Below are 449474 nucleotides of genomic sequence, written 5' to 3'. Positions count from 1 at the left end.
GGCGCCCGTGTCGTCACGTCGGCCGCGATCATCATGATCAGCGTGTTCTCCGCCTTCATGTTGGCGCCGGACACAACGGCGAAGATGATGGGCTTCTCGATGGCGATCGCGATCTTCTTCGACGCGTTCATCATCCGCATGACCGTCGTGCCCGCCGCGATCGCCCTGCTCGGCGACCGCGCCTGGGGTCTGCCGAAGTGGCTGGACAAGCTGGTGCCGAACTTCGACATCGAGGGTGAAGCGGTCCGCAACCGCGGCCTCGCGGAGAAGAAGTCCGCCAAGAAGACCGCCGCCAAGAAGACCGCGGCGAAGAAGACGGCGACGAAGTCTGCCGCCAAGAAGACGGCGGCCAAGAAGAGCACGACGGCCAAGAAGTCTGCCGCGAAGAAGGCGCCGGCCAAGGACAAGGGTTCGGAGTCCGAGGCCTAGCCGTGAGCACCTCGATCGACGGCGGGGTGCGGGCCGAGAAGAAGGCCCGCACCCGCGCCGCCATCCGGACCGCGGCGATGGAGCTATTCGCGCGCAACGGGTACTCCGCGACGACCGTCGAGGAGATCGCCAAGGCAGCCGGCGTCTCGCACACGACCTTCTTCCGGTACTTCCAGTCGAAGGAACAGGTCATCGTCGCCGACGACCTCGATCAGGAGCGCGATGCCGCACTGGCCGCGATCCCGCCCGGGCTGGGGCACTTCGACCTGCTGCGGCAGATGATCTCGGTCCTCTTCGACGTCGGCCTGTCCGACGACTGGGCGTCGAACTACGACCGCATCGCCCTGATCAACAGCGATCCGGGCCTGCGTGACGCGTATCAGGCCGAGGGCGAGCGGGCGATCTCCGAGGCGACCGAGTTCATCGCCGAGTACACGGGGGTCGCCCCGGACGATCTCCATCTGCAGGTCTTCGTCGCGGCGGTCAGCGGCGTGATGTACCACCTCGCCAACGCCGGCGATCCGTCGATGACGCATGAGGAGGCGCGGGCCCGCCTGCTCGACGCCGTCGACCTGCTCGAGCGGGGACTGCCCCTGCGCGGCTGAGCGCCCGATAAGCTCGGCGTCATGCCGTTCTCACTGCAACCGATCACCAGCGAGTCCTTCTACGACGAGGCGCCCGTGCGCTACCTCATCGACGTGGAGGTCCCCGCCGACCCCGACTACGTGTGGTCGGAGTTCACCCGCCAGAACACGCTCGACTGGTGCCGCGCCCTCAAGAAGGTCACCTACACCAGCCCTGAGCCGTACAACGACAAGACGACGCGCACCGCCGACCTCGCGCCCGGCGGCATCACGCTGCACGAGCAGTTCTTCATCTGGGAAGAGGATCCGGCCGCGCACAGTTACAAGCACGCGTTCTACGGCAAGACGTCGTCGATCCCCGGGCTGAAGAACTTCGGCGAGCTCACCGCCGTCACCCCCGGCAGCAACGGCGGCTCCCGCATCGTCTGGAAGTTCGCCATGCGGATGAGCGGCGTCGCGCTGCCCGGCTTCTTGTCGAATCCGATCGCCTCACTCGCCTTCGGCACCGTCAAGAGCGACACGGTGAAGCACTTCAGTCAGGCAGCGTCGGCCTGAGTCCGTCGGACTCGCCGAGCCGCAGAATCAGCCAGGGGTCGACTGGAGTCCGAGCACGACATTAGGCTAGCCTTAGCGCGTGACTTCACAGACTCGCGTGCACGCTGCCGCACTTTCGATCGCCACCGCCGCCGCGCTGGGCGCCAGCGCCTTTGCTCCGCTCGCCGTCGCCGACCCGATCGGGCGCACGACCGTCGCACAAGGGGCCGGCTACAACATCCGCACCTACAACCTGGACCAGGGCAACTACCGCGGCGCCATCGACCCGCAGACCGGCGCCCTGTGGATGACCACCGTGTGGCCGATGAACAGTCCGTCGAAATCGACGATCCTCAAAATCGATCCCAACACCATGGCGGTGAAGCGGCGGATCAAGGTCACCCAGAAGGCCGACACCAAGGGTCACGGCAGCATCGCCGCCCAGTACGAGATCGGTGTCCCCAAGAGCGGCAACGTCGTGTGGACGACCGCGGCCGCTGCCAACGGCGGTGAAGCGAATGTCTGGGACAAGGCCACCGGTCGCCGGATCGTCAACCTGAAGGGCCTGTCCCACGCGCACTCCATCTCGTTCGCCGAGAGCATCCGCGTCGCGGCCATCACGGTGACCAGCGGCATCCAGTTCTACGACATGGACACCTACCAGTCGCTGGGCAGCTGGACCTTCCCGGGCGGGGGCAAGAAGCTGGGCGCCGGTGCGGTGATCACCGACGAGGGCAATGGTGGCGCGACCATCACCACCACCTCGTACTACCGGGATCTGACGCAACTGCGGATCACCCGTTCCGGCGGCTCGGTGCAGACGCAGGTGAAGTGGAACACCCGCCAGCCGGCCAAGGAGGGCCACGGCACCGTCGCCGTCGACCAGCGCACCAACCACGTGTACGTCAACGACCTGTGGAAGGGCTTCTCCGTCTACAGCCTGTCCACCGGCAAGCACATCAAGGATGTGGCCACCGGCGCCGGCACCAACACCATGCTGGTGTTCAAGGGTTTGCTGTACGTCGCCAACTACTACCAGGGCTTCATCTCGGTGATCGACCAGCGGTCGCTGACCGAGGTCAACCGGTTCAGCACCGGCCTGATGCCCAATCAGCTGGTGCCGTGGCGGAAGAACACGTTCCTGGTGATCGACAAGGCGTCGTCCATCACCGAGCTGCCGTCCGGCGCCCTGCACGCCCCCCTGCCCCCGCTGGGCGGCGACCACATCTCGAAGGTCACCAAGCGGTAGCCGCCGACTAGCCCAGCGCGCGATCCAGGTCGGCGATGAGGTCGTCGACGTCCTCGATGCCGACCGAGAGGCGCACGAGGTTGTCGGGCACCTCGAGCAGCGAGCCGGCCGTCGACGCGTGCGTCATGGCCGCCGGGTGCTCGATGAGCGACTCGATGCCGCCGAGTGATTCGGCGAGGGTGAAGACCTTCGTGCCGGCGCACAGGTCGCGCGCCCCCTGGGCACCGCCCTTCACCAGCACCGACACCATGCCGCCGTAGCGCTTCATCTGCTTGGCGGCGGCCGCGTGGCCGGGGTGGCCGTCCAGGCCCGGGTAGAGCACCTTCTCGATCTTCGGGTGCTTGCCCAGGTACTCGACGATCTGCTCGGCGTTGTCGCTGTGCCGGTCCATGCGGACCGCGAGCGTCTTGATGCCGCGCAGCGTCAGGTAGACGTCGAAGGGCCCGGGCACCGCGCCGGCGCCGTTCTGCAGGAAGGCCACGTCGGAGTCGACCTGCTCGGAATCGGTGACCAGCACGCCGCCGACGACGTCGGAGTGCCCGCCGAGGTACTTGGTCGTCGAGTGCAGGACGATGTCGGCGCCGAGCGACAGCGGCTGCTGCAGGTACGACGACGCGAACGTGTTGTCGACGACGAGCTTGGCCCCGCCGTCGTGGGCGGCCGACGCGACCGCCTCGATGTCGCCGATGTTCAGCAGCGGGTTGGTGGGCGTCTCCACCCACACGAGCTTGGTCTTGTCGGTCATCGCGGCGCGCACGGCGTCGACGTCATTCACCGCCGCGACCGAGTAGTCGATCCCCCACTGGGTGAAGACCTTGTCGATGAGCCGGAAGGTGCCGCCGTAGGCGTCGTTGGGGATGACCAGGTGATCGCCCGGCCGCAGCTGCGAGCGCAGCAGCGCGTCGGTGGCGGCCATGCCCGACGAGAAGGCGCGGCCGTAGGTACCGCCCTCGAGGGCGGCCATGTTGGCCTCGAGCGCGCGCCGCGTCGGGTTGCCGGTGCGGGCGTACTCGAATCCGTCGCGCAGGCCGCCGACGCCGTCTTGGGCGAAGGTCGAGCTGGCGTAGATGGGGACGTTGACCGCCCCGGTCTGCGGATCCGGCTCGTAGCCGGCGTGGATGGCGCGGGTCGAGAAACCCTGCTTCTGGTGCTGATCGCTCATGCTTTGTCTCCGGCGGTCGGGTTCTGGCTCACGAAGCCCAGCAGGTCGTGTCGGGTGATGACGCCGATGGGCTTGCCGTCGTCGACGACCATCAGCGCATCGGCCTTGCTCAGTTCATTGGTCGCGGCCGACACCGGTTCCCCGGCGCCGATCAGCGGGAAGGCCTCGCCCATGTGCTCGGACACCGGGTCCGCGAGGCTGGCCTTGCCGGCGAACACCGCGTCCAGCAGCGCGCGCTCGGTGACCGCGCCGTTGATCTCGCCGGCCATGATGGGCGGCTCGGCGCCGACGACGGGCATCTGCGAGACCCCGTATTCGCGCAGGATCTCGATGGCGTCGCGCAGGGTCTCCTGCGGGTGGGTGTGCACGAGGTCGGGCAGCTCGCCGGACTTGCCGCGCAGCACATCCCCGACGGTCGGCTCGGCGGCCGCCTTGCCGTCGAGCGGGGTGGTGAGGAATCCGTAGCTGCGCATCCAGTCGTCGTTGAAGATCTTGCCCAGGTAGCCGCGGCCGCCGTCGGGCAGCAGCACGACGACCAGCGAGTCGGGGCCCTCGCGCTCGGCGATGCGCAGCGCGCCCACCACCGCCATGCCGCAAGAGCCGCCGACGAGCAGCCCCTCTTCGCGCGCGAGGCGCCGCGTCATCTCGAAGGACTCCGCATCTGACACCGCGACGATCTCGTCGGGCACGCTCGGGTCGTAGGCCTCCGGCCAGAAGTCCTCGCCGACGCCCTCCACCAGGTAGGGGCGCCCGCTGCCGCCGGAGTAGACCGAGCCCTCCGGGTCGACGCCGATGACCTTCACCTTGCCGTCGGAGACGTCCTTCAGATAGCGGCCGGTGCCGGTGATCGTGCCGCCGGTGCCGACGCCGGCGACGAAGTGGGTGACCTTGCCGTCGGTGTCGCGCCAGATCTCCGGCCCGGTGGTCTCGTAGTGGCTCGCCGGGCCCGCCGGGTTCACGTACTGGTTCGGCTTCCAGGCGCCCGGGATCTCCTTGGCCAGCCGATCGGAGACGTTGTAGTAGGCGTCCGGGTGGTCCGGCGGCACCGCGGTCGGGCACACGACCACCTCGGCGCCGTAGGCGCGCAGCACGTTGCGCTTGTCCTCGCCGACCTTGTCGGGGCACACGAAGACGCACTTGTAGCCGCGCTGCTGGGCGACCAGGGCCAGGCCGATGCCGGTGTTGCCCGACGTCGGCTCGACGATCGTGCCGCCCGGCTTGAGCAGTCCGGCCTCCTCGGCCGCGTCGACCATCTTGACCGCGATGCGGTCCTTGGAGCTGCCGCCCGGGTTCAGGTATTCGATCTTCGCGGCGACGGTTCCAGACCCCGGCTTGACCACGGAGTTGAGCTTGACCAGCGGGGTGTTGCCGACCAGGTCGATCACGTGATTGGCGATGCGCATGCCTCTATCGTCGCACCCGCGACGACCTCGGGCGCACCGGGTCCGGGGTTGCCGATCACGCCGGCGGAAAAGCAGTACAGTCGATGCCGTGGCGCGAGGTGATTCCGACGACAAGGCGGACCGGATCCTCCGTGACGTCGGCGCAACCGTCGTCGCCGCGGGGGCCAGCGCGGCGGCGTCATACGCCGCTTACAGCTATCTGAACTCGCAGGCCGCCCAGGCGCGGCGCGTCATCCCGCACCGCACCGATTCGGCCCCCAACGGCGACGGCGTCTACTACCCCGACGGCCGCGGCCCGATTCCCTACTCGCGCGACATGGACATCGACGTGCACCTGGCGGTGTACGGCGATTCGACGGCGGCCGGGCTGGGCGTCGAGACCGCCGAGGAGACGCCCGGCGTGCAGATCGTGCGCAACCTCGTCCGGGAGACCGGCAAGGTCGTGCGCTACAGCAACAAGGCCATCGTCGGCGCGACGTCGAAGGGCCTCGAGGCGCAGGTCGACGCCTCGCTGATCACGCGCAACCGCCCCGACGTCGCCGTCATCCTGATCGGCGCCAACGACGTCACCGCGGTCAACGGCGTGCGGGCATCCGCGCACCGGTTGGGGGCCGCGGTCCGGCTCCTCGTCGACGAGGGGTCGAAGGTCATCGTCGGCACCTGCCCGGACCTGGGCATGGTGACCGCGATCCCGCAGCCGCTGCGGTCGGTGATCCGGCAGTACAGCCTGCGCCTGGCGGCGGCACAGCGGTCGGCGGTCCGCAGCAACGGCGGGCGCGCCGTTCCGCTGGCCGACGTCCTCGCCAAGGAGTTCCTGGCCAGTCCGGCCCACATGTTCTCCCCGGACAACTACCACCCGTCGGCCGCCGGGTACGCCCTCGCCGCCTCGATCCTGCTGCCCGAGGTCCTCGACGCGGTCGGCGAGTGGGAGGGCCCGCTGCCGGTTCCGCCGGAGGTTTCCGAGGTCGCCGAGTCGCGCAAGCTGGTCAACCGCGTCAAGCGGCTGGTGTCGTTGGGGATGGGTTCGCAAACCGGCTAGAACGCGTTGCAGTAACGTGTCCCCCATGCCAGAAGCAGTGATTGTCGCCCATGCCCGCTCCCCGATCGGCCGTGCCGGAAAGGGTTCGCTGAAGGACGTTCGTCCGGACGAGCTCAGCCGCCAGATGGTGGCCGCCGCACTCGGCAAGGTCCCCCAGCTCGACGTCAAGGACATCGAGGACATCCACTGGGGCATCGGCCAGCCCGGCGGTCAGGGCGGTTACAACATCGCCCGCGTCATCGCCGTCGAGCTCGGCCTCGACCACGTCCCCGGCGTGACCGTGAACCGCTACTGCTCGTCGTCGCTGCAGACCACCCGCATGGCGCTGCACGCCATCAAGGCCGGCGAGGGCGACGTGTTCATCTCCGGCGGCGTCGAGAGCGTCTCCTCGTTCGGCACCTCCGGTGCCGCCGACGGCAACCCCGACTCCAAGAACCCCATGTTCGCCGAGGCGCAGGCCCGCACCGCCAAGACCGCCGAGGGCGGCGCCGGCAAGTGGCACGACCCGCGCGAGGACGACCAGCTCCCCGACGTCTACATCGCGATGGGCGAGACCGCCGAGAACGTCGCTACGTACACCGGCATCTCCCGCGAGGACCAGGACCGCTGGGGCGTGCTGAGCCAGAACCGCACCGAGCAGGCCATCGCCAACGGCTTCTACGCCCGTGAGATCGACGCGGTCACCCTGCCCGACGGCACCAAGGTCACCGCCGACGACGGCCCCCGCGCCGGCACCACCTACGAGAAGATCAGCCAGCTGCAGCCGGTGTTCCGCCCCGACGGCACCGTCACCGCCGGCAACGCGTGCCCGCTCAACGACGGCGCGGCCGCGCTCGTCATCATGAGCGACACCAAGGCCAAGGAGCTGGGCCTGACCCCGCTGGCGCGCATCGTAGCCACCGCGGCCACCGGCCTGTCCCCCGAGATCATGGGCCTGGGCCCGATCGAGGCGGTCCAGAAGGTGCTGCGCATCGCCGGCAAGAAGGTCTCCGACATCGACCTGTTCGAGATCAACGAGGCCTTCGCCGTCCAGGTCCTGGGCTCGGCCGACAAGCTCGGCATCGACCACGACAAGCTGAACGTGTCCGGCGGCGCCATCGCCATCGGCCACCCGTTCGGCATGACCGGTGCCCGCATCACCACCACCCTGCTGAACAACCTGCAGACCCATGACAAGACCTTCGGCGTCGAGACCATGTGCGTCGGCGGCGGTCAGGGCATGGCGATGGTGCTCGAGCGCCTCAGCTAGCCCCACAGCGACGAGAACGGCCCCGAGGAGATCCTCGGGGCCGTTCTCGTTGGTGCCTGTCCGGCGCGTCAGTTGCTTCGGTAGAAGTAGCTGAGCAGGCGCAGGATCTCGACGTACAGCCACACCAGGGTGACGGTCAGGCCCAGGGCGATGCCCCACGCGGCCTTGGCCGGTGCACCGGCGTGGATCAGGCGGTCGGCCTGGTCGAAGTCGCTCAGGAAGCTGAACGCCGCGAGTGCGATGCAGACGAGCGAGAAGATGATCGCGATCGGGCCGCCGTCGCGCAGGATGCCGGCCTCGCCGGTGAACAGCGAGAAGACCAGGTTGCCCAGCGCGAGGACCGCGACGCCGATGATGCCGGCGACGAGCATGCGGGTGAAGCGCGGGGTGACGCGGATGGCGCCGGTCTTGTAGACGACCAGCATGCCGACGAAGACGCCGATCGTGCCCAGCACGGCCTGGCCGATGAGGGCACCGGCACTGATGCCGCCCTCGACGCCGCCGGCGTTGATCATCACGTTGGCGAACAGGTGCGACACGGCGCCGACGAACATGCCCTCGAAGACGGCGTAGGTCAGCACGATGCCGGGGTTGTCCTGCTTGCGGCCGAAGGAGGCAATGAGGACGGTCACGAGACCGCCGACCATGCCGACCAGCCACAGCGGCATGGCCAGGCCCTCGTTGGTCTGGATGAGCGCGTAGGCGGCGATGGCCACGATGCTCAGCACGCCGAGGGTCATGCCGGTCTTGGTGACGACATCGTCGATGGTCAGACTGCGACCGGACTGCACCGGCGCGTAGGTGGGCTGGCCGGCAGCGTCGAGCGCCGCCCGTCCGCCGCCGGACGCCGCCTGGCTGAAGCCGCCGACGTAGGGCGCCGGGGCCTTCTCGTTGTCGCGGACGACGCCGCGCATCACGGGGTTGCTGGACTCTCGCACAGCATGCTCCTTTTATGGTTCGGGTGGAACGTCGGTGACTCCGGCGCGCCATCAATAGATTCAACGCGGGGAAGCACTGATCAGTTCCCGACTTTACCCTTGGTTGACCGTTTTGTACCGGTGGTGTCGTTTGCCCGCACGCCTTCGACGAACCGCTGCACCTCCGCGCCGGTCGCGTCCGCTCCCACCGCCGGCATCAGGCCGCGGCCGAGGCATCCGGCGCGCATGACCGCGTCGGCGACCTCGAGGTTGTCGCCCCACGGCAAATCGGGCTTGGCGATCATCAGCGACGCGGCCCCGTGGGCGACGGTCCAGAGCTCCAGGGCGACCTGCAGCGTGTAGGCGTCGGGATCCTCCGCCGACGCCGGATCGGGGTACCAGCCGACGGCGACGAGTTCGCCGACGGCCTCGGCCAGGCGCAGGAACGCCGCGGTCCGCAGCGCCTCGTCTACCATCGGGGTGCCGTCGCTGCCGGTGTGCCCGAAGGCGAACCGGTAGGCCGCCGGGTGGTCGAGGGCGAAGCGGACGTAGGCCCGCCCCATCGCGAGGGTCCGGTCCAACGGGTGATCGTAGTCGGCCAGTGCCCGGCCAAGCGCGCCGTCGAGACCGTCGAAGTACTTCCCGCACACGGCGTCGAGGAGGGCGTCCTTATCGGCGAAGTGCAGATAGATCGCCGGCGGGCTGACCCCGACGGCGTCGGCAACGGCGCGCACCGACACCGCGTCGGCGCTGTCGTGCTCCTCGAGCAGCAGTGCCGCCGCATCGATGATCTCGCCGCGCAGCTGTTCGCCGGAGCCGCGCGGCGAGCGGGCCCGTCGTGCACTCACGACTCGGACAGTCCGATCTTGTCGTGCAGCCTGCGCAGCGGCGCCGGCGCCCACCAGTTGCCGCGCCCGAACAGCCGCATGAACGCCGGCACGAGCAGCATGCGGATGAGCGTCGCGTCCATCAGGACCGCGATGGTCAGGCCGAGGCCGAACATGCGCATGAAGGAGACCTGCGAGGCGATCATCGCGGCGAACACGATCGCCATCAGCAGCGCGGCCGCGGTGATCACCCGACCGGTGCTGGCGAGGCCGAAGGCGACGGCGTGGTCGCTGGCCGCGCGCGTCTTGTCCGACTTGAGCCACTCCTCGCGGATGCGGCCGAGTAGGAACACCTCGTAGTCCATCGACAACCCGAAGGCCACGCAGAACATGAGGATCGGCATCGTCGCGGTGATGAACCCGGTCGACGTCGTGCCCAGGGCACCGAGGTGGCCCTCCTGGAAGATCCACACGATCGCGCCGAACGTCGCCGACAGCGACAGCAGGTTGAGCAGGAGCGCCTTGAGCGGCAGCACGATGCTGCCGGTGAACAGGAACAGCAGGATGAAGGTGGCGAGCGCGACCCACAGCAGCACCCACGGGAGCTGGCGGTAGATCGAGGCGACCGTGTCCTCGGTGGTCGCGGCCATGCCGGTGAACTTCACGTCGGCGCCGGACGGCTTTGGCACCGTGCGCAGGTTCGCCAACAGGTCCTTGCCCTCCTGCTGGAGGGGATCGGTGTTGTTGGTGACGGTGACGATGCGGTGGTCGCCGTGGCGGTCCTTGCCGCCGTCGCGGGGGGCGATCGCGTTGCCGCCCGCGTATACGGCGTCGGGGGTGGTCACCGCCTCCACGTCGGCGACCTTGGACAGCGCCGCCGCATAGTCGTCGACGGCCTTGTCCGACGAGCCGGTCACCACGACGGTCACCTCGCCGCCCAGCTTGTGCGGGTAGTCGCTGCGGATCTCGTTCATCGCCTGCCGCGAGCTGTGCGAGCTCGGCAGGATCCGGTCGTCGGGGAAGCCGAGTTTGATCGACAGGAACGGCGCGCCCAGGAGCATCAGCACCACGGTGCTGATCAACGCGACGGGCACCGCCCGCCGCAGCACCCACTGCACGAACCGGTACCACCAGGTCTCCTCGGTGGGGATGAAACCGTGGTCGGGGCGGCCGAAGAGGCGGCGCACGGGTTTGCGCAGGTCCCACTTGTCGATGCGGTCGCCCAGCACCGAGAGCAGCGCCGGGGTGATCACGAGCGACCCGATCAACGCCACCACGACGACGGCCAGACCGGCGTAGGCGAAGGACCGCAGGAAGTACTGGTGGAACAGGAGCAGACCCGAGAGCGAGAGTCCGACGGTGATCGCGGAGAACATCACGGTCCGCCCGGCGGTCGCCATCGCGCGGTGGATGGCGGCCTCGCGGCTGCGCCCGCCGGCCACCTCCTCGCGGTAGCGGGTGATGATCAGCAGCGTGTAGTCGATCGCCAGGGCCAGCCCCATGGCGGTGGCCAGGTTCATCGCGAAGATGGAGACGTCGGTGAATTGGGCGAACAGCCGCAGCAGCGCGAGGGTGCCGACGATCGCGAAGATGCCGACGAGCAGCGGCAGGGCCGCGGCGATCACGCCGCCGAAGATGACGGTGAGCGCGACGAAGCTGATCGGGATGGCGATGGCCTCGGCGATGGCCAGGTCCTTGGAGACCTGCTTGTTGGTGTCGGCGAAGACCTTGCCCTGGCCGGTGGCGGTGATCTTGACGCCGTCGACCTCGCCGGCGAACCGTTCGGCGAGGTCCTCGGCGTGACCGGGGGCGACCGATTCACCGCCGCCGAGCGGGACGACGATGAGCGTCGACGACTTGTCCTTGCTGACCAGGTTCGTCGCGGCCGCCGGATCGGTCCAGATGGACAGCACCGGGTCCAGGACGAAGTCGAACTGCTTGAGGTCGCCCACCAGGCCCTGTCCCACTTTAGCGACGACCGGGTCGGTGGTCACGTCGCGGTTCGGGGCGTCGAGCTTGAAGGTCACCTCGATGGAGCCGCGCTCGAACTCGTTCTCCAGCATCGAGCTGGCCTGCGCCGACTCCGCGTGCGGATCCTCGAAACCGCCGGACAGCAGATCCTTGGCCACACCCGCGCCGAACACGCCGAACGCGATCAGCAGCGCGAGGGCGCCGACGAGGACGAGCTTGGGCGCCTTGAGCACCGCGCTGGTCAACCGCTCCACGAGAAACCTCCACAAGTTGAGTTATCTGCGTTAAGTTATCGCCGATAACTTACGGCGTCAAGACCCCCGCGGACAACGAGTGGCAACAAGTCGGCGAATCGGGACCGAACAAGAATGGAACGTGTTCTACTTCTGACATGCCCGACATTCCCGCAGACGCCATCCCAGAGAACTCGGCCGAGCTGGCCCGCCCGTCCGACTCACGACTCCAGGCCGAGGACCTCGCGCCCGCCCTCACCGAGTGGTTGTCGACGAAGGCCGGCTCGCCCGCCACGATCACCGAGATCAAACCGCCGGACGGCAACGGCATGTCGAGCGAGACGGTCCTCGTCGACGCCGAGTGGGGCGGCGAGACCCACCAGCTCGTCTTCCGCGTCGCACCGTCGCCGGAGAGCGACCCGGTCTTCCCCGAGTACGACCTCGACGTCCAGTTCCGCCTAATGGACCACGTCGCCAAGACCACCTCAGTCCCCGTGCCCCCGCTGTATTGGAGCGAGCCGTCGGAGCAGATCATCGGCTACCCGTTCATCGTCATGGGCCGCGTCGACGGCGAGGTGCCGCCCGACGTCCTGCCGTACACCTTCGGGTCCTGGCTCACCGAGGCCACCGAGGAGCAGCGCCGGCAGCTGCAGACCGAGACGGTCGAGGCGCTGGCCGGCATCCACGCCGCCCCGCTGCCCGAGGACCTGCTGGAAGCGCCGCGCGCGGGCGAGACCGCGCTCGCCGCCCACCTGCGCCGGATGAAGGACTTCTACGAGTGGACCGTCGAGGGGCATGAGCGCGCGCCGATCCTCGAGCGCGCCTTCGCCTGGGCCACCGACAACCTGCCCGCCACCGACGACGCCGTGCTGGTCTGGGGCGACGCGCGCATCGGCAACGTCATCTACCAGGACTTCAGCCCGGCGGCGGTGCTCGACTGGGAGATGGCGATCCGCGGCCCGCGCGAGCTCGACGTCGCGTGGGGCATCGCGCTGCACCGCTTCTTCCAGGACCTGGCCGAGATGGCCGGCATGGAGGGGCTGCCCACCTTCTGGCGGCGCTCGGACGTCGAGGCCGTCTACGAGAAGGCGTCCGGCCACAAGCCGCAGGACATGGACTTCTACGTCGCCTACAACACGATGATCTACTCGATGATCCTGTTCCGGGTGCAGTGCCGCGCCGTCGACTACGGGCAGGCCGAGGAGCCGGCCGATCCCGACGACAAGATCCTCAACAAGGCAACCCTGGCCGCCATGATCGACGGCACCTACTGGGAAGGAATCGGGGACCAACGATGATCACCGCAGGAGACGAATACCCCCTCCATCAGGCGCCGCTGCCGATCGCGTGGCCGACGACGTCGGACCGCAACTTCTACGACCGGTCGTACATGTGCGCCCACGACCGCAGCGGCGAGATCTTCGTCGTCATCGGCCTCGCGTACTACCCGATCCTCGGCGTCAAGGACGCGCTCATGGTCGTGCACCGCGGGGACGAGCAGACCGCGCTGCACCTGTCCGACGCGATCGACGACGACCGGATCAACCAGCACGTCGGGCCGATGTCCATCGACGTCGTCGAGCCGCTGAAGCAGTTGCACGTGAAGCTCGACGAGACCGAGCGCATCTCCGCCGACCTGAAGTGGAACGGCTTGTTCGACGTCGTGCAGGAGCAGCGCCACCTGATGCGCCAGGGCAGTCGCGTCACTCTCGACGCGCAGCGCTTCGCCCAGGTGGGCACGTGGGCCGGCGAGATCGTCGTCGACGGCAAGACCTACGACGTCGACCCGAAGACGTGGATCGGCACCCGCGACCGCTCGTGGGGCATCCGTCCCGTCGGCGAGGCCGAGCCCGCCGGTCGCCCGGCCGATCCGCCGTTCGAGGGCATGTGGTGGTTGTACGTGCCGATGGCCTTCGACGATTTCGGGCTCGTGCTGATCATCCAGGAGGAGCCGTCGGGCTTCCGCACGCTCAACGACTGCACCCGTGTCTGGAAGGACGGTCGCGTCGAGCAGCTCGGCTGGCCCCGGGTCGACATCCACTACCGGTCGGGCACGCGGTTGCCGACCGGCGCGACCATCGAGTGCACCGGTGCCGACGGCAAGCCCGTGACCTTCGAGTTCGACGCCACCGCGGCCACCCCGCTGCACATCGGCGGCGGCTACGGCGGCGATTCCGACTGGTCGCACGGCCAGTGGAAGGGCGAGAAGTTCGCCGAGCGCCTCACCTACGACCTGGCCGACCCGGCCGTCGCGCCGCGAATCCCGTTCGGCGTCATCGACCACGTCGGCCACGCCGTGTGCACCGAGGCCGATGGCACCAAGCGCGAGGGCTGGGGCATGTTCGAGCACGCCAGCTTCGGCCTGCACCTGCCGTCCGGCTTCGACGACTGGGGTTCGGTCGCGCCGTAGTCGCCAGCCTTGCGCCCGCAACCTAGCTTAGCTAAGCTTAGCTAGCAAGGAGGTGGGTGTCATGGAGGTTGGCATGCATCAGGCCAAGAGCACGCTGTCCGAGCTGATCAAGAAGCTGAACGAAGACGACCACGTCGACATCGTCATCACGAAGTCCGGCCTGCCGGTCGCACGGCTCATCCGGTATCAGGAGCTCGACACTCCGCGGACGCCCGGACGGCTGGCTGGCCAGATCTCAATCAGTGCCGACTTCGACGAGACTCCCGGCGACCTCGTCGACGACTTCTACCGGTGAGCGGCTACCTGCTCGACACCCACGCGCTGCTGTGGTGGCTGGCCGACGATCCGCAATTGCCCACGGCGACGAAGACGTTGATCGCCGACCCCGGCAACCGGGTGTTCGTCAGCGCCGCGTCCATCTGGGAGGCGGGGATCAAGCGCGCCCTCGGCAAGCTGGAGATAAGCGCCGAACTGCCACTCGCGGATATCGCCGACGACGAGGGGTTCACTCCGCTCCCCATCTCACTCCAGCATGCGGCGGCGGCGGCCGCGCTGCCGCCGCACCACCGCGACCCGTTCGACCGGATGCTCGTCGCCCAGGCCGCGTCTGACGGACTGGTGCTCCTGTCGCGCGATGTCGCCCTGAAGCGCTACGGGGTGGCCGTGCGGTGGAACTGACCGGAGGGTCGATGGTGCCCGGCACACAGCCCCGGCCCGAGCACCACCGACCAACCAGTCACTCGGCGCGCAGGAACTCCACCGTCCGCCGCCAAGCCAGATCGGCCTGCTCCGCGTCGTAGGTGCCGAGCAGGTCCTCGTCGTTGAGGAATGCGTGGCCGGCCGGGTAGAAGCGGAAGTCGACCTGCTGACCGCTCTGCTCCTCGATCTTGGCGGCTTCGGCGTCGATGTCGGCGCGGTCCAACCACTCGTCGGTCTCGGCGTAATGGCCGAGGACCTGGGCGCTGAGGTTCGAGTAGTCCTGGGGGACAGGCGGCAGGCCGTAGAACGGGACCGCCTTGGCGATCTTGTCGCCCTGTTGCGCAGCCAAGACCAGGACGAAACCGCCGCCCATGCAGAAGCCGACCGCGGACACGGCGTCGCCGACGACCTCCGGCCGCTCGAGCAGATAGTCGACCGCGCCGGACAGGTCCTTCGCGGCCTCTTCGACGGGCAGTGCCTCCAGCAGACCGGCGGCCTCGTCGGAGTCGTGCGTCGTCCGGCCGCCGTAGAGGTCGGGGGCAAGCGCGACAAAGCCCTCGGCGGCGAACCTGCGGGTCAGATCAGCGACGTGGGTCGTCAAACCCCACCACTCCTGGATCACGATGACCCCCGGTCCGCTGCCTGACGGGGGCAGCTTGAGGAACCCGTGGACGGTCCGTCCACCGCTCTCGAAGGTGACGTTGTGCTCGCTGTCGTCGGACTCGATGGCCCGCCCGCGCAGATCGTCGATGTTGTCGGTAGTCGTTTCGGTCATTGTTCTTCCTGTTCGATAGTCGGTTGAGAGGTCGGGTCAGCGGTCGAAGGTGTCGCGGCTGAGCAACTCGGGCGAGCCGAGCGTGCGCCGCACCGTGTCCGGCGTCGGGTTGTGGAAGACGCCGGCAGCCACGTCGCGGTACAGCCGCTCGATGACCGACCCGCGATGCAGTGAGCGGCCGCCGACGATCGGCAGGACGAGGTCGACGACCTTTTTGGCGCCGGTGGTGGCGTGTACCTTCGCCGCCTGCAGTCGCCGCGCCCAGGCGGCGCTGCCGACCGGGTCGTCGCTCCACTTGCGGGCCGCCGCGTCCACATGTGCCTCGATGCCGTCGAGTTCGATGACGGCGTCGGCCAGCACCGACTGGATGAACGGGTCATTGAGCCGCGGCTCGCCGCCCAGCTTGGCCGAGGAACGTCCACCACTCGCCGCGACGGCCAGGTCCAGCGCGCGCTGCCCGATCGCCAGATACACATTGGAGGTCAGCACGAGCGCCCATGCCGCCACCGAGGCCAGGTAGTCGCTGCCGGGTCGTCCCGGTCCGGCAACGGCGATGATGCGGTCCGCCGGCGAGTGCGCCCGGTCGAGCAGCGTGTCGTCGCTGCGCGTCGCCCGCAGTGCAAAGGTGTCCCAGTTGTCCTGCACCGTGACGCCGGGGTCGGCGCGCTCGACGAAGCCGTGCACGATCACCGCCGAATCCTCGGTGTCGCGCCCGTGCACGCCCAGCAGCGTCCACACCGGCGACAGCGAGGTGAAGTGCTTGTGGCCGGTGAAGCGATAGCCGCCGGCGCCATCGGGCTCGGCATCGGTGGTCGAGCCGCCCAAGCCGAGGTCGTTCCCACTCTCCGAATGCCCTGCTGCAATGATCGCGCCGTCGCGGACCGCTTCCAGGAGCCACCGGACCGACTCGTCGCCGGCCCGGTAGCGGTCCGCCGCGGCCCCGACCCAGAACAGATGCATTCCCGACGCCAGCGCCGTCGCCGTCGACCGGTAGGCGATGCGGCGGTGTGCCGCCGCGAGCTCGGCCAGTGACAGCCCCGACCCGCCGAACTCGACCGGCAGCGGTGACCGGTAGTACCCGGCGTCGCGCAGCTCCTCGAAGTCCTCGGTGAAGAAGGTGCCCGCGCGGTCCGAGGCGTCCGCGCGGTCCTCGATTCTCGCCAGCAGGGCGTCGTCGAGGACGAAAGGCGCGGTCAGCGGTGCGGTGGTGGTCATGCGGATGTGTCCAATCTGTTCTGGGTCGGGGAAGCGGCTAGGGGCCGGCGGTCACGAGTACCAGTCGACGGCCAGCGGGTGCTCGCCGCGCAGCAGGTAGGCGCCGACCTGGCGCCGCTTGTAGGCGACCGGGTCATGCAGACTCTGCGTCCGCAGATCACGGAAGTAGCGGTCGATCTCGTAGCGGCGCGCGGTGGCGCGGGCGCCGACGAGCTCGAACACCTTCGTGGTGACCTCGATGCCGACCTCGACGGCGACGGTCTTCACCGCCGAGAGCAGGGCGGCAAGCTCAGCCCGGCTCTCCGGGGTGATCGAGTCCAGGTCGTCGAGTGCGGCGCTGACCTTCTCCGACGCGTCGTGGAGCAGCGCCTCGGCGGCGAGGAGGTGCGACTGCAGTTCGCCGAACCCGTCGACGACATGCGGCTCGTCGACTGCCCGCTCGTACTCCGAGTGCAGCCAGGAGCGGGAGTGCTTCTGGACGTACTCGACGGCACGGTCAAGGGCGCCGCGGGCGAGCGAGACGTAGAACGTGGGCATCAGCGTCTGCGACGTCAGGCCGGGTGTCAGGTTCGCCGGCTGGGGGACGAACTGCTTGTCGGCGTCGAAGCCGATCGCATCGGCCCACGGCACCGACACTTCCTCGACGCGGGCGCTGCCGCTACCCGTCGAGCGCTGGCCCAGCGTGTCCCAGTCGTTGCCGTAGATGATGCCCGGATCGTGGCTGTTGGCGAGCACGAAGAACACGTCTTCGGTGCCCTCGATGGCGATGCCGATGACGACGCGATCGGACACCGGGAGTCCGGTGTTGAACTGCTTGCCGCCGTTGAGGACGAGGTGGTCGCCCTCGTTGCGCGCGCCGATCGGGTCGTCACGGAAGTTGGCGATACCGGCGAGGAGAAGTCGATCCTCGGTGACCTCGCGCTCCCACCGGACGCGCTGCTCGGGGGTACCGAAGGAGCGGAACAGCCAGAAGTAGGCGTAGTGCCAGCCCAGGATGTTGGCGATCGAGCCCTCGACCTTGGCGAACTCGGCGACAACGTCCAGGACCGTCGCCCAGTCCGCGTTGCCACCGCCGTGCTCGACCGGGCCCTGCAGCCCGAGCAGACCGGCGCGCTTGATGAGGGCGACTTCGGCGACCGGGTCGGCGGCGGCGACGTCGCGGTCGTGACTCGTCGTGCCGACCAGTGCCGCGACCTCTTTGGCGAGGGCGACCCAGCCGGCGCGGTCGGTCGGCAGCGACCGGGCGGACCAGTCGGGTTCGTCGGCGAACCGAGTGGGCTCGGTTTTGGCTGGGGCGTGCGGTGTAGCGGTCATGGTGTCCTCCAGGATGTGGTTTGGGGCGGCGTGCTGCCGGTGAGGACGACGGTAGGAACGCACGTCGTCGCGCGGCCAACGATGGTTTGCGATGCCCCCGATCGGAGATTCCGATGTGCCGTTAAACCCGCTGGTCGACCGCGGTGCAGGCGCTCGCCGGCGCGTTGGGTTCAGCTCGGTGCAAACCGGTCAGCCGAGCAGCCCGGCGACGGCATCGGCCGCGGCCCGCGACAGCCGACCGTCGATTCCCCGCCGTGCGATCAGGTTGACGTCCACACGGCCCGCTTCGGGGAGCTGAGCAACTTCCTGCAGTCCGGCCGGCACCTCGCGGAGGATGGGCAGCAGCGCGACTCCGAGGCCGGCGCGCGTGGCGGTGACCACCCCGTCGAGGGTGGCCGACTGCACGGCGATCTCGGCGGAGCGACCGATGCCGCGCAACCGCCGCACCGCCAACTCGCGGATGCCACACGCGCCGTTGAACGCAACCAGGCGCACCGTCGGGTCGTCGACAACGCGATTGGCGGCGGCGGGCGCCGCCAACCAACGCAGCGGCAGTGAGCCGACCCGGCGGCCCGGCGCGTCGTCGGCCAAGGCGAGCGTCAGCGCAAGGTCGAGTCGGCCCGCGTCGACCGCGTCCGCCAGCTCGGTGGACCTGTCGAGGGTGAAGGTCACCCGATGGTCCGGATAAGCCGAACGCACCGATTCGATGAGGCTGGGCAGCAACCGGTCGGCTGCATGCTCGGTGGAACCGATCGACACCTGCGCCGTCGCGGGCGCGGTGAAATCGAGGACCAGCTCGTCGTGCGCGACGAGGAGCTCGCGGGCCCCGGTGAGCAGCCGCTCACCGGCCGGAGTCAGGTGGATCCCGCGGGCGTCGCGAACGATCAGCGCCGTGCCGAGACGGTTCTCCAGCAGGATGATGTGTTGGCTCACCGTCGATTGACTGAGCTGAAGCGTCCGTGCCGCTCGCGTGAACCCGCCGGTGTCGATGACGGCCACCAACGACTCGAGGTGCGCGAGGTTGAGCGGTCCGGACATCGCAAGCCTCCCTGGTGCTGGCGGCTACGAAGGTAGCGTCGGCGGACCGCAGCGAGTCGAGTCACAATTGCGCTGATTCTTTGCCTGTACCGACTGCGACCACGGACATATCGTCCGATCATCCCAATCGAGAGGACGGCCGTGAGCACCCGGTCTCAGATGGCGTTGAACGCTTTCATCTACCCGCCCGGCCACCACGAGGCGGCCTGGCGCTATGCGAAATCGCAGCCCGAACGCATCTACGACGCCGATTACTACCAGCAGCTGGCGCAGGCGGCCGAGGCCGCGCATTTCGATGCGATCTTCCTCGCCGACAGCCCCAGCCTGAACGCGGCGATCGAGTTCAACGCCGTCGGCCGCTTAGATCCGCTGATCACCCTGACGAGCGTTGCCGCGGCCACCGAACGCATCGGGCTGATCGCCACCGCGTCGACCACTTACTCCGAGCCGTACAACCTGGCGCGCTCGTTCGCCTCCCTGGACCACGTGTCGGGCGGCCGCGCCGGCTGGAACATCGTCACGACCGATGCGGCCGCGGCCGCGGCGAACTTCGGCACCCGGCACCCCGACCCGGAGAACCGATACGCCCGGGCCCGCGAGTTCGTCGACATCGTGACCGGGCTCTGGGACAGCTGGGAGCACGACGCGATCCTGCTCGACAAGGAGTCGGGGCGCTACTCCGATCCCGAGCGGATTCACCGGATCGACGCGCAGGGGCGCTTCCTCGCCTCCAGCGGTCCGCTCAACGTCCCCCGCACGCCGCAGGGGCGCCCGGTTCTCGTGCAGGCCGGCGCGTCCAACGCCGGTCGCGTGTTCGCCGCAGAGTACGCGGAGGTCGTCTTCACCGCCCAACAGACCCTCGCCGACGCGCAGGCGTTCTACGCGGCGATCAAGACCGAGGCGGCCCGGCGCGACCGCGACCCGGACCAGGTGTTGATCCTCCCCGGCGTCAGCCCGTTCGTCGGCTCCACCGAGCGGGAAGCGGCCGAACTCGCGCAAGAATTCAACGAGCTGACCGTACCCGCCTACGGCATCCGCCAGATCGCGTCGATCACCGGCGAGGACGTGAGCGGCTTGGACTTGGACGCACCGGTGCCGCCGGAGCTGTTCGCCGATGCGGGCGGCGTCACCGACAACCGACGGTCGCGGCGCCAGGTAGTCGCCGCCATCGTCGAACGCGACCGTCCGACCCTGCGCGGCCTGCTGCACCGCTTGGCCGGGGCCCGCGGGCACCGGGTGATCGCGGGCACGCCGGAGCAGATTGCGGACGAACTCACGGAGTGGTTCCTCGGCGGCGGGGCCGACGGGTTCAACGTGATGCCGCCGTACTTCCCCGGCGGGCTCACCGACTTCACCGAGCACGTCGTGCCGATCCTCGTCGCGCGCGGCCTGTTCCGCAGCGAGTACACCGGCGCGACGCTCCGCGATCACCTCGGTCTTCGGGAGCCGGCCAACCGGTTCGCCGTGGCCGCCGCCGTGTCCCGTTAGGCCAGGAACGCTACGACGTCGTCGACAGCCGCGAGGCACGCCCGCCCGTGGCCTTCGGGCTCGCCGCCGAGCGCGATCCCGCCGACCGTTTGCTCCGTAGCCGGGTACACACCGAAACGGATGAGGTGACCCGCCCCCGGATAGGCGATGTGGCGGTCGCCGTCATTCTTGCGCCTGGCCAGCAGCGCGTCGGCCATCTCCCCCGACGGCCAGAGCGCGTCGTCGGTTCCGGTGAGGCACAGGATCGGGCAGTCGATCTTCTCGCTGGCGATCAGCGCGTCGTCGGGCACGCCTCTGCTGAGCCCAGCGCTGTACGCCGGGCGCAGCCGTAGCGGGCGCACGGCGGCATCGCCGCGGTGACCGGCCCAGGTGTGTCGCCAGGCGTTGCCGACGAGCTGCGGCATGAGCGCCCCGTCGGGCAGCGGCGCCCACCGCGCGGGTCCGGCAGCAGTGGACCACGAGCCAGTGTCGGGGATGTCGCCGTCGCCGCCGATCGCCTGCCACATCACGCTGCTCGGACTGATCAACACCACCGCGTCGACCGGTTCGGCGCCGAGGGATAGTGCGGCCGCCAATCCTTCGGCGCCGCGCGAGATGGCGAGCGCGGCGACCCGGTGCCCGCGGTGCTGCTGGCGCAGCCAGCCGATGGGCGCCGAGAACCGGGACAGCGGAATGTTCTCGATGCTCGCGGCCCCCTCGTCGAGCCAGCCCACGGCCAGCGCGACGTGCCCGCGCGAGGCCAGCGCCTCGATCGCCCCGCGCTGCGAATCGACGCCGCCCTCCGAACCCCCGAAGCAGGCGACGACGGGCCCGTGTGCAACGTCCGGCGTCGCGAGCAGCGCGGGGCGCCCGGCCACCTCGATCGATTCGACGCTCACGCCCGGGCTCTTCGCCGTCCGCAGCACCGTCCGCGTGGTGCGCCTGTCGCCGGCCGTGGCGATCAGCCGCAGCTGCCACGGCTGCGCCGGCGGGACGAACAATTCTCCGTCGGCGGTGTCCATCGTCCAGATCACCGAGCTGTCGGCCGTGGTCACGGCCGTCGTCGTCGACTGCCACGTCCGACCGTAAAGATCGGCGCCCTCGACGGTGAGGGTCGCCGGCGCGGCGCCGGTGATCGAGAGGGAGAACGCCTCGTCGTGGCGCGATTGCGCGGGTGCGTCGATCTGCAGGCCCGGTGCCGTCTCGTCGGCGGGCGGCGCGGGCTGCGCGACGGGGGCGAGCGCGGCGGCCTTCGCCTGCTGCGCGTCGATGGCGGCACTCTGCTTGTCGAACCACGGCGGGAAGGCGCCGGACACGGCGCCGGCAAGACCCATCAGGGTGAAGGGCAGGACCCAGTAGCAGAGGATCGACAGCGTGGAGCCGCCGTCGCGAATGGTCGCCTCGCCCTGCCGGATCGGCGGGACGAGCGCGCTGACGGTCATGGCGGCGAAGACCACGACCCACATCCACGTCATCGCCGTCGTGATGACCCGGAACCCGTCGGACTGGGCCGTCGCCGCGTCGACCGATGCCTCGGCGTAGTCGCGGACGAATGGACGGCCGACGAGCACGCCGCCAAGGGCGACGAGGAAGATGCCCGCGTTGCCGATCGGCTGGAGCCAGCGTTCCAGGAAGTGGTCGTCGACGGTGAACGCGAGCACCGCGAGGGCGACGAACACGAGCACCGTGCCCACCTCGAGCGAGTGCCACTTGCCGCTGCGCCAACGCGAGACGAGGGCGGCGACAACGGCCACGCCGAGCGCGATGAGCACGGCGGCGCGGAAGGCGATGTTGCCGACGAGGATCCAGTAGACGATCCAGGGCGCGAAACCGAAAACGAAGCCCATGGCCACTCCGATCGACGGCGGACCGGCCGACGCCGGTGGGCCGAGTCTAGGCCCACCGGCGGAGGCGGCCGCCCGAACGGGCAAACCCGTGAACCACGTGCGCAAAACTCAGCGCACGAGGCAGAGCGGCGTGTAGTCCGATCGGCCGCCGGTGGTCGGCGAGATGACGAAGAGGCAGGAGTTGAACCCGAGCCGCTCCGTCTGCGCGCGCAGCATGAGCAGCGTGCGCGTTGAGATCACCCGGGAGCGGGCGAGGATGAAACCGGACAGGCGGTCGGGGTCCCCCACGATCGCGTACTTGTACGGGTCGCCCGGGCGATCGCCATTGGCCACCCAGGCGATAACGTAGTTCGGGCGGTCCTTCGTGTCGAAGGTGTACGGCACGCCCGGGAAGCTCACGGCCAACTGGGCCTTGGTCTTCGGGTCGACGACCTTCGCCTTGCCGACGATGCCGTCGCGCTGGCCCGTCGGCGAGATGCACCGGTTGTTGACCGACACCGTCATCGGATCGATCAGGCCATACCGGGCGACGGTGTCGCGCGCGCACCGCAGGCTGTAGAAGCCCGGGATCGCGGCTTGCTGCCACCACGCCCCGAGGTACCGCGGCACGTCGAGCGACCGCACCGGCTGCAGGGTACCGGGCGCCGCCGAGGCCGCCGAGACTCCACTCAGCGGAAAGACGGCCAGGGCCGCGGCGACGGTCGTCGCCAGGCGCAGGGCAAAGCGTGATGGCATCGGGGTTCCTCACTCTCGGGATCGATCACGGGGATCGGCTGGACGTTCACCGGGGATTCGTAGCTACGCCGGCTGCGGATTGGTCGATCTGTGTGGTGCAGATCACCGGCAACCGTGCCATCCAAGGGCAAACCGGCGACGAACCATCAGTATGGGATCGCGCTCTTTCGCCGTCGTCGGCAGCGGCGTCGCCGGGTTGACCGCCGCCTACGTCCTCGCCGACGGCGGCAACCGGGTGACGCTCTACGAAGCCGACCACCGACTCGGCGGACACGCCGATACGCATCGCGTCACCCAGCCGTCCGGTGCGACGGTCGCCGTCGACACCGGCTTCATCGTGCACAACGACCGCACCTACCCGACCCTGCAGCGCCTGTTCGCCGAGCTCGGCATCGCGACCCAGGAGACCGACATGTCGATGTCGGTCCGCTCGGCGGCGACCGGCCTCGAATACGCCGGCGCGCGCGGCCTCCGCGGACTGTTCCCCACGCCCAGAAACCTCACCCGCCCGCGGTATCTGCGCATGCTGGGTGAAGTTATTCGCTTCCATCGGGCCGCCCGGGCCGTCCTGGAAACGCCGGGCGCCGACGAGACGCTGGCGCAGTTCGTCGCCCACGAGGGCTTCTCGTCGTACTTCACCGAGAACTTCCTACTCCCCCTGGTGGCAGCGGTGTGGTCCTGCGACAGCGACACCGCAGCGCACTATCCGGCCCGCTACCTGTTCACCTTCCTCGACCACCACGGCATGCTGTCGGTGTTCGGGTCGCCGACCTGGCGCACGGTGGTGGGCGGTTCGGCCACCTACGTCGATGCGGTGGCCGGGCGGATTCGCGAGATCGGCGAAGTGCGCCTCGGCGAGCCGGTCCGCCGGATTCGCGAGACCCCGGCGGGGGTCGAGGTCGAGGCGGGTTCCGCGACGTCGCCGCGCACCGAGGCCTACGACGGGGTCGTCGTGGCCACCCACCCCCACCAGGCGCTGGAGATGCTTGCCGAGCCGTCGGCGGCGCACCGCCGCATCCTCGGCGCCATCGACTACCTGGGCAAGCCCGCGGTGCTCCACTCCGACGAGAGAGTCCTGCCGCGGGCGCGCGGTGCTCGCGCGTCGTGGAACTACCAGATTCCGGCCGACGACCCGCACTCACCGAACTCGATCATCGTCACCTACGACCTCACCCGGCTGATGCGGCTGCCCGACGACGAACGCCAACTCCTGGTGACGATGGGTCGCACCGATCTGGTGGATCCGACCACGATCATCGACGAAATGGCCTACGAACACCCCGTCTACACGCCCGCATCGGTGGCGGCCCAGGCCGAACTCACCAGCCTGGACACCGACCGGGTCGCCTTCGCCGGCGCCTACCACGGGTGGGGGTTTCACGAGGACGGCGCTGCCTCCGGCGTGCGCGCGGCGTCCCGGCTCGGCGTCGCTTGGCCTGCGACCACTGCGGCGGCAGTCCGATGAGCGCGCCCGTCCCGGCCATGGTCAATGCGCGGATCGTGCACTGCCGCACCGATCCGCTCGTGCACCGATTCAGCTATCGCAGCCGAACCTGGCTGGTCGACCTCGACGACCTGCCCCGACTGCCCGCGCTGCTGCGCCCGTTCGCCCGCTTTCGACCCGACGACCACTTTCCCGAGCCCGCCGCGCCCGGCGACACGCTGCGCGGACGGCTCACCGCGCACGTGCGCGCCGCGGGGGTGGCGGCGCCGACGGGGCGCATCATCGCCCTGACGTCGCCGCGGGTGTGCGGCTACGTCTTCAACCCGATCACCGTCTACTGGTGCTACGCCGCCGACGGAGCCCTCGAGTACGCCATTGCCGAGGTGCACAACACCTACGGTGGCCGCCACTGCTACATCGTCGAGCTCGACGACGACGGGCATGCGGAGGTGGCCAAGGAGTTCTACGTGTCGCCCTTCCACGACGTGAGCGGCACCTACCGGATCCGGCTGTCCGACCCGGCCGACGACGACCGCATCGCCGTGTCTGTCGCACTGTCGCGCCCGGGCGCCAGCGACTTCACGGCTACGCTCACCGGTCGCGCGCAGCCGGCCAACACGACGCAGATCATCCTGGCCCAACTCGCCGCCCCCATGGCCCCCCTGGTGGTGTCCGCACGCATCCGCCTCCACGGCATACGACTGTGGTTGCGCGGTCTCAAGATCAACCCGCCACCGGCCCACGACCACCACTCGACCGTCGCCCTCAATCCGACCACTCCGAAGGAAAGGCAGGACCGATGAGCTCGGCCCCTTCCCTGGCCGCGGAAAGTCTGACTCCGCGCTGGCCCGACGTCGACACGATCCCCGCCGGACCGTCCGCCGCCGTCCGCGGGGCGATCGCCGCCAGGTTGTTCCGCCGCGCCGGCGTGCGCGCCGGCGTGCACGTCGTCACCCCTGGCTCGGCTCTGCCCGACGACGGCCCGACGATGACTATTCACCGACCGTCCGCCTTCTTCCGGCGCCTGGGCACCAGCGGTCTGATCGGCCTGGGCGAGTCGTACATGGCCGGCGAGTGGACTGCCGACGACCTGGTGGGAGTGCTCACCGACTTCGCCGACCACGCCTACGACCTGGTCCCGCGGCCACTGCACCGTCTACGCCGCCTGGCCCTGCCGTCGCAGCCTTCGTCCGAGGAGAACACGACGGCCAACACGCGGTCCAACATCGCCCGCCACTACGATCTGTCCAACGACCTGTTCGCCGCCTTCCTCGACGAGACGATGACCTACTCGGGCGCACTTTTCGGGGCCGACCCGGTGCAGCGGGAACAGGCGCGATGGGACCACCTCGCCGACGCCCAACGCCGCAAGATCGAGCGCATCCTGGACTTGGCCGAGGTCGGCCCGGGCACCCGCCTCTTGGAGATCGGAACCGGCTGGGGCGAGTTGTGCCTTCGCGCCGCCGAGCGCGGCGCCACGGTGCGATCGGTGACGCTGTCGACCGAGCAGCGCGACTTCGTTCGCAAGCGGATCGATGAGGCGGGCCGCGGCGACCAGATCACCGTGGACCTGCTGGACTACCGCAGTGTCGACGGCGAGTACGACGCGATCGTGTCGGTGGAGATGATCGAGGCGGTGGGCCGCTCGTACTGGCCGGCCTATTTCGGCACCATCGACCGTCTCCTGGCACCGGGCGGCCGCGCCGCCATCCAGGCCATCACGATGCCGCACGATCGCCTGATCGAGTCCGAGCCCACGCAGACCTGGGTCCACAAGTACATCTTTCCCGGCGGACAGCTCACGTCGCTGCGGGGAATCGGCGAGTGCCTGCGCGAGCACACCTCACTGCGGATCACCGGCACCTCATTGCGCGGATCGCACTACGCGGAGACGCTGCGCCTGTGGCGCGTGCGGTTCTACGCCAACAAGGACCGGGTGCTGCGCCTCGGCTTCGACCACACCTTCCTGCGCATGTGGGAGTTCTACCTGGCGTACTGCGAGGCAGGCTTCCGGTCCGGCTATCTCGACGTCGCACAACTGAGGCTGGCGCGATGAGCGGGCTCGCCGGGTTCGCCGCAGTCAGCGGGGCGTCGCTGGTCTTCCTCGCCATCCTGCAGGTGGCGACCTTCGCCGTGGGTCACCGCATCGGCCGGTACAACGTCGTCGACGTGTCCTGGGGACTCGGATTCGTCGGCGTCTCCTGGCTCGCCCTGCTGATCGGCGGCGGCGACGCGACGCGGCGCTGGTTGTTCGCGGTGGTCGTGACCGTGTGGGGTCTGCGGCTGTCGTGGCACATGTTCGTGAAGTCGCGCGGCAAGGGCGAAGATCCGCGCTACGACGACTTGTTCGCCCGGAACCCGGGGCCGCGTGCCCGCGTCGCGGCCCGCAAAGTGTTCGGCACCCAGGGCGTCGCGCAATGGTTCGTCTCCCTCCCGATCCAGGTCTCGGCGGTCACCGGGCCCACCACCGGCGTGGGTCTCGTGGTCGCCGGCATCGGCCTCGCGCTGTGGGTCGTCGGCATGGCCTTCGAGGTGATCGGGGACGCCCAGCTCCGACGGTTCAAAGCCGACCCGGCCGCGAAGGGCACCATCCTCGAGCACGGTCTGTGGTCGTGGACGCGGCACCCCAACTACTTCGGCGACGCCTGCCTGTGGTGGGGGCTCTGGCTGATCGCGGCCAGCGCGTGGCCCGGCGTGGTCACGGTGCTGTCCCCGGTGGCGATGACCTACTTCCTCGTCGTGGCGACCGGCGCCCGACTCCTGGAACAAACGATGTCCCAGCGGCCGGGATATGCGGAGTACCAACAGCGCACGGCCTTCTTCTTCCCGCGTCCGCCACGACGGCGAAACACTGGTATACCGTCGTGATCGTGACGGCATCGACGGGCGCGGGCCTGCCCCACCTGCTCGAGCGCGCGGCTGGCGGTGACACCGCAGCCTTCGGCGAGTTCTACGACGAAACCAGTGCGCGCGTCTACGGCATGGTGCTCCGGGTGCTGCGCGATCCCGGCTACAGCGAAGAGGTCACCCAGGAGGTGTACCTCGAAGCTTGGCGCGCGGCCGATTCCTACGATCCGGAAGCCGGCTCGGTACTGTCCTGGCTGTTGACTATCGCCCACCGCCGCGCCGTCGACCGGGTGCGCCGGGAGACAGCCGTCGCGAACCGGAACAAACAGTATGCGGCCGAGGCCGCCGACCGGGAGTTCGACCACGTCAGCGAGGTCGTCGCCGCGCGGGAGACGACCTCCCAGGTGCAGGATTGTCTGGACACGCTGACCGACACCCAACGGCAGTCAGTCGACCTGGCGTATTACCACGGGCTGACATATCGCGAAGTCGCCGAACGGTTGTCGGTGGCCCTCCCGACCGTCAAGTCCCGCATCCGGGACGGCCTGATCCGGTTGCGCAAGTGCTTGGGGGACAGCGATGTCTGACGACGAGCTCATCGAATGGGCCACCCTGGTCGGACTCGACGCCATCGACGCCGACGAACGCGCGGAGCTCGATGCTCGCCTGGCCGCCGGGTCGCCCGACGAGCGGGCCGTGTACGAACGGGCACTGCGCGGCACACGAGAAGCAATGGCCAGGACCAGCGCGACGACCGCGACCCCACCACCGCAGCACCTGCGCGCCACGATTCTGGCGTCGGTGGCGGCGGGTGCGGCGCCAGTTCCCGAAGGGGACCGGACGCGGTTGTCCCGTCGCCTCGCGTACCTTGCCGCCGCCGCGGTGATCGCGATAGCGACCGGCACGGTGGGCTGGTTGTTGGGCGCCAAGTCCGGCGAGGTGCGCGAAAGCCCGGCCGCCGAGCGGGTCTTCGCCGCCGGCGACGCGAGGTCCGTGTCGGGCGCCGTGGCAACCGGTCGCGCCACCCTCACGGTTTCCGACCGTGCGGACACCGCCGTGTTGGTGATGAACGACGTGCCGCCGCCGCGGCCCGGCACGGTCTACCAGATGTGGCTGGAAGGCCCCGGCGGTGCGATGACGTCGGCGGGCACCATGGGCCCCGCGGACGTCGCACCGTCGACGACGGCCGTGATACCGGGGATCCGCACGGCGAGCCGCCTGGCATTCACCGTCGAACCGCCGGGCGGTTCGGCGCAGCCAACCAGCGCGGTCGTCGCCCAACTGCCACTCCGCTGAGACAGCACCCATCCGCAGCGCGGTCGACATCGAATCACCGATGACGCCACCGAATCACGGTGGCGGCCACTTCGGAGATTGGATGAATCATGGTTGTCGCTCGACCCGCACGTTTCGCAATCGCTGCCTCGGCTGCCGCGCTCACCCTCGCCACCCTGGCGGGCTGCTCCACCTCGACCAAGGAGCCGGCCGCCTCGGCACCCATGAGTTCGATGGCGATGGACGCCCCGGCCCTGGTGGGTCCCGGGTGCGCCAGCTACGCCGCGGCCAACCCGTCCGGTCCGGCGTCGGTGGGCGAGCTGGCCAAGGTTCCGGTGGCCACCGCCGCGGGCCAGGTGCCGCTGCTGAAGACCCTCACCCAGGCGGTGTCGGGCCAGCTCAACCCGCAGGTCAACCTCGTCGACACCCTCAACGGCGCCGAGTTCACGGTGTTCGCGCCGACTGATGACGCGTTCGCCAAGCTGCCCCCGGAGACGGTCGAGAAGCTCAAGACCGATGCTGATCTGCTCGGCAAGATCCTCAAGTACCACGTCGTCGCCGGTCAGGCGGCCCCCAACGCTATCGCCGGTGAGCACAAGACCGTCGAGGGAACGCCGGTGACCGTATCCGGCAGCGGCGACGCCCTCAAGGTCGGCGACGCAGGCGTCGTCTGCGGCGGCATCAAGGCGTCGAACGCCACGATCTACCTCATCGACTCGGTGCTCATGCCGCCGTCCTGACACTCGGATCAAAACGACCTTCGGGAAGGAACGACATGTTGCAGTGGGAACTGGCCGCCGTACCAGTCATCGTCATAGGCGGAGCGCTGCTGCACTTCCTATTCGAGCAATCAGGTCGTTGCGCCTTCGTCGGCGTCTTCGCCCCGGTGAACGAGAGTCCTTGGGAACACCTCAAAATGGCCTATTGGCCCGCACTCGCGTTCACCGGGGTGCAAGCCGTCGCAACTGATCCACCAGCAGGTATCGCCACTGCGAAAATTGTTGCGTTCACCATCACCGCGGCGACACTTCTCGGCCTGGACAGGGTTACGCGAACAGTGGAATTTCCGTCCGTCGCGGTCGAGGTGGGCGCTCACTTGGCGACCTTCACCGCCGCGGTGATGGTCGTCCAGCTCGGCGGCTACGGGGTGGAGCGAGCGACGACCACCGGCTTCGGAGCGGGCGGGTTCGCACTTCTCGGGCTGCCAGCCGCGCTGTTCGTGATCGCAACTTTCCGCCCGCCGCGGCGATCATTGTTCCGCGACCCGATCACCGGCTGCTACGGGATCAACCGTCAAGCCCGACCGTCCTCGGCCAGCGGCCCCAGGAACCGGTAGCGCGCGCAGACGAACGGCCCGTTGCGGGCGGTGTCGAGAAGTTCGAGGTCGTAGCGCCGCGGGAGGAGCGGTTTTCCCGCGCCCAGGGTGACCGGCGCGATGGACACGTGGATCTCGTCGAGGAGCCCCTCGTCGGCGAACTGTCCGGCCAGATCGCCACCGCCGACGACCCAGATGTCCTTGCCGTTCGCCGCGGCCGCCATCTCGTCGTAGACGCCGCGGATGCCGCCCGACGCGAACCGGATGTCGCCGTCGGGGAAGGGCGCGGGTTCCCTGGTCGTCATGACCCACGCGGGCATGTCGTAGGGCCACTTCTCCCCCGACCGCTCCAGGTGGCGCACGACCCAGTCGTAGGTCTCCCGGCCCATGACGATCGCGCCGATGTTCGCGATGAACGGGTCGTAGGCGCCGAAGCCGGCCGGGTCCTGCTCGGGTTGGCGCAGCAGCCAGTCGAGTGAGTCGTCGGGGTCGGCGAGGAAGCCGTCGAGGGTCATCGCCGTGTAGAAGTGCACCTTGGTGGTCATCGGGCCTCCTTCCGTGGCGAACCCTACCGCCGCGGTCGGACAGGCCATGGGTCTTGCGCAGCCCCACCGGGGAGCGCACCCTGAGAAGCGATGGAGCCGGACCCGATCGAGATTCCCGAGCACCTGCGCTACCGCGACGGGCGCTACGCATTCGAGCGGTTCGGCGCGGCAAGTGCGGACGCACCGCTGCGCGAGCGCCAGCGCTTCGCCCGCGCGCTGCGCGCGATCCACCGGCCGTGGTTCGCCGTGCGGATGCCCGACGGCGTCGCGGAGCTCACCACCGTCGGGCGCAAGTCCGGCGAGCCGCGATCCACCTTCGTGCGCGCCTACCGCGACGGCGACCGCGCCTACCTCGTCGCCATCACCGGCGAACAGACGCTGTGGCTCAAGAACATCCGTGCCGACCCGCACGTCACACTGCGCTTCCGCGGCTCGACGTTGCAGGGCATCGCCCGCGCACCCCGCGACGACGAGCGGGCGGCGATCGTCGAACAGTTCAGCCGCACTCATCCGTTCGACTACGCCGAAAACCTCTTCCACCGCAGCGGGCTGCCCAACCGGCGCAAGGTCATCGAGTTGCACCGCGCGTGGCTCGAGGGTGGAACCGTATTGGTCGTCGACGCCGAGTGAGCCTCGATCGGCGTCGACTACATTCGCGGGCATGACAGCTGCATGGTCGGCGGCCGAACTCGCCGAATTCTCCTCCCAGGACGAACTCTTCATCGAGACGCGACGCAAGGACGGTTCGACGGTGTCGGCCGTCCCGATCTGGATGGTCGTCGTCGACGAGAAGCTCTACGTCCGCACCTGGGAGGTGCGGACCACCGGCTGGTACGGCCGCGCCGTCCGCGATGGCACCGCGGCAGTATCCACCGGCGGCCCGAAGACCCCGGTGACCGTCGAACAGGTCGGCAGCCTCGACAGCGACGCCATCGAAGCCGCGTACCGCCGCAAGTACCGCCGGTACGCCGCCTCGACTCTGGACCCGATCCTCACCGACGACGGAATCGCCACGACACTCCGTCTCACCCCAACGCGCTGACGGCATCGGTGGGCCGACGGCGGCGAACGATATCGCCGCCCACAACCGGCCGGTAGGGTCGGGGATCGCGCCCCCATAGCCCAATTGGCAGAGGCAGCGGACTTAAAATCCGCCCAGTCAGGGTTCGAGTCCCTGTGGGGGCACCGTCGCACCGCGGACCGCGGTCAGCAGGCCGACGGCGGCCTTCATACCGGTGATACCCGGCTCCAGCGACACCTCGGGGTCGAAGGCCCGGCTGATACCCAGGCCGATGCCAGTGCTGAGCAGCAGGTCGGCCACGTCCGACATCTGCGGCAGCACGACGCCGGGCACGACCTCGTCGGGAGCACCGAGCACGTCGGTCAGCAGCTGTGCGATGCGGCCACTGATCTCCCGCCGCGACGCCACGGTCATCGCCCGCACGACGGAGTCGGTGCGGGCCAGTGCGCTGAACTCCAACTCGAGCGAGGTCCACTCGACGTCGCCCACCGTCGTGCGGAACCAGTCCCCGAGCGCGTCGGCCACCGTCGCCAGGTCGTCTGACGACGTCGCGATCACCTCGACCTCGTCGAACTTCTCGCGCCGGATATCGGCCAGCACGGCCTGGCACAGCGCCGGCTTGTCGGTGAAGTTCGAGTAGACCGCACCCTTGGAGTACCCGGCTCGCTCGGCGATCACGTCGAGCCGAGTCGCCGTGTAGCCGTTCTTGAGGAACTCGGCGCGCGCCGTGGCGAGCAGGTCCCTGTGCGTCCGCGCCTGCTGTTCCGCGCGGCTGAGCCGAGTGGTCATACCCGGATGCTACATCTCAGATACCGAGAGTATTGACATACCGAGAGTATCTCAAGCAGACTCATGTGATCGCCACCACCGTCGTCGGCGCACCAGCCGCGACAGACGAGGGAAGTTCACCATGGATGTTTTCGGTTCGATGAAGCGCGCGGTGACCTCGCGCGTCGGCTACCTGCGCGGGGTGCCGAAGATCGACCCCGACGGGGCGGTTGTGATCGTCACCGGCGGCGCCCGCGGCATCGGCGCGGAAACCGCGAAGCTGTTCGCGTCGAAGGGCGCGATCGTCTGGATCGGCGACCTCGACGAGAACATCGCCAAAGACACCGCCACGACGATCCCGAACGCGGTGGCCCGTCGCCTCGACGTCACCGACCGCGCTTCGTGGGCCCTGTTCCTCGATGAACTCATCGCCGAGCACGGCCGCATCGACGTCCTGGTCAACAACGCCGGCGTGATGCCGGTCGGCCCCTTCGTCGACGAGCCGGAGGCGACCACCGACCTGATGCTCGACGTCAACGTGCGCGGCATGCTCAACGGGATGCACGCCGTGCTGCCGTTGATGGCGAAGGCCGGCCGCGGCCACGTCGTCAACGTCTCGTCGATGGCCGGGATGATCCCACTGCCCGGCATGGTCACCTACAACACCAGCAAGTACGCCGCCCTCGGCGGTTCGCTGGCGGCTCGCCGCGAGTACGACGGGACCGGGGTCACGGTGTCGGCGATCATGCCTGCCGCGGTCCGCACCGAGCTCTCCTCCGGCGCCGACCTGTCGGTGCTGCCGACCGTCGACCCCGAGGACGTCGCCCGCCAGGTGCTGCGCACGCTGACCACGCGTGCGGCAAAGACGTCGGCGCCCACCTGGGTCCTGCCCGGCTGGGGTCTGGTGGAGGCGTTCGTCCCGGAGACCGTCGAGCGCGCCGTCCGCAAGCTCATTGGCCACGACCAGGCGATGGCCCTCGACCCCGTCGGCCGCAAGGACTACCTCGACCGCATCGAGCGGCACGCCGACCAGAACGCGTCGACCGGCGGACGCGCCGCGACCACATCGGCGAAGGCGGCGAAATGACCAAGACCGCACTGGCCATCGGATGCGGCGGCACCATCGGCGGCGCGTGGTCGATCGCCGCGCTGAGCGCCCTCGCCGAGCACCTCAAGTGGGACCCGCGCACCGCCGACGTCATCCAGGGAACCTCCGCGGGGTCGGAGATCGCCACCATGCTCGGCGGCGGTTTCACCGCGGGCGACCTGGTCGACATGCAGCTGAACATGCCCGTCGACGCCCGGCTCGCCGCCCATGTCGCCGACACCCCGGCGTCGTTCCCGCCGATCCCCCGACCGTCGCTGCCCAGCCTGCGCACGCTGACCCGACGCGGCGGCCACCGCGCACTCGTCGGGATCGCCCCGCGCGGGCGCGGCGATGCCGCCTGGCTCGACCGCCTCGCGACGTCGGTCTGCCCACCGGGCTCGGCCTGGGTCGACCACAAGGGCATCCGCCTGGTCGCCTACCGGCCCGACGACGACACCCGCGTCGCCTTCACCGGCCCCGGCGAGGCGACCGGCGACAACCCGGCGCTGAGCTCGGCGGCGACGCTGAGCCAGGCGCTGCGCGCGTCGTGGGGCATCCCCGCGTGGATGCCGGCCGTCCAGATCGGACGCCACGAGTACTGTGACGGCGGGGCGGCGTCGACCGCGTCGATCGACCTGATCGGCGCCGACGAGGCCGACGTCGTATACGTCATCGCCTCGATGGCCGGTCTCGACGACGTGCGCGGTCCCGGCGTCGGCGGGCTGCTGGAGTCGACACTGCTGCGCAAGCCGATGTCGGCGGTGTTGCGCCGCGAGGTCGAGCAGGTCCGCGCCCGCGGCACCCGCGTCGTCGTCATCTCCCCCACCGCCGACGATCTCGCGAACCTGGGGCCCAACTTCATGAACCGCGACCACCGCGCCGCCGCCTTCGAGCGGTCGCTGACGTCGACCCGGGAGACCGTCGCACGCGCCCTGGACCGGGAGGACGCGCGATGAGCCGCCGGGAACCGCGCATCGTCATCATCGGCGCCGGCGTCGCCGGCATCACCGCCGCACACGTCCTCAAAAAGGCCGGCTTCACCGATCTGACCGTGCTGGAGAAGGGCGCCGACGTCGGCGGCGTCTGGTACTGGAACCGCTACCCGGGACTGACGTGCGACGTCCCGTCGCAGATCTACCAGTTCGGGTGGGCGCCGAAGGCCGACTGGAGCAAGCTCTGGGCGAGCGGGCCGGAGATCCAGCGCTACCACCGCGACGTCGTCGAGCGGGCCGGACTGGCCGACCTGATCCGCTGCAACGTCGAAGTCACCAGCGCCGTCTTCGACGACAAGACCGGCGAGTGGACCGTGACCACCAAGGGCGGCGAGACGATCCCCGCCGACTTCGTCCTCTGCGCGACCGGCGTGCTGGAGAACCCCGCCTTCCCCGACATCGAGGGCCTCGACGAGTTCGCCGGCGACGTCGTGCACACCGCGCGCTGGGACGACGATGTCGTGACCGAAGGCAAGCGCATTGCGGTGCTCGGCACCGGGTCGACCGGCGTCCAGATCGTCTCGGCGCTGCAGCCGGGCGCTGAGCGGTTGACGCATTTCGTCCGCTCGCCGCAGTGGGTGCTGTGGGCGCCGATGAAGCTGCCACAGCTTCCCGGGACCGCCGCCATCCTCGGTCGACTGCCCAAGGTGCACCGCCGCGTCTACCGGGGCCTGCTGTGGGGCTCGGGCATCCTGCCGGACATCGCGCTGAATCCGAATTGGCGGCGCAAAGCGGTGCAGGGCTATGCCCGGTTCTCGCTGCTGAGCCAGGTGCGCGACCGAGCGCTGCGCCGGAAGCTGACGCCGGACTACGAGCCGCTCTGCAAGCGCCAGGTCATCTCCGGCACGTACTACCGGGCGATTCAGGCACCCAACGCCGGGCTGGTCACCGACGCGATCGAGAAAATCACGCCGACCGGCATCGTCACCGCCGACGGCGTGGAGCACCCGGTGGACGTCATCGTGCTGGCCACCGGTTTCCGCGCGCACGACTACATGCGGCCGATGGAGATCACCGGCGCCGACGGCCTGACGCTGGACAAGGCGTGGGCCAATGGGCCGCGCGCGTACCGGATGACCGCGATCCCGGGCTTCCCGAATCTGTTCACGGTGCTCGGCCCGAACTCGCCGACCGGCTCGATCTCGCTGCAACACTCCGCGGAGGTGACGGCGAAGTACCTGGCGCAGTGGATCGAGCAATGGTCGCGCGGCGACGTCGACCGCATCGAGGTCACCGAGGAGGCGACCGACCGCTTCTACGAGCAGGTCGCCGAGGCGATGGGCCCGACGGTCTGGAACACCGGCTGCAACTCCTGGTACTTCACCGAGGGCGGCACCATCGACCTGTGGCCGTTCGACCGCAAGACCATGGAGCAGATGCTCGGCGAGCCCGATCCGGTGGACTTCACGCTGGTCGCGTCCCCGTCGCCAGCGCGCCGCGTGCGGCGCTGAGCACCGCGCCGCCCAGCCACTCCGGCACCGGCCCGTCGTCGAGGATGATCTGTCGCGCGGCGGCATAGGGCAGGTCGACGAGGGCAAAGCGGGTCAGCCCGACGGTCTCCGCGGTCGCCGCACCGAAGCGCCGGCCGGCGAATGAGCGCACCTCCCGCTCGACCCGGCCGTTCAGCGTCGCCAGTTCGGCACCGAGTTCGTCCGGCCACCGCGCGACAAGGTCGTCCCGGCGGTACAGCGTGAGCACGCGCGCCTCGTCGGGGTGCTGCCGGCACCAATTCAGCACGTGGGTCACCGCCGCGCGCGCGGCATCATCGGGGTCGGGGCGGACCAGGGCGTCGACGAATCCTGTTTGGAAGCGCCGGACGGTGCGGATCCACAACCGCGCGAGGACGAGGTCGCGCGAGACGAAGCGGTGATAGATCGATCCCGACGGCGCGCCCAGTCGTTCGGCGATCGCGACGACGGTCGCCCCCTGCGGTCCCTCGGCGGCGACGAGGCCCAGTGCGGCGTCCAGGATGGCGTCGTCGCTGTACTTGGCGGGGCGGCCCACTCAGACCGCCGCCGTCCGCGGGCGCTGCACGCCCGCCGCCTCGGCCAGTCGGTACGCGAGCCTCGTCCACGGTGGGCGCCGATAGGGGGTGCACGGGCAACCGAGTTCGCGCGCCGCCTTGTCGAGCGACTCCTCGATGAGCGCGTCGTGCAGCGGGCGGAAGGAGGTCGGCCAGGTCACGCGCGCCCAGCCGTGGACCCGCATCCGGAGTTCGTGTCGCAGGATCGTCGTCGAGTTATCGAGCCGCTGGACCGAGTAGCCGTGCCACCCGTCGAACCCGGCGGGCCCGGTGAAGCGGAAGACGACCTCGCCGGCGTCCACGCGCTCCACGCGGTAGCGCACCGGTCCGTGCCCGCCCCGCGCGCCGGGTACCAGGCCGGGATGCAGCCGCATGCGGGGCCACGCGCCGACGGGCCAGAGTCGGTCGTCCGCGCTCGACAGAGAGGCGACCAGTTCGGCGACGGCCGCGGGCGCGACCGGGAACTCGCGTTCATGGATGTTGACGACCATGGCTTCGACCCCTTTATTAGAGATATCTCTCTAATATATAATGGGCTCGCGTGGTCGGCAGTCAACCGGTGGACGCGGCTACTTCGAGCGCCGTCGACGTCGAAGACCCGCCCAGGCGGCTCCGAGGGCCGCGGCGACGATCAGCACGACGGCGATGTCGGGGATGCCCGACGTCGTGCGCATGATCCACGACTCGACGCGGAACAGCGTGCTGGCGCCGACGAGGCCGCCGAACGACGTCGTGCCGTCGGTCAGCAGCAGCAGGATGCCGACGACGATGGTGAGCAGCCCGCCGACGACCGACGTCCAGGTGTTGCTCCAGCGACCGATGCGCAGCTCGCGCGGGCGCACCAGGCGTTGGATGACCGGCAGTCGGTCCCACAGGGCGGCGAGGATCAGCAGCGGCACGACCATGCCCGCCGCATAGACGAGCAGGATGATGCCGCCCATGAGTGGGTCGCCGCTGATCGCGGCGTAGCCGAGGACCGCGCCGACGAGCGGACCCGAGCAGAAGCCGCCGGCGAGTCCGTAGACGGTCCCGAGGGCGTACACCGCGGCCGTCGACGTCCCGTCGGCGCTACTCGCCCGGGACAGCGTCGGCAGCGGGATGCCGAGCAGCATCACCACGCCGAGCAGGATGACGATCGTCGCGACCACCCCGACCAGCACCGCCTGGTGCTGCTTGACGAAGGCGCCGAAGGTGCCGGCGAGAATGCCGAACGGAACCAGCGTCGTGATGAGGCCGAGGTAGAAGATGCCGGTCCGTGCGACGAGGGCACCGGGGCTGGTGAAGGCGTAGGAGAAGAACGCCGGCAGCAGCATGACCGAGCAGGGGCTGAGCAGCGTCAGGACACCGCCGAGGAATGCGCCGAGCAGCCCGATGCTCATCTGTCGGTCCTACTTTTCGGCGTTCTTGATCGCGGCGTCCAGGAAGGTGCGGAACTCGTCCTCCGGTTGCGCGCCGGACAGGACCGCGTTGCCGGCGACGAAGAACGGCACGCTCGGTACGCCGAGTCTCTGCGCGGTGTCCGTGGTCTGGCGCACCTTGTCGCGCAGTGCCGGGTCGTCGAGGTCGCGGGTGAACCGGGCGATGTCGGGGACGCCCGCCTTTTTCGCGAAGTAGACGAGGCGGTCGCGCGGCAGGTCGGGGTGCCCCTTCTCCGGCGCCTCGGCGTAGACCGCCTTCGTGTACGCGAAGTACTTGCCCTGGTTGCCGGCGGCCCGCGCGGCCACGGCCGCGTTTTCGGACTGCTCACCGAAGAAGGCGACGTCGTTCGACTCGAACCGCACCTTGCCCGGCTCGATGTACTCCTTCTCGATGATCGGGAGGACCTTGCGGTTGAAGACCGCGCAGTACGGGCAGCGCAGGTCGGTCCACAGCACGAGGACCACGGGCGCCGCGGGGTCGCCCATGCCCATCGGGTCACGGCCGTCGCGGCGCACGACGGGCATCTCCCCCGGCTTGTTCGGGACCTTGCCGGTGGCGGCCGGTTTGTCGTGCGCACGGTCGGGGTTGCCCGTCGTCCGGGCGATCGCGACGAGCGCGACGAAGACGGCGAGCGCCACCACCGCGATGATCCACGGCTTCCGGCTGGAGGTCGTTGTGCTCATGCTCAACATCTATCGGTATTCGGTTGGATCACCAAATCCGAATGGCCTGTCTTGATCTGAACCTTGTCAGACCCCTGTGTCATCATCGGTGTAACAGATTCGAACTGGTATTCGATAGACAGGTAAGAGCACAACACGTTGGCAAGGGAGGACACCATGCAACCCCACGACCTCACCACGCTGGTGGCCGAGCTGTCCGACGACCTCGCACCCACCGCTGTCGAAACCGGCAGCGGCCTGGGCGCCCTGCTCGCCGCTGCCGAACCCCTGGTCGACGACGAAGCCCTGGTGGAGGTGATGGCCACCGGGTTCCGCCTGGCCACCATCGCCCACTATCTGATGGCTGCTGCCGCCAGTCGCGCTCAGGCCAACGGGCTGGTAGTGCGCAAGCAATTCCACTCGGGTCGCGACCTACTGCGACAGTTGCCGCTGGCGCCATCGACGGTCAGCAAACTCGGCCGGTTGGGAGACAACCTGGCGGCCCTGCCGCACCTGGCCCGCGAAGTCCGCGACGGCGACCTGACGTTGGAGCACGCTGATGCGGTCATCCGGGGTTGCCCACATCTCCACCCGCATGGACATCGACGCCTTCGACCAGGTGAAAGACGCTGTCGCCACGAAACTCCTGGCCCACGCCCGCTTGGACGCACCATCACAGATTTCGGCTGCGGCCCGCGAACTCGCCCACCAACTCGCCCCCGCCCACCCGCCGGTAGTGCCGCCGGCGGAAAACCCCATGCTCAACGAAGCGTCGATCGTCCAGACCGACGAAGGACGCGTGCGCCTCGAAGCCGACCTCGACCAGCTGGGCGGAGAAAAACTCATCACCGCACTCGACGGCCTCTCCAAGCCGATCCCCGCCCCCGACGGCGGCCGCGACCCCCGCACCCGGGCACAACGCTTGGCCGATGCCCTCGTCGACATGGTCGACGCCTACCTGGACCGACCCGACCGACCCATATCCGGTGGCGTCGTCCCCCACGTCAGCATCACCGTCCCCCTACCCACCCTCACCGGCAACGGTGAGCAGCGGCCCGAGACCCCGCGCCTGGGCTTCACCGGCGCCATCAGCACCGCCACCGCCACCGAACTGTGCTGCGGCAACCCCGAACTATCGGCAATCGTGATGGCCGACTCAGTGCCGCTCGATATGACCAAGAACGTGCGCCTCGCCACCGGGGCGGTGCGACGCGCCCTGATCGCCAGGGATCAGGGCTGCCAATTCCCCGGCTGCGGCAAACCCGCCTCCTGGACCGACGCCCACCACATCCAACCCTGGTCCGACGGCGGCCTCACCGAACTCAACAATCTGGTCCTGCTGTGCCGCTATCACCACCACACCGCCATCCACGCACAACATTGGGAAGTCGCCATCGGCCACGATCACCACCCCTGGTTCAAAGCTCCCAACACGACCAACTGGATCCGGTGGCACCAACGACGAACCCTCACCACCCAAACCACCGCCGCCGCCTGAAAACCCCTCACCCCGACCTCACAAAACACCCACCCGAAACGTCTACGAGATGAAGTGGTCCCCACGGACTACGCACGTTGATTGAGAACTACATAAGGACCGTCGACCGGCAACGGTCGGGATCGACTCAGTGGCTACGGGGGTCGGTCCCGACCACCGCCGACCCGATCCGGACTAGCGTGGACGCCATGCCGATCGTGCCCATCGACGACACGAACCGGGTGGACGCCCACCGGGTGTTCGCACGCGCTTTTCACGACGACCCACTGATCCGCTGGCTCGTCGCGAACCCGAAGCGCGACGAGGCGATGTGGCGGTTCAGCGATGTCCACCGCTCGCCTGGCGCGTCGAGCCTGTACCTGGACGACGACGGCCGCGCGGTGGGTGCCGCCTGGTGGGATCCGCCCGGCTATCGACCGGCGGTGAACCGCGCGTCGCTGACCTTCCACGCGATTGTCACGCTGCGTAGTCGCATGATGCGGGGGGCGACGATCGAGGAAGTGTTCCCGCGGTACCGCCCGCGCGAGCCGCACTGGTACCTCTCGACGCTCGGGGCGGTCGAGCAGGGCCGCGGCATCGGCAGCGCGCTGCTGCGGCACCGACTGGACCAGATCGAGGGGCCCGCCTACCTGGAGAGCTCCAACCGCGTGAACATCCCGCTCTACGAAAAGTTCGGCTTCACCGTGGTCGACGAAGTGACGTTGCCGAAGAACGGGCCGACGGTCTGGCCGATGCTCCGGCCGGCACAGTGAACACCCCGTGACTCTGACCCGCACCTGGTCACCGGCCTTTCCCCTCGACCCGCGGGCGACTCTGGGCGCCCACCGTCGCGGCACCGGCGACCCGACGATGCGGTACTCCGACGACGGATCGATCTGGCGCACCTCACACACCCCCGACGGCCCCGGCACCCTACGACTGCGGTCCCACTCCGGCACGGTCGACGCCCAGGCGTGGGGAGCGGGTGCGTCGTGGCTGATCGACCGCTTCCCCGACCTCCTGGGCGCCGCCGACGATCCCGAGGCACTCACCGCGATGACGGTGGACCACCCCGTCGTGCGAGAACTCCAGTCCCGCGGCACCGGCCTGCGCCTGGGTCGCAGCGACCGCGTCTGGGAGGCACTGGTGCCGGCGGTGCTGGAGCAGAAGGTCGTCGGCACCGAGGCGTGGCGCGCCTGGCGCTACCTGGTCCGCAAGTTCGGCGAACCGGCGCCGGGGCCGGCCGAACAGCTCTGGGTGCCGCCCCCGCGCCGCGACTGGCCGCAGATCCCCGTGTGGGACTGGCACCGCAGCGGCGCCGAGCCGGTTCGGATGCGGACGATCGTGCGGGCCGCGGGCATGGACGTCGAACGCGGCGCCGACCACCTCACCGCACTGCGCGGCGTCGGCCCGTGGACCGCCGCGGAAACCCGGCGACGCGCGCTCGGCGACCCGGACGCGGTGCCCATCGGCGATTACCACCTGCCCGCCGTCGTCGGCCAGACGCTGATCGGCGAGCCCGTCGACGACGCCGGCATGCTCGAACTACTCGCCCCGTTCGCCGGTCAACGCGGCCGCATCGTGCGGCTCTGCGAGCTCTACGGCAAGCGGTCGCCGCGCCGCGGACCCCGCATGCCGGTGCGCGACTACCGCGGGTTCTGACTGCGCGGCGACACCACGCCGTGGTCGAAGGCGAACACGACCGCCGCGGCCCGGTCGCGCACGTCGAGGGCGCGGAAGATCTTGCCGATGTGGCTCTTGACGGTGACGACGGAGATGACCAGCTCGGCGGCGATCTCGTCGTTGGACAACCCGCGGCCGATCAGTTCGAGCACGGTGCGCTCCCGACTCGTCAGCCGCTCGAGCGCCTGCGCACCCGCGCCGCTCGGCGGCGGACTCGACGATCGGTAGGTGTCCAGCACCCGGCCGGTGACCGCCGGGTCGAGGACCGCCTCACCGGCGGCGACGAGCCGGACGGCGCGGATCAGCTCCTCGGCCGGCGAGTCCTTGAGGACGAACCCGGCCGCCCCGGCGCGCAGCGCCTCCGACAACAGCTCCTCGTCGCGGAATGTGGTGAGCACCAGCACCGGCGGAGCCGGTCGTCCGTCGCCATCCGCGGCGCGCAGCGCCCGGGTGGCGGCCATCCCGCTGACCCGCTTCATCCGCAGATCCATGACGACGACGTCCGGCTCACACCCGGCGACAGCGGCGGGCACCTCGTCGCCGTCGCCGCACTCGGCGACGATCTCGAACCCGTCGCGCCGACGCAGGATGCGCCGCAGCCCGGAGCGCACCAGTTCCTGATCGTCGACGAGGACGACGCGAATCGGGTCAGCGTCCACGGACGACCTCCTGGATCGGGCACGGCGCCGCCGCATCCGCCGCTGCGGCAAAGCGGGCGTCGACGACCCACTCGCCGTCGACCGGACCCGCCCGGAACGTCCCACCCAGATTGGTGACGCGCGACGCCATCCCGGACAGACCCAGCCCGGCCGGCTGCCTCGGGACGCGCACACCGGCGCCAACCGGGTTGGCGACGCGCACCGCGACACCGCCGTCGGCGGACGGCGCGACGGCGACCGTGACCGGCCGCCCCGGTGCGTGCCGCGACGCGTTGGACAGCGACTCCTGCACGACGCGGTAGACGGCCAGCTCGGTGGCCGAGGACAGGACGCCGGCGGGCAGCGCGCAGTGGTAGTCGACAGTCGAGCCGGCACGCCGGAACCCGGCGATCAACGAGTCGAGGTCGGCCAGGGAGGGCTGCGCGGTTTCCGGGGTGCCGTCGTCGCGCAGCAGCTCGATGGTGCGGCGGACGTCGCCCATCGCCTCGCGCCCTTGCGACTCGGCGTCGCGCAACGCCTCGATCGCCTCGTCGACGTCGCCCGGTTCGCGGCCCGACTCCAGCGCCCGACGGGCCGCGGTGACGTTCAGCAGCACGATGCTCAGCGAGTGGGCGACCACGTCGTGAACCTCGCCGGCGATACCGGCACGGTCCACGACCTGCTGCCGCTCGTGCTCGCGGTGCTCGGCCTCCATCGCCCGCAGCTGCTGTTGCATGAGCTGCCCGGTGATCCCGCCGAAGCAGACCATTAAGACCATCAGCCAGCCCTGCTCGGCGACGCCGCACACCACGCCGCCGATCGCCGCGGCGACGAACAGGGCGAGGTAGGCGACGGCGCGCCGGAAGTCCGAGACCGCGGTCGTCATCGTTGCACCCAGGACCAGGATCAGCGGGGCGACATCGCCGTGGACCGGGAGGAGCCAGAACAGCACGACGGCGGCGATGTAGTGCACCGGCATAAGCGCCACCATCGGCCGGTGGAACTGGACCACCGAGGCGAACGACGGTGCCGCCCCCACGACCAGTGCGGCGACGATGACCAGCCAGTCTCGCGCGTCCAGGTCCCCGGCGTGCCCGATGACGCGCTGTCCGGCCGCGAACAGGCAAAAGAAGAGCTGACCCGCCTGCGCGATGAGCATGTAATGCGGCGGGTAGTCGTAGCCCGTCAGCGCGAACATGTGACGGTAGCGGTCGAACAACCAGGCCATCCTTGCGATCCTAGCCCCGCCGAGCGCCGGATTCCTCCGCCCACGGGCGGATTCCTCCTCCGCCCCGAGGCGGGCGGAAAGATCGTCCCGCGGCCCGCTGATCTGCGGCGATGACCCCCATAGCGTCGATGACAGACCCGGCGCACCCGCTCCGGGCTCGGCACAAGGGAGTACGCCATGTTGCTAGCCGTCTTCATCGCCGCCGTGGTCGGCGAAGCCCTGTTCCTGCTGCTGCGCGACACGAACGGCCTGGACTACCGGGCCCGCGAGTTCTCCGCGGCACTGCACGACCGCGAGGTCCGCCACGACCGCGAGGTCAAGGCCGCCCGGCGCGCCCTGCAAGCCGGCCCGCGCCACCGCGTCGCGTAATACGCTGGGAAGCCTGGAGGCAGCCCATGACGACCACCGTCGCACCGTCGCAGTACACGGACCTCAAGCACTGGTACCTTGCACCGCCCGACGCCCGCTCGGGCATCGGCGCGCCGGGTGCCGACGCCGGCCCGGTCGCCCTCATCCGCCCGAAGCGGTTCCGGCCGCTGGGCGAATTCTCGACGTCGCTGGAGTTCGTGACCCGGCAGGGCGACCTGCTCTTCGGCGACGCGGTGCGCGCGGCCGACCGGTCCGGCGGCGACATCCTGCACTACCGGCTGCGCGGCGGGCCCGGTCCCGTCGTCGTGCTGTACGACCCCGGCCACATCAAGACACTGATGACCGCCGACGAGGCCGACGCGCCGTCGGCCACCCACCAGTCGCCGCTCGCCCCGATCGTCGGACCGGAATCGGTGCTGACCTCCGTCGGCGAGCGCCACCGCCAACAGCGCGCGCTGCTGCTCCCCCGCTTCCACGGCAAGGCCGTCGCCAAGTATCAGGAGAGCATCCAGCGGGCCACCGACGACGGCCTGCGGTCGTGGCCCGTCGGCAAACCCGTCCCGCTCGCCGACATCGCGCAGAGCATCACCCTCGACGTCATCATGTCCGCGATCTTCGGACTGCCCGACCCGCGCGAGGCCACCCCGGCCGAGCGGTCGATGCGCACCGCGATCCTGCGGCTGCTCGGCCTGTCGACGACACCGTTCGCGACGATCACCCAGCTGGCCAACGCCCGTCGCGAGGACCCGGTGGGCGCGCTCAAGGTCGTGCTGTCGATGGTGGACAAGACGGTGTACCGCGTGATCGCCGAACGTCGGGCGGCCGGCGACGCCGAGCAGCGCGACGACATCCTCGCGCTGCTGATGACCGCCACCGACACCGCGGGCGAGCCGCTGCCCGACAGCGAGATCCGCGACGAGCTGATGACGCTGCTGCTGGCCGGTCACGAGACGACGGCGAACACCGTCGCGTGGACCTTTGAACGACTGACCCGCACCCCCGACGTCTACGCGCGGGCCCGCACCGCTGCGCGCGCCGGCGACGAGGACTACGTCGAGGCCGTGATAAACGAGTCGATGCGGGTGCGCCCGGTGGTGCCGATCGTCGCCCGCGAACTCATGGCGCCCTTCGACTTCGGGGCGACGCGCGTCGGCGGCGACGGGATGACCGCCCTCGTCAGCATCCTGCTGCTGCACCACCGCGACGACCTGTACCCGGAGCCGTTCGCGTTCCGCCCCGAGCGGTTCCTCGGCGTGCGGATCAACCCGTACGAGCTGATGCCCTTCGGCGGCGGGATCCGCCGTTGCCTGGGCGCGCCGCTCGCGATGGCCGAGCTGCAGACCGTCGTCGGCGAAATCCTGCGCCGCGTCGACCTGCGCACCCATGACCGTCCCGCGGAGAAGCCGCGACACCGCAACGTGACGATGATCCCGGGCAAGGGCGGGCTCGTCGTCGCCGACGCGATCGCCTAGCTCGTCAGTTCTCCTCGGCGACGACCTGTTCGGGCGTCTTGCCCGTGGCCTGGAAGACGACGCGCCGGCCGACGGCCACCGCGTGATCGGCGAAGCGCTCGTAGTACCGGCCGAGCAGGGTGACGTCGACCGCGGCGGCGACGCCGTGCGGCCACTCCCGGTCCATCAGCACGGTGAACAGGTGCTTGTGCAGGTCGTCCATCGCATCGTCGTCGGCGCCGAGGGCCAGGGCCGCCTTCGGGTCGAGCGTGCCGAGCACCTCGTGGGCGCCGTGGGCCAGGCGGACGGCCAGGCGGCCCATCTCGGCGAAGTAGCCGCGGACCTCTTCGGGTAGCGCCGGCTCGGGGTGGCGCAACCGCGCGACCTTGGCGACGTGCAGCGCCAGGGCATACATCCGGTCGATGTCGGCGACGATCTGGAAGCCGCTGACGATCTCCCGCAACTCGCCGGCCACCGGCGCCTGCAACGCGAGCAACTTGAAGGCCTGGTCCTCGGCGGCCGAGCTCAGCGTCGCCATCCGCTCCTGGTCCTTGAGCAGGTCCTCGGCGACCTCCAGGTCGGCCTGCAGGAGCGCGTTCGTGGCGTGCTCCATCGTCGTGCCGGACAGCTCGCACATCTCGCCCAGGATGCGGTTCAGCGCGGTCAGTTGTTCGTGGTAGGCGGTACGCATCGGGTGCCTGCTTCCTTGGTGGTACTGGTGATGGGTGGTGCGGGGGTTGCCGGGCCGGGGGTCAGCCGAAGCGGCCGGAGATGTAGTCCTCGGTCTCCTTCTTGGTCGGATTGGAGAACATCGCCTCGGTGTCGTTGAACTCGACGAGCTGGCCGGGCTGGCCGACGCCCTCGAGGTTGAAGAAGGCGGTCTTGTCGCTGACGCGCGCGGCCTGCTGCATGTTGTGGGTGACGATCACGATGGTGAACTTTTCCTTCAGCTGGCCCATCAGGTCCTCGATCGCCAGCGTCGAGATCGGGTCGAGCGCCGAACACGGCTCGTCCATCAGCAGCACGTCCGGCTCCACCGCGGTCGCCCGGGCGATGCACAGGCGCTGCTGCTGTCCGCCGGACAGGCCGCCGCCGGGCTTGTCGAGCCGGTCCTTTACCTCGTCCCACAGGTTGGCGCCGCGCAGGCTGCGCTCGGCGACCTCGTCGAGCTTCTTGCCGTCGCGCTCCCCCTGCAGCTTGAGACCGGCGACGACGTTGTCGCGGATGGACATCGTCGGGAAGGGGTTGGGCCGCTGGAAGACCATCCCGATGGTGGAGCGGACGCTCACCGGGTCGATGCCCTTGGCGTAGATGTCCTCGCCGTCGAGCAGCACCTCGCCGGTGGCGTAGGCCCCCGGCGTGACCTCGTGCATGCGGTTGAGGGTGCGCAGCACCGTCGACTTGCCGCAGCCCGACGGGCCGATGAAGGCGGTGATCTTCTTCGCCGGGACCTTCAGTTCGACATCCTTCACGGCGAGGAACTTGCCGTAGTAGATGTTCAGGTCGGAGACGTCGATGCGCTTGCTCATGGGTGTTGGGGTTCCTTTGCGGGGTGGAGTCAGGACTTCTTGGGCGCGAAGACGGTGGACACGACCTTGGCGGCGGCGTAGACGACGGTCACCAGCAGAACGAGGGTCAGGGCGGCGCCCCACACCCTGTCGAAGGCACTGGGGCCCTGGCCGTACTGCTGGACCATCATCAGCGGCAGCGATTCCTGGTTGCCCGCGAAGGGATTCCAGTTCATCGCCTTGGTCGAGCCGACCAGGATCAGCACCGGGGCCGATTCGCCCATGACGCGGGCGATGGCCAGCATGACGCCGGTCACGATGCCGGACAGGGCGGTGGGCAACACGATCCGCGCGATCGTCTTCCACTTGGGGACGCCCAGCGCGTAGGACGCCTCGCGCAGGTCCTGCGGCACGATCTTGAGCATCTCCTCGGTGGAGCGCACCACCAGCGGCATCATCAGCAGCACCAGGGCGATTGCCACGAGAAAACCCATTCGGGGCAGGCCCAGGGTCGTGCGCCACACCGCGTAGACGAACAGCGCCGCGACGATCGACGGCACGCCGGAGAGAATGTCGACCATGAAGGTCGTCGTGCGGGACAGAAACGACTTCCCGTCGCTGTACTCGACCAGGTAGATCGCGACGAAAATGCCCAGCGGCACCGAGATCAGGGTGGCAAGCAAGGTCTGCACGAGGGTGCCCACAACGGCGTTGGCGGCGCCGCCGTAGCGCTCGGACCGCCCCCACCAATCGGGGTCGAGGATCGGTGAAAGCCCGTGCCACACCAGGGTCGTGAGCAGCCACAGCAGCGGGATGATCGCGATGACGACCGCGACGACCACGGCGCCGCGGGCGATCGAGTTCACCGTCTTGCGACGGCCGCTGATCGGTTTGAAGCTCGACCCGGGCCGGTTGAGCGAACCGCCCAAACCGTCCGGCGTGTCGATGATCGTGGTCATGTCAGGCCTGCCTTCTGCCGACGATGCCGCGCGCGGCCGCGTTCACCAGGAACGTCAGTACGAACAGGGCCAGGCCGGCTGAGATGAACGCGCCGGTCTTGGCCGGCGAATCGAACTCGGCGGCGTTGTTCGCGATCTTCGTCGCGAAGGTCTCGCCGCTCTCCATCAGGTTGAAGTCGATCGGTCCGGTGTTGGAGATGATCAGGTACAGCGCCATCGTCTCGCCCAGTGCGCGGCCCAGGCCGAGCATCGAGCCGCTGATGTAGCCGGAGAACCCGAACGGCAGGACCGCCGTCCGCACGACTTCCCACTTGGTGGCGCCGAGGGCCAGCGCAGCCTCACGGTGCGCGACCGGCGTCTGGATGAACACCTCGCGGGTGACCGCGGTGATGATCGGCAGGATCATCACCGCCAGCACGATCCCGGCGGTCAGCAGGGTGCCGCCGGTCGACATGTTGGTGACGTTGTCCTTGGGTGTCCGGAAGAAGGGCAGCCAGCCCGCGTTCGTCACCAGCCAGTTGTTCACCGGGACCATCGCCGGACCGAGGACCAAGATGCCCCACAAGCCGTAGACGATCGACGGCACCGCGGCCAGCAGGTCGATGAGATAGGTGACCGGCGCGACCATCCGCTTGGGCGCGTACTCGGTGAGGAACACCGAGATGCCCAGCGCGATCGGCATGGCGATGGCCAGCGCGATCAGCGACACCAGCAGCGTCGCGTACAGCAGCTTGGGGATGCCGAACTTGAGCGCGCCGCCGCCGACCTCCCAATCACCGGAGTAGGTGAAGAAGTTCGCCTCGTTGTCCACCAGCGAGGGCGCCGCGGAGATGACCAGGAAGGCCGCGATCAACGCGATGACGACCGAGACGAGGATCCCCGAGCCGACCGAGAGCCGGCGGAAGACCACATCACCCAGGCGGCTGCTCGCCGATCCGGTCAGTTTCGACGGGGGCTGCGGCGCCGACGATGCCGAACGTCGGACATTCGGTCCGGCATCGTCGGGCTTCTGGCGCCCGGCGGGCACGGGGGTCATGGGATCTCTGGCCGTCACTTCACTCAGCGCAGCGCGTCGATCGTCGGCTTCAGGCGGGCGCGGTAGCCGTCGGGCAGCGGCACGTAGCCGAGCTCGGCCAGACCGGCCTGACCCTTGTCCAGGATGGTGGTGAACGCCTGCTTGAGGGCCGGGGCGATCGCGGCGTCGGAGTAGCCGGCGCTGCAGACGACCGAGTACGGGGTCAGCAGCAGCGGGTAGGCGCCGGGCGTCTTGGAGGCGAACAGCGCCTCGGCGTCGACGACGAGGTTCTTGGCGCCCTCGTCGGTGAACCTCACCGCGTCGAGTGCCTTGGCGGCCGACTCGGCGGTCAGCTTGACCGGGCCAATGCCGAAGTCCACCGAGGCGACGCCCAGGTTGTTCTCCGTGGCAAAGCCCCACTCGACGTAGGTGATGGCGCCCGGGGTCTTCTTCACGGTGTCGCCGACGCCGGTCGACTTGGATGCCGCCGACCCGCCCTTGCCCTTGAACTCCTTGGAGTGCTCGTAGGACCAGGCCTGCGGTGCGGCGCTGCTCAGGAACTTCTGGAAGTTGTCGGTGGTGCCCGAGCTGTCGCTGCGGTGCACGGCGACGATCTTGGTCGACGGGAGCGCCGTGCCCGGGTTGAGAGCCGCGATCTCCTTGTCGTTCCAAGCGGTGATCTTCGAGTCGAAGATCTTCGCGATGACGGTCGGCGAGAGCTTCAGGTCCTTGACGCCGTCGAGGTGGTAGGCCAGTGCGACCGGGCCGGCGACCAGCGGCAGGTGCCACGCGTCGTTGCCACCGCAACGGGTCTTGGCCTTGGCGGCCTCGTCATCCTTGAGCGGCGAATCCGACCCGGCGAAGTCGACGTCGCCGGCGAGGAACTTCTTGATCCCGTCGCCCGAGCCGCTGCCGGTGTAGTCGAGCACGGCGCCGCCGTCGTCGGTGAGCACCTTGCCGAAGTGCTCCATCGCCTTCTGCTGGGCCGTCGAGCCCTCGCCGGTGATCGTCGCGCCGTCACCGCCGCCGCTGCACGCCGACACAGCCAGGACGGCTGCCACTCCTGCCATTGCCGCGCTCACGCGGACACCACTGCGCTGGATTCCCACCATCGACCTTCCGTTCGGGCGGCCCGCATCCCGGGCTCGTCGAAACGGACGCTATGGGGTCGGGATGGACGGTCGACGGCGCCGAGGTGAACGCGTTACAAAAGACGAGTGACCGCTCGGGTGTGCCAGGTCACATCCAGGTGAACGGCGGCGTCAGCGCCCGCAAGGTTCAGCCGCAGCGACGGGGCAGCGCCGCGACGACGCCGTCGCTGATGCCGCGGGCGTAGGCGGCCAGCGCGGCGGGTCCGACGGGGATCGAGCCGCCCGCGCCGCCGGCCGGTCCGAACTCGTTGTAGGCCCACGGGGTGTTCGTCGCCAGCAGGGAGATGATCGGAATGTTGCCGGCCCACAGCGGTGCGCGACCGCCGAAGTTGTTTTTCCTCACGGCGACGCGGTGCCCCTCGGCGCGCGAGCGGGCGGCCGCCATCGCCTGCGCGTAGCGCTCGCTGGCGGCGGCGGTGGCCGCGTTGGTGAACACGATGCGGCGCGGCTTCCCGTCGGGCCCGGCGCCGCTGCGGTACAGGCCGACCCGCTGCGGGAACACCGCGTTGACGCCGGGGCTGGTGTGGATGCTGACCCCCAGCGCCGCACCCGCCCGCTCGGCCCGGGTGACGCGCCCGCGGTAGCTGACGCTCTCGCGCACCGATGTCTTCAGCAGCACGACGCGGTACCCGCGGCCGCGCAACGTGGCGGCCACCCGCTGGGCGACGGCGAAGACGTTGCCGTCCTCGGCGCCGTTCGGGTAGTCGATCTGCGCGGCGCCGGTGACCGGGTCGAAGGAGTCGATCTTGACCGGGTTGTGCCCGGGGTCGAGGGCGACGACCGGCGACGCGCACGGCGCGAAGTCCGAGGAGCCCGGGGCTGCCGACGCCGACGCCGGCACGAGCACGGCGGCCGCCAGGAAACAGCCCAGAACGGGCACGCGGCGATTCAATCCGCGCACCTATCCGCGCCGGCCGAAGCCGAGGGCGCCCGCGACGCCGCGGCCGACCTGCTCGACGGCGTTGACCGGGGCCAGCGCGGTGTCCATGATCCCGACGATCCGCTCGACCCGGGTGACGATCACCTCGAGCCGCGACATCAGGTCCTCGGCCCGGTCGGACATGCCGTCCAGGCGGTCCATGGTGGTCGAGACGCGGTCGAGCGAGCCGTCGAAGGAGCCGAGCGTCTTGTCCATCGACCCCATCGTCGCGTTGAGCGAATCGAGGGTCTCCCCCATGCCGCCGAGGATGCCCTCGACCTGGTCGACGGTCTCGTCCGCGGTCAGCGCCGCCCGGGTGAGCTTGCGCAGCCGCTGCCGACCGCTGCGGGGTGCCTCGTCATGTTCTGCCATGGGCCGATTATCGCGCGGCGCGCCGGCTCGTGTCCCGGCAACGCGATTACGCTGGCCGGTGTGTACGTGAAGGTGTGCGGGATGACCACGGTCGACGCCGCGCGGGTGGCCGTCGACGCCGGCGCCGACGCCGTCGGGGTCGTGATGAACCGCACCAGCCCGCGCGCGATCGACGCCGCGCTGGCCCGCGAGATCATCGCCGCGGTGACCGATGACGTCGACACCGTGCTCGTCGTCAACGACATGTCCGCCGCCGACGCCGCGGCGCTCGCCGTCGAACTCGGTGCCGACGTCCTGCAACTGCACGGGGCGTATGCCGCCGACGACTTCGCCACCGCCCTGACGCACCTACCGCGCGTCTGGCGCGCCACCTCGCTCGCCGCCGACCCCGATCTGACCGTCGGCGCCTACGGCGAGGAGGCGCTGCTGCTCGACGCCGCGCGCCCGGGCTCCGGACACCGTTGGGACACCGCGGCCCTCGGCGACGGCCCCGCCGGGCACTGGATCCTGGCCGGGGGCCTGTCCCCGGCGAACGTCGCCGAGGCGATCGCGGCGGCCGACCCGTGGGGCGTCGACGTGTCGTCCGGGGTCGAGTCGGCACCGGGGATCAAGGACCACGACGCGATCCGCGCCTTCGTCGCCGCGGCGCGCACGGCCGGAGGAGCAGGACGCCCATGAAGCTCTACGCAGACACCCCGATGCGCCGCAGTCGGCAGATCTTCGGCGACCTGTGGGTCCTGGCCTGGGTCGCGATCTCCGTCTGGCTCGCCACCAAGGTGTACGCCGTGACGATGGCGCTGGCGGTGCCCGGCCGCAAGATCGAGAGCGCCGCCAAGTCGATGGGCGACAAGCTGCGCGACGCGGGCGGCGGCGTCGACAACGTGCCGGTCATCGGCGACAAGATCGCCAAGCCGTTCAACGGGGCCGGTGGTGCCGCCGACTCGCTGGCCGACGCCGGACGCAGCCAGGCCGAGGTCGTGCACACGTTCGCGTGGTGGCTGTCGATCGCGGTGGCGATCGTCCCGATCGTGATGCTGCTGTCGATGTACATCCCGCTGCGGCTGCGGTTCGTTCGCAAGGCCAGCACCCACGTCGCGCTGCGCGACACCGAGTCCGGCATCGACCTGCTGGCGCTGCGGGCCATCACCAACCAGCCGCTCAAGGTCCTCTCGGGCATCTCCGACGACCCCGCCGGCGACTGGCGCGACGGCAATCAGCAGGTGATCCGCGCGCTGGCCGCCACCGAGCTGCGCGACAGCGGGCTCAAACCGAAAGCCGTCGTCACCCCGCGCCGCGCGAAGTCCTGACGCCCCGCCAGGCCCCCACCGCCACCGCCGCCGGGACCAAGGCCGCGATCCCCAGCACGACGGCGTTGCCCGCGTTGACCGCGGTGCTCAACGCGGGCGCCGGGTGCGCCGCGTGGTAGAGGAAGTGCGGCAGCGCGAACGCGAACAGCCCCAGCGCCGCGGTCACCACGACCTCCCGCCGACCCCACGCCGCGGCCACCAGGGCGACGACGCCCGTCGCGAGAAACCCAGCTCCGGCGTCGCTGGCGAGATGGTGGTTGAACGGCGGCTCAGCGGCGACCAACAGGGGCCCGAACCCGGGGAAGGTGTCGAACCAGTGCCGGGTCGCGACGACCGCCCACGTGCCGACGACGACCTGTGGCAGACCCAGCAGCACCAGGACGACCCGGGTCCAGCGCGGGGGATGTGTGTTGTCCATACCCGATATTCGCACCGAACCGTACTTCTGTAACGACGATCCGCGCCGCGGATAGAGTGACCCCATGCCCATCACCGACCTGTTCTCCGTCCACGACAAAGTCGTCATCGTCACCGGCGCCTCGTCCGGCCTCGGCGTCGCCTTCGCCACCGCCTTCGCCGAGGCGGGCGCCGACGTCGTCCTCGCCGCGCGCCGCACCGACCGCCTGGCCGAGACGGCCAAGGCCATCGAGCCGACCGGGCGCCGCAGCCTCGCCGTCGAGTGCGACGTCGCCGATCCCGGTGCGTGCCAGCGCGTCGTCGACGCGGCGATGAAGGAGTTCGGCCGCGTCGACGTCCTGGTCAACAACGCCGGGGTCGGAACCGCGATCCCGGCGACCAAGGAGACCCCCGACCAGTTCCGCCAGGTCATCGACGTCAACCTCAACGGGTCCTACTGGATGGCGCAGGCCTGCGCCAAGGTGATGGAGCCGGGCAGTTCGATCATCAACATCGCCTCCATCCTCGGCATCACCACCGCGGGCCTGCCGCAGGCCGCCTACAGCGCGAGCAAGGCCGGCGTCATCGGTCTCACCCGCGACCTCGCGCAGCAGTGGACCGGCCGCAAGGGCATCCGCGTCAACGCGCTCGCACCGGGCTTCTTCAAGTCGGAGATGACCGACGGCTACGCCCCCGGCTACCTCGACGCGCAGGCGCCGCGCATGCTCGCCGGCCGCACCGGCGACCCCGCCGAGCTCGCCGCGACCGCCATCTGGCTGGCGTCGGCGGCCTCCGGTTACGTGACCGGCCAGACCATCGCCGTCGACGGCGGCCTGACCATCACCTGACCCCCCGCGGGCACGGTTGGGATCTTGGTCCCATCCCACGCGGGCCGTGCGGTGGCGATATACATTTGTACGGATCGCCAATTTGTTTCTACGAAGGAGACTCCCCGATGAAGCGACGTCTTTCCCTCGCAGTGGTCAGCGCTGCGGCCGGTATCGGCCTCGGCGCCCTGACCATGGCGCCGGCCATGGCTGCGACCCCGCAGCAGGCGGCCGACGCCCAGACCGCCGCCGGCTGGCGCATCTGCGTCTACGGCCCGCCGGTCGGTTCGATGACCTTCGGGTGGTGCTACCCGTGATGCGCCGGAAGTCCGCCCTCGCCGTCGTCACCGCGGCAGCAGCCCTGGGCCTCGGCTCCCTCGCGGCCACCCCCGCCCTCGCGGCGACCGGTCAGCAGGGCCCGGCCCAGACCACCGGTGTCAGCATCTGCTGGCACGGGCCGTCCTTCGGCTCGGTCAGCATCGGCTACTGCTTCTAGCAGCCCGAGACATCTCGACCACAGCGCCCGCCGCCGGACTTCCGGCGGCGGGCGCTGTCGCATCGTGATAGACACGGCGCTATGGCGAACGGACCGTTCTCGGGGCTGACCCGACGTGAACTCTTCGCCGCGGCCTCCGCGGTGGGCAGTGCCGCGGCGTTGTCGTCGCTGGCCGGACCGGTCATCGAGGAGGCGTACGCCGCCGATCCGGCGGGCACCGGCTCGCTGAAGGACATCGACCACTTCGTGTTCTTCATGCAGGAGAACCGCTCGTTCGACCACTACTTCGGCACGATGTCCGGCGTGCGCGGCTTCGGCGAGCCGTCGGCGGTGTGGAAGCAACGCGGCTGGGCACCCGGTCGCGGTCCCAGCCGGCGCGGCTACACCCTCCCGTTCCGCCTGGACACCATGCGCGGGCCCACCCTCGACGGCGAGTGCATCAACGACCCCGACCACTCGTGGGCCGGTATGCACCGCGCGTGGAACGGCGGCCGCAACGACGGCTGGTTGCCGATGTCGGTCGATTCGGTCGGCGCGGCGAACGCCCCCGCGTTGATGGGGTACTACACCGAGCGGGACATCCCGGTGCACCGGGCGTTCGCCGACGCGTTCACGATCTGCGACAACTACCACTGCTCGGTGCTCGGGCCGACGAGTCCCAACCGGCTGTACTGGATCAGCGCCCACCTCGATCCGGCCGGCACCCGCGGCGGGCCGGTCCTGCACACGCCGACGATCCTGCCCAAACACGTCTACCGGTGGCGCACGATGCCGGAGAACCTGTCCGAGGCCGGCATCTCCTGGAAGGTCTACAACAACCGCGACCAGGGGCCGATCTCGACGGCCCTGCTCGACGGCATGATCGGGTGCTTCACCCAGTCACGCGATCCGGACTCCGAGTTGGCCCGGCGCGGCATCGCGCCCACCTACCCGCACGACCTCGCCGCCGACGTCAAAGCCGGGCGGCTGCCGCAGGTGTCCTGGGTGGTGCCGCCGCTCATGCAGTGCGAGCACCCGGCGCTGCCCGCCGCGTTCGGCGCGGCCGGACTGATCGACCTGCTGCGCATCCTGACGTCGAATCGTGCGGTGTGGGAGCGCACGGCGCTGATCGTGAGCTACGACGAGAACGGCGGTTTCTTCGACCACGTCGTGCCGCCGACCGCTCCCCCGGGCACGCCGGGCGAGTACGTGAGCGCACGCGAGCTGCCGTCGGCGGCCAAGGGCATCCGCGGTCCGATCGGGCTGGGCCACCGGGTGCCGGCGCTGGTGATCTCCCCGTACAGCCGCGGCGGATTGGTGGCGTCGGAGGTCTTCGACCACACGTCGCAGCTGCAATTGATCGAGCGGCGGTTCGGCGTCGACGTGCCGAATCTGACGGCGTGGCGACGGTCGACGACCGGGGACATGACGTCGGCGTTCGACTTCGCCGCCGCCCCGCGCGCCGGGCGGGTCCGACTGCCCGATCCGGGCCCGAAGATCCAGGCGGCCGTCGCCCAGTGCGGGCCGAACATCGCCGCGGGCACCGCAACGCTGGGCGCCCCGTACCCGGTCCCGCCGAACCGGATGCCGGTTCAGGAGCCGGGCACGAGGCGCGCGCCGAGCGGAATGGTCTAGCTCTAGCCCATCGAGAAGGGCTTGCCGTACATGGTGAGGCTCTGGCCGACGTAGTCGGTCTCGATGAAGACCTCCAGCAGCGACCGGGCCTGCGCGTAGCCGGCGCAACCGTTCAGCGACAGCTGCGAGTTGGTGTAGCTGTAGCGGCCGCGGGTCACGTCGTCGTAGACGACCTTGGGGGTGTGCTTCTCCTCGCCCCAGTCGTCGAGACGCTCGACCTCGGTGAGGTAGTAGGTCGCCGCCTGGCCGGGGCCGAGGGTCAGCGAGCCGCCGGCCTGGGACGTGTTGTTCGAACCGTTGAAGCCGTGTGTGCCGCCGCCGCCGACGAGCTTGACCTGGCATCCGACGATGTAGCCGGGGCGGATCTCGACGCGCTTCCACTTCTTGTTGGCGGTCACCTCGTACTTGCCGCTGACCGCGGCGTTGCGGTGCGCACCGGTGGCGCCCATGGACCCGTTGAGGATGGCGCGCTCGTTGGTGCGGCGGATGGTCACCTTGGTGCCGTCGTGCAGGGTGGCGTTCTTCACCTGGCCTGGCAGGTGGATGATCCGGCCCGCGTCGGCCTGCGGCGCGGCGACCACACCGGCGGTCGCGGCGGCGATCGCGGCGGCCACCACGGTGACGCTCTTGAGCTGAGAGTTCATGTCGTTGCTTCCTCGATGTCTCTGGGGCGATCAGCCGATGGAGAAGGGACGGCCGTAGAGGCTGACCTTGCGGTGGTTGTTGCCGGCGGCCTCGACGGCGACGAAGGAACGGGCCTGGGCATAGCCGGCGCAACCGTTGATCTCGAGGCGCTTCTGGCGCCATTCGATGTAGTAGGTGCCGGGCTTCTCCATGCGCTTGCGGTCCATGACGACGTAGGAGACGTCGCCCGGGGCGAGCGGGATGTTGTTGGTGAAGGTGCCCGACGGACCGGTCTCGTTCAACCCGCCGGAGATGCCGATGGTCATGCTGCTCAGGGCCACCTGGCAGCCGACGACGTAGCCGACGAAGGTGAATGCCGACGGGCCGCCCCACAGGGCTCCGGGGGCCGCCATACCGTTGGAGCCCGGCTGGGCGTTCTCACCCTGCGAGCCGTTGCCGCGCGGGCCCTTGCGGGTGTCGATGTCCTTCGCCACGATCTTGGCCTCGCCGCTCAGCCACGCGGTGCGGCTGGCGCCGTTGGCGGCGAGCGACGGGGAGACGCGGGCGTACTCGCCGGTCTTGATGATCTTGATGCCGTCGCCGTTGACCTTGCCGTTGGGCAGGCGGACGAAGCGGTCCGCCTGCGCCGCCGGCGCCAGCGCGCTGCCGAGTGCCACGGCGAGCGCGACGGGGGCCGCTGCCAGCGCCCAGCGCCGACCGCTACCGGTGAGTGATGCCATCTGTCTTCGTCCTCCATGAACCAGGGGGTCGCATCCGCGATCCCTTCGACTCGCGAAACACTACGGAGGCGACGTGACCAAATGGTTACCCGGGCCCAGTGGGGGATGAAGCATCGCGGTCGGGTTGGTGAACGAAAGGTGAACGACCTGCAGCAATTCGGTTAGCAAACGCGCAAAACGGACATTCGGTGACTAATGTCGCACTGTTATCCCGCGTCGAGCGAATCCACCGCCGTCGTCGCCTCCTTGATCCAGCGCACCGTCTCGCGGAGTGCGACGAATCCCGGCAGGCCGACCGCGATCAGCGCCACCAGCAGCGGAGCCGCCGCTTTGTCGTCGATGGCATGGGTGAACCCGTCGGCGACGTTGCCGAGCACCAGGAATCCCCCGGCGATAAGCGCGACGATCCCGGCCGCGCGCGAGCGGAACAGCAGTGCCAGCAGCGGCGGGACGATCGTCAGCGTGTAAACGAACGCGATGAACCACGCCATCGCCGAGTTCGGATTGGTCAGCACCGAGTAGGCGTCGAGGTGTCCGTCGTCGGTGTGGGCGTGGTCGTGGGTGTGGTGGTGGTCCGAGTCGCCGGCGGCGAGCTCGCCGACCGCGGAGAACAGGTGGACGACCGCGAAGGCGAAGATGCCCAGCGCCGTGAGAACCCAGGCGAAGGCCGCGTTGTGCCGGGCGTTGGACGTGACAGAGGTGTCGAACATGAGGTGGGCTCCTGATCTTTATTGGTAATGGTTCCCAATAAGAGCAGATATGGGTGGCCCAGGCAAGGCGTTCCGGGGTCCTACCCGCTCAGCAGTAGCCGCGCGGCAGGTTCTTGCGCTGCGCCGCGAGCCAGCCGGCGATCGTGTTGAGGGCGGTGATGCCGCTGTCCATCGTCGTGCCGTTCCCGAAGGTGACCATGGCGACGGCGGTCTGCGCGCCGTCGCGGTGGGTGATCAGCGCGTTCTGCCGCACGACGTAACCGCCGGCCGCGCCGGGCCCCCAGCCGCCCTTGACCTCCGTCGGCGACCGCCAGGTCGCCGCGCCCCACTGCTGGGACTGCCCGACCTTCCCCATCAGATCGCGCACGCGCGCGCCGTCGCGCAGGCACGCGAGTCCCGCGGTGAACCGCGCCGCGTTCTCCGCCGACCACGACGTCTGGCCGAAGATCGTGTACGGCGGCCGCTTCGCAACGGCCGGGACCATCGTGCGCGGGTCGCCCGCCTCGCGCAGCACCGCGGTGACGGCGGCGGCCGCCTCTTGATCGGTGCCGAGCGAGCGCCACAACGCCTGCGCCGCGTCGTTGTCCGACGCCGAGATCGCCGCGACGGTCTGCGGCAACATCCCGCCCTTCTTGCGCTCGGCGGCGATGGCCAATGGCACCTTGATCGTCGACCAGGCGACTTGCGGTGCGGGGTCGCCGATCACGATCGGCTTGGCCGGAACGCCGACCGGGGCGATGGCGATGACCGTCTTCTGGCTCAACCCCAGCGGTTCGAGTCGCTTGTTCAGGCCGAGCGTCGCCGCGCCGAGGGCACCGAGCGCCTGCGGCATCGTCGGTCCGGGCGCGGGTCGCTTGACCGAGGGAGGCGCGCTCGAGGGCGCATAGGCGCTCGACGTCGCCGGCGGCGCCGTCTTCTGGTCGGTGGCACAGGCCGACGCGGTCAGGCCGACGGCCAGCGCGGCGACGAGGCACGGGACAACCGGGTGGCGCATGCCTCTAGTAGATATGCACGACCGCGTCATTGCCGCCGCGACACACCACGATGCCCCGTTCCGGGGTGCAGTTCATCGTGTAGGTCTGCCCGGTGACCGGGCTGCCGGCGGTCACCGTTCGCGCCTCGCCCTTCGACCCGGCGGCCAGGTAGGCATTGCGCACGGCCGCCGCGAACGGACACGAGGTCACCGATGTGCCGACGCCCACCGTCTCGTCACACGGCGTGGAATCGGCCGGCGGGGTCGCCAGCGACGCCGTCACCGACTCGGTCACGGTAACCGGCGGTTGCGCGGAGTCCGCACCGGACGACGTCAAGAGGAAGTAGGCGCCGGCGGCGAGGCCGAGCAGGAGCACCCCGGCCAACAGACCGATCAACAGTCCGTTCCCCCGCTTCGGCGCGGTCGAGGGCGCCGGGTACGAGGGCGCCGGGTATTGAGGCGGCGTCATCATCGGCTGGGTGTACTGCGGCTGGGTGTACTGCGGCTCGGTGTACGCGAGCGGCTCGGTGGGCGCCGGAAACTCCGTCGTCGGCGGCGCGAACTCCTCGGTCGGCGGCGCGAACGCCTGCGTGCGGTCGACGTCGTCCGGGCTGCCCTCAGTCATGGGAGAACCCTAGCCCGCGCGGTCGGGGTCCCACCGGGACATGCCCAGGAACACCAGGACGAGCTGGCGCTTGGCGCGCTCGACGACCTCGTCCGCCGCCGCGGCACCGCGATACTCGCCGTCGAGCAGGTCGGCGACGGCGGTCAACATGATGGTGACGATCAGGTCGGCGACGAGTTCCAGGTCGTCGGGCGCCCAGGCCGCCATGTCGGGCATGCGGGCCAGGTCGATGGCCAACTCCTTGGCGAAGAGCCGCAACTCGGTGTCGATGGCCCGACGGATCTCGGGCACGCCGCCGTGCTGTTCGCGGATGAGGAAGCGGAACTGCGCCTCGTTGTCGCGCATGTGGTCGAGCAGGATTTCCAGCGAGTTCGTCGCCGTCGGCAGCGCGTTGCGGGAAGCAAGGTCGCGCCGGCCCTCGCGCAGCGTCCGCCGCAGCACCCGCATCGAGTCCTCGACGAGCGTGACGCCCAGGTCCTCCATCGAGGTGAAGTGGCGGTAGAAGGCCGTCGGCACGATCCCCGCGCCGCGGGCCACCTCGCGCAGGCTGAGCCCGGCGAAGCTGCGGTCGGCGACGAGGTCCATCGTCGTGTCCAGCAGGGCCTGCCGCGTGCGGTTCTTCTTCTCCGCCCGCGACTCCGGCTCGCGGGACGTCGACCGGCGCGACGAACCGCGCGAACGGCTCGTCGTTCGCCGCCCTGGATCGTCAGCCGCAGTCACAAGGCGAGAGTCTACGGCGGTGATGGTCGTCACAGAGTTACCCCTTGACGGAACTACCGATCGCTGTGGCACACTTTTCAGAGTACAGTCGTTCACTGTAAAGCTCAGTTACTAGCCCGGACCTCACTAGGAGGAACCCCATGAGCACCAAGATTTCCAGCCTGATGGGATCGGTCTTGCAGGCCGCCCTCACCCCGCACCCCGTGGATCGGTACCTCGAGCTCGTCGACCCGATGCTGACTTGGCGGGACCTGCGCGCCGAGGTCGTCGGCGTCCGTCGCACCACCGATCGCACCGTGACCCTGACCCTGCGCCCCACGCGCCAGTGGAAGGGTCACAAAGCTGGCCAGTATGTGCAGGTCAGCGCGGTTATCGACGGCGTCCGCCACAAGCGCTGCTTCTCCCCGGCGAACGCTGCCGGCGACCACCGCGACGACCTCGAGCTGACTATCACCGCCCACGACGACGGGTTCGTCTCGCGCCACCTCTTCGATCACGCCGAGCCGGGCATGGTGCTCGGCCTCGACCAGGCCGCGGGCGACTTCACCCTGCCGGCGAACCCGGGTCGGGCGGCCGTCTTCATCAGCGGCGGATCGGGTATTACACCCGTACTCTCAATGTTGCGTACGCTCGTGGCCCGCAACTACCGCGGAGCGATGACGTTCGTTCACTACGCGCGCTCGGAGGCCGACGTCGCGTACTTCCAGGAACTGCAGAACCTGGCCGCGTTGCACCCCAACCTGGACCTGCGCCTGCACTACACGCGCGGCGTCGCTCCCGATCACTTCACCGGCGCGCACCTGGCCGACGTCGACACCGACGACGCCGACATCTTCCTGTGCGGCCCGGCGTCGCTGATGGACGCGGTGCGCGAGCACTGCGAGTCCGCCGGCCTGGCCGACCGCCTGCACACCGAGGCGTTCACCCTCACCATCCCCGCCGTCGACCCGAACCAGCCGGTCACCGGCACGCTCGGGTTCACCGATTCGAACGTGACCGTCGAGAACGACGGCCGCACCATTCTCGATCAGGCCGAATCCGCCGGCCTGTCCCCGGAGAGCGGTTGCCGCATGGGCATCTGCTTCTCCTGCACCAAGGTCAAGAAGTCGGGCTGCACCCGCAACGTGCTCACCGGTGAGCTCGACTCCGAGGCCGACCAACACATCCAACTCTGCGTCAACACCCCCGTTGGCGACGTCGAAATCGAGGTCTAGACATCATGGCAACCCAGATCAGCCACCTCTACGAGGTCAAGCGCGACGAGAAGAAGGTTCCCCCGGTCAAGGAGGTGAACCTGACCCACGAGCAGGTCGAGCAGATCGGCCGCGAGCTCGAGGAGCTGCGCGCCCGCGTCATGGCCGACGTCGGCGAGTCCGACCGCGAGTACATCTACAAGATCATCCGGTGGCAGCGCGGCCTGGAGATCGGCGGCCGTGCCCTCATGTACGCCGGCTGGTTCCCCCCGGCCTGGCTGGCCGCCGTCGGCATGCTCGGTGCGTCCAAGATCCTCGACAACATGGAGATCGGCCACAACGTCATGCACGGCCAGTACGACTGGATGCGCGAGGACACCTACAACTCGCGCGAGTTCGAGTGGGACACCGTGTGCCCGGCCGACCAGTGGAAACACAGCCACAACTACATGCACCACACCTTCACCAACATCGTCGGTGAGGACCGCGACGTCGGCTACGGCATCCTGCGCATGGCCCGCGACCAGAAGTGGAACCCCTACTACCTGGGCAACCTCGGCTACGCGGCCGCACTCATGCTGCTGTTCGAGTGGGGCGTCATGCTGCACGACCTCGAGGTCGAGCGCGTCATCTCCGGCGAGCGCAAGTGGTCCGACGTCAAGGGCCTGGTCAAGGGCATGTGGCGCAAGGCCAGCAAGCAGGTCCTCAAGGACTACGTCATCTTCCCGGCGCTGACCGGACCGCTGTTCCTCTCCACCCTCGCGGGCAACGCGTCGGCGAACCTCATCCGCAACCTGTGGACGTTCTCGATCATCTTCTGCGGCCACTTCCCCACCGGTGCGCAGACCTTCACCAAGGAGGAGACCGAGAACGAGACCCGCGGCGAGTGGTACATCCGCCAGATGCTCGGCTCGGCCAACATCGAGGGCGGCGAGCTGTTCCACATCATGAGCGGTAACCTGAGCCACCAGATCGAGCACCACCTGTTCCCCGACGTGCCGGCCAACCGGTACCCGGAGATGTCGCAGGAGGTCCGCGAGATCTGCGAGCGCCACGGCCTGCCGTACAACACCGGCAAGCTGCGCCACCAGCTCGGCTCGACGTGGAAGAAGATCGCCAAGCTGAGCCTGCCGAACTCGTGGACGCGTGACGACGACGACCTGGTCGTCAACATCGAGCGCGCGGCGGACGTGAAGGCCGCAGCCAGCTAGATTGGTGCCATGAGCAGCGACGACAAGCCGAAGCGGCGCGAGATCGACTTCGAGGCACTCGAGCGCAACAAGGACCTCGCCCAGGAGGCCGTGCAGGGCGTGGCCGCGCGCGTCGGCAAGATCGCGACCATCATCACCGGCGCCGTCGTCGACGTCGCCCGCGAGATCGGCGACGCGTTCACCGACGGCTTCGAGATGCGCGAGGCGGCGAAGAAGGCGAAGGCGGACTCGGCCCGGGCCGGCCGGCTGGCCGACGACCGCGTCGACGACGAGCAGGATGCGTTGGACCCGCCCTCGTCGACGATCGAGATCCTCGACGCCGAGGTCGAGACCGACGAGCGCGATTAAAGTCACGCAGAACGCAATTCGGCGGTAGCCGGTACCCGTCACTACCCTGGCGGATATGGCTCTTCCGAAGGCTCTCGAGTTCCCGAACCCGGTCAACGACTACGCCGCCCGTGCGACGGCCGGCCTGGTGATCCTGCTCGCCGTCGCAGCGATCGTGGTCAACCAGTGGTGGTTGTACGCGATCCTCGCGCTCGGCTTCGCGCTGCGCGTGGCCGGCGGGCCGAAGTACTCGCCGTTCGGTCGCCTCTCGGTGCACTACATCGTCCCGAAGCTGTGGCGGAAGGAGAAGCTGGTCCCGGGTCCGCCCAAGCGGTTCGCGCAGACCGTCGGCCTGGTCTTCGGCCTCGTCGCCACCGCGTTCAGCCTCACCGGTCACGGCCTGGCGGCGCAGATCACCATCGGCCTGCTCATCGTCGCCGCGTTCCTCGAGTTCGCCTTCGGCATCTGCCTGGGCTGCATCACCTTCGGCTTCCTGCAGCGCCGCGGCATCATCCCCGAGTCGGTTTGCGAGGCGTGCAACAACGTGCAGCTCGACCACGGTGCCGCCACGCTGAAGGTCGACGCCCTGCACGGCAAGGTCTAGAGCAGGTTCAGCGCGATCCCGTCGAGGATGTCGTGCTCGGAGACCACCAGCCGATCGACACCGGCCCGCCGGGCCATCTGCTTCGCGAGCTCGTCGGTGACCAGCGCCCCGGCACCGATGACGTCGACGCGACCGGGGTGCATCACGCCCAGTTTGGCCCGCTGAGCGCGCGGCATCGCCACCAGGTCCCAGCAGATCTTCTCCAACTCCGTCAGCTTCACCGATGACAGGTGGATCTTCGCGGGGTCGTACTCGTCGAGGCCGAGTGCGAGCGCGGCCAGCGTCGTCATCGTGCCGGCGACGCCGACCCAGGTGCGCACGCCGGACACGTCGACGGTAGCGAACGCGGGCCCCAGTCGCTCCGCGATGAACTCCTGCGCTTCCGTGATCTCCGCGGCCGACGGCGGATCGCCGCGCAGGCAGCGCTCGGTGGTGCGCACACACCCGACGTTCGCCGAATACGCGGCCCGCACGCCCGATCCGTCCCCGACGACCAGCTCGGTCGAGCCCCCGCCCAGATCGGTGACGGCGAACGGGCCCGACGACGGATCCAGGTCGCCGACGGCGCCGCGGAACGACAGTCGCGCCTCCTCGTCGCCCGAGATCACCCGCGCGACGGCGCCCGGGACCACCGAGCCGAGCAGGTCGGCGGTCATGGCGAAGAACTCGTCGCGGTTGGCGGCGTCGCGCGTCGCCGAGGTGGCCACCATGTCCACCCGCTCGACGCCGAGCTCGCGCATCGTCGCCGCATAGCCGCTCAGCGCGACGCGCGTCCGCTCGATCGCCTCGTCGGCGAAGCGCCCGGTCGCGTCGACGCCCTGGCCGAGGCGCACGACGATCATCTCGCGGTGCAGGTCACGCAAGCCGCCCGTGCCGTCGGGCTCGGCGACGAGCAGGCGGATCGAGTTGGTGCCGCAGTCGACGGCGCCCACGCGGGTCACGACGCGTCCCCGTCGGGTACCCGTGGCCAGTCCGCGGGCACCGCAGAGCCGCGCAGACCCTGCTCGCCGGCCAGCGCGACCGCCTCGTCGCCCAGGGGGTTCACCCCGGGGCCCTTCGCCAACGAGTGGGCGATCAGCACGTGCAGGCATTTGACGCGATCGGGCATGCCGCCGCCGCTGAAGTCGGTGCCGAGCGATTCGATCGCGTCCCGCTCGGCCAGGTAGTCCTCGTGCGCCGCGCGGTACGCCGCGGCCAACTCCTCGTCCGACTGCAGCCGCTCCGACATCTCCTTCATCACTCCGGACGACTCCAACCGACTCGCCGCGGCCGTCAGCCGCGGATCGGTCAGGTAGTAGAGGGTCGGGAACGGCGTGCCGTCGGGCAGGCGCGGGGAGGTCTTCACGACGGCGGGCCGGCCGTCGGGGGTGCGGTAGCTGATCTCCAGCACGCCGCGGGGCTCACGGCCGAGCTGCTCGGCGACGACGGCCAGATCGGCCTCGGACACGGACATCCCGGGCGTCACTTCGCCGGCGGGGTGGCCACCGAGTCCCAGAGGTTCACGTACCACGGGTTCGCGACGCGCTCGGCGGCACGACGGCGCTCCTTGGCCTCGGCCTCGCGGCCGGGGAACTCCAGGACGAACGGGGTCTCGCCGGGGCGCGCGTACTGCAGCCGGGTGCGCGCCTGCGCCTCGGTGTAGGCGGGGTCGCCCTGCTCGTTCACCTTGCGGGTGAGGTCGGCGATCTCCCGCTCGAGGGCGGCGTTGGTGGACCGCATCTGGTCGGCCTCGGCGCGCTGCGAGAAGAACGTGCGCGTCGGCATGGCCAGGGTCAGGGCGACGAAGCCGATGACCACGGCCAGCACGATCGCACGACGCGGGTTCAGCTTCTCCCAGCGGGCGGCGAGGGCCCGCGCAGGTGCCCGCCGGCCTCCACTGCGGCGCGCACGCGGCCGCCCGACCTTGCCGGCGGACGGCGCGGCAGCAGGTTCGGCAACAGCATCGAGAACAGTGGTCGGCTCGTCGTCGCCGATCAGGTCGAGGCTGATCGCGTCGGTGACGGGCCCGCGGTCGCGCTGCGGCGCGGGGTTGCGCGTACGGCGCGGCGCCGGGCGCGCGGCGGGCCGGCGATCACGCGACGAACGGGCGGACCGTGGTCGGCCCGCCCGTTCGTTTCTGCGCTCTGCCATGCCTTCTAGCTAATCACGCCTTCGGCGAAAACCGGGGGAAGGCGAGGTCGCCGGCATACCGTGCCGCGTCGCCGAGGCCCTCCTCGATGCGCAGCAGCTGGTTGTACTTCGCGACGCGCTCGCTGCGGGCGGGCGCACCGGTCTTGATCTGGCCACAACTGCACGCGACGGCGAGGTCGGCGATGGTGGTGTCCTCGGTCTCGCCGGACCGGTGGCTCATCATCGTCTTGTAGCCGCTGTTGTGGGCCAGCGCGACGGCGTCGAGGGTCTCGGTCAGCGTGCCGATCTGGTTGACCTTCACCAGCAGCGCGTTGGCAGCGCCTTCGACGATGCCGCGCTCGAGGCGCTCGGGGTTGGTGACGAACAGGTCGTCGCCGACGAGCTGCACCTTGTCGCCGATGGCCTCGGTCAGCGCGACCCAGCCGTCCCAGTCGTCCTCGGACAGCGGGTCCTCGATGGAGACCAGCGGGAATTCGTCGACGAGCTTGCCGTAGAACGCGGCCATCTGCTCGGCGGTGCGGTTCGAGCCCTCGAAGGCGTAGCCGGACTTGTCCGAGTAGAACTCGGTGGCGGCGACGTCGAGCGCCAGCACCACGTCGGAGCCGAACTTCAGGCCGGCGCCGGTGATGGCCTCCTCGATGATGCCGAGGGCCTCCTGGGTGCCCGAGACGTTCGGGGCGAAGCCGCCCTCGTCGCCCAGGCCGGTGGACAGGCCCTTGCCCTTGAGCACCGACTTCAGCGAGTGGTACACCTCGGCGCCCCAGCGCAGCGCCTCGGCGAAGGTGGGCGCACCGATCGGCGCGATCATGAACTCCTGCACGTCGACGCCGGAGTCGGCGTGCGCGCCGCCGTTGATGATGTTCATCATCGGGACCGGCAGGATGTGGGCGTTGGGGCCGCCGACGTAGCGGTACAGCGGCAGGTCGGCCGAGTCGGCCGCGGCCTTCGCGACGGCCAGCGAGACGCCGAGCAGTGCGTTTGCGCCCAGGCGCGACTTGTCCGGGGTGCCGTCCAGGTCCAGCAGGGCCTGGTCGACGAGGCGCTGGTCGTCGGCCTCGTAGCCGATGATCTCCTCGGCGATGTCGGTGAGAACGGCCTTCACGGCCTTCTGCACGCCCTTGCCGCCGTAGCGCTCGCCGCCGTCGCGCAGCTCGACGGCCTCGTGCTCACCGGTCGACGCGCCCGAGGGCACCGCGGCGCGCGCCAGGGTGCCGTCTTCCAGGGCCACTTCCACCTCGACGGTCGGATTGCCGCGCGAGTCGAGAATCTCGCGCGCGCCCACCTGCTCGATCATTGCCACGGCTGTCTACCCCTTTGGTCTTGGTGCGTGATGCACTCAGGGTAATACCGGGCCACGGGGGCCGTGAGGTCAGTACCGGCGGTTCACCGAGTACGCGTTGGCGCGCTCGCTGACGCGTACCGCATACGCACGCGAGTAGTTGTAGACCAGCAGGGCCTTCATCCAGCCCTCGGCGGTGGTCATGTCGCCGCCGGCGGAGACGCACAGGTACCGCGCGGCGGACAGCGCGGCGTCGTCGATGTTGTCCGGATCGGCCACCCCGTCGCCGTTGGCGTCGACGCCGAAGCGCTGCCACGTCTCGGGCAGGAATTGGAACGGCCCCTCGGCGCGGACGTAGTTGGGGCTGCCGTCCTTGCGGGTGGGCTTCTTCTGGTCGACCATCCGCATGTTGCCGTCGGTGCCGTCGAGCTCGGGGCCGCGGATCGGCGGGCTGGTGTCGCCGTTGCGCTTGACCTTGGCGCCGTCGTGGCGGCCGTGCTTGCTCTCGGTGCCGGCGATCCCGGCCAACGTCGTCCAGGCGATGCCGCACTCGGGGTGCTGCTGGCGCTGGATCTCCGCGGCGTTGCCGTAGGCCTCCAGCGCGGTGACGCCGATGCCGGTGGCGTTGGCGATCGGACGGGCCCAGGCGTTCAACTGGTCGGCGGTGCGCCCGGGCGTGTTGATCTTGATGTACGGCACCGGTGCGCCCGCCCCCGGCGGGACTCCCTGCGGGATGTCGGAACGGTGCGAGGAGGGCAGCGAGATGCAGCTCGACGCTGCCGCTGCGGCCGCGCCCAGCACAGCGGTCAGCATCGCCAACCGCCAGCGGCGGGTCTTGCTCTTCATTGGTTCCCCTCGAACGTCCCTCGGCGACCATTGTCCCACAGGACGCTGACAATCCCCTGTGCGATGCACGGGGTGGGGCCGATTGGGCTACTCGGTCGAGAAGACGATCTGCCCCGACGGGTCGTCCGGCTCGGGGCGGCGCTTGGGCCGCGCGGTGAGCGAATCGGCGTTCGCCGGGCGCGGCACGGTGGACGTGACCTCGGGCTCGTCCGATTCGCGGACGGTCACCGGGGCCTTGCCGCGTTTGGCCGCCTTGTCCTCGACACGCACCTTCGGCTTGGCCGGCTTCGTCGGCTTCTTCTCGACGATGATCGGGTCGTGCGACGCCGGCTGAATGACGACCGGGAACTGGGTGACGGTCCGCTCCGCATCCGCGGTGCCGTCGCCCTCGACCGTGCGCGGGGCGGTCGGCCTCGGGCCGCGGTCCGGCTGCTCCGGATAGGGCGCGGTGGGCACCGGAATGGTCGTCGGCGGCGCGGGTGTGGGCGGCGCGGTCGCTGCGGGCGTCGGCGCCGGAGCGGCGGGCGCCGGAGCGGCGGGCGCCGGAGCGGCGGGCGTCGGCGCCGGAGCGGCGGGAGCAGGGGCGGCGGTCGCAGGGGCGGCGGTCGCAGCCGGCGGCGCGTCGACGCCGAGGTAGTGCAGCCACTGGGCGGGCTCGCTCAGGGTGACGCCGTCCTGCTTGGCCCGGGCCTCGGCGGTGTACACCATGTCCATCAGGTCCAGCGCCCGCTGACGGGTCGCGTCCTCGACCGAGTCCGACCCCATCTCGACGCTCACGTCGAGGAGCCCCGGATCGACCTGGGAGCGCGGGAAGCCGTTCTCGGCGACGCGCTCGAGGACCTTCTGCGCCAGCGCGAGCGCGGGGGCCGTCGTCACGATGCCGTCGAGGATCGAACCGCGCTGACGCTCGGCGGCCTTGGCCGTCTCCCAATCGGCGATCTGCCGCCGCAGGTCGTTGTGCTCGCCGGACAGGACGCCGGGGGTGCGCCGGGTGACCTTGTCGATGAAGGCCTGCGCGACGTCGTCGATGTCAAAGGGATCGGTCGGGTCGTCGGCGGCCACGCGGGCGTGGAACAGCACCTGCAGCAGCAGGTCGCCGAGTTCGTCGCGCAAGTCATCGGTGGTGCCGACGTCGATGGCGTCGAGCACCTCGTAGACCTCTTCGAGGAGGAAACGTCGCAGCGACTCGTGGGTCTGGCGCTGCTCCCACGGACCGGTGGTGCGCAGCCGGTCCATCAGGGCGACGGCGTCCAGGAGCGTCTCGCCGGGTCGCGGCGGGGGCGGGTCGGTGCGGCCGAGCACGACCTCGCCGCGGTCGGCGCGGGCACGGACGAACGGGTGGTCGGGATCGGTGCTGAGCAGCACCGTCATCGGGTCGCCGTCGTCGCCCTGCGCGGCCTGCGCCCGCGGGAAGGCCCACAGCACCGAAGCGTCGACGTCCTCGGTCACCTGCACCGGACCGCTGAGCAGCTTGACGGCGGAGACGGGCACCATGTCCGGGTGTTGCGGATCCAACAGGACGACGGTCATTGCTCCTCATTCCTCGACTACAGGTATTCCACACCACGACGGGCCGTTTTCCATGCTCCCCCGCCCTAAACGGGGTCGATAGGTTTTGCCGGCGTCAACTCGGCCAACAACCGCGTCAGGTAGTCGATCAGCGGCTCGTCGCGCAGCGGCGCCGACCCCATGCCGCCGGATTTCGGCATCGGCACGCCGACCGTCGACGTGGTCGGCCGGTACACCGCCGCCGGGTACAGCCGTTTGAGCCGGACCTGCAGGCTGTCCGGCAGCGGCAGCGGCGAGAGGCGGATCTGCGATCCGGCGACGCCGATCTCGGTGACGCCGAGTTCGCGGGCGCGCAGCCGCAGCCGGGCGATGGCGGCCAGCCGCTGTGTCTGCACCGGCGGCTCGCCGTAGCGGTCGGTGAGCTCGGTGAGCACGGCGGCCACCTCGTCGTCGTCGGCCGCGGCGGCGAGCTTGCGGTAGGCCTCCAGGCGCAGGCGGTCGGCGTCGACGTAGTCGACCGGGATGTGCGCGTCCACCGGCAGGTCGATGCGCACCTCCTTGGCCTCCTCCTGGGTGATCGGCCGGCCGTCGGCGGCGGCGCGATAGGCCTGCACGGCCTCGCCGACCAGACGCACGTAGAGGTCGAAGCCGACGCCGGCGACATGGCCGGACTGCTCGGCGCCGAGCACGTTACCCGCGCCGCGCAGTTCGAGGTCCTTGAGCGCGACGGCCATGCCGGCGCCGAGTTCGTTGTTCTGCGCGATGGTGGCGAGCCGGTCGTAGGCGGTCTCGGTGAGGGGCTTGTCCGGGCTGTAGAACAGGTACGCGTACCCGCGCTCACGACTGCGGCCGACGCGCCCGCGCAGCTGGTGCAGTTGGGCGAGGCCGAAGTGCTCGGCCCGGTCGACGATGAGCGTGTTGGCGTTGGCGATGTCGAGGCCGGTCTCGATGATCGTCGTACACACCAGGATGTCGAATTCCCGGTTCCAGAAGGACGTGACCGTCGACTCCAGCTGGTCCTCGTTCATCTGCCCGTGGGCGATGGCGATCCGCGCCTCCGGCACCAGTTCGGCCAGCTCGCGGGCGGTCTTGTCGATCGACGACACCCGGTTGTGCACGTAGAAGACCTGGCCGTCGCGCAGCAGTTCGCGGCGGATCGCGGCGGCGACCTGCTTGGTCGAGTAGGCGCCCACGTAGGTGAGCACCGGGTGGCGTTCCTCCGGCGGGGTGAGGATCGTCGACATCTCCCGGATCCCGGCCATCGACATCTCCAGGGTGCGCGGGATCGGCGTCGCCGACATGGTGAGCACGTCGACGTGGGTGCGCAGGGACTTGATGTGCTCCTTGTGCTCGACGCCGAAGCGCTGCTCCTCGTCGACGATCACCAGGCCCAGGTCCTTCCACCGCACCCCGGTCTGCAGCAGTCGGTGGGTGCCGATGACGATGTCGACCTTGCCGTCGGCCATCTCCTCGAGGGTCTGGCGGACCTGCGCGGCGTCGGTGAACCGCGAGAGCCCGCGGACGGTGACCGGGAAGCCGGACATGCGCTCGGTGAAGGTCTGCAGGTGCTGTTGGGCGAGGATCGTCGTCGGCACCAGGACGGCGACCTGCTTGCCGTCCTGCACGGCTTTGAAGGCGGCGCGCACGGCGATCTCGGTCTTGCCGTAGCCGACGTCACCGACGATGACGCGGTCCATCGGGACGGGCCGCTCCATGTCGGCCTTCACCTCGGAGATGACGGTCAGCTGGTCCTGCGTCTCGGTGAAGTCGAAGGCGTCCTCCATCTCGCGCTGCCACGGGGTGTCCGGCGCGAAGGCGTGCCCGGGGGCGGCGTTGCGCGCGGCGTAGAGCTGGACGAGTTCGCCGGCGATCTCGCGGACCGCCTTGCGCGCCTTGCGCTTGGTGTTCTGCCAATCCGAACCGCCCAGCTTCGACAGCGACGGCGCCTCCCCGCCGACGTAGCGGGACAGCTGGTCGAGCGAATCCATCGGGACGTAGAGGCGGTCGCCGGGCTGGCCGCGCTTGCCGGGCGCGTATTCGATGACGAGGTATTCGCGGCGGGCGCCGGAGACGGTGCGCTCGATCATCTCGACGAACTTGCCGATGCCGTGCTGGTCGTGGACGACGAGGTCGCCGGCGGTCAGGGCGAGCGGGTCGACCTGGTTGCGCCGCTTGGCGCCGAGCTTGCGGCCGTCGCGGGTGCCGACGACGCGCGTGCCGGAGAGGTCGGCCTCGGTGACGACGACCAGCGAGGGGGATCTGACTCCGCAGACGATCCCGTGGCGCAGGGTGCCGTGGTAGATCGTGACCGCGTACGCGGCGGGCTCGCCGCCGTCGTCGGCCATGGTCGACGGGACTTCGGCCTCGCCGAGGCGTTCGGCGACGCGCGCCGCGGTCCCCTTGCCGGCGACGACGATGGCCGCGCGACCGCCGTCGGTGACGTGGGCGCGCAGTTGGGCGAAGGTCGCGGCGATCTCGTCCTCGTGGCCGCGCGGTGCCGGTCCGGGCGCGACGGCGAGGTCCACTTCATCGCTATCGCCGCTGCTCAGCGGGCTGAGCGTCCACCAGCGACGGCCGGTCGCGGTGGTGGCCGCGGCGACCTCGTCGATGCCGCGGTAGGCGCTGGCGGCGAACTCCGAGGCGAGCGGTGCGTCGCCGCCCATGCCCGCGGCCGTCCACGCGGCGTCGAGAAACTCCTTGCCGGTGGCGGCGAGGTCGGCGGCACGCGTGCGGATCTTCTCCGGGTCGAGCAGCAGCACCAGCGCGTCGGCGGGGATGGCCTCGGTGAGCAGTTCGAGGTCGCCGTCGACGAGCAGCGGGATGAGGGCCTCCATGCCCTCGACGGGGATGCCCTCGGCGAGCTTGGCGAGCATCGAGCTCAGGTCGCTGCCCTCCCCCTGTTGATCGAGGAGTCGGGCAGCGCGGCGGCGGACCTGGTCGGTGAGGAGCAGTTCGCGGCAGGCGTGGATGAGGACCGGGCCGGGGTCAATCTCCGGGTGGGTGCGCTGGTCGGCGACGGAGAAGGCGCGGACGTCGGTGATCTCGTCGCCGAAGAACTCGACGCGCACGCCGTGGTCGGCGGTCGTCGGGAAGACGTCGAGGATGCCGCCGCGGACGGCGAACTCACCGCGCCGGCCGACGAGGTCGACGCGCTCGTACGCCATCTCGACCAGCGTCGCGATCAGCCCGTCGAAGTCGATCTCGTCGCCCTCGCGCAGGGTGACCGCCCGCAGCCGGCCGAGGCCGGGCGCCATCGGCTGGACGACGGAGCGGACGGTCGTGACGACGACTCGCAGCGGGTGGTCGCCGGGTTCGGCGAGGCGGTGCAGCACCGACAGTCGCTGGCCGACGGTGTCCGCGCTGGGCGAGAGCTTCTCGTGCGGCAGGGTCTCCCACGACGGGAAGAGCGCGACGGCGTCGGGGTCGTCGAGGAGTTCGGCGAGCTCGGTGACCAGGTCCTCCGCTTCGCGACCGTTCGCCGAGACCACCAGGATCGGGTGCTCACTCGCCCGTGCCAGCGCGGCGACGGCGAACGGGCGCGCGGCGTCGGGGGCGGTGATCGCCAGTTCCGGGGAGTCGAGGCGTCCGGTCAGGCCGGTGAAGGCCGGATCCGCGCACACCGCACGGGCCAGGCCGCGCAGGACGGGGGTGTGCCGGACGGGGGTGGATGCCACTCGGTCGAGTCTAACGCTGTGCCAGGGTGGTCCCATGCCCCCTGTCACCGTCCGCCGGGCGACCGCCGCGGACTGCCCCGCGATCGCCGATGTCTACGCGCACTACGTCACGACGTCCGTCGCCACCTTCGACACCGAGGCGCGTAGCACCGACGGTTGGATCGCCAAGCTCGACGACGTGCGACGCGCGGGGCGGCCGTTCCTCGTCGCCGTCGACGGGGAGCGGGTGCTGGGGTTCTCGTATCTCAGCGCCTTCCGCGATCGGGCCGCCTACGCGCACACCTGCGAGCACACCGTGTACGTCGCGCCGGGGTTGGAACGCCGCGGCGTCGGGAGCGCGCTGGTCGCGGCCATGCTCGACGCCGCCGCCGATACCGATGTGCGGGAGATCCTCGCCCTCATCGCGCTGCCCGGCGACGGGTCGATCGCGCTGCACCAGCGTCACGGCTTCGTCGAGGCGGGCGTGCTGCGGCGGGTCGGATTCAAGTTCGACCGCTGGATCGACGTCGCGATCCTGCAGTACAGCCTTGGACGGGTAGCACCAGCTTTATTCAACCAAATGGTTGACAAGCAGACATCCCCGTGGAACGGTTACTAAACCACCCGGTTGATTAAAGGATGGACATGACCGACCGACTGTCTCTGGTGTTCTCGGCCCTCGCCGACCCGACGCGGCGCGACATCGTCGCCCGGCTGACCGAGGGCGACGCGACGGTGAGCGAACTCGCCGCCCCGTACGACGTGAGCGTGCAGGCGATCTCCAAGCACCTCAAGGTGCTCGGCGACGCCGGCCTGGTCACCCGGGGACGACAGGCGCAGACCCGGCCGGTCCACTTGGAAGCGGAGGTGTTCGACCTGATGACCGCGTGGATCGAGCGGTACCGACGGCAGGCCGAGGAGCGCTATGCGCGACTCGACGCCGTCCTCGCCGCGATGAACGACGACCAGCAAGCAACCGACGAAGGAGCAGCATCATGACCGCCACCACCCACCCCGAGGCCACCATCGAGGCCCACCCGACCCTGCCGATCATCACGATCACGCGCGAATTCGCGGCCACGCCGGCGCAGGTCATCAAGGCCCACGTCGACCCTGACCTCTACATCCAGTGGTCCGGGCCGAAGGACCTGACCGGCCGGATCGACTACTGGGACGCGCGGCGCGGCGGCCGCTGGGCGTTCACGCACCTGCGCGGCGACGAGGAGTACTCGTTCTACGGGTCCTTCCACGACATCACCCAGGACAAGATCGTCCAGACCTTCACCTTCGCCGGCGAGCCCGAGGGCGTCTCCCTGGAGACGCTGACCGTCGAGGACCTCGGCAACGGGCGCACCCGGCTGACAGCGCAGTCCCTCGTCGACAGCATGGAGAGCCGCGACGCCTGGTTGCGCAGCGGCATGGAGGTCGGCGTCAACGACGGCTACGCCAAGCTCGACGATCTGCTGGCCGACGGGGCGCTCTGATGGCGCTGCCCGCCGCACCCGCCGATCGACACCGTTCGGTGGCCGCCACCTTTGGCGACCGCGTCGCCGGGACGACCGACTGGTCGGCCCCGGCACCGGTCCCGGAGTGGACGGCACGCGACGTCGTCGACCACCTGTTGACCTGGTTCACCGAGTTCCTGGCCGCCGGCGGCATCGACCTGCCGTCGGGGCCGACGGTCGCCGACGATCCGGTCGGTGCGTGGCGCCACCAGACCGAAGCGGTGCAGGCCCTGCTCGACGGTCCGTCGGCGGACGACGAGTTCACGCACCCGCAGTTGGGCACCATGCCGCTGGCCACCGCCGTCGACCTGTTCTACACGTCGGACGTGTTCATGCACACGTGGGACCTGGCGCGGGCCACCGGCCAGGACGACCGCATCGACGAGGACACCTGCGCGACGATGGTCGAGGGGATGCAGCCGATTGACGAGATGATCCGGTCGACCGGTCAGTACGGTCCGGCCGTGCCCGTCGCCGACGATGCCCCCGCCGTGGACCGGCTGATGGGGTTCATCGGGCGCGATCCGGCGTGGCGGCCCGCTACTTCTTGACCAGGCGCACCGGCAGCGGACCGCTGCCGAGCGCGGTGGCGAGGTTCTTGGCCTGCGCCTGCGTGAAGCCATCGGGCGCCACGGCGTTGTACTGGGCGCCCGGCGCGATCTTCGGGGCGTCGACGACGCGCGTGTCGACGAGGAACGCCACCTGCTTGCCGTCGTTCGCGCCGGTGTAGGCGCCCAGCGCCGACTGCGCCTCCGGCTTGTAGTCCAGGTTCACGGCCCACTTCTTGCCGGCCTGCGCGGCGGTCGCCTTGGCGATGCCGGTGCCGTCGACGACGGCCGGGCCGAGCGAGTAGACGGTCTTGCCGTCGGCCGAGCAGGTCACCAGCAGCGACGCCGGGTCGTCGCGGCCGACGAGCGCGTCCTTGTCGTCGCACTTGAGCATCTGCGCGCGCCGGGCCATCTCCGCCTGCGGGGTCTCCGGGTTCGCCTGGCGCAATTCGACGTCGAGGACGTCGCCCTCCTCCGCGCCGGGTCCGGTGTACTTCGGGGCGCTGAACAGGACCGGGCGGATGCGCAGGGTGCCGGCGGAGGCCAGTTCGGTGATGTCGCCGCCGTTGCCGCTGGCGGTGCTCACGGTCACCGAATCGCCGTTCTTGCCGGCCTCGACCTTCGGGTCCTTGAGCCCGGCGGCGGTGAGCCGCTTGGTCAGCGCCGTCACCGTGTCGTTCACCAGCTTGGTGCGGTCCGACCCGGGCGGGAACTCGCCGTCGGTCGACTGGACCGATTCGACGCCGAACTCGACGCGGGCGCCGTTGTCCCCGGTGTCGTCGGAACTCTTCGAACAGCCGGCGAGCAGGCCCACCGGCAGGAGCAGGGTCAGCAGGGCGATGTGTGCGCGTTTCACGTCGTCAAGTGTGCCAGAAATTGGCTCAGGCGAGCGTGGCGATGTTCTTGCCGTCGACCGGGTGTGCGCTGATGCGCGCCCCGATCGGTTCCCCGCCCGCGAGCAGTGCCGCGAGCTTCTCGTCGGCGGGATCGGCGTGGGCGAAGAAGCGTCGGCCGTCGTCGGTGCGGCAGACCAGGATGCCGAGGACGCCGCCGGCCGCGGCGCCGAACGGGGTGACGGTGAACGTCTCGATGACGCCCTCCCCCGTGTACTCGTCGACGCCCTCGACGCGCGGGGCCGCGTCCAGCTCGGGCTGCGGGTCGACGCCGGCCGGCCAAGGGCGCGGGGTCGTCGAGTACACGCCGACGGCGTACTTGGAGATGATGCCGCCGTTGGCCGCGACGAGCCCGAGGCTGCCCGGCTCCTGGCGCGCCCGCTCCACGGCTTCGGCGATGCCGTGCATCGAGTAGTTGTTCCCGGCGCCGCCGAAGTACGGCAGACCGCCGGTGAGGGTGAGCCCGCGCGGGTCGTCGGGCGCGAGGCCCAGGGCGTCGGTCGCGGCGAACACGGCGACCGGGAAGCAGCTGTAGATGTCGAAGAAGTCGATGTCGTCGACGCTCACACCCGCCGATTCGAGTGCGCCCTTCAGCGCCGCCTCGGCCTGCGGCGCCGAGCCGAGGTCGGCGCGCTCGATGAGGTTCGGCGCACTGGCCTTCGCGTGGCCGTGCAGGAAGACCCAGCGCGACGGGTCGATGCCGAGCTCGCGGGCCCGGCGCACCGACATCAGCAACACGGCCGCACCCTGGTTGACCTGGTCGCGGGCGATGACGAAGCGCGGGAACGGGTCGGCGACCATGCGATTCTTCTCGGTGACCGTGGCGATCTCGTCGGCGGTGCGCTTGGTCGGCGCCGCCGAGAGCGGGTTCTGCGCGGCGACGTCGGTGAACGGCGCGAACAGCTCGCCCATGGTCGCGGCGTACTCGTCGCGGGACAGGCCGAGGCGGGCTCGGCGGGCGTGTTCGAGCAGCGCGTATTGGCTCGGCGGGCCGATCAGGCCGTGCATGACCTGCGACATGGTGACCATGTCGTCGAGGCCGTAGCCGCGGTCCTCGAGTTGGCCGCCGCGCTCCTCGCTGTGATCCGGTTTGTCCTCGGCACGGGCGAAGTGGCGGGTGGTCGACATCGCCTCGGAGCCGACGAGGAGCACGGCGTCCATCTCGCCGGCCGCGATCTTGGCGCCGAACTCGCCGACGAGGCGCTGCGGGCCGTCGCCGCCGACGACGTCGTAGACCGCGAGTTCGGGGTCCAGGTCGACGCGGTCGCCGACCGAGCGCGGGTAGTTGTCGGAGCGGCCGAGCGGTGCGACCGCGTTCTGGTGCGACGCTTCGAATTGCCGGACGCCGACGAGGGCGTCGAGCTTGCCCAGGGTCTGGGCGGTCAGCCCGGCGTCGGCGAGGGCGGCCGCCGCGGCGCGTGCGCCGATGTCGACTGCGGACAGTGCGGCGTAGTCGGGATCGTCCAAGCGCTCGGCGAATTGGCCGACGCCCACGAGTACCGGCGTCGACGGGTCAATGTCAGTCACTTCTTTTTCGCCCTCTTCGGGTTCGTGGTCGGGGACAGCGGCTCGTGGTAGTCCGCGGCCACCAGTTCGGGGTCGGGCTCCAGTCTGGTCAACCCGTTCCAGCACAGGTTCACCAGGTGCGCGGCGACGACCTCCTTGGCCGGTTCCCGCACGTCGAGCCACCATTGCGCGGTGTTGGCAACCATGCCGACCAGCGCCTGCGCGTAGAGCGCGGCGAGCTTGGGGTCGAAGCCGCGGCGGGAGAAGTCCTCGCCGAGGATGTGCTCGACCTGGTTGATCGCGTCGTTGAGCAGGCTCGAATAGGTGGCGTTGTCGCCCTCCCCGGTGGCGCCGCCGCGGGCGAGGATCCGGAAGCCGTCGGGCCGCTCCTCCATGTAGGTGAGCAGCGCGAGCGCGACCTGCTGCACGCGGTAGCGGGAGCGCGTCGTCGCGAGCGACGACGTGATCATCTCCAGCAGGGTTTCCATCTCGCGGTCGACGACGACGGCGTAGAGGCCCTCCTTGCCGCCGAAGTGTTCGTAGACGACGGGTTTGGAGACGCCGGCGCGCTGGGCGATCTCCTCGATCGACGTCGCGTCGAAGCCGCGCTCGGCGAACAGCCCGCGCGCCACCTCGATGAGCTGCGCACGGCGCTGCGTACCGGTCATGCGCGTGCGGGGCTGGGCCATAGGGGAAATCCTAGACGGGGAGCTTGCCGATCTCCGCGTCGTCGCTGCCGAAGTGGCGGTACATGGCCAAATCGCGCGCCCGGCGGCCGAGCCACTCGTAGTACGGGCGGCGCAGCGGGGTGCGGCCGACAATCCGGTAGTTGACGGTGTTGCGCGCCCAGGCGGCGGCGAAGGCCCACGGCGGTCGTTGCGGCAGGCGCAGGTCGCGCATGCTGCGCGGACCGAGGAAGCCCTCCAGCATGCTGAGCAGCCGTTCCCGCTCGTAGCGGGAGGCGAGCGCCGGGACGTGCTTGTAGGCGAGGTCGCGCTGGACGTCGACGATGGCGTTGGAGAGCTGCGCACCCGCCTCGGTGACGTCGCCCTGCGAGACGAGGATGTTGTAGCTGAGCTGATGCTGGTCGCGCTCGTCGTCGAAGAGCCAATCGTCGTCGACGCCGATGAGCCACCCGACGTACTTCCACAGGTGCATCAGCGCGGCGGAGTCCTGCTTGTTCACGGGCACACCGAGGGCGCGCACGCCCATGAGGAGGGCGCCGGAGAAGAGGTCGAGCGTGCCGGCGAGGTCGGCCTGGTTGATGGGCAGGCCCCATTTCGCGATGTCCCAGCGGCCGTTGCGCTCGAAGTTGTCGTTGACGAGGGCGTGCATGAGGCGGACGTGGACGGTGAGCTTCCAACCCTCGCCGAATCGCCGCATGCCGTCGTGTTCGGCGACCGCGATCGCCCAGGTCTGCGTCTCACCGATGCGGCGCTTGGCGGTATTCGCGCGCAGGCCGCCGGTTTCGGCGAGCAGGTCGACGGGACCGCCGAAGCGGTAGCCGCCGATCAGGCCGAGCTGCAGCAGCACGTCGCTGGCGTTGCGCCCGAAGCTGCGGTTGACCGCGGCGCCCCGGTTGCACAGGTCGAGGTCGACCCAGTCGGGCGTGTTCTCGACGGTTGCGAAGAAGTCGCGCAGCGCCTGCGGGGCGCAGTCGGGGACGCCGTGGGCGAGCGCGGTGTGGAAGTCGCGCATGCTGACGCGGTTCTCGTCGCCCTCGGGCAGTCGCATGGCGCGCACGAGGGCGGCGGCGGGTTCGTCGCGCTGCATCATGCGCTCGCCGATCAGCGCCAGTTGTTCTTCGCTCGGGTCCTGCAGGTGCCAGTAGGTCCGCAGCATCCGGCCGAGGCGGCGGCCACGCTTCTGCGCCGCGCCGAACCGTTGGGGCGGGCCGGCGGGCGTGGACCGTCGCTCGGTGACCGGACTGGACGTCATGAGACGAATTTACCACTTCGTCTCATTCGCGGGCACGGTCGGCGAGACTTTTCGGTGGTCGAGTGCCCCTTTCGGTGGTCGAGTGCCTTCGAGGCGCTAGCCGAGAAGGTCTATCGAGACCCCGTAAGCCGCTATTGCCAAGCCGCAGAATGAATTCCAACGAATAGCAAATAAATAGAGCACGGAAAAGGACCGTCGGGAAACCCGACGGTCCTTTTCCATCCAGTCACCACCTCATCGTGGATAAGGGTGGTTCATTGGTGTTGTTTAGATCGCACCCTGAGCCTGCAGGATGGCGGCCTGCTGGACAGCGGTGGCGACACCAACCGGGGCGCCGAGGACCGCGCCACCGATGATCGCGCCGGTGGTGCCGAAGGTACCGGCGCCGACGAGGCAACCGAGAACCTGGTCAACACCGACGGCGATCGGCACGGCGAGGGTCATGGCGACTGCACCGATCGGGCAACCGATGACCGCACCGCCGACACCGCCGACCATGGCGCCGACACCGTAGGCGAGACCAAAGTTGGTGCCCACGACGCCGATCGCGCTCTGGATGGCGGCCGACTTCTCGTCCTGCGTCATCTTCTTGGGCGCGGCGGCCTTCGTGGTCGACGACTGCTTGGGAGCCAGCTGCTGCATGGCTGCGCTGATCTGCGGCTGGAAGGCGCGCACAACCTCGATCGGCGGCTGCCACTGCGGGGCGCCGGTCGCCTTGTTCAGGGCGCTCTGGCGGGCACCGGGAGCGAACCCGTCGACCGTGTTGGTGGCGGCCTTCACCGGGCCGGCCAGGGGCGACTGCACCTTGGACGGGTTGCCGAAGACCGAGCGGCCTGCGTTGTCCGAGACGGCGACCTTGCCGGGGGCCGTGCTCACGGTGCCCCAGGGGGTCTTCAGCTCGGTGGCGCCGGAGTGCGAGTTACCCGTGTAGGTCACGCCGGGCATGATGCCGGTGGTCACGACGTTCGGGTTCTTCTTGGCAGCCGAGGTGTAGCCGTACTTCTTGGAAGCGTGGTGCACCGGAGCAGCGCTCGCAGCCGAGGCGCCGAAGGTGATGGCAGTACCGGCCAGGACGGTCGCCGCAACGCCTTTAGTAAGAGTGTTCATTTCTAACTCACTTTCGTGTGTCCGCCGGATTCGCACTAATTCAAAGAATCGGCGGGGCGGTGTTTTGGTAACCGGGCGCCGTTGCCAGATTTTCCGTGTCAACGACTCTGAGGCTGTTATCAGCTTCGTCTCAGCGTCGCTGGAATCAGGTTTATCAATTCGAGATAGTGCGGGCAAACGGAGACCAAACCGTGTCAAAACGGCGCTGATCTGGCCTTTTGTTGCGTCCATGTAACACGTAATGACAGCAATGTCCGTTTTGCCCCAATGGGCTGGAAACAGAAACGTTGCCGCGCGTCGCCACGTAACTTCACAGCAACGTTCCACGCGCTGTGAGAACCGGGATCGGCGTACCAGATGTGATCCATTTCACTCTCTGGCCGCCGTTGGGCGCGGATTCCGGCCCCGGCGGACGGGCCGTCAGATGTAGACGGCCAGGATCGCCTCGAGGGCGGCTTCCACCCTCGAATCTTCGGCTTCTACTGGCTCGAAATCATCGTTGACCTGGCGATTCGCGCCGGAATGGGCTTCCCATTCCTCGGGTCTCGCCCGCCTCATGGGTGGGGTTGGCCTTTCCACCGGCGGTGGATCAGGATCCTCAAACCGCTCGCCACCGCTGAGAATTCCCCGCACAAACGATTCTGGATCGTGAACCGGGTTCGTCCGATAAGGCTCACTACTGCCGGTTAGGCGCCATCCGGTGCGGCCGGTGTCGGGTCCGGTGGTGAGCGGCGTGGTTTCCCATTGGTCGGGGTTGGTGCCGACGTTGCGGTTGTCGGGCCCGCACGCGAGGGTGAGGTCGCCGATGTTGGTCAGGCCGCCGTCGGCCCAATCCTTCGTGGCGTGGTGGGCCTGGCATTGCGATGCCGGGCGCGGACACATCGGGCGGGTGCAGCCACGATCACGTCCGAACAACGCCAGCCGCTGTGCCTTCGAGGCGATCCGCGCCCCGCGGTACAGGTCCAGCACCTGCCGAGTCCCGGCAGCGAATACTTCGAGCCAGGGGGTCGCCTCGGCGGCCAGGTCGATCAGATTGCCCACCGGCACCAGCGTGCCGGTCGCGGTTGTGGCGACCCCGGCCCGTCGGGCCAGATCGGCCTCGTCGACGGTGATGACCAACTCGGCCGGCAACCGCGCCGGTGGGCCAAGCCCGCCGTGACCCAGAATCCACTCCAACCCCTTCTCCAGGGCGTCGTGGTTGCGCTGGGCCGCGCTACGACGATCGCGGGCAGCCGCATCGGCGAGGGCGTCACGATCCTCGGCGCCCAGTTCGGCGGCAGAGCCGTCGATCGAGTTCTCGTCGTCGGGGTTGTTCATGCCCGGCTTGGCCCAGTTGTCCAACAGGACCTCCAGCAGAGCGCGCGCGGTGGGAGTGATGGACCCCGACACCGCGGTCATGCCGCGCGTGTCCTGGCGACCCAGCGTCAGGCCGCGCTGGCGCTGCCGGTCCTCGTCGTCGGTCAGGGTGCCGTCGGGGTCGAGGTGCGCCAAGATCCGCGCACCCAGGTCAACCATCGCCTCGGGCATGACCTTTGGCGCCATCTCACTCATCACCTTCACCGCGTAGGCGGTGTCCCGAGTCGTTGCCGCGTGCGGGAGCTTGGCCATCACCTTCTCCACCTCCCGCACATGATGACCAGAGGCTTCCCCGGCCGCCACGAGTTCGGCCAGCAGCTCGCGCCTGGGCGGCAGCTTCTCCCCCGTCATCGACGACAACCGGCCGATCGAGGCGGCCACATCCTCACGCCGACGCGCCTCAGCCGCGCCGAGCCGCAAGTACTGGGCGTAGAAGTCACGAGGTTTCTTGTTGCCCGTCCGCAAGAACACCTGCCGATCAGACACCTCCACATAGAAGGCGGCGTCCACGCCGTCCATCCGGCGACGCGTGGTTTCCAGGGTCTCCACCGTCGACTGCACCGCGGCATCGGTCAGCAACCCCAACTTCGCGTCGGCGAGCTTCTGCGCGACCGCATCCATCACCCGCGCCAACTCCACGGGCGAGTCCGGCAGCCCCGCCGACAACACCTCATTCGCCGTATCGACCACCGGAATCACCCCCTCTGAGCTGGCGCTATGAACGTTGATTCGAACTAGTGTTCATACTACCGGAGAAGAGTGACATGCGCCACTATTTTGCCGTGAGGAAGCTGTGAATGGGCCGGTGGGCTCCGCCGCCAGGACTCGAACCTGAAATGCCTGAACCAAAATCAGGAGTGTTGCCAATTACACCACGGCGGATTGGGCGGATCCGTTGATGCCGCCGGGGCGATTCTGCCACAGCGGAGCCCCGTCGGGCGCCCGGGTTTATCGGGCCGACGCCTAATCCTTCGGGCCGCCGGCGACGTAGATGACCTGGCCGGACGTGAAGCCGGCGCCCTCGCTGGCGAAGAACGACGCCGCGTGCGCGATGTCCTCGGGGAGGCCGACGCGGTTCACCGGGATCTCGGCGGCGCTGAACTTCTTGAACTCCTCGAAATCCACGCCCATGCGGGCCGCCGTCGCCTGCGTCATCTCAGTCTCGATGAAACCGGGAGCGATCGCATTGGCGGTCACGCCGAACTTGCCCAGCTCGATGGCCAGCGTCTTGGTGAAGCCCTGCATCCCGGCCTTCGCGGCCGAGTAGTTGGCCTGGCCGCGGTTGCCCAGCGCCGACGTGCTCGACAGGTTGACGATGCGACCCCAGCCGGCGTCGACCATGTGCTTCTGGCACGCCCGGCTCATCAGGAAGGCGCCGCGCAAGTGGACGGCCATCACGGCGTCCCAGTCGTCGACGGTCATCTTGAAGAGCATGTTGTCGCGGATGATGCCGGCGTTGTTGATCAGCACGACCGGCGGGCCGAGCTCCGCGGCCACCTTGTCGACCGCTGCCGCGACCGACTCCTCGTTCGAGACGTCGGCACCGACGGCGATCGCCTTGCCGCCCGCCGACGTGATCGCGTCGACCGTCGCCTGGCACGCGTCGGCGTCGAGGTCGAGGACCGCGACCGCCATCCCGTCGGAGGCCAATCGCTTGGCCACCCCGGCGCCGATTCCGCGCGCCGCACCGGTGACGATCGCTACCTTCTGTCCGCTCATCAAGCTTCTCCATCCGTTGGGAACGTGGTCTGCGGGCACCAGGCTATCGGGCCTGCGTAAGATTTGGTCGTCGTCGATTCACCAACTTGAGGACGCTGATGACGGAAACCGACCACCGCGCGGTCGTCGTGCTCGCCGCGGGCGCGGGAACGCGGATGAAGTCGAAGACCCCCAAGATCCTGCACGCCATCGGCGGTCGCACCCTCGTCGGGCACGCGCTGACCGGCGCCGCGGGCATCGACCCCGACTACCTCATCGCCGTCGTCAGCCACGAGCGCGAGAAGGTCAGCGCCGCCATCGCCGACGTCGCGTCGGGCCTCGGCCGCGACATCCTCATCGCAGAGCAGGACCAGCCGCTCGGCACCGGCGACGCCGCGCGCGCCGGCCTGACGGCACTGCCCGACGACTTCGACGGCACCGTCCTGGTCACCGTCGCCGACGCCCCGCTGCTCGACGGCCCGACGCTGCAGTCACTCCTGGAGACGCACGCGGGCGCCGCCGTCACCCTCACGAGCTTCATCGCCGACGACCCGACGGGCTACGGCCGGATCGTCCGCGAGGGCGGCAAGCCCAACGGCCAGGTCACCGCGATCGTCGAGCACAAGGACGCCGACGACGCCCAGCGCGCGATCACCGAGGTCAACGCCGGGATCTACGCCTTCGACGCGGCGACGCTGCGCTCGGCGCTCGGCTCGCTGTCCACCGACAACGCGCAGGGCGAGTTCTACCTGACCGATGTCGTCGAGATCGCCAACAACGACGGCAAGACCGTCCGCGCGCACATCGTCGACGATCCCGCGGTCGTCGCCGGCTGCAACGACCGCGCCCAGCTCGCCGAGCTCGGCGCCGAACTGAACCGTCGCACCGTCCGACGCCACCAACTCGCCGGCGTGACCGTCGTCGACCCGGCCACCACCTGGATCGACGTCGACGTCACCATCGCCCCCGACGTCCGCATCGAACCGGGCGTGCAGCTCCACGGGTCCACCGACATCGCCACCGACGCCGTCATCGGCCCCGACTCGACGCTCACCGACGTCGTCATCGGCGAGGGCGCGCAGGTGATCCGCACGCACGGCTCGCAGGCCCGTATCGGCGCCGGGGCGACCGTCGGACCGTTCGCCTACCTGCGTCCGGGGACCGACCTCGGGACCAACGGCAAGATCGGCACCTTCGTCGAGACCAAGAACGCGAAGATCGGCACCGGCTCCAAGGTGCCGCACCTGACCTACGTCGGCGACGCGACGATCGGCGAGCAGTCCAACATCGGGGCGTCGAGCGTTTTCGTCAACTACGACGGCGAGAACAAGCACCAGACGACCATCGGGTCGCACTGCCGCACCGGCTCGGACAACATGTTCGTCGCACCGGTGAACGTCGGCGACGGGGCGTATACCGGCGCCGGAACCGTCGTACGGCAAGATGTTCCCCCGGGGGCGCTCAGCGTCTCCGCGGGAGACCAACGGATCATCGAGGGATGGGTCGCGAAGAAGCGGCCCGATTCGGCGGCGGCGCAGGCCGCGGCAGCCGCCCACGATGCCGACGAGACAACCGAATAGCCACAGCCCGAGCCACCCCCGAACGCAGATTGAGAATGTCATGACCTGGACCGTCGACAACCGCAAGAACCTGATGCTGTTCTCCGGGCGCGCACACCCCGCGCTGGCCGAGGCCGTGGCCAATGAGCTGGGCGTCCAGGTCACCCCGCAGACCGCGCGCAACTTCGCCAACGGCGAGATCTTCGTCCGCTTCGAGGAGTCGGTCCGCGGCTCGGACGCCTTCGTCCTGCAGAGCTGCCCCGCCCCGCTGAACGAGTGGGTCATGGAGGCGCTGATCATGATCGACGCCCTCAAGCGCGGCTCGGCCAAGCGCATCAGCGTGATCCTGCCGTTCTACCCCTACGCCCGCCAGGACAAGAAGCACCGCGGCCGCGAGCCCATCTCGGCCCGCCTCATCGCCGACCTGATGAAGACCGCCGGCGCCGACCGCATCATCACCGTCGACCTGCACACCGACCAGATCCAGGGCTTCTTCGACGGCCCGGTCGACCACATGCACGCGCAGGGCCAGCTCGCCGAGTACGTCCGCGAGCAGTACGGCACCGACAACATCTGCGTCGTCTCCCCCGACTCCGGCCGCGTCCGCGTCGCCGAGAAGTGGGCCGACGCCCTCAACGGCGCCCCGTTGGCCTTCATCCACAAGACCCGCGACCCGCTGGTGCCCAACCAGGTGAAGTCGAACCGCGTGGTCGGCGAGGTCGACGGCCGCACCTGCGTCCTCATCGACGACATGATCGACACCGGCGGCACCATCGCCGGCGCGGTCAAGGTCCTCAAGGACGCCGGCGCGGGCGATGTCATCATCGCCACCACCCACGGCGTCTTCTCCGACCCGGCCGCCGAGCGCCTCGCCAACTGCGGCGCCAAGGAGGTCATCGCGACCGACACGCTGCCGATCCCGCCGGAGAAGCAGTTCGCGAACCTCACCGTCCTCTCCATCGCCCCGCTGCTGGCGCAGACCATCCGCGAGGTCTTCGAGAACGGTTCGGTCACCAGCCTGTTCAACGGCAGCGCCTAAGAGTTCCGGAGCGGTCCATGTCGGATGCGACGATCTACCACAACCCGAAGTGCAGCACGTCCCGCAAGACGCTGGACAAGCTGCGCGACGCCGGCCTCGAGCCGACGGTGGTGAAGTACCTCGACGAGGGCTGGACCCGCGACCAGCTGGCCGCACTCTTCGCCGACGCCGGCCTCACCCCGGCCCAGGCGGCCCGCAAGCGCGAGGCGCTCTACAAGGAGCTGAACCTCGCCGAGGCCTCCGACGACGAGATCCTCGACGCCATGGTGGCGCACCCGGTGCTCGTCGAGCGGCCGTTCGTCGTCACCGACAAGGGCGCGCGCCTGGCCCGCCCGATCGACAGCGTCGACGAAATCCTCTAGCCGCCGGGATCGTCGCGCCCTAGGCCGTCGCCTCGCTGACGGCCTTGAGCATCCCGAGGCCCTTCTCGAAGTCCTTGCCCAGCATGCGGTCGAACAGGCCGATGGGCGTGGCCACCCGGCTGAACAGCGAGTGCGGGCCGACCATCGCCCAGGTCACCTTCGTCTTCTTGCCGTCGGGTTCGAGGCGGAACGAACTGGTACTGGTCGACTTCATCGGCTTGGCGAAGACGACCGCGACGTCGACGCTCTCGTCGGGCTTGGCCGCGACGATCTCCATGTTGCCGCGCCCGGCCTTGCGGTTACCCTCCCACGCGTAGCGCGCGCCGACGCCCTGCTCGGGACCGGAGTACTCGCGCTGCAGATCGGGGTCGAGCCCCTCCCACGGCGACCATTCGCGCCAGCGGTGCAGGTCGACGATGCGCGCATAAATCGCCGACACCGGGGCGTCGATGACGGTGGACCGGGAGATCGTGTACGTATCAGCCATGGGGCTTCTCCTCATCGTCGGACGGTGCTGGTTTCCAGAGTGTCAGACACTGCGATCAGGCACCGGTCACCGAGCGAATCGGCTTCAATGCGCGCGGAAGCGCGATCCCGACCACGCCGCGGCCGAGCGCCTTGACCATGTTGAACGTGTCGAAATGATCGCGCCAGACCACGATCCTCCCGTCGCGGACCTCGAAGCGGCCGAAGACCCAGAACCGCAGCCGCAGCGGCCCGAATCGCAGCTCGTCGATCCGCTCGTTCAGCACGACGCCGTCGGCGGCGACCGCCTCGTCGATCTCGACGTCGAACCCGACTCTCGGTGACTCGAGCCCGCGCATCACCGAGGTGAATCGCTGCTTGCCGCGCACGTCGGGCAGGCCGACGTTTTGGTACAGCAGGTCGTCGTCGACGAGGGCGACGGCATCATCGACGCGTCCCAGCGCGAGGTCGCGCAGGAAGTCCGTGGTCAGGTCGATCGCCGCACTGTCGGCGGTCCCGGCGGCCGCCGTCGACGCCGCGGGAAGCGACGCCGCAGCGTCAGCGGTGAGCGTCGAGTGAATCGGCCTGACCGCGCGCGGGATCACCAATCCGACGACGCCGCGCACCACGGCCTTGGCGACGTCGACCATGTCGAAGTAGTCGACCCACTCGGTGATCAGGCCGTCGCGCACGGTGAACCGGCCGCACACCCAGAACCGCAGCCGCAGCGGGCCCACGCGCAACAGGTCAATCCGCTCGTTCAGGACCACGCCGTCAGCGGCGGCGATGTTGGTGATCTCGGCGTCGAAGTGCACCAGCGGGCTGTTGATCCGCCGCATCACCCGGGCGAAGCGCGCCTTGCCGCGCACCGTCGGCAGGTCACCGTTCTTGTGGACGATGTCGTCGGCGACGACGGCGAGCGCGTCGTCAACGCGAAGATTCGCCATGTCCCGCAGGAACTGCAGGGTCAACTCGATGTCGGCATCATCGGCGGTTGCCATGCCCCCAGCTAACCGGCTGTGCCGCGATCGCGCTGCGGAACCGGCGTCCCGGTCAGTGGTCCGACGCCGCGAACGAGCGCCACCCCGCCACCGTCACCACGGTCACCACCACGACGAACACCACGGCACCGGCAGCCCAGCCGACCGCCGCCGCGGCCTGCTCGCTGCCGACCGCACGGGCGACAAGGCCACCCGGCCCCGAGCCGTTCACCCAGCGCTGGCCCGCACCGAGTGCCGGTCCGAGGGCCCCAGGGCCCAACAGAGCGATCAGGAGCGCTGCTGCGGTGGTGAGGGACCCCCTCAGCACGAATCCCCCAGCGGCGCCGACAGCGGCGACGCCACCCGCGATCAGCGCGGCGCCGCCGATCGCCCACAGCGGCCCCACCGCACGCCCGGGTGGCGGGGTGGCCAGCGCCACGACTGCGACGGCGAGTACGAGCGCGGTCGCGACGCCGACCATCGCAACCACCGCGACCAGCCCGATCTTGGCGAGGTAGAACGCGGAACGACGCGGCACGATCAGCAGGCTCGTGACAATCGCGCCCCGTTCGTACTCCACCGTCGTGGCGTAGGCGCCCCACAGGCCGAAGATGAGAATGGGGATGAGCGCGGTGGACGCCGCCAGGCGCACCGTCGTCATCGACGCCGACGGGCCGCTGCCGCTCAGCACGATCAATACCGTCAGCGGCGCCGACAGCACGCCCAGTGCGAGCCCACGACGAGGGCCGGCGTGCTCACCGCCTTGCGCAGCTCGACCAGCCCGGCTCGCCCGACGATGCTCACAGCTCGCCCACCCGGGCGAGGTACCGCTGTTCCAATGATGCAGTGCCCGCGGTGCCGATCCACTCGGCGGCGGGTGCGTCGACGGCGAGCGCCCCGTCGACCAGGATGACGATCCGGTCGGCCAGTTCGGCGACCTCGGAGAGCAGGTGCGTCGACAGCAACACGGTGCGTCCGCTCCGGGCGTATCGGGTGAGGACTTCGCGCAGCCACCGGATCGCACCCGCGTCGAGCCCGTTGTGGGGCTCGTCGAGCACCAGGACCTCAGGCTCCCCGATCAACGCCGCGGCCAAGGCCAGACGCTGGCGCATGCCCAGGGAGAGTTGCCCGATCCGTGCGGCCCCATAGGCGGCGAGTCCGACCAGGCGCAACGACCGCTCGACCGCCCCGGCATCCAGATCGCTCGCCGTGGCCGACAACGCGAGCTGGGCCCGCACCGTCCGCGCCGGCGAATAGCCGTCGACATCCAACACGGCGCCAACCGCACGGGCCGGAAAGGGCTCGTCGGCGAGGCGGCCGCCACCGATGGTCGCCGTACCCGCCGACAGGCCCTCCAACCCGACGATCGCGCGCAACACCGTGGTCTTTCCCGCACCGTTGGGCCCCAGGAGTGCGGTCACCTCACCGGGCCGCGCGGTGAACGAGACGTCGTTCAGGACGCGCCGGCCGCCCTTCTCCTTCACGGCCCCGGCCACGACGACCGGGCGCCCGGTCACCGGATCACTTGACACGCTCGCCCTTGCCGTCGGGCGAGAGCCGGATGCGTTCGCCGGGATGGGCCAACGACGCGACGGTCAGTTTGCCGCCCTTCGCGTCGCGAATCGCCTTCGCCTGCCAGGCCACGAAGCACACCGCCTGCGGGGTCGACGCCAGCCGCTGCAGAATCGGCGTCAGGTCGCGCGCGATGCCGCCCTCCAACGTGAGTACCTGCTGCCGGTACGGGCCGTAGTACGGCAGGATCGCTTCCAGGACGACCGCGCCGACCGCCTGGGCCTGGTCGATCAGCGGGTTGATCCACGGCAGGTTGGCGGCGATGACCGGCTCGATTTCGGCGAGCAGCGGACCGGCGATGCTCAGCATCGGCTGGTACACCGATCCCAGCGCGAAGGCCTCCGACATGAACGGTCCGGCGGCCGGCGCGAGGTTGATCAGCGAGGACAGTCCACCCTGCTGAGTGCGCAGCGGGGCCGGCCAGTCCGGGCAACTCGTGCTCGGCCGCCAGTCCTGCCCGTCCGGGCTGGTCAGCGTCGGGCTGCCCAGCGCGTTCGGTCCACCGGGAGTCGTACCCGTCCCACCGGGAACCGGTGCGGTGAGTCCGGCAGCCCCGCCGGGCGCCGGCGCACCCGGTGCCGGTGCGGCGAGAGCCGGTGCCGGCAGCGACCCGGCCTGCCCCTGCGGCAGGGCGAGAGGCGGCGTCTTGAGCGGTCCGCCCGGCTTGGACTGCTGCGGTTTGGCGGGCTTGTTGTCGACTGACGAGGCGACCACCCGGTAGCCGCCGGAACCGTCACCGGCCAGCTGGAGCGCGGTGATCCCGGCGGTGAGGGCCAGCGCCGCTGCCGCCGCCCGCGTCAGCAGGACTGCTCGACGCGGCTGCGCGCCGCTCATCGCCCGCCCCCGTCGGAGCTCTGGCGGGCCGCCGACGGCTCGGCGGCCGTCGGCTCGAACACACCCTCGAGGTGCCACACGCCGGTGAAACCGTTGAACGGGCCATCCTTGATATGACTCGTCCACGTGAGCGTGTACCGCTTGGTGGACTCGTCGTAGGTGCCGGTGGCCCCGTCGCCGGTGACATTCGCCTTGGGCGGGACGTCGAGCCACTTGTTGGCCACCCAGTCCCAGGCCCGTCCGGCCTTCTCCTGGCCAGGCGCCTTGGCGCCCGTGCTGGACACCGGCTTGGGGGCGCCCTGGTTGAACTCCTGCTCGTTCCACGATGCCGCCCACGACGAGACGTCGGCGGTCAGCTTGCCCTTCTTCAGGGTGACCCTGGGCGGGGGCAGTTCGGTCCGGGTCTGCGGATCGGTGCGGTTGGTCGACGCGCCGAACTTGACGCCGAAGAACTTCGTCGGCTTCATGATGGCGTCGGCGAAGGAGTCGCCATACGCGCCGAAGGCCGGCGACGGCTCACTCTGGTAGGCGCCCGAGCGCAACCCGCCGGAGGTCCCCGGCTCGAGGAGTGTGGCCTTGCCGCCGTCGGCCGGCGAGTTCGCGTTGGCCATGTACGGCCCGTTGTCAACGGTGCCGCCCGGCTGCAGCATCCGGAACCAGGTACCGGTCAGCTTGCCGTCCTTCTCGGCGCCCGGCGTGAACCGGAACAGGCCGACGAGTTCCCCGTCGGAGCCGCCGCTGCCGGCGCAGGCGGTCAGCGGTGCCGCGGCCACGGCAAGCGCGGCGAGGACCGAGACGGCTTTGGGTAGTCGCTTCATGGGGTGTGTTCCTTCCGGATAGGACGCCCGGCGAGAAACGCCAAGACGAGGGCGGCGGCTCCCGCCACCAATCCCACAGCGGGGACCAGCTGCCAGCCGGAGACGCCGGGAATCGGAGAGAGGCGGCCGAGCTGGACGAGGGAGCGATAGTTGCCGATGTTGTCGTTGATCTGTCCCACGAGGTCGGCGAGATCACGGGAAGTCTGTGGCCATTGCGCCTTGAGCCGGTTCAGCGCGGCCGCGTCGGCCGGTGCGACGGGGACCCCCGGATATCCGGTGTCGACGTCGCCGACCGCCCCGACGACCGTCACGAAGTCCGACTGCAGTTGGCGCACCTGCTGCTCGTTCATGATCGGGCCGAAGCGGGACACCAACTGATCGGCCGGCCCGACGATGCCGAGCACCCCGCTCGTGGCGACGAATGCGATCAGCCCGGCGCCGGCCAACCCGGCGGCGACCGCACCGAGCCGACGACCCCGGTCGTCGGAGCGCAGCAGCGCCACTCCGCCACCCGCGATCGCGAGCCCGGCCGCCACCAGCAGCAGCGGCAACCGGTCGAATCCGCCGACCGCGGCCAGCCGGTGGAAGTCCCCGGCCCCGGCCCGCACGTCGTCGATCAACCGGCCGCCGCGGTCGGTGATGTCGGCCGCGTCGGCGCGATAGGCCGCAATCCCCGGGTAGCGGCCGGTCGGCACGCGATAGGTCGCTCCCAGCGTGCCGACGGTATCGGCGGCGCCGCGCAAGAAACGGAGGTCGCCGTCGTAGCGCGCCAGGCTGTCCTCGGTCAGCAGCGGGGTGAAGCGGTCGAGCAGTTGCTGCCCGGCCGCCACCTTGGCGAAGAGCCCGAGGGCGAACGGCGCGACGACCAACAACGCCCCGAGCACGATGAGCGCCACGGCGGGCCCCCCGCGACGGCGACGCGGGCCCGACTCGCCGACCACCGCCGGCGCCCGGGGCAGATCGAGCGCCGACCGGTCGAGAACGATGTCAGTCATCGGTCCGGGGATCCGCCTCCGCCTCGCCGGCGGTCTCCTCGACGTCCTCGGCGCGCACCTGGACGTTGTGATCCTGACCCGCGCCGGGGTCGCCGTCCGACTCGGCGGCTTCCGCGTCGCCGGTGTACTCCCCGGTCGCCTCTTCGTACGGGTACTCGCCGTACGCCTGCTCGCCGTACCCCTGCTCCTGGTAGCCCTCGCCGTAAGCGGAATAGGCATGTCCCTCGGCGCCGGCGTCACCGTGTCGGCGGAAGAGGCGGTCGGCGTTGGTCAACAGGCCGGTGCCGAGCGCGACGAGGCCGAGCAGCGTCGCGATGCCGCCGGTGCTGCGCCAGAAGCCTCGGTTGTCCGGTGCAACGGTGATGCTGTTGTTCACCACCGGCGGCGAAGCGGTCACGGTGACCGGCGCGGCCGGCACACCCGGGACGACGACGCCGGGTGCGGCGGGAGCCCCGGGCGCCCCGGGAGCAGCGCCGGGAGCAGCGCCGGGAGCCCCCCGACGGGCACCCGGTGCCCCGGGTGCGGCGGCACCGGCGGCGGCCGGTCCGCCGGCGACGCGCCCGGTGAGCCGCCACAGGCCGGTGAAGTTGTTGAACGGACCGCCGACGATCTGGCTGGTCCACTCCAACGTGTAGTCACCGGTCTGCGCGTTGTACTGACCACGCGCGGCCGACGTCTTGCCCGGCATGCCACCGCCCGGCTTCGGCGCCCCCTGGTTGAAAACCTGCTTGTTCCACGTGACACCCAAAGCACTGAGGTCACCGCTGAGCGCACCGTTGTCGACGTAGAGGGTCGGCACAGCGGCCGGCTTGCCGGTTTGCGGATCGACCTGGTTGGTGGCGGTGGCGAAGCCGACCCCGTAGAACTTCACCGGCTGGGTGACGCTGCCCGACACGGCATTGCCGGCCGCGTCGAAGGCGTTGGCCGGCTGCGGCTGGTAGCCGCCGCTGCGCAACCCGCCGGAGGATCCCGGTGACAGCGGCGTGATGGTCTTGTCCGAGCACGCCGAGTCGCCATTCGCGAGGAACGGGCCGTTGGTGTTGCCGGCCGGCAGGATCATGCGAAAGTACGACCCGGTGACCTGGCCCCCCGAGCACGATCCGGGCGTGATCGAGAACAGCCCGTCGATCTTTGTCGGGGCGGCCTGCGCCGGTGCCGCCCAGCCGATGCTGACGACGAGAGCGCCGGCGACGGCCGCTGCCGCGCTGACTCGCTGGTAGATGTGCATGCGTGGGCCCAATCCCTGCTTCTGGCCGGGCCGGGTGCCGCGGCGGCTGAACTGGGCCAAGTGTCCGGTTCGGGCACTGAATCGGACAAGGTTAGATTCGCCAAGACGCTAATCGGGCCGCTAAACTGGCCCGGTTGTCACGGCGAGGGTGAGCGATCACCGTTATCGGCGCGACTGAGACAGTCTCCCGCGCGCTCTGCGCGGATGCTCCTCGGTGTGCCCCGTCGTGGCCGCCAGAACCTGTAGTTCAACCGAGGAGAATCACCATGGCCGCATCGTCCGCGCCCAAGCTCACCGCCACCATCCGCGAGGAAAAGGGCAAGGGCGCCGCGCGCCGCGCCCGCCGCGCCGGCAACGTCCCCGCCGTCATCTACGGCCACGGCGAGAAGCCGCAGCACCTGTCGGTGTCGGCCCGCGAGTTCGCCGCGATCCTGCGCAACAACGGCACCAACGCCGTCATCGACCTCGACATCGAGGGCAACAGCCAGCTCGCGCTGACCAAGCAGATCGACGTCCACCCGATCAAGAGCTACATCGAGCACGCCGACTTCCTGATCATCCGCCGCGGCGAGAAGGTCACCGTCGAGGTCCACGTCGTCATCGAGGGCGACGCGCAGAGCGGTTCGGTCGTCACCCAGGACGCCAACGCGCTGCTGGTCGAGGCCGACGCGCTGTCGATCCCGGAGCAGATCGTCGTGTCCGTCGAGGGCGCCGTCCCGGGCACCATGATCCACGCGTCCGACGTCGAGCTGCCCGAGGGCACTACCCTCATCGCGCCGCCGGAGACCCTGGTCGTCGGCGTGCACGAGGCCAAGGCCGCCCCGGAGCCCGACGAGGCTGCGGCCGAGGGCGACGAGGCTGCCGAGGGCGAGGGCGGCGACGCCGCTGCCGAGGCGTCCTCGGACGACTCGGGCGAGTAAGCCGCAGGGCACTCGGCGTGAAACTCGTCGTCGGGCTGGGCAACCCCGGCCCCCGCTACGAGAAGACCCGCCACAACATCGGCGCCATGGTCGTCGACCGCCTCGCCTCCGATCAGGGGGCGAGGTGGTCGACCCACAAGCGCTCCGGCGCCGACACGGCGTCGGTCACGTTGGCGGGGCAGCCGGTGCTGCTCGCCAAGGCCCGCACCTACATGAACGAGAGCGGGCGGCACCTCGGTCCGCTGGCCAAGTTCTACTCGGTCGACCCGGCCGATGTGATCGCGCTGCACGACGAGCTCGACATCGACTTCGGCCAGGTGCGGCTCAAGCACGGCGGCGGCGAGGGCGGCCACAACGGCCTGCGGTCGCTCACGGCGGCGCTGGGCACCCGCGACTACGACCGGGTCCGTCTCGGCATCGGCCGACCGCCGGGTCGACAGGATCCCGCCGACTTCGTGTTGAAGCCGTTCGGTGCGCGCGACCGCGACACCGTCGACCTGCTGATCGGGAACGGCGTCGACGCCCTGGAGCTGTTGATCACCGACGGCCTGGAAGCCGCCCAGAACACCGTGCACGCGTGGTGAGCGACACGCGGGCACCACGAACAGCGGGCCCTTGGGCCCGCGGTCGACGGTCGACGGGCCGCCCGGCCGTAAACTACTAGCGCTGCGGCCCCCGGCCCCAGTGGAGAACGACGAGGAGTGCAACGTGGCAAACCTGGCAGTCAACCCGGCCCGTACCAATGTGGCGATGCTGGGCATCGGCGCCTGCCGGCCCAAGCGCCTGGTGAGCAACGACGAGGTGTGCGAGGTACTCGACTCCTCCGACGAGTGGATCTATGAGCGCAGCGGCATCCGCAACCGCCGCTGGATCTCCGGCGACGAGTCGGCGCGATCGCTGGCCGCCACCGCCGCCGAGCGCGCCATCGCCAACTCCGGCGTCGACAAGGAGAAGATCGGCGCCCTGATCCTGGCCACCGGCAGCTGGAAGACCAAGATCCCGCACGGCGGCCCGATCGTCACCTACGACATCGGCCTCAACGGCATCCCCGCCTACGACATCGCCGCCGGCTGCGGCGGCTTCGGCTACGCCCTGGGCACCGCCGCCGACATGGTGCGCGCCGGCACCGCCGAGTACGTGCTCGTCGTCGGCGTCGAGACGATGTCGGTCGTGATGGATCCGACCGACCGCAACACCGCCTTCATCTTCGGCGACGGCGCCGGCGCCGTGGTCGTCGGGCCGAGCGAGCAGAACGGCATCTCGCCGACGGTGTGGGGCAGCGACGGCGAGAACGCCGACGCCATCTCGCAGAACTACGACATCCCCGAATACATGGACCGCGCGCAGGAGTACCAGGGCAAGGACGCCGAGTCCGACCCGGTCGGGCGGATGGTCGTGGCCATGGAGGGCTCGCGCGTGTTCCGCTGGGCGGCGATCACCCTGCCCAAGGCCCTCGCGTCGACCCTGGAACTCGCCGGCGTCTCCACCGACGACATCGAGGTCTTCATCCCGCACCAGGCCAACGCCCGGATCAGCGAGCTGATGAAGAAGAACCTCGGCTTCCCCGACGATCTGCCGATGGCCAACGACATCGAGAACACCGGCAACACCTCGGCCGCGTCGATCCCGCTGGCCATGGAGGAGATGTTGGCGACCGGCAAGGCGAAGGGCGGCCAGACCGCGCTGCTCCTCGGCTTCGGTGCCGGCCTGTCCTACGCCGGCGCCGTCGTCACCCTCCCGCCGACGCCGAAGATCACCAGCTTCGACGACCTGGACTGACTCACGCCCGTCGCCGGAACAACGTGATCGCGACGGCGGCCGCGACGGCCAGGATCGCCACACACCACAGCAGCGCGGTCCAGATGCCCGCGTCGACGGCCTTCTGGTCGAGCAGATCGCGGATCGTGTTGACGATGGCGGTCACCGGCTGGTGGTCGGCGAAGGCCCGCAGCGGCCCGGGCATGGACTCGGTCGGCACGAAGGCCGAGCTGATGAACGGCAGGAAGATCAGCGGGTAGGAGAACGCCGTGGCGCCGTCGGGCGACTTGGCGAGCAGGCCCGGGATCACCGCCACCCACGTCAGCGCGAGGGTGAGCAGCAACAGGATCCCGGCGATCGCCGCCCACGCGCCGATACCCGCGCCCGATCGGAACCCGATGAGCACGGCGACCCCGATGACGATCACGACGGCGAGCGCATTGGCCACGAGCGAGGTGACCACGTGTGCCCACAGCACCGACGAGCGGGCGACCGGCATCGACTCGATGCGCTCGACGAAGCCGCTCTTCACGTCGAGGAACAGTCGGAAGGCCGTGTAGGAGATCCCGGAGGCGATGGTGATGACCAAGATGCCCGGGAGCAGGTAGTCGACGTATCGAGCCGAACCGGTCTTGATCATGCCGCCGAAGACGTAGACGAACAGCAGGAGCATGGCGATCGGCATGAGCGCGGTCGTGATGATCGTGTCCGGGCTGCGCAGGATGTGCCGCAGCGACCGGCCGGTGAGAACGGCGGTGTCGCCGGCGAAGTGGTTGTCAGTCATGGTGGTCCTCCGATCCGACGATGGCGAAGAAGATCTCTTCGAGGGTCGGTTGTTTCTCCACGTACTCCACCTTCGCGGGCGGGAGCACGCGCTTGAGCTCGTCGAACGTCCCGTTCGCGATGATCCGGCCGTCGTGCAGGATCGCGATGCGGTCGGCCAGCTGCTCTGCCTCTTCGAGGTACTGCGTGGTGAGCAGCACCGTGGTCCCCCGCCGGGCGAGGTCGGCGACGGTGGCCCACACGGCTTGGCGCGCCTGAGGGTCCAGCCCGGTGGTCGGCTCGTCGAGGAAGATCACCCGCGGGTCGCCGATCAGGCTCATCGCGATGTCGAGCCGGCGTCGCATGCCGCCCGAGTACTCCGACACCGGTCGCCCGCCGGCGTCGACCAGGTCGAACCGCGCCAGCAGCTCGTCGGCGATCGCACCGGGGTCGGCCCGGCGCCGCAGGCGGGCGATCAGCACGAGGTTCTCCCGTCCGGTCAGGATCTCGTCGACGGCGGCGAACTGGCCGGTCAGGCTGATCGCCTCGCGGACCGCGCGCGGCTGCTCGGCGACGTCGTGACCGGCGACCGTGGCGCCCCCGCCGTCGCCGCCGATCAGCGTCGACAGAATCTTGACGAGAGTCGTCTTGCCGGCCCCGTTGGACCCCAGCAGCGCGAAGATGGTGCCCGCGGCGACGTCGAAGTCGACCCCGCGCAGGACGTCGTGGTGCCCGAAGGACTTGGTCAGCCCGTGGACGCTGATTGCGGGCGCCGTCATGACGCCCCTCCCGCGGCCCGGTCGATCGCGGCGGTCAAGCGCTCGCGTTCCTTGTCGAGCCACCTCTTGCCCACGTAGGCGTCGACGTAGCTCTCGGCGAAGCCGACCGGGTCGTCGGTGACGACTTCGCGGATCGGCGTGCCGTCGACGGCCGCACGCTCCCACATGTCGGCGAGGTCGGCCCACATCTGCACGATCGTGTCGCCGTCGGTGATGCCGCCGTAGTAGGTGACGTACCGGTTGAACGCGGCCGCAGCCGACCGGTAGGGCTCGGGCAGCGCATCGAGGCGCGCCTTCGCCTGTCGGTAGACCTTCTTCTGCTCGAGTGGTCCGGTGACCACCTCGAGCCACTTCTTCCAGTGATCAGCCATTGCCGTCCTCTCCTTCACGTAGTCGATCGAGTCGTCGGGTCAGGAACTCCCAGGTCGTCCAGAAGTCGTCGAGCTGGGTGCGGCCCGCGGAATTGAGCGTGTAGACCTTCCGCGGCGGTCCCTTCTCCGAGGGGACCTTCGCGACGTCGACGAGTCCGCGCTGCTCGATCCGCACGAGCAGGGCGTAGACGGTCCCCTCGGCGATGTCGGTGAACCCCTCGTCGCGCAGTCGTGCGGTGATCTCGTACCCGTAGGCCGCCTGCCGACCGATGATCGCCAGCACGATGCCCTCCAGGGTTCCCTTGAGCATCTCGGTCATCTGCCTGCCCACCGGACCTCCACTACCTAGTGTTAATGACTACCACTAGATAGTATGACTATGTAGTGATCCGCCGCAAGCCCTGGTCGCAGGTTGCCACCCATTCCCGCGGGGCGTACTTCCGAGTAACCTCGGCCCTGTGAGACGGTGAAAGCCGGATATACGGGGAACACGGAAGGCACCACACATGGTCGAACTCGCCGAAGCCACCGGCACGCGCAACATCGGCATCCTCGGCATCGGGGCCTACCGCCCCGAGCGGGTCGTCACCAACGAGGAGATCTGCGAGAACATCGACTCCTCCGACGAGTGGATCTACACCCGCACCGGCATCAAGACACGCCGCTTCGCCCGGCACGACGAGACCGCGATGGACATGGCCATCGACGCCGGCCGCAAGGCGATCGCCAACGCGCTCCTGCAGGGCTCGGACATCGACGCCGTCATCGTCGCCACCAACACGCACCTGTTGCTCACCCCCGCCGCCGCCACCGCGGTCGCGACGGCCCTCGGCGCCAACGGCGTCCCCGCCTTCGACGTCACCGTCGGCTGCGCCGGCTTCGGCTACGCGATGTCGATCGCGTCGGACATGGTCCGCGGCGGCAGTGCGACCAATGTGCTGGTCGTCGGCTCCGAGCAGCTCTCCATCACGATGGACATGACCGACCGCAGCATCTGCTTTATCTTCGGCGACGGCGCCGGCGCGGTCGTCGTCGGACCGACCGAGGACCAGCAGCTCGGCCCGGTGGTCTGGGGTAGCGACGGCTCGCAGTTCGACGCCATCCGCCAGGACATCAACTGGATCGAGTACATCGATTCCACCGACCACGCCAAGCGCCCGTACCTGCGCATGGAGGGCACCAGCGTCTTCCGCTGGGCCGCCTTCGAGATGGGCAAGGCCGCGCAGCGCGCGCTGGACGTCGCCAAGGTCGACGTCTCCGATCTCGATATCTTCGTGCCGCACCAGGCGAACTCGCGCATCAACGAGCTCCTCGCCAAGAGCCTCAAGCTGCCCGAGACGGCAGTCGTCGCCAACGACATCGAGCACACCGGCAACACCTCGGCCGCCTCGATCCCGCTGGCCATGGAGGACCTGCTGTCCACGGGCAAGGCGAAGCCCGGCGACACCGCCCTGCTGCTCGGCTACGGCGCCGGTCTGAGCTACGCGGCGCAGGTCGTCAAGATGCCGCCGGTCCCCTTCGAGTAGTGGCTGCCACGCGGCGCAGGCCGCTGCTGCCCGGCGCGCTCGCCTGGTCGGGACGCACCTTCGGACGCGACCCGCTGCCGGTCCTCGGCGCCACCGCCGCGTGGGGCCTGATCCTGGTCGCCATCACCGCGACCGCCATCGCCGTGATGGAGCACGGCGGTATGGATTTCGAGAACGACGACGACCTGGACCGCGCCGCCGTCTATCTGACCTTCATCCTCGCCGTCCCGCTCGCGCTCTGCGCGGCGGGCGGCTGGCACGGCCTGTTGACGCTGGCCGACAAGAACAAGGCGGCGTTCGTCGACTTCTTCCGCTTCCCGACGCTGGCGGCCCAGCTTGTCGTCGCCGTCGTCACCACCGTCGCCTCCGCACCGCTCACCTTCATCCGCTCCGACCTCACCGCACTGGCGTGGACGCTGGCGCTTGTTTTCCTGCTCGTCTGGGCGACTCTGCTCGCCGCCGAAGGATTGTCCGGCTCGGCCGCGCTCGTCGGTTCGGTGCGCCTGTCACTGCACCACCCGCTGGCAACGCTCGCCGGCGTCTCGGTCCTGCTTGTCGCCCTTGTCTTGGGCACTGTGATCGTCCTCGCCGGGTTGGTCGTCACCACCCCGCTGGCGTCCCTGGTGCTGCTCTACTACCGGCGCCACCTGCACACCGCCGGGTAGTTTCAGAGCTTTTGGGGCCACGGCTATTCTCGTGGAGTGAGTTCCAGCCCCGACACCGTCGCGCGCGAGGTCCGTCGGCGGCGCACCTTCGCGATCATCTCCCACCCCGACGCGGGTAAGTCGACGATGACCGAGGCGCTGGCGCTGCACGCCCGGATGATCAGCGAGGCCGGCGCGGTGCACGGCAAAGCCGGGCGCAAGGCCACCGTCTCGGACTGGATGGAGATGGAGAAGGCCCGCGGTATCTCGGTCAGCTCCACCGCACTGCAGTTCAACTACACGCCGACCGGACTGGCCAACGAGGATCCCGGTTCTGACTTCGAACCGAATGTGATCAACCTCGTCGACACCCCGGGGCACGCCGACTTCTCCGAGGACACCTACCGCGTGCTGACGGCCGTCGACGCCGCGGTCATGCTCATCGACGCCGCCAAGGGCCTCGAACCGCAGACGCTCAAGTTGTTCCAGGTCTGCCGCCACCGGGGCATCCCGGTGATCACCGTCGTCAACAAGTGGGACCGCCCCGGCCAGACGCCGCTCGAGCTGATCGACGAGATCGCCGAGCGCATCGGCCTCACTCCGACGCCGCTGTACGTCCCGGTCGGCATCGCCGGGGATTTCCGCGGCCTCCTCGACCGGCGCAGCGGGAAGTACGTCAAGTTCTCCCGCACCGCCGGCGGCGCCAAGATTGCGCCGGAGGAGCTCCTCGACGCCGAGCAGGCCGCCGCCGCCGAGGGCGACGCCTGGACCGCCGCGGTCGAGGAGAGCGAACTGCTCTCCGAGATGGGCCAAGACCACGACCAGGAGCTGTTCCTGGCCGGGGAGACCTCGCCGATGATCTTCACCTCGGCGATGCTCAACTTCGGTGTGCGCCAGCTGCTCGAGGCACTCGTCGAGCTGGCCCCGCCGCCCGCGGGACGCGAGGACGTCGACGGCAAGGTCCGCGAGGTCACCGATCCGTTCGCGGCGGTCGTGTTCAAGGTGCAGGCCGGCATGGACTCGAGCCACCGGGACCGCCTCGCCTACATGCGCATCGTCTCCGGCGAGTTCGAGCGCGGCATGGTCGTCACCCACGCGCAGACCGACCGACCGTTCGCCACGAAGTACGCGCAAGCCGTCTTCGGCCGGGACCGCTCCACCGTCGACACCGCCTACCCCGGCGACGTCGTCGGCCTGGTCAACGCGACCGCGCTGGCCCCCGGCGACACCCTCTACGACGGTCCGCGCGTCGAGTTCCCGCCGATCGGATCCTTCGCGCCCGAGCACTTCGCGACCCTGCGCGCGCGGTCGGCCGGCAAATACAAGCAATTCCGCAAGGCCATGGACCAACTGGAGTCCGAGGGCGTCGTGCAGGTCCTGCGCAACGACACCCGCGGCGACGCCTCGCCCGTGCTGGCCGCGGTCGGCCCGATGCAGTTCGAGGTCGTCACCGCGCGCATGTTGGCCGAGTTCACCGTGGAGACCGACCTCGAGCCCCTGGGCTATTCGCTGGCGCGGCGCACCGACGACGACAGCTCGCCCGAGCTCGACCGTCAGCGCGGCGTCGAGGTTTTCACCCGCACCGACGGCGCCCTGCTGGCATTGTTCAGCGACAAGTGGCGGTTGCAGTACATCGAGAAGGAGCACCCGGACTTGACTCTCGAACCCCTCGTGGCGGCGGCGGACTGATGCGCGCCACCCGTACCCCCCTGCTGGCCGTCGCCGGTGCGACCGCCGTCCTGTTCACCGCGACCGCGTGCGCGTCGAGCGAGCCGACCACCATGCCGAGCGCGTCGCCGTCGCGCGCCGCGACCGAGCGCATCGCCGTGGCCGACTGCGAGAAGATTCCCGCCGACGGCCGCATCTTCCGTGCCGGCATCGACCTCCGCTTCACCCGCGGCGCGATGTACGTCGCCATCCCGAAGAACCGCAAGCAGCGCCCGACCCCGACGCCGCCGCCTCCCCCGCCGGTCCCGGCTCCCGTCCCGCCGCCCGTCGCCCCCGCGCCGCCGCCCGAGCAGTGGGCACCGCCCCCGCAGCAGTGGGCACCGCCGCCGCCTCAGCAGTGGGCGCCGCCCCCGCAGCAATGGGCGCCGCCGCAGCAGTACCAGGCCCCCGCGGTCTACACCGGTCCGCGGCGCCCCGAGATCGTCACCGTCGACAACTCGCCCGAGCCGCTCAAGCCGGCGCTCGACGAGTGCGTCTCGCTGCGCAAGTGGGGGCCGCCCTCGCCCGAGGTGCCGCCGGACGGCCTGCTGTTCACCTTCAAGGGATCGGGCTCCGACGGCGGCGAGGTGTCCTTCCCGGTCGTCTCGCTGACCGGCGGCGTGCTGCCGCCGATGGGCCCGGAGATCCCGAAGGTCGGACCGCTGGTCGACTCGTTCCCGGCCGACATCGGCGTGTCCCTGGGCGGCAAGTACTACCTGGCGCGGGGCTGCCCGCTCAAGCTGGTGGCGATGTCGGCGCGCCGCGGCGCCGGGCACTTCTCGTGCAACAACGCCGTGCCGATGACCGAGAACCCACTCGCCCCCAACGACGCCAAGCGCGAACCGGATGCCGGCGATCCGTCGACCCCGCCGGGCGCACCGGCACCCACCCCCGCCACACCCGAGCAGCCGGGTGCGCCGGCCCCGAATGCGACGACCATCTCCGGGTGGTTCGAGGTCAAGCCGTAAGACGCTAGGCGCCGACGATCCGCGCCACGACGGCCGGATCGACGTCGGCGATCGTCGCCGGCTCGAAGTGTGGCTCGCGGTCCTTGTCGACGAGCACCGCGCGGACCCCTTCGGCGAAGTCGGGGGTGGCGGTGATCTGTTCGGCGGCGCGCAGCTCGCGGTCGAAGCACTCGTCGAGCGTGCTCTGCGCGCCTCGCGCGATCAGCTCCGCGGTGACCAGCAGGCTCGTCGGCGAGCAGTTGTCCATCAGGTCGGCCGTCTCGCGGGCCCAATCGTCGCCGCCGCGCAGCCCGCCTACGACCGCGGCCACCGGCTCGGTGCCACCGAAGTAGTCGGCGATCGACCGCAGCGGCAGCTTGTCGCCCGCTGGCGCCGGCTCGGCGGCGGACAAGGCTTCGCCGAGCGGCGTGCCGCCGCGGATGGCGTCGGCCAGCGCTCCGATCGAGGCCGACGCGACCGCGTGCGTGGCGAGCCCGATCTCGAGCGCCTGCGTGCCGCGGATGCGCGCGCCGGTGAGGCCGAGCCAGCGGCCGACGCCGGCGGGCAGGCGCGGCAGGAAGTACGTCGAGCCGATGTCGGGGAAGAAACCGATCGCCGTCTCCGGCATCGCGATGAGCGCCTTCTCGGTGACCACCCGCACCTCGCCGTGCACGCTGATGCCCAGGCCCCCGCCCATGGCCGCGCCGTCGATCAGCGCGACGTACGGCTTGGGGTAGTTCGCGATCAGCTGGTCCAGCTTGTACTCGGAGCTGAAGTACCGCGTGATGGCCGCCGCGTCCCCCGCCAGTGCGGACTCGCGGATGGCCCGGATGTCGCCGCCGGCGCAGAAGGCGCGGTCGGTGCCGGAGGTCACCAGGACGGTCTCGACCGCCGGGTCGTCGGCCCAGTCCGCCAGCACCGGGTACATGTCGTCGATCATCGCCTGATCGAGCGCGTTGAGGGCCTTCGGGCGGTCGAGGACGACCTCTCCGACTCCGTTGGACACCGACGTTGCGATGGCGGACATGCCCACACCCTACCGATCGCGCGACCGCCGCCAACCCCCGCCAAAATCGTGACAATGCCCGTTGTTACAAATGGGCCCTGCTCTGTGCCATACTCAGCCAATGCAGACATTCGAGGCATACACGGCGCTCGCCGCGCAGACCGGCGTGCTCGCCGCCGATCAGGGCGGCGGAGCCGCGTTGGACCAGGTGTTCGGGATGACGGCCGCGGCCGGCGTCGTCTCCATCCTCCTGCTCTGGATCGCCTACCGGCACCGCTCCTACAAGTCGGACTGGCTCGAGCAGTGGGCCGCGTGGTTGGGCCGGATCGGTGAGCGCCCCACCTGGTCGGTGATCCCCCTGCTGCTGTTCATCAGCACCATCCTCACCGCCTTCCTCGGCTTCATCTGGGACGTCAGCCTGCACGTGGGCCGCGGCCGCGACGACGGTCCGCTGGCCAATCCCGCCCACTACTTCATCCTCGTGGGCCTGTTCTTCCTCTTCATCGCCGGCGCACTGGCCATGATCCTGCCGCGCAACGACGACGGCTCGATCGCCAAGCCGGGCATGGCGGCGGTGAAGATCACCCGCACCTGGTACTCCCCGACCGCCGGCATCCTGATGGCGGCCTGCGGCCTGTACGCGCTGATCGGCTTCCCCCTCGACGACATCTGGCACCGCATGTTCGGCCAGGACGTCACCCTGTGGGGCCCCACGCACCTGATGCTCATCGGCGGCGCCGGGTTCTCCCTCATCGCCATCATCCTGCTCATGCACGAGGGTTACCTCGCGGCGACCCGGAGCCGACAGAAGAAGCAGGTCCCGCAGGGCGACCCGCCCGCGTTCCTCGGCTTCGAGATCCCCAAGTGGCTCACCGGCGACCGGATGACACGCTTCACCCAGGCCGTCGCCTGTGGTGGCCTGCTCATCGGCCTGTCCGTGTTCCAGGTCGAGTTCGACTTCGGCATCGAACAGTTCCGGTTGATCTTCCAGCCGATGCTGATGGTCGCCGCCGGCGTCTTCGCACTGGTGGTCGCCCGTCTGTGGGCCGGCCCGGGCGCGACGCTGATCGCGGTCGCCTTCGCCTACCTGATCCGTGGCGCGGTGGCCGTCTTCGTCGGCCCGATCCTCGGCGAGCCGACCAACACCTTCCCCCTCTACCTCGGGATCGCGGTTGTGGTGGAGCTGCTGGCGCTGATCCCCCGACTGCGGGAGAACGCGCTGGCCTTCGGCGCGATCGCCGGCCTCGCCGGTGCCACCGTCGGCGCCTTCCTGGAATCGTTCTGGGTCCGCTGGAACTTCGTGGTGCCGTGGCCCAAGGGCCTGTGGCCCGAGCTGCTGGCGGTGTGCATCCCGGTCGGCGTCATCGTCGGCCTGACCGCCGGGCTCTTCATGCGCGCCCTGCAGCCCAAGCCGCTGCCCGCCCCGATCGTGCGCCGCTCCATCGTCGTGGCCATGATCCTGACGATCGCCGGTGCCACCCTGTGGGGCCTGAACTACACGGTCCCGCAGAACGCGACCGCGTCGATCCGCCTCACCGAGGCGCCGCGCGTGGCCGACACCCGCATGGTGACCGCCGAGGTCCGCATCACCCCCGGCGACCTGGTCAGCGACGATCCGGAATGGGTCAACATCCTCGCCTGGCAGGGCAACGGCGGCCGCAAGCTCCGCGGCCTGGTCATCGACCGCCTGGAGAAGGTCGCCCCCGGCACCTACCGCTCCACCCGCGCGGTCCCGGTGTCCGGCTCGTGGAAGACCGTCCTGCGCATCCAGGACGGCCGCACACTGACCGCGGCACCGGTCTACATGGCCGCCGACCCGGGCATCGGCGCCGCCGAGGTCAGCGCCACCCCGCAGATCAACCGGCCGCTGACCCGCGAGCTCGACATGCTGCAGCGCGAGCGCAAGTTCGACCACCCGTCGTGGTACTTCCCGGCCGCGACCTGGGTCGTCGCCGCGATGACGATCCTGCTCATCTGGCTGCTGGCCTGGGGCGCCGCCCGGATCAACGCGGCGTACTTCCCCCGCCCGGGTCAGCGCCCGCTGATGTTCCAGGGCAGCGGTCGCGGCAAGGTGCACCGCAAGTCGGACGCGCCCGAGTCCGTCGACGCGTGACGCGATGACGACCGTCTACCTGGCGGACCACCCGCTGATCACGGCGGTACCCGCGTTCCTGCCGGCGTTCATCGTCGTCGGCATCATCGTGGCGCTGGTCGTGCGCGACCGGCGTCGCGGCGACGATGACGACGACCAGCCCTTCCTCGACGAGGACGAGATGATGGACACGTACGCGCGCGAACTCGACGAGGACGGCGACGCACAGCGATGACCGAGGTACTCGCGCACGGCACCGGTGAGGCCGCCCACTTCCCGGTCGACATCACCTACGCGCTCGTCGGCGGCTCCTGGGCACTGGCCATCTCGTTCCTCGTGCTCGCCTTCGCCTGGAAGACGCCGCGGTTGACCGCGACCAAGAACTGGGCGGTGCTGCCCGGACTCACCCGCTTCGCCGATTCCCGAGCGGTGCGCGAGACGCTCGGCGCACTGGGCCTCGTCCTCACCGTCGGCGCCCTGGTCCTGGGTTACCGCGCCCGCACCGAGTCGGGCCTGCACAACCCGCTCGTCGGCACCTTCTTCATCTGGCTGTGGGTGGGGCTGGTCCCCGCGTCCCTGCTGTTCGGCCCGATCGGCAAAGTCGTCTCCCCGGTGCGCACGCTGCACCGGTGGGTGTGCGGCGCGCTGGGCCGCTCCCCCGCCGACGGGCTGCGCCCCTACCCCAAGCGCCTCGGCCGATGGCCGGCCGCCGCGGGACTGTTCGCCTTCGTGTGGATGGAGCTGGCGCTGAAGAACCAGACCTTCGGGGCCGTCGCCTGGTGGTGCGCGGCGTACTTCGCGATCACCGTCGTCGGCGCCGTGGTGTACGGCGACCGGTGGTTCTCCCGGGCCGAGCCGTTCGAGGTCTACAGCGGGGTCGTCGCGACGATGAGCCCGCTCGGGCGCGACGGGGCGACCCGCGAGTTGGTGCTGCGCAACCCGCTGCGCGGCCTGCCCGCCTACCGCACCGGCGCGGGCGCCGTCGCCGTCATCGCGGTGCTGCTCGGCTCCACCGCGTTCGACGCCTGGTCGGGCACGCACCCGACGTCGGGGATGGGGCAGCGCACGCCGATCCTGTTGCTGTTCATCGTGATCGTCGGGGTGACCTTCTGCCTGGCGACGATGGCCACCGGCGGCGTGACCGCCGAGCAGCGCCGGGCCATCCCCGGCCGGATGGCGCACACCCTGATCCCGATCGCGGTCGGCTACCTCGTCGCGCACTACGCGAGCTACTTCGTCGAAGACGGTCAAAGCGTGCTGCACGCGTGGCTGTCGGGCCTGCACCTCGGCGAACCGGGGACGTGGCGGCCGTTCACCGACCACCCGACAGCGTTGTCGGTGCTAGCGGTGGGCTCGATCATCGTCGGCCACCTGCTGGCGGTCGTGTCCGCGCACGACGCCGCGCTGCGCATCCTGCCGCGGCGCCACCACCTCACCGGTCAGCTCGCGCTGATGCTGCTGATGGTGGGTTACACCTTCACCGGGCTCTGGTTGCTCTTCGGCGGCTGAGCCGCGAACCACTCGAGCAATCGATCGCCGATCCGGTCGTCGTTCAACAGCGTGAAGTGGTGCGAGCGCCCGAGGTGCACGCCGTTGCGCGGGTCGAACCCGATTCGGCGAGCACGGTTCTTCCCCGCGGCGCTGTGATGCAGGACCAGGCCGTCGCCGATGACGCGGGCGAGTGGGTTGTCCGGGTTGCGGGTGACGGTCGCCGACACGAAGTAGTGGTCGGCGCCGGGCAGCAGTTCGATCTCGGCGGCGATCGCCCGGGCGAGGTCGTCGGGGTCGCGACCGGTCCAGTCCTCGTCGACGAGGGACCCGGCGCGCAGGTCGCGGATGCCGCCGCTGCGGCGCCGCAGCAACCGTCCGAAAGCCCGCGTCTCGGGCAGCTTCATCAGGCCGGCGGCGCCGTGGTGGGCCAGGTTCTCCAGCGGCGCGCCCAGGTGCGGCGTGCCCAGCGACACGGTGGTGCCCACCAGCGGCACCCACGCGTGGCCGGCCTCGCGGCCGTAGTGCGCGGCGCTGCGCGCGACCAGGCCGCCCATCGAGTGGCCGAGGAGCCCGACCGATTCGACGGGCACCGGCCAGCGGCGCACCAGCTCGTCGATCAGCTCGGCGACGTCGCGGCCGTTGGTCGAGATGTGGCGCCCGGTGTTGTAGCGCACGAAGACCGTCGTGACGCCGTCGCGGGCCAGCCGGTCGGCATAGGGCTCCGCTTCGCCGATCGCCCAGGCGTGCTCGGTCTCGACCAGGCCGTGCAGCGCGATGACGATGCGGCCGGTGGCCGTCGGGTAGGCCGCGGCGAGCGCGTCGGTGGTGAGCGGCACCGCCTCCCCGTCGACGCGGATGGACACGGGGTCGGCGAGCGGCGACTGGCGGGCGTCGAGCTCGTCGCCGATCAGGCCGTTGACCGCGGCGATGATCGTCGCGCCCGCCTTCGTCGACGACGGAGCCTGGCGCAGCGGCAGGTCCGCGGCCATGCCGCCGATCCGGCCGGCGGTGCGCAGCGACTCGTCGACGATCACGTAGACGCCGTCGGTGATGGCGTCGTGGACGGCTTTCACCGGGGCGACGGACGGGCCGAGGCCCCAGCGGACGGCACCGAAGATCCGGTCCGAGATCGCGCGGTGCGTCTCGTGGATGCCGACCGATGCCTTGCCCAACTCGGTCAGCCCGAGTTCGGAGAGGGCGCGCACCTCGGCGCGGCGTTCAGCAGTGGTCATGGATTTGAGTGTACATTTGTTCACTCAGTTGGGAAACCTGTTGGAGCCGCGGCGCGACGCCCCCTAACGTCATTGCCACGATGTCTTCCCCGTCCCACCCCGCCGTCACCCTGACCGACCTCGCCTTCGCCTGGCCGGACGGCACCCCCGTCTTCGACGGCCTCACCGCGACGCTGCCCGTCGGCCTCGCGTCGCTGGTCGGCGAGAACGGCGTCGGGAAGACCACGCTGTTGCGCCTGATCACCGGGGACCTGTCGCCGGCACGCGGATCGATCACCACGGTCGGCGCGGTCGAGCTCCTGGGCCAACGCCCCGCGGCGGACCCGACGGCCACCGTCGCGTCGCTGATGGGCGTCGACGACGTGCTCGCCGCGATCGCCCGCGTCGAAGCCGGGTCGGTTGATCCGGCCGACTTCGACGTCATCGGCGACGACTGGGACGCCGCCGAGCGCCTGCGCGCACACCTCGATTCGATCGGGCTGGCGGGCATCGGCGCCGATCGCCGGATCGCCGCACTCTCCGGCGGCGAGGGAACCCTGGTCGCCCTCGCCGGGTGCCTGTGGCGACGACCGTCGATCCTCTTGCTCGACGAGCCGACCAACAACCTCGACCGGCGCGCGCGGCGCCTGCTGTTCGACGCCCTCGCCGCCTTCGCGGGTACCCCGGGACGCTGCGCCATCGTCGTCAGCCACGACCTCGAGCTGCTCGAACAGGTCGACACCACCCTCGAACTCCACCGCCCCCGACCCGGTGCACCGGTCGACCTGCGCACGGTCGGCGGACCCTATTCGCTCTACCGCGACACCGTCGACGCCGAGCAGGCGACGGCCAGGGCCGCGGTTGCCAACGCCGCGGGCGACCTCGCCAAGCAGCAGCGCGAGCGCGACGAGACGCAGACCAAGCTGGCCCGCCGCGCCCGGACGGCGCGCAAGGCCGAACGCGAGAAGCGCGTCCCGAAGATTGTCGCGGGGATGCGCAAGAACGCCGCGCAAGCCTCGGCCGGCAAGCTCGCCGGCACCCACCGCGACGACGTCGAGGCGGCCAAGGAGCGGCTGTCCGACGTCGCCGACGCCGTCCGCAAGGACCGCCACGCCGTCATCACCCTCCCCGACGTCGACATCGCACCGCGGCGCCGGGTCATCGTCGACGACCGGCTCCGGATAGACGGCCCCGCGCGCGTCGAACTGGCCGGCCCGAACGGTTCCGGCAAGACGACGCTCATCGACGACCTCGTCGCATCCGGCGCCATCGCCGTGCCCTACTGCCACGTGCCGCAGGCGGTCACGTTTCCCGACGAGCGCCGGACGGTCGCCCAGGCCGCGCAGCTGGCACACCCCGACGCCTCGGCGGAGCACCTGCGGGCCGCCCTCGCCCGCCTCGGCCTGCGCGGCGCCGCGGGTGACCGGCCGGTGGGCTCGCTCTCCGGCGGGCAGCGGCTGCGCGCCGCACTGGCCATCGGCCTCGCGGCCGACCCGCCGCCGGAGCTGCTGATCCTCGACGAGCCGACCAACAACCTCGACATCGACACCGTCGAGGTGCTGGCCGACGCGCTCGCCGGGTGGACCGGCGCCCTCGTGCTGGTGTCGCACGACGCCGCCTTTGTCGACCGCGTCGGCACAGACCGTCGGGTCGTCCTCGGGTGAGCGCCGGGCGGGCTATCGTTGGCCCATGGCGAAACAAGACATCCTCCTCATCCACGGCACCTGGGGCAGCAGCGGCAGCTGGGACCACGTCGTTCCCGAGCTGACCAAGCGCGGGTACAACGTCCACGCGCCGACGCTGCCGGGCCACGGCAAGGCGAGCGAGGTGAACCTCGAGGAGAAGGCCGCGGAGGTCGTCAAGTGCGGCTTGAACGACTACGTCGACTTCCTGCAGAAGCTGGTCGCCGACATGAAGACCACGCCGATCATCGTCGGCCACTCCCTCGGCGGCCTGATCGCCCAACTGCTGGCCGCCAAGGTCCCGTCGACGGCGCTCATCCTGCTCGCCCCCGCCCCCGCCGCGGGCGTCTTCGCGCAGTACCCGTCGACGACCATCCTGTGGAGCCCGTACCTGTTCACCTGGCTGCGCAGCAAGCCGATGTGGCCGGTGAAGAAGGCCAAGTGGGACAAGTACATCGCCAACGAACTGCCGGCCGACCTGTCCGAGGAGTTCTACGCCGAGCTGTGCGCCGAGTCCGGCAAGGTGTACCGCCAGATGGCGCTCTGGCAGACCGACCGCTCGCGCCAGGCCAAGGTCGACTTCGACGCGATCACCTCGCCCGTGCTCGTCGTCTCCGGCGAGAAGGACCTCTGCTGCCTGCCCGCGATGAACAAGGCGACGGCCAAGCGCTACAAGGGCCGCGCCGACTACGCCGAGGTCGAAGGCTCCGACCACATCGTGACCGCCGGACCGGCGCTGCCGAAGACGATGGCCATCCTCGACGACTGGATCGCCAAGCAGGGCCTGGGGCCCGACGCCGCCAAGGCGTAGCGCCTAGGGTGGGGCCATGAGCCTGATCACCCTGCACGACGGCACGTCCATCCCCCAGTTCGGATTCGGCACCTGGCAGATCCCCGACGCCGACGCCCGGCCGCGGGTCGTCGAAGCGCTGGAGGCCGGCTACCGCCACGTCGACACCGCACAGATGTACGGCAACGAGTCCGGCGTCGGGCGGGCGATCGCCGACGTCGGGCTGTCGCGCGACGAGCTGTACGTCACGACGAAGCTGAACAACAACAACCACGATCCGCAGCGCGCGATCGCCTCGATCGACGACTCGCTCGAGCGGCTCGGGCTCGACTACGTCGACCTGTTCCTCATCCACTGGCCGCTGCCCGGCATCGGCATCGACTACGTCGACACCTGGCACGCGATGGTCGAGATCCAGGGCACGGGCAAGGCTCGTTCGATCGGCGTCTCCAACTTCAACGCCGACCACCTCCAGCGCCTCATCGAGCTCCCCGGATCGGTCGTGCCCGTCGTCAACCAGATCGAGGTGCACCCCTACTTCGCACAGAACGAGCTGCGTGCGTTCAACAAGAACCACCGCATCGCCACCGAGGCCTGGTCGCCGCTGGCGCAGGGTCAGGTCTTCGACGATCCGACCCTCGCCGGGATCGCCGAGCGCGTCGGCGCACCGGTCTCGCAGGTCGTGCTCGCGTGGCACCTCCAGCGCGGCGACATCGTCTTCCCGAAGGCGTCCAGCCCGGCGCGCATCGCCGAGAACTTCGCCGCTCAGGACCTCAAGCTCGACGCCGAGGCCGTTGCCGCGATCGACGCGCTCGATGAGAACCGTCGCATCGGACCGGACCCCGCGACGTTCGACTGGGTGCCGGCCGACGAGGTCTGACTACTCGGCCAGCTCGGCGGCCTCGAGCCACTGCGCCTCGGCCTGCTCCTTCTCGGCGACGACCCGTTTGAGCTCGGCGTCGAGTTCCACGAGGCGCTCGGGGTCGGTGGCCGCATCGACCAGGTCGGCGTGCAGCTTCTCCTCGCGCGCGGACAGCTTGTCGATCTGCCGCTCCAGCCGGCCCATCGCCTTGCGGGCGTCGCGGTGCTCGGCGGACGAGGTCTTCGGCTGCGCGGCTCTAGTGGGCGCACCAGGGGCAACCGCACCCTCGCCGCGCAGCAACTCCTTGCGCCGCTCCAGGTATTGCGCGATCCCGCGCGGCAGGTTGGTGAGCTTGCCGTCGCCGAAAAGGGCCCACGTCGAATCACAGATCCGCTCGATGAGATAGCGGTCGTGGCTGATGACAACGAGGGTGCCCGCCCACCCGTCGAGCAAGTCCTCCACCTGCTGCAACGTGTCGATGTCGAGGTCGTTGGTCGGCTCGTCGAGCAGCAAGACGTTGGGCTCGGCCATGAGCACGCGGGTGAGTTGCAGGCGGCGCCGTTCCCCGCCGGACAAGTCGCCGACGGGCGTGCGCTGGCGGGCGGGTGAGAAGCCGAGCCGCTCGGCGAGCTGGCCGGCCGACAGCTCCTTGTCGCCGACCATCATCCGGGTCGCCACCGACTCGACCGCGTCGAGCACCCGCTGATCCGGGTCGAGGTCGTCGAGTTCCTGGCGCAGCCAGCCGATCGACACCGTCTTGCCCTCGATCCGCCGCCCCGGGTCGACGGGAACCTCTCCGGCGAGCGCCCGCAGCAGCGTCGTCTTGCCCGAGCCGTTGACGCCGACCAGTCCGATCCGCTCCCCCGGCGCCAGCCGCCAGGTCAGGTCGTCGACCAACACCTGCGACGAGCCGTCGGCGGCCGGCGGGGTCGCCAGGCGCGCGTCTTCCAGCTCGATGGCGACGCGCCCCAACCGCCGCTTGGCGAAGGCCGACAGCGTCACGGTGTCGCGCGGCGGCGGCACGTCGGCGATCAGCTTCTCGGCCGCCTCGATCCGGTACTTGGGCTTCGACGTTCGCGCCGGCGGCCCGCGCCGCAGCCAGGCGAGTTCCTTGCGCGCCAGGTTGCGCCGCCGCTCCTCGGCGGCGTCGGCCAACCGCGATCGTTCGGCGCGGGCGAAGACCCAGTCGTTGTAGCCGCCCTCGTACTCGTCGACGCGGCCCGAGTGCACCTCCCAGGTCCGCTGGGCGACGGTGTCGAGGAACCACCGGTCGTGGGTCACGACGACGACCGCGTCCCCGCGCGCGACGAGATGCTCGGCCAGCCATTCGACGCCCTCGATGTCGAGGTGGTTGGTCGGCTCGTCGAGGATCAACACGTTGGCGTCGGCAACGAGCGCGGCGGCCAGTGCGACGCGGCGCCGCTGCCCACCGGAGAGCTCGGCCGTCCGGCGATCGAGCAGGTCGGCGACGCCGATGCCGGACAGCACGTCGCGGATCCGCGGGTCACCGGCCCACTCGTGCTCGGCGACGCCCAGTGATCCGACGACCACCTCGGCGACGGTCGCCTCCGGCGGCAGCTCGCCGCGCTGGGTCACGGTGGCGAGCCGGGCGTCGCCCGCCCGCGAAACACGGCCGGCGTCGGGCTCGGTGATGCCGGCGAGGATCTCCAGCAGGGTGGTCTTGCCGCCGCCGTTGAGGCCGACGACGCCGATCCGCTGCCCGGCGTGCACGCCGACGCTGACATCGGTCAGCAGCGGCTTGATGCCGAAGCTCTTGCTGATCTTCTCCGCGTTGATCAGTACGGGGTTGGCCGGCGCGGTCACGGGGCCACTGTAGCGGTCACCGTCGCGGCCGGAAGTACCCGTCGACGATGGCCATCGTGTCGGCGAGGGACTCGCGGGTCACCGCGTGGTGATCGCCCGGGTACCAGCCGGCGGACACGGCCGCACCGCCGGCGCGCAGCTGGTCGAGCAGCGTCGCGGTCGCGGCGGCCGGGACGATGGGATCGGCCAGCCCCTGCTGCAGTCGGACCGGTCGGCGGAAGCCGCTCGCCGGGATGCCGCTGTACTCGCGCAGGGCCGCCATGAACCGCGGCGAATCGGCCGTCGACCTGATGTAGAGCGACCCCGGGGGCACCGACTTCAACGCCGTGACGGCATCGGTGACGCACAGGTCGGCCGCGCGGGCGAGCCAGCGGCGACCCAGGGGCGACAGGTACTGCTTCACCCGCAGCGACGGGTAGACGTGGTCCAGACCGCTGAGCGCATACATCGAGAACGCGGTCATCGCGTTGCCCGGCCCGAGGTTGGGCAGACCGGGTCGCTGCAGCGCGGTCATCGTCGTCGGCACCTGGCTGGCCGGCGCCATGGCCACGGCGCCGACCATCGGCAGCTCGGGGGCGTAGCGCGGCGCGACCCGCGCGGCCCACAGGGCCGCGTGCCCGCCCTGCGAGTGGCCCAGGGACGCCCAGCGCCGCCCGATCGTCGGGTCGACGTGGCGCGCCGCGCGGACCATGTCGATCACGTTGTATGCCGCCGACCGCCCGCCGAGGTATTCGGTGGTCCCCCCGCCGCCCATGCCGATGTAGTCCGACGCCGTCACCACGTAACCGTCGCGCAGTGCGCCGGCGACGTTGGGCTCGAACTTGTCGATATGCGACTTGGGAAAGGCACTCGGCGCGCACTTCGGCGCGATCCCCGACGTCCCGTGCGCCCAGGACACGACGCGCCACCCGCCCGCCGGGGCCGCGCCGCGGGGGAAGTAGACGACGCCGGTGCTCTTGGCCGGACGGCCGCGCTGATCACGCGTCGCGTACAGGACCTTCACCGCCCGCGCCGCGCCCGTCGGCAGTTGGGCGGCGGGCACCGGGGACTGGGACAGCACGGTTCCGGTGGCGGCCGATGCCGACGGCGCACCGACCAGCAGGGACGACGCCGCGACCGCGAGGGGCAGGGACAGGCTGAGCAAACGCATACCGAGGACGCTAGCGCGTGGGCGGTGCCGGTCGCTAGACGAGCCGGGCGCCCGGTACCGGACCGTTAGCGGTGCGTACCGACTTCGCGACCCCGGCCGCGGCCAACTCGGCGGCCACCCGCACCGCGGCCTCGCCGTCGGCGCACAGGAACGCGCACGTGGGCCCGGAGCCGGACACGATGCCCGCCAGCGCGCCCGCGTCGGTGCCGGCGCGCAGCGTGCGCCGCAGCAGCGGCTGCAGCGAGATCGCCGCGGGTTGCAGGTCGTTGTGCAGGAGTCGTGCCACCTCCTCGACGTCACCGGCGGCGAGGGCGCGCAGCAGCGCGTCGGGCGAGGCGGCCGGGACGGGACCGGACTCCTTCGCGCGCAGCCGGTCGAGCTCGGCGAACACGGCCGGCGTGGACAAGCCGGTCTTGGCGATCGCGACCACCCAGTGGAACTCCCCGCGGGAGAGCACCGGCGAGAGTTCTTCCCCGCGCCCGGTGCCCAGGGCGGTGCCGCCGTGGACGGAGAACGGCACGTCCGAGCCGAGCTCGGCGGCGGCGGCCAGCAGATCGGCGCGGCCCCACCCCGCGCCGACGTGCACCGCGGCCGCCACCAGCGCCGCCGCGGCGTCGGCGCTCCCGCCGGCCATGCCGCCGGCCACCGGGATGGTCTTGACGATCTCGATCGCGAGCCGCGCATCGGGGTCGACCCGCAGCACGGCGCGGGCCGCGAGGTTCTGCTCGGGATCGTCGGGCACCTGGTCGGCGCTCTCGCCGGTGGTTAGCACCGACAACGCGTCGGCGTCGGTGACGGTGACGTCGTCGAACAGGGACACGGCCTGGAAGACGGTGGTGAGCTCGTGATACCCGTCGTCGCGGAGTTCGCCGACGCCGAGGTGGAGGTTGATCTTGGCAGCCGCGCGCGCGGTGGTCGAGCGGACCTGCGCGCGGGGTGTGAGTGCCATCAGGCTCAGGGTAGTGCAGTCTGCGCGAGCGCGACGTAGTCGGCGACGCCCAGCCGCTCACCGCGCGCCGACGGGTCGATCCCGACCGCGCGCAGCCGCTCCTCGGCCGCCGCGGGCGATCCGGCCCACCCGGCGAGCGCGGCGCGCAGCGTCTTGCGGCGCTGGGCGAACGCGGCGTCGATGACGGTGAAGACCCGCTGCCGGGTCGCCGCGTCGCGCGGGTAGTCGTCGGTGCGGTCGATGCGCACCAGACCGGATTCGACCTTCGGCTCCGGCCAGAAGACGTTGCGCCCCACGGATCCGGCGCGGGCGACGCGGCCGAAGTAGCGCGCCTTGACGCTCGGCACCCCATAGGTCCGGTTGCCCGGCTCGGCGGCCAGGCGGTCGGCGACCTCGGCCTGCACCATCACCAGCGCGGTCCGCAGCGAGTCCACCTCGCTCATCAGGTGCAGGAGCACGGGCACGGCGACGTTGTACGGCAGATTGGCCACCAGGGCGGTCGGCTCACCGGGCATATCCGCCGCACCCACCCGCAGGGCGTCGGCCTCGACGACCGTCAGCGACGACGCCTGATCGGGCGCGTAGTCGGCGACGGTCTGCGGCAGTCGCCGGGCGAGGACGGGATCGATCTCGACGGCGGTGACCGACCCGGCGGCGCCGAGCAGCGCCAGTGTCAACGAACCCAACCCGGGGCCGACTTCGAGCACGTGGTCGTCGGGCCCCACCCCGGCGGCCGCGACGATCCGGCGCACCGTGTTGGCGTCGTGGACGAAGTTCTGGCCGAGGGTCTTGGTCGGCCGCACGTCCAACTCGGCGGCGAGCGCGCGGATCTGGGCCGGGCCCAGCAGCCGTGGCGTTGCGGTCAGCGCAGGCCCATCTTCGCGGTGCACGCGGGCCAGGCGCCCCAGCCCTGCGCGGCCTGGGTCTTCTTGGCGATCTCGATCTGCTCCTCGCGGGTGGCGAGGTCGGCGCGCGGCGCGTACTTGCCACCACCGTGGCGCAGCCACGTGCCGTAGTCGAACTGGACGCCGCCGTAGAAGCCGTTGCCGGTGTTGATGTGCCAGTTGCCGCCGGCCTCGCACTGGGCGAGCGTGTCCCACACCGAGCCCGGCGGGACGTACGGCGCACCCGGCTTGGTGCCGACGCGGACGGTGGCCGGCTGCGGCTTGACGAGGTCGTGGCTGCCGAGCTTCTTGCGCTTGGTCACCTTGCCGTTGACGGTCGTGACCAGGTAGGACACCCGGGCCTGGCCCGGCTTGCCCGGCTTCTCGACGACCTTGCGGCCGCTGATCAGGCTCGGGTCCTTCTTGGTCTTCTCCGGGGCCGCGACGTTCTCCACGCGCGTGGACTCCGATGTGCGGATGCGGGTGACCTTGATCTTCATGCCCTTGGTCAGCGGGGTGTCCGCGGCCGGCACGACCTTGTCGGTCGGGGCCAGCGGCTTGCCTGTGCGGGCCAGCAGGTCGCCGACGTTCTGCGCGCCGATCTGCGGGGTCCAGGTCACCGTGCCGTCGGTGAGGGTCACCGGCACGGGCAGCAGCACCGGGATGACCGCGCCGCTGCGCGGCAGGTTCACCAGGTCGGTCTTGGCCGAGGCGTTGCCGAGGTTTTGCTCGGCAAGGAGTTCGTCGACGGTGGCCGCGGTGGTGGTCACCTCGCGCTTCTGGCCGCCGATGTCGAGCGTGACCTTCTTCTGGCGCTTGAGCGTGACCTTCTGGCCGTTGCGGACCTTCTGGTCGCGACCGGGGAGCACGACGTCGTCCTTGCCCGGCGAGTAGCCCTTGAGGGTGAGCACGGTGTTGACCTTGCCCATCATCGTCGACACCGACTTCGACTGGCCGTCGACCTCGAGCGTGACGGTCTTGTGCGAGGCCAGGCCGACGATGCCGCCGGCGACGAGGGCGGCGAGCGTCGTGCCCACGATGACGCGCGAACGCATCGACGTCGGCTGGCGCTTGGCGGCCCTGCGGCCCCCCTTGTGCTTGCTGACGTTGTGGTGCTCGTCAGCGCCGTCCTTGTGCTTCTTGACGTTGTGGCTGCTCATGCTCGGTCCTGCTCGTCGGGCCCGTCGACACGCCGACGGTCCGCCCATCCACGATGGGCATGTAACAGAATGATATCGAAGCGGGGTCGGTCAGGCCACCGGGATGTGATAGACGCGACGGGCGTTGGCCCCAAGCGTCCGCGCCATCTGGTCGTCGGAAACCCCGCGCAGGTCGGCGAGGAATCGGGCCGTGTACGGCAGGCAGTACGACTGGTTGCGCCGCCCGCGGTACGGGTGCGGCGTCAGGAACGGGGCGTCGGTTTCGACGAGGATCAGCTCGTCGGGGACCACGAGCGCGGCCCGCTGCAGTTCGGCGGCGTTGGTGAACGAGACCGTGCCGGAGAAGCTCAGCAGGTAGCCGCGGTCGACACATTCGCGGGCGATCGCCTCGTCCCCGGAGAAGCAGTGCATGATGACCGTCTCCGGCGAGCCCTCGGCGGCGAGGATGTCCAGCAGATCCCGGTCGGCCTCGCGGTTGTGGATCATCAGCGGTTTGCCGGTCCGCTTGGCCAGGTCGATGTGCCACGCGAACGCCTCGGCCTGGACCTCCGGCGACGCGCAGTCCGCCGACCGTGACGGCCAGTAGTAGTCGAGTCCGGTCTCCCCGATCGCGACGACCCGCTCGTGGGCCGCCAGCCGCTCCAACTCCGCTTTCGCCGCTTCGTCGAGGTCGCCGGCGTGCATCGGGTGCAGCGCCACCGCGGCGTAGACGCGGCGGTCCCACTCGGCGGCCGCCACCGCCCAGCGCGCGTCGACCATGTCGTCGGCGACGGTGACCACCTGCTCGACCCCGACCGCGGCGGCGTGGTCGCAGATCGCCGCGACCGATTCCGCGTCCCGACCACCGCAGGCGGCCAGGTGGGTGTGCGCGTCGACGAGCCCGGGCAACGGCTGCGGGTCGGGCGGTGGCTCGCGACGCTGGTCCTTCTTCTTGCTCATAGGTCCACCGTCCCGGAGATGACGGTCACCGAATCGCCGCCGATCCAGATGTCGGAGTCGTCGTCGGCCACGTACACGCGGCCGGCACGGCCGAGGGCGGTGCCCTGCGCCGCGACGTAGCGGCCGGGGACGGCGCGCGTCTGGCGCAGCCACATCGCGAGACCGGCCTGCAGGCTCCCGGTGACCGGGTCCTCGGGGACGCCGATGCCGGGCGCGAAAGCGCGCACCTCGATCGCGGCGCCGTCGGGCCCGCCGCCGGGCGGGTAGCAGGCGACGACGCCGACCATCAGGGCGCCGAAGGCCAGCGGGTCGGGGTTCAGTTCGAGCACCCGCTCGACCGAGCCGAGCTGGACGCCGATCCACGGCGGGCCGTTGTCCACCCAGGAGGAGTCCACGACCTCGTCGGGGGTCACGCCGAGTGCATCGACGACACGGCTCAGAACGTGCGGCTCGACCGCACCGCTGCGGCGCAGGCCGGGGGCGGCGAAGGCGAGACGGTCACCGTCGCGGCGCAGCTCGACCAGCCCGATGCCACATTCCTGCACGATCTGGCGGCGGGTGGTCGCCCCCTCGCGGGAGAGCCACACGTGGGCCGAGCCGAGGGTCGGATGCCCGGCGAAGGGCATCTCGCCGCCGGGGGTGAAGATGCGCAGCCGGTAGTCGGCGGCGGGCTCGGTCGGCGTCTGGATGAACGTCGTCTCCGAGAGGTTGGTCCACCGCGCGAAGGCGGCCATCGTCTCGTCGGCCAGGCCGTCGCCGTCGACGACGACCGCCACCGGGTTGCCCGCGGCGGCGAAGCGCGTGAACACGTCGACCTGCGCGAAGGACCGGAGCATGCCTCCATCCTGGCACGGGACGAGATCACACTTTCCCAGCGCGCACCGCGTGCCGCGATCGCGTAGCGTGATCCCAATGTTGGGGCTGGCCGATTCCATCACCGTCGCACTGTTCGACCTCGACGGCGTGCTGACCGATACCGCATCGGTGCACATGACGGCCTGGCGCGAGGCCTTCAACGAATTCCTGGCATCGGCCGTGGACGACAACGGAAACAAGCCCGCGCCGTTCACCCCCGCCGACTACCTCGCCCACGTCGACGGCCGCCCGCGCGAGGACGGCATCACCAGTTTCCTGTCGGCCCGCCACATCACCGCCGATCAGGCGACGATCGCGCGGCTGGCCGAGGACAAGAACAAGCGCTTCCTCGCCATCTTGGACCGCGACGGCGTCACCGTCTTCCCCGACGCGGAGGCCTACCTGCGGGCCGCCCGCGACGCCGGGCTCGGCATCGCGGTGGTGACGTCGTCGAAGAACGGCGGGCCGGTCCTCGAGGCGGCCGGGCTGACGAAGTACATCGAGCAGCGCGTCGACGGCAACGTCATCGCCGAGCGCGGCCTGGCCGGCAAGCCCGCGCCGGACTCCTTCCTGCTCGGCGCCGAGTTGATGGGCGTGGGCCCCGCCGCGGCCGCCGTCTTCGAGGACGCCGTGTCCGGCGTCGCCGCGGGATCGGCGGGCGACTTCGCGGCGGTGGTGGGCGTCGACCGGACCGCCGGCGCCGGGAGCGAACCGAGCAAGCACGCGAAAGCACTGGCGGGAGCGGGCGCCACCGTCGTCGTGACGACTCTCGACGACCTGCGGACCGGCGCGACCGGCCCGACGGAAGGAGCACCGCAATGAGCCACCCGTTCCCGGCCGATCCGCACGGTCCAGTGCGCGAGATGGGGTTCGAGGTCAGCCCGTGGCAGCTCACCTGGAAGGGCCTGCGCATCGACATGCTGGCCCGCACCGAGTCGCTGTTCGCCCTCTCCAACGGCCACATCGGCCTGCGCGGCACCCTGGAGGAGGGTGAGCCGAGCGAGCTGAACGGCTCCTACCTGAACGGCTTCTACGAGTTGCGCGACCTGCCGTACGCCGAGAGCGGCTACGGCTACCCGGAGTCGGGGCAGACCGTCGTGAACGTCACCGACGGCAAGATCATCCGGCTGCTCGTCGAGGACGAGCCGATGGACCTGCGCTACGGCACCACCGAGGACCACGAGCGCACCCTCGACTTCCGCACCGGGACGCTGCGCCGCACCACCGTGTGGACCTCCCCCACCGGCCGCACCGTGCGGATCAAATCCGAGCGGCTGGTGTCGTTCACCAAGCGCGCCATCGCGGCCATCCACTACGAGGTGGAACCGCTCAGCGAGGACATGACCCTGGTCCTGCAGTCCGACCTGCTCGCCAACGAGCCGATCCCGGTGCAGGGCGACGACCCCCGCTTGGCCGCCGCGCTGGATTCGCCGCTGGTCGCCGACCTCGCCACCTGCGACGGGTACTCCGCGGTCCTCGCGCACCACACCCGCACGTCCGAGTTGCACATGGCCGCCGGCATGGACCACGTGTTGGACCTGCCCAGCGAGGCGGAGACCTCGATCCGCGCCGACGGCGATCTGGCGCGGCTGACGATCTCGGCGAAGGTGCCGCGCGGCTCCAAGCTGACGCTGACCAAGTACATCGGCTACGGGTGGTCGGCGCGGCGGTCGGTGCCCGCGCTGTGCGCACAGGTCGAGGCGGCGCTCGCGCTGGCCGTCGACACCGGGTGGACCCAGCTGGTCGCCGACCAGACCGCCTTCCTCAACGACTTCTGGCACGACGCCGACATCGAACTCGACGGCGACCCCGAGCTGCAGCAGGCGGTCCGCTTCGCCCTCTTCCACGTCCTGCAGGCCGGTGCGCGCGGCGAGTCGCGCGCCATCCCGGCGAAGGGGCTGACCGGACCGGGCTACGACGGCCACGCGTTCTGGGACACCGAGAGCTTCGTGCTGCCGATGCTGACCTACACCCTCCCCGCGGCGGCGGGCGAGGAGCTGCGCTGGCGCCACGCGACGATGGACAAGGCCAAGGCGCGCGCCGCCGAGCTCGCCCAGAAGGGCGCCATGTTCCCGTGGCGCTCGATCAACGGCGACGAGTGCTCGGGCTATTGGCCCGCGGGCACCGCCGGCGTGCACGTCAGCGCCGACATCGCCAACGCCGTCGCCCGCTACATCCGGGCGACCGAGGACGAGCAGTTCGACGTCGAGGTCGGCGTGGAGCTGCTCGTCGAGACCGCGCGCCTGTTCTCCGGGATGGGGCACTTCGACGCCGGCGGCGGTTTCCGCATCGACGGCGTGACCGGCCCCGACGAGTACACGGCCGTCGTCAACAACAACGTGTTCACCAACCTCGCGGTGCAGCAGAACCTGCGCGACGCCATTGAGGCGACGCGGCGCCAGCCCGACGTCGCACGCAAACTCGGCGTCACCAACGAGGAGACCTCCCGGTGGGAGGCGTGCGCCGACGCGATGACGATCCCCTACGACGACAAGCTCGACGTGCACCAGCAGTGCGAGTCGTTCACCAACCTGGGCGAGTGGGATTTCGAGGGGTCCAAGGACAAGTACCCGCTGCTGCTCAACTACCCGTACTACGACCTGTACCGCAAGCAGGTGGTGAAGCAGGCCGACCTGGTGTTCGCCATGTACACCCGCGGCGACGCCTTCGACCAGCCGACCAAGAAGCGCAACTTCGACTATTACTACCCGCTGACGGTCCGCGACTCGTCGCTGTCGGCGTGTTGCGAGGCGGTCGTCGCGGCCGAGGTCGGCTACCTCGATCTGGCCTATGACCTGATGTGCGAATCGGTGTTCACCGACCTGCACGACCTGCACGCCAACGTCAGTTCGGGCCTGCACATCGCCGCACTCGCCGGCGCCTGGATGGACTGCGTCGCGGGCTTCGGCGGCATGCGCGACTTCGACGGCAACATCACCTTCGCCCCGCGCCTGCCCAAGCGGCTCAACTACATGAACTTCCGCATGATCGTTCGCGGCTCGTCGATCCGCGTGTCCGTCGAACCGACCTCGGCGACCTACCGCCTGCTGTCCGGCCCGCCGATCACGCTGGCCCACCACGGCGAGGAGTTCGTGCTGGGCGAGGAGCCGGTGACCAAGAAGATCGCCAAGACGCCGGCCCTCGTCGCGCCGCACGCGCCGCCGGGCTGCGCGCCCTACAACCGCCCCGAGTAACCTGACGGGCACTATGGCCAGCCTCCCTTCGCACGGCGAGAACCGACCGTTCTACCTGACCACCGCGATCGCCTACCCCAACGGCGCCCCGCACATCGGTCACGCCTACGAGTACATCTCCGCCGACGCGCTGGCCCGGTTCAAGCGCCTCGACGGCTTCGACGTCCGCTTCCTCACCGGCACCGACGTGCACGGGCAGAAGATGCAGCAGACCGCGCAGGCCGAGGGCATCGCCACCGCCGACCTCGCCGACCGCAACTCCGATCGGTTCCAGGCGCTGCAGGAGCAGCTCGGCTCCAGCTTCGACCGCTTCATCCGCACCTCCGACGACGACCACAAACGGGCGTCGCAGGAAATCTGGAAGCGCATGGAGCGCAACGGGGACATCTACCTCGACGCCTACTCCGGCTGGTACGACGTGCGCGACGAGGCGTTCTACGCCGAGGACGACACCACCGTCGACGCCGACGGCAAGCGGGTCGCCACCGACACCGGCCACGAGCTCACCTGGACCGAGGAGCAGACCTACTTCTTCCGACTGTCGGCGTACACCGACAAGCTGCTGGCGCTCTACGACGAGCACCCCGAGTTTCTCGGCCCGGACACCCGGCGCAACGAGATCGTCAGCTTCCTGCGCGGCGGCCTGAAGGACCTGTCCATCTCGCGGACCACCTTCGACTGGGGCGTGCCCGTCCCCGACAACCCCGATCACGTCATGTACGTGTGGGTCGACGCGCTCACCAACTACCTGACCGGCGCCGGCTTCCCCGACGATCCGGCGCTGTTCGAGAAGTACTGGCCCGCGGACCTGCACATCATCGGCAAGGACATCATCCGGTTCCACTGCGTGTACTGGCCGGCGTTCCTGATGAGCGCGGGCCTGGAGCTGCCCAAGCGGGTGTTCGCGCACGGCTTCTTGTTCAACAACGGCGAGAAGATGAGCAAGTCGGTCGGCAACGTCGTCGACCCGGTCGAATTGATCAACGCCTTCGGCCTCGACCCGGTGCGCTACTTCTTCCTGCGCGAGGTGTCCTACGGCCAGGACGGGTCGTACTCGGCCGAGTCGATGATCGCCCGCATCAACGCCGACCTGGCCAACGAGTTCGGCAACCTGGCCCAGCGCACGACGTCGATGATCGCCAAGTACTTCGACGGCCAGGTGCCGCAGGCCGGCGAGTTCACCGACGACGACTCCGCGCTGCTGACCCACGCGGTCGGCCTGCTGCCGACGGTCCGCGAGCACTTCGACAACCAGGCCATCCACCTCGGCCTGGAGGTGCTGTGGCACGAGCTGGCCGAGGCGAACCGCTACATCTCGGCGCAGGAGCCGTGGAAGCTGGCCAAGACCGACCTGAAGCGGACGGCGACGGTGCTCTACGTGTGCGCCGAGACGGTGCGCGTCGTCGCACTGCTGGCCCAGCCGGTGATGCCCGAGTCGTGCGGCAAGATCCTCGACCAGCTCGCGGTCCCGGCCGACCAGCGCGACTTCGCCGCGATCGAGCGGCGCCTGGCCCCGCGCACGAGCCTGCCCAAGCCCACCCCCGTCTTCCCGCGCCTCGAGGCGCCCGCCGGGGACTGAGCCGGCGATGAGCCCCAGCGCGCTCGACGTGCTGCGGTCGCTGCACCGCGCGACGCGCGGGGCCGCGCTGCCCCCGCCGGCCGCGCTGATCGGCTCCTGGCTGGGCGCCGACGCGGTCATCGCCCCGTCCCTCGAACTCGTCGCGGGCCTCGCCCCACCCGACCGGCCCGATCGCTACTGGCTGGGGCACCTGAGCTTCCCCGTCGACGTCGCCGAGGCCGCCTTCCCCGCGGTCGCCGGCGGTCTCACCGACTCGGTACTCATGCTGCGCGACGGCGAGTGGGAGTTCCACGACGTCACCGGCGCCCCCGCCCCCGACTGGGTCGCCGCCGCCCTCTCGCCGAGTGGGCACCCCGCCATCGCCGAGTGGGCACCCCGCAACCGCCGAGTGGGCACCCCACCGCCGCCGAGTGGGCACCAAACCTCGTCGAGTGGGCACATCTCGGCCCACTGGCAAACGCCCACCCCGCAGCGTCGCGACGACCACCGGCGGGCCGTCCTCAACGCCCTCGACGCGATCGCCGCCGGCGAGATCTATCAGGCGTGCATCTGCACCCGCCTCGACGGCCGCCTCGACGGCGATCCGGTCGACTTCTTCGGGACCGTCGCCGCAGCCACCGCCCCGCGCAAGGCGGCCTTCCTCGCCGGTCGGTGGGGCACGGTGGCGAGCTTCTCCCCCGAGTCCTTCCTGGACCGCCGCGGCGACCATGTCACGTCGTCGCCGATCAAAGGCACGCTGCCGGCCGCCGGGGACCCGCGCGACCTGGCGATGTCGGTCAAGGACGTCGCCGAGAACGTGATGATCGTCGACCTGGTGCGCAACGACCTGGGGCGGGTCGCCGCGATCGGGACCGTGAGCGTGCCCGAGCTGCTGACCGTCGTCGGCGCGCCCGGCGTGTGGCACCTGGTGTCCACGGTCGGCGCCGACCTGCCCGACCACGTCGGCAATGACGCGCTGCTGGCGGCGACCTTCCCGCCGGCGTCGGTGACCGGGACGCCGAAGATCCGCGCCGCCGAGCTGATCGGCGAGTGGGAGCGACTGCCGCGCGGGGTCTACTGCGGCGCGATCGGCGTCGCCGGACCCGACCACGCGCTCGACCTGTCGGTGGCCATCCGCACGGTCGAGATCGATCCCGACGGCGCGATGCGCCTGGGCGTCGGCGGCGGCATCACCATCGACTCGGAACCCGATCGCGAATGGCAGGAGTGCCTGGACAAGGCGGCCGCCATCGTCGGCGCCGGTTGATCAGCGCGCCGCCAGCGCCGCTTCGTACAGCTCGCGCTTGGACGCGCCCGTCTCCCCGGCGACCCGCGCGCAGGCGTCCTTGAGTCGCATCCCGTCGTCGACGAGGGCCCGCACCCGCTCCACCAGGTCGTCGACGGACGGCGCTTCGACGACGCCGGGGGCCAGCACGACGGTGATCTCGCCCTTGACCCCGCCGGCCGCCCACTCGGCGACTTCGGCGAGCGTCCCGCGACGCACCTCCTCGTAGGTCTTGGTGAGTTCGCGGCAGACGGCCACGCGACGGTCCGCCCCGAGCACGTCGACCGCGTCGGCGAGGGTATCGGCGAGCCGGTGCGGCGAGTCGAAGAACACGACGGTCCGCGGTTCACCCGCCAGTTGGGCCAACCAGGTGCGACGCTGGCCGGACTTGCGCGGCGCGAAACCGTCGAAGCAGAACCGCTCGCACGGCAGGCCGGAGACGGCGAGGGCCGTCGTGACCGCCGACGGTCCGGGCAGGCAGGTGATGGGCAGGTCCTGGTCGGCGCACGCGGCGACGAGCCGGAACCCCGGGTCGCTGACCGACGGCATCCCCGCGTCGGTGATCACCAACACCGTCTGCCCGTCGCGGATCGCCTCGACCAGCCCCGGGGTGCGCGCCGCCTCCACCTGGTCGTAGTAGCTGATCAGCTTGCCGCCGATGGTGACGCCCAATCCGCTCGCCAACGACCGCGCGCGGCGGGTGTCCTCGGCGGCCACGATGTCGGCTGACTCGAGCGCCGCCCGCAACCGCGGCGACGCGTCGCCGTATTGGCCCATCGGCGTCGCCGCCAGCACGAGCCGTCCGCCGCTGTCCATGGGGCAAGGGTATGCCCAGCCCTACCCCGCTACCATCGACCGGGTGACCGCAGCCGGGGAGAACGCCAGCAGCTGGCTGCTCGTGCGGCCGACCGCCGGCGGCGCGACAGCCGATCGCGGCACCGCCGAATCCCTCGGCCGCTCCCCCGGCGCCACGATCCCCGCTCCCGTGTTCGGCGCGACCGACCGCCGCCGCGGTCTGATCGTCGGCCTCGTCATCGCCCTGCTCGCCGCGGTCACCCGCCTGTGGGACCTGACGCATCCGACCGACAAGGGCACGCCGGTCTTCGACGAGAAGCACTACGTGCCGCAGGGCTGGCAGGTGCTGACCGGCGGCAACTGGATCGAGGACAATCCCGCCTACGGCCTGGTCGTACACCCGCCGGTCGGCAAATGGCTGTTGGCGATCGGACAGGGCGTCTTCGGCTACGGCCCGATGGGGTGGCGCATCATGCCCGCCCTGGCCGGCATCGGGATCGTCGTGCTCCTCTACGCGACGGTCCGCCGGATGACGCGTTCGACGCTCGTCGGCGCGATCGCCGGCCTGCTCGCGATCTGCGACGGCGTGCTCTTCGTGCAGTCGCGGATGGGGATGCTCGACATCTTCCAGGCGTTCTTCGCCGTCGCCGCGTTCAGCGCGCTGCTCGCCGACCGCGACCAGATGCGCCACCGCCTCGACGAGGCGTACCGCGCTTGCGACGGCAGGTGGGCGTCGGTCTACGGGCCGCGCTTCGGCTTCCGCTGGTACCGCTTCACCGCCGGGGTCATGCTCGGCCTGGCGTGCGGCACCAAGTGGTCGGGCATCTACTTCGTCGTCGCGTTCACCCTGATGTCGCTGGGCTTCGACTTCGCCGCTCGCCGCGACTACCGGGTCGGCAAACCCTGGCCGGGCGTCCTGCGCCGCGACCTCGTGCCGTCGTCGCTGAGCCTGGCGGTGCTGCCGATCGGCATCTATCTGGCGAGCTTCATCCCGTGGTTCGCGTCGGAGACGTCGGTGTACCGCTACGAGGTCGCCGAGCGCGGCGGCGGGCTGCTGCGCTGGGTGCCGGTGGTGTTCCAGTCGTTCTGGCACTACCAGTCCGGCATCCTCAAGTTCCACGCCGGGCTGACGAACGCGGCCGGCAACCACCACCCGTGGGAGTCGAAGCCGTGGACCTGGCCGATGGGGCTGCGGCCGATGCTCTACGCGGTGGAACAGGGACCGGACAAGTGCGGCAAGGGCGACTGTGCGCGCGTCCAGATGCTCATCGGCACGCCGGCGATCTGGTGGTTGGCGCTGCCGATCCTGGCGTGGGCGCTGTGGTCCTTCGCCGGCCGCCGCGACTGGCGCTACGGCGCCGCCCTCGTCGGCTACTTCGCCGCCTTCGCCCCCTGGTTCGCCAACATCGACCGGCAGATGTACTTCTTCTACGCGACGGCGATGGCGCCGTTCCTGATCATCCTGCTGGCCCTGTGCCTGGGCGACGTCCTGCGCTGGGCCGCGCGACTGCCCAGACGGGCGGACGGCTCACCGCCGGACAAGCAGATCATCGCCGTCGCCGTCGTGGCCTGCTACCTCGCGCTGGTCGTGGTGAACTTCGCGTGGCTGTGGCCGGTGCTGACCGGGGTCCCGATCAGCAAGTGGCACTGGAACCAGGAGATCTGGTTGCCGAGCTGGTCCTGACCCGCGCTCACTCCCGCACGATCATGACCGGGGTGCCGGCGTGCTGCAGGACCTTCTGGCTGGTCGAGCCGAGCAGCATGCCCTTGAACCCGCCGCGGCCGCGGCTGCCGACGACGATCAACGAAGCCTTGCGCTCGGTCGCGGCCTCGACGATGGCCTTGCCCGGGTCGTCCGGCACGACGATGCGCTGGACCTCGACGTCCGGGTAGTCCTCGGCGTAACCGGCCAGTCGCTCGGCGACGGCCTCGGTCGCCTCGGCGCTCATCCGCTCGACGGCCTCCGGCTCGATTCCGAAGCCGTGCAGGGCGTCGGCGTCGAGCTGCGCCCACGTGTGCACCGCGACGAGCGGCACCTTGAGCGAGTCGGCCTGGCGGTAGGCCTCCTTGACGGCGGGATCGCTGATCGGGGTGTCGCCGACGCCGACGACGACCGGACCGCTGGGGACCTCGTCGCCGATGACCACGACGCGGCCGTGGTAGTGGGCGGCGATCATGACGCCGACCGAGCCGAGCAGCAGTCCCTTGACGCTGCCGAGGCGGCGGGTGCCGATGACGATGGCCGTCGCGTCCTTGCCGACCTCCAGCAGGGTGCGGGCCGCGTCGCCCTCGCCGACGCTGGTGCGCACGCGCACATCCGGTTCGGCTTCGAGCGCGGCGGCGGCCGCCTTCTGGACGGCGTCCTTGGCCTCGTTCGCAATGGCCTCGACGACGTCCTGCGGGATCACCAGACCCGGCGCGTAGTTGCTCGTGCTGGCGTCGTAGGCACCGACGATGTGCAGTTCCGACTCTTCGCGCGCGGCCAACGAGGCGGCCCAGCGTGCGGCGTGCAGCGAAGTGTCGGTGTTGTCGACTCCGACGACGACAGTGGGCATGTGCTCCTCCTCGATTGGGCGGCGACCACGGACAAATCGGGCGCCTGGTCCCATCGTTGCCCCGGCTCACCGCAGCCGTCAAACGATCCGGGGTCGGCGTAGGCTGAATCGGGACGAATTGCCCGCGGCGACGGTCAGATGTTCATTCGCCGTTTGCCGCTGATTCCGAAATCGCCGAGGAGCGCCGAGCACGTGAGGACCGATCCGACCGTCCGCAGCGCGTTCATCCACGGCAGTGTGACCGTCGCACTCGCGCTCGTCGTCCTGCTGCTCGGTGTGGCCGCGCACGGCACCGCTCGCACCGCGCTGCTCGCGATCTGCCCGGGCATCATGCTCGTCGGCGCCATCGCCGCCGCGGTCCGCACCTACCGGGCGTGGCAGCACGGTGGCCGCTGGCCGGTCTGGCAGGGCCTGTTGTGGTTCCTGCTCATGCTGAGCCTGATCACCTTCATGAGCGTGGCCCCCGAGGTGCTCGGACTCGATCAGCGGGACCTCGGCCTCGCTCAGCGGTAGAGGTCGACGCTGATCTGCTCGGCGTCGAGCCGGGCGAGCGCCTCGGTGAGGACCTGCGAGCTGTACTGGCCCTCGTCGCGCAGGGCGAGCAGTTGGCTGCGCTGGGCGTCGATCATGGCCTGGCGCATGGCCACGAATTCCGAGCGTCCGACGTGCCGCACCGTGCCGTCCTCGGAGTCCTCCGACTTGAGCACCGCGTCGCGCACCCGACGGAACTCGTCCGGGTCGACGTCGAACTTTGCGGCCATGTCGTCGGCGATGACATCGCGCAGCTGCTGGTGCAGCGCGGCGCGCTCGCCGTCGAGCTCGGCCTCGTCCTGCGCGACGCCGAGCCGGCGGATCAGCGGGGCGATCGTGAATCCCTGGACCAGCAGGGACCCCAGCGCGACGAGGAAGGCCGTCAGCACCAGCAGCGACCGCGACGTCGTGTTCAGCGGAAGGGTCTGCGCGGCCGCCACCGTCACGGCCCCGCGCATACCGGCCCACACGACCAGGGTCGACTCCCGCCAGCCGAGGCGGGTGGACTGGAAGTAGTCGAGGTCGGCGATCTTGCGGTTGAGTCGGCGCGTCCACTTGGCCGGCGCATCGTCGGGCAGCTGTTCACCGATCTCCCGCAGCCGCGGTCGGAGGCGGTCGGACCGGCGCGCGAGCCGACCCAGCCACGCGAGCATCGGACCGACGAACGCCCCGCGGACGACGACGATCACCACCAGGATCAGGGCGGCCAACTCGATCGCGACGTGCACGCGGGCACCGGCGCGGTGGACGTCGGTGATCAGCGACGACAACTCCAGACCCATGAGCAGGAAGACCCCGCCCTCGAGGAGGAGCTCGATGGTGCGCCAGTTCTGCATCTCCGACATCCGGTGCGCGGCGGTCAGGTGGCGCGCCGCACCCATGCCGGTCACGATGCCGGCGGCGACCGCCGCGACCAGGCCGGATGCCCCGAGATGCTCGGCCGGCAGGTACGCCAGATAGGGAACGGTGAAGGACACGGCCGTCGTGACGACGGGGTTGTGCACCCGGGCGGCGATCAGCAGGTTGACTCGCCCGATCGCCCACCCGACCGCCACCGCCGCCGTGATGGCCCACACGAAGTCGCCGATCGCCCCGCCGACGGCGACGCCGGCCGCGGTGGCCGCGATCGCGGTGCGCAGCATGACCAGTGCGGTCGCGTCGTTGAGCAGGCTCTCCCCCTCGAGAAGCGCGACCACGCGTCCGGGCGCCCCGAGTTTCTTGACCATCTGGGTGGCCACCGCGTCGGTGGGTGACACGATCGCGCCCACCGCGATGCCGGTCCACAGCGGGATCTCCGGGATGACGGCGTGCACGACGAAGCCCACGACCACGGCGCTCAGGACGACCAGGATGATCGACAGCGCGCCGATCGGCGCGAGATTGCGGCGGAACTCCATCGACGGCATCGACGCGGCCGCCGAGTACAGCAGCGGCGGCAGGATGCCGGCCAGGATCCACTCGGGCTGGACGACGATCTCCGGCACGGCGGGTATCAGCGAGACCAGCAGTCCGCCGGTGACCAGGATCAACGACGGTGCGATGGCCAGTCGCGGACCCAGCGTGTTGGCCGCGGCGATGGCCAGGATCGCGGCCGCGACGAGGAGGATCACGAGGGTCATGGCTACCCATTCTGCCGGTACCCCGCGCGATGGGCCCGACAACACTGCCGGACGTCGCTATTCCACATGCCACCGGAAACCGTTACAATGAACGTTGAAACATAATCGGTTCTGCGCACCCCCGGGGACTCCTGCCCTCGGCGCAGCCAAGGAGGTCGACGATGACCAGCACGCTTGAGCCCGCCGCGGCACAGTTCGAGACGAACATCGAGGAGTACCTGCCGGTCGAGAAGACCCAGCTCCGCGAAGACTACGGCCAGGTCCTCGACGACCTGTCGGACGCCTCGGTGCACCGCAACTTCGACCCGTACGACGACATCGACTGGGACGCCGACTACATGGCGGTCGTCCCGAACGACAAGCGCTGGATCATGTCCAAGCACGATCCGATCGGCCGCCACCCCTGGTTCGCGCAGCAGCCGGTCGACAAGCAGATCGCCATGGGCATGTGGCGCCAGGCCAACGTCGCCAAGGTCGGCCTGCAGTTCGAGTCCATCCTCATCCGCGGCCTCATGCAGTACTCCTTCGCCCTGCCCAACGGCGCCAAGGAGTTCCGCTACACCACCCACGAGGCCAAGGAGGAGTGCAACCACACCCTGATGTTCCAGGAGTTCGTGAACCGCACCGGCGTCAACGTTCCGGGTGGTCCGAAGTGGTTCCGCCGGATCTCCCCGGTCATCCCGCTGTTCTCCACAATCTTCCCGAGCATCTTCTACTTCGGCGTGCTCGGCGGCGAGGAGCCGATCGACCACATCCAGAAGGAGTTCCTGCGCAAGGATCAGGACCTGCACCCGACGATGCAGGCGATCATGCAGCTGCACGTGGCCGAGGAGGCCCGTCACATCTCCTTCGCCCACCACCTGCTGCGCGAGAAGATTCCGCAGAAGGGGCCGATCCAGCGGTTCATCCTGTCGATCGCGATGCCGATCGTCATGCGGGTGCTGTGCGACGTCATCGCACGGCCCCCGCGCCAGTTCCGCAAGCAGTTCGACATCCCGCGCTCGGTGTGGAAGGACCTGTTCTGGCGCTCGCCCGAGTCCAAGCAGTTCCTCGTCAACGTGTTCGGCGACGTCCGGATGCTCGCCGAACAGTGCGGCCTGATCAACCCGGTGTCCGCGCGCGTCTGGCAGCTGATGCGGATCGCCGGCCGGCCGTCGCGCTACCGCAGCGAGCCGACCTACACCGCCACCGCCGTCTAGGTCTTCCCGACCGCCCCGGGTCCACCGAGCCGGGGCGTCTCACGAAAGCAGCCCTTTCATGCCCCACGTCGTCACCCAGGCGTGCTGCGGCGACGCTTCCTGCGTCTACGCGTGCCCGGTCAACTGCATCCATCCGACGCCCGACGAGCCCGACTTCGGCACCGCCGAGATGCTCTACATCGATCCGACGACCTGCGTCGACTGCGGCGCGTGCGTCACCGCGTGCCCAGTTGGAGCGATCGTGCCCGGGCACCGACTCACCGACGAGCACCACCGCTTCCTCGCGGTGAACGCCGCCCACTACAACCCCGATGAGTTCGACGGCGAGGTGCGCTTCCCGGTCGACATGGGCAAGCGGCTGCCGCTGGCGCCGGTCACGACGCCGACGCCGCTGGCGGCGCCGCCGCAGCACATCGCGATCGTCGGGTCCGGCCCGTCGGCCATGTACGCCGCCGACGAGTTCCTGCGCCTGCCGAACGTGTCTGTCACGGTCTACGAGCGCCTCTCGAAGCCGTTCGGCCTCGCGCGCTACGGCGTCGCGCCCGATCACACCCATACGCGCGCGATCATGCACCTCTTCGACGACATCGCCCGACACCCGCGGTTGAAGATCCTGCTCAACTGCGAGATCGGCCGCGACGTCACACTCGATCAGCTGCGCGAGCGGCACGACGCCGTCCTGTGGGCCGGCGGGGCACCGACCGACCGCCCGCTGAACATCCCGGGGACGGACGCGACGGGCTTCTCGTCGGCGACCGCCCTCGTCGGCTGGTACAACGACCACCCGGACTTCGCCGACCGGGAGTTCGACCTGACGACCGACCGGGTCATCGTGATCGGCAACGGCAACGTCGCCCTCGACGTGGCCCGCGTCCTCACCGGTGACGCCGACGCGCTGGCACGCACCTCCATCTCGCGCACCGCACTGGACGCCATCGGCCGACGCGGCATCCGCGAGGTCCTCGTCGTCGCCCGTCGCGGACCCCGGCAGGCCGCGTTCACCCTGCCCGAGCTGATCGGCCTCGTGGAGAGCGACGCACACATCATCGTCGACCCCGCGGACCTCGACGGCCTGGTCGCCTACAACATCACCGACCAGCTGAAACTGGAACAGTTGCGCGAGATCGCCGCGCGCGGCGAGCAGGGCGACGGACCGGTCATCCGCTTCGCCTTCGGTCTGGCGCCCGAGGAAATCCTCACCGCGGGCGGCAAGGTCACCGGCGTGCGGTTCGCGAAGAACGCCGTCGCCGCCGACGGCACCGCGACCCCGACCGGCGAGACCGTCGACATCGACGCCGGACTGGTCCTCTCGGCCATCGGCTACCACGGCGTGCCGGTGCCCGGCCTGCCCTTCGACGAGAAGCGCGGCGTGATCCCCAACGACAGGGGGCGCGTCATGGATGGCGACACCCCGGTTCCCGGCGTGTACGTGACCGGCTGGATCAAGCGCGGTCCGACCGGGTTCATCGGGACGAACAAGACCGACTCGGTCGAGACCATCGCGTCCTGGCGCGCCGACGTCGAGGCCGCTGCTTCGGCGACCGCCTGAGCTTCGGGTTCAGTCGAACCGCTGCACCGTCTCGGACGGCAGGTACGGCTCCCAGCCGGGGTCGCCGGTCTTGGCGAAGGCGATCCATGCCGAGTGCATCGCATCGGCGACCGCCTGCGGGGCGTCGGGTCCGGTGAGGCGCTGCGCCCGGTCGAGCTTGTCGAACACGTAGGGAATCTCGACCGCGTGCGCGGCACCGAGTTCGGCCACCGTGTTCGGCACGTCGAACTCGTACAGATACGTCTCCCCCGCCGCTCGCACGTCGGCGAGCCGATATGAGCCGGAGCGGAATACCACGTCGGTCATCCCGATGCACAGTGCGTCGCCGGGCGCGATTCCCGCCGCCAGGTTCTCCTCCAGTGCGACCGCAGCCTCCGGGAACCGGGCCAGCATCGCCCGCGCGCCGTCCGGCGTGGTGGCCGCCGCGATGCCGGTGGGCACCAGGAAGAACCGGTACTCCTCGGCGTTCCACCCGGTGATCAGCGGGATCCCGGCACCCGTGCCGGCGGCGATCGACGCTATCGGCACATCGGGCAGCACGTCGCCGTCGACGACCGGCATCAGCGTCATGATTCCGCCGCCCACGCCGATCACGGTTTCCCCGAATACGGCCGGGTCTGGGTTGAGCATGGCTTCCAGCGCGACATCGGTCTGTGCCTTGAGCAGTTGCGCACCGGTCACCGAGCCCAGCCCGCCGGCGTCGGCCGGCACCTCGAGGAGATCGGCGATCCGCGCGGTGACCTTTCGGGCGTCGGCGACGTCGACCGCCGCACTCGCATTGCCGCTCTGCATGATCGCCCGCCCGAACAGGCCCGACGACAGCGGCGAGGAGATCAGCGATGCCACGCTCATCGCACCGGCCGATTCCCCGAAAACGGTGACCTGCGCCGGATCCCCGCCGAATGCGGCGATGTTCTGCCGCACCCACTCCAGCGCGGCGAGTTGGTCGAGCAGCCCGCGGTTCTCCGGGGCGCCCGCCACCGAGGCGAAGCCGGGTATGCCCAAGCGGTAGTTGATGCCGACGAAGACGACGCCGTCGCGGGCGAAATTGTCCCCCGCGTAGATCGCCAGCCGGTTGGACCCACGGGCGAACGCGCCGCCGTGGATCCACACCATGACCGGCAGGCCGGCCGCGGGCGACGGGTCGGGCGTCCACACGTTGACGTTCAGGTAGTCGTCGCCGAGCTCGATGTCGTTGTCGAGGAGCGCGGCGATCGGCTGCGGGTAGCCGACCTGGGGTGCCGTCGGACCGTATGCCGTGGCGTCGCGCACCCCATTCCACGGTTCGTGGGGCGACGGTGCGGCGAACGCCGCGGCGCCGATGGGCGGCGCCGCGTACGGGACGCCGAGGAACGCGGCCACCCCGTCCCGAGTGGTGCCGCGCACCGCACCGGACGCGGTTGTGACGACGGGGTGCGCTGCGCTGTCGGCGGAGGGGGCCATGAGCCCCAACCTACCGGCGGGGGCTCGTCGACCGCGCCGGTTTAGCGGGCCGCGGCGCGCGCCTGGCCACCGCTGCGACCGCCACTGCGACCACGGTTCCGGTTGCCCCCGGTGCCGCCGTTGCGATTGCCGCCGCCGGAGTGGCCACCGCGACCGCCACGACCCTGGGCGCTACGGCCGGAGCCGCCGTTGCCGCTGCGCCGACGACCGCCGCCGTTGCCGCCCTGCTGCGGCGCGGGGGCCGGTGCGGGCTCGACGTGGGCGGCACGTTCGCCGACCAGCTTGTCGACGGACTCCGACGACGCGGTGACCTGCTGCGGCTTCACGTCGATCTTGGCCTGGCGCAGCAGCTTGCGCAGGTCGCCGCGCTGCTCGGGCAGGCACACGGTGACCACATCGCCGGTCTCGCCGGCGCGGGCCGTGCGGCCGGAACGGTGCAGGTAGGCCTTGTGCTCGGCGGGCGGGTCGACGTGGACGACCAGCTCGACGCCGTCGACGTGCACGCCGCGCGCCGCAACGTCGGTCGCGACCAGCACGCGGGCGTCGCCGCCGCCGAACGCGGCCAGGTTGCGGTCGCGCTGGTTCTGGTTCAGGTTGCCGTGCAGGTCGACCGACGGGATGCCCTCGGCGGTCAGCTTGCGGGCCAGCTTCTTGGCCTGGTGCTTGGTGCGGGTGAACAGGATGCGGCGGCCGGTGCCCGACGCCAACTCGCGCACGAGGGCGTGCTTGTCGGTGTTGTTGGCGGCCTCGAACACATGGTGGGTCATCTTCGCGACCGGCGAGTTCGCCTCGTCGACCGAGTGGGTGACCGGCTCGTGCAGGAACCTGCGCACCAGCTTGTCGACGCCGTTGTCCAGCGTCGCCGAGAACAGCAGGCGCTGGCCGTCGTGCGGGGTCGCAGACAGGATGCGCGTGACGACCGGCAGGAAGCCGAGGTCGGCCATGTGGTCGGCCTCGTCGAGGACGGTGATCTCGACGTCGTCGAGCTTCACGATGCCCTGCTTCATCAGGTCGTCGAGGCGGCCGGGGCAGGCGACGACGATGTCGACGCCGCGGCGGAAGGCCTGCTCCTGGCGGGCCTGCTTCACACCGCCGAAGACCGTCGTCACCGACAGGTTCAGCGCCTTGGCGAGGGGTTCGACGGTGGCGGCGATCTGCGTCGCGAGCTCACGCGTCGGCGCGAGGATCAGGCCGGTCGGGCGGCCCGGACGCGTCTGCACGCCGATCTCGCGCAGGCCGGCGACCAGCGGGATGGCGAAGGCCAGGGTCTTGCCCGAGCCCGTCTTGCCGCGACCGAGGACGTCGTCGCCCTCGAGGGTGTTCGGCAGTGTGGCGGCCTGGATGGGGAAGGGTTCGGTCTTGCCCGCGGCGGTGAGGACCCGGACGAGTTCGTCGGGCACGCCGAGGGAAGCAAAAGTGGTGGTCATGGAAAGTGCCTTTCCGGCAACGGATCCGACGCGGGCACGGCTGACTACAGCCCCGGTACGCCCGGGATTCGGATCGAGGTGGCGAAGGTGCCCGGTCGGGCACATTCGTTCGCCGTTGTGAAGTCAACCAAGCCGGGATGAGAACCGGCGGAGAAGAAGCGTTCTAACGACGCATGACAGTGCGGTGATCGCCTATCAGTTGACTCAACTGTACCCGAGGACCACTCATATCCGGGATTTCGCGGCGGCGACCTTGGTCACAGCCCGACGACTACCACCTGGGTGGGCGATGACTGTGAAAGGCCTCGTACGCCATGTCGGCCTGCTCCACCGCCGGACTGGGCCGCAGCGTCCAGAAGCCCTCTGGAGTCGGGAACGGGCCGGGGTCGGCGCCGAGGTCGGCCATGATCCGCGCGACCGAGGCGTACACGGCCCGCCCCTCGGCAGCCAGCCCTGCCTGCTGGCACGGCCGTCCGTAAAGGAGGTGGTGTCCGTCGTAGAAGCCGTGGCCGGCTGCAGCGCGCTCCGCAGTCGTCAAGGCCTGCAGGAGGGAGCTCGAATCGCCGGGAAAACCCGATTCAATCTCCGCCCAGGAGTAGACGCCCGCCGCCAGCTTCTCGGCATCAGCGCCCTCCTCGGCAGCGCGCAGGAGGTGTCGGGCGGTCAGGGCCGCGGTCCGGATCTGTGGATTCCACGGCTGAGCGGCATAGTGTCGGGCAGCCCCGTTGCTGAGTGCGCTGATCGCACTCTCAGTCTCTTTGATGCGGGCCTTGACGACACGCTCGCCTCGACGGATGTCCGCACATCGCTCGATGAGCTCGGTCATCCGGGCCGTGAACAGCTCGCGCTTGTCCGGCGCCAAGTCGACGTCGTCGGCATACCGCGCGAAAGCATCGTGCCAGAGCGGAAGGTACCTCGCCGTCCAGCGCACCATCGCCTCGTACCGCTGCTCCTCCGGCCAGTCGGCGACAGCACGCTCGATGTCGCCGCGTCCCCACACTGTTCCGCGCCCGAACCATCGCATGGCCGCCATTTTGTCACGGCGCCTGGTCAGCGGAGATGACTCGACCCCGCACGGTGGCGGGGTCGGGCGCTCGGTGGGGTGGCCTAGGAACTCCACCATGGGCGGTAGTACGGCCGGTAGGGCCGGTACGGGTATCCGCGCCGATAGGGGTCTCGGTACGGGCCGCGGCGATACGGTCCTGGGCGATACGGACCGCGGCGGTCGTACGGACCCGGGCCATAGGGAGGACGAGTCGGGTGGCGCATGGGCTTCTCCAGTCCTTCGTCGGGTGCCGGGCCGGATGTACCCGACCCCCTCGACGGTACGCCGCGAACCGCTGCGTCAGGCGGCTTCGAGGATCATCGTCACCGACATGCCGCTGCCCGCACAGATGGAGATCAGGCCGCGGCCGGAGCCCTTCTCGGCGAGGAGCTTGGCGAGCGTCGCGGTGATGCGTCCGCCGGTGGCGCCGAAGGGGTGGCCGGTGGCCAGCGAGCCACCGGTGACGTTGAGCCGACCGCGGTCGATCTCGCCCATCGGCTTGCCGCGCCCCAGCTCGGTGCGGCAGAAGTCGGCGTCGTTCCACGCCGCCAGGGTGGACAAGACCTGCGACGCGAAGGCCTCGTGGATCTCGTAGTAGTCGAAGTCCTGCAGGGCGAGGTTGTTGCGCTTCAACATCTCGCTCACCGCATACGCCGGTGCCATCAGCACGCCCTGGGTCTTGGGGTCGCCGTCGACATAGTCCACGGCCCAGCTCTGCGCGTCGACGACGCGGGCCAGCGGCCGCAGGCCACGACTGCTCGCCCACTCCTTGGTGCCCAGCAGCACCGTCGACGCCCCGTCGGTGAGGGTGGTCGAGTTGGCGGCGGTCATCGTGCCGTCGGGTCCGCCGAAGCAGGGCTTCAGCTTCGCGAGCTTGGCCATGGTGAGCCCGCGGCGCATGTTGTCGTCCTCGGCGAGGCCCGCGAACGGCGTGACGAGGTCGGCGAGAAAGCCGTCGTCGTAGGCCTTGGCGAGGTTGGTGTGCGAGGCGAGGGCGATTTCGTCCTGCGCCGTGCGGCCGATGCCCCACGCCTTACCGGTGATGGCCTGTGCCGCGCCCGGCGTGAGCCTCGTGCGACGCTCGGCCGGGCTGGGGATGTCGAAGTCGAGCGAGAGGGGCAATTGGGCGGCCAGCTTGGCGCGGTCAAGGTTCGACTTGGCGGCGTTGATCCTCACCAGGCGATCGCGCAGGCGCGGGCCGAAACCGATCGGCGGGTCCGACGTGGTGTCGGCGCCGCAGGCGACGCCCGATTCGATCTGGCCGCAGGCGATCTTGTTGGCGATGTGCACGACCGTCTGCCCACCGGTGGCGCACTGCTGCTGGAGGTCGACGGTCGGCGTCGAGCGCGCGATCGTCGTGTCGAGCAGCGCCTCGCGGGTCAGGCTGTGGTCGCGGGCCAGCTTCACGACAGCGCCGCCGGCCACTTCGCCCAGGTGCGCACCCGCCAGGCTGTAGCGGTCCACGAGCCCGCCCAGGGCCGCGGTCAGCATGGTCTGGTTCGTCTCGTTCAGATACGCCCCGTTGGAACGGGCGAAGGGAATCCGGTTGCCGCCGAGGACGTAGGCGTCGACAAGTTCGCGCTTGGTCATGGGCGCCAACCCTAGTCCCCGCCGAACCCGACCTTGCCATTGGGGGATGGCAACAAAACACGGCCCCGATCATGTCCTGATCGGGGCCGTGTCCGTGGTGGAGCTAGGGAGAATCGAACTCCCGACCTACTCGATGCGAACGAGTCGCGCTACCAACTGCGCCATAGCCCCGGGTGATCGTCGCCGATCGACCGCCCGCAACTTTATCACCTCGTCTCGATGCGCCGCCAAACGCGCGAGCACTACGCTTTGACCCGTGGCTGACCTCACCGACGACCAAATCACCAGCGGCCTGAACAGCTTGATCGCGGCCATCAACCCGATCATCGACGTGCTGTCGCAGCGCGACATCACCGGGCTGCGCGGCAAGTCCTTCCAGGCCGCCCCCAAAGACGGCAGCGTCTTCCGCAAAGCCGAGCACGTGGCCGCCAAGGCGGTCGATCTGACCGCGCTGCCGGGCACCAAGCGCTGGAGCGAGCTCTCGATGGGCCAGCGCGCGCAGTGGTGGGTCAACCGCATCGGCGGCATCAACACCGTCGGCGTCGCCTTCCCCAACATCTTCGGCCTGTGGGCCCGCCGCCTGCCGCTGTCGACGGTGCTCGGCTTCGTGAACCAGGCGATGGTCCTGGTGGCGGTCGCCCGCGAGTACCGGGTCACCGATCGCGCCCGGCAGATCGAGTTGCTCGCCAGCGTCCTCGGCGGTCGAGAGCTGAACCTTGGCTCCGTCGACGCCGTGCCCGACGCCGATCCGGTGGCACCCAAGCGCAGGTCGATCATCAAGGCCACCTGGGACATCGCCCGGACGCTGCAAGGCGCCGTCGGCGAGATGGACAAGCGCCCGCAACCCGCCCGGGTCCTGCGCTGGCTCTCGAACATCCCGGTCGTCGGCGCGCCGTTCAACTACGTCGGCGAGCGCTTCGCCCTGCGTCGCGCTGTCACCGCGGGACGCAAGTGGATCGTCGCCCACCCGGACGCCATCACCCGTGCTCCGAAAACTCCGCCCGCACCGGCGGCCGATACCGCCAAGCCGGTCGTCGCCCAGACGCCGGCGGGCGCGCCGATCCCGGCGAAGAAGACGCCGATCAAGAAACCGGCCAAGAAGGTGGCGAAGAAGGCTCCGCCCAGGAAGGCTCCCGCGAAGAAGACCGCGAAGCCGCCGCAGCGGCCCGCGCCGGGTGCCGACTAACTGACTGCCGCGGTGCGGTAGTGGTCGCCGCCGGCGGCGCGCTGCGCGCGGTAGGTCGGCAGGTAGTCGAACTCCGGATCTTCGTCGTCGATCTGCACGACGGTCATCCCGTCGGGCCGGCGCATCCGGGGACGCGGCGCCGACGACGGTGCCCGCAGTACCTCGGGGCGCTCGACGAACTCGTTGCGACGACGGGCCACCTGCTCGCGCCGCGTGCGCTCCAGGCGCGCGAGACGACGCTTGCGGATCTGCGTCTCGCTGCGGACCGCACGGCGCAGGAAGAACAGATAGGCGACGACGCCGAAGGCCATCACACCCGTGGCGATCCAGCCGATGGTGCCCAGCACGACGCCGGCGATGATCGCCAGCACCGTCAGCCCCAGCAGGGTCAGCAGGACGCGTTGGCGCTCCTTGTACTTGAGGTCCAGGCGTTCCTTGTCGACCTCGGGGTCGTAACCGCCGCGGCCACGACGCGCCACGAGCACCTGGGTCATCTCGTTCGGGTCGATCTCGTCGTCCCACGGAGCCTTCGGCGCACTCGTGTCGGCGGCGAGCACGACGGTGTCGGCGTCGGCGATCGGCTCGAGCTTGGCATCCAAATCGAGCCCGCCCTCGAGCGCGCCCTCGGACTCCTTCGCGACGGTCCGCGCGGCCTTCGCCTTCTTGACCTTGTCGCGGAACCTCGCGGCCTTGGCCGCGATGGTGTCGACCGTCCCGGTCTCGGCGACGGCGTCGTCAGCGGTCGATTCGGCAGCCGCCACCGACTCCTCGTCGTCGTCCTCAGTCTCGGCGACAGCCTCGCCGGCCGCAGGCTCAGCGTCGTCAGGCTCGGCAACTGCGGCGGGCTTCTGGTCCGCCTTGTCGCCTGCCTTGGTCTCGCCGTCGACATCGTCGACGTCGAACAGCGTCGCCGCCTCGTCCTCGGCGTCGTCGGCCTTCTTGTCGGCCTTCTCGTCCTTGTCGGCCTTCGCGTCAGTCTTCGCGACGTCGTCGGCCTTCTCGGCCTTCGCGTCGACCTTCTCGTCCGCCTTCGCGTCGACCTTCTCGTCGACCTTCGCGGCCTCGACCTCCTCGGCGTCGTCGACCTTGTCGATCTTCTCGGTCGGCGACTCGTCCGCGGTCGGCTGCTCGGCCGCGTCCTCGATTTCGACGTCGATGACCTCGACGGCCTGCACCTCGATGACGTCGACCTTGTGCGTGCGCGGCTTCTTGCCCTTGCCGCGCTTCGTCTTGTCGGCGGCGGCCTTCGGCGCATCGTCGTCGACGACCTCGGCGTCGATGATCGGCGCATCCTCGGCGCCGTCGGCGCGCGTCGACACCTTCGAGATCACCTCGGTGACCTCGTCATCGGCGCCGACCTTCGAGATGACCTCGGTGACATCCTCGTCGACGACCGGGATCACCTCGGTCTCCACGTCGTCGGTCCAGCGGTTGATGGTCACATCGACCACGCGGCGCATCCGGGCGGCGACGGTGCGCGCGGTGCGGCGCTGACGGGGCAGCACCTTGCCGGGGATCCGGTTGGGATCAACCGCGGCCACCTCGGCGGCGTCGTCGTCCGCGAGGTCGATGACCGGTTCCTCGCCCAGCGGGGTGGTCAGCGGCAGTTCCTCGAGGTCGTCGAGGTCGCCGGGGATGGACGCAGAGGTCTTGGGCTTGTAACTGGGGTCGTGCGGATGCGCGCCGGCACCGATGCGGCGGCGGCGCACCGCGTCCTCGCCGCGCTTGAGCACACGGGTCGCGGCGGCGACGGGGGTGGACTTGCGGAGTTCGGGTCGGCCCTGGATCACCATCGGGACCAAGACGAACAACCAGATCGCCACGAGGCACACCCACAACACTGAGTTCGGCATCCGACTCTCCCGTCATTCACTCTGGTCACACGTACCCGACTTCAATCTAGGTGCGCCACGGGCCAATCCACCGCAGACGCGCCGAGGGAGGTCGACATCGGCGTAGCGTTTGCCCTGTTCCGCCGCGAAGGAGGGGTTCGACGATGCTGGGAGACAACGAGCTCATCGCGTTCACCGCGACGACCGGGCCGGAGCGGTCGCTGGCCTTCTACCGCGACGTCGTGGGACTGCGCCTGATCGCCGACGAGGAGTTCGCCATCGTCTTCGACGCCCACGGGACGATGCTGCGCATCCAGAAGGCCGCCGAGCACACGCCGCCGCCGTTCACCGCGCTCGGCTGGAAGGTCGATGACATCGCCCGGGCGATCGCCGAGCTCACCGCCAAGGGCGTCGAAATGGTCCGCTACCCCGGCTTCGACCAGGACGCCGACGGGGTCTGGACGACGCCCGACGGCGGGAAGGTCGCGTGGTTCCACGACCCCGACCGGAACCTGCTGAGCCTCACCGAATGGGTGACCGAATAGCCCCGGCTATTCGGCCGTGAATCGCGCGTCGACGGCCACGGCGATGACGACGTCGTCGGGGCGCAACTCGAGCGTCGGACCGCCGCCCGCGGAATCCATCGCATAGGCCCGCGCCATCATCGGCGCCGGCATCGGCCCGTCCGACCCCGAACCCAGCATGTCGGGGTCCGCGAGGGCGACCGCGGTGACCGCGGCGCGGCCGACCGCATCGGCGTAGGCCTGCGCCTTGGCGACGGCGTCGCGCACCGCGTCCTGGCGGACCGCCGCCTCGTAGCGACTGCGACTGTCCTCGCGCACGTCCCACGCGATGCTCGAAACCTCCAACCCGTCGCGACCGGCCAAGTCGACGAGGAAGGCGGCGAGCGCCTCGAAGTCGAGGAACTCGGCGGTCATCGTGATCCGCGTCGTGTAGACGACCCGGTCCGACTCCTTGCCGTCGACCCACGGCCGCTGGCCGAAGACGTGGATGTCGTTTGCGCGCCAATCGCCGAGCACGCCCTTCTCCTCGTCGAGGCGGGTCAGCTCGGTGACGACCTTGCTCTGCAGCTCGAGCGCCTTGCCGTGCGCCTCCTCGCTCGAGGCCTCGGTGAACACGGCGCTGAGCGACACCGTGCCGCGCTCGGGCCGGTACTGCCGCTGCGCCCGCCCGCGGACCGTGATCTCCAGCGCGCTCACCGGAAGCGCGCCCGTCCCGCGCGCACCAGGTTCTCCACCGCAGTGGTGTGCATGATCTCCTCCGTCGTCAGGGCGAACAGGTCGTGGTCGCGCCAGCGACCGTCGACGTCCATGTACCGCTGCAGCAGACCCTCGTGGCGGAACCCGATGTGCTCGAGCACCGCCCGCGAGGCGGCGTTGGCCGGTTGGACGGTCGCTTCCAGCCGGTGCAGGCCGACCGGGCCGAAGGCGTGGTCGACCCCGAGGGCGACGGCCGCCGTCGCGATCCCCCGCCCCGTCCACGCATCGTCCACCCAGTAGCCGATCCACGCGCTGCGCACCGCGCCGCGCTGGATGCTGCCGATGGTCAGCTGGCCGACGTACCGCCCGTCGACCTCGATCACGAACGGCAGCACGGCCCCGCGCTTGGCCTCGGCTTTGAGCACCGAGTACAGGGTCGGCCAGTTGCCGCGGTGGTGGCGCACGGCCCAATCGGCGTCGGAGGTGGGCTCCCACGGGACGAGCGTCCGCTCGTTGCGGATCCGCAGATCGCTCCACTCGGCGCCGTCGCGCAGCTTGATGGGGCGCAGCGCGATCTCGCCGGCCGACAGCTGCAGCGGACCCACCCGCGCCGGCCAGCCCGGGTGCGCTCGCGAACCGGACCCCCAGCTGAACATCTCTGGAACTCTAGTCGGTCCGCGCCCGCGACCGGGGGCTCATCAACCGCGCTGGGCGAGGAACATGACGTCGACCTCGTCGCCGGGGTCGAGCTTGGCGGCGGCCGACGGCACGACGACCAGACAGTTGGCCTCTGCGAGCTCGGCGAGCAGGTGTGAGGTGCCGGTCGACGAGCCGCCGATCACCTGGACCATGAAGGCGCCGGTGCGCTCTTCGCGCATCAGCTGGCCGCGCAGGTATCCGGTGCGACCCTCGACGGAGGCGACCGGGCCGACCGTGCGGGCCTTGATGTTGCGGCGCCACGGCTCGCGCTTGCCCAACGCGATCCGGATCAGCGGGCGGACCATGATCTCGAAAGTCACCAGCGCCGACACCGGATTCGCCGGCAACAGGAAGGTCGGCACCTCGTCGCGTCCGAGGCGGCCGAAGCCCTGCACGGAGCCGGGGTGCATGGCGATACGGGCGATGTCCAGATCGCCGAGCTCGCTGAGGGCGTCGGCGATGGCCTTCGACGACGAGCCGCCGACCGCCCCGCAGATCACGACGATCTCCGAGCGGATCAGCTGTGCCTCGACGATCTCGCGCAGGCGGGCCGGGTCGCGCTCGGCGATGCCGACGCGGTTGACGTCGGCGCCCGCGTCGCGCGCGGCGGCGGCCAGCGCGTAGCTGTTGACGTCGTAGACCTGCCCCTGGCCGGGAACGCGGTCGATGTCGACGAGTTCCGAGCCGACGGCGATCACCGACAGCCGCGGCCGCGGGTGCACCAGCACGCGGGAGCGGCCGACGGCGGCGAGCAGGCCGACCTGCGCCGGTCCGATGATCTCGCCGGCGCGGACGGCCACGTCGCCGGGCTGCACGTCGTCGCCGACGCGCCGCACGTAGGAACCGCTGTCGACGCCGTGGGCGATGCGCACCTTTTGGGTGGCGCCGTCGGTCCAGCGCAGCGGGACGACCGAGTCGGCGAGGGTGGGCATCGGCGCACCGGTCTCGACGCGGACGGCCTGACGCGGCTGGAGGCGGATCGGCGTGCGCGAGCCGGGCTCGACGTCGCCGACGACGGGGAGGAAGACGGCGATCGGGTCGCCCGGGACCAGTGCGTCGAGGTCGGCCTCGCCCGCATCGAAGGCCTCGTCGGGACCGGGGGCCACGACGCCGGCGAGCGCGACGTCGACCGCGCGGACCGCGTAGCCGTCGACGGCGGCCTGGTCGAAGCCGGGCAGCGGGCGCTCGGTGAGGACCTCTTCGGCGCACATGAGGCCCTGGGCCTCGGAGATGGCGATCTTGACCGGTCGGGGAACCACGGCGGAGGAGGTGATCCGCGCCAAGTGCTCATCGACCGACCGCATTTCGCCTCCCAAGTGATCTCGTCTCGCGCACAGAAGTCAACAGCCCCGACTCTAGCGCCGCCGATCGCGGCGCCCGCGGTGCCACGCCGACGACGGCGCCGGCGGTCCTCAGCCCTCGTGCAGGCGCTCGAGCAGCCAGGCCCGCAGTTCGGGCCCGTAGTCGTCGCGGTCGAGGGCGAAATCGACCGCCGCCTTGAGGTAGCCGCCGGGGTTGCCCAGGTCGTGCCGGGTGCCCCGGTGGACGACGACGTGGACCGGCTCGCCGTCGGCGATCAGCTGCGCGATGGCATCGGTGAGCTGGAGCTCGCCGCCGGCGCCGGGCTTGATGCGGCGCAGCGCGTCGAAGATCTTGCGGTCGAGGATGTAGCGGCCGGCGGCGGCGAAGTTCGACGGCGCCTGTCCCGGCTCCGGCTTCTCCACCATGCCGAGCACGCGCAGCACGTCGGGGTTGGCCGCGTCGGGCAGCGTCTCGACGTCGAAGATGCCGTAGGCCGACAGCTGGTCGTCGGGGACCTCGATCGCGCACAGCACCGATCCGCCGCGGCGCTCGCGCACGCGCGCCATGGTCTCCAGGACCCCGCCGGGCAGGACCAGGTCGTCGGGCAGCAGCACCGCGACGGCATCCTCGTCGTCGGCGAGGTACTCCTCGACGCACCCGACCGCGTGACCGAGGCCCAACGGCTGCTCCTGGACGACGGAGGCCACCTCGAGCAGGTTCGGCGCATTGCGGACCTTCGCCAGCATGGCCGCCTTTCCGCGGCTGGCAAGGGTGTTCTCCAGGACCAGGTCCTCGACGAAGTGGGCGACCACGCCGTCCTTGCCGGGCGAGGTGATGATCAGCAGTCGTTGGGCGCCGGCCGACTTGGCCTCCTCGGCCACCAACTCGATGCCGGGGGTGTCGACGACGGGCAACAGTTCCTTGGGCACCGTCTTGGTCGCCGGCAGGAAGCGGGTGCCGAGACCGGCGGCGGGCACCACCGCCGTCCGCGGGATGGGCGGGGCGGTCGCGGCGTCCGATCGGGATGCGCTCATGGCTCTACACTGTAGGCGGCGCGGGGCCGCCCGCGACAATCGCGGGAGAGTCGATGACATCCAAGCACGACGTGCGGGCCCGATTGCGCGCGAATCGCGAGGCCAGGGCGGTTTTCGACGTGGAGTCGGCCGCGCTGAACCTCGCCGAGTGGATGTACCGCCTGCCCGTCGACGCAGCACCGGGCGCCACCATCGCCTGCTACCTCCCGGTCGGCACCGAACCGGGCTCGGACTCGATGCTCGACGCCCTGGTCGACCAGGGCTTCCGCGTTCTCGTTCCCGTCGTCCCCGACGGCGATCCGCAACCGCTGCACTGGGCCGAGTACCGGCCGGGCGAGGCGCTGACCACCCGTCGCTGGGGATTGGCCGAGCCGACGACCGGCGCCCTGGGGCCCGAGGCGATTGCCGACGCGGACGTCGTCTTCCTGCCGGCCCTGGCGGTCGCGCCGGACGGCACGCGGCTGGGCCGCGGCGCCGGCTACTACGACCGCAGCCTGGCCGATGCCGGCGCGGTGCGGATTGCGATCGTCTACGACGACGAGGTGTTGGCCGAGTTGCCGGCCGAACCGACCGACGTGCCGATGGACTGGGTGCTGACGCCGACCGGGGGGTTCACCCGCGTCGGCGGCTAGGCCGACTTGGTGGAGCCGCTCGACTTCGACGAGGACTTGTCGGCGGACTTCGACTTCGACGACGACTTCTCCGTCGACGAGGACTTCTCGCTCGACGACGACTTCTCGCCCGACGAGGAGCCGGAGTCGCCCGAGTCGGCCTTCACCGAGCCCGCTCGCGAGTCGGTCCGGTAGAAGCCGCTGCCCTTGAAGACGATGCCGACGCTGTTGAACAGCTTGCGCAGCTTGCCCTTGCACTCCGGGCACTCGGTGAGCGCGTCGTCGGAGAAGGACTGCACGATGTCGAACTTGTTGTCGCACTTCGTGCAGGCGTAGGAGTAGGTGGGCACGAGGGAACCTCCACGGATCGTCGTGTTACTCGCTGATTCTAACCGACGCTGGCACTCATTCATTCCGAGTGCCAGCGCGGCCCGTCCGCGGCGGCAATCCACAGACCGGAGGCGTCCACAGGCCACTGGCGGAGCCGGGCCATCCGCAGGGGCCACGACGGTGGGACGGCCTACGTTCGTCCCATGGCTGATCGGCGCACACGCCCCCGCCGGGGGCACGAGCTGGCACCGCGCTGGCGCGATCGCGCGCGCCGGGCGGTGCGCCCGGGCTGGACCCGGTCGATCCTCGTCCGACGCGCTATCGCGGCCCTGCTGGTGCTCGCGGCCCTGGGTGCGTTCCTCGCCGATCGGCGCGCGGCGCCCGGCGACGCGGTGGTCGTCGCGACCCGCGACCTGCGGCCGGGGGCGCCGCTGACCGCCGACGACGTCGCGGTATTGCGCGTGCGCCCCGAGATCGTTCCCGACGGCGCCCTCGCGCTGTCGGCCGACGCCCGCGGCCGCACGGTGACCTCGGCCGTCCGGCGCGGGGAGATCCTCACCGACTCGCGCTTGCTCGGCTCGCGACTGCCGCGCCGCCTGGTCGGGGATCCGCGCGCCCGGCTCGTCCCGGTCCACCTCGCCGACACCGGAACCGCCGACCTCCTGGAGCCCGGTGACGTCGTCGACGTCCTCACCAAGGGCGGGGCGGGCGATCCGCCGGTCGTCGTCGCCGAGGGGGCGGTCGTGGCGTTGGGCCGCGGCGCCAAGCCCGGGCGCCGGGAGAGCGGATCGCCGGTGTTGCTGGCAATGGGATCGACGGCCGCCAACCGGGTGGCGGCAGCGGGTCTGACCACGGCACTGACCGTCGTCATCCACTGATGGGAGGTTGATTCGGCAACGTCTCGGATTGCACACGATGAAACAACCATTCGAAGTCAGACGACAGACCTGGTGGGGGTCCGGGTTTACGATTCAGCCAACTGTGCTGCGTCTTCGGGTCGGGACGCTTGGCGAAAAACAGACTGTGCATACCGAGAGAGGGGCTCACAGTGTTCAAAGGCTTCAAGGACTTCATCCTTCGCGGGAACGTCGTCGAATTGTCGACGGCGGTCATCATCGGCGCCGCGTTCACCGCGATCGTCACCGCCTTCACCGAGAAGGTCATCCAGCCGCTGATCAACTCGTTCGGCGGCAACGACCCCAACGCCGTCAAGGGCCTCGGCTTCTGCATCGGCGAATGCCGGCTCGCCAAGGACAACACCAACGTCACCAGCGCGCTGAACTACGTCGACCTCTCCGCGGTGATCACCGCGGCGATCAACTTCCTGATCGTGGCCGCCGTCGTCTACTTCATCATCGTGCTGCCGTACAACAAGCTGTCCGGCCTGGTGTCCGGTGGCGACAAGGACGAGGACACCGAGGTCTCGCTGCTCACCGAGATCCGCAACCTGATGGATCCTGACGCCGACGCGAAGGCCGACGCGAAGGCCAAGGCCGATGCCGCGCCGATGATCCGCCCCGCCGGCGGCTACCCCACCGGCTCGCAGCCCCCGGTCGGCGGACCCCCGCCCGCACCCGGCGCCTACCAGCCGCGCGGCGGCTACCCCACCGGCTCGCAGCCCCCGGTCGGCACTCCCCCGCCCGCACCCGGCGCCTACCAGCCGCGCGGCGGCTACCCCACCGGCTCGCAGCCGCCCGTGCCGCCGCCGGCCGGCGGCGGCTACCAGGCCGGTGGCTACGACGACGGTGGCTACTCCGACACGGGGTATTCCGACGGCGGCTACCCCGGGTACCCCGATCCGGACCTGCCGCCGGACCACCCCGGCCGCCACTCGCGCTAGCGGGCACAGACAGAATTCGGCCCCCGTCCACACGTGGACGGGGGCCGAATCAGTCATGGCCGACTAGCTCCAGCTGCGCGGGACCGCCCACGGGCCGTAGTAGTGGTAGTGACCGCGGTACTGCCGACGCATCTCGCGGTAGCGCCGGTTGTTCTCGGGCCAGTACTGCGGGCCGTAGTGCGGTGGCCGCTGCCGCGGGTTGTGCCGGTGCGGCCGGTTGTACGGGTTGGGGTCGTACCACGGGCCGTTGCCCCGCGGGTGGCGGTGGTCGTGGCGCGGGCCGCGCGGGCCGCGATCGCCCCAGTGGCCACGGTCGCCGCGATGTCCGCGATCGCCCCGATGGCCACGGTCACCGCGATTGCCCCGGTCACCGCGGTCGCCACGGTCGCCGCGATCGCCCCGGTCACCGCGATCGCCGCGCGGGCCCCGATCCCCATGGTCGTGGCCGCCCCGGCCGCCGTCACCACCGCGATCGCCGTGCTCACCGCCGCGACCGCCGTCGCCGCCTCGGCCACCATCGCCGCCCAGGCCGCCGCCCGGACCGCCCTGGTGCCCACCGCCGCCGCTCGGGCCGCCGTGGTCGCCACCGCCGCCGCTGGGGCCGCCGTGGTTGCCACCACCGCCGCTCGGGCCGCCGGAATTGCCGCCGCCGCCACCGTTGCCGCCGCCGTCACCCGGTGCGGCGTAGACGGCGCCGCCGCCCATCAGCACACCGGCGGCGAGGATCGGCGCGGAGAGCGCCGCCGTCAGCTTCCAGTTCTTCATTGGACTCCCTCTCCCTCGGCCCGCCGGGCGGGTCGGTCGTCCGACGCGTCTGCGACGGGGGTCAATTCGACGACGCGCGGCGCCTTGGCCGCCAGCTCCGCGTCGTGCGTGATCAGGATGGTCGTGCGCGAGGTCGCCAACCGCATCATCGGCTCCAGGACGCGCTCGGTGGTGGCCGCGTCCAGGCCGGTCGTCGGCTCGTCCAGGATCAGCACCGGGGTGTCGCGCAGGAAGGCGCGCGCCAGGGCGATCCGCTGTCGCTGGCCGCCGGACAGGTTGGCACCGGCGTCGCGCAGCTCGGTGTCGTAGCCGTCGGGGAGGCCCACGATGAAGTCGTGTGCGTCGGCGGCACGGGCGGCGGCGACGATCTCCTCGCGCGAGGCGCCGGGGCAGGAGAACCGGATGTTGTCGGCGATCGTGCCGCGGTAGATCGCGATCCGCTGCGGCAGCAGGGTGATGTGGTTGCGGACCGCGGTGAGCGATTCGGTCGACAGGTCGGTGCCGTCGATCCGCACGGTGCCCGAGTCCGGGTCGTAGAACCGCAGCAGCAGGTGCGTGACGGTCGTCTTGCCGGCGCCGCTCGGTCCGACGAGGGAGACGAACTCGCCCGCGCCCAAGTCGAGGTTGAAGTCGTCGAAGACCTTGGTGCCCGAGTCTGGGTAGGCGAAGTCGACGTGTTCGAAGGCCACCGGCACCCCACCCTTGGTGTGCACGGGCAGCGCGGCGGGCACCGGCAGCTCGGACTCGGGGTCGGTGTCGACCTCGTCGTCGGCGATGGCGATCGGCTCGTCGAGGACCTGGGCGACACGCTCGGCGCTGGCCGTCGCGGTGGTGATGGAGACCGCCAGGCTGCCCAGGGATTGGATCTGCGGGTACAGCTGGCCGAGATAGCCGGTGAGGGCGATCAGCGCACCGAGGGTGGTGTGGCCGTGCGTGATCTGCCAGGCCCCGAGGACGAGGACGCCGAGCATGACGAACAACTCGACCATGGCCACGGCCTGGCCGTAGATCTCGCCTGCCTTGATCTCGGTGACGCGCGCCCGCATCCATTCGAGCGACTGGGCTCGCACTCGACGCCGGTCGGCGGGCCCCTGGTTGTCTGCCTGGATGGCCAGCGAGTTGTCGACGCCCTCGGCGACCAGGGCGCTGATCTTGCCGTTGGCGATCCGCTCGCGGCGAGACACGCGTTTGAGTACGACGCCGAACCACCGCGAGATGATCGCCAGGATGGGCGCCAGCACGAAGGCGACCATGGCGAGCTTCCAGTCGGCCTTCAGCGCCGCGGCCGCATAGACGATGACCGAGATGACGGCCAACGTCGCGTCGACGACGGCCGAGGACACCAGGTGCTCGGTCGACTCGACGTCGCCGCTGTGCCGGGCGATCAGATCACCGGAGGGGTATTTGCGCCGCACGTGCGGAGCCAGCTGCTGGGTGTGCTCGTAGAGGTCGTCGCGCACGCGCATGACCATGCGCTCGGCGACGACACCGGTGAGGACTTCGCCGAAATAGGAGGCGAGCGCGCCGATGAGGGTCACCGCGATCCACAGGGTCATCGGCTGGGCGAGGTTCTCAAACTTGCCGCCGGGCACAAGCACCTTGTCGACGATCGTCGCGAACAGCGCGATGCTGGCGACGTTGGCCAGCAGGTCGACCAGTTGCAGGATGATACCGAGGACCAGGCGGCCGTAGAGGCCCTTCATGTACGGGCGGAACCGGCGAATCGCGGCCAACACGTGCAACGGGGTCGCGGGCGGCACCAGCATGGCGTCGGGCAGCGGCTCGCCATCCTGCTGCTGCCAGCGCTCGACGTCCCAGGAAACCGCGTCATCGCCGATCGACTCGTCGATCATGGCCTGCTCGGCCCAGTCGAAGTCGCCATCCTCGTCGAAGCGATCGGGGGCGCGGTGAGCGCCCCGAGCGGACGGGAAGAGCCTCATGCGGTTGCGGGCCATCTGATCCTCGGGTCGGGGTGCGGGCCGCCTGGCGGCGCCGCGATCTCTTGTCAGCCTAATAAGATTCGACCACCGGAGAAGCAGGGAGTCTTCATCCGGTGGTCGAATCCGCTTCCGCTAGGGAAGCGCTGGGTCAGTACGAACCCCAGTAGCGCGGGCGCGGGCCGTAGTACCGGCGCGGGCCGTAGTAGCGGCGAGGACCGTAGTAGCCGCGCGGGCCGCGGGGTCCGTAGTAGCGGCGCGGGCCGTAGTAGCGGCGAGGGCCGTAGTGGTGACGCATGGTGACATCCCTTTCGTTGTCCCGACCATTTCCTACGCCTTCGACGCTAGCTGGACAGTTGACCCATTTCCAGGAACTTCAGGCACCCTGACGGCGATGCACAGGGGATTGCCAGTTTGCTCCGTTGCGCTAGTGGCTGTGCCCGTGGTGGTCGTGACCGTCGTGGTCGTGGTGGTCGTGACCGTGCTGGGGCGCCGACCGCTGCGGGGGCGGCGGGGTCGAGCCGCGGCGCGGCGGGGCGCACTTCACGACCCGCTTGCCGCGCTTCTTCGCCTTCTTGCACACCGGCGACTCGTCGTCGAGGGCGTTGCCACGCTCGCCGTAGGCGCTGCCCGGCCCGGTCGAGCCGTGGTTGTGACCGCTGTGGTCGTGACCGTGACCGTGGTTGTGGCCGCCGCCGCCACCGCCGCCCATGCCGCCGCCGGCGGTGCTGTTGTTGTCGCAGTGGCCGTGGCCGTCATTGCAGCTGTGCCCGCCGCCGGTCGACCCTCCGGTGCCACCGGGGATGCCACCGGTGCCGCCGGTGCCGCCCTCGTGGTCGTGGCCGTCGTGATCGTCGTGGCCGTCGCCGTCGTGGTCGTGATCATCGTGGTCGTGGTCATCGTGGCCGTCGCCGTCGTGATCGTGATCGTCGTGGCCGTGGCCCTGGTTGTTTCCGCCGCCGAGACCGTTCTTGATCTGGTCCCACAGCTTCGAGCCGGGGTTGACCGGCTGGGTGGCGCCCGGCGCGGGCGCGGGATCGGCATATGCGGTGGTGGTGCCGAGGCTCAGGCCGGCCACCAGCAATGGTGCGGCCAGGAGTGCCTGTCGCGTCGTGGTCATGTGTGCTCCTCAAAGCATCGTCTTCGGCATCACCGAATAGGCCCACGACGATCGCTGGGATCGTCGCCGGCTGCGTCACCGCTGCTGCGGCGCCGGGGTGTTGCCTAGTTGTGGTTGTGTCGGCCCATCAGCCGCCGAGGGTGAATGGCTTCCCCCACAGGACGACTTGGGCGCGCACCGTCTCGGTCTCGACCTCGATGGTGAATCGGGCTCGGGCCGACGCGTGCCCGGCACAGCCGTTCACGCGGAAACCCTCTTGGCTATAGGCGAGGCCACCGCGGTTGCCTCGGAAGGTGAAGGTGTTGAGCGGGTTGCCGCCGGCCTGCGGGACGGCCTGGATGATCGGCACCCAGCCGGCCTGGCCGGGGCCGATGTGCAGCGTCGTGCCGGAGTTGCCCATCATGCCGCCGTTGGGGATCCAGGGGTTGTTACCAGCGTTGCCGTTGCCGTCAACCCCGATGAGGTTCACCTGGCAACCCACGACGTAGCCGCCGTAGATGTGCGCACCCTTGGCACCGCCGCCGATGTTGGCGACGATCTTGCCCGACACCCACACCTCGCGGCTGGTCCCGATGTTGGCGACGTTGCCGCGGTGGTAGCGCACGCCCTCGTCGTAGAGGCGGGCCTTGACGGTGGAACCGTCGACCAGCTTCTTGTTGATCGAGCCGCCGGGCAGGCGGCGGGCGTCCGCGCCGGGCGCCGCGGCCATCGTCGCGGTCGCGGCGGCGAGCACGAGGGCGACGCCGGCGACCGCCCGGCGCGGAGCGCCGGTTCGCAAGGAGTTCATCTGGTCCAAGGTTCCTTTTGCTGCGGGTCAGCCGAGGCTGAACGGCTTGCCGTAGAGGGTGGTCTGGATGGCCGTGCTCTTGCCGCTGACCGTGCCGCTGGCGGTGCTGTAGTCCTCGGCGGCCAGCACCTTGATGAACGAGCGCGCCTGGGCGAACCCGCCGCAGCTCTGCACGGCGATCTCCACGCCGGAGAGCTGGATGCTCACGACCTTGCGGTAGAAGTTCTTCGACAGCGCCTGGACCACCTGGATCTGGCCGGGCTGCAGCGGGAACGAGATTGTGCCGTTGACCAGCGGCACCGGAGCCGCCAGGCCGTAGAAGCCGCCGGACAACCCCATGTCGAGGCCGCCGATGTTGACCTGGCAGCCGACGAGGTAGCCGACCTGGACGTTGCCGCCGCCGCGGTTGATCCGCGCGGTGTAGGTGCCCGAGACACGCGTGGAGCGACCGGCGCCGTTGCGCGCCTCACTCGGCTGCGGGAAGACGTACTCGGCGGAGCGCTTGAGGAGGACGACCTGGCCGTCGATCCCGGTGGACTTCTTCTTGCCGGCCGGCAGGCGCAACGCATCCGCGTCGCCCGCGCCCAGTCCCGACACCGTCACCGCGGCCGCGGTGGCCAACGCCACCGTCACACCCGCCCATCGCGACGGACGACGCTTCACGCTCATCTTCACCCTTCTCGCACCAGTCGGTGCCCGTCGGCAAAGCTATACCAACGGTTTACCTTCATCCAAACACGTAAGAATACCCGCATACCTGGTCAGGAATGGTGCGGCGGCCGATTTGACCGATACCAGTCGGCCCCGTGTCCCCCGGTTCGCGGGGCCTCCGGGTCCGGCTCGTCACCGCCGAAGACCGCGTCGAGCCGGGCCCGCCGCTTCCAGTCCGGTTCCGCCGACGCATCGTCGGCAGCGGGATCGGCCTTGGCCGGGTCCTCGGTCACCGGTGCGCCCTCAGAACTCAGTGATGTCGTCGATGACGTGGTGGGCGAGCATCGTGATGGTCGCCATGCCGTCGCGCACGGCCGAGCGGGAGTCGGCGAGGTTGACCACGAGCGTCTGCCCGGAGATGCCGGCCAGGCCGCGGGACAGGCCCGCGTCGGTGGCTCCGGCGGCCAGGCCTGACGAGCGGACCGCCTCCTCGATGCCCGGCAACCGCCGGTCGAGCAACGGTTCGGTCGCCTCGGGGGCGACGTCGCGGGCGCGCACGCCCACTCCCCCGACCGAGATGACGACGTCGACGCCGCCGATGACCGCGGTGTTCAACGCGTTGCGGATCTCCACCTCGTCACCGGACACGACGACCGTCGCGTCGACGTGGAAGTCGGCCTCCTCGAGGAGTTCGCCGACCAGGGCGCCGAGCCCGTCGGAGTCCTGGTGGTCGTCGGCGACTACCACGACCAGGGCGCGGGCAGCGACGGTCTCGCGATCACTGGAGGCGGCGGCCGCGCGCGCGGCGGCGTCGGCCACGGAGTCGTCGCGCGTGGTCTCGTCGAAGGTCGATCCGGTCATTGCCTGGCTCCTAGTTGGTGGGCAGGGTCTGCAGCTTGACCTTCTTGGTCTCGGTCTTGCCGTTCACCGTGTAGGTAACGTCGACGACGTCGCCCGGCGAGAACGAGCGCACCGCGGCCACCAGGTCGTCGGCACCGGCGATGGTCCGTCCGCCGAGCTTCGAGATCACCGCGCCGCTGGGGATGCCGGCGACTGCGGCCGCGCCGCCCTTGACGACATCCTTCACCCGCGCGCCCGACTGCGTCTGGTCGTCGGTGGTCGAGGCGGCCCCGACGGTGACGCCCAGGCTCGGGTGATCGGCCTTGCCGGTCTTGCGGAGCTGATCGGCGACCCGCATGGCCTGGTCGATCGGGATCGCGAAGCCGAGGCCGATGCTGCCCGACGCGCGCTGCCCGCCGTTCGGGTCGCGCCCGCCGAGGGTGGCGATGGCGGTGTTGATGCCGATCAGCGCGCCGCGCGCGTTGACCAGGGCGCCGCCGGAGTTGCCGGGGTTGATCGCGGCGTCGGTCTGGATGGCGTCGATCACCGACGTGTTGTCGCCGACGCGCGACGTCGACACCGGGCGGTTGAGCGCCGAGATGATCCCGGTGGTCACGGTGCCGGCCAGGCCGAGCGGCGAGCCGATCGCGATGACGTCCTGTCCGACGGCGAGGTTCTTCGACGAGCCGATGGTGATCGGCTGCAGGTTCGGCTTGTTCTTGACCTCGAGCACCGCGATGTCGGAGATCTCGTCGTAGCCGCGGAGCTTGGCCGTCGCGCGCGAGCCGTCGTGGAACACGACGGTGATCTTCGGCTCGGGTCCGCCCTGCGGGCCGCGCGCCGCCTTGGCGCCGAGTGCGACGACGTGGTTGTTGGTGAGGATCGTGCCGTCCGCGTTGAGGATCACGCCCGAGCCCTCGCCCTGCTGGGTGCCGACGGTCGCCAGGATCGACACCACCGACGGGAGCGTCTTGTCGGCCACGGCCTGCACGCTGCCCTCGGGGGCCGGCGGCTGGGCCTGCGGCTCGCCGTCGCGCTGCAGGTCGCCGCCGACGGCGGGCGGGTTGTTGCGGTCGAGGTTGGCGCCGACGACGCCGCCGACTCCGCCGGAGGCCAGCGCGAGGACGACGGCGCCGGTGGCCAGCGCCACCTTGCGGCCGCCGCGCTTGGCGGTCGGCGGCGCGACGGGAGCCGGGGCGGCGTAGTCGACCGGTGCCGAGTACTCACCCGGTGCGGGCGGCACCGGGATTCCCGGCTGTGTCGTGCCGGGTTGCGGCGGGACCTGCCCGGGCGTGCCGGACGACTGCCACGGCGAGTTGGGCGAGGAGGGGTTGGGGGGTTGCGTCACTGCGCTGCCTCTCAGGTGTTTCGGTGTCTCCACCTTACTGACGAACGACAACGCGCGGAGGTTCCACCGGGATCGGATGCCCCGGGAGTGTCATGGTGATCAGCGCGCCGCCCAGGTGCGACTGGCCGGCGGTGACGGTTCCGCCGAGGCGCTGCACGACCTGCGCCGCGATCGCCAGGCCCAGGCCGGAGCCGGGCATCGTGCGGGCGTCGTCGGACCGGTAGAACCGCTCAAACACCAGCTCGCGGTCCTCCGGCGGGATGCCCGGACCCGCGTCGGCGACGGTCAGCTCCGCCGAGTTCACCGCGGTCTGGCGGAGCTTGACCTCGACGTCGCGGCCGCCGGGCGACCATTTGGCGGCGTTGTCGAGGATGTTGAGCACGGCGCGGGCCAGGCCGGCGCTGTCGCCGTAGACGTACCAGCTCTCCGTGTCGGCGACGAACTCGACGTCGTTGCGGCGGCGGCGAGCGCGCTCGAGGCTGCGCTCGACGATGTCGACCATGTCGATCTCCTCGTGCACGACCTCGGGGGCGTCCTCCCGGGACAGGTCGACGAGGTCTCCGACCAGGGTGGACAGCTCCTCGATCTGCGCGACGATGTCGCTCCGCAGCTCGATCATGTCGGCCAGTGGGACCGCCGGGGCGCCCGGTTCGGCCGAAGCGATGAGCAACTCGACGTTGGTGCGCAGCGACGTCAGCGGCGTCTTGAGTTCGTGGCCGGCGTCGGCGACCAGCCGCGCCTGCTTGTCGCGCGAGTTCTGCAGCGCGGCCAGCATCGTGTTGAACGCCTCGGTGAGCCGGGCCAACTCGTCGTTGCCGGTCACCGGGATGGGGTCGAGGACCTCGGTCCGGGCGACCCGCTCGGCCGCACGGGTCAGGCGGGACACCGGCCGCAGGCCCGTGCGCGCCACCGTGGTGCCGGCCAGCGCCGCCAGCGCCACGCCGCCGCCGCCGACGACGAGGAGCACCCAGGCCAGCCGCTTGAGGACCCGCTCGGTGTGCAGCAGGCTCTGCGACATGATCAGGCCGTAGCCCTGGTCGAGCTTGCGGGCCAGCACGCGCTGGTCCCCCACCGTGCGCAGGCTCTGGTTGTGCTGCCCCGGGCGGTTGGTGCTGCGCACGATCCGGCGCTCGGCCGCGTCGAAGGGCACCGACCCCACCAGGAAGGTCTGCCCGTCCGGGCGGATCAGGGCGACCGAGATGTTCGTCGAGAACACCGCGCCGGACACGACGCGCTGCGGATTGCCGGCCAGCGCGCCGGTGCGCGAGAGTGCGGTCATGCCGTCGGCGCGGCTCTCCAGCTGTCGGTCGACGTCGTTGTACATGGCGCGGTAGACGACGAAGTACGCCGCGGCGGCCATCAGCGACACCGAGACGGCGACGACGGTCGCCGAGAGCAGGGCGACGCGGGTGGTCAGCGAAGCCGAGCGGGTCAGCGCGAACGGCTCCCGCATCTCGCGGTGCGCGACCTCCTCGCGGTGGCGCTGCGACCATCGCCGGATGTCGGTCCAGACGCTCAGGGCGGCGTCTCCCGCAGCACGTAGCCGACGCCGCGCACGGTGTGGATCAGGCGCGGCTCACCGTCGGCCTCGGTCTTGCGGCGCAGATAGCCGACGTAGACCTCGAGCGCGTTGCCCGATGTCGGGAAGTCGTAGCCCCACACCTCTTCGAGGATGCGGCTGCGCGAGAGCACCCGGCGCGGGTTGGCCATCAGCATTTCCAGGAGCGCGAACTCGGTGCGGGTCAGGCTGATCGCCCGCTCGCCGCGCGTGACGTCGCGGGTCACCGGGTCGAGCCGCAGGTCCTCGAACTCGAGCGCCTCGGAGTCCTCCTCGTCGGGGCCGGTGCGGCGCAGCAGCGCGCGCAGCCGGGCCAGCAGCTCCTCGAGGGCGAACGGCTTGGCGAGGTAGTCGTCGGCGCCGGCGTCGAGGCCGGAGACGCGCTCGGAGACCGAATCGCGCGCGGTTAGCACGAGGATCGGCAGGTCGTCGCCGGCCGAGCGGAGGCGCCGACACACTTCGAGGCCGTCCATCCGCGGCATCATCACGTCGAGGACGAGCAGGTCGGGGCGCTGCGCCACGACCTTCTCCAGGGCTTCGAGCCCGTCGCCGGCGGTCTCGACGGTGTAGCCGTTGAAGGTCAGGGACCGGCGCAGCGACTCGCGCACCGCACGGTCGTCGTCAACCACAAGAATCCGCATGACTACTTCTTATCCCAGTGCGCCTGAGAATTGGCCGAGGATCGCCCAGACGGTGATCACGGGGCGATCGGCTGGTTGGCCAATCGCCGGTAGCCGTACACGGTCAGCAGTTGAACGAACGGGAAGGCGAAGATCCCCAGGACCGCCGACAGCGCGAAGACGACCAACCACAGCAGGAAGGAATCGCCGAGCCGGGCGCGCACGATCGACACGCTCGCCTTCATCCCGTCGACGGCGCCGACGCCGCGGTCGACGACGGCCAGCACCGAGAACATCAGGAAGAAGCCGACGACGATGGCGCCGACGCAGAAGAAGAGCAGGCCGACCATCGTGGCCAGGAACTGCAGCATCAGCAGCACGAACACCGTGCCCAGTCGGCGCGGGCGCAGGAAGGAGCCGACCGTCGTGGGCACGCCGTTGGCGATGTCGAGCAGGCCGCCGGTGTACGCACTGCTCAGGTACGCCGAGGCGACCAGCAGGGCGATCACGCCGAGCACGGCCAAGACGAAGCCGGTGATCGCGGCGCCCGAACCGAAGTCGGGGTGCAGGGTGCCGTCGGGGTCGACGTCGCCGCTGGAGAGGATCATCACCGCTCCGACGGCGGCGAGGATGGCGCCGATGCTCGACGCGAGCAGCAGCACGAGGCCGCCGAGGATGAGCCCGGCCGCGTTCGACGTCAGCTTCGACCAGGCCCACTTGAAGCCGACGTCGATGCCGAACGGCACCGCGTTGGGATCGGTCGACGGGTGGTAGGCGGGCGGGCCGTAGCCGGCGGGCCCCGCCGGGGCGGCGGGCGGAATCGGCGGCTGCGGCGTCACCGACGGCTCCTGCGGGGGGACGGGCGGCTGGGTCATGCGGGCTCCTAGGGTGCGATCGTGTCGCCGGCGAAGCGGCGGAGGGCGAAGACGGCGATCAGGGTGGCGATCGGGGCGGTGACGATGACGAAAACGCCGCAGGCGCTGTTGCCGACGACCCACACCATGCCGACCAGCAGGGCCGTCACCAGCGACTCGCCGAAGTTGGCGCGCACCAGCGATGCGCTCTGCTTGAGCGCGGTCCACGGGCCGACGCCGCGGTCGACGACGATCGGGATGGCGAACCAGAACAGGAAGACCACGACGACCGCGCCGACGAGGAAGACGAGCGAGCCGAGGGCCAACGCCAGGGACAGCAGCACGACGGTGCCGAGCACCTTCGCGTAGTTCCGCGGCCGGAAGAAGGATCCGAAGGTCGTCAGCTGCCCGTTGGCGATGTCGACGACGCCGCCGATGTAGGCGCTGAGCGAGTAGGCGGTCAGCAGCAGTGTCACCAGCAGGCCGAAGGCGATGGCGACGTAGCTGCCCGGGGTCAGCGACCAGTCGGTGAACTCCTCATAGGTGCCGCCCCCGCCGGATTCGATGGAGAAGCTGTCGGCAAACAGAAAGGCGCCACCGGCCGCAATGGCCGGGCCGAGCGCCAGGAGCAGGGTGTGGACCGCGGCTCCCCCGACGAGGCCGACCGCGTTCGCCGAGAACTTCGACAGGGCCCAGCTGAAGGCCCCGCCGATGCTGTACGGCGTCGCATTGGGATCCGGGTGGACCGGGTAGGCGGTCTGCTGGGGCTCACTCGCGCCAACGTGGGCCGGGTAGGCGTCGCCGGTCGGCTGGGTCATCGGTGCTTCCTCTGTTTGATCGGGGGGGTTCGCCCACCAACCCTATCCGTACGAACAGAATTCGGGCCCCCGCCGAATCTGGCGGGGGCCCGAAGTGGGTCTGGCGAAGGCTACTGCGTCTGCGGCGCGACGTAGCCGCCGGTGAGGTGCCGCCAGGCGTAAGCCACGAGCAGCGCCGCAATCGGGGCACCGGCCAGCGCACCGACACCGCAGAGCAGCAGGCCGACGGCAACGGTCACCCAGGCGAGCAGGGCGGTCAGCAACGCCGGGCCGAAGTTGGCCTTGACGACGTTGAAGCTGGCCGACAGCCCGTCCGGACCCTTCAGGTTGTGGTCCACCACCGCGATGGTCGTGAAGTACAGGAAGATCGCGGCGACCAGGCCGGGCAGGAAGCACGCCGCGAAACCGATCATCATGATCAGGCCGGACAGCACCGAGGCGATGATGACCTGGCCGACGTTGCGCGGCTGGAAGAAGGAGCCGAAGGTGACCTGCTGGCCGTCGGCGATCTTCAGGATGCCGTTCCAGTAGGCCGCGGCGACGTAGCCGCCGACGATCAGCGACACGATCATGCCGAGGATCGTCATGATCCAGCTGCCCGCGGTGAAGCCCGAGGTCGAGAAGACGGCGCTGAAGCCGTCGTCGGTGTCCACCACGCTGCTGCTGGTGTCGGCCAGGGCGCCCGCGATGCCGCTGAAGACGCCGTTGATGATGCCCATGATGATGAACATCACCAGGGTCGCCAGGACCAGCGGCACCCAGTTCTTGCCGAACTTGTTGAAGGCCCAGCTGAAGCCGTCGCCGACGCTGAACGGGTGTGCGCCGGGAACCGGGGCGTAGCCCCCGGGGGGCGGGGGCGGCGGGTAGGCGCCGGGCTGCTGGCCCGGAACGTGCGGCGGTTGCTGGCCCGGATCGATGGGCGGCTGAGTCATTTCGGCTCCCGAAAATCGTGGTTGGTGAACAGGCAGAAGTTACCAATGGCGCCCGCCGGGCGCAGGTAATGACCGGGTAATGACGCCCAATCGTGACCCGATGCTTGGCTACCGGTCGGTAACTATGACAACCTCAGATGACCGATTCTCATCCCGTACTACCCGAAGGCAGGACGCATGCCCTCCATCTTCATCTCCGGCGGCGCCGCCGGCATCGGCCTGGCCACCGCGAAGCGCTTCGGCGCCGCAGGCTGGACCGTCGGTGTCTACGACGTCGACGCCGACGCCCTCAAGGCGGTCAAGAAGGAGCACCCGGAGTTCATCACCGGCAAGCTCGACGTGCGCAAGGCGGCACAGTGGGAGAAGGCGCTGGCCGACTTCACCGCCCACACCGGCGGTCAGCTCGACGTGCTCGACAACAACGCGGGCATCCTCGTCGGCGGTCGTCTCGACGCAATCTCGCCCGAGGCGGTGCAGGCGCAGATCGACATCGACGTCCTCGGCGTCACGCTCGGCGCACAGGCCGCCTACCCCTACCTGAAGGCGACGCCGGGGTCACACCTGGTGAACATCGCGTCGGCGTCGGCCATCTACGGCCAGCCCGACATCGCGACCTACTCGGCCGCCAAGTTCTACGTCGTCGGCCTCACCGAGGCGCTGGAGCTCGAGTGGCAGAAGGACGACATCCGCGTCGTCGCCATCTGGCCGCTGTGGGCCAAGACCGCCCTCGCCGACGCCGACACGAAGTCGGCCCAGAAGTTGGGCATCCGGATCACCCCCGAGCAGGTTGCCGAACGGGTCTGGACGTCGGTGCACCCGAAGGTCGCCGACAAGGCCATCCACCGCACGCACTACTCGGTCGGCACCCAGACGACGCTGCTGAACAACGCCAGCAAGATCGGGCCGAACTTCGTCGTCCGCCTGGTGAACAAGGTCATCGCGCAGAAGAACTGACGCCCGTCACAGCGCAGAACACGGGGGCGCCCACACCGATGTGTGGGCGCCCCCGTGTTGGGTTCTGCGTCGCGGACTAGCGGCGGTCGATGTCGATCAGGCCGAGCTCGGCGGCCTTCACGAGACGGCGCGGCAGGCGCTGCGGCACGCCGTTGACCTTGACCTCCTGCAGCTGCGGGTTGTCGGCCTTCCACTGCGAACGGCGGCTGTGGGTGTTGGACCGCGACATGCGGCGCTTCGGTACGGCCATGGTTCTGCCCCTCTTTCACTCAAGTCTGTGCGATTGCGCCGGCATCCCCGGGCGGTGCCACGGGTGGGCGCGCAACCCGACCAGGATACATCCGCGCGCGCCCTGGGCCAAAACGACTATCGCAGCCCGATGACGACGAAGAAGAACAAGATCGCAAAGGCGCCGAGGCCGATCCCGACCCAGGCCATCGGCTTGTCCGCCGAGTTGGGCGCCGGGTCCTGGCCGGCCTGCTGCAGCGCGAGGATGCCCAGGAGAATGGCGATCGGGGCCGGGAAGCAGCAGCCGAGGCCGAGCAGACCGGTCACCAGCGAGCCGATGGCCATGCCGTTGGTCTTGGCCGGCCCGGCGGGGTACGCCGGATAGCCGTAGGCCGCGGCGTAGGGATCGGGCGTCGGCGCGGCTGGGTAACCGGAGGTCGGGTAGCCCGGGGCCGGGGGCGGGTAACCGCCCGCGGCGTCATAGCCCGGCGGCACCGGTGCGACGGGCGGCTGCGGGGGCGGCGGATAGGCGGGTTGCTGCGGCTGATCGTCGGGCAGGTTGACCGCCGTCCACTCGTCCTGGTCCGCCGACTCTTCGCGACCGGCCGGGTCGTTGGGGTTGGTCATCGCGTTTGTTCTCGATTCAGTCCGGCTCGGGTGGAGGCGTCGTCGGCTTTATTCTAGGCTTCCTGCGGTGTCCGGCGTCATCTCGGGATTCACCGTCATCTTCCTCGTGGTCGGGGCGGGCTTCGTCCTCGGCCGCGCCGGAACCCTCGGTCCGACGGCCACCGACGTGCTGTCCCGGCTCGTATTCTTCGTGTGCACCCCGGCGCTGCTCTTCCACTCGCTGGTCACCGCCAACCTGCGCGACGTCTTCTCGTCGACGCTGGTCGTCGCCGGCGGCACCGCGTTGACGATCGGCCTGGTGTACGCGCTCATCGCGCGCCTCTGGCTGCGCCGCCCCACCGCCGACCTCGTGATCGGGGCGCTGTCCTCGTCGTACGTCAACAGCGTCAACCTCGGCGTGCCGATCGCGATCTACGTCCTCGACGACCGCTCGTTCATCGCGCCGCTGCTGCTGTTCCAGATCCTGCTGTACTCCCCGATCGCCCTGGTCGCCCTCGACCTGACCACGCTGCCGCGCGGCGACGGCCGGGTCTGGCGCGATGCGATCGTCACCCCGCTGTCCAACCCGATCCTGATCGGCGGGGTCGCCGGCCTGATCGTGTCCGGCTTCGGCTGGCACCCGCCGCAGGCGGTGCTCGACCCGTTCCGAATGTTGGGCGAGGCGTCGGTCCCCCTCGCGCTGCTCGTCTTCGGGCTCTCCCTCGCGGCGCGGGCGGCCAGCTCCGGCGACGGGCAGGACCGCCAGTCGCGCCGCGAGGTGGCGCTGGCCGCGGTGCTGAAGATGGCCGCCATGCCGCTGCTCGCCTATGCGATCGCCCGGTGGGGCTTCGGCATGTCCGGACACCACCTGTTCGCCCAGGTCGTCATCGCGGCGCTGCCCACCGCCCAGAACGTGCTGGTCTACGCGATCCGCTACGGCCGCGGACAGCCGCTCGCCCGCGATTCGGCCCTGGTCACGACGTTGCTGTCGATCCCGGTGATCGCGCTCATCGCCGTGTTGCTCGGCTGACCCGGCAAACGACGGCTCGGGTTCAGCCGCGCCGCCCGCGCAGGTAGTCCCCGACGACCGCGGCGCCCAGACCGTCGACGTCGGGCGCGACGACCCGGCCACCGATCCGCCGGGCGACGTTGTCGATGAACATCGCCAACCCGGGATCCTCGCCGAGCCGGAAGATGGTGACCTGCGCGCCCATCCGCGCGACGTGGTCGAGCTCGGCGACCGTCAACCCGATGGTCTCCGGGTGCGGCGGGTAGAAGAAGAACGGGTGGCCCGACGGATCCAGGTGCGCGGTCGGCTCGCCGTCGGTGACGATCAGCACCACCGGCGTCGCATTCGGGTGGCGGCGCAGGTGCCGCTGCGCCAAGAGCAGCGCGTGGTGCAGGTTGGTGCCCTGCTCCATCCGCGGCGACAGCCCGGCCAGCTCGCCGACGTCGATGGTGCGCGCCTCCCGCCCGAACGCGATGATCTCCAGTTCGTCGGTGCGGAAGCGGGTGGAGATCAGGTGGTTGAGCGCGATCGCGGTCCGCTTCATCGGCGTCCACCGGCCCTCCATCTCCATCGAGAAGGAGGTGTCGACCAGCAGGACGACCGCGGCCTGGCTGCGCGCCTCGGTCTCGGTGATCTCCACGTCGGAGATGTCCAGCCGCACCGGGCGGCCCGCCCGGAACTCCCCGGCGCTCGCCTCCCGCATGACGGCGTTGGTGATGGTGCGCGAGACATCCCACGGCTCGGTGTCGCCAAAGGCCCACTCCCGAGTCGCCCCGGTCGGCTCCCCGAGGCGGCCGCTCTGCCGTGTCGCCCGCTCCCCGCGCCCGGTGAGGCGGTCGGCGATGTCGGCGAGCACCGACTGGCCGAGCTGCCGCATCGCCTTCGGGCTCAACCGCAGCTCGCCGTCGACGCCGCGCTCGAAGAAGCCCTGGTCGCGCAACGCCTGTTCGAGCCGCTGCAGCGTCCGCGCGTCGACGGCGGCCTGCGGGCCGAGCTGGCGGGCCAACGCCTCGAGGTCGATGTCGGCGAGGTCGGCGCCGGCGTACTGCTGACTCATCGCCTCACCCAGCTGGTCCAGCTCGGCCAGGTCGGCCATCGCGGCCGCCGCCTCGCCGAAGCCCATCGGCTGATCGCCGGAGAAGCCCTGCGAGCCGTCCCAGTCCAGGTCGGGCCGGGCCATTTGGAGCTGGGCGTCGACGCCGGCCAGCGCGGCCATCAGCTCGGGCGAACCGAAGGCCTGCTGGGAGAGCTGGTCGAGTTCGGCGCGCTGCTCGGGCGAGAGCGAGTTGTAGAACTGCTGGGCGGCGGCGCTGCGCTTGGCCAGCGACTCCACCAGTTCGGCGGTATCAGCCGGGTTCTCCGGGAAGAACTGGCCGTGCTTGGCCATGAACTCGTCGAAGGCCTCGGTCGTGTCCTCGCCGCGGTTGTGCTTGGCCAGCAGGTCGTTCAGGTCGGCGAGCATGTCGGTGATCGCCTGGCGGTCGGACTCGTCGGCGCCCTCCAGCGCCTCCTTCATCCCGGCGAAGCGCTGTTCGAGGAGCTCGCGGCCGAGGAGGTCCCGGATCTTCTCGTAGTCCGCGCGCGCCGACGGGCTGCGCCAGTCGTATTCGGCGAGCTCGTTCACCGCGGCCGCCGTCGACGGGGGCAGGTTGCCGATCTGCATCTCGGCGAACCGGGCGTCGTCGTCGAGGTCGCGGGCGAGCTGTTTGCGCTCCTCCAGCACGGCCCGGTCGAGGAGCTCGCGGATCTCGGCGAAGGTGCCGTCCAGGTTCCGCTTCTTGAGCAACTCGTTGCGGCGGCGGCTGATCTGCTCGCGCAGCTCGTCGAGGCCGCGCATCCCGTCGGTGCCGCGGCGCAGCAGCTCGCGCAGCGCCCGCTGCGGGGAGGTGCCGGCCATGACGTCGGCGCCGATCTCGTCGAGCGCCTCGCGCAGGTCCAGCGGCGGTGCGAGCGGATCGGGACCGCCCCGGTACTTCTCGTACCGGGACCGGTGGAACCTGCTGCTGCGCTCGACCATGGGGCTACCCGTAGACGGTCTGACCGTCGTCGTCGGCCTCCTTGCCGATTTTGCGGGCCAGGAAGAGGCCTTCCAGGGCCAGCTCGACGGCGGCGGCCTTCTCCCCGTCGCTGCCGGCATCGAATCGCTTCGCGATGGCCTCGACGGTCTTGCCGACCGGTTCGTCGGCGGGCAGCGAGCCGAGCAGATCGGCCGCGGAAACGCGGTCGCCGGTGACGACGGGGTGCCCGTCCTCCAGCGCTGCGACGATCGGCGCGAGGTCGATGCCGCCGAGGTGCTGGCGGACGGTGTCGGCGACCGACTTGCGCAGCAGGTGGTTCAGGATCTCCAGCTCGCGCCCCTCCTCGCCCGACTCGAATTCGATCTTGCCGCGCAGCACCTCGATGACCGACTCGAGGTCGACGACGCGGGCGACCGGCGCCTCCTCCCCCAGGACCGCGCTGCGGTGCAGGGCCGCGGCGGCCACCGTCTCGGCGCCGGCGATGGCGAAGCGCGCCGAGACGCCCGAGCGCTGGTCGATGGCGGGGTTCTCACGGGTGTAGCGGGTGAAGCGCGCGAGGATCTCCAGCAGGTAGTCGGGCACGGTGGCCAGCAGATCGGCCTCCTGCTCGATGACGCCGACCTCGTCGGCCAGCTCCAGCGGGTAGTGGGTGCGGATCTCGGCGCCGAAGCGGTCCTTGAGCGGGGTGATGATCCGCCCGCGGTTGGTGTAGTCCTCCGGGTTGGCGCTGGCCAGCACGAGCACGTCCAGCGGCAGTCGCAGCGAGTAGCCGCGCACCTGGATGTCGCGCTCCTCCATCACGTTGAGCATGGCGACCTGGATGCGCTCGGCGAGGTCGGGCAGCTCGTTGATCGCCACGATGCCGCGGTGGGCGCGCGGGATGAGGCCGAAGTGGATGGTCTCCGGATCGCCGAGGCTGCGGCCCTCGGCGACCTTCATCGGGTCGATGTCGCCGACGAGGTCGGCCACGGACGTGTCCGGCGTAGCCAGCTTCTCGCTGTAGCGCTCACTGCGGTGGCGCCATTCGATCGGCAGGTCGTCGCCGAGTTCTGCGGCACGGCGCTGCGACGCCGGGGTGATCGGCTCGTACGGGTGCTCGCCCAGCTCGGACCCGGCGATGACCGGCGTCCACTCGTCGAGCAGTCCGGCGATGGTCCGCAGGATGCGGGTCTTGCCCTGGCCGCGCTCGCCAAGCAGCACGATGTCGTGCCCGGCGAGCAGCGACCGTTCGAGCTGCGGGATGACCGTCGACTCCAGGCCGACGATCCCCGGCCAGGCGTCGTCACCGGCCCGCAGCGCGGTCAGGAGGTTGTTGCGGATCTCATCGCGGATGGTGCGCTGGACGTGGTCGGTCTTGCGCAGCTCCCCGACGGTCGTCGCGGTCGGCTTCTTCGCGGGTTTCGCAGTCTTGGATGCCACGGTTCCACGCTACCCGCGAGCCAAGGTGCTCAGTGGGCGAAGTGGCGCGCCCCGGTCAGGTAGAGGCTCACGCCGGCCTTCTCGGCCGCGGCGATGACCTCTTCGTCGCGGATCGATCCGCCCGGCTGCACGACGGCCCGGACACCGGCGTCGAGCAGGACCTCGAGGCCGTCGGCGAAGGGGAAGAACGCGTCCGACGCCCCGACCGAACCGGCCGCCCGCGCCCCGGCGCGCTGCACGGCGAGGTGCGCCGAGTCGACGCGGTTGACCTGGCCCATGCCGACGCCGACGGAGGCGCCGTCGGTGGCGAGCAGGATCGCGTTGCTCTTGACCGCGCGGCAGGCCCGCCAGGCGAACTCCAGGTCGGCCAGCGTGCGCGCGTCGGCCTCGGGGCCGGCGACGAGCCGCCAGTTCTTCGGGTCGTCGCCCTCCGCATCGAGGACGTCGCGCCGCTGCATCAGCATGCCGCCCGACACCGGGCGGATTTCGGCGCCCGCCTGGCTCGGCGGCTCGGCGACGAGGATCCGCAGGTTCTTCTTCGCGGCCAGCACGTCGACGGCGCCGTCGGCGTACGACGGCGCGATGATGACCTCGGTGAAGATCCCCGCCACCGTCTCGGCCATCTCGACGCTGACCTCGCGGTTGGCGGCGATCACCCCGCCGTAGGCACTGACCGGGTCGCACTCGTGCGCCTTGCGGTGCGCCTGCGCGATGTCGTCGCCGACGGCGATGCCGCACGGGTTGGCGTGCTTGATGATGGCCACGGCCGGGGCGGTGAAGTCGTGCGCGGCGCGCCACGCGGCGTCCCCGTCGGTGTAGTTGTTGAACGACATCTCCTTGCCGTGCAGCTGCTGGGCCTGCGCGAGGCCGGGCGCACCGGAGTTGTTCACATACAGCGCGGCCGGCTGGTGCGGGTTCTCCCCGTAGCGCAGCACCGCCGAGCGGTTCCACGTCGCACCGGCCCACACCGGGAAGTCCGACTCCTCGTCGGGGGCCACCACGCTGCTCATCCAGGACGCGACGGCGACGTCGTAGTCGGCGGTGTGCCGGAAGGCCTTGGCGGCCAGCGCCTGGCGCTGCGGCAGGGTGAACCCGCCACCGGCGGCGGCCGCGGTGACGTCGGCGTAGTCGGCCGGGTCGACGACGACGGCCACCGACGGGTGGTTCTTGGCGGCGGCGCGCACCATCGACGGTCCGCCGATGTCGATCTGCTCGATGCACTCGTCCGGCGCGGCGCCGGAGGCGACGGTATGGGTGAACGGGTACAGGTTCACCACGACGAGCTCGAAGGGCGCGACGCCCAGGTCGTCGAGCTGGGCGAGATGGTCCTTCTTCCGGGTGTCGGCGAGGATCCCGGCGTGCACCCGCGGGTGCAGGGTCTTGACCCGGCCCTCGAGGCACTCGGGGAAGTCGGTCAGCGTCGACACTTCGACGACGGGCACGCCCGCCGCGGCGATGGTCTTGGCCGTGGACCCGGTGGAGACGATCTCGACGCCGGCGCCGTGCAGCGCGGTGGCGAGCTCGGCCAGACCCGTCTTGTCGTACACGCTGACCAGGGCGCGGCGGATGGGGCGTTTCTGTTCGCTCACGGGATGCGGGCCTTTCGTCCGTCGACGACCACCCCGCGGGTGGTCAGGGCTGTGACGACGTCGGCGAGCAGCACTCGCTCGACCTCTTTGATGCGCTCGTGCAGCGCGGCTTCGGTGTCGTCGTCCTCGACGGCGACGGCCTGTTGGGCCAGGATCGGCCCGGTGTCCACCCCGTCGTCGACGAGGTGCACGGTGGTCCCGGTGATCTTCACGCCGTGCGCCAGGGCGTCGGCGACGCCGTGGGCACCGGGGAACGCGGGCAGCAGCGCCGGGTGCGAGTTCACGATCCGGCCGGCGAAGCGGCCGACGAACGCGGGACCGAGGATCTTCATGAATCCGGCGGTCACCACCCACTGCGGCCCGGCGGCGGCGGTCTGCTCGGTCAGGGCGAGGTCCCACGCGCCACGGTCGGCGAAATCGGCGACCGAACAGGTGAAGACGTCGACCCCGCGGTCGGCGGCCACCCGCACGGCGGGGCAGTCGCGGTCGACGCCGACCGCGGCGACGTGAAAGGGGGAATCGGGGAGCGCCGCGGCATCGAGGAGGGCGGCGAGCAGGGAGCCGGCGCCGGAGGCGAGGACGACGACGGGCGCGCTCACGCGCTGCTCCCGGATCGTTGGCCCACGAACAGGAATCTTAGTCGGGCGCGATGTCGTCGAAGAACATCAGGTCCTCGACGTCGTCGACGACCGGCGTGTCGCCGTCGGGCCGGTAGAACGCCGGGGTCGGCACCTCGGGCTCGACATCCTCGACGACCGCCAGCACGACCGTCGGATCATCGTCGAATCCGTCCTCGTGGCCGACGACCGCGGAACTGGCCAGCGCGGCGGCCGCGGCACTGCGCTGCGCCTTGGTCTCCTCCCGCGAGCCGTGCAGCAGGGCGATGACCGCCCCGACGACCAGGACCCAACCGAAGGTGAAGAGCGCGACGGTCGGCGCCTGGCCGCCCGCACGGCCGAGCTCGCCGACGGTTCCCGCCGCCGCCAGCGTCGCAACGAACATGACGACGGCGGCCACCGCCGCGATGATCGCGACGCGGCGCAGGTTGCGCAGCGGGTCGTAGTGCCGGGCCCGCAGCCCGGCCCAGATCGCGACGGCGAGCGGGACGACGAGGACGACGGCCCAGAGGTAGCGGATCGGCGGCGGTCCCGGGGCGATCGCCGTGATCGGCAGCGCGGGCACCGAGCCGGTGTGCGGGTTGAACACGTCGATCATCGCCCCGCCCAGCGGGACCGGGACGCCCAACAGCGCGCCGGCGACGTCGACGACCAGGTTGGGCAGGTACAGCAACGAGACGAGGGTGAGCCCGAGGTAGCCGTCGAATCGGTTGCCGCCGGCCATCGCCCTGGTCACCGCGGGCCAGTTGGCGGCCAGCAGCACGCAGACGACGACCCCGCCGGCGCCGATCAGCATCAGCGCCGCCAGGACGCCGGTGCGCACGCCGGCGACGGCGTCGTCGAACCGCTCGCCGGTCAGGCCGGCCTGCGCGCACCAGTCACGCCAATCGCGGCGGGCGATGCCGGCGATCGTGCCCAGGCCGTAGATCAACACGGTCGCGCCGAAGGCCCACAGGGCGTTCGGCGGGTTGACCGGCACCACCGAACTGCCGTCAAGGACGAGGGCGTAGGCCAGTGCGGTGATCAGGAGGGGTCCGCCGACGGCGGCGCCGACGAGGGCGCCGAGGTCGGCCGGGGTGGTGCGCAGGCGGGCCGACGGCCCGGTGTAGCGGAAGACGGCGACCAGCAGGGCGATTGTCGGCACGAGGGGGAGCGCGGAGATCTTGACGCCGCCGATGCTCAGCGGCACCTGGTGCAGGCAGAGCCACGCCGAGCCCAGCACGGTGCCGAAGGCGCCGAATCCGCTGCCCGACAGCCCCAGGGTGATGGCCGCGATCACCGCGAGCAGCAGCAGCGTCGCCAGCGGTACCGCGAAGGCCACGATCACCAGTTCGCGCGCCGTGCCGGCGGTGGCCTGGGCGCGGTCGCGCTGAACCTGCCGCGCATGTCGCAGACGCGCGGCGAGCGATACGTTCCGTGCTGCCATGTCGCCGTCCAGCGTCGCAGCCGGACCGATCGGTCGCGATCAGGCGCGCCGGGGACCGGCCGATTCACAGGGAAAAGCAAGCGGCGCCCCGACCGCGATGGGTCGGAGCGCCGCGCTCGGCGTTATGCGCCGTTGGTTACTTCTGCCCCTTGGTGGGGTCGATCGCGTTCTCCGCGGCCTGCGCCGTGTTGTCGACGGCCTCGGTGACGGCGTCGGCAGCGTGACCGGCGGCCTGGCCGACGGCGTGCTGGGCCTGGGCACCGGCGGCCTGGGCGGCGGCCGGGTAGCCGTAGGCGGCGGTTGGCGCGGCCTGGGCGGCGGCAGCAGCGGCAGCGGCGGCCTCAGCGGCTTCGGCGGCGGCCTTCTCGGCCTCCGGCGAACCGGGCTCTGGGGCGACCTTGACCTTGCCCAGCGTGACGAGCAGCCACAGGATGGTGACCGCGAGGACGACCAGGGCGAAGAACAGGCTCACCCACGACATCGCACCGGGGCCGTAGTCCTCACCGGCGTAGCGGATCAGGTAGATGATGCCGGGCAGGAAGGCGACGGAGGCGAAGACCACGGCGAGGGTCGCGAGGATCTTGTCCTTGGCCAAGCCGGCGAGCGCGCCGACCAGACCGATCACGATCAGGGCCACCGCCTCGTCGCGCAGGAAGGTCCGGGCCGCGAAGGAGAGCAGGAACAGGAGCCCGCCGACACCGGCGGTCGCGAAGGCGAGGATCTGGGCGATGTTCGCCGGCAGGCCCTGGCTCGGCGGCTTCGGCGCGGCGTACTGCTGCTGGCCGTAGTACCCCTGCTGGCCGTACGGCTGCTGGCCGTAGGCGGGCTGCTGGCCGTAACCCTGCTGCGGCTGGCCATAGGCGGGCTGCTGGCCGTAGGGCTGCTGCGGGTTGGGCTGCTGGCCGTAACCGGCCTGTCCTGGGTAGCTCATCGGAAGTTGACTCCTTGTTCGAGATCGTGGCAACGCCACCACGCTAGTACATCGACGGCCCTTGCCGTCGGTTCAAGATTCGACAGGGTCGATTCCCCCGCGGTCAATCCTGCGCCGGATCGACACCCGCCCGGGTGAGGACGGCGCGCGCCTGACTCAGCACCGGGCCGTCGACCATGCGGCCGTCGTAGGAGAACACGCCCGCGTGCTCCTCGGCCGCTGCGAGGACGCCGCCGGCCCACTCGACCTGCTCCGCCGACGGCCGGTAGCCGTCCCGGATGGTCTGGACCTGCGACGGGTGGATGCAGGCGGTGGCCTGGTAGCCGAGGGCGACCGCGTCGCGGACCTCGTCGCGCAATCCGTCGACGTCGGCGATGTCGAGGTGGACCGCGTCGACGGCGAACAGGTCGTGGGCGGCGGCGGCCAGGCGGACCGCGGCCCGGACGTGGCGCGCGACGTCGCGGTAGGTGCCCGGCCGCGGCTCGTCGGGCCCGAAGCGCGAGGACGTGCCGCCGAGCCCGGCGACGAGGTCTTCGGCGCCCCACATCATGCCGATGATGTTCGGCGCCGCGGCGATCTCGTTGACGTTGACCGCCCCGGTCGGCGACTCGATGAGGGCGATGGTCTGCATCTCGGTGCGCGCGACCTCCTCGGCGGACTCCGCCTTCGCCACCAGCACCACCCGGTAGAGGGTTTCGGCGATGGCGGCCAGGTCGCGGCGGGCCTCGCCGGTCGACGACGAGTTGATCCGCACGATGGTGCGATCCGGGTCGAGTTGGGTGGCGACGAGCGCCTCGCGGGCGGCGTCGCGGTTGTCCGCGGCGACCGCGTCCTCCAGATCGAGGATCACGACGTCGGCGCGGTCGGCGGCCTTCTGGTAGCGGTCGGGGCGGTCGCCGGGGCAGAACAGCATGGCCGGCCCGGGCGGGCACCACCGGGAATCGGGGGCGATCGGATTGGGCATAGGGCGACGGTACTTGATGCGGCGGCCGGATTGTCCCGGCGGCACGGCTACCCCAGCAGAATCCGGATCGCGCCGACGATCGTGTCGACCAACCCGACGGCGGTGTGCCCGCCGAGCTGTCCGCGGTCCTCGTCGCCGCGCATCATGATCACCGACTCGACGAGGCGGAACGGGAGCAGGACGCGTTTGTCGGCGGGGTCCGCCAGGACGTCGGCGGCGAGTTCGGCATAGGCGCCGGCCAATTGCGCGCGGGCCTGCCGGAAGTCGGCGAAGCGCTCGGCCCCCACCTCGGGGAGCAGATAGAGCGCACCCAGGTTCCACCGCGCGCCCGCCAGTTCGGCGACATCGAACCGCGCGAGGTCCAGCAGGCGGTCGAGGGGCGGGCCATCGGCGGCGAGCAGTTCCCGAGCGCGGTCCAGCGAGCCGGCGACCGTCGTTTCCAGCAGGGTCGCGAGGATGTCGTCCTTCGTCGCGAAGTGGTGGTAGATCGACGCCTGCCGGATGCCCACGGCCTCGGCGATCATGCGCGTCGACGTCGCGGTGAAGCCGCGGCGGGTGAACAGCTCGGCGGCCGCGTCGAGGATCTCCTCGGCGGCCGATTCGGCGTTGCGCCTCGGCTCGACGAGCCGGGGCCGGCCCGGACCGGTCGCGGCGCGCTGCGAACCCGCCCGTGCGCTCATGGCGCCGAGTCTAATGACCGATTCGGCCCCGATCCGGCCGGGTTAACCGAGATGTCGCACCGCGTAGCACGGATGAAACAAAACTGTCACCCGCTAGAAAATAGCGTGCGCTTATCTATCACCAGACAGATAAACCGCTCAACGGCGAGCGTCCCGATCACCACCCCAGTTAGGAACGCTCATGACGACCGCCCCCGCACACTCCGCGACCACCGGTCTCGACGCCGACGACCTGTCCGAATTCGGCTACGACCAACAGCTGCACCGCTCCCTGGGCAAGTTCGCCTCCTTCGCGGCCGGCTTCTCCTTCGTCTCGATCCTGACGACGATCTTCCAGCTGTTCGGCCTAGGCTTCGGCTTCGGCGGCCCGGCCTTCTTCTGGACGTGGCCGATCGTCTACGCCGGCCAATTCCTGGTGGCGCTGTGTTTCGCGGAGATCGCGGCGCACTACCCGATCTCCGGCGCCATCTACCAGTGGTCGCGCCGGATGGGCGGGGAGGTCGTCGGATGGTTCGGCGGCTGGTTCATGATGATCGCCCAGATCGTCACCGCCGCGGCCGCCGCGATCGCGCTGCAGGTCGTGTTGCCGACCATTTGGAGCGGTTTCCAGATCATCGGCACCGACTCGACCCTCACCAGCACCAGCGGTGCGGCCAACGCCGTCCTGCTCGGCTCGATCCTGCTCGTCATCGTCACCGCCATCAACTGCATCGGCGTCACCTGGATGAGCCGGGTCAACAACGTCGGCGTCACCTGTGAACTCGTCGGCGTCGTCGCCGTCGTGCTGGCCCTGTTCACCCACGCCAAGCGCGGACCGGACGTCGTGTTCGACACCGGCCTGCCCGGTCAGCAGCCCGGTTACATCTGGGCGTTCATCGTCTCCGGCCTGATGGCCGCCTACGTGATGGTCGGCTTCGGTTCGGCGGGCGAGCTCGCCGAGGAGACCCGCAACCCGCGGCGCGTCGCCCCGCGCACCATCCGCCTGGCGCTGACCGTGTCCGCGATCGGCGGCGGGCTGATGCTGCTCGGCGCCCTGATGGCCGCCCCCACGCTCGACGACAAGCTCGCCACCGGCGGTCTCCCCTACGTCCTCGACTCGATCCTCGGCGGCTTCTGGGGCAAGGTCCTGCTCTGCGACGTCGCGGTGGCGATCTTCATCTGCACCCTGGCGATCCAGACCGCCTGCTCGCGGCTGATGTTCTCCATGGCCCGCGACGGCCGGCTGCCGTTCTCCAAGACGCTGTCCTACGTCAACAAGCGGACCGGCACGCCGATCGCGCCCGCCATCCTCATCGGCGTCCTGTGCGTCCTGATCCTGGTCGTCAACGTCGGCAACTCGGCGATCTTCGCGACCCTCGCGAGCGTCTGCATCATCCTGATCTACCTCGCCTACCTCGCCGTGACCGTGCCGATGCTCTACCGCCGCTTCCAGGGGTGGCCGCACAAGGTCGGCGTCGACGCCGACGGCAAGAAGCTGTTCTCGCTGGGCCGCTTCGGCATCCTCGTCAACTCCCTCGCCGTGGTCTACGGCGCGCTGATGGTGGTCAACCTCGCCTGGCCGCGCGCCGAGGTCTTCGACCCGGCCGGCGACATGCCGATCCTGCGGTGGGCGGGCCCGATCTGCATCGCCGCCACGGTGCTCGTCGGCATCGCGTGCTTCCCGCGCGGCAAGGTCCACCCCAAGCCCGTCACCGTCGGCGAATGACGCCGACCACCCCCTACTGAAGGAGGCGCTCCCGTGAGCACCACGACCACCGCCGGAGCCCGCGCGCACGCCCGCGCGCAGGCCGGCACGATCACCGACTCGATGCCGGTCGTCCCCGCGTCGGACTGGCCCGATCCGCCCGCCGACGTCGACCCGGCCGACCTGGTCTGGGCCGAGACCGTCCCGGGCGGCCGGTACACCACCAAGACGCTGGCCCGGGGGACCCGGATCCGCCTGCGCGACGTCGCGGGGTCGGCCTGCGCGAACTTGCTGCTGTGGCGGGCGGATGCGCCGTGGGAGCGGCTCAACGTCGCCGACACCGTCAAGGTGCCGTGGCAGGCCTATCTGGGGGCCGGCCACCCGCTGCTGTCCGACCAGGGCCGGGTGCTGGCCACCGTCGTCGCCGACGAGTCCGGCCGCCACGACGCCCTCTGCGGCACGACGTCGCTGCGGCAGAACACGGCGAAGTACGGCGACGGCCATGTGCACTCGGCCAGCCCGGCCGGCCGGGAGCTACTGCTGCTCGCGGCGGCCAAGAACGGCCTGGGAGCGGCCGATGTCGCCCCCTCGCTGTCCTTCTTCCACGGAGTGTCCGTCGCCGACGACGGTTCGCTGGTCGCCACCGGGTCGGCGGGACCGGACAAGGCGGTCGACCTGGTGCTGCACCTGCCGTGCATCGTCGCGATCGCGAACACCGCCCATCCGCTCGACGCCGCCCCCGCGTTCCGGACCGGTCCGCTCGAGGTGCTGGCCTGGCAGGCTCCCGACGACCTCGACGCACTCGTGGCCGGCGACGGCGAGCCGGAGTACCGCCGCGCCGTCGCCAATTCCGAGGACGTCTGGGCCGCCGCCCCGCACTGACCGCTGTCGCCCCCTTCTGATCCACCGCACCCGAAACCGAGGACCCTTCCATGACCGACACGATCACCGATCCCGCGACCGCACCCGCGGCGGCGCTCAAACTGGGCGGCGGCGCCGTCGTCCTCGACGCGCTCGTCGGCGACCGCGGCCCCTGGTCCGGCGTCGTCCGCGCCGGCGACGTGCTGACCATCGTCGACCTGTACGGCAACCAGGCCGTGGACACCCTGTTCTACGGCCTCGACGACCACGGCGCCCCCGATCCCGCGCGGCGGTACTCGGCCCAGGCCACGATCGCCGAGCAGGGCAACCTGTTCCTGACCACCGGCAGCGTGTTGCGCGACCAGGAGTCGGCGCCGCTCGTGACGATCATCGCGGACGAGGTGGGCAACCACGACACCGTCGGCGGCGCCTGCTCGCAGGAGTCGAACACGCTGCGCTACGGCCACCACACCAAGCACCAGCACGCGTGCGTGGAGAACTTCCTCATCGAGGGCGCCCGCCACGGACTGGGCAAGGCCGACCTCGTCGGCAACGTCAACTTCTTCATGAACGTCCCGGTGGACGCCGACGGGTCGCTGGGCATCGTCGACGGCCTCTCCGCGCCGGGCAAGCGGCTCGCGCTGCGCGCCGAGGTCGACACCCTCGTCCTGGTGTCGAACTGCCCGCAGATCAACAACCCGTGCAACGGTTTCGACCCGACCGCGGTCCGGGTCATCATCAGCCGGAAGGAGCGCGCGCGATGACGATCACCGTGCTGCGCGCCGGGCCGCAGACCACCCTGCAGGATTGGCCGGGTCGGACCGGGTACTGGAAGGTCGGGGTGCCGCCGTCGGGACCGATGGACGACCTGTCCTTCCGCCTGGCCAACCTCGCCGTCGGCAACCCCGAGTCGGCCGTCGGCATCGAGGCGACGATGGCCGGTCCGGCCCTGCGCTTCGACGCGCCCGCCGTCGTCGCGGTCACCGGCGCACCGGTGCGCGTCACCGTCGCGGGCCGCCCGGTACCCCAGTGGGTGCCGGTGTCGGTGGCCGCCGGCGAGACCCTCGACATCGGGCCGGTCGGCGCCGTCGGCATGCGCGTCTACCTCGCCGTGGCCGGGGGCATCGAGGCGCAGGAGTACCTGGGCAGTCGCTCGACGTTCACCCTCGGCCGCTTCGGCGGCCACCACGGGCGGCCGCTGGCCGACGGCGACGAACTCACCGTCGGCGCCGAAGCGGCCGGCACGCCGCGGCGCGTCCCGTCCGGCGAGGTGCCCGCCCTCACCAACCACTGGCAGCTCGGCGTGACCATGGGGCCGCACGGCGCCCCCGAGTTCTTCACCCGCGCCGACATCGACGACCTGCTGGGCGCCGACTACGAGGTCCACTTCAACTCCGACCGCACCGGCATCCGGCTGATCGGGCCGCAGCCGCGGTGGGCGCGGCGCGACGGCGGCGACGCGGGCCTGCACCCGTCCAACATCCACGACAACGCGTACTCGGTCGGCGCCCTCGACTTCACCGGGGACACGCCGATCCTGCTCGGCCCCGACGGCCCCAGCCTGGGCGGCTTCGTCTGCCCGGTCACCGTCGTCGCCGCCGAACGGTGGAAGCTCGGTCAGCTGAAGCCGGGCGACACGGTCCGCTTCGTCGCGGTCCGCAGCGAGGAGGCCGCCTCCCCCGCAGACACCGGCGTCGCCCGACGCGCGACGATCGCGGCCGTGCTGTCGGCCGGCGGGGACCGCGACGACGGCGTCCTCGCGCGGTCGTGCACCGCCGACGGCACCACGTCGGTGACCTACCGCCGCAGCGGCGACGACAACATCCTCGTCGAGTACGGCGACATGACGTTGGACCTGGCCCTGCGGGCCCGCGTCCACGCGCTGAGCGAGCGGATCGCAGCCGAGGCGCCGCGCGGCCTGCTCGACCTCACTCCCGGAATCCGGTCGCTGCAGGTGAAGGCCGACCCCGACGTCTGGGCGCAGCGGGACATGCTCGCATGGCTCCTCGAGTGCGAGGACCAACTGCCGGCCGCGGCAGACCTGGTCGTGCCGAGCCGCACCGTCGAACTGCCGCTGTCCTGGGACGACCCGTCGACGCGGGAGGCGATCGAGCGGTACATGCTCGGCGTCCGGTCCGACGCCCCGTGGTGCCCGTGGAACATCGAGTTCATCCGCCGCATGAACGGCCTCGATTCGGTGGACGACGTGTACCGGACCGTCTTCGACGCCAGCTACCTCGTGCTCGGCCTGGGCGATGTCTACCTGGGCGCGCCGGTCGCCGTGCCACTCGATCCGCGCCACCGCCTGGTCACCACCAAGTACAACCCGGCCCGCACGTGGACGCCGGAGAACGCGGTCGGCATCGGCGGCGCCTACCTGTGCATCTACGGCATGGAGGGCCCGGGCGGCTACCAGTTCGTCGGCCGCACCACCCAGGTGTGGAACCACCGGCACCCGCTGCCGGCGCCCGACTTCGACCCCGAGCACCCGTGGCTCCTGCGGTTCTTCGACCAGATCCGCTGGTACCCGGTCAGCGCCGAGGAACTGCTCGACATGCGCGCCGACGTCGCCGCCGGGAAGGGCACCAGCACCCGCATCACCGACGGCACCTTCTCCCTGTCGCAGCACCGGGAGTTCCTCGACGCCAACGCCGCCGACATCGCCGCGACCCGCGCGGCGATGGGCGCCGCGCACGAAGAGGAGCGTCGGCGCTGGTCGGCGGCCGGCGAATTCGCACCGCAGGAGGTCCGCGCGTGACCGTCACCGCGGCCGGCAGTCGCGTCGCCGAGGTGTTCGCGGCGCTCGACCGGCACCCGACGGTGTTCCTCAGCGTGCGCCCCGCCGCCGAGGTAGCCGCCGACTACGAGCGGTCCGTTGCCGCGGGCGGCCCGTTGGCCGGTCGACTGCTGGCGGTCAAGGACAACGTCGACGTCGCCGGCCTGCCGACGACCGCGGCCTGCCCGGGGTACGCCTACACGCCGGATGTCGACGCCCCCGCGGTGGCGGCGCTGCGCGCGGCGGGTGCAGTCGTGCTCGGCAAGACCAACCTCGACCAGTTCGCCACCGGCCTCGTCGGAACGCGCAGCCCCTACGGCGCAGTCCCCGACTCGCGGCGGCCCGGCCGGATCTCGGGCGGTTCCAGCTCGGGTTCCGCGGTTGCCGTCGCCCTCGGGCTCGCCGACCTCGCCATCGGCACCGACACCGCCGGCTCCGGGCGGGTGCCCGCCGGGTTGCAGGGCATCGTCGGGGTGAAGCCGACGGTCGGCGCGATCAGCACCGACGGCGTCGTGCCGGCCTGCGCCGAGTACGACACGGTGACCGTCTTCGCGCGCACCCTCGCCGAGGCCGACGATGCGATGGCGGTCATGGCCGCGGCCGTCGGTCCGGCGGCGTTCCCCGCGACGACGCGCTTCGCCGCGCCGGCGAACCCGGTCTTGGTCGTGCCCGCCGAACTGCCCGAGCTCGACGCGTCCTGGCGCGCCGGGTTCGAGCGCGCCGTCGCGCGGGCACGCGGCGCCGGTATGACGATCCGGCGCATCGACCTGCAGCCCTTCCTCGACGCGGCCAAACTCCTCTACGAGGACGCCCTGGTCGCCCAGCGCCACGACGCCGTCGGCGAGTTCCTGGCGGCCAATGCCGATTCAGCGGCCGCGGGCCTCGATCCAACCGTGGCCGGGATCATCGGCGCCGCCGACCGGTTCAGCGCCGTCGACCTGCTGCGCGCACGGCGACGGTTGGCCGACCTGCGCGCCGAAGCGATGGACCGGTGGGGCGATGCGACGGCCCTGCTCGTGCCGACCGCGCCCGGCCACCCGGCGATCGCCGAGGTCGCTGCGGACCCGGTCGGCGTCAACTCCCGGATGGGCACCTACACCAACTTCTGCAACCTCTTCGACCTGTGCGGCCTGGCGATCCCCGCCGGCACGGTCGACGACCCCGACGGCACCGTCGCCCAGTTCGGCGTGACCCTGCTGGGCAAGGCCCACGAGGACGCCGTGCTGATCGACCTCGCGCGCCGGATGGGCGACGAGCCCGTTGTCGCGCGCGCCTGGCCCGAAGCGGTGGCGCCGACGGTCGAGTTGGCGGTCTTCGGCGCGCACATGCGCGGCGGCCCGCTGGTGCACGAACTGGCCGATCGGGGTGCCCGGTGGAGCGGCGAGATTGTCACGGCACCGGCCTACCGCCTCGTCGCCCTCGACACCGTGCCGCCCAAGCCCGGACTCATTCGCGATCCCGCGGTCGGCCGCGCGATCCGCGGCGAGGTGTGGACCCTGTCCCCCGCCGCGCTCGGCGACTTCCTCGCCGTCCTGCCCGAGCCGATGATGCTGGGCAACGTCGAGCTGACCGACGGATCGTGGGTCACCGGCTTCGGCTGTGCCGCCGACGCGGGGTCCGCGGGTACCGAGGTCGACCGCGACCGCTGGTTCTAGGCCGGTCGGTCGCGGGTGTAGACCACGCGGCTGCGCACGAGCAGGTCCTGCAGCGAACAACGGGCCCGGGAGACCGCGACCCACGCCAACCCGATCGGGAACACCGCGCACAGCAGCGCGCGGGCCAGCGCGACGAGCACGTGCAGCCGGCCGCCCGACCGGTTGACGACGCGCAGCCCCAGCGCGGTGGCGCCGATGGTCCGGCCCGACGTCGCCCAGCAGGCGAACAGGTACACCGCCAGCACCGCGACGTAGCCGGACGTGGTGAACCACCACTGGAGGTCGTCCAACTCGACCCGGCGCAGGCCGACCAGGAACAGCAGGAACGCCAGGCCCCAATAGCCCGCGACGATGATGAGCGCGGCGACGACCAGGTCGATGGCCCCCGCGATCGCACGGCTGACCACGCCGGCCGTGCGCGGCCGCGACGACTGTGTCACGCCGGTCCCCGCCGCAACACGCGGCTGACGAACCGTTCCACGCCGTCGTCGGCGCGCTCGGCGCCGCTGCGGAGGTCGGCGACGACTTCGGTCGTGACCGACGCCGACGCCCCGCGCACGATGGAGTCGAGGTCGGTTCGGGCCAGGAGCGCGTCGACATCGACCCGCTCCAGCAGCGCGTTCAGGTCGACCCGGGCCAGCAGGGCGTTGAGGTCGACGGTGGCGAGAACCTTGTTCAGATCGACCCGGTCGACGAGCGCCTGCACGTCGACGGTGGCCAGCACCTTGTTCAGGTCGACCGCGGAGGTCAGCACCGGCGTCAGATCGGTGCCCGCCAGGTACTCAAGCACGTCGTCGAGGACGGCGTGGACCACCGATTTCGGGACCGAAACCGCGGCGGTCACCGCCGAGGTGGCGGCGGTGCGGGTCGCACCCAGCAGGCTCATCGGCCCAGTATGCCCGAGCCGACCGGTCAGGCCAGGCTGCTGAAGAGCTCGCGGGCGAGCTCGGCGGTCGCGCTCGGCGTCTTGCCGACCTTGACCCCGGCCGCCTCGAGGGCTTCCTTCTTGGCCTGCGCGGTGCCCGAGCTGCCGGACACGATGGCGCCGGCGTGGCCCATGGTCTTGCCCTCCGGCGCGGTGAAGCCGGCGACGTAGCCGACGACCGGCTTGGTGACGTTGGCCTTGATGTAGTCGGCCGCGCGCTCCTCGGCGTCGCCGCCGATCTCGCCGATCATGACGATGAGCTTGGTCTCGGGATCCTTCTCGAAGGCCTCGATGGCGTCGATGTGGGTGGTGCCGATGACCGGGTCGCCGCCGATGCCGATGGCGGTCGAGAAGCCGAGGTCGCGCAGCTCGTACATCATCTGGTAGGTCAGGGTGCCCGACTTGGACACCAGGCCGATCGGGCCCTTGCCGGTGATGTTGTTCGGCGTGATGCCGACGAGCGCCTCGCCGGGCGTGATGATGCCCGGGCAGTTCGGGCCGATGATGCGGGTCTTCTCACCCTTGTCGACGTTGTAGGCCCACGCGTACGCGGTGTCCTGCACCGGGATGCCCTCGGTGATGACGACCAGCAGCGGGATCTCGGCGTCGATGGCCTCGATGATGGCGTCCTTGGAGAACGCCGGCGGCACGAAGGCGATCGAGGTGTCCGCGCCGGTCTTCTCCATCGCCTCGGCGACGGTCGCGAAGACGGGCAGCTCGACGGTGTTGCCGTCGGCATCCTCATGGGTGACCGTGGTGCCGGCCTTGCGGGCGTTGACGCCGCCGACGATGTTGGTGCCGGCCTTGAGCATCAGCGCGGTGTGCTTGGTGCCCTCGCCGCCGGTGATGCCCTGGACGATGACCTTGTTGTTCTTGTTCAGGTAGATCGACATGTCTTCTCGTCCCTCTGCTTACTTGTTCGCCAGTTCGGCGGCCTTGTCGGCGCCGGAGTCCATGGTGTCGGCCAGCGTGACGAGCGGGTGGTTAGCCTCGGCCAGGATCTTGCGGCCCTCGTCGACCTTGTTGCCGTCGAGGCGCACGACCAGCGGCTTGCTGGCGGTGTCGCCCAGGGTGTTCAGCGCACCGACGATGCCGTTGGCGACCGCGTCACAGGCGGTGATGCCGCCGAAGACGTTGACGAAGACGCTCTTGACCTGCTCGTCGCCCAGGATGACGTCGAGGCCGGCGGCCATGACCTCGGCCGAGGCGCCGCCGCCGATGTCGAGGAAGTTGGCCGGCTTCACGCCGCCGTGCTTCTCCCCGGCGTACGCAACGACGTCGAGGGTCGACATCACCAGGCCGGCGCCGTTGCCGATCACACCGACCTCGCCGTCGAGCTTGACGTAGTTGAGGTCGTTCTCCTTGGCCTTGAGCTCGAGCGGATCGGTGGCGTCCTTGTCCTCGAACTGGGCGTGATCCGGGTGGCGGAAGTCAGCGTTGCCGTCGAGGGTCACCTTGCCGTCGAGGGCGAGGATCTGGTCGTCGGGGGTGCGCACGAGCGGGTTGACCTCGACCAGGAGGGCGTCCTCCTGCACGAAGACCTCCCACAGCTTGGCGATGGTGACCGCCGCGGCGTCGAGCACCTCGGCGGGCAGGTGGCCCTGCTCGGCGATCGAGCGCGCGGTGGCCAGGTCGACACCCTTGACGGCGTCGACGGCGACGCGGGCGAGCCGCTCGGGCTTGGTGGCGGCGACCTCTTCGATCTCCATGCCGCCCTCGACCGAGCACATCGCGAGGTAGGTGCGGTTCGCGCGGTCGAGCAGGAAGGAGATGTAGTACTCCTCGGCGATGTCGCTGGCCTCGGCGACCAGGAGCTTCTTGACGATGTGGCCCTTGATGTCCAGGCCGAGGATGTCGTTCGCGTAGCGCTCCGCGTCATCGGGGGTGGCGGCGTACTTGACGCCGCCGGCCTTGCCGCGGCCGCCGGTCTTGACCTGCGCCTTGACCATCACCGGCTTGCCGACCTCTTCGGCAATCGCGCGGGCGCCCGCGGCGGTGTCGGTCACGCGGCCCGGGGTGCCCGGCACGCCGTGCTTGGCGAACAATTCCTTCGCCTGGTATTCGAAGAGATCCATTCGAGCTCACCAATCTTGTTGGTTTTCCAGTGGCACCCGCTTCGGGGATGTGACGCGGGCAATACCTCGGACTTTAATCCCCGGCCGGCGACACCCGTCGACCGGCCCCGATCAGGCACGTTAGGCCACCGACGTGCGGTAAGCCGCCCGAGCGGGGCCGTTGTGGAGATTGTCACTCTTGGGCGCCGAATCTCGTCGTTTGGTGGACTTGCCGACGACCGTTCGATACCGTCGATGAGATGCCAAGTCACGAATTGGTTACGAAGTACGCGTGAAATCGGTAGTTAGGCAGGATTGTGGCCCAAGAACGAAACGGTGTGGTCGAGCACGCCGGGCGTCGTTTCATCGCCCCGGTTGATGCTTCCTCCGTCGTCGCCGCCAAGACCACGACTGCCGACGTCAAAGACTTCTACGACGATTCCGTCGACTCCCTGACCCTCGATCGCGACAGCTGGCTGGGCACGATCCGCAGCGGTCGCGCCCTCGATCCGCACACGGCCACCGCGTCGGAGATCACCCAGGACATCGCGATCCCGGAGAGCGAGTTCCGCCGCGAGCCCAAGCGCCCCGCCGCTCCCACCGAGCCGGTCGGCAAGGTCGAGGTCGTCGCGGACGACGCCGAGGCCCCCGCTGTCCTCAAGGCGTCGGTCAAGCCGCGCCCGCAGGCCAAGCCGGGCAAGTCCGGCAAGCACCGCGTCACCGCTCCCCCGACCTCGATGAAGGGTGGCCGCGCCGCCCTGATCGCCCTCGCCGCCGGTGCCGCCGTGGCCGCCGCCTCGCAGGCCCTGTCGTCGGACAAGACCGCGACCCCGGCCACCGCCGCCGACGGCACCCCGGACAAGGGTCCGGGCGTGGTCGCCGCCACCAGCGACACCGACATGAGCTCGTTCACCCGCGGCCTCGGCAAGGGCCGGGAGATCGCCGCCGCCGAGGACGCCCGCGAGAACCTGAAGCGGCGCCCGCTCTTCACCTCGCCGATCCCGATGGGCGTGTACTCGTTCACCTCGGGCTTCGGCCCCCGGTGGGGCTCCTTCCACGGCGGCCTCGACCTGGCCGCGCCGCTGGGCACCCCGATCCACGCCGCCCACGACGGCGTCGTGATCAACGCGGGCCCGGCGTCGGGTTACGGCAACTGGGTCCAGATCAAGGCCGCCGACGGCACCGTCACGATGTACGGCCACATGTCGTCGTCGGGCGTCCTGGTGCAGAAGGGCCAGCACGTCACCGCCGGCGACGTCATCGCCCTGGTCGGCAACGAGGGCTTCTCCTTCGGCCCGCACGTGCACTTCGAGGTCTGGAAGAACGGGACGACCAAGATCGACCCCGCTCCCTGGCTCGCCGCGCACGGCGTGCGCCTCTCGGCCTACACGGGCTAGCGCCCGCTACAGCTTCTCCCCCGGCAGTCCGCCGAGGGTCATGAACGTCATGCGGCCCACGCTGCCGCCGAAATCGAACGTGATCCGCTCGGTCGGCCCGCTGCCCTCCTTGGCCACGGCCTTGCCCATGCCGTACTTCGGATGGTTCATCCGGTCGCCGACGTCGTAGTGCTCGACGCGGTTGCGGCCGCGCGTCGGGGCGCCGTAGGTCTCCCGCCCGCGCAGGCTCTGCTGCTCGCGCCCGCCGCCGAAGCCGAACGCGCCGGCCGCGCGGTGCCGCGACGCCGACCGCTTGGGCTCGGTGCGGCGCCAGTCGATCAGGTGCGCGGGGATCTCGGTGAGGAACCGCGACTCCGGGTTGGACACCGGCTGCCCCCACGACGCCCGGGTGAGCGCGCGGGTCAGGTAGAGCCGCTCCTTGGCGCGGGTGATGCCGACGTAGGCCAGCCGCCGCTCCTCGCTGAGCTCGGCCGGGTCGCCCAGGGACCGCATGTGCGGGAAGTGCCCGTCCTCCCAGCCGGTGACGAACACGACGGGGAACTCCAGGCCCTTCGCGGTGTGCAGGGTCATCAGCGTGACGACGCCGGCCTCCGAATCCGGGACCTGGTCGGCGTCGGCGACCAGTGAGACCCGCTCGAGGAAGGCCGCGAGTGAGCCCGGCTCCGGCTCGCCGTCGTTGTCGCCCCCGAGGATCTCCCCGTCAGCGTCCCCGTCGACGTCGACGACCGGGCGCTCGGCGGCCTCCTCGGCCGCGGTGGCGCTGAACTCGCGGGCCACCGCGATCAGCTCGTTGAGGTTGTCCAGGCGGGCGCCGTCCTGCGGGTCGCGGGAGGCCTCCAGCTCGGCGCGGTAGCCGCTGCGGTCGACGATGGCGGCCACCAGCTCGCCGACGTCGCCCCCCTCGGCCGTGGCGTCGACGGTGGCGGCGCCGGATTCGTCGAAACCGGCCAGGAAGTCGCGGCGCAGGCCCTCGACGAGGTCGATGAAGCCACTGATCTGGTTGACCGCGCGGGTGTTGAGCAGCGGGACCGTTCCCTCGGTGGCCTCCAGCAGCGCCTGGTAGAAGCTGATGCCGCGGTTCTCGGCGTGGACCGCCACGCACGCTTCGGCGCGATCGCCGATGCCGCGGCGCGGGGTGTTGAGGATGCGGCGCAGGCTCACCGTGTCGTCGGGGTTGGCGACGGTGCGCAGGTAAGCGATGACGTCGCGCACCTCTTTGCGCTCGTAGAACTTCGTGCCGCCGACGACCTTGTACGGGATGCCGTGCCGGACGAAGACCTCCTCCAGCGCGCGCGAGCCGGTGTTGGTGCGGTAGAACACGGCGACATCGGCGTAGGCGCGGCTGGCCGATCCGCCGATCGAGTAGTCGGTGAGCCCGTCGATCTCGCCGGCGATGAACGTCGCCTCGTCGCGGTCGGAGTCGGCGACGTACCCGACGATCGGATCGCCGTCGCCGGAGTCGGTCCACAGCTTCTTGGGCCGCCGGTTCGGGTTCTGCGCGATGACCGCGTTGGCCGCGGACAGGATCGTCTGCGTGGAGCGGTAGTTCTGCTCCAGCAGGATCGCGCGGGCCGTCGGGAAATCGCGCTCGAACTCCTCGATGTTGCGGATCGTCGCGCCGCGGAACGCGTAGATCGACTGGTCGGCGTCACCGACGACGCACAGTTCGGCCGGCGGCGGATCGGCGTTCTCGTCATCGCCGGTGAGTTCCCGGATGAGCACGTACTGCGCGTGGTTGGTGTCCTGGTACTCGTCGACGAGGATGTGCCGGAAGCGTCGCCGGTAGTACTGGGCGACCTCGGGGTGGCGCTGCAGCAGTGCGACGGTCTCGCCGATGAGATCGTCGAAGTCGAAGGCGTTCGCCGCCCGCAGCCGCTTCTGGTACTGCTCGTAGACCCGTTTGACCACGGCTTCGGCCGAGTTCTCGTCGGCATCCTCGGGCACCTCGACGTCGTCGGGTCCGACGAGTTCGTTCTTGTGGTTCGAGATCTCGACGGACAGACCGCGCGCCGAGAACTTCTTGGGATCGAGCTCGAGGTCGCGGATGATCATGCCGAGCAGCCGGCGCGAGTCGTCGGCGTCGTAGATGGAGAAGTTGGAGTTCACCGTCTCGCCCAGCAGTCCCGACTGCGCCCGCAGGATCCGGACGCACATCGAGTGGAAGGTCGAGACCCACATCGCCCGGCCCGCCCCGCCGACGAGTTCGATGACGCGCTCGCGCATCTCCGCCGCCGCCTTGTTGGTGAAGGTGATGGCGAGGATCTGGCCGGGGTGCACGTCGCGCTCGGCGAGCAGATAGGCGATTCGCCTGGTCAGGACCGATGTCTTGCCGGATCCGGCGCCCGCGACGATCAGCAACGGAGTGCCGGTGTGCACCACCGCCTCGCGTTGCTGGGGGTTCAGTCCGCGCAGCAGTTCCTCAGCACTCATCTCGCCCTCCAGATTACCGGGCACCCACGACAGCGCGGCGGCGGCTCAGGGCACCAGCTTGGCCTCGGCGACCTCGCCGACGCGACCCGCGCCGGTGTGGACGGCCAGGCCGGGCGTGACGGGCCGCAGGATGAGCGAGTTGCCGCGGCCGGAGGTCTGCACGTACACGACGTGGAGCCCGGCGCGCACGTCGGCGACGACCGGCTTGCCGGTGGCCAGGCCGATCTCCAGCTTGCCGTCGCGGTTGGCGCAGTAGGTCAGCGCGATGGTCCACGTCCAGTTGAGCAGCGGCCCGGACAGCGGCACCCGGCTCATCCCGCGCACCTCCGGCGCCGCGCAGCTGCCGTCGCCGGCGGTGAAGGTGCGCGCGGGCGTGACCCCGCCGGGCACCAGGCGCCCCTGCTTGTCGAGGACCTTGAGGTCGTCGGTCACCGTGCCGAAGCGCACCTTCGGCCGGATCCGCCCGAAGGTATGGCTGATCTGGTTCTCCGGGTTGGCGACGGGGGTGAGGACCTCCAACGGCAGCGCCTGGTCGAAAACCACGCGGTCGCGGTCGGCGTGCAGGGAGGCGCGTGCCGACTTCAGGTAGGCCGGCGTCGGGTTGTTGCGCCACGAGGCGTCGAAGTTCCAGATGGCCCACCCCGAGGAGAGGACGAGGACTACCGTCGCCGCCGCGGCCACCTGGAGCGCGGGTCGGTCGGCGCCGCGCAGGTGGCGGTGCGAGGCCCGCGGCACCCCCACGATCAACGCCAGGGCGGCGGTGACGACCAGGGCCGCGTCGGGCAGGTACCGCATGGTCTGGGCGAGTTCGAGGGCGGTGTTGCCGCTGGACCGGTTCCACATCACCGGGATCTGCGCCACGACGACGTAGGCGGCGGCAGCCGCCGCGACGACCCACGCCCGGCGGCGGAACAGCCAGATGATCGCGATCGCCACGGCCAGCACCACCCAGCCGGCGACGATCTGCCACAGCGGCGCGAATCCCATCGGCGGGCTCGGTATCCACCGGTCCCAGGTCCACGGCCCACCCGCCAGCGACGGCACGACGGCGTTGTTGATCGTCCGCCACACGAGATGGAACATCTGCCCGGCGCTGTGCTTGCCGGCGGCACCCTCGCCGCCGGTCACCGCGAGGAACAGGACCAGCCACACGACGGTGATCGGGGTCAGCACCGCCCACAGCGGCCGGGCCCGGGTGTAGGCCGCGGCCAGCGGCCCGGGCACCCCGCCCCGCGTGGCGCTGGCCCCGTGCAGGTGGCACCACAGGACCGCGGCGACGAAGACCACCGGAAGGATGTAGAGCGACTTCTCGAAGCAGGCGAGCGCCACCAGGTAGGCCGTCGCGCTGCGGAGGACGATGATCAACCGGGACTCGCCGCCCGGTTCGTCGCGGCACAGCAGCACCGCGTCGCCGATCAGCCAGGCCATCGCAAACAGCATCGGGAGCGAGTTCAATCCCGCCGCCCACCACACGTAGGCCGGCACCGTCATCGGGGTGAACAGGAAGAAGGCCAGCACCACGACCGTCGCCCACGAGTCGCGGCCGGCCAGCAGTCGCACCATCCGCCACACCGCGAAAGCCACCGCCGTCGCCGCCACGACGAGGGTGATCGCTGCGGGCCACCACTGCGTCGGCGCCAGCAGCGTCGACAGCCCCGCGACGAAGAAGGCGCCCGGCATGAAGTGGCCGTCGTGGTTGTGGAGCAGGTAGGCGGGGCCGAAGACGTTGTGCGTCGACGCCCGGCCGATGAGGATCAGATCGTCCCAGTAGAAGCCGCCGGTCGCGACCAGCGCGACGCGGATCGCGATGTACACCCCCAGCAGCACCAGAGCGGCGCGTGCGGGTCCATTGCTGCGCGCCAGCATTGCGCTGCCGGAGGTGGTCATACCGCGGATGCTCACGGAAAGAACTGTACGTGGCAAAATCGTCCCGGTGAGTGACGAATCGCAGCCTTTCGACCCGAGTGCCCACGACCTCGGCGACGACGTCACCGATCTGCCGGACGACATCGACGTCCTGCGGGGCGAGATCGACCGGCTCGACGCCGTCATCCTGGCGGCCATCAAGCGCCGGTCGGCGGTGTCGAAGAAGATCGGTGCGGCCCGCATGGCGTCGGGCGGACCGCGGCTGGTGCACAGCCGGGAGGTCAAGGTGCTCGACCGCTTCGCCGACCTCGGCCAGGAGGGGCACACCCTGGCCATGCTGCTGCTGCGGCTGGGCCGCGGGCCCCTCGGCCGCTGACGCCCCTCGACCGTTGACGTCGACCGGCACTGAGTGCCGGGCACTGCGGCGCGCGACGCAATAGGGTGGGGTCATGCGCGAAGATGTGACCGCCACCGGGTCGTGGCAGGCACTCGCCAGGCACCACGCCGACGTCGCTGCGACGACGCTGCGTGATCTGTTCGCCGAGGATCCCGCCCGCGGGCGCGACCTCGTCGTCGACGCCGGCGACCTGCACATCGACTATTCGAAGAATCTGGCCACCCGCCAGACGCTGGAACTGCTGCTCGCCCTGGCGCGCGAGGTCGGCATCGAGGAGCACCGCGACGCGATGCTCGCCGGCCAGCACATCAACGGCTCGGAGAACCGCGCCGTGCTGCACACCGCGCTGCGGCTGCCCGCGTCGGCCTCGCTGACCGTCGACGGGCAGGACGTCGTCGCCGACGTCCACCGGGTCCTGGACAAGATGGGCGACTTCAGCGACCAGGTCCGCTCCGGCGCCTGGCGCGGCTTCACCGGGGAGAAGCTCACCGACGTCGTCAACATCGGCATCGGCGGCTCCGACCTGGGCCCGTCGATGGTGTGCGGCGCGCTCCGCGACTACCACGACGGTCCGCGCACCCACTTCGTGTCCAACGTCGACCCCGCCGACATCCTCGCCACCCTCGACGCGGTCGAGCCGGCGACGACGCTGTTCGTCATCTCCTCCAAGACCTTCACGACGATGGAGACGCTGTCCAACGCGGGGGCCGCGCGCGCCTGGCTGGTCGCGGCGCTCGGCGACGAGGCGGCCGTCGCGAAACACTTCGTCGCGGTCAGCACCAACGCCGCCGAAGTCGCGAAGTTCGGCATCGACACGGCCAACATGTTCGAGTTCTGGGACTGGGTCGGCGGCCGCTACTCGGTCGACTCGGCGATCGGGCTGTCGGTCATGCTGGCCGTCGGCCGCGCCGGCTTCGACGAGTTCCTCGCCGGCTTCCATGCCATCGACGAGCACTTCGCCACCGCGCCCCTCGAGCGCAACGCGCCGGTGATCCTCGGCCTGCTCAGCGTCTGGTACAACGACTTCTTCAACGCGGGCAACCGGGCGGTCCTCCCGTACGCCAACGACCTCGCGCGCTTCACCGCCTACCTGCAGCAGCTGTCGATGGAGTCCAACGGCAAGTCGGTCACCGTCGACGGCACGCCAGTCTCCTGCGACACCGGCCAGGTGTGGTGGGGCGAGCCGGGCACCAACGGCCAGCACGCGTTCTACCAGTTGCTGCACCAGGGCACCCGGATGATCCCCGCCGACTTCATCGCCTTCGCCCGACCGTTCCGCGACGTAACCACCGCCGACGGCACGTCGATGCACGACGTCCTCGTCAGCAACGTGCTCGCCCAGACCAAGGTGCTGGCCTTCGGCAAGACGGCCGCGGACATCGCCGCCGAGGGCGTCGCGCCCGACGTCGTCCCGCACAAGGTGATGCCCGGCAACCGGCCGTCGAACACGATCTTCGCCCCGAAGCTGACGCCCGGCGCACTGGGCCAGCTGATCGCGCTCTACGAGCACCAGGTGTTCGTCGAAGGGACGATCTGGGGCATCGACTCCTTCGACCAGTGGGGCGTCGAGCTCGGCAAGAAGCAGGCCCTCGAACTACTCGGCCCGATCAGCGACGCCAAACCCGCCGCCGGACTGGGCGACTCGTCGACCGACGAACTGGTCGCCTGGTACCGGAAGCAGGCCGACCGGCAGACCTAGACGAGTCGGCGCGAGAGCGGCTCGGGCAGGTGGCGCAGCGCCGCGGCGAGCGGCTCCCACGGCCAGCGCGGCACCGCGGCGCGGGCCTTCTCCGCCTCGATCGCGTCGACCATGGCCGCGACGCCGTCGTCGGTGTCGGCCATCAACCGGGTCTTCACACCGCGGTTGATGTCGGTCTCGATGTAGCCCGGCTCGATGATCGTGATGGTGATCGGTTTGCCGGCGAACTCCGCCTGCAGTCCCTCGCCGAGCGCGGTCACCCCGGCCTTGGAGGCCGCGTAGGCCGCCTGCGCCTTCGGCATCCCGCGGGTGGCGCTCACCGAGCTGATCAGCACCAGGTGGCCGTGGCCCTGCGCGCGGAAGATCTCCAGCGCCGCCTCGCACTGGGCGAGCGCACCGGTCAGGTTGGTCTGCACCGTCTCCAGGTTCGCGTGCGCCTTGCCCGTGCCGATCGGGGCGCCCTTGCCCAGGCCCGCGTTGACGATGACCCGGTCCAGGCCGCCCAACTCGTCGCGCAGCTTGCCGAAGACCACCGGCACCGAGTCGAAATCGGTGACGTCGAGCTTGGCGATGGCGACCTGGGCCGCCTGCCCCCGCAACTCGTCGGCCAACTTCTCGAGCCGGTCGAGTCGGCGGGCGCACAGGGCGAGCGCGCGGCCCTGCTTCGCGAAGGCGCGGGCCATGCCCTCGCCCAGCCCGGAGCTGGCACCGGTGATCAGGATCTTGTCGCGTGGCGTCATGGCGCCCAGGCTACTTCAACAGCCGCGACATCCGGCGGTCGGCGAGCTTCTTCCCGCCGGTCTGACAGGTCGGGCAGTACTGGAAGGAGCGGTCGGCGAACGACACCTCGGCGACGGTGTCGCCGCAGACCGGGCACGGCAACCCGGTGCGCGCGTGGACCTGCAGGCCCGAGCGCTTCTCGGCCTTCATCGTCGCGACCCCGCCGGGCCCCTCGAGACGGGACACCGCGTCGCGCAACACCTCGCCGATGGCCGTGTGCAGCGCGTCGATCTGCGCATCGGACAGCCCCTTGGCCGTCGCGAACGGCGACAGTCGCGCCCGGTGCAGGATCTCGTCGGAGTAGGCGTTGCCGATGCCGGCGATCACCCGCTGGTCGGTGAGGACGTTCTTGATCCGCGACGTCGTGCCCGCCAGGATCTCTGCCAGCTCGTCGCGGCCGAGCCCGAGGGCGTCGGGCCCCAGTCCGGCGATGCGCTCCACATCCAGCGGATCGCGCACCACCCACACGGCGAGACGCTTCTGCGTGCCCGCCTCGGTGACGTCGAACCCCTCGCCCGGCAGCCCACAGTGCACGCGCAGCGCGATCGGCCCCTTGCCGCCCGGCTTCGGCGGCCTGGGCGAGAGGTTCTCGCTCCACCGCACCCAGCCGGCGCGGGACAGGTGGATCACCAGGTGCAAGGGTTCATCATCTGTTTCCAGCACCGTGGTGATCACCAGGTACTTGGCGATCCGCCCCACCGACGAGACGGTGCGCCCGACCAGCGCGGTGTACGGCGGATCGGCAGTCTTGAGGACGGCGAGCGACGCCACGTCGACACGGCGGATGGGCAGCCCGGCCGTGCGCTCGTCCAGGAAATCGGCGATCGCAGTCACCTCGGGCAACTCGGGCATGGTCCCAGTGTGCTCTAGTGGACGGGTGAGTTCAGCACTATCGGATGCCGAGTTGGCCGCGCAGATCGCCGAGGGCGCCGGCCGGATCCTGCTCGGTGTCCGCCACGGCGGACTGCTCGACGGCCGGTTGATCGGCGACGCCGGCGACCAGATCTCGCAGGCCTGGATCGGTGCCGCGCTGCGCCGACGCCGCCCGAAGGACGCCGTGCTCTCCGAGGAGGCCGAGGACGTCGGCGACCGCTCGACGGCCAGTCGTGTCTGGATCATCGACCCGCTCGACGGCACCAGCGAGTTCAGCTTCGGCACCAAGGACTGGGCGGTGCACGTCGCCCTCGCCGTCGACGGCCGCCCCAGCGCCGCCGCCGTCTCGATCCCCGCGCGCGGCGAGGTGTTCCGCTCCGACGAGGTGACCCCCGTCGACGGCCCGCTGACCGGCCGGATCGCCGTGTCCCGCTACGGCGGCAGCTATGAGTCGTCGTACGTCGCGGACAAGCTGGGCCTGACGCGGGTGCAGATCGGCTCGGCCGGGGCGAAGGCGATGGCCGTCGTCCGCGGCGACGTCGACGCCTACGTCCACGCCGGCGGGCAGTACGAGTGGGACAACTGCGCCCCGGTCGGCGTTTGCGCGGCCGCCGGGCTGCACTGCAGCCGCCTGGACGGCTCGGAAATCGTCTACAACCAGCGGGTGCCGTACATGCCCGACTTCGTCATCTGCCGAACCGAGATCGCCGACGACATGCTCGAGACGCTCAGCAACGTCTGGTAGCGGCGAGAAAAGCACTGTGGCCCGACACCTTTCGGTGCCGGGCCACAGTGGGTTTCTAGCTAGGTGCTAGGCCGCAGAAGTCACTCGAACTTCTTGAAGCCGGCAGCCTTGGCGTCAGCCTCGGTCGCGAACCAGATCTCCGCGATCGTCGCCTTGTAGGCGCGCGATTCCGGGGTGTGGTACAGACCCGAGTCGGCGTTGCCCTTGATCGGGTAGCCCTTGGGCTCCGCGTTGCCGGGCAGCGGCAGGTGAGCGCCCTTGGGCACCGGGACGGTCTTGCCGTCGCGGACCCAGGTGCCGGCGGCACCAGCGGCGGCGGCAGCACCAGCGGCGCCAGCGGCACCCTTGGACTTGCCGTCGTCGAGGAGGCCCTCGACACCGTCGCGCACCTTGCCACCAGCGGTCTCGGCGGCGTCAGCGACGCTGCCAGCAGCGCCCTTGACCTTGTCGCCGGCAGCCGAAGCAGCAGCACCGACGGCGCCAGCGGCACCAGCGGCACCGGCGGCAACCTTGCCGCCCGCACCCTTCACAGCGTCAACGGCATCGCCGACGTGCAGGTCCGGGGAGTGCAGGTGAGCCTTGCGGCCCTTGCCGGTCAGCAGACGCCACAGCCACGACAGCAGCAGGAGGCCACCGATGATCAGCAGCGGAAGCAGCAGCCACCACCAGTTGAACTTGCTGGTGTCCGGACCCGAGATGCTCGGCAGGCTCGGCTTCGGAACGTTGACGTTCGGCAGGTTCACGTTCGGCAGGTCGATGTTCGGCATGCCCGGCAGGTTGATCTTCGGCCAACCCGGGAGGGTGAACGGAAGCGCCCACTTGAGGCCGTCCAGCTTGCCCTTCAGGTCCAGACCCGGCAGGTTCGGGATGTTGATCCACTTGCCGGTCTTGGCGTCGAAGGTCAGCGTGCCGTTGGCGAACTCCTGGGTGATCTGGTCGCCGTTGACGACAGCGTCGCCCTTCGGCATGCCCAGGGCCTTGGCGATGTCAGCGTCGCCGAACGCCGAAGCGAACGGGCCGCGGAGCAGCCAGGCGCCGGCTTCCGGGGTCCAGTAGATGCGCGGGTTGTCGTCAGCGGCGAACTCGGCGTAACGAGCGCCCTCGGGGGCGTCCGCAACCTTCTCGTCCGACTTCGGGAAGCCGACGTCACCGGTGGGGCCACCGACGGCGCTGTACTTCTCGTTGATGCCGCCGTACAGGACGTGTGCATCGGTCTTGTCCGACCAGTACACGGTGCCGCCGCCGTACTTCTGCTCGAAGCCGTCGCCAGCAGCGGTGACTTCGCCTTCCTTGTCACCGAGACCGGTGCCCAGGGCACCCTTGTCGATGGAGCCGTCAGCGACGCCCTTCTCGACCTTCTCGATGGCGCCACGCGCGTCGTCCTGCGGTGCCGCGTGCGCCATCGGCGCAACGAGCATCAGGGAGCCGGCGGCGGCAACTACGCCCAGCGCCAGGCGGCGCACAGCGACGAGCCCTGTCTTCTTCTCTACGGGTTTCACTCCGTGAACTCCTTGTTTCCATGGCACGACTTGGTCCATGCCTGTTCATAGCTTGCTACATATCCGCCGCAGTTGCAGCGCAATCGCAGCCCGATTCGACGGAAAATTTGCTAAACCGCAGAATCGATTGCCGACGTCCACCCTAGTGCCGTCGGAGCCATTCGGGTACCCCCGGGGTGCCCGAGTCGCCGGTTTAATCCCGGGTGATCGTAAATGTGCAGGTCAGCACCCCAAAACGGGGTGTGATTTCGGGTGCTCCCGGTAGGATTCGAACCTACGACACCGGCTTTAGGAGAGCCGTGCTCTATCCCCTGAGCTACGGGAGCTGGGCCTTTCGGCACATATAGGTTTAGCCGAATACGCGCCGGAAGTTGGCCAGCGACGCATGAAGGTCCTTCTTCGTGGCCAACGCGGCGGCCTTGCCCGCCGGGCCGATCAGCGGCAACCCGCCCAGATCCACCAGGAAGGTCACCGTCGATCCGTCGCCGTTCGGCTTGATCGACAGGTCCAGCTTGGCCTTCACGCCGCCCTTGCCGTCGCCCTTGAGGCGGACCTCCTTGGGCGGGTCGTATTTCTCGACGGTCCAGTTGAACCGGACCCGCGCGCCCTTAAGCTTGATGACCGAGGAGACCTTCAGCCCCTTGGCCAGCTCGTCGGGCCCCGGGACCGGGCCGCGCCACCCGTCGTGCAGCGTCAGCCACTCGTCGTAGCGCGACAGGTCCGACGCGTGTTCCCAGGCCTCCTGGACCGACATATCGACGTCTACGGAGTCACTCACCTTCGCCATGGCAGCCAACCCTACTGTCACCCGCCTCGCCCGCGAACTGCTGGGCGCCCATCTCGTCGGGCACGGCGTGACGGCGGCCATCACCGAGGTCGAGGCCTATGACGGCGTCCACGATCCCGCCTCCCACGCCTTCACCCGGACGCCGCGTTCGGAGATCATGTACGGGCCGCCGTGGCGGCTCTACGTGTACCGCATCCACGGCCACCACTGCGCCAATGTCGTCACTGGCCCCACCGAACACGCCTCGGCCGTCCTCATCCGCGCGGGCCGCATCGTCGACGGGATCGAGATTGCCCGCGACCGGCGGCCGACCGCGCACGATGACGACGCCCTCGCCCGCGGGCCGGGCAACCTCACCCGAGCCCTCGGCATCACCATCGACGACCTGGGCGCCGACCTGCTCGACCCGGCGCCGGTGGCGCTGGACCGGCCCGGCGCCCCGGTGCCGGCGGACCGGATCAGCAGCGGGCCCCGCGTGGGCGTCCGGCTGGCCGCCGACGAGCCGTGGCGGTTCTGGCTGACCGGCGAACCGTCGGTCAGCGCGTATCGGCGACACCCTCGCGCACAGCCGCGGTAGCGGCCGACGCCGCAGCGCCCGCGGCCGGTTCGAGTGCGGCCGGGGCGGCGAGGTCATCGTCGTCGGTCACCGGCGCGTCGTCGGGGAAGAACCGCGGCAGCGTCCGGTGCACGACCTCGATGGCGACCATGCCGATCACGGCCATGATCAGCGCGACGGCGATCATCTCGTGGTTCGACGAATCCAGGTTGAAGTTGTTCTGCGGACTGATCAGCAGCTCGTGGTCCTTGCCGCGCCAGCTGTAGTGGAAGCGGGGGCCGCGGTTCATCGGCCAGGCGAAGATCACCACGTAGGCCAGTGCCGACACGGTGAGCAGGAGGATCTTCCACCAGTTGTACGGGCGCGCGACGACGACGAGCACGTAGAAGGCGGTGGCGATCAGTGCGATCAGCGTCGCGGTAGATGCCTGCACGACCTCCGGCGGCAGCGCGTCGACCTTCTCCCCCAGCTTCGGGCCGTGGCGGCCGCCGGGGTTGACGATGACGAAGGTGATGAACGCGACCAGGCCGACGATGATGCCGTTCGGCACGGCCTGGGTGAGCACGCGCTTGACGAAGCCGGTGCGCGCCCGTTCGTTGTTCGGCGCCAACGACAGCACGAACGCCGGGATGCCGATGGTGAACCACGCCGAGATGGTGACGTGGATCGGCTGGAACGGGTAGGCGAGCGAGGTGAAGCCGAAGATCTTTCCGGCGATGCCGGCCAGCCCGACCAGCAGCGCGAGCAGCACCGCGTAGACCGTCTTGGTGAGGAAGAGGTTTGCGACGCGCTCGATGTTGCCGATGACGCGCCGGCCCTCGCCGACGACGTACGGCAGGGTCGCGAACTTGTTGTCCAGGAGCACGATCTGGGCGACCGAGCGGGCCGCCGAGCTGCCCGAGCCCATCGCGACGCCGATGTCGGCGTCCTTGAGGGCGAGCACGTCGTTGACGCCGTCACCGGTCATGGCGACGGTGTTGTGCCGCGACTGCAGCGCCTTGACCATCGAGCGCTTCTGGTCGGGGCGGATGCGGCCGAACACGGTGCCGTCGGTGACGACCTCGGCCAGCTCGTCGTTGTCTTTCGGCAACTGTCGTCCGTCGACGGCGGTGTCGACCGAGCCGAGGCCGAGCGAGGCGGCCACCGCACCGACCGAGCGGGCGTTGTCGCCGGAGATCACCTTGACGCCGACGTGCTGGCGCTCGAAGTAGTCGAGGGTGTCCTTGGCGTCGGGGCGCACCCGCTGCTCGAGGACGACCAGGGCGACCGGCGTCAGGTTGTCGGTGGCGCCGGGCTGGTCGACCGCGACGGTGGTGCGGGCGAGCAGCAGCACGCGCAGGCCGGTCTCGCCGATGGCCGAGGCCTTGGCGGCCACCGCGCTCGACGGGTCCAGCAGGATGTCGGGCGCACCGATCAGCCAGTTGCCCGCGTCGGCACCCGAAGCGTCGACGAAGGACATCCCGCTCCACTTGAGCGCCGAGGAGAACGGCTGCACGGCCGAGTTCTTCCAGTTGGGCGCCTTCGGGTAGGCCTCGCCGATCGCCTCGATGCTCGCGTTGGGCCGCGGATCGTTCGCGGCGATCGCGGCGAGGACGGCGCCGATCTGCTCAGTACTCACGTCGGAGCCGTCCACGGGCTGCACCTCGTGCAGGCGCATGCCGTTCTCGGTGAGGGTGCCGGTCTTGTCGGCGCACACGATGTTGACGCGGGCGAGGCCCTCGATGGCGGGCAGCTCGTTGACGAGGCACTGGCGGCGGCCGAGGCGCACGACGCCGACCGCGAAGGCGATCGAGGTCATCAGCACCAGGCCCTCGGGGATCATCGGCACGAGCGCGGCGACCATGCCGAGGATGCCCGGCTTGATCGACTCCCAGGAGAGCGAACCGTCGCCGGCGATGAACAGCTGGTTGATGATCGTGAGGATGCCCGCGGGGATCAGCAGCCAGGTGATGACCTGCAGGATCTTGTTGATGCCGTTGCGCAGCTCGGAGTCGACGAGGGTGAACTTCGACGCCTCGGCGGCGAGCTTGGCGGCATAGGCGTCGGCGCCGACCTTCGTCGCGCGGTAGGCGCCGGAGCCGGAGACGACGAAACTGCCGGACAGGATCTCGCTGCCGGCGTCCTTGTCGACCGGGTCGGCCTCACCGGTGAGCAGCGACTCGTCCACGTCGAGCGCGGTGGACTCGACGGTCTCGCCGTCGACGACGATCTGGTCGCCCGGCCCGATCTCGATGATGTCGTCGAGGACGACCTCCTCGGGCTCGACGGCGACGGTCTTTCCGTCGCGGCGCACGGTCGGCTTGGCGCGGCCGACGATCGAGAGCTTGTCGAGGGTCCGCTTGGCGCGGATCTCCTGGATGATGCCGATGCCGCTGTTGGCGATGATGATCAGGCCGAAGAGCCCGTTCTTCAGCGAACCGGTCAGCATCACGAGGATGAACAGCACTCCGAGCATCGCGTTGATGCGGGTGAAGACGTTGTCCTTGATGATCTGGCCGACGGTGCGGCCGGTCTGGTTCGAGGACACGTTGGCCTGGCCGGCGGCGACGCGTTGCGCCACCTGCGCCGCGGTCAGTCCGCGGGCCGGGTCCACGGGGTCGGTCCGTTCGGGTGATTCGACGGTCACGCCGACTCCTTCCACCAGTCAGGCGCGATCAGGGCGGTACCGGTGCGGTGGGTGACGTCGATGTCGCCGCCCGGTTGCGGGATGACGATGTCGGCCGCCGACTGCCCGGGACGCCCCTGCGCGGCATGGGACAGCCGCGCGGCGGGCTCGCCCCACTTGTGTCGCGCGAGGTTGAAGGTACCCCAATGCAACGGCAGCAGCAGCGCCTCGGTCTCCCGGGTGAGCATCCGGTGGATGGTGAGCGCTTCCTCCGGGTTCACGTGGATATCGGCCCACAGCGGGTCGTAGGCGCCGATCGCGATCAGCGTCAGGTGGAACGGCCCGTGGGCGGCGCCGACGTCGTCGAAGGATTCGGAGAACCCGGTGTCGCCGGAGAAGAACATGCGGTGCTGCGGGCCGATGGCCGCCCAGCTGGCCCACAGGGTGTTGTTGCGCTCGAGCCCGCGGCCGGAGAAGTGCCGCGCCGGCACCGCGACGAACCGGATCCCGGCCGAGTGCACCTCGCCGTGCCAGTCGGCGAGCCGGATCCGCTCGGCGCCGATGCCCCACGCCCGCAGGTGCGCGCCGACGCCGAGCGGGCAGACGAACGTCGCGCCCGGGTGGGTCCGGGCGAGCTCGATCACGCTCGCCGTGTCGAGGTGGTCGTAGTGGTCGTGGCTGATCAGCACGACGTCGACCGGCGGCAGGTCGGCGACGCCGATCGGCGCCGCGTGCATCCGTGCGGGGCCGACGTGCTGCGACGGCGAAGCGCGGCGGGAGAAGACCGGGTCGGTGAGGATGCGCACCCCGTCGAGTTCGACCAGGGCGGTCGCGTGACCGAGCCAGGTGGCGGCCAGTGGGCGGGGCTGCGCCGCGAAGTCGGGCCGGCGCACCGGGATGCGACGACTCGGGTGGCCGACGCGCCGCACCATGTCCCCGATCGCGCCGACCGGGAGGCCGGCGGGCGGCGCCGGCGGATCGAGGTTGACGAACCGGCCGTCGACGACGTACTTCGAGGCCGATGTCTCCCTGGCGATCTCCTCGGCCGTCGCCCCGAGGGCGCGCGCCTCGGGCAGGCCGATGCCCGCCAGCCGATCGGTCGCCGCCGACACCGCGCCGAGCACCGTCGTCGATGCGCGACTGCGCAACCCGCCGCGGGCGTCCGATGTACTCATCAGACCCAATGTAGCGATTCGGTGCGGGTTAGGATCGGTGCACTTCACAAAGGGGGAGACGATGGCCCGGATGACCGTCGAGCAGCGCCGCGCTGCGCTGATCGACGCCGCGTACGAGGTCATCGCCGAGAGCGGCGTCGAAGGCGCGACCACCCGCCGCGTGTGCGCCCATGCGGAGATGCCCCTCGCCAGCTTCCACTATGCCTTTGAATCCCGGATGGCCCTGCTGGGCGCCGTGATCGAGCAGGCGGTGCCCCGCGACCTCGTGGTGATGATCGGCGAGATCCAGAACGAGGTGCCCCCGGGCGGCATGGCCGGCATGCGCCGCGAGATGACCGACACGCTGCGCAACTTGGGCGACCTGATGCTCCAGGATGCGGGCCGCCTGCAGGCGACGGCCTCGCTGGCGATCTTCGCGCACAACCACCCGGAGCTGCGCTCGGCCGGCCGGAAGATGTACTCGACGGCGACGGAGACGGTCGCACAGGCGCTGGAGGTGGCCGCGGCGAAACACGGCACCGCGTGGAGCATCGAGCCCGGCGAACTGGGCACGCTGCTGATCTCCGCCACCGACGCCATCAAGATGGCCTACCTGACCACGTCGGACGAGAAGGTTGCGCGCACCGTCGTCGACGGCGTCGTGACATGGATGATGACCTACGCCGTCGACGAACGGGCCGACGGGTGACCGACTGGCAGCAGGACCACGACGCGTACTGGGCGGCGATCGACGCGGCCGTGCGCGCCGCCCGGCTCGAGGCGCCGGTCCTGGCCATCGACGCGATCGCCCTCGAGCACAACATCGCCGACCTGCGGCGCCGCGCCGGATTGGATTCAGCGCACCGCGCTGGCGGCGTCCCGATTCGCGTGGCCTCCAAATCGTTGCGCATCCGGTCGGTGATCAGCGACATCCTGCGCCGCGACGGGTTCGCCGGGGTCCTGGCCTATTCGGTCGACGAGGCGCACTGGCTGGCGACCGCCGCGGAGGTCCCCGACGTCCTGTTAGGCTACCCGTCGGTCTCCACCGCCGCGATCGCCCGCCTGATCGCCGACGACACCGCGCGCAGCCGCGTGACCCTGCTGGTGGATGCGCCGCAGCAGCTCGACGCGATCGATGCCGCGGTCTCGCCGACGGCGCGCGAGCCGGTGCGCGTGGCCATCGACCTCGACGCCTCGTTGCGGTACGCGGGCGGACGGGTCCACCTGGGCGTGCGGCGCTCGCCGGTGCACACGGTCGCGCAGGCGCGCGACTTGGCGCGCACCATCGTCGGCCGGCGCGGCTTCGCCCTCGTCGGCGTCATGTCGTACGAGGCGCAGGTCGCCGGCGTCGCCAACGACGCGTCGGGGACGGCCCTGCGCAACCGTGCGGTCGGCGTCGTGCAGTCCCGGTCGATGGCCGAGCTGATCAAGCGCCGCGGCAAGGCGGTGCGCGCGATCCGCGAGATCGCCGACCTCGAGTTCGTCAACGCCGGCGGCACCGGCTCGATCGAGGCGACCGCGGCCGATCCGTCCGTCACCGACATCGCCGCCGGCAGCGGCTTCTTCGGCGGCCATCTCTTCGACGGTTACGCGCACTTCCGGCCCGCTCCGGCGATGGGCTTCGGGCTCGATGTCGTGCGCCGGCCCGCCCACGACATCGTGACCACCCTCGGTGGCGGGTGGATCGCCTCCGGCCCGCCGGCCGACGACCGCCTGCCGCGGCCCGTGTGGCCGCGCGGCCTCTCCTATGTGGGCACCGAGGCGGCCGGCGAGGTGCAGACCCCGCTGCGCGGCGCGGCCGCCGAGCGGATGGAGATCGGCGACCGGGTCTGGTTCCGCCACACCAAGTCCGGCGAGCCCGCCGAGCACGTCAACGAGGTGGCGATCATCGACCGCGGCGCCGACGGCGGCCCCCGCGTCATCGACGTCGTCCCGACCTATCGCGGCGAGGGGAAGGCCTTCCTGTGAGCACCGTCGAGTACCGACCCTGGAGCAATTGGGCCCACACCGAGTCGGCGAACCCGCAGATCGCGGAACCGACGACGGTCGACGAACTGCGGAACTACGTCGCCAACGCGGCGGCGCACGGCCGCCGGATCAAACCGATCGGCGCCGGGCACAGCTTCAGCGGCATCGGCGTGCCCGCCGACATCCAGCTGCGGCTGCACCACCTCCGCGGCGTCGTGGCCTCCGACGTCGAGGCCGGCCGCGTGACCCTGGCCGCCGGCACCCACCTGCACGAGATCCCGGCGCTGCTCGCCCCGCTCGGCCTGGCGATGGCCAACCTCGGCGACGTCGACCGCCAGACGATCTCCGGGGCCACGTCCACCGGTACCCACGGCACCGGCGCCCGGTTCGGCGGGATCAGCACCCAGATCGTCGGCGCGCGGATCGTCGACGGTCGCGGCGAGCTGGTGGCGGTCGGCGAGCAGGACCCCGACCTCAAGGCCGTCGCCCTCGCCCTCGGCGCACTCGGCGTGCTCGCCGACATCACCCTGCAGTGCGTTCCCGCCTTCCGACTGGAGGCCGTCGAGGCGCCCGGAAAGCTCGACGACGTGCTGGCCGGCTGGGCCGAGTCGGTCGCGGCGGTCGACCACTACGAGTTCTATTGGTTCCCGCACACCGACTGCTGCCTCACCAAGACCAACACCCGGCTGCCCGCCTCGACGCCGTCGAGCGGCCCGTCGCGCATCCGGCGGTACATCGACGACGAACTGCTGTCGAACAAGCTGTTCGGCGTGCTGTGCGGGATCGGCCGCGCCGTTCCGGCCACCGTGCCCGCGATCAACCAGTTGTCCGGCCGCGCCCTGTCGGCGCGCACGATCGTCGATTCGTCGACCGACGTCTTCGTCTCGTCGCGGGCCGTGCGCTTCCGCGAGATGGAGTACGCGATCCCGGTCGACCAAATCCCCGACGCGCTGCGCGAGATCGCCGCGATGATCGAGCGGCGCCGCTACCGCGTGAGCTTCCCGGTCGAGGTCCGCGCCGCGGCCGCCGACGACCTGCTGCTCTCGACCGCCGCCGGGCGGGAGAGCGGGTACATCGCCGTGCACCGCTACTTCAAGGACGACGCCGCGGACTCGGCGGCCTACTTCGCCGACGTCGAGGCGATCATGACCGCGCGCGGCGGGCGCCCGCACTGGGGCAAGATGCACACCCGCGACGCCGACTACCTGCGCTCGGTCTATCCGCGCTTCGACGACTTCCGCGCGGTGCGCGAGCGCTTCGACCCGGGCCGCGTCTTCGCGAACGACTACCTGGCCCGGGTGCTGGGCGACTAGTCGCGACCTACTTCTTCGCGACGGCGATCAGCAGTCCGCCGCCCGCCGCGAGCAGCGCGCCGACGAGGGCGACCCACACGCCCGGGGCGGCGTTGAAGGTCGTGCCGCCCGCGACGAAGGCCGAGTAGACCGCGCCGGCCGCCGCGACGCCGCAGGCGACGAAGGTGGCCTTGTTCCACTCGTCCGTGTAGCGGCCCATCAGTCGGGCGACGGCCACGATGATCAGCACAATGGCGCCGGCACCGGCGCCCATGGTCAGCTTGCTGGAGTCGAACTCGATCGTCGTGCCGGGGCTCGCGTGGGTGGTGCCGATGCCGCGGATCCAGCTCTCATCGTCGCCCTTGGCGACCCACCATTTCATCGAGTACGAGTACAGGGCGATGGCCGAGCCGATCAGCGCGATGATCGCGCCGATCGAAAAGCCGCGGTAGGCAACCGGTTTCGGTGTGGTCGGGGTCGTCATGTCGGTCACTTCCCGTGGTAGACGGGCAGCCGCTTCTCCCGACGGGCGGCTTTGCCCTCTTCGAGGTCTTCGCTGGTCCAGGCGGCCATCATGGCCGCGACGCGCTCGGCCGGCGGCTCGTCGCGGGCCCCGTCGCCGTTGAGGACGAGCTTGTAGTGCCGCAGCGTCAGCGGGGCCAGCGAGGCGATGGACGCCGCCCACGACTGCGCTTCGTCGAGGTCGCCGAGCCGGTTGGCGAACCCGAGTTGCTCGGCCCGCTCGGCGCCAAGGCCCTCGCAGCCGATCAAGATGCCCGCCGCGGGACCCGCACCGACGAGCGAGACGAGGCGGCGGATCGTCCACTCGTCGACGGCAACGCCGATCTTGGCGGCGGGAATCGCGATCAGGGCCCCCGGCGCCATCACGCGCAGGTCGGCGGCCATGGCCAACTGCAGGCCGGCTCCCATGGCCGGGCCGTTGAGCGCGGCGATCACCGGGATCGGGGTGGATTCGATCTGCTTGAGCGTGTCGATCAAGCGGTCGAGGAATTCGCGGTCGTACACCGGGCCGGACAGGTCGGCGCCGGCGCAGAACACCGAGCCCTGGCCGGTGAGGACGATGGCGCGCGCATCGGCGTCGACGGCCTGCCGGAAGGCGTTCGCCAGTCCGGCGACCATCTCTTCGTTGAGCGCGTTGCGCTTCTCTGGGCGAGCGAGCTCGATCGTCGTGACGGCACCGCTGGTTGAGCTGTGGATCATGGCTGCCAACCCTACCGCCGACCCCACGGGCCCACGGCGCTGGTTAGACTTTGCACCCATGCGCACGTCCATCTTGGGAATCACCGCCGCGGCCGCCCTGATCGGCGGCCTGACCACCTTGGCAAGCGCCGGCGAGGCCGATGCCAGCTGGCGCCACGTCGGCAACGGCGACAAGGTGACCTTCGAGGTCTTCTCGGACACGACGTGGGCGACGGTGTCGTACTACAACCGGAACAACCACCTGGTCCAGAAGCACTTCAACTTCCGCCAGGACGAGCGACTGCCCGACGGCCGCTACTTCCGCATTTACGCGTTCCGCAGCCGGGTGCCGCAGCAGATCGTCGCCGTGCGCATCAAGCAGGAGGGCCTGCGGGCCAGCTGCCGGCTCAGCGTCAACGGCAGGTTGAAGGCCAAGCACACCGGTTACGGCGAGCGCGCAAGCGCGACCTGCGCGGTGCGCAACGACGCACCGCCGTTCCACTTCAGCTGACCGGGAGCGGGCCAGCCGTCACGGCTCGGCTCAGCTGACGCCGAGCAGGTCGATCACGAAGACCAGGGTCTTGCCCGAGAGGCGGTGTCCGGCGCCGGCCGGGCCGTAGGCCAGGGCCGGGGGCACGACGAGGCGGCGGCGACCGCCCACCTTCATGCCGGGGATGCCCTCCTGCCAACCGGGGATCAGCCGGTTCAGCGGGAAGTCGACCGATTCACCGCGACTCCACGACGAGTCGAACTCTTCACCGCTGTCGTATTCGACGCCCACGTAGTGCACGTCCACGGTCGAGCCGGGCAGCGCCTCGGCACCGTCGCCGACGACGATGTCGGTGATCTCCAGCTCCGTCGGGGCCGGGCCCTCGGGGAACTCGACTTCGGGCTTCTCCAGATCGGCCATGGTCAGCGCTTTCCCATCTCGACGTAATCGCGTTCGGTGTATCCGGTGTAGAGCTGGCGCGGGCGACCGATCTTGGTCGTCGGGTCGTTGTGCATCTCGCGCCAGTGGGCGATCCAACCGGGCAGGCGGCCCAGGGCGAACAGCACGGTGAACATGCGGGTCGGGAAGCCCATCGCCCGGTAGATCACGCCGGTGTAGAAGTCGACGTTCGGGTAGAGGCGGCGCTCGACGAAGTAGTCGTCGTTGAGCGCGACCTCCTCCAGGCCCTTGGCGATGTCGAGCAGGTCGTCGGAGACGCCCAGCGAATCGAGGATCTGGTCGGCGGTCTTCTTCACGATGGCCGCGCGCGGGTCGTAGTTCTTGTAGACGCGGTGCCCGAAGCCCATCAGCTTCACGCCGTCTTCCTTGTTCTTGACGCGCGTCATGAACGCCTTGGTGTCACCGCCGGACGCGCGGATCTCGTCGAGCATCTCCAGCACCGCCTGGTTGGCGCCGCCGTGCAGCGGGCCCCACAGCGCATTGATGCCGCCGGAGATCGACGTGAACAGGTTGGCCTGGCTAGAGCCGACGAGGCGCACCGTCGACGTCGAGCAGTTCTGCTCGTGGTCGGCGTGCAGGATGAACAGCATGTCGAGGGCCTTGGCGACCTCGGGGTTCACCTCGTAGGGCTCGGCCGGGAAGCCGAAGGTCATGCGCAGGAAGTTCTCCACCAGGCTGTACGAGTTGTCCGGGTAGAGGAACGGCTGCCCGACCGACTTCTTGTACGCGTAGGCCGCGATCGTCGGGAGCTTGGCGAGCAGGCGGATGGTGGAGAGGTCGACCTGCTCGGGATCCTTCGGGTCCAGCGAGTCCTGGTAGTAGGCCGAGAGCGCGTTGACCGCGCTGGAGAGCACCGGCATCGGGTGGGCGTTGCGCGGGAAGCCGTCGAAGAAGCGCTTGAGGTCTTCATGCAGCAGCGTGTGGCGCTGGATCTTGTCGGTGAAGTCGGCCAGCTGCGCCGGCGTCGGGAGTTCACCGTGGATCAGCAGGTAGCTGACCTCGATGAAGGTCGACTTCTCGGCGAGCTGCTCGATCGGGATGCCCCGGTACCGCAGGATGCCGGCGTCGCCGTCGATGTAGGTGATGGCCGACTTGGTCGACGCGGTGTTGACGAATCCGCCGTCGTAGGTGGTCATCCCGGTCTGGGAGAGGAAATTGCCCAGCTGCACCGAGTCGCTTCCCTCGGTCGCCGGAAGAATCGGCAGCTCCAGCTGTCCACCGGGGTAGGTGAACGTGGCTGAGGCCGTTTCGGTCGCTGCGCTTTTTTCAGCCGACACGAGAACCCCTTTACTCAGGTGAGAGTTTCCCTAACAACCTATCGTCCCGGGGTGGTCGGCGGCGAACGCGGGTCCGGTTCGCAACCTGCCGTTAACAAGCGGCGAACCGCTAGGTTGGTCGGTATGCGGGAACGACCGGCGGGACAGGCGGCGGTGCTGCTCGATTTCACGGCGACGCCCGCGCCGCGCGCCGCGACGATGGCCGCCATTGCCGCCCTTCGCCGGGCCAGCGAATCGGGTGGATTGCCCGGCATCGTCGACCTGGTCCCGACGGCGACGACCATCCTCGTCCAGGGCACCCCGGAGACCGGGATCGACGACCTCGCGCTGCACCGGGCGCTGCGCGGCGGCGGCCAGTCGACGGACGACGACGATGCCGATGAGGTGGTCATCCCCGTGCACTACGACGGCCCCGACCTGCACGACGTCGCCCTGCACCTCGGGTGGACGCCGGGCGCCGTCGTCGCGAGCCACACCGGTATCGCGTGGCGGGTCGAGTTCATGGGCTTCGCCCCCGGCTTCGGGTATCTGGTGCCCGACGACCCGGAAGACCGCTGCCCGCCGTGCGAACTCCCCCGCCGCGACGAATCCCGTCCCCGCGTCGACGCCGGCTCGGTGGCCGTCGCCGCCGGATACTCGGCGGTCTACCCGGGCGCGAGTCCGGGCGGCTGGAACCTGCTCGGCCACACCGACTTCCCCCTGTGGGATGCCGCCGCCGACCCGCCCACGCCGCTGCGTGCCGGGACGATCGTGCGCTTCGTCGACGCCGGGGAGCCGCGGTGAGGGCGTTGGCGGTGGTCGCCGCCGGCCCGCTGACGACGATCCAGGACCTGGGCCGTCCCGGCTACGCGCACCTGGGGGTGCCCCGATCCGGCGCCGCCGACCGCGGCGCGCTGCGCCTGGCCAACCGACTCGTCGGCAATCCGGAGGGACTGGCGGCGATCGAGGCGACTGTCGGCGGCGTGACGCTGCGCGCCGAGGGGCCCGTCGTCGTCGCGCTGACCGGTGCGCCGGCCCAGCTGCACGTCGACGACCGCCCCGTCGGACCGGGCGCGACGGTGCGGGTCCGCGCCGGACAGGTGCTGCGCCTGGATCCGCCGAGCAGTGGCGTCCGCAGCTATTTGGCGGTGCGCGGCGGCCTCGCCGTCGACCCCGTGCTGGGCTCGCGCGCGACCGACACCCTCTCCGGGCTGGGCCCGGCGCCGCTGTGGGAGGGCGACGTGCTGCGCGTGGGCGACGGCGCGCTGGCGTGGCCGGCCGTCCAGTCCGCCGTCGTGCGCCGGCCCGACGAAGGTGTCGTCGTGCTGCTCGCCGACGACGGTCCGCGCGCCGACCGCCTGGTCGATCCCGATGCGCTGTTCACCGGGTCGTGGCGGGTGAACCCGGTCGGCAACCGCGTGGGGATCCGCCTCGACCGCCTCGACGGCCCGCCGCTCGAGCTCGTCGCGGGGCAGGGCGAGCTGCCGTCGGAGGGCATCGCGCACGGGTCGATCCAGGTGCCGCCAAGCGGACAGCCGGTGGTGTTCGGCCCCGACCACCCGGTCACCGGCGGCTATCCGGTGGTGGCGGTGCTGGCCGACGAGTCGCTCGACCGGGCCGGACAACTGGCCCCCGGCGCCGCGGTGCGCATCCGTCGGCCCGCGGCCTTCGAGCCGGATGTCGCCGCATTGACTCACCGGTGAGACGGATTTAGACTTTCGTCTCATGACCGAGGTTCTCGAGCCAGCCCACTCCGCCGCCGCGGACACCGACCAGCCTCGTGACCTGCCGCCGCTCGGGCCCGGGTCGGCGACGTACCGCTTCTTCGGCGACTGGCGCGGCCTGCTCATGGGCCTGTGGTCGGGCTCGATGCAGAACATGCACCCCAAACTCGCCGCCGGCGTCTGGGAGCACTCGGACTTCTTCGGTGAGCGCTGGGAGCGACTGCTGCGCTCGGTCTATCCGATCGGCGGCGTCGTCTTCGATCCCGCTCCGGAGAAGACCGCCCACGAAGTCCGCGATTACCACCTGACCATCAAGGGCCAGATGGACGACGGCGGCCGCTACCACGCGCTCGATCCGGATGTCTTCTACTGGGCGCACGCCACGTTCTGGTACGGCAACATCCGCTGCGCCGAAGCCTTCGGCCCGAAGATCACCGAGGCCGAGAAGCGCCAGCTGTTCGAAGAATCGCGCACCTGGTACGCCCGCTATGGCGTGTCCATGCGTCCGGTGCCCGACACCTACGAGGAGTTCCTCGACTACTGGGACCACATGTGCCGCTACGTCCTGCGCGACCACGCCGCCGTGCGCACGGTCCTGGACATCACCCAGTTGCCCCCGCCGCCCTTCATGCCGTCGTGGACGCCGCGCTGGCTCTGGAAGCGGATGGCCGCCAGCGGGAACAAGACCTTCCTGTGGCTCACCACCGGTCTCTACGACGAACCGATCCGCGAGATGATGGGCCTGACCTGGTCCGCGCGCGACGAGAAGCTGTTCCGCCTCTTCGGGAAAACAGTGGCCACCGTGATGCGCCTGGTCCCCGCGCGCTACCGCCGCCACCCGCGTGCCCGGGACGCCGACGACCGACACGCCGGCCGCGTCCCCGCCGACGCCCCGATCCTGGAGACCCCGGCCCGCAACCTGCCGTCGGGCGCCGAGCGCGACAACCCGATCCACTACTGCCCCGTGCACGCCGCGCGGCGCGCCAACCTGCCGTGGCAGTCGAACGAGGTCGACGACTAACGCCGAGTGGGCGGTCAACCAGCGCCGAGTGGGCGGTAAATTCCGCCGAGTGGGCGGTCAGACCTCTTCAATCGCGGGACTGACGCGGTAGCGCACGAACACCGGGACGGCGATAGCCGCAACGACCGTCAGCACGACGACCGCCAGCCCGCCCCCGGCCGTCGCCACCGCGGTTCCCGCCGCTGCCGCCACCCAGCCGTGCCCGACGTCGGCGAGGCGCGGACCACCGGCAACGACCACCGTGAAGATGCCCTGCAACCGGCCGCGCACCGCGTCGTCGGCCGCCGACTGCAGCATCGTCATGCGGAACGCCGACGACACCATGTCGGCCGCGCCGCCGACCACCAGCGCGACCACGACGATCGGCAGCACCGGGAACCAGTCGCCGTCGGCGAAGAACAGTCCAGCGCCGGCGACGGCCACCGCCAGCCCCCAGATCACCACGCAGATGACGACCGCCAGCCCCTGCCGGCTGATCCGGGACACCCACCCGGAGAACACGCCGCCGATAACCGCGCCCAACGGTATGGCCGCGAACAGCAGCGCGACCTGCCAGCCGCCGTCGGTCCGACCGCCGAAGTTCTCGTGTGCCATCTGTGGGAACAGGATGCGCGGCATGCCGAAGACCATCGCGATCAGGTCGACGAGGAACGAAATCAGCAGCGCGGGCTGGCCGCGCAGATAGCCGAGCCCGTCGATGATCGACCGCAGCCCGACACCGGGACGAGGACCGTCGGTCTGCTCGGGGCGCAACGACGGCAGCCGCCACACCGCCCACAGCGTGGTGAGCAGCGACAGCCCGTCGAACAGGTACAGCATCGAGTAGCCGAGCACCGGGACCAGCAGCCCGCCGAGCAGCGGTCCGACGATGGCGCCGGCCTGCATCACGGTCATGTTCAGCGAGTTCGCTGCGGGAAGCTGCGCCAGCGGCAGGATGCGCGGGAGCACGGCGCTGCGCGTCGGCTGGTTGACGGCGAAGAACGCCTGCTGCACCGAGAACAGCGCCAGCAGCAGCCACACGTTGTTCAACCCGGCGGCCGCCTGCGCGAAGAACAGGAAAGCCGTGGCGATGAGACCGATAGTCGTGACGAGCAGGATCTTGCGGCGATCGAAGACGTCGGCCAGCGCGCCGCCCCACAGGCCGAAGCCGACGAGCGGGACCAGCCCGAACAGCCCGGTCAGCCCCACGTACGCGGAGTTCTCGGTGATCGAGTAGATCTGCATCGGCACCGCGACGACCGTGAGTTGGGCACCGATGACCGTGACGATGTTCGCGATCCACAGGTGGCGGAAATCGTCGTTGGCCAGGGGCCGGGTGTCGGCGAGGATGCGGGGCACGGTTACGGCTGCAACCGTTCGACGTCCCAGCCGGAGTCCGAACGCACGGCCCGCACCCGGTTGTGCAGCCGGTCGGCGCGGCCCTGCCAGAACTCGGCGTAGTCGACGTCGACGAGGTAGCCGCCCCAGTGCGGCGGGACCGGGATCTGCTCGGTGCCGTCGACGCCGCCGAAGCGCTCAGCGGTCGCGGCGGCCGCCGCCTCCAACGCGGCCCGGTCGGCGATCGGCTGCGACTGCGCCGACGCGTACGCGGAGATCTGCGAGCCCCGCGGTCGCGAGTCCCAATAGGCCCGGGTCGCGGCCGGATCGACCTTGGTCACGGCCCCGCGGAAGTGCACCTGGCGCTCCAGCGCGATCCACGGGAACGTCAGCGACGCGACCGGGTGCGCGGCCAGCGCGAGCCCCTTGGCGGACTCGTAGCCGGTGAAGAATCTGATGCCCGACGCGTCGTAGCCCTTGCACAGGACGGTGCGCGTCGTCGGGCGGCCGTCCGGCGCGACGGTGCCGACGACCATCGCGTTCGGCTCCGGGATCCGCGCGGCCACGGCTTCGTGCAGCCACGTGCCGAACAGCTCGAGCCAGGGCGGATCGCCGGTCAGCCACGCGGCATCGAGGTGGGCGGCGACGCCGTCGGCGCCGGTCGTGTCCGCGCTGCCGTAACCGACGCGCATGGCGGCGACGTCGAGCGGCTCCCGGGGCGAGTCCATGGCCGCCAAGTTACTCCCCGCCCCCAGGTCGGATCTGATCAGCCGTACGCTGCAGAGGTGCCCGTCACGCTGGACTGGATCCCCCTCGGTGCGGGCGGCCGGGTGGTTGCACGCTGCGGTCGCGTCTACGAGGCGCTCACGGCTCGACGCAGCCACCGGTCGACCCGGCAATTGGTCCACGCGGCGCTCAACATCGACGTCGATGGGCACCGGTATGTGATCGAGCAGGCACCCGCATGGGGCGTCCCGACCGGCGAGCGCGGTGTCGTCGCCACGGGCCCGGTGGGTTTCGCCCCACTAGAGCCGATCCCCCTCTTCCGGTACGAAGTGCGTTGCTGGCAGGACGGAACCATCCCCGATCTCGGCTACGCCATCGAGCAGCGAACCATCAGCGACGACCCGGCGATCGCTCGACGGGTACTCGCCGCGGCACGAAGGGTGCCGACCCACACCTGGGGCCGCCGGGCCCCTGGCACCTCGGAGATGTGGAACTCCAACGCCGTCGTCGCCTGGGTGCTGACCAGCGCAGGGCTTCGGGTAGCCGACGATCTTGTCCCCGACGGTTGCCGCGCGCCCGGCTGGGCCGCGGGAATCGAGGCGGCATGAACCGCGCCTTCGCCGCCGCTCCCCGCCGCGTCGCGACGATCCTCCGCAAGGAGACCGTCGGCGGCTTCCTGCTCGTCGGCGCCGCCGTCATCGCCCTGGTCGTCGCCAACAGTCCGCTGCGCACGTCCTACGAGAAGCTGCGCGACACCGTCGTCGGCTATGCGCCCTGGCACTTGGACCTGACCGTCGGGCAGTGGGCGTCCGACGGCCTGCTCGCCGTCTTCTTCTTCCTCGTGGGACTCGAACTCAAACGCGAGGTCGTCGACGGAGAGTTGCGTGCGCCGCGCACCGCGGTGATCCCCGTGCTGGCGGCCGTCGGCGGCGTAGCCGTACCGGCGCTGATCTACCTGGCGGTCAACCGCGGCGGGCAAAACGCCCACGGCTGGGCGATCCCGACCGCCACCGACATCGCCTTCGCGGTCGCCGTGCTCGCCGTTGTCGGCTCCCGCCTCCCCGCGTCCCTGAGGCTGTTCCTGCTGACCCTCGCCGTGGTCGACGACCTGATCGCCATCGTCATCATCGCCGTCGTCTACACCGAACACTTGGCCTGGACTCCCCTGCTGTTGGCCCTGCTGCCCATCGCCGTGTTCGCGTTCCTCACCCATCGGTGGGCGAACTGGTTCGCCCGCAACGCGATCGCGGCGTGGGTCTTCCTGCTGCCGCTCGGGGTCGCGGCGTGGGCACTCGTGCACGCGTCCGGGATTCACGCGACGATCGCCGGCGTCCTCCTCGGGTTCGCGACACCGGTGTTCCGCGGCAGCGACCACGGGCCGGGCGACGACGGCCTGGCCGGCCAGTTCGAACACCGCTTCCGGCCGCTGTCGGCGGGATTCGCGGTCCCGGTGTTCGCCTTCTTCTCGGCCGGCGTCGCGCTGGGCGGTTCCGGCCCGCTGTCACAGACGTTCACCGATCCGGTGGTGATCGGCATCGCGGCCGGCCTGCTCCTCGGCAAACCGATCGGCATCTTCGGCACCACGTGGCTGACCGTGCGGTTCACCCGCGCGCGCCTGGGCCCGGGCGTCCGGTGGGTCGACGTGTTCGGCGTCTCCGTGCTCGCCGGCATCGGGTTCACCGTGTCACTGCTGGTCGCCGAGCTGACCTTCCGCGCCGATGCCGCCGGCCTCGACCACGCGAAGATCGCGATCCTCGCCGCGTCGACGACTGCCGCGCTACTCGCCGGCACCCTCCTCGCGGCGCGCAACCGCCGCCACTAGGCCCCCTCGATCGGGCGACGGGTGAACCGCCACCATGCGACGGCGGCCAGCAACGCCGCCAGGGCGAGCAGGATCACCACGGGCGGCCACGACATCGGTGCCGACGGCACGGTGGGCAGGTGGGTGAACGGGGACAGGCTGCGCACCCACGACGGCAGGCCGAACAGTTCGCCCATCGGCCCCAGCAGGAAGGCGCCCACCACGAGCGTCCAGCCGGCGCCGACGGTCAGTCGCGGGACGGCGCCGTAAACCGCCGCCACCGCCATGCCGAGGACCAGCGCCGCCGGGATCTGCACCGCCGCGCCCCGCACCGCCCCGGACAGCATCGTCGCCCATTCGCCGGTCACCGCCCCCGCGCCTAGGCCGGCGAGCAGCCCGGCGACCAACAGCAGCACGGTGATGCCGACCGCGATCAGGACCAGTTGGGCCACGATGTAGCGCGACCGGGACACCGGCGTCGCGAGGAGCACTTCGGTGCGGCCCTGGGCCTCGTCGGCGCGGACCCGCGTCAGGGCGGTGACCGCCCACGCAGCCGCCGCGAAGCCGAGGTAGGTCATGATCACGGCGAGGAACACCTTGGACAGTTCGCCCGGGCCGCCCAGTTTGTGCAGGTAGTCGAGCATCTGCGGGTTGTCCGACGTGAGCGAGGATGCCGCGTTCACCAGCACGCCGACGAGGACCGCGAAGACGCCGATGCCCAGCAACCAGCCGAGGAACGAGCCCCGGTTGAGCCGCCCGGTGAGGCCCGACATCGAGCCGATCGACGACGACGGGGGTCCGGGCCGGGGCGCGACGAGACCGCCATCGAGGTCGCGGCGCCCGGTCACCCACGTCGCCGCGATGACGCAGATGCCGAACGCGGCGAGGCCGAGCAGCGCCGGCCGCCAGTCGCCCGCCCCGAACGGGTCCATCCGCTCGGCCCAGCCGACCGGGTTGGTCCAGTGCAACCACCTGACGCCGGTGGCGTCGCCGATACCGCGCACGACGTACCCGCCGAGGACCGCCGAAACGGCCAGCAGGTTCGCCAGTCGTGCGGTCGTCGCCACCTGGGCGGTGAGCGCCGCCAACCCGGCGGCGGCCAGCGCCGTGCAGGTGTACTGCGCCCCCACGAGAGCCGCCTGGCCGCCGGTGGCGCCCGCCGACGACATCAAACCCGCCATCGCGAGGCCGACGACTAGGGCAAAGACCGCCGCCACCAGGATGGCCGCGGTCATCGGTGCCAAACGCCCGGTGCGGGCAGCGCGGACCAGCTCGACCCGGCCGAGTTCCTCCTCCTTGCGGGTCAACCGCGTGACCAGCAGGACCGTGCACACGGCGGTCGCGGCGATCATGAACAGTCCGGCGCGCCACGAGGCGATGGCGGCCGTGGACTGCAAGTGCTCGAGCGGTCCGAGCAGCAGTTTGAACGCGGAGTTGGCGGCTGCGCCCGCCGCGAGCGTCGCCCGCTCCTGCGGGGTCCCGTACAGGGTCTTGATCGACGACACGGTGGCTGCGTTGGTGAGGACCAGCACGACGATGGTGACCGGGGTGATGATCCGTTCGCGGCGCAGGTCCAGCCGGGCGAGCAGCCCGGTCGACGCGAAGAGCTCGCCGCCCGCGGGCCGGGCGAGGACCGGTGCGGTGGTCATCGGGCCGCCCCGCCGGCTGGCTCGTCGTCGTAGGCGTGCAGGAACAGCTCCTCCAGGCTCGGCGGCTCGACGAGCAGTCGGCTCACCGACAACTTGCCGAGGGCCGTCGTGACGGCGTCGAGAGCCCCCTCGGCGACGGTGAACGACACCTCGGTACCGCCGTCGACGGCGGTCGTCGCCAGGTCGTGCACCCCGTCGATCGCCCCCAGGGCGGCGGCATCGGCGGCACCGGCGACCGTCGCACGGACCCGCGAGCGCCGCAGATGGCGCAACTCGGCGAGCGTGCCGGCCTGCACGGTCCGACCCGCGCGGATGATGGTCACCGATTCACACAGCTCCTCGACCTCGCCGAGGATGTGGCTCGACATCAGCACGGCCGAGCCGCGCCCGGCGGCCTCGTGCACGCAGTCCTGGAAGCGGCGCGCCATCAGCGGATCCAGGCCCGAGGTCGGCTCGTCGAGGATCAGCAGTTCGGCGTCGGCGGCGAAGGCGGCGATCAGGGCGACCTTCTGCCGGTTGCCCTTGGAGTAGGTGCCGCTGCGCTTGGTGGGATCGAGTTCGAAGTGCTCGGTGAGCTCGCCCTTGCGACTGTCTGCCGGGTCGACCCCGCGCAGGCGCAGCAGCACGTCGATGCACTCGCCGCCGGTCAGTTGCGGCCACAGGCTGACGTCGCCGGGCACGTACGCCAGTCGGGAATGGATGGCGACCGCATCGGCGAACGGGTCGGCGCCGAAGACGCGTGCCGTCCCCGCATCGCGGCGGTACATGCCGAGCAGGACCCGGATCGTCGTCGACTTTCCCGCGCCGTTGGGGCCGAGGAAGCCGGCCACCTCCCCGCCCCGCACGGTCAGGTCGAGCCCGTCGAGCGCCCGCACCGAGCCGAAGGTCTTGACCAGGTCGCGGACTTCGATGACGTTTGTCATGCGGTTCCTCCTTGTAGTGGTTCTGAGTCGTCGGGCACCGAGGACCCGGCCGTGCGGCGGTGCTCGATCACGCTGTCCATCACGGCGGGGTCGAGGCCGAGACCGTGCACCGCGTACTCGACGCCGGGCACGGCGACCCGGTCGACGTAGCCGCGAAGGATTGCAACCGAATCCGACCAGTCCTCGGGCGGGTGCAGCACGGTGTCCATCACCAACGCGCCCATCGAGATGTAGGCGAGATAGCGCGCACGGCCCGCTTCATCGATCGATGGCCGGAACCGCCCCGCGGCCACGCCCTCGCGCATGCTCTTCTCGGTCTGCGCGATGGTGCGCGCCAGGAATGTCCGCCCGACCTCTCCCCCCTCCGCGACCGCACGGAGCAGGTAGAGGATCTGGGTCTGGCTGTGCTCGTCGTCGGCCAGCGCCGCCAGGTAGGAGTCGTAGTCGGCGCCGGTGTCGGTGCCGATCATCTCGCTCTTCTCATCGCCGATCGCGATCAGTACGGCCTCGTCACATTCGGCGCGCAGTCCCGCCTTGGACTCGAAGTGGTGGATGACCAGGCCCGGGCTGACCCCCGCGGCGTCGGCGATGGCCCGCACGGTGGTACCGAAGCCGTGCCGGGCGAATAGCTCGATCGCGGCCGCGCGCACTCGTGCGCGAGTCGTCCGATCGTCCGAGGAATCCCGTATTGAACTCATGTTCAGTCTATTGAACGCCCGTTCAGTCGTTTGGTCAACGCAGGAGGCGACACCGTTGTCCCAGCGGTCGATTAGGGTTGGCGTCATGACGGATCCGAACGTGCCGCAGAACCCGCAAGACCCCAATCAGCCGCCGGCCTACCCGCCGCCCACCTACCCGCAGCAGCCCGCGGCCCAGCCGGGCTACGGCTACACCGACCCCGCTTACGGACAGCCCTACCCGAATGCCTCGGCTCCCGGCTACGGCTATGCGGCTCCGGTGACCTCGCGCCCGACGCCGGTCACCGCCGCGGCCATCGTCCTGCTCGCGTGGGGCGCGCTGCTCGTCCTCGGCAGTCTCGGCAACCTGGCCAACAAGGGTCTTGCCACCGGCGACGGTGCGGAGACCGCGGGTCGCACGCTCGGACTCCTGCTGGGCCTGGCCCTCGCCATCGGCTGCATCGTCGGCGGCATCCAGCTCCTCACCAAGCGCACCACCGGCGCACGCACCCTCGCGACCGTTGTCGCCGCTCTCTCGATCCTCACCTGCCTCGGCGTGATCGTGACCGTCGCGGTGCCGATCCTGCTCTTCACGCCGGAATCGTCGAAGGCATGGTTCACCCCGGGCCAGGTCGGCTTGCCCGGGCAGTACCCGCCCAATCCGTACCCGCCGAACCAGTACCCGCCCGCCAAGTACTGAGCCGGGCGCGCCCACTAGGATCGGTGGGCATGACCGACTCCGCGCAGATCACCATCCCCGCCGACCTGCTCCCGAAGGACGGCCGCTTCGGCTGCGGCCCGTCGAAGGTGCGCCCCGAGCAGCTCCAATCGCTGGTGGACACCGGCGCGTCGGTCTTCGGCACCAGCCACCGGCAGGCCCCGGTGAAGAACGTCGTCGGCTCGATCCGGGCCGGCCTGCGCGACCTCTTCTCGCTGCCCGACGGTTACGAGGTCATCCTCTCCAACGGCGGCACCACCGCCTTCTGGGACGCCGCCGCGTTCGGCCTGGTGCGCAAGCAGGCGCTGAACCTGACCTACGGCGAGTTCTCGTCGAAGTTCGCCACCGTCACCAAGAAGGCACCCTGGCTCGACGACCCGAAGGTCGTCTCGACCGATCCGGGAACCGCGCCGGACCCCGCCGCCATCACCGCCGACGACGCCGCCGGCGTCGACGTGATCGGGTGGGCGCAGAACGAGACCTCCACCGGTGTCGCCGTGCCGGTGCTGCGCCCCGCGAACGCCGGCGACGCCCTGGTGGCCATCGACGCCACCTCGGGCGCGGGCGGCCTGCCCGTCGACGTGTCGACCACCGACGCCTACTACTTCGCCCCGCAGAAGTGCTTCGCCTCCGACGGCGGCCTCTGGGTGGCCCTGATGAGCCCGGCGGCCCTCGAGCGCGTCGCCGAGATCGCGGCCACCGACCGCTACATCCCCGAGTTCCTCTCGCTGGCGACCGCGGTCGACAACAGCGGCAAGGACCAGACGTACAACACGCCTGCCGTCGGGTCGCTGCTGCTCTTCGCGAACCAGATCGAGTGGATGAACTCGGGTGGCGGGTTGGACTGGTGCGTCTCCCGCACCGCCGACTCCAGCTCACGGCTGTACTCGTGGGCCGAGAAGACCTCGTACACGTCACCGTTCGCCGATGCCGCGCACCGCAGCCAGGTGGTCGGCACCATCGACTTCGACGACTCGGTCGACGCCGCCGCGGTGGCCAAGGCGCTGCGTGCCAACGGCGTCGTCGACACCGAGCCGTACCGCAAGCTCGGCCGCAACCAGCTGCGCATCGGCATGTTCCCGGCGATCGATCCCGACGATGTCTCGGCGCTGACCGCCTGCATCGAGTACGTGGTCGAACGCCTCTAACCGCGAGTCCGACCTCCCAGCCGCGGGCTTTGCACTAACCTGGGGCACACGATGTCAGCCGAGGAGAAGCAGATGCGGGAGCTGCGCGTCACCAGCGTCGACGCGGACGCCAGCTATGTCATCTGCGTGGACACCGAGACCGGCGACAAGTTCAAGATCCCGGCCGACGACCGGCTGCGCGCCGCGGCGCGCGGCGACGTCACCCGCCTGGGCCAGATCCAGATCGAGATGGAATCGGCGCTGCGCCCCCGCGACATCCAGGCGCGCATCCGCTCCGGCGCCACCGTCGAGGAGGTCGCCGCCGAGGCCGGCACCACCGCTGACCGCGTCATGCGGTTCGCCCACCCGGTGCTGCTCGAACGCGAGCGCGCCGCCGACCTGATCCGCGAATCGCACCCGATGGGCGAGGACGGTCCCGCGCTCGCCACCCTCGACGAGGTCGTCACCGCGGGTCTGCGCGCCCGAGGCGTCAACCCCGACGTCGCCGTGTGGGACGCCTGGAAGGCCGACGACGGCAACTGGGTCGGCCAGGTCAGCTGGACCGCCGGCCACACCGAGAACCACGCGCACTGGCGCTTCCAGCCGGGCGCGCAGGGCGGCACCGCCGACGCCCTGGACAATCCGGCCTACGAAATGCAGCACCCCGAAGCGGGGGCGCGCCACCAGTTGCAGCCGGTCGCCGATCCCGTCGAAGCCGTGACGGTCCCGGCCGAGGAGGCCGTCGGACGTCACCCGGCCGAGCCCGAGGCCGGCGGCAAGCACGCGCGCACCGATCCGGTGCCCGCACCGGCGCCTCGCAAGCGGGCCGCCCCCAAGCGCAAGCCGTCGGCCAATCGCACTCCGCAGCCGCCGCCCGCGCCGCCGGAGCAGGCGGTCGGCGAGCCGACCGAGGAGACCGCGCCGAAGCGGGCGCGCAAGCAGCGCGCCAAGCCCGAGGTCCCCGGCTGGGAGGAAGTCCTCCTCGGCGTGCGCAGCACCCCCAACCAGTAGGTCGCAGGAGCGTCGGGGTCGGCGAAACACACGACTCGGGGAGCTCGCCCGGGCATCCGGGGCTAGAGTCGGTCGCCATGAGCGCACCGCAGAATCCGCCGGGCCCCGGAGCCTTCCCGCCGCCGTACGGCGGGCAGCCGCCGTACGTCCAGCCGCACCAGGGCCAGCCGCAGTACGGCCAGCCGTCGTACCCGGTTCAACCCGCCCCGCCGGGACCGCCGGTCGGGCAGCCCTACGGCCAGCCGCAGTACGCGTCCATGCCCCAGGGCCTGGTGTTGACCACGAAGTACTTCCCCCTTGCGTGGATCCTGGCCTTCCTCAAGCCGAAGGTGGCCATCAACGGCCAGCTGATTCCCGCGCAGTGGGGCGCCAACAGCATCCCGCTGCCGCCCGGCCAGCACCACGTGCACGTCCACGTGCCGTACTTCCTGCCCAGCAGACTGGGCCCGGCCGACCTGATGGTGAACATCGCCCCGCAGCAGACGGTGCCGCTAGAGTACCGCGCCCCGATGTGGGCGTTCAGCCCCGGCTCGATGGGCGCGGCGCCGCAGTCCTACAACGGCGTCGGGCTGACCATCGCCATGATGATCGTCCCGTTCGCGCTGCTGTTCCTCATGCTGCTGCTGATGGTGGCCACGACCGCCTGACCGCGCTCAGTCGCGTCGGCGCGCCAGCTCGTAGAAGGCGATCGCCGCGGCCGTCGCCACGTTGAGCGAATCGGTCCCCCGGCTCATCGGGATGCGTGCGCGGACGTGGCTCGCGCGCATCGCCGCCGCGGTCAGTCCGGGGCCCTCGGCGCCGACGAGGAAGGCCACCTTCGCCGCGTCGGCCACCGCGTCGGCCAGCAGCGGCATCGCGGGGTCGGGCGTCAACGACACCGTCGTGAAGCCCTCCCGCGCGAGCAGGTCCAGCTCGCCCGGCCAGTCGGGCAGTTTCGCGAACGGCACCAGCAGGGCGTGGCCCATCGAGACGCGGACGCACCGGCGGTAGAGCGGGTCGGCGCAGCCGGTGCCGAACAGCACGGCGTCCACGCCGAGTCCGGCGGCGTTGCGGAAGATCGACCCGATGTTCTCGTGGTCGTTGACGCCTTCCAGGACCGCCAGCACCGACGCGTCCTCGACGGCCTGTCGCGGCGTCAGCTCGGCCGGACGTCGGGCGACGCCGAGCACGCCCCGGTTGAGGTGGAAGCCCACGACGTCGGCCATCACCTCGGCGCTCGCCCGGAAGAACGGGACCGCCCCCGGATCGTCGGTGACGACCAACGTCGACGACAGCTCGCCCAGCCGGCGGTCCACGCCCAGGAAGGCGTGCGGGGCGAACCGCGAGGCGACCATCCGCTCGACCACCAATACGCCCTCGGCGATGACGAGCCCCTTGCCGACGCGACCGCCGGGCAGCACGGGCAGGTCCGGGCGGCGGTCCACCGAGTTCAGCTCGCGGAAGTCGTCGACCCGCTCGTCGGCGGGGTCGTCGATGTCGACGACCCGGACGGGGAGCACGGGCGAAGCTGCGGACACCACCGATACGGTAGTCGCATGGCTCCGCACCCCGATCTGCAGTTCCGCCCTGCCGTCGACGCCGACTGGCCGGAGATCTTTGCCGCCGACGCGCGCGCCTTCGGCATCGACGCCCCGCGCGACGACCTCGTCCGGGCAAACGAGAAGGCGCGCATCGCCAACGACGACGTCGTCGTCGCCCGCGACACCGCGCTGCCCGGCGAGCCGTTGGTCGGGCAGGCGATGTACTACCGCCTGACGATGTCGGTGCCCGGCGGCCGCGTCGCCTTCCCCGGTCTCACGTGGGTGTCGGTGGCCGCGACCCACCGCCGCCGCGGCGTGCTGCGCGAGCTGCTGACGCGCCTGCGCGCCAAGTGGACCGACGAGCACCACCCGATTGCGGCGCTCTGGGCCTCGGAGGGCACCATCTACGAACGGTTCGGCTTCGGCCCGGCGATGTTCACCCAGGACATCCGCATCGAGTCGCGCCAGGACCTGCGCATCCCCGCGCCGAAGCGGCCACAGGTGCGCTACGCGACCGTGGCGGACTTCGCCGAGCTCGCCCCCGACATCTACGACCGGTGGGCCGACGTGCATCCCGGCGTCATGCTGCGCGACCAGCTGTGGTGGGAGGACTACCTCCTCGACGACCGTCCCGCGGCGCGCCCGTTCACCACCCAGGACCGCCAGTACCTGCTGCATCCCGACGGCTATGCGACCTACCACCTCGACTCGACCTCGCCCGGGTTGGAGGCGGCCCGCATCGAGGAGGTCGTGGCCGTCACCGACGAGGCGCACACCGAGCTGTGGCGGATCCTCGCCTCCCTCGACCTGGTGTCGACGACTACCGGGACCCTCGCGGTCGGCGATCCGCTGCGCTTCAAGCTGGTCGACCTGCGCGGGGTGAAGGTCGTCGACGAATACGACACGCTCTGGGTGGCTGTCCTCGACGTCGCGGGTGCGCTCACCGCGCGGACCTACGCCTCCGACGTCGATGTGACGCTGGTCGTCGACGACCCGATCGGCACGGCCGGCGGCAGCTATCGGTTCCGGATCACCGGGGGCGCCGCGACCGTCACCGAGGGCGGCGACGGCACCGACGGTGAGGTGTCCTGCGACATCGCCGCGCTCGGCAGTCTGTATTTCGGCGGGGTCGACGCGCGATCGCTGGCGGCCGCCAGTCGCGTGCGCGCAGGGTCACCCGAACTCCTCGCCGCCTTCGCCGACGTGTGGCGGACCTCCGCGCACCCGGCGACCGGCATCGACTTCTGACCCCCGTCGGTTAACCTGGGCCCATGTCGGACGCCACCGAGGACCAAGCCCCCCCGCTGCCCAAGCTGCTGCGCGAACCGGGCCCGGTCATCCTCATCGGCATGACCGCCTGGTTGATCGCCACCATCGTGACGCTCATCGCCGGCACCGGCGGGCTCACCCTGCAGGTGTGCTGGTGGGGATTGGGCGTGGGCGTGCTCGGCTCGATGATCGTTGGCGCGCAGCTGCTCGGTGTGCGCCGCGGGTCGAAGACCGCGCAGCAGGGTCTGGACTGAGTCAGGCGGCGGCCGCGGTCGCGCGGGTCCGATCGGCGCCGACCGAGGCCAGCCCGGCGAACAACGCCACCCACAGCACCCCGAACAGCCAGCCGACGACGACGTCGGTCATCCAGTGCACGCCCAGGTACACCCGGCTCAGGCCGATGGCACCGGTGAGGATCGGGGCGAGCATCAGCACGTCGGGGTGCTGGCGGATCCAGGTCGACGAACGGTAGAGGCCGACGGCGATCAGGCCGAACACGATCGTGCTCATCATGGCGTGGCCCGACGGCATCGACTGGAAGGCGGCGTGGGCCAACCGGTCTTCGACGGGCGGGCGGTCGCGGTCGAAGAGGTGCTTGAGCACCCGCATCAGCCAGTAGGCCGAGATCGAGCCGAGCAGCAGCATCAGGGTGGTGCGCCACTGGCGGAAGGCCAGGAAGATCACCGTCGCGATGACGACGATGACGGTCAGGACGGTCGTCGAGCCGAGCCAGCTCAGCGCATTGGACACGGACGTCCAGAAACCGGATCGGCCGCCGATGACCAGGTGGAGCATGCCGTTGTCGATCGGGGGCGGAGTGGCGATGTGCGCGACGCTCATGGCACCACCGTAGCGGGCTGACGGCGGCTCAGGTGCACGGTCCCCGCGTCATCGATCCACCGGGCCACGTGGTGCTCACCGGTGTCGGTGGCGACGACGAGGTCGTCGTGCACGACGACGGTTCCGCGCGGCAGGGAATCCATGCGGTCGACGGCGACGGCGAGGGCGGTGGGGTCCGCCTCCCAGGTCGTCGCGCGTCCGACGCTCACGATCCGAGCGCCGACGGCATCGCTCGCCAGCGGCAGGTCCAGGAGCGCGGCCAGTTCCTTCGCGGCTCCGGGGCCAGTCGGCAATCCGGGCACCACCGCGCGGTCGGCGGGGACGACGGCTGCGAAGTGCGCGGCGTCGATGACCACCGCGTCGTCGACGACTCCCCCGGCCAGCGTGCGCGCCGCGGGCGGTTCGCCGAGCACATCGATGACGGCCGCCCGGTCGACGCTCCCGCCCCATACCGCGTCGGCCACCACTCCGTAGGCGCGCAGCGCGGTGCCCGGCACGACCGTGCGCGCCGGATCGCCGAGGTTCCCCAGCACGAGCGCCGCCGCCCGGGCGTCGGGAACGGCGTCGGTGAGCAGCACCCCGGTCAGCGCGGCGGCGCACGGGTGGTCGAGCGGGTCGATGATGCCGGCGAAGTCGTCGGCGTCTGGGCTGCGGAAGGAGCCGAGGGTTCGGCCGTCGATCTGTGCGTGCTCGCGCAGCCACCGGGCGGTGTAGCCGTCGCGGTCGGCCAGCAGCGGTGCCGTCGCGGGGTCCTCGGCGAGCAGGGTCAGCGCCTGCGGCCACCGGTCGTCGGGGACCAGGTCGAGGTCGCGCACCGCGGTCATCGTCGCCGGCGGCTCCGGCAGCGACTCCCACCAGGACTCCTCGTCGTCGAGGTCGTGATCCGGGCTAGTCGGCCACTCCTCGCTCACCGTCAAGAAGCCCCATCCGACGCCGGCCCGCCGCAGCGCCGACGGCCCGTGCCGCGCGACGAGCGCGTCGTCGACGAAGGCGAACGGGAGGTCGTCGCCGAGGACCCCGGCCAGCGGCGACTGCGCCATCAGCAGTTCGTCGACGTGGACGAGTTCGCCGTCACGGTCGGGCAGGAGGAGTTCGGCGGCCGCGGTCGGCGGCAGGACCGCGTCGTCGTCCGCGGCGAGGAGTGCGAGGACGGCGTCGGAGAGCTCGGCGACCTCGGTGTCGTCGCCGTGTTCGGCGGCGTCGGCGAGTGCGGCGACGAGCGCGTCGTCGGCAAGGAGTCCGCTCGCTCCGACGGGCTGCGCGCCGAGTCGTTCGAGCAGCGGGTGGGCGGCCTCGGCGGCCACCGCCGTCGCCCATGGCGCGTGCACGCCGATCGGCGCGAAGACGAGGCCGCGGGCCCCCAGGTTGCGCCGCCCGTCGGCGCGCGGGACGGGCAGCGCGCCGAGCTCGTCAGCATCCTGCGCGGTGGCGACGAGCGGCGCGAGCGCCTCATACAGCCCGGCCCACCACGACGGCGGCCGGTCGACGTCGGCGAGCGCCTGCGCGATGTCGGCCAAACCGATTTCGCGGGCACCCACGGACACCAGCGCGCCGCGCGCGGCCGGACCGGACACGTCGGGATGCGCCAGATCGGCGAGCACCGGCCCGAGGTGGGCGGCGAGCGCGTTCGACAGGTCGGGGAAGACCAGCGCCCGCTCGGCGACGAGGTCGTCGTCGCCGACGGCCGGCGGGACCCACGCGCCGACGCGGAGTACGTCGCCGATCGCCTCGAGCAGCCGGGTGTCGACGGGGCCCAGCCCCAGCGCCCGCGGCACGAGGGCGGGCCGTTGGTCGCCGGGGAGGCCACGGACCAGCTCGAGGTAGCCGGGCGCGATGACGCCGACGTCGACACCGGGCATGAGGTGGCGGCGATCCGGCGTGACGGGCAGCGCGGCGATCACGCGCGCCGGGACGGACAGGGCGATGTCGGTGGGCGTCGGAGTCCGCAAGACCTCGGGCTCGCCAGCGCCGGGCAGCGGCGTGCGGACCAGCCAGCGGACATCGCCGTCGACGGCCTCGCGCCACACCGCGTCCGCTCCGGGCAGGGCGTCGGCGGGTTCGAAGGTGATCGCGCCATCGTCGCGCCGTGCGGTGACCGATGCGTCGCCGACCCGCACGGTGCCCATTGCGGGCAGTTCCAGCAGGCGGTCGCAGGCCTGGTCGGCGATGTCGGCCAACAGGTCGTCGACGTCGACGCCGGCCCGGGGGTGCAGCACGATCTCGGTGTCGAAGCCGTCGGCGGGGCGGCCGTCGCCCGACCACGCCAGGCGCAGCAGCGGGGCGCGCTCGCCCGCCAGGTCGAGGTCGGCGACGAGTTGGGCGGTCCGATCGCAATCGAAGACGAGCGAGCCCGTGGTGGATCGGATCTCGACGCGGTCGGCCACCGGCACGACGGCGGCGAACCCGACGCCGAATCGTCCGACGGTCTGGCCGTCGCCGTCCTTCGCCGAGACACGCAGCGCGAGCAGGGAATCGACGCCCTCGGGGGTCAGCGGTCGACCGGTGTTGGCGACGTGCAGCGCGCCGTCGTCGCCGTGCCAGGCGGCGATCGTCCCGGGGACGCCGGTCGCGGCGGCGGCGTCGGCGGCATTGGCGGCGAGTTCGGTGAACAGCCGGTCGCGGTAGCCGACCTCGGCCAGGTCGGCCTCGGTGCGGGCGTCTTCGATCAGCCGGGTCGGCGAGGCGCGCCAGGCGGCGAGGACCGCGTCCCGGCGCGCGTCGACGCCGAAGTCAACCGAGGGTGGCATCGGTCAGTCCGCCGCAGCGAACACCTCGAGCACTCCGTCGTCGTACGGGTCGAACTGCGGGGCGGACGTCGGCGGCTTGGCCACCACGTCCGAGTGCGCCCCGCAACCGTATTCGGCGGAGACCACGTGGCCGTCGGCCGAGAACTCGTTGGCGCAGACGCCGAAGTCGAACCGCAGGGCGCCCGCCAGCGGCAGGTAGAAGCCGCAGGCCTCGCACTTGTGCTTGGCGGACTGCGCCATCGCCGACGACGGGCCGTACTCCCCGTCGTACCAGCGCTGCGCGGCGTCGTCGCGGCCCTCCGGGCTCAACACGCGCTGGCGGCCCAGACCCAGGTCGAGGTCGCCGAGGGCCTCTTCATCGCCGTTGTCGACCTGGTTCGGCACCAGCCGCGGGTCGTCGGGCTCGGTGGCCAGCTGGTCGCCGGGACCGAGGTCGCCGGCGGCGATCCGCTCGGACCACGGCACCCACGCGGGGGCGAGCAGCGCACCTTCGCCGGGCAGCAGCACGACCTCGCTGACGGTCACCGGGGCGTCGTCGCCGGCGATGGCCACGACAGCGCACCAGCGCCACCCGTGGTAGCCGGGCAGGTCGGCGCCGAAGTAGTGGGCCGCCGAGTTGTCGTCTTCGACGACGACCTCGAGGTGATCACCGGGCTGACCTCCGTCGGCGACGATGGCGGCTCGGGCCAGGTCGACGGCCTCGCGGAGCAAGTCAATGGGGGCTGTGGGACTCACCTCTCCAGTGTGCCTCACCGCCGCCGGGCGTGGCACGCCCACCCTTGGTCGGAGCGATAGGGAAGAATCGACGGGGTGAGACGAGGCAAGAACCCGCGGCCCGGCCGCTCCCACCCGGGGGCGGGCCGCTATCCGGCACGCGGGCCGCAGCCGCCCGACGTCGAGACCGCCTACCTCTCCGACGATGCGACGCAGAACCCGCACCTGACCCCGCTCGGGCCCACGCCGTCGCCCGCCGACCAGAACGACACCGGCCCCATCGAGACGCCGGGCAAACGCAGGACCGGCATCACGCGCCGCGCCGCGCGCCGCGGCAAGGACCTGACCAACAAGGGCATCGACACGATCGCCCGGGCCGCGACCGCCGACGGGGCCGACCGCTCCGGTCTGACGGCGCTGACGATCCCGGTCGTCGCCAACGCCGCGGTTGACGCGGCCATGGCGGTGGCGCTGGCGAACACGCTGTTCTTCGCCGCGGCTAGCGGTGAGGACAAGGCGGGCGTCGGCCTCTACCTGCTGCTGACGATCGCGCCGTTCGCGATCATCGCGCCGCTGATCGGCCCGGCCCTCGACCGCCTGCAGCACGGCCGTCGGATGGCGATGGCCACGACCTTCATCGTCCGCGCGGTGCTCGCGATCCTGATCGTCACGAACTACGAGTGGGACGGATCCCAGCTCAAGTACGACCCGTGGATCCTGTACCCGTGCGCGCTGGGCATGTTGGTGATGGGCAAGTCCTTCGGCGTGCTCAAGTCCGCGGTGACCCCGCGCGTCCTTCCCCCGAGCATCGACCTGGTGCGGGTGAACTCGCGCCTGACGACCTTCGGACTCATCGGCGGCACGATGGTCGGCGGCGCCATCGCCGCAGGCCTGGAGATGTTCCTGGGCAAGCTGCTCCCGTTCCACCTGCCCGGCGCGATGCTCTGGCTGGTTATCGTCGCCGGCTACGGCGCGTACAAGTGCATGCAGATCCCGTCGTGGGTGGAGGTCACCGCCGGCGAGATCCCGACGACCCTGACCTACCGCGACCGACCGAAGGCCGAGATCACCACCCGCGAGCGGGCGCGTCGCGCCGGACGGGTCATCTCCGAGACGATCCGCCAGCCCCTGGGTCGTCGCGTCGTCACCGGGTTGTGGGGCAACGGGACGATCCGCATCCTGACCGGGTTCCTCACCCTGTTCACCGCGTTCTTTGCGCGCGAGCACTACCAGGGCGACGCGTTCATGCAGATGGCGATGCTCGGCTCGGTCGGCGCCGCCGCCGGTATCGGCAACGTGCTCGGCAACGCCGTCGGCACCCGCCTCAAACTGGCCAACCCGTCGGCCATCATCGCCTGGGTCGTCGTCACCGTCACCGTCGCCGCGACCGTCACCGCGATCCTGCCGTCGCTGCCGACGGCGGCGATCACCGCTTTCCTCGCATCGGCGGGCTCGGCGGTCGGCAAGGTCTGCCTGGATTCGGCGATCCAGTCCGACCTCCCCGAGCCGTCGCGGGCCTCGGCCTTCGGCCGCTCGGAGACCGTGCTGCAGCTGGGCTGGGTGTTCGGCGCGAGCATCGGCGTCCTCATCGCCTCGACGTCCATGCGCATCGCCTTCGGCACCATCGCCGGCCTGCTGCTGATCGGTCTGATCCAGACGTTCCTCACCAGTCGCGGCAGCACCCTGGTGCCCGGTTTCGGCGGCGGCGGGCACCGTCCCGACGTCGCGCCGCCGACCGTCGCCACCGAAGTCATCCCCCGCCCCGCGTCGGCCACCGAGGTCATCCCCCGCCCCGCGTCGGCCACCGAGGTGATCCCGCGGCCTGGTGATCCGGACGCGGACACCCGGGTCATCCCCCGCGTCGACGACACCACCGTCCTCCGGCGCCCGGGCACGGACGCGGCGACCGAGTCGATTCCGCGCCAGGGTGCCCGTCCGCAATCCCGACGGCCGCGCACCCCGCAGCCGCCCGGTCCGACGGACGCGCCGACCCGCGCCCACCCGACCCGCGCGACGCCCGACCGTCGCCGCCCGCGGAGGACCGAGTGAAGAAGACTCTCGCACTGACCCTCGCCGCGTTGCTCGTCTACGGCGCGGTGATCCTCGGCGGCGCCGCGTTCTGGGCGTCGCGCACCCACGTCGACGAGCGGCCCTACGCCACCCTGTGGGCGGGCAAGGAGAAGGCGCGCGCCTACCCGACGGTGCTCTGCAGCTACCAGATGAAGGATTGCGACGGCGACTTCCTCAAGGTCGACCCGGCGCGGCACACCCGCTTCCCGGTGCCGATCGGCGAGACGGTGCGCGTGCGGCTGTCGGACAACGTCGTCGACGATCCGTGGTCGATCGTCGCGCAGTACCTCACCCCGAATGGGTCGGAGTTGTTGCTCAAGGAGTTCGCACCGAAGCAGGGCGCCCGATCGCTGACGCTGTCCTCCACGCGCGAGCGCGTGCTGATCAACATCGAGATCAGCCTGCCGTCGGCGCTGCTGGCCGGCGACTCGGACACCGATCTGGTGCGCCGCGGCTACATCGCGATCAACACGACCCCGACCGGCGAGCAGAAGCTGCTCGACCAGTACGAGCAGTCGGCCATCGGCAAGGCGCCGAAGCAGCGCCCGATCACCGACGTCGCGGAGTTCAGCAAGTAACCCGCAAACGGCTCAGTGCTGGTCGAGCTGGCGCGCGACCGCGCGGACGACCTCGGAGATCTGACGCGAGGTCTTGCGGTCCGGGAAGCGGCCCTGGCGCAGCGACGGCTGGACCTTGTTCTCGAGCATCGTGATCAGATCGGCGACCATGCCGTGCAGCTCGTCGGGCGAGTGACGGTTGCCGCCACTCTCCTCGCGGGCGGACTCGCGCGCGTTCTTGGCGACGCTGGGCGCCGGCTCCAGCACAGTGACGTTCAGCGCCTGCGGGCCGCGGCGGCCGGTGGCCATGCCGAATTCGACGCGCTGACCGGTCTTGAGGGTCTCGACGCCGTCGGGCAGCGCATCCGCGCCGACGTAGACGTCCTCCCCGTCGGGCTGCGAGAGGAATCCGAAGCCCTTGTCCGGGTTGTACCACTTCACTTTGCCGGTCGGCACCGCGCTCACCTTCACCTTCGTGGGTCCGCGGCGACGTCGTCGTCAGCGCGGTCCGCCATGAAAAAACGCCCTGCCCCATCCGTTCGGGCAAGACGCAGCCTTGGGAAATCATGATAGCCGGTGTCAGCTAGCGTGGGCAGCATGGCCAAGGAGACGAGCACCGGGCGCGGCCCGCGGGCACTGCTGATCATCGGCGTCGCGATGTTCCTGATCGGCCTGGTCAGCATCGGCGTCCTGTACCTGGTCCCCGCCCTCGAGCACGGCTCGGTCGCTCCGGTGGGCGTCTACCTCGCGGCGATGGGCACGCCATTCGGCCTGATGCTCGCGGTCGGTGCGCTGGTCTGGCGGGGGAACCGCTACAACCGGTGATCGGCACCACTTCTCAACTGTGACCTTCGTCACATCACGAAATGATAACAAGAAGGACACGAACCGGGATTCAGCGCCTGAACTGGGCGAACGCCGCACCCGTGCAGCACCGGCAATATCTACTTCACTGAACCTAAGTCCCAGTTCGAATAGGAAGCTCGCGAAATAGTCCGTAACCTCGTCGTTGGTCGCCATCCGGCGGCCACATCAGTTAGACCCGACGCAGCCGGTCGCGCCGAGCCTCGTTCCACCGAGTGCGTCGTCCGAACTACAGATATTCAGGAATGAGGACGGGGGACCCATCTCCCGTGAGACCGGTTTCCGACGGCATCGCCATCGGATTCCTCGGGGTGTAGCCGCTCACGCGGCCGGGCAACCTCTCGCTCGAACCCGACAGCTGACTTCGTAGGCGCGTGGAGAGAGGAAAAATCACATGTCCGGACGTCATCGCAAGCAGACGACCAAGTCGACCTCCAAGACCATCGCCAAGGTGGCGCTGACCTCTGCCGTTCTCGGCGGCGGTGCGACCATCGCGGCCGGCAGCGCACACGCCGCCACCGACGCCGAGTGGGACCGCGTCGCGGCCTGCGAGTCGGGCGGCAACTGGGCCATCAACACCGGCAACGGCTACCACGGCGGCCTGCAGTTCTCGCCGTCCACCTGGGCTTCCAACGGCGGCACCCAGTACGCGCCCACCGCGGACAAGGCCACCAAGGAGCAGCAGATCGCCATCGCCGAGCGCGTTCTCGCCCGTCAGGGCAAGGGTGCTTGGCCCACCTGCGGCACCGTGCTCTCGGGCCCGACCCCGCGCGATCCCGGTAAGGCGCTGAAGGCCAAGAAGAAGAAGGCCCCGCAGGCCCTCAAGGAGACCCCGAAGGCCAAGAACGGCAAAGAGGTCCGCGACCAGATCGACGGCGTCGTGAAGACGCGCGAAAAGAAGGGCAAGATCGACCCGACTGTCGCCAACATCTGGAACGCCGCCAAGTCCTCCGGTTACACGCCGGACCAGGGCCAGGTGGACCTCTACAACCAGCACAAGGGCCAGGCACCGTTCGCCAACTAACGGCAACGGCACCCACGCCGACAAAAGGCGCCCCGCACGAGCGTGCGGGGCGCCTTTTTGTGTCCGGTCCTAGGAGTTGATGACCGTCTTCGGGTTGATGTAGAGCAGCTCGTCGGCCGGCAGCGGCAGCTCGGTGCTGCCGAACGGCGACAGGGCGCCGGCGAGGTCGGCGGCGAACTCGGAGACGGCGTGCTCGCCGTCCGGGAAGGGCCAGCCGTTGTCCACGTAGCGCACCTTGGACTCTTTGACGATCTCTTGCACGTCTTCGACGATCTCGTTCTCGCTCACGGCGCTCATTCTGCCATGCCGCCCGCGCCGGTCGCCCACTAACCGGGCCCAAGTGCCCGCATCACTAAACTCGGTCCGGTGAGCGCCGCCGACCAGCCGACCGGGATGGCGCACGCGCTTGCGTCCCGCTCGGACGAGGAACTGGTCGCGCTGCTGCTCGCCCGCCCCGACCTCGCCTCCCCGCCGCCCAACGGTGTCGGGGTACTGGCGCAGCGGGCCATGTCCGCCGGCTCGATGAACCTGGCCGGCGAGGGCCTCGACCTGCTGCACGTCGCCGTCGTCGAGGTGCTGCTCGATGCGACGTCGGCCGGAAAAGGTGCCGGCGCCGCCGTCACGGATGCCGCCGTCCGCAAGGCCCTGAAGGGCCGGGCCGCCGCCGCCGACGTCGACCGGCGCATCACCGATCTCGTCGACCGGGCGATCGTCTGGCGCGACGGCACCGGACTGCACGTCGTCGGACACACCCCGGCCGCCCTCCCCTGGCGCGTGCTGCACGTCGCCACGGCGGCGGCACGGCGCACGCCCGACGAGTGGCGCGCCCTGATCGACGACCTCGACGACGGGCCGCGCGACGTCTTGACGAAGCTGGCCACCGGTCCCAGCGTCGGCGTGACCGGCGACGCCGGCCCCGACGCCGACCCGACGCGGCCGGTACCCCGGCTGTTGGCCGCCGGCCTCATCTCCCGGGTGGACCACCAACTCGTCGAAATCGAGCCCACGGTGGCCCAGCTGATCCGGGGCGAACCGGTGCTGCTCGTCGACGACCTGCGCCCCCCGCCGCTGACCGCCGGAGGGCACACCACTCCGCTGCTCGGCGGGGAGCAGACGGTGGAGGCGACCGCCGCCGGTGCCGCGCTGGAACTCCTGCGCGAGACCACCGAGGTGTTGGCCGCGCTCGGCGCCGCCCCCGCCCCGGAACTCGCCGCGGGCGGGATCGGGATTCGCGAGCTGCGCCGCCTGGGCAAGGACACCGGGCTCGACGCGGGCCGCATCGGGCTGATCCTGGAACTGTGCGCCCGCACCCATCTCATCGACGTCGGCTTCCCCGAGCCGGAACCGGCCGGCTACGACGGGGAGCAGGTGTGGGCGCCCACCCTCGCCGCGGACTCCTGGCTGCACCAGGCCCCGGCGCGCCAGTGGGCGAGTCTGGCGACGACGTGGTTGGCGCTGGGCCGGCGGACGTGGACGATCGGCGAGCGCGACGCCGAGGGCGCGGTAATCGGCGCCCTCGCGAAGTCCGCGCCCGACCCGCTCGCCCGGCGCGAGCGTCGCCTGGTCCTCGCCGCCCTCGCCGAGGCCGGGCCCGCCACGGCGCCCGACGTGGACGCCCTGGTCAGCCACCTGCTGTGGCAGCGGCCCCGCCTGCGCCGCCGGCTGACTCGGCGCGCCGTCGAACAGACGCTGCGGGAGGCCACCGAGGTCGGCCTGGTCGCGCACGGCGCGATCACGACGGTCGGCCGGTTGATCCTGGGCGATCCGGCCGAGGAGGACCTGATCGCGGCGATGGCCGCCGCCCTGCCCGAGCCGGTGGACCACTTCGTCACCCAGGCCGACCTCACCCTGATGGTTCCCGGGCCGATGACCCCCGAATTGGCCGCCGAGGTCGCCCTCGTCGCCGATCTGGAGTCGGCGGGCGCCGCGTCGGTGTACCGGGTCACCGAGGACAGCGTGCGACGGGCGCTCGACGCCGGCCGAACCGGTACCGAAGTCACCGCGCTGTTCACCAGCCGCTCGTCGACGCCGGTGCCGCAGTCGCTGACGTATCTGGTCGACGACGTCGCGCGCCGGCACGGCACGCTGCGCGTCGGCGTCGCGTCGGCCTTCGTGCGCTGCGACGACCCCGCGACCATGGCTGCCGTCCTGCGCAGCAAAGCGGCCGACGACCTCGCGTTGCGTGCGCTGGCCCCCACCGTCCTGGTCTCGCCGGCGCCACTGCGCGACGTGCTGGAATCCCTGCGCGCCGCCGGATTCGCGCCCGCGGCCGAGGACTCCTCGGGCGCCCTGGTGAACATCGGCGCCATCGGCTGTCGTATCCCGACCAGGCGCCCTTCCGACGCGACGGTCCGCCGGCACCGCGCGAGCCCCGCATCACCCGAGCAGCTCGAGTCAGTGGTCACCCGGATGCGGACGGCCGACGCCGCGGCCGGTGCGGCCGGCGCCAAGGGCGGCTCGGTGCGCGCCGCCGGCGACGGCGAATCGGTGGCCGCGCTGATCGGTTTGGCGATGCGCACCGGGCGACGGCTGCGGGTGGACTACGTCGACAGCCACGGCAAGGCGTCGCGCCACGTCGTGAAGGCCCACCTGCTGCGCGCCGGGCGCTTGGTCGCCGCCGAGGATCCCACCGGCGAGGAGATCCAGTTGTCGGTGCACCGCATCACCACCGTCGAACTCCTGGACTGAACCGCCGCCGCGCGATCGTGGACAATGGTGGGGTGACCGACGGACCCCTCATCGTGCAATCGGACAAGACTCTCCTGCTGGAGGTCGACCACCCCGACGCCGACGCCGCCCGCGGAGCCATCGCCCCCTTCGCCGAGCTCGAGCGCGCCCCCGAGCACGTGCACACCTACCGGGTGACCCCGCTGGCGCTGTGGAACGCGCGCGCGGCCGGCCACGACGCCGAGCAGGTCGTCGACGCCCTCGTCACCCACTCCCGGTATGCCGTGCCGCAGCCGCTGCTGATGGACATCGTCGACACGATGTCGCGCTTCGGACGGCTGCAGTTGGTCAAGCACCCCGCGCACGGGCTGACCCTGGTGAGCCTGGACCGCGCGGTGCTCGAAGAGGTGACCCGGAACAAGAAGATCGCCCCGATGCTCGGTGCCCGCATCGACGACGACACCGTGATCGTGCACCCGTCCGAGCGCGGCCGCCTCAAGCAGATCCTGTTGAAGGTCGGCTGGCCGGCCGAGGACCTCGCCGGGTACGTCGACGGCGAGGCGCACCCGATCGAGCTGGACCAGACCGACTGGCACCTGCGCGACTACCAGTCCCTGGCCGCCGAGTCGTTCTGGGCGGGCGGCTCGGGCGTCGTCGTGCTGCCCTGTGGCGCGGGCAAGACGATGGTGGGCGCCGCGGCCATGGCCAAGGCCGGTGCGACGACCCTAATCCTGGTCACCAACACCGTCGCCGGGCGCCAGTGGAAGCGCGAACTGATCGCGCGCACCAGCCTGACCGAGGATGAGATCGGCGAATACTCCGGCGAGCGCAAGGAGATCCGGCCGGTCACCATCGCCACTTATCAGGTGATGACCCGCAAGTCGAAGGGCGAGTACCGCAACCTCGACCTGTTCGATTCCCGCGACTGGGGCCTGATCATCTACGACGAGGTGCACCTGCTGCCCGCGCCGGTGTTCCGGATGACCGCCGACCTGCAGTCGCGCCGCCGCCTCGGCCTCACCGCGACGCTGGTGCGCGAGGACGGCCGCGAGGGCGACGTCTTCAGCCTGATCGGACCCAAACGGTTCGACTCGCCGTGGAAGGACATCGAGGCGCAGGGCTGGATCGCGCCCGCCGAGTGCATCGAGGTCCGCGTGACCCTCACCGAGAGCGAACGGCTGACCTACGCCGTCGCCGAGAACGACGAGAAGTACAAGCTCTGCTCGACCGCACACACGAAAGTCGGCGTCGTGAAGTCGATCCTGGAACGACACCCCGGCGCGCCGACCCTCGTCATCGGGGCCTACCTCGACCAACTCGAGGAGCTCGGCGAGGCGCTCGACGCCCCGGTCATCCAGGGCTCCACGAAGACCAAGGAGCGCGAGGCCCTGTTCGACGCCTTTCGGCGCGGGGAGATCGAGCGGCTCGTCGTGTCCAAGGTCGCGAACTTCTCCATCGACCTGCCCGAGGCCTCGGTTGCAGTGCAGGTGTCGGGCACGTTCGGGTCGCGACAGGAGGAAGCCCAGCGCCTCGGTCGACTGCTGCGCCCCAAGAGCGACGGCGGACAGGCGCACTTCTACTCGGTCGTCTCCCGCGACACCCTCGACGCCGACTACGCCGCGCACCGGCAGCGCTTCCTCGCCGAGCAGGGCTACGCCTACAAGATCGTCGACGCCGACGACATCGTCGGACCGGCCATCGGCGACGGGACGGAGTGAGCATGGGATCGCCCAAGAACTACGAACGCGTCTTCCGGATGCCGGTGGCCAGCGTGTACCCGCTGTACGTGGAGAAGGCGGAGAAGAAGGGGCGCACGCGGGCGGAAGTCGACCAGATCATCACCTGGCTCACCGGCTACGACGAAGCCGGATTGCGCGCCGCCCTCGACGCTGAAACGGATTTTGCGACGTTCTTCGGCAGCGCGCCCGCACTGAACCCCAACGCCGCGCTGATCACCGGCTCGATCTGCGGGTACAAGGTGCAGGAGATCGAGAACCCGTTGATGCAGCAGATCCGCTGGCTGGACAAGCTGATCGACGAATTGGCCCGCGGCAAGGCCATGGCGAAGATCCTGCGCTCCTGAGCGATCGCAGCGCTTCCCGTTCATCCAGCGAACTCCCAGGCAGGGCTGTTAGCATTTCGCGAACGAGATCGAACCGTTACCAAAACGAGTTGTTCTCCCCCGTAAGCGAGATGTGAGGTTTTCATGCGCACCAGTGCCGTCGCCCGTTCCCTCGTCCTGCCCGCCGCTGCCGCGGTGGCCCTCGGCCTGGCCGCCCCGACCGCCCACGCGGACCCCGTCCTCACCTTCGACATGGGCAGCCTGGGATCGTCGGACAACAAGCCCAAGCACTACGGCAAGCTCGGCCGTCCGGGTGCGCCCAACGGCGTCCGCTCGATCAACACCTGGGTGTACGCGCCCGGCGCTAAGGCGGCCGGCGGCGCCTACCGCCGCGGTGCCAAGATCGGCGTGAAGTGGAACTCGGTGATCGAGGCCGGCGACGAGATCAGCGGCAAGGAGTGCCGCATGACCGTCCGGGCGATCGGCCCGCGCGCACCGCGCCCCTTCAAGACCCAGCTGTGCACCTCCAAGTACCTGTGGCGGATCAACGTCCCCGGTTCCTACGCCTTCCGCGTCACCGACGGCATCTCCGGCGCGTCGAACTTCGTGCGCCTGACGGTGCGCTGACGCAGAGTTCGGGGCAAAGCCCCGACACGACGTCGCGGGCGTGTTTGTATGGCCGCATGACGAACAAGGTGTTTGTGGTCGGCGTCGGGATGACGAAGTTCGAGAAGCCCGGCCGCCGCAAGAACGACGACGGGTCCGACTGGGACTACCCGGACATGGCCCTGGAAGCCGGGACGAAGGCGCTGGCCGACGCCGGGATCGACTACGACAAGATCCAGCAGGCCTACGTCGGGTACGTCTACGGCGAGTCGACGTCGGGACAGCGCGCGGTCTACGGGCTCGGCATGACCGGCATCCCGGTCGTCAATGTCAACAACAACTGCTCCACCGGATCGACCGCCCTCTACCTGGCGGCCCAGGCGATCCGGGGCGGCCTCGCCGACTGCACCCTCGCGCTCGGCTTCGAGAAGATGCAGCCGGGGTCGCTGACGTCGAGCTACGAGGACCGCGCGCAGCCGATGGACAAGCACGTCATGGCGATGGCGGCGCTCACCGAGTTCGCCTTCCCGGTCGCGCCGTGGATGTTCGCCGCCGCCGGCCGCGAACACATGGAGCAGTACGGGTCGACGCCCGAGCACTTCGCCAAGATCGGGTACAAGAACCACAAGCACTCGGTGAACAACCCGTACGCCCAATTCCAGGACGAGTACACCCTGCAAGAGATCCTCGACGCCAAGATGATCTGCGAACCGCTCACCAAACTGCAGTGCTCGCCGACCTCCGACGGATCCGGCGCCGCGATCCTCGCCTCCGAGCGGTTCGTCGAGGAGAACGATCTGGCCGAGCGCGCGGTCGAGATCGTCGGCCAGGCGATGATCACCGACTTCCAGAACTCTTTCGACGGCAGCGCCAAGGGCATCATCGGGCACCACATGAACGTGGCCGCCGCCCAGCAGGTCTACGACCAGTCCGGCCTCGGGCCCGACGACTTCGGCGTCATCGAGCTGCACGACTGCTTCGCCGCCAACGAGCTGCTGCTCTACGAGGCGCTGCAGCTGTGCCCCGACGGCGAGGCGCCCAAGATCATCGACAACGGCGACAACACCTACGGCGGCAAGTGGGTCGTCAACCCGTCGGGCGGCCTGATCTCCAAGGGGCACCCGCTCGGCGCCACCGGCTTGGCCCAGTGCAGCGAGATGACATGGCAGCTGCGCGGCGAGGCCGACAAACGGCAGGTCGAGGGCCTGTCCGCCGGCCTCCAGCACAACATCGGTCTGGGCGGCGCCGCCGTCGTCACGGCGTATCAGCGCGCGAACCGCTGAGCGGGCGAACTGTCGCAGAAGTTGGACAGTCGCCCCGGCCCGCCCCGGCGACGATGAGTGACGCACATCACCCATCGCACGGAGGAATGACCATGACTGCCACCATCACCCCGGACCAGGACACACGCGCACTCGGCGAACGCTGGCCGCTCGCGCTCAACGACCTCGACCAGTTCGCCGAGATGTGCTCGGACGACTGCCAGGTCTGGCACAGCACCGACGCCAAGTGGGTACCGGTCCCGCAGGCCGTCGAGGACGCCCGGCGCCGCGTCGGGGGCGGCGAGCCCAACTTCGAGCCGCGCGGGCTCACCTACACCGAGAACGGATTCCTCAACCAGGCGTTCATCGCCGTCGAGTTGATGGGCCAGCCGATGCGGATCCACGTGGTCCAGATCGTCGACGTCGAGGACGGCAAAGCGGTCCGCGTCCAGGAGTACGTCGGACCGGAGATGCCGGTCGAGTAGCTACACCGGCGAGCGGACGCCGGTCAGTTCCTCGGACACCGTCCAGAGGCGATCGCGCAGGCCCTGGTCGTCGACCATCTTCCGGTACGGCGACTTGCCGGGCTTGCCCTGCATGCCGCCGAGTCCCGTCGGGCCGTAGAAGCCGCCGTTGACGGCGTTCGGGCTGACCGCCGCGTACTCCGTCGGCCACGCGCCGGCGGCAGCCGACTGGGCGAGGATCTTGTTGCCCAGCACCATGACCTTGTCCTGGAACGACTCGGTGTGCCCCTGCAGCTCGGTGTCGGCGTAGCCAGGGTGGGCGATGGTCGACGTCACCGGCGAGCCCGCGGCCGCCAGGCGCCGCGCCAACTCCTTGCCGAACATGAGGTTGGCGAGCTTGGTGTCGCCGTACGCGCGCCAGCGGTTGTAGCGGCGCTTGGACCAATCGAGGTCGTTGAAGTCGAGCTTGCCCATCCGGTGCATGAACGACGACAGCGTGACGACCCGGTCGTCGACCTTGTCGGCGTCGAGCAGCTGCAATGTCAGCGCGAAGTGACCGAGGTGGTTGGTGCCCATCTGCATCTCGAAGCCGTCGGCGGTCTTGCGGTACGGCACCGCCATCACGCCGGCGTTGTTGATCAGCACGTCCGCCTTGTCGACGCGGCCGGCGAAGTCGCGGATCGACGCGAGATCGGCGAGGTCGAGTTGCTCGACGCGGGCGTTCTTGCCGATCTCGGCGGCCGCCGCATTGGCCTTGTCGAGGTTGCGGCACGCCATGATCACGTCGGCGCCGGAACCGGCGAACGCGCGCGCGGTCTCCTTGCCGAGGCCGCTGTTGGCGCCGGTGATGATGACGGTGCGGCCGGACTGGTCGCCCAGATCGAATGACATGTTCTTCTCCGATAGGTCGTGGGGTCATTCGGGTGAACCCGATCCTCCTACTCCACACCACTTTGCGGCACTACGCTCGCGGTCGTGGAAAGTGGTCGACCGTTGCCCGATGAGGAGATAGCCCGGCTGATCGCGCGATGCGGACAAACGGCCGAGCGGTGGGCGCAGGGCGGCGACGCCGGTCCGTGGGACGCAGCGGTGGCGGCCTGCCGCCGGGGCGACGGGCGCAGCGCCGCCGAGCTGCTCGCCGGCCTGGGGGAAGGTCCCCGGTTCGTCGCCACGGCGGCGCTGGGTATCGCCTTCCCCGCGGTACACGCCGATCTCGCGCAGGCATACGACCAGTCGGTGCCGCCGGGCGTGACCGCGGTCGAATGGTCGGACTGGAGCTGCCACCGCTTCGGTACCGGATGGGCGGCATCGACCGCCCACCTCGATCCCGGAGTCGTCCTGCGCCTCTGCCGACGATCGGGTGTGCTGGCCTCCGGAGCGGCCTTGCTCGCCGCGACGCGCAGTCGTCTCGTACTCGGGGATGTCGCCGGAGCCCGTCTGTTGGCGGACGGGATCGACGAATACGACAAGGAGGATCGAGCCGTCGCGCACGCCGTGTTGCTGATCGTCACCGGCAACCCCGAGTTCAGCGCCCAAGCCGTACGGTCGGCGGTTGCCGAACCGATCATCCAGGCCGGCGGCGAAGAGGCGGGGGCGCTCGCCGCCGTGCTCGCCGAATATGCGGCAGCACGACTGCCTGCCGGCCATCTCGCCGTCGTCGAGGCGGTGACCAAGCTGGTGTCATGGACCGAGCGGCGCTTCCCGGGAGACCGCGACGCCCGCCTCGCGTCGGTTCTCGCGGCGGCGAAGTCCTGTGTGCGAGCCGGTTGGACCGATCATGCGCACGCCCTCGCCGACTGTGTCCACGACGAGCAGGCGCGTACCGAGATCGACGGCGTCATCGTTTCGGGCATCGCCCCCGATGATTCACCGCCACCGGTCCGAGAGCCCGATCTGGCCGAGATCCGGGAGGAGGCGGTCGAAGACTCGCGCATGCGGCTGGCCACCGAGCGCGCCGATGCCCGGTTCTCCACCGGCGACCACAACGGCGCATTAGCCGCGATCGGAGCGTTCTTCACCCCAACCGTCGAGCCCGACAAGTGGGACCGGGCGCGGGCCCGCGACGATTGGGCACTGGCCCTGGCCCGCGGTGGATCCCCCGAGCGGGCCGCCGCAATCCTCCTCGAGCAGATCGGCGAGGGCACCCCCACCGACACGGGATGGGCTGCCGCACACCTGTTGCCGCCACCGCAGGCCCGACAACTCGTCGAGGCCGGACTGGACCACGGGTGGGCGACGGCCATCCGCTGGACGCAGAGCCGTCCGTACTCCGGCACCCAGCTCGATCCGCCCGTCGCCGCCGAGCTCATCCGGATGGCAACACGCACCGACGACGAGGAATTGGCCGACCGCGTGGTCACGGCCGCGTTGGGACACGATCCGTCGACCATGTACCGCGATGAACGGGTCGAGTTGGTCCTTCGTCTGCTGGGCGACGCGAGACCGGATTGGTTCGAGGTGGTGCACGAGCGCCTCGATGATCACGACCTGGCGCTCGCCGTCAGCGGGCGCGCGCTCGCACTGGCCCGTCGGGGCGAGCTCCCGGAAGCGTTGCGGACGGCCGCGAAGTGCGCCGAGCCTCGCATCCACCACCAGGTCCTGCTCCGGATCGCCGAGATCAGCCCGGACCCGACCGTGGCCAGGGCGTTCGCGAAGTCCAAGAAGGGTGGAAACGACCACGACTACCGCGGCGCGTGGCTGTGCAACCGCGGCATCGTCGAACTGCGGTGCGGGCAGGTCGACGACGCGATCGCAACCGCCGCGGAGATGCCCGACGTTCGGATAACAGGGGTGATGGCACGCGACCTCGTCACCGCGATCGTCGCCGCGCTCACCGCGCAGGACGCCTGGTCACCCGAACGGGTACAGGCCCTCGCCGATACCGCTGCCGGACAGGGCGTCGACTATTGGGACATGCCCGGGCTGCTCGCCGAGGTCGGCCCGACGATCGTTGCCCACCACCCCGACCGGTCGCTCGCAGCCGCGCGCCAGCGGCTGAGCAGCATGACCGGTGGGTGGCCGTTCCTCGACGGCGTCGAGGCGGTCGGCCGGGCGGTCGGCGGAGATTCCGACGGCGTGCACGACGCGCTGTGCTACGCCCTGGACGCGGCGAAGCAGGAATCCGGCGACATCGACCCCGCGCTGTGGACGAGGGTGTGCGCACAGCTGCCGCCCGACTTCCCCGAGCGCGCCGGCTTTCTCGGCGATTCCGTCCGCCTCCTCCGTCAACAATCACCCGACGCCGCGACCCGCTCGCTCCGACGGATGTTTGCCCACCTCGACGCGGGTGATGCCTGGCTGCCCGACGTCCTGGTGCGCGACGAGGAGTTCCCCGCCGCGACTGCGCACGCGGTCGACGACTGCCTGGGCGAATTCGTGGCCGACCGCGGTGACGACTCCGACAACATTCCCTTGGAACGTTCGGCCGACCCGGTCGCCGCCGACCGCCGGCTGCAGCAGGCCGCGCGGTATCTGGCCCGCCGCGGCGCACCCGCGGCCGCCGACCACGTCGCGAGACTCAGCTCCCTGGGCGCAGCGGCCGGCTAGCCGCGGCCGGTGACCGCCCGGTTGTACGCGAGCGCCTTCTCCAGCCACCACTGCAGCGACTCCTCGTCGTCGATGGCGCCGGAGTCGACCACGATCCAGCCCGGGCCCATCACGCGGTCGGCGCCCATCACCATCGGAGCCGCACCGGGGCGATCGAGTAGTTCGTCGTGCTCAGCCGCGTCGATGCGGACCAGCAGGTCGCCGCCCTTGAACGCGCAGCAGGCCATCTTCTCGTTGAGCATGAACGCGCGGCCGCCGAACATCGCGATCTCCCGGGTGACCGGCTCCTCCGCGAGGTGCTCGCGCAGCCGGATGACGAGCGCGTCACGTGCGTCCACGGGTACTCCTACCGCCGCCGCGACGCCCGGCGACGATCGCGCGGCAGTCGGGTGAATCCGCGCACCAGGTCGGCGACGGTCGGCGCGGTCCGCCCGTCCAGGGCGGCGGCGACGGCGGCCGGCAGGAAGACCTCCGTCTCGACCGGTCGCCCGCGCAGCTGCAGGACGCCGCGGCGCGTCCAGTTGTCCGCTTCGGCACCAGCCGCGTGGACCGCGTCACCGCTCGCGACGACCGGCACCTTGGCATCCTTGGCCACCTCGGACAGGCGGGAGCACTCGTTGACCGGGTCGCCGATGACCGTGTACTCGTAGCGGGTTTCCGCGCCGATGTCGCCGGCGAAGACGGTGCCGTGGGAGACGCCGATCCCCCACTTGATCGGGAGCTCGGCGCGCAGCCGGTCGGCCAGTGCGCGCGACGCCCGCAGCGCCGCGCCGGCCGCGTTGTCGAGGGCGGCGGGGGCGCCGAAGACGGCCAGCGCAGCGTCGCCCTCGAACTTGTTGATCAGGCCGTCGTGCTCGTGGATCACCTCGGCGACGATGGTGAAGAAGCGGTTGAGCAGCCCGGCGACCGATTCTGGGTCGAGGTTGGCCCCCAGAGTCGTCGACCCGGCGATGTCGACGAACAGCACGCCGACCGACGGAGTCGTGGCGCCGCCCATCTCGTCGTCGCCGCGGGCCAGGGCCTGCTCGGCGACGGTCGAGCCGACGTGGCGCGCGAACAGATCGCGCATCCGCTCCCGCTCGGCCAGACCGTCGACCATCTCGTTGAAGCCGTACTGCAGCACGCCGAGTTCGGAGCTGTCGTAGACCGCGACGCGGGTGGTGAGATCGCCGTCGTTGACCGCGGCCATGGCCTTCGACAGGTCGTCGAGCGGATCGGTCAACGCCGAGCCGACGAGCAGGACCACCCGGGTGCCGGCCGCCAGTCCGATCAGCGCGATCACCACGCTCACCCAGTCGACGGTGCCGGCCGTGGGCGGCAGGACGCCGAGGTGGCGGCCGAGGGTGACCGCGAGCAGGCCGACCATCGGCACCGCCGAGGACACGAGCCACACGGCGAGCATGCGGATGCGCACGCTGTAGTGGACCTCGGGGCGCGGCTGGTCGCGCATGGCCATCACCGACAGCGGCCGGGCCGCGCGCTCGGCGAAGATGTAGGTCAGGCACGCGCTGGACACCGCGGCGAGGGCGAAGGCGCCGCTGACGACGAGGAACTCGCCGCTGCCGCGGCCGAGGAGCAGGGCGAACAACATGTAGAGGCCCAGCGAGATGGCCCAGGCGGCCATGGTGCCGTAGACCTGGCGCAGCGGGATCTTCCAGATCGCCTCGCGGCGGCCCGGCTCGAGGCGGGCGCCGGACAGGAACCAGTTCAGGTGCGGGCGCAGGGCGATGAGGCCGAACACCAGGTTCAGCACGGTGCCGACGACGATCGCCCCGATCATCGCCCAGAGCAGCGGCGGATCGACCTCGAGTGCGCTGCGCAGCCGCCCGCCGTTGAGGGCCAATTGGACCAGCAGGAAGGTCTCCAGACCGATCAGCGCGTTGCCGCCGACGAGGGCGAGGGCCGACACCCCGATGGCCGCCGAGCCGATTCGTTTGCGCTCACCGTCGCTCAGGCCCGACCAGGACCGCTGGTCGAAGCCCGGCATGTGCTGCGCACTCAGCTGCTTCACGCGCTCGACCAGCGCGAACCGCTGGACGCCAGCGGCGGATTCACGGCCGGCCACGCGTCCTCCTCGGTCGGAATGTCGCTTCCGACTCTAGTGGACGCGGGGCCGTCGGCCTAGAACGCGTTTCAGTGCGCCGGTGGGGCCGGCGGCGGTGGATATACGGGTGGCCCGGCCGGGTGCGCGGGAGGCGGCACCGGGTGTGCCTGCGGCGGGCCAACCGGATACCCCGGGGGCGGCGGGTAGCGGAGCATCCGTTCCGCCTTGCGCGTACGGCTCCAGGCGTTGACCCATTCGACGAACAGCCAGAGGAAGCCGGCGGCCCACAGGGCGAGCCCTGCCGCCGTGAGCAAGCCGGTGATGGAGTTCGTCGACGAACGGATGGAATCACCGTCGGGCCCGTGGACGCCCAACAGGACCTGGAAGGTCGATCCTTCGCTCTCCTTCGTGTCACCGCCATCGGGGACGAAGAAGCCCGTGACCACCACGCCGATCGAGGCCAGCCAGGCGGCGATCGTCGCGCGGACGCGCGCCGGGCCGAACAGGTCGCGCGCCCCGGTGAGGAAGCCCTGTTTGGCGATGACGATGAGCAGGATCCACACCGCCAGCGGCACGAAGAAGCCGAAGATCAGCATGACCACGAGCCAGCCGAACGAGATCAACTTCACCAGGAGCGCGAGCACGGGCGCCGCGATCAGCGCGACACCGGTGACGACGGCAAGACCTCGGGAGTGGTTCACGCCGCCAGTATGGCAGCGCGAACCGGCCCCGTCGGTCGGATGTTCAGGACTGCAGACCGGCCTCGATCTCCAGGGTGATGGTGATCTTGTCGCCGACCACGACGCCGCCGCCCTCGAGCGGCATCTCGATGTCGATGCCGAAGTCCTTGCGGTTGATCACGGTGGTGGCCTCGAAACCGGCGACCGGGCCGTTGCCCATGCCCGCGTTCTCACCGTTGAACTCGAGTGCCAGCTCGACCGGGCGGGTCACTCCCTTGAGGGTGAAGTCGCCGGTGAGCACGTAGTCCTCGCCGTCCGGGCGCACAGCAGTGGAGACGAAGGTGGCCTTCGGGTACTTCTCGGCGTCGAAGAAGTCGGCGCTGCGGATGTGGCCGTCGCGCTGCTCGTTGCCGGTGTTGATCGAGGTGACGTCGATCTCGGCGGTGACCGACGGGGTGCCGTCCTCGGCGACGGTGATGGTGCCGGAGAAGGCGTCGAACTTGCCGCGCACCTTGCTGACCATCAGGTGCTTCACGGAGAAGCCGACGGTCGAGTGCGACGGGTCGATGATCCAGGTGCCGGCCTGGATCGGGGCAACGGCGGTGGTCGTGGCGGACATGGGAACTCCTTGGGTCGATGTGAACAGTCCGACCCGTACAACCGGACCCCAGTCCGTTTAATTCCCGAGGGTCACCGCCAGGCGAACACCGGTTGCTCCAGCCCGTCGACGCGGGTGGGCCGGTCGCGCAGCACAACCTCCGCGAACTGGTAGACGACGGCCGCCGTCGGCGCGTGGATGAGCTGCCCGAGCATCGGCATCTGCACGACCGGCCGCGGCGACTGCGGGATCGTCAGGAACCGCGGGGTGCGCACGAGGTCGTCGAAGGGGACGAAGAAGCTCTCCGCCACCTCGGCGGGATTGGGGACCAGCGGCGGGTCGTCATCGAGCCAGCAGACCACCGGGGTGATGACGTATCCCGAGCGCGTCGGGTAGTCGTCGAGCACGCCGAGGACGTCGGCTCCGGCGGCCGCGATGCCGGTCTCCTCGTGCAATTCGCGCAGCGCCGCGTCGACGACGGTCTCACCCGGATCGAGCCTGCCGCCCGGCAGCGCGAATTGATTGGGGTGGTTGCGCATCGTCGCCGGCCGCTTGAGGATCCAGATCCCGTGGGCCCCGCCGCGGCGCACCACGGTGATGGCGACGGCCGCGGGCCGCAAACCGGAGTCCGCCACCGCCCGACGCGGCCACGATCGCAGCCGCCGCAGCGCGACATCCCGGGAAACATCCACGTATTCAGGTCTAGCACCTGGACAGGTGTCTAGTCTGGACGTATGTCGCACACAGTCAAAGGTGTCATCGCCCGCAGCAAGCAAGCCCCGACCGAGGTCGTCGACGTCGTCATCCCCGATCCGGGACCGCGGGACGTCGTCGTCGGGATCAAGGCCTGCGGGGTCTGCCACACCGACCTCGCCTACCGCGAGGGCGGGATCAACGACGAATACCCGTTCCTGCTCGGCCACGAGGCCGCCGGCATCGTCGAGGAGGTCGGGTCGGACGTGCACCACGTCGAGGTCGGCGATTTCGTCGTCCTCAACTGGCGGGCGGTGTGCGGCGATTGCCGCGCGTGCAAGCGAGGGCGCCCGTGGTACTGCTTCGACACCTTCAACGCCAGCAAGCCGATGACGCTGACCGACGGCACCGAACTCACCCCGGCGCTCGGCATCGGCGCGTTCGCCGAGAAGACCCTCATCCATGAACTGCAGTGCACCAAGGTCAACCCCGAGACCGACCCCGCCGTCGCCGGGCTGCTCGGCTGCGGCGTGATGGCCGGGCTGGGCGCGGCGATGAACACCGGCGGCGTCGGCCGCGGCGACTCGGTCGCCGTCATCGGCTGCGGCGGGGTCGGCGACGCGGCCATCGCGGGCGCCAAGCTCGCGGGCGCGTCGACGATCATCGCCATCGACCGCGACCCGGCCAAGCTCGAGTGGGCGCGCGAGCTCGGCGCCACGCACACCATCGACGGCTCCAAGGTCGACGACGTGGTGACCGCGGTCCAGGACCTCACCGACGGCAACGGCGCCGACGTCGTGATCGACGCGGTGGGCCGGCCGGAGACCTACAAGCAGGCGTTCTACGCCCGCGACCTCGCCGGCGTCGTCGTCCTCGTGGGCGTCCCCACCCCGGAGATGAAACTCGAGATGCCGCTCGTCGACTTCTTCTCCCACGGCGGTGCGCTCAAGTCGTCGTGGTACGGCGACTGCCTGCCCGAGCGCGACTTCCCGATGCTCATCGACCTGTACGAACAGGGCCGGTTGCCGCTGGACAAGTTCGTCACCGAGAAGGTCGGCATCGACGACGTCGAGGCGGCGTTCTCGGCCATGGCGGCCGGCAAGGTGCTGCGCTCGGTGGTGGTGCTCTGATGGCGCCGCGCATCGACCACGTCGTCACCTCGGGCACCTTCAGCCTCGACGGCGGCACCTGGGACGTCGACAACAACATCTGGATCGTCGGCGACGACGACGAGTGCGTCATCATCGACGCCGCGCACACCGCCGACCCGATCCTCGAGGCCGTCGGCGACCGCTCGGTCAAGGCGATCGTGTTGACCCACGGCCACAACGACCACGTCACCGTCGCGCCCGAGCTGGCGGCGAAGACCGGCGCACCGATCCTGCTGCACCCCGGCGACGACATGCTGTGGGAGCAGACCCACCCCGGCGTCGGGCACGACGACCTCGCCGACGGCCAGGAGATCACCGTCGGCGGCACGGTGCTGCAGGTCATCAACACCCCGGGGCACTCCCCCGGCTCGTCGGTCCTCTACGCGCCCGAGCTGGGCGTGCTGTTCGCCGGCGACACCCTGTTCGCCGGCGGTCCCGGCGCGACCGGCCGCAGCTTCTCCAGTTTCGACGACATCATCGACTCGATCACCGACAAGCTGCTGTCACTCCCGCCGGAGACCGTCGTGCACACCGGCCACGGCGACTCGACGACCATCGGCGACGAGGCCCCCCAACGCGTGGAGTGGATCAAGCGCGGGCACTGACCGGCACACCGGGCACCGCGTCGGGATCGGCCCGCACCGCCTCCGGGTTGGTCTCCGGCAGCACGTAGGCGCAGACGACGGTGATCAGCGCCATCGCGCCGAGGTACACCGAGACCCCCGTGGTGGACGCCGTGCGGGCGATGATCCAGGTCATGATCAGCGGCGCCATTCCGGAGACCGCGACCGCGGCCAGCTGGTAGGCCAGCGACGCCCCCGAGTACCGGATCCGCGGGGAGAACAGCTCGGCCATGAACGCGGCGACCGGGCCGTAGGTGATGGACTGTCCGATCGTCGAGACGAAGATGGCGACGAACAGCAGCGGGATCCGCGTCGAGTTGATGAGCCAGAAGAACGGGAAGGCCCACACCACCAGGATGGCCGACCCGAGCAATACCAGCGGGCGTCGGCCGATGCGGTCCGACAGCGCGCCGGATGCCGCGATCACCGCCGGCATCACGAGGGCGACGACGAGCACGCAGGTCAGGATGTCCTCCTTGTTCATGCCCAGTCCGCCCTTGTCGGGCGATTCGCTGCCGTAGCTCAGCAGGCCCGCGGTGGCCAGGTAGAACGCGGCGTTGGTGCCGGCCATGAGCCCGGCGGCCAGCACGATCTTGCGCCAGTGTCCGCGCACGGCTTCGACCAGCGGCGCCTGGGCGACCTGCTCGGCATTGGCGTTCTTCGCGGCGACCTCGCGCTGCAGGGCGAGGAACTCGGGCGAGTCCTCCACCTTCTTGTGGATGTAGATGACCAGCGGGACCAGCGCCGCACTCGCCCAGAAGGGCACCCGCCAGCCCCAACTCTGGAAGGCCGCGTCGTCGAGCACGGCGACCATCACGATCATGACCAGGTTGCCCAGCAACAAGCCCAGGGGCACCCCCATCAAGCCGAAGGTGCCGGCGAAGCCGCGGCGCTTGGGCCCGATCGACTCGGTCAACAGCAGCACCACCCCGCCCCACTGCCCACCGCAGGCGAGGCCCTGGATGAACCGGAGCGCGACGAGCATCAGCGGCGCGGCCCAGGCGAGCGTGCCGGTCGCCTTGCCGTCGGCGCCGACGGGCACCGCGGGCAGACAGCCGATGAGGAAGGTGGCCGCACCCATCGCGATCAGGCACCAGACGAGCATCGGCTTGCGGCCGATCTTGTCGCCGTAGTGGCCGGCGAGGATGCCGCCGAGTGGGCGGGCGATGAACCCGACGGCCAGTGTGCCGAAGGCGTAGATGGTGCCGTCGAGCTTCTCCGCACCGGGGAAGAAGACGGTGCCGAACACCATCGCGGCCGCGGTGCCGTAGACGAAGAAGTCGTACCACTCGATCGAGCTGGCGACGAGCCCCGCCGTGAGCAGCTTGGCGTGGGACTTCTGACTTTCCTGACTCACCTGTCAGCCTTTCGGTCGCGAATCTTGCGACGACCGTAAGGGCGGGTGCGACGAGCCGCGCCGCGTTGGCCAAAGTCTGTTCCGCGGCTGAACAGCGGGCGCCACCGGTCGGTGCGGCGAAACATTGACAAACCGGACGCGATGCGCCACCTGGCCTGAGCAGAATCTAGAACAGGTTCTACCCATGGGTGTTAGCGTCCGACCATGGGGTTCCTGAAGCAAGACGCACCGACGGTCGACGACTTCGAAGCCTGGAGCAAGGGCACCAGATCGGAGAAGATCGTGCCGATGGCCCGGCACTGGGCCGAGGTCGGCTTCGGCACGCCGGTGGTCCTGCACCTGTTCTACGTGGTCAAGATCCTGGCGTACGCCGGCCTCGGCCTCCTCCTGACCGCGCTGACGACGCCCGGGCTGGGCGGACTCGGCCAGATCGGCGACTGGTGGACCGAGCCGATCGTCCTGGAGAAGGTCGTCCTCTTCACCATGCTGTTCGAGGTGGTGGGCCTGGGGTGCGGCTTCGGCCCGCTCAACAACCGCTTCTTCCCGCCGATGGGCTCGATCCTGTACTGGCTGCGCCCGCGCACGATCCGTCTCCCGCCCTGGCCCGGTCGGGTGCCGCTCACCGCAGGCGATACCCGCACCTGGCTCGACGTCGCGGCATACGCGGGCCTGCTCGTGATGCTGGTGGTCGCCCTGTGCTCCGGCGGGACGGGCCCGGTCGACGGGCTCGACACCACGGTCGGGATCCTCCCGACGTGGCAGATCGCCGTCGTCGTCGGCCTGCTCGCGGCCTGCGGTTTGCGGGACAAGTCGATCTTCCTGGGCGCCCGCGGCGAGGTGTACGGCTCGCTGGCGGTGGCGTTCCTGCTCTCCGGCGCCGACATCCTCGTCGCGGCGAAGCTCGTGTTCCTGATGATTTGGATCGGCGCGGCCGTCTCGAAGCTGAACCGCCACTTCCCCTTCGTCATCTCCACGATGATGTCCAACAACCCGGTACTGCGGCCCAAGTGGCTCAAGCGGAAGTTCTTCACCGACTTCCCGACCGACCTGACGCCGAGCAGCCTCTCCCGCGCGGTCGCCCACGTGGCGACGGCGATCGAGTTGCTCGTCCCGATCGTGTTGTTCTTCAGCCACGGCGGCTGGCCGACGACCATCGCCGCGACGATCATGGTCTGCTTCCACCTCGGGATCCTCGCGTCGATCCCGATGGGCGTTCCACTCGAGTGGAACGTCTTCATGATCTTCGGGGTCCTGTTCCTGTTCGTCGGGCACGCCGACGTCGGCCTGCGCGACATGCACAGCCCGTGGCCGTTGCTCCTGTTCGCGGTGCTCGCGACGGTCGTCGCCGTCGGGAACCTCGCGCCGCGCAAGGTGTCGTTCCTGCCGGGCATGCGCTACTACGCCGGCAATTGGGACACCTCGCTCTGGTGCATCAAGCCGTCGGCGTCGGCGAAGATCGACGAACACGTCGTGGCGATCGCCAGCATGCCCGCCGCGCAGATGGAGCGGTACTACGGCAGCCCGGAGACGGCGGCGCTGTACCTGTACATGGGCTACGCGTTCCGCTCCTTCAACACGCACGGCCGCGCGATGTTCACCCTCGCCCACCGCGCCATGGCCGGCGAGAACGAGGCCGACTACGTGCTCACCGACGGCGAGCGCATCACCAGCACAGCGATCGGCTGGAACTTCGGCGACGGCCACATGTGCAACGAGCAGCTCATCGCGGCGCTGCAGGAGCGCTGCGGATTCGAACCCGGCGAGGTCCGCGTCGTCCTGCTGGACGCGCAGCCGATCCAGAGCCAGACGCAGCGCTACCGCCTCGTCGACGCGGCCACCGGCGAGTTCGAGCACGGCTACGTCCGTGTCGCCGACATGGCGACCAGTCAGCCGTGGGACGACGCCATCCCGGTCCACGTCGGCGAGGAGCCGTAGCGCGTCAGCCCTTGACCAGCCCGCCGTCGACGATCAGGTTCTGCCCGGTCACCCCGCGCGCCCACGGTGAGGCGAAGAACAGCACCGCGTCGGCGAGCTGCTCGGGGGTGGTGACCGCGCGTAGCGGGGTGGCCGCGCCGATGGCGTCGAAGACCGCCTCCGGGGTCGCGGCGGAGGCGTCGGTGGTGCGCAGCAGGCCGCCGGAGACCATGTTGACGGTGATGCCCTCGGGCCCGAGGTCGTCGGCGAAGGTGCGGGTCAGCGAGAGCAGCGCCGCCTTGGCCGCGGTGTAGTCGTGGTACGGCACGACCGGGTTCTGGAACAGGTTGGTGCCGACGTTGATGATGCGGCCGAAGCCCGCCTCGGCCATGCCGGCGCGGGTGGCCTGGATGACGTTGAGCGGCCCCTGCAACGATCCCTCGAACTGTGCGGCGAAGTCCTGGTAGGCGATGTCGGCGGCCTTGGCGCGCGCATCCCCGTTGAAGGCGAAGTCGATCAGCGCATTGTTCACGACGGTGGTCACCGGTCCGCCGAACTCCTCGCGCGCGGCGGCGACGAGGGCGTCGACGGCGCCGCGGTCGCGGACGTCGGCCGGCACCGCGAGCGCGCGGTCGGGCGAGGAGGCGGCGAGAGCTTCGGCGGCGTCCTTCGACGAGTGGTAGTCGATGACGACGCGGGCGCCCTCGCGCAGGAAGGCCTTGGTGATCGCGGCGCCGAGGCCGCGAGCGCCGCCGGTGACGACGACGATCTGGTCGTGGAGTGCGAGTGCTTCGGTCATGGTGTGCCTCTCGGTCGAGGCGAAGGCAGACCCGGCGCGCCGCCGGGTGTGGACATCCCTTCGCCAGTGCTAGCTGGATCAGGTTCGACGGGTCTCATCTCAGCCGTGTGCGGCACCCCGTGTCACTGCGCCCATCCCATCACCCGGACCGAGCGGACACAAGCGTGGCGCACGACCCCGCTCGAGCCTTGCGCCGAGGTTTTGTGCCGCTCCGTGGTCACAAACCTCGGCATAAGCCGTCATGAGCCGAAACGACGAAAGCCCACCGCGGTGGGTGGGCTTTGCGTGGTGGCCAGGGCCGGGATCGAACCGGCGACCTTCCGCTTTTCAGGCGGACGCTCGTACCAACTGAGCTACCTGGCCAGACGGTGCCGGCTCTCGACCGAAACCTTGAGCGACCCTGACGGGACTTGAACCCGCGACCTCCGCCGTGACAGGGCGGCGCGCTAACCAACTGCGCCACAGGGCCTGGTGCTAGAAGCTTCCGCTTCATGCGTACCCCCTACGGGATTCGAACCCGCGCTACCGCCTTGAAAGGGCGGCGTCCTAGGCCGCTAGACGAAGGGGGCCGGTGTTCTCCGTGGGGAGCCGGATCAGCTTATGCCACGCGCTCTCGCAAACACAAATCCGTTGCGACGGCGGTGATCGCCGACACCGGAGCGACGTTTTTCTACCGCTGGACGACGCCGCCGACGATCTTGAACGACCCGCGCGAGGTCTGACAGGTCAGCGTCGCGCGCTTGTACGCGGTGCAGGTGATGCCGACGACGTCGATGGTGTGATTCGGCATCAGGCGCTTGGCCTTGAAGCCCTTCTGATCGTCGTCGAGCTTGACCCGCTTCACGCCGGTGCCGCCGAGCTGGATGCCGTCGTACTTCGACTTCGACGTCGACGTCTCGCCGCTCTGCTCATCAGACTTCTCGTCGGCGTCGGCCGCCGATTTGTTCTTGGCCGCACAGCGCACGACGTAGCCGCGGCCGACCGGGTAGATGCCGCACACGTTCTTCTTCGACGCCGAGTAGCGCCAGCGGAAGTTGCCGTGTCCGCCGTCGGTCGCGTATTTGCTGGAGTCGACGACGACGGTGTTGCCGCCGGGGCCCTGGTTCTGGTCGAGGAACGGGATCGCGTGCGACGTCGCCGGCGCAGCGAGCAGCGCACCGAAGGCGAGCGCACTCACCGCGACGGAAATGCCGCCGCGCAGGGCAAAGGGCTGTCCAATATTCATGTGCCCCCCGTCGGGCTCGAACCGACGACCCATGGATTAAAAGTCCACTGCTCTACCAACTGAGCTAGAGGGGCGAGACGCAGATTACCCGATCCGGGCCCGACCTATAGTCGGGCTATGCGCCTGCTCCTCACGTCCTTCGGCCACGAATCGATCCCCGACTTCGTCTCCGGCACCATCGCCTACGTGCCCGACGCCGCGCGACGCTACGGTGACGCCGAGTTCGTCCAGATCGAGCGGAACGAGCTGCGCGGGCACGGTCTCGAACTCGTCGACCTCCCGTTGGCGTCGACCCCGACGGCGCAGGTCGACGAGATCCTCGCGGCCGTCGACGGCGTCTACGTCGCGGGCGGCGAGACCTTCGACCTGCTCCACGTCCTGCGCTCGACGGGTACCGACGAGATCCTGTCCCGCCACGTCCGCGCCGGCCTGCACTACATCGGCTGTAGCGCCGGGTCGATCATCGCCGGCCCGACGATCGAGCCGTGCAGCCTGCTCGACGATCCGGCGGTCGCTCCCGACCTGGTCGACTACACCGGCCTCGGCTTCACCGACGTCGTCGTCATCCCGCACGCCGCCGGAAATCTGCCGCCCTACCCGATCGACCTGTACGCCGAAACCGTTCGCACGTACGGCGGGCAACACAGGCTCGTGCTCCTGCGCGACGGCGAGGCCCTCCTCGTCGACGACTCCGACATTCGACTGGTGTGATCTGTGTCATGCTCGACCCGTGGTTTTCGAGATTGACCGCCCCAAGCTGGAGGGCTCGATCGCCGTGGGCGACGGGCGACGGCTCGGCTTCGCCCAGTTCGGCAAGCTGACCGCGCGACCGTACTTCTGGCTGCACGGCACACCGGGCGCCCGCCGCCAGATCCCGCCGGAGGCGCGCCAGCTCGCCGTCGACCACGAGCTCTGCATCATCGGCCTCGACCGGCCCGGCGTCGGCTCGTCGACCGCGCACCGCTACGAGAACGTCCTGGCGTTCGCCGACGACCTGCTGGCCGTCGCCGGCGCGCTCGACATCGAGGACTTCGGCGTGATCGGCCTCTCCGGCGGCGGCCCCTACAGCCTCGCCACCGCCTATGCGGCACCCGATCGCGTCAAGGTCGTCGGCATCATGGGCGGCGTCGCACCGGCGGCCGGACCGGAGGCGATCGGCGGCGGCGCCGTCGAGCTGGCCAAGCTGACCGCCCCGATCCTCCGCGTCGCCGGCGCCCCCATCGGCAAGGTCGTGAGTTCGGCGCTGTCGGTGGCCCGCCCGGTCGCCGAGCCCGCCATCAACCTGTACGGGCGCCTGTCCCCCAAGGGCGACCGCGAGCTCCTCGCCCGTCCGGAGTTCCGCGCCATGTTCCTCGACGACCTGCTGCACGGCGGTTCGCGCCGGATGGAGGCGCCGTTCGCCGACGCCATCGTGTTCGCCAAGGACTGGGGCTTCCGCGTCGCCGAGATCGACACGCCCGTCCGCTGGTGGCACGGCGACAAGGACCACATCATCCCGTTCCGCCACGGCGAGCACATGGTCGCGCTGCTGCCCAACGCCAAACTCTTCGAGATGCCCGACGAGTCGCACCTCGGCGGACTCGGCTTCGCCCGCGTCATCCTGACCGAGCTCAACTCGGCGTGGGACGAGGGCCGCTGACCTACCCGGGCGGCGCGGTACCGGCCAATCCGGCCGCCAGGCCGAGCGCGACGGCCATGAGGACGACTTCGACGGCGGCCCGCTTGACCGAGTCCTCGGCGCTGCCGCGATGCCGCTCGACTACCGGCACCCACCGTCGACGGTGCCACGCGGCCAGCGCGATCAGCCCGATGAGCGCGAGCGCCTTCGCCACGACGACCCGCCCGTAGCCGCTCGACCACAACACCGAGACGCCGGCCGCGCCGAACACGTCGAGCGTGATCGCGGCGGCGACGACTCCACTCACGGCCAGCGCGGCCACGGCCCACAGCGCCCAGTCGGAGAAGCGCGGCAGCGCCCGCGCCCAGCCCGCTCGACCGCGGACCGACAGACCGAGCGCCATCAAGGTGCCGCACCACCATGCGGCGGCAACGGCGTGCACCCCGACCACGATGGGCGCCAGCGCGTGCGCGCCGGCGTGGCCGCCCACCGCGCCGGCGACCAGCCCCAGGCCCGCGAGCCCGGCCACCACGACGGGTGCGCCATCGACCCGGCCGACCAGCGTCGCCGCCGCCCACACCGCGACGCCGCTCGCACACGCCACGGCGATCAGGGCGCCGGGCCGGGCCGACCAGGCCGCGAGGAAGTCGTCGACCGGCACGGCCGCCGCGGCGCGCCCCGATTGGTCGGCGACGGACAGCCAGACGGCCACGACCTCGCCCGCCAACCACACCGCCGCGCTCGCCCCGATCAACCGGACCGACGCGTCGGCGCCCAGCGGAGCAAGCGACCCCAGGCCGACGAGCAGGACGGCGGCACCTAGGGCGAGGGCACGCGCCCACACCGACGGCGCCGGCCCCGCCGCACCCGTCAGGGCGACGACGAGGCCGACGCCGGCAAGGAACGCGGCCACCACGATTGGGCCGGCCAGGCGCCGCAGGCGATCAGCGGCGTCGCGCTGCGCCACTCGAACCGTTCCGCGTGACACGGGCGACCGCGACGGCGGCCAACAGCAGGAGCACCCCGGCGCCGACCAACCACGGCCACACCGGCATGCCGCCGGCCGGATCGGTGGCCGCCGCACCCGGCGTACCGGTGCCCGCCGCGGTGAGTCGGAACGTCCGCTGGCCGCTGACCGGGTGGCCGTCGGCGGAGGTGACGCGGAAGTTCACCCGGTACACCCCGGCCGGCCCCAGCGGGCGCAGCGGAATCCGCAGCACCTTGCCGTCGACGACCGGGTCCCCGGCATGCCAGAAGTGCTGATCCGGCCCGACGACGCTCGCCGAGGCGAACTGCGACTGCAGCGGCTCGTTGTAGGTGATCTCCACCGCGGCGGGGCCCTGCGCGAGCGCGGCGCCGTCGGGCGGGTTGATCGACACCACCCGCGAGTGGGCGTCGGCGATGCCGCTGCCGACGGCCCCGCCGCCCAGGAGGACGGCGAGGACGATCAGCAGACGGCCGAGCAGGCTTGTCTTACGCATCTGATGGGGTCACCTTTCGAGTGCGGCCCGCGACGCCGAAACCGAGGCCGAGGACACCGGCGAGCAGTCCGAGACCGCCGAGCCAGCGCGCGGTGCGGTCCGTGCCCGAAGCCGACGACTCCGCCGCGTTGATCACCGGCGAGGGCTTCTCCGGCTCGGCACCGTCGGGCCCGGGCGCCTGATCCCACGCGACGGTCTCCCCGTCAGCGTAGATCTGCGTCGCGGGCAGTTTCACCTCACCCGTGAACGGGCCGCCGGCGACGCTGAAGTCGGCGAACTCGCCGACGGGGACGCCCGGGGTGCCGGGGTTGGCGGTCCACCGGATCTCGGTGACGCCGCCCTCGGCGTTCTTGGTGACGTGGGCGGCCCAGCCGGCCTTGCCCTCGGGCGACAGGTGCTTGACCCCGGGGAACGCCACCTTCAACTCGGTGGTGGGCGCGGTCTCCGATTCGTTGGGCACCATGAAGGTGATGACGCCGTAGCCCGACGGGCCGAAGCCGGCGGTGCGCGCGACGACGTGGGCGTCGGCCAGGCCGGCCCCAAGAATCGGTGCCAGCCCGAGGACGGCGGCGGCCGACAACGCGGCGGTGGTGCGGGCGAAACGGGCAGAGGTGTGCGGGTACTTCATTGTTCTTCTCCTGAAAGTCGCGTGAGTGCCCCGCCCGACGATGGCGTCGGGCGGGTGTTGATCGAAATGCGGACGATCAGGAGCGGGGCGGCGCGCGCGGGGCGGCGCGGGCAGCGCCGATCGCCACGAGTGGACGCCAGCGGAGCACCGGCGCGGGCCGCAGCCGGGGCGCGGCGAGGTACGGACCGGTGGCCAGCGCCTCGATCGCGGCGGTCAGGACCGCGTACACGTGCGCGACGGCCACGAGCAGCGCCGCGCTGAGCGGGATGGCGACCGCGTGCCAGGCAATCATCGTCGCCGACGGGCCTGCGTGAGCGGCGGGCAGCTCGCCGACGGATGCGGCCGGGTGCCCGACCACCTGTCCGACGAGCAGGAGCAGTGCGATTCGCGCCGGCGGGATGCGACGCTCGCGCGGACTGCCGACCAACGCCGCCAGCACCAGGCCCGCAGCCGCGGTGAGGAGGACTCCCGCCGATCCCGGCAGCATCCCGGCGGCTGCGCCGTGGGCGGTGAGCGCCAAGGTGGGCACCGCCACGGCGACGCCCACCCGCAGGGCGGGCAGACCGGTCGGCGCGGCGGACATGGACCCAGCATCGCACACCACCGCCGACCAGCACCGCTACGCTCGTCGTGTGAGCAGCAAACGCACGGCGAAGGCGAAGGACTCGGCGGCCGACCACGGATTCGTCCGGGTCAGCGCCGCCGTGCCCGTCGTCGCGCTGGCCGATCCGGCGGCGAACGCCGAGCGCACCGTCGCGCTCCTCAAGGCGGCCGCCCGCGACGGGGCTGCGGTCATCGCCTTCCCCGAGCTCGGCCTCACCGGCTACAGCGTCGACGACCTCGTTCAGCAGGACGCCCTGCTCGATGCCGCCCTGACCGCGCTCGACGAGGTCCGCAAGGCCACCGCCGGGTTGGCGTCGCTCGTCTGCGTCGGCGTCCCGCTGCGCGTCGGCGACGGCCTGTTCAACACCGCCGCCGTGCTGCACGACGGCGAGATCCTCGGCGTCGTGCCGAAGTCGTACCTTCCCAACTACCGGGAGTTCTACGAGCAGCGCGTCTTCGCCGCCGCCCGGACCAGCCCCGTCGACGAGGTGACCGTGCTCGGCGCGACGGTGCCGTTCGGCTCGGACCTGCTGTTCGAGGCCACCGATGTGCCCGGTCTGACCGTGCACGTCGAGATCTGTGAGGACGGGTGGGTGCCCATCCCGCCGTCGACGTGGGCGGCCCTGGGCGGCGCGACCGTGCTGGTGAACCTGTCCGGCTCGCCGGTCACCGTCGGCAAAGAGGCCTACCGGCGCGAACTCTCCACGGCGACGTCGGCGCGCAACATCGCCGCCCACGTCTACGTCGCCTCCGGCTACGGCGAGTCGACGACCGACCTCGCCTGGGACGGCGACGCGCTCATCACCGAGAACGGCTCCCTGCTCGCGCGCAGCACACCCTTCGCCACCGAGGACCAGACCATCACCGCGGACGTCGACCTGGACCGGCTGCGCCAGGAGCGCGCCCGGATGACGAGCCTGCGCGACCAGGTCGGCGACTACGCCGAGGCGCTGCGCGACCTGCGCCGCATCCCGGTGGCGCTCGGCAAGCTCCCGGCCACCGGCGACCTGCGCCGCACGGTGCCCGCCTTCCCCTTCGTTCCGCCGCCGGGCGCCGACCGCGACGAGCGCTGTCGCGAAGTGGGCAACATCCAGGTACAGGGCCTTACCCAGCGACTGCGCGCCACCGGCATCGAGAAGATCGTCATCGGCGTCTCCGGCGGCCTGGACTCGACTCTGGCGCTGCTGGTGGCCGTCGACGCCTTCGACCGCCTCGGCCTGCCGCGCACCAACATCCTCGCGTACACGATGCCCGGTTTCGCGACCGGAACGGCGACGCGCAGCCGCGCGCTGGACTTGATGGGCTCGCTCGGCGTCTCCGGCAGCGAGATCGACATCCGCCCGGCCTGCCGGCAGATGCTCGCCGACCTCGACCACCCGGTCGCCGCCGGCGAGGAGGTCTACGACACGACCTTCGAGAACGTCCAGGCCGGCCAGCGGACGTCGCTGCTGTTCCGCCTGGCCAACGAGCACCGCGCGCTCGTGCTGGGCACCGGCGACCTGTCCGAACTCGCCCTCGGCTGGTGCACCTACGGCGTCGGCGACCAGATGTCGCACTACAACGTCAACGGCTCGGTCCCCAAGACGCTCATCAAGCACCTCATCCGCTGGATGATCGACACCGAGGAATACGACGCCACGACCGCCGAGGTCCTGCGGGCGGTCCTCGACGACGTCATCTCCCCCGAGCTGGTCCCGCCGGGCCCCGGCGGGGCGATCCAGAGCACCGAGGACGCCGTCGGCCCGTACGAGCTGCACGACTTCTTCCTCTACCACCTCACGCGCTACGGCTTCCGCCCGCGCAAGGTCGCCTACCTGGCGCGCCAGGCGTGGGGCGAGAAGTACGACGACGCGACGATCACCAAGTGGCTGACCGTCTTCCTGAAGCGGTTCATGGCCAACCAGTTCAAGCGCACCGCGATGCCGAACGGCCCGAAGGTCGGTTCGGGCGGCTCGCTGTCGCCGCGCGGCGACTGGCGCTCGCCGTCGGACGCCTCCGCGGCACCCTGGCTCGACGACCTGGGCTAGCGCGGCGCGGCGCATGGCTACGATTCAGCCATGACCCCCAAAAAGGACACCCGGTTCAGCGCCGACGAACTCGACGCCGCCTTCAAAGCCCACCACGCCGCCATCGCCGAGGTCGCCGAGTCCCGCGACTGGGACCGCTGGGCCGACCTCTACACCGAGGACGTCGACTACATCGAGCACGCCGTCGGCACGATGAAGGGCCGCGAGCAGGTCCGCAAGTGGATCAACAAGCAGATGCACTCGTTCCCCGGCACCCACATGACCGGCTACCCGTCGCTGTGGCACGTCATCGACCCGACGACCGCCCGCGTGATCTGCGAGGTCGACAACCCGATGCGCGACCCGGGTGACGGGACACACATCACCGCGACGAACATCACGATCCTGACGTATGCCGGAGACGGCCTGTGGAGCCGCGCCGAGGACGTCTACAACCCCCTGCTGTTCGGCCAGGCCGCCATGAAGTGGTGCGAGAAGGCCGTTGAACTGGGCACTATCGACGAATCGGCGCAGAAGTGGATGGACACCTACGGGCAGATGTTCGCCTCGCGCTGACCCCCGCATCGGCCCGCGCCGCCGCGTCACACGAGCCCCACCCGTGCGCCGATACGGCGCGCGGAGGACTTGGGTCGACGGTGGTAGTGCCGTACGCTGGGCATTGAATACTTGTCCGGGCCCGTTCCCGGTCGACCCCTAGCGCATTTTCGGAGGTTCAGAATATGTCCCGCACGCTGACGCAGCTGGAGCTGCTGCAGGAACTGGCCCCGGTCGCCGAGGACAACGTCAACCGGCACCTCAAGCAGGCCCGCGACTGGAACCCCCACGACTACATCCCGTGGGACGAGGGCCAGGACTACGCGCCCCTCGGCGGCTCCGACTACGACCCGGAGCAGTCCGAGCTGAACGAGGTCGCCAAGGCCGCGATGATCACCAACCTGCTCACCGAGGACAACCTGCCCTCGTACCACCGCGTGATCGCCGACAACTTCTCGATGGACTCCGCGTGGGGCCACTGGGTCGGTCGCTGGACCGCCGAGGAGAACCGCCACGGCATCGTGATGCGCGACTACCTGGTCGTCACCCGCGGCGTGGACCCGGTCGCCCTCGAAGAGGCCCGCATGATCCACATGACCAACGGCTACGACCCGGTGCTGGTCGCCGCCGACCGCATGGAGGACCTGGTCAACGAGTACGGCGACGCCGACGAGATCGGCCTGCTGCACTCGGTCGCCTACGTGACCTTCCAGGAGCTGGCCACCCGCGTGAGCCACCGCAACACCGGCAAGGCCTGCGACGACCCGATCGCTGACCGCATGCTCCAGCGCATCGCGGCCGACGAGAACCTGCACATGGTCTTCTACCGCAACATCTGCGGCGCCGGCATGGACCTGTCGCCGGACCAGACGCTGCGCGCGGTGACCGACATCGTCACCAACTTCCAGATGCCCGGCGCCGGGATGCCCAACTTCCGCCGCCACGGCGTGCTGATGGCCAAGCACGGCATCTACGACCTGCGCCAGCACCTCGACGAGGTCGTCATGCCGGTCCTGCGCAAGTGGGACGTCTTCGGCCGCACCGACTTCGGTCCGGAGGGCGAGAAGACCCGCGAGGAGCTCGCCACCTTCCTCGAGCAGCTGGACAAGGACGCCGCCCGCTTCGAGGAGATGCGCGACCGCGCACTGGCCCGCGAGGCCGCCAAGGCTGCGAAGCAGGCCTCCTGACCAGCGTCACCGAACAACCCACCCTGCGGATCGGCCCCTTCGGGGTCGATCCGCCGGTGGTTTTGGCCCCGATGGCGGGCGTGACCAACCGCGCCTACCGCCGCCTGTGCCGCGAGTTCGGCAGCTCGACGTCGATCTACGTGTGCGAGATGATCACCGCCCGCGCGATCGTCGAGCGCAACCCCAAGACGCTGAGCATGATCAGCTTCGACGACGACGAGTCGCCGCGCTCGATGCAGCTGTACGGCGTCGACCCGGTGAACCTCGGCGAAGCCGTGCGGATCGTCGCCGGTGAGGGCCGCGCCGACCACATCGACCTCAACCTGGGCTGCCCGGTGCCCAAGGTGACCAAGCTCGGCGGCGGCGCCGCCCTCCCCTACAAGCGGGGGCTGCTCGCGCGCATCCTGGGCGCCATGGTGGACGCCGCAACGCCCTACGGCGTCCCGGTGACGGTCAAGTTCCGCAAGGGCATCGACGACGAGCACCTGACCTTCCTCGACACCGGCCGCATCGCCGAGGACGCCGGCTGCGCGGCCGTCGCCCTGCACGCCCGCACCGCGGCGCAACGCTATTCGGGCGAGGCCGATTGGAACTCGATCGGCGAGCTCAAGCAGGCGGTGACCACCATCCCGGTGCTGGGCAACGGCGACATCTTCAGCGCCGACGACGCCGTGGCGATGATGGCGCAGACCGACTGCGACGGCGTCGTCATCGGCCGCGGCTGCCTGGGCCGCCCCTGGTTGTTCGCCGAGTTGGACGCCGCGCTGCGCGGCGAGCCGCTCCCCACGCCGCCGACCCTCGGCGAAGTCGCGGCGATCATCCACCGGCACGCCGTCCTGCTGGCCGAGCACCACGGCGAGGACCGGGGACTGCGCGACCTGCGCAAACACATGGCCTGGTACCTGATGGGCTTTCCCGTCGGCGGCGACCTGCGCCGCGGCTTCGCGTCGGTCTCGACCGTCGACGAGGTCGACGACCTGCTCGCCCAACTCGATCCCGATGTCCCGTTCCCCGACGCCGCGGCCGGCCCGCGCGGCCGCCAGGGCTCGCCGGGCAAGGTGTCGCTGCCGTACGGCTGGCTCGACGACCCCGAGGACACCGCCGTGCCGCGCGCGGCCGACGTAATGCACTCGGGCGGATGACCGATAACACCACTGTGACGGGCCGCTTTGGTTTGCATCACAGTCCCACGGCGGCACGGGAAGCTCTCAGGTGCCGCCGGTACCATGGACAGCCGGTATGTGCTTTTCCGAACCGAAGGACCTTTCTAGGTGAGTAACCAGCGACCACCGGGCGACGACGCCGGCGGCCCGAAGCGCGGCAGTGGCCGTCGCCGGGCCCCCGACGGCGCTCCCACCGGCGGCTGGACCACTCCCGGCGGTCCCGCCGGTGCCACCCCGCCGACCGGCCCCGGCCGCGGCGCGGGCAACCCCGGAATCCTGCGCGAGCCCGCCGACCGTGATCGGTTCGTGCGCGGCCGCTCGCGGCTGACCGTCCGCGAACTGATGGCCCAGATGGACGCCACGCCGCGTCCGCAGGCCCCGCCGCCGCGCCCCGCGCAGCCCTGGCTCGACCAAAGCCAGCCCGTCTACCGCAAGGTCGACGACGGCGACGGTCCGATCTCCGACGAGGTCACCCAGCGCATCCCGGTGGTCCGCCGCCGCACGCCGGACACCCCCGTCGACCTCGGCTCGACCGCCACCCACCGCCGGGTCCGCACCGAATCGCGGCACCAGGCGCTGCAGAAGACTCCCGACCCCGTCGAGCTGGCGACCAAGCGCGGTCGCAAGGACCTCACTCGCCAAGAGCTGCTGCGCCGCGACGGCAAGGTGGCCGGTCGCGTGGTCGCCGCCGCGGCCTGCGTGATGGCGCTCGTCGGCACCGGCGTCACCTGGGCGGTCAACGGGTCGGTCAACGGGTCGTGGCGCAACATCCAGGCGCTGGACCACGAAGACAAGAACATCAAGGAAAAGAAGCAGCAGTACGGCGACGAGAACTATCTGATCGTCGGCTCGGACACCCGCGTCGGCAAGAACGGACTCTTCGGCGCCGGTACCGACGAGATGATCGACACCGTCCGCGCGGACACGATCATCCTGGTCAACATCCCCGCCAACCGCAGCCGCGTCGTCGCCGTCTCCTTCCCGCGCGACCTGGCGGTCACCCGCCCCGACTGCGAGGGCTACAACAGCAAGACCGGCAAGTACTCCGGCATGACCGTGTACTCCGAGGACAACGTCAAGCTGAACTCGGTCTACGGCTCGTGCGGCCCGGCCGGCCTGGTGAAGACGATCACCAAGATCAGCGGTCTGCACATCAACCACTTCGTCGGCATGGACTTCGTGACGTTCCGCAAGATCGTCGACGTCGTCGGCGGCGTGTACGTCTGCTCGACCACCCCGCTCTACGACTACGAGATCGGCACCGTCCTGCCGAAGGCGGGCCGCCAGCGCCTCAACGGCCGCAAGGCGCTCAAGTACGTCCGCGCCCGCATGGTGTCGACCGAGACCAACGGCGACTACGGCCGCATCCACCGCCAGCAGCTGTTCATGTCGTCGCTGCTGCGCTCGACGCTCTCGCGCAATGTGCTGTCGAACCCGGCCAAGCTGAACCGCGTCGCCCGCACGTTCACGCGCAACGCCCTCGTCGACAACGTCGACACGCAGTCGCTGCTCGACCTGGCCGACTCGATGCGCGGCATCGACGCCGGCCGCGTGACCTTCGTGACCATCCCGACCTCCGGCACCAGCGAGGACGGGCAGAACAACGAGATCATGCGCGACGAAGACACCCAGGCGCTCTTCAACGCGATCATCACCGACCAGCCGCTGCCGGGCGAGAAGCCCAAGCCGAAGCCGACCAAGACCGACGACAAGGGCGGCGCCCCCGGCGCACCGGCCGATCCCTCGACCCCGCCGACGGTGGGCGCACAGGCCGTGACGCCGTCGAAGGTCGCCGTCCGCATCCTCAACGGCACCGACAAGGCCGGCCTCGCCGGCAAGGCCAGCGAGCAGATGACGCCGAAGGGCTTCGAGATCCGCGGTGTCGCCGACGCGACCCAGCAGATGGACAAGACGGTCGTGCGTTACGGCCCAGGTCAGCGGGACGCCGCCGCGACGGTCGCCAAGCTGTTCCCCGGCGCCACGATCCAGGCCGACAAGACGGTCAAGGCGGGTGTCGAGGTAGTCCTCGGCGCCGACTACAAGCGCGCGCCGCGGCTCAAGGCGACGCCGAAGGCCGGCACGCCGATCACCGTGAACCAGCTGCCGCCGCGCAAGATCGCCGCGAACCTGCCCAGCGACCTCGCCGTCACCAACGCCGGCGACGCGACCTGCAACTAGCCCTGCCAACAGCGAAAACGCCGTCGGCACCAGTAGGCTGGTCCCATGCGTAAGCGGTCGGGCAAGACCAGCGCGTACCAGGAACAGGTGGCCGCGCTCAACGGAATCCTCGGCGAGATGTGCGATCTCGCCGGGCAGGCCATGGATCTGGCCACGCGGGCACTCCTGCAGGCCGACCTGCCGGTGGCCGAACAGGTCATCACCGACCACGACCGGATGACCGACCTGTCCGCCAAGGCCGAGAAGCAGGCCTTCGCCCTTCTCGCCCAGCAGGCACCCAAGCCCGCGGACCTGCGCGCCACCGTCACCGGGTTCCAGATCGTCGCCGACGTCGACCGCATGGGCGCCCTCGCCCTCCACGTCGCCAAGGTCGCCCGCCGCCGACACCCGAACAAGGCCCTGCCCGAAGAGGTCAACGGCTACTTCGCCGAGATGGGCCGCCTGGCGGTCAAACTCGCCCACAGCGCCCGCGAGGTCCTCGAGTCACAGGACCCGCAGGACGCGCTGAAGCTCGAGGAGGACGACGACGCGATGGACGACCTCCACCGCCACCTGTTCTCCGTCCTGATGGACCGCGAGTGGAAGCACGGCGTCGCCGCCGCGGTCGATGTGACGCTGCTGGGCCGCTACTACGAGCGCTTCGCCGACCACGCCGTGCTGATCGGCCGCCGCGTCGTCTTCCAGACCACGGGCATGACGCCGCAGCAGTTGATCGAGACCACCTAGCCGATCAGCGCGGCCCGTACGCGACGTCGGCGCGGTAGCGGGTGAAGCCCAGGTTCTCGTAGGTGTGCAGGGCCGCGGTGTTGTCGCCCTCGACGTAGAGGTTCACCGTCGGCACCCGGTGCGCCAAGTGCTGCAGTCCGGCCAACGTGAGCAGTCGGCCCAGCCCCCGGCCCTGCGCGGCGGGATCGACGCCGACGATGTAGACCTCGCCCAACGCCGGGCCGTGCACCTTCGTCCAGTGGAAGCCCAGCAGCGTCTCGGGCCGCCCGGCGTCGAAGGCGAGGAACAGCCCCGCCGGGTCGAACCAGTCGGCACCGGTGCGCTCGCCGATCTGCGCGGCGGTCCAGCCGCCCTGCTCGGGATGCCAGTCGAAGGCGGCATTGTTCACCCGAAGGATCTCGGCGTCGTCACCGTGGCCCGCGTAGGTGCGCAGGACGATGTCGTCGCGGGTGGGCAACGCCGGCAGCGGGTTCGCCGGCCCGACGTCGCGGCGCAGCTGCAGCAGTTCACGGCGCGGCACCAGCCCGAGTCGTTCGGCCATCGCCTGCGCGGCCGGCAGGTCCCCGTGGGCCCAGACGCGCGACTCGTCGCCCGCCGCGGCCAACGCCTGGCGCGCCAACGCGGTGCCGATGCCCCGGCGACGCGCGTCGGGCGCGACGACCAGCTCGACCATGGCGGGCTCGCCGTCGCGGCCGGGCAGGATCGAGGCGTAGCCGACGGTCGCGTTCCCCCGGCGGGCGAGGACGTGAGTCACCGCCGGACTGGCCGCGCCGAGCGCGGCAACGGGGGCTTCCCCGAGGGCTTCGACACCGTCGGCCTGCTGCGCGGCGACCAGCATGGCGCGGATGGCCCGCTGCTCGTCGGCCGCCAAGGAGGCGTGGAGTTCGATCGCGGGGGCCGCGTCGGTCATCGCCCGGCCTCCCGTCGTCTGCCGCTAGGTCGCGGCGGTCTCGCTCTCCTCGTCGAGTATGTCATCGGTGACCACCGCATCCTCACCGGTGTCGGCCTCGCCGTCGGCGCTCTGGCCGCGGGCCGGGCGCACCGCCTTGTAGCCGACGTTGCGGACCGTGCCGATCAGCGCCTCGTGCTCGGAGCCGAGTTTGGCGCGCAGTCGTCGGATGTGGACGTCGACGGTGCGGGTGCCGCCGAAGTAGTCGTAGCCCCACACCTCGTGCAGGAGTTGCGCGCGGGTGAAGACGCGGCCGACGTGGGCGACCAGGTACTTGAGGAGTTCGAACTCCTTGTAGGTCAGGTCCATCGGCTTGCCGCGCAGGCGGGCCGTGTAGGTCTCCTCGTCGATGGTCACGGCACCGAGGGTCAGTTTCGTGCTGCCCTCCTCCGGCCGTTGGCTCACCCGTCGCGCGGTCAGCATCCGCAGGCGTGCGTCGAGTTCGGCGGGGCCGATGTCGGCGAGCAGGAAGTCGTCGAGGTTCCATTCCGCGTTGACGGCGATGAGCCCGCCCTCGGTGAGGACAGCAACGACCGGGACGGTCGCGGTGCTCGCGATCAGGCGGCAGAGGTTGCGGGCGGCGGCCAGATCGGCGCGGGCGTCGACGAGCACGGCCTCGGCGGATTCGGTGTTGAGCAGTGCCGAAACATCGGCCGGGGCATGGCGCACGTTGTGGGCCAGCAGGGCCAAGGAGGGCAGGACCGAGCCGGGGTCGGGGTGGGAGGTCAGGAGCAAGAGGTCCATCGCAACTCCGCTTCTGCGTCGGATTGATCGGGCGTCGTCGGAAGACGCCCACTGACGACGGCGGCAGCGGGATTCAGGTGTAAGAATAACGCTGATGACACCCGCAGTTCACATCGATGACTCGCCGAGTCGGCCGCGTCGGGCCGTGATCTCGGTGATTGCGCTGGTCACAGCACTAATCGTCGGTTTCGTGACGGTGGACACCGTGCGGGCCGGTCGCAGCGAGCACCGCCTGGCGACCGCACTGGAAACGTCGCCGCGCGTCGCTTCCGAACCGGAGGTCACCCTCGGCGGATTCCCCTACTTCCGCCACGCCCAAGACGGCCGGTTCCCCGGTCTGACCATCACCGCCCGCGGCATCCGGGCGGCGGGCCCGCCCGACCTGCGCGGAGTGCCGACGACCTGCGACACCACGCCCTGCTGGGCCGAGCTGGGCGTCCGCGCCGACGAGGTGCGCGGTCTCGCCGACTGGCGCAGCCGGGCACCGCTCACGATGCGGCGCGTGACGGCGTCCGCGAAGCTGGACTCGGTGAACCTCGGGCGCATGCTCGACATCACCGACCTCTCGGTGAACACCCCGGCCCCGGCCGATCGCGCCGGCGGCGGCGGTCCCGGCGACGGGCTGCTGGAACGGTCGTCGGGCGTGCTGCTCACCGGCACGGTCACCGTGCCCCCGATGCGGCCGAACCCGCGCACCGACGGCTTGTACCCGCCGTCGGCGAAGGACCGGTTCATCGTGAAGCCCGATACCGGCCAACCGGTGCGCGTGAGCGTGGTCGTCGACCTGTCCGTCGTCGACGGGCAGTTGAACATCGCGGCGACCGACTTCTACCGTGGCCCCGAGGAGCACGCCCGCGGCGAGGTGCCGCCGGAAATCCGGCAGGCCGTGCTGCAGCGTTTCAGCGGGCGCGTGCCGTACCCGCGACTGCCGTGGGGCGTCGTGCCGACGATCGCGAACAGTGCCGGCAGCGACGTTCTGATCAGCGGAAAGGCCGCTGTGCTGACGGCCACACCGGACCAGTTCTGACGATTGCGGCCCGCTGTTGTATGGTCGTGGCATGCAAACAGGCCGAGAGCTGATGCTCACCCGCCGCTACGCGATCGACTTCTGTCGTTTCGCGGCCTGTTGCTGTCGCTAGACGGTGGTCGCCCCCGCGCCTCCACCTGACGATGGCGGCAGCGGATTCTTCTAGGCATCTCGTGTTCCCCACTTGCCCGTGAAATCGGGCAGTCCTGACACGGCCGTCATCACCCCCGCGGAACCTCGTGTTCCACCCCCGGAACCGTCCGGTTCCACGCCCCCACCGATTTTCACTGTGAAAGGGATTCACCATGGCACGCAACGACGTCCTGGTCAGCGCCGATTGGGCTGAGCAGAACCTGAACACCGACAAGGTCGTCTTCGTCGAGGTCGACGAGGACACCAGCGCCTACGACACCGGGCACATCCCCGGCGCCGTCAAGCTCGACTGGAAGACCGACCTGCAGGACCCGGTCCGCCGCGACTTCGTCAACCAGGAGCAGTTCGGCAAGCTCCTGTCCGAGCGCGGTATCGCCAACGACGACACCGTCGTCCTCTACGGCGGCAACAACAACTGGTTCGCGGCCTACGCGTACTGGTACTTCAAGCTGTACGGCCACCAGGACGTGAAGCTGCTCGACGGCGGTCGCAAGAAGTGGGAGCTCGACGGTCGCCCGCTGAGCACCGACGCCGTCAGCCGCCCGGCGACGAACTACGTCGCGCAGAACCCCGACAACTCGATCCGCGCCTTCCGCGACGAGGTCGTCGAGGCGATCGGCGCCAAGAACCTGGTCGACGTCCGCAGCCCCGACGAGTTCAGCGGCAAGATCCTCGCGCCGGCCCACCTCCCGCAGGAGCAGAGCCAGCGCCCCGGCCACATCCCCGGCGCCATCAACGTGCCGTGGAGCAAGGCCGCCAACGAGGACGGCACCTTCAAGAGCGACGACGAACTCGCCGAGCTCTACAAGGAGGCCGGTCTGGACGGCAAGAAGGAGACCATCGCCTACTGCCGCATCGGTGAGCGCTCGAGCCACACCTGGTTCGTGCTGCAGGAGCTCCTCGGCCACGACAACGTCAAGAACTACGACGGCAGCTGGACCGAGTACGGCTCGCTGGTCGGCGTGCCGGTCGAGCTGGGAGAGGGCAAGTAACCATGTGTGCAGCACCCAAGCAGGGACAGCAGTTGCCGGCCGGCGTCGACGTGGAGAAGGAGACCGTCCTCACCGGGCAGGTCACCGACTCCGCCGGCGCCCCGGTGCCCGGCGCCTACGTCCGGCTGCTCGACTCGACCGGTGAGTTCACCGCCGAGGTCGTGACCAGCGGTACCGGCGACTTCCGCTTCTTCGCCGCCCCCGGCACCTGGACGCTCCGCGCGCTCAGCTCCGTCGGCAACGGCGACGTCGTCGTCGCCCCGGAAGGTCCGGGCGTCCACACCGAGACCATCACCGTCTCGAAGTAGCGCTCGACAGTAAGACCCGCCCCCGTACCGATTCGTCGGTGCGGGGGCGGATGTCTTTCCGGTCATCCGACCTCTCGCCGAGTGGGCGGTTGATCACGCCGAGTGGGCGGTGGATTTCGCCGAGTGGGCGGTCATCCGACGATTTTGAGCCCGACGACGCAGCCGACGATCGTCACGATCAACACGACGCGCAGGAGCGTCGCCGGTTCAGCGCCCGTCGCCATCGCGTACAGCATCGTGAGCGCGGCGCCGACGGCCACCCACACGGCGTAGGCGGTGCCGGTCGGCAGGGTGCGCATCGCGAGCGCCAAGCCGGCCATCGAAGCGGTGAGCGCCGCCGCGAACACGACGGTCGGCCCCAAGCGGGTGAGCCCGTCCGACCGCCCCAGTGCAGTCGCCCACACGGCTTCGAGCACTCCGGAAGCGACGAGAACCAGCCACGCCACGACGCACCTCCGAAGCACCGTCTTGTCGCTGGCCGGGTACGGTGCCCCTCGTCCGGTGTCGGGTGGCCGACAGTGCCGACCCTACCCTCCGACGACGGGCCACAGCCGCTAGAATCAGGACCGTGGAACACTTCTTCACCGCGCTTCTGGTCCTGTGCTCGATCCTCATCACGTGGTTCGGGCTGTACGCCATTTACCGCCTGGTCAACGACGAGTCGTGAGCCGCTCGGGCAACGAGGCGATCGAGCAGGCCGCTGCGATCGCCGAGACGACCGGCTCCCGCAATCTGCCGACGTGGGGCGACCTGCCCCTGCCCGCAGACACCGCGAACCTGCGCGACGGCGCCAACCTGCACGACGGCCTGCTCGCCCTGCTCCCGATGGTGGGCGTGTGGCGCGGCGAGGGCGTCGGCCACGGACTGGGCGACGACGGCGCCGATCTGCAGTACCAGGAGCAGATCATCGTCAGCCACGACGGCCGCAACTACCTCAACTGGCAGACGCGCTCCTGGACCGTCGATGCCAAGGGCGACTACGTCGCTCCCCTGTTCCGCGAATCCGGCTTCTGGCGGATCAGCGAGGACGACTCCATCGAGGTCGTCATCGCCCACGCCGAGGGCTCGATCGAACTCTTCTACGGCAAGCCGCTGTCGCAGACCGCCTGGGAGATTGCCACCGACGCACTGGTCAGCGCCGCCAGCGCCCCCAAACTGCACGGGGCCAAGCGCCTCTACGGCATCGCCGAGGACGGCGCGCTGGCCTACGTCGAGGAACGCCTCGTCGACGGCGAGTTGGCGCCGCGCCTGTCGGCCAAGCTCGACCGCTACGCCGGCTGACGACCGCCCACTCGGCGCTGTTTGACCGCCCACTCGGCGATAATCTGGTGCCCACTCGGCGATTAGCGCAGCACGACGTCGGGCTCGACGTCGGCTGGCAGGTGGTGGGTCACCACCACGACTGTCCGCTCCGGGCCGAACAGATCGCCCAGCGCAGCGCGCAACAGCTCGTCCGAGTCCGTCGCGTCGAGGTGCTCGGTCGGCTCGTCGAGCAGCACCACCGGCGAGGTGTTCAACAAGGCGCGCGCCAGCAACAACCGCCGACGCTGACCACCGGAGACCGCCTCGGCGCCCCCGACCAGCACCGTGTCGAGACCGTCGGGCAACCCCGCCAGCCACTCCCCCAGGCCGACCTGCCCCAACGCTGCCGCCATCTCCCCGTCGGTGGCATCACCGCGCGCGACGAGCAGGTTCTCGCGCACCGACACCGCGAACAGGTGCGCGTCCTCGGCGCAGTACAGCGCGGCCGCGGCGAGGTCGACGGGCTCACCCGTGGGCGTTGACGCGGTGACCGTTCCCGACGTCGGCGACAGCAGCCCAGCCAGCGTCAACAGCAGCGTCGACTTCCCGACGCCGCTCGCACCGGTCACGACCAACCGCGCACCGGCGTCGAGTTCGCGGGTCAGCGGACCGCCCAACGCGGGGACGTCGGGCCAACCCCACGACAGCGAATCGACGCGCAAGCGCACCGGACCGTCGTGCCGCGGCACATCTGCGGCCGTCTCGCCCGACCAGTCGGCCGGTTCCCCGACGAGGTCCAACACCCGCTCGGCAGCCGCGCGGCTGTGCTGCCAAGTCACGCCGGCGGCGGCGAGCGGTCCGATCGCGTCGAACGCCGACAGGCCCAACAGCATTAGCACGCCCAACCGCATCGGCGACGGATCACCGCCGTCGGCCAGCCCGATGCCGATCAGGCAGGCCGCGACGACGGTCAGGCCCATCGACAGCGGGGTGACCGCGGCGGCGAGGGCCTGCAGTCGCGCACCGCGGTCGGTGGCGGCGGAGACCTCGGCCTCGGCGCGGGAGACGTCGGCGAGGACGCCTCCGCGACGCCCGGCGACCGCGAGCTCGGAACCGTGGTCGAGCAGCAGCATCGTCGCCGCGGAGACGTCCGACCGCCCGCGCACGGCCGCGCGGGCGGTGTCGGCCGCACCGCGCGACGCCAGCACCGGTGCCGCGACGCCGGCGAGGAGCAGTGCCGCCGCCAGCACGACAGCGGCAACCGGGGATGCGAACCACATGATCGCGACCGCGGCGACGCCGGTGATCGCGGCGACCGCCGCCGGGAGGACCGCCCGCACCAGCGCATTGCCGATCTCGTCGATGTCGGCGCCGGTGCGCGCCAGCAGGTCGCCGCGGCGGATCGACACGGTCGTCGCCGCATCGCCGTTCGACAGCGCGCGGTAGACCTTCTCGCGGGCGGTCGTCATCGCCCGCAGCGCCACGTCGTGGCTGGCGAGCCGTTCCAGGTAGCGGAACAGGCCGCGGGTGATGCCGAGCAGGCGGACGGCGGTGATCGCGATGGACAGCGACAGGATGGGCGGCTGCTGCCACGCGCGGGTGATCAGCCAGGCGGACAGTGCCGCGAGCCCGAGTGCACTGAGGGTGCCGCCGACGCCGTAGACCAGCGACAGCGCGACGCCGCGACGCCGCACGTCCAAGGCGCGCAAGACGCGCCACACCGGATCGCTGCTCATCGCGCCACCTCGCCGACAAGGTCGACGACGGTGTCGGCCGCCTCGAGCCACTCCGCGCGGTGGGCGGCGACGATCACCGTCGCACCCGCGCGGGCCCGGTCGCGAACCGCCGCGACCACCCGTGCACGGGACCGCGCGTCGAGGTGCGCGGTGGGCTCGTCGAGGATCAGGACCGGGACCTCGCGCGCGAGCGTCCGGGTGAGGGCGAGGCGTTGGCGTTGGCCCGCCGACAGTCCGATGCCGCCCTCGCCCAGCACGGTGGCGTCGAGATCGGCGCCAGCGCCGAACTGCTCGGCGGCCACGGTGTCCCAGCCGGTCGCCGCTGCCGCCGACGTCCGGGCCGCCGCGTCGAGCGGCCCGTACAGCGCAAGGTTCTCGGCGACCGTCCCGGGCACGATCGCGGGGTGCTGCGGCAGCCACGCGATCTCGCCCTGCGAGGCGACCCGCTGCGCTCGGGACAGGACGCGATCGCCGACGACGACGGCTCCTTCATCGAGGCGGACCAGGCCGAGCAGCGCGCCGAGGACCGTCGACTTCCCCGATCCGTTGGGACCGGTCAGCACGGTGATCGTGCCCGGTGCGCAGTCGGCGTCAAGGTCCCGCGGCGCCCAGCCGTCGCGCGAGCGCACCCCGGCGCCGGACAGCGTGATGGCGACGCCGGCCAGCGGGACGACCGCGGCGTCGTCGATCTCGTCGTCGAGCTCCTGCCCGCCGCCGGTCAACCCGAAGGCGGCGTTGGTGGCGGCCACCCCGTCGGCCGAGTCGTGGAAGGCGGCGCCGACCTGCCGCAGCGGGCGGAAGGCCTCCGGCGCGAGGACCAGCGCGAGGACCCCGGCGAACAGGGACATCGAGCCGTTGACCAACCGCAGGCCGATGCTGACGGCGACGAGCGCCACCGACAGCGTCGCCATCAGTTCCAGCCACGCGCCGGACAGGAACGCGACGCGCAGCGTGCCCATCGTCGACTGCCGCCACGACTCCCCCAGCTCGCGCGCCTGCTTGGCCGCCCCCTGCGCGCGGTGCAGCGCGCGCAACGTCGGGATTCCGGCGATCAGGTCGAGCAGCGTCGCCTGCTGGCGCTGCGTGGCGTCGAGCTTCTCCTGCGTGCGGTCGCGCGTCATCAGTCCGATGAGGATGCCGAAGATCGGGATCAGCGGGATGGTCAGCACGATCAGGCCCGCCGACACGAGGTCGACACAGGCAATCACGACGATGACGATCGGGGTGAGCGTGGCGGCCAGGATCAACGACGGCACATAACCGGACAGGTACGGCCCGAGGTCGTCGAGGCCGCGCAGCAGCACGGTCGTCGCCGAGCGGCGGCTGTCGGCGAGGGCCCGCATGTCGGTGCGGGCCGGATCGGTCAGCTTGTCGAGGACGTCGTCGCGCACCTCGGCGATCACGGTTTGTGCGGATCGCTGGGCATAGCGCTGCGCGGCGTAGGTCGTGGCCACCTGGACGGCGAAGGCCCCGACGAGCAGGGCCAGGTGCCCGCGCTGTGCCGCGAAGGACCGTCGCGCCGGGTCGGTCGCGAGATCCGAGAGGATCGAAGCGACGGCGAAGGCGACGGCGATGACGGCGAGCGTCGTCACCAATCCGGCGACGACGGTGACGCCGACGTAGCGCCGCGCAGACGGCGAGAGCCGGAGCAACCGCGGATCAAGCGGCGCCCGGCTCTCCCGGTCAGACTTCTGGGCGGCGGTCTCGCTCACCCGCGCAAGGATGCCAGACCCGTCGAGGCGGGAATGGCCGACGCGGAGATGCGCTTGCGGAACACCCAGTACGACCAGCCCTGGTAGAGCAGGACGATCGGGGTGATCAGCGCCGCTGCCCAGGTCATGATGACCAGCGTGTAGTGGCTCGACGAGGTGTTGTCGATGGTCAGGCTGTTGGCCGCGGCAGTCGTCGACGGCAACACGTTCGGGAACAGGCACCCGAACAGCGTGACGATGGTGCCGATGATCGCGATCGACGTCGCGACGAACGCCCAGCCCTCCCGGCCCTGGTGGGTGAGGACGATGGTCGCCACCGCGGCGAGCGCCGCGATCAGCACCGGGGCCCAGGTCCAGCCCTTGCCGTAGGACAGCTGCGTCCAGACGAGGAACGCGCCGGCGACGACCGTCATCGCGATCGACAGGCGCGACGCGAGCTTGATCGAGTCCTTCTGCACGTTGCCACTCGTCTTCAGCGCCAGGAACACCGCTCCGTGGGTGAGGAAGGCGATCAGCGTCGTCAGGCCGCCGAGGAGTGCGTACGGGTTCAGCAGGCCCCAGAAGGTGCCGGTGAACTGTGCCTTCTCGTTGATCGGCAGACCGCGCACGACGTTGGCGAACGCCACGCCCCACAGCAGCGCCGGGATCCACGACCCGATGGCGATGCACCAGTCCCAGACCTGCCGCCACTTGGCGTCGTTGATCTTGCCGCGCCACTCGATGGCGCACACGCGCACGATGAGCGCCACCAGGATGATCAGCAGCGGGATGTAGAAGGCGGTGAACATCGTTGCGTACCAGCCGCCGAAGGCGGCGAACATCGCACCGCCGGCGGTCAGCAGCCAGACCTCGTTGCCGTCCCACAACGGTCCGATGGTGTTGAGGATGGCGCGGCGCTTCTTGTCGTCGCCCCGGCCGAGGATGCCCATCAGCATGCCGACGCCGAAGTCGAAACCCTCCAGCACGAAGTAGCCGGTGAACAGCACTCCGATGAGGATGAACCAGAATTCAGGCAAACCCATGATCGTCTCGTCTCTCTATCTTCTGGTCGCCGGTCAGTACGCGAACGACAGCTTGCCGTCGCCCTCGGCCTTTTCGAGTGCGGCATGCTCGACGCCCGGGGCCGCCGGGCCTTCCCGGATGTAGCGGCGCTGCAGCGCGAACCACACCACGCCCAGCGCGCCGTAGAGCAGCGTGAACACGATCAGCGAACCGAGCACCACACCGGCCGAGTTGTTGGACACGCCCTGCTGCACGAGCATCGACGTGCGCAGCGGATCGAGGTTGTCGGCCCAGTTCGGCGCGACGATCCACGGCTGGCGGCCCATCTCGGTGAAGATCCAGCCCGAGGCGTTCGCCAGGAACGGCGTGGGGATCAGCAGCAGTGCGAGGAAGCCGAAGCGGCGCGACGTCACGACGCGGTTCTTGCGCGTCGCCCACAGCCCGCCGAGGGCGATGATGACCGAGCCGAGGGCCCACGTGATCATCGCGCGGAAGGACCAGTAGGTGACGAACAGGTTGGGCGCGTAGTTCTGGCCCTTGTGCGCGGGGTTGCCCGCGAACTTCTGCTCGTACTCCTTCTGGAGTTCCTGGACGCCCTTGATCTCGGTGTTGAACTTGTGGTCGGCCATGAACGACAACATGCCGGGGATGGCGATGACGTGGTCGATGTGGTCGCAGTTGTTCTGCCGGCCGATCGACAGCACCGAGAACGACGCGTTGTGCTCGGTCTTGCAGAGCGATTCCGCCGCGGCCATCTTCATCGGCTGCTGCTTGAACATGATCTGCGCCTGCAGGTCGCCGGTCAGGATCGTGCCGATGCCGGCCACGATCACCAGCCACAGCGCGAACCGGGTCACCGGCCGCCACATCTCCTTGGCGTCGGCGTTCAGCTGGGCCGGGGTGGCCTCGGCCAGCGTCGGCGACTTGGTGTCCTCAAGCTCCGCCTTGGCGCCGTCGGCCTTGAGCTCCAGCTGGCGCGCGCGCCACGTCGTGCGGGCCATCCACCAGATGCCGATGGCGGCGACGAAGGTCGACGCGGTCAGCAGGGCGCCGGCGACGACGTGCGGGAAGGCGGCGAGCGTCGTGTTGTTGGTCAGCAGCGCGATGATGTTGTTCATCGCGGGGCGACCCCGCTCGTTGTCCCATTCGACGCCGACCGGGTGCTGCATGAACGAGTTGGCGGCGATGATGAAGTAAGCCGACGCGTTGACGCCGAAGGCCACCATCCAGATGCAGGCCAGATGGATCTTCTTGGGCAGTCGGCCCCAGCCGAAGATCCACAGGCCGATGAAGGTCGATTCGGCGAAGAACGCGATCAGACCCTCCAGTGCCAGCGGCGCGCCGAAGACGTCGGCGACGAAGCGGCTGTATTCGCTCCAGTTCATGCCGAACTGGAACTCCTGCACGATGCCGGTCGCGACGCCGAGGGCGAAGTTGATCAGGAAGAGCTTCCCGAAGAACTTGGTCGCCCGCAGCCAGGCCTCGTTGCCGGTCTTGTACCAAACCGTCTGCATGATCGCGAGCATCGGCGCGAGGCCGATGGTCAGCGGGACGAGAATGAAGTGGTAAACGGTCGTGATCCCGAATTGCCACCGGGAAATGTCGACGACATCCATGCGTGTGCCTAATCTGCTGGGCTGAGCTGTTGGGCTGGGGCTGGTCGGCTACTACCGCAGATAGTAGCCGCGTCAAACGTATGCCGCGCTATGTAGTTGGACAAGGGACTCCAGTCCCTGTTGCGGGGTGTCGCTGATCACGCAGGCTAGGCAAGCACAACTGCGCGCGACGCCAGATCGGCGAATCTTGCAGCCACCGCGTCATCCCGGTCGCGACGCAATTCGACGTCGTCGAGGCGGACGATGCGCGCGGCGACGGTCACCGAGGAGCACAGCCACACCGAGTCGGCGCCGCGCAGGTCGTCGGGGGTCAGCGGGGTGTAGTCGACGTCCCAGCCCTCCGACTGCGCCCGCGCGAAGATGGCGGCGACGGTGGTGCCGGGCAGGATGCCGACGTCGGCGGGCGGGGTGCGCAGACTGCGACCGGTCACCGTGACGACGCTCGAGCGCGGGCCTTCCAGCACCATTCCGTCCGACGACGTGTAGACGACGTCGTCGAAACCGTTCGCGGCCGCGTGGCGCAACGCGGCCATGTTCGTCGCATAGCTCAGCGTCTTGACCCCGATGAGCTGCCACGGGGCCGTTGCGGCGAAGTCCGACGGGTAACCGCGGTCGAGCAGGCACGCGGACACCCCGTCGGCCCGGGCGCGCGCTGCGGCCGGCCCCACCGGTCCGACCATCACCAGCGCCGTCGCGCGCTCCGGCGCGTCGTCGGTGGCGGGCGCGGACTCGCGACCGCGGGTGTAGACCAGCCGAAGCAGTCCCTCGGCGTCGTCGTTCTCGGCGCTCCACGTCGCGGCCGCGGCGTGCGCGGCGGCGGCCCAGTCCGCGGACACGGGTGTCGGCAGTTCCATGCGCGCGGCTCCCGCGCCGAAGCGCTCCAGGTGCCGGTCGAGGTTGCACACCCGCCCGTGGCGGACCAGCAGCGTCTCGAAGATGCCGTCACCGCGGACGACGGACAGATCGTCGGCGGTCACGACCGGCTGCTGCGGGTCGAGCCGCCCGCGGCGCAGGTCGAAGAGAATTGGAGTCGCCATGGCCGCAAGGTTACGACGTAGGCTGGAAGCGTGAGCCAATCGGTCATCCTCACCAGCCACCTCGACGCGCAGAGCAGCGGCGCCGTCGCCGAGCCGGACGGCGTCTACGGGCACGGCCCGGATTCGCGGAAGGTCGCGTGGCACTACGGCGATCCGCTCGGCGAGCAGCGCGCCGCGACCACCGGCGCGATCCTCGTCGACCGCTCCGACCGCTTCGTGCTGGAGATCGCCGGCCCCGAACGCCTCACCTGGCTGCACACGATCTCCAGCCAGTTCGTCGCCGACCTGCCCGACCGCACGAGCGCCGAGAACCTCTCGCTCGACCTGAACGGCCGGATCGAGGAGCACTTCGTCCTCACCGACATCGACGAGGTCACCTGGATCGACACACCCGGCCCGCGCGGCCCCGGCCTCGTCGACTTCCTGCAGAAGATGGTGTTCTGGGCCAAGGCCGAACCCGTCGCGCGGCCCGACATGTGCGTGCTGACCCTCGTCGGGCCCCGCAGCCGGGAGATCGACGAGCTCCTCGAGATCCGCGACGGCGCGCAGGTCTACGACGCCGGTGATCTACCCGAACTGCACCACGACGACGAACCGCTGGGCTTCTGGCGGATCATGCCGCCGATCGGCGAACAGCGCGAGCTTCCCGTCGTCGATCTCGTGGTGCCGGAGGCCGAGGCACAGCAGCGCTGGCACGCGCTGGTCGAGGCCGGCGCGACGATGGCCGGCACCTGGGCGTATCACGCACACCGCGTGGCCGCCCGACGTCCGCTCGTCCACGTCGACACCGACGACCGCGCGATTCCGCACGAGGTGCACTGGATCGGCGCCCGCGACGAGCAGGGCGCGGTGCACCTCGACAAGGGCTGCTACCGCGGCCAGGAGACGGTCGCGCGCGTGCACAACCTGGGGAAGTCGCCGCGGCACCTGGTGCTGCTGCACCTCGATGGCGCCGCCGACGCCCGCCCCGAACCGGGCGCGCCCGTGACCGCGGGCGGGCGGACCGTCGGCCGCGTCGGCACCGTCGTCGACCATTTCGAGTTCGGACCGATCGCCCTGGCCCTGGTGAAGCGGGGGGTGGACGAGACCGCGGACCTCGCCGTCACCGTCGACGACCAGTCCGTCGCCGCGCGCGTCGACCCCGACTCGATCGTCGCCGACGGCCACCGTCAGGCGGGCCGCGAAGCGGTGGAGAAGCTGCGCAAACGGGACTGACGCGCGCCGAGCGCCCCGTGCCCGCATTATGTCGCGGTACGCGCTAGACTGGGACCCACGAACATTCCTACAAAATGAGCACGGGGCCGCCACCAGCGGATTGTGGCCGCCCCGGCAGTGTGCGAGGGGGTCCCAAATGGGCCGCGGCCGGGCAAAAGCAAAGCAGACGAAGGTTGCTCGTCAACTGAAGTACTCGACGCCCCAGACCGATCTGGAGAGGCTGCAGCGCGAGCTCGCTGGCGATGACCTCCCCCAGGCCGACCCGGTGGACAACTGGGTCGACGAAGAGGAATGGAAGCACGCCTGACGCCTCGCGTCGGGTTCGCACCACATCATCCACAAACACGGGCGTGAGCCCGTGTTTTGTGCTGCCTGAAGCCGGAACGGCTAGAAGCGCGGGTGTTCGCCGTCGAGGGTGGCGACACCGGTCTTGGCCTTGCGGCTGCCGCCGGCCTTGATGGTGCCCAGCACCCAGTTGTCGACGTGGCGCGCGGTGAGGACGGCCTGCGCGCGGTCGGTGTCCTCGGGGGCGACGATGGCGACCATGCCGACGCCCATGTTGAAGGTGCGCTCCATCTCCTCGCGCTCGACGCGGCCGCGCTGGGCGATGAGGGCGAAGATCGGCGCCGGGGTCCAGGTGGAGCGGTCGAGCTCGGCGATGACGCCGGGCGGCAGCACCCGCGAGAGGTTGTCGGCCAGCCCGCCGCCGGTGACGTGGGCGAAGGTCCGCACGTCGGCCTCGGCGATCAGCGCCAGGCAGTCGCGGGCGTAGATCCGGGTCGGCTCGAGCAGTTCCTCGCCGAGGGTGCGGTCGAGCTCTTCGACGTGGCCGGTCAGGTCCATGTGGCCCCAGTCGAGCAGGACCTTGCGGGCCAACGAGTAGCCGTTGGAGTGCAGGCCCGACGAACCCATCGCGATGACGACGTCGCCGGGGCGCACGCGGTCGGCGGACAGGACCGCGTCGGCCTCGACCACGCCGACGCCGGTCGCGGAGATGTCGTAGTGGCCGTCCTCCATCAGACCGGGGTGCTCGGCCGTCTCGCCGCCGAGCAGCGCGCACCCGGCGTCGACGCAGCCGTCGGCGATGCCCTTGACGATTTCCTCGATGGTCTCCGGGACGACCTTGCCGATGGCGATGTAGTCCTGCAGGAACAGCGGCTCGGCACCGCACACGACGAGGTCGTCGACGACCATGGCGACCAGGTCGCGACCGATGGTGTCGTGCTTGCCGAGGGCCTGCGCGACGGCCAACTTGGTGCCGACTCCGTCGCTGGAGGCGGCGAGCAGGGGCTCGCGGTAGTCGCCCTTGAGGGCGAAGAGTCCGGCGAATCCGCCGATACCGCCGAGGACCTCGGGGCGGCTGGCCCGCTTGGCGTGCGGGGCGATCAGGTCCACCGCGCGTTCGCCGGCGTCGATATCGACGCCCGCGGCGGCATACGACGCCTTCTTGGGGCGGGCCGACTCGCTTTTGGACATGGCGGAACTCCTGCGGATACGAGGGGGAACGGGCTCTACGCTACCCGACGGCGTCAGGGCCGCATCACGGCGCTGACGTTGTCGTTTTCGACGGTCAGCGGGTCGATGCCGGTGGCTCCGCGCAGCGACTCGAGGACGGCCTTGCCCATGGCGGTCTCGGTGGGCAGGGCGATCGGGTAATCGCCGTCGAAGCAGGCCTTGCACAGCTCGGAGTCGGGCTGGTCGGTGGCCGCGACCATCTCGTCGATGGAGATGTAGCCGAGGCTGTCGGCGCCGATCGCCTGCCGCACGCCCTCGACCATGGCCTCCGGCTCGTCGGCGTCCATGCCGTTGGCGATGAGCTCGGCAGGCGAGGCGAAGTCGATGCCGTAGAAGCACGGCCAGCGCACCGGCGACGACGCGATGCGCACGTGCACCTCCGCGGCGCCGGCCTCGCGGAGCATGCGGATCAGGGCGCGCTGGGTGTTGCCGCGGACGATCGAGTCGTCGACGACGATGAGGCGCTTGCCGCGGATGACCTCGCGCAGCGGGTTCAGCTTGAGCCGGATGCCGAGCTGGCGGATGGTCTGCGACGGCTGGATGAAGGTGCGGCCGACGTAGGCGTTCTTCATCAGGCCCTGGCCGTAGGGGATGCCCGATTCCTGGGCGTAGCCGACGGCGGCGGGCGTGCCCGACTCGGGGACCGGGATCACCAGGTCGCCGTCGACGGGGTGCTCGCGGGCCAGGCGGCGGCCGATCTCGACGCGGGCCGAGTTCACGGTGCGGCCGTTGATGACGCTGTCCGGCCGCGCCAGGTAGACGTACTCGAAGATGCAGCCCTTGGGCGTCGGCTCGGCGAAGTGCGTCGACCGCACGCCGTCGGCGTCGATCGCCAGGAGTTCACCGGGCTCGATGTCGCGGACGAAGGAGGCGCCGACGATGTCGAACGCGGCGGTCTCGGACGCGACGACCCAACCGCGGTCGAGCCGGCCCAGCGACAGCGGGCGGATGCCGTGCGGGTCGCGGGCGGCGTACAGCGTGTTCTCGTCCATGAAGGTGAGGCAGAACGCGCCCTCGAGTTCGGGCAGCAGGTCGAGCGCGGCCTGCTCCAGGGTCTTGTCGGCGGCACCGTGGGCGAGCAGGGCGCCGACGACGTCGGAGTCCGACGTCGCTCCCCCGCTGCTATCGAGCCCGAGGTCGTGGGCCTTCGACGCGAGTTCGGCGGTGTTGACCAGGTTGCCGTTGTGGCCGAGCGCGACACCGGTGCCCGCCGGGGTGGTGCGGAAGATCGGCTGGGAGTTCTCCCAGGTGGTGCTGCCCGTCGTCGAATAGCGGCAGTGGCCGATCGCGACGTGGCCGACCATCGACGCCATCGTCTGCTCGTCGAAGACCTGGCTGACGAGTCCGAGGTCCTTGAAGACGATGACCTGGGCGCCGTCGCCGACCGCGATGCCGGCGGCCTCCTGGCCGCGGTGCTGCAGGGCGTAGAGGCCGTAGTAGCTGAGTTTGGCGACGTCCTCGCCGGGGGCCCAGACACCGAATACGCCACATTCCTCGCGGGGCTCGTTGTCGGGCTGGATCACCGCATCCTGCTTCGCTCGTGCGCACGCCGACGGCGCTGCGGCGTCGGCGAGGAGGTTGGGCGAATGGATCGACGGTTCGGTCACTAAGCGCTCCGGTGAGTCGTCGGTGAGGGCTCTTCCAGTCTACGGCCCATTCGGCGTGATCAACGAATCTTGAGGGGTGTGATGGGCAACAAGTCGGCGACCTCGTCGGCGCGCGACCCGGAAACGTCGATCGTCCCGGCCGCGAGCGCCTCATCCAAGCTGGTCAGGCCGGTGGCGAGCAGGAGCCACGTGCGCGGGTCGGTCTCGACGACGTTGGGCGGGGTGCCGCGGGTGTGTCGCGGTCCCTCGATGCATTGGACGGCGACGAACGGGGGCACCCGCACTTCGACCGAGTTGCCCGGGGCGAGTTGCGGGAGGGTTCGGGCGGTCAGGCGGACCGCCGTCGCCAGGGAAGGGCGGGGCGGTGCGTCGACGGTGTCATCAGCCAGCCAGGCGGCGACGGCTTCCACCGCGGCACGGCACTGCGCGGGGTCGACTGTCGGGGTGGCCACGACCTCAGATCTTAGGCCGGGTGAGCCAGCGCTTCGTCGACGGGAGGAGCGTCAGCAGAGCGGTCAGCAGCGCGGGCAGTATGACCGCGCCGACTGCGAGCACCACGACGACGACGGCGCCCGCGGCGACCATGCCCGCCGGGTTCGGGAGGTCGCTCCCCGGATCCTGTGACACGTCGATCTCGCCAAGCGCTCGCAGGGCCACAACGATCGTGACGGCTGCGACCACGACCGCGGCGCAGCTCCCCAGGACCACCAGGGGCCGCCCGATCGCTTTGCGGCGCACCATCAAGGTGGCGCCGACGGCCAGCAACGATGCGGTCCCGGTCAACGCGACGGACCAAGCGAACGAGTACCGCAGCAGTCGACCGGCCTCAAGATCGTCGCGGAAGGACAGCACCGCCATGACCGCCCAGTAGGTCGCGACCACCGCACCGCCATCGGCCAGGACGATCGCGGTAATCGCAGGCCAGCCCGACGGTCGCGATTGCGCGACGGGGCGGCCGCGGTGGATTGGCTGGACCGGCAGTACGACGGGATGCACGGGGCCATTGTGCCCCGGCGGCTGCGTCGCGTCGGCCAATCGACTACGTCGTGGGGTTCTGTCCGTCGACCAGGCCGGCACCGGTGACCAGCGGGAGGTCGAGGGCGGTGATCAGGCCCGGCTCGGCGGCGACGACCGCGGGCACCGCGTTGATCAGGCGCATCGCGGTGACGACCATGCCGGAGACGTTGTGGTCCCCGTCCTCGCCGTGGTGGCCGAATTCGACGTTCATCACCGGGTCGCCGGTGATGTCGATGCGGTAGCAGCCGTCGCCGTTGGTCGGTTTGGGCCACTCCGGGCACTGGTCGGGGTGGTTGCGCGTGTAGTGCTCGAGGATGACGCGGTCGACGCCGTTCACCTGGCCGACGACCTGGAAGTGCAGTGCCCCGCGCGTGCCCTTGGGGATACCGCCCGACACGGTCTCCAAGTCGCGGTCGGCGGCGACCTCCTCGATGCGCTCGACGAGCGGCTCGTCGAGGGTGAGGTTCAGGCCGGCGGCGATCTGCCGCACGACCGACCCCCACCCCATGGACAGGACCCCGGGGTTGAGCAGCATCGGCGTCTGGTCCATCGGCTGGCCGAAGCCGAAGATCTGCGAGTTGACCACCGGCTGGTAGTAGGTCGAGTAGTCGGCGATCTCAGCGACGCGCACCTCGTCGATCCGGCGCGAGAGGCTGGTCATGGCGAGCGGCAGGACGTCGTTGGCGAAGCCGGGGTCGATGCCGTTGACGTGCAGGCTCGCCCCGCCCTCCTTGGCGGCCTCGATGATCGGGTCGGTGACCGACTCGGGCACCACGCCGAACGGGTACTGCAGCAGCACCGGTCCCGACGACACGACGTTGACGCCGGCGCGGACGAACTCGGTGAGGTCCTTGATGGCGTCGAAGACGCGGTCGTCGGTCATCGCCGTGTGGACGATGGCGTCCGGCTTCAGGTCGAGCAGCGCCTGCTTGTCATTGGTCGCGAGTACGCCGAGGTCGCGGTCGAGCCCGGCGAGGCGGCCGGCGTCCTTGCCGACCTTCGCGGGATCGGAGACCCAGACACCGACGAGCTCCAACTCGGGGTGGCGATCGATTCCTTCAATGGCATGGCGGCCGACCGTTCCAGTCGACCATTCGACGACGCGAAGAGTCATGGCCCGAGGTTAGCGCAGCAAACTAGAACACGTTTCAGAAATGCGCTTTCCGCCTCGCGTCAACTGGTGGCGATGTTCCAGCTCAGCACGAAGTACGCGACGACGATGATCGCGGTGATCACGGTGATGGCGGCGAGGACGATCAGACCCCACATGCCCAGCCTGCGTGCCCACATCGACGCCTCGCGCGCACCGTCCTGGTCGCCGGCGGCCCACAGGGTCTCGACCTGGCCGGCCTTCACGATGCCGATGATGCCCAGGACGAGAGCCGGGACGTTCATACAGAGGACGATGCTCCCCACCGTCGCAAGGATCGGCAGCAACATGTTGCTGTCCGGCGCCGGGCCCAGCGCGTAGCGCGGCGGGTACTGCGGGTACGGCTGCTGCGGGTACGACTGGGCAGCGGGCGTCGCGTACTGCTGACCGTAGGGATCCTGGGGATTCGTCACGACTGTTCTGCCTGCTCGACGATCAGTAGGGAGACGTGTACGTCGGGGTGTAGGAGTACGTCGGCGTGTACGAGTACGTGGGCATGTTGTTCACGGCGACGGCGCCGGCCACCATGATGAACACGAAGATGAGGACGCAGAGCACCCACCAGATCGCGGCGACGATGAAGGTGATCTTCGACAGCTTCTTGGCCTCGGCAGCGGCAGCGTGCGCGCCCGCCTGGTCGCCCATGTCCCACAGCTTGTTCACCGAGTTCGCCTTCAGCACCGCGAACAGTCCGACCGGCCAAAAGACCAGGACCGCGATCACGGCCATGACCATGTTGTTCTCCGGGCGACCGGGCGCGCCGTACCCGGGTCCGTAGCCCGGCTGACCGTACGCGGGCTGCTGGGCGTACGCCGGCTGGCCGTAGGCGGGCTGCTGGCCGTACACGGGCGGCTGCTGGCCGTAGACGGGCGGCTGCTGGCCCGGCGCGGGCTGCCCGGGGGCTTGGCCGGGCGCGCCGTACGGCTGCTGCCCGGCACCGGGGGCGTAGGGCTGCTGCGGCTGCTGGCCGTAGGGGTCATTGGGGTTCGTCATCGCGAACACCGTTCCTTCCTCGAAAAATCGAACTGCAGGTCGCCAGTGGATCAGCTCGGCGAGGCGATCACCGCGATGATGATGAGGATGACGCCGAGGGCCACGAGGGCGCCGAAGGAGATGAGGCCCCACAGGCCGAACTTCTTCGCGTCCTCGGCCGCAACCCCGGCACCCGCCTGGTCACCGGTCGACCAGAGGGTGTTCACCGAGTTCGACTTGACGATCCCGATGATCCCGAGGACCAGCGGGGCAATACCGATGCACCAGAACACCGTCAGCACGCCGAGGACCGTCGAGATGATCGGCAGCACGATGTTGTTGTCCGGCGGCGGCCCGTACGGTTGGCCGTAGGCCTGACCGGGGTAGCCGTACTGGGCGCCGTAGGCGGCCGCGTCGACCCCGGGCTGCCCCGGGTAACCGGCGGGCGCCGGGTAGGCCGGCTGCGCGGGGTAACCGGGCTGCGCCGGGTAGACCGGTTGGTCCGGTTGGTCCGGTTGTGCCTGCTGGGCCGCCGGATCGGGCTGACCCGCGTTGGTCGGATCGGGGTTGGTCATGGGGTTCCCTCGCGTTGTCGTGCTGAGCCTGCGGCTCGATATGCGGCAAGCCTAGCCGCGGATCAGGCCAGGCCGCGACGCAACCACTCCGTCGTCGACGAGGAGTAGGTCAGCACGACGGTGATGATGGGGAAGACGCAGCCCATCAACGTGCCGAACCCGGATCCGGCGGTGTTGACCGGCGTCGAGGCACCGGCAACGTCGACGGTCATCCCCGCGGTCATGATGATCCCGAAGATCTGGCTGGCGACGACGAGGACACAGGCGATCGCGATGAAGGGCCGGGCCGACGCCTTGCGCCGAGACAGACCCGATGCGCCGATGCCCAGCAGCACCGCGCACACGAGGCCCACCAGACCGGACACGACGATGTAGCCGGTCAGCGAGCCGCCACCGGTGGTGACCTTCTCAAGGATGGCCATCGCGGGGAACAGCAGCAACAGGCCCACCACATTGGCCAGGACGCCGAGCCAGCTGAGGACGATGGCCGCCTGCGCGGACGTCGGCTTCACGTCGGGCGCGGGGTAGCCCACCACCGTCGGGTACTGCTGCGCGTACTGCGTCTGCAACTCGGCGGCCCGGGTGTCGTAGTTCGGGTGCATCGGACTCTCCTTGATTGACGATCTGGTGACAGCCGAGAACCTAACAACGGATTCGACGGCCGTCGGCTGGCCGACGGACGCCGGGCTCATCGTGGTGCCGATCTCTGTCAGACCCCCGAGCTAATGTGGTTGATATAGGAACAACACGTTGTTATCCCAGGTGAGGAGGTGGATTCGATGACCACACCGACGTCGACGGATTCACCTGCCGTGCTGTTGGCGGCGGCGCGCGAGGCGATTGACGAACTTACGAGCGCAGTGTGGGCGGCCGAGACCGAAGCGGACCTGCTGGCGCACGCGCGCGGCCTCGAGGAGCTGCGCCGGGCGCAGGAAGGCGTCGACGCGCAGTTGTTCACCGAGATCAACGATCGCTGCGCCTATGCCCGCGAGGGATTCACACATCCGATGACGTGGTTGGCGAAGGGGCTGAGGCTGGGCCGACCGGAGGCCAAGAAGCGGTATCGGCGGGCCGAGAAGATCGCGCGGCTCACCGGCTTGACCGGCGAGACCCGTGAACCCCAGTTCCCGGCGACCGCGGCGGCGGTGGCTCGGGGTTTGATCAGCGGCGCCCATGTCGATGAGATCCGGGAGGTGATCCGACGGATCCCGCGCAAGCTGCCCGTCGAGGTGATCGAGCAGGCCGAGCGGGACATGGCCGCCATGGCGACCGACTTGACGCCGCAAGAGTTGCGCAAGGCGGGGATCTGCTTGTTGGCCTACCTCGACCCCGACGGCGCACTGTGCGACGAGCGGGACCGCAAGCGCCGACGCAGCCTGTCGCTCGGCAGCCAGGACCAGCAGCTGATGACCGCGCTGTTGGGCAGCCTGACCCCGACGCTGCGCGCGAAGATCGAGTTGATCTTCGCGTCCATGGCCGCGCCCGGCATGAACAACCGCGACGACGATGAGCAGCACCGCCTGTTCGGCTCGGCCGAGAACGTCGGGTCCGATGACGCATCCCAGGAGAAGCTGGCCGACGCCCGGCAGCGCGACCGTCGAACGCCCGAACAGCGCAACCATGACGCCCTCGAGGCGATGTGCGACTTCATCATCGGCCCCAGGGTTTGGGCAGGCCGAACCGGATCGCCACCCAGCTGGTGTTCACCGCTCCCCTGGCCGACGTCGTCAAGCGCGCCGGGACCGCCGTGTCGACGACCGGCTCCCTCGTGCCGATCCGCGATCTGGTGGAACTGGCCGCCCGCGCCGATCATTCGCTGGTGGTCTTCCAGAACCACACCAGCGAGATCCTGTACCACGGCCGGTCCAAGCGGTCGGCCACCTTCGCGCAGCGGCTGGCGATCTTCGCCCGCGACCGCGGCTCCAGCGCCCCCGACGATGACACCCCGTTCATCTTCACCCAGGCCCACCACCTGCCCGACTGGGCAAAGGGCGGGCACACCGACATCGACAAGCTGACCGCCGCCTCCGGCCGCCACAACCGCGCCGTCGGCGATCTGCCCGGCCAGTGGGAAACCACCTACCGGCGCACCGGCCGCTACGCCGGGCGCGTGCAGTGGCGGCTGCGCTGTCGCGACGGCACCCTCGGCCGGCCGCGCATCAACCACAGCCACCACCCCGAAGACCTCGCCCACCAGAGCATCCGACGCTTGCGCGCGCGGTTCACGAGTGGCGACCCGGACCCGCCCACGCCCGACGCGCACGACTTTTCCGGCGTCGAAGCACGCCTATGCACCCGGCTCGGCTACGCGAGCCTTTGATCAGCGAGCTCTGCGCTTGCGGATGCGCAGCGCCGTATCGAGGCCGGCGAGGTAGAGCAGGGCGACCAGCCCTCCCATGAGGATGGCGATAGCGGCATACAGCGGCGCGTACGTCCCGAAGTCCTCCAGCCGCGTCATCGCGAACAGGATTGCCGCCACCGCCACGACCTGCAGCAGCTGCAGCGGGCCGAACCCACGGCCGTCACCCCTGCCGATCCACAACCTGGACAGTCCGCAGCCGAACGCGACGACGAGCGCCACCAGGCCCCACGCGGAGAACTTGACGAAGACAAAGCCTCCGGCGACGGCGACCAGCAACAGCGTCAACGGACGGGCTTGGCGAAGCAGGGTCATCCGTGGAAACTACCAACGCGATGTCGACCCTCGTCGACGATCCGACGGACGGGGATGCTCGCTCGCCTAGACCGAGTGCAGACCCTCGGCGAACAACTTGGGCAGCGTTGCGCCGTGCACCTCGCGAAGCTCGGCGAGTGGGATGGCGAACTGGTCCTGCACGCTGACGTCGTCGGCACCCTGGTCGACGACGCCGATGCGCGTCCACGGCATCGAGCGCGCGTCGAGCATCGAGCAGAACCGCGACTCCTCGGTGCGCGGCACCGCGACCAGTGCGCGGCCGGCGGACTCGGAAAACAGCCAGACGAATGGGTCGGCACCCTCGGGCAGGATGATGCGGCAGCCGGTCTCCCCGGCGAGTGCGGCTTCGACGACGGTCTGGATGAGGCCGCCCTCGGAGATGTCGTGGGCCGCGGACACCAGGCCGTCGCGCGAGGCGGCGACCATGATCTCGCCGAGCAGCCGCTCGGCCTCGAGATCGACCTGCGGCGGCGTGCCGCCGAGGTGGTCGGCGGTGACCTGCGCCCAGATCGACCCGTCGAACTCGTCGCGGGTCTCGCCGAGCAGGATCAGCGTCTCCCCCGGCTCGGTGCCGAATCCGGTCGGGATGCGGCGCTTGACGTCGTCGATGACGCCGAGGATCCCGACGACCGGCGTCGGCAGGATCGGCGTCGCGCCGGTCTGGTTGTAGAAGCTGACGTTGCCGCCGGTGACCGGGATGCCCAATTGGGCACAGCCGTCGGCGAGGCCGCGGACGGCCTGGCTGAACTGCCACATGACCGCCGGGTCCTCCGGCGAACCGAAGTTGAGGCAGTTGGTGACGGCGACCGGCGTCGCACCGGAGACGGCGACGTTGCGGTACGCCTCGGCCAGCGCTAGCTGTGCGCCGCGGTACGGGTCGAGGTAGGTGTACCGGCCCGACGCGTCGGTCGCCAGGGCGATGCCGCGGCCCGTCTTCTCGTCGATGCGGATCATGCCGGAGTCGGCGTGTTCGGCGAGCACGGTGTTGCCGCGGACGTAGCGGTCGTACTGCTCGGTGATGAACGCGCGGCTGCACAGCGCCGGCGAGGCGATCATCTTCAGCGTCGTCTCGCGCAGTTCGTCACCGGACTTCGGCCGCGGCAGCGCGGCGCTCGTGTCGGCGATGACCTTGTCCTGCCAGTCCGGGCGCTGGACCGGGCGCTCGTACACCGGGCCCTGGTGGGCGACGGTGCGCGGCGGCACGTCGACGACGGTCTCGCCGTGCCAGTCGATCACCAGGTGCTCGCCGTCGGTGACCTCGCCGATCACGGTGGCGAGGACGTCCCAGCGCCGGCAGACCTCCATGAACTTGTCGACGTTCGCCGGGGTCACCACCGCGCACATGCGCTCCTGCGACTCGCTGGAGAGCACCTCGGCCGGGGTCATGCCCTCGGCGCGCATGGGCACCTTGTCGAGATCGATGTGCATGCCGCCGTCACCGGCCGCGGCCAATTCCGACGTCGCACAGGACAGCCCGGCGCCGCCGAGGTCCTGGATGCCGACGACGAGGTCCTCGCGGTAGAGGTCCAGACAGCACTCGATGAGCACCTTCTCGGTGAACGGGTCGCCGACCTGCACCGACGGCAGCTTCTTGCGGCTCGGGCCGTCCTCGCCGGAGTCGTCGAAGGTCTCCGACGCCAGCACGGAGACGCCGCCGATGCCGTCGAGGCCGGTCCGGGCGCCGAACAGGATGATCTTGTTGCCGGCGCCAGAGGCGAAGGCCAGTTTCAGATCCTCGACGCGCAGCACGCCCGCGCACAGCGCGTTGACGAGGGGGTTGCCCGCGTAGCTCTCGTCGAAGACGGTCTCGCCGCCGATGTTGGGCAGGCCGAGGGAGTTGCCGTAGCCGCCGACGCCGCGCACCACGCCGTCGACGACGCGTCGGGTGTCAGGAGCGTCGGCCGCGCCGAAGCGCAGTTGGTCCATCACCGCGATCGGCCGGGCGCCCATGGCCATGATGTCGCGGACGATGCCGCCGACGCCGGTCGCCGCGCCCTGGTACGGCTCGACGTACGACGGGTGGTTGTGCGACTCGACCTTGAAGGTCACCGCCCAGCCGTCGCCGATGTCGACGACGCCGGCGTTCTCGCCGATGCCGGCCAGCATCTTCGACTTCATCTCCGGGGTCGTGGTCTCGCCGAAGTAGCGCAGGTGGACTTTCGACGACTTGTAGCTGCAGTGCTCGGACCACATCACCGAGTACATGGCCAGCTCGGCGTCGGTGGGCCGACGGCCGAGGATCTCGCGGATCCGGGCGTACTCGTCGTCCTTCAGTCCCAGCTCGGTGAACGGCTGCGGCTGGTCGGGGGTCTGCTCGGCATGCGCGACGGTGTCGACGTGGTGGCTCACGCGCCCAGTCTAGGCGAGGGGGAGTATCGCGCATTTCGCGCGCGGTGGGTTCAACTCCGCGAACGGCTCGCAGGGTGGCGCAATAGCGCTGCGAGCCGGCAAATCAGCAGGTCATAAAGGTGGTGCGATTCCGGCAGATGGCGCAATGACAATAGCCCCGCCCGGACGTGGAATTGTCTTGATTCGCCACGGGCGACACCTCATTACGCTGCGATTCCATGCAGTTCAGCCCACCAAACGGTGCTGCCGCGCCGCGTCCTCGCCGACGCGCCGAGGACGCACGAGTCATCAGCGATGTGCTCCGGCGCGCGATCGACGCCGGGGAGCTGACGGGTGCGCTGGACGAGCGGAGACTCGGCGCCGAATTCGACGCGTCGCGCAATGCCGTCCGCGACGCACTGGCCATCCTTCGGGACGAGGGGATCATCGCTCGCTCGCCCCGTGCCGGCACCCATGTCGTCAATCGCAAAGCTGCTCATGGCCTCGATGCACTCCGGGGACTCAAGGAGACACTGTCCACCAGCGGCGAGGTGCGCAACGACGTGCGCGTCGCGACGCTGGTCCGCGCACCCCGAGCGGTCGCACGTCGCCTCCAGCTCGCCGCCGATTCCGATGTGGTCTACATCGAGCGCTTACGGATGCTCGACGACGAGCCGATCAGCCTGGACCTGACCTACCTGGTGCCGGACCTCGGAATCGACCTGATCACCCACGATCTGGAGCACACCGATGTGTTCGCCCTGCTGGAAGAGATTTCCGGGGAACGCCTCGCGGCGGCGGACCACACGATCAACGCGGCCGCCGCCGACGCGCACTCGGCCGCTGCGTTGGAGGTAGCGACCGGCTCACCCCTCCTGCTCCTCGAGCGACTGACCTCCCTCGGCCCGGATCGGCGGCCGATCGACCTCGAGTACATCCGGTTGCGCGGCGACCGAATCTCCCTCCACGCCACTGCCCTGCGCGAAACGAATCAAGGAGACGCCCGATGAGCCTCGTCAACAACCGCGCCGATGTTCCGGTCACCATCGACGAATCACTGTGCATCGACGGCTGCACGCTCTGCGTCGAGGTGTGCCCCCTCGACTCGCTGGCCATCAAGCCGGAGACCGGCAAGGCCTACATGCACGTCGATGAGTGCTGGTACTGCGGGCCCTGCGCCGTCCGCTGCCCGACCGGTGCCGTCACCGTGAACATGCCCTACCTCCTCCGCTAACCACCAACCGTCAGGAAGCTCGATGCGCACCCCAGTCTCCGCTGCCGCAACTGTCGTCGCCGCCGTTGCCGCGGTCACCGTCGCCGCCGGCTGCTCCTCGACCGAGGATGCGAACACCGAGAAGGTGGTCGTCGGATACCAGTCCAAGACGATCAACACCGTGACCGCCGGCACGCTCTTGCGCAGCCGAGGCGACTTCGAGAAGCGCCTCGGCGAACTCGCCGGCAAGCGCTACAAGGTCGAGTGGCAGGACTACGACACCGGCGCACCGATCACGACGGGGATGGTGGCCGGAAAGATCGACATCGGTTCGATGGGCGACTACCCGCTGTTGATCAACGGTTCCCGGGCGAACTCGAACCCGGCGACCGCCACCTCGATCCTGTCGGTGACGGGCTCGTCTCCCAAGGGGTCGCTCAACAGTGTCATCGCCAAGCCCGACTCGACGGTGAACTCGCTGCGCGATCTGCGCGGCAAGAAGGTGTCGGCCAGCGTGGGCTCCGCGGGGCACGGAACACTGCTCGCCGGACTCAACCAGGCGGGCATCCCCGCATCCGCGGTCAACGTCAGCAATCAGCAGCCCCAGGTCGGCGCCTCGGCCCTCGAGTCGGGCAGCGTCGACGCCCTCGCCCAGTTCGTCGCGTGGCCGGGCCTGCTCGTCTTCCAGAAGAAGGCCAAGCTCGTCTACGACGGCGGACGCCTCGGCTACCCCACCCTGCACGGGGTGATCGCGCGAAACCAATACGTCGCCAAGCACCCCGATGTGATCAAGGCGTTCCTGCAGGCACAGCTCGATGCGACGAAGGCCCTGGCCGGCGACCCGCTCGCCGCCGCGCGGCTCGTCTCGAAAGAGAGCGGATTGCCCGCAGAAGTCGTGTACCTCTACAACGGCCCGGGCGGCACGGACTTCAACCCCGCGATCAAACCGGCCCTCGTCGACGCTCTCGCCGGGGATCGCCCATACCTGAAGTCGATCGGTTCGTTCCCGAACCCCGTCGATCTCGGCACCTTCATCAACGACGGACCACTCAAGGCAGCGGTCACGGCGACCGGCGGAGACTACGCGGCGCTCCTCTCGCGCGCCGGCAACGCGTCGAAGGCCGACAGCGAAGTCTGGTATTCGGGAGACGAGACGGCGACGGTCGCCTCCGCCACCGAGCTCCTCAAGCTCGTCAAAGCGGCGCGGGCGGCCGGCAAGTCGATCACGGCGGCCTACATCACCGACCCGGTAGTCGGCACCCGCTGGTTCGCCGATCACGCCGTATGGCTGCGCGACGGCGGCGATTTCCGGGCGTTCACGACCGCCGACTCCGCGCAGGAGTACCGCAAGCAACACCCGACCGCCGTGCCGGTCGACTACAGCCGGGCCGTCCAGGAAGTCGGCTCATGACCACGACCGCCATCGGCCGTGGCGCCGCCGCCGCACTCGAGAACCACGCCGAGTCGGATCCCATCAGCCGCCCGTCGGCCGGACACAAGCGCGTTTGGCGCGGCCGCCTGCTCCGCGTCTCGACAATCGTCGTCGCCCTCCTCGTGTGGCAGCTGCTGGCCGGGGCCAACGTCGTCGCCTGGCTGCACTTCGACACCATCCCCGCCCCCACCGAGGTCGCCTCGAGCTGGTGGCAACGGCTGCACACCGCGCAGTACTACCAGGACTTGGGCCAATCCTTGCTGCGCATCGGCGTGGGGTTTGGCTTGGCGACGGCGATCGGCATCCCCGTCGGCATCGCGCTCGGGCGCTCGACCGTCGCGGCCGACACGCTGGGAACGCTCACCGAGCTCGCGCGGCCGATTCCCGCGATCGCGCTGGTCCCGATCGCCATCCTCGTGTTCCCCAGCGACGAGGCCGGGATCATCTTCATCACCTTCGTCGCCGCCTTCTTCCCCATCGTGGTCTCCACCCGCCACGCCGTCCGCGCATTGCCGACGATCTGGGAGGACTCGGTGCGCACGATGGGCGGCACCCGGCGCGACGTCGTACTGCGCGTGATCCTGCCCGGCATCACCCCCGGCGTCTTCAGTGGGCTGTCGGTCGGCATCGGCGTCGCCTGGATCTGCCTCATCTCCGCCGAGATGATCTCCGGTCACCTCGGGGTCGGCTACCGGACCTGGCAGTCCTACACCGTCGTCGACTACCCCGGTGTCGTCGTCGGAATGTTCACGATCGCGGCACTGGGGGTCCTCACCTCCGGCGCCATCGAGTTGATCGGGCGCCGCGTCACCAGGTGGCTTCCGCGCGGGGAGGAGACCCGATGAGCACTGCCCTGACCATCGACGAATTGACGCTGCGGCACGGCGAACGGACCATCATCGACAACCTCAGCCTGGACATCGAGGCGGGCGAGATCCTCGTCGTGACCGGTCCGTCCGGGTGCGGAAAGTCGACGCTGCTCCGCGCCCTCGCCGGCCTCCGGCCACTGGACGCCGGCCGGGTCCTCGTCGACGGCGACGAGATCAGCGGCACCTCGCGCGACAGAGCCATGGTGTTCCAAGAGGACGCGCTGCACCCCTGGCGAACGGTTCGGCGCAACATCGAACTCGCCCTTGCGCTGCGCGGCGTCCCACGCGCCGGGCGTCGTGAGCAAGCGTTGACCTGGATCGGTGAGATCGGCTTGGACGGATTCGCCGACCACCTGCCCAAGACGCTGTCCGGCGGCATGCGGCAACGCGTCCAACTCGCGCGCGGACTGGCCGGCGCTCCCCGGGCCGTCCTCATGGACGAGCCGTTCGGTGCGCTCGACGCCCAAACGCGCGCCTCGATGCAGGAGTTGCTGTTGCGGACCCTCGCCGCCCACCCGGCCACAGTCGTGTTCGTCACCCATGACATCGACGAGGCCGTGTTGCTCGGCGACCGCGTCGTCGTCCTCGGCCGCGCCGGTGAGCCCGTGCGCTCCGTCGTGGACGTCAATCACGTCCAAGGCGACCGCGCCGCCGCACGTGCGACAATCGCGGCGGCGCTGTCCGGCACCGAAGCGAGGGCCATCGCATGACCGAGGCGTTCACAGCACCCGACGTGTCGGCGGCCAAGCGGATCGACTGCGACGTTCTCGTGATCGGCGGCGGCACCGCCGGCTCGATGGCGGCGTTGACCGCCGCCGAGAACGGCGCCAACGTCCTGTTGCTCGACAAAGCCCATGTGCGTCACTCGGGCGCGCTGGCGATGGGGATGGACGGCGTCAACAACGCGGTCATACCCGGCAAGGCGACCCCCGAGGACTACGTCGCCGAGATCACGCGGGCGAACGACGGCATCGTGAACCAGAAGACCGTCTACCAAACCGCGACGCGGGGGTTCGCGATGATCTCCCGCTTGGAGCGGTATGGCGTCAAGTTCGAAAAGGACGAACACGGCGAGTATGCGGTGCGTCGGGTACACCGTTCCGGCTCATACGTTCTGCCGATGCCGGAGGGCAAGGACGTCAAGAAGGTCCTGTACCGCGTCTTGCGACGGAAGGAGATGCGCGAGCGCATCACCATCGAGAACCGTTTGATGCCGGTTCGCGTGCTCACCGATGGTGGGCGCGCCGTGGGCGCCGCCGCCCTGCACACCCGCACGGGCGAGTTCTACGTCGTCGGCGCCAAGTCGGTGATCCTGGCCACCGGCCCGTGCGGTCGGTTGGGTCTACCGGCGTCGGGCTATCTCTACGGCACGTATGAGAACCCGACCAATGCCGGTGACGGCTATTCGATGGCGTACCACGCCGGAGCCGAACTCAGCGGGATCGAGTGCTTCCAGATCAATCCGCTCATCAAGGACTACAACGGTCCGGCCTGCGCGTACGTGGCCAACCCGTTCGGCGGGTACCAGGTCAACGCCGCCGGCGACCGATTCGTCGACTCGGACTACTGGTCCGGCGACATGATGAGTGAGGTTCGCAGCGAGATCGAGTCGGCCCGCGGCCCGATCTACCTGAAGGTGTCACACCTCCCCGGCGAGACCCTCGACACGCTCGAATCGATCCTGCACACCACCGAGCGACCGACGCGGGGCACCTTCCACGCCAACCGGGGACACGACTACCGGACGCACGACATCGAGATGCACATCTCGGAGATCGGCCTCTGCAGCGGCCATTCGGCATCCGGCGTGTGGGTCGACGAGAACGGGGCGACGACGGTTGACGGCCTGTATGCGGCCGGCGACCTCGCCTGTGTGCCGCACAACTACATGATCGGCGCGTTCGTCTACGGCGAGTTGACCGGCCGGCATGCCAGCGATCGTGCGCAGCACACCGAGGCGCCCGGCGAGCTCCCCGCCGACCAGATCGCCGACGCGCACGAGTTGATCTATCGACCGCTTCGCAACCCGGACGGACCGCCGCAGCCGCAGGTGGAGTACAAGTTGCGGAGGTTCGTGAACGACTACGTCGCACCGCCCAAGACGTCGACCAAGCTGGGGCTGGCCGTCGAGACCTTCGAGCGGATGAAAGACGAGATCGCCGCCATGGGCGGGCGGACACCCCACGAGCTGATGCGCTGCGCCGAGGTCAACTTCATCCGCGACTGCGCCGAACTCGCCGCCCGCAGCTCCCTGACCCGCACCGAGAGCAGGTGGGGCCTCTACCACCAGCGCGACGACATCCCCGAGCGCGACGACGAGAAGTGGGGCTACCACCTCAACGTCCGCAAGGACGAGAGCGGCGAGATGGTGTTCTTGGGCCGACCCGTCGCGCCGTACCTGGTGCCGGTGGACGAGCTGAGCCATATCCCTCCGGCCGACGATTCCGTCATCGCGATCGATCAACCGCCGGTCGTTGCCGGCCCCCCGCGCGAAACGTCCGGCCAGGTCGAGGTGCGGCGGACCGCGACCGCCGAAAGTGCGACCGGAGAGTCCCTGTCACCGCGGATCGCCGAACTGCTGGCGCTCGATTCGCCGAGCCTTGCCGACCTCCAGGACTATCTCGACGACGCCGACGCGACCGTCCGTCGCACTGCCGTCGCCACACTGACCGAGGTGACCCCGGACGGCTTCGAGCACGCGCTCGCCGCTGCCCTGTCCGATCACGACTCGGGGGTGAGACGCGTCGCCATCGAGTCGCTGCGCGAGCTCGTGGAAATCCTCGGCGGCGAGCCCTCGTTCACGACGGCGCTGCGCAACGCTCTCGACTCACCCGATCCACTGGTCCGCGCCGGAGTGCTGGACGTGCTGCGCGCGCTGCGCGCCGGGGACGTAACCCTGTTCGACCGCTTCCTCGAAGACGAGCACCACCGGGTGCGGATCGAGTCGGTACGGGGCTTGGTCAGTCTGGACGCCGCCCCGCAGATCGCGCGGGCGGTCGGTGACGTGAACCGGGAGGTCCGCGTCGTTGCCGCCGGCGGCCTCGCCACCGTCGGAGCAGAGGCCGACGCGGTTCGACGGCTCGCCGCCGACCCCGACCCGTTGGTTCGCGCCGCCGCCCTTGCCGCCCTGGGCGAAATCGGCGATCCCGATATCGATGGACCGACGCTCCGGAAGGCGCTTCGCGACCCGGCATGGCAGGTTCGCAAGGGAGCCGCGGTCGGCCTCGTCGTCGACACCGGGGACGAATCCGTACAGGCCCTGGCGTCAGCCGTCTCCGATCCGCATGGCGATGTCCGCAAGGCCGCGGTGCAGACGCTCCGCCCTCATGTCGAGCGCCCCGATGTCGCGGAATTGATGGTCCTGGCGCGGGCCGACGAGGACGCCGACGTCCGGGCCGCCGCTCGGTGACGGGCCGAGTCAGTTCGGTCCGCTGCCGTCGGCATCCTCGTCTTTGCCGAACCACCCCTGCTTGATGCGGTCGTAGGTCCCGTCCTCACGCATGGCGAGTAGCGATGCGTCGACGTCTTTGCGGAGTTCACTCCCCTCGGGGAAGGCGAACCCGTAGTCCTCGGCCTCGAAGATCGGTCCGGTGACCTGCGCGATGCCGGCGCCGCCGTGGTTGAGGAAGTAGCGCAGCACCGGCGCGTCGTAGACCACCGCGTCGTACCCCTTGTCGACCGAGTTCAACGCGTCCGCCACCTCGTTCATCTCGGTCGCGGCGATCCCATTGGTGGCCAGATATTCCGCCGAGGTGGACTTGGCGACAGTCGCCACCTTCTTCCCGAAGAGGTCGCGCGGACTCTGGATCTGGGCGTCGAACTTGTCGACGGTCAGGTGTGCGGTGAGCGACGCGGTGTAGAAGGCCACGAAGATGACGCCGACAAAGGCCCACAGCAGCGTCAAGGACCGGGTGAGCCAGTGCCGCGGCGCATGGTCGCCGGCGGCGATCAGTTCCCCGAGGGCCGCGCCCAGCGATTGCAGGATTCCCGGGAAGTACGACCGCGATATCTCCGAGTCCTCCTGCCTGCGTTCGACGAGCCAATAGACGTGGGCCGGGATGAGCGCCAGGATCAGCGCCGAGAGCAGCCACAGCAGCATCGGCTTGGTCGCGAGGAGTTTGACGAAGTCGAGCAGTCCGGGGGTTTCATGCTCGCTGGCGGTCGCGGGCACCATGATCTGCAGCCCGGCGTTGAGCGTCGGCTGGGAGAAGTCGAACCGGGCGGAGCGTTCGGAGGTGATCGCGACGCCGCCACCGGCGACGTCGGCGGTGCCGTTGGCGATCGCGTCCAGCTGCGCCGGAACGTCATGCTCCTCGCGGTACACGGTGTTCCACCCCTGCCGGCGCGCGATTTCGTTCCACACGTCGACGGTGAAGCCGCTGTGTCGCCCGTTGGTGTGTACCGAGAACGGCTGGACGGTGCTCATCGCGACGGTCACCGTCCGCGGCTCGGCGTGCGCCCGCGCGGCCATGGGCAGCGAGGCCATGGTGCCCAGGAGCGCCACGACGATGGCGAGCATCGTCCAGCGGACGGGCAACGTGCGGCGGGCGTGGGTGTTCACGGCTATGAGAATAGCCAGCGAGCAGCGGATCGACCGGTTATGCGGACCGATGTGCCGCGATCGCGTCGAGGATCGGCTGGGCGAGGTCGGGCCGGCATATGACCAGGTCGGGCAGGAACGTGTCCCGCTGGTTGTAGACCAGCGGCGAGCCGTCGACGCGGCTGCACCACAGGCCCTTCGCACGCGCGACGGCAACGGGTGCCGCCGAATCCCACTCGAACTGACCGCCGCCGTGGACGTAGGCGTCGGCCTCGCCGCGGACGACGGCCATCGCCTTCGCACCGGCCGAGCCGCACGGCACGAGCTCCGCGTCGAGCGCCCCGGCCACCGCGTCGGCGAAGGCGGGCGGACGCGAACCGCTGACGACGACCCGCGTGCGCCCGGTGTGCGCGGAGACGAGACCGGTGGCCGGGGCGACGGATGCGCCGTCCGACGAGTAGGTGACGCCCAGCGCGGGCAGCGCGACCGATCCGGCGACCAAGTCCCCGGCCTCCCAGAGCGCGACGTGCACGGCCCAATCGGCGCGACCGTCGGTGCCGTACTCGCGGGTGCCGTCGACCGGGTCGACGATCCACACCCGGCGCGCCTCGAGCCGCGAGAGGTCGTCGGCGGATTCCTCGCTGAGCACCGCGTCGTCGGGGCGCAGCTGCTTCAGCTGCGCCTGCAGGAAGTCGTCGGAGCGGCGGTCGCCGGCGTCGCCGAGTTCGCGCCCGGCCAAGCCGGAATCGGCGCGCACCGACAGCAGCAGGTCGCCGGCCGCCGTCGCCAGGGCTGCGGACAGCTCGACGTCGGAGAGGTCGGGACTGAGCGCGACCACTACAGCCCCAGGTCCCGCAGGATGGCCTCGGCGACGTCGCCCGCGGGCCCGTCGGCCGGCTTCACGACGATGTCCGCGTTCAATGGGCGCTCGTATGGCGAGTCGATCCCGGTGAAGTCGCGGATCTCACCGGCCCGCGCCTTGGCGTAGAGGCCCTTCGGGTCGCGCTCCTCGCAGTCCTCGAGCGGGGTGTCGACGAAGATCTCGTGGAACTCGAGCGCCTGGTCGAGGTGGATCTCCCGGGCAGCCGCACGGTCCGCGGCGAACGGGCTGATCAGCGACACGATCGCCACCACGCCGGCGTCTGCGAACAAGGCCGCGACCTGCGCCGTGCGCCGCATGTTCTCCTGGCGATCCGCCTCGGAGAACCCGAGGTCGGCGTTGAGGCCGTGCCGCAGGTTGTCGCCGTCGAGGATGTAGGCCGGGCGGCCCTGCGCGATGAGCCGGCGCTCCAGTTCGACGGCCAGCGTCGACTTGCCCGATCCCGAGAGCCCGGTCATCCACAGCGTCGCACCGAGGTTGGCGCGCTGGTCGCGGGTGACCTTGGTGGTCTGCCAGACGATGTTGGCGTTGTGGGTGTGCGGGCCGGTGATCATGCCCGCGGCGACGGTCTTGTTGGTCGCCTCGTCGACGAGGATGAAGCTGCCCGTCTCCCGGTTGCGCTGATAGGCGTCGAACATCATCGGCTCGCGCAGGTGCAGCCAGACGCGGCCGATCTCGTTGAGCGAGAGCCGGTCCGCCTCGGCGTCGCGGTGCAGCGTGTTGACGTCGAGGCGGTAGTTGAGCTCGGAGACCTCGGTGCGCGTCGCCGACGTCGCGCCCTGCAGGATGTACCGCTTGCCCGGTTCGAGGTCCATGTCCTCGTTGAACCAGCAGACCAGCGCGTCAAGGTCGCGCCCGACGTGCGGCCGGTTGTTGGGCCGCGCGAGCATGTCGCCGCGCACGATGTCGATCTCGTCGGCGAGCTCGGCGGTGACCGCCATGCCGGCGAACGCCTCGTCGACCTTGGTGCCGCCGGGCGCCCACAGGCTCGTGATCGTCGACGTGAAGCCGCTGGGCAGCACGACGACCTCGTCGCCGACGACGAACCGGCCGCCCGCGACCGTGCCCGCGTACGCGCGGTGGTCGGAGCCGACGGTGTCCTGCGGGCGGACCACGTACTGCACCGGCAGTCGGGCGTCGATCAGGTTCCGGTCGCTGGCGATGTAGACCTCTTCGAGGTGGCTCAGCAGCGTGCGGCCGGTGTACCAGTCCATGTTCGCCGACTCGGTGACGACGTTGTCGCCGACGAGCGCGGAGATCGGGATGAAGGTGAGGTCGGAGACGTTCAGCTTGGCCGCGAACTCGTGGAACTCCGCGCGGATCTCCTCGAAGCGCTCCTGCGACCAGTCGACGAGGTCCATCTTGTTGACGCAGATCGTCAGGTGCGGGATGCCCAGCAGCGACGACAGGAAGGCGTGCCGACGGGTCTGCTCCAACACGCCCTTGCGCGCGTCGATGAGGATGATCGCCAGGTCCGCGGTCGACGCGCCGGTGACCATGTTGCGCGTGTACTGCACGTGGCCGGGGGTGTCGGCGATGATGAATTTGCGCCGCGGCGTGGAGAAGTACCGGTAGGCGACGTCGATGGTGATGCCCTGTTCCCGCTCGGCGCGCAGGCCGTCGGTGAGCAGTGCGAGGTCGGTGAACTCGGTGCCGCGCTGGGCGCTGGTCCGCTCGATCGCCTCGAGCTGGTCGGTGAAGATGCTCTTCGAGTCGTAGAGCAGGCGGCCGATCAGCGTCGACTTCCCGTCGTCGACCGAGCCGGCGGTCGCCAGGCGCAGCAGTTCGCTGCGGTCACGCTCGGGCTTGGCGTCGGCCTTGGCCTTGCTCTTGGTCTTGCTTTTCGACGTGGACTTGGCAGCCATCAGAAGTAGCCCTCCTTCTTCCGGTCTTCCATGCCCGCCTCGGAGATGCGATCGTCGGCGCGGGTCGCACCGCGCTCGGTGATGCGCGTCGACGAGATCTCCTCGATGACCTTCTCGACGGTGTCGGCGTCGGACTCGACGCAGCCGGTGCAGGTGGCGTCGCCGACGGTGCGGAACCGCACGCGCTCGACGTGCGCCTTCTCCCCCGGGTAGGTCTCCAGGAAGCGGGTCTGCGCGAGCAGCATGCCGTCGCGCGGGACGACCTGGCGCTCGTGCGCGTAGTAGATGGACGGCAGCTCGATCTCCTCGGCGGCGATGTACTGCCAGATGTCGAGCTCGGTCCAGTTGGAGAGCGGGAACACGCGGATGTGCTCGCCAGGGTGGTGGCGACCGTTGTAGAGGTGCCAGAGCTCGGGGCGCTGGGCGCGCGGGTCCCAGCCGCCCTCGCGGTTGCGGAAGCTGAAGACGCGCTCCTTGGCACGGGCCTTCTCCTCGTCGCGGCGGGCGCCGCCGAACACCGCGTCGAAGCCGTTCTCGGTGATGCCCCGCAGCAGCGCGGCGGTCTGCAGCCGGTTGCGGCTGGTGCCCGGCCCGGTCTGTTCGACGACGCGGCCGGCGTCGATGTCGTCCTGGACGTGGCTGACCACCAGGCGGGCACCGGTCTCCTCGACGAGGCGGTCGCGGAACTCGATGACCTCGTCGAAGTTGTGGCCGGTGTCGACGTGCATCAGGGTGAACGGCGGCGGCGCCGGCCAGAAGGCCTTGCGCGCGACCGCGTACATGACCACGGAGTCCTTGCCGCCGGAGAACAGCAACCCGGGGTTGCTGAAGTTTGCGGCCACCTCGCGGAAGATGTGCACCGATTCGGCCTCGAGTGCCTGCAGGTGAGACAGCTCGTAGCGGGTTTCGCTCACGATGACGCTTTCGGTTGACTTGTCGAGTATTCGACGGTAGGTGTTGATAATATGACACCGACCGTAGGCGATCAGCCGACCGAGCGTCAACCGTCGCCGCCGACGCGGCGCGCGGTCGCCGTGCTCGCCGCCGTCGTCGACGCGTCGACCACCCGGCCCGATCGGCACAGCACCCTGGCCGACATTGTGCGCGACACCGGCATGTCCCGGGCGACGGCCCACGCGATTGTCGCCGAATTGGTCGGCCTCGGCTGGCTCAACCGGGACGACGCGGGCACCATCACCCTCGGTCCGGATTTCCTGGCCACCGCCGCCCGCGCCCTCGACGGCGACCGGCTCAGCACGAGCGCCCGCCCGGTGCTGGCCGCGCTGTCATCGGACTTGGGCATGCCGGTCTTCCTCGCCCGCCGTATCGACGACGACACGATCACCGTCGTCGAATACGCGCCCGACCGCACCGATGCCCCGCACCTGCAGATCGGCCGACCGATCACGCTGCGCCCGCCGATCTGTCGCGAGTTCCTCGCGTGGGAGCCCGCCGACGTCCAGCAGCGGTGGCTGGGTCGGGCGCGCCCCGAGGACCGCGACCGACTGCGCCGCGTGCTGACCGCCGTCGCCGACCGCGGCTACTCCGTCGAGCGCATCACCGACGAGCACCGGGCGGTGATGGACTCGCTCGCCGAGATGTCGAGCGTGCCGGCGTCGCTGCGCTCGCGGGTGGGCGCGCTGGTGTCCGAGCTGGCGGCCATTGACTACCTGCCCGCCGAGCTCGTCGGCGAGGTCGGCGCGGTCACCGTCGGCGCCCCCGTCTTCGACGGCGACCGGGTGGTTGCGTCGGTGGTCGCCTGCCCGAACGCGACCATGTCGGCCGACGACCTCGACCGCGTCGGACGGGCCGCGGTCGCCTCAGCGGCCCTGCTCGGCTCCGGCCGCTAGCAGGCCGAAGGTCCCTGTCGCCGTCGCCGCGCCGTCGGTAGGATTTTCACTACAACGATTAACTAAATTCGCTACCTGCGAAAACGAGGCGAAAGGCGGGTCTCATGGCTGCCCCGGCGGAATCTCCGATCATCGACGTCCGGGAGATCCCCAAACCGCAGCGACACCCGAAGATCTTCGCCCTGTTCGACAGCCTCGGCGCCGGCGAGGCGCTCATCCTGGTCAACGACCACGATCCGCGGCACCTGCACGACGAGTTCGAGGTCGAGCGCCCCGGCAGCTACTCGTGGGACTACCTGGTGCGGGAGAAGCGCGACTACCGCATCCGCATCGGCAAGACCGCGTCGACCGCGCTCCCCCGCAAGCTGGGCAACTCCGCCGAACTGACCGCAAACCCCACCGATGCCGCCGACGTCGCGTGGAAGCTCGACCTGCGCGACCGGCACCTCGACGCCAACCTGATCCGCCTGGCACCGGGCGGCTCGATCGACACCCACACCGGTGGCGAGGTCGACGTCCTGGTCCACATCCTGGCCGGCTCGGGCACCGTCGGCACCGAGGGCGGCGACGTCGCGGTGACCGCCGGCGACCTGGTGTGGCTCCCGCGCTTTTCCCGGCGCTCGTTCGCCGCGGGCGACGACGGCCTGAGCTACCTCACCGTGCACAACCACCGCGAGCCGTCGTTGACGATCGAGCCCTTCGACGCGAACCGGGGCTGAGCCGTGACCTATGTGATCGCCCAGCCCTGCGTCGACGTCAAGGACCGTGCCTGCGTCGAGGAGTGCCCGGTCGACTGCATCTACGAGGGTTCGCGCAGCCTCTACATCCACCCGGACGAGTGCGTCGATTGCGGCGCGTGTGAACCGGTGTGCCCGGTCGAGGCAATCTTCTACGAGGACGACCTGCCCGACGAGTGGGTCGACTACACCACCGACAACGCCGACTTCTTAGAGAAGCTGCTGCCCGGCCAGCCCGAGCCGCTCGGTTCGCCCGGCGGGGCGGGCAAGACCGGTGTCACACCGGCCGACGCGCCGCTCGTCGCGTCGCTGCCGGCGCAGGAGAACGCGTAACTACTGCTTGGTGCCGGACTTGCCGCCGGTGAACAGCACGAGGCCGCCGTAGACGGCCAGCGCGAGGATGCCGATCCAGATCAGACCCTTGATGATCGGCTCCAGGATCATCAGCAGGACCAGGCCGACGCCGACGATGGCGGCGACCTTCCACAGGTTGAGGCCCGAGGGGCCGGCGGCGCCGTTGGAGGGCTGCGGAGTGCTCATATCTCCACTGTGCCCGAACTTCGGCGGTTTTCCCAGGTGCGCCTGAGTCGCGGACCAACGCGCTTAGAGTGCGTCCATGAGGATCGGGCAGCGCACAGTGGCGATGGTGGTCGCCGTGCTGCTGTGCGGTGCGTCCGCGCTGATCGCGACGGGCTTCGGTGTCGGCACCGCCTGCGCGTGCTCATGTGCGCCAGCGCCCGCCAACGAGGTGATCGCGGACGCGGCCGCCATCGCGGTGGGCACACCAACGAGAATCAAGCGCGCCGGCGACGGCACGAAGATCGACTTCACCGTCGACCGCAGTTACAAGAAGGCGCTGCCCGAGCTGCTCCAGATCGACTCGACCAACTCGGCCGCTTGCGGCGTCGAGCCCGAGTTGGGCAAGCAGACAGTGCTGGTGCTGGCACGCGATGAGAAGAGCCCGGGCACGTACGGCGCGTGGCTGTGCGACAACTTGAACGTTGCTGAAAATGACGTTCGCGCCCATGCCGGCCCGCCGCTTCTCCCTACGCCCGTCGTCGCCCACCAAGGGACCCCGACGCGTGTGATCGTGACCAGTCTTGCGTTGCTGCTGATCGCCACCGCCATCCTCGTCGCCGTCGGCCGACAGCGCACCTGAGCTCATCCACCCCACCCGCTACCAACCAAGCACTTGCTAGGTTAGGCTGGACGGCATGACTGACGCCGTCATCCCACCCCCGCTCGGCCCCGACGATCTGGGCAGCGACACCACGCCGGTCGCCTACGAAACCGCCCTTGACGGCGCGCTCGCCTACGTGACGCTGAACCGCCCCGATTACCGCAACGCGCAGAACTCGGTGATGACGTATTCGCTGGACGCGGCGTTCCGCAAGGCGGTCGACGATCCGGCGGTGAAGGTCATCGTCCTGCGGGCGAACGGCAAGCACTTCTCGGCCGGCCACGACATCGGCACGCCCGAGCGCGACTTCGACACCTACTACGACAACGTCGCCGCACTGCACTGGGACCACACCGACAAGAAGGGCGCGGATCAGCGCCTGGCCCGCGAAACCGAGGTGTACCTCGGCATGTGCCGCCGCTGGCGCGACATCCCCAAGCCGGTCATCGCCCAGGTCCACGGCGCCTGCATCGCCGGCGGTCTGATGCTCGCCTGGAGCTGCGACTTCATCGTCGCCTCCGACGACGCCTTCTTCTCCGACCCGGTGGCCCGCATGGGCATCCCCGGTGTCGAGTACTTCGCCCACGCCTACGTGCTGGGCCCGCGCCGCGCGAAGGAGATCCTCTTCACCGGCGAGCGGTTCACCGCGAACCAGGCGCTCGACTGGGGCATGGTCAACCACGTCGTCCCGCGTGACGAGCTGGACGCCAAGGTCACGGCGATCGCCGAGCAGATGGTCGAGATGCCGATGCAGGGCCTGTTCCTGTCGAAGAAGGCCGTCAACATCTGCGAGGACCAGATGGGTATGCGCAACGCCATGGACTCGGTCTTCGGCTGGCACCACTACGCGCACAGCGCCAACGCCGAGGGCGGCGGGGACTCGCTGGGCGGCATGGACGCCAAGTCGATGAAGTCCTCCGCCGAATCCAAGAAGAAGTAGGGCAACCGTGGATCTCCTGTTCGACGACGACGCGATCGCGTTCCGCGACGAAGTCCGCTCCTGGCTCAAAGCACACGTGCCGGCCGAGCCACTGCCCTCGATGGACACCGCCGAGGGCTTCGAGGCCCACCGCGCGTGGGAGGCGGAGATGGCCGCCGACCGCATGTCCGTCGTGAGCTGGCCGACCGAGTACGGCGGGCGCGACGTGCCGCTGCTGCACTGGGTCATCTTCGAGGAGGAGTACTACCGCTCCGGCGCACCGGGCCGCGTGAGCCAGAACGGCATCTTCCTGCTGGCGCCGACGCTGTTCGAGCACGCGTCGAAGGAGCAGTTGGACCGGATCATGCCGCGCATGGCCCGCGCCGACGACATCTGGGGCCAGGCGTGGAGCGAGCCGGAGGCCGGCAGCGACCTCGCGTCACTGCGCTCGACCGCGACGCGCACCGAGGGCGGCTGGCTGCTGAACGGCCAGAAGACGTGGAGTTCCCGGTCGAGCTTCGCCGACTGGGGCTTCGGCCTGTTCCGCTCGGACAAGGAGGCGCAGCGCCACAAGGGCCTGACGTACTTCATGTTCGACCTGCGCGGCAAGGGCGTCACCGTGCGCCCGATCGCCCAGCTCGACGGCGAGCCCGGCTTCGCCGAACTGTTCCTCGAGGACGTCTTCGTCCCCGACGATCCGGCCAATCCCGCCGAGTCCGGTGTGATCGGGGAGGTCAACAACGGCTGGAAGGTCGCGATGAGCACCGCCGCCAACGAGCGCGGTCTCTCGCTGCGCTCCCCCGGCCGCTTCCTCGCCACCACCGACCGGCTGCTGAAGCTGTGGCGCGAGAGGCGCGACTCCGTCCCGACCACGGCGTCGACCGACCAGGGCGTCGTCGACGCGTGGATCGGCTCGCGCGCCTACGAACTGTCGACCTACGCGACTGTCAGCCGCCTGGCCGCCGGCGGTCAGCTCGGCATGGAGTCGTCGATCAACAAGGTCTTCTGGTCGCAGTGGGACATCGCGGCCCACGAGACGGCGCTGGAGCTGCAGGGCGCCGACGCCGAGCTCGTCGACGGCTGGACCGACGGCTACCTGTTCTCGCTGTCCGGCCCGATCTACGCGGGCACCAACGAGATCCAGCGCAACGTGATCGCCGAGCGCCTGCTCGGCCTGCCCCGAGGAGACCGCTGACCATGGAGTTCCTCCTCGACGACGAACACGTCGGTCTCGCCGAGACCATCGACGGCCTCGCGCAGCGCGCCGATTCCGTCGCCGCGAACCGCGCTTGGTCCGCGGGCGACACCGCCCCCGGCTTGAAGCTCTGGTCCCAGCTCGCCGAGCTCGGCATCACCGGCCTCCTCGTCGACGACGAGCACGGCGGTGCCGGCGCGGGCGCGATCGAGATGGTCGTCTCCGCCGAGGCTCTGGGCCGCCACGCGGTGCCCGGCCCGGTGGCCGAAACCCTCGCCGCGGTGCCGATCGCACTGCGCGCGGCGGGATCCGCCGACGAGCTGGGCAAGGTCGCCGCCGGTGGGCTCGCCACCCTCGCCGCCACTCCGTGGCAGCCGCGCGCCGCCGACACCGGCGTCGCCACCGCATACGTCCTCTCGGGCGGCACGCTCTCGGTCGGCGATCCGGGCGATCCGCGGGCCAGCGTCGACCTGTCGCGCACCGTTGCCGACGTCACCCCCGGCAGCTCCCTCGGCAAGGCCGACCTCGACGAGGTCCTCAACTACGGCGCGCTGGCCACCGCGGCGCAGCTGCTGGGCCTGGGCACCGCGATGCTCGATCTCGCCGCCGAGTACGCGAAGACCCGCCAGCAGTTCGGCAAGCCGATCGGCTCGTTCCAGGCCGTGAAGCACCACCTCGCCGACGTGGCGATCGCGCTGGAGATGGCCCGCCCGCTGGTGCACGGCGCCGCGCTCGCGCTCGACGGGCAGGTGCCCGACGACGTGCAGCCGAATCGTGAGGTCTCCGCCGCCAAGGTCGCCGCGGGCGATGCCGCCTACCTGGCCGCCCGACGGTCGCTGCAGGTGCTCGGCGCCATCGGCTACACCGTCGAGCACGACCTCTCGCTGTACCTGACCAAGACCCAGGCGCTGCAGAGCGCGTGGGGCACCGCGGCCGCCCACCGGCAGCGGATCCTGGAGACGCTGCGATGAGTGACGAGGCGATCTCGGCCGAAGACCTCGCCGCCCTGCGGGATTCGGTCGCCGACCTGATCGCGCGCCGCGGCGGACCGGAGGCCGTCCGTTCGGGCATCTCGTCGGAGAAGCGCACCGACGCCGAGCTGTGGCACGGACTGACCGAAATCGGTGCGGCCGCACTGGCGGTGCCCGAGGAACTGGGCGGTGTCGGGGCCGGTTGGAGTGCGCTCGGCGCCGTCGTCGAAGAAGTCGGTGGCGCCCTCGCCCCCGTTCCGCTGTATTCGTCGGCCGTATTGGCCACCGGTGCCTTGTTGATCGCCGCGGAGAGCAGCGGACCGTCGGACCTGATCGAGGCGCTCGCCGCCGGCGAGAAGACCGCGACGCTGGCAGCCGCGAGCGAGTCGTCGTGGGAGCGGCCCGGCGTCACCGCCGACGGCGGCATCCTGAACGGCACCGCGCACTATGTCAGCGACGCCGAGGCGGTCACCGACCTGGTGGTGTTGGCGGGAGGTGGCAAGCACGTCACGCTGCACACGGTCGCGGTCGATGCACCGGGCGTACAGGTCCTGCCCGTCGCGACCATGGACCCGACCCGACCGCTCGCGCAGGTGTCGTTCACCGACGCCGCCGCGGTCGCGGTGCCCGCCCCCGACGATCTGGTGTCCCGACTGCGCGACCTCGCGTGGTCGCTGCTGGCCGTCGAGCAGGTCGGCGCGATGGGTGCGGCGCTGCGCCTCACCGTCGAGTACGCGCAGCAGCGCAAGCAGTTCGGTCGCGTGATCGGCTCCTTCCAGGCGCTCAAGCATCGGATGGCCGACATGTACGCCGACGTCGAGACGTCGCGCTCGATCGCGTACGCGGCGGTCGAGGCGATCGGCACCCCGGAGGCGTCCGAGCTGGCCGCCGCCGCGCACGTCTACTGCTCCGAGGCGTTCAACCGCCTGGTGGGCGAAGCGGTGCAGCTGCACGGCGGCATCGGCATCACCTGGGAGCACGACATCCAGTTGTACTTCAAGCGCGCCCACTCCGCGGCGCAGTTCTTCGGCCAACCGGCCGACGTCGTCGCGGCCACGGCGCTCTAACCGCCGAGTGGGCGGTTCCGGCACGCCGAGTGGGCACCCCGCGACCGCCGAGTGGGCACCCCGCGACCGCCGAGTGGGCCGTCATCCGGTCAAGTAGCGCTGCACCGTCGGCCCTACGCGTGCCGCGAGCTCGTCTACCGACATCGACGCGACGGGCTCGAGCTTCAGCATCTTGCGGGTGAGGAGCACCCCGACCATCTGCGACGCGACCAACGCGATGCGCATGTCCCCGTCGCCGACCTCCTGGTCGACCCGGTCCCGAACCCCCTTGAGCGCGACCTCCAGCAGGAAGGTCCGCAACAACGACTCGTCGCCACCGGCCACCACCGCTCGGAACGCCGCGAGCGCTCCGACCCCGGCCGGCGAGTCCCAGATGCCGACGAGGGTGCGCACGATCGCCTCGCCCAACGCATCCAACGGCGCGTCGCGCAACGGCGCCAGCACGACCGCCGGGTCGACCGGCAGCGCGACGACCTCGATGAACAACTCGTGCTTCGTGCCGAAGTAGTGGTGCACGAGTGCCGGGTCAACGCCGGCTTGCTGCGCGATCGACCGGATGGACGCCTTGTCGAATCCGACGTCGGCGAAGCGCTCCCGAGCCGCCGCAAGGATCGTCTCGCGAGTGTCGGACGGTCCGGGCGGCCGACCGGGACCGCGCGTCACGGCGTGCGTCGGCGCAGCGTCGCCGCCCCGAGGGCCAGTGCCACGACCGCAATTCCGACGATCACGGCGACATCGCGCCAGAGCTGGCCGGACGGACTCGCCGTCGTGGAAACCTCGTCGAGCGCATCGATCGCATAGCTCAGCGGCATCACGTTGCTGACCGCCTGCAGCCAGCCGGGCAGCTGGTCGCGCGGAACGAAGAGGCCGCAGAGGAACAGCTGCGGCGCGGTGATCAACGGCATGAACTGCACGGCCTGGAACTCGGTGCGGGCGAAGGCGCTGGCGAGCAGGCCGAGGGCGACCCCGAGCACCGCTACCGCAACGGCCACCAGGATCACCAACCACGCGCTGCCCGCGGTGTGCAGGCCGAGCAGCCCGAAGCTCACCGCACACGCGACAACCGCCTGCACCGCGGCCGCGGCGGCAAAGGCGGTGCCGTAGCCGCCGAGCAGATCAATCTTGCGCATCGGTGTCGTCATCAAACGCTCGAGGGTGCCCGACGTGCGCTCGCGCTGCATGGCGATCGCGGTGATCAGGAACATCACGACGAACGGCAGGATCCCGAGCATGCTGATCCCGATGCGGTCGAACATCGTCGGCTGGCCCGGCAGCGCGGGAGTGTTCTGGTAGATGAAGTACAGCAGCGCCATCAGCACCGACGGCACGACGACGATCATCGCGACCGTCCGGTGGTCGGCGCGCAACTGCTTGAGGATGCGGACCGTCGTCGCGAGATAAGCGCTCATCGCCCCGCCTCCGATTCACGGATCAACGTCAGGAAGGCGGCTTCCAGGCTGGACTCCCCCGTCTGCTTCCGCAGCTCCTCGGGCGTCAGGTTTGCGAGCAACCGACCGTCGCGCATCAGCAGCAACCGGTCGCAGTGTTCTGCCTCGTCCATCACGTGGCTCGACACGAGCAGGGTCCGGCCACGGGCCGCAAGGGCGTGGAAGCTGTCCCAGAGGTCGGCGCGCAGCACCGGGTCAAGGCCGACGGTCGGCTCGTCGAGGACGATGAGGTCGGGGTCGGCGACGAGCGCGCAGGCGAGCGAGACACGCGTGCGCTGACCGCCCGAGAGCTGGTCTCCGGTGTGCCCGGCACGATCGCTCAGGCCGACGAGATCGATGGCGGCGGCCACGTCGTCGGCGGTCTTTCGGTAGAGCGCACCGAAGTAGGCGACGTTGTCGTGGACGGTCAGGTCGTTGTAGATGCTCGGCGCCTGGGTGACGTAGCCGACGCGCTTGCGCAGCCCCGCGCTGCCCGCCGGCTCGCCCAGCACGGTCACGTCTCCGGACTCGACGATTTGCGTGCCGACGATTGCGCGCATCAGCGTGGTCTTCCCGCAACCCGACGGTCCGAGCAGGCCGGTGATCGAGCCCGACGGCACGGCCAGCGAGATGTCGTGCAGGACGGTGAGCTTGCCGCGGTCGACGCGGAGATCGACGATCGACACCGCGTCGGCGATGGATGGAGCAGACATGGGCGACCCCTTAATTCATCGTGTGATGAATTGTGCGCCGTGTGGCAGCCGGAGTCAATAGCTGTGCTCAGCCGGAATATGAGCTCACGAGGTCTCGATACAAATCCCTCGCAAGCTCGGGATTCACTCGACCACCGAACCGAAGGCCTCGCGGACCCGTTCCTCGGTGAGGCCGTAGTCGGCGAGGTCGTAGCGGTGCTGCGGCTTGCGATCGCCGGACTTGCTCTCCTCGTCGAGGGCGACCATCGCCGCGCGCGCCTGCTCCGACGGCTCGGTGCCCAGCGCCGCGTAGATGCGGTCGACGGTGCCGAACGGATCGCTGCGCAGGTCGGCGAAGTCGACGTCGACGAACTGCGCCGGGTCGTACTTCTGGCGCGCCGACTGGAAGTCGCGCAGCCCGCGCGACCACAGCTCGAGCTGGTCGTCGCCGATGGTGTCGCCGACGAAGGTCGTCGACCAGCCCGACGTCGCCGCCTCGGCGAGGCTGCACATCGAGGCGATGATCGTCTCCGGCGCACGGTGCGTCTGCACGACGAGCGCATCGGGGTAGGCGGCCATCAGGGCGTCGAGGGCGAACAGGTGACTCGGGTTCTTGAGCACCCACCGCTTCTCCGGATCGTTGCTGCCGATCAGTTGCAGGTTCTTCCGGTGCCGCGCGTAGGCCGGGGTCCAGTCCTGCTGCGCCAACCACCGCGAATAGCCGGGCAGGTGCGCGAGCGACTCGTAGGAGATCGACATGATGTCCTGGCGCAGCAGCTGCCAGCACTCCTCGACCTCGCCGGCGTCCATGTAGTGCAGACCCATGAACTCGGGGTTCTCGACGTGGTGCTGCGAGAAACCGGCGTTGATCTGTTGAAACACCGGGTTGTCGGCCCAGGTGTCGCGCGGCGGTCGCGGCTGCGGGAATTCGGCCAGCCACATCTCGAGGCCCTGGTGGTTCGGGTCGGCCGAGAGCAGTCGGTGCAGTGCCGTGGTGCCGGTGCGCGGCAGGCCAGTGACGAAGATCGGCCGGGTGATCTCGACGTCTGCGTAGCCGGGGTTGCCCTTCCACGACGCCTCGCTCAGCAGCCGTGCGACGAGGGCGCCCTTGAGGAAGAAGCGGAACATCTTCGACCCCGTCGGGGTGAGCCCGGCGTCGTCGCGGTAGGAGTCCAGCAGGATCTGCAGCGCCTCGCGGTAACCGGTGTCCGCGCCAAAGTCGTCGAGGCCGGTCGCCCGGGTCGCCGACTCGTGCAGGTCGTCGACGGTCCCGACACTCGTTCTGGCCGCAGTGTCAGTCATGGTATTCGCCGCAGTTCACATCGAGCGTGTGCCCGGTGATCGCGCTGGCCATGTCCGACGCCAGGAACAGTGCGGCGCGGGCGATCTCGTCCGGCTCGGGCAGGCGCTTCAGGTCGCTCTTCGACGCGGTCTGCTCGTAGACCTGCTCGGGGGTGATGCCGTACTTCTTGGCGATCTCGCCGAAGTACCACTTGAGCTGGTCGTCCCAGATGTAGCCGGGGGCGACGCTGTTGATGCGGATGCCCTTGTCGCCCAGTTCGGTGGCCAGGGTCTGCGACATCGCGAGCAGCGCGGCCTTGGTCAGCTTGTAGCTGCCGTAACGCGGCTCGGAGTGGCGGATCACCATCGAGTTGATGTTGACGATCGACCCCTTCGACGCCTCGAGCGCCTCGGTGGCGGCCTTGATGACGCGCAGCGTGCCGAGGACGGTGAGTTCGACGCTGGCGGAGATCTGCTCGAAGTCGGTGCGCGCGAGCGGCTTCATCGACGGCATCGCGAACGCGTTGTTGAACAGCACATCGATCCCGCCGTATTCGGCGACGGCCGTCTTGACCAGGTTGTCGACCTGCTCGTCGACGGTGATGTCGGTCGGCACGGACAGCGCGGTGCCGCCGGCCTGGGTGATCTCGTCACGGATCTCGTTCAGCCGCGACTCGGTGCGCGCGGCGAGCACGACCTTGGCGCCCTGGGCGGCGGACTGCAGACACAGCGCCTTCCCGAGTCCGGGGCCGACCCCGGAGACGACGACGACCTTGTCGGCCAACAGTCCACTCATCCCAATTGCCTCCTTGCGAAGGCGCGCTGGCGGGCCGCGATGCGCGAGCGCCAACCGTCTTCGTCGATCTGGTTGTCGGAGTAGTACGGAAGTTTCGACGGCACGTCGCCGAAGTCGACGACCTCGGCGGTCGGACCGAGGTCGGCGCCGATCGGCGAGTCGGTGCGCTGCCAGCGGAACTGGATGATGCCGCGGCGGCGCCCGGTGGTCTCCACCCAGTTCGCGACGCCGGGGTCGCGCGCGGAGATCACCATGCGGATCTTGCCGTCGGGATCGACCTGCGCCTGCGCCGAGTTGAGGCTGGTCTGGTGGTTGACGTAATCGAGCGAGATGTACCAGAGGCTGCCGAGCTGAAAGCCCTGGTAGGGGGCGTCGCTGCACGGGACGGTGACGATCATCGCCTTGTCCTCGGGCAGGTCGTAGTGGCCGACCGACGAGAACTGCGTCGCCAGCCCGCCGGGGGTGGGCCGCGGCGCGGTGAAGGTGTTCACCGGCTCGTCGAGGTAGAACCACTTGGGGAAGTTGAACCAGGTGTTGATGCGCGAGGTCAGCATCTTGGCGGCCGTCGAGTAGCGGCGCTTCATGCGCTCCAGACTCACCTCGTCGGGCGCGGTCCCGACGGTGTCGACGCGCTCGATGTCGACGCGGCCGCGCTCCTCGGTGTCCCAGTCGGAGTACACCTCGCGCACGGCGAGGGTCGTCGCGCCGTCGGGCAGGACGAAGTAGTTCTTCGGCGGGGCATCCACCGACACATCACCCTCGCTCCGCTCGACCGGCGGCCCAAAGGTCAGCTCGAAGCTGCCGTCGTCGGCGATGTCGAGCCGACGGTCGTCGAAGGCGGAGTCGCCGTCGGGCACCGAGTCGGCGGAGTATTCGCCGCAGAGGACCTGGAAGCTGAGGTCGGTGGTGGTGCCGCGCTTGCCGCGGACGACGTACGTGCCGTCCGGCTCGACGACCGCGTGGTAGTAGATGGTGTCCGGGTTGTCCAGGCCCATCTTCGCGTAGGGACCGGTCGACGTCACGAAGTACGGGTGCGACTTGTTGTGTGCCCGCACGAGTTGCAGGATCGCCGAGATGGACCCGGCGAGGTAGTCGTACCCCTCGGCCAGATCGGCGTCGGTCTCGGCGAAATCAGCCGAGGCGATCAGCTTCTCGGCGTCGGCGATGGCGGCAGAAAACGGCGCGGTGGCCAGCTCCGACGACTGCTCCCCGCCTACAGCCACGTGTCGCCCCCGGTCCAGGTGAGGAAGTCGTCGAGCGCCTCCTGGGCGGGCGTGACGCGCGGGTGCTCGGTCGACAGGTAGCCACCGCGGTAGAACAGCAGCGGCTTGTCCTGCAGGACCTCGCCGAGCGTCTTGGCGCGACCGATCACGATGTGGTGGTCGCCGCCGTCAACGACGGATTCGATCTCGCACTCGACCCACGTCAAGCTGTGCCGGATGACCGGCAGGCCCAGCGGCGACGGATCCCAGGCGACCGACTTGAACTTGTCGTCGCCGGGTGCGCCGAAGGTCGAGCTGACCTCCTGCTGCTGGTGGGAGAGGACGTTGACGACGAAGTTGCTGGCCTTCTCGATCACCGGCCAGCTGCGCGAGGTCTTCATCGGGCAGAAGATCACCAGCGGCGGGTCGAGCGACAGCGCCGCGAAGGACTGGCACGCGAAGCCGACCGGCTTCCCGTCGGCGTCGATGGTCGAGATGACGGTGACGCCGGTGCAGAACTGGCCCATGGCCGTCCGGAACTGGCGCGAATCGAAGTCGCTCGAGCCGTAGGGCTGGTTGGCCATCGTCGCCTCAGCCCTTGAAGCCGATGGTGAAGTCGTGGCCCCAGAGGCTGACCGCGGTCGACTCGCGCGCGACCCAGTCGTCGTCGTCGACCTGCCGGCCCTCACAGCCGAACTCGATGTCGAAGCCGCCGGGCGTCTTCATGTAGAACGACAGCATCAGGTCGTTGACGTGGCGGCCCAGGGTCGCCGACATCGGGACCTTCTTGCGCAGCGCGCGATCGTGGCAGAGGCCGACGTCATCGGAGTTCTCCACCTCGACCATCAGGTGCACGATGCCAGTCTCGTTCGGGATCGGCAGGAAGGCCAGCGAGTGGTGGCGCGGGTTGCAGCCGAAGAAGCGCAGCCACGGCGGCGGGTCGCCCTCTTCGCGCCCGACGACCTGCGGCGGGAGCTTCATCGAGTCGCGCAGGCGGAAGCCCAACACGTCGCGGTAGAACTCCAGCGACTTCTGATCGTCGGTCGTGGTGAGCACGACGTGGCCCAGGCCCTGCTCCTCGGTGACGAACCTGTGGCCGTACGGGCTGACGACGCGGCGGTGCTGCAGCGCGACGCCGTGGAAGGCCTCGAGCACGTTGCCGTCCGGGTCTTCGAAGATGATCAGCTCGTCGACCTGGCGGTCGGCCTTCTCCTCGTCGGTGCCCTCGCGGAACTTGACCTTGGCGCCCTTGAGGCGGTCGCGGACCTCCTGCAGCGCCGCGGCGTTGGCGCACTCCCAGCCGGAGCTAGCCAGGTGGTCGCGATCGGACGGGACGATGACCAGGCGGGCCGGAAAGTCGTCCATCCGGAGGTACAGCGCACCGGGGGTCAGGCCCTTGCCCTCGATCATGCCGAGGACCTTGAGGCCGTACTCGCGCCAGGCGTCGATGTCGGTGGCGTCGATCCGCATGTAGCCCAGGGAACGAATCGGGCCGGAATCGGTTGTCATCTGAGGCTTCCTCCTGCTCCGTGCGCTGGTCGAGTGGATCGCGACGCAGGAGCGATTTGTATCGAGACCCGGCCTAGACCATCGTGTCGCCGATGGGGATGCCGAACTCCCCGTTGCCGAAGGCGACGTAGGCGCGCTCGGGATCGTTCGCGGCGTGGACGCGGCCGCCGTGGGCGTCGCGCCAGAACCGCTGGATCGGCGAATCGACGGCCAGCGCACCGGCACCCGAGTTCTCGAAGAGCATGTCGATGGCAGCGATGGCGCGCCCGGTGGCGCGGACCTGGTCGCGACGGGCGGCCAGGCGCAGCTCCATCGGAACCTCCTCGCCGGCGAGGATCAGGTCGTACTCGTCCTGCAGGTTGCCCGAGAGCTGGCGCCATGCGGCGTCGATCTCGCTCGCGGCCTGCGCGATGCGGACCTTGGCGAACGGGTCGTCCTTGCTCTTCTCGCCGGCGTAGGCGGCGCGCACGCGCTTGCCCTGGTGCTCGACGTGCGCCTGGTAGGCGCCGTAGGCCATGCCGACGATCGGCGTCGAGATGGTGCTCGGGTGAATGGTGCCCCACGGCATCTTGTAGACCGGCGCGGTGTTCTTCTCCAGCCCCGGGCTCTCGTTCTTGCTCATGGTGGCCATCGACAGGACACGGTGGCGCGGGACGAAGACGTCCTTGACCTCGAGCGTGTTGGAGCCGGTGCCCTTGAGGCCCACGACGTTCCACACGTCCTTGATCTTGTAGTCCGAGCGCGGCAGCAGGTAGCTGACGAAGTCGACCGGTCGGCCGTCCTTGATCACCGGGCCGCCGACGAAGGTCCAGTCGGCGATGTCGCAGCCGGACGAGAAGGCCCAGTTGCCGTTGACCTTGTAGCCGCCGTCGACGACCTCGCCCATGCCCATCGGGGCGTACGAGCTGGAGATGCGGGTGTTCGTGTCCTTGCCCCACACGTCTTCCTGCGCCTGCTGGTCGAAGAGGGCGAGGTGCCAGTTGTGGACGCCGATGATGCCGGCGACCCAGCCGGTGGAGCCGCAGGCGGTCGAGATCCGGCGAACCGTGTCGTAGAAGGTGACCGGGTCGACCTGGTAGCCGCCCCACTGCTCCGGCTGCAGCAGCTTGAAGAAGCCGGCGTCCTGGAGCGCCTGCGCGCTCTCGTCGGAAACGCGGCGCGCATCCTCGGTCGCCTGTGCCTTCTGCGCGAAGTCGGGGAGCAATGCCTCGACGTTCTCGAGGACCTTCTTGACCTCTGCGCTGCGCTCGATCTTGCTGGCTGCCATCTAAACCTCTCCTGCCTGTGTGCGGCGGGGTGGACTGCACCGCCTCACCGCGAAGCGTACGGGCTAAGACTAGAACACGTTCTCATTTCTGTCGAGAACTGGGCCAAACGTCCTGTTTACTGCTGTAATCGTTGCCAGGGAGCGCTGCGCTGGGGCACAATTCTGTAACGTGTTCTAGTATTGAACCAGCAGTCGCAGCCCCGACAGAGGAGTAGCTATGACCACCGCACAGAACTCGGACGTGCGCGAGATCGACACCGGTGAGGTTCCGACCCGGTTCGCTCGCGGTTGGCACTGCCTTGGCGTCGTCGACGACTACAACGACGGCAAGCCGCACTCGGTCGAGGCCTTCGGCACCAAGCTGGTCGCCTGGATGGACTCCAGGGGCGAGTTCAAGGTGCTCGACGCCTACTGCCGTCACATGGGCGGCGACCTCAGCCAGGGCGTGCTGCGCGGCGACAACGTCGCCTGCCCCTTCCACGGCTGGCAGTGGAACGGCAAGGGCCGCTGCGCCACCGTCCCCTACGCCAAGCGCGACCCGAAGTTGGCCAAGACCCGCACGTGGCCGACGATGATCCGCAACGGCCAGGTCTTCATCTACAACGATCCGGAGGGCAACCCGCCGCCGGAGGAGTGCTACATCCCCGAGCTCGAGGAGTTCGGCACCGACGAGTGGACCGGCTGGACCTGGAACACGATCGTGATCGAGGGCTCCAACTGCCGCGAGATCATCGACAACGTCGTGGACATGGCGCACTTCTTCTACGTGCACTACGCGCTGCCGGACTACTTCAAGAACGTCTTCGAGGGCCAGACCGCCGCGCAGTACATGAACAGCCACGGTCGGCCCGACATCGCGATCACCTCGAGCTACGGCGACACCCGCCTCGAGTCGATCGCCGCGTATTACGGCCCGTCCTACATGCTGAACCCGATGGTCCAGTACTACAGCGGCTACGCCGTCGAGACGATCCTGACCAACTGCCACTACCCGATCGACGAGAACTCCTTCGTCCTCATGTTCGGCGTCATGGCGAAGGTCCCCGAGGGGCTCACCCCGGAGCAGGCCGACAAGATGGCCAAGAAGATCAGCGCCGGCATCGAGGTCGGGTTCCTCCAGGACGTCGAGATCTGGAAGCACAAGACCCGCATCGACAACCCGCTGCTCGTCGAAGAGGACGGCCCGGTCTACCAGCTGCGCCGCTGGTACGAGCAGTTCTACGTCGACGCCGACGACGTCACCGAAGAGATGACGCAGCGCTTCGAGTACGAGATCGACACGGCCAAGGCCCTGGAGAACTGGAACATCGAAGTCCAGGAGAACCTCAAGCGCCAGGCCGAGGAGGCCAAGGCGGAAGAGGCCAAGTCGAAGGAAGCGAGCGTCTAGCGATGACGCGCGCGGCGCACAAACCGGCCGAAGGCTGGGCGAAGGCGCCGGACTACCACAACGATCCGGAGCGCATGGCCGCCATCGCGGCGGCCACCGCCCGCGACCGGGAGCACTACTTGCGCAGCGGGCTCACCGAGCTCGAATGTCGCGCCTGCCACGCCTGCGTCTTCGTCAAGAAGGCCAGCCCGCACCACACCAGCGTGCAGTGGACCGCTCAGGCCCGGGAGCAGTGCTCGGCCTTCGACGAGGTGCGCGCCGACGGCGGCAACCCGGCGATGCTGCCCGGTTGCCCGCGACTCACCGCATCGATCGATCACGGCGTCGCCGAGGGCATCATTCCGCGCGAGGGCCCCGAGCACGACCCCGACGGCTACTGGTGACCGCCAGCCCGGGTCAGCTCACGGCGGGCTGCAGCAGGCACTCGTAGCGCCGGCGGCCCGGCCACCGCGGGTCCGGCTCGCCGTCGCGCACCAGGAAGCCGATCGCCCGATAGAAGTCGACGGCGTCGTCGTCGGTCTCGGCCAGGACGGCCGCCCCCGGGTGGCGCTGCCGGATCGCTTCCACCAGCGTGCGGCCGACGCCACCGCCCCGCAGGTCCTCGGCCGTCGCGATGTACTCGAGCACGACGGTCTCCTCGTGGGGGAGGTACGCGGCGAAGCCGGTGACCCGCTCGCCGTCGCGTGTCCCGATGACGGCCATGGTCGGCAACTCGTCGTCGACAGTCCGCTGGATGCGGGTGTCGTCGTAGTCGCTCGCCAGGAACAACAGTCGACGGAACGCCGCGGTGTCGAAGTCGGCGGCGGACAGTGGCTCCACGTTCACACGCCCATCGTCGCACACCCGCTGCGTCAACTTTGGTTGACGAACGGGGAATCCGGGTGCACCCTGGAGTCATGAAGACCGCGGTGGGCACGGACGACGGCGACTCCCCGATGGAGGAGTTGCTCCGAGTCGCCGAAATGCGTCGCGAGGTGACGCGCGCCGAGGAAGTCGCCGTCCGCCGAGCACGCGCGGCCGGGATGCCGTGGGCCCAGATCGGCTTCCTCCTGGGCGTCTCCAAACAGGCGATGCACAAGAAGTACCGCAAGACCGGCTGACTGAGGTGGTCGGTCACCGCGGCAATATGCCGCACCGTTTCGTCAGTCCTACTCCGATCGAGGCGGTACTGACGAATCCAGGCGGGAACTAGCCGTAGCGGCGGATCGACTTGATCGGCGGCATCGTGTTGAGGGCCTGGAACTTGATCGGCCGACCGTTCGGGCCGCCGGCGTGGAACACTTGGCCGCCGCCGGCGTAGATGCCGATGTGTCCGGCATTGCGGTAGAAGATGATGACGTCGCCGGGGGCGAGCGCCGCGATCGGGATCGCCTTGCCGACCTTCGCCTGCGCCTGGCTGACGCGCGGCAGGTTCACACCGACGGAGCGGAAGGCCCACTGGATCAGGCCGGAGCAGTCCCACGCGTTGGGGCCGGTGGCGCCCCACTTGTACGGCTTGCCGATCTGGGTCATCGCGACCTGCAGCGCACCCATCCCGGCCGGCGTCGAGACGGGCAGGTAGACGTCGAGTGAGCCCGACGACCCCGATGAGCCGTTGCCACCACCGTAGGAGCCCGACGACCCGGCGGTGAGGTGCGGCGCGACGACGGCACCGGCGGTCAATGCGCCGACGATCGCCGGCGCGGCGATCCAGCGTCCATAGGAGTGCTTGGCAGTCATGCCTTCCAGCGTGCGGGAGTTTTGCCCGATTGCCCCGGTCGGTTGTCGAGGCGCAACGGCTTTGTGACTGGCGTGATATCTGGGGCGGCTGAGCTGTGCGCGTCGCGGGTGACCGGGAAGATTCCGCGAAACCTGCCTCAACTTGGACAAAACCTGCCTAAGTTGTCCACATGCGCGCAGTGCCGGGCGTCGACGCCCCCCGACCGGTTCCCGACCCGATCCGCGCTGCCGTCGCCGCGACGCTGATGCGCCTGGGCCGTCAGCGGTTCACCCTGTCCGCCGTCGCCGACGACGCATCGGTCAGCCGCAGCACCCTCTACAACTGGTACGGCGACAAGCAGACCGCCGTCGACGACGCCTTCGACTACCTCGCCGAACAGTTCGTCGCCATGTTCGCGGTCGCCGTCCAAGCCGAGACCACCCTGGCCGGCCAACTCGGCCGCGCCGCCGTCTCGATCAGCGAGCACCGACGCTGGGCCGACCCGCTCTCGCTGCACACCACCGACCTCCTCGACTTGATCCTCGACGAGCGCGGCGACGAACTCATGGCCCAGTCGACCGCTTTCTGGTCCCCGCTGATCGCCGCGGCGGCGCAACGCGGCGAACTCCCCCGCACCGTCGACGTCGACGCGGCGGCCGAGTGGATCATCCGCGCCCTCCTCGGCATCGAGCTGTTGCCGCCGATGCACCTCGACCTCACCGACCCCGACGCGGTCAGTAACTACTTCTCCACCCACATCCTCGGAGGCATCCATGGCCAAACCTAAGCACTGCATCGTGATCGGCGCGGGCGTCGCCGGATTGGGCGCCGCCGTCCGCCTGGCCAACGCCGGGGTGCGCGTGACGCTGCTCGAACGCCGCGCCCAGTTCGGCGGTCGCACGCACGCCATCCCCGTCGCGCAGGTCGACGACACCGCCGACAACGGCGTGCACGTCATCTCCGGCGCCTTCACCGAGCTCTTCGACTACCTCGACATGACGGGCAGTCGCGACCTGCTGATCCAGCCCGACCGCTACGCCCGGCGCGTCCTGCCCGGCGGCAAGGTCGACGACCGCGGCCCCGGCTCGCTGTTCGCGTGGGCGCCGGGCAACAGCTGGCGCGAGCGCCTGGCCATGTGGCGCGCCTATCTGCGCATGACGCGCGACGCCGTCTGGCGCAAGGATTCCCTCAACGACATCACCGCGCAGGACTGGCTCGACCGCGTCGGCCTCCCCCGCAGCTGCCAGGACACCTGGGTCGACTTCCTCATCATCGGCGCGCTCAACGAGAAGCCCGACCTCGTCTCGGCGCGCGCCTTCCGCGACCTGCTCGGCATCATGGTCAAGCGCGGTCGCGAGGCGCAGCAGCACGGGTCGCTGCTCTACTCCTCCACCGACTTCAACTCGCTGTTCGTCGAGGGCGCCGAGAAGGTCCTCGCCAACAAGGGCTGCGAGATCCGCGATCACTCGACGGTCCGCAAGATCGTCGTCGACGACGGCAAGGTCACCGGGGTCACCCTGACCGGCGGCGAGTTCATCGAGGCCGACGCCGTCGTCTGCGCGGTTCCGCCCTGGAGCATCGAGGGCCTGCTCGACGACCTGCCCGAGAGCGGCAAGCTCCACGAGATCGCCGACCAACTCGTCCCGGCGCCGATCGTCTGCACCTACCTGTGGCTCGACAAGTCCCTCGAAATGCCCTACGCGATCGACGCGCTCGTCGGCGGTATCGGCATCGTCGAGCAGATCTTCGACCGGCAGCGGATGGTCGGCTACGACGGCAGCGACCGCGGCCTCTTCGGCTATTCGACGATGGTCAGCGCGGCATACGACCTCAACGAGCTGCACACCAATCAAGAAGTCCTCGACGTGACGATGGACTTCATCCGCAAGTACTACCCGGCGGCCAAGGACGCGAACCTCGAGCACGGCCTGGTCGTGCGCATGAAGAACGCGACGTTCAGCCAGCGGCCGGGCACCTTCGGGATCCGACCGCAGCAGCAGACCTCGGTCGACGGCCTGGTGTTGGCCGGCGACTGGACGCAGACCGACTTCCCGTCGACGATCGGCGGCGCCGCCCAAAGCGCTCAGCGGGCGGTCGACGTGCTGCTGGGCGGCTAACCGTCGTCGATCGTGCGGCGCGGCGGCTCCTGCATCCGCAGCACGCGCGGCGGCATGCGAGGGTCGTCGAGGATGTCACCCTCGTTCCCCGCCTGTTGCTTGCGCACCCCGGCACGGTCGAGGAAGGCGGTGTTCAACTCGATTCCGCCCGCCCGCCCCTCGCGCTGTCGCTGCCGCACGGTCAGCAGAAAGCCGACCAGGACGGCACCGACGGCAATGGGAACGAGCAGCAGCGCACCGACGACGAGCCAGTCACGGATGGTCACGGCGCCAGTATCCCACCGGATGCGGCGCAGAATCCCGGCGTTCGCGGACCCCTAGTCCCACTTGCGCTCGACGATTCCGGGCGGTGGCCAGGGCAGATCCTTGCGAAGCTCCTCGGGCGTGATCCCGCGCTCCGCTCCGATCTTCTCGATGAATTCGTAGTTGGCAATGCTGTCCGCCAGCGCGCGGCTGCGTCGACGGCGCGTCCACACGAGATAGACGGTGAGCACGAGCACCGGGCCGACGACGGCGGCGAGGAGAAGCCAGTCCGCGGAAGTCACGGCTTAAGCGCTCATACCCCGGCGTTCGCGTCCTGCTTCTTCTTGAGCTCGAGCGCGATGTCGATGAGCTGGTCCTCCTGGCCGCCGACGAGCTTGCGGTTGCCCGCCTCGATCAGGATGTCGGCCGCGGAGACGCCGTACTTGTCGGCATGGCTCTCGGCGTGCTTGAGGAAGGAGCTGTAGCAGCCCGCGTAGCCCATCATCATCGCCGGGCGGTCGACCAGGCACTCGGTGGGCATGGCCGGGCGGACGACGTCCTGCGCGGCGTCGGCGATCTTCAGGAAGTCGACGCCGGTCTTGATGCCGAGCTTGTCGCAGACGCCGACGAAGGCCTCCGTCGGGGTGTTGCCGGCACCGGCGCCGAAGCGGCGGACCGAGCCGTCGATCTGCTGCGCGCCCGAGCGCACGGCCATGATCGAGTTGGCGACGGCGACGTCGAGGTTCTCGTGGCCGTGGAAGCCGACCTGCGCGTCGTCACCGAGCTCGGCGACCAGGGCCGAGACGCGGTCGGAGACCTGCTCGAGCACCAGGGCGCCGGCGGAGTCGACGACGTAGACGCACTGGCAGCCGGCGTCGGCCATGATGCGCGCCTGCTTGGCGAGCACCTCCGGGGTCTGCGTGTGGCTCATCATCAGGAAGCCGACCGTCTCCAGGCCGAGCTCGCGGGCGAGGCCGAAGTGCTGGATCGAGACGTCGGCCTCGGTGCAGTGCGTCGCGATACGGCAGATCTGGCCGCCGTTGTCGCGGGCCTCGATGATGTCGTCCTTGATCCCCAGGCCGGGCAGCATGAGGAACGCGATCTTGGCGTTCTTCGCCGTCTCGGCGGCCGCCTTGATCAGCTGCTGCTCCGGGGTCTTGGAGAAGCCGTAGTTGAACGACGATCCGCCGAGGCCGTCACCGTGGGTCACCTCGATGACCGGCACGCCCGACGCGTCGAGCGCGGCGACGATGTCGCGCACCTCCTGCTCGGTGAACTGGTGCCGCTTGTGGTGGCTGCCGTCGCGCAGCGACGAGTCGGTGATGCGGATGTCGAGGGTCTTGGAGAAGGGCCGGGCGTTGGCCATCAGGTCACTCATGGTTGCACTCACTTCCCGGCCTTGGCGGTGGCGGCCAGTTTGGACTTGGCGATCTCCTCGCCGACCTTGGTGGCGGCGGCGGTCATGATGTCGAGGTTTCCGGCGTACGGCGGCAGGAAGTCGCCGGCGCCCTCGACCTCGACGAAGATCGAGACGCGCGCGTGCCCGCCGTTGATGACGCTCGGCGGATCGAACTGCGGGTCCTGCAACAGTCGATAGCCGGGCACGTACTCCTGGATGTCCTTCTCGCGCCGGTGGATCGACTCGGCGATCGCGTCGAGGTCGGCGTCCTCCGGGATGGCGCAGAAGATCGTGTCGCGCATGATCATCGGCGGATCGGCCGGGTTCAGGATGATGATCGCCTTGCCGCGGTCGGCGCCGCCGATGGTCTCGATGCCGCGCGAGGTGGTCTTGGTGAACTCGTCGATGTTGGCGCGGGTACCCGGACCGGCGGACTCCGACGACACCGACGCGACGATCTCGGCGTAGGGCACCGGGACCACGGACGACACGGCGTGGACCATCGGGATGGTGGCCTGTCCGCCGCAGGTGATCATGTTCGTGTTCGGGGCGTCGAGGTGCTCGCGCAGGTTCGCCGGCGGCACGACCGCCGGGCCGACGGCGGCCGGGGTCAGGTCGATCGCGGTGATGCCCGCGGCCTCGTACTTCGGCGCGTACTCCCGGTGCACGTAGGCGCTGGTGGCCTCGAAGATGAGGTCCGGCTTCTCGGCGGAGGCGAGCAGCTCGTCGGCGCCGCCGGCCATCGTGATCAGACCGTGGTCGGCGGCGCGCTTCATGCCCTCCGAGTCGGCGTCGATGCCGACCATCCACCGCGGTTCGATGACGTCCGACCGCTCGAGCTTGTACATCAGGTCGGTGCCGATGTTGCCCGAGCCGATGATCGCCGCGCTCAGTTTGGCGCTCATAAGAGCCCTCCTCAATTCAGTCCTTCTGGGCTGTTCTCAGTGTCAGGTGAAATCCAGGGTGACGCTGCCGAGTCCGTCGAATTCGGCGACGAAATGATCGCCCGAGGCGATGTCGATGGCGCGCGTGGCGGTACCCGGCAGGATCACATCGCCCTTGCGCAGGCGCACGCCGAAGGACGACACCTTGTTCGCCAGCCACGACACCGCGGTCAGCGGGTGGCCGAGGACCGCCGACGAGTTGCCCTCCGCGATGACCTCGCCGTTGCGGGTCAGCGTGGCGTCGATGTCGCCGGTGTCGATGTCGGCGATCTTCACGCGCTGCTCGCCGAGGATCCAGCCGCACGACGACGCGTTGTCGGCGATCGTGTCGGGCAGCGTGATCTTCCAGTCCTTGATGCGCGAATCGATCAACTCGATCGACGGAACGACCCATTCGATGGCGTTCACGACGTCCTCGCGGGTGCAGCCCTCGCCGGGCAGGTCGTCGCCGAGGATGAAGCCGACCTCGACCTCCACACGCGGGATGCACAGGGCCGAGAAGTCGATCGGCTTGCCCTCGAAGTACTGCATGTCGTCGAGCAGGTGCCCGTAGTCGGGCTCGTTCACGTTCATCATCTTCTGCATCGCCTCGGACGCCAGGCCCACCTTGTGGCCGGCGACCTTGGCCCCGGCGTCGAGCCGGCGGCGGATGTTGATGAGCTGGATCTCGTAGGCGTCGACGACGTCGAGTTCGGGGTGTGCCGAGGTCGGCGGATCGATGGCGACGGCCGTTTCCTCGGCTCGGCGCAGGTCGGCCGCAATCTGGGCGCGCAGGTCGTCGCTGACGGCCATCTGCCCTCCTCGTCTCAGGATGCGAACGGGTTACTGTTTTCTCACCTCGGCCGGTGCCGGTATGGCCTTCTAGCTGCTATAGCCGGGTTCTGGACCAATACTATAACGTGTTCTAATTATTGGGTAGATTGAGTGGCATCGGACGGCCTGGCCAGACCAGCGCCGCGGAGAGGACTGAACATGACCACGCCCGAAGAGTTTGATGTCGTCGTCGTCGGCGCCGGAGCGGCCGGCATGAGCGCCGCGCTGACCGCAGCCACGCAGGGGCTCAAGACCGTCCTGATCGAGAAGTCGCCCTACTGGGGCGGCTCGACGTCGCGCTCGGGCGGCGGCGTCTGGATCCCCAACAACTCGGTGCTCAAGCGCGACGGCGTCGACGACACCGTCGAGGCCGCCCGCGAGTACGCGAAGGCCATCATCGGCGAGCACGCGCCGGAGGCAAAGATCGACGCCTACATCGACCGCGGCCCCGAGGCCCTGGACTACCTGATGGCGCACTCCCCGCTCGAACTCGAGTGGGTCAAGGACTACTCCGACTACTACCCCGAGGCCCCCGGCGGCCGCCTGGCCGGCCGCTCCTGCGAGCCCAAGCCGTTCGACGCCCGCCGCCTCGGCAAGGACCTGGACACGCTGCACCCGCAGTACACCAAGGCCCCGCTGAACATGGTCGTGCTGCAGAGCGACTACCGCTGGATGAACATCGGCATGCGCCACCCGAAGGGCGTCGCCCGCATGGCCAAGGTCGCCGGCCGCTTCAGCTGGTCCAAGTCGCGCAACAAGAAGCTCATCGCCATGGGCGCCGCGCTGGCCGCCGAGTTGCTGCTCGGCCTGCGCGAGGCCGGCGTGCCGATCCTGTTCAACACCGCCCTCACCGACCTGGTCACCGACAAGAAGGGCGCCGTCGTCGGCGTCAAGACCGAGTCCGACGGCAAGCCGCGCGAGATCCGCGCGCGCTACGGCGTGATCCTCGGCTCCGGCGGCTTCGAGCAGAACGAGGAGATGCGCAAGAAGTACCAGCGCGCCCCGGTCGGCACCGAGTGGACCACCGGCTCGGAGTTCAACACCGGCGACGGCATCCGTGCCGGAATCAAGGCCGGCGCCGACGTCGCCCTCATGGACGACGCCTGGTGGGGTCCGACGATCCCGCTGCCCAAGGGCCCGTGGTTCGCGCTGTCGGAGCGGTCGGTGCCGGGCACCTTCATCGTCAACGAGCGCGGCGAACGCTTCATGAACGAGTCGCTCCCCTACGTCGAGGCCGCCCACCAGATGTTCGGCGGCGAATTCGGCCAGGGCGACGGTCCGGGCGAGAACGTCCCGGCCTGGATGATCATGGACACCCGCTGCCGCAACCGCTACCTCTTCGCCGGCATCCCCGCCCGCCAGCCGATCCCCAAGAGCTGGCTCAAGAGCGGCGCCGTCGTCAAGGCGAACACCCTCGAGGAGCTCGCCGAGCAGACCGGGCTGCCCGTCGACAAGCTCAAGGAGACCACCGAGCGGTTCAACGGCTTCGCCAAGACCGGCGTCGACGAGGACTTCCACCGCGGCAAGAGCGGCTACGACCACTACTACGGCGACATCACCAACAAGCCGAACCCGAGCCTCGGCCCGGTCGACAAGCCGCCGTTCTACGCAGTCAAGATGGTCCCCGGCGACCTGGGCACCAAGGGCGGCATCGTCACCGACGAGCACGGCCGCGCCCTGCGCCGCGACGGCAGCGTGATCCCCGGGCTCTACGCCGCCGGCAACACCAGCGCCCCGGTCATGGGCCACACCTACGCCGGCCCCGGCGCGACCATCGGCCCGGCCATGGTCTTCGGCTACCTCGCCGCGCTCGACGCCAAGGCCCACGCCGACGCCGACCGGCCCGCCGCCGCGGCCAGCAGCAAGTAGGAGCGGCCATGCCCATCGATCAGTCCGTGGCGCTCGGCGCCGAGCTGCCCGAGGTCGCCTTCTCCTGGACCGCGTCCGACGTCGCGCTGTACCACCTCGCGGTGGGCGCGGCCGCCGACCCGATGGACACCGAGGGCCTCAAGTACGTCGACGACGCCAAGCCCAAGGTGCTCCCGACGTTCGCGACGGTCGCCGCCGGCTTCCACGCCACCGAGGCGCCGAAGGTGTCCTTCCCCGGCATCGACATCGACCTGGCCAAGGTCGTGCACGGCAGCCAGCAGGTCACCGCGCACCGGCCGCTGCCGCCGTCGGGCACGGCGACGACCCGCACTCGCATCGCCGACCTGCAGGACAAGGGTTCGGCCGCGGTGATCGTGCAGGAGTCGGAAACCGTCGACGAGCAGGGCAACACCCTGTGGACGGCCCGGTCGTCGATCTTCGCCAAGGGCGAGGGTGGCTTCGGCGGTGAGCGCGGCGCGTCGTCGAAGGTCGAGCTGCCCGATCGCTCCCCCGACCATCGGATCGCGGTGCCCACCCGCCCAAACCAGGCGCTGCTCTACCGCCTGTGCGGCGACCGCAACCCGCTGCACTCGGATCCGGCGTTTGCCAAGAAAGCGGGCTTCGACCGGCCGATCCTGCACGGACTGTGCTCCTACGGCAGCGTCGCGCGCGCCGTCGTCGACGAACTCCTCGGCGGGGACGTCACCGCGATGGCCGACTACTCGGCCTCCTTCGCCGGCATCGTGCTGCCCGGCGAGACGCTGAACCTCGACGTGTGGGACTCGGGCGACCGCCTGCTGCTCACCGCGACCGTCGCCGAGCGCGATGCCCCCGCGCTGGGCAACGTGGTCGTCGTCAAGAAGTAGTCCCGGTGTCTGTCGAGGACGCGACGAGCACCGCGGTGCCGTCCTGGTTCACCGATGCAGTGAACACCAAGCCCGAACTCGCGACGGTGACCGTCGACGGCGCAAAGGTCGCCTACCGGACGTGGGGCGAGCCCAGCGGCAGCGATTCCCCTCGCTCCGCTCGACCGCCCGGCATCCTGCTCGTCCACGGCGGCGCGGCACACTCGGGCTGGTGGGACCACCTGGCCCCGCAACTCGCCGCCGACGGCCACCGGGTCGCCGCCTTCGACCTGTCCGGCCACGGCGACAGCGACTGGCGCGAGGACCACTACACCTACCGCGGGTGGGCCGATGAGCTCGTCGCGGTCGCCCGCGCGGCCGGCATCGCCGACAACCTGGTCGTCATCGGGCACAGCATGGGCGGCATCGTGGCGATGTTCGCGTCGGTCGAACACCCCGACGTCGTCGACCGCGTCGTCATCGTCGACTCCGAACTGTTCGACGCCGCCGACATCAAGCGGATGATGACCCACGGCGCCCCCGTCGACACCGCGATCCCGCGCAAGGCGCGCCACTACGCCACGCTCGACGAGGCGCTGTCGCGCTACCGGCTGCTGCCGGACCAGGAGACGTTGCCGTACGTGAAGGACTATGTCGCGCGGGGCTCGGCGGTCGAAGACATCGACGGCTGGCGGTGGAAGTTCGACCGCAGCTTCCCCACCCGCCTCACCGATCCGGCACCCACGCCCCCGCCCGCCTGCCGCTTGGCGATCATCCGCGGCGAGCACGGCGTGATGGATCCGGGGAAGGCGCAGGCGCTCTACGACTCGCGGCCCGACGGCACCTCGAGCCTGGTGACGATGCCCGACACCGGTCACCACGTTATGCTCGACCGTCCGTTGGAATTGCTCGCCGAGCTGCGCACCGCGCTCGGCGCATCGTCTTAGGAGAACTCGTGGGCAACTCGCTCGAATCCGCAGCCACCACCAACCGCACCGCTACGGTCAGCGCACTCGTCGACGCCATCGACGCCGAGGTCAAGGGTCAGTCGGGCATCTCGGGCGGCGTCGTCAAGGCCGCGTACGGGGCCGCCCAGAAGGTGAAGCCGAACGTCGTCACGAACGCGACGAACGCCATGCTCGACGACTTCCTCGCCGCGCTGGCACCGCTGTGGGATTCCAAGCCGGCCGGCACGGGCTTCGGGGCGCACCTCGCCGCCAACGGCGACCAGGCCGCCGAGGCATTGCTCGCGGTGACCGATGCGCAGACGGCAGATGCGAAGCCGGCGCTGACCAAGGCCTACAACACGCTGCGCGGCAAGGCCAAGGATTACGTCACCGCCGCTCTGCCCCGCGTCGGCGACGCGATCGAGCAGAACGTCTCGTCGTAGTCGGTCAGACTGCGGAGATGGTGATGACGACGAGCCCCACGACGACGGCGACCAGCGCCGTCAGCATGGAGAGCACGCGCCACATCCGCACTCGAACCGCATCGGAGTCAGTGACCTGTCCGGTAGCCATGATCTCCCACTTTCGGTCGTCCTGGCCTCTGGTTACGGAGCCTCTACCAGGAACTTGTTGCTCCAGTGACTAATGTGACATACAACATTCCCGACGTCGCGCAGCCCGGGCCCGTGTCGTCGCGGATTGCCCAAATCGTTATCGACCGCCCCCGAGCCGCTTGAGAGGCACAGCATGAAGCACGAGAACATCACCGGCGATCTGGATACCGCCGACGACGGGATCGGCATCGAGTCGGGCCTCCCCGAGGACCACGCGGTGCGCGACGCCATCCGGGCGCGCGACCTGTCGGCGACGGTCACCGCCGTCAAGGGCATGGACTGGCGGTCGATCTGGCTGGTGCTCATCGTCTGTTTGGCCGTCAGCATGGTCGTCGCCGCGATGGCCGCGCTCAACACCGCGCTGCAGGCCATCGCCACCGACCCGAAGATCGCCGCGAACGCCTCCGAGCAGACCTGGATCATCGACGGCTACACGCTGATGCTGGCCGCGCTCCTGCTCCCGGCCGGCGCCATCGGCGACCGGCTCGGCCGCCGCGGCGTGATGATCGCCGGCCTGGTGGTCTTCGGCATCGCCTCGCTCCTGGGCGTCTTCGCCCAGGATGCCGTCCAACTGATCGCGACCCGCGCGCTGGCCGGTGCCGCCGCGGCGTTCATCATGCCGACGACCCTGTCGCTCATCACCTCGAACGTGCCGGTGCACCGTCGACCGTTCGCGATCAGCGTCTGGTCGGCGATCGCGGGCATCGGCGCGGTCGCCGGCTTCTTCGTCACCGGTCTGCTGCTGAAGTACTTCGGCCAGAACAACTGGCAGGCGATCTTCATCTGCTTCGCCGTCTCCGCCGCGATCACCGCCCTGGTCTGCCTGACCATCGGGACGTCGAAGGACGCCTCCCCCGACCCCTTCGACTGGCTCGGCACGATCACCTCGGTCATCGCCATCTTCGCCATCGTCTTCGGCCTGCTCGAGGTGCCGCACCACGGCTGGACCAGCCCGCTCGTGCTGTCGACCCTGATCGGCGGCACACTGATGGCGGCGGTGTTCTGCTTCATCCAGATCCGGGTCAAGTACCCGCTGCTCGACGTCAAGCTGTTCGGCAACCGCGCCTTCGGCGCCGGTTCCCTGTCGGTGATGCTGCAGTTCTTCGCGTCGTTCGCCGTCTTCTTCCTCGCGCTGCAGCAGCTGCAGCTGATCTTCCACTACACACCGCTCGCGTCGGCGGTCGCACTGTTCCCGCTGGTGCTCGGCGTCGGCCTGTTCGCCCTGTTGGGCAACTGGCTGGCGGTGCGCTACCACTCGCTGCGGTTCGTCCTGTCGATCGGCGTGTTCCTCGCCGGCCTGGGCATCCTGCTGATGGGCGTCATCAAATACACGCAGTACTGGCAGATGGCCCTGCTGCTGGTGATCCTGGCCGTCGGCATCGGCCTGGCCACCGCCCCGTCGACGACGGCCATCATGCAGAACACCCCGCTCGACGACCAGGGCGTCGGCTCGGCGGTCAACGACACTGCGCGCGAACTCGGCGCGGCCATCGGTATCGCGCTGGCCGGCTCGATCCTGGCCGCCGGCTACTCCCACCGCATCGACGCCACCGCCGACGCGGCGCAACAGGCGTTGAGCAACCCGGCGACCGGGGGCAGCCCGGCGAAGGGCGCCGAGGCGGCCGAGCACATCCGCAACTCCCTCGGCGGCGCCAAGGGCGTCACCGACGAACTCCTCAAGAGCGTGCCGCCGAACGCGCCGGCCGACCATCCGGTCAAGGCCCTGGCCAATCAGATCTTCGATGGCGCCTCGGCGGCCTTCACCAACCCGATGCACACGTCGTTCATCATCCTCGGCTCGATCCTCATCGCCGGCGGCCTGTTCCTGGCCTGGTACGCCCCGCGCCGCATCGTCCCGCTGACCGACGAGGAGCGGGCGGCCGAGGCGGCGGCCGCCAAGGAGTAGCGAGTAGCGCCAAGGAGTAGGACTCGATCCGCCACGCGGGCCGAGCCGCTAGCGCCGAGGCTCGTTGATCAGCTCCAAGTGCCCGAATCCGCCGGTGCGGGCCATTTCCGGCAATCGGCGGATCGCACCGTTCTGGGCCCACTGCCCCTCCGGTACCTCGGTGACGATGCAGGAGGTGACGGCGAGCCGCGCGGGTCCCGCGAGTTCCTCGACGCAGGCCTGCAGATCGCGGGCGAACTGCTCCTTCCTGGCGGCATCGAGCACTCCCGCGCTGACCTGCCACTCGACGAATGCCCCCGCGACGGCGTCCGCCGCCGGGGCACCGGCCGAGTAGAACTGGCCGGGTTCGTCGACGAGGGCCAGTGCCAACGCCCGACGCTTCGGCTCGTCGGGCACCGATTCGGCACGACAGGCCGCGTCGGTCAGTGCGGCGACGAGGCGATGGCGCTGTTCCTCGTCGAACGCTCCGGGGGTGACCGTCACTCGTAGCAGGGGCATTCACCCAGTCTTCGGGACCAGCCCCCACGGAGGCCATTGGCGAGAAAGCCACTTTTCTTGCACAATTCGCCATATGTCGTTGTCCACCGGAACCGTCGAGGTCGACGTGCTCCTCCTCGACGGCGCCAGCGCGTCCGCCGTCGGCGCGACCATCGACATCCTCTCCGCCGCCAACCGAATTGCCACCGAACGGCGGTTCGACTTCCGCTATGTCGGCGTCGGTGAGTCGACGCGGCTGCGCGGCGACCTCGCCGCGCCCACCGTCCCGCTGGCGTCGAACCCGGCGCGCGAACTCATTGTTGTGCCCGGCCTGGGTGCGGCCACGGCGTCGGAGGTCACCGATCGCTGCCGGCAACCGGACATGGCCGTCACCCTGCCCTGGTTGGCCGCGGCGGCCGCGGCAGGTGCCGATATCGCCGCATCGTGCTCGGCGGTGTTCGTGCTCGGCGACGCCGGCCTGTTGACCGGACGGCGGTGCGTGACCACCTGGTGGCTGGGTGCCGATCTGGCCCAGCTGGCCCCCGGATGCCGCGTCGACATCGACGAGATGGTCGTGCGCGACGGGCCGATCTGGACGGCCGGGAGCGCCTTCGCCCACGTCGACCTCACCCTGGCCCTCGTCCGCCACTTCGGCGGCGTCGCGCTGGCCGACGAGGTGGGTCGGCGCCTCATCGTCGACGAGCGGACGTCGCAGGCCGGTTTCCTGGCACCATCCCACCTGGCGGCGCGCGACGAGATGGTCGCCGAGCTGGAGACCTACGTGCGAACCCACCTCACGCGCGCCCACACCCTGCGCTCGCTGGCCGTCGCATGCCGGACGAGCGCCCGAACGCTGGACCGGCGCAGCCGGGCCGGGGTCGGGATGAGCCCTATGCAGCTGGTGGCGCGGATCCGCCTGGAGCGGGCCCTGTACCTGCTCCGCACGACCTCCGACCCGCTGGACTCGATCGCGGCGGCAGTGGGCCTGGGTGACGCCAATGCGCTGCATCGCCTGGTCAAGCGTCACACCGGATGTCCGCCGGGCGCGCTCCGCGGGCGCGCGTCGGCCTAGGCCGCCGGTACAGGAGTTATCGGCGGCGCAGGGGCACCAGGGTGTTGCGCCCGACCAGCCGCCCGTTCCGCAGGACCGGACCGGAGTACCGGCCGCGCGTCTTGCGGTCGAGGATGAACCGGCTGCCCGCAGCATCGATCACGCCGCCGCTGGCCGTCGGGCGGATGCGGTAGCGCACCGGGATGCCGAAGGCGCCGACCGTGTCCATCACGTTGCCCCGGATCGTGGCCGGACCGGTCATCGGTGCGGTGCCGAACTCGGTGATGGTCACCGTCGTGTAGGTGTACCGGCCGGGTGCGATGCGCGCCTGGGCCTCCGGCGCCGCGAGGACGGTGCCCGCGACCGCGGCGGCGCCGATCGTCGCGGTGACCACCGCGGTGGTGAGCGGCTTCCTCATCGTCGAGCCCCTTAGACGGCGGCCGGGTCGGCCGCGGCCTTGGCCCACTTGTAGTCGGCCTTGCCGGCCGGGGTGCGCTTGACCTCGTCGACGAACACGACGGTGCGCGGCACCTTGTAGCCGGCCAGCTCCGTGCGGCAGTGCTCCTGGACGTCCTCGAGCGACGGCTCGTCGAACCCGTCGGCGACCTTGGCGACGGCGGCGACGCGCTGACCGTACTTGGCGTCGGGCACCGGGACGACGAGGGCGTCGGCGATGGCCGGGTGGGCGTGCAGCACGGCCTCGACCTCTTCGGCGTAGACCTTCTCACCACCGGTGTTGATGCACTGGCTGCCGCGGCCGAGGAAGACGATCGAGCCGTCCTCTTCGACGTAGCCCATGTCGCCGAGCACCGAGATGCGGGTGCCGTCCGCCATCACCGGGAAGGTGCGGGCGGTCTTCTCCTCGTCCTTGTAGTAGCCGAGCGGGATGTTGCCGATGCGGGCGATGTAGCCGACCTCGCCGGGCTTGGTGATGCGCTCGAACTTCTCGTCGACGACCATCATGCGGTCGCTCGGCGGCACCTTCAGGTTGCCGTTGTCGTCCAGGCTGATCTCACCGTCGTTGCCCGACTCCGACGCGCCGAAGTTGTCGCGCAGCATCAGACCGTCCTTGACGGCGAGCATGCGGTCGCGCACGTGCTGGCTCCAGATCGCGCCGCCGGAGGTGATGAGGAACAGCGACGACATGTCGACGGAGTCCTTCTGCTTCTCCATCTCCTCCACCAGCGGAAGGCCCATGGCGTCGCCGACGATCAGGATGGTCTGGGTCTGGTCGCGCTCGATGTTCTTGACGATCTTCGCAGCGTCGAAGTCGCGCTCGAGGATGAGGCAGCCGCCCAGCGAGAGGAACGTGAACATCGAGTACGACGCGGCGCCGTGCATCAGCGGCGCAGCGAGCAGGAAGCGCATCGACGGGAAGTCCTTGACCGCCGTCGCGATCTCCTCGTAGTCCTTGCGCGGGTCGCCGTAGGGGTTGCCGCCGGAGATCGGCTTCCGGAAGAAGTCGTCGTGCTGCCACATGACGCCCTTGGGGTAGCCGGTGGTGCCACCGGTGTAGAGCAGGTACAGCTCCTCGCCGTTGCGCGGCTCGAAGTCGCGGTCGGTGGAGAACTTGTCGACGTCGGCGAAGGACGCGAGCTTGAGGTCGCGGCCGGCACCGTCGACGGCGGCCGTCAGCTCATCGGTGATGTCGCCGACGACGAAGATCGCGCGCAGCAGCGGCAGGTCGGGCAGCAGTCGTGCGACGGCCGCCTGGTGCTCGGGCAGCTCGACGACGATCGCCGCCGCGTCGGAGTTCTCGAAGATGTACTCGAGCTCGGCGTCGGTGTAGCGGTAGTTCACGTTGACCGGGACCGCGCGCAGCTTGATGGTCGCGAGCAGCGCCTGCACGTGCTCGGGGCAGTTCTTCAGGAACAGCGCCACCTTGTCGTCGGGGCCGATGCCGCCGTCGGCGAAGAAGTGGGCGACCCGGTTGGCCTGCTGGTCCATCTCGGCGTAGGTCGTCTCCTTGCCGTCGAAGGACAGGACGGGACGGTCCGGGACCGAGTCGACGACCGTTTCGAAGACGTCGGCGAGGTTGAACTTCATGGTGGTGACTCCCTTGTCGAAGGTGGTGGCTGTGCGTGGACGGTGGACTATCCGGCGGTCAGGACGAGGCCGGAGGTGGGAACGCCGGTACCGGCGGTCACGACGATCTTGGACAGGTCGGGCACCTGGTTCACCGAGGTGCCGCGCACCTGGCGGACCGCTTCAGCGATGCCGTTCATGCCGTGGATGTAGGCCTCGCCGAGCTGGCCGCCGTGGGTGTTGAGCGGCAGCTTGCCGCCCACCTCGAGGGCGCCCGGTTCGGCGATGAAGTCCTTGGCCTCGCCGCGCCCGCAGAACCCGAGCTCCTCGAGCTGCATGAGGGTGTACGGCGTGAAGTGGTCGTAGAGGATGGCCGCGTCCATCTCGTCGGGGCCCAGGCCGGACTGGTCCCAGATCTGGCGTCCGACCAGGCCCATCTCCGGCAGCCCCGCGAGCTCGTCGCGGTAGTAGCTGGTCATGATGTATTGGTCGTTCCCGCTGCCCGACGCGGCGCCCGCGATGACGGCGGGCCGGTGCGGCAGGTCCTTGGCGCGCTCGGCGGAGACGATGACGAGGGCGACGCCGCCGTCGGACTCCTGGCAGCAGTCGAGCAGGTGCAGCGGCTCGGCGATGTAGCGCGATTTCTGGTGGTCCTCGAGCGTGATCGGCTTGCCGTAGAAGAAGGCGTTCGGGTTGTTGGCCGCGTGCTTGCGGTCGACGACGGCGATCTTGCCGAAGTCCTCGCTCGTCGCGCCGTACTCGTGCATGTAGCGCTGGGCCACCATCGCGACGAAGGCCGCCGGCGTCGACAGCCCGTGCGGGTACGAGAAGGCGTTGTCGGTGCCCGACGAGGTGGCCTGCGTGGCGACCTCGGTGCTGACCTGGCCGAAGCGGTTGCCGGAGCGCTCGTTGAACGCGCGGTACGCGACGACCACGTCGCAGATGCCGGTGGCGACGGCCATGGCCGCCTGCTGGACGGTCGAGCACGCCGCGCCGCCGCCGTAGTGGATGCGCGAGAAGTAGTTGAGGTCGCCGATCCCGGTGGCGCGGGCCACCGCGACCTCCATGTTGGTGTCCATGGTGAAGGTGACCAGGCCGTCGACGTCGGCGGGCCGCAGACCCGCGTCGGCGAGGGCGGCGTTGACCGCTTCGGCGGCCAGGCGCAGCTCGCTGCGGCCGGAGTCCTTGGAGAAGTCGGTCGCGCCGATGCCCGCGATGGCCGCGGTGCCGGACAGAGTCATCGCCATCCCCCTTCGCGGGTCGCGGTCACGGTCGAGATCACGTGCTTGCCCAGGCTGTTGGTGCCGGTGACGGCGATCGTGGCCCGCTCGCCGTCGACTTCGGTCAATTCGCCCGTAAAGGTCAGGGTGTCATAGGCGTACCAGGGCACGCCGAGCTTCAGGGCAATCGACGTGATCCGCGCCGTCGGGCCCGCCCAATCGGTGACGAACCGCTCGACCAGGCCGGTGTCGGTGAGGATGTTGACGAAGATGTCCTTGGAACCGCGCTGCTGGGCGAGGTCGCGGTCGTGGTGGACGTCCTGGAAGTCGCGGGTGGCGAGTGCCGTCGCGACGACGAACGTCGGGGTGGCCTCGACGACCTGCTCGGGCAGCTGCGCGATCGGCGCCGGCCGGGCACGCTCGGCGGACTTCTGGGCACGCTCGGCAGGTTTCTGGGCACGCTCGGCGGATTTCTGGGCACGCTCGGCGGGGACGAACGCGTAGTTGGCCCAACCGTCGGGGCTGCGCTCATCTGCTGGGAAGTCGAGGAACTCGACCTGGACCGGCATCCCGATCCGCACATCGCCGGGCTCGACGTCGCGGAGCTCGGCGAGCATCCGCACGCCCTCCGCCAGCTCGACGAGCGCGACGACGAACGGCAGCTTGCGGCCGGGCACCTGCGGGGCGTGGTGCACGACGAAGCTGAACACGGTGCCCGCACCGCTGGCGACGACGTAGTCGGTGGTGCCGTAGACGCCGTCGGCGTCGCGGGTCGTCCACGTCGCGGGGATCGGCGGGTGCTGGAGCTTGCCGTCGGGCAGCTGCTGAATCCGCAGCTCGTGGGCTGCGACGCCCTCCCAGAAGAAGGCCGTGTCGCGCGAGGACTGCGGTCGGATCAGCTTCGCGGGGTCGAGATCCGCGGGCCCCTTCTGCGCACCGGTCCCCGGCTTGAACTTGAGGATCCGGAAGTCCATCTCGGCGACGACCTCGTCGCCGACGCTCCAGGTGTTGTGGGTGGTGAAGAACCAGCCGTCGCCGAGGGCAGTCTTCTTCGGCCCGACGACGTCGACGAGCTCGGCCGACAGCGACACCTGCTCGCCCGGGTGCAGGTAGCGGTGGTAGACCGAGTCGCAGTTGGTGGCGACGACCGAGGTGAAGCCGGCGTCGTCGAACAGCTCGGTGGCGCGCCCCAACGGGTCGTCGTCGGTGCGCTGGCCGTGCAGCCCGCGCATCGTCCACACCTGGGCCATCGCGGGCGGGGCGACGATGCCGTCGTGGCCGGCGGCGCGCGCCGCCTTCTCGTCGACGTAGACGGGGTTGTCGTCCCCCATCGCCTCGACCCAGTTGTTGATCATCGGCTGGTTCACCGGGTCGCGGCCGGGCTTGGGCGCGCTCCGGCCGGCGTCCTTGAGCCGCTGGGCGGCGGCGAGGATCTCGTCGTTGTCCATGGTTCCTAGTCGCTCCTACTGGCGCGGGGCCCGTGGCAGGCCGAGTCCGGCGGTGCCGATCATGTCGCGCATGACCTCGTTGACGCCGCCGCCGAAGGTGATGACGACGTTGCGCTTCTCCTGGACGTCGAGCCAGTCGACGAAGGCGGCGGTTTCCGGGTCGGCGAAGTCGCCGTAGCGGCCGATGATGTCGTCGGCGATCCGCATGATGTTCTGGATGCGCTCGGTGGCGAACACCTTGGTCGCCGCGGCGTCGGCCATCGAGATGGCCTCACCGGTCGAGGCGACCTGCCAGTTGAGCAGTTCGTTGATGCGCGCGTAGGCGCCGATCTGGGCCAGGGCGCGGCGGACGTCGGGCTTGTCGTTGATCGGCTTCCCGTCCTGCCCCGGGCGCGCGGCCCACTCGCGCACGCGCGCGGCGATGCCGTCGATGCGGCCGGCCGGGCCGAGCATGACGCGCTCGTGGTTGAGCTGGGTGGTGATCAGCTTCCAGCCGTCGCCCTCCTCGCCGACGCGCATCGACACCGGCACCTTCACGTCGCTGTAGTAGGTGGCGTTGACGTGGTGGGCGCCGTCGGCGGTGATGATCGGCGTCCACGTGTAGCCGGGGTCGGAGGTGTCGACGATGAGGATCGAGATGCCCTTGTGCTTGGGCGCGTCCGGGTCGGTGCGCACCGCGAGCCAGACGTAGTCGGCGTCGTGGCCGCCGGTGGTGAAGATCTTCTGGCCGTTCACGACGTAGTGGTCGCCGTCGCGGACGGCGGTGGTCGTGAGCGAGGCGAGGTCGGTGCCGGCGTCGGGCTCGGTGTAGCCGATGGCGAAGTGGACGTCTCCGGTGAGGATGCCGGGCAGGAACTTGGCCTTCTGCTCCGCCGATCCGTGCACCTGCAGGGTCGGGCCGACGGTCTGCAGCGTCACCGACGGCAGCGGGACGTCGGCGCGGACGGCCTCGTTGGTGAAGATCTGCTGCTCGATGTCGCCGAAGCCCTTGCCGCCGAACTCGGTGGGCCAGCCGACGCCGAGCCAGCCGTCGCCGCCCATCTGCTTGACGACCTTGCGCAGCGTCGCGCCGTGGCGCTCGGTGAGCAGGGTCTCCTCGTCCTCCGGGCTGATCAGGTTCTCGAAGTAGGCGCGCAGCTCATCGCGCAACGCGCGCTGCTCTGGGGTGAGGTCGATGTACATGCCCTCATCCGGCTCCACCGACGACGCGGGCAACTCGGCGGCGCGCGTCTGCGCATCGGCGAGCTCATCGAGCGTCCCCGAGCCACCGACGAGGCGGGCCAGGTCCTTGGCGATGGAGAAGTAGCGATGCAGCGGATACGTGACGTCGACGCCGATGCCGCCGTGCAGGTGGGTCATCGTGCGCATCGTCGCGGGCACCTCGGCGGCGACCCAGTACGCGGCGGTGGCGATGTCGGACTCGGCGTCGAGCCCGTTCGCGAGACGCCAGGCCGCCGCGGTCGTGACCAGGCTCAGCGAGCGCCCGATGACGTAGATGTCGGCGAGCTGCTGGCCGACCGCCTGGAAGAGGGCGATCGGCTTGCCGAACTGGGTGCGCGTGCTGACGTGCGTCGCGGTCATCGCGGTGGCGCCGTCGATGAGTCCGTCGGCGTACGCGCTGAGCACGAAGCGGTAGTAGTCGAGCAGTTCGCGCGCCGAGATCGGCAGCACCTCGGCGGGGGTGCCGGAGAACGTCACCGTCGACTCGCTCCAGCCGCTGGAGGCGGGGGTGCGCTTGATCTCGATGCCGGCCGCGTCGGCGGGGACCCACACGACGACGTCCTTCTTGCCTTCGCGCGCGGTCACCAGGAAGGCGTGGGCGCCCGGCGCACACAGGACGCCGGACTTGGTGCCCGACAGCTTGCCGCCGGAGAGCGTGGTCGTCGGCTCGTCGAGGAGGGATGCGCCGGTCTCGCGGGCGGCGATCGCGAGCCATGCGCCCGAGGCGACGGGCGCGAGGCGCTGCGCCTGATCGTCGTGGCCGCCGAGGGCGAGCGTCGCGGTCAGCGTGCCGAGTGCCGGGGTGACCGCCGACGCCTTGCCCATCCGACGCAGCAGCGGGAGCACCGCCGTCGCGTCGAGGTCGTCGCCGCCGACCGCCTCGGGCAGCGGCAGCGCGAGCAGCCCCGCGTCGACGAGCGCCTGCCAGGTCGGGCGGTCGAATCCGTCGTCGCCGGTGAACGACTCGGCCGGATCGGACGTGGTCCGGGTGAACACATCCTCGGCCACATCTGCCACTGCGACGGCTGCCGCGTCGAGACTGAAGTCCACGTCGCCTCTCTCCGAAATAAGAACCTGTTCCGACCCAATGTAGTGGGTCGACCCGCCTAATACTAGAACAGGTTCTATTTTGCTGTCGGGCGGTTCGGCGGTATCGCCGCGGTGGTTCAATCGGGGCATGACCGACACGCGAATCGAGATCCCGTCCGGTGACGTCACCGTCGTCGGGGACCGCTACGGCGACCCCGCCGATCCGCCGGTCGTCTTCCTCCACGGCGGCGGTCAAACGCGACATTCGTGGGCCTCCTCGGCGCGCGACATCGCTGCCGCGGGCTGGTCGACGATCACCCTCGACCTGCGCGGGCACGGCGACAGCGGCTGGTCCCCCGACGGCAACTACGGGCTGGGGCGCTTCGCCGACGACGTGGTCGCCGTCGCGCGGTTCCTCGACCGGCCGCCCGTGCTCGTCGGCGCCTCCCTCGGCGGCAACGCCGCTTTGTCGTCGTTGGGCGACGACCCCGAGCTGGCGGCGGGCCTGGTCCTCGTCGACGTCTCCCCGTTCACCCAGCGCGCCGGCACCGACCGCGTGAAGAACTTCATGGCGCAGCACGCCGAGACCGGGTTCGCCGCGCTCGAGGAGGCCGCCGATGCCGTTGCCGCGTACCAACCGCACCGCAAGCGGCCGTCGAACCTCGACGGGTTGCGCAAGAACCTCCGCGAGCGCGACGGCCGCTGGTACTGGCACTGGGATCCCGCGTTCCTCCGCGACATCGGCGCCGAGGCGGTCCAGCGCGACCGCCACCTCGACCCGGTCCACCTGGGTGCGGCCGCCGCGTCGCTGCGGATTCCGACGCTGTTGGTGCGCGGCGGCGAATCGGACGTCATCAGCATCGAGGACTCGGCCCGCTTCCTGCGCGTGGTGCCGCACGCCGAGTTCGCCAGCGTCGGCGGCGCGCACCACATGGTCGCGGGCGACGACAACGCCGTGTTCGAGGACGTCCTCGTCGACTTCCTGCACCGCCGTATCCGGAATCGGTTGAACGTCTTCACCGAAGCCGGCGCCGGGGCTACATCAGCAATCGGAGCGCAGAACGCTCGGTGACCCCGGTCTTCGTGTACACCCGGTACAGGTGCCCTTCCACGGTGCGCACGGACACCCCCAGCTCGCGGGCGATCTCCTTGTTGCTCAGTCCGGCCACCACGAGCGCCGTGACATCCTCCTCCCGCGTCGTGAGCTTGACCGACCGCCGCACGGCTCGAACCGCCGGGGTGCCCTGTCCGGTGGCCGACACCAGCCGGTTCAGGAACTCCCGCGCGGCCTCGGGTTCGTCGGCCTCGACCACGGCATGGGCGGCGGCATCGGCGGCAAAGGAAGGGAATCCAATCGCCTCGAACGCTGCCGCGGCACGGAGCAGCTTCGCAGCATCGTGGTCGGCGAGGCCGCGGGCGTGCAGCATCGCGGCCTCGCTGAACGGGTTGTCCAGACTCCGGTGCAGGTCGGCGAGGCGGCGCGCGGGTGAGCGGTCCCCGACGCGAACCGCGAGATGCAGCGAAAAGACTTCGGCCGCTGGCGCGTGCTGCGACCGGTACTGGTTCGCGGCGCGAATCGCCGAATCACGAGCACCGGTGATGTTGCCCCGCGCCGCCGCCGCCAACGCCCGGGTCAGCTCACGAGCCGGGTGGTAGCAGACCAGGTTCGGTCGGACCTCGGCCTCCATCTGCGCACACGCGGCGGAGGCCGCATCTGCGTCGCCCCGTTCGAACTCGGCCATCGTCAGGAAGTGCGCGGCCAAGAGTAACCAGCCCGAGTGGATCCGCCGTGTCAACGTCACCCGCAGCAGTCGCACGGCGGTATCGAAATCCCCGCGCGCCAGGGCGACCCGCCCCTCCAGCATGTCGACGATCGCCTCCGCCGACGGCTCACCGCCGGCGCGCTGCCGCCAGCGCACGAGTTCCCGCTCCGCGTCGCACAGGTCGCCCGCCAGCACGTCGCCGAAGACCATTCCCACGGCCGCATTGAACTGCAACAACCCGGTCGCCGACTTTGCCGCGAACTCCGCGCTCCGCTCGACGGTCGCACGCAGTTCGGCCATCCGCGCGGCGAGGCCGAGGGCGATCGCCGTGGTTCCGGCCAGACTCACCGCGGCGGCGGGCAACGCATCCGGCTTGGCGAGCAGCCGCGGGGCGGTTTCGAGAAGTGGCAACGCCTCCCCCAGGAAAAACTTCATCTGGGCTTCGACGCCGTCGAGCACGTCGATCGCCGCTGGCAGCTCGGTGTGCTCGCGCGCCGCGGCCAGCAGGTCGAGGGCGGCGTCCGGGCGTCCCGCGTTCCAGTAGAGGCTCACCGCGCGCAGGACCGCGACCCGCACCTCGATCAGCTCGCCGAGACCCTGCTCGGCGTAGGGCGCGATCAGCTCCTCGACCTCCGACCCCCGGCCCTGCCAGGTCAGCGCGTCGCCGAGCACCAGCGCGGCGAACAGTCCGCCGCCATTGGCCATCGCCCACCGGGCCAGTTCCTCGCCGACGTCCAGCGCGGCCATAGCGGTCGCCCGGCTGGCCGCGGTACACGCCTGCTCGATATCGACCGGAAGGTCGGAATCCTTGCGCAGCCGTGCGGCCCGCACCAGGGTGCGGGCGTCCGGCCAGGCGCCATCGGGCCCGCGACGGCCGAGGTGTTCGGCGAGACGTCCCCGCAGCGCTCGCGAGTTGGCCGCGCCGGCCCGGTCGCGCACGACCTCGGCGAGCAGCGGGTGCTCGACGCGCGCCACGCCATCGTCGACCACGAGCAGGCGCCTGTCCTCCAACGCGGCCACCGCCTCGATCCCACCGACGGCGACGATGGTGTCGAGATCCAGCCGGTCGGCCAGCGCCACCATCTCGAGGACCTCGCGCTCCTGCGCGGTCAGCCCGGCGAGCCGCTGCGCGAACAGTTCGGCGAGGTCGGCGCCGATGGCGAGCGGGCCGTTCAGGTGCCACCGCCCGTTCCGCTTCTCGATGGTTCCGTCGGCCGCCGCCACCCGGACCAGGTTGGTCAGGACGAGCGGACTGCCGAGCGCGAAGCGGTGGAACTGCTCGGCGAGCTCTGGCTCGACCTCGCCGGACAGGGCGGCCACGAGCAGTTCCTCGCTCTGCTCCGGACTGAACGGCGCGAGCCGGATCCGTCGCAGGTGCGAGTCCTTCCACAGCAGGGCGATCGGCTCGGGCAGGGGATCGCCGACCCGTGCCGTGACGACGAGCGGTCCGCGCCTGGCCAAGGCGTACTGCTGCACCACGATCGCGCTGAGCTGGTCGAGGAGATGTGCGTCATCGATGACGAGCGGCGACGACGCCTCGGCCGCGAGCGCGCGCTGCGCATCGGCCAGCATCGCGATCTGGTCCATCTCGCCCGGCACGCTCACCAGGTGCCCCAAGGCACCGAGGGGGATCGACCGCGTCGCATCACTCCCCGCAACCCACCGCACCGAACCACCGCCCGCGCGCTGGCGCGCCACCTGCCCCGCGAGGGCCGTCTTGCCGACGCCGGGGTCCCCCACGATGAGCGGCCCGGCGACACCGGAGTCGTCGGCGATCGCTATCGACGCCGCGGCCATCTCGGCGCTGCGCCCGGCAAGGTTCACGAGTGGATTGTAAGTGGCGGCGCGCAGGTCCCGGCGATGTTTGGCGTCGTGCGCTCGCTCGACTGATGCGGTGGCGCCGATCCGATCGACCCGGTCTGCGCGGCGCCTCTACCCTGATGCCATGCGCCGCCTTCTCACCGCACTCGCACTGCTCGCCGCCGTGGCGACCGGTGGTGCCTGCACCGTTACCGACTCAGCGCCGCCCCAAGACACCAACAGCGGAATCCGCCACAACCTGGAGCCGTTGACCAAGCGCTACCCCGCCGCCGGCAAACCGGTGTCCGCCACGTGGCGCTCGATGACCCGCTGCCCGCACGGCAACGACCGCCTGCTCCCCGGGCCGTGCGACACCCGCCTCGAAGCCATCATCACCCTCGAACCCGGAGTCGCGCGGGGCCTTCGATCGGCGTACCTGGGCGGCGCCCGCCCCGACCGTCCCCAACTCGCGGACGAGTTGGCGGCGTCGCTACCGCCCGGCGATTACGAGACCAGTGACGGCCTGAACAAGGCAATGTCCACCTACTGGCCGGCCGATGCGTACCTGCACGTGGACCTGCCGATCCTCGTCGTCTCCGGCGGAAGCTAGGTCGGCGCTCACACCCCGACCAGATACCCGACGCCCGCGGCGGCGCACGCCCACAGCACCGAGGCGAAGGTGCCGATGATGAACTGCTCGCTCGCGTGGTGCTCGCGCAATTGCGGGAAGCGGGCCAGCCCCTTGACGCCCAGGATCACGGCGATGCCGGCGGGCCAGCCGACCAGCAGGCAGCCGGCGACCGCGGTGCGCTCTAGGACGCCGATGACCCGGCCGCCGCGCAGCAGCGGCTCGTCGTCGGGGTCGTCGTAGTTCTCACTGCGCGTCGGGATCCCGCCCAACGAGAGTGCGGTCCGGACGAAGTAACCGCCGGTCGCCCCGGCGGCCACGACGGCGAGCACCCGCACGGCGACCAGCCCCCAGCCGGCCAGCGGACCGGTGACGGCGGCGGCGATCGCAGCACCGGCCAACAGGGCGGCGAGGACGGCTGCCATCGTGGCGTCGAAGCGCCGGATGTCGGCGTCGGTGCGCTTTGACTCGCCGGCCAGGTGGTTGCGATCGGGCACTCCCGCGAGTCCGAGCACGACGGCGGCCACGAGGAACAGGGCGACGATCATCGGTCCTCCTCACATCGTCGGAGCAACTCTGTCACGAGGGTCTGACTGTCGGGCTGCAGATCCCAGCGCGCCGCCTTGAGGCGCAGCGACATCGCCTGGGGGGTGATACCCAACTTCTCCGCGGCCTGGGCTTGGGAGTCGCCGGCGGCGACGAGGGCCACCGCCTCGCGCCCGGCTTCGCTGCGCGACGCGATCAGGTCGACGAGCAGGCAGGCGGCCGTCTGCGCGTGCACGCACCACGGGGACGGCCCGACGACCCGCAACGGCACCCGACGGCCCTTGGCGGTCTCGACGGCGGCGCGCGCGGCCTCGAAGGCCGGGCCCCGGCCGGCCCGCGTCTGGGCGGGCAGCGGGTGCTCGACGTCGTCGACGCCGATGCCCACCGACCAGTGGCCGGACGCGACGAGGTCGACGACGACCGAGGCGACCGTGGCGGGGTCGCCGAACACCGCCTCCACCTCGTCGCCGGCGGTGCGTTCGAAGCCGCGGACCGCGGGGAGGTCATGGTGGCGACGCAGCAGGTCGGGCACGCGATCGGCGTCTGCGCGACTGGCGCGCTGGTCGGCGGTCACCACGAACATCGCAGACCTCCTCAAGTCCTGAAACTTGATATTAGATAATCAAGTGTGACTACTTGATTCAAGTAAGTCAAGTGTTGAAGCTTGATCGATCAGCCGCGCGGCATCCCGAGGATCCGTTCGGCCGCGGCCGTCTTGAGGATCTGGGTGGTGCCGCCGGCGATCGACAGGCACCGGTTGAGCAGGAACAGCTCCGACGCCTCCGACGCGGCGATGCCGTCGACGCCGAGCAGGCGCAGCGCGAAGTCCGGCACGCCCTGCCGGTGCACGACGCCGATCAGCTTGCGCACGCTCGACGCGGCGCCGGGATCGTGACCGGCGAGGCGCTGCGACACCGAGCGGGCGTCGAGGGTGCGACCGTTGTGAGCGTCGGCCACGAGGCCGCCCAGCTCCCCGAGCTCCCCCGGCGTCAGCGGACGCCCCAGTTCGGCCAGCTGTCGCAGCAGCGAGTCCATCTCCTTGCCCAGGCTGGAGCCGCCCATGGCGACGCGCTCGTTGGCCAGGGTCGTGCGGGCCAGGCGCCAGCCGTTATTGACCTCGCCGACGACCAGGTCGTCGGGGACGAACACGTCGTCGAGGAAGACCTCGTTGAACATGGCGCGGCCGGTGAGTTCGCGCAGCGGGCGGATGTCGATGCCCGCCGACGCCATGTCGACGAGGAAGTAGGTGATGCCCTTGTGCTTGGGGACGTCGGGATCGGTGCGCGCGATGCAGACCGCCCACTGGGCGTTGTGCGCCTGCGACGTCCAGATCTTCTGACCGGTGAGGCGCCAGCCCGCTTCACCATTCGGCCCGGTGGCGCGCACGGCCTTGGTCCGCAGCGAGGCGAGGTCGGACCCGGCCTCCGGCTCGGAGAACAACTGGCACCAGACGATGTCGCCGGCGAGCGTCGGCGCGACGAAGCGCTCGCGCTGCGCCTCCGTGCCGTGCTCGAGGATCGTCGGGATGGCCCACCCGGCGATGACGAGGTCGGGGCGGTGCACGTCGGCCTGGTCCAGCTCGGCGTCGATGAGCAGCTGCAGCGCGGGGCTGGCGGCCAGGCCGTGCGGCTTCGGCCAGTGCGGCATGAGATAGCCGGTGCGGACGAGTTCGCCGCGGCGGTCGGCCTCGGGCGCCGCGGCGATCTGCTCGACGGTGGCGCGCACCCCGGCGCGCTGGTCCTCGACCTCGGAGAGGTCGATCGAGAAGCGCCGGCGCTCGCCGTTGATGGCGGTCTGGCCCAACGCGGCACGGTCGGCCGCGGCGTCGCCGAGGGCGGCGCGGACACCCAGCGCCGAGCGCAGGTAGAGGTGGGCGTCGTGCTCGAAGGTGAAGCCGATGCCGCCGAGGACCTGGATGCACTCCTTGGCGTTGGCCAGCGGCAGGTCGGCGATCAGCACGTTGCCCACCAGCGTCGCGAGTCCGGCCTGGGTGCCGAGGTCGAGGCCGTCGGAGCCGTCGTCGGCGGCCAGCAGGTCGTCCACCGCACCGGCCTGGTCCCACGCGGCGGCCGACAGCTGCTCGCTGCGGCAAAGCATGTCGGCGAGGATGTGCTTGATGGCCTGGAAGGAGCCGATCGGGGCGTCGAACTGGGTGCGCACTTTGGCGTAGTCGACGGCGGTGTCCAGGCACCACTTGGCCACGCCCGACTGGTAGGCGGTGTTCGCCGCCGCCAGGATCGCGCCGGTGTGCGCGGCGCGCGGCAACTCGATCAGCTTCGCCGGGTCGAGGCCGGTGAGGGTGAGCCGCGAGCACGACATCGTGCCGTCGAGACCGGCGACCTTCGTCGCGTCGACCGTGACGCCGGACTCCGGCGGCAGCAGGTACCAGCGGACACCCTTGCCCGGCAGCACGATGGCCAGCAGCAGCGCCGCCTCGGGCACCCAGCCCGGCACCGGGCCGAGATCGACCGGACCGGCGGGGTTGGTCATCTCCAGGTCGCGGCTGAGCCGGTAGTGGTCGGCGGGCACGACGACGGGCAGCTCGCCGGCGATGATCTTCTCGACGATCTCGGCGCCGCCGTCGATGCGCGACGCGGCGACCGCGGCGGCCAGCGTCGGGAGGATCGGTCCGGGGACCAGGCTGCGACCGCACTCGGCGACCATCGCGGCCGCATCGGCGAAGGGGGCGCCGAGTCCGCCACCGGCCTCATCGGCGGCGGCGGCGAAGACGCCGAGCTCGGCGAGTTCGGGCCACAGGCCCCGCCACGCGTCGGTCGATTCGTCCAACTCGGCCTTGGCGATGGCGGTCGTATCGCGCGCGGCAGCCCAGTCTGCGATGGCCTTGCAGACCGCGATTTGCTCGGCCGACGTGGCAATTGTCACGGGATTCCCCTGCATGTCTTATTGAAACGACTAACTAGAACCTGTTCTAATATGCCATGTGGCCCTCATTTACTGATAGCCGCAAGCGAAAGGACCGACGAGACGATGGCGCGAACCGCAACGGCCAAGGCCGACGCCGACGAGCGTGCCGACGCGCCCGCCGTCGATGAAACCCCCACCTCGTCCGGTGCGACCGGCGGGTCGACCGCGCAGCGCGAGCGCCGCCGCCGGATCCTCGACGCCACGCTGGCCCTCGCCTCCAAGGGCGGCTACGACGCCGTCCAGATGCGCACCGTCGCCGAGAAGGCCGATGTCGCCGTCGGCACCCTGTACCGCTACTTCCCGTCGAAGGTCCACCTGCTGGTGACCGCACTGGCCCGCGAGCTCGAACGCGTGGAGTCGCGCGTCGACCGCTCACAGCTGGTGGGCGCCACCGGGGTCGAGCGCTTGCGGACGGTCCTGGACATGATCACCTTCGCGATGCAGCGCGACCCGCTGCTCACCGAGGCGATGACCCGCGCGTTCATGTTCGCCGACGCGTCGGCGACCGCCGAGGTCGACAACGTCGCCAACACCATCGACCGCCTGCTCGCCGGCGCCATCGTCGGCGCCGAGCGCGAGCCGGATGAAGAGGATTTCGCCATCGCCCGCGTCATCGCGGACGTGTGGATGTCGAACCTGGTCCAGTGGCTGACCCGTCGGGCATCGGCCACCGACGTGACCAACCGGATGGAACTGACCGTCCGCCTGCTGCTGCGCGGCCGCGACAGCTGATCAGCGCCGCGGCCCGGCCGGCGCTTTCGGAGCGCGGGCGACCGGCGGCTTCACCGCTCGCGGCTTGCCCGCCACCGGGGCCTTCTTCGCCGGCGCGGCCGGCACGACGCCGAGATCGCGGGCGATCATCGGCCACGTGCGCTTTAGGTCTTCCTCCCAGTACTTCCACGAGTGGGTACCGGTCGGGCGGGTGATCACCGTCGCCGGGATGTGCATCTGTCGGAAGCGCTGCGCCATCTGCTGCGTGCACAGGTTGACCGCGCTCTCGATCAGACCGCCGACGACGACCTGGTTGGCCAGGGAGATCGGATCGTTGTTGACCAGGGGCGCGCCCAGGGTGTCGTTGCGGCCCGGCATGCCGGTGCCGGTCGTCATGTAGACCTTCGTGCCGCGCAGGCGTGCGGCGTTGAGGTACGGGTCGTTGGCGATCCAGCCCGGACCGCCGATCGGGCCCCACATGTTCGTGACGTCGCCGCGGCCGCGGTCGGACACGACCATGCGGATGTAGGCCTGGCCGAGCGGGTCGGAGGTGCGCGCGCAGCCACTATAGGCGGCGACGGAGCGGTAGAGCTTCGGGGCGGCGACGCCGAGGTTCAGCACCGAGGTGCCGGCCATCGAGATGCCGGCAAGCGCGTTGGCGCCGGTGGTCTTGAACTGCTTGTTCAGCAGCGGCGGCAGCTCCCTGGTCAAGAAGGTCTGCCACTTGTTGCGGCCCAGCACCGGGTCGTCGCGCTGCCAGTCGGTGTAGTACGAGAAGGCGCCGCCGATCGGGGTCGCCACGTAGACGTTCTTGGTCGAGAAGAAGCGCTCGTAGTCGGTCTTGGCGTCCCAGGTGGCCGAGTCCTCGCCACCGCCGGCGCCGTTCAGCAGGTACAGGACCGGGGCGGGCTTGCCCTCGTCGCGCGGCTTGAGCACGGTGACGGGAATCTGGCGGCCCATCGACGCCGACTGCACGACGACGGTGACCTTGCGACCCGCGCCCGGGAGCACCGCGTCGATGTAGGACTGCTTGGTGACCTTTGCGACCAGGTTGGGGGTGATGGCGGTGGGCAGCGCCACGGCCAGCGCGATGCCGGCCACGGCGATTCCGGCAGCACCGAGCGCCGGCTTCGACACCGGTCCGCGCTGCGCCCGAGTCCGCGCCATGACAAACCCCTCAAATCACATTAGTCACATCAGTAACACCCTTGAGGGTAGGAGTCCGCTCTGACCGTTTCCAGCCGGGACGGGCGTCGTTGCCGGTTCGAGACGAGTTTGTGACGCGACCGGCTCAGTTGGCGAAGAACTCCACGTGACCGCAGTTCACGCAGCGCAGCGCCGACAGCGTGCGGTCCTGCGTGCCGCCCGACCGCAGGCCCTTGCCGAAGAAGCGCGCCTTCGGCGAGCCCCCGCTCCAGTTGATGGCAGTGCGGCCGTTGTTGCTCCAGTGGGCGATGTAGCCGTCCTCGAGTTCGCCGTGGCACATCGTGCACTGGGCGTTTGCTGCGCTCATGGGCTCCAGCCTATGCCGCCCGGACGACTCCGGCCCGGCATCCGAGTGGATGCCGGGCCGGATAGTCGTTACCGCGCCGCGGTCAGGCCTTCTTGCCCTTGGCGTCGCCGACCTCGGTCAGCTCGGCCGGGGCGTCGGGCACCTCGCGGGGCTTCTCCGAGCCGGTGAAGGTGAACTTGGCACCGTCGCCATCGCCTTCGCCGTCCCAGCCCTCGACGTCCACGACGACGATCTGACCGGGCTTGACCTCGTCGAAGAGGATCTTCTCCGACAGCTGGTCCTCGATCTCGCGCTGGATCGTGCGACGCAGCGGACGCGCGCCCAGCACCGGGTCGAAGCCGCGCTTGGCCAGCAGCTGCTTGGCCTTCTCGGTCAGCTCCAGCTCGATGTCCTTGGCCTTGAGCTGCGTCTCGACGCGGCCGATCATCAGATCGACCATCTCGATGATCTGTTCGCTCGTCAGCTGGTGGAACACGATGACGTCGTCGATGCGGTTCAGGAACTCCGGGCGGAAGTGCTTCTTCAGCTCGTCGTTGACCTTCTGCTTCATCCGCTCGTACTGCGAGTCGTCGTCGTTGGACTTCGAGAAGCCCATGCCGACGGCCTTCGAGATGTCGGACGTGCCGAGGTTCGAGGTGAAGATCAGCACGGTGTTCTTGAAGTCGACCGTGCGACCCTGACCGTCGGTGAGACGACCGTCCTCGAGGACCTGCAACAGCGAGTTGTAGATCTCCGGGTGGGCCTTCTCGATCTCGTCGAACAGCACGACCGAGAACGGCTTGCGGCGCACCTTCTCGGTGAGCTGGCCGCCCTCTTCGTAGCCGACGTACCCGGGAGGGGCACCGAACAGGCGCGACGCGGTGAAGCGGTCGTGGAACTCGCCCATGTCGATCTGGATGAGCGCGTCGTCCTCGCCGAACAGGAAGTTCGCCAGCGCCTTGGACAGCTCGGTCTTACCGACGCCGGACGGACCGGCGAAGATGAACGAGCCGGACGGGCGCTTCGGGTCCTTCAGGCCGGCACGCGTGCGGCGGATCGCCTTCGAGACGGCCTTGACGGCGTCCTCCTGGCCGATGATCCGCTTGTGCAGCTCGTCCTCCATGCGGAGCAGGCGCGTCGTCTCCTCCTCGGTCAACTTGAAGACCGGGATACCGGTCCAGTTGCCGAGGACCTCGGCGATCTGCTCGTCGTCGACCTCGGCCACGACGTCCATGTCGCCGCTGCGCCACTGCTTCTCGCGCTCGGCGCGCTGGGCGACCAGCTGCTTCTCCTTGTCGCGGAGGTTCGCGGCCTTCTCGAAGTCCTGGGCGTCGATCGCCGATTCCTTCTCCTTGCGCGCGTCGGCGATCTTCTCGTCGAACTCGCGCAGGTCCGGCGGCGCGGTCATCCGGCGGATGCGCATGCGCGCGCCCGCCTCGTCGATGAGGTCAATCGCCTTGTCCGGCAGGAAGCGGTCGTTGATGTACCGGTCGGCCAGCGACGCGGCGGCCGCCAGCGCGCCATCGGTGATGGACACGCGGTGGTGCGCCTCGTAACGGTCGCGCAGACCCTTGAGGATCTCGATGGTGTGCTCGACCGACGGCTCGCCGACCTGCACCGGCTGGAAGCGGCGCTCCAGCGCGGCGTCCTTCTCGATGTACTTGCGGTACTCGTCGAGGGTGGTCGCACCGATGGTCTGCAGCTCGCCGCGGGCGAGCTTCGGCTTCAGGATCGACGCGGCGTCGATCGCGCCCTCGGCGGCACCCGCCCCGACGAGCGTGTGCAGCTCGTCGATGAACAGGATGATGTCGCCGCGGGTGTTGATCTCCTTGAGCACCTTCTTCAGGCGCTCTTCGAAGTCACCGCGGTAGCGGCTGCCGGCCACCAGCGACCCGAGGTCGAGGGTGTAGAGCTGCTTGTCCTTGAGCGTCTCGGGCACGTCGCCGTTGACGATCGCCTGGGCCAGCCCCTCGACGACGGCGGTCTTGCCGACGCCGGGCTCGCCGATGAGCACCGGGTTGTTCTTGGTGCGGCGGCTCAGGACCTGCATGACCCGCTCGATTTCCTTCTCGCGGCCGATGACGGGGTCGAGCTTGCCCTCGCTGGCGGCGGCGGTCAGGTTGCGGCCGAACTGGTCGAGGACCAGCGACGTCGACGGGGTGCCGGACTCGCTGCTGCGACCGCCGGTGCCCGCCTCCTGCGGCTCCTTGCCCTGGTAGCCCGACAGCAGCTGGATGACCTGCTGGCGGACCTTGTTCAGGTCGGCGCCGAGCTTGACCAGCACCTGCGCGGCAACACCCTCGCCCTCACGGATGAGGCCGAGCAGGATGTGCTCGGTGCCGATGTAGTTGTGGCCGAGCTGCAGGGCCTCGCGCAGCGAGAGCTCCAGCACCTTCTTGGCGCGCGGGGTGAAGGGGATGTGCCCGGCCGGGGCCTGCTGGCCCTGCCCGATGATCTCCTCGACCTGCGTGCGCACGGCCTCCAGCGAGATGCCGAGGGACTCGAGTGCCTTCGCGGCAACGCCCTCGCCCTCGTGGATCAGGCCGAGCAGGATGTGCTCGGTCCCGATGTAGTTGTGATTGAGCATCCGCGCTTCTTCTTGCGCCAGGACGACAACCCGGCGAGCGCGGTCGGTGAACCGTTCGAACATTGTTCTCCCTTACGTGGCTCCACTCGGCCGACCCGCGCCCCGCTGCGCGGTCCGCGCAGTGGATTCTGCGCGATGATTCGGCCTGCTTGCTTCCACTCTAGTGGTGTTTGGACCCGCGCCTGCAATCGTTGGGCGGCCGTGGGGCCAACCGGTCATCGTCGCCGGTCGGCGCCGCCGTCTCTTGTGGGCGCTTACCGCTGGTCAACGCCGAGCAGGGCCCACTCATTCCCCGTCCCACCCCCGCTTACGCCACCAGCGAACTAACCGGTGGCGCAGCGTGGTTCACTGTTACGCATGCTCTCCGGGATTCGCAGCCGCCTCCCGTTCGGAATCGGCACCGTTGTCATGTTGGCCATCGTCGCGATGATCGCCTCGGTCGGCGCCGTGCTGGCCATCAAGTCCGACGCTCCGCACGGCGGGCGCTACACCGCCGGCCAGCTGCGCGCCTACCCGGGCAAGCCGGAGGCCGCCTGGACCCGCGACCTGAACAACCTCCCCGAATTCGGGCCCGGCAGCGGACCGGTCGACGTCGCCGACACCCACGGCGAGACGTGGCTGCTGTCCTACCCGTCGGGCATCGGCAAGGCCTTCCTGGCGGTCAACCGTTACGACGGCAAGTCGCGCTGGGAGAAGCCGGTCAAGGCCGGTCTCGGCGACTGTGCCTTCAACGCCCACGGCGAGGTCGCCTGCGCGACCAAGCTGGGCGACGGGATTCCCGACGGCTTCTACAAGGTCGACGCCGCCGGCAAGCTCGGTCCGGCCCGCCCGCTCGACGACACCGTCCGCCTCGTCGGCGTCGGCCAGAACTTCGTCCGGGTCAACCAGGTGGGTTACCAGTTGACCGCGTCGACCCCCGAGGGCGTGGAGCGCTGGCACGCGTCCTTCGCCAGCGCCGCGACGCCGCTCTACCTGCCCGAGATCGACACGCTCGACGTCAAGCTCGCCGACGGCAGCCACGCGCTGGTCGACCCGGCCACCGGCAAGACCAAGCTCAGCTGCGGGCCCTGCACCCTGCACGTCTACCCGACCGGGTTGGCGGTCGAGCATGGCGGCTCCGGCGGCGTCATCGACTTCCACGCCTTCCACCACGGGAAGCTCGTCGCCAAGCCGACGCACATCGCCCGCAGCATGCAGGTCGCCACGGGGCCGGCCGCGCTGCCGGTGATCTGGGGCCTCGGCTCGGCGACGCTCACCCAGGCCGAGGGCCACTACGAGGTCCGGGACCCGGCGGAGGCCAAGGCCCTGTGGGCGGTCAGCGACAAGGAACTGTCCAAGGCCAAGCCCTTCGCCTGCGGACGACTCGTCGCCTTCACCCGCAAGGACGCCACCCGCGACGTGATGCGCCTGGACGAGCGGGGCACCCGCGTCGGCGTGCTGCCCGCGCCCGACCGGCAGCGCCCGGACACCAACCCCGCCGAGTTGCGCTGCGTCGGATCCTTCGGAAACGTCATCGTCGCGTGGAACGAGAACCAGGTGACCGCGTTCAACGGGTCTACCGGCAAGATCGACTGGGAGCTGCCGATCAACGGCAACGCGACCAGCGTCGAGGGCCAGATCGTGCTGCGCCAGGGCGCCACGCTGTCCGTGCTGCGCGCGTCCTGAATCCCGGGGCTAGCCGGCAATCCCGGGTCTAGCCGGCGAAGAAGGCCTGCAGCGCGGCGGAGTACATCGGCACGTCGGCGACGGCCATCAGCTCGCGCGCGCTGTGCATGGCCAGCTGCGGCGCTCCGACGTCGACGGTGACCAGGCCGGTCCGGGTCGCCGTGATCGGGCCGATGGTCGAACCGCAGGGCAGGTCCGCGCGGTGCACATACCGCTGCATCGGGACCCCCGCGCGTCGACAGGCCAACTCGAACACCGCGGCGCCCTCGGCGTCGGAGGCGTAGCGCAGGTTCTGATTGACCTTGAGCACCGGCCCGCCGCCCAGGGCGATCAGGTGGCCGGGCTCGTGGCGATCGGCGTGGCCCGGATGCGTCGCGTGGGCCATGTCACCGGAGACGCAGATGCTGCCGGCCATGGCGCGCAGGAAGTCCTCGCGATCGCCGCCGCCGGCCAGGACGATCCGCTCGCACACCGACACCAGGAAGTCCGACGCGGCACCGCGCTGCGAGGCGCTGCCGACCTCCTCGTGGTCGAACAGCGCGAGCAGTCCGATGGTGGGCGACTCGGCCGCGTCCAGCAGCGCCCGCAGCCCCGCGTAGCAGGTGCCCTGGTTGTCCAGGCGCGGTGCGCTGAGGAGGTCCTGCCGCGCGCCGACGATGCGTGACGGCTCGACGTCGTGGACCATCAGCTCCCAACCGAGCAGGTCGTCGGTGCCGACGCCCAGGTGCTTCGCGAGAAAGTCGCGCAGCCCGGGGCCGGCGGGATCGGTCGACCAGATCGCGTCGAGGTGGCGCTGCGGATCGGGGGTGACGCCCTTGCGGTCCTCGGACAGGTGGATGGCCAGCTGCGACACCCGCAGCAGGGGCTCGTCGAACTTCACCAGGCGCTCGGTCGGACCACCCGCGCCGAGGATCGACACCCGCCCGGACAGGCCGAGGTCACGGTCGAGCCAGGAGTTGAGCCAGGCGCCGCCGTAGGGCTCGAGCGCGACTGTCGCCACTCCCGCCGCGGTGCGGTCGAACTGCTGCTTGACGCGGAGGTTGGGGCTGTCGGTGTGGCCGCCGACGATGCGGAAGGCCGGCCGGCCCTCGCCTGCGGTCCGCCACGCGATGATCGACCCGCCGCGGCGCACGAAGTAGCGACCCGCATCGCCGGTCCACGCGTCGGTCTCGCGGAGCTCGGCGTAGCCGGCGCCCAGCAGCACGTCGGCGACCGTCGCGCACACGTGGAAGGGCGACGGCGACGCGTCGATGAATTCGGCCATCCCCGCCGCGGTGGCGGTGGTGGGCAGCGACTTGCGGGCCACGGCTAGGCCTTGGCCAGCACCGCGTCGAGGACCGAGTAGAACAGGCCCAGGCCGTCGTCGCTGGGTCCGGTGAGCGCCTCGATGGCGTGCTCGGGGTGCGGCATGAGGCCGACGACGCGGCCGTCGGCGCTGGTGACGCCGGCGATCGAGTTCATCGAACCGTTCGGGTTGTCCCCGGCATAGGTGAAGGCGATGCGGCCCTCGCCGGCCAACTCGTCGAGAACGTCCTTGCCGGCCACGTAGCGACCCTCGCCGGACTTGAGCGGGACGAGGATCTCCGCGCCCGGCTCGAACCGCGAGGTCCACGCCGACGACGTGTTCTCCACGCGCAGCCACTGGTCGCGGCAGACGAAGTGCAGGCCCTGGTTGCGGGTGAGCGCACCGGGCAGGAGGCCTGCCTCGCACAGGATCTGGAAGCCGTTGCAGATGCCGAGCACCGGAGTGCCGCCGCGGGCGGCCTCGATGACCGAGCCCATCACGGGGGCGAGGCTGGCGATGGCGCCGGCGCGCATGTAGTCGCCGTAGGAGAAGCCGCCGGGGACGACGATCGCATCGACGCCCTTGAGGTCGGCGTCGGCGTGCCAGAGGGAGACGGCCTCGGCACCGGCGTAGCGGACCGCCCGGGCCGCGTCGACGTCGTCGAGGGTGCCGGGGAAGGTGATCACACCGACGCGGGCTGTCACCTCTTCACCTGCACGCGGGTGACGGTGTAGTCCTCGATGACGGTGTTGGCGAGGACGTCGGCGGCAATCTTCTCCAGGGCCGTGTCGTCGACGGTGTCGGCGACCTCCAGCTCGAACCGCTTGCCCTGTCGGACGTCGCTGATCCCGTCGAAGCCGAGGCGCCCGAGCGCGCCGACGATGGCCTGCCCTTGCGGATCGAGGATCTCGGTCTTGGGCATCACGTCCACCACTACTCGCGCCATGGGCGCTAGCTTACCCAGTGCGTTACAGCGCCGCCTCGATGGCACTGACGACTTCGGGTGCGTCGGGCTCGACGGTCGGCCGGAAGCGGGCCACCACCTCGCCGTCGGAGTCGACGAGGAACTTCTCGAAGTTCCACGTGATGTCGCCGGCCTCACCGGCGGCGTCGGGGGCCTGGGTCAGCTCGGCGTAGAGCGGGTGGCGGTCGTCGCCGTTGACGTCGGCCTTTTCCAGCAGCGGGAAGGTCACCCCGTAGGTCGTCGAGCAGAAGGTGGCGATCTCCTCGGCGCTGCCCGGTTCCTGGCCCATGAACTGGTTGCACGGCATGCCGACGACGGTCAGCCCCTGCGGGCCGTAGGTCTTCGCCAACTCTTCGAGCTTGGCGTACTGCGGGGTCAGACCGCACTTGCTGGCGACGTTGACGACGAGGAGCGGTCCGGCGAAGGACGACAGGTCCAGCGGCGAGCCGTCGAGGGTGGTCACGGGGATGCTCTTGATGTTGGCCATGGCCCCACCCTACTCAGCGGCCATGACCTGCGTCACAGTTGGTTGCACATTGACAATAGTTGCGTCTGCGTTATAGTTCTGCGGGTGCAATCATCTGAGGTTTCCGCGCAGGAGAGTCAGGAGCGGGTCTATACCGCCCTGTCGTCCCTGTTCGAGCGGATGATGTGCGCCGCGAAGTCGTCGTCGATGACCGAGGTCGTCGAGGCCGATCTGACCTTCTCCCAGTTCCGCACCCTGATGGAGCTGGGCTCCCGCGGCACGGCGATGTCCATGAACGAACTCGCCGACGCGATCGGGCTGTCGGTGGCCGCCACCGGCCGCGTCGTCGACAAGCTCGTCGGCCTCGGCTACACCGACCGGCGCGAGGATCCGCAGGACCGCCGCGTCAAGCGGGTGTCGTTGACCGACGACGGCCACCGCTTCGTCACCACCGCGGTCGACCAGCGCGAGGACGTGCTGCGCGCGATCTGCCACCGACTGCCCGGCGACGTCGCCGATGCGCTCACCGCGGCGCTCGACCCCGTCCTGCACGGCGACACCGACTACTTCGCCTCCCCCGAACCCACTACAGAAAGCTGATCCGATGAGTTCCCCAGCAGCCGCCAAGGCGCCGGACACCAAGCTCGACAAGCATGTCTTGATCGTCGCCGGTGTCGTCGTCCTCGGCTCGATCATGTCGATCCTCGACGTCACCGTCGTCGCGGTCGCCCAGGACACCTTCCAAACGGTGTTCAAGACCAATCAGGCCGGCGCAGCCTGGTCGATGACCGCCTACACCCTGGCGCTGGCCACGGTGATCCCGCTGGCCTCGTGGGCCGCGACCCGGTTCGGCACCAAGAAGGTCTATCTGACCTCGCTGGTGCTGTTCTTGATCGGCTCGGCGCTGTGCGCCCTCGCCTGGAACATGCCCTCGCTGGTGGCCTTCCGGGCGCTGCAGGGCCTCGGCGGCGGTCTGCTCATGCCGGTCGGCATGATGATCCTCACCAAGGCGGCCGGCCCCGAACGCGTCGGCTCGGTCATGGCCGTCCTCGGCATCCCGATGCTGCTCGGCCCGATCGGCGGCCCGATCCTCGGCGGCCTGCTGATCGAGAAGGCCTCGTGGCACTGGGTGTTCCTGATCAACATCCCGATCGGCATCATCGCCCTGATCTACGCATCGCTGGCCCTGAAGAACGACGAGACCGGCGAGCGCCCGACCATCGACTGGCTCGGACTGGCCATGCTCTCTCCCGGCCTCGCGCTGTTCCTCTACGGCATCGCCGGCGCCGGCGAGAAGCAGACCTTCGCCACCCCGCGCGTCCTGGTCCCCGGCCTGATCGGTCTCGCGCTGATCATTGCCTTCGTCTTCCACGCGTTGACCACCAAGCGCAAGCCGCTGCTGGACCTGCGCCTGTTCCGCAACCGGACGCTGACGATCGCGGTCATCACGAGCGTCTGCTTCGCCATGGCCTTCTTCGGCAGCACCCTGCTCTACCCGCAGTACTTCATCGGCGTCCGCGGTGAGACCACCCTCGCCGCCGGCCTGCTGCTGGCCCCGCAGGGCCTGGGCGCGATGCTGTCGATGCCGGTCGGCGGCAAGCTCACCGACAAGATCGGCCCGGGCAAGGTCGTGTTGACCGGTCTGACCCTGATCCTGCTCGGCATGATCGCCTTCACCCAGCTCAAGGCCGACACGTCGATGCTCATCGTCTGCGGCGCCCTGTTCGTGCAGGGCCTCGGCATGGGCATGACGATGATGCCGATCATGTCCGCCGCCCTGGCGAGCCTGAGCAACAAGCAGGTTCCCGACGGCACGACCCTGATGAACGTGATCCAGCAGGCCTCGACCTCGCTGGGCACCGCGGGCATCTCGGTGGTCCTGTTCAGCGCGCTCGCCGCCAAGCCCGACGCGATGAAGGCGATCGTCTACAACCGGCTCAAGCCGCCCACGCCGGAACCGCCGCACGACTGGTTCCAGCAGGCCGCGGCCGCGTTCACCACGCCGTTCACCGTCGCCGCGATCCTCGTCGCGCTGACCCTGATCCCCGCGTTCTTCCTGCCGCGCAAGAAGATCGCGTCCCCCCTCGTCGAGGAGGAAATGGATCAGGCCCCGCACATCGCGCTGCACTGACGCGGCTAGGATCACCTCGAACCGAACAGTTGGAGAGTTGATGACGACCGCACCCGAAGAACCAGCCCTGCAGGCGCGCGTCGGCCACTACTACAAGGCCGACCACACCTACGAGATCGGGCGCGAGAAGATCCGCGAGTACGCCCGGGCGGTGCAGGACTACCACCCGGCGCACTGGGATGAGGATGCGGCGAAGAAGATGGGGTACGACCACCTCATCACGCCGCTGACCTTCACCGCGATCGGCGCGATGGCCGCCAACCGCAAGCTTCTCGAAGAGGTCGTCGTCGGGTACGACACGTACGTGCAGACCGAGCAGGTCTTCGAGCAGCACCGCCCGATCACCGTCGGCGACCACCTGCACACCGATGTCGAGCTGTCGTCGGTGCGCCGCATCGCCGGCAAGGACATGATCACCATCACCAACACGTTCCTCGACCTGAACTCGGGCGAGACCGTGCACACGATGCACACCACGGTCGTCGGCGTCACCGCCGACGAGGTGGACCCCGGGATCACCGAGGCCGTGTCGAAGGTGATGATGCACGACGTCGACATGTCGACGGCGGAGTCGGCCGGCGAGTACGTGAAGGAGGTCCGCGACGAGGGGCCGCGGACGATCGCCCAGGGCGGCCTGACGCGCACCCCGGCCAGCCGGAACTTCGACGACCTGTCGGTCGGCGACCAGCTGCCCGAGCACCACACCCACCTCTCGCGCGGCGACCTCGTCAATTACGCCGGCGTGGCCGGCGACGCCAACCCGATCCACTGGGACGAGTCGATCGCCAAGCTGGCCGGCCTGCCCGACGTGATCGCCCACGGCATGCTCACCATGGGCCTGGGCGCCGGCTACATCGCCGAGTGGACCGGCGATCCGGGCGCGGTCACCAAGTACCAGGTGCGCCTGTCGTCGCCGGCGATCGTGCCGGCCGACGGCAAGGGCGACATCGAGTTCGGCGGCCGCATCAAGTCGCTGGACCCGGAGACCCGCAGCGGCGTGATCATCCTGACGGCGAAGTCGGCCGGCAAGAAGATCTTCGGCATGGCGACGCTGAACGTCCGGTTCAGCTAGTCCAGCCAGCGCTGCGCGGCCCGCAGGTGGTCGCGGAACGACGCGAAGTCGTCGAGGACCTCGGCGGCGGTGCGCGGTCGGTCGACCAGTCCGGCGGACTCGCCGGCGTAGACCGGTGCGAGTGACAGGTCGGCGTCCACGCGAGCCTGCTTGATCTGCGCCGTCAGCTCGTCGGTCACCGCCGCTTCCAGGGCGTCGGTGCGCTCGGCCCACTGGTCGCTGAAGTCGTTGGCCAGGGCGCGACCGCCGTAGATCTCCGGCCAGTCGAAGCGCTGGGCGATGTCGAAGGCGCGGGTGTAGACCGTCTGGTCGGTGTCGGCGGCGACGACCGCCTCTTTGAGCTCGGGTCGGAACAAACTCTCCGCGCTGGCGGCGAACGGCGTCCCCACCCACGCGGCGGCGGCACCCGCCGCCAGCACCGCGGCCAGGCCGCGCGCGGTGCCCACTCCCCCGCCGACGAGGACGGGCCGGTCGGTGAGGTCGAGGACCTGCTGCAGCAGCGGCAGCGTCGACACGACGCCGCGACCGTGGCCGCCGCCCTCGGCACCGCGGACCACGAGTCCGTCGACCCCGGCGTCGAGCGCGTCGAGCGCCTCGGCCCGCGTGCCGACCTGGGCGATGACTGCCGCGCCAGCGTCGTGCACCTTCGGCAGGTAGGGGCGCGGGTCGCCGAAGCTCAGGCTCACGACCACCGGCCGGACCTCCAGCGCGGCGTCGAGCAGGGCCGGGTTCTGCGGCAGCGACCAGCACATCAGCCCGATGCCGACGCGCTGACCGTCGGCGAGCCCGCACTGCTCGCGCACCTGGTCGACGGTCGCGACGTTGCCGACGCCGATCAGGCCCAGTCCACCGCCCGCGGTGATCGCCGCGGCGAGGCGGCCGCCGGCGGCACCGGCCATCGGTGCCCCGACGACGGGGATGCGCAGGTCCGCGAGGATGCCGGCGAGATCAGTCATCGACCGCCCCGCTCTGCTCGAGGATCCAGGCCAGCTCGAAGGCGGTCTGCTCCCACTGCTTGTACCGGCCGCTGACGCCGCCGTGCCCGGCCTTCATCTCGGTCTTCAGCAGGATGGGGGCCGTGCCGGTGGTCTGGTCCTGCAGCTTGGCCGCCCACTTGGCCGCCTCGGTGTGCAGCACGCGGGTGTCGTTGAGCGAGTTGAGCGCGAGGATGGCCGGGTAGTCGACCGCGCGCACGTTCTCGTACGGCGAATACGACTTCATGTACGCGTAGACCTCGGGATCGGCGAGCGGGTTGCCCCACTCCTCCCACTCGATGACCGTGAGCGGCAGACTCGGGTCGAGAATCGAGTTGAGGGCGTCGACGAAGGGCACGGCGGCGACGATGCCGTGAAACAGTTCGGGCGCCTCGTTGACGACGGCGCCCATCAGCAGGCCGCCCGCACTGCCCCCCTCGGCCACCAGGTGCCGCGGATCGGTGACGCCGGTGTCGATGAGGTGCCGGGCGACGGCGATGAAGTCGGTGAAGGTGTTGCGCTTGGCGAGCTTCTTGCCGTCCTCGTACCAGTGCCGCCCCATCTCGCCGCCGCCGCGGACGTGCGCGACGGCGAAGACCAGGCCCCGGTCGAGCATCGACAGCCGGGAGATGGAGAACGACGGGTCGATGCTGTGCTCGTAGGACCCGTAGCCGTAGAGCAGCATCGGGGCCGGCCCAGCGGAATCCCGCGTGCCCTTGCGACGGACGAGCGAAACGGGGATCTTCGTGCCGTCCTCGGCGGTGGCCCACACGCGCGACTGCTCGTAATCGTCGGGGTCGTATCCGCCGAGCACGATCTGCCGCTTGAGCAGGGTGCGCTCGCCGGTCGCGACGTCGAGTTCGAGCAGTTCGGTGGGCTCGATGAAGCTGGTGTAGCCGATCCGCAGCTTCGGTGCGGACCACTCCGGGTTGCCGCCCGGCCCGACCGCCGACAGCGGCTGGTCGAAGCGGACCTCGGCGAAGTCGGCGGCGGTGGGGATGCCGTTGATCCGCCGCAGATCCGCGATCGCCATCTTGGGCAGCGCATCGGCGCGATAGCTCAGGACCAGGTAGTCCGCGAAGGCCTCGACGTCCTCGATGCGCCGCGTCGGGTCGTGCGACAGCAGCGGCGTCCGCGCCGCCGGGTCGTCGACCGGGGCGATGTCGACGGCGTAGTTCTCGGCCTTCTCGCCGTCGGGTCCGACGCCGTTGTGCGTGAACAGGAAGTAGTCGCGGCCGGCGATGATGGCGTGGTCGACCTCGTACTCGACGTCGGGGACGCGCGGGGCCAGGCTCACCGGCTCCGCGGTGGGGTCGCTCGTCGGGATCGCGTAGACCTCCGACGTCGTCTTGGAGCCGGCGCCGATGAAGATGTACGCGCGGCTGCGGGCGCCGCCCATGCCGACCCAGTACCCCTCGTCGGGCTCGTGGAAGACCTGTACGTCGGGCTTCCCCGACCCCACCTCGTGCCGCCACACGGTGTCCGGGCGCCACGCGTCGTCGACGGTCAGGTAGAACAGGTACTTCGCGTCGCGGGACCACAGCGCGCCGCCGGCGGTGTCGGCGATCGTGTCGGGCAGTTCTTCCCCGGTGGCGAGGTTGCGGATGCGCAGCGTGTACCGCTCGTTGCCGACGGTGTCGGTGGACAGCGCCAGCCACCGGCCGTCCTCGCTGACCGTCGCGGCGCCGAGGCTGAAGAAGTCGTGCCCCTGCGCCTCGGCGTTGGCGTCGACGACGACCTGCTCGCCGGGCAGTTGCTCGCCGGGGCTGATCGTCGGGGCGTCCCAGTCGTCGGGCCCGGCAACCGGGCAGCGCGCGGAGATGCCGTACTGCTTGCCCTCCTCGGTGCGGGTGAAGTACCAGTAGTCGCCGATGCGGGTGGGCACCGACATGTCGGTCTCCTGCACGCGCGACTTGATCTCCCCGAAGATCGCGTCCTGCAGCGGTTTCAGGTGCGCGGTCTGCGCCTCGACGAACGCGTTCTGACCCTCGAGGTAGGCGATCACCTCCGGGTCGGTCTTGTCGGCCATCCACGTGTAGTCGTCGACGACGACGTCGCCGTGGTGGACGCGCTCGGTGGGGACCTTCTTCGCGACGGGCGGCGTCACGGCGTTGTCGGTCTTGCTCACTCGTCGTCTCCCGCGCCGGGCCAATCGGCGAAGCTCTGCTGCGACAACCGTTCGTAGGCTTCGATGTAGCGCGCCCGGGTGCGCTGCACCACGTCGGCGGGCAGGGGCGGCGGCGGGGTATCGCCGTGCCGGTCCCATCCGGCGGCGTCGCTGGTGAGCCAGTTGCGCACGATCTGCTTGTCGAAGGACGGCTGCACCCGGCCGGCGACGTAGGTGGACGCGTCCCAGTAGCGGGACGAATCGGGGGTGAGCACCTCGTCGGCGAGGACCAGCGAGCCGTCGGCGGCCTGCCCGAACTCGAACTTGGTGTCGGCGAGGATGATGCCGCGCCGCGCGGCGAGGTCGCAGCCGCGCCCGTAGACGTCCAACGTGGTCGCCTTGAGGTCGGCCGCGAGGTCCGCGCCCACCAGGTCGACGACCTGCTCGTAGGTGATGTTCTCGTCGTGGTCGCCGATCTCCGCCTTCGACGCGGGGGTGAAGATCGGTTCGGGCAGTTTGCTCGCCTCGCCCAGGCCCGCGGGCAGCTCGATGCCGCAGACGCTGCCGGTGGCGGTGTAGTCGATCAGGCCGGAGCCGGTGAGGTAGCCGCGGGCGACACATTCGACGGCGACCATCGGCAGGTCTTTGACGACCATCGAGCGGCCGAGGACGGCCGCGGGGATGCGTTCGTCGGTGGGCCCGCCGGCCAGGTGGTTGGGCACGCCGAGGTGGTCGAACCAGAAGAAGCTGGTCGCCGTCAGCACCCGCCCCTTGTCCGGGATCGGGGTGTCCAGGACGAAGTCGTAGGCGCTGATCCGGTCGGAGGTGACCATGAGCAGCGTCTCGTCGTCGATCCGGTAGATGTCGCGGACCTTGCCCGACGCGACGTGCGCGTAGGAGTCCAGTTCAGGGCGCATACGTCGAGCCTAGTTGCCGACCACAAACGCTCCACCGGCAGCCAAACGCTTCCCGGGCTACGGGAGCGTCGAGCAATTCGTGCAGCGCCTAGAGGATGGGTGCCGGAACGTACGTGGCCGCGTCCGGGTAGCGCGCGACGACCTTCTCGACGGCGGCGGCCACATCGGCCACCTGCGACTGCGCGGCACCGATGAACGCCGTCTTGTCGGCGAGCGCCTCGTCGAGCTGCGCGCGGTCCAGGGGGATGCGGTCGTCGGCGGCGAGGCGGTCCAGCAGATCCGGCTTGGCGCCCTTCTCGCGCATCGCGAGCGCGACGGCGACCGCGTTCTCCTTGATGGCCTCGTGCGCGGTCTCGCGGCCGACACCGGCACGCACCGACGCCATGAGGACCTTGGTGGTCGCCAGGAACGGCAGGTAGCGGTCGAGCTCGTTGTTGATCACGGCCGGGTAGGCACCGAACTCGGCGAGGACGGTCAGGAAGGTCTCCATCAGCCCGTCGATGGCGAAGAACGCATCGGGCAGCGCGACGCGGCGCACGACCGAGCAGAACACGTCCCCCTCGTTCCACTGCGAGCCGGCGAGCTCGGCGGCCATCGAGCCGTAACCGCGCAGCACGACCGCCAGCCCGTTGACGCGCTCGCAGCTGCGGGTGTTCATCTTGTGCGGCATGGCCGACGAGCCGACCTGGCCCGGCTGGAAGCCCTCGGTGACCAGCTCGTGGCCGGCCATCAGGCGGATGGTCATCGCCAGCGACGACGGCGCCGCCGCCGTCTGCACCAGCGCCGACACGACGTCGTGGTCCAGCGAGCGCGGGTACACCTGGCCGACCGAGGTCAGCGCGGCGGCGAAGCCGAGGTGATCGGCGACCAGGCCTTCGAGCCGACCGAGCTTCGCGGCGTCGCCGTCGAGCAGGTCCAACATGTCCTGGGCGGTGCCCATCGGGCCCTTGATGCCGCGCAGCGGGTAACGGGCGATGAGCTCTTCGAGGCGCTGCAGCGCAATCATCATCTCGTCGGCGGCCGAGGCGAACCGCTTGCCCAGCGTCGTCGACTGCGCCGCAACGTTGTGGCTGCGGCCGGCCATCACCAGGTCGGAGTACTGGACGGCGCGATCGGTGATCCGGGCGAGCACCGCGACGCCGTGGGCGTGCACGTGCTTCAGCGACTGCAGGATCTGCAGCTGCTCGACGTTCTCGGTGAGGTCACGGCTGGTCATCCCCTTGTGGATGTGCTCGTGGCCGGCGAGGTCGTTGAACTCCTCGATGCGCGCCTTCACGTCGTGGCGGGTGATCTTCTCGCGCGCGGCGATGGAGTCGAGGTCGATCTGGTCGACGACGCGCTCGTAGTCTTCGATCACCCCGTCCGGGATGTCGATGCCGAGTTCGCGCTGCGCGGCCATCACCGCGATCCACAGGCGGCGCTCGGCGGCGATCTTGGTGCGCGGGGACCAGATGTCGGCGAGCTCCGCCGACGCGTACCGGCCGGCTAGGACATTGGCGATCTCAGGTTTGGCCACGCGGCCAGTTTAGTCAGTCGCCCGCGGCGACGGCGGCCGCGGCCGGGAGGGCGGGCGCCAGTACGTCGACAACGCCCGTGATCACCTCGGTGAGGGCGCCGATCGGGTCCTTGCGGTCCTCGGCCGCGGCGGCGATGGATTCGAGCAGGGCGCCGTTCTCGAAGGCGATCAGGCTCTGCACCCCGGCCGGCGCGCTGCGCCGCTGCGACTTCGCCAGCACCCGGGCGGCGACTTCGGCCATGCGGTCGCGCCGGGCGGCGATCAGCGCGGCCAATTCGGGGTGGCGGGCGGCCAGGACGAACAGTTCGTAACGGGTCGTCAGACGGGAGGCGGAGTCGTCCCCGACGAACACCTCGGCCAGCGCGGCGGCGGTGTCGCGCGCACCCCGGGACTGCGCGGGCAACGCGTCGCACCGGGCGGTCATCTCGCGCGCGTCCACCTCGCAGGTGTACTCGACGGCAGCGCGCAGCAGCTCGTCGAGCGAATCGAAGTAGTACGTCGTCGAGGCCAGCGGCAGGCCGGCCCGCTGGGCGACGGCGCGGTGGCGCACGGCCTCGTGACCGTGCTGCATCAGCAGCGCGCCCGCCGCCTCGGCAAGGAGTTGGCGGCGTGCCAGACCTTTGGGAGTCGCGGCAGCCATGGCAGTCACCGTGCCACAGCGGGCGCCGCCGCCGAGGCGGTTTCGGCTAGCCCGCGAAAGAGGTGCAGACGCCGGCGATGCCGAAGCCCTGGCCGACCTGGACGGTGGTGTAGTTCGAGCGGTAACCGCGCTGCACCGCGTACAGCTGGCGCACGCCGATGCGCTGCGGGCGCCAGGTCACCGCCGCGGTGGCGCCGTCGGGCCAGGCCCAGCCGATGAACAGCGGCGGGTTGCCCCGCCCGGCCTTCTTCTCCCAGAAGGTGACGCGGCCCGAGGAGTTCACCGCGACCGTCATCGGGTAGGTGCACCCGGTGCCGTAGGTGCTCGAGGAGAACCGCGCGCCCGGATCGACGCGTCCGCTCGGCACGGCGTCGGCGCCCGAAGCGCCGACCGTCGCCAGACCGCCGGCGATCGTCAGGGCGGCAGCGGTGGCCGCGATCTTCGTCGAGGTTGCTGTGGTTCCCACGGTTGTCCCTTCTTCACAAGCTCGAGCACTCAAGCTCGGGCCCAAGGCTAACGCACCCGGCGGCGCCGCAAGCCGGGTTGCGGGGGAAGGTCAGAGCTTCGGGGTGGCCCGCGCGATCAGCGCGGTCGTGTCGACACCGTCGCCGAGGGTGCCGTACACCGCTCCCCACGAGCCGTCGAGGCGGCTGGCGGTGAACGCATCGGCGACCGCCGGGTGGCCGTATCGGATGAGCAGCGACGCGGAGAGCATCGTCGCCATCTGTCCGACGAGGTGGCGGGCGCGGTACTCCAACGACGCCGGATCGGCGAACGCGTTCTTCAGCGTCGTCAGCGCCGCGTCGTAGTGGGCGTCGGCACCGGCTGCGGCGTCGAGTTCTTCGAGCAGGACCGTCAGGGTCTGCGGATCGCGCCCTATCGCCCGCAGGGTGTCGAGCGCGGCGACGTTGCCCGACCCCTCCCAGATCGACATGAGCGGCGATTCGCGGAACAGCCGCGGCATCCGCGAATCCTCGACGTAGCCGTTGCCGCCGAGGCACTCGAGCGCCTCGGCCGCGTGCATCGGCGCACGCTTGCAAATGAAGTACTTGCTGACGGCCAGGCTGATGCGGCGCAGTTGCGCGGCGCGGTCGTCGACGAGGGCGCGGTCGGTGAGGTCGGCGAGCCACAGGGCGGTGAGGGTGGCCGCCTCGGCTTCGACGTGGAGGTCGGCGAGGACGTTGCGCATGAGCGGCTGGTCGACGAGCTTGGCGCCGAACGCACTCCGGTAGGCGGCGTGGTGCGCGGCGGCAGTCGTCCCGTTGCGCATGACCGCCGCCGACGCGATCGTGCAGTCGAGCCGGGTCATGTTCACCATTTCGATGATGGTCCGCACGCCGCGGCCCGGATCGCCCACCAGCCACCCCACGGCGTCGTGGTACTCCACTTCGCTGCTCGCGTTGGAGTGGTTGCCCAGCTTGTCCTTCAACCGCTGCAGGAAGATGTTGTTGCGACTGCCGTCGGGCAGGATGCGCGGCACGAAGAAGCACGACAGCCCCTCCGGGGTCTGCGCGAGGACGAGCAGCAGGTCGGAGTTGGGCGCCGAGGTGAACCACTTGTGCCCGGTGATCAGGTAGCTGCCGTCGGCCTGGGCCACCGCGGTGGTCGTGTTGGCGCGCACGTCGGAGCCGCCCTGCTTCTCGGTCATCGACATGCCGGCGATCAGTCCCGCCTTCTCGGCGGGCACGGTCAGCTCGGGCTCGTAGACCGAGGAGGTCAGGCCGGGTTCGTACAGCTTGGCGAGCTCGGGGTTGTGCCGCAGGGCGGGCACGACCGCGTAGGTCATCGAGATCGGACAGCCGTGGCCGGCGTCGACCGAGGCCCACACCCCGAACTTGGCGGCGCGCACCAGGTGGGCGTGCGGATCTGCGGCGGCCCACGGGTGCCCGGCCATGCCGCGGGCGACCGCCGTCTCCATCAGCCGGTGGTACGACGGGTCGTAGCGCACCAGGTCGATGCGGTTTCCGTACCGGTCGTGGGTCTCCAGGACCGGCGGGTGCTCCTCGGCCAGGTCGCCGACGGTGATCCACTCCGGCGACCCGGCCATGACCCCGACCTCGTGCAGCTCGGGCAACGATTCCCCGGCCCCGACGCGGTCCAGGTACTCGGTGAGCACCGGGTAGCCGGCGACGTCGTAGCCCTGCAGCGGCGGCACCTGGTTGGTGACCTCGTGATTCGCCTTCATCGCACGCGCTCCCTGCCGACTCGGATGTGTTCTGGTCCCGAGTCTAACGACGCCGTCGACGGTGATCGGGCCAATGTTGGCGAGTGCTCATCGCACTTTCAGAGAGCACACGTATTCTTTGGAATCGTTATGACAACGACCCCGCCCGTCCCCGATCCAGCGGATGCCGACGCCGAGCCCGGCCGCCATCTGATCACCCGCCGCACCGCGCTGATCACCGGCCTGAGTGCGGCAGCCGTCGCCGGCCTGGCCGCGTGCTCGACCGATGACGACGACAAACCGGCCGCCAAGGAGCAGGAGATCGAGGAGCAGCGCGCCGACGACGTGCTGCCCGTCGACCCGCAGGACAACAAGCCGGTCCCCGGCCCGCCGATCATCACCGGCAGCTTCGTGTCGAAGAAGATGCTCGGGCGCCCCACCCGATGGGCCGTCGCGCGCCCCAACGGCGTGACCGGCAAGCTGCCCGTCGTCGTCATCCTGCACGCCCTCAACACCAACGAGCGCACCATTTTCGGCCGCCGACTGCAGATGCAGAACGCGCTGCAGGCCTACGTCGACGAGGGCAACCCGCCGTTCGCGCTGGCCGCGGTCGACGGCGGCGCCAACTACTGGCATCACCGGACCGACGGCACCGACGGCGCCGCCATGGTCCTCGAGGAGTTCCTGCCGATGCTGGCGAGCAACTCCGAGTTGCGCCTGACCACGGACCGGATCGGCCTGTACGGCTGGTCGATGGGCGGCTACGGCGCGCTGCGCCTCGCCTCGCTCATCGGGGCGCCGCGCGTGCGCGCCGTCTCGGTCAGTTCACCGGCCCTGTGGGGCGATCCGAACATGGTGCCGCAGCGCGCCTTCGACGGCCCCGATGACTACCAGGCCAATTCGCTGTTCAACCAGCACAAGGCGTTCGCGAAGATCCCGCTGATGATCACCATCGGCAGCAGCGACCAGTTCTTCACCTACACGCGCCAGTGGGCGGCCGATCTGCACCCGCCGGCCGCGTTCGGCGTCGCCCCCGGCGGCCACGGCAACCGGTACTGGCGCAGCGTGTTGCCCGACCACGTGATGTTCCTGGGCCGCAACCTCGCGCGCTGACCGACCGCGCTGGCCGACGAGGTGGCGCTGCCGCCGGTCAGAGGCTGATGCGGCCCTCGAGCGCCGCGAGCCCGATGTCGTCGCGATGGTGCCCGCCGGGCAGTTTGACGCCCGCGAGGCGGTCGTAGGCCTGCTCGCGCGCTTCGGCCAGGTCCTTGCCCGTCCCGACGACGGCGAGCACGCGCCCACCGGCGGACACCGTCTTGCCATCGGCGTCGACGGCGGTGCCCGCGTGCCGGATGCCCTCCCCGTCGGCGCCGGTGATGACGTCGCCGGTGCGCGGGGTGCCCGGATAGTTCTCCGCGGCCAGCACGACGGTCACCGCGGCGCCGTCGACCCATTCCAGCGGCGGCAGGTCGGCGAGGGTCCCGGTGGCGGTGGCGTTAAGGGCCTGGCCGAGCGGGGAGCGCAGCAGCGCGAGGACCGCCTGCGTCTCGGGGTCGCCGAAGCGGGCGTTGAACTCGACGACGGCCGGACCGTCGGCCCCGATCGCCAGTCCGGCGTAGAGCAGGCCGTTGAACGGGGTGCCGCGCTTGACCAGTTCGGCGGCGACGGGCTTGACGATCTCGTCGACGATCTGGGTGACCGTTTCGTCGGGCAGCCACGGCAGCGGCGTGTAGGCGCCCATGCCGCCGGTGTTGGGGCCGGTGTCGCCGTTGCCGACGCGCTTGTGGTCCTGGGCGGGGATGAGCGGCACGACGGTCTCGCCGTCGACGAGGCAGAACAGCGAGACCTCGGGGCCGTCGAGGAAGGACTCCAGCAGCACCGGGTGACCGGCCTCCAGGCACTCGGCGGCGTGGTCACGGGCCTTCGCGCGATCGGTGGTGACGACGACGCCCTTGCCGGCCGCCAGACCGTCGTCCTTGACCACCCAGGTCGGCCCGAAGCGGTCGAGCGCTGCGTCGAGGTTGGCGGGGTTGTCGACCACCTCCGCGTGCGCGGTCCGCACCCCGGCGGCGGCCATGACGTCCTTGGCGAAGGCCTTGGAGCCCTCGATCTGGGCGGCCGCCTTGTTGGGGCCGAAGACGGCGATGCCCGCCGCGCGCAGCGCATCGGCGACGCCGAGCACCAGCGGCACCTCCGGGCCGATCACCACCAGGTCGGCGCCCAGCTTCTGCGCCAGCGCCACCACCGACTCGGCGGACGAGGCGTCGACGGGGTGGTTGGTCGCGACGGCGGACGTACCGGCGTTGCCGGGCGCCGCGAAGAGCTCGGTAACGGCGGGGTCGGCGGCGAGGCCGAGGAGCAGGGCGTGTTCACGGCCGCCCGAGCCGATGACGAGTACGCGCACGCCGCTGACCTTACCCGTGTCCGCGGCGGTCGTTACTGTTCACCCATGGCACTCGACGCGGCACAGCAGCAGACGGCCGCCGACGTGATCCACGCACTCGCCGGACCGTCGGCGCAGCTGCGCGAGGACCAGCTGACAGCGGTCGGCAAACTTGTCGAGCCGGGGGCCCGCGTGCTGGTCGTACAGGCGACCGGGTGGGGCAAGTCGGCGGTGTACTGGGTCGCGACGGCGCTGCGCCGGGCGGCCGGCGGTGGGCCCACCCTCGTCGTGTCCCCGCTGCTCGCGCTGATGCGCGACCAGGTGGCGGCGGCCGGCCGCGCCGGATTGACCGCGGCCACGATCAACTCGTCGAACTTCGACGAGTGGAACGCCGTCGAGGACGCGCTGCGCGCCAACGAGATCGACGTCCTGCTGGTCTCCCCCGAGCGGTTGGCCAATCCGGGTTTCGGGCGCCGCGTGCTCGACGCCCTGACGGATTCGGCCGGCCCCGGACTGGGCCTGCTGGTCATCGACGAGGCCCACGCGATCTCCGACTGGGGACACGACTTCCGGCCCGACTACCGGCGCGTCGCCGACGTCCTGCGCGAGCTGCAGCCGGGCTCCCCCGTGCTCGCGACGACCGCGACCGCCAACGAGCGGGTGACCGCCGACGTCGCCGCCCAGCTGGGCGAGCACACGACCGTCCTGCGCGGACCACTGGCTCGCAAGTCGCTGCACCTGGGCGTGCTCGACGGCCTCTCCCCCATCCAGCGGTACGCGTGGGTCGCCGAGAACATCGACAGGCTGCCCGGTTCGGGGATCGTCTACGCGCTCACCGTCGCCGACACGGATCGGTTGGTCACCGCGATCAAAGCGGTGAAAGGCCCCGATTACCCCGTCGCGGCCTACACCGGCCAGCTCGACGCCGATCAGCGCCAGCGGCTCGAGGATGCGCTGCGCGCCAACGAGGTGAAGGCGCTCGTGGCGACGTCGGCGCTCGGCATGGGCTACGACAAGCCCGACCTCGGCTTCGTCGTCCACCTCGGTTCACCTCCCTCGCCGGTGTCGTACTACCAGCAGGTCGGCCGTGCCGGGCGTGCGCTCGACGAGGCGGTGGTCATGCTGCTCGCCTCGGGCACCGACGACCGGATCTGGGACTACTTCGCGACCGCGTCGATCCCCGATCCGCAGCAGATGACCACCCTGCTGGAGGCGCTGCCGGGTGAGGCCGAGGCCGTCACGGCGGCGGCGCTGGAGGCATCCACCGGGCTGCGTCGCACCAAGGTCGATCTCATGCTCAAACAGCTCGCCGTCGACGGCGCGGCCGAGCGCTCCGCCGCGGGGTGGTTCGCCACCGGGCAGCCGTGGCACTACGACGCCGAGCACTACGCGGGCATCCTGGCCACCCGTCGCCACGAGGCCGACATCATGCGGTCGTACGTGCGCGGCGAGCGGTGCCTGATGCAGCTGCTCACCGCCTCGCTCGACGATCCGCTGACCGAGCCGTGCGGGCGGTGCAGCGTCTGCCTGGGCACGCTGCCCGACGGGCTGCCCACCACCGTCGACGACGAGTCGGTCCGCGCGATCACCCGGGCGCTGCGCGGCGTCGCAACGGTGTTGGAGCCGCGCAAGATGTGGCCCGGCGGCGCCTTCGGTGCGCGCGGGCGCATCCAGCCCGACCAGCTGGCGCAGCCGGGGCGCGTCCTCGCCCATGCCGACGCGCCGGAATGGCAGGAGGTGCTCGCCGGCGCCCGCGGCGGCGATGCCGCGGCGCTCGGCGAGCTGGCCGACGCGGCGGTCGCGACCCTGGGCCCGTGGGGCCGCGAGTCGGGGATCCGGCCCGATCAGATCTGGTCCTTGCGGCTGACCGGCAGCCCGCTTGCCGAGGACCTGGCCGCACGCTTGCGCGATATCGGCAAGCGCACCGGCGGCGCGATCACGGTGCGGCCGGGCGGTCCGCCGGACGACACCAACTCCGCCGTCGAGGCCGCGCACTGGCGCGATGCGATCGACCTGCCCGCCGACCCGCCGTCGGGGGCGGTGCTGCTCGTGGTCGACGACACGCGGTCGGGCTGGCCGGTGACGATCGCCGCGGCCAAGCTGCGCGAGGCGGGGGCGTCAGCGGTGCTGCCGCTGGTCGTGCACCGCAGCGTCTAGGCGTCCGGGACGTTCGCGCCCAGGCCCATCTCGCGCAGCGTCGCGCGGATGGTCTCAGCCGCCTTGTCCAGGTCCGCCGGATCGGGGTCGGCCGCGGCCGACGCGAACGAGAAGTCCTCGAGCCGCCACGCCGGGAAGACGTGCAGGTGCAGGTGCGGCACCTCGAGTCCGGCGATGATGAGCCCGGCGCGCGGGGCGTCGAATCCCTTCTTGACGGCCTGGCCCATGGTGCGGGCGAGATCGGTGAGGTGCTCGAACAGGCCCGATTCGACGGACTCCCAGTGGTCGACCTCCTCGATCGGCACGACGAGCACGTGGCCGTCGGTGACCGGGTTGATGGTGAGGAAGACGACGGCGCGCTCGTCGCGCCACACGAAGCGACCCGGAAGGTCGCCGTGGATAATCATCGAGAACACGGAAGCCATACCCGCACCCTACTGGCGAAGCGGCGACTACTGCTCGGCAGTGACCGGTGCCGCCTGCTCGGCGGCGGGCAGGTCGACCCAGAAGGTCGCACCCTCGCCGGGCGTCGAATCGACGCCGACCTGGCCGCCGTGCGCGTCGACGAGGGCCGACACGATCGACAGGCCGAGGCCGTTGCCGCCGCCGGAAGTCCGCGAGCGCGAGCTGTCACCGCGGTAGAAGCGGTCGAAGACGTGGGCGGCCTCCTCGGCGGTGAGCCCGGGGCCGGTGTCGGCGACCTGGATGCGCACGACGCCGGGTGTGCCGTCGACCTCGCGCTGCGCCACCCCGACGGTGATGGTCGCGTCGTCCGGGGTGTGGGCGACGGCGTTGTTGATGAGGTTGCGCACGACCTGCATCAGGCGCGGGTGGTCGCCGATCACGATCGGCGAGGTTTCCGGCGCATCGAGTTCGATGACCCGCTCGGGGGCGGCGGCGAGCGACGACTCGACGGCCTCCAGCGCGAGGTCGTTGACCTTGACCTGACCCTTCTCGATCGGCCGGGCGGCGTCGAGGTGGGCGAGCATCAGCAGGTCGGAGACCAGCAGGCTCATCCGGGTCGCCTCGTCGTTGACGCGCCGGAACGCGTCGTCGGCATCGGTGACCGCACCCTGCTGGTAGAGCTCGGCGAATCCCTTGATCGACGTCAGCGGGGTGCGCAGCTCGTGGCCGGCGTCGGCGACGAAGCGGCGCATCTTCTCCTCCGACGCGCGGGCCTGCTGCTCGGAGGCCTCGGTCTTGGCGAAGGCCTGCTGGATCTGCGTCAGCATCTTGTTGAGCGACTCCGACAGGCTGCCGACCTCGGTGTTCGTCGGCAGCTCGGGGACGCGGGCGTCGAGGTCGCCGTCGGCGATGGCGTGCGCCGTCTCCTCGACGCGGCGCAGCGGCCGCAGGCTGGAGCGGACCAGCAGGTAACTCAGCACGCCCATCACCAGGGCGACGAGTGCGCCGACGAGCAGTTGCAGGCGAATCAGGCCGGCCATGGTCCGGTCCAGGTTGGAGAGCGGCATCGCCACGAGTGATTCGCCCTGCGGGTTGCTCTCCTTGATCACGCGCCAGTCCGGCCCGCCCGGTTCGACGGAGGGAACCGTCACCGGCCCGAAGTGCTCGGCCGCGTTGTCCTCGACCTTCGAGACGTCGGGCTCGAACCCGGAGTCGTTGTTGCGCACCATGACGCCGTCGCCGAGGGCGACGCGGACGTAGTAGTTCGACGGCGGGCGGCGGGCGTCGTTCGGTGCCGCCGGCTCATCCGCCGACCGCGGAAGGCGGCGGCGCATCTCCTCGGGCTGCCGCGGCCGCGCCCAGGTCCGGACGGCGCGCTCGAGCTGCTGGTCGACCCGGTGGTACATGTCCTCGCGCATCGCGCGGTCGACGAAGGTGCCCGACACCACGAGCCCGACCAGCACGAGCAGGGTCGAGAGCAGGATCAGGGAGACGCGGAGCGGGATCCGGGACACGCGCCGAACCCTACCGGGGTTCGCGCATGACGTAGCCGACGCCCCGCAGCGTCTGGATGAGACTCTTCTTCTCACCGTTCTCGTCGGGGCTGTCGATCTTGCGACGCAGGTAGGACACGTAGGACTCCACGACGTTGACGTCGCCGCCGAAGTCGTAGTTCCAGACGTGGTCGAGGATGCGCGGCTTGGACAGCACCGTGCCGGCGTTGACCATGAAGTAGCGCAGCAGGGTGAACTCGGTCGGCGACAGCGAGATCTGCTCGCCGTTCTTCCAGACCTCGTGGGTCTCGTCGTCGAGCTCGATGTCGGCGAACACGATGCGGGTGGTGCGCTCGGCCGGGTCGACGAAGCCGGAGCGGCGCAGCATCACCTCGAGGCGGGCCACGACCTCCTCGAGGCTGAACGGCTTGGTGACGTAGTCGTCGCCGCCGATCGTCAGCCCGTTGACCTTGTCGGCGACCGAGTCGCGCGCGGACAGGAACAGCGCCGGCGCCTCGATGCCGTCGTCGCGCAGGCGCTTGAGCAGTCCGAAGCCGTCCATCCCGGGCATCATCACGTCGAGCACCAGCAGGTCGGGCCGGTTGGTGCGGCAGATGTCGATGGCCTCGGGACCGTTCGCGGCGGTCTGCACGTCGTAGCCCTGGAACTTCAGCGAGACGCTGAGCAGTTCGCGGATGTTCTCCTCGTCGTCGACGACGAGCACGCGGGCGTCCTTGGTTGCGGCAGTCATGCCTCCAGTGTGGACCGCCGGGGCAAACTGCGCCTGCGAATCACCTGGGAGAAAGCTGTGAGCCGACGGCGCCTATTTCGGGCCGCGCTGGATCGGCCCGAGGTAGACCCCGCGCGGGACGCCCGCCGGGGCACACCAGGCGGCCAGCTCCGCGCCGCGCTCGCGCAGCGCCCGCCGGGCGCGCGCGGGCACCTTCTCGCAGAGCACCAGCTCGATGCCGTCGCCCTCGACCGGGCGCCATCCGCCGACGGCCCGCCCGTTCCACCAGGCGGTGGTGCCCCCGTTGCCGTTGGAGTCGAAGAGTTGGGTTTCGAGGTCGCCGAGGAAGAAGCCGCGCTGCTTGTGGCCCATCGTCGTCGGGTCGAGTTCGGGCAGGAGCGCGACGGCCTCGTCGTCGATTTCCGCGTCGGGGGTGTCGACGTCGTCGGGCAGCACATAGCCGACCTGACCGTCGTCGAGATCCACCTCGACGGCCTCGATCGCGGCGAGCGCCTTGCGGACCGCGGACTTGGTCGAGCCGAGCCACCAGACGATGTCGGTCTCGGTGCCGGGCCCGTACACGCGCAGCCAGCGCCGCACCAACCCGGTGTGGCCGGCGTCGGCGTCGAGTGCGGCGGGCTCGCGGCCGAGCCAGCGCGGCATCGGTTCCCAGGTGATCCGGGAGGTGTACCAGGGGCCGTCGTCGGGGCCGCGCACGATCCGGCCCGACGCGGCGAGGTAGTTGAGCACCCGCGCGCCCATCTGCAGCGGACCGCCCCAGGACGAGTCCGGCGGTTCCCCGATCGGCGTGCCCAGGATCGGGACCCGCTCGCGCAGCTGCGCCGTCGTCAGCGGGCCGTGTGCGTCCAACTCGGCCAGCGCCGCCGCGCTCGCCTCCTCGATCCAACCCTCGGGATCGTCGACGTCGGGGCTGCGGCGCAGGTCGCGCAGCATGTTGGTCCGCTCCGACGACGAGACGCGGGTGCTGACCGCGCCCAGCACCTCGTCGAGCACCGGGTGCGACGTCACGAAGAGCGTGCGGCGCATGCCGAGGTGTTTGACGACGTCGCGGTCGCCGTAGAGCGCGGCGTCCACGTCGGCGATCGTCAGCTGCGGCGAGCGCGCCCACGTCGACAGGTAGACCGTCGACGCGGTGGTCGCGTGCAGGGCGACGAGGGCGTCGGCGACCCCGGCGACGTCGGCGGGTCCGCTGCGGTCGAGATGCTGGCGGCGCCACTGCCGCGCACGGCGCTGGTCGTCGGTGATCCGCGGTCGGGTCGGCACCCGGTCAGTGTAGGTGCCGGCGAGGGCGCCGCCGTAGACTCTTCGTCATGTCACGCATCGAAAGGGGCCGTGCGCCTCACCCCGCCTGATGTCTCGGGCGCGAGTCCGCAAGCCGGACGAACTCCGCCGCTCCCGCCGCACTCGATCCCATTCCTGTTGGGGACATCTGATCCTCGCCCCGCTCTGGGCCCAACACGGCGCCAACCTCGGCACACTGCTGCGCACCTGTGACGCCGTCGGTGCCTGTATCGCGGTACCGCCGCACGACTGGGTGCCCGAAGCACTGCGGCGCGGCAACACCGTGCCCGGTCGCTCGTGCGTGCACCGCACCGGCAATCCGCGACGATGGCTGGAGCGCGAGCACGAGAAGGGCAGCCACATCGTCGGGGTCGAGCTCGCCGAGGGCGCGATCCGCCTGGCCGACCTCGAGCCCGCCCGACGGCGGACGGTCGTGGTCCTGGGTCACGAGCGGACCGGAATCCCCGACGAGTATCTAGACCTCCTCGACGACGTCGTCGAGATCCCGATGATCGGGCGCGGCGCGAGCCTGAACGTCGCCGTCGCCGGATCCCTGGTCGCCTACAAGCTGGCCGGACTCGTCTGATCGCGGAGACGTCTTCTCGCACCGGACCCGGCGCGCTACCATTTGCGTCGCAAGCCGAAGGGCTCGTGCGCCTCCCTAGCTCAGTGGTAGAGCAACGCTCTTGTAAAGCGTAGGTCGTCGGTTCAATCCCGACGGGGGGCTCTCACCGCAGCACCAACGGCCGATGCGCCCACACCGCCCGCCCCGAGTAGAATCGGCACAGCACCACAGCGACCGACCACAGAGGACGAACATGCCCCCGAAGACCGCCGATCTCAACAGCGACGACGAGCTGGAGCCCGTGGCCGACGAGACCGCGACCTCGGCCCGCCGCGTCGTCGCCGCGTACGCGACCGACGCCGACGAGTGCCGCATGCTGCTGGCGATGCTGGGCATCGCACCCGGCGACGCCGCCTGACGCATCACCATGACCACCAAACCGGCACCGAGCCGGACATCGGCCGAGCAAGCCGAGTTCGTGGTGGTCGCCAACCGACTGCCGGTCGACAAAGAGGTTCTGCCCGACGGGACCGTGCGCTGGAAGCGCAGTCCCGGTGGTCTGGTCACCGCACTCGAACCGATCCTGCGCAGCCACACCGGGGCGTGGGTCGGCTGGTCCGGCGTCCCCGATTCCGACGACAACCCGGATATCGAGGGCCTGCAGATCCGCGCGGTCCCCCTCTCGAGCGAGGAGATCGCCGACTACTACGAGGGCTTCTCGAACGGTTCGCTGTGGCCGCTATACCACGACGTCATCGCCAAGCCCGAGTACCACCGCGAGTGGTGGACCGCCTACGTCGAGGTCAACGAGCGCTTCGCCCGGGCGACCGCCGAGGTGGCCGGCCCGGGTGCGCTGGTGTGGGTGCAGGACTACCAGCTGCAGCTGGTGCCGAAGATGCTGCGCGAGCTGCGCCCCGACCTCAAGATCGGCTTCTTCCTGCACATCCCCTTCCCGCCGGTCGAGCTCTTCATGCAGCTCCCGTGGCGCAAGGAGATCGTCGACGGCCTGCTCGGCGCCGACCTCATCGGCTTCCACCTCCCCGACGGCGCGGAAAACTTCCTGTACCTGGCCAACCGGCTGGGCGGCCACGACGCCTCCCGGCGCTCGGTCGGCGTGCGGTCGCGGTTCGGCTCGGTCGAGGTCGACGGCCGGACCGTGAAGGTCGGCGCCTTCCCGATCTCGATCGCCTCGGGCGAGATCGACGCGGCGTCGAAGTCCCGCGAGATCCGCAAGCGCGCCAAGGAGATCCGCAAGGAGCTCGGCTCCCCGGCGACGATCCTGCTCGGCGTCGACCGCCTCGACTACACCAAGGGCATCGACGTCCGCCTCAAGGCCGTCTCCGAGCTGCTCGCCGAGCAGCGCCTCGACCCGCACGAGACCGTCTTGGTCCAGTTGGCGACGCCCAGTCGCGAGCGCGTCGAGTCCTATGTCGCGATGCGCTCGGAGATCGAGCAGCTCGTCGGCAACATCAACGGCAACTTCGCCGAGGTCGGCCAGCCGGTGGTCCAGTACCTCAACCGGCCCATCCCCCGCGACGAGTTGCTGGCCTTCTTCGTCGCCGCCGACGTGATGCTGGTGACGCCCCTGCGCGACGGCATGAACCTCGTCGCCAAGGAATACGTCGCCTGCCGCAGCGACCTGGGCGGCGCCCTCGTGCTGTCGGAGTTCACCGGTGCGGCCGCCGAACTCAAGCAGGCCTACCAGGCCAACCCGTACGACCTGGAGGGCGTCAAGGACGCCATCGAGGACGCCGTGAAGGCCCCCGCCGACGACAACCGCGCCCGCATGCGCGCACTGCGCCGCCAGGTCCTGACCCACGACGTCGAGAAGTGGGCCGAGAGCTTCCTGACCACCCTGCGGGACACCAACTCCTGATGACCGCCCTGCCGGCCGAGCTGACCGCCGCGCTGCGGGCCTTCGCCGCGCTGCCGACGGTCGTCGTCGCCTCCGACTTCGACGGCTGCCTGGCGCCGATCGTCGCCCACCCGGCCGACGCCCGCCCCGATCCCGCGGCCGTGGCCGCACTCGTCGATCTCGCCGCGCTGCCCGCGACGACGACGGCCGTCGTGTCCGGGCGCGCCCGTGCCGACCTCGCCGCTCTTGCCGGACTCCCGGTCGACTCCCCGGTGACGCTCATCGGCAGCCACGGCAGCGAGTTCGACGACGGCTTCGCCACCCCGATCACCGACGATCAGCGCGCGCTGTTGGCGGCGGTCGCCGACGACCTCGCCGCCATCTCGACGCGGTTCCCCGGCTCGATGGTGGAGACCAAACCGGCCAGCGCCGTCCTGCACGTGCGCAACGTGCCCGACCCCGACAAGGCCGCGGCCGCCCTCGACGAGGCCCGTCGCGGACCCGCGGCGCGCACCGGCGTGCACGCCACCGAGGGCAAGGCCGTCCTCGAATTGGCGGTGATCGAAACCGGCAAGGGGCACGCGCTGGATCTGTTGCGCGCTCGCACAGACGCCGACGCGGTCTGCTACCTCGGCGACGACGTCACCGACGAGCACGCCTTCGGCCACCTCACGGCCGCGGCCGACGTCGCCATCAAGGTCGGGGACGGTGCGACGATCGCCCACCACCGGATCGCCGGACCCGAACTCGTCGGCGATGTGCTGCGCACCATCCTGATGGCACGCACCGACGCGCACTAGCCGGCGAGGGCGAGCAGCGGGTCCGCGTAGATCACCGACGCCGCGACGACGACCGCCGCGGCCTCCTGCACGCTCAAGCCGAACTGCGTCGGGGTCAGTTCCAGCCGGTGCGGCAGGTGGCGGGCGGCGTCGAAAGCGGCCTGGACCGGCGCGAGGCCGCGCGGGTGGTCGGCAAAGGCGTCGCCGGCGACGATGATCGTGTCCGGGTTGATCGCGTCGCCGATCGCGGCGATGGCCTCGCCCAGCGCCCGCGCCCGCTCGTCGAGCAGTGTCGACGACGACGGTGCGAAGCCGGTCCGTGTGGCGGCAGCCTCCAGCGCCGCGCTGCCGATGACCTGCTGGAGCCCGACCGGGCCGGGCACGTCGGCGAAGTGCGGGGCCTGTACGGGGACGTGGGCGACGGTCCCCGCACCGGTGCTCGGCACGTGCACCTGCCCGTCGAGGGTCAGCGCCATACCCACCGTCTCGCGCGCGTACCAGTACATCGACGACCGCCCCGCCGACAGCGACGGCGCCAGCACGAGTTCGGCTGCCGCCATCGCCTGGACGTGCTCGCACACCGACACCGGCAGGCCCAGCGTCGCACCGACGATCGCGCCGACCGGGGCCCCGCGCCAACCGAGGATCGGGTGGTCGACGGTGCCGGTCGTCTCGTCGACGTCACCGCCGACGGCCACCCCGGCCCACAGGAAGCGGCGGCCGGAGAACCGGCCCACCAACTCGGCCAGCGCACCGGCGAGCTCGGCGACCGCCGCGTCCGCGGCGCCGGTCGGCGTGCGGACCGCATGGCTGTGCACCGTGCGGCCGGACAGGTCGGCGATCGCCAGCAGCGTGCGCCGCGCACCGATGTGCATGGCGGCCACGGCGAGGCCGTCGTGGTTGAGGGTGAGCGGAACCTTGGGGCGACCGATTCCGCCGCCGTCGACGAGGTCGGGCCGCTCGACGACGAGACCCGCCTCGAGGAGCGCGTGGACCTGGCGGTTGACCGTCGCCGCCGAGAGGTTCGCCGACTCGACCAGGACGTCGCGCGTGACCGGCCCGCCGCCGCGCACCCGGGCGAACACGACGGCCGCGGGCGACGTGCCCACGCGCAGCGCCGCCGGCACCACACCGGCGCTCGGACCCATGGGGAGAACGTAGCAGCAGCCGGGCCGGCGCCAGTCCATTGCGCGCACGCTGGGCGCAGGTGGACTTGCGCCCCGGTCGGGTCATGGCATAGACCGAAGGCATGAGCGCACCCATCTCGGAATCAGGGCGACGCGTCGCCGTCGTCACCGGCGCGAGTTCGGGCATCGGCGAGGCGACCGCCCGGACCCTGGCCGCCGACGGCTACCTCGTCGTCGCCGGCGCCCGCCGGCTCGACCGCATCACCGCGCTCGCCGAGGAGATCGGCGGCATCGGCCGTGCCCTCGACGTCACCGACCCCGACTCGATCGCCGCCTTTGTCGACGGGCTCGACCGCGTCGACGTCCTGGTCAACAACGCCGGCGGAGCCAAGGGGCTGGCGACGGTCGGCGCGGCCGTCGAAGAGGATTGGCGGTGGATGTGGGAGACCAACGTCATCGGCACGATGCGGATGACCAAGGCGCTGCTGCCCGCGCTCGAGGCCTCCGGCGACGGGCTCATCGTCACGGTGACCTCGATCGCCGCGCTCGAGCCGTATGACAACGGTGCCGGGTACACCTCGGCCAAGCACGCGCAGGGCGTCGTCCACCGGACGCTGCGGCTGGAGCTGCTCGGCAAGCCGATCCGGTTGACCGAGGTCTGCCCCGGGATGGTCGAGACCGAGTTCTCAGTCGTCCGCTTCGACGGCGACCAGGAGAAGGCCGACGCGGTCTACGCCGGCCTGACGCCGCTGGTGGCGCAGGACGTCGCCGAGGTGATCGCCTTCGCCGCGTCGCGGCCGCCGCACGTGAACCTCGACCAGATCGTCCTGAAGCCGCGCGACCAGGCGTCGGCGCGGCGCAACGTCAAGACGGGTTAGCGCCGCGGCGCCGGGGTGTGCTTGGCGCCCCCGGCGAGCGTCTCGGCACGGGCCTTCAGCGCCGCGGCCATGCCGTCGAATCCGCGGCGCAGGCCCGAGCCCATCAGACCGCCGACGACCGGCGCGAGCGGACCGCTCATCTCGAAGTGCGACGTGTAGTGGCACGTGCCGGCCCCCGAGGGCGCGACCGTCTGTTCGCGGATACTGCGCAGCAGACCCAGCGGTGCCGGCTTCATCGAGTAGCTGAAGTAGCGCCCCGGCTCCACGGTGTTGATGTACTCGCGCTGCTGACGGAGCTTGTCGCCGCCGGTCAGCCGGACCGACATGTCGATCGGGGCGCCGGGCCGCATCGTCGACGACGCCCGCGGCACGAAGGGGTTCCACTCCCCGTAGGAGTCGAAGTCGGTCAGCACCGCCCACACCGTCGCGGCCGGCGCGGTGATCTCCAACGAGTGGTCGAGTACGAAGCTCACGGACCCAGGGTATTAGAAACCGTCGAGGACGGCGGCCGTCTGCGACAACCCGAGGCGGGTCGCGCCGGCGGCGATCAGTTCGGCGGCGAAGTCGGCGTCGCGGATGCCGCCGCTGGCCTTCACCCCGACGCGCCCGTCGACGGCCTCGGCCATGATCCGGACCGCCTCGACGCTGGCCCCGCCGGCCGGGTGGAAGCCGGTCGACGTCTTGACCATGCGGGCCCCGGCGGCGACGGCCTGCCGGCACACCTGCGCCAGCATCTCCGGGCCGCCCGCGTCCAACAGCACCGCGGACTCGACGATCACCTTCAGCAGCGCCTCGTCGGTGATGGCCTGCGCGACGGTGAGCACGTCGGCGAAGACCTCTTCGTAGCGCTCGTCGACGGCCGCGCCGATGTCGATGACCATGTCGATCTCGGTGGCTCCCTGGTCGACGGCCATCTTCGCCTCGGCCGCCTTCACCAGCGAGTGGTGCTTGCCCGACGGGAACCCGGCGACAACCGCCAGCTTCTGCTTGCCCGTCGTGATGGGCAGCATCGACGGCGACAGGCACACCGCATAGACGCCCAGCTCGGCCGCCTCTGCCGCGGCCGCCCGAGCGTCGTCGCGGGTCGCCTCCGGCGCGAGCAGGGTGTGGTCGATCATCCGCGCGACCTGCTCCCGGGTGAGGTCGTGTTCAGTCATGGTCGACAGCTTGACACACTGGACCGGTGAGCCCCGACACCGCAGCAGCCGACCGCCGCTTCACCCTGACGCTGGGATGCCCGGACGAGACCGGCATCGTCGCCCGCATCGCTGGGTTTCTGGCCGACGCCGGCGCCTGGATCACCGAGGCCGCCTACCACTCGGACGACGACTCCAACTGGTTCTTCACCCGCCAGGCGGTGCGTGCCGATTCGGTCGACTGCGGCATCGACGAGCTGCGCCGGCGCTTCGCGCGGCTCGCGGCCGACGAGTTCCATCCGGACACCGAGTGGCGGCTCACCGATTCGGCGGCCCGCAAGAAGGTCGTGGTGCTCGTGAGCAAGGAGAGCCACTGCCTGATCGACCTGCTCGGCCGGGCCCGGCGCGGCGAGCTGCCCGCCGACATCGTGGCGGTCGTCGGCAACCACGACTCCCTGGGGGAGTTGACCGAGAGCTTCGGCGTCCCGTTCCACCTGGTGCCGTTCGACGACAGGACCGCGGCCTTCGCGCGGGTGGCGGCCATCGTCGACGAGCACGATCCGGACGCGATCGTGTTGGCCCGCTTCATGCAGATCCTGCCCGCCGACCTGTGTGAACGGTGGTCGGGCCGGGCGATCAACATCCACCACAGCTTCCTGCCCAGCTTCGTCGGAGCGCGCCCGTACCACCAGGCCTTCGCCCGCGGCGTGAAGCTGATCGGCGCGACCTGCCACTACGTGACCGCCGAACTGGACGCGGGTCCGATCATCGAGCAGGACGTGATCCGCATCGATCACAGCGACAGCCCCGCGGACATGGTGCGCCAGGGCCGCGACATCGAGACGCTGGTGCTCGCGCGCGGCGTCCGCTGGCACCTGGAAGACCGGATCCTGGTGCACGGCACCAAGACCGTCGTCTTCGACTGAGCCTGTCTTGGCCCTAGCCGCCGGAGACGGCGGTGGTGATGTTGCTGCAGTCGCCGCGCGGGCGGACCAGGTTCTCGTCGACGCTGATGTTGTCGCCCGAGACGGCGAACGCGATGCCGTTGCTCTCCGCGGTCAGTTTGGTCAGCGTGAGGTTGCGCAACGTCGGGCCGAGCGTCGAGGCGGTGATGTCGTCGACGATGCCCTGGGCCCATTCCGGCGGCAACTTGACCACCAGCGCCGTGGCCTCCTTGACCTCGAAGTGCGGCTTGCCGTCGCGCACCGAGGGCTTCACGGTGACGGTCGCCGGGATCGGGATGATCATCGCGGTCACCGTGGCGGTGACGTCGAACGTGCCGTCGCCGTTGCTGGTGATCTTCTCGATCTGCCCCGGTGCGTCGGCACCGCCCTGCGGCGTGTTCAGCATGCCGCCGCCGTCGCGCGTGCTCTGCAGGATCTGCTCGTAGGGCACGACGCCCGAGCCCTCGATCTTGCGAATGGTCGACGTGTTGCCGCTGCTGCGGATGTCGTCGACGCGCAGGTTGAGCTTCCCGTCGGTGTCCCCGCCGGACGAGTCGACCTGGACGAAGGGGATCTGCTTGTTCCACGCCTGCAGGAGCACCGGCTTGCTGTCGAGCCGCACCGTCGTCGGCGACCCGGTCAGCGAGCCGAAGGCCTTCGAGAGGCAGCTGGTGACCTTGTTGCGGGTGTAGAACTCGCCGCCGACGACGCCGATGCCCGCGAGCAGGACTACCGCCGCCGCGCCGAACGCCACCCACGCTTTGAGGTTGCGCTTCTTCTTCGGTCCACGACCCCCGCCCGTTGCGGCGCGGGGAGCCGTCTTGGTCACCGATCCGGGGTGGTAGCCGGCCGGCATCTGCCTGGTGGGCTGCGGCGGAATCTGCGCGGTCGCCGCGCCCGGCGACAGGTTTACCGTCGGCTCACCCGCCGACGGGTCCGGGGTCGGGGCGCCGGCCGGGGCGTCGCCGCCCGTCGGCATCTTGGCGGTGGGCCCGCCGGTCGGCGTGGGCCGGGTCGCCGGCTCGTCGGCCGACGTCCACTCGTCGTCGTTGGTCATGGCCCCGGTCTCCTATCAATCGTGCGGGGTCGATGACCCGGGCGGTGCGAATCCGCGCCGGTTGGCGCGCATCCCCAACGTCTCCCGGGCCCGCGCGGCGATTCCCGGATCCACCTCGTGCACCCGCGTCACCGGCGTTTCGCCGTACTCGTCGTCCACCACGCTACCGAACGGGTCGACCAGACGGCTGCGTCCGACGCCGGTCGGCGCGCGGTGTGTACCGGCATCGGGCGGCGGCGCCTGGTCGACGGCCACGACGAAGGCCCCCGCGTCGAGTGCGCGGGCGGCGGTCAGCGTCCGCCACTGCTCGACCTTTCCCGGGCCGGCGCCCCACGACGTGGGCACCGCGATGACCTCGGCACCCGCGTCGGCGAGCGATCCGAACAGCTCCGGGAAGCGCAGGTCGTAGCAGGTGGCCACCCCGAGTCGGCAGGACGCGGCGCTCCCGATTGGGAGATCGACGACGAGGGCGTGCGCGCCCGGCTCGACGGTGTCGGACTCGGCGAAGCCGAACGCGTCGTAGCAGTGGATCTTGTCGTAGCGCGACGGGCGCCCGTCGCGGTCGACGACGAGGACGGTGTTGCGGATCTTGTCGCCGGCGCCCGGGGTGAACATGCCGACGATGACGGCGATGCCGAGCTGCTCGGCGATGTCGCGGACCCCGGTCGCCCACGGGCCGTCGAGGGGTTCGGCGACCTCGCGCAGCGAACGGCCGAAGCGGCACATCGTGGCTTCCGGGAAGACGACGAGATCGGCGCCGTCGGCGGCAACGGCCGCGGCCTCTTCGCGCACGAGCGCGAGGTTCGCCGACGGCTCGAACCCGGCGGTGATCTGGGCCATCGCGATGCGCATGACGCCCAGCCTAGGCCGCTACAGGTTCTTGTCGATCCAATCCTTGGTGTACTCCGCCTCGGCGCGGAACAGGTCGACCAGGTTCACCAGCATGAGCTGTTCGAGCTTGCCGTTGATGAACGGGACGAAGACCTTGACCTCGGTGGTCTTGCGGATCGTGCAGCCGGTGTCGGTGGCGAAGAGCTCCTGCTTGCCGGTGAGGCTGCCCGGGCCGGCCGGGATCGACGCGTTGTAGCTGCCCGTGGTGACGTCGTCGGGGTGGAAGATGCCGAACGATTCTTCGCGGGTGATGACCATGTCCTTCATCATCACCGTCTGCGCGATGGGCGGCAGCTGGTCGCGGCCGAGGGTCTGGTGCAGCACCACGCGGTACCCGACGGACGGGTCGGCGGTGAACTCGCCCACCTCGCAGTGCGGGGAGATCATCTGGAACCCCGCCATCATGTCGTCCCAGTACTTCTGCTGCATCTGCGCTTCGTAGAGCTTCTCGGCGGGCTGGGGGTAGCGGGCCGAATAGCTGAGCCGTCGTGCCATGTCGGTCAGGCTACCGTTACCGGTTGCCGGCCTCCCAATCGAGCGTCACGTCGCGCTCCGCGTCGAGCAGTCGGCCCAGCTGCTCGGCGATCGCCTTCTCGATCTTGCCGCCCACGAGCGGAATGCCGACGGAGACCTCGGCGGTGTACTTCGTCGTCGCCGGGTCGCCGCTGCTGACCTGCGTGCCGACGATCTTGGCCGGGGCGCCCTCGACGCTCGCCTCCAGATCGCCGGTGATGTCCGCGCCGGCGCGGCGCAGGACGCTCTTGCGCGGGATGACCAGATCGCCGCCGCGGATCTTGGTGACGACCGACGGCAGCTTCGACTCCTCGACGATCTGCTTGCACACGACGGTGACGGTGTCGCCGTCGTGGCGGAAGGACTCGAGGATGCCCTTGTCCTGACTCATCGTGGTGAGCAGGTCGCGCCAATACTGCTCGGTGGTCACGACGGCCCACAGGCGGTCGGTGCTGAACGGGTAGGAGACGGTGTGCTCCAGATTCGTTGCCATGAATCCATCAGACCACACGTGCGCTAGCGTCATACCCCGTGACATCCCCCGTGATCGCCGAATTGACCACACTGCGCCTCGGCGGCCCCGCCCGCGAAGTCGTGGCGGCCTCCTCCACCGTCGAGCTGGTCGATGCGTTGGCGCGCTTCGACGATGCCGGGGACCGCGTGCTGGTGATCGGCGGCGGCTCGAACCTGGTCGTCGCCGACGAGGGCTTCGACGGCCCGGTCGTGCGGATCGGATCGTCCGGCGTCGAGTTCGGCAGCGATGCGGGCAAGCCGTTCGTGACGGCCGACGCCGGCGTGGAATGGGATGCGCTCGTCGCGCGCAGCGTCGCGGAGGGATTCGGCGGCCTGGAGTGTTTGTCCGGGATCCCCGGCTCCACCGGGGCGACGCCGGTCCAGAACGTCGGCGCCTATGGGGTGGAGATCGCCGACGTGCTGCGGTCGGTGCAGGTGTACGACCGCGCCGGGCGCACGCTGACCGAGTTAACGCCCGCCGACCTCGACCTGGGCTACCGACACTCGAACCTCAAGCACCGCGACGGGCGGATCGTGACGCGGGTGTCGCTCTGGCTGCGCCCGGGCGGCGAGTCCGCCCCCCTGGCGTACCGCGAGTTGGCACGCGCGCTCGACCGCACGGAAGGCCAGACCGCCGACGCCGCTCAGGTGCGCGAGACCGTGTTGGGCCTGCGACGGTCCAAGGGCATGGTGCTCGACCCCGCCGACCCGGACACCTACAGTGCGGGTTCCTTCTTCACCAACCCGATCGTGTCGGCGGCCGAGAGTGCCGCGGTGCTGTCGCAGATCGCGGTCGTCGTCGGCCCGGAGACGTCCATCCCGCAGTTCCCCGCCGGTACCGACGGATCGGACATGAAGTTGTCGGCGGGCTGGTTGATCGAACGCGCGGGGTTCGCCAAGGGCTACCCGGGCGACGACGCACCGGTGCGCCTGTCCACCAAGCACACGTTGGCGCTCACCAACCGGGGATCGGCGAGCACTGCCGACCTGTTGAACCTGGCCCGCGAGGTCCGTGACGGCGTCGACGCCAAGTTCGGCGTGCGGCTCACGCCGGAACCGGTCTTCGTGAACTGCGAGCTGTAGCTACTTCTTCTTCGGCGCGGTCTTCTTGGCCGGGGTCTTTTTGGCCACGGCCTTCTTCGGCGCAGCCTTCTTGGCCGCCGTCTTCTTCGCCACGGCCTTTCTTGCCGGAGTCTTCTTGGCGACCTTCTTCGCGGGCTTCGCGTCGAGGCCGAGAACCTCGTCGAGAACCTCGTTGAACACCTCGGCCGCCTCGATGCTCAGCATGTGGCCGATGTCGTCAAGCACGACGTGGCGGCGGAGCGACCCCACCCGGGACAGGATGTCGGCGATCTCCTGCGAGTGCACCGGCGGCAGCAGTCGGTCGGCCGATCCGTTGACCACGGTCGTCGGCACGGTGAGCGCCCCGGCGCCGGTGCGCAGGTCCATGCCGACCATGCCGTTGCCCAACAGGCCACGGGCGACGGGCGGGCAGGCGGCCGCCATCTCGTCGACGAACCGGACGTGCGACGCCCGGGCGTTGTCGGTCATCGTGATGTACCGGATGACCTTCGCGCCCACCTCCGTCGTCGGCAGCGGAACCGGGGTACTGGCGAACAGCACGCCGGTGAGGTGCTCGAACGGCTTGGCGTACGCGGGCACCGGTTCGATGAACAGGTCGTGCCGACCGAGGATGTCGGTCGTGGCCGTCGATTGCAGCACCACCGCGGCGATCCGCTCGTTCACCTCCTCGGGGTGCCGGTCCGCCCAGGCCTGGATCGTCATCCCGCCGAGGCTGTGCCCGACCAGGACGGCCTTGCGCCCCGGCGGAATCGTCGCGGCGAGCACGGCTTCGAGGTCGTCGCCGAGCACGTCGGGATTCGGGCGCGCCTTGCCCAGCCGGGATTCGCCGTGGCCGCGCTGGTCATAGGCGACCAGCGTGCGCTTGCCCAGCAGGTGGTTGATCTGCGGGTTCCAGTAGTTCGTGTTGCAGGTCCAGCCGTGGATGAACACGACGATGTCGGACGTGTCGTTGGGGTCGTCGGCCGGGTAGGTCAGGACGTTGAGCTCAGCACCGTCGGCCGTGTGCACGTGGCTGCGGCGCGGCGGGGCGGACGGAACGGCGAGCAGCGGATCGGGGTCGTCGGGTGCGAGCGACGGGCCGCGCACCCCCGCGACCACGGTGCCGCCGAGCAACCGGAGGACGCCGACACCCGTCGCGCCGCCGGCGAGGACGACCGCGCTTGCCAATACTCGGGACAACTTCATGGCATCAATCCTCCTCCGCGCCCGTTAGGACGTCGTTTCCGGGGGGTCGGACGCGAGGATCCTGGCCACCGCGCCGAGGGCGTCGGAGATCTCGCGGTCGAGCGCCTGCGTGAATCCGCTGTCGACGATCTCATGCGCGAGTGGGCGCACCTCGCGGATCAGCTCGGAAATCTTGTCGACCTGGGCGTCGTCGAGATCGAGGAGCTTCTCGTCGACGAAGCGGTCGGTGATGATGGAGACGAAGGTGTGCGCGACGTCGTCGAGGTCCTTCTGCACACGCTCCCAGACGTCCAACAGGACGTCGATGTCGACGCCGCCCTTGACGAGCGCCTCGGCGCCGTCGAGGAGTTCGGGGTTCTTCACGACGAATTCGCCGCCGTGCTTGGCGAGCAACCCGAGCTTCTGGCTGATCGCGATGGTGCGGTCGCTGGCGCCCAGCGACTTGCGCAACTCGGTGACGGTGATCGTCGCGACCCGTTTGATGTTCTGGAACCGGCTGCGCCGGGTACTGCCGCGCAGAACGTGCTCGGCGGTCATGCCGTGGTGGGCGGCGTTGAGGAGCTCGCTGATCGTCGCGAAGGTGTAGCCGCGCTCAAGCGCCCGGGAGATCAGGTTCAGCCGGACCAGGTGCTCGTCGTGGTACCAGCCGGTGCGCCCCTTGATCTCCGGCGGCGGCAACAGCCCGCGGTCCTGGTACACGCGGATGTTGCGAACCGACACGCCCGAGACCTGGGCGAGGTCGTTGATGCGGTAGTCGGCCACGATTCCTACAGTTTCCGGAACCAGCGCCGGCCCTGGATCTCGTCGACCTTGGGCCGCACGTCGACGAGGTACACGATCACGGCGACGAGGCCGAGCAGGCAGATCATCCCGATGATCATCCCGCCGGCGCCGACGACGCCGAAGATCGCGAGGAAGATCGTCGCCACGGTCAGGATGCCGACCCAGAACCCCTTGGACTGCTTGTCCACGGCGGTGAAGGCGTCGGGGCGCTGGATCGCGGCGTGCACGAGGGCGACGGCGGCCCCGGCGACGGCGACGGCCCACAGCACGAGGATGACGATCTTCTGGGCGTCGCTCAGGGCGCTAACAAAGTCCACGCCCCAACTCTATGCGAGAGCGGGGCGTGGACTTGGTCAGACGCGGCAGGGGACCTGCTACTTCTTCGGCGCGGCCTTCTTGGCCGGAGCCTTCTTGGCAGCCGTCTTCTTCGCGGCGGCCTTCTTCGCCGGAGCCTTCTTGGCCGCGGGCTTCTTGGCGGCGGCCTTCTTCGCCGGGGCCTTCTTCTCGGCGGCCTTCTCACCCGGCAGGTTGACCAGCGCGGCAGCACGCTCGCCGACGGTCTTCGACTGGTCGGAGATGGTGCCCAGCGCCTCTTCGGTCAGACCGCGGGCGTCCTGGTAGACCTTCTCCAGCTTGGGGAGGTTCTCCTCGACCAGCGGGTACTCCTTGAGCTTGCCGACGACCTCTTCACGACGGTCGCTCAGCGAGCCCAGCACGCCGGCGGCGACGGCCAGGTAGCTCTCGGCCACCTTGCGCAGCTCCTCGGGGCTGAACTTGGCGCGCAGCTCGTCCAGGTCGGTGGGCAGCTCGACGGGCAGGGCCGCCAGGCGCTCCTTGGCCTCGTTGAAGCGGGCGACGGCCTGCTCCCAGGTCTCGTCGAAACGGTTCTGCGCGGTGCCGCGACCCTCTTCGAGTCGGCTCTGGGCCTGGTCGATGGTGGCCTCGCTGCGCTCCTTGAGCTGGTTCAGCAGCTCGGTGGCCTGCGCGACGGCGTTGTTGAAGGGGTTGTTGTTGTCGGTCATGCGTGTACTCCTGATTTCTGAGGTCGGTCTGGGGCGATTACTCGGCCGGTTTGCCCTGGTTTTCGTTGCGGAACGATTCGTAGATCTCCAGCAGCATTTGCCGCTGCCGCTCACTGATCGACTCGTCGGCGATCAACGCATCGCGCACCGGGGAGGCCGGGCGCTCCTCGAGGATCCCCGCCCGCACATAGAGGACCTCCGCGGAGACGCGGAGTCCCTTGGCGATCTGTGCGAGCACGTCGGCCGACGGCTTGCGCAACCCGCGCTCGATCTGGCTGAGGTAGGGGTTGCTCACCCCGGCGCGCTCGGCGAGCTGCCGGAGTGAAACCTGGGCGCCGACGCGCTGGGAACGGATGAAGGCACCGATGTCCGATGCCGCGTTCGTCACCGCGTCAATGGTGGTGCCGGAGTCCTCGGGAGACTCTGCCGGCGACGCATCTGTCGTGTCGTTGGTCATGGCGATCCACCTGCTTTCGGTCGACCACCTCAGTAAAGCGCACCGTGCTAACTACTGCAAGCACCTTGTTAGCAAGGCCACACTTGCCTGGTCAGGGCCCTATTTCAGGCCACGGACGTAGTCACATCAGTGGGCGACGTGGAACAGCAACTCCGATGCCGTGTAGATCGCGAGGCCGGCGAGCGCGCCGACGACGGTGCCGTTGATGCGGATGAACTGGAGGTCGCGGCCGACCTGCAGTTCGATCTTGTCGCTGGTCTCCTGCGCGTCCCAGCCGCGCACCGTCTCGGTGATCACCGAGATGATCTCGGTGGCGTAGTTGGAGGCGACGTGGTTCGCGCCGCGACCGACCCAGCTGTTCATCTTCGCCTGCAGCGGCTCGTCGTCGCGGACCCGCTCGGCGACCTGGACGACGGCGTCGGTGATCGTGTTGCGCAGGGTGTTGTTGGGGTCGTCGAGCATCTTCTCGATGATGCCCTTGCCCGCCTTCCACGCCGACGACGCCGCACCGGTCACCTCGTCGCGGCCGACCAGCTCGGTCTTGAGGCCCTCGAACTTGGCGATGGTCTCCGGGTCGTACTGGAGGTCGTGGGCGAACTGGGTCACCGCGCCGATGACCGCGCGCCGCAGCTCGTGGTTCGGATCGGTGGACACCTTTAGGGTGAACTCGACGAGTTCCTTGTAGATCTTGTCGCCGACGAAGTTCGCGGCGAACTTCGGCATCCACTGCGGGCCGTCGCGGTCGATCAGGCGGTCGATGAGGTCGAGACTGCCCAACGCCCACTCGTGGGCGCGGTCGGCCCCGAGCTGCACCATCGGCTCGAGGCGGTTCTCCTCGACGAGCTGCTGCAGGATCCGGCCGACCGGCTGCGACCACTCGGGCTCGGCGGCCCAGCGCACGGCCGACGTCAGGAAGTTCTCGACATCCTCGTCGTCGAGCATCTCGGCGGCCAGGTTCAGCAGGCGCGACGACTCGTCGGACACCTTGGGCCGGTTCACCGGGTCGGCGAACCACGTCGACACGCGTCGCGGCAGCTCCAAGCTGGTGGCCCGCTCCTCGATGAGCTCGGGCATCATGAAGTTCTCTTCGATGAACCCGCCGAGCTGATCGCCGATCTGGTCCTTCTTCCGCTTGATCAGGGCGGTGTGCGGGATCGGGATGCCCAGCGGGTGGCGGAAGAGCGCGGTGACCGCGAACCAGTCCGCGAGCGCGCCGACCATGCCCGCCTCCGACGCCGCGCGCACGTATCCGACCCATGCGGCCGGCTGCCCCGGCGACGCCTGCGCTTCGAGGAAGCGGGTGAAGAGGTAGACCGCCGCGGCGAAGAGCAGGAAGCCCGTCGCGACCGCCTTCATCTTCCGCAGGTCGCGGCGCCGCTGCTCGTCGGCCTCGGCGCCCAGCGCACTTAGCCCGGGCGAGCTCGGCGTCGTGCGCGGGGCGACGGGCGCCTCGTCTTGGTGGATCACTGGCGAAGACATAACCTCCAGTCTTACCTACGACGGTGCGGCGGGCCAGGTGACCCGCGTGGCTTAGGGTGGGCGAATGTCGACCGAGCAGAACCGCACCGCCCTCGTCACCGGCGCCAGCCGCGGAGTCGGATGGGGCGTCGCGACCGCCCTGCGCGACGCCGGCTGGCAGGTCTACGGCACATCGCGGCGCGGCAAGGGCCCCGACGGGACCGTGGCGCTCGAGGTGGATCACGCCGACGACGGGGCCGTGGCAGACGTTTTCACGCGGATCGCCGACGAGGCGGGACACCTGGACGTTTTGGTCAACAACGTGTGGGCCTCACCGCCCGGATTCGCCGGCTTCACCGAGAAGTTCTACGAGCGCCCGGTGTCCGACTGGGACTCGCTGATCGGCATCGGCCTGCGCGCCCACTACGTCGCCGCCGTGCACGCCGCGCAGCTGATGGTCCCGCGCGGAAGCGGGCTGATCGCGTCGACGTCGTCGTTCGGCAGCCGCGGCCACCTGCACTCGGTGCTCTACGGCATCGGGAAGACCGGCCTGGACAAGATGGCCTACGACATGGGACACGAACTCGAGGGCACCGGCGTCACCGCGGTGTCGCTGTGGCTGGGCCTGATCCGCACCGAGCTGTTGCTGGGTAGCGGGCTCACCGAGTTCGCCGGGTTCTCCGTCGACAAGGCCGAGGACCCCGAGTTCGTGGGTCGGGTCGTCGCGGCGCTGGCCGAGGACCCCGAGCTGTCGACGCTGAACGGACACACCGTCGTGACGGCCGAGTACGGCGCCGCCCACGGCATCACCAACAACGACGGGCAGACCGTCCCCGATCCGCACCGCGCGGCCTTCGGGGGCGGACCGCTGTTCCCGCCCCCGACGGACTAGGAGTCTTCCGATGAGCCCTTCGACACCCGACGGCTGGAGCACTCCGCCGCGCGAGGCCCTGCGCGTGTCCGCGGTCGGTCCGATCGCCGACTACGACCCGTCGTCGACGCCGGGATACGACGGCGACAAGGGGGCCGGCGCCAAAGCCCTCGTCGAGCGCGGGGACGTGCTGGCGCAGCTGCAGGAGAAGTTGTTCGCGAATGGGCGGTCGGGCGACCACCGGAACGTGCTCCTGGTGATCCAGGGCATGGACACCGCGGGCAAGGGCGGCATAGTGCAGCACGTCGGCGGGCTGTGCGATCCCCAGGGGCTGGCGATCACCGGGTTCGGGAAGCCGACGCCCGAGGAGCTGTCCCACGACTTCCTGTGGCGCATCCACAAGGCGCTGCCGTCGGCGGGCAAGATCGGCATCTTCGACCGCAGCCACTACGAGGATGTGCTGCCGGTGCGCGTGCACAACCTGGTGCCCGAGTCGGTGTGGTCGCAGCGCTACGACGTCATCAACCAGTTCGAGCGCGAGCTCGTCGACGCCGGCACGACGATCGTCAAGGTCGCGCTCGTGGTGTCCAAGGACGAGCAGAAGAAGCGGCTCACCGCGCGACTGGACGATCCGACGAAGTACTGGAAGTACAACCCCGCCGACATCGACGAGCGCGGGTTCTGGGACCAGTACCTGGAGGCCTACCAGGCCATCTTCGACCGCACGAACACCGATCACGCGCCCTGGTACCTGATCGGCGCGGATCGGAAGTGGTTCTCCCGCCTGGCCGTGTGCGAACTGCTCATCGACGCCCTCGAGGGCATGGGCCTCGACTGGCCCGCCCCGACCTTCGACCTCGCGGTCGAGAAGCAGCGCGTAGCCGACTGCTAGCCCGCCGCCCCCGCCGAGTGGGCGGTCCAACCCCGCCGAGTGGGCGGTCAACTGTCGCCGAGTGGGCGGTCACAACCCGTCGAACGGCGTCGCGTAGGCAAAGGTGCCGCGCTCCCCGTCGTAGGCGGTGAGCGTCCGCACCTGGAAGAAGTCGCCCCACCCCGCGTCGGACGCGACGATCCTCAGCGTCGACGCGAGCACGAAGCCGAATCGTCCGTAGTAGTCGGGGTTGCCCAGCAGTGCCACGAATGGCTCACCGAGCGCATCGGCCGCGCCGAGCACCGCATGCATGAGGGCCGACCCGATGCCGCGACCCTGCATTGCGGGTTCGACGCTCAGCGGAGCCAGACCCAATGCGGGACGCCCGTCGACGTAGCCGCGGGTGCACACGACATGCCCGGCGATCTGCCTGTCGACGACGGCGACCAGCGACAGTTCCGACTTCCATCCGCGGTCCGCGCGGAGGCGGTCGACAAGCACCGCCTCGACAGGTTCGTCAGCCGACGCCTCGTCGGCGAATGCCCGCGTGACGACTCTGCGGATGACGTCGACATCGTCGGGCAGTTCGCGGCGGATGATCATCTCGCCATCGTGGTCCTGGTCGGGATCGTCGGTCAATCACTTTCCCGCCGGACCGCGAAGAGCCGACCGAGATCACGCGTTTCCGACGCTGCTCTCACATCCCCGTCGACGACGTCGAACCCGGCCGCGTCGACGTGCTCCGCGAGCAGGTCGGGGGGCCAGAAGCGGCCCGGGGCCACCGCGTGGTCGAAGGTTGTCGGCACCGTCCCGGCGAAGTAGCCGACTGCCAGACCGCCACCCGGACGAACGCACCGCCCGAACTCGGCGAGCGCCTCATCCAACTGACGCGGGTCCATATGGATCAATGAGTACCAGGCAAGAATTCCGCCGAGACCGCCATCGACCTCGTCGAGTCGTCGTGCGTCGCCGAGCCGGTACTCGAGTCCGCTGTGCGCCCGACGGGCCTCGTCGACGAACTCGGGCACCGGGTCGAGGCCGGCGATGTCTGCGCCCGCGTCGTGGAGGAATCGCGTCCACTGCCCCGGTCCACAGCCGACGTCGAGGATTCGGCCGGTGAGACCGCCGACCCATTCCGCCAAACGAATGCGATCAACCTCGTCCGCCGACTCGATTCGGCCGGACAGCTCGATGTACTCCGCGGCGCGGCGCGAGTAAGCAGCGCGCACATTCTCGGTCACGCAACAGACGTTAGCGAACCGCACACTCGGCGTTGGATCACCGCCCACTCGGCGTGCTGGGACCGCCCACTCGGCGAGATTTACTGCCCACTCGGCGAAGTTTGGGTGCCCAGTCGGCGAAGTTTGGGTCAGTCGTCGTCGCGCGAGGCGATGCGGCGTCGCTCGCGGCGCGCGGCTGCGACCATGTTCCGCAACGACGGCTCGAGCTGCCAGTAGTGGCGCGTCTTGAGCCCGCCGTCGGGATTGACCCACAACCGATCGGGCGAGATGGCGCTCGTGGCGCGCTGGATGCGCTCGTCGATCTCGTCGATCTCCGGGATCAGCGCGCTGCGGCTCTCGTAGACGCCGGGCCCGACGCCGTGCGACAGCGCGGTCCCGTGCTCGGCGAGCTGCTTGAACACCCAGTCGATGTTGCGCGTGGCGACGATCGACACGACGTCGGCGTCCATCGCCTCGAACGCCTCGACGACGCGCGCGATGGACGAGTAGCCCAGGTGCGTGTGGATCTGCGTCTGCGGCTTCGCACCCCCGACGGCCAGCCGGAAGGCGTTGACGGCCCAGTCGAGGTAGCCCTGCCGACCGCGCTCGCGCAGCGGCAACAGCTCGCGGATCGACGGCTCGTCGACCTGGATGATCTTGATGCCGGCCTTCTCCAGGTCGGCGATCTCGTCGCGCACGGCGAGCGCGATCTGCTCGGCCGTCTCGTACATCGGCTGGTCCTGCCGCACGAACGAGCGCGCGAGCATGGTGACCGGACCGGTCAGGATGCCCTTGACCGGCTTGTCGGTCAGCGACTGCGCGTACGACGTCCACTCGATGGTCATCGGCTTCTTGCGCTTGATGTCGCCGTAGATGATGGGCGGTCGCGCGCAGCGGGAGCCGTAGATCTGCACCCAGCCCTGATGGGTCGCGACGTACCCGTCCATCAGCTCGGCGAAGTACTGCACCATGTCGTTGCGCTCGGCCTCGCCGTGCACCAGGACGTCGAGCCCGATGTCCTCCTGCAGCTCGATGACCCGTTTGATCTCCTCGCGCAGACGGTCGGCGTACTCGTCCCACGACAACCGGCCCTGGCCGTAGTAGTACCGCGCCTGGCGGACCTCGTTGGTCTGTGGGAACGAACCGAGCGTCGTCGTCGGCACCGGCGGCAGTCCCAGCGCCTCGTCCTGCAGCGGCTTGCGCTCCACGTACGGCAAGCGCTGGCGCTGGTCGGGCCGGATGTTGGCGACGCGCTGGCGGACGTCGTGCTTCAGCTTGAAGTGCACGGTCGCCGGCCGCGAGTACCAGTGCTCGGGCGCGCCGTGGGTGATGGCCTTGGCCAGCGCCACGACTTCCGCGACCTTCTGCTTGGCGAACGACAGCCGGTCGGCGACCTCGCCGGGCAGATCCGGCTCGATCAGGACGTCGACGGGCACGTGCATGAGCGAGCACGACGTGGCGACGACGAGATCGGGGATGTGCTCCTTGATCTCGAGGAGGAAGTCGAGCTTGCCGCCCTTGGCGGCCTTCCACACGTTGCGGCCGTCGATGACGCCGGCGTAGAGGCGCTTGCGCTTGAGGCCGGGGACCGCGGCGAGCTCGGCGGCCGTCATCGGCTCGCTGACCAGGTCGACGCCGATGGCCTCGACGTTGGTCGACGCCAAGATCGGGAGGGCCTCCCCCAGGTCGCCGTACGGGCCGGTGACGAGGATGCGCGAGCGCTGCGCGGCCGAGCTCAGCTTGGTGTACGCGCGGCGCAGGGCCTCGAGGTCCTCGGACGTGCGGTCGCTGGTGAAGCAGGGCTCGTCGAACTGGACGCACTTGGCGCCCTGCTTGGACAGCTTGGTCAGCAGTTGGCCGTAGACCTTCAGCAGGTCGTCGAGCCGTTCGATCGGCGCGAACTTCTTCGGCGATCCGGGCGCGGCCTTCGACAGCAGCAGCAACGACACCGGGCCGATCAGCACGGGCCGCAGCTCGATGCCCTCGGCCTTGGCGCGCTTGTGCTCGTCGAGGATGCCGTCGGCGTTGAGGGCGAACTTCAGGTCCGGCGAGATCTCCGGCTGCCGGTAGAAGTAGTTCGTGTTGAAGAACTTGATGAGCTCCAGCGGCGGATGGTTGGGCTTGCCGCGGGCCATCGCGAAGTAGAGGTCGATCGGCTCCAGCTCGTCGACGAGGTCGGCGAAGCGCGGCGGGATCGCCCCGAAGGTGACCGCCGAGTCCAGCACGTGGTCGTAGAACGAGAAGGTGTTGCCGGGGACCTGTTCGAGGCCGGTGGCGGCCAGCTCGCGCCAGGTGCTGTCGGCGAGCTCGCGGCCGGTGGCCAGCAGCTCGTCGCGGCTGACGCTGCCGTGCCAATACCCCTCGACCGCGGTCTTCAGCTCGCGGCGCGCGCCGATGCGGGGATACCCCAGGATCGACGAACCGTATTCGATGCCGTCCGGGCTCATGGCAGAAGGCTACTTCGCGTCGTACTGGTAGAAGCCGTGGCCCGACTTCTTGCCGATGCGCCCGGCCTCGACCATGCGCAGCAACAGCGGCGGCGGCGAGTAGAGCGGCTCCTTGAACTCTTCGTACATCTTGTCGGCGATCGCCTTGACGGTGTCGAGGCCGACGAGGTCGGTGAGCTTGAGCGGGCCCATCGGGTGGGCACAGCCGAGGACCATGGCCTTGTCGATGTCCTCGACGGTGGCGAAGCCGGACTCGACCATGCGGATGGCCGAGAGCAGGTACGGCACCAGCAGGGCGTTGACGACGAACCCGGAGCGGTCCGCCGAGCGGACGACCTGCTTGCCGAGCACGTCGCGCGCGAAGCTCTCGGCGCGCTCGGACACCTCGGGGCTGGTCATCAGCGTCGTCACCAGCTCGACGAGCGGGAGGACCGGGACCGGGTTGAAGAAGTGCATGCCGACGACACGGGCCGCGTTCTCGGTGGCCATGCCCAGCTTCATGATCGGGATGGACGAGGTGTTCGACGCCAGCACGGCGTTGGGGTCGGTCACGACCTTGTCGAGCTCGGCGAAGAGCGCGGTCTTGACTTCCTCGTCCTCCAGCACGGCCTCGATGACCAGCTGCCGGTCGGCGAAGTCGCCCAGGTCGGAGGTGAACCGCAGGCGCCACGCGGCCTGCTCGCGCTCGCGCTCGGTCAGCTTCCCGCTGGAGACGCCGCGATCGAGCGACCGCATGATGCGGGCGCGACCGGCGGCGGCCAGTTCCCGGGTGGACTCGTACACGAGGACGTCGACGGAGGCGCGCGCACACACTTCGGCGATGCCGGCGCCCATCTGGCCGGCGCCGATGACACCGACTCGAGTGATCTTCTGGCTTGCCATGGTGACGGCTCCTCTGGCGCTGGGATGGTGGTTCGGGGGTCTAGCGGGGTGTTCGGGTGTGGGAGAGAAGACAGCCGGGGCGGTGACGGCGGACCGTCACCGCCCCGGCTGCTCGTGCAGTGCTTCGCTCAGAGCGGGTCGACCCCGCCCCGACAGGCAGTTCCTAGTGGAACTGGCCCTCCTCGGTGGAGCCCTTCAGCGCCGCGGTGGACGTGTTCGGGTCGACCGTGGTGGCGATCTTGTCGAAGTAGCCGGCACCGACCTCGCGCTGGTGCTTGGTGGCGGTGTAGCCGCGCTCCTCAGCAGCGAACTCGCGCTCCTGCAGTTCGACGTACGCCTTCATCTGCTCGCGGGCGTAGCCGTGGGCCAGGTCGAACATCGAGTAGTTGAGGGCGTGGAAGCCGGCCAGGGTGATGAACTGGAACTTGAAGCCCATGGCGCCCAGCTCGTTCTGGAACTTGGCGATGGTCGCGTCGTCCAGGTGCTGCTTCCAGTTGAAGGACGGGCTGCAGTTGTAGGCCAGCAGCTGGTCCGGGAACTCGGCCTTGACGGCCTCGGCGAACTTCTTGGCGACCTCAAGGTCCGGCTTGCCGGTCTCCATCCAGATCAGGTCGGCGTACGGGGCGTAGGCCTTCGCACGGGCGATGCAGGGCTCGATGCCGTTCTTGATGCCGAAGAAGCCCTCCGACGTGCGGGTGCCGTCGAGGAACGGCTTGTCGCGGTCGTCGACGTCGGTGGTCAGCAGCGTGGCGGCCTCGGCGTCGGTGCGGGCGATGACGACGGTCGGGGTGTTCGCGACGTCGGCGGCCAGGCGGGCCGAGGTCAGGGTGCGGATGTGCTGCTGGGTCGGGATCAGCACCTTGCCACCGAGGTGGCCACACTTCTTCTCCGACGCGAGCTGGTCCTCCCAGTGGGTACCGGCGGCACCCGCGGCGATCATCGCCTTCTGGAGCTCGTAGACGTTGAGGGCGCCACCGAAGCCGGCCTCACCGTCGGCGACGATCGGGACGAGCCAGTTGTCGACGGACTTGTCGCCCTCGACCGAGGCGATCTCGTCGGCGCGCAGCAGCGCGTTGTTGATGCGGCGCACGACGGCCGGCACCGAGTTGGCCGGGTACAGCGACTGGTCGGGGTAGGTGTGGCCCGAGAGGTTCGCGTCACCGGCGACCTGCCAACCCGAGAGGTAGATGGCCTTCAGGCCGGCGCGCACCTGCTGCACGGCCATGTTGCCGGTGAGGGCGCCCAGCGCGTTGATGTAGCTGTCGTCACCCTTGGTGACGCCGTCCCACAGGATCTCGGCGCCGCGGCGGGCGAGGGTGTGGTCCTCGACCACGGTGCCCTGCAGCTCGACGACCTGCTCGGCGGTGTAGTCGCGCTTGATGCCCTTCCAACGGGGGTTGGAGTCCCAGTCCTTCTTGATCTCGGCTGCGGTACGGGGCTTTCCGACGTTGCTCATTAGTGCTTTCGCTTCCTTTGCTTACGAAAAGGCCGATCAGGATTGCGAAGAATCCGAAGCCTCTAGGCGGTGCCTGCAACAAGGGTGCCACAGGACAAACCCGCAGGTCCAATCGTTGCAGCATGCAAATCCTGGCCAGCTTTTGGCAACATTTTGCAAAGTTTGCGAAACTACTTGTGTGAAAGTCGGACACGTGCGCGGAAAAAAGTACGCGCGTACTGGGATTTCGTCCCGGCGGGCCGACGCACGGGCTGCTCCGCATCGGGCCCACAGCGCGCGACGACGGGCGGCGCGAGCACAGCGGGTGTGGTCGGGCTCACAGCCCGGCGCCGGCGGTCGTCAGGCCTTGCCGGCGGCGACGAGGGCGCGCGAGAACAATTCGGCGAACTGTTTGTCCGTCATCGGCGGGCGCACCTCGGGGAAGGGCTTGGCGAACCGGGTCGACTGCCCGACGACCGTCAGCTGGATCGTGAAGCGGTGCTTGTCGTCGTCGGCGCCGGGGCTCTTCGCGTCGGCGTATCCGGCGAAGGACACCTTCCGCGAAGCAGCGCCGTCGGGCATGGTCGTCGTGGTGTCGGTCCGGACCAGCAGCATGCGCGAGATCGTGAGACGGCCGACCTGGCCGAGTCGGCCCGCGGTCTTGCCGTCGAGCTGCGGCGCGGTGAGCTCGCGGTTCTCCGAGGCGATGACCGCGCCCTCGCGCGTGCCGCCGACGATGGTCGTGCGCGTGGTCGCACACCGGCCGGTGTGCTCCTTCTCATCGGCCGTGAGGTCGCGGGTGCCGACGAAGACGACGTTGGCCAGCGACGCGGTCATGCTGGACGCGGTGAGCACGGCCGCGCTGTCGGAGTCGAGCTTCTTGTTCACCGCGGCGTCGACGGTCGGCCGGCACTCCGCGGGCACGACCTTCCAGTTGGCCGCTGCGGCGAGATCGGCGTCGTTGGCGTTGCGCAGGTCGGTGACGGTCGCCGGCTGCGCGTTGAACCCGTTCGGCAGCTCGGTCGGCGGGAGCAGCATCGACCCCGGCGCGGGCGGCGTCAGGTTTACCGTGGAGGAGCAACCCACCAGCCCGACGGCCGCCATCGCCACCGCAGCCGTCAACCATGCCCGTGCAGAACTCATGCGCGACACCGTACCGGGGAAGTCATGACCGACACACCAGTGCGTGCCAAATCGGCCGACGACGGCAAGAAGTCCGGGACCAAGTACGTCGGGTCGCGCCTGCGACAGCTGCGCTCCGAGCGCGGACTGTCCCAGGTCAAGCTCGCCGCCGACCTTGGCATCTCGCCGTCGTACCTGAACCAGATCGAGCACGACACCCGCCCGCTCACCGCGGCGGTGCTCACCCGCATCTCCGAGGTCTTCGGCGTCGACGCCCAGTTCTTCGACCCGCAGGACAACATCCGCCTCGTCGCCGAGCTCCGCGAAGCGCTGATCGAGGAGAGCGCGGAATCTGCCGCCGACCCGCAGGAGCTGGCCGACGTCGTGGCGGCGCACCCGGCGTTTGCCGAAGCCGTGGTGAACCTGCACCGCCGCTACCGGGTCGCGACGGACCAGCTGACCGCGCTGACCGACGAGCGCGGCGACAGCAGCATGCGCGGCTCGATCAGCGCCCCGCACGAAGAGGTCCGCGACTTCTTCTCCGACCACCACAACTACTTCCACGACCTCGACGTCGCGGCCGAGGAGATGGTCACCCGCATCCGCATGCACTCGGGCGACGTCCGCAACGGCATCGCCAACCGCCTCGAGACGGTGCACGGGGTCAACGTCGTCCGCCGCGTCGACCTGGGCGACGACCTGCTGCACAGCTTCGACCCGCAGACCCGGCAGCTGCAGATCTCGGCGGCGCTCGGCCTCGGCCAGCGCACCTTCAAACTCGCCTCCGAGCTGGCCTACCTCGAGTACGGCGACGTGATGGCCCAGCTCGTCGACGACGCCAACTTCACCTCCGACGACGCCCGCGCGCTCGCGATGTCGGGGTTGGCGAACTACTTCGCCGCCGCCGCGGTGATGCCGTACGAGCAGTTCCACGGCGCGGCCGAGGACTTCCGCTACGACATCGAACGGCTGTCGGCCTTCTACGCGCTCTCCTACGAGACGATCTGCCACCGGCTCTCCACGCTGCAACGACCCAATCTGCGCGGCGTCCCGTGGTCGTTCGTGCGCGTCGACCGCGCCGGCAACATGTCGAAGCGGCAGTCGGCGACGGGCTTCCACTTCTCCGCGAGCGGCGGCACCTGCCCGCTGTGGAACGTGTACGAGACGTTCGCGTCGCCGGGCAAGATCCTCACCCAGGTCGCGCAGATGCCCGACGGCCGCGACTACTTCTGGGTCGCGCGCACCGTCGAGCGTCGCGCCGCCCGTTTCGGCCAGCCAGGCAAGACGTTCGCGATCGGCCTCGGCTGCGAGCTGCGGCACGCCGGGCGGGTCATCTACTCCGACGGCCTGGAGATCGGCCCGAAGGCGCGCGCGACGCCCATCGGCTCGGGTTGCCGCGTGTGCGAGCGCATCCAGTGCCCGCAGCGGGCCTTCCCCCCGTTGGGCGTCCCCCTCCAGATCGACGAGCACCGCAGCAGCATCTCCCCCTACGGCACCTGAGCCCCGCTCTCCCCGGTCCCGACCATCCGCCGAGTGGGCACCCTTAGGCCGCCGAGTGGGCACCTTTAGGCCGCCGAGTGGGCACCTTTAGGCCGCCCGAGTGGGCACACCTACGACGCCGAGTGGGCTCCCGGCCGCAACTCGCGCGTGAGGAAGCCGATCTGCTCGCCGACGGCGGTGTCGAAGTACGGGTCGAGATAGATCCCGAAGTGCCCGGTCGGCAGGCGGTGCAGTTCGGCCCGGTCCCCCAGCCTCGCCGCGGCGTCGAGCGTGGGTTGCACCGGCGTCAGATCGTCGCGGTCGCACGCCCAGAACTGGATTCGACACGGCAACTTGTCGAGGTGGGACACCGCGCGGAAGACCGGCAGCGTGGCGAAGTCGCGCAGGCCCACGCGGTTCTGCCACTCGGGCCCGGCGATCTGACTCAGTTGCGCCCAGGACTCGTCCGACGCGTAGGCCGCCTTCGCGCCGGCCGGCCCGACGGCCCGCACGTAGTACGGCTTGCGCCGAAGAACCGCGTGCGTGACGTCGCGCGACACGCTCGCGACGAGCCAGGCCTGCATCGCGGGCGAGGTGTTCTTGACGATGAAGCGCAGCGTCGCGAGGTTGTCGAGGTTGGGCACCTGGGCAACCACCGCCGCGACCCCGCCGTCGTCGGCCGCCGCGGCGACCACCAGGCCGCCCGAGTACGACGTTCCCCAGAGCGCGACGCGACGCGGATCGACGGCGTCGAGGCCGCGGGCGGCGGCGATCGCACACGACCAGTCCCGCAATTGTCGCGACACGCTCACCACGTCGCGCGGCTCGCCCCCACTGTCACCGAAACCCGAGTAGTCGAAGACCACGGCGTGAAAGCCCGCGTCGGCGAAGCGTTCGGCATACCGCGCGAGGCCGCTGTCGCGGGTCAGGCTGTAGCCGTGTGCGAGCACGACGACCGGCGAACGCCCGTCGGCGTCCACCAAATCCGACGACGGCGACGGCGGGTAGTGCCACCCGGCGAGCACGTGGTCGTCGCACGGGATCTCGATATCGCGCCGGTCGGGCCGGTTCTCGACTGCCATGGTGACCAACTCTAGGCGCGCCGCGTGGAAAGCCGGCCACCGTGGACTACACCCGGACCACTGCCCGACCGGGCCGGCCGCAATACTCAGAAGTCGGGCACGACGCCGGAACCACCCGTAGGCTGACCGGGCGACTTGACGATCCCGACAAAACGGAGACCGATGACTACCGCGACGACCGCCGGACCAGCCGCCATCTCGGTCCGCCAGCGCAACTGGATCTTCGGCACGATCATGATCGCGATGCTGCTGGCGGCACTCGATCAGACGATCGTCTCGACCGCCCTCCCGACGATCGTCGGCGACCTCGGCGGCGCCGGCCACATGAGCTGGGTCGTGACGTCGTACATGCTGGCCGAGACCGTGTCGGTGATCCTGGCCGGCAAGTTCGGCGACCTGTGGGGCCGCAAGCAGATCCTGATCGGCTCGATTCTCGTCTTCATCGTGGGTTCCTTCTTCTGCGGCCTGGCCGGCAACATGACGATGCTCATCGCCTTCCGCGCGATCCAGGGCATCGGCGCCGGCGGCATCACCGTGACCGCGACGGCCCTCATCGCCGACGTCATCCCGTTGCGCGAGCGCGGCAAGTACCAAGGCGCGATGGGCGCCGTGTTCGGCGTGACGACCGTCGTCGGCCCGCTGATGGGCGGCCTGTTCACCGACCATCTGTCGTGGCGCTGGGCGTTCTACATCAACGTCCCGATCGCGATCATCGTCGTCGCGATGGCCGCCAAGACCATCCCGGGCCTGTCCGAGCGGGTCAAGACCGTCATCGACTACCTCGGCATCGTGTTCGTCTCGCTCGGCGCCGTCGGCCTGACGCTGGCGCTGTCGTGGGGCGGCTCGGAGTACGCGTGGGGATCGTCGACGATCATCGGCCTGTTCGTCGGCTCGGTGATCGCCTTCATCGTCTTCGTGTTCGTCGAGCTGCGCGCCGTCGAACCGATCCTGCCGATGCGCCTGTTCCGCAACCGGGTGTTCGCCGTCGCGTCGATCCTGTCCTTCATCGTCGGGTTCGCGATGCTCGGCTCGATGACCTTCCTGCCGACCTTCCTGCAGTACGTCCAGGGGACGTCGGCGACGGAGTCGGGCGTGCGGATGCTCCCGATGGTCATCGGCCTGTTGCTCACCTCGATCACCTCCGGCACGATCGTCGGCCGCACCGGCAAGTACCGCGCGTTCCCGATCCTCGGGTCGGCCGTCATCGCCCTCGGGCTCTACCTGCTGTCGACGATAGACGAGCAAACGTCGATCCTCGTGACGTCGGTCTACATCTTCGTCCTCGGCATGGGCATCGGTCTGATCATGCAGGTGCTGGTCCTCGTTGTGCAGAACACGGCGAAGTACGAGGACCTCGGCACCGCGACGTCGGCGATCACGTTCTTCCGCACGCTGGGCATGTCCTTCGGCGCGGCTGTGATGGGCACTATCTACGCGAACCACCTGAAGGTCGAGCTGCCCGCGGCGCTCATGCAGGCCGGTGTCAGGGACCCGTCGGTCGTGGCGACGCCGGCCAAGCTGCACGAGCTCCCCGACGCGCAGCGCATGCCGATCGTCCACGCCTACGCCGACACCCTCGAGGGCATGTTCATCTGGGTCGTCCCGGTGGCGCTGTTCGCCTTCGTCGTCGCGTGGTTCCTGCCGCAGCGCCCCATGCGCCAGGCGGCCAAGGAGAGTGCGACGGGCGCCGCCGAGGGCTTCGCGGTCCCCGACTCGACGACGTCGGAGACGATGCTCGAGACGATCATCGGCCGCGTCCTCGCCGGGCGGAACCGCAGCGAGGCCTTCCGGCAGGCGCTCGCATCGTCGGGCACCTCGCTCGACGTCCCGACCGCGTGGGGCGTCACCCGCGCGGGACTGCCGCCGCTGTACTTCGGGCAGGCGGTCGGCCAGAGCCAGATCGAGCAGCGCATCGGCATCCCCGAGGGCGTGCTGACCTCGTTCTTCAACGGCATCGTCAACGACGGCTACCTCAAGCGGGAGGGCGACCTGCTCGTCCCGACCGCCGCCGGCGAGCACGAGGTCAGCGCCATCGCGGGCGCCTGGCGCGATTGGCTGGTCACCCAGGTCCACGAGTGGCTGCCCGACGACGTCGACAGCGCCAAGGTGAAGGACGACGTCACCGCCGTCATCACCCGCATCGGCAGACGCGCACTGGAGGAGACCGAGCTCCCCAGCGGTCGGCACGCGCTCAAGCAGTAGCAGCTGCTGAGATTTCTCCCCTCCTGACCACTCAAGGGAACATTGCCATCCGTCGGTCATATGGGGAGAAATCTCAGCAGCCCGACGGCGTGAACCGGCTACGGTAACCCCATGACCACACCACGCATCGAACCCGGCGGGCTGCGCCAGCTCGGCCTGTTCAACTGGGCCTTCTCGCGCGCGGCCTCGAAGGTCCAGGGCGTTCACGACGCGCACATCTTCTCGACGCTCGGCCAGTCCAAGGGCCTGTTCCGCGGCTGGCTGTACTACTCGGCGCGGATGATGCCGTTCGGCAAGCTGTCGCGCAAAGACACCGAGATGATCATCATCCGCGTCGCACACCTGCGCTCGTGCGACTACGAGATGGACCACCACCGCAAGCTCGGCAAGCGCGCCGGCATCGACGAGGCGACCTTCAGCCGCATCATCGAGGGCCCCGACGCCGGCTGGGGCGACCGCGAGCGCGCCCTGCTGCTCGCCGTCGACGAGATGGTCGGGTCCCGCGACATCTCCGACGCGACGTGGGCCGGCGTCACCCGCCACCTCGACGAGGCGGAGCAGATCTCCTTCGTGCTGCTCATCTCCCAGTACGACTCCCTCGCGACGACCCTCAGCGTGCTCCGCGTCCAGCGCGACGCCTGAGGGTCGACCGGGAAACAGCGCACCCCATGCCGACGATCGCCCAGCGCCTGATGGGCAACCCGGTGATGTCGGCGGTCTACGAACGCCTCTGGCGCCCGACGTTCACCCGGCTGTTCAGCCTCGGCGGCACCGGGACCGCCGAGTTCGACCGCGCCTTCACCGCCTACCTCGCACGGCCGGGTGACCGCCAGATCCTCGACGTCGCCTGCGGGCCGGGCAATTACACGCGCAAACTGGCGGAGAACCTCGACGGCGACGGTCGCTGCATCGGTATCGACTTCTCCAGGGCGATGTTGGCCCGCGCGGCCGAGAAGCCGAGCCCGCGCACCTGCTACATCCGCGGCGACGCCCACCGACTGCCCTTCCCCGACGAGTCCTTCGACACCGTCGCCTGCCTCGCGGCGCTCTACCTCATCCCCGACCCGCTGCCCGTCGTCGACGAGTTGGTCCGCGTCACCAAACCGGGTGGCGAGATCGCCATCTTCACCTCCGTGGAAACGCAGTTCTCCCGGCTCCACACGGTGCAGGCGGTCGGTGCCGTCACCGGCTACCACTTCTTCAAACGCCACGAGATCACCGATCGACTGCAGCGGGCGGGCATCACCCGCGTCGAGCAGACGGTCATCGACCAAGGGCAATTCGTCCTCGCTCGCAAGGACCAAAGTTAAGTCAGGCTTCCCAAATTAGGGTTACTTAATTTACCGTAGGCTCATCCTCTAAAAGAAGGAGTGTGAGCCCGATGGCCACCACCGATCTCCCCTACGCGAGTCGCCCCGAAGAAGACATGCCAGGCCACTGGCTGCTGGCCAAACTCGGCAAGCGCGTCCTGCGTCCCGGCGGCCGGGAACTCACCGAGCAACTACTCGCCGACGCCGATCTGACCGACGCCGACGTCCTCGAAATCGCACCCGGCCTCGGCCGCACCGCGGTCGAGATCCTCGCGCTGAGCCCGCGCAGCTACCGCGGCGTCGAGTCCGACGAGGACGCCGCCAAGCTCGCCGGCAACGTCGTCGGCGACCGGGGCACCATCAGCACCGGCGAGGCGCAGCAGACCGGCCTCGACGACAAGAGTGTCGACGTCGCCATCGGCGAGGCGATGCTGACCATGCAGTCCGACAAGGTCAAGGGCCAGATCGCCGCCGAGGCGAACCGCGTCCTGCGCCCGGGCGGCCGCTACGCGATCCACGAACTCGCCCTCGAACCGGACACACTCACCGACGAGCAGAAAACCGAGATCCGCAAGTCGCTGGCGCGCTCCATCAAGGTCAACGCCCGACCGCTCACCGAGGCCGAGTGGCGCGAACTCCTGGAGAGCAACGGCTTCACGGTCGAGCAGGTCCGCTTCGCGCCGATGGCACTGCTGCAGCCCCGTCGCATCATCGCCGACGAGGGCCTCGGCGGCGCGCTGAAGTTCGCCGGCAACGTCATCCGCAACGGCGACGCCCGTCGCCGCGTCCTCGGCATGCGCAAGACGTTCAACAAGTACAAGGACAACCTGGCGGCCATCGAGATCATCGCCGTCCGGAACCCCTGACCGATCCCGCCGATCAGCCCCGCGCCGCACACCCGTGCGGCGTGATCGAAGGAGCGAAAGACCATGTCCGACCAACCGACCGAGACCGTCCTGACCGGTCTCGCCGACACCGCGCTGAGCCTGCCGGACTCCACCGGGCCCGACATCAAGGCGCTCGCCCACCTCAACGGGGCGACCGTCGTCCGGCTCAGCTTCCGCTCCGGCCAGTCCATGGCCGAGCACACCGCCCGCTGGCCGATCCTCGTGATCAGCCAGGCCGGGCGGGTGGAGTTCACCGTCGGCGACGAGACGACCGTGCTCACCCCCGGCTCGGCGATCCACGTCGAAGCCGAGGTCACGCACGCGCTGACCGCCACCGAGGACTCCGCGCTCTCCCTGATCGTCCTCACCCCGCACAAGTAATACCCCCATGAAAGGAAATGAAATGAAGTTCCGCACCGCCCTGATCGCCACCGTCGCGGCCTCGACCGCCCTGGTCGGCACCGTCGGCATGAACACCGAGGCGTCGGCCCTGCCGGCCAACTTCAAGGTCACCAAGGCGAACCCGTCGGCGCAGGACCTCGACAACATCGTCAAGTTCCTCGTCGCGACCAACGCCTCCGACCAGGCCAAGGCCGCCAACGTCGAGGGCGGCCAGAGCGCCGTCGTCGTGCCGCGCACCGTCTACCAGCAGGGCCTGTTCCGCGCCCCGCGCGGCTCGTCGAAGGTCACCGGCCCGGTCACCCGCAAGGGCACCACCCGCGTGACGGCGAACCTGCACGCGCGCTCGGCCGGCCGCCCCGACATCAACATGCCGATCGACTTCGTCTACCAGGGCAACTGGAAGCTCGCGGCGAACTCGATGTGCAAGGGCGTCAAGACCGTCGGCCTGCCGATTTACTGCAACGCCTGACCGATGCTGCGCGTCGACGGCCTGGGCAAGCGGTACGGGCGGCGGACCGTCCTGGACGACATCTCCTTCGAGGTGTCCCCCGGTTCGCTGACCTACCTGCTCGGGCTCAACGGCGCCGGCAAGTCGACGCTGCTCCGCTGCATCAGCGGCGTGGCCACGGCCGACCGGGGATCCATCGAGATCAACGGTCGGCCGTGGTGCCGTAGCGGCCGTCCCAGCACCGATTCGGCCCAGCGCCTGACCGAACTGGGCATCCACCTCGACCACGACGCGTTCGCCCCGCGGCACACCGCCCGACGACACCTGCGCTGGCTGGCGCGCTCCGCGGGAATCTCCGACGACCGCGTCGACGAAACCCTCTGCCTCGTCGGCCTCGAAGCCGTCGCCGACCGCCCGCTCGGCGACTACTCGCTGGGTATGCGCCAGCGCGTCGGCATCGCCGGCGCCCTGCTCGGCGACCCCCCGGTCCTGTTGTTCGACGAGCCGCTCAACGGCCTCGACATCGCCGGGATCATCTGGTTGCGCACCCTGCTGCGCACGCTCGCCGACGACGGCCGCGCGATCCTCGTCGCCTCCCACCTGCTCGACGAGGTCGCCCGCAACGCCGACCGCATCCTGGTGCTGAGCGGCGGCCGACTCGTCGCCGACGACGACCTGCCCGGCTTCCTCGCCGGCGCCGACGACCTCGAGGCCGCCTACCTGCGCGCCGTCGGCGACCCGGACGACCCCGAGTACGCCGCATGACCGGCCTCGCCCGCGCCGTCGCGACCGAAGCGGTCCGCGCCGGCGGACGACGCAGCCCGTGGTGGTGGATCGCCGTGCCGCTGGCGGTGGTGCTGCCGCTGCTCGTCACCTACGCCATCGCCGCGATCTCCGAGCGGTTCGCCACCATGGCGACCACGTCGATCACCGTGAACACGGTGGAACCGAACAACTGCGTCTACTGGGTCATCAACCTGGGGGTGCTCATCCTGGCCGTCGGCGCGGCGCATGCGCACGCGTCGGCCACCCGCGGCGCGGCCGCCAACACCGAGCGCTACCTGTTCGGCTCCCCGTCGACGATGATCCTGGCGCGCTCGCTGTTCTACGGCGCGATCGCCGCGGTCCTCACCCTCGGGCTCGTCGTCCTGCTGATGCTGACGCTGCCACGGCTCTTCCCGGTGGTCTACAAGAACGTCGACCTGTTCACGTCGGTCGGCCTGCGCTACTGCTGGGCCGTTCCGCTGTTCGCGTTCTGCGCCGCGGCGCTCGGCGTGGGCCTGGCCGCGCTGGTGAACTCCGGGCTCGGCGCCATGGCGCTGCTGCTGCTCTGGGTCGGGATCGTCGAGGACGCCATCGCGCTCATCCCGAACGGCATGAGGGTCCAAGAGTTCATGCCGTTCCTCAACGGCATCTACGGGACCGGGCAATGGCTCGCCATCACGCCTCCGTGGGGGCGGGGCGGCGCACCGGTGTACTTCGCCGTCGTGGCCGGGACCTTCGTCGCAGCCGGGATCGCCGCTACGGCCATCCGGCGTCGCAAGAACTAGACTCGGGTCCCAGCCCGGCAGGTAGGAAGGTACGACGATGAGTGTGCGCGCCCGTCAACGCGATCACGTGTTGGCGACCGTCGACGCCGCCACGCAGCCGGTCGACGCCGCGCACATCGCCGAGGCCCTCGACATCCACGTCAGCACCGCACGCTTCCATCTCAACAAGCTGATCGAGGCCGGGCTCATCGAGGCCGTGGCACTTCCCGCGATGACCGTCGGCCGCCCGCGCACCGGCTACTCCTCGGCGGTGCCGAAGCCGGAGATCCGGCTCATCGGGTTGTTCGTCGAGACGCTCGGCGACGACGAGCAGCAGCGCGTCGCGGCCGCCGTGGAGATCGGTCGGCGGTGGGCCGCGCCGGTCGCCGATGCGCCGCAGTCCGACCTCCCCGACCCGGTCACCGTCGTCGAGTCGACCCTCACCAAGCTCGGCTTCCAGGTGCGCAGCGCCGCCAGCGTCTTCGGCCAGCACGAGTTGTCGATCTGCTCGTGCCCGCTGCGCGACATCACGCGCACCGACCCCGCGGTCTCGCGGGCCATCGTCGAGGGCGCGCTGCGCCAGGCGCTGTCGGCCAGTCCCGCGCTCGACGGTCACTACGACGTCTCCGTCGCCCCCGATCCCGCGGGCACCGACTGCACCATCGCGCTGCGGCTCACGCCCGCGCGGTAGCTACTCGGCCGAGACCGGTGCGAGCCTGCCGACCCGCAGGTGATTCGGAAAGCCCCACAGCAGCGTCGACCGTGCCCACTTCCCGGCCTGGTCCGGGTAGCCGCGCTTGCGCACCCGTCGGGAGATCAGGGCAGCCTCCCCGGCGTGGGTCGCCAGGAGTGCGCCGAGTGACGCCTGGGCGATCTTCTGGCCGTTCGCGCCGAGGCGCTCGGCCGCCGGTTTGCTGAACGCCAGCGCACCCAGGCCCGCGTACAGCGGCACCGCCACCAGGAACGGCAGCGGCCGGACGGTGTCGGAAGACTTCGTACCCATGGTGATTTCCCACTTTCGGATCGGCGGGTTCCAACAGTACGGACCGAGCGGCCCTGCGTCAGAAGAACCAATCCGCCGGCTTGCCGGTGGGCGTCACGCCGCGTTCGACGAACCACTCGCGACCGCCGACGAGGCGGAACAGCGCCATCGGCACGAACCGAGCCCGCGGCGGCACCTGAGAAGCGTGACAGAGCGCGGCGCGCTTCTTCGCCCTGGCGTACGGCCGCACGTCGATGCGGTGGGTAATGGTCGCCGCGGGGCTGTACGCGGTCGGCACGACGTCGGCCGGATAGAGGTAGGGCAGGTGCAGCCGCTGCGAACGCCGCAGCCCGCGCATCAGCGTCTCCCGGGGCATCGTCGCGTAGAGCACGCGGGGCGTGCCGGCGAGCTCTGCGGCGCGCTCGCCGACGTGGTGCACCCGCACGTGGTCGCGATGGCCGTAGCCGCCGTTGGCCTCGTAGCTCAGCAGGACGTCCGCCTGTTCGTCGCGCAAGATCTCGGCCAGCCGACCCGCCGCCGCGTCGACGTCGGCGCGGGCGAAGCGCACCCGGCCGGGCGGATCGGGGTAGAACAGCGGGCCGTGACCGCTGTCGGCGTAGCCCAACGCCTCGACGCGGTGCGCACCCAGCTCGGCCGCGCTCGCGCGCAGCTCGGCGATCCGGTCCGCCTCGTCACCGGGATGCGGCCGCGGCCCTCCGACGTTGCCGTCGGTCGCCACCACGACGACGACCCGGTGCCCTTCGGCGGCGAGCCGCGCGATGGTCCCGCCGGTGAGGATGACCTCGTCGTCGGGGTGCGCGTGGAAAACGACGACCGTCGGCAACGGTCCTACAGGTTGATCATGTGCCCAATGGCACCGTGGAAGACCTCTTGCAGCGCCTCGGACATCGTCGGGTGCGTGTGCACGTTCCGCGCGAGTTCCTTGGCGGTGAGGTCCCACTTCTGCGCGAGCGTCAGTTCGGGCAGGAACTCCGACACGTTGTCGCCGACGAGGTGCGCGCCGAGCAGCTCGTCGTGCGTGGTGTCGGTGATCAGCTTGACGAAGCCTGCGGTCTCGGCGAGGCCCTGGGCCTTGCCGTTGGCCGAGAACGGGAACTTGGTGACCTTGACGGCGTAGCCCTCGTCCTTGGCCTGCGCCTCGGTGAGCCCGAAGGACGCGACCTGCGGCTGGCAGAACGTGGCGCGCGGCATCATCCGGTAGTCGCCCAGGGTCATGGTCTCGGCGCCGGCGATGGTCTCGGCGGCGACGACGCCCTGCGCCTCGGCGACGTGGGCCAGCTGCAGCTTGGCGGTGACGTCGCCGATGGCGTAGATGCCGGGCACATTGGTGCGCATGTAGTCGTCGATGGCGATCGCGCCGCGCTCGGTGAGCGCGACGCCGGTGTTCTCCAAGCCGAAGCCGGTGACGCGCGGGGCGAAGCCGACGGACATAAGCACCTTGTCGACGGTGATCTCGCCGGCCTGGTCCTTCTTGTCGGCGTAGGTGACGGTGACCGACGAGCCGTTGTCGGTGACGGTCTTGACGCCGGTGGAGGTCAGCAGCTTCACGCCGAGCTTCTTGTACTGCTTCTCGATCTCCTTGGACACGTCGGCGTCCTCGTTGGGCAGCACGCGGTCCATGAACTCGATGATGGTGACGTCGACGCCGTAGTTGGCCAGCACGTAGCCGAACTCCATGCCGATGGCGCCGGCGCCGACGATGGCGATCGACGCGGGCAGCTCGCGCGTCATGATCTGCGTCTCGTAGGTGACGACGTTGTCGGAGAGCTCGACGCCGGGCAGCAGACGCACGTCGGAGCCGGTGTCGATGATGACGTTGTCGAAGGTGATCTCGCGGTCGCCGACGGTGATCGTCTTCGCATCCTTGAAGACGCCGTAGCCGTCGATCTCGGTGATCTTGTTCTTCTTCATCAAGAAGTGGACGCCCTTGACGATGCCGTCGGACACCTGGCGGCTGCGGTCGAAGGCGGCGCCGAAGTCGAAGCTGACGTCACCGCTCATACCGAAGGTCTGCGCCTGGTGCTGGAAGATGTGGGCCAGCTCGGCGTTGCGCAGCAGCGCCTTCGACGGGATGCACCCGACGTTCAGGCAGACACCTCCCCACCACTTCTCCTCGATGACGGCGGTGGACTTGCCGAGCTGGGCGGACCGGATCGCGGCCACGTACCCACCCGGACCTGCACCCAGGACAACGGTTTCAAAGTGTTCTGACACGACTCTCAGCCTAGCGCCCGCCAAATGCCGCCGCAGGAGCCCGTCCGTACTGGCCGGTAGCTTTCAATCACCGATTGAATCAATGATTGAAGTGTGGTGTACTGGCATCGTGCCCACACCCACCACGACGTCCGCCGCGACGACGCAGCCGACCCGCGAACGACTGCTCGACTGTGCCGAGGAACTGTTCGCCGCCGCCCCCTACGACACCGTCTCGGTCCGCGCGATCTGCGCCGCCGCCGACGCCAACGTCGCCGCCGTGCACTACCACTTCGGCACGAAGGAGGACCTGGTCGTCGCCCTGCTGAACGACCGGCTCGTCCCGCGCTGGGCGCCGGCGCTCGAGTCGTTGACGTCGTCGTCGCCGGTCCCCGAGGTCGTCGACGCCGTGCTCGCGCCGTTCACCCAGATCCAGTCCGAGCAGCTCGGTCGCACCCACCTGCACCTGCTGGCGCGGCTCATCGCGGAGTCGCCGCAGACGCGGTGGCCCGGGGGGTGGACCTCGCTGCGGCAGTGGGGCGGCACGCTGCCGCACCTCGACGCGAAGACCGCCCGCGCGCGCTGGGCACTGGCCTTCGACCTCATCCTCACGACCTTCGGCCGCGCCGACCAGCGCCCCCTGTCCGCCGACGCGCTGGCGTCGCTGCGCTCCTTCGTCATCGCCGGACTCGCCGCGCCATAGCCACTCGCCCGACAGCCCCAGCCCAGCCCACCGAGAAAGCCCGCCGATGACAGCCCAGCCCCTCCCCGATCCGTTCGCGCCCGCCCGACTCGGCCCGATCCGCCCGCGCAACAGGCTGATCAAGTGCGCGACCTTCGAGGGCATGACGCCCGACGCCCTGGTCACCGACGAGTTGATCGAGTTCCACCGCGAGGTCGCGGCCGGCGGCGTCGGCATCAACACCGTCGCCTACTGCGCGATCACCCCGGGCGGGCGGACCGACCGTCACCAGATCTGGCTGCGCCCGGAGGCCGTCCCCGGTCTGCAACGACTCACCGCGGCGATCCACGCCGAGGGGTCGCTGGCGGCCGCGCAGATCGGGCACGCCGGCCCCGTCGCCAACTCCGTCTCCAACCGCGCACCCGCGCTGTCGGCCAGCCGGATGCCCGCCCCGATGGGCATGTCCCTCACCGAGTCGCCGTCGGTCGACGACATCGCCGAACTCACCAAGACCTTCGCCACCGCCGCCAAGATCGCCGTCGACTCCGGGTTCGACGCGTTGGAGCTGCACAACGGCCACAACTACCTGCTGTCGAGCTTCCTCTCGCCGCTGCTGAACCGTCGCAAGGACCGGTACGGCGGCTCGTTGGAGAACCGGGCCCGCTTCCCGCGCGAGGTGGCCGCGGCCGTGCGCGAGGCGGTCGGCCCCGACGTCGCCATCTGGGCCAAGCTCAACATGTACGACGGCACGCCCCGCCGCGGACCGCTGCGCGGCTTCGACGTCGACGAGGCGTGCGAGGTGGCCCGACTCTTCGAGGCCGACGGACACCTCGACGCCATCGAGCCGACGGCCGGCAGCTCGCTGCTCAACCCGATGTACCTGTTCCACGGCGACGCGCCACGCGCGGAGTTCGCGAACGCCTTCAAGGGGGCGATGCGGATGGGTCTGAAACTCGGCGGCCCGGTCTTCCTCAAGCACTACCCGTACACCGACACCTATCTGCTTCCGCTGGCCCAGCAGCTGCGGCAGGCGGTCACGATGCCGCTCATCCTCCTCGGCGGCATCACCGATCGCGCGTCGATCGACACCGCACGCGAGCAGGGCTTCGACTTCGTCGCGATGGGCCGGGCGCTGCTGCGCGAACCGGATCTGCCGAAGCGGATCGCCGCCGACGCGTCGACGAAGTCGGCCTGCATCCACTGCAACCTGTGCATGCCGACGATCTACAGCCAGACGCGCTGCCCGATCCGCACCGGCGAGGTCGTCCGCACGGCGTAGCCCGACGATCCCGGCACCGGCCGCCGACGTGCATGATGGACCGATGACCGCCGCAGACCAGAACGAGTGGCTCGAGGACGTCGACGGCGAGCGCCAGCTCGCGTGGGTGCGCGAGCAGAACCAGCGCGCCCTCGACGAAATCGCCAGCACCCCGCGCTTCGAAAAGATCCGCGAGCAGACGCTCGAGATCCTCGACAACGACGACAAGATCCCCGGGGTCGTGCGCCGGGGCGGGCACCTCTACAACTTCTGGCGCGACGCGCGGAACCCGCGCGGCCTGTGGCGGCGCACCACGCTCGAGTCGTACCGCACCGACGAGCCGGAGTGGGACGTCATCATCGACGTCGACCGGCTGGCGTCCGACGAGGACGAGAACTGGGTGTGGGGCGGGGCCCGCGTCCTGCGCCCGCGTGACGGGTCAGACACCTGGCGGCACGTGTTGGTGATGCTCTCGCGCGGCGGCGCCGACGCGACGGTGGTCCGCGAGTTCGACCTCGTCGAGCGCACGTGGGTCGACGGCGGCTTCGCGCTGCCGGAGGCCAAATCGACGATGAGTTGGCTCGACCCGGACACTGTCTACGTCAGCACCGACTTCGGCGACGTCGACGGCGCGCCCTCGATGACCGAGTCCGGCTACCCGCGCGTGACCAAGCGGTGGGTCCGCGGCACCGATCTCGCCGACGCCCCGATCGTCTTCGCCGGCGAGGTCGCCGACGTCTCCGCCGGAGCGTCGTACGACAGCACCCCGGGCTTCGAGCGACACTTCGCGTCGCGGTCGACCGACTTCTACAACTCGCTGATCTACCAACTCGATCCGACGACCGGCGCGCTCACACTCATCGACGTGCCGACCGACGCCCACGCCTCGCCGTACCGGCAGTGGCTGTTCGTCATCCCGCGCTCGCCGTGGGCGCCCGGCGCCGGGAGCGCAAGCGAGCGGGCCGAGTCCGACACCGACGGTTCGACATACGAGCCGGGGTCGCTGTTGGTCTTCGACTACGCGGACTACCTGGCCGGCGGTCGCGACGCGACGGTCCTGTTCACCCCGGACGCGTCGACGAGCCTGGCCGACTACAACGTGACCAAGTCCCACCTGGTGCTGACGACCCTGCACGACGTCGCGACGCGGGTGTCGCTGCTGACCCTGGGCGACTGGCGGCCCGCGACGCTCGACGGCCTGCCCGAGCTGGCGACGATCTCGATCCTCGACACCGATCCCGAGGACGGCGACGAGATCTTCCTGTCGACGAGCACCTTCACCACTCCCCCGACGCTGCTGCACGGCACCACCACCGGCGGCGTCGAGCCGATCAAGCACTCGCCGTCGTTCTTCGACTCGAGCGACGTCGTCGCCGAGCAGTTCTTCACCGCCTCCGACGACGGCACCCGCATCCCGTACTTCGTGGTGCGCCGGCGCGACGTCGAATCCGGTCCGACGCTGCTGTACGGCTACGGCGGTTTCCAGAACGCGCTCGTGCCCGGTTACGCCGCGTCGCCGGGCCGGAACTGGATCTCCGACGGCGGCATCTACGTCATCGCCAACATCCGCGGCGGCGGCGAGTACGGCCCGACGTGGCACACGCAGACGCAGAAGGCCGGGCGGCACAAGGTGTACGAGGACTTCTCGTCGGTGGCGAAGGCGCTCGTGGACGCCGGGCTGACCACCGTCGAGCAGTTGGGGGCGCAGGGCGGATCCAACGGCGGGCTGCTGATGGGCGTCATGGCCACCAGGTACCCGGAGCTGTTCGGGGCGCTGGTCTGCCAGGTCCCGCTGATCGACATGCGCCGCTATCACCGGCTGCTGGCCGGTGCCTCCTGGGTGGCCGAGTACGGCAACCCCGACGACCCGGACGAGTGGGCGTTCATCGAACCGTTTTCGCCGTACCACCAGGTCAAGGAGGGTGTCGACTACCCGCCGATCCTGATCACGACCTCAACGCGCGACGACCGCGTCCACCCCGGCCACGCCCGCAAGTTCGCGGCACGGCTGGAGCAGACCGGGCACACCGACGTCTGGTACTACGAGAACATCGAGGGCGGCCACGGCGGCGCGGCCGACAACAAGCAGGCCGCCTTCCTCGCGGCCCTCGCCTACGAGTTCCTCTGGCAGCAGCTCGGCTGACTCAGCGCTCGATGGTCCGCGCCGCGTAGCGGCCGATGGCGGCCATGCCGAGCGCGGTCGGGTGGATCGGCACGCCGACGCCCGACGGGACGAGCCCGAATTCGTACTGCCGGTTGGCCGGCGCGCACATGTCGTGGCCGCGGCCGATCGGCACGATGTCGATGAACTGCATGCCGCGCGTCTTGGCCTGGGCCGCCATGACCTTGTTCGCGCGGTTGATCACGCTCTGCAGGTAGTCGGCGTCGGCGGGCTTGACCGGCTGCGATGCGCACCCGCCCTTGCGGATGTAGTTGCCGTAGCCGATGACGGCGACCTTGGCGTTCGGCGCCGACCGCTTGATCGCGCCGAGCATGCGTCCCCACGCCGGGCCGTGGCCGTCGATACGGGCCATCAGCTGGTCGTGCCCGCCGCGGCGGTAGCGCTGGCTGCACGGCTGGGCGCCCGGCAGGTCCACACAGGACAGGGCGATCGGGAAGGCGCCGACGTCGTTGAGGCCGACGGTCAGCGTGACCAGTTTGGTGCGGCCGGAGAGCTTCGTCGTCTGCACCGGCATCGCGCCCGACGTCGTCCGCTGCTGCGTGCGGTACACGTCCTGCGACTTGGCCGACGAGCAGGTTGCGTCGGTGAGCCGCAGGCCCAGCCGGGCGGCGATGACGGTCGGATAGTTGCGCTCCGAGCGCAGGCACCCGGGGGCGCCGCGGTCCTGCGGGCTGATCAGCGGGCCGGCCGCGGCGGAGTCGCCCAGTGCGACGTATTCGTCGGCGGGCGCTGCGGCGGCGGGTGCCGCGACGACCGCTCCGGCGGCCAGCAGGCCCGATGCAAGAGCCAGGATTCGACGCACGACTCTCCCCTCTCGATTGGTGTCGGGCATGAGGCTATCCCCGATCCCCCGCCCGCGATTGGTGATTGAACCCAATCAACACCCTGTACTTTTGTGTATCAACACAACGCGTTTGCGGGCGTCGGGACCGAAGATTATCCCCATGACGGGGATCACATTTCGGGGGTTGCTGGCGGTTGCCGCCACGTCGGCGTTGCTCGCCCTTCCGGCGGCCGCGGCGCGGGCCGTCCCACCGCCGCCTACCCAGTCCGGCGACACGACCAGCGTGAACACCGAGTTCGGCAAGCCCGGCCCGCTCAAGGTGCGGACCAACTACGCGTCGGGGCCCTGCGACCGATCGCTGATGGGTCAGATCATGGGCCTGCAGGCGCGCATGGAGGGCAACCACGAGATCGCGTCGTGCTCCGACGCCTTCCCGTACGGCTTCGGGTCACCGGTCGGCGTGCAGATTTTCGCACCGGTGGGCAAAAAGGCGAAGGGGCCGTTCCCGGCGGTGGTCTTCATGCCGGGGATCGCGGGCAACGCCGCGCAGTACACCGCGCTCGCCCGCAACTGGGCCAGCCACGGCTTCATCGTCGCTATGCCGTTCACATTCTGGAACTCGTTGATCGAGGTGCCCACGCTCGGGACCGCCGTCCTCGCCCACCTCAACGCGCGGCCCGGCGACCCGCTGTACCGCAAGGTCGACTTCTCGCGGATGACGTACGCGGGGCACTCCGCCGGCGGTCAGGGCGCGCTGCAGGCGGCGTCGGTCTATCAGAACGCCGGGCGGGCGATCACCCCGAAGTTCCGGGTCGTCGGGGTGTTCACCATCCAGAACGGGCCGCTCGCCGTCGGGGCGACCGTGCACGTTCCGGCGCTCATCCTCGGCGGGCGGAAGGACGTCGTCGTGCCCGCGTGGGCCTGGCAGAAGTCCTACCAGTTCAACGGCATGCAGACCGCGCCCGCGTACTTCGCCGTCGCCCGGAAGGCCGCCCACCTGGACGTCGCACGGTCGGCGAAGACGAACCCGTTCATCGGCGTGACCACCGCGTGGCTGCTCTACACCTCCTACCGCGATCCCGAGGCGGCGACGTGGTTCACCGGCAAGGCCTGGCGCCTGCCCCGGGACAAGAGCTTCGACGAGGTGCTGCGCAACCGGATCGCCGCTCGCACGGTCGTGCGCACGGGTCCGCGAACGGCGCCCTACCAGCCGCGCTGATGTGGGACCGTGGACGGCATGACGGCAGCCGCCCGGCCCACCGGTGAAACGCAGATCCGCTTGGTCGACCACCTCGCCCAGCGGACCGCCGCGGTCGTCGCGGACACGGTCCGGCAGATTTGTTCCGAAGTCGACTTCTACCGGTCGCTGCCGGCCGAGACCGTGGACACCGACGTCACCCGGATCGTGCGGCGCAACTACGAGATGCTGCTGCGCAGCGTGGCCACCGGTCGACCGCCGTCGGCCGAGGACCTGGCCGAGCTGACCTCTTCGGCGCGCAACCGTGCCGATGAGGAGGTTCCGATCGCCGACGTGCTCGACGCCTACCACTACGGCGCCCAGCACTGGTGGAGCATCGTCGCCGAGCTGCACGAGGGCGGCAACGGTTTCGCGGAGGGCAGCCTGCCGCAGATCGGCACGATGTTCTTCGAGTGGTTGCGGGCCGCGACCCGTGCGGTGATCGCCGGGTACGACGTCGACGGGGCGCCCGCCCACGACGCGCCGCCGACTGGTCACCGGGAGCTGCTCGACGCCCTCGTCGACGGCGGTGACTATGCGGCGGTCGCACACCGCTTCCGGCTCGAGGTCGAGCCCCGGTACTGGGCCGTCGCGATCGCCGTCGACGCCAGTGACGATGAGACCGACGCGCGGGTCTCCCGCTCGGTGGCGACGGCGCGCAAGGTGCGCCGGCTCCAGCGCCTGCTCGACGGCATGAGCCGCGGCGAGGCCATGCACGCGATCACCGCGTCGGGCGGTCTGGCCCTGGTGCCGCTGCGACCCGCGGCGCGCGGCAAGGCCGAGGGCTCCGACGACCCGCAGTTCGCCGAGCTGCGCACGCGGCTGGCGCAACTCGTCGACCGGATGGACGCGCCGACGGTGTGCGCGGTCGACCTGGTGACCGCCGACGAGGTCGCGGCGGTGGTCCCCCAGTTGCGGGACCTGCTGACGATCGCGCGGCGGCGCTCGCCCCGCCGATCGGTGGTGCGGTTCGACGACCTCGCGGTTGAGTTCCAGCTGAGCCGCCCCAGCCGCGCCAGCCGGGTCAGCGCCGCGCGGCTCGCACCCATCGCCGACGACGACGTGCTGTGGCAGACCCTCGAGGCCTACCTCGACAACGACTGCAGCACCGCGGCCACCGCGGAGGTGCTCCACGTGCACCCGAACACGGTGCAGTACCGGCTGCGCAAGATCGCCGAACTCACCAAGTTGAACCTGAACCGCCCGGGCGACGTGCTCACGGCGCTCGGCGCGGTGCTGGCCGCCGGCGACCGTCGTTCAGCGGCCGGCGATCACCCGGCCGAGTAGGCCCAGCACCATCAGGGCGGCACCAACGCCGCCGACGACCAGTGCCCACTGGTGCAGGTTCTCGACGAGACCGTCGATGGTCACCTCGGCGACCTGGCGGACGCCGCCTTCGGCGACGACGAATTCGTCCTTGGCGCGCGTCGCGAAGAAGAACCCGGCCGCCCAGGACAGGGCCGCGGACAGGACGGCACCGAATCCGAGCCAGGCGAGCATGCCCGCGCGACGGCGGGAGAAGACCAGGGCCAGCAGCGAGCCGAGCGCGGCGAGGGCGACGCTCAGGTACGCCCACGTGGAGATCTGCTTGCCGGTCTCGTGGTAGCGACCGGCTTCGAGTGCCTTGTCGCGCTGGCTGACCGGGACGAGGATCGGGCCGGAGATCTGATTGGCGAGCAGCGGGTTGATCTGGCCGGCGACGCGCTTGACCATGTTGCTCAGGTCCAGCTGCATCACGGAGGTGTTGGTCCCGCCCGGCGGCTCGTTGAACAACCACTTGTGCTGCTGGTGGGCGAGGTCGACGAAGTCGGCGGTGAAGCCCTCCGAGTGCGTGTACCGGTCGGCGGCCGGACGCACGACGACCGCCGCGGCGCCGGTGGTGCGCTCGGTGATCTCGTCGGTGATCGTCTTGGCCATGTACTCGCGCACCTCGGGGCTCTCGCCCATCCGCACGGCGGTCGCCTCGAAGCCCTTCGGCTCGATGACCCGCTCCTTGACCCAGGTCAGCGGGAGGGCGATGACGATCGCGGCGATGGCGATGAGGCCCGTCAGGAAGGCGAGAAGACTGCGCATGCGGCCAGCGTACCCACACCGATGAGCATCAGTGCGGCACCGACACCGCCGACGATCACCACCCATTGCCGCAGATCGCCGACGAGTTTGGCAGCCGTCGTCTCGACGACGCGTTGGGCACCCGGGTCGGCGACCGCCGCCGTCGCGACCGATGCGCCGCGCGCGGCCGCGAACCACCACACCGCCGCCGATACGGCGCCGCCGGCGCCGAGCCAGATCAGCGTCGCCGCCCGGTTGCCGGAACACAGCAGCGCCACGACGGCGGCGACCGCGCCCACGGCAACGGCCAGCCGCGCCCACCGCGGAATCTGGTGGCCCAGCCGCTCGTAGCGACCCGCGTGCAACGCCGGGCTGGTGACGGTGAGCGGGACGAGGATGGGCCCGCGGATCTGCTTGGCGATGAGCGGGCTGAGCTGGGCGGCGACGCGGCGGACCATCGTCGAGATGTCGAGCGTCATCACCGCCGGATCGCTGCCCGGGGGCGGCGGTTGGAGAAGGCGGTCGTGTTGGGCGTCGAGGAGGTCGACGCAGTCGGGGACGAAGTCGGGGGAGCGGGTGTAGCCGACCGCGAGCGGGCGGGCCAGGTTGGCGACCGTCGCGCCGGCCGCCTTGCCGATCTGGTTGGTGATCGTCGCGGCGATGTAGTTGCGCGCCGACGGGTCGTCGGCGACCTCCGCCGCGGTGTCGCGGAACCGACCGGCGTCGATGACGCGCGTGGAGATCCACAGCAGGGGCAGAGCGGCGATCACCGCACCGATGGCGACGACGGTCGCGAGGACCGTCAGGAAGGTGAGCATCCCGCAGGCGGGTCAGTCGGCTGCGCGGGCGAGGACTTCCTTGGTCAGGCCCTTCTTGGCGGTCTCGACGGCGGTCTTCTGACCCTGCTTGACGAGCAGGCCGGGCAGCTTGACCTTGAGGTCGACGTCGAGGACGAACTCGACGTGGGAGCCACCCTTGCCGTTGTCGGTGATCGTGTAAACGCCGTGCTGGCTGGCCAGCTTGTCGCCCTCCACGAGGTCCCAGGTGCAGGAGTTGTCGGTCCACTGGTAGGCGAGGGTCTGCACGTCGGAGATCGGCCCGACGGTGACGTCGACCTTCACGGTCTTGGGCAGGCCGTCGTCGTACTCCTCGACCACCTCGGCCGACTTGTGCGGACCGGACCACTCGGGCAGGGACTCGACGTCCTGCAGGACTTCCATCACGAGCGACGGCGGTGCGTCGATGTCGAACGTCGTTTTCGCGGAGACAGCCATGCCGGTGAATCTACCCTGCGCACGGCGTCGATTGGGACGGGTGACCAAAAGAATCGGGGTCGGTCGCCCTGGTGGACGACCGACCCCGATTGTGGTGCTTCGAGAAGCGGTGGGCTTAGAAGCCCATGCCGCCCATCTCGTCGCCGCCCGGCATGGCCGGGGCCGGGTTCTTCTCCGGCTTGTCGGCGACGACGACCTCGGTGGTGAGGAACAGGGCCGCGATCGACGCAGCGTTCTGCAGCGCCGAGCGGGTGACCTTCACCGGGTCGTTGATGCCGGCCTTGAGCAGGTCCTCGTACTCGCCGGTGGCGGCGTTGAGGCCGGTGCCCTTCTTGGCGTTGCGGATCTTGTCGGCGACGACGCCCGGCTCGAGACCGGCGTTGATCGCGATCTGCTTGGCCGGAGCCTCCAGCGCGACACGGACGATGTTGGCACCGGTGGCCTCGTCCCCCTCGAGCTTCAGCTTGTCGATGGCGCCCTCGGACTGCAGCAGCGCAGTGCCACCGCCGGGGACGATGCCCTCTTCGACGGCCGCCTTCGCGTTGCGAACGGCGTCCTCGATGCGGTGCTTGCGCTCCTTCAGCTCGACCTCGGTGGCCGCGCCGGCCTTGATGACCGCAACACCGCCGGCCAGCTTGGCCAGGCGCTCCTGCAGCTTCTCACGGTCGTAGTCGGAGTCGCTGTTCTCGATCTCGCCGCGGATCTGGGCCACACGGCCCTGGATCTGCTCGTTGTTGCCGGCACCGTCGACGATGGTGGTCTCGTCCTTGGTGACGACGACCTTGCGAGCGGTACCGAGCAGGTCCAGACCGGCGTTCTCCAGCGAGAGGCCGACCTCTTCGCTGATGACCTCGCCACCGGTGAGGATGGCGATGTCGGTCAGCATGGCCTTGCGGCGGTCGCCGAAGCCCGGAGCCTTGACGGCGACGGACTTGAAGGTGCCGCGGATCTTGTTGACCACCAGGGTCGACAGGGCCTCGCCCTCGACGTCCTCGGCGATGATCAGCAGCGGCTTGCCCGACTGGATGACCTTCTCCAGCAGCGGGAGCAGGTCCTTGACCGTCGAGATCTTGCTCGAGACGAGCAGGATGTACGGGTCCTCGAGGACGGCTTCCTGGCGGTCGGGGTCGGTCACGAAGTAGCCCGAGATGTAGCCCTTGTCGAAGCGCATGCCCTCGGTCAGCTCCAGCTGAAGGCCGAAGGTGTTCGACTCCTCAACGGTGATGACGCCTTCCTTGCCGACCTTGTCCATCGCCTCGGCGATGAGCTCGCCGATGGCGGGGTCGCCGGCCGAGATGCCAGCGGTCTGAGCGATCTGCTCCTTGGTCTCGACCTCCTTGGCGCTCTTCAGCAGCGACTCGGAGACCGTGTCGACGGCCTGCTCGATGCCGCGCTTCAGACCCAGCGGGTTCGCACCGGCCGCGACGTTGCGCAGACCCTCGGAAACGAGAGCCTGGGCGAGCACGGTGGCGGTGGTGGTGCCGTCGCCGGCAACGTCGTCAGTCTTCTTGGCGACTTCCTTGACCAGCTCGGCGCCGATCTTCTCGTAGGGGTCCTCCAGCTCGATCTCCTTGGCGATGGACACACCATCGTTGGTGATCGTGGGGGCGCCCCACTTCTTCTCCAGAACAACGTTGCGACCCTTGGGTCCCAACGTCACCTTCACTGCGTCGGCGAGGCTGTTGAGACCCCGCTCGAGGCCGCGGCGGGCCTCTTCGTCGAACGCGATTTGCTTGGCCATTGGTAAGTGATCCTCCGATTGGGGGTGACACCAGGTTTCAGGGCCGGGCTCGGTGCCCGCGACGGACGACCGGCGTGTCAACGACCGATCTCACCGTCCCGACCTGGCACTCAAGGTAGGAGAGTGCCAACACCGTTTTAGCACTCTCCTACGGCGAGTGCAAGGTCGGGGTGCCTGCCCGGATAGGCTCATCGGCATGACGTCTGGTGACGACGCCGCGCGGCTCGGGAGACTGGCCTAATGGGACCGTTCGGCTCGTTCGAGGTGCAGCGCACCCGTTGCGTCAGCAGCCCCTACTACCTGTTCCCACTCGGCGTGCTGCTGGCCGTCAGCGTGTTCAGCGCGGTCGTCGGCGTCGCACTCGCCCGTGGCGACGACTGGCCCCAGGCCATCGGCTTGGTGGCGGCCATCACCGTTGTCGCCGGTCTCATCTTCCGATTCGCGCACGACACCCAGTGGGCGGTGCACGTGGTCGACATCGGGGCCCTCTGCCTGATCTTCGGGTGGGCTTGGACCGACAGCGAACCGTTCCGGGCGCTCAGCGTTCTCCCGATTGCCGTGGGGATGGCCGGACTCATCGGCTATCGCGTGTACCACTCCTGGCGGGCGGACTGGCGGCTGCCGGGGCTCCCGACCCCCGCGTCGGGCGAGACGGTGCTGCTCGAGGTCCGCCCCGCACCGAAGTTCGTCTTCATCCGGTCAGTCCTCGTGCTGGGCGTGGCCCTGGGCTGTGCCATTGCGCTCTACTTCGCGATGAGGCCTCCCGGGGACCGCCTCTCACCGAGCCTCGGCTTCGCGGGGATCGCATTCGCCGGCACGATCGGCTCCGCGGCCGCGAAGAAGGTGCTGTGGTACCTGACCAACTTTCGTCGGACGTTCGTGTGGTTCTCCGCCGAGGGCGTCGGGTACCTGCCCGCCGACGAGCACGACCCGGGCTACCGACGGTGGGACGAAGTCGAGAAGTTCGCCTACCGGCGGGACGAGGACGCATGGCTCCCCGCCGACAACTCGGGCACCCCGAGCTACTGGGTGACCAGCGACGAGTGGACGATCACACCGACGAACAGTGCGCCGTCGGTCGTCTCGATGTTCCCGGGGATTCGCCCCTCGTACAAGGAGGTCTTCACGCTGGTCATGGGGGTCGCCCCCGACGTGGAGACCGACTGCCCGAACCCGTGGAACGACGTCAGCCCGCAATGGAAGGTGTACCGCGACATGCGCGAGTACGAGAAGGCGGGCGGCACCGCCGCCGACTTCTTTGCGCGGCGCCGCTGACTACTTCTTCTTCCGGTCCAACCCGAGGGTGTCGGTGATGAGGAAGAACGTGTCCGTCTGATCGGTGAGGCCCACGACGTTCGCGGCGCCCGGCCCGTAGGCGGCGATGCGGACCTGGACGCCGCTGTGCTGCTGGTCCTCACCCTTGAGCGCGGTGCCGTAGTTGACGGTCATCGGGACGCCGTCGGCGGTCATCAGGTTCTTCGTCAGTCCCGACGTGTCAACGCCGGTCCCGACGATCTGGCTGGACTGCGCGTGGTCGCCGGTCACGATCACGAGCGTGTCCTTGTGCTTCTTCGCGTATTCGAGCGCGACGGTCGTCGCGTCGGACAACTGGACCGTCTCCCCGATCTGGCCGCACGGATCGGCGCTGTGCGCGGCCTTGTCGATCGACGCCGACTCGACCTGCAGGAAGAAGCCGCGTTTCGGCTGCGACAGCAGGTCGATCGCCTTGCGGGTCATATCGCCGAGCACGGGCGTCTGGTCGGTGAACTTCTTGTTCGGCGAGCACTTCACCGGCGGCTCGTTGGCCCCGCCCTGGACCGCTTTCTCCTTGCCCCAGAGTCGCGGGAGGGTGCCGTTGTCGAAGACGCCGAGCAGCGGCTCGTCCTGGTCGGCGCGCCGCACGCTCATCAGCTCGGCCGCCGAGTGGACGATGTGGAACCCGCGCTCCTTGGCCTGAGCCTCCAACGTGAGGCCGCGGTACTTGCCGCCGGCCGCGGTCTCCTGGAAGTACTTCCACCCGCCGCCGAGCGTCACGTCGGGGCGCGTCTGCAGGAGCTGTTCGGTGATCGACCCGCGGCCTCCGTTCTCGACGGCGTCCTGCGGACACTTCTCCGACGTCTTCTTCGGCCCCTCGCACTTGCGGTTCGACACGTGCGACACCTGCACGGCCGGCGTCGCATCCTGCAGCGGCGCGGTCGTCACATTCCCGGTGGCCAGGCCGTTCGCCTTGGCGATCTCGATGATGGTCCGCTGTGGCCGTCCGCCGAGGTCGACGGAGATGGACTTGTTGGCCGTCTTCGTGCCGGTCGCCAGCGCCGTGCCCGACGCCGCCGAGTCCGTCGTGTAATTCGGCTTGCCGGTGTCCTTGTCGAGCGAGTAGGTCGTGTACGAGCCGGTCAACGGCAGTTCGTCGACGCCGGGGATGATTCCGCCCGCGCCCCACTGGTAGTTGCGGGCGATCGTGTACTCCTGATCCGACGTCCCGTCGCCGATGAGCAGGATGACGTTCTTGGCGCCCGACCGCTGCAGCGAGTCGGCAATGGCTTCGGCCTGGTCCTTGTTCAGTCGTCGGGCGCCGCCGTTGTCGCGGGGATTGCCCTTGGCGTCGCGCTGGATCTTGACGCCCGCGGCCTCGTCGCCGGTACCGCCGGGATACGGGTCCGAGCCACACCCGGCGACGCTCAGGGCGACCGCCGAGACGAGGATTGCCGACTTCAGCGTCGCGCCCTTGATGTCCATGGGTTCATGCCACCACGCGGCGGGCCGCGGCGCCACCGGATCAGCGGTGCGTAAATCCCTTGGCACGACGACGAAGTGCTGGGACAGTCGAGCCATGATCCCCACGGACTGGCAACCGCACTATCGCAGCAGCGGCCACCACAGCGAAGGCGAACTCGTCGGCTACCTCAAGCCCGCCGACGACGATCTCGTCGTGCCCGTGAACCTGGTCGGCTGGCCGTTGGCCGAGGCGACCGACGTCGACGAGGCGTCGGAGCTGCTGGATGGGCTGGGGCTGTCGAGCCTGATCGACCGCTGGGAACTGATCCGCCCGGGCAGCGACCCGCTGCGCGTGAGCATCGTCGAGGTCGACGGGGAGCGTGTGCGCCTGCAGACCTACACCGGCGGCGCCATCGGTGGCGAGGTCGAGGAATTCATCCTCGACGTCCCGGTGTCGTCGGAGGTGCTGGTCCGGCTCTAGGTCGCTAGTCCTGGATCCGCGCGAACGGGCGCTGCGCTTCCAGCTCGTAGGCGAGCTCGAGCAGCGTCTGCTCCTGCCCGACGTCGGCGGAGAAGTGCAGGCCGATCGGCAGTCCCTCTTTGGACTGCGCCAACGGCAGCGTGATCGCCGGGGTGCCCGACGTGTTGTTGGCCGGCGTGAAGGTCACGTAGTCGACGAGGCGCTTGAAGATCACGTCGAAGTCGCCACCGGGATCGAGATAGCCGATCTTCGGCGTGACGTGGCCGAGCGTCGGCGAGTAGACGACGTCGAAGTTGTTGAACAGGTCGCGGAACTGCCGCGTCGACTTCTTCAACCCCATCAGCACGCCCGGCGTCGCCCAGAAGCGTCGTAGGAACGACTTCGACAGCCCGAGGGTGAACGGGTCCAGCTTCTTGCGGTCGAAACCCTTGTCCAGCAGTCGCTTGCCGAACCGGTCCAACCCGAAGGCCAACATCGACCAGTAGTCGGTGAACTGCTGCACGTACGCGCGGTCCACCGGCAGCGGCACGCGGTCGATCATGTGCCCCTGGCCGGCGAGCAGCTCGGCGACCGACTCCAGGGCCGTCGACGTCTCCGGGTCCAGCAGCCCGCCGGTGATCGGCTCGGAGATCAGCGCGATGCGCAGCCTGCGCCCACTCGGCCCCTCGACGAGACCGAGGTCGGGCATCCCCTTCGCGGGCTGATAGCGCTGCATGTCGGCGATGAAGTGCGCCGAGTCGCGCACGCTGCGCGTCACCACGCCGTTGGAGATGAGGTCGATCGGCAGGCCCTCCCCCTCCGCCGACGCGACGACGCGATCCCGACTCGGCTTGAGCCCGACGAGCCCGCAGCACGCCGCCGGAATCCGGATCGAACCGCCGCCGTCGTTGGCGTGCGCGAGGGGCAGGGCACCGGCGGCCACCAGCGCGGCCGACCCGCCCGACGAGGCACCGCACGAGTAGTCGGTGTTCCACGGGTTCCGCGTCGGCGGCCGGTCGACGAACTCGGTCGTCGCGGTCAGCCCGAAGGCCGGCAGCGTCGTCGCACCCAGGATGTTGATACCCGACGCCAACAGCTGATCGGTGAACTTCTCGTTCTCCTTCGCCGGATTCGGCGGCACCGCCGCGGAGCCGTGCATCGTCGGGATGCCGGCGAAGCCGGTGTTGTTCTTGATCATCGCCGGCACGCCCCGCAGCGATCCGGCCGGGAACTCCCCCGCCGCCGCCCGTGCCAGACCGCGCTCGCGATCATCGAAGGCAACCGCGTTCAGTTCCGGGTTCACCGCGTCAATCCGCGCCAGCGCCGCCCGTGCGGCGTCCTCGGCCGAGAAGTCGCCGGCCCTGATCCTCTCCGCGACTCCGACCGCATCCAAGTCGCCCAGGCAATCGTCGGTAAACGCACTCACCTTGATCATGGCTGCCGACGCTACACGGCAACCACCGGCCGATCGGCGGGGTTTGCGCCAACGGCGCGGCCGGGCGGGGTATCAAAGAACCATGCAGTTGAAACTCACCGACGACGAGCTCGCCTTCCGCGACGAGATGCGGACCTTCTTCACCACGCAGGTGCCCGCGGAGATTCGCGAACGCAACGCCACGGGCGAACTGAAGTACCCCGACGACATCCGCACGACGATGCAGATCCTCAACGCCGCCGGGTACTGCGTCCCCAACTGGCCCACCGAATGGGGCGGACAGGACTGGACACCGATCCAGCATCACATCTGGCGCGAGGAGATGGCGCTGGCGTCGGTGCCCGACACTCTGCCGTTCAACACCGGCATGGTCGGCCCGGTCATCGCCGAGTTCGGCTCCCAGGAGCAGAAGGAGCGCTTCCTGCCGGCGACGGCCAACTGCGACATCTGGTGGTGTCAGGGCTTCTCCGAACCGGAAGCCGGCTCCGACCTCGCCTCCCTCAAGACCCGCGCGGTGCGCGATGGCGACGAGTGGGTCGTCAACGGCCAGAAGACGTGGACCACGCTCGGCCAGTACGCCGACTGGATCTTCAACCTCGTCCGCACCAACCCCGACGCCCCCAAGCGCCAGCAAGGCATCAGCTTCCTGCTCATCAAGATGGACACCCCCGGCATCGAGGTCCGCCCGATCCAGCTGATCGACGGCGGCTACGAGGTCAACGAAGTCTTCTTCAACGACGTCCGCGTCCCCGCCGACCAACTCGTCGGCGAGGAGAACGCCGGCTGGTCCTACGCCAAGTTCCTCCTCGGCAACGAGCGCACCGGCGTCGCCCGCGTCGGCCAGACCAAGGTGCAGCTCTCCCGCGCCAAGAAGCTGGCCGCCGAGACGAAGACCGCCAGCGGCACCCTCCTCGACGACCCGCTGTTCGCCGCGCGCCTGGCCGAACTCGAGAACGAACTGTTCGCCCTCGAACTCACCCAGCTGCGCGTCGTCGCGTCATCGGCCGACGGCAAGCCCAACCCGGCCTCCAGCCTGCTCAAACTCCGCGGCAGCGAACTGCAGCAGGCCGCCACCGAGATCATCGCCGACATCGCGGGCCCCGACTCGTTGGCCGTCGCGCCGCCCGACGCCGCCGCGGCGAACGGGACCGCCGACATCTCCGCCCCCGCGTGGGCCCAGCGCTCGGTGCCGGGCTACCTCAACTACCGCAAAGTCTCGATCTACAGCGGCAGCTCCGAGGTCCAGCGCCAGATCATCGACAAAGCCGTCCTCGGCCTCTAGGGAGCAACCACCATGGACTTCGAACTCAACGACGAACAGGTCATGCTCCGCGACACCGTGCGCGAGGTGCTGACCAAGGCCTACGACGTCGAGTCGCTGCGCAAGACCACCGACACCGAGCGGGGCTGGGACCCCAAGGTGTGGCAGTCGCTCGCCGACATCGGCATCCTCGGCCTCACCATCGACGAGGCCGACGGCGGCATGGGCGCCGGTCCGGTCGAACTCGCCGCGGTAATGGGCGAGATCGGGCGCAGCCTCGCCCCCGAGCCCTACCTCAACGGCGTCGTCGTGCCCGCCGCGCTCATCTCGGCCGCGGCCGACGGCGACGCACGATCCGAGCTGCTCGGCGGCCTGGCGTCCGGCGACCTCATCATGGCCTTCGCGCACACCGAGGAGGGCGACCGCTGGCCGGCGGCCAAGGTCGAGGCGACGGCGACGGGCGGCAAGCTGACCGGCGTGAAGACCCAGGTGCTCGCCGGCGACGCCGCGCACCGGCTCGTGGTCTCCGCCCGCGACGAGTCCGGCACCGTCGGCCTTTACCTCGTCGACGCCGACGCCGACGGCGTCACCCGCACCCCGTTCCGCACCCACGACCGGCGCCGGGGTGCGCAGATCGCCTTCGACGGCGCCGCCGCGACGCCGCTCGGCAGCGGTGACGCCGACCCGGCGATCGGGGACGTCGGGGTGCTGGCGCAAACAGCACTCTGCGCCGAGGCCGTCGGCGCGATGCAGCGCGCGCTGGAACTCACCGTCGAATACCTCAAGACGCGCAAGCAGTTCGGCGTCACCCTCGCGACGTTCCAGACGCTCACCCAGCGCGCCGCCGACATGTACGTCCTGCTCGAGTTGGCCAGCAGCATGTCGGCCTACGCGACCGGGATGCTCGCCGACGGGGTCATCGACGAGACCGTCGCCTCGCGGGCCAAACTCCAGGTCTGCCGGTCGGCCCGCCAGATCGGCCAGGAGGCGATCCAGATGCACGGCGGCATCGGCATGACGGCCGAATACCCCGTCGGGCACTACGTCAGCCGGCTCACCGCGATCGGCCACACCCTGGGCGACGCGGAAACCCACCTGTCCCGGCTCGCCAACTCGATCACCGAATACGACATGGTGTCGATAGGGTGAGGGCATGAAGAGTCTGCTGCTGAACAACCTGGCCGAGATCGCGTCCTACGGACTGCTCGGAATCCTCGTCCTGATCCTCGGCTACATCGCGCTCGACGTGGTGACGCCGGGCAAGCTCAAGATCACCCTCTGGGAGGAGAGCCAGCAGGACGGCGTGATCCTGACCGCCGGCTTCCTGGTGTCCCTCGGCGTCGTCTACGCGGCCGCGGTCCGCGCCGGCGGCATGACCGAATACCTGTGGCAGGGCCTGCTGTTCGCGTTCATCTACTCGATCGCCGCGATCGCGCTGATGATCTTCGCCTACTTCCTCATCGACTGGCTCACGCCGCACAAGCTGGGCGAGCTGCTGATGAACGGGAACTCGGCGATCGTGTGGGTGCCGACCGTCGTCTTCGTCGCGCTCGGCGTGGCGATGGCCAGTGTCCTCTAGCCGCGCGCACCAGTAGGCTGACCGCCATGGCTGAAGCAACCGAACTCATCGAAGCCTCGACGGAGATCTCCGCGAGCCCGGAGAAGGTCTGGTCCGTCGTCTCGGATCTGCGCCGCATGGGCGAGTGGAGCCCGCAGTGCCGCAAGATGTTCATCCGCGGCAACCCGATCGGCGTCGGCACCACGACGGTCAACATCAACCGCCGCGGCCCCCTGGTCTGGCCGACCCGCGCGAAGGTCGTCCGCTACGAGCCGAACCAGGCCATCGCCTGGCGCGTCGCCGAGAACCACACGGTGTGGACCTACGAGATCACCCCGAAGGGCAAGGGCGTCGTGCTGACCGAGCGCCGCGAGGCGCCGGGCGGCCGGGTCACCGCGCTCTCCAGCACCCTCACCGAAGCACTCCTCGGCGGCCGCGCGGGCTTCGAGAACGAGCTCAAGGTGGGCATGGCCGAGTCCCTCGGCAAGATCAAGCGCGCCGCCGAAGCCTAGTCGTGGCCCGGCGCCCGCACGATCCCGCCAACCCGCCGCCGTCGACCGGCCTGGCACACCTGACGGACCTGGCCAAGCAGACGATCCCGCCGCTGCACCCGGCCGGGCTCCCGTTCGTCGCCGCTCCGGCGGCCGTCGCCCTGGTGGCCCGCCGCCGCAAGTGGATCGCCCGCCCGGCGTGGGCGCTGTCGGCGGCCTGCGCCGCCTTCTTCCGCCACCCCTCGCGCGTCCCCCCGACGCGGACGGGCGCGGTGGTGGCCGCCGCCGACGGCGAGGTCGCCCTCGTCGACACCGCGGTGCCGCCGCCCGAACTCGGCCTGGGCACCGATGAGCTGCCGCGCGTCTCGACGTTCCTCTCGGTCTTCGACGTCCACGTCCAGCGCGTGCCCGTCTCGGGCACCGTGACGGCGCTGCAGCACACCCCCGGCGCCTTCCTGTCCGCCGACCTGCCCGCGGCCAGCACCGACAACGAGCGCACGGCGATGACGATCCGCACCGAGTCCGGCGCCGACGTCGGGGTCGTGCAGATCGCCGGGCTGATCGCCCGCCGCATCGTCAACAATGCCGCGGTCGGCCAGCAGCTGACCATCGGCGACACCTACGGGCTGATCCGCTTCGGCTCCCGCGTCGACGTCTACCTGCCGAAGGGCACCACCCCGTCGGTACTGGTCGGCCAGCGGACCGTCGGCGCCGAGACCGTCCTGGCGGTGCTGTCGTGAGGGTCGCCGGCACCGACCAGCGCCGGACCAGGCGATCCCGATACGTCCGCAGCCAGACGGTCAACCGGTCGCCACGGCTGATCGTCCCGTCCGCCCTCACGATCCTGGCCGTGTGCGCCGGGCTCACCGCGGTTCGCCTCGCCAGCGAGAAGCACGTCGACCTGGCCCTGGTCCTGGTCGTCGGCGCCGCGCTGCTCGACGGCATCGACGGCCGCATCGCCCGCTTGATGAACGCGGCGTCCAAGATCGGCGCCGAACTCGACTCGCTCGCCGACGTCATCAACTTCGGCGTCGTGCCGGCCCTGATCATCTCGGTGACGCTGATGGACGGCCAGGACCTCGGCTGGGCCGTCGTCCTCGTCTACTGCTGCTCGATCATGCTGCGCCTGGCCCGCTTCAACACCCTCTCCGACGACGAGAACGCGCCCGGCTACACCCGCGACTTCTTCGTCGGCGTCCCCGCGCCCGCGGCGGCACTCATCGCGCTCGGACCGGTCGGGCTGAAGTCGGGCATCGGCGAGGGCTGGTGGAGCTCCTTCCCGGCCATCTGCCTGTGGACGCTGCTCGCCGCCTTCCTGGCGGTCAGCCGGGTGCCGACGTCGTCGCTGAAGGCGACCACAAAGCTCTCCCGCGTCGCCCTGGCGCCGGCGCTGGTGCTGTTCACCATCGCCGCCGCGCTGCTGGTGACCTACCCGTACACGTTGATGTGGATCATCATCGTCGCCTACCTCGCGCACATCCCGTTCGCGTGGTGGGCCAACCGTTGGGTGCGCGCACGGCCCGAACACTGGGACACGCTGCCCGCCGAGCGCCGAGCGGTCCGTCGCCAAACGAGTCGCCGCCGCCCGATCATCCAGAAGTCGCAGGCCCGCCTCGGCCTGCGCCGCCCTGGCGCATAACCCCCCAGGGGGTTATGGTGGACTCATGGAGTTCACCCTGTCCGCCGACCTGCCCATCCCCTTCGACGACGCCGTCGCCGCCGCCCGCGAGGGCCTCGCCGACGCCGGCTTCGGCGTGCTGACCGAGATCGACATCAAGGCCACGCTCAAGAAGAAGCTCGACGTCGACGTCGCGCCGAAGCTGATCCTCGGCGCCTGCCAGCCGACCTTCGCCCACGCGGCGCTGCAGGCCGACCCCCGCGTCGCCGCCGTCATGCCGTGCAACGTCGTCGTCTCCGCCGACGGCGACGGGGCGTCGACGATCGAGATCCTCGACCCCGGCACGATGGAGCAGATGACCGGCACCCCGGAGCTCGCGCCCATCGCCGCGAAGGCCCGCGAACAACTGGCGACGATGCTCGGCAAGCTCGTGACCGCCGCCAAGGAAGAGGCACACTGATGCAGATCCCCGCCGACGAACTCAAGCCGGTCCTGACCCGCCTGCGCCGCGCGCACGGCCACCTGGCATCGGTGATCCGGATGCTCGAGGACGGCGCCGAGTGCGAGGACGCGCTGACCCAGCTCGCCGCGGTCAACAAGGCGCTGGCGCGCAGCGGGTACTCGCTGGTGGCCACCGGCCTGCAGCACTGCATGCGCGAGGACGGCCCGGACAACGTCGACGAGCAGAAGCTCGAGCGGTTGTTCCTGTCGCTCGCCTGAACCGCGGCTAGCTCAGATTGACCTGGTAGAACACGCTGTTGGGCCCGCCCGCGGCATTGGGCGAACTGCCGACGGTGACCCACAGGGTCTCCTTCTTGTCCTTCTTGGACAGGATCACCGTGCGGGTGCCGCCCTCCTCGGTCCGGCTGGACTCGCTGTAGCCGCTCTTGGTCAGCTTCTCAATCGCGGCGTCGAGGACGTTCGGACCGCCGTACTCGCCCTGCATGGTCACCGACCAACCGTCGGCCTTGGTGCCGGTCGCAGCGATCACGCGGCCGTCGATCAGCGGCACCTGCTTGCTGGGGAAATCACCGGGGAGCGCGATGTCGCCGACGGGACCGGACGACTCCGACGATCCACAACCGGACAGGAGGCCGACCAGGACGGCGACCACTGCCGCGAGCAGCCCTAGAGAAAAACGGGTCATGCCTTCAACGGTAGGGTAAACACCGCGGGTACCACCTCAGTGACACCCCGCCGATGACCGAAGTCGACCGATCTCGACGGAGCGCCCGTGATAGCCACCCTGTCCGCACTCATGGTCGCCGCGCTGGTCGCGCCGGCCGTGATGTGGCGGCTGGGGCCGAAGGGCTTCTACCTCATCTCCCTCGCCCCGCTCGCCGCCCTCGGCTGGGTCATCGCACACTGGCCGAAGGCCGGCCACCCCGTCACCGAGACCGTCGACTGGGTCCCCCGCCTCGGGATGAACCTCGACTTCCGGATGGACACGCTCGCCGCGGTCCTGTCGGTCCTCATCCTCGGCATCGGCGCCCTGGTCCTGGTCTACTGCGCCAACTACTTCGACGCGATGCGCCCGCGCGTGGCGGTGTTCGGCGGCGAGATGCTCGCCTTCGCCGCGTCGATGTTCGGCCTGGTCATCTCCGACAACACCCTCGTGCTCTACGTGTTCTGGGAGATCACCACGATCCTGTCGTTCCTGCTCGTCGGGTTCTACGGCGTCCGCGCCAGTTCCCGGCGCGCCGCCACCCAGGCACTGCTGGTCACGACCCTCGGCGGCCTCGCAATGCTCGCCGGCATCATCATGCTCGGCACGAAGACCGGCAGCTACGACCTCTCCGACTGGCTGGCGGCCAAGCCGACCGGCACCTACGTGGATATCGCAATCGCCGCGATCCTCGTCGGCGCGCTGTCCAAGTCGGCGATCGTGCCGCTGCACTTCTGGCTGCCCGGTGCCATGGCCGCGCCCACCCCGGTCAGCGCCTACCTGCACGCCGCCGCGATGGTGAAGGCCGGCGTCTACCTGGTCGCGCGCCTGGCGCCCGGCTTCGCGACGCTGCCGGTGTGGCAGGTGCTGGTCGTCGGCCTCGGCGCCCTGACGATGCTCGTCGGCGGCTGGCGCTCGCTGCGCGAACTCGACCTGAAGCTGGTGCTCGCCTACGGCACGGTGTCGCAGCTGGGCTTCCTGATGATCCTGGTCGGCTTCGGCGACGCCAACGTCGCCCTCGCGGGCCTGGCGATGCTCTGCGCCCACGCCCTGTTCAAGGCTGCGCTGTTCATGGTCGTGGGCATCATCGACCACTCGACCGGTACCCGCGACCTGCGCAAGCTGGCCCGCCTCGGCCAGAAGATGCCCGTCCTGGCCGGTATCTCCGCCATCGCCGCCGCCAGCATGGCCGGGCTGCCGTTCACGCTCGGCTTCGTCGGCAAGGAGACCGCCTTCGGCACCGTCTGGGCGTCCGGCGCGATGGTCACGTGGCAGGCCCGCGTCACCGACGTCGTGCTGCTGGTCGGCGCGATCATCACGATGGCCTACACGACGCGCTTCCTCTGGGGCGCCTTCGGCCGCAAGGTCCGCGAGGCGCCCAGCCTTGCGGTGCAGCGCGCCCACCGACCGCACCCGATGTTCCTGGCGCCGCCCGCGATCCTCGCCGCCGCCGGTGTCGTCGGCGGCTTCGTCTCCGGCTGGCTCGGCTCGATCTTCGAGCCCTACGCCGACACCTTGCCGACGTGGGGCCACGCGATCGAACACCTCGGCATGTGGCACGGCTTCGGCCTGCCGGTGGTGTTCTCGGCGATCGTGATCGTCGCCGGCGTGCTCGCCTTCCTGAGCGTGCGCGCCCTGCGCGACCACCTGTTCGTCCGGCCGCCGGTGATCAGCGCCAACGACGCCTACGACGCGGTGCTGCGGACGGTGGACTCGCTCTCGCTGCGGATCACCCGCACCACCCAGCGCGGATCGCTGCCCATCACCCAGGGCGTCATCCTGGCGACCGCGGTGGTCGCACCGATGGCCGCCCTGTTCACCGGCGCCCGTTCGGCGATCCACCCCACGGGCTTCGACGCCCCGACCCAGGCAGTCGTCTCGCTGGTCATGTTGGCCGCCGCACTCGGCGTGGCCGTCCTGCGCAACCGCCTCGCCGCGGTCATCGCGATCGGCCTCAACGGCTACGGCTGCGTGTACCTGTTCGCCCGCCACGGCGCCCCCGACCTCGCCCTCACCCAGGCGCTCGTCGAGACCCTGACCCTGGTGATCTTCGTGCTGGTGCTGCGCAAGCTGCCCGCCGAATCGCCGTGGCGCCGGCCCACCGGCCTCACCAACGTCGTGCGCATCGTCATCGCGGCCGCGGTCGGATCGTCGGTCGTCGTGATGGGACTGTTCGCCGCGGCGGCCCGCTCCAGCAAGCCGCTGCACGAGATCATCCCCGACCTGGCGTACCGGATCGGCCACGGCTCCAACTCGGTCAACGTGCTGCTCGTCGACATCCGCGCGTGGGACACCCTCGGCGAGGTGTCGGTGCTCATCGTCGCCGCCACCGGTGTCGCCTCGATGGTCTTCCGCAACCGCCGCTTCGGCGCCGCACCGCGCGTGGCCGACGTCGCCGCCGACGGGGACGGCCTGCCGCAGGACCGCACCACGTGGCTGCGCGGCAGCGACCTGCGCGACCCGCGGCACCGCTCACTCGTCCTGGAGGCCACCACCCGCCTGGTGTTCCCGACGATGATGGTGCTGTCGGTGTTCCTGTTCTACGCCGGCCACAATTCCCCCGGCGGCGGCTTCGCCGGAGGCCTCGTCATGGGCCTGGCACTGGTCCTGCGCTACCTCGCCGGTGGCCGCTACGAGCTCGGCGAGGCGCTGCCGATCGAGGCCGGCACCATTCTGGGCACCGGCCTCGCGATCTCCGGCGGCACGGCGGTCACGTCGCTGTTCCTGGGCGCGCCCGCCCTGTCGTCGGCGGTCATCGAGATCACGCTGCCGCTCCTCGGCCAGATCCACCTGGTCACCGCGATGTTCTTCGACCTGGGCATCTACCTGATCGTGGTCGGCCTGGTGCTCGACATCCTGCGGTCGCTGGGCGCGCGCCTCGACGTCGAGGACGAGGCGGTGAGCCGATGAGCGTCAACCTGCCCCTGTTGATCGTCCTCGGCGGCATCGTCGCGTGCGGCGCCTACCTGCTGATGGACCGGTCGCTGATCAAGATGCTGCTCGGCCTGATGCTCGTCGGCAACGCCCTCAACGTGATGATCCTGACCATCGCCGGCCCCAGCGGGAACCCGCCGATCCGCGGCGCGCACGTCGACGGCCGCACCGAGACCGCCGACCCGCTGGCGCAGGCGATGATCCTCACCGCGATCGTCATCATGATGGGGGCCGCCGCCTTCGTGCTGGCCCTGGTCTACCGCCTGTTCGTGCTGAACCGCGACGAGGGCGAGGACGACGACGAGGTCGAGGACGATCCCGAGGATCTCAAGATCCTCACCGGCTCCCTCGACACCGCCGGCGACCGCGACCGCAGCGACGACCCGCAGACCCTGGCCGACACCGCGGCCGGCGACCTGTTCGACGACGAGGGCCACCCGCTCACGCCGGAGGAGTTCGCCGCCCTGCACCGCACGGTGATCGAGACCGACCTGATCACCATCGGCGAGGACGACGACGTCGTCGACGAGTTGCACAGCCCCGACCCCGAGGACAGCGACGCCTTCTGCGTCATCCCGCGGCCCGAGGACGAGGACGGGAGGGTGGATCCGTGATCAACGTTCCCCTCTCCTGGTTCCCGGTGTTGATCGTGATGCCGACGCTCGTGCCGCTCATCGGCGCGGCGATCACCCTGGTCGCCGCGCGCAGCCCCCGACTGCAGCGCGCCGTCACGGTCCTCGCCATCACGTGGGCGCTGGCCGCGTCGCTGCTCATGTTGTTCGGCGTCAGCAAGCACGGCACCCAGGCGATCGCCATCGGCGGCTGGAACTCCGACGTCGACGGCGGCCGCCACAAGCGCCTCGGCCCGCTGGGCATCACCCTGGTCGTCGACCACCTGTCGGCGATGATGCTCGTGGTCTCGGCGACCGTGCTGCTCGCCGTCATCCTCTACGCCATCGGCCAGGGTCTGCGCGACGGCACCGAGGCACAGCCGGTGTCGATCTTCCAGCCGACCTATCTGATCCTGTGCGCTGGCGTGTGCAACGCCTTCCTCGCCGGCGACCTGTTCAACCTGTACGTGTCCTTCGAGGTGCTGCTCACCGCGAGCTACGTGCTGCTGACCGTCGGCGCCAGCGTCGACCGCGTCCGCGCCGGCGCGATGTACGTGATGGTGTCGATGGTGTCGTCGCTGATCTTCCTGTGCGGCATCGCCTTCGCCTACGCGACGACCGGCACGCTGAACCTCGCCGAGATGTCGCTGCGCCTGAACGACGGCACGGTCCCCGGCGGCACCCGCAACGCCCTGTTCGCGGTTCTGCTCGTCGCCTTCGGCATCAAGGCGGCGGTCTTCCCGCTGTCGACATGGCTGCCCGACTCCTATCCGACCGCCCCGGCGCCGGTCACCGCCGTGTTCGCCGGTTTGCTGACCAAGGTCGGCGTGTACGCGATCATCCGCGCGCACACCCTGCTGTTCCCGGGCGGGTCGATGGACTCGGTGCTGCTGGTCGCCGGACTGCTGACCATGCTCGTCGGCATCGCCGGCGCGATCGCCCAGTCGGACATCAAACGACTGTTGTCGTTCACCCTGGTCAGCCACATCGGCTACATGGTGTTCGGCATCGCGCTGTCGTCGAAGATCGGCATGTCCGCCGCGATCTACTACGTGGCGCACCACATCCTGGTGCAGACGACGCTGTTCCTGGTCGTCGGGTTGATCGAGCGCCAGGCGGGGTCGTCGTCGCTGCGCCGACTCGGCGGGCTGATCGGCACGCCGCTGCTCGCCGTGCTGTACCTGGTCCCGGCGCTGAACCTGGGCGGCATCCCGCCGTTCTCCGGGTTCATCGGCAAGGTCGCCCTGCTGCAGGCCGGTGCCGTCGACGGCTCGGTGCTCGCGTGGACGCTGGTCGTCGGCGGCCTGGTCACCAGCCTCCTCACGCTCTACGTCGTCGCCCGCATCTGGACCAAGGCGTTCTGGCGCGCCCGCGCCGACGCCCCGGAGGGCGACCTGTCCGACAAGGCGCCGTCGGCGCTGATGGACGAGAGCACCGACATCTCCTACTCCGACCGCGACGACGTCGGTTCGATGCCGCCGGGCATGGTGATCCCGACGGTGGCGATGGTCCTCGTCGGCCTCGCGATGACGATCTGGGCCGGTCCGATCATGAACTACGCCGATCGCGCCGCCGCCGACGTCATGGACCCGAAGGTCTACATCCGGTCGGTCACCGACATCGGCACGCTGCACCCCGAGCACACGGCGGGGGGCGGCAAATGAGATCGGCGATCATCAACGCGCGACGCCTGGTCCTCCTCGCGATCTTCTGGTCCCTGGGAACGGTCTTCGTGTGGCTGGCCGACCACGTGAAGTTGCCGCACTGGCTCGGCGGCGACGTCCGCGAAGTCGGCGTCCGGATCTGGACGGCGTCCTGGCTCACCTTCGTGTGGGTGCTGCTGTGGGGCACGCTGTCGTGGGCGAACGTCCTCGGCGGGCTGGTGGTGGCCATCGCGATCATGGCCGTGCTGCCGCTGCCGCGCGTCCCCGTCGAGGGGCGCCTGCACCCGGTGTCTATCGCCCTGCTGCTGTTGCGCCTGGTCCGCGACTTCTTCCTGTCGTCCATGCAGGTGGCCTGGGCCGCGGTTCGCCCGAGTCGCCCGCCGCTGGGGGCGGTCGTGCGGCGCCGCGTCGCCATCAAGTCCGACATGGTGTTGACCCTGGCGATCAACTACATCAACCTGGTGCCGGGCACGCTGGTCGTCGAGATCGACCACCGCCGCCGACTGCTCTACATCCACGTCTTCGACCTGTCCTCGCCGAAGCGGGTGGCCGCCTTCGACCGCCAGATCGCGTTCATCGAGCGGGCGTTCGTCCACGCCTTCGAGCGGGACAGCGAATGGCATCCGAGCCCGTACCACGGGATCGACGACGAGTACCACAACCGGGTACTCGCCCAGCGCGACGCCGACGGAAGGGAGCCGCGATGAGCACGATGGACATCCTCTGGCTGGTCGCGGCGGCGATGCTCCTCATCGCCGTCGTCAACGCCAGCGTCCGCGTCCTGGGCGGGCCGACGACACTCGACCGCCTCATCGCCCTGGACATGACGATCGCGGTCACCATGTGCGGGCTGGCGCTGTGGGCCGGCACCAGCGGCGATTCGACCGTCGTGTCCGCCATCGCCGCCATCGCCCTGGTCAACTTCATCGGGTCGATCGCCGTCGCCCGCTTCCGCGTCCGGGATGATCAGCGATGACCGCCGTCGAGATCATCAGCACCGCCCTGGTCCTGACCGGGTCGCTCCTGGCGCTCACCGCCTCGATCGGGCTGATCCGCTTCCGCGACACCCTCTCGCGCATGCACGCCGCCACGAAGCCGCAGACCTTCGGGTTGTTGCTGGTGCTGACCGGCGCCGGGTTGCGCCTCGGCGCGAACAGCGACACCGGCATGCTCGTGCTCGCCGGACTGTTCGCCCTGATCACCGCGCCGGTCGTCGCCCAGCGCATCGGGCAGTTGGCCTACCGCGAGCAGCGGGCCGACAGCGGGCTCACCCGCACCCCCACCGAGGTCGCCGCGCCCGACGACGATTAGCGCCGCGGGCCGGCCCGACCGCGCCAGCGGGTGCGGTGGGACAGGCGTCGGCGCATCCGGCCGAAGACCAGCACCATCGACAGCACGACGAGTGCGGCGATCAGGCCGATCTGCACCGCCGCGTCGTTGACGACCGTGACGACACCGAGCAGGGCGACCGCGAGCACCAGCAGGATCTCGCGCAGTTCCGCGTAGAACCGGTGCAGCCGCCCCGGCCGGGCGCGCACCGTCGGCAGCGTCTGCCCGGTGACGCCGAGCCGGGTGCGCAGCTCCGCATCGATGAAAGCCAGGGGCAACTCGTGACTCACCCCGAGGGTCTCGTTGGCCGCCGGAAACCGCGCGCCCCACGATCCGCCGGTGATGGTGCGGCGCATGTCCTCGACCTCGGACGGCACCTCGAAGACCTTGAGCACGACCGACGGCACCTCGCCGGACGGCCCCGGATTGCCCTCCAACACGACGTAGTCGCCGCTCTCGATGCCGAGCACGTCGATCGCCAGCCGCGGCATGAGCACGACGTCGCGCTCGGCCGTGGCGGTGTCGGCCAGGGTGACGCGCATCGTCAGGTAGGTCGGTTTGCCGAGCAACCAGTCCATCGACCGCGCCCGCCGCACGTGCGCCGGCCGGATCGCCACGGGGTCGCCGCGCTCGATGCCGCACGCGATGCGCAGCACCTGGTCGATCTGCGCCTCGCCGGGCGCCGGTTCCGGCGGATCGGCGGGGTCGTAGGGGTGGACGGCGGCCAGCGCGGACGGCGTCTTCTCGCCGTGCTGGGCGTACAGCGCCGCCGAGCGGAGGGCGACGACCTTCGGGTTGCCGAGTCCGGCGAGGTCGGCGCGGTTGAGCCGGAGCACCGACTTGCCGCCGCGGCGCAGCCCGTCGGGGCTGCCGTCGGCCCACGCCAGCATCTCTCCCGGGCCGGCGGAACCGAACGCGGCGATATCGGCGGGCCGCTCCAGCGACCCGTAGCGGTGGGCCGTCGGGCGGCCCATCTCGTCGTCGGCCTCGGTGCCGAAGAAGGGGTTCTCGCCGACGTTCTCCAACAGTGCGCTGTCGCGCTTCAGGGCGCGCTGCAGTTCCTTCTGGGTGAGCGCGCCGGGGGCCTGCTGCGCCTGGCCGGGCACCGTCATCGGAATCGGCTCACCGTCGGCGCCCAGCAGAACGCCCCCGGGGGCCACGTAGGCGTAGACGCCGGGCAGCCGCTCACCGGTCTCCAACTCCACCGACACCCCGTGGCGGGCGTCGAGCCACACCCGCCGATACCCGGTCTCGGACCGGTCGAGTTCGTCGAGCTGGGCGTCATCGAGGAGTTGCACGGCCAGCGTGGTCGTCGACCCGGGTTCGGGGTGGATCGTCGCCGCGACGTAGCCGAACTGGGTCATCAGCGGCATGTACCCGACGCGCGCGCCGGTGACGCGGGCGCGCAGCTGCGGGATGAACAGCGCCTCGGGCCGACCGGCGAACTTGTGCCGCAGTTGGGCGGGCGACGCATTGGACCCGATGGCCAGCACCGGGGTGCGGTTGTCGATGGCCGCGTAGTGGAGTTGCTCGGCGAGACGGCCGAGCTGCAGCGCCGCGGTGTCCACGTGATCGGCGACGGACAGGTCGCGGACCCGGCACACGCCGAGGCGGACCGGCGCCGTCTGCGTCCACGCCAGCTGGTACCCGTCGCGGTCGTTGATCTCCCACATCCGGTCCGCGGCGATCACCACGGAGGAGTCGGGCCACACGCCCGGGTAGGTCAGCGGTTCGCGCCGCGGCGCCGACGCAGCGGCGAATGGATCCCCCATGCGGGCGGGTCAGCCCGCGGCGATGACGCCGCAGGCGGCGCGGGCGCCCGCGTCGCCGGTGTCCATGGTCTTCTGATCCGGACCCGGCTTGCCGGCCGCGCTGTAGCGGTCGGGGATGTTGCCGAAGTTGTCGGCACCGGCGTGGATGATGATCGACTTGCCCTTGATCTGGTCGATCGTGACGCCCTCGGTGGTCGTGGTGACCGTGCCGCTGCCGTCCTCGCCGATGTAAATCGACACCAGGTCGCCGCTGGACGGGTGACCGGTGTGGCCGTCGACCTGCAGGTGGCCGCCCGCGGTGCTGAACGCCTCGCCCTTGTCCGGCTCGCACACGCCGTTCGTGTGCAGGTGCATCCCGTGGAAGCCCTTCTCCAGGCCCTTGTTCACGGTGACGACGACCTTGACGCCCTTGCCCTCCTTGGTGAAGGTGGCGGTGCCGATCTCGTCGCGCTTGGCGTCGATGATCTTCGCGGTCGCCGCGCCGCCGTGGTCGCCGGCCGCCTCGTCGCCATGGCCGCCGTGCTCCTCGGGCGCCGCGCCGCCCGGCGAGCCGGGGGCGCCGGTGATCACCGACGGAATGGTGTACGGCGCATTCGGATCGGCGGGCTTCTCCGAGTTGCTGCAACCGGACAGCACAAGGCCGAGGGCGGCAGCGGCACCGATGATGGTGGCGGTGTTCTTCAGGTTCATGTCGGGTCCTCTCACTGGTTGACGGCGATGACCAGCACGCCAGAACATTCGGGAAGTTTGGTGGCGCCGGCCGGGCGGGCCTCGACGCTGTAGCTGCCGCCCAGGTCGCCGGCCACCTCGTCGGCGGCCGCCTTCTGACCGTTGAGGTAGAAGATGGTGTTCTCCGTCATCGACGACGACGACAGGTTGCCGGGCTCCTCGGTCTGGTAGCCCTTGGCCTTGAGCTGGTCGGTGATCGTCGTCGCCAGGCCCTTGACCTCGCCGGCGTTGATCACGCACACCTTGGTGCTCTTGGCCGCGGCGGTCGACGGCGGTGCCGACGGCTCGCCCGCGGCGCCCGGCTGACCGGCGGCCGGCGGTGCGGCGGGCGTGGACTGGACTGGTGCCTGCGTCGTCGACGCGGCGGGGCCGGCGGTGTCGTCACCGCCGCCGGTCACCAGGTGGTGGATGCCGAGGCCGAAGAAGACGACGGCGACGGCCAGCAGCAGCATCGCGCCGGCGCGCAGCGGCAATCGGTTGGATTCACGTTCGGTGCTCATCGGGCCCAACTCTATCGCAGCGGCCGCGCGCGCAAGGCGGGCTACTCGGACAGGTCGAAGCCGAGGCGGCGGGCGGCGCGCGCCTTCTGCCGCGAGGCGCGCAGGCGGCGCAGGCGCTTGACCAACATCGGGTCGGCGGCGAGCGCCTCCGGGCGGTCGACCAGGGCGTTCAGCACCTGGTAGTACCGGGTCGCCGACAGGCCGAAGAGTTCCTTGATCGCATCTTCCTTGGCGCCGGCGTACTTCCACCACTGGCGCTCGAAGGAGAGGATCTCGTGTTCGCGGCGCGACAGCCCATCGGCCCCAACTTCGTTGGGGTCGAGAGTGGGGTCATCCCCTGCCTTGTGGCTCTGCTGACGTCGCGCAGTCGCCCCGTCCATCACGCTCCTTCGAACACGCGCGCATACCTGCGCCGGTGTGACTCGGTTGTTATCTAACCACGCCCTAAGTACTGCACCGCGGTGTGACGCGCCGGGGCGTGTCCGGGCTTGTGAAAGACTGTCCCCCATGGCGATCCTCCCCATCTGCATCGTCGGCGAGCCGGTGCTGCACGAGCCGACGACCCCGGTCGAACTCGACGCCGACGGCCGACCGAGCGCCGCGGACATCGCACTGCTCGACGACATGTACGACACGATGGACGCCGCGAACGGCGTCGGCCTGGCGGCCAACCAGGTGGGCGTCGGCAAGCGCATGTTCGTCTACGACTGCCCCGGCGGCGAGTCCCGCGCGACCAAGCGCCGCCGCGGCGAGGTCATCAACCCCGTGCTGGAGACCTCGGAGATCCCCGAGACCATGCCGGACCCCGACGACAACGACGAGGGCTGCCTGTCGGTGCCCGGGGAGAACTTCCCGACCGGCCGCGCCGACTGGGCCCGGGTGACCGGCGTCGACCGCAACGGCGACCCCGTCGACATCGAGGGCACCGGCTTCTTCGCCCGGATGCTGCAGCACGAGACCGGGCACCTCGACGGCTTCCTCTACGTCGACGTCCTCCTCGGCCGCAACGCGCGGGCGGCCAAGAAGGCCATCAAGAAGCACGGCTGGGGCGTGCCGGGACTGACGTGGGTGCCCGGCGAGGGCCCCGATCCGTTCGGCCACGACGACTGACCGGTTCTGTCGTGTTCGCCGGGGACCGCGTCGTCGTCCGCTATCGGTTGGCGCCGGGTGCGCCCGGCGACTGGCGCGGCGCCGGTGACGCGACCGTGTCCGACGTGACCGGCGTCGTGGCGGGCGTCGAGCCGGACGCCCTCGTCCTGACCCGCGTGGCACCGGCCGCCCTCGCGTCCGCCGACCGGGTACGCGTGCCGCGCGAGCTCATCACCTCGGTGCGACTGCTTCCCTACCGCGCCGTCCGCAACAACGAGATCCGCGACGTCGCGCTGCGCGCGATGGATGCCCCCGACACCGCGACGGTCGACCGGTGGCTGGCGCGCGCCGGCGGCGCCGTCGGTATCGATCTGGCCTCGGCGGTGCCCGCCGCGCTGGGCGCCCGGCTCGACGGGGCGGCCGTCGACGCCCTGCGCGACTGGTACGCGGCGCGCGGTCTGCCGGCCGTCGTCGAGCTGCCCGAACGGCTCGTGCCCGGCGCCGAGGCGGGCACGCCGGTCGGCGGCGAGTTCCACCGCCTGGTGCGCGTCGACGACGACGGCGCCGAGTCCGACATCGTCACCGTCTCCGCCGACGACTCCGAGCGCGGCGCGGCCCTGCGCGCCGACGGGTTCGCGCTGCACCACCGGGTGACCTACCGCCACCTGGACGGCTAACCTGAGCGGGATGAATGGCAACAAGCAAGCCGCCGCGACCTGGTTCACCGTCGGCGTCGCAGCCACCGTGCTCGTCGTCGGGTTGATCTGGGTGCTCGGCGGCTTCGGCGGCAAGTCCGACGCACCGGCCGGCGACGACCGCGGCGGTCCCGCGGCCGTCGAGCAGCACCGGGGCCACCAGCAGCACGGCGGCGAACAGGGCAACGCACCGGCGCGGGTGCTGCGCACGCTGTCGTTGATCGAC

The 449474-nt window shown here is 70.1% G+C and carries 453 protein-coding genes, 9 tRNA genes, 4 pseudogenes and 3 riboswitches (2 of these 469 running past the window's edge); of the genes and pseudogenes, 208 read left to right on the top strand and 258 right to left on the bottom strand.

What is annotated here, in order from left to right; translation table 11 throughout:
* The 4 genes from QM728_RS03990 to QM728_RS03975 form a co-directional block, all read left to right on the top strand.
* Positions 1 to 429, top strand: partial view of an MMPL family transporter gene (locus QM728_RS03990; protein WP_415030753.1) — the 3' end only. It extends 1935 nt beyond the left edge of the window; only the last 429 of its 2364 coding nucleotides appear in the window; its start codon lies beyond the left edge, outside the window; the stop codon is at positions 427 to 429.
* A gap of 2 nt (positions 430 to 431) precedes the next feature.
* Positions 432 to 1034, top strand: coding sequence for a TetR family transcriptional regulator (locus QM728_RS03985; RefSeq protein WP_415030752.1), 603 nt, complete (start codon positions 432 to 434; stop codon positions 1032 to 1034).
* A 21-nt stretch (positions 1035 to 1055) separates the two neighbouring features.
* Positions 1056 to 1568 (top strand): SRPBCC family protein, encoded by a 513-nt coding sequence (locus tag QM728_RS03980; RefSeq protein ID WP_415030751.1) that lies wholly within the window; start codon positions 1056 to 1058, stop codon positions 1566 to 1568.
* Between the two features lie 79 nt (positions 1569 to 1647).
* Positions 1648 to 2796 (top strand): YncE family protein, encoded by a 1149-nt coding sequence (locus QM728_RS03975; RefSeq protein ID WP_415030750.1) that lies wholly within the window; start codon positions 1648 to 1650, stop codon positions 2794 to 2796.
* A 7-nt stretch (positions 2797 to 2803) separates the two neighbouring features.
* On the opposite strand, the gene QM728_RS03970 is transcribed toward QM728_RS03975, so the two are convergent.
* Together QM728_RS03970 and QM728_RS03965 are read right to left on the bottom strand one after the other, a co-directional pair.
* The gene (locus QM728_RS03970; RefSeq protein ID WP_415030749.1) at positions 2804 to 3958 is read right to left on the bottom strand and encodes a cystathionine gamma-synthase; all 1155 of its coding nucleotides are present in this window, start codon (positions 3956 to 3958) and stop codon (positions 2804 to 2806) included.
* Positions 3955 to 5361, bottom strand: a complete 1407-nt coding sequence (locus QM728_RS03965) for a cystathionine beta-synthase (protein WP_415030748.1) — start codon at positions 5359 to 5361, stop codon at positions 3955 to 3957. The genes QM728_RS03970 and QM728_RS03965 overlap by 4 nt, the downstream gene beginning before the upstream one ends.
* An 88-nt stretch (positions 5362 to 5449) precedes the next feature.
* On the opposite strand from QM728_RS03965, the gene QM728_RS03960 reads away from it, so the two are divergent.
* Together QM728_RS03960 and QM728_RS03955 are read left to right on the top strand one after the other, a co-directional pair.
* Positions 5450 to 6400 carry an SGNH/GDSL hydrolase family protein gene (locus QM728_RS03960; protein ID WP_415030747.1) on the top strand — a complete coding sequence of 317 codons (951 nt, stop codon included), beginning with the start codon at positions 5450 to 5452 and terminating at the stop codon, positions 6398 to 6400.
* 25 nt (positions 6401 to 6425) lie between these two features.
* Complete coding sequence (locus tag QM728_RS03955; protein ID WP_415030746.1) at positions 6426 to 7649, top strand: acetyl-CoA C-acetyltransferase; 1224 nt, start codon at positions 6426 to 6428, stop codon at positions 7647 to 7649.
* 68 nt (positions 7650 to 7717) lie between these two features.
* Here QM728_RS03955 and QM728_RS03950 read toward each other — a convergent pair whose 3' ends face one another.
* The 3 genes from QM728_RS03950 to QM728_RS03940 form a co-directional block, all read right to left on the bottom strand.
* The gene (locus QM728_RS03950; RefSeq protein ID WP_415030745.1) at positions 7718 to 8587 is read right to left on the bottom strand and encodes a Bax inhibitor-1/YccA family membrane protein; all 870 of its coding nucleotides are present in this window, start codon (positions 8585 to 8587) and stop codon (positions 7718 to 7720) included.
* Positions 8588 to 8667: 80 nt separating this feature from the next.
* Positions 8668 to 9414: a TetR/AcrR family transcriptional regulator gene (locus QM728_RS03945; RefSeq protein WP_415030744.1), complete on the bottom strand. Its 747-nt coding sequence runs from the start codon at positions 9412 to 9414 to the stop codon at positions 8668 to 8670.
* Positions 9411 to 11618 (bottom strand): MMPL family transporter, encoded by a 2208-nt coding sequence (locus QM728_RS03940; protein ID WP_415030743.1) that lies wholly within the window; start codon positions 11616 to 11618, stop codon positions 9411 to 9413. The genes QM728_RS03945 and QM728_RS03940 overlap by 4 nt, the downstream gene beginning before the upstream one ends.
* A 137-nt stretch (positions 11619 to 11755) precedes the next feature.
* On the opposite strand from QM728_RS03940, the gene QM728_RS03935 reads away from it, so the two are divergent.
* The 4 genes from QM728_RS03935 to QM728_RS03920 all read left to right on the top strand — a co-directional run bounded on the left by QM728_RS03935 (position 11756) and on the right by QM728_RS03920 (position 14685).
* Positions 11756 to 12895 (top strand): phosphotransferase family protein, encoded by a 1140-nt coding sequence (locus QM728_RS03935; protein ID WP_415030742.1) that lies wholly within the window; start codon positions 11756 to 11758, stop codon positions 12893 to 12895.
* Positions 12892 to 14007, top strand: coding sequence for a hypothetical protein (locus QM728_RS03930; protein ID WP_415030741.1), 1116 nt, complete (start codon positions 12892 to 12894; stop codon positions 14005 to 14007). Before QM728_RS03935 ends, QM728_RS03930 begins: the two co-directional genes overlap by 4 nt.
* A 61-nt stretch (positions 14008 to 14068) precedes the next feature.
* Positions 14069 to 14302 carry a type II toxin-antitoxin system Phd/YefM family antitoxin gene (locus QM728_RS03925; RefSeq protein ID WP_415030740.1) on the top strand — a complete coding sequence of 78 codons (234 nt, stop codon included), beginning with the start codon at positions 14069 to 14071 and terminating at the stop codon, positions 14300 to 14302.
* Positions 14299 to 14685 carry a type II toxin-antitoxin system VapC family toxin gene (locus QM728_RS03920; RefSeq protein ID WP_415030739.1) on the top strand — a complete coding sequence of 129 codons (387 nt, stop codon included), beginning with the start codon at positions 14299 to 14301 and terminating at the stop codon, positions 14683 to 14685. The genes QM728_RS03925 and QM728_RS03920 overlap by 4 nt, the downstream gene beginning before the upstream one ends.
* Positions 14686 to 14743: 58 nt before the next feature.
* On the opposite strand, the gene QM728_RS03915 is transcribed toward QM728_RS03920, so the two are convergent.
* The 4 genes from QM728_RS03915 to QM728_RS03900 form a co-directional block, all read right to left on the bottom strand.
* Positions 14744 to 15481 carry a dienelactone hydrolase family protein gene (locus QM728_RS03915; RefSeq protein WP_415030738.1) on the bottom strand — a complete coding sequence of 246 codons (738 nt, stop codon included), beginning with the start codon at positions 15479 to 15481 and terminating at the stop codon, positions 14744 to 14746.
* Between the two features lie 36 nt (positions 15482 to 15517).
* Complete coding sequence (locus tag QM728_RS03910) at positions 15518 to 16696, bottom strand: acyl-CoA dehydrogenase family protein (protein ID WP_415030737.1); 1179 nt, start codon at positions 16694 to 16696, stop codon at positions 15518 to 15520.
* A 51-nt stretch (positions 16697 to 16747) separates the two neighbouring features.
* The gene (locus QM728_RS03905) at positions 16748 to 18010 is read right to left on the bottom strand and encodes an acyl-CoA dehydrogenase family protein (RefSeq protein WP_415030736.1); all 1263 of its coding nucleotides are present in this window, start codon (positions 18008 to 18010) and stop codon (positions 16748 to 16750) included.
* A gap of 189 nt (positions 18011 to 18199) precedes the next feature.
* Positions 18200 to 19048: a LysR family transcriptional regulator gene (locus QM728_RS03900; protein WP_415030735.1), complete on the bottom strand. Its 849-nt coding sequence runs from the start codon at positions 19046 to 19048 to the stop codon at positions 18200 to 18202.
* Between the two features lie 159 nt (positions 19049 to 19207).
* Here QM728_RS03900 and QM728_RS03895 point away from each other — a divergent pair, with 159 nt between their 5' ends.
* On the top strand, positions 19208 to 20536 hold the full coding sequence (locus QM728_RS03895) for an LLM class flavin-dependent oxidoreductase (protein WP_415032829.1): 1329 nt from the start codon (positions 19208 to 19210) through the stop codon (positions 20534 to 20536).
* Here QM728_RS03895 and QM728_RS03890 read toward each other — a convergent pair.
* Positions 20533 to 22362 carry an acyl-CoA thioester hydrolase/BAAT C-terminal domain-containing protein gene (locus QM728_RS03890; protein WP_415030734.1) on the bottom strand — a complete coding sequence of 610 codons (1830 nt, stop codon included), beginning with the start codon at positions 22360 to 22362 and terminating at the stop codon, positions 20533 to 20535. The two genes, QM728_RS03895 and QM728_RS03890, sit on opposite strands and share 4 nt — an antisense overlap.
* Positions 22363 to 22470: 108 nt before the next feature.
* Complete coding sequence (locus QM728_RS03885; RefSeq protein ID WP_415030733.1) at positions 22471 to 23097, bottom strand: lipocalin family protein; 627 nt, start codon at positions 23095 to 23097, stop codon at positions 22471 to 22473.
* A 151-nt stretch (positions 23098 to 23248) separates the two neighbouring features.
* On the opposite strand from QM728_RS03885, the gene QM728_RS03880 reads away from it, so the two are divergent.
* The 8 genes from QM728_RS03880 (at position 23249) to QM728_RS03845 (ending at position 29999) form a co-directional block, all read left to right on the top strand.
* Positions 23249 to 24562: an NAD(P)/FAD-dependent oxidoreductase gene (locus tag QM728_RS03880; protein WP_415030732.1), complete on the top strand. Its 1314-nt coding sequence runs from the start codon at positions 23249 to 23251 to the stop codon at positions 24560 to 24562.
* Positions 24559 to 25344 (top strand): DUF1365 domain-containing protein, encoded by a 786-nt coding sequence (locus tag QM728_RS03875; RefSeq protein ID WP_415030731.1) that lies wholly within the window; start codon positions 24559 to 24561, stop codon positions 25342 to 25344. Before QM728_RS03880 ends, QM728_RS03875 begins: the two co-directional genes overlap by 4 nt.
* The gene (locus tag QM728_RS03870) at positions 25341 to 26597 is read left to right on the top strand and encodes a class I SAM-dependent methyltransferase (RefSeq protein ID WP_415030730.1); all 1257 of its coding nucleotides are present in this window, start codon (positions 25341 to 25343) and stop codon (positions 26595 to 26597) included. The genes QM728_RS03875 and QM728_RS03870 overlap by 4 nt, the downstream gene beginning before the upstream one ends.
* Positions 26594 to 27409 carry a DUF1295 domain-containing protein gene (locus QM728_RS03865; protein ID WP_415030729.1) on the top strand — a complete coding sequence of 272 codons (816 nt, stop codon included), beginning with the start codon at positions 26594 to 26596 and terminating at the stop codon, positions 27407 to 27409. The genes QM728_RS03870 and QM728_RS03865 overlap by 4 nt, the downstream gene beginning before the upstream one ends.
* A 2-nt stretch (positions 27410 to 27411) precedes the next feature.
* Positions 27412 to 27975, top strand: coding sequence for an ECF RNA polymerase sigma factor SigK (gene sigK / locus QM728_RS03860; RefSeq protein ID WP_415032828.1), 564 nt, complete (start codon positions 27412 to 27414; stop codon positions 27973 to 27975).
* Entirely contained in the window at positions 27968 to 28684 is a 717-nt protein-coding gene (locus QM728_RS03855; protein ID WP_415030728.1) for an anti-sigma factor, read from the top strand. The genes sigK and QM728_RS03855 overlap by 8 nt, the downstream gene beginning before the upstream one ends.
* 89 nt (positions 28685 to 28773) lie before the next feature.
* A complete protein-coding gene (locus QM728_RS03850) occupies positions 28774 to 29403 on the top strand; it encodes a fasciclin domain-containing protein (protein WP_415030727.1) in 630 nt (209 codons plus the stop codon).
* A 35-nt stretch (positions 29404 to 29438) separates the two neighbouring features.
* Positions 29439 to 29999, top strand: coding sequence for a DUF6512 family protein (locus QM728_RS03845; RefSeq protein ID WP_415030726.1), 561 nt, complete (start codon positions 29439 to 29441; stop codon positions 29997 to 29999).
* Here QM728_RS03845 and QM728_RS03840 read toward each other — a convergent pair.
* The gene (locus tag QM728_RS03840) at positions 29957 to 30523 is read right to left on the bottom strand and encodes a dihydrofolate reductase family protein (protein WP_415030725.1); all 567 of its coding nucleotides are present in this window, start codon (positions 30521 to 30523) and stop codon (positions 29957 to 29959) included. The two genes, QM728_RS03845 and QM728_RS03840, sit on opposite strands and share 43 nt — an antisense overlap.
* 90 nt (positions 30524 to 30613) lie before the next feature.
* Between QM728_RS03840 and QM728_RS03835 the strand changes: the two genes are divergently transcribed.
* The 3 genes from QM728_RS03835 (at position 30614) to QM728_RS03825 (ending at position 31708) form a co-directional block, all read left to right on the top strand.
* Positions 30614 to 31153 carry a nitroreductase family deazaflavin-dependent oxidoreductase gene (locus QM728_RS03835; RefSeq protein ID WP_415030724.1) on the top strand — a complete coding sequence of 180 codons (540 nt, stop codon included), beginning with the start codon at positions 30614 to 30616 and terminating at the stop codon, positions 31151 to 31153.
* 31 nt (positions 31154 to 31184) lie between these two features.
* Complete coding sequence (locus tag QM728_RS03830) at positions 31185 to 31565, top strand: DUF2255 family protein (protein ID WP_415030723.1); 381 nt, start codon at positions 31185 to 31187, stop codon at positions 31563 to 31565.
* A 69-nt stretch (positions 31566 to 31634) separates the two neighbouring features.
* Positions 31635 to 31708 (top strand) — tRNA-Leu (locus tag QM728_RS03825).
* On the opposite strand, the gene QM728_RS03820 is transcribed toward QM728_RS03825, so the two are convergent.
* Positions 31683 to 32333 carry a TetR/AcrR family transcriptional regulator gene (locus tag QM728_RS03820; RefSeq protein WP_415030722.1) on the bottom strand — a complete coding sequence of 217 codons (651 nt, stop codon included), beginning with the start codon at positions 32331 to 32333 and terminating at the stop codon, positions 31683 to 31685. The two genes, QM728_RS03825 and QM728_RS03820, sit on opposite strands and share 26 nt — an antisense overlap.
* Before the next feature lie 139 nt (positions 32334 to 32472).
* On the opposite strand from QM728_RS03820, the gene QM728_RS03815 reads away from it, so the two are divergent.
* From QM728_RS03815 to QM728_RS03805, 3 genes are read left to right on the top strand one after another with little or no spacing between them, the layout of a single operon-like run.
* Positions 32473 to 33399: an SDR family oxidoreductase gene (locus QM728_RS03815; RefSeq protein WP_415032827.1), complete on the top strand. Its 927-nt coding sequence runs from the start codon at positions 32473 to 32475 to the stop codon at positions 33397 to 33399.
* Positions 33396 to 34355, top strand: coding sequence for a patatin-like phospholipase family protein (locus QM728_RS03810; RefSeq protein ID WP_415030721.1), 960 nt, complete (start codon positions 33396 to 33398; stop codon positions 34353 to 34355). The genes QM728_RS03815 and QM728_RS03810 overlap by 4 nt, the downstream gene beginning before the upstream one ends.
* Positions 34352 to 35842, top strand: a complete 1491-nt coding sequence (locus QM728_RS03805; RefSeq protein ID WP_415030720.1) for a flavin-containing monooxygenase — start codon at positions 34352 to 34354, stop codon at positions 35840 to 35842. Before QM728_RS03810 ends, QM728_RS03805 begins: the two co-directional genes overlap by 4 nt.
* Here QM728_RS03805 and QM728_RS03800 read toward each other — a convergent pair.
* The 4 genes from QM728_RS03800 to QM728_RS03785 form a co-directional block, all read right to left on the bottom strand.
* Entirely contained in the window at positions 35796 to 36395 is a 600-nt protein-coding gene (locus QM728_RS03800) for a TetR/AcrR family transcriptional regulator (RefSeq protein ID WP_415030719.1), read from the bottom strand. The genes QM728_RS03805 and QM728_RS03800 overlap by 47 nt on opposite strands.
* A complete protein-coding gene (locus QM728_RS03795) occupies positions 36396 to 36905 on the bottom strand; it encodes an SRPBCC family protein (protein ID WP_415030718.1) in 510 nt (169 codons plus the stop codon).
* A 78-nt stretch (positions 36906 to 36983) separates the two neighbouring features.
* A complete protein-coding gene (locus QM728_RS03790; RefSeq protein WP_415030717.1) occupies positions 36984 to 37793 on the bottom strand; it encodes a cytochrome c biogenesis CcdA family protein in 810 nt (269 codons plus the stop codon).
* 9 nt (positions 37794 to 37802) lie between these two features.
* A complete protein-coding gene (locus tag QM728_RS03785; RefSeq protein ID WP_415030716.1) occupies positions 37803 to 38516 on the bottom strand; it encodes a DsbA family protein in 714 nt (237 codons plus the stop codon).
* A gap of 574 nt (positions 38517 to 39090) precedes the next feature.
* Between QM728_RS03785 and QM728_RS03780 the strand changes: the two genes are divergently transcribed.
* The 3 genes from QM728_RS03780 to QM728_RS03770 all read left to right on the top strand — a co-directional run bounded on the left by QM728_RS03780 (position 39091) and on the right by QM728_RS03770 (position 41634).
* A complete protein-coding gene (locus QM728_RS03780; RefSeq protein ID WP_415030715.1) occupies positions 39091 to 39993 on the top strand; it encodes a DUF222 domain-containing protein in 903 nt (300 codons plus the stop codon).
* Between the two features lie 188 nt (positions 39994 to 40181).
* A complete protein-coding gene (locus QM728_RS03775) occupies positions 40182 to 40745 on the top strand; it encodes a GNAT family N-acetyltransferase (RefSeq protein WP_415030714.1) in 564 nt (187 codons plus the stop codon).
* A 7-nt stretch (positions 40746 to 40752) separates the two neighbouring features.
* Positions 40753 to 41634 (top strand): DNA-3-methyladenine glycosylase family protein, encoded by an 882-nt coding sequence (locus QM728_RS03770; protein ID WP_415030713.1) that lies wholly within the window; start codon positions 40753 to 40755, stop codon positions 41632 to 41634.
* On the opposite strand, the gene QM728_RS03765 is transcribed toward QM728_RS03770, so the two are convergent.
* Positions 41619 to 42314 carry a response regulator gene (locus tag QM728_RS03765; RefSeq protein WP_415030712.1) on the bottom strand — a complete coding sequence of 232 codons (696 nt, stop codon included), beginning with the start codon at positions 42312 to 42314 and terminating at the stop codon, positions 41619 to 41621. The two genes, QM728_RS03770 and QM728_RS03765, sit on opposite strands and share 16 nt — an antisense overlap.
* Positions 42304 to 43521, bottom strand: coding sequence for a sensor histidine kinase (locus QM728_RS03760; protein ID WP_415030711.1), 1218 nt, complete (start codon positions 43519 to 43521; stop codon positions 42304 to 42306). The genes QM728_RS03765 and QM728_RS03760 overlap by 11 nt, the downstream gene beginning before the upstream one ends.
* 177 nt (positions 43522 to 43698) lie before the next feature.
* On the opposite strand from QM728_RS03760, the gene QM728_RS03755 reads away from it, so the two are divergent.
* Positions 43699 to 43890, top strand: coding sequence for a hypothetical protein (locus QM728_RS03755; protein WP_415030710.1), 192 nt, complete (start codon positions 43699 to 43701; stop codon positions 43888 to 43890).
* A gap of 26 nt (positions 43891 to 43916) precedes the next feature.
* Positions 43917 to 45362, top strand: a complete 1446-nt coding sequence (locus tag QM728_RS03750; RefSeq protein ID WP_415030709.1) for a cytochrome P450 — start codon at positions 43917 to 43919, stop codon at positions 45360 to 45362.
* Positions 45363 to 45366: 4 nt separating this feature from the next.
* On the opposite strand, the gene phoU (QM728_RS03745) is transcribed toward QM728_RS03750, so the two are convergent.
* The 7 genes from phoU (QM728_RS03745) to QM728_RS03715 all read right to left on the bottom strand — a co-directional run bounded on the left by phoU (QM728_RS03745) (position 45367) and on the right by QM728_RS03715 (position 51265).
* Positions 45367 to 46032, bottom strand: a complete 666-nt coding sequence (phoU, locus tag QM728_RS03745; RefSeq protein WP_415030708.1) for a phosphate signaling complex protein PhoU — start codon at positions 46030 to 46032, stop codon at positions 45367 to 45369.
* Positions 46033 to 46093: 61 nt separating this feature from the next.
* A complete protein-coding gene (pstB, locus tag QM728_RS03740) occupies positions 46094 to 46870 on the bottom strand; it encodes a phosphate ABC transporter ATP-binding protein PstB (protein WP_415030707.1) in 777 nt (258 codons plus the stop codon).
* A gap of 29 nt (positions 46871 to 46899) precedes the next feature.
* Positions 46900 to 47808, bottom strand: a complete 909-nt coding sequence (gene pstA / locus QM728_RS03735) for a phosphate ABC transporter permease PstA (protein ID WP_415030706.1) — start codon at positions 47806 to 47808, stop codon at positions 46900 to 46902.
* Position 47809: 1 nt separating this feature from the next.
* Positions 47810 to 48844, bottom strand: a complete 1035-nt coding sequence (gene pstC, locus QM728_RS03730) for a phosphate ABC transporter permease subunit PstC (RefSeq protein ID WP_415030705.1) — start codon at positions 48842 to 48844, stop codon at positions 47810 to 47812.
* Between the two features lie 23 nt (positions 48845 to 48867).
* On the bottom strand, positions 48868 to 49932 hold the full coding sequence (pstS, locus tag QM728_RS03725) for a phosphate ABC transporter substrate-binding protein PstS (RefSeq protein WP_415032826.1): 1065 nt from the start codon (positions 49930 to 49932) through the stop codon (positions 48868 to 48870).
* 169 nt (positions 49933 to 50101) lie between these two features.
* Positions 50102 to 50854, bottom strand: a complete 753-nt coding sequence (locus QM728_RS03720; protein WP_415030704.1) for an N-acetylmuramoyl-L-alanine amidase — start codon at positions 50852 to 50854, stop codon at positions 50102 to 50104.
* A 21-nt stretch (positions 50855 to 50875) separates the two neighbouring features.
* Positions 50876 to 51265: a hypothetical protein gene (locus QM728_RS03715; protein ID WP_415030703.1), complete on the bottom strand. Its 390-nt coding sequence runs from the start codon at positions 51263 to 51265 to the stop codon at positions 50876 to 50878.
* Positions 51266 to 51325: 60 nt separating this feature from the next.
* Between QM728_RS03715 and QM728_RS03710 the strand changes: the two genes are divergently transcribed.
* Complete coding sequence (locus QM728_RS03710; protein WP_415030702.1) at positions 51326 to 51943, top strand: phosphoribosylanthranilate isomerase; 618 nt, start codon at positions 51326 to 51328, stop codon at positions 51941 to 51943.
* Complete coding sequence (locus tag QM728_RS03705; protein ID WP_415030701.1) at positions 51940 to 52572, top strand: hypothetical protein; 633 nt, start codon at positions 51940 to 51942, stop codon at positions 52570 to 52572. The genes QM728_RS03710 and QM728_RS03705 overlap by 4 nt, the downstream gene beginning before the upstream one ends.
* On the opposite strand, the gene QM728_RS03700 is transcribed toward QM728_RS03705, so the two are convergent.
* Positions 52547 to 52990 (bottom strand): hypothetical protein, encoded by a 444-nt coding sequence (locus QM728_RS03700; RefSeq protein ID WP_415030700.1) that lies wholly within the window; start codon positions 52988 to 52990, stop codon positions 52547 to 52549. The two genes, QM728_RS03705 and QM728_RS03700, sit on opposite strands and share 26 nt — an antisense overlap.
* Before the next feature lie 64 nt (positions 52991 to 53054).
* On the opposite strand from QM728_RS03700, the gene QM728_RS03695 reads away from it, so the two are divergent.
* The 4 genes from QM728_RS03695 to QM728_RS03680 all read left to right on the top strand — a co-directional run bounded on the left by QM728_RS03695 (position 53055) and on the right by QM728_RS03680 (position 55905).
* On the top strand, positions 53055 to 53816 hold the full coding sequence (locus tag QM728_RS03695; RefSeq protein WP_415030699.1) for an SDR family NAD(P)-dependent oxidoreductase: 762 nt from the start codon (positions 53055 to 53057) through the stop codon (positions 53814 to 53816).
* Between the two features lie 107 nt (positions 53817 to 53923).
* Positions 53924 to 54112 carry a hypothetical protein gene (locus tag QM728_RS03690; RefSeq protein WP_415030698.1) on the top strand — a complete coding sequence of 63 codons (189 nt, stop codon included), beginning with the start codon at positions 53924 to 53926 and terminating at the stop codon, positions 54110 to 54112.
* On the top strand, positions 54112 to 54291 hold the full coding sequence (locus QM728_RS03685; RefSeq protein ID WP_415030697.1) for a hypothetical protein: 180 nt from the start codon (positions 54112 to 54114) through the stop codon (positions 54289 to 54291). Before QM728_RS03690 ends, QM728_RS03685 begins: the two co-directional genes overlap by 1 nt.
* Before the next feature lie 81 nt (positions 54292 to 54372).
* On the top strand, positions 54373 to 55905 hold the full coding sequence (locus tag QM728_RS03680; RefSeq protein WP_415030696.1) for a phospholipase C: 1533 nt from the start codon (positions 54373 to 54375) through the stop codon (positions 55903 to 55905).
* A 2-nt stretch (positions 55906 to 55907) separates the two neighbouring features.
* Here QM728_RS03680 and QM728_RS03675 read toward each other — a convergent pair whose 3' ends face one another.
* The 6 genes from QM728_RS03675 to QM728_RS03650 all read right to left on the bottom strand — a co-directional run bounded on the left by QM728_RS03675 (position 55908) and on the right by QM728_RS03650 (position 60297).
* The gene (locus QM728_RS03675; RefSeq protein ID WP_415030695.1) at positions 55908 to 56549 is read right to left on the bottom strand and encodes an MspA family porin; all 642 of its coding nucleotides are present in this window, start codon (positions 56547 to 56549) and stop codon (positions 55908 to 55910) included.
* Positions 56550 to 56579: 30 nt separating this feature from the next.
* A complete protein-coding gene (locus tag QM728_RS03670; RefSeq protein ID WP_415030694.1) occupies positions 56580 to 57269 on the bottom strand; it encodes an MspA family porin in 690 nt (229 codons plus the stop codon).
* Positions 57270 to 57475: 206 nt separating this feature from the next.
* Positions 57476 to 57979, bottom strand: a complete 504-nt coding sequence (locus QM728_RS03665) for a hypothetical protein (RefSeq protein WP_415030693.1) — start codon at positions 57977 to 57979, stop codon at positions 57476 to 57478.
* An 88-nt stretch (positions 57980 to 58067) separates the two neighbouring features.
* Positions 58068 to 58973 carry a hypothetical protein gene (locus tag QM728_RS03660; RefSeq protein ID WP_415030692.1) on the bottom strand — a complete coding sequence of 302 codons (906 nt, stop codon included), beginning with the start codon at positions 58971 to 58973 and terminating at the stop codon, positions 58068 to 58070.
* Positions 58974 to 58977: 4 nt separating this feature from the next.
* A complete protein-coding gene (locus QM728_RS03655; protein ID WP_415030691.1) occupies positions 58978 to 59577 on the bottom strand; it encodes a hypothetical protein in 600 nt (199 codons plus the stop codon).
* A 9-nt stretch (positions 59578 to 59586) separates the two neighbouring features.
* Positions 59587 to 60297 (bottom strand): TetR family transcriptional regulator, encoded by a 711-nt coding sequence (locus QM728_RS03650; RefSeq protein WP_415030690.1) that lies wholly within the window; start codon positions 60295 to 60297, stop codon positions 59587 to 59589.
* A gap of 140 nt (positions 60298 to 60437) precedes the next feature.
* Between QM728_RS03650 and QM728_RS03645 the strand changes: the two genes are divergently transcribed.
* From QM728_RS03645 to QM728_RS03630, 4 genes are read left to right on the top strand one after another with little or no spacing between them, the layout of a single operon-like run.
* Positions 60438 to 61511, top strand: coding sequence for a ferredoxin reductase (locus QM728_RS03645; protein WP_415030689.1), 1074 nt, complete (start codon positions 60438 to 60440; stop codon positions 61509 to 61511).
* A 5-nt stretch (positions 61512 to 61516) separates the two neighbouring features.
* Positions 61517 to 62701: a fatty acid desaturase family protein gene (locus QM728_RS03640; RefSeq protein WP_415030688.1), complete on the top strand. Its 1185-nt coding sequence runs from the start codon at positions 61517 to 61519 to the stop codon at positions 62699 to 62701.
* A 9-nt stretch (positions 62702 to 62710) separates the two neighbouring features.
* Positions 62711 to 63049, top strand: a complete 339-nt coding sequence (locus QM728_RS03635; protein ID WP_415030687.1) for a hypothetical protein — start codon at positions 62711 to 62713, stop codon at positions 63047 to 63049.
* Between the two features lie 55 nt (positions 63050 to 63104).
* Complete coding sequence (locus tag QM728_RS03630; protein ID WP_415030686.1) at positions 63105 to 63632, top strand: DUF4395 domain-containing protein; 528 nt, start codon at positions 63105 to 63107, stop codon at positions 63630 to 63632.
* Here QM728_RS03630 and QM728_RS03625 read toward each other — a convergent pair.
* The 7 genes from QM728_RS03625 to mfd all read right to left on the bottom strand — a co-directional run bounded on the left by QM728_RS03625 (position 63629) and on the right by mfd (position 73106).
* Positions 63629 to 64573, bottom strand: a complete 945-nt coding sequence (locus QM728_RS03625) for an exopolyphosphatase (RefSeq protein WP_415030685.1) — start codon at positions 64571 to 64573, stop codon at positions 63629 to 63631. The two genes, QM728_RS03630 and QM728_RS03625, sit on opposite strands and share 4 nt — an antisense overlap.
* On the bottom strand, positions 64570 to 65085 hold the full coding sequence (locus QM728_RS03620) for a DUF501 domain-containing protein (RefSeq protein WP_415030684.1): 516 nt from the start codon (positions 65083 to 65085) through the stop codon (positions 64570 to 64572). Before QM728_RS03620 ends, QM728_RS03625 begins: the two co-directional genes overlap by 4 nt.
* Before the next feature lie 8 nt (positions 65086 to 65093).
* Complete coding sequence (locus QM728_RS03615; RefSeq protein WP_415030683.1) at positions 65094 to 65762, bottom strand: FtsB family cell division protein; 669 nt, start codon at positions 65760 to 65762, stop codon at positions 65094 to 65096.
* Between the two features lie 13 nt (positions 65763 to 65775).
* Positions 65776 to 67062 carry a phosphopyruvate hydratase gene (gene eno / locus QM728_RS03610; protein WP_415030682.1) on the bottom strand — a complete coding sequence of 429 codons (1287 nt, stop codon included), beginning with the start codon at positions 67060 to 67062 and terminating at the stop codon, positions 65776 to 65778.
* Between the two features lie 69 nt (positions 67063 to 67131).
* Positions 67132 to 67887: a lytic transglycosylase domain-containing protein gene (locus QM728_RS03605; protein ID WP_415030681.1), complete on the bottom strand. Its 756-nt coding sequence runs from the start codon at positions 67885 to 67887 to the stop codon at positions 67132 to 67134.
* An 87-nt stretch (positions 67888 to 67974) separates the two neighbouring features.
* Complete coding sequence (locus tag QM728_RS03600; RefSeq protein WP_415030680.1) at positions 67975 to 69417, bottom strand: MazG family protein; 1443 nt, start codon at positions 69415 to 69417, stop codon at positions 67975 to 67977.
* Positions 69418 to 69482: 65 nt separating this feature from the next.
* Positions 69483 to 73106, bottom strand: a complete 3624-nt coding sequence (gene mfd / locus QM728_RS03595) for a transcription-repair coupling factor (RefSeq protein ID WP_415030679.1) — start codon at positions 73104 to 73106, stop codon at positions 69483 to 69485.
* Here mfd and QM728_RS03590 point away from each other — a divergent pair.
* The 4 genes from QM728_RS03590 to QM728_RS03575 are packed head-to-tail and all read left to right on the top strand — an operon-like array spanning position 73105 to position 75105.
* Entirely contained in the window at positions 73105 to 73668 is a 564-nt protein-coding gene (locus tag QM728_RS03590; RefSeq protein ID WP_415030678.1) for a GNAT family N-acetyltransferase, read from the top strand. The genes mfd and QM728_RS03590 overlap by 2 nt on opposite strands.
* A gap of 26 nt (positions 73669 to 73694) precedes the next feature.
* On the top strand, positions 73695 to 74048 hold the full coding sequence (locus tag QM728_RS03585) for an ArsR/SmtB family transcription factor (RefSeq protein ID WP_415030677.1): 354 nt from the start codon (positions 73695 to 73697) through the stop codon (positions 74046 to 74048).
* Positions 74045 to 74533 carry an SRPBCC domain-containing protein gene (locus QM728_RS03580; RefSeq protein WP_415030676.1) on the top strand — a complete coding sequence of 163 codons (489 nt, stop codon included), beginning with the start codon at positions 74045 to 74047 and terminating at the stop codon, positions 74531 to 74533. Before QM728_RS03585 ends, QM728_RS03580 begins: the two co-directional genes overlap by 4 nt.
* Entirely contained in the window at positions 74533 to 75105 is a 573-nt protein-coding gene (locus QM728_RS03575; RefSeq protein WP_415030675.1) for a TIGR03086 family metal-binding protein, read from the top strand. Before QM728_RS03580 ends, QM728_RS03575 begins: the two co-directional genes overlap by 1 nt.
* On the opposite strand, the gene QM728_RS03570 is transcribed toward QM728_RS03575, so the two are convergent.
* From QM728_RS03570 to QM728_RS03535, 8 genes are all read right to left on the bottom strand, one after another.
* A complete protein-coding gene (locus QM728_RS03570; protein ID WP_415030674.1) occupies positions 75095 to 75958 on the bottom strand; it encodes a SecDF P1 head subdomain-containing protein in 864 nt (287 codons plus the stop codon). The genes QM728_RS03575 and QM728_RS03570 overlap by 11 nt on opposite strands.
* Before the next feature lie 25 nt (positions 75959 to 75983).
* Entirely contained in the window at positions 75984 to 77522 is a 1539-nt protein-coding gene (locus tag QM728_RS03565; protein ID WP_415030673.1) for an acetyl-CoA acetyltransferase, read from the bottom strand.
* Positions 77519 to 78190: a TetR/AcrR family transcriptional regulator gene (locus QM728_RS03560; RefSeq protein ID WP_415030672.1), complete on the bottom strand. Its 672-nt coding sequence runs from the start codon at positions 78188 to 78190 to the stop codon at positions 77519 to 77521. Before QM728_RS03560 ends, QM728_RS03565 begins: the two co-directional genes overlap by 4 nt.
* Before the next feature lie 10 nt (positions 78191 to 78200).
* Positions 78201 to 79439: an oxygenase MpaB family protein gene (locus QM728_RS03555; protein WP_415030671.1), complete on the bottom strand. Its 1239-nt coding sequence runs from the start codon at positions 79437 to 79439 to the stop codon at positions 78201 to 78203.
* Positions 79440 to 79706: 267 nt separating this feature from the next.
* Complete coding sequence (locus tag QM728_RS03550; RefSeq protein WP_415030670.1) at positions 79707 to 80546, bottom strand: hypothetical protein; 840 nt, start codon at positions 80544 to 80546, stop codon at positions 79707 to 79709.
* Positions 80547 to 80966: 420 nt separating this feature from the next.
* Entirely contained in the window at positions 80967 to 82592 is a 1626-nt protein-coding gene (locus QM728_RS03545; protein ID WP_415030669.1) for a DUF222 domain-containing protein, read from the bottom strand.
* Between the two features lie 120 nt (positions 82593 to 82712).
* Positions 82713 to 82784 (bottom strand) — tRNA-Gln (locus QM728_RS03540).
* Between the two features lie 81 nt (positions 82785 to 82865).
* Positions 82866 to 83621: an SDR family oxidoreductase gene (locus QM728_RS03535; protein ID WP_415030668.1), complete on the bottom strand. Its 756-nt coding sequence runs from the start codon at positions 83619 to 83621 to the stop codon at positions 82866 to 82868.
* Between the two features lie 98 nt (positions 83622 to 83719).
* Between QM728_RS03535 and glmU the strand changes: the two genes are divergently transcribed.
* Genes glmU through arsC form a run of 3 tightly spaced genes read left to right on the top strand, consistent with a single transcriptional unit; the run spans position 83720 to position 86560 of the window.
* Positions 83720 to 85180, top strand: coding sequence for a bifunctional UDP-N-acetylglucosamine diphosphorylase/glucosamine-1-phosphate N-acetyltransferase GlmU (gene glmU, locus QM728_RS03530; RefSeq protein WP_415030667.1), 1461 nt, complete (start codon positions 83720 to 83722; stop codon positions 85178 to 85180).
* 40 nt (positions 85181 to 85220) lie between these two features.
* Entirely contained in the window at positions 85221 to 86198 is a 978-nt protein-coding gene (locus QM728_RS03525; RefSeq protein WP_415030666.1) for a ribose-phosphate diphosphokinase, read from the top strand.
* A gap of 17 nt (positions 86199 to 86215) precedes the next feature.
* Positions 86216 to 86560, top strand: a complete 345-nt coding sequence (gene arsC, locus QM728_RS03520; protein ID WP_415030665.1) for an arsenate reductase (glutaredoxin) — start codon at positions 86216 to 86218, stop codon at positions 86558 to 86560.
* Positions 86561 to 86579: 19 nt separating this feature from the next.
* On the opposite strand, the gene QM728_RS03515 is transcribed toward arsC, so the two are convergent.
* The 8 genes and pseudogenes from QM728_RS03515 to QM728_RS03480 form a co-directional block, all read right to left on the bottom strand.
* Entirely contained in the window at positions 86580 to 87047 is a 468-nt protein-coding gene (locus QM728_RS03515) for an SRPBCC family protein (RefSeq protein WP_415030664.1), read from the bottom strand.
* A gap of 55 nt (positions 87048 to 87102) precedes the next feature.
* Complete coding sequence (locus tag QM728_RS03510) at positions 87103 to 88026, bottom strand: limonene-1,2-epoxide hydrolase family protein (protein ID WP_415030663.1); 924 nt, start codon at positions 88024 to 88026, stop codon at positions 87103 to 87105.
* Positions 88027 to 88078: 52 nt separating this feature from the next.
* On the bottom strand, positions 88079 to 88696 hold the full coding sequence (locus QM728_RS03505; RefSeq protein ID WP_415030662.1) for a hypothetical protein: 618 nt from the start codon (positions 88694 to 88696) through the stop codon (positions 88079 to 88081).
* A 109-nt stretch (positions 88697 to 88805) separates the two neighbouring features.
* A complete protein-coding gene (locus QM728_RS03500; protein ID WP_415030661.1) occupies positions 88806 to 89522 on the bottom strand; it encodes an ABC transporter ATP-binding protein in 717 nt (238 codons plus the stop codon).
* Positions 89523 to 89526: 4 nt separating this feature from the next.
* On the bottom strand, positions 89527 to 90411 hold the full coding sequence (locus QM728_RS03495) for a hypothetical protein (RefSeq protein WP_415030660.1): 885 nt from the start codon (positions 90409 to 90411) through the stop codon (positions 89527 to 89529).
* Positions 90408 to 91229, bottom strand: coding sequence for a hypothetical protein (locus tag QM728_RS03490; RefSeq protein ID WP_415030659.1), 822 nt, complete (start codon positions 91227 to 91229; stop codon positions 90408 to 90410). The genes QM728_RS03495 and QM728_RS03490 overlap by 4 nt, the downstream gene beginning before the upstream one ends.
* Entirely contained in the window at positions 91226 to 92224 is a 999-nt protein-coding gene (locus tag QM728_RS03485; protein WP_415030658.1) for a hypothetical protein, read from the bottom strand. The genes QM728_RS03490 and QM728_RS03485 overlap by 4 nt, the downstream gene beginning before the upstream one ends.
* 244 nt (positions 92225 to 92468) lie before the next feature.
* Positions 92469 to 93452 (bottom strand): annotated as a pseudogene (locus QM728_RS03480) (hypothetical protein); the annotation flags it as partial.
* Positions 93453 to 93718: 266 nt separating this feature from the next.
* Here QM728_RS03480 and QM728_RS03475 point away from each other — a divergent pair.
* The 3 genes from QM728_RS03475 to QM728_RS03465 all read left to right on the top strand — a co-directional run bounded on the left by QM728_RS03475 (position 93719) and on the right by QM728_RS03465 (position 96151).
* A complete protein-coding gene (locus QM728_RS03475) occupies positions 93719 to 94372 on the top strand; it encodes a 50S ribosomal protein L25/general stress protein Ctc (RefSeq protein WP_415030657.1) in 654 nt (217 codons plus the stop codon).
* 17 nt (positions 94373 to 94389) lie between these two features.
* Positions 94390 to 94956: an aminoacyl-tRNA hydrolase gene (gene pth / locus QM728_RS03470; protein ID WP_415030656.1), complete on the top strand. Its 567-nt coding sequence runs from the start codon at positions 94390 to 94392 to the stop codon at positions 94954 to 94956.
* 166 nt (positions 94957 to 95122) lie between these two features.
* On the top strand, positions 95123 to 96151 hold the full coding sequence (locus QM728_RS03465; protein WP_415032825.1) for a beta-ketoacyl-ACP synthase 3: 1029 nt from the start codon (positions 95123 to 95125) through the stop codon (positions 96149 to 96151).
* 1 nt (position 96152) lies between these two features.
* On the opposite strand, the gene QM728_RS03460 is transcribed toward QM728_RS03465, so the two are convergent.
* The 4 genes from QM728_RS03460 to QM728_RS03445 are packed head-to-tail and all read right to left on the bottom strand — an operon-like array spanning position 96153 to position 98373.
* The gene (locus tag QM728_RS03460; RefSeq protein ID WP_415030655.1) at positions 96153 to 96914 is read right to left on the bottom strand and encodes an ABC transporter permease; all 762 of its coding nucleotides are present in this window, start codon (positions 96912 to 96914) and stop codon (positions 96153 to 96155) included.
* Positions 96907 to 97671, bottom strand: coding sequence for an ABC transporter ATP-binding protein (locus QM728_RS03455; protein ID WP_415030654.1), 765 nt, complete (start codon positions 97669 to 97671; stop codon positions 96907 to 96909). The genes QM728_RS03460 and QM728_RS03455 overlap by 8 nt, the downstream gene beginning before the upstream one ends.
* Entirely contained in the window at positions 97668 to 98042 is a 375-nt protein-coding gene (locus tag QM728_RS03450) for a DUF1048 domain-containing protein (protein WP_415030653.1), read from the bottom strand. Before QM728_RS03450 ends, QM728_RS03455 begins: the two co-directional genes overlap by 4 nt.
* Positions 98035 to 98373 (bottom strand): PadR family transcriptional regulator, encoded by a 339-nt coding sequence (locus QM728_RS03445; protein WP_415030652.1) that lies wholly within the window; start codon positions 98371 to 98373, stop codon positions 98035 to 98037. Before QM728_RS03445 ends, QM728_RS03450 begins: the two co-directional genes overlap by 8 nt.
* 175 nt (positions 98374 to 98548) lie before the next feature.
* On the opposite strand from QM728_RS03445, the gene QM728_RS03440 reads away from it, so the two are divergent.
* From QM728_RS03440 to QM728_RS03425, 4 genes are read left to right on the top strand one after another with little or no spacing between them, the layout of a single operon-like run.
* The gene (locus tag QM728_RS03440; protein ID WP_415030651.1) at positions 98549 to 99568 is read left to right on the top strand and encodes a beta-ketoacyl-ACP synthase III; all 1020 of its coding nucleotides are present in this window, start codon (positions 98549 to 98551) and stop codon (positions 99566 to 99568) included.
* On the top strand, positions 99568 to 100233 hold the full coding sequence (locus tag QM728_RS03435; protein WP_415030650.1) for a hypothetical protein: 666 nt from the start codon (positions 99568 to 99570) through the stop codon (positions 100231 to 100233). Before QM728_RS03440 ends, QM728_RS03435 begins: the two co-directional genes overlap by 1 nt.
* A 36-nt stretch (positions 100234 to 100269) precedes the next feature.
* A complete protein-coding gene (locus tag QM728_RS03430; protein WP_415030649.1) occupies positions 100270 to 101901 on the top strand; it encodes a peptide chain release factor 3 in 1632 nt (543 codons plus the stop codon).
* Complete coding sequence (locus QM728_RS03425) at positions 101901 to 102887, top strand: hypothetical protein (RefSeq protein ID WP_415030648.1); 987 nt, start codon at positions 101901 to 101903, stop codon at positions 102885 to 102887. Before QM728_RS03430 ends, QM728_RS03425 begins: the two co-directional genes overlap by 1 nt.
* Positions 102888 to 102891: 4 nt before the next feature.
* On the opposite strand, the gene QM728_RS03420 is transcribed toward QM728_RS03425, so the two are convergent.
* On the bottom strand, positions 102892 to 103893 hold the full coding sequence (locus QM728_RS03420; protein ID WP_415030647.1) for an enoyl-CoA hydratase/isomerase family protein: 1002 nt from the start codon (positions 103891 to 103893) through the stop codon (positions 102892 to 102894).
* Positions 103894 to 103993: 100 nt separating this feature from the next.
* On the opposite strand from QM728_RS03420, the gene QM728_RS03415 reads away from it, so the two are divergent.
* Genes QM728_RS03415 through QM728_RS03405 form a run of 3 tightly spaced genes read left to right on the top strand, consistent with a single transcriptional unit; the run spans position 103994 to position 107473 of the window.
* A complete protein-coding gene (locus tag QM728_RS03415; RefSeq protein WP_415030646.1) occupies positions 103994 to 105985 on the top strand; it encodes a hypothetical protein in 1992 nt (663 codons plus the stop codon).
* A 4-nt stretch (positions 105986 to 105989) separates the two neighbouring features.
* The gene (locus tag QM728_RS03410) at positions 105990 to 106199 is read left to right on the top strand and encodes a hypothetical protein (RefSeq protein ID WP_415030645.1); all 210 of its coding nucleotides are present in this window, start codon (positions 105990 to 105992) and stop codon (positions 106197 to 106199) included.
* Positions 106196 to 107473: a hypothetical protein gene (locus QM728_RS03405; RefSeq protein ID WP_415030644.1), complete on the top strand. Its 1278-nt coding sequence runs from the start codon at positions 106196 to 106198 to the stop codon at positions 107471 to 107473. The genes QM728_RS03410 and QM728_RS03405 overlap by 4 nt, the downstream gene beginning before the upstream one ends.
* Here the strand turns inward: QM728_RS03405 and QM728_RS03400 are convergent.
* On the bottom strand, positions 107434 to 108687 hold the full coding sequence (locus QM728_RS03400; protein WP_415030643.1) for an esterase/lipase family protein: 1254 nt from the start codon (positions 108685 to 108687) through the stop codon (positions 107434 to 107436). The genes QM728_RS03405 and QM728_RS03400 overlap by 40 nt on opposite strands.
* An 80-nt stretch (positions 108688 to 108767) precedes the next feature.
* On the opposite strand from QM728_RS03400, the gene QM728_RS03395 reads away from it, so the two are divergent.
* Genes QM728_RS03395 through QM728_RS03385 form a run of 3 tightly spaced genes read left to right on the top strand, consistent with a single transcriptional unit; the run spans position 108768 to position 112018 of the window.
* Entirely contained in the window at positions 108768 to 110330 is a 1563-nt protein-coding gene (locus QM728_RS03395) for an ATP-binding cassette domain-containing protein (RefSeq protein WP_415030642.1), read from the top strand.
* A 25-nt stretch (positions 110331 to 110355) separates the two neighbouring features.
* Positions 110356 to 111159 carry an alpha/beta hydrolase gene (locus tag QM728_RS03390; RefSeq protein WP_415030641.1) on the top strand — a complete coding sequence of 268 codons (804 nt, stop codon included), beginning with the start codon at positions 110356 to 110358 and terminating at the stop codon, positions 111157 to 111159.
* Between the two features lie 16 nt (positions 111160 to 111175).
* Positions 111176 to 112018 carry an aldo/keto reductase gene (locus QM728_RS03385; RefSeq protein WP_415030640.1) on the top strand — a complete coding sequence of 281 codons (843 nt, stop codon included), beginning with the start codon at positions 111176 to 111178 and terminating at the stop codon, positions 112016 to 112018.
* Here QM728_RS03385 and QM728_RS03380 read toward each other — a convergent pair whose 3' ends face one another.
* From QM728_RS03380 to QM728_RS03350, 7 genes are all read right to left on the bottom strand, one after another.
* Positions 112019 to 113824, bottom strand: coding sequence for an ABC-F family ATP-binding cassette domain-containing protein (locus QM728_RS03380; protein ID WP_415030639.1), 1806 nt, complete (start codon positions 113822 to 113824; stop codon positions 112019 to 112021).
* A 16-nt stretch (positions 113825 to 113840) separates the two neighbouring features.
* Entirely contained in the window at positions 113841 to 114974 is a 1134-nt protein-coding gene (locus QM728_RS03375; RefSeq protein ID WP_415030638.1) for a lipase family protein, read from the bottom strand.
* A 34-nt stretch (positions 114975 to 115008) separates the two neighbouring features.
* Positions 115009 to 115923 (bottom strand): 4-(cytidine 5'-diphospho)-2-C-methyl-D-erythritol kinase, encoded by a 915-nt coding sequence (locus QM728_RS03370; RefSeq protein WP_415030637.1) that lies wholly within the window; start codon positions 115921 to 115923, stop codon positions 115009 to 115011.
* Positions 115924 to 115928: 5 nt separating this feature from the next.
* Positions 115929 to 116822: a 16S rRNA (adenine(1518)-N(6)/adenine(1519)-N(6))-dimethyltransferase RsmA gene (rsmA, locus tag QM728_RS03365; RefSeq protein ID WP_415032824.1), complete on the bottom strand. Its 894-nt coding sequence runs from the start codon at positions 116820 to 116822 to the stop codon at positions 115929 to 115931.
* Complete coding sequence (locus QM728_RS03360; protein ID WP_415032823.1) at positions 116786 to 117862, bottom strand: transglycosylase family protein; 1077 nt, start codon at positions 117860 to 117862, stop codon at positions 116786 to 116788. The genes rsmA and QM728_RS03360 overlap by 37 nt, the downstream gene beginning before the upstream one ends.
* A 195-nt stretch (positions 117863 to 118057) precedes the next feature.
* Positions 118058 to 118906: a TatD family hydrolase gene (locus QM728_RS03355; RefSeq protein ID WP_415030636.1), complete on the bottom strand. Its 849-nt coding sequence runs from the start codon at positions 118904 to 118906 to the stop codon at positions 118058 to 118060.
* Complete coding sequence (locus QM728_RS03350) at positions 118903 to 119742, bottom strand: PhzF family phenazine biosynthesis protein (RefSeq protein WP_415030635.1); 840 nt, start codon at positions 119740 to 119742, stop codon at positions 118903 to 118905. Before QM728_RS03350 ends, QM728_RS03355 begins: the two co-directional genes overlap by 4 nt.
* A gap of 76 nt (positions 119743 to 119818) precedes the next feature.
* Between QM728_RS03350 and QM728_RS03345 the strand changes: the two genes are divergently transcribed.
* From QM728_RS03345 to QM728_RS03330, 4 genes are read left to right on the top strand one after another with little or no spacing between them, the layout of a single operon-like run.
* Positions 119819 to 120583 (top strand): beta-phosphoglucomutase family hydrolase, encoded by a 765-nt coding sequence (locus QM728_RS03345; protein ID WP_415030634.1) that lies wholly within the window; start codon positions 119819 to 119821, stop codon positions 120581 to 120583.
* Positions 120580 to 122955 (top strand): glycoside hydrolase family 65 protein, encoded by a 2376-nt coding sequence (locus QM728_RS03340; protein ID WP_415030633.1) that lies wholly within the window; start codon positions 120580 to 120582, stop codon positions 122953 to 122955. Before QM728_RS03345 ends, QM728_RS03340 begins: the two co-directional genes overlap by 4 nt.
* A gap of 13 nt (positions 122956 to 122968) precedes the next feature.
* Positions 122969 to 124534 (top strand): methionine--tRNA ligase, encoded by a 1566-nt coding sequence (metG, locus tag QM728_RS03335; RefSeq protein WP_415030632.1) that lies wholly within the window; start codon positions 122969 to 122971, stop codon positions 124532 to 124534.
* Between the two features lie 7 nt (positions 124535 to 124541).
* On the top strand, positions 124542 to 125780 hold the full coding sequence (locus QM728_RS03330) for an aminodeoxychorismate synthase component I (RefSeq protein WP_415030631.1): 1239 nt from the start codon (positions 124542 to 124544) through the stop codon (positions 125778 to 125780).
* Here QM728_RS03330 and rsmI read toward each other — a convergent pair whose 3' ends face one another.
* Positions 125781 to 126614 carry a 16S rRNA (cytidine(1402)-2'-O)-methyltransferase gene (rsmI, locus tag QM728_RS03325; RefSeq protein ID WP_415030630.1) on the bottom strand — a complete coding sequence of 278 codons (834 nt, stop codon included), beginning with the start codon at positions 126612 to 126614 and terminating at the stop codon, positions 125781 to 125783.
* A gap of 157 nt (positions 126615 to 126771) precedes the next feature.
* Here rsmI and QM728_RS03320 point away from each other — a divergent pair, with 157 nt between their 5' ends.
* Positions 126772 to 128277 (top strand): dolichyl-phosphate-mannose--protein mannosyltransferase, encoded by a 1506-nt coding sequence (locus QM728_RS03320; protein WP_415032822.1) that lies wholly within the window; start codon positions 126772 to 126774, stop codon positions 128275 to 128277.
* Between the two features lie 7 nt (positions 128278 to 128284).
* On the opposite strand, the gene QM728_RS03315 is transcribed toward QM728_RS03320, so the two are convergent.
* Positions 128285 to 129148, bottom strand: a complete 864-nt coding sequence (locus QM728_RS03315; RefSeq protein WP_415030629.1) for a universal stress protein — start codon at positions 129146 to 129148, stop codon at positions 128285 to 128287.
* Between the two features lie 192 nt (positions 129149 to 129340).
* Between QM728_RS03315 and QM728_RS03310 the strand changes: the two genes are divergently transcribed.
* Positions 129341 to 129661 (top strand): hypothetical protein, encoded by a 321-nt coding sequence (locus QM728_RS03310; RefSeq protein WP_415030628.1) that lies wholly within the window; start codon positions 129341 to 129343, stop codon positions 129659 to 129661.
* Here QM728_RS03310 and QM728_RS03305 read toward each other — a convergent pair.
* Complete coding sequence (locus QM728_RS03305; protein WP_415030627.1) at positions 129652 to 131298, bottom strand: cation:proton antiporter; 1647 nt, start codon at positions 131296 to 131298, stop codon at positions 129652 to 129654. The genes QM728_RS03310 and QM728_RS03305 overlap by 10 nt on opposite strands.
* A 161-nt stretch (positions 131299 to 131459) precedes the next feature.
* Between QM728_RS03305 and QM728_RS03300 the strand changes: the two genes are divergently transcribed.
* Both QM728_RS03300 and QM728_RS03295 read left to right on the top strand, forming a co-directional pair.
* Entirely contained in the window at positions 131460 to 132497 is a 1038-nt protein-coding gene (locus QM728_RS03300; protein ID WP_415030626.1) for an AurF N-oxygenase family protein, read from the top strand.
* Positions 132498 to 132555: 58 nt separating this feature from the next.
* Positions 132556 to 134046, top strand: coding sequence for an FAD-dependent oxidoreductase (locus QM728_RS03295; protein ID WP_415030625.1), 1491 nt, complete (start codon positions 132556 to 132558; stop codon positions 134044 to 134046).
* Positions 134047 to 134055: 9 nt separating this feature from the next.
* On the opposite strand, the gene QM728_RS03290 is transcribed toward QM728_RS03295, so the two are convergent.
* The 5 genes from QM728_RS03290 to QM728_RS03270 all read right to left on the bottom strand — a co-directional run bounded on the left by QM728_RS03290 (position 134056) and on the right by QM728_RS03270 (position 139722).
* Positions 134056 to 135489, bottom strand: coding sequence for a carboxylesterase/lipase family protein (locus QM728_RS03290; protein ID WP_415030624.1), 1434 nt, complete (start codon positions 135487 to 135489; stop codon positions 134056 to 134058).
* Between the two features lie 41 nt (positions 135490 to 135530).
* Positions 135531 to 136916, bottom strand: coding sequence for a DEAD/DEAH box helicase (locus QM728_RS03285; protein WP_415030623.1), 1386 nt, complete (start codon positions 136914 to 136916; stop codon positions 135531 to 135533).
* 271 nt (positions 136917 to 137187) lie between these two features.
* Positions 137188 to 137940 (bottom strand): hypothetical protein, encoded by a 753-nt coding sequence (locus QM728_RS03280; RefSeq protein ID WP_415030622.1) that lies wholly within the window; start codon positions 137938 to 137940, stop codon positions 137188 to 137190.
* 321 nt (positions 137941 to 138261) lie between these two features.
* Positions 138262 to 139551, bottom strand: coding sequence for an acetyl-CoA C-acetyltransferase (locus tag QM728_RS03275; protein ID WP_415030621.1), 1290 nt, complete (start codon positions 139549 to 139551; stop codon positions 138262 to 138264).
* 95 nt (positions 139552 to 139646) lie between these two features.
* Positions 139647 to 139722: transfer RNA gene (locus QM728_RS03270), tRNA-Ala, on the bottom strand.
* Positions 139723 to 139807: 85 nt separating this feature from the next.
* Between QM728_RS03270 and QM728_RS03265 the strand changes: the two genes are divergently transcribed.
* Positions 139808 to 140737, top strand: a complete 930-nt coding sequence (locus QM728_RS03265) for a hypothetical protein (RefSeq protein WP_415030620.1) — start codon at positions 139808 to 139810, stop codon at positions 140735 to 140737.
* Here the strand turns inward: QM728_RS03265 and glpR are convergent.
* A complete protein-coding gene (gene glpR, locus QM728_RS03260; RefSeq protein WP_415030619.1) occupies positions 140734 to 142590 on the bottom strand; it encodes a gephyrin-like molybdotransferase receptor GlpR in 1857 nt (618 codons plus the stop codon). The two genes, QM728_RS03265 and glpR, sit on opposite strands and share 4 nt — an antisense overlap.
* A gap of 143 nt (positions 142591 to 142733) precedes the next feature.
* Here glpR and QM728_RS03255 point away from each other — a divergent pair, with 143 nt between their 5' ends.
* Positions 142734 to 143114 carry a VOC family protein gene (locus QM728_RS03255; protein WP_415030618.1) on the top strand — a complete coding sequence of 127 codons (381 nt, stop codon included), beginning with the start codon at positions 142734 to 142736 and terminating at the stop codon, positions 143112 to 143114.
* Between the two features lie 6 nt (positions 143115 to 143120).
* Here the strand turns inward: QM728_RS03255 and QM728_RS03250 are convergent, their stop codons facing one another.
* The 4 genes from QM728_RS03250 to QM728_RS03235 form a co-directional block, all read right to left on the bottom strand.
* A complete protein-coding gene (locus QM728_RS03250) occupies positions 143121 to 143789 on the bottom strand; it encodes an SIMPL domain-containing protein (protein ID WP_415030617.1) in 669 nt (222 codons plus the stop codon).
* Positions 143786 to 144445, bottom strand: a complete 660-nt coding sequence (locus QM728_RS03245; protein ID WP_415030616.1) for a GNAT family N-acetyltransferase — start codon at positions 144443 to 144445, stop codon at positions 143786 to 143788. The genes QM728_RS03250 and QM728_RS03245 overlap by 4 nt, the downstream gene beginning before the upstream one ends.
* 42 nt (positions 144446 to 144487) lie before the next feature.
* On the bottom strand, positions 144488 to 145792 hold the full coding sequence (gene glp, locus QM728_RS03240; protein WP_415030615.1) for a gephyrin-like molybdotransferase Glp: 1305 nt from the start codon (positions 145790 to 145792) through the stop codon (positions 144488 to 144490).
* A 108-nt stretch (positions 145793 to 145900) separates the two neighbouring features.
* The gene (locus tag QM728_RS03235; RefSeq protein WP_415030614.1) at positions 145901 to 146824 is read right to left on the bottom strand and encodes a UTP--glucose-1-phosphate uridylyltransferase; all 924 of its coding nucleotides are present in this window, start codon (positions 146822 to 146824) and stop codon (positions 145901 to 145903) included.
* 53 nt (positions 146825 to 146877) lie between these two features.
* Between QM728_RS03235 and QM728_RS03230 the strand changes: the two genes are divergently transcribed.
* Complete coding sequence (locus QM728_RS03230; protein ID WP_415030613.1) at positions 146878 to 147456, top strand: 5-formyltetrahydrofolate cyclo-ligase; 579 nt, start codon at positions 146878 to 146880, stop codon at positions 147454 to 147456.
* Here QM728_RS03230 and QM728_RS03225 read toward each other — a convergent pair.
* The gene (locus QM728_RS03225; protein ID WP_415030612.1) at positions 147453 to 147785 is read right to left on the bottom strand and encodes an FmdB family zinc ribbon protein; all 333 of its coding nucleotides are present in this window, start codon (positions 147783 to 147785) and stop codon (positions 147453 to 147455) included. The two genes, QM728_RS03230 and QM728_RS03225, sit on opposite strands and share 4 nt — an antisense overlap.
* A gap of 183 nt (positions 147786 to 147968) precedes the next feature.
* Here QM728_RS03225 and QM728_RS03220 point away from each other — a divergent pair, with 183 nt between their 5' ends.
* Positions 147969 to 148643 (top strand): SAF domain-containing protein, encoded by a 675-nt coding sequence (locus tag QM728_RS03220; RefSeq protein WP_415030611.1) that lies wholly within the window; start codon positions 147969 to 147971, stop codon positions 148641 to 148643.
* 170 nt (positions 148644 to 148813) lie between these two features.
* Positions 148814 to 149605 (top strand): MscL family protein, encoded by a 792-nt coding sequence (locus tag QM728_RS03215; protein WP_415030610.1) that lies wholly within the window; start codon positions 148814 to 148816, stop codon positions 149603 to 149605.
* 63 nt (positions 149606 to 149668) lie between these two features.
* On the opposite strand, the gene QM728_RS03210 is transcribed toward QM728_RS03215, so the two are convergent.
* From QM728_RS03210 to QM728_RS03145, 14 genes are all read right to left on the bottom strand, one after another.
* Entirely contained in the window at positions 149669 to 150370 is a 702-nt protein-coding gene (locus QM728_RS03210; protein ID WP_415030609.1) for a hypothetical protein, read from the bottom strand.
* Positions 150367 to 152310, bottom strand: coding sequence for an ABC transporter ATP-binding protein (locus QM728_RS03205; protein ID WP_415030608.1), 1944 nt, complete (start codon positions 152308 to 152310; stop codon positions 150367 to 150369). The genes QM728_RS03210 and QM728_RS03205 overlap by 4 nt, the downstream gene beginning before the upstream one ends.
* Before the next feature lie 148 nt (positions 152311 to 152458).
* Positions 152459 to 152605: a hypothetical protein gene (locus QM728_RS03200; protein ID WP_415030607.1), complete on the bottom strand. Its 147-nt coding sequence runs from the start codon at positions 152603 to 152605 to the stop codon at positions 152459 to 152461.
* Between the two features lie 129 nt (positions 152606 to 152734).
* A complete protein-coding gene (locus QM728_RS03195) occupies positions 152735 to 153427 on the bottom strand; it encodes a hypothetical protein (protein WP_415030606.1) in 693 nt (230 codons plus the stop codon).
* Between the two features lie 127 nt (positions 153428 to 153554).
* Positions 153555 to 154214 (bottom strand): MspA family porin, encoded by a 660-nt coding sequence (locus QM728_RS03190; protein ID WP_415030605.1) that lies wholly within the window; start codon positions 154212 to 154214, stop codon positions 153555 to 153557.
* A 27-nt stretch (positions 154215 to 154241) separates the two neighbouring features.
* Complete coding sequence (locus QM728_RS03185) at positions 154242 to 154883, bottom strand: MspA family porin (RefSeq protein WP_415030604.1); 642 nt, start codon at positions 154881 to 154883, stop codon at positions 154242 to 154244.
* 92 nt (positions 154884 to 154975) lie between these two features.
* Positions 154976 to 155158, bottom strand: coding sequence for a hypothetical protein (locus QM728_RS03180; RefSeq protein WP_415030603.1), 183 nt, complete (start codon positions 155156 to 155158; stop codon positions 154976 to 154978).
* A 10-nt stretch (positions 155159 to 155168) separates the two neighbouring features.
* Positions 155169 to 155726, bottom strand: coding sequence for a MogA/MoaB family molybdenum cofactor biosynthesis protein (locus QM728_RS03175; RefSeq protein WP_415030602.1), 558 nt, complete (start codon positions 155724 to 155726; stop codon positions 155169 to 155171).
* 10 nt (positions 155727 to 155736) lie between these two features.
* A complete protein-coding gene (locus tag QM728_RS03170; protein ID WP_415030601.1) occupies positions 155737 to 157053 on the bottom strand; it encodes a S1C family serine protease in 1317 nt (438 codons plus the stop codon).
* 34 nt (positions 157054 to 157087) lie between these two features.
* The gene (locus QM728_RS03165; protein ID WP_415030600.1) at positions 157088 to 158506 is read right to left on the bottom strand and encodes an ATP-binding protein; all 1419 of its coding nucleotides are present in this window, start codon (positions 158504 to 158506) and stop codon (positions 157088 to 157090) included.
* Between the two features lie 62 nt (positions 158507 to 158568).
* Positions 158569 to 159252 (bottom strand): response regulator transcription factor, encoded by a 684-nt coding sequence (locus QM728_RS03160; protein WP_415030599.1) that lies wholly within the window; start codon positions 159250 to 159252, stop codon positions 158569 to 158571.
* Between the two features lie 56 nt (positions 159253 to 159308).
* A complete protein-coding gene (locus QM728_RS03155; RefSeq protein ID WP_415030598.1) occupies positions 159309 to 160106 on the bottom strand; it encodes a hypothetical protein in 798 nt (265 codons plus the stop codon).
* An 8-nt stretch (positions 160107 to 160114) separates the two neighbouring features.
* Entirely contained in the window at positions 160115 to 160903 is a 789-nt protein-coding gene (locus tag QM728_RS03150; RefSeq protein WP_415030597.1) for a hypothetical protein, read from the bottom strand.
* Between the two features lie 110 nt (positions 160904 to 161013).
* Entirely contained in the window at positions 161014 to 161835 is an 822-nt protein-coding gene (locus QM728_RS03145; protein WP_415030596.1) for a hypothetical protein, read from the bottom strand.
* Positions 161836 to 162012: 177 nt separating this feature from the next.
* Here QM728_RS03145 and QM728_RS03140 point away from each other — a divergent pair, with 177 nt between their 5' ends.
* Entirely contained in the window at positions 162013 to 162789 is a 777-nt protein-coding gene (locus tag QM728_RS03140; protein WP_415030595.1) for an SDR family oxidoreductase, read from the top strand.
* Between the two features lie 76 nt (positions 162790 to 162865).
* Here QM728_RS03140 and rpmF read toward each other — a convergent pair whose 3' ends face one another.
* Both rpmF and QM728_RS03130 read right to left on the bottom strand, forming a co-directional pair.
* On the bottom strand, positions 162866 to 163039 hold the full coding sequence (gene rpmF / locus QM728_RS03135) for a 50S ribosomal protein L32 (RefSeq protein ID WP_415030594.1): 174 nt from the start codon (positions 163037 to 163039) through the stop codon (positions 162866 to 162868).
* Positions 163040 to 163155: 116 nt separating this feature from the next.
* Positions 163156 to 163644: a DUF4190 domain-containing protein gene (locus QM728_RS03130; RefSeq protein ID WP_415030593.1), complete on the bottom strand. Its 489-nt coding sequence runs from the start codon at positions 163642 to 163644 to the stop codon at positions 163156 to 163158.
* Between the two features lie 67 nt (positions 163645 to 163711).
* Between QM728_RS03130 and QM728_RS03125 the strand changes: the two genes are divergently transcribed.
* On the top strand, positions 163712 to 164653 hold the full coding sequence (locus QM728_RS03125; protein WP_415030592.1) for an AEC family transporter: 942 nt from the start codon (positions 163712 to 163714) through the stop codon (positions 164651 to 164653).
* A 22-nt stretch (positions 164654 to 164675) separates the two neighbouring features.
* On the opposite strand, the gene QM728_RS03120 is transcribed toward QM728_RS03125, so the two are convergent.
* From QM728_RS03120 to QM728_RS03085, 8 genes are all read right to left on the bottom strand, one after another.
* A complete protein-coding gene (locus QM728_RS03120; RefSeq protein WP_415030591.1) occupies positions 164676 to 166649 on the bottom strand; it encodes a vWA domain-containing protein in 1974 nt (657 codons plus the stop codon).
* Between the two features lie 4 nt (positions 166650 to 166653).
* On the bottom strand, positions 166654 to 168069 hold the full coding sequence (locus tag QM728_RS03115; protein ID WP_415030590.1) for a sigma 54-interacting transcriptional regulator: 1416 nt from the start codon (positions 168067 to 168069) through the stop codon (positions 166654 to 166656).
* Between the two features lie 29 nt (positions 168070 to 168098).
* Positions 168099 to 169658 (bottom strand): bifunctional phosphoribosylaminoimidazolecarboxamide formyltransferase/IMP cyclohydrolase, encoded by a 1560-nt coding sequence (purH, locus tag QM728_RS03110; protein ID WP_415030589.1) that lies wholly within the window; start codon positions 169656 to 169658, stop codon positions 168099 to 168101.
* On the bottom strand, positions 169655 to 170257 hold the full coding sequence (purN, locus tag QM728_RS03105) for a phosphoribosylglycinamide formyltransferase (protein WP_415030588.1): 603 nt from the start codon (positions 170255 to 170257) through the stop codon (positions 169655 to 169657). Before purN ends, purH begins: the two co-directional genes overlap by 4 nt.
* Positions 170258 to 170294: 37 nt before the next feature.
* Positions 170295 to 171701: a DUF6350 family protein gene (locus QM728_RS03100; protein ID WP_415030587.1), complete on the bottom strand. Its 1407-nt coding sequence runs from the start codon at positions 171699 to 171701 to the stop codon at positions 170295 to 170297.
* 136 nt (positions 171702 to 171837) lie between these two features.
* On the bottom strand, positions 171838 to 172632 hold the full coding sequence (locus QM728_RS03095; protein ID WP_415030586.1) for a DUF5336 domain-containing protein: 795 nt from the start codon (positions 172630 to 172632) through the stop codon (positions 171838 to 171840).
* A gap of 103 nt (positions 172633 to 172735) precedes the next feature.
* On the bottom strand, positions 172736 to 173596 hold the full coding sequence (locus QM728_RS03090; protein ID WP_415030585.1) for an HpcH/HpaI aldolase/citrate lyase family protein: 861 nt from the start codon (positions 173594 to 173596) through the stop codon (positions 172736 to 172738).
* Between the two features lie 47 nt (positions 173597 to 173643).
* Entirely contained in the window at positions 173644 to 174276 is a 633-nt protein-coding gene (locus QM728_RS03085; RefSeq protein WP_415030584.1) for a TetR/AcrR family transcriptional regulator, read from the bottom strand.
* Between the two features lie 181 nt (positions 174277 to 174457).
* Here QM728_RS03085 and QM728_RS03080 point away from each other — a divergent pair, with 181 nt between their 5' ends.
* The 5 genes from QM728_RS03080 to atzF are packed head-to-tail and all read left to right on the top strand — an operon-like array spanning position 174458 to position 181252.
* Positions 174458 to 175981 (top strand): amino acid permease, encoded by a 1524-nt coding sequence (locus QM728_RS03080; protein ID WP_415030583.1) that lies wholly within the window; start codon positions 174458 to 174460, stop codon positions 175979 to 175981.
* Between the two features lie 33 nt (positions 175982 to 176014).
* A complete protein-coding gene (locus tag QM728_RS03075) occupies positions 176015 to 176842 on the top strand; it encodes an urea amidolyase associated protein UAAP1 (protein WP_415030582.1) in 828 nt (275 codons plus the stop codon).
* A gap of 50 nt (positions 176843 to 176892) precedes the next feature.
* Positions 176893 to 177585 carry an urea amidolyase associated protein UAAP2 gene (locus QM728_RS03070; RefSeq protein ID WP_415030581.1) on the top strand — a complete coding sequence of 231 codons (693 nt, stop codon included), beginning with the start codon at positions 176893 to 176895 and terminating at the stop codon, positions 177583 to 177585.
* Positions 177582 to 179579, top strand: a complete 1998-nt coding sequence (locus tag QM728_RS03065) for a 5-oxoprolinase/urea amidolyase family protein (RefSeq protein ID WP_415030580.1) — start codon at positions 177582 to 177584, stop codon at positions 179577 to 179579. The genes QM728_RS03070 and QM728_RS03065 overlap by 4 nt, the downstream gene beginning before the upstream one ends.
* A complete protein-coding gene (gene atzF / locus QM728_RS03060; RefSeq protein ID WP_415030579.1) occupies positions 179576 to 181252 on the top strand; it encodes an allophanate hydrolase in 1677 nt (558 codons plus the stop codon). The genes QM728_RS03065 and atzF overlap by 4 nt, the downstream gene beginning before the upstream one ends.
* Here atzF and QM728_RS03055 read toward each other — a convergent pair.
* Genes QM728_RS03055 through sucC form a run of 4 tightly spaced genes read right to left on the bottom strand, consistent with a single transcriptional unit; the run spans position 181249 to position 184252 of the window.
* On the bottom strand, positions 181249 to 181692 hold the full coding sequence (locus QM728_RS03055; protein WP_415030578.1) for an RDD family protein: 444 nt from the start codon (positions 181690 to 181692) through the stop codon (positions 181249 to 181251). The genes atzF and QM728_RS03055 overlap by 4 nt on opposite strands.
* Entirely contained in the window at positions 181689 to 182138 is a 450-nt protein-coding gene (locus QM728_RS03050) for a hypothetical protein (RefSeq protein WP_415030577.1), read from the bottom strand. The genes QM728_RS03055 and QM728_RS03050 overlap by 4 nt, the downstream gene beginning before the upstream one ends.
* 26 nt (positions 182139 to 182164) lie before the next feature.
* Positions 182165 to 183070, bottom strand: coding sequence for a succinate--CoA ligase subunit alpha (gene sucD / locus QM728_RS03045; RefSeq protein WP_415030576.1), 906 nt, complete (start codon positions 183068 to 183070; stop codon positions 182165 to 182167).
* An 18-nt stretch (positions 183071 to 183088) separates the two neighbouring features.
* On the bottom strand, positions 183089 to 184252 hold the full coding sequence (gene sucC / locus QM728_RS03040) for an ADP-forming succinate--CoA ligase subunit beta (RefSeq protein WP_415030575.1): 1164 nt from the start codon (positions 184250 to 184252) through the stop codon (positions 183089 to 183091).
* 296 nt (positions 184253 to 184548) lie between these two features.
* On the opposite strand from sucC, the gene QM728_RS03035 reads away from it, so the two are divergent.
* Positions 184549 to 185628: a M23 family metallopeptidase gene (locus tag QM728_RS03035; protein WP_415030574.1), complete on the top strand. Its 1080-nt coding sequence runs from the start codon at positions 184549 to 184551 to the stop codon at positions 185626 to 185628.
* Between the two features lie 6 nt (positions 185629 to 185634).
* Here the strand turns inward: QM728_RS03035 and QM728_RS03030 are convergent, their stop codons facing one another.
* Both QM728_RS03030 and QM728_RS03025 read right to left on the bottom strand, forming a co-directional pair.
* Positions 185635 to 188058, bottom strand: coding sequence for a UvrD-helicase domain-containing protein (locus QM728_RS03030; RefSeq protein ID WP_415030573.1), 2424 nt, complete (start codon positions 188056 to 188058; stop codon positions 185635 to 185637).
* 45 nt (positions 188059 to 188103) lie between these two features.
* Entirely contained in the window at positions 188104 to 189960 is a 1857-nt protein-coding gene (locus QM728_RS03025; protein ID WP_415030572.1) for a hypothetical protein, read from the bottom strand.
* A 31-nt stretch (positions 189961 to 189991) separates the two neighbouring features.
* Between QM728_RS03025 and QM728_RS03020 the strand changes: the two genes are divergently transcribed.
* On the top strand, positions 189992 to 190300 hold the full coding sequence (locus QM728_RS03020; RefSeq protein ID WP_415030571.1) for a chorismate mutase: 309 nt from the start codon (positions 189992 to 189994) through the stop codon (positions 190298 to 190300).
* 73 nt (positions 190301 to 190373) lie between these two features.
* Positions 190374 to 192020: a glucose-6-phosphate isomerase gene (gene pgi, locus QM728_RS03015; protein ID WP_415030570.1), complete on the top strand. Its 1647-nt coding sequence runs from the start codon at positions 190374 to 190376 to the stop codon at positions 192018 to 192020.
* Here pgi and QM728_RS03010 read toward each other — a convergent pair.
* Positions 192017 to 192760 (bottom strand): SDR family oxidoreductase, encoded by a 744-nt coding sequence (locus QM728_RS03010; RefSeq protein WP_415030569.1) that lies wholly within the window; start codon positions 192758 to 192760, stop codon positions 192017 to 192019. The two genes, pgi and QM728_RS03010, sit on opposite strands and share 4 nt — an antisense overlap.
* A gap of 10 nt (positions 192761 to 192770) precedes the next feature.
* Positions 192771 to 193652 (bottom strand): Fpg/Nei family DNA glycosylase, encoded by an 882-nt coding sequence (locus tag QM728_RS03005; RefSeq protein WP_415030568.1) that lies wholly within the window; start codon positions 193650 to 193652, stop codon positions 192771 to 192773.
* A gap of 25 nt (positions 193653 to 193677) precedes the next feature.
* Between QM728_RS03005 and QM728_RS03000 the strand changes: the two genes are divergently transcribed.
* Positions 193678 to 194418: a 3'(2'),5'-bisphosphate nucleotidase CysQ gene (locus QM728_RS03000; protein ID WP_415030567.1), complete on the top strand. Its 741-nt coding sequence runs from the start codon at positions 193678 to 193680 to the stop codon at positions 194416 to 194418.
* Positions 194419 to 194498: 80 nt separating this feature from the next.
* On the opposite strand, the gene QM728_RS02995 is transcribed toward QM728_RS03000, so the two are convergent.
* From QM728_RS02995 to QM728_RS02985, 3 genes are all read right to left on the bottom strand, one after another.
* Positions 194499 to 195917 (bottom strand): LGFP repeat-containing protein, encoded by a 1419-nt coding sequence (locus tag QM728_RS02995; protein WP_415030566.1) that lies wholly within the window; start codon positions 195915 to 195917, stop codon positions 194499 to 194501.
* 253 nt (positions 195918 to 196170) lie between these two features.
* Positions 196171 to 196243: transfer RNA gene (locus QM728_RS02990), tRNA-Arg, on the bottom strand.
* A gap of 23 nt (positions 196244 to 196266) precedes the next feature.
* Positions 196267 to 196704, bottom strand: coding sequence for an SRPBCC family protein (locus QM728_RS02985; protein WP_415030565.1), 438 nt, complete (start codon positions 196702 to 196704; stop codon positions 196267 to 196269).
* Between QM728_RS02985 and QM728_RS02980 the strand changes: the two genes are divergently transcribed.
* Positions 196703 to 197281, top strand: coding sequence for a DNA-3-methyladenine glycosylase (locus tag QM728_RS02980; RefSeq protein ID WP_415030564.1), 579 nt, complete (start codon positions 196703 to 196705; stop codon positions 197279 to 197281). The two genes, QM728_RS02985 and QM728_RS02980, sit on opposite strands and share 2 nt — an antisense overlap.
* Here QM728_RS02980 and QM728_RS02975 read toward each other — a convergent pair.
* Both QM728_RS02975 and QM728_RS02970 read right to left on the bottom strand, forming a co-directional pair.
* The gene (locus tag QM728_RS02975) at positions 197241 to 199886 is read right to left on the bottom strand and encodes an HAD-IC family P-type ATPase (RefSeq protein WP_415030563.1); all 2646 of its coding nucleotides are present in this window, start codon (positions 199884 to 199886) and stop codon (positions 197241 to 197243) included. The genes QM728_RS02980 and QM728_RS02975 overlap by 41 nt on opposite strands.
* Positions 199883 to 201040 carry an MBL fold metallo-hydrolase gene (locus tag QM728_RS02970; RefSeq protein ID WP_415030562.1) on the bottom strand — a complete coding sequence of 386 codons (1158 nt, stop codon included), beginning with the start codon at positions 201038 to 201040 and terminating at the stop codon, positions 199883 to 199885. Before QM728_RS02970 ends, QM728_RS02975 begins: the two co-directional genes overlap by 4 nt.
* Positions 201041 to 201077: 37 nt before the next feature.
* Here QM728_RS02970 and QM728_RS02965 point away from each other — a divergent pair, with 37 nt between their 5' ends.
* Genes QM728_RS02965 through QM728_RS02955 form a run of 3 tightly spaced genes read left to right on the top strand, consistent with a single transcriptional unit; the run spans position 201078 to position 204300 of the window.
* A complete protein-coding gene (locus QM728_RS02965; RefSeq protein ID WP_415030561.1) occupies positions 201078 to 201728 on the top strand; it encodes a TetR/AcrR family transcriptional regulator in 651 nt (216 codons plus the stop codon).
* Entirely contained in the window at positions 201686 to 202987 is a 1302-nt protein-coding gene (locus QM728_RS02960) for an alanine racemase (RefSeq protein WP_415030560.1), read from the top strand. The genes QM728_RS02965 and QM728_RS02960 overlap by 43 nt, the downstream gene beginning before the upstream one ends.
* On the top strand, positions 202984 to 204300 hold the full coding sequence (locus tag QM728_RS02955) for a D-arabinono-1,4-lactone oxidase (RefSeq protein WP_415030559.1): 1317 nt from the start codon (positions 202984 to 202986) through the stop codon (positions 204298 to 204300). The genes QM728_RS02960 and QM728_RS02955 overlap by 4 nt, the downstream gene beginning before the upstream one ends.
* 7 nt (positions 204301 to 204307) lie before the next feature.
* On the opposite strand, the gene QM728_RS02950 is transcribed toward QM728_RS02955, so the two are convergent.
* Together QM728_RS02950 and QM728_RS02945 are read right to left on the bottom strand one after the other, a co-directional pair.
* Positions 204308 to 204763 carry a hypothetical protein gene (locus QM728_RS02950; protein ID WP_415030558.1) on the bottom strand — a complete coding sequence of 152 codons (456 nt, stop codon included), beginning with the start codon at positions 204761 to 204763 and terminating at the stop codon, positions 204308 to 204310.
* A 5-nt stretch (positions 204764 to 204768) separates the two neighbouring features.
* Entirely contained in the window at positions 204769 to 205500 is a 732-nt protein-coding gene (locus QM728_RS02945; RefSeq protein WP_415030557.1) for an enoyl-CoA hydratase, read from the bottom strand.
* A gap of 58 nt (positions 205501 to 205558) precedes the next feature.
* Here QM728_RS02945 and QM728_RS02940 point away from each other — a divergent pair, with 58 nt between their 5' ends.
* The gene (locus QM728_RS02940; protein ID WP_415030556.1) at positions 205559 to 205990 is read left to right on the top strand and encodes a hypothetical protein; all 432 of its coding nucleotides are present in this window, start codon (positions 205559 to 205561) and stop codon (positions 205988 to 205990) included.
* 30 nt (positions 205991 to 206020) lie between these two features.
* Here the strand turns inward: QM728_RS02940 and QM728_RS02935 are convergent, their stop codons facing one another.
* Together QM728_RS02935 and QM728_RS02930 are read right to left on the bottom strand one after the other, a co-directional pair.
* Positions 206021 to 206389, bottom strand: coding sequence for an FKBP-type peptidyl-prolyl cis-trans isomerase (locus QM728_RS02935; RefSeq protein ID WP_415030555.1), 369 nt, complete (start codon positions 206387 to 206389; stop codon positions 206021 to 206023).
* Between the two features lie 2 nt (positions 206390 to 206391).
* On the bottom strand, positions 206392 to 207705 hold the full coding sequence (locus tag QM728_RS02930; RefSeq protein ID WP_415030554.1) for a citrate synthase: 1314 nt from the start codon (positions 207703 to 207705) through the stop codon (positions 206392 to 206394).
* A gap of 123 nt (positions 207706 to 207828) precedes the next feature.
* Between QM728_RS02930 and QM728_RS02925 the strand changes: the two genes are divergently transcribed.
* The 3 genes from QM728_RS02925 to QM728_RS02915 are packed head-to-tail and all read left to right on the top strand — an operon-like array spanning position 207829 to position 210429.
* The gene (locus QM728_RS02925; RefSeq protein WP_415030553.1) at positions 207829 to 208488 is read left to right on the top strand and encodes a 5-oxoprolinase subunit B family protein; all 660 of its coding nucleotides are present in this window, start codon (positions 207829 to 207831) and stop codon (positions 208486 to 208488) included.
* The gene (locus QM728_RS02920) at positions 208485 to 209387 is read left to right on the top strand and encodes a biotin-dependent carboxyltransferase family protein (protein ID WP_415030552.1); all 903 of its coding nucleotides are present in this window, start codon (positions 208485 to 208487) and stop codon (positions 209385 to 209387) included. The genes QM728_RS02925 and QM728_RS02920 overlap by 4 nt, the downstream gene beginning before the upstream one ends.
* A 22-nt stretch (positions 209388 to 209409) precedes the next feature.
* On the top strand, positions 209410 to 210429 hold the full coding sequence (locus QM728_RS02915) for an oxygenase MpaB family protein (RefSeq protein ID WP_415030551.1): 1020 nt from the start codon (positions 209410 to 209412) through the stop codon (positions 210427 to 210429).
* A 57-nt stretch (positions 210430 to 210486) separates the two neighbouring features.
* Here the strand turns inward: QM728_RS02915 and QM728_RS02910 are convergent, their stop codons facing one another.
* Together QM728_RS02910 and pdxH are read right to left on the bottom strand one after the other, a co-directional pair.
* Complete coding sequence (locus QM728_RS02910) at positions 210487 to 211767, bottom strand: MFS transporter (protein ID WP_415030550.1); 1281 nt, start codon at positions 211765 to 211767, stop codon at positions 210487 to 210489.
* A gap of 2 nt (positions 211768 to 211769) precedes the next feature.
* Positions 211770 to 212474 (bottom strand): pyridoxamine 5'-phosphate oxidase, encoded by a 705-nt coding sequence (gene pdxH, locus QM728_RS02905; RefSeq protein WP_415030549.1) that lies wholly within the window; start codon positions 212472 to 212474, stop codon positions 211770 to 211772.
* Positions 212475 to 212531: 57 nt separating this feature from the next.
* Between pdxH and QM728_RS02900 the strand changes: the two genes are divergently transcribed.
* Positions 212532 to 213080, top strand: a complete 549-nt coding sequence (locus QM728_RS02900) for a hypothetical protein (protein ID WP_415030548.1) — start codon at positions 212532 to 212534, stop codon at positions 213078 to 213080.
* On the top strand, positions 213077 to 214294 hold the full coding sequence (nhaA, locus tag QM728_RS02895) for a Na+/H+ antiporter NhaA (RefSeq protein WP_415030547.1): 1218 nt from the start codon (positions 213077 to 213079) through the stop codon (positions 214292 to 214294). Before QM728_RS02900 ends, nhaA begins: the two co-directional genes overlap by 4 nt.
* On the opposite strand, the gene QM728_RS02890 is transcribed toward nhaA, so the two are convergent.
* Genes QM728_RS02890 through QM728_RS02880 form a run of 3 tightly spaced genes read right to left on the bottom strand, consistent with a single transcriptional unit; the run spans position 214291 to position 217543 of the window.
* On the bottom strand, positions 214291 to 215922 hold the full coding sequence (locus QM728_RS02890; RefSeq protein WP_415030546.1) for an ABC transporter permease: 1632 nt from the start codon (positions 215920 to 215922) through the stop codon (positions 214291 to 214293). The two genes, nhaA and QM728_RS02890, sit on opposite strands and share 4 nt — an antisense overlap.
* A complete protein-coding gene (locus QM728_RS02885) occupies positions 215919 to 216845 on the bottom strand; it encodes an ABC transporter ATP-binding protein (protein ID WP_415030545.1) in 927 nt (308 codons plus the stop codon). The genes QM728_RS02890 and QM728_RS02885 overlap by 4 nt, the downstream gene beginning before the upstream one ends.
* Positions 216842 to 217543, bottom strand: coding sequence for a TetR family transcriptional regulator (locus tag QM728_RS02880; protein WP_415030544.1), 702 nt, complete (start codon positions 217541 to 217543; stop codon positions 216842 to 216844). The genes QM728_RS02885 and QM728_RS02880 overlap by 4 nt, the downstream gene beginning before the upstream one ends.
* Positions 217544 to 217628: 85 nt before the next feature.
* Between QM728_RS02880 and QM728_RS02875 the strand changes: the two genes are divergently transcribed.
* The 4 genes from QM728_RS02875 (at position 217629) to QM728_RS02860 (ending at position 221025) form a co-directional block, all read left to right on the top strand.
* Positions 217629 to 218222, top strand: a complete 594-nt coding sequence (locus QM728_RS02875; protein WP_415030543.1) for a hypothetical protein — start codon at positions 217629 to 217631, stop codon at positions 218220 to 218222.
* 29 nt (positions 218223 to 218251) lie between these two features.
* A complete protein-coding gene (gene serC / locus QM728_RS02870) occupies positions 218252 to 219388 on the top strand; it encodes a phosphoserine transaminase (protein WP_415030542.1) in 1137 nt (378 codons plus the stop codon).
* A 51-nt stretch (positions 219389 to 219439) separates the two neighbouring features.
* On the top strand, positions 219440 to 220378 hold the full coding sequence (gene sepH / locus QM728_RS02865) for a septation protein SepH (protein ID WP_415030541.1): 939 nt from the start codon (positions 219440 to 219442) through the stop codon (positions 220376 to 220378).
* Positions 220379 to 220455: 77 nt separating this feature from the next.
* Positions 220456 to 221025, top strand: coding sequence for a hypothetical protein (locus QM728_RS02860; protein ID WP_415030540.1), 570 nt, complete (start codon positions 220456 to 220458; stop codon positions 221023 to 221025).
* A 6-nt stretch (positions 221026 to 221031) separates the two neighbouring features.
* On the opposite strand, the gene QM728_RS02855 is transcribed toward QM728_RS02860, so the two are convergent.
* On the bottom strand, positions 221032 to 221898 hold the full coding sequence (locus QM728_RS02855; protein ID WP_415030539.1) for a TrmH family RNA methyltransferase: 867 nt from the start codon (positions 221896 to 221898) through the stop codon (positions 221032 to 221034).
* A gap of 15 nt (positions 221899 to 221913) precedes the next feature.
* Here QM728_RS02855 and QM728_RS02850 point away from each other — a divergent pair, with 15 nt between their 5' ends.
* Together QM728_RS02850 and QM728_RS02845 are read left to right on the top strand one after the other, a co-directional pair.
* Positions 221914 to 223146 carry a GNAT family N-acetyltransferase gene (locus QM728_RS02850; protein ID WP_415030538.1) on the top strand — a complete coding sequence of 411 codons (1233 nt, stop codon included), beginning with the start codon at positions 221914 to 221916 and terminating at the stop codon, positions 223144 to 223146.
* Between the two features lie 23 nt (positions 223147 to 223169).
* A complete protein-coding gene (locus QM728_RS02845; RefSeq protein ID WP_415030537.1) occupies positions 223170 to 223421 on the top strand; it encodes a DUF2530 domain-containing protein in 252 nt (83 codons plus the stop codon).
* A gap of 1 nt (position 223422) precedes the next feature.
* On the opposite strand, the gene QM728_RS02840 is transcribed toward QM728_RS02845, so the two are convergent.
* Genes QM728_RS02840 through QM728_RS02830 form a run of 3 tightly spaced genes read right to left on the bottom strand, consistent with a single transcriptional unit; the run spans position 223423 to position 227489 of the window.
* On the bottom strand, positions 223423 to 224007 hold the full coding sequence (locus QM728_RS02840) for a phosphatase PAP2 family protein (protein ID WP_415030536.1): 585 nt from the start codon (positions 224005 to 224007) through the stop codon (positions 223423 to 223425).
* On the bottom strand, positions 224004 to 226754 hold the full coding sequence (locus tag QM728_RS02835; protein ID WP_415030535.1) for a sacsin N-terminal ATP-binding-like domain-containing protein: 2751 nt from the start codon (positions 226752 to 226754) through the stop codon (positions 224004 to 224006). Before QM728_RS02835 ends, QM728_RS02840 begins: the two co-directional genes overlap by 4 nt.
* A 3-nt stretch (positions 226755 to 226757) precedes the next feature.
* Positions 226758 to 227489 carry a DUF3027 domain-containing protein gene (locus QM728_RS02830; protein WP_415030534.1) on the bottom strand — a complete coding sequence of 244 codons (732 nt, stop codon included), beginning with the start codon at positions 227487 to 227489 and terminating at the stop codon, positions 226758 to 226760.
* 75 nt (positions 227490 to 227564) lie between these two features.
* Between QM728_RS02830 and QM728_RS02825 the strand changes: the two genes are divergently transcribed.
* Positions 227565 to 229517, top strand: coding sequence for an MFS transporter (locus QM728_RS02825; RefSeq protein ID WP_415030533.1), 1953 nt, complete (start codon positions 227565 to 227567; stop codon positions 229515 to 229517).
* On the top strand, positions 229514 to 230116 hold the full coding sequence (locus QM728_RS02820; RefSeq protein ID WP_415030532.1) for a DUF2771 family protein: 603 nt from the start codon (positions 229514 to 229516) through the stop codon (positions 230114 to 230116). The genes QM728_RS02825 and QM728_RS02820 overlap by 4 nt, the downstream gene beginning before the upstream one ends.
* A 12-nt stretch (positions 230117 to 230128) precedes the next feature.
* Here QM728_RS02820 and QM728_RS02815 read toward each other — a convergent pair whose 3' ends face one another.
* Entirely contained in the window at positions 230129 to 230551 is a 423-nt protein-coding gene (locus tag QM728_RS02815; RefSeq protein WP_415032821.1) for a cold-shock protein, read from the bottom strand.
* Positions 230552 to 230692: 141 nt separating this feature from the next.
* On the opposite strand from QM728_RS02815, the gene QM728_RS02810 reads away from it, so the two are divergent.
* Positions 230693 to 230920: a hypothetical protein gene (locus QM728_RS02810; RefSeq protein WP_415030531.1), complete on the top strand. Its 228-nt coding sequence runs from the start codon at positions 230693 to 230695 to the stop codon at positions 230918 to 230920.
* Positions 230921 to 231170: 250 nt separating this feature from the next.
* A riboswitch (cyclic di-AMP (ydaO/yuaA leader) is annotated at positions 231171 to 231348 on the top strand.
* Positions 231349 to 231353: 5 nt separating this feature from the next.
* A complete protein-coding gene (locus QM728_RS02805; protein WP_415030530.1) occupies positions 231354 to 231983 on the top strand; it encodes a transglycosylase family protein in 630 nt (209 codons plus the stop codon).
* 69 nt (positions 231984 to 232052) lie between these two features.
* On the opposite strand, the gene QM728_RS02800 is transcribed toward QM728_RS02805, so the two are convergent.
* On the bottom strand, positions 232053 to 232271 hold the full coding sequence (locus tag QM728_RS02800) for a hypothetical protein (protein WP_415030529.1): 219 nt from the start codon (positions 232269 to 232271) through the stop codon (positions 232053 to 232055).
* A gap of 78 nt (positions 232272 to 232349) precedes the next feature.
* Between QM728_RS02800 and QM728_RS02795 the strand changes: the two genes are divergently transcribed.
* The 6 genes from QM728_RS02795 to QM728_RS02770 all read left to right on the top strand — a co-directional run bounded on the left by QM728_RS02795 (position 232350) and on the right by QM728_RS02770 (position 239065).
* The gene (locus QM728_RS02795) at positions 232350 to 234671 is read left to right on the top strand and encodes a helicase-associated domain-containing protein (RefSeq protein ID WP_415030528.1); all 2322 of its coding nucleotides are present in this window, start codon (positions 232350 to 232352) and stop codon (positions 234669 to 234671) included.
* A 32-nt stretch (positions 234672 to 234703) separates the two neighbouring features.
* Positions 234704 to 236368 (top strand): DNA repair helicase XPB, encoded by a 1665-nt coding sequence (locus QM728_RS02790; RefSeq protein WP_415030527.1) that lies wholly within the window; start codon positions 234704 to 234706, stop codon positions 236366 to 236368.
* A gap of 2 nt (positions 236369 to 236370) precedes the next feature.
* On the top strand, positions 236371 to 236733 hold the full coding sequence (locus QM728_RS02785) for a DUF2200 domain-containing protein (RefSeq protein WP_415030526.1): 363 nt from the start codon (positions 236371 to 236373) through the stop codon (positions 236731 to 236733).
* 123 nt (positions 236734 to 236856) lie between these two features.
* Positions 236857 to 237339 (top strand): hypothetical protein, encoded by a 483-nt coding sequence (locus tag QM728_RS02780; protein ID WP_415030525.1) that lies wholly within the window; start codon positions 236857 to 236859, stop codon positions 237337 to 237339.
* 56 nt (positions 237340 to 237395) lie between these two features.
* Positions 237396 to 238601 carry a lipid-transfer protein gene (locus QM728_RS02775; RefSeq protein ID WP_415030524.1) on the top strand — a complete coding sequence of 402 codons (1206 nt, stop codon included), beginning with the start codon at positions 237396 to 237398 and terminating at the stop codon, positions 238599 to 238601.
* A gap of 92 nt (positions 238602 to 238693) precedes the next feature.
* Positions 238694 to 239065 (top strand): nuclear transport factor 2 family protein, encoded by a 372-nt coding sequence (locus QM728_RS02770; protein ID WP_415030523.1) that lies wholly within the window; start codon positions 238694 to 238696, stop codon positions 239063 to 239065.
* Here QM728_RS02770 and QM728_RS02765 read toward each other — a convergent pair whose 3' ends face one another.
* A complete protein-coding gene (locus tag QM728_RS02765; RefSeq protein ID WP_415030522.1) occupies positions 239066 to 239935 on the bottom strand; it encodes an oxidoreductase in 870 nt (289 codons plus the stop codon). It lies immediately after the preceding gene.
* Between the two features lie 84 nt (positions 239936 to 240019).
* Here QM728_RS02765 and QM728_RS02760 point away from each other — a divergent pair, with 84 nt between their 5' ends.
* Positions 240020 to 242590 carry a hypothetical protein gene (locus QM728_RS02760; protein ID WP_415030521.1) on the top strand — a complete coding sequence of 857 codons (2571 nt, stop codon included), beginning with the start codon at positions 240020 to 240022 and terminating at the stop codon, positions 242588 to 242590.
* Here the strand turns inward: QM728_RS02760 and QM728_RS02755 are convergent.
* The 5 genes from QM728_RS02755 to QM728_RS02735 all read right to left on the bottom strand — a co-directional run bounded on the left by QM728_RS02755 (position 242587) and on the right by QM728_RS02735 (position 246604).
* Positions 242587 to 242928 carry a TfoX/Sxy family protein gene (locus QM728_RS02755; protein ID WP_415030520.1) on the bottom strand — a complete coding sequence of 114 codons (342 nt, stop codon included), beginning with the start codon at positions 242926 to 242928 and terminating at the stop codon, positions 242587 to 242589. The two genes, QM728_RS02760 and QM728_RS02755, sit on opposite strands and share 4 nt — an antisense overlap.
* An 8-nt stretch (positions 242929 to 242936) precedes the next feature.
* Positions 242937 to 244655, bottom strand: coding sequence for an adenylate/guanylate cyclase domain-containing protein (locus QM728_RS02750; RefSeq protein WP_415030519.1), 1719 nt, complete (start codon positions 244653 to 244655; stop codon positions 242937 to 242939).
* A 68-nt stretch (positions 244656 to 244723) separates the two neighbouring features.
* On the bottom strand, positions 244724 to 245335 hold the full coding sequence (locus QM728_RS02745; RefSeq protein ID WP_415030518.1) for a hypothetical protein: 612 nt from the start codon (positions 245333 to 245335) through the stop codon (positions 244724 to 244726).
* Positions 245336 to 245378: 43 nt separating this feature from the next.
* On the bottom strand, positions 245379 to 245933 hold the full coding sequence (locus QM728_RS02740) for a YceI family protein (protein ID WP_415030517.1): 555 nt from the start codon (positions 245931 to 245933) through the stop codon (positions 245379 to 245381).
* Between the two features lie 71 nt (positions 245934 to 246004).
* Positions 246005 to 246604 (bottom strand): NUDIX hydrolase, encoded by a 600-nt coding sequence (locus tag QM728_RS02735; RefSeq protein ID WP_415030516.1) that lies wholly within the window; start codon positions 246602 to 246604, stop codon positions 246005 to 246007.
* A gap of 42 nt (positions 246605 to 246646) precedes the next feature.
* Between QM728_RS02735 and QM728_RS02730 the strand changes: the two genes are divergently transcribed.
* Positions 246647 to 247735, top strand: a complete 1089-nt coding sequence (locus tag QM728_RS02730; RefSeq protein WP_415030515.1) for an S-(hydroxymethyl)mycothiol dehydrogenase — start codon at positions 246647 to 246649, stop codon at positions 247733 to 247735.
* Positions 247735 to 248361 carry an MBL fold metallo-hydrolase gene (locus QM728_RS02725; protein WP_415030514.1) on the top strand — a complete coding sequence of 209 codons (627 nt, stop codon included), beginning with the start codon at positions 247735 to 247737 and terminating at the stop codon, positions 248359 to 248361. The genes QM728_RS02730 and QM728_RS02725 overlap by 1 nt, the downstream gene beginning before the upstream one ends.
* Here QM728_RS02725 and QM728_RS02720 read toward each other — a convergent pair.
* Entirely contained in the window at positions 248345 to 249736 is a 1392-nt protein-coding gene (locus tag QM728_RS02720; RefSeq protein WP_415030513.1) for an MFS transporter, read from the bottom strand. The genes QM728_RS02725 and QM728_RS02720 overlap by 17 nt on opposite strands.
* 204 nt (positions 249737 to 249940) lie before the next feature.
* Between QM728_RS02720 and QM728_RS02715 the strand changes: the two genes are divergently transcribed.
* Positions 249941 to 251671, top strand: a complete 1731-nt coding sequence (locus tag QM728_RS02715; protein WP_415030512.1) for a DUF3556 domain-containing protein — start codon at positions 249941 to 249943, stop codon at positions 251669 to 251671.
* A gap of 4 nt (positions 251672 to 251675) precedes the next feature.
* Here QM728_RS02715 and QM728_RS02710 read toward each other — a convergent pair whose 3' ends face one another.
* The 6 genes from QM728_RS02710 to QM728_RS02685 form a co-directional block, all read right to left on the bottom strand.
* On the bottom strand, positions 251676 to 252449 hold the full coding sequence (locus QM728_RS02710; protein WP_415030511.1) for a 3-oxoacyl-ACP reductase: 774 nt from the start codon (positions 252447 to 252449) through the stop codon (positions 251676 to 251678).
* Between the two features lie 38 nt (positions 252450 to 252487).
* A riboswitch (TPP riboswitch) is annotated at positions 252488 to 252579 on the bottom strand.
* Positions 252580 to 252735: 156 nt separating this feature from the next.
* Positions 252736 to 252812, bottom strand: a tRNA-Phe gene (locus QM728_RS02705).
* A gap of 32 nt (positions 252813 to 252844) precedes the next feature.
* A tRNA-Asp gene (locus QM728_RS02700) sits at positions 252845 to 252918 on the bottom strand.
* A 27-nt stretch (positions 252919 to 252945) separates the two neighbouring features.
* Positions 252946 to 253018: transfer RNA gene (locus QM728_RS02695), tRNA-Glu, on the bottom strand.
* Between the two features lie 101 nt (positions 253019 to 253119).
* Positions 253120 to 253674 (bottom strand): hypothetical protein, encoded by a 555-nt coding sequence (locus QM728_RS02690; RefSeq protein ID WP_415030510.1) that lies wholly within the window; start codon positions 253672 to 253674, stop codon positions 253120 to 253122.
* A 1-nt stretch (position 253675) separates the two neighbouring features.
* A tRNA-Lys gene (locus QM728_RS02685) sits at positions 253676 to 253748 on the bottom strand.
* Between the two features lie 43 nt (positions 253749 to 253791).
* On the opposite strand from QM728_RS02685, the gene QM728_RS02680 reads away from it, so the two are divergent.
* Positions 253792 to 254385 carry a Type 1 glutamine amidotransferase-like domain-containing protein gene (locus tag QM728_RS02680; RefSeq protein ID WP_415030509.1) on the top strand — a complete coding sequence of 198 codons (594 nt, stop codon included), beginning with the start codon at positions 253792 to 253794 and terminating at the stop codon, positions 254383 to 254385.
* 19 nt (positions 254386 to 254404) lie between these two features.
* Entirely contained in the window at positions 254405 to 255313 is a 909-nt protein-coding gene (locus tag QM728_RS02675; protein ID WP_415030508.1) for an alpha/beta fold hydrolase, read from the top strand.
* Position 255314: 1 nt separating this feature from the next.
* Here QM728_RS02675 and QM728_RS02670 read toward each other — a convergent pair whose 3' ends face one another.
* The 4 genes from QM728_RS02670 to QM728_RS02655 form a co-directional block, all read right to left on the bottom strand.
* On the bottom strand, positions 255315 to 256259 hold the full coding sequence (locus tag QM728_RS02670; protein ID WP_415030507.1) for a CopD family protein: 945 nt from the start codon (positions 256257 to 256259) through the stop codon (positions 255315 to 255317).
* Entirely contained in the window at positions 256237 to 256773 is a 537-nt protein-coding gene (locus QM728_RS02665) for a copper resistance CopC family protein (RefSeq protein WP_415030506.1), read from the bottom strand. The genes QM728_RS02670 and QM728_RS02665 overlap by 23 nt, the downstream gene beginning before the upstream one ends.
* On the bottom strand, positions 256766 to 257401 hold the full coding sequence (locus tag QM728_RS02660; protein ID WP_415030505.1) for a DUF1775 domain-containing protein: 636 nt from the start codon (positions 257399 to 257401) through the stop codon (positions 256766 to 256768). The genes QM728_RS02665 and QM728_RS02660 overlap by 8 nt, the downstream gene beginning before the upstream one ends.
* Before the next feature lie 76 nt (positions 257402 to 257477).
* Positions 257478 to 257984 carry a YtxH domain-containing protein gene (locus QM728_RS02655; RefSeq protein WP_415030504.1) on the bottom strand — a complete coding sequence of 169 codons (507 nt, stop codon included), beginning with the start codon at positions 257982 to 257984 and terminating at the stop codon, positions 257478 to 257480.
* A 49-nt stretch (positions 257985 to 258033) separates the two neighbouring features.
* On the opposite strand from QM728_RS02655, the gene QM728_RS02650 reads away from it, so the two are divergent.
* The 6 genes from QM728_RS02650 (at position 258034) to phoU (QM728_RS02625) (ending at position 265819) form a co-directional block, all read left to right on the top strand.
* Positions 258034 to 260031 (top strand): NAD(+) synthase, encoded by a 1998-nt coding sequence (locus tag QM728_RS02650; protein ID WP_415030503.1) that lies wholly within the window; start codon positions 258034 to 258036, stop codon positions 260029 to 260031.
* Between the two features lie 30 nt (positions 260032 to 260061).
* Complete coding sequence (locus tag QM728_RS02645) at positions 260062 to 260586, top strand: nuclear transport factor 2 family protein (RefSeq protein ID WP_415030502.1); 525 nt, start codon at positions 260062 to 260064, stop codon at positions 260584 to 260586.
* Positions 260587 to 260750: 164 nt separating this feature from the next.
* The gene (locus QM728_RS02640) at positions 260751 to 261752 is read left to right on the top strand and encodes an acyl-ACP desaturase (RefSeq protein ID WP_415030501.1); all 1002 of its coding nucleotides are present in this window, start codon (positions 260751 to 260753) and stop codon (positions 261750 to 261752) included.
* Between the two features lie 23 nt (positions 261753 to 261775).
* Positions 261776 to 262894: a tRNA dihydrouridine synthase DusB gene (dusB, locus tag QM728_RS02635; RefSeq protein ID WP_415032820.1), complete on the top strand. Its 1119-nt coding sequence runs from the start codon at positions 261776 to 261778 to the stop codon at positions 262892 to 262894.
* 129 nt (positions 262895 to 263023) lie between these two features.
* A complete protein-coding gene (locus QM728_RS02630) occupies positions 263024 to 265093 on the top strand; it encodes an LCP family protein (protein WP_415030500.1) in 2070 nt (689 codons plus the stop codon).
* A gap of 45 nt (positions 265094 to 265138) precedes the next feature.
* Positions 265139 to 265819: a phosphate signaling complex protein PhoU gene (phoU, locus tag QM728_RS02625; RefSeq protein WP_415030499.1), complete on the top strand. Its 681-nt coding sequence runs from the start codon at positions 265139 to 265141 to the stop codon at positions 265817 to 265819.
* Positions 265820 to 265823: 4 nt separating this feature from the next.
* On the opposite strand, the gene mshD is transcribed toward phoU (QM728_RS02625), so the two are convergent.
* Both mshD and QM728_RS02615 read right to left on the bottom strand, forming a co-directional pair.
* Entirely contained in the window at positions 265824 to 266729 is a 906-nt protein-coding gene (mshD, locus tag QM728_RS02620) for a mycothiol synthase (protein WP_415030498.1), read from the bottom strand.
* A 24-nt stretch (positions 266730 to 266753) separates the two neighbouring features.
* On the bottom strand, positions 266754 to 267512 hold the full coding sequence (locus tag QM728_RS02615) for a winged helix-turn-helix domain-containing protein (protein WP_415030497.1): 759 nt from the start codon (positions 267510 to 267512) through the stop codon (positions 266754 to 266756).
* Between the two features lie 190 nt (positions 267513 to 267702).
* On the opposite strand from QM728_RS02615, the gene QM728_RS02610 reads away from it, so the two are divergent.
* From QM728_RS02610 to QM728_RS02600, 3 genes are all read left to right on the top strand, one after another.
* A complete protein-coding gene (locus QM728_RS02610) occupies positions 267703 to 268539 on the top strand; it encodes a DUF2993 domain-containing protein (protein ID WP_415030496.1) in 837 nt (278 codons plus the stop codon).
* Positions 268540 to 268844: 305 nt separating this feature from the next.
* Positions 268845 to 269684, top strand: a complete 840-nt coding sequence (locus QM728_RS02605; RefSeq protein WP_415030495.1) for a sulfurtransferase — start codon at positions 268845 to 268847, stop codon at positions 269682 to 269684.
* A 2-nt stretch (positions 269685 to 269686) separates the two neighbouring features.
* A complete protein-coding gene (locus QM728_RS02600) occupies positions 269687 to 269992 on the top strand; it encodes a DUF1416 domain-containing protein (protein ID WP_415030494.1) in 306 nt (101 codons plus the stop codon).
* Positions 269993 to 270123: 131 nt separating this feature from the next.
* Here QM728_RS02600 and QM728_RS02595 read toward each other — a convergent pair whose 3' ends face one another.
* A complete protein-coding gene (locus QM728_RS02595; protein ID WP_415030493.1) occupies positions 270124 to 270438 on the bottom strand; it encodes a DMT family transporter in 315 nt (104 codons plus the stop codon).
* Positions 270439 to 270449: 11 nt separating this feature from the next.
* A riboswitch (guanidine-III (ykkC-III) riboswitch) is annotated at positions 270450 to 270514 on the bottom strand.
* Between the two features lie 141 nt (positions 270515 to 270655).
* Between QM728_RS02595 and QM728_RS02590 the strand changes: the two genes are divergently transcribed.
* Complete coding sequence (locus tag QM728_RS02590) at positions 270656 to 271273, top strand: FABP family protein (protein ID WP_415030492.1); 618 nt, start codon at positions 270656 to 270658, stop codon at positions 271271 to 271273.
* Positions 271274 to 271335: 62 nt separating this feature from the next.
* Here QM728_RS02590 and cydC read toward each other — a convergent pair whose 3' ends face one another.
* From cydC to QM728_RS02565, 5 genes are all read right to left on the bottom strand, one after another.
* Positions 271336 to 272970: a thiol reductant ABC exporter subunit CydC gene (gene cydC, locus QM728_RS02585; protein ID WP_415030491.1), complete on the bottom strand. Its 1635-nt coding sequence runs from the start codon at positions 272968 to 272970 to the stop codon at positions 271336 to 271338.
* A complete protein-coding gene (gene cydD, locus QM728_RS02580) occupies positions 272967 to 274682 on the bottom strand; it encodes a thiol reductant ABC exporter subunit CydD (protein ID WP_415030490.1) in 1716 nt (571 codons plus the stop codon). The genes cydC and cydD overlap by 4 nt, the downstream gene beginning before the upstream one ends.
* A complete protein-coding gene (cydB, locus tag QM728_RS02575; RefSeq protein WP_415030489.1) occupies positions 274679 to 275704 on the bottom strand; it encodes a cytochrome d ubiquinol oxidase subunit II in 1026 nt (341 codons plus the stop codon). Before cydB ends, cydD begins: the two co-directional genes overlap by 4 nt.
* Positions 275705 to 275737: 33 nt before the next feature.
* Positions 275738 to 277300, bottom strand: coding sequence for a cytochrome ubiquinol oxidase subunit I (locus tag QM728_RS02570; RefSeq protein ID WP_415030488.1), 1563 nt, complete (start codon positions 277298 to 277300; stop codon positions 275738 to 275740).
* Between the two features lie 146 nt (positions 277301 to 277446).
* The gene (locus tag QM728_RS02565) at positions 277447 to 278337 is read right to left on the bottom strand and encodes an aminodeoxychorismate lyase (RefSeq protein ID WP_415030487.1); all 891 of its coding nucleotides are present in this window, start codon (positions 278335 to 278337) and stop codon (positions 277447 to 277449) included.
* 30 nt (positions 278338 to 278367) lie between these two features.
* Here QM728_RS02565 and QM728_RS02560 point away from each other — a divergent pair, with 30 nt between their 5' ends.
* Complete coding sequence (locus QM728_RS02560; RefSeq protein WP_415030486.1) at positions 278368 to 279552, top strand: YgfZ/GcvT domain-containing protein; 1185 nt, start codon at positions 278368 to 278370, stop codon at positions 279550 to 279552.
* 136 nt (positions 279553 to 279688) lie between these two features.
* Entirely contained in the window at positions 279689 to 279859 is a 171-nt protein-coding gene (locus QM728_RS02555; RefSeq protein WP_415030485.1) for a DUF3073 domain-containing protein, read from the top strand.
* An 80-nt stretch (positions 279860 to 279939) separates the two neighbouring features.
* On the opposite strand, the gene purM is transcribed toward QM728_RS02555, so the two are convergent.
* The 9 genes from purM to QM728_RS02510 all read right to left on the bottom strand — a co-directional run bounded on the left by purM (position 279940) and on the right by QM728_RS02510 (position 286990).
* Positions 279940 to 281028, bottom strand: a complete 1089-nt coding sequence (gene purM / locus QM728_RS02550) for a phosphoribosylformylglycinamidine cyclo-ligase (protein WP_415030484.1) — start codon at positions 281026 to 281028, stop codon at positions 279940 to 279942.
* A 53-nt stretch (positions 281029 to 281081) separates the two neighbouring features.
* A complete protein-coding gene (gene purF, locus QM728_RS02545; protein WP_415030483.1) occupies positions 281082 to 282674 on the bottom strand; it encodes an amidophosphoribosyltransferase in 1593 nt (530 codons plus the stop codon).
* Between the two features lie 59 nt (positions 282675 to 282733).
* Entirely contained in the window at positions 282734 to 283126 is a 393-nt protein-coding gene (locus tag QM728_RS02540) for a sterol carrier family protein (protein WP_415030482.1), read from the bottom strand.
* 4 nt (positions 283127 to 283130) lie between these two features.
* Positions 283131 to 283670: a hypothetical protein gene (locus QM728_RS02535; RefSeq protein ID WP_415030481.1), complete on the bottom strand. Its 540-nt coding sequence runs from the start codon at positions 283668 to 283670 to the stop codon at positions 283131 to 283133.
* Positions 283671 to 283713: 43 nt separating this feature from the next.
* A complete protein-coding gene (locus tag QM728_RS02530) occupies positions 283714 to 284805 on the bottom strand; it encodes a diacylglycerol kinase (protein ID WP_415030480.1) in 1092 nt (363 codons plus the stop codon).
* A gap of 59 nt (positions 284806 to 284864) precedes the next feature.
* Positions 284865 to 285254 carry a CD225/dispanin family protein gene (locus tag QM728_RS02525; RefSeq protein WP_415030479.1) on the bottom strand — a complete coding sequence of 130 codons (390 nt, stop codon included), beginning with the start codon at positions 285252 to 285254 and terminating at the stop codon, positions 284865 to 284867.
* A gap of 22 nt (positions 285255 to 285276) precedes the next feature.
* Positions 285277 to 285834 carry a CD225/dispanin family protein gene (locus QM728_RS02520; protein ID WP_415030478.1) on the bottom strand — a complete coding sequence of 186 codons (558 nt, stop codon included), beginning with the start codon at positions 285832 to 285834 and terminating at the stop codon, positions 285277 to 285279.
* Positions 285835 to 285884: 50 nt separating this feature from the next.
* On the bottom strand, positions 285885 to 286388 hold the full coding sequence (locus QM728_RS02515) for a CD225/dispanin family protein (RefSeq protein ID WP_415030477.1): 504 nt from the start codon (positions 286386 to 286388) through the stop codon (positions 285885 to 285887).
* A gap of 62 nt (positions 286389 to 286450) precedes the next feature.
* Positions 286451 to 286990 carry a hypothetical protein gene (locus QM728_RS02510; protein WP_415030476.1) on the bottom strand — a complete coding sequence of 180 codons (540 nt, stop codon included), beginning with the start codon at positions 286988 to 286990 and terminating at the stop codon, positions 286451 to 286453.
* A 177-nt stretch (positions 286991 to 287167) separates the two neighbouring features.
* Here QM728_RS02510 and QM728_RS02505 point away from each other — a divergent pair.
* Positions 287168 to 287971: pseudogene (locus QM728_RS02505) on the top strand (DUF222 domain-containing protein); the annotation flags it as partial.
* A gap of 83 nt (positions 287972 to 288054) precedes the next feature.
* Positions 288055 to 288708 carry a DUF222 domain-containing protein gene (locus tag QM728_RS02500; RefSeq protein WP_415030475.1) on the top strand — a complete coding sequence of 218 codons (654 nt, stop codon included), beginning with the start codon at positions 288055 to 288057 and terminating at the stop codon, positions 288706 to 288708.
* On the opposite strand, the gene QM728_RS02495 is transcribed toward QM728_RS02500, so the two are convergent.
* On the bottom strand, positions 288709 to 289062 hold the full coding sequence (locus QM728_RS02495) for a hypothetical protein (protein ID WP_415030474.1): 354 nt from the start codon (positions 289060 to 289062) through the stop codon (positions 288709 to 288711).
* A 66-nt stretch (positions 289063 to 289128) separates the two neighbouring features.
* On the bottom strand, positions 289129 to 291432 hold the full coding sequence (purL, locus tag QM728_RS02490; protein ID WP_415030473.1) for a phosphoribosylformylglycinamidine synthase subunit PurL: 2304 nt from the start codon (positions 291430 to 291432) through the stop codon (positions 289129 to 289131).
* A 218-nt stretch (positions 291433 to 291650) separates the two neighbouring features.
* Here purL and QM728_RS02485 point away from each other — a divergent pair, with 218 nt between their 5' ends.
* The 6 genes from QM728_RS02485 to QM728_RS02460 are packed head-to-tail and all read left to right on the top strand — an operon-like array spanning position 291651 to position 298334.
* A complete protein-coding gene (locus QM728_RS02485; RefSeq protein ID WP_415030472.1) occupies positions 291651 to 292421 on the top strand; it encodes a GntR family transcriptional regulator in 771 nt (256 codons plus the stop codon).
* Entirely contained in the window at positions 292418 to 292645 is a 228-nt protein-coding gene (locus QM728_RS02480) for a ferredoxin family protein (RefSeq protein WP_415030471.1), read from the top strand. The genes QM728_RS02485 and QM728_RS02480 overlap by 4 nt, the downstream gene beginning before the upstream one ends.
* Before the next feature lie 22 nt (positions 292646 to 292667).
* Positions 292668 to 294035: an ABC transporter substrate-binding protein gene (locus QM728_RS02475; protein WP_415030470.1), complete on the top strand. Its 1368-nt coding sequence runs from the start codon at positions 292668 to 292670 to the stop codon at positions 294033 to 294035.
* A complete protein-coding gene (locus QM728_RS02470; protein ID WP_415030469.1) occupies positions 294032 to 294901 on the top strand; it encodes an ABC transporter permease in 870 nt (289 codons plus the stop codon). Before QM728_RS02475 ends, QM728_RS02470 begins: the two co-directional genes overlap by 4 nt.
* On the top strand, positions 294898 to 295635 hold the full coding sequence (locus QM728_RS02465; protein WP_415030468.1) for an ABC transporter ATP-binding protein: 738 nt from the start codon (positions 294898 to 294900) through the stop codon (positions 295633 to 295635). The genes QM728_RS02470 and QM728_RS02465 overlap by 4 nt, the downstream gene beginning before the upstream one ends.
* Positions 295632 to 298334: a fumarate reductase/succinate dehydrogenase flavoprotein subunit gene (locus tag QM728_RS02460; RefSeq protein ID WP_415030467.1), complete on the top strand. Its 2703-nt coding sequence runs from the start codon at positions 295632 to 295634 to the stop codon at positions 298332 to 298334. The genes QM728_RS02465 and QM728_RS02460 overlap by 4 nt, the downstream gene beginning before the upstream one ends.
* Before the next feature lie 9 nt (positions 298335 to 298343).
* Here the strand turns inward: QM728_RS02460 and QM728_RS02455 are convergent, their stop codons facing one another.
* The 4 genes from QM728_RS02455 to cysD are packed head-to-tail and all read right to left on the bottom strand — an operon-like array spanning position 298344 to position 303124.
* A complete protein-coding gene (locus QM728_RS02455) occupies positions 298344 to 299486 on the bottom strand; it encodes a transporter substrate-binding domain-containing protein (RefSeq protein ID WP_415030466.1) in 1143 nt (380 codons plus the stop codon).
* A gap of 37 nt (positions 299487 to 299523) precedes the next feature.
* Positions 299524 to 300303, bottom strand: coding sequence for a 3'(2'),5'-bisphosphate nucleotidase CysQ (locus QM728_RS02450; RefSeq protein WP_415030465.1), 780 nt, complete (start codon positions 300301 to 300303; stop codon positions 299524 to 299526).
* A complete protein-coding gene (gene cysC, locus QM728_RS02445; RefSeq protein WP_415030464.1) occupies positions 300303 to 302210 on the bottom strand; it encodes an adenylyl-sulfate kinase in 1908 nt (635 codons plus the stop codon). The genes QM728_RS02450 and cysC overlap by 1 nt, the downstream gene beginning before the upstream one ends.
* Positions 302210 to 303124, bottom strand: a complete 915-nt coding sequence (cysD, locus tag QM728_RS02440; protein WP_415030463.1) for a sulfate adenylyltransferase subunit CysD — start codon at positions 303122 to 303124, stop codon at positions 302210 to 302212. The genes cysC and cysD overlap by 1 nt, the downstream gene beginning before the upstream one ends.
* A 51-nt stretch (positions 303125 to 303175) precedes the next feature.
* On the opposite strand from cysD, the gene QM728_RS02435 reads away from it, so the two are divergent.
* The 3 genes from QM728_RS02435 (at position 303176) to fdxA (ending at position 305130) form a co-directional block, all read left to right on the top strand.
* Positions 303176 to 304060 carry an IclR family transcriptional regulator gene (locus QM728_RS02435; RefSeq protein WP_415030462.1) on the top strand — a complete coding sequence of 295 codons (885 nt, stop codon included), beginning with the start codon at positions 303176 to 303178 and terminating at the stop codon, positions 304058 to 304060.
* A gap of 104 nt (positions 304061 to 304164) precedes the next feature.
* Positions 304165 to 304779 (top strand): DUF2249 domain-containing protein, encoded by a 615-nt coding sequence (locus QM728_RS02430; RefSeq protein ID WP_415030461.1) that lies wholly within the window; start codon positions 304165 to 304167, stop codon positions 304777 to 304779.
* A 3-nt stretch (positions 304780 to 304782) separates the two neighbouring features.
* A complete protein-coding gene (fdxA, locus tag QM728_RS02425; RefSeq protein ID WP_415030460.1) occupies positions 304783 to 305130 on the top strand; it encodes a ferredoxin in 348 nt (115 codons plus the stop codon).
* Here the strand turns inward: fdxA and QM728_RS02420 are convergent, their stop codons facing one another.
* Positions 305131 to 305337 (bottom strand): hypothetical protein, encoded by a 207-nt coding sequence (locus QM728_RS02420; protein ID WP_415030459.1) that lies wholly within the window; start codon positions 305335 to 305337, stop codon positions 305131 to 305133.
* A gap of 76 nt (positions 305338 to 305413) precedes the next feature.
* Between QM728_RS02420 and QM728_RS02415 the strand changes: the two genes are divergently transcribed.
* Genes QM728_RS02415 through QM728_RS02395 form a run of 5 tightly spaced genes read left to right on the top strand, consistent with a single transcriptional unit; the run spans position 305414 to position 310129 of the window.
* Positions 305414 to 305956 carry a hypothetical protein gene (locus tag QM728_RS02415; protein WP_415030458.1) on the top strand — a complete coding sequence of 181 codons (543 nt, stop codon included), beginning with the start codon at positions 305414 to 305416 and terminating at the stop codon, positions 305954 to 305956.
* Positions 305957 to 306011: 55 nt separating this feature from the next.
* A complete protein-coding gene (locus QM728_RS02410) occupies positions 306012 to 306917 on the top strand; it encodes an enoyl-CoA hydratase (protein ID WP_415030457.1) in 906 nt (301 codons plus the stop codon).
* 7 nt (positions 306918 to 306924) lie between these two features.
* Positions 306925 to 308091 carry an acyl-CoA dehydrogenase family protein gene (locus QM728_RS02405; RefSeq protein WP_415030456.1) on the top strand — a complete coding sequence of 389 codons (1167 nt, stop codon included), beginning with the start codon at positions 306925 to 306927 and terminating at the stop codon, positions 308089 to 308091.
* 2 nt (positions 308092 to 308093) lie between these two features.
* Entirely contained in the window at positions 308094 to 309062 is a 969-nt protein-coding gene (locus tag QM728_RS02400; RefSeq protein WP_415030455.1) for an acyl-CoA dehydrogenase family protein, read from the top strand.
* Positions 309059 to 310129 carry an acyl-CoA dehydrogenase family protein gene (locus QM728_RS02395; protein ID WP_415030454.1) on the top strand — a complete coding sequence of 357 codons (1071 nt, stop codon included), beginning with the start codon at positions 309059 to 309061 and terminating at the stop codon, positions 310127 to 310129. The genes QM728_RS02400 and QM728_RS02395 overlap by 4 nt, the downstream gene beginning before the upstream one ends.
* An 81-nt stretch (positions 310130 to 310210) precedes the next feature.
* Here QM728_RS02395 and QM728_RS02390 read toward each other — a convergent pair whose 3' ends face one another.
* The 9 genes from QM728_RS02390 to hsaA form a co-directional block, all read right to left on the bottom strand.
* Entirely contained in the window at positions 310211 to 310792 is a 582-nt protein-coding gene (locus QM728_RS02390; RefSeq protein WP_415030453.1) for a TetR family transcriptional regulator, read from the bottom strand.
* Positions 310789 to 311538 carry an ABC transporter permease gene (locus QM728_RS02385; RefSeq protein ID WP_415030452.1) on the bottom strand — a complete coding sequence of 250 codons (750 nt, stop codon included), beginning with the start codon at positions 311536 to 311538 and terminating at the stop codon, positions 310789 to 310791. The genes QM728_RS02390 and QM728_RS02385 overlap by 4 nt, the downstream gene beginning before the upstream one ends.
* Positions 311535 to 312269 carry an ABC transporter ATP-binding protein gene (locus tag QM728_RS02380; protein ID WP_415030451.1) on the bottom strand — a complete coding sequence of 245 codons (735 nt, stop codon included), beginning with the start codon at positions 312267 to 312269 and terminating at the stop codon, positions 311535 to 311537. Before QM728_RS02380 ends, QM728_RS02385 begins: the two co-directional genes overlap by 4 nt.
* 123 nt (positions 312270 to 312392) lie before the next feature.
* Positions 312393 to 313550 (bottom strand): sulfotransferase family protein, encoded by a 1158-nt coding sequence (locus QM728_RS02375; RefSeq protein WP_415030450.1) that lies wholly within the window; start codon positions 313548 to 313550, stop codon positions 312393 to 312395.
* On the bottom strand, positions 313543 to 314325 hold the full coding sequence (locus QM728_RS02370; protein ID WP_415030449.1) for an SDR family oxidoreductase: 783 nt from the start codon (positions 314323 to 314325) through the stop codon (positions 313543 to 313545). The genes QM728_RS02375 and QM728_RS02370 overlap by 8 nt, the downstream gene beginning before the upstream one ends.
* A complete protein-coding gene (locus QM728_RS02365) occupies positions 314322 to 315548 on the bottom strand; it encodes a hypothetical protein (RefSeq protein WP_415030448.1) in 1227 nt (408 codons plus the stop codon). The genes QM728_RS02370 and QM728_RS02365 overlap by 4 nt, the downstream gene beginning before the upstream one ends.
* Complete coding sequence (gene hsaB, locus QM728_RS02360) at positions 315539 to 316111, bottom strand: 3-hydroxy-9,10-secoandrosta-1,3,5(10)-triene-9,17-dione monooxygenase reductase subunit (RefSeq protein ID WP_415030447.1); 573 nt, start codon at positions 316109 to 316111, stop codon at positions 315539 to 315541. The genes QM728_RS02365 and hsaB overlap by 10 nt, the downstream gene beginning before the upstream one ends.
* 7 nt (positions 316112 to 316118) lie before the next feature.
* Complete coding sequence (gene hsaC, locus QM728_RS02355; protein WP_415030446.1) at positions 316119 to 317036, bottom strand: iron-dependent extradiol dioxygenase HsaC; 918 nt, start codon at positions 317034 to 317036, stop codon at positions 316119 to 316121.
* A 73-nt stretch (positions 317037 to 317109) separates the two neighbouring features.
* Positions 317110 to 318303 carry a 3-hydroxy-9,10-secoandrosta-1,3,5(10)-triene-9,17-dione monooxygenase oxygenase subunit gene (gene hsaA / locus QM728_RS02350; RefSeq protein ID WP_415030445.1) on the bottom strand — a complete coding sequence of 398 codons (1194 nt, stop codon included), beginning with the start codon at positions 318301 to 318303 and terminating at the stop codon, positions 317110 to 317112.
* 217 nt (positions 318304 to 318520) lie between these two features.
* Between hsaA and QM728_RS02345 the strand changes: the two genes are divergently transcribed.
* Both QM728_RS02345 and QM728_RS02340 read left to right on the top strand, forming a co-directional pair.
* Entirely contained in the window at positions 318521 to 319690 is a 1170-nt protein-coding gene (locus QM728_RS02345) for a Rieske 2Fe-2S domain-containing protein (protein ID WP_415030444.1), read from the top strand.
* Positions 319691 to 319692: 2 nt separating this feature from the next.
* Positions 319693 to 320073, top strand: a complete 381-nt coding sequence (locus QM728_RS02340) for a hypothetical protein (protein ID WP_415030443.1) — start codon at positions 319693 to 319695, stop codon at positions 320071 to 320073.
* A gap of 13 nt (positions 320074 to 320086) precedes the next feature.
* Here the strand turns inward: QM728_RS02340 and QM728_RS02335 are convergent, their stop codons facing one another.
* Positions 320087 to 320515 carry a GNAT family N-acetyltransferase gene (locus tag QM728_RS02335; RefSeq protein WP_415030442.1) on the bottom strand — a complete coding sequence of 143 codons (429 nt, stop codon included), beginning with the start codon at positions 320513 to 320515 and terminating at the stop codon, positions 320087 to 320089.
* Between the two features lie 71 nt (positions 320516 to 320586).
* Here QM728_RS02335 and QM728_RS02330 point away from each other — a divergent pair, with 71 nt between their 5' ends.
* Positions 320587 to 320790, top strand: coding sequence for a hypothetical protein (locus tag QM728_RS02330; RefSeq protein ID WP_415030441.1), 204 nt, complete (start codon positions 320587 to 320589; stop codon positions 320788 to 320790).
* 88 nt (positions 320791 to 320878) lie between these two features.
* Here QM728_RS02330 and QM728_RS02325 read toward each other — a convergent pair whose 3' ends face one another.
* Positions 320879 to 321409: an NlpC/P60 family protein gene (locus tag QM728_RS02325; protein ID WP_415030440.1), complete on the bottom strand. Its 531-nt coding sequence runs from the start codon at positions 321407 to 321409 to the stop codon at positions 320879 to 320881.
* A 170-nt stretch (positions 321410 to 321579) separates the two neighbouring features.
* Between QM728_RS02325 and QM728_RS02320 the strand changes: the two genes are divergently transcribed.
* Positions 321580 to 322176 carry a TetR/AcrR family transcriptional regulator gene (locus QM728_RS02320; RefSeq protein ID WP_415030439.1) on the top strand — a complete coding sequence of 199 codons (597 nt, stop codon included), beginning with the start codon at positions 321580 to 321582 and terminating at the stop codon, positions 322174 to 322176.
* Entirely contained in the window at positions 322163 to 323506 is a 1344-nt protein-coding gene (locus QM728_RS02315) for an FAD-dependent oxidoreductase (protein WP_415030438.1), read from the top strand. Before QM728_RS02320 ends, QM728_RS02315 begins: the two co-directional genes overlap by 14 nt.
* Here QM728_RS02315 and QM728_RS02310 read toward each other — a convergent pair.
* From QM728_RS02310 to QM728_RS02290, 5 genes are read right to left on the bottom strand one after another with little or no spacing between them, the layout of a single operon-like run.
* Positions 323503 to 323772 carry a hypothetical protein gene (locus tag QM728_RS02310; RefSeq protein WP_415030437.1) on the bottom strand — a complete coding sequence of 90 codons (270 nt, stop codon included), beginning with the start codon at positions 323770 to 323772 and terminating at the stop codon, positions 323503 to 323505. The genes QM728_RS02315 and QM728_RS02310 overlap by 4 nt on opposite strands.
* A 51-nt stretch (positions 323773 to 323823) precedes the next feature.
* Positions 323824 to 324051 (bottom strand): hypothetical protein, encoded by a 228-nt coding sequence (locus QM728_RS02305; protein ID WP_415030436.1) that lies wholly within the window; start codon positions 324049 to 324051, stop codon positions 323824 to 323826.
* An 11-nt stretch (positions 324052 to 324062) separates the two neighbouring features.
* Complete coding sequence (gene dmpG / locus QM728_RS02300; protein ID WP_415030435.1) at positions 324063 to 325127, bottom strand: 4-hydroxy-2-oxovalerate aldolase; 1065 nt, start codon at positions 325125 to 325127, stop codon at positions 324063 to 324065.
* A gap of 8 nt (positions 325128 to 325135) precedes the next feature.
* Entirely contained in the window at positions 325136 to 326053 is a 918-nt protein-coding gene (locus tag QM728_RS02295) for an acetaldehyde dehydrogenase (acetylating) (protein WP_415030434.1), read from the bottom strand.
* Positions 326054 to 326095: 42 nt separating this feature from the next.
* The gene (locus QM728_RS02290; protein ID WP_415030433.1) at positions 326096 to 326884 is read right to left on the bottom strand and encodes a 2-keto-4-pentenoate hydratase; all 789 of its coding nucleotides are present in this window, start codon (positions 326882 to 326884) and stop codon (positions 326096 to 326098) included.
* Between the two features lie 180 nt (positions 326885 to 327064).
* Between QM728_RS02290 and kstD the strand changes: the two genes are divergently transcribed.
* From kstD to QM728_RS02270, 4 genes are read left to right on the top strand one after another with little or no spacing between them, the layout of a single operon-like run.
* Positions 327065 to 328774, top strand: coding sequence for a 3-oxosteroid 1-dehydrogenase (gene kstD / locus QM728_RS02285; protein WP_415030432.1), 1710 nt, complete (start codon positions 327065 to 327067; stop codon positions 328772 to 328774).
* 8 nt (positions 328775 to 328782) lie between these two features.
* Positions 328783 to 329640 carry a MaoC/PaaZ C-terminal domain-containing protein gene (locus QM728_RS02280; RefSeq protein WP_415030431.1) on the top strand — a complete coding sequence of 286 codons (858 nt, stop codon included), beginning with the start codon at positions 328783 to 328785 and terminating at the stop codon, positions 329638 to 329640.
* Between the two features lie 5 nt (positions 329641 to 329645).
* Positions 329646 to 330566, top strand: a complete 921-nt coding sequence (locus tag QM728_RS02275; RefSeq protein WP_415030430.1) for an alpha/beta fold hydrolase — start codon at positions 329646 to 329648, stop codon at positions 330564 to 330566.
* A gap of 8 nt (positions 330567 to 330574) precedes the next feature.
* A complete protein-coding gene (locus QM728_RS02270) occupies positions 330575 to 331009 on the top strand; it encodes a DUF6918 family protein (protein ID WP_415030429.1) in 435 nt (144 codons plus the stop codon).
* Between the two features lie 4 nt (positions 331010 to 331013).
* Here QM728_RS02270 and QM728_RS02265 read toward each other — a convergent pair whose 3' ends face one another.
* On the bottom strand, positions 331014 to 331139 hold the full coding sequence (locus tag QM728_RS02265; protein WP_415030428.1) for a hypothetical protein: 126 nt from the start codon (positions 331137 to 331139) through the stop codon (positions 331014 to 331016).
* 315 nt (positions 331140 to 331454) lie between these two features.
* Between QM728_RS02265 and QM728_RS02260 the strand changes: the two genes are divergently transcribed.
* Positions 331455 to 333086, top strand: a complete 1632-nt coding sequence (locus QM728_RS02260; protein WP_415032819.1) for an MFS transporter — start codon at positions 331455 to 331457, stop codon at positions 333084 to 333086.
* A gap of 48 nt (positions 333087 to 333134) precedes the next feature.
* On the opposite strand, the gene QM728_RS02255 is transcribed toward QM728_RS02260, so the two are convergent.
* Positions 333135 to 333584 carry a tautomerase family protein gene (locus QM728_RS02255; protein ID WP_415030427.1) on the bottom strand — a complete coding sequence of 150 codons (450 nt, stop codon included), beginning with the start codon at positions 333582 to 333584 and terminating at the stop codon, positions 333135 to 333137.
* 73 nt (positions 333585 to 333657) lie between these two features.
* Between QM728_RS02255 and QM728_RS02250 the strand changes: the two genes are divergently transcribed.
* Positions 333658 to 334635 carry a GlxA family transcriptional regulator gene (locus QM728_RS02250; RefSeq protein WP_415030426.1) on the top strand — a complete coding sequence of 326 codons (978 nt, stop codon included), beginning with the start codon at positions 333658 to 333660 and terminating at the stop codon, positions 334633 to 334635.
* A gap of 16 nt (positions 334636 to 334651) precedes the next feature.
* On the opposite strand, the gene QM728_RS02245 is transcribed toward QM728_RS02250, so the two are convergent.
* From QM728_RS02245 to QM728_RS02220, 6 genes and pseudogenes are all read right to left on the bottom strand, one after another.
* Positions 334652 to 335032, bottom strand: a complete 381-nt coding sequence (locus QM728_RS02245; RefSeq protein WP_415030425.1) for a hypothetical protein — start codon at positions 335030 to 335032, stop codon at positions 334652 to 334654.
* 11 nt (positions 335033 to 335043) lie between these two features.
* Positions 335044 to 336660 (bottom strand): AMP-binding protein, encoded by a 1617-nt coding sequence (locus QM728_RS02240; RefSeq protein ID WP_415030424.1) that lies wholly within the window; start codon positions 336658 to 336660, stop codon positions 335044 to 335046.
* A gap of 47 nt (positions 336661 to 336707) precedes the next feature.
* Positions 336708 to 337886: a lipid-transfer protein gene (locus QM728_RS02235; protein WP_415030423.1), complete on the bottom strand. Its 1179-nt coding sequence runs from the start codon at positions 337884 to 337886 to the stop codon at positions 336708 to 336710.
* 446 nt (positions 337887 to 338332) lie between these two features.
* Positions 338333 to 339307 (bottom strand): annotated as a pseudogene (locus QM728_RS02230) (bifunctional MaoC family dehydratase N-terminal/OB-fold nucleic acid binding domain-containing protein); the annotation flags it as partial.
* A gap of 15 nt (positions 339308 to 339322) precedes the next feature.
* Positions 339323 to 340489 carry an acyl-CoA dehydrogenase family protein gene (locus QM728_RS02225; protein ID WP_415032818.1) on the bottom strand — a complete coding sequence of 389 codons (1167 nt, stop codon included), beginning with the start codon at positions 340487 to 340489 and terminating at the stop codon, positions 339323 to 339325.
* A 117-nt stretch (positions 340490 to 340606) separates the two neighbouring features.
* Positions 340607 to 341707: pseudogene (locus tag QM728_RS02220) on the bottom strand (acyl-CoA dehydrogenase family protein); the annotation flags it as partial.
* Between QM728_RS02220 and QM728_RS02215 the strand changes: the two are divergent.
* Positions 341706 to 342629 (top strand): alpha/beta fold hydrolase, encoded by a 924-nt coding sequence (locus QM728_RS02215; RefSeq protein WP_415030422.1) that lies wholly within the window; start codon positions 341706 to 341708, stop codon positions 342627 to 342629. The pseudogene QM728_RS02220 and the gene QM728_RS02215 sit on opposite strands and share 2 nt — an antisense overlap.
* Here QM728_RS02215 and QM728_RS02210 read toward each other — a convergent pair.
* Complete coding sequence (locus QM728_RS02210) at positions 342595 to 345144, bottom strand: LuxR C-terminal-related transcriptional regulator (RefSeq protein ID WP_415030421.1); 2550 nt, start codon at positions 345142 to 345144, stop codon at positions 342595 to 342597. The two genes, QM728_RS02215 and QM728_RS02210, sit on opposite strands and share 35 nt — an antisense overlap.
* A gap of 121 nt (positions 345145 to 345265) precedes the next feature.
* Between QM728_RS02210 and QM728_RS02205 the strand changes: the two genes are divergently transcribed.
* Positions 345266 to 345730: a hypothetical protein gene (locus tag QM728_RS02205; protein ID WP_415030420.1), complete on the top strand. Its 465-nt coding sequence runs from the start codon at positions 345266 to 345268 to the stop codon at positions 345728 to 345730.
* Positions 345731 to 345738: 8 nt separating this feature from the next.
* Here the strand turns inward: QM728_RS02205 and QM728_RS02200 are convergent, their stop codons facing one another.
* From QM728_RS02200 to QM728_RS02190, 3 genes are all read right to left on the bottom strand, one after another.
* A complete protein-coding gene (locus QM728_RS02200; RefSeq protein ID WP_415030419.1) occupies positions 345739 to 346296 on the bottom strand; it encodes a hypothetical protein in 558 nt (185 codons plus the stop codon).
* Positions 346293 to 346877 (bottom strand): hypothetical protein, encoded by a 585-nt coding sequence (locus QM728_RS02195; protein ID WP_415030418.1) that lies wholly within the window; start codon positions 346875 to 346877, stop codon positions 346293 to 346295. Before QM728_RS02195 ends, QM728_RS02200 begins: the two co-directional genes overlap by 4 nt.
* An 89-nt stretch (positions 346878 to 346966) precedes the next feature.
* Complete coding sequence (locus tag QM728_RS02190) at positions 346967 to 349177, bottom strand: acyl-CoA dehydrogenase family protein (protein ID WP_415030417.1); 2211 nt, start codon at positions 349175 to 349177, stop codon at positions 346967 to 346969.
* 105 nt (positions 349178 to 349282) lie between these two features.
* Between QM728_RS02190 and kstR the strand changes: the two genes are divergently transcribed.
* The gene (kstR, locus tag QM728_RS02185; RefSeq protein ID WP_415030416.1) at positions 349283 to 349951 is read left to right on the top strand and encodes a cholesterol catabolism transcriptional regulator KstR; all 669 of its coding nucleotides are present in this window, start codon (positions 349283 to 349285) and stop codon (positions 349949 to 349951) included.
* Here kstR and QM728_RS02180 read toward each other — a convergent pair whose 3' ends face one another.
* From QM728_RS02180 to QM728_RS02170, 3 genes are all read right to left on the bottom strand, one after another.
* A complete protein-coding gene (locus tag QM728_RS02180; protein WP_415030415.1) occupies positions 349952 to 351097 on the bottom strand; it encodes an alpha/beta hydrolase in 1146 nt (381 codons plus the stop codon).
* A gap of 124 nt (positions 351098 to 351221) precedes the next feature.
* Positions 351222 to 351443 (bottom strand): PF20097 family protein, encoded by a 222-nt coding sequence (locus QM728_RS02175; RefSeq protein ID WP_415030414.1) that lies wholly within the window; start codon positions 351441 to 351443, stop codon positions 351222 to 351224.
* Positions 351444 to 351525: 82 nt separating this feature from the next.
* Positions 351526 to 354072 (bottom strand): ATP-dependent Clp protease ATP-binding subunit, encoded by a 2547-nt coding sequence (locus QM728_RS02170; RefSeq protein WP_415030413.1) that lies wholly within the window; start codon positions 354070 to 354072, stop codon positions 351526 to 351528.
* A 294-nt stretch (positions 354073 to 354366) separates the two neighbouring features.
* On the opposite strand from QM728_RS02170, the gene QM728_RS02165 reads away from it, so the two are divergent.
* Positions 354367 to 355674, top strand: a complete 1308-nt coding sequence (locus tag QM728_RS02165) for a hypothetical protein (protein ID WP_415030412.1) — start codon at positions 354367 to 354369, stop codon at positions 355672 to 355674.
* Between the two features lie 28 nt (positions 355675 to 355702).
* Here the strand turns inward: QM728_RS02165 and QM728_RS02160 are convergent, their stop codons facing one another.
* Genes QM728_RS02160 through QM728_RS02145 form a run of 4 tightly spaced genes read right to left on the bottom strand, consistent with a single transcriptional unit; the run spans position 355703 to position 358410 of the window.
* On the bottom strand, positions 355703 to 356980 hold the full coding sequence (locus QM728_RS02160; protein WP_415030411.1) for a M18 family aminopeptidase: 1278 nt from the start codon (positions 356978 to 356980) through the stop codon (positions 355703 to 355705).
* Positions 356981 to 356982: 2 nt separating this feature from the next.
* Positions 356983 to 357663: a phosphoribosylformylglycinamidine synthase subunit PurQ gene (gene purQ, locus QM728_RS02155; RefSeq protein ID WP_415030410.1), complete on the bottom strand. Its 681-nt coding sequence runs from the start codon at positions 357661 to 357663 to the stop codon at positions 356983 to 356985.
* Entirely contained in the window at positions 357660 to 357905 is a 246-nt protein-coding gene (gene purS / locus QM728_RS02150; RefSeq protein ID WP_415030409.1) for a phosphoribosylformylglycinamidine synthase subunit PurS, read from the bottom strand. The genes purQ and purS overlap by 4 nt, the downstream gene beginning before the upstream one ends.
* 22 nt (positions 357906 to 357927) lie before the next feature.
* The gene (locus QM728_RS02145; RefSeq protein WP_415030408.1) at positions 357928 to 358410 is read right to left on the bottom strand and encodes a glutathione peroxidase; all 483 of its coding nucleotides are present in this window, start codon (positions 358408 to 358410) and stop codon (positions 357928 to 357930) included.
* Between the two features lie 84 nt (positions 358411 to 358494).
* Here QM728_RS02145 and QM728_RS02140 point away from each other — a divergent pair, with 84 nt between their 5' ends.
* The 3 genes from QM728_RS02140 to QM728_RS02130 are packed head-to-tail and all read left to right on the top strand — an operon-like array spanning position 358495 to position 361592.
* Positions 358495 to 358989 (top strand): MarR family winged helix-turn-helix transcriptional regulator, encoded by a 495-nt coding sequence (locus tag QM728_RS02140; protein ID WP_415030407.1) that lies wholly within the window; start codon positions 358495 to 358497, stop codon positions 358987 to 358989.
* Between the two features lie 4 nt (positions 358990 to 358993).
* Positions 358994 to 360520 carry a DHA2 family efflux MFS transporter permease subunit gene (locus QM728_RS02135; RefSeq protein ID WP_415030406.1) on the top strand — a complete coding sequence of 509 codons (1527 nt, stop codon included), beginning with the start codon at positions 358994 to 358996 and terminating at the stop codon, positions 360518 to 360520.
* 40 nt (positions 360521 to 360560) lie between these two features.
* On the top strand, positions 360561 to 361592 hold the full coding sequence (locus QM728_RS02130) for a fused (3R)-hydroxyacyl-ACP dehydratase subunits HadA/HadB (RefSeq protein ID WP_415030405.1): 1032 nt from the start codon (positions 360561 to 360563) through the stop codon (positions 361590 to 361592).
* Here QM728_RS02130 and QM728_RS02125 read toward each other — a convergent pair.
* The 7 genes from QM728_RS02125 to QM728_RS02095 form a co-directional block, all read right to left on the bottom strand.
* Positions 361589 to 362548: an NAD(P)H-dependent flavin oxidoreductase gene (locus QM728_RS02125; protein WP_415030404.1), complete on the bottom strand. Its 960-nt coding sequence runs from the start codon at positions 362546 to 362548 to the stop codon at positions 361589 to 361591. The genes QM728_RS02130 and QM728_RS02125 overlap by 4 nt on opposite strands.
* The gene (locus QM728_RS02120; RefSeq protein ID WP_415030403.1) at positions 362541 to 364694 is read right to left on the bottom strand and encodes a S9 family peptidase; all 2154 of its coding nucleotides are present in this window, start codon (positions 364692 to 364694) and stop codon (positions 362541 to 362543) included. Before QM728_RS02120 ends, QM728_RS02125 begins: the two co-directional genes overlap by 8 nt.
* Positions 364691 to 365590, bottom strand: a complete 900-nt coding sequence (locus QM728_RS02115; protein WP_415030402.1) for a phosphoribosylaminoimidazolesuccinocarboxamide synthase — start codon at positions 365588 to 365590, stop codon at positions 364691 to 364693. The genes QM728_RS02120 and QM728_RS02115 overlap by 4 nt, the downstream gene beginning before the upstream one ends.
* A gap of 88 nt (positions 365591 to 365678) precedes the next feature.
* The gene (gene purB, locus QM728_RS02110; RefSeq protein WP_415030401.1) at positions 365679 to 367106 is read right to left on the bottom strand and encodes an adenylosuccinate lyase; all 1428 of its coding nucleotides are present in this window, start codon (positions 367104 to 367106) and stop codon (positions 365679 to 365681) included.
* A 13-nt stretch (positions 367107 to 367119) separates the two neighbouring features.
* Positions 367120 to 367746, bottom strand: a complete 627-nt coding sequence (locus QM728_RS02105) for a TetR/AcrR family transcriptional regulator (protein ID WP_415030400.1) — start codon at positions 367744 to 367746, stop codon at positions 367120 to 367122.
* A gap of 46 nt (positions 367747 to 367792) precedes the next feature.
* A complete protein-coding gene (locus tag QM728_RS02100; RefSeq protein WP_415030399.1) occupies positions 367793 to 368212 on the bottom strand; it encodes a hypothetical protein in 420 nt (139 codons plus the stop codon).
* Between the two features lie 90 nt (positions 368213 to 368302).
* Entirely contained in the window at positions 368303 to 369931 is a 1629-nt protein-coding gene (locus QM728_RS02095; protein WP_415030398.1) for an acyl-CoA dehydrogenase family protein, read from the bottom strand.
* 129 nt (positions 369932 to 370060) lie between these two features.
* Here QM728_RS02095 and QM728_RS02090 point away from each other — a divergent pair, with 129 nt between their 5' ends.
* Positions 370061 to 371023 carry an alpha/beta hydrolase gene (locus tag QM728_RS02090; RefSeq protein WP_415030397.1) on the top strand — a complete coding sequence of 321 codons (963 nt, stop codon included), beginning with the start codon at positions 370061 to 370063 and terminating at the stop codon, positions 371021 to 371023.
* A gap of 37 nt (positions 371024 to 371060) precedes the next feature.
* On the opposite strand, the gene purD is transcribed toward QM728_RS02090, so the two are convergent.
* On the bottom strand, positions 371061 to 372314 hold the full coding sequence (gene purD, locus QM728_RS02085; protein ID WP_415030396.1) for a phosphoribosylamine--glycine ligase: 1254 nt from the start codon (positions 372312 to 372314) through the stop codon (positions 371061 to 371063).
* 45 nt (positions 372315 to 372359) lie between these two features.
* On the opposite strand from purD, the gene QM728_RS02080 reads away from it, so the two are divergent.
* Positions 372360 to 374450 (top strand): RecQ family ATP-dependent DNA helicase, encoded by a 2091-nt coding sequence (locus QM728_RS02080; protein WP_415030395.1) that lies wholly within the window; start codon positions 372360 to 372362, stop codon positions 374448 to 374450.
* On the opposite strand, the gene QM728_RS02075 is transcribed toward QM728_RS02080, so the two are convergent.
* From QM728_RS02075 to QM728_RS02060, 4 genes are all read right to left on the bottom strand, one after another.
* Entirely contained in the window at positions 374447 to 374875 is a 429-nt protein-coding gene (locus tag QM728_RS02075) for an HIT family protein (RefSeq protein ID WP_415030394.1), read from the bottom strand. The two genes, QM728_RS02080 and QM728_RS02075, sit on opposite strands and share 4 nt — an antisense overlap.
* Positions 374876 to 374902: 27 nt before the next feature.
* A complete protein-coding gene (locus QM728_RS02070; RefSeq protein ID WP_415030393.1) occupies positions 374903 to 376369 on the bottom strand; it encodes a sensor histidine kinase in 1467 nt (488 codons plus the stop codon).
* Between the two features lie 10 nt (positions 376370 to 376379).
* On the bottom strand, positions 376380 to 377099 hold the full coding sequence (locus QM728_RS02065) for a response regulator transcription factor (protein WP_415030392.1): 720 nt from the start codon (positions 377097 to 377099) through the stop codon (positions 376380 to 376382).
* A gap of 72 nt (positions 377100 to 377171) precedes the next feature.
* Positions 377172 to 378362: a winged helix DNA-binding domain-containing protein gene (locus tag QM728_RS02060; protein ID WP_415030391.1), complete on the bottom strand. Its 1191-nt coding sequence runs from the start codon at positions 378360 to 378362 to the stop codon at positions 377172 to 377174.
* Between the two features lie 88 nt (positions 378363 to 378450).
* Between QM728_RS02060 and QM728_RS02055 the strand changes: the two genes are divergently transcribed.
* From QM728_RS02055 to otsB, 5 genes are all read left to right on the top strand, one after another.
* Entirely contained in the window at positions 378451 to 378966 is a 516-nt protein-coding gene (locus QM728_RS02055) for a TrmH family RNA methyltransferase (RefSeq protein WP_415030390.1), read from the top strand.
* 69 nt (positions 378967 to 379035) lie between these two features.
* Positions 379036 to 379107 (top strand) — tRNA-Thr (locus QM728_RS02050).
* Positions 379108 to 379198: 91 nt separating this feature from the next.
* Positions 379199 to 379363, top strand: coding sequence for a hypothetical protein (locus tag QM728_RS02045; RefSeq protein WP_415030389.1), 165 nt, complete (start codon positions 379199 to 379201; stop codon positions 379361 to 379363).
* 9 nt (positions 379364 to 379372) lie between these two features.
* Positions 379373 to 380821: an alpha,alpha-trehalose-phosphate synthase (UDP-forming) gene (locus QM728_RS02040; RefSeq protein WP_415030388.1), complete on the top strand. Its 1449-nt coding sequence runs from the start codon at positions 379373 to 379375 to the stop codon at positions 380819 to 380821.
* Positions 380821 to 381600: a trehalose-phosphatase gene (gene otsB, locus QM728_RS02035; protein WP_415030387.1), complete on the top strand. Its 780-nt coding sequence runs from the start codon at positions 380821 to 380823 to the stop codon at positions 381598 to 381600. The genes QM728_RS02040 and otsB overlap by 1 nt, the downstream gene beginning before the upstream one ends.
* Here the strand turns inward: otsB and QM728_RS02030 are convergent.
* Positions 381597 to 382727 carry an ROK family protein gene (locus QM728_RS02030; RefSeq protein ID WP_415030386.1) on the bottom strand — a complete coding sequence of 377 codons (1131 nt, stop codon included), beginning with the start codon at positions 382725 to 382727 and terminating at the stop codon, positions 381597 to 381599. The two genes, otsB and QM728_RS02030, sit on opposite strands and share 4 nt — an antisense overlap.
* Before the next feature lie 101 nt (positions 382728 to 382828).
* On the opposite strand from QM728_RS02030, the gene QM728_RS02025 reads away from it, so the two are divergent.
* Entirely contained in the window at positions 382829 to 383584 is a 756-nt protein-coding gene (locus tag QM728_RS02025; protein WP_415030385.1) for an SDR family NAD(P)-dependent oxidoreductase, read from the top strand.
* On the opposite strand, the gene QM728_RS02020 is transcribed toward QM728_RS02025, so the two are convergent.
* Positions 383581 to 384057, bottom strand: coding sequence for an SRPBCC domain-containing protein (locus QM728_RS02020; RefSeq protein ID WP_415030384.1), 477 nt, complete (start codon positions 384055 to 384057; stop codon positions 383581 to 383583). The two genes, QM728_RS02025 and QM728_RS02020, sit on opposite strands and share 4 nt — an antisense overlap.
* A 12-nt stretch (positions 384058 to 384069) precedes the next feature.
* A complete protein-coding gene (deoC, locus tag QM728_RS02015) occupies positions 384070 to 384741 on the bottom strand; it encodes a deoxyribose-phosphate aldolase (RefSeq protein ID WP_415030383.1) in 672 nt (223 codons plus the stop codon).
* 26 nt (positions 384742 to 384767) lie between these two features.
* Between deoC and purU the strand changes: the two genes are divergently transcribed.
* Entirely contained in the window at positions 384768 to 385646 is an 879-nt protein-coding gene (purU, locus tag QM728_RS02010; RefSeq protein WP_415030382.1) for a formyltetrahydrofolate deformylase, read from the top strand.
* A 13-nt stretch (positions 385647 to 385659) separates the two neighbouring features.
* Here the strand turns inward: purU and QM728_RS02005 are convergent, their stop codons facing one another.
* The 4 genes from QM728_RS02005 to QM728_RS01990 are packed head-to-tail and all read right to left on the bottom strand — an operon-like array spanning position 385660 to position 388618.
* Positions 385660 to 386721 (bottom strand): LmeA family phospholipid-binding protein, encoded by a 1062-nt coding sequence (locus QM728_RS02005; RefSeq protein ID WP_415030381.1) that lies wholly within the window; start codon positions 386719 to 386721, stop codon positions 385660 to 385662.
* A 15-nt stretch (positions 386722 to 386736) separates the two neighbouring features.
* Positions 386737 to 387573 carry a carbon-nitrogen hydrolase family protein gene (locus QM728_RS02000; protein ID WP_415030380.1) on the bottom strand — a complete coding sequence of 279 codons (837 nt, stop codon included), beginning with the start codon at positions 387571 to 387573 and terminating at the stop codon, positions 386737 to 386739.
* An 18-nt stretch (positions 387574 to 387591) separates the two neighbouring features.
* Entirely contained in the window at positions 387592 to 388107 is a 516-nt protein-coding gene (locus QM728_RS01995) for a DUF2505 domain-containing protein (protein ID WP_415030379.1), read from the bottom strand.
* 16 nt (positions 388108 to 388123) lie between these two features.
* The gene (locus QM728_RS01990; RefSeq protein ID WP_415030378.1) at positions 388124 to 388618 is read right to left on the bottom strand and encodes a DUF2505 domain-containing protein; all 495 of its coding nucleotides are present in this window, start codon (positions 388616 to 388618) and stop codon (positions 388124 to 388126) included.
* 38 nt (positions 388619 to 388656) lie between these two features.
* Here QM728_RS01990 and QM728_RS01985 point away from each other — a divergent pair, with 38 nt between their 5' ends.
* Complete coding sequence (locus tag QM728_RS01985; protein ID WP_415030377.1) at positions 388657 to 389721, top strand: UDP-N-acetylmuramate dehydrogenase; 1065 nt, start codon at positions 388657 to 388659, stop codon at positions 389719 to 389721.
* On the opposite strand, the gene QM728_RS01980 is transcribed toward QM728_RS01985, so the two are convergent.
* From QM728_RS01980 to QM728_RS01955, 6 genes are all read right to left on the bottom strand, one after another.
* Positions 389722 to 390906 (bottom strand): alpha/beta fold hydrolase, encoded by a 1185-nt coding sequence (locus QM728_RS01980; RefSeq protein WP_415030376.1) that lies wholly within the window; start codon positions 390904 to 390906, stop codon positions 389722 to 389724.
* A gap of 24 nt (positions 390907 to 390930) precedes the next feature.
* Complete coding sequence (locus QM728_RS01975; RefSeq protein ID WP_415030375.1) at positions 390931 to 391668, bottom strand: MerR family transcriptional regulator; 738 nt, start codon at positions 391666 to 391668, stop codon at positions 390931 to 390933.
* A 5-nt stretch (positions 391669 to 391673) separates the two neighbouring features.
* Entirely contained in the window at positions 391674 to 392006 is a 333-nt protein-coding gene (locus QM728_RS01970; RefSeq protein WP_415030374.1) for a DUF2516 family protein, read from the bottom strand.
* Between the two features lie 57 nt (positions 392007 to 392063).
* Positions 392064 to 392711, bottom strand: coding sequence for a heparin-binding hemagglutinin (locus QM728_RS01965; protein ID WP_415030373.1), 648 nt, complete (start codon positions 392709 to 392711; stop codon positions 392064 to 392066).
* Between the two features lie 37 nt (positions 392712 to 392748).
* Positions 392749 to 393168 carry a helix-turn-helix domain-containing protein gene (locus tag QM728_RS01960; protein WP_415030372.1) on the bottom strand — a complete coding sequence of 140 codons (420 nt, stop codon included), beginning with the start codon at positions 393166 to 393168 and terminating at the stop codon, positions 392749 to 392751.
* Positions 393169 to 393294: 126 nt separating this feature from the next.
* Complete coding sequence (locus tag QM728_RS01955) at positions 393295 to 394647, bottom strand: DUF445 domain-containing protein (protein WP_415030371.1); 1353 nt, start codon at positions 394645 to 394647, stop codon at positions 393295 to 393297.
* A gap of 64 nt (positions 394648 to 394711) precedes the next feature.
* Here QM728_RS01955 and QM728_RS01950 point away from each other — a divergent pair, with 64 nt between their 5' ends.
* Positions 394712 to 395518 carry an SDR family NAD(P)-dependent oxidoreductase gene (locus tag QM728_RS01950; RefSeq protein ID WP_415030370.1) on the top strand — a complete coding sequence of 269 codons (807 nt, stop codon included), beginning with the start codon at positions 394712 to 394714 and terminating at the stop codon, positions 395516 to 395518.
* 10 nt (positions 395519 to 395528) lie between these two features.
* The gene (locus tag QM728_RS01945) at positions 395529 to 396389 is read left to right on the top strand and encodes a polyphosphate kinase 2 family protein (protein ID WP_415030369.1); all 861 of its coding nucleotides are present in this window, start codon (positions 395529 to 395531) and stop codon (positions 396387 to 396389) included.
* Positions 396390 to 396458: 69 nt separating this feature from the next.
* On the opposite strand, the gene QM728_RS01940 is transcribed toward QM728_RS01945, so the two are convergent.
* From QM728_RS01940 to QM728_RS01915, 6 genes are all read right to left on the bottom strand, one after another.
* On the bottom strand, positions 396459 to 397007 hold the full coding sequence (locus tag QM728_RS01940; RefSeq protein WP_415030368.1) for a GNAT family N-acetyltransferase: 549 nt from the start codon (positions 397005 to 397007) through the stop codon (positions 396459 to 396461).
* Positions 397004 to 397609, bottom strand: coding sequence for a class I SAM-dependent methyltransferase (locus tag QM728_RS01935; RefSeq protein WP_415030367.1), 606 nt, complete (start codon positions 397607 to 397609; stop codon positions 397004 to 397006). Before QM728_RS01935 ends, QM728_RS01940 begins: the two co-directional genes overlap by 4 nt.
* Before the next feature lie 128 nt (positions 397610 to 397737).
* Positions 397738 to 400035: a 5-methyltetrahydropteroyltriglutamate--homocysteine S-methyltransferase gene (gene metE / locus QM728_RS01930; RefSeq protein WP_415030366.1), complete on the bottom strand. Its 2298-nt coding sequence runs from the start codon at positions 400033 to 400035 to the stop codon at positions 397738 to 397740.
* A 9-nt stretch (positions 400036 to 400044) separates the two neighbouring features.
* A complete protein-coding gene (locus QM728_RS01925; protein WP_415030365.1) occupies positions 400045 to 400917 on the bottom strand; it encodes a 3-hydroxybutyryl-CoA dehydrogenase in 873 nt (290 codons plus the stop codon).
* 163 nt (positions 400918 to 401080) lie between these two features.
* Entirely contained in the window at positions 401081 to 402373 is a 1293-nt protein-coding gene (gene aceA / locus QM728_RS01920) for an isocitrate lyase (RefSeq protein WP_415030364.1), read from the bottom strand.
* Between the two features lie 339 nt (positions 402374 to 402712).
* Positions 402713 to 403495, bottom strand: coding sequence for a hypothetical protein (locus QM728_RS01915; RefSeq protein ID WP_415030363.1), 783 nt, complete (start codon positions 403493 to 403495; stop codon positions 402713 to 402715).
* Positions 403496 to 403519: 24 nt separating this feature from the next.
* On the opposite strand from QM728_RS01915, the gene ramB reads away from it, so the two are divergent.
* Positions 403520 to 404974, top strand: a complete 1455-nt coding sequence (ramB, locus tag QM728_RS01910; protein ID WP_415030362.1) for an acetate metabolism transcriptional regulator RamB — start codon at positions 403520 to 403522, stop codon at positions 404972 to 404974.
* 110 nt (positions 404975 to 405084) lie between these two features.
* On the opposite strand, the gene QM728_RS01905 is transcribed toward ramB, so the two are convergent.
* Positions 405085 to 406035, bottom strand: a complete 951-nt coding sequence (locus QM728_RS01905; RefSeq protein ID WP_415030361.1) for an alpha/beta hydrolase — start codon at positions 406033 to 406035, stop codon at positions 405085 to 405087.
* A gap of 162 nt (positions 406036 to 406197) precedes the next feature.
* Between QM728_RS01905 and QM728_RS01900 the strand changes: the two genes are divergently transcribed.
* From QM728_RS01900 to QM728_RS01860, 9 genes are all read left to right on the top strand, one after another.
* Complete coding sequence (locus QM728_RS01900; protein ID WP_415030360.1) at positions 406198 to 408237, top strand: MDR family MFS transporter; 2040 nt, start codon at positions 406198 to 406200, stop codon at positions 408235 to 408237.
* A gap of 111 nt (positions 408238 to 408348) precedes the next feature.
* A complete protein-coding gene (locus tag QM728_RS01895; RefSeq protein ID WP_415030359.1) occupies positions 408349 to 408879 on the top strand; it encodes a carboxymuconolactone decarboxylase family protein in 531 nt (176 codons plus the stop codon).
* Positions 408880 to 408905: 26 nt separating this feature from the next.
* On the top strand, positions 408906 to 409547 hold the full coding sequence (locus tag QM728_RS01890; RefSeq protein WP_415030358.1) for a class I SAM-dependent methyltransferase: 642 nt from the start codon (positions 408906 to 408908) through the stop codon (positions 409545 to 409547).
* Positions 409548 to 409618: 71 nt separating this feature from the next.
* The gene (locus QM728_RS01885) at positions 409619 to 410413 is read left to right on the top strand and encodes a methyltransferase domain-containing protein (protein WP_415030357.1); all 795 of its coding nucleotides are present in this window, start codon (positions 409619 to 409621) and stop codon (positions 410411 to 410413) included.
* A gap of 63 nt (positions 410414 to 410476) precedes the next feature.
* Positions 410477 to 410815, top strand: a complete 339-nt coding sequence (locus tag QM728_RS01880) for a cupin domain-containing protein (protein WP_415030356.1) — start codon at positions 410477 to 410479, stop codon at positions 410813 to 410815.
* Positions 410816 to 410837: 22 nt separating this feature from the next.
* Positions 410838 to 411305: a hypothetical protein gene (locus tag QM728_RS01875; RefSeq protein ID WP_415030355.1), complete on the top strand. Its 468-nt coding sequence runs from the start codon at positions 410838 to 410840 to the stop codon at positions 411303 to 411305.
* Between the two features lie 3 nt (positions 411306 to 411308).
* Complete coding sequence (locus tag QM728_RS01870) at positions 411309 to 412049, top strand: ABC transporter ATP-binding protein (RefSeq protein WP_415030354.1); 741 nt, start codon at positions 411309 to 411311, stop codon at positions 412047 to 412049.
* Positions 412046 to 412834: an ABC transporter permease gene (locus QM728_RS01865; protein ID WP_415030353.1), complete on the top strand. Its 789-nt coding sequence runs from the start codon at positions 412046 to 412048 to the stop codon at positions 412832 to 412834. Before QM728_RS01870 ends, QM728_RS01865 begins: the two co-directional genes overlap by 4 nt.
* 37 nt (positions 412835 to 412871) lie before the next feature.
* Positions 412872 to 413504, top strand: a complete 633-nt coding sequence (locus QM728_RS01860) for a helix-turn-helix domain-containing protein (RefSeq protein WP_415030352.1) — start codon at positions 412872 to 412874, stop codon at positions 413502 to 413504.
* Here the strand turns inward: QM728_RS01860 and QM728_RS01855 are convergent, their stop codons facing one another.
* From QM728_RS01855 to lpdA, 3 genes are read right to left on the bottom strand one after another with little or no spacing between them, the layout of a single operon-like run.
* Entirely contained in the window at positions 413505 to 413816 is a 312-nt protein-coding gene (locus QM728_RS01855; protein WP_415030351.1) for a TMEM254 family protein, read from the bottom strand.
* Between the two features lie 58 nt (positions 413817 to 413874).
* On the bottom strand, positions 413875 to 414639 hold the full coding sequence (locus QM728_RS01850; RefSeq protein ID WP_415030350.1) for a PIG-L deacetylase family protein: 765 nt from the start codon (positions 414637 to 414639) through the stop codon (positions 413875 to 413877).
* Between the two features lie 5 nt (positions 414640 to 414644).
* Entirely contained in the window at positions 414645 to 416030 is a 1386-nt protein-coding gene (lpdA, locus tag QM728_RS01845) for a dihydrolipoyl dehydrogenase (RefSeq protein WP_415030349.1), read from the bottom strand.
* Between the two features lie 109 nt (positions 416031 to 416139).
* Between lpdA and QM728_RS01840 the strand changes: the two genes are divergently transcribed.
* Genes QM728_RS01840 through QM728_RS01830 form a run of 3 tightly spaced genes read left to right on the top strand, consistent with a single transcriptional unit; the run spans position 416140 to position 420092 of the window.
* Positions 416140 to 416712, top strand: a complete 573-nt coding sequence (locus tag QM728_RS01840; protein WP_415030348.1) for a TetR/AcrR family transcriptional regulator — start codon at positions 416140 to 416142, stop codon at positions 416710 to 416712.
* A 46-nt stretch (positions 416713 to 416758) separates the two neighbouring features.
* Entirely contained in the window at positions 416759 to 417970 is a 1212-nt protein-coding gene (locus QM728_RS01835; protein ID WP_415030347.1) for an NADH:flavin oxidoreductase, read from the top strand.
* A gap of 43 nt (positions 417971 to 418013) precedes the next feature.
* A complete protein-coding gene (locus tag QM728_RS01830) occupies positions 418014 to 420092 on the top strand; it encodes a prolyl oligopeptidase family serine peptidase (RefSeq protein ID WP_415030346.1) in 2079 nt (692 codons plus the stop codon).
* Between the two features lies 1 nt (position 420093).
* Here QM728_RS01830 and QM728_RS01825 read toward each other — a convergent pair whose 3' ends face one another.
* Positions 420094 to 420933 carry an SGNH/GDSL hydrolase family protein gene (locus tag QM728_RS01825; RefSeq protein ID WP_415030345.1) on the bottom strand — a complete coding sequence of 280 codons (840 nt, stop codon included), beginning with the start codon at positions 420931 to 420933 and terminating at the stop codon, positions 420094 to 420096.
* Between the two features lie 142 nt (positions 420934 to 421075).
* Here QM728_RS01825 and QM728_RS01820 point away from each other — a divergent pair, with 142 nt between their 5' ends.
* The gene (locus QM728_RS01820; protein WP_415030344.1) at positions 421076 to 422134 is read left to right on the top strand and encodes an alpha/beta hydrolase family protein; all 1059 of its coding nucleotides are present in this window, start codon (positions 421076 to 421078) and stop codon (positions 422132 to 422134) included.
* Between the two features lie 18 nt (positions 422135 to 422152).
* Positions 422153 to 423439 carry a PucR family transcriptional regulator gene (locus QM728_RS01815; protein ID WP_415030343.1) on the top strand — a complete coding sequence of 429 codons (1287 nt, stop codon included), beginning with the start codon at positions 422153 to 422155 and terminating at the stop codon, positions 423437 to 423439.
* On the opposite strand, the gene QM728_RS01810 is transcribed toward QM728_RS01815, so the two are convergent.
* From QM728_RS01810 to groL, 4 genes are all read right to left on the bottom strand, one after another.
* The gene (locus QM728_RS01810; protein WP_415030342.1) at positions 423410 to 424225 is read right to left on the bottom strand and encodes a hypothetical protein; all 816 of its coding nucleotides are present in this window, start codon (positions 424223 to 424225) and stop codon (positions 423410 to 423412) included. The two genes, QM728_RS01815 and QM728_RS01810, sit on opposite strands and share 30 nt — an antisense overlap.
* Complete coding sequence (locus tag QM728_RS01805; RefSeq protein ID WP_415030341.1) at positions 424201 to 425022, bottom strand: hypothetical protein; 822 nt, start codon at positions 425020 to 425022, stop codon at positions 424201 to 424203. The genes QM728_RS01810 and QM728_RS01805 overlap by 25 nt, the downstream gene beginning before the upstream one ends.
* Positions 425023 to 425034: 12 nt before the next feature.
* Complete coding sequence (locus QM728_RS01800; protein ID WP_415030340.1) at positions 425035 to 425478, bottom strand: SRPBCC family protein; 444 nt, start codon at positions 425476 to 425478, stop codon at positions 425035 to 425037.
* Positions 425479 to 425593: 115 nt separating this feature from the next.
* Complete coding sequence (groL, locus tag QM728_RS01795) at positions 425594 to 427219, bottom strand: chaperonin GroEL (RefSeq protein WP_415030339.1); 1626 nt, start codon at positions 427217 to 427219, stop codon at positions 425594 to 425596.
* A 240-nt stretch (positions 427220 to 427459) separates the two neighbouring features.
* On the opposite strand from groL, the gene QM728_RS01790 reads away from it, so the two are divergent.
* Entirely contained in the window at positions 427460 to 428494 is a 1035-nt protein-coding gene (locus tag QM728_RS01790; protein ID WP_415030338.1) for a hypothetical protein, read from the top strand.
* Here the strand turns inward: QM728_RS01790 and phoA are convergent, their stop codons facing one another.
* Positions 428495 to 429958, bottom strand: a complete 1464-nt coding sequence (gene phoA, locus QM728_RS01785) for an alkaline phosphatase (protein WP_415032817.1) — start codon at positions 429956 to 429958, stop codon at positions 428495 to 428497.
* A gap of 94 nt (positions 429959 to 430052) precedes the next feature.
* Here phoA and QM728_RS01780 point away from each other — a divergent pair, with 94 nt between their 5' ends.
* Complete coding sequence (locus QM728_RS01780) at positions 430053 to 430418, top strand: hypothetical protein (protein ID WP_415030337.1); 366 nt, start codon at positions 430053 to 430055, stop codon at positions 430416 to 430418.
* 4 nt (positions 430419 to 430422) lie between these two features.
* On the opposite strand, the gene QM728_RS01775 is transcribed toward QM728_RS01780, so the two are convergent.
* Positions 430423 to 431832 (bottom strand): amidase, encoded by a 1410-nt coding sequence (locus tag QM728_RS01775; RefSeq protein WP_415030336.1) that lies wholly within the window; start codon positions 431830 to 431832, stop codon positions 430423 to 430425.
* 82 nt (positions 431833 to 431914) lie between these two features.
* Here QM728_RS01775 and QM728_RS01770 point away from each other — a divergent pair, with 82 nt between their 5' ends.
* Genes QM728_RS01770 through QM728_RS01735 form a run of 8 tightly spaced genes read left to right on the top strand, consistent with a single transcriptional unit; the run spans position 431915 to position 437480 of the window.
* On the top strand, positions 431915 to 433114 hold the full coding sequence (locus QM728_RS01770) for an acyl-CoA dehydrogenase family protein (protein ID WP_415030335.1): 1200 nt from the start codon (positions 431915 to 431917) through the stop codon (positions 433112 to 433114).
* Positions 433115 to 433126: 12 nt separating this feature from the next.
* On the top strand, positions 433127 to 434242 hold the full coding sequence (locus QM728_RS01765) for an acyl-CoA dehydrogenase family protein (protein WP_415030334.1): 1116 nt from the start codon (positions 433127 to 433129) through the stop codon (positions 434240 to 434242).
* Between the two features lie 4 nt (positions 434243 to 434246).
* Complete coding sequence (locus QM728_RS01760) at positions 434247 to 434672, top strand: DUF350 domain-containing protein (RefSeq protein WP_415030333.1); 426 nt, start codon at positions 434247 to 434249, stop codon at positions 434670 to 434672.
* A 26-nt stretch (positions 434673 to 434698) separates the two neighbouring features.
* On the top strand, positions 434699 to 435163 hold the full coding sequence (locus QM728_RS01755) for an SRPBCC family protein (protein WP_415030332.1): 465 nt from the start codon (positions 434699 to 434701) through the stop codon (positions 435161 to 435163).
* Between the two features lie 2 nt (positions 435164 to 435165).
* A complete protein-coding gene (locus tag QM728_RS01750; protein WP_415030331.1) occupies positions 435166 to 435882 on the top strand; it encodes a phosphatidylserine decarboxylase in 717 nt (238 codons plus the stop codon).
* Positions 435879 to 436781: a CDP-alcohol phosphatidyltransferase family protein gene (locus QM728_RS01745; protein ID WP_415030330.1), complete on the top strand. Its 903-nt coding sequence runs from the start codon at positions 435879 to 435881 to the stop codon at positions 436779 to 436781. Before QM728_RS01750 ends, QM728_RS01745 begins: the two co-directional genes overlap by 4 nt.
* Before the next feature lie 25 nt (positions 436782 to 436806).
* Positions 436807 to 437220: a DUF302 domain-containing protein gene (locus tag QM728_RS01740; RefSeq protein WP_415030329.1), complete on the top strand. Its 414-nt coding sequence runs from the start codon at positions 436807 to 436809 to the stop codon at positions 437218 to 437220.
* Positions 437220 to 437480: a metal-sensitive transcriptional regulator gene (locus QM728_RS01735; RefSeq protein WP_415030328.1), complete on the top strand. Its 261-nt coding sequence runs from the start codon at positions 437220 to 437222 to the stop codon at positions 437478 to 437480. Before QM728_RS01740 ends, QM728_RS01735 begins: the two co-directional genes overlap by 1 nt.
* A 7-nt stretch (positions 437481 to 437487) precedes the next feature.
* Here QM728_RS01735 and QM728_RS01730 read toward each other — a convergent pair whose 3' ends face one another.
* Positions 437488 to 437907: a hypothetical protein gene (locus QM728_RS01730; protein ID WP_415030327.1), complete on the bottom strand. Its 420-nt coding sequence runs from the start codon at positions 437905 to 437907 to the stop codon at positions 437488 to 437490.
* A gap of 87 nt (positions 437908 to 437994) precedes the next feature.
* Here QM728_RS01730 and QM728_RS01725 point away from each other — a divergent pair, with 87 nt between their 5' ends.
* Genes QM728_RS01725 through mnhG form a run of 6 tightly spaced genes read left to right on the top strand, consistent with a single transcriptional unit; the run spans position 437995 to position 444445 of the window.
* Positions 437995 to 440835 (top strand): Na+/H+ antiporter subunit A, encoded by a 2841-nt coding sequence (locus QM728_RS01725; RefSeq protein WP_415030326.1) that lies wholly within the window; start codon positions 437995 to 437997, stop codon positions 440833 to 440835.
* Complete coding sequence (locus tag QM728_RS01720; RefSeq protein WP_415030325.1) at positions 440832 to 441473, top strand: Na(+)/H(+) antiporter subunit C; 642 nt, start codon at positions 440832 to 440834, stop codon at positions 441471 to 441473. The genes QM728_RS01725 and QM728_RS01720 overlap by 4 nt, the downstream gene beginning before the upstream one ends.
* A gap of 38 nt (positions 441474 to 441511) precedes the next feature.
* Positions 441512 to 443134 (top strand): Na+/H+ antiporter subunit D, encoded by a 1623-nt coding sequence (locus QM728_RS01715; RefSeq protein ID WP_415032816.1) that lies wholly within the window; start codon positions 441512 to 441514, stop codon positions 443132 to 443134.
* Positions 443131 to 443841 (top strand): Na+/H+ antiporter subunit E, encoded by a 711-nt coding sequence (locus QM728_RS01710; RefSeq protein WP_415030324.1) that lies wholly within the window; start codon positions 443131 to 443133, stop codon positions 443839 to 443841. Before QM728_RS01715 ends, QM728_RS01710 begins: the two co-directional genes overlap by 4 nt.
* Before the next feature lie 5 nt (positions 443842 to 443846).
* Positions 443847 to 444110, top strand: coding sequence for a monovalent cation/H+ antiporter complex subunit F (locus tag QM728_RS01705; protein WP_415032815.1), 264 nt, complete (start codon positions 443847 to 443849; stop codon positions 444108 to 444110).
* Entirely contained in the window at positions 444107 to 444445 is a 339-nt protein-coding gene (gene mnhG, locus QM728_RS01700) for a monovalent cation/H(+) antiporter subunit G (protein WP_415030323.1), read from the top strand. Before QM728_RS01705 ends, mnhG begins: the two co-directional genes overlap by 4 nt.
* On the opposite strand, the gene QM728_RS01695 is transcribed toward mnhG, so the two are convergent.
* Genes QM728_RS01695 through QM728_RS01680 form a run of 4 tightly spaced genes read right to left on the bottom strand, consistent with a single transcriptional unit; the run spans position 444442 to position 447844 of the window.
* On the bottom strand, positions 444442 to 446235 hold the full coding sequence (locus tag QM728_RS01695) for a gamma-glutamylcyclotransferase family protein (RefSeq protein WP_415030322.1): 1794 nt from the start codon (positions 446233 to 446235) through the stop codon (positions 444442 to 444444). The genes mnhG and QM728_RS01695 overlap by 4 nt on opposite strands.
* Positions 446236 to 446244: 9 nt before the next feature.
* A complete protein-coding gene (locus QM728_RS01690; RefSeq protein ID WP_415030321.1) occupies positions 446245 to 446925 on the bottom strand; it encodes a superoxide dismutase family protein in 681 nt (226 codons plus the stop codon).
* 11 nt (positions 446926 to 446936) lie between these two features.
* Positions 446937 to 447464 carry a LytR C-terminal domain-containing protein gene (locus tag QM728_RS01685; RefSeq protein ID WP_415030320.1) on the bottom strand — a complete coding sequence of 176 codons (528 nt, stop codon included), beginning with the start codon at positions 447462 to 447464 and terminating at the stop codon, positions 446937 to 446939.
* 41 nt (positions 447465 to 447505) lie between these two features.
* Entirely contained in the window at positions 447506 to 447844 is a 339-nt protein-coding gene (locus tag QM728_RS01680; RefSeq protein ID WP_415030319.1) for a DUF3263 domain-containing protein, read from the bottom strand.
* A 127-nt stretch (positions 447845 to 447971) separates the two neighbouring features.
* Here QM728_RS01680 and QM728_RS01675 point away from each other — a divergent pair, with 127 nt between their 5' ends.
* The 3 genes in view from QM728_RS01675 to QM728_RS01665 are tightly spaced (at most 11 nt apart) and all read left to right on the top strand, a layout consistent with a single transcriptional unit that may run on beyond the window.
* On the top strand, positions 447972 to 448574 hold the full coding sequence (locus tag QM728_RS01675) for a peptide deformylase (RefSeq protein WP_415030318.1): 603 nt from the start codon (positions 447972 to 447974) through the stop codon (positions 448572 to 448574).
* 11 nt (positions 448575 to 448585) lie between these two features.
* Positions 448586 to 449230, top strand: a complete 645-nt coding sequence (locus QM728_RS01670) for a hypothetical protein (RefSeq protein ID WP_415030317.1) — start codon at positions 448586 to 448588, stop codon at positions 449228 to 449230.
* 10 nt (positions 449231 to 449240) lie between these two features.
* Positions 449241 to 449474 carry the beginning of a ribonuclease domain-containing protein gene (locus QM728_RS01665; protein WP_415030316.1) on the top strand. 258 nt of this gene lie beyond the right edge of the window, so 234 of the gene's 492 nt are visible here — the first part of the coding sequence; it begins with the start codon at positions 449241 to 449243; its stop codon lies beyond the right edge, outside the window.

This window comes from Gordonia sp. (in: high G+C Gram-positive bacteria) (assembly GCF_047602025.1).
GTDB lineage: Bacteria > Actinomycetota > Actinomycetes > Mycobacteriales > Mycobacteriaceae > Gordonia.
This window is presented reverse-complemented; position numbering and strand designations above follow the sequence as displayed.

Excerpts from the sequence above, each read along its gene's own strand:
- QM728_RS01765 (WP_415030334.1), top strand. The coding sequence starts at position 433,127 with ATGGACTTCGAACTCAACGACGAACAGGTCATGCTCCGCGACACCGTG.
- QM728_RS02690 (WP_415030510.1), bottom strand. The coding sequence starts at position 253,674 with ATGAATATTGGACAGCCCTTTGCCCTGCGCGGCGGCATTTCCGTCGCG.
- phoU (WP_415030708.1), bottom strand. The coding sequence starts at position 46,032 with ATGCGTACCGCCTACCACGAACAACTGACCGCGCTGAACCGCATCCTG.
- QM728_RS01685 (WP_415030320.1), bottom strand. The coding sequence starts at position 447,464 with ATGAGCACCGAACGTGAATCCAACCGATTGCCGCTGCGCGCCGGCGCG.
- QM728_RS01715 (WP_415032816.1), top strand. The coding sequence starts at position 441,512 with ATGCCGACGCTCGTGCCGCTCATCGGCGCGGCGATCACCCTGGTCGCC.
- QM728_RS03350 (WP_415030635.1), bottom strand. The coding sequence starts at position 119,742 with ATGCTCCGGTCCTTCGCGCAGGTCGACGTGTTCACGCGCTTCGCCGCC.
- QM728_RS03065 (WP_415030580.1), top strand. The coding sequence starts at position 177,582 with ATGACGATCACCGTGCTGCGCGCCGGGCCGCAGACCACCCTGCAGGAT.
- QM728_RS03295 (WP_415030625.1), top strand. The coding sequence starts at position 132,556 with ATGCCCCACGTCGTCACCCAGGCGTGCTGCGGCGACGCTTCCTGCGTC.
- QM728_RS02295 (WP_415030434.1), bottom strand. The coding sequence starts at position 326,053 with ATGAGCGCCAAACTGAGCGCGGCGATCATCGGCTCGGGCAACATCGGC.
- QM728_RS02370 (WP_415030449.1), bottom strand. The coding sequence starts at position 314,325 with ATGAGTGGACTGTTGGCCGACAAGGTCGTCGTCGTCTCCGGGGTCGGC.
- QM728_RS03660 (WP_415030692.1), bottom strand. The coding sequence starts at position 58,973 with ATGCGCCACCCGGTTGTCCCGTGCCTCGTCGCCGCGCTGGCCGTCGGC.
- QM728_RS02840 (WP_415030536.1), bottom strand. The coding sequence starts at position 224,007 with ATGAGCGTCGCGCACATCGCCACTCCGCCCCCGATCGACAACGGCATG.
- QM728_RS02615 (WP_415030497.1), bottom strand. The coding sequence starts at position 267,512 with ATGGACCTCTTGCTCCTGACCTCCCACCCCGACCCCGGCTCGGTCCTG.
- QM728_RS03690 (WP_415030698.1), top strand. The coding sequence starts at position 53,924 with ATGAAGCGACGTCTTTCCCTCGCAGTGGTCAGCGCTGCGGCCGGTATC.
- QM728_RS03845 (WP_415030726.1), top strand. The coding sequence starts at position 29,439 with ATGTTGCAGTGGGAACTGGCCGCCGTACCAGTCATCGTCATAGGCGGA.
- sucC (WP_415030575.1), bottom strand. The coding sequence starts at position 184,252 with ATGGATCTCTTCGAATACCAGGCGAAGGAATTGTTCGCCAAGCACGGC.
- QM728_RS02255 (WP_415030427.1), bottom strand. The coding sequence starts at position 333,584 with ATGCCCCTGCTACGAGTGACGGTCACCCCCGGAGCGTTCGACGAGGAA.
- QM728_RS01980 (WP_415030376.1), bottom strand. The coding sequence starts at position 390,906 with ATGAAGTTGTCCCGAGTATTGGCAAGCGCGGTCGTCCTCGCCGGCGGC.
- QM728_RS02940 (WP_415030556.1), top strand. The coding sequence starts at position 205,559 with ATGCGCACGTCCATCTTGGGAATCACCGCCGCGGCCGCCCTGATCGGC.
- QM728_RS02090 (WP_415030397.1), top strand. The coding sequence starts at position 370,061 with ATGACAACGACCCCGCCCGTCCCCGATCCAGCGGATGCCGACGCCGAG.
- QM728_RS02170 (WP_415030413.1), bottom strand. The coding sequence starts at position 354,072 with ATGTTCGAACGGTTCACCGACCGCGCTCGCCGGGTTGTCGTCCTGGCG.
- QM728_RS03010 (WP_415030569.1), bottom strand. The coding sequence starts at position 192,760 with ATGACGCCACGCGACAAGATCCTGATCACCGGTGCCAGCTCCGGGCTG.
- QM728_RS03870 (WP_415030730.1), top strand. The coding sequence starts at position 25,341 with ATGAGCTCGGCCCCTTCCCTGGCCGCGGAAAGTCTGACTCCGCGCTGG.
- metG (WP_415030632.1), top strand. The coding sequence starts at position 122,969 with ATGGCCAGCCTCCCTTCGCACGGCGAGAACCGACCGTTCTACCTGACC.
- QM728_RS02945 (WP_415030557.1), bottom strand. The coding sequence starts at position 205,500 with ATGATCCACAGCTCAACCAGCGGTGCCGTCACGACGATCGAGCTCGCT.
- QM728_RS02215 (WP_415030422.1), top strand. The coding sequence starts at position 341,706 with ATGACCGACACGCGAATCGAGATCCCGTCCGGTGACGTCACCGTCGTC.
- QM728_RS02205 (WP_415030420.1), top strand. The coding sequence starts at position 345,266 with ATGCGCCGCCTTCTCACCGCACTCGCACTGCTCGCCGCCGTGGCGACC.
- QM728_RS03185 (WP_415030604.1), bottom strand. The coding sequence starts at position 154,883 with ATGAGCGTGAAGCGTCGTCCGTCGCGATGGGCGGGTGTGACGGTGGCG.
- QM728_RS02430 (WP_415030461.1), top strand. The coding sequence starts at position 304,165 with ATGGCTGCCCCGGCGGAATCTCCGATCATCGACGTCCGGGAGATCCCC.
- QM728_RS02320 (WP_415030439.1), top strand. The coding sequence starts at position 321,580 with ATGCGCGCAGTGCCGGGCGTCGACGCCCCCCGACCGGTTCCCGACCCG.
- glpR (WP_415030619.1), bottom strand. The coding sequence starts at position 142,590 with ATGCCGAACTCAGTGTTGTGGGTGTGCCTCGTGGCGATCTGGTTGTTC.
- QM728_RS02770 (WP_415030523.1), top strand. The coding sequence starts at position 238,694 with ATGACTGCCACCATCACCCCGGACCAGGACACACGCGCACTCGGCGAA.
- QM728_RS03560 (WP_415030672.1), bottom strand. The coding sequence starts at position 78,190 with ATGGCCCAGCCCCGCACGCGCATGACCGGTACGCAGCGCCGTGCGCAG.
- QM728_RS02340 (WP_415030443.1), top strand. The coding sequence starts at position 319,693 with ATGACGCGCGCGGCGCACAAACCGGCCGAAGGCTGGGCGAAGGCGCCG.
- QM728_RS03780 (WP_415030715.1), top strand. The coding sequence starts at position 39,091 with ATGGACATCGACGCCTTCGACCAGGTGAAAGACGCTGTCGCCACGAAA.
- QM728_RS02485 (WP_415030472.1), top strand. The coding sequence starts at position 291,651 with ATGCAGTTCAGCCCACCAAACGGTGCTGCCGCGCCGCGTCCTCGCCGA.
- QM728_RS02265 (WP_415030428.1), bottom strand. The coding sequence starts at position 331,139 with ATGGCTACCGGACAGGTCACTGACTCCGATGCGGTTCGAGTGCGGATG.
- QM728_RS02470 (WP_415030469.1), top strand. The coding sequence starts at position 294,032 with ATGACCACGACCGCCATCGGCCGTGGCGCCGCCGCCGCACTCGAGAAC.
- QM728_RS01815 (WP_415030343.1), top strand. The coding sequence starts at position 422,153 with ATGACGGCAGCCGCCCGGCCCACCGGTGAAACGCAGATCCGCTTGGTC.
- QM728_RS03620 (WP_415030684.1), bottom strand. The coding sequence starts at position 65,085 with ATGTCCGTGTCCGAGGCCGATCTGGCCGTCGTCGCCGAGCAGCTCGGC.
- QM728_RS02665 (WP_415030506.1), bottom strand. The coding sequence starts at position 256,773 with ATGCGTAAGACAAGCCTGCTCGGCCGTCTGCTGATCGTCCTCGCCGTC.
- QM728_RS03980 (WP_415030751.1), top strand. The coding sequence starts at position 1,056 with ATGCCGTTCTCACTGCAACCGATCACCAGCGAGTCCTTCTACGACGAG.
- QM728_RS02765 (WP_415030522.1), bottom strand. The coding sequence starts at position 239,935 with ATGTCATTCGATCTGGGCGACCAGTCCGGCCGCACCGTCATCATCACC.
- arsC (WP_415030665.1), top strand. The coding sequence starts at position 86,216 with ATGTCGGATGCGACGATCTACCACAACCCGAAGTGCAGCACGTCCCGC.
- QM728_RS03290 (WP_415030624.1), bottom strand. The coding sequence starts at position 135,489 with ATGGCCCCCTCCGCCGACAGCGCAGCGCACCCCGTCGTCACAACCGCG.
- QM728_RS03210 (WP_415030609.1), bottom strand. The coding sequence starts at position 150,370 with ATGAAGAACTGGAAGCTGACGGCGGCGCTCTCCGCGCCGATCCTCGCC.
- QM728_RS02740 (WP_415030517.1), bottom strand. The coding sequence starts at position 245,933 with ATGTCCGCCACGACCACCGCCGTTGCCCCGATCCAGGCCGGCACCTGG.
- QM728_RS02915 (WP_415030551.1), top strand. The coding sequence starts at position 209,410 with ATGACCGAGGTTCTCGAGCCAGCCCACTCCGCCGCCGCGGACACCGAC.
- phoA (WP_415032817.1), bottom strand. The coding sequence starts at position 429,958 with ATGGACATCAAGGGCGCGACGCTGAAGTCGGCAATCCTCGTCTCGGCG.
- QM728_RS02245 (WP_415030425.1), bottom strand. The coding sequence starts at position 335,032 with ATGAGGAAGCCGCTCACCACCGCGGTGGTCACCGCGACGATCGGCGCC.
- QM728_RS02710 (WP_415030511.1), bottom strand. The coding sequence starts at position 252,449 with ATGACCGAAGCACTCGCACTCCACGACCAGATCGTCGTCGTCACCGGC.
- QM728_RS02175 (WP_415030414.1), bottom strand. The coding sequence starts at position 351,443 with ATGAGCGCAGCAAACGCCCAGTGCACGATGTGCCACGGCGAACTCGAG.
- QM728_RS03425 (WP_415030648.1), top strand. The coding sequence starts at position 101,901 with ATGCGCGCCACCCGTACCCCCCTGCTGGCCGTCGCCGGTGCGACCGCC.
- QM728_RS01830 (WP_415030346.1), top strand. The coding sequence starts at position 418,014 with ATGACCGCCGCAGACCAGAACGAGTGGCTCGAGGACGTCGACGGCGAG.
- QM728_RS03675 (WP_415030695.1), bottom strand. The coding sequence starts at position 56,549 with ATGAACTCTCAGCTCAAGAGCGTCACCGTGGTGGCCGCCGCGATCGCC.
- QM728_RS01770 (WP_415030335.1), top strand. The coding sequence starts at position 431,915 with ATGCAGTTGAAACTCACCGACGACGAGCTCGCCTTCCGCGACGAGATG.
- QM728_RS03855 (WP_415030728.1), top strand. The coding sequence starts at position 27,968 with ATGTCTGACGACGAGCTCATCGAATGGGCCACCCTGGTCGGACTCGAC.
- QM728_RS01720 (WP_415030325.1), top strand. The coding sequence starts at position 440,832 with ATGAGCGTCAACCTGCCCCTGTTGATCGTCCTCGGCGGCATCGTCGCG.
- QM728_RS03820 (WP_415030722.1), bottom strand. The coding sequence starts at position 32,333 with ATGACCACTCGGCTCAGCCGCGCGGAACAGCAGGCGCGGACGCACAGG.
- rpmF (WP_415030594.1), bottom strand. The coding sequence starts at position 163,039 with ATGGCCGTACCGAAGCGCCGCATGTCGCGGTCCAACACCCACAGCCGC.
- QM728_RS01995 (WP_415030379.1), bottom strand. The coding sequence starts at position 388,107 with ATGGCACGACGGCTCAGCTATTCGGCCCGCTACCCCCAGCCCGCCGAG.
- QM728_RS03580 (WP_415030676.1), top strand. The coding sequence starts at position 74,045 with ATGACCGCCACCACCCACCCCGAGGCCACCATCGAGGCCCACCCGACC.
- QM728_RS02845 (WP_415030537.1), top strand. The coding sequence starts at position 223,170 with ATGTCGGACGCCACCGAGGACCAAGCCCCCCCGCTGCCCAAGCTGCTG.
- QM728_RS02055 (WP_415030390.1), top strand. The coding sequence starts at position 378,451 with ATGTCTCGGGCGCGAGTCCGCAAGCCGGACGAACTCCGCCGCTCCCGC.
- QM728_RS02385 (WP_415030452.1), bottom strand. The coding sequence starts at position 311,538 with ATGAGCGCTTATCTCGCGACGACGGTCCGCATCCTCAAGCAGTTGCGC.
- QM728_RS02400 (WP_415030455.1), top strand. The coding sequence starts at position 308,094 with ATGGAGTTCCTCCTCGACGACGAACACGTCGGTCTCGCCGAGACCATC.
- QM728_RS02835 (WP_415030535.1), bottom strand. The coding sequence starts at position 226,754 with ATGCCACCCTCGGTTGACTTCGGCGTCGACGCGCGCCGGGACGCGGTC.
- QM728_RS02935 (WP_415030555.1), bottom strand. The coding sequence starts at position 206,389 with ATGGCCGATCTGGAGAAGCCCGAAGTCGAGTTCCCCGAGGGCCCGGCC.
- QM728_RS02025 (WP_415030385.1), top strand. The coding sequence starts at position 382,829 with ATGAGCGCACCCATCTCGGAATCAGGGCGACGCGTCGCCGTCGTCACC.
- QM728_RS03415 (WP_415030646.1), top strand. The coding sequence starts at position 103,994 with ATGCAGACATTCGAGGCATACACGGCGCTCGCCGCGCAGACCGGCGTG.
- QM728_RS02655 (WP_415030504.1), bottom strand. The coding sequence starts at position 257,984 with ATGTCCGCCGCGCCGACCGGTCTGCCCGCCCTGCGGGTGGGCGTCGCC.
- QM728_RS03955 (WP_415030746.1), top strand. The coding sequence starts at position 6,426 with ATGCCAGAAGCAGTGATTGTCGCCCATGCCCGCTCCCCGATCGGCCGT.
- glmU (WP_415030667.1), top strand. The coding sequence starts at position 83,720 with ATGACGGAAACCGACCACCGCGCGGTCGTCGTGCTCGCCGCGGGCGCG.
- QM728_RS03050 (WP_415030577.1), bottom strand. The coding sequence starts at position 182,138 with ATGAGCCTGCTGGGTGCGACCCGCACCGCCGCCACCTCGGCGGTGACC.
- QM728_RS02925 (WP_415030553.1), top strand. The coding sequence starts at position 207,829 with ATGCGGGAACGACCGGCGGGACAGGCGGCGGTGCTGCTCGATTTCACG.
- QM728_RS03070 (WP_415030581.1), top strand. The coding sequence starts at position 176,893 with ATGACCGACACGATCACCGATCCCGCGACCGCACCCGCGGCGGCGCTC.
- QM728_RS03245 (WP_415030616.1), bottom strand. The coding sequence starts at position 144,445 with ATGTTCAGCTGGGGGTCCGGTTCGCGAGCGCACCCGGGCTGGCCGGCG.
- QM728_RS02200 (WP_415030419.1), bottom strand. The coding sequence starts at position 346,296 with ATGATCGTCGCCCTGTTCCTCGTGGCCGCCGTCGTGCTCGGACTCGCG.
- QM728_RS03085 (WP_415030584.1), bottom strand. The coding sequence starts at position 174,276 with ATGAGCGCACGGGCGGGTTCGCAGCGCGCCGCGACCGGTCCGGGCCGG.
- serC (WP_415030542.1), top strand. The coding sequence starts at position 218,252 with ATGACCGACTCCGCGCAGATCACCATCCCCGCCGACCTGCTCCCGAAG.
- QM728_RS03700 (WP_415030700.1), bottom strand. The coding sequence starts at position 52,990 with ATGGACAACACACATCCCCCGCGCTGGACCCGGGTCGTCCTGGTGCTG.
- QM728_RS03930 (WP_415030741.1), top strand. The coding sequence starts at position 12,892 with ATGATCACCGCAGGAGACGAATACCCCCTCCATCAGGCGCCGCTGCCG.
- hsaA (WP_415030445.1), bottom strand. The coding sequence starts at position 318,303 with ATGGCAGCCAGCAAGATCGAGCGCAGCGCAGAGGTCAAGAAGGTCCTC.
- QM728_RS03835 (WP_415030724.1), top strand. The coding sequence starts at position 30,614 with ATGGAGCCGGACCCGATCGAGATTCCCGAGCACCTGCGCTACCGCGAC.
- QM728_RS02115 (WP_415030402.1), bottom strand. The coding sequence starts at position 365,590 with ATGCGCCCTGAACTGGACTCCTACGCGCACGTCGCGTCGGGCAAGGTC.
- QM728_RS03910 (WP_415030737.1), bottom strand. The coding sequence starts at position 16,696 with ATGACCACCACCGCACCGCTGACCGCGCCTTTCGTCCTCGACGACGCC.
- QM728_RS02415 (WP_415030458.1), top strand. The coding sequence starts at position 305,414 with ATGAGGATCGGGCAGCGCACAGTGGCGATGGTGGTCGCCGTGCTGCTG.
- QM728_RS03695 (WP_415030699.1), top strand. The coding sequence starts at position 53,055 with ATGCCCATCACCGACCTGTTCTCCGTCCACGACAAAGTCGTCATCGTC.
- QM728_RS02875 (WP_415030543.1), top strand. The coding sequence starts at position 217,629 with ATGACGGATCCGAACGTGCCGCAGAACCCGCAAGACCCCAATCAGCCG.
- QM728_RS03450 (WP_415030653.1), bottom strand. The coding sequence starts at position 98,042 with ATGGCTGATCACTGGAAGAAGTGGCTCGAGGTGGTCACCGGACCACTC.
- groL (WP_415030339.1), bottom strand. The coding sequence starts at position 427,219 with ATGGCCAAGCAAATCGCGTTCGACGAAGAGGCCCGCCGCGGCCTCGAG.
- QM728_RS02515 (WP_415030477.1), bottom strand. The coding sequence starts at position 286,388 with ATGACCAACCCCGATCCGACCAACGCGGGTCAGCCCGATCCGGCGGCC.
- QM728_RS02810 (WP_415030531.1), top strand. The coding sequence starts at position 230,693 with ATGGCCAAGGAGACGAGCACCGGGCGCGGCCCGCGGGCACTGCTGATC.
- QM728_RS01680 (WP_415030319.1), bottom strand. The coding sequence starts at position 447,844 with ATGGACGGGGCGACTGCGCGACGTCAGCAGAGCCACAAGGCAGGGGAT.
- QM728_RS01895 (WP_415030359.1), top strand. The coding sequence starts at position 408,349 with ATGACCACACCACGCATCGAACCCGGCGGGCTGCGCCAGCTCGGCCTG.
- QM728_RS02005 (WP_415030381.1), bottom strand. The coding sequence starts at position 386,721 with ATGACCAACGACGACGAGTGGACGTCGGCCGACGAGCCGGCGACCCGG.
- QM728_RS03635 (WP_415030687.1), top strand. The coding sequence starts at position 62,711 with ATGAGCAGCGACGACAAGCCGAAGCGGCGCGAGATCGACTTCGAGGCA.
- QM728_RS03810 (WP_415030721.1), top strand. The coding sequence starts at position 33,396 with ATGACCAAGACCGCACTGGCCATCGGATGCGGCGGCACCATCGGCGGC.
- QM728_RS03755 (WP_415030710.1), top strand. The coding sequence starts at position 43,699 with ATGTTGCTAGCCGTCTTCATCGCCGCCGTGGTCGGCGAAGCCCTGTTC.
- QM728_RS03315 (WP_415030629.1), bottom strand. The coding sequence starts at position 129,148 with ATGCCCACTGTCGTCGTCGGAGTCGACAACACCGACACTTCGCTGCAC.
- QM728_RS03360 (WP_415032823.1), bottom strand. The coding sequence starts at position 117,862 with ATGCGTTCGCGCGTCATCGTGGGCACGACGCTCGCCGCCCTCGTCGCC.
- QM728_RS03775 (WP_415030714.1), top strand. The coding sequence starts at position 40,182 with ATGCCGATCGTGCCCATCGACGACACGAACCGGGTGGACGCCCACCGG.
- QM728_RS03475 (WP_415030657.1), top strand. The coding sequence starts at position 93,719 with ATGGCCGCATCGTCCGCGCCCAAGCTCACCGCCACCATCCGCGAGGAA.
- QM728_RS02410 (WP_415030457.1), top strand. The coding sequence starts at position 306,012 with ATGACTGACGCCGTCATCCCACCCCCGCTCGGCCCCGACGATCTGGGC.
- QM728_RS03440 (WP_415030651.1), top strand. The coding sequence starts at position 98,549 with ATGGTCGAACTCGCCGAAGCCACCGGCACGCGCAACATCGGCATCCTC.
- QM728_RS03095 (WP_415030586.1), bottom strand. The coding sequence starts at position 172,632 with ATGAGCTACCCAGGACAGGCCGGTTACGGCCAGCAGCCCAACCCGCAG.
- sepH (WP_415030541.1), top strand. The coding sequence starts at position 219,440 with ATGTCAGCCGAGGAGAAGCAGATGCGGGAGCTGCGCGTCACCAGCGTC.
- QM728_RS02145 (WP_415030408.1), bottom strand. The coding sequence starts at position 358,410 with ATGGCCAACATCAAGAGCATCCCCGTGACCACCCTCGACGGCTCGCCG.
- QM728_RS02375 (WP_415030450.1), bottom strand. The coding sequence starts at position 313,550 with ATGACTGACACTGCGGCCAGAACGAGTGTCGGGACCGTCGACGACCTG.
- QM728_RS01820 (WP_415030344.1), top strand. The coding sequence starts at position 421,076 with ATGACGGGGATCACATTTCGGGGGTTGCTGGCGGTTGCCGCCACGTCG.
- QM728_RS03220 (WP_415030611.1), top strand. The coding sequence starts at position 147,969 with ATGGCTGATCGGCGCACACGCCCCCGCCGGGGGCACGAGCTGGCACCG.
- QM728_RS02570 (WP_415030488.1), bottom strand. The coding sequence starts at position 277,300 with ATGGATGTCGTCGACATTTCCCGGTGGCAATTCGGGATCACGACCGTT.
- QM728_RS03760 (WP_415030711.1), bottom strand. The coding sequence starts at position 43,521 with ATGGCCTGGTTGTTCGACCGCTACCGTCACATGTTCGCGCTGACGGGC.
- QM728_RS03965 (WP_415030748.1), bottom strand. The coding sequence starts at position 5,361 with ATGCGCATCGCCAATCACGTGATCGACCTGGTCGGCAACACCCCGCTG.
- QM728_RS03605 (WP_415030681.1), bottom strand. The coding sequence starts at position 67,887 with ATGAAGAGCAAGACCCGCCGCTGGCGGTTGGCGATGCTGACCGCTGTG.
- QM728_RS01860 (WP_415030352.1), top strand. The coding sequence starts at position 412,872 with ATGAGTGTGCGCGCCCGTCAACGCGATCACGTGTTGGCGACCGTCGAC.
- QM728_RS02125 (WP_415030404.1), bottom strand. The coding sequence starts at position 362,548 with ATGACTGATCTCGCCGGCATCCTCGCGGACCTGCGCATCCCCGTCGTC.
- kstR (WP_415030416.1), top strand. The coding sequence starts at position 349,283 with ATGGCGCGAACCGCAACGGCCAAGGCCGACGCCGACGAGCGTGCCGAC.
- QM728_RS02950 (WP_415030558.1), bottom strand. The coding sequence starts at position 204,763 with ATGACGACCCCGACCACACCGAAACCGGTTGCCTACCGCGGCTTTTCG.
- QM728_RS03895 (WP_415032829.1), top strand. The coding sequence starts at position 19,208 with ATGGCGTTGAACGCTTTCATCTACCCGCCCGGCCACCACGAGGCGGCC.
- QM728_RS03670 (WP_415030694.1), bottom strand. The coding sequence starts at position 57,269 with ATGGCATCACTCACCGGTAGCGGTCGGCGCTGGGCGCTGGCAGCGGCC.
- QM728_RS03100 (WP_415030587.1), bottom strand. The coding sequence starts at position 171,701 with ATGGCAGCACGGAACGTATCGCTCGCCGCGCGTCTGCGACATGCGCGG.
- QM728_RS02235 (WP_415030423.1), bottom strand. The coding sequence starts at position 337,886 with ATGGCGATGACTCTGTCCGGCACCGCGGCCATCGCGGGCATCGGCGCG.
- dmpG (WP_415030435.1), bottom strand. The coding sequence starts at position 325,127 with ATGAGTGACCTGATGGCCAACGCCCGGCCCTTCTCCAAGACCCTCGAC.
- pstC (WP_415030705.1), bottom strand. The coding sequence starts at position 48,844 with ATGACCCCCGTGCCCGCCGGGCGCCAGAAGCCCGACGATGCCGGACCG.
- QM728_RS03600 (WP_415030680.1), bottom strand. The coding sequence starts at position 69,417 with ATGACCGTCGTCCTGTTGGATCCGCAACACCCGGACATGGTGCCCGTC.
- QM728_RS02640 (WP_415030501.1), top strand. The coding sequence starts at position 260,751 with ATGTCCCGCACGCTGACGCAGCTGGAGCTGCTGCAGGAACTGGCCCCG.
- QM728_RS03805 (WP_415030720.1), top strand. The coding sequence starts at position 34,352 with ATGAGCCGCCGGGAACCGCGCATCGTCATCATCGGCGCCGGCGTCGCC.
- rsmI (WP_415030630.1), bottom strand. The coding sequence starts at position 126,614 with ATGGACAGCGGCGGACGGCTCGTGCTGGCGGCGACGCCGATGGGCCAA.
- QM728_RS02030 (WP_415030386.1), bottom strand. The coding sequence starts at position 382,727 with ATGGGTCCGAGCGCCGGTGTGGTGCCGGCGGCGCTGCGCGTGGGCACG.
- QM728_RS02315 (WP_415030438.1), top strand. The coding sequence starts at position 322,163 with ATGGCCAAACCTAAGCACTGCATCGTGATCGGCGCGGGCGTCGCCGGA.
- QM728_RS02680 (WP_415030509.1), top strand. The coding sequence starts at position 253,792 with ATGCGCCTGCTCCTCACGTCCTTCGGCCACGAATCGATCCCCGACTTC.
- QM728_RS02345 (WP_415030444.1), top strand. The coding sequence starts at position 318,521 with ATGACCACCGCACAGAACTCGGACGTGCGCGAGATCGACACCGGTGAG.
- QM728_RS03160 (WP_415030599.1), bottom strand. The coding sequence starts at position 159,252 with ATGCGGATTCTTGTGGTTGACGACGACCGTGCGGTGCGCGAGTCGCTG.
- QM728_RS01855 (WP_415030351.1), bottom strand. The coding sequence starts at position 413,816 with ATGGGTACGAAGTCTTCCGACACCGTCCGGCCGCTGCCGTTCCTGGTG.
- QM728_RS03495 (WP_415030660.1), bottom strand. The coding sequence starts at position 90,411 with ATGAGCGGCGCGCAGCCGCGTCGAGCAGTCCTGCTGACGCGGGCGGCG.
- QM728_RS03330 (WP_415030631.1), top strand. The coding sequence starts at position 124,542 with ATGAGCCCCAGCGCGCTCGACGTGCTGCGGTCGCTGCACCGCGCGACG.
- QM728_RS01735 (WP_415030328.1), top strand. The coding sequence starts at position 437,220 with ATGCAGATCCCCGCCGACGAACTCAAGCCGGTCCTGACCCGCCTGCGC.
- QM728_RS03030 (WP_415030573.1), bottom strand. The coding sequence starts at position 188,058 with ATGAGTGCTGAGGAACTGCTGCGCGGACTGAACCCCCAGCAACGCGAG.
- QM728_RS02775 (WP_415030524.1), top strand. The coding sequence starts at position 237,396 with ATGACGAACAAGGTGTTTGTGGTCGGCGTCGGGATGACGAAGTTCGAG.
- QM728_RS02565 (WP_415030487.1), bottom strand. The coding sequence starts at position 278,337 with ATGGCGACTCCAATTCTCTTCGACCTGCGCCGCGGGCGGCTCGACCCG.
- QM728_RS03490 (WP_415030659.1), bottom strand. The coding sequence starts at position 91,229 with ATGAAGCGACTACCCAAAGCCGTCTCGGTCCTCGCCGCGCTTGCCGTG.
- QM728_RS03080 (WP_415030583.1), top strand. The coding sequence starts at position 174,458 with ATGACGACCGCCCCCGCACACTCCGCGACCACCGGTCTCGACGCCGAC.
- QM728_RS01695 (WP_415030322.1), bottom strand. The coding sequence starts at position 446,235 with ATGGGGGATCCATTCGCCGCTGCGTCGGCGCCGCGGCGCGAACCGCTG.
- QM728_RS02395 (WP_415030454.1), top strand. The coding sequence starts at position 309,059 with ATGAGTGACGAGGCGATCTCGGCCGAAGACCTCGCCGCCCTGCGGGAT.
- QM728_RS02605 (WP_415030495.1), top strand. The coding sequence starts at position 268,845 with ATGGCACGCAACGACGTCCTGGTCAGCGCCGATTGGGCTGAGCAGAAC.
- QM728_RS03175 (WP_415030602.1), bottom strand. The coding sequence starts at position 155,726 with ATGACCGGATCGACCTTCGACGAGACCACGCGCGACGACTCCGTGGCC.
- QM728_RS03970 (WP_415030749.1), bottom strand. The coding sequence starts at position 3,958 with ATGAGCGATCAGCACCAGAAGCAGGGTTTCTCGACCCGCGCCATCCAC.
- QM728_RS03420 (WP_415030647.1), bottom strand. The coding sequence starts at position 103,893 with ATGTCCGCCATCGCAACGTCGGTGTCCAACGGAGTCGGAGAGGTCGTC.
- QM728_RS01945 (WP_415030369.1), top strand. The coding sequence starts at position 395,529 with ATGAGCCCTTCGACACCCGACGGCTGGAGCACTCCGCCGCGCGAGGCC.
- QM728_RS02480 (WP_415030471.1), top strand. The coding sequence starts at position 292,418 with ATGAGCCTCGTCAACAACCGCGCCGATGTTCCGGTCACCATCGACGAA.
- QM728_RS03355 (WP_415030636.1), bottom strand. The coding sequence starts at position 118,906 with ATGAGCAAGAAGAAGGACCAGCGTCGCGAGCCACCGCCCGACCCGCAG.
- QM728_RS01925 (WP_415030365.1), bottom strand. The coding sequence starts at position 400,917 with ATGGCAAGCCAGAAGATCACTCGAGTCGGTGTCATCGGCGCCGGCCAG.
- QM728_RS02240 (WP_415030424.1), bottom strand. The coding sequence starts at position 336,660 with ATGAAGTTCAACCTCGCCGACGTCTTCGAAACGGTCGTCGACTCGGTC.
- QM728_RS03535 (WP_415030668.1), bottom strand. The coding sequence starts at position 83,621 with ATGAGCGGACAGAAGGTAGCGATCGTCACCGGTGCGGCGCGCGGAATC.
- QM728_RS03640 (WP_415030688.1), top strand. The coding sequence starts at position 61,517 with ATGGCAACCCAGATCAGCCACCTCTACGAGGTCAAGCGCGACGAGAAG.
- QM728_RS02095 (WP_415030398.1), bottom strand. The coding sequence starts at position 369,931 with ATGAAGGCGAATCACGAGGTCACCAACCAGGTGCCGCCGCTGCAGGGC.
- cydC (WP_415030491.1), bottom strand. The coding sequence starts at position 272,970 with ATGAGCAGCGATCCGGTGTGGCGCGTCTTGCGCGCCTTGGACGTGCGG.
- QM728_RS03880 (WP_415030732.1), top strand. The coding sequence starts at position 23,249 with ATGGGATCGCGCTCTTTCGCCGTCGTCGGCAGCGGCGTCGCCGGGTTG.
- QM728_RS03090 (WP_415030585.1), bottom strand. The coding sequence starts at position 173,596 with ATGCCCAATCCGATCGCCCCCGATTCCCGGTGGTGCCCGCCCGGGCCG.
- QM728_RS02040 (WP_415030388.1), top strand. The coding sequence starts at position 379,373 with ATGACCACCAAACCGGCACCGAGCCGGACATCGGCCGAGCAAGCCGAG.
- QM728_RS02000 (WP_415030380.1), bottom strand. The coding sequence starts at position 387,573 with ATGCGCATCGCGATGGCCCAGATCACCGCCGGGTTCGAGCCGTCGGCG.
- QM728_RS01740 (WP_415030329.1), top strand. The coding sequence starts at position 436,807 with ATGGAGTTCACCCTGTCCGCCGACCTGCCCATCCCCTTCGACGACGCC.
- QM728_RS02530 (WP_415030480.1), bottom strand. The coding sequence starts at position 284,805 with ATGACTCTTCGCGTCGTCGAATGGTCGACTGGAACGGTCGGCCGCCAT.
- QM728_RS02165 (WP_415030412.1), top strand. The coding sequence starts at position 354,367 with ATGCTCTCCGGGATTCGCAGCCGCCTCCCGTTCGGAATCGGCACCGTT.
- QM728_RS03200 (WP_415030607.1), bottom strand. The coding sequence starts at position 152,605 with ATGCGTCACCACTACGGCCCTCGCCGCTACTACGGCCCGCGCCGCTAC.
- pstA (WP_415030706.1), bottom strand. The coding sequence starts at position 47,808 with ATGACCACGATCATCGACACGCCGGACGGTTTGGGCGGTTCGCTCAAC.
- QM728_RS03460 (WP_415030655.1), bottom strand. The coding sequence starts at position 96,914 with ATGACTGACAACCACTTCGCCGGCGACACCGCCGTTCTCACCGGCCGG.
- QM728_RS03190 (WP_415030605.1), bottom strand. The coding sequence starts at position 154,214 with ATGAACTCCTTGCGAACCGGCGCTCCGCGCCGGGCGGTCGCCGGCGTC.
- QM728_RS03555 (WP_415030671.1), bottom strand. The coding sequence starts at position 79,439 with ATGACGTCCAGTCCGGTCACCGAGCGACGGTCCACGCCCGCCGGCCCG.
- QM728_RS01905 (WP_415030361.1), bottom strand. The coding sequence starts at position 406,035 with ATGGCAGTCGAGAACCGGCCCGACCGGCGCGATATCGAGATCCCGTGC.
- kstD (WP_415030432.1), top strand. The coding sequence starts at position 327,065 with ATGACCACGCCCGAAGAGTTTGATGTCGTCGTCGTCGGCGCCGGAGCG.
- QM728_RS03255 (WP_415030618.1), top strand. The coding sequence starts at position 142,734 with ATGCTGGGAGACAACGAGCTCATCGCGTTCACCGCGACGACCGGGCCG.
- QM728_RS03395 (WP_415030642.1), top strand. The coding sequence starts at position 108,768 with ATGTCTTCCCCGTCCCACCCCGCCGTCACCCTGACCGACCTCGCCTTC.
- metE (WP_415030366.1), bottom strand. The coding sequence starts at position 400,035 with ATGAGCCCGGACGGCATCGAATACGGTTCGTCGATCCTGGGGTATCCC.
- QM728_RS03575 (WP_415030675.1), top strand. The coding sequence starts at position 74,533 with ATGGCGCTGCCCGCCGCACCCGCCGATCGACACCGTTCGGTGGCCGCC.
- QM728_RS03345 (WP_415030634.1), top strand. The coding sequence starts at position 119,819 with ATGTTGGGGCTGGCCGATTCCATCACCGTCGCACTGTTCGACCTCGAC.
- QM728_RS03280 (WP_415030622.1), bottom strand. The coding sequence starts at position 137,940 with ATGCGATGGTTCGGGCGCGGAACAGTGTGGGGACGCGGCGACATCGAG.
- QM728_RS01880 (WP_415030356.1), top strand. The coding sequence starts at position 410,477 with ATGTCCGACCAACCGACCGAGACCGTCCTGACCGGTCTCGCCGACACC.
- QM728_RS02130 (WP_415030405.1), top strand. The coding sequence starts at position 360,561 with ATGACGACCGCACCCGAAGAACCAGCCCTGCAGGCGCGCGTCGGCCAC.
- QM728_RS03150 (WP_415030597.1), bottom strand. The coding sequence starts at position 160,903 with ATGACCCAGCCGACCGGCGACGCCTACCCGGCCCACGTTGGCGCGAGT.
- QM728_RS01800 (WP_415030340.1), bottom strand. The coding sequence starts at position 425,478 with ATGGCTGTCTCCGCGAAAACGACGTTCGACATCGACGCACCGCCGTCG.
- glp (WP_415030615.1), bottom strand. The coding sequence starts at position 145,792 with ATGCGGTCGGTCGATGAGCACTTGGCGCGGATCACCTCCTCCGCCGTG.
- QM728_RS02475 (WP_415030470.1), top strand. The coding sequence starts at position 292,668 with ATGCGCACCCCAGTCTCCGCTGCCGCAACTGTCGTCGCCGCCGTTGCC.
- QM728_RS02330 (WP_415030441.1), top strand. The coding sequence starts at position 320,587 with ATGAAGACCGCGGTGGGCACGGACGACGGCGACTCCCCGATGGAGGAG.
- QM728_RS03550 (WP_415030670.1), bottom strand. The coding sequence starts at position 80,546 with ATGAACACTCTTACTAAAGGCGTTGCGGCGACCGTCCTGGCCGGTACT.
- QM728_RS03155 (WP_415030598.1), bottom strand. The coding sequence starts at position 160,106 with ATGACCCAGCCGCCCGTCCCCCCGCAGGAGCCGTCGGTGACGCCGCAG.
- QM728_RS01900 (WP_415030360.1), top strand. The coding sequence starts at position 406,198 with ATGACTACCGCGACGACCGCCGGACCAGCCGCCATCTCGGTCCGCCAG.
- cydB (WP_415030489.1), bottom strand. The coding sequence starts at position 275,704 with ATGGGTTTGCCTGAATTCTGGTTCATCCTCATCGGAGTGCTGTTCACC.
- QM728_RS02495 (WP_415030474.1), bottom strand. The coding sequence starts at position 289,062 with ATGACCCTGCTTCGCCAAGCCCGTCCGTTGACGCTGTTGCTGGTCGCC.
- QM728_RS01875 (WP_415030355.1), top strand. The coding sequence starts at position 410,838 with ATGAAGTTCCGCACCGCCCTGATCGCCACCGTCGCGGCCTCGACCGCC.
- QM728_RS01915 (WP_415030363.1), bottom strand. The coding sequence starts at position 403,495 with ATGAGTTCTGCACGGGCATGGTTGACGGCTGCGGTGGCGATGGCGGCC.
- QM728_RS01775 (WP_415030336.1), bottom strand. The coding sequence starts at position 431,832 with ATGATCAAGGTGAGTGCGTTTACCGACGATTGCCTGGGCGACTTGGAT.
- QM728_RS02460 (WP_415030467.1), top strand. The coding sequence starts at position 295,632 with ATGACCGAGGCGTTCACAGCACCCGACGTGTCGGCGGCCAAGCGGATC.
- ramB (WP_415030362.1), top strand. The coding sequence starts at position 403,520 with ATGACCGACACACCAGTGCGTGCCAAATCGGCCGACGACGGCAAGAAG.
- QM728_RS03655 (WP_415030691.1), bottom strand. The coding sequence starts at position 59,577 with ATGACTGAGGGCAGCCCGGACGACGTCGACCGCACGCAGGCGTTCGCG.
- QM728_RS01870 (WP_415030354.1), top strand. The coding sequence starts at position 411,309 with ATGCTGCGCGTCGACGGCCTGGGCAAGCGGTACGGGCGGCGGACCGTC.
- QM728_RS03455 (WP_415030654.1), bottom strand. The coding sequence starts at position 97,671 with ATGACGGCGCCCGCAATCAGCGTCCACGGGCTGACCAAGTCCTTCGGG.
- cysC (WP_415030464.1), bottom strand. The coding sequence starts at position 302,210 with ATGGCTGCCAAGTCCACGTCGAAAAGCAAGACCAAGAGCAAGGCCAAG.
- QM728_RS02435 (WP_415030462.1), top strand. The coding sequence starts at position 303,176 with ATGACACCGACCGTAGGCGATCAGCCGACCGAGCGTCAACCGTCGCCG.
- QM728_RS01705 (WP_415032815.1), top strand. The coding sequence starts at position 443,847 with ATGGACATCCTCTGGCTGGTCGCGGCGGCGATGCTCCTCATCGCCGTC.
- QM728_RS01960 (WP_415030372.1), bottom strand. The coding sequence starts at position 393,168 with ATGACCAACGACACGACAGATGCGTCGCCGGCAGAGTCTCCCGAGGAC.
- QM728_RS01965 (WP_415030373.1), bottom strand. The coding sequence starts at position 392,711 with ATGACCGACAACAACAACCCCTTCAACAACGCCGTCGCGCAGGCCACC.
- QM728_RS03645 (WP_415030689.1), top strand. The coding sequence starts at position 60,438 with ATGAGCACCAAGATTTCCAGCCTGATGGGATCGGTCTTGCAGGCCGCC.
- QM728_RS03410 (WP_415030645.1), top strand. The coding sequence starts at position 105,990 with ATGACGACCGTCTACCTGGCGGACCACCCGCTGATCACGGCGGTACCC.
- QM728_RS02600 (WP_415030494.1), top strand. The coding sequence starts at position 269,687 with ATGTGTGCAGCACCCAAGCAGGGACAGCAGTTGCCGGCCGGCGTCGAC.
- QM728_RS03900 (WP_415030735.1), bottom strand. The coding sequence starts at position 19,048 with ATGTCCGGACCGCTCAACCTCGCGCACCTCGAGTCGTTGGTGGCCGTC.
- QM728_RS03145 (WP_415030596.1), bottom strand. The coding sequence starts at position 161,835 with ATGACTCAGCCGCCCATCGATCCGGGCCAGCAACCGCCGCACGTTCCG.
- hsaC (WP_415030446.1), bottom strand. The coding sequence starts at position 317,036 with ATGACAACCGATTCCGGCCCGATTCGTTCCCTGGGCTACATGCGGATC.
- QM728_RS02780 (WP_415030525.1), top strand. The coding sequence starts at position 236,857 with ATGCGCACCAGTGCCGTCGCCCGTTCCCTCGTCCTGCCCGCCGCTGCC.
- QM728_RS01710 (WP_415030324.1), top strand. The coding sequence starts at position 443,131 with ATGAGATCGGCGATCATCAACGCGCGACGCCTGGTCCTCCTCGCGATC.
- QM728_RS03715 (WP_415030703.1), bottom strand. The coding sequence starts at position 51,265 with ATGGCAGAACATGACGAGGCACCCCGCAGCGGTCGGCAGCGGCTGCGC.
- QM728_RS01730 (WP_415030327.1), bottom strand. The coding sequence starts at position 437,907 with ATGACCCGTTTTTCTCTAGGGCTGCTCGCGGCAGTGGTCGCCGTCCTG.
- QM728_RS03510 (WP_415030663.1), bottom strand. The coding sequence starts at position 88,026 with ATGGCAACCGCCGATGATGCCGACATCGAGTTGACCCTGCAGTTCCTG.
- QM728_RS03005 (WP_415030568.1), bottom strand. The coding sequence starts at position 193,652 with ATGCCCGAGTTGCCCGAGGTGACTGCGATCGCCGATTTCCTGGACGAG.
- QM728_RS03885 (WP_415030733.1), bottom strand. The coding sequence starts at position 23,097 with ATGCCATCACGCTTTGCCCTGCGCCTGGCGACGACCGTCGCCGCGGCC.
- QM728_RS03615 (WP_415030683.1), bottom strand. The coding sequence starts at position 65,762 with ATGGCAGAGCGCAGAAACGAACGGGCGGGCCGACCACGGTCCGCCCGT.
- QM728_RS03465 (WP_415032825.1), top strand. The coding sequence starts at position 95,123 with ATGCTGGGCATCGGCGCCTGCCGGCCCAAGCGCCTGGTGAGCAACGAC.
- QM728_RS03515 (WP_415030664.1), bottom strand. The coding sequence starts at position 87,047 with ATGGCTGATACGTACACGATCTCCCGGTCCACCGTCATCGACGCCCCG.
- QM728_RS03130 (WP_415030593.1), bottom strand. The coding sequence starts at position 163,644 with ATGACCAACCCCAACGACCCGGCCGGTCGCGAAGAGTCGGCGGACCAG.
- QM728_RS03485 (WP_415030658.1), bottom strand. The coding sequence starts at position 92,224 with ATGACTGACATCGTTCTCGACCGGTCGGCGCTCGATCTGCCCCGGGCG.
- QM728_RS02465 (WP_415030468.1), top strand. The coding sequence starts at position 294,898 with ATGAGCACTGCCCTGACCATCGACGAATTGACGCTGCGGCACGGCGAA.
- QM728_RS03705 (WP_415030701.1), top strand. The coding sequence starts at position 51,940 with ATGAAGCTCTACGCAGACACCCCGATGCGCCGCAGTCGGCAGATCTTC.
- QM728_RS03390 (WP_415030641.1), top strand. The coding sequence starts at position 110,356 with ATGGCGAAACAAGACATCCTCCTCATCCACGGCACCTGGGGCAGCAGC.
- QM728_RS02510 (WP_415030476.1), bottom strand. The coding sequence starts at position 286,990 with ATGCACCCGAACTACGACACCCGGGCCGCCGAGTTGCAGACGCAGTAC.
- QM728_RS02105 (WP_415030400.1), bottom strand. The coding sequence starts at position 367,746 with ATGGCTGCCGCGACTCCCAAAGGTCTGGCACGCCGCCAACTCCTTGCC.
- QM728_RS03385 (WP_415030640.1), top strand. The coding sequence starts at position 111,176 with ATGAGCCTGATCACCCTGCACGACGGCACGTCCATCCCCCAGTTCGGA.
- QM728_RS03750 (WP_415030709.1), top strand. The coding sequence starts at position 43,917 with ATGACGACCACCGTCGCACCGTCGCAGTACACGGACCTCAAGCACTGG.
- QM728_RS02065 (WP_415030392.1), bottom strand. The coding sequence starts at position 377,099 with ATGACTGCCGCAACCAAGGACGCCCGCGTGCTCGTCGTCGACGACGAG.
- QM728_RS02960 (WP_415030560.1), top strand. The coding sequence starts at position 201,686 with ATGGATGATGACCTACGCCGTCGACGAACGGGCCGACGGGTGACCGAC.
- QM728_RS02520 (WP_415030478.1), bottom strand. The coding sequence starts at position 285,834 with ATGACGAACCCCAATGACCCCTACGGCCAGCAGCCGCAGCAGCCCTAC.
- QM728_RS03685 (WP_415030697.1), top strand. The coding sequence starts at position 54,112 with ATGCGCCGGAAGTCCGCCCTCGCCGTCGTCACCGCGGCAGCAGCCCTG.
- QM728_RS02985 (WP_415030565.1), bottom strand. The coding sequence starts at position 196,704 with ATGGCGAAGGTGAGTGACTCCGTAGACGTCGATATGTCGGTCCAGGAG.
- QM728_RS03915 (WP_415030738.1), bottom strand. The coding sequence starts at position 15,481 with ATGACCGAAACGACTACCGACAACATCGACGATCTGCGCGGGCGGGCC.
- QM728_RS01835 (WP_415030347.1), top strand. The coding sequence starts at position 416,759 with ATGACAGCCCAGCCCCTCCCCGATCCGTTCGCGCCCGCCCGACTCGGC.
- QM728_RS02970 (WP_415030562.1), bottom strand. The coding sequence starts at position 201,040 with ATGAGTACATCGGACGCCCGCGGCGGGTTGCGCAGTCGCGCATCGACG.
- purM (WP_415030484.1), bottom strand. The coding sequence starts at position 281,028 with ATGTCCAAAAGCGAGTCGGCCCGCCCCAAGAAGGCGTCGTATGCCGCC.
- QM728_RS01955 (WP_415030371.1), bottom strand. The coding sequence starts at position 394,647 with ATGTCTTCGCCAGTGATCCACCAAGACGAGGCGCCCGTCGCCCCGCGC.
- QM728_RS01755 (WP_415030332.1), top strand. The coding sequence starts at position 434,699 with ATGGCTGAAGCAACCGAACTCATCGAAGCCTCGACGGAGATCTCCGCG.
- QM728_RS03815 (WP_415032827.1), top strand. The coding sequence starts at position 32,473 with ATGAAGCGCGCGGTGACCTCGCGCGTCGGCTACCTGCGCGGGGTGCCG.
- QM728_RS03785 (WP_415030716.1), bottom strand. The coding sequence starts at position 38,516 with ATGAGCACAACGACCTCCAGCCGGAAGCCGTGGATCATCGCGGTGGTG.
- mshD (WP_415030498.1), bottom strand. The coding sequence starts at position 266,729 with ATGACCGACGCGGCCCCCGCGATCGAACTCCACGCCTCCTTGGCGGCC.
- QM728_RS01760 (WP_415030333.1), top strand. The coding sequence starts at position 434,247 with ATGAAGAGTCTGCTGCTGAACAACCTGGCCGAGATCGCGTCCTACGGA.
- otsB (WP_415030387.1), top strand. The coding sequence starts at position 380,821 with ATGACCGCCCTGCCGGCCGAGCTGACCGCCGCGCTGCGGGCCTTCGCC.
- QM728_RS01805 (WP_415030341.1), bottom strand. The coding sequence starts at position 425,022 with ATGCTCACCTTCCTGACGGTCCTCGCGACCGTCGTCGCCATCGGTGCG.
- QM728_RS02980 (WP_415030564.1), top strand. The coding sequence starts at position 196,703 with ATGGCAGCCAACCCTACTGTCACCCGCCTCGCCCGCGAACTGCTGGGC.
- QM728_RS03875 (WP_415030731.1), top strand. The coding sequence starts at position 24,559 with ATGAGCGCGCCCGTCCCGGCCATGGTCAATGCGCGGATCGTGCACTGC.
- QM728_RS03680 (WP_415030696.1), top strand. The coding sequence starts at position 54,373 with ATGGCGAACGGACCGTTCTCGGGGCTGACCCGACGTGAACTCTTCGCC.
- QM728_RS03285 (WP_415030623.1), bottom strand. The coding sequence starts at position 136,916 with ATGACCACCACTTTTGCTTCCCTCGGCGTGCCCGACGAACTCGTCCGG.
- QM728_RS03905 (WP_415030736.1), bottom strand. The coding sequence starts at position 18,010 with ATGACCGCTACACCGCACGCCCCAGCCAAAACCGAGCCCACTCGGTTC.
- QM728_RS02850 (WP_415030538.1), top strand. The coding sequence starts at position 221,914 with ATGGCTCCGCACCCCGATCTGCAGTTCCGCCCTGCCGTCGACGCCGAC.
- nhaA (WP_415030547.1), top strand. The coding sequence starts at position 213,077 with ATGAACCGCGCCTTCGCCGCCGCTCCCCGCCGCGTCGCGACGATCCTC.
- QM728_RS02250 (WP_415030426.1), top strand. The coding sequence starts at position 333,658 with ATGTCGTTGTCCACCGGAACCGTCGAGGTCGACGTGCTCCTCCTCGAC.
- QM728_RS01790 (WP_415030338.1), top strand. The coding sequence starts at position 427,460 with ATGGGACCGTTCGGCTCGTTCGAGGTGCAGCGCACCCGTTGCGTCAGC.
- QM728_RS03840 (WP_415030725.1), bottom strand. The coding sequence starts at position 30,523 with ATGACCACCAAGGTGCACTTCTACACGGCGATGACCCTCGACGGCTTC.
- QM728_RS01890 (WP_415030358.1), top strand. The coding sequence starts at position 408,906 with ATGCCGACGATCGCCCAGCGCCTGATGGGCAACCCGGTGATGTCGGCG.
- QM728_RS01780 (WP_415030337.1), top strand. The coding sequence starts at position 430,053 with ATGATCCCCACGGACTGGCAACCGCACTATCGCAGCAGCGGCCACCAC.
- QM728_RS01990 (WP_415030378.1), bottom strand. The coding sequence starts at position 388,618 with ATGGCAACGAATCTGGAGCACACCGTCTCCTACCCGTTCAGCACCGAC.
- pdxH (WP_415030549.1), bottom strand. The coding sequence starts at position 212,474 with ATGGACTCGCCCCGGGAGCCGCTCGACGTCGCCGCCATGCGCGTCGGT.
- QM728_RS01690 (WP_415030321.1), bottom strand. The coding sequence starts at position 446,925 with ATGAACCTGAAGAACACCGCCACCATCATCGGTGCCGCTGCCGCCCTC.
- QM728_RS03205 (WP_415030608.1), bottom strand. The coding sequence starts at position 152,310 with ATGAGGCTCTTCCCGTCCGCTCGGGGCGCTCACCGCGCCCCCGATCGC.
- QM728_RS01865 (WP_415030353.1), top strand. The coding sequence starts at position 412,046 with ATGACCGGCCTCGCCCGCGCCGTCGCGACCGAAGCGGTCCGCGCCGGC.
- phoU (WP_415030499.1), top strand. The coding sequence starts at position 265,139 with ATGCGTAAGCGGTCGGGCAAGACCAGCGCGTACCAGGAACAGGTGGCC.
- QM728_RS02715 (WP_415030512.1), top strand. The coding sequence starts at position 249,941 with ATGGGGTTCCTGAAGCAAGACGCACCGACGGTCGACGACTTCGAAGCC.
- QM728_RS02645 (WP_415030502.1), top strand. The coding sequence starts at position 260,062 with ATGACCCCCAAAAAGGACACCCGGTTCAGCGCCGACGAACTCGACGCC.
- QM728_RS03165 (WP_415030600.1), bottom strand. The coding sequence starts at position 158,506 with ATGCGGGAGCCGTTCGCGCTGACCCGCTCGGCTTCGCTGACCACCCGC.
- QM728_RS03340 (WP_415030633.1), top strand. The coding sequence starts at position 120,580 with ATGAGCCACCCGTTCCCGGCCGATCCGCACGGTCCAGTGCGCGAGATG.
- QM728_RS02195 (WP_415030418.1), bottom strand. The coding sequence starts at position 346,877 with ATGTTCGTGGTGACCGCCGACCAGCGCGCCAGTCGCGCAGACGCCGAT.
- QM728_RS03230 (WP_415030613.1), top strand. The coding sequence starts at position 146,878 with ATGACATCCAAGCACGACGTGCGGGCCCGATTGCGCGCGAATCGCGAG.
- QM728_RS03370 (WP_415030637.1), bottom strand. The coding sequence starts at position 115,923 with ATGGCACTCACACCCCGCGCGCAGGTCCGCTCGACCACCGCGCGCGCG.
- QM728_RS02045 (WP_415030389.1), top strand. The coding sequence starts at position 379,199 with ATGCCCCCGAAGACCGCCGATCTCAACAGCGACGACGAGCTGGAGCCC.
- QM728_RS03120 (WP_415030591.1), bottom strand. The coding sequence starts at position 166,649 with ATGGTCGAGCGCAGCAGCAGGTTCCACCGGTCCCGGTACGAGAAGTAC.
- QM728_RS02260 (WP_415032819.1), top strand. The coding sequence starts at position 331,455 with ATGGACTGGCGGTCGATCTGGCTGGTGCTCATCGTCTGTTTGGCCGTC.
- QM728_RS02325 (WP_415030440.1), bottom strand. The coding sequence starts at position 321,409 with ATGACTGCCAAGCACTCCTATGGACGCTGGATCGCCGCGCCGGCGATC.
- mfd (WP_415030679.1), bottom strand. The coding sequence starts at position 73,106 with ATGGGACCACCCTGGCACAGCGTTAGACTCGACCGAGTGGCATCCACC.
- pgi (WP_415030570.1), top strand. The coding sequence starts at position 190,374 with ATGCGCGAAGATGTGACCGCCACCGGGTCGTGGCAGGCACTCGCCAGG.
- QM728_RS02280 (WP_415030431.1), top strand. The coding sequence starts at position 328,783 with ATGCCCATCGATCAGTCCGTGGCGCTCGGCGCCGAGCTGCCCGAGGTC.
- QM728_RS02555 (WP_415030485.1), top strand. The coding sequence starts at position 279,689 with ATGGGCCGCGGCCGGGCAAAAGCAAAGCAGACGAAGGTTGCTCGTCAA.
- QM728_RS03140 (WP_415030595.1), top strand. The coding sequence starts at position 162,013 with ATGCCCTCCATCTTCATCTCCGGCGGCGCCGCCGGCATCGGCCTGGCC.
- QM728_RS02075 (WP_415030394.1), bottom strand. The coding sequence starts at position 374,875 with ATGGCTTCCGTGTTCTCGATGATTATCCACGGCGACCTTCCGGGTCGC.
- QM728_RS03305 (WP_415030627.1), bottom strand. The coding sequence starts at position 131,298 with ATGACCCTCGTGATCCTCCTCGTCGCGGCCGCGATCCTGGCCATCGCC.
- hsaB (WP_415030447.1), bottom strand. The coding sequence starts at position 316,111 with ATGGCCAACCAGCCCTACGGCTCGAGCGACTTCGATTCGCGCCAGTTC.
- QM728_RS01950 (WP_415030370.1), top strand. The coding sequence starts at position 394,712 with ATGTCGACCGAGCAGAACCGCACCGCCCTCGTCACCGGCGCCAGCCGC.
- QM728_RS02730 (WP_415030515.1), top strand. The coding sequence starts at position 246,647 with ATGTCGCACACAGTCAAAGGTGTCATCGCCCGCAGCAAGCAAGCCCCG.
- QM728_RS03630 (WP_415030686.1), top strand. The coding sequence starts at position 63,105 with ATGGCTCTTCCGAAGGCTCTCGAGTTCCCGAACCCGGTCAACGACTAC.
- QM728_RS03525 (WP_415030666.1), top strand. The coding sequence starts at position 85,221 with ATGACCTGGACCGTCGACAACCGCAAGAACCTGATGCTGTTCTCCGGG.
- purS (WP_415030409.1), bottom strand. The coding sequence starts at position 357,905 with ATGGCGCGAGTAGTGGTGGACGTGATGCCCAAGACCGAGATCCTCGAT.
- QM728_RS02660 (WP_415030505.1), bottom strand. The coding sequence starts at position 257,401 with ATGAAGTACCCGCACACCTCTGCCCGTTTCGCCCGCACCACCGCCGCG.
- QM728_RS02135 (WP_415030406.1), top strand. The coding sequence starts at position 358,994 with ATGAGTTCCCCAGCAGCCGCCAAGGCGCCGGACACCAAGCTCGACAAG.
- QM728_RS03850 (WP_415030727.1), top strand. The coding sequence starts at position 28,774 with ATGGTTGTCGCTCGACCCGCACGTTTCGCAATCGCTGCCTCGGCTGCC.
- QM728_RS02885 (WP_415030545.1), bottom strand. The coding sequence starts at position 216,845 with ATGACAAACGTCATCGAAGTCCGCGACCTGGTCAAGACCTTCGGCTCG.
- QM728_RS01810 (WP_415030342.1), bottom strand. The coding sequence starts at position 424,225 with ATGCGCAGTCTTCTCGCCTTCCTGACGGGCCTCATCGCCATCGCCGCG.
- QM728_RS02080 (WP_415030395.1), top strand. The coding sequence starts at position 372,360 with ATGGCACTCGACGCGGCACAGCAGCAGACGGCCGCCGACGTGATCCAC.
- QM728_RS03235 (WP_415030614.1), bottom strand. The coding sequence starts at position 146,824 with ATGAGCGCATCCCGATCGGACGCCGCGACCGCCCCGCCCATCCCGCGG.
- aceA (WP_415030364.1), bottom strand. The coding sequence starts at position 402,373 with ATGAGCAACGTCGGAAAGCCCCGTACCGCAGCCGAGATCAAGAAGGAC.
- mnhG (WP_415030323.1), top strand. The coding sequence starts at position 444,107 with ATGACCGCCGTCGAGATCATCAGCACCGCCCTGGTCCTGACCGGGTCG.
- QM728_RS03665 (WP_415030693.1), bottom strand. The coding sequence starts at position 57,979 with ATGTTCGACACCTCTGTCACGTCCAACGCCCGGCACAACGCGGCCTTC.
- QM728_RS03830 (WP_415030723.1), top strand. The coding sequence starts at position 31,185 with ATGACAGCTGCATGGTCGGCGGCCGAACTCGCCGAATTCTCCTCCCAG.
- QM728_RS02225 (WP_415032818.1), bottom strand. The coding sequence starts at position 340,489 with ATGTACATCGACCTCACCCCAGAGCAGCGCGCGTTGCGCGATGAGCTG.
- QM728_RS03890 (WP_415030734.1), bottom strand. The coding sequence starts at position 22,362 with ATGGGCTTCGTTTTCGGTTTCGCGCCCTGGATCGTCTACTGGATCCTC.
- QM728_RS03590 (WP_415030678.1), top strand. The coding sequence starts at position 73,105 with ATGCCCCCTGTCACCGTCCGCCGGGCGACCGCCGCGGACTGCCCCGCG.
- QM728_RS03795 (WP_415030718.1), bottom strand. The coding sequence starts at position 36,905 with ATGGTCGTCAACATCCATGAACGCGAGTTCCCGGTCGCGCCCGCGGCC.
- QM728_RS03935 (WP_415030742.1), top strand. The coding sequence starts at position 11,756 with ATGCCCGACATTCCCGCAGACGCCATCCCAGAGAACTCGGCCGAGCTG.
- QM728_RS02725 (WP_415030514.1), top strand. The coding sequence starts at position 247,735 with ATGGCGCCGCGCATCGACCACGTCGTCACCTCGGGCACCTTCAGCCTC.
- QM728_RS02180 (WP_415030415.1), bottom strand. The coding sequence starts at position 351,097 with ATGGCGCGGACTCGGGCGCAGCGCGGACCGGTGTCGAAGCCGGCGCTC.
- sucD (WP_415030576.1), bottom strand. The coding sequence starts at position 183,070 with ATGTCGATCTACCTGAACAAGAACAACAAGGTCATCGTCCAGGGCATC.
- QM728_RS03585 (WP_415030677.1), top strand. The coding sequence starts at position 73,695 with ATGACCGACCGACTGTCTCTGGTGTTCTCGGCCCTCGCCGACCCGACG.
- QM728_RS02805 (WP_415030530.1), top strand. The coding sequence starts at position 231,354 with ATGTCCGGACGTCATCGCAAGCAGACGACCAAGTCGACCTCCAAGACC.
- QM728_RS02880 (WP_415030544.1), bottom strand. The coding sequence starts at position 217,543 with ATGAGTTCAATACGGGATTCCTCGGACGATCGGACGACTCGCGCACGA.
- QM728_RS03865 (WP_415030729.1), top strand. The coding sequence starts at position 26,594 with ATGAGCGGGCTCGCCGGGTTCGCCGCAGTCAGCGGGGCGTCGCTGGTC.
- QM728_RS02860 (WP_415030540.1), top strand. The coding sequence starts at position 220,456 with ATGAGCGCACCGCAGAATCCGCCGGGCCCCGGAGCCTTCCCGCCGCCG.
- QM728_RS02890 (WP_415030546.1), bottom strand. The coding sequence starts at position 215,922 with ATGACCACCGCACCGGTCCTCGCCCGGCCCGCGGGCGGCGAGCTCTTC.
- QM728_RS03405 (WP_415030644.1), top strand. The coding sequence starts at position 106,196 with ATGACCGAGGTACTCGCGCACGGCACCGGTGAGGCCGCCCACTTCCCG.
- QM728_RS02290 (WP_415030433.1), bottom strand. The coding sequence starts at position 326,884 with ATGGCCGTCAGCGACGACCTGCGCGCCCAGATTGCGGCCGACCTGCGC.
- QM728_RS03300 (WP_415030626.1), top strand. The coding sequence starts at position 131,460 with ATGACCAGCACGCTTGAGCCCGCCGCGGCACAGTTCGAGACGAACATC.
- QM728_RS01675 (WP_415030318.1), top strand. The coding sequence starts at position 447,972 with ATGGCGATCCTCCCCATCTGCATCGTCGGCGAGCCGGTGCTGCACGAG.
- deoC (WP_415030383.1), bottom strand. The coding sequence starts at position 384,741 with ATGACTGAACACGACCTCACCCGGGAGCAGGTCGCGCGGATGATCGAC.
- pstB (WP_415030707.1), bottom strand. The coding sequence starts at position 46,870 with ATGAGCAAGCGCATCGACGTCTCCGACCTGAACATCTACTACGGCAAG.
- QM728_RS02785 (WP_415030526.1), top strand. The coding sequence starts at position 236,371 with ATGGGATCGCCCAAGAACTACGAACGCGTCTTCCGGATGCCGGTGGCC.
- QM728_RS01885 (WP_415030357.1), top strand. The coding sequence starts at position 409,619 with ATGGCCACCACCGATCTCCCCTACGCGAGTCGCCCCGAAGAAGACATG.
- QM728_RS02420 (WP_415030459.1), bottom strand. The coding sequence starts at position 305,337 with ATGAGCACTCCGCAGCCCTCCAACGGCGCCGCCGGCCCCTCGGGCCTC.
- QM728_RS02380 (WP_415030451.1), bottom strand. The coding sequence starts at position 312,269 with ATGTCTGCTCCATCCATCGCCGACGCGGTGTCGATCGTCGATCTCCGC.
- QM728_RS03375 (WP_415030638.1), bottom strand. The coding sequence starts at position 114,974 with ATGCGTTTGCTCAGCCTGTCCCTGCCCCTCGCGGTCGCGGCGTCGTCC.
- QM728_RS03400 (WP_415030643.1), bottom strand. The coding sequence starts at position 108,687 with ATGACCACTGCTGAACGCCGCGCCGAGGTGCGCGCCCTCTCCGAACTC.
- QM728_RS03195 (WP_415030606.1), bottom strand. The coding sequence starts at position 153,427 with ATGACCACGACGCGACAGGCACTCCTGGCCGCACCATTGCTGGTGGCC.
- QM728_RS03275 (WP_415030621.1), bottom strand. The coding sequence starts at position 139,551 with ATGACCAAGCGCGAACTTGTCGACGCCTACGTCCTCGGCGGCAACCGG.
- QM728_RS03925 (WP_415030740.1), top strand. The coding sequence starts at position 14,069 with ATGGAGGTTGGCATGCATCAGGCCAAGAGCACGCTGTCCGAGCTGATC.
- QM728_RS03790 (WP_415030717.1), bottom strand. The coding sequence starts at position 37,793 with ATGAGCATCGGGCTGCTCGGCGCATTCCTCGGCGGTGTCCTGACGCTG.